The sequence below is a fragment of the Luteibacter sp. TLI7-4A genome (assembly GCF_056754745.1).
In genome coordinates this window covers 3,068,471-3,528,226 of sequence record NZ_JBPGWO010000001.1, presented here as the reverse complement: position 1 = coordinate 3,528,226, position 459,756 = coordinate 3,068,471, and the positions used below count along the sequence as shown (strand labels likewise).

The 459,756-nt window shown below is 65.2% G+C and carries 395 protein-coding genes, 2 tRNA genes and 5 pseudogenes (2 of these 402 only partly in view); 229 read left to right on the top strand and 173 right to left on the bottom strand.

Annotation, left to right across the window (positions count from 1 at the left end; all coding sequences use genetic code 11):
- A protein-coding gene (locus ACR9Y6_RS15530; RefSeq protein WP_481282098.1) for a S9 family peptidase crosses the window boundary here: on the bottom strand, positions 1 to 1,118 show its 5' end (the start). Its footprint begins 1,324 nt before the window's first position; only the first 1,118 of its 2,442 coding nucleotides appear in the window; its start codon is at positions 1,116 to 1,118; its stop codon lies off the left edge, out of view.
- A gap of 360 nt (positions 1,119 to 1,478) precedes the next feature.
- Between ACR9Y6_RS15530 and ACR9Y6_RS15525 the strand changes: the two genes are divergently transcribed.
- The 5 genes from ACR9Y6_RS15525 to hemC all read left to right on the top strand — a co-directional run bounded on the left by ACR9Y6_RS15525 (position 1,479) and on the right by hemC (position 7,061).
- A complete protein-coding gene (locus tag ACR9Y6_RS15525; RefSeq protein ID WP_481282097.1) occupies positions 1,479 to 3,581 on the top strand; it encodes a prolyl oligopeptidase family serine peptidase in 2,103 nt (700 codons plus the stop codon).
- A 4-nt stretch (positions 3,582 to 3,585) separates the two neighbouring features.
- The gene (locus ACR9Y6_RS15520; RefSeq protein WP_481282096.1) at positions 3,586 to 4,254 is read left to right on the top strand and encodes an alpha/beta hydrolase; all 669 of its coding nucleotides are present in this window, start codon (positions 3,586 to 3,588) and stop codon (positions 4,252 to 4,254) included.
- A 44-nt stretch (positions 4,255 to 4,298) separates the two neighbouring features.
- The gene (locus ACR9Y6_RS15515; protein ID WP_481282095.1) at positions 4,299 to 5,366 is read left to right on the top strand and encodes a sensor histidine kinase; all 1,068 of its coding nucleotides are present in this window, start codon (positions 4,299 to 4,301) and stop codon (positions 5,364 to 5,366) included.
- Positions 5,344 to 6,057: a LytR/AlgR family response regulator transcription factor gene (locus ACR9Y6_RS15510; protein ID WP_481282094.1), complete on the top strand. Its 714-nt coding sequence runs from the start codon at positions 5,344 to 5,346 to the stop codon at positions 6,055 to 6,057. The genes ACR9Y6_RS15515 and ACR9Y6_RS15510 overlap by 23 nt, the downstream gene beginning before the upstream one ends.
- A gap of 83 nt (positions 6,058 to 6,140) precedes the next feature.
- Positions 6,141 to 7,061 carry a hydroxymethylbilane synthase gene (gene hemC / locus ACR9Y6_RS15505; protein ID WP_481282093.1) on the top strand — a complete coding sequence of 307 codons (921 nt, stop codon included), beginning with the start codon at positions 6,141 to 6,143 and terminating at the stop codon, positions 7,059 to 7,061.
- A 59-nt stretch (positions 7,062 to 7,120) separates the two neighbouring features.
- Here hemC and ACR9Y6_RS15500 read toward each other — a convergent pair whose 3' ends face one another.
- The gene (locus ACR9Y6_RS15500; RefSeq protein WP_426286101.1) at positions 7,121 to 7,978 is read right to left on the bottom strand and encodes a DUF481 domain-containing protein; all 858 of its coding nucleotides are present in this window, start codon (positions 7,976 to 7,978) and stop codon (positions 7,121 to 7,123) included.
- 81 nt (positions 7,979 to 8,059) lie between these two features.
- On the bottom strand, positions 8,060 to 8,986 hold the full coding sequence (locus ACR9Y6_RS15495; RefSeq protein ID WP_481282092.1) for a hypothetical protein: 927 nt from the start codon (positions 8,984 to 8,986) through the stop codon (positions 8,060 to 8,062).
- Between the two features lie 219 nt (positions 8,987 to 9,205).
- On the opposite strand from ACR9Y6_RS15495, the gene ACR9Y6_RS15490 reads away from it, so the two are divergent.
- Both ACR9Y6_RS15490 and ACR9Y6_RS15485 read left to right on the top strand, forming a co-directional pair.
- Positions 9,206 to 10,195: a helix-turn-helix transcriptional regulator gene (locus tag ACR9Y6_RS15490; RefSeq protein ID WP_306848655.1), complete on the top strand. Its 990-nt coding sequence runs from the start codon at positions 9,206 to 9,208 to the stop codon at positions 10,193 to 10,195.
- Positions 10,196 to 10,204: 9 nt separating this feature from the next.
- Positions 10,205 to 11,146 (top strand): patatin-like phospholipase family protein, encoded by a 942-nt coding sequence (locus ACR9Y6_RS15485; RefSeq protein ID WP_481282091.1) that lies wholly within the window; start codon positions 10,205 to 10,207, stop codon positions 11,144 to 11,146.
- Positions 11,147 to 11,160: 14 nt separating this feature from the next.
- Here ACR9Y6_RS15485 and ACR9Y6_RS15480 read toward each other — a convergent pair whose 3' ends face one another.
- The 7 genes from ACR9Y6_RS15480 to ACR9Y6_RS15450 all read right to left on the bottom strand — a co-directional run bounded on the left by ACR9Y6_RS15480 (position 11,161) and on the right by ACR9Y6_RS15450 (position 16,192).
- Positions 11,161 to 11,877, bottom strand: a complete 717-nt coding sequence (locus ACR9Y6_RS15480; RefSeq protein ID WP_481282090.1) for a glycosyltransferase — start codon at positions 11,875 to 11,877, stop codon at positions 11,161 to 11,163.
- Positions 11,878 to 11,957: 80 nt separating this feature from the next.
- A complete protein-coding gene (locus tag ACR9Y6_RS15475) occupies positions 11,958 to 12,692 on the bottom strand; it encodes a DUF3379 family protein (RefSeq protein WP_481282089.1) in 735 nt (244 codons plus the stop codon).
- Positions 12,689 to 13,222: a sigma-70 family RNA polymerase sigma factor gene (locus ACR9Y6_RS15470; RefSeq protein WP_481282088.1), complete on the bottom strand. Its 534-nt coding sequence runs from the start codon at positions 13,220 to 13,222 to the stop codon at positions 12,689 to 12,691. The genes ACR9Y6_RS15475 and ACR9Y6_RS15470 overlap by 4 nt, the downstream gene beginning before the upstream one ends.
- Before the next feature lie 23 nt (positions 13,223 to 13,245).
- Positions 13,246 to 14,118 (bottom strand): ParB/RepB/Spo0J family partition protein, encoded by an 873-nt coding sequence (locus ACR9Y6_RS15465; protein WP_481282087.1) that lies wholly within the window; start codon positions 14,116 to 14,118, stop codon positions 13,246 to 13,248.
- 10 nt (positions 14,119 to 14,128) lie between these two features.
- Positions 14,129 to 14,977 (bottom strand): ParA family protein, encoded by an 849-nt coding sequence (locus ACR9Y6_RS15460; protein ID WP_481282086.1) that lies wholly within the window; start codon positions 14,975 to 14,977, stop codon positions 14,129 to 14,131.
- An 82-nt stretch (positions 14,978 to 15,059) separates the two neighbouring features.
- Complete coding sequence (gene rsmG / locus ACR9Y6_RS15455; protein ID WP_481282085.1) at positions 15,060 to 15,689, bottom strand: 16S rRNA (guanine(527)-N(7))-methyltransferase RsmG; 630 nt, start codon at positions 15,687 to 15,689, stop codon at positions 15,060 to 15,062.
- A 68-nt stretch (positions 15,690 to 15,757) separates the two neighbouring features.
- Positions 15,758 to 16,192: an SPFH domain-containing protein gene (locus tag ACR9Y6_RS15450; protein WP_481282084.1), complete on the bottom strand. Its 435-nt coding sequence runs from the start codon at positions 16,190 to 16,192 to the stop codon at positions 15,758 to 15,760.
- Between the two features lie 248 nt (positions 16,193 to 16,440).
- Between ACR9Y6_RS15450 and ACR9Y6_RS15445 the strand changes: the two genes are divergently transcribed.
- The 11 genes and pseudogenes from ACR9Y6_RS15445 to ACR9Y6_RS15395 all read left to right on the top strand — a co-directional run.
- Positions 16,441 to 16,710 carry a hypothetical protein gene (locus ACR9Y6_RS15445; RefSeq protein ID WP_481282083.1) on the top strand — a complete coding sequence of 90 codons (270 nt, stop codon included), beginning with the start codon at positions 16,441 to 16,443 and terminating at the stop codon, positions 16,708 to 16,710.
- The gene (locus ACR9Y6_RS15440; RefSeq protein ID WP_481282082.1) at positions 16,710 to 16,973 is read left to right on the top strand and encodes a hypothetical protein; all 264 of its coding nucleotides are present in this window, start codon (positions 16,710 to 16,712) and stop codon (positions 16,971 to 16,973) included. Before ACR9Y6_RS15445 ends, ACR9Y6_RS15440 begins: the two co-directional genes overlap by 1 nt.
- Before the next feature lie 3 nt (positions 16,974 to 16,976).
- Positions 16,977 to 18,578, top strand: a complete 1,602-nt coding sequence (locus ACR9Y6_RS15435) for a PepSY-associated TM helix domain-containing protein (RefSeq protein ID WP_481282081.1) — start codon at positions 16,977 to 16,979, stop codon at positions 18,576 to 18,578.
- A 326-nt stretch (positions 18,579 to 18,904) separates the two neighbouring features.
- Complete coding sequence (locus ACR9Y6_RS15430) at positions 18,905 to 19,897, top strand: LacI family DNA-binding transcriptional regulator (RefSeq protein WP_481282080.1); 993 nt, start codon at positions 18,905 to 18,907, stop codon at positions 19,895 to 19,897.
- A 187-nt stretch (positions 19,898 to 20,084) separates the two neighbouring features.
- Positions 20,085 to 23,123, top strand: a complete 3,039-nt coding sequence (locus tag ACR9Y6_RS15425; protein WP_481282079.1) for a TonB-dependent receptor — start codon at positions 20,085 to 20,087, stop codon at positions 23,121 to 23,123.
- A gap of 105 nt (positions 23,124 to 23,228) precedes the next feature.
- On the top strand, positions 23,229 to 24,749 hold the full coding sequence (locus tag ACR9Y6_RS15420; protein WP_481282078.1) for a tryptophan halogenase family protein: 1,521 nt from the start codon (positions 23,229 to 23,231) through the stop codon (positions 24,747 to 24,749).
- A 114-nt stretch (positions 24,750 to 24,863) separates the two neighbouring features.
- Positions 24,864 to 26,351 carry a glucoamylase family protein gene (locus ACR9Y6_RS15415; RefSeq protein WP_481282077.1) on the top strand — a complete coding sequence of 496 codons (1,488 nt, stop codon included), beginning with the start codon at positions 24,864 to 24,866 and terminating at the stop codon, positions 26,349 to 26,351.
- A complete protein-coding gene (locus ACR9Y6_RS15410) occupies positions 26,345 to 27,637 on the top strand; it encodes a sugar ABC transporter substrate-binding protein (RefSeq protein WP_481282076.1) in 1,293 nt (430 codons plus the stop codon). The genes ACR9Y6_RS15415 and ACR9Y6_RS15410 overlap by 7 nt, the downstream gene beginning before the upstream one ends.
- Entirely contained in the window at positions 27,634 to 28,512 is an 879-nt protein-coding gene (locus ACR9Y6_RS15405) for a carbohydrate ABC transporter permease (RefSeq protein ID WP_481282075.1), read from the top strand. Before ACR9Y6_RS15410 ends, ACR9Y6_RS15405 begins: the two co-directional genes overlap by 4 nt.
- Positions 28,509 to 29,330 (top strand): carbohydrate ABC transporter permease, encoded by an 822-nt coding sequence (locus ACR9Y6_RS15400; RefSeq protein WP_306848624.1) that lies wholly within the window; start codon positions 28,509 to 28,511, stop codon positions 29,328 to 29,330. The genes ACR9Y6_RS15405 and ACR9Y6_RS15400 overlap by 4 nt, the downstream gene beginning before the upstream one ends.
- Before the next feature lie 137 nt (positions 29,331 to 29,467).
- Positions 29,468 to 32,398: pseudogene (locus ACR9Y6_RS15395) on the top strand (discoidin domain-containing protein); the annotation flags it as partial.
- Positions 32,399 to 32,544: 146 nt separating this feature from the next.
- Here ACR9Y6_RS15395 and ACR9Y6_RS15390 read toward each other — a convergent pair.
- The 10 genes from ACR9Y6_RS15390 to ACR9Y6_RS15345 form a co-directional block, all read right to left on the bottom strand.
- Positions 32,545 to 32,901: a hypothetical protein gene (locus ACR9Y6_RS15390; protein ID WP_481282074.1), complete on the bottom strand. Its 357-nt coding sequence runs from the start codon at positions 32,899 to 32,901 to the stop codon at positions 32,545 to 32,547.
- Between the two features lie 93 nt (positions 32,902 to 32,994).
- Positions 32,995 to 33,678 (bottom strand): HAD family hydrolase, encoded by a 684-nt coding sequence (locus tag ACR9Y6_RS15385; RefSeq protein ID WP_481282073.1) that lies wholly within the window; start codon positions 33,676 to 33,678, stop codon positions 32,995 to 32,997.
- Between the two features lie 65 nt (positions 33,679 to 33,743).
- On the bottom strand, positions 33,744 to 34,574 hold the full coding sequence (locus ACR9Y6_RS15380) for a pirin family protein (RefSeq protein ID WP_481282072.1): 831 nt from the start codon (positions 34,572 to 34,574) through the stop codon (positions 33,744 to 33,746).
- A gap of 92 nt (positions 34,575 to 34,666) precedes the next feature.
- Positions 34,667 to 35,338, bottom strand: a complete 672-nt coding sequence (locus tag ACR9Y6_RS15375) for a YecA/YgfB family protein (protein WP_481282071.1) — start codon at positions 35,336 to 35,338, stop codon at positions 34,667 to 34,669.
- Positions 35,335 to 36,102: an exodeoxyribonuclease III gene (xth, locus tag ACR9Y6_RS15370; RefSeq protein ID WP_481282070.1), complete on the bottom strand. Its 768-nt coding sequence runs from the start codon at positions 36,100 to 36,102 to the stop codon at positions 35,335 to 35,337. Before xth ends, ACR9Y6_RS15375 begins: the two co-directional genes overlap by 4 nt.
- A 57-nt stretch (positions 36,103 to 36,159) precedes the next feature.
- Positions 36,160 to 38,205 carry a M3 family metallopeptidase gene (locus ACR9Y6_RS15365; RefSeq protein ID WP_481282069.1) on the bottom strand — a complete coding sequence of 682 codons (2,046 nt, stop codon included), beginning with the start codon at positions 38,203 to 38,205 and terminating at the stop codon, positions 36,160 to 36,162.
- A 92-nt stretch (positions 38,206 to 38,297) separates the two neighbouring features.
- A complete protein-coding gene (locus ACR9Y6_RS15360) occupies positions 38,298 to 38,831 on the bottom strand; it encodes a gamma carbonic anhydrase family protein (RefSeq protein WP_481282068.1) in 534 nt (177 codons plus the stop codon).
- A 13-nt stretch (positions 38,832 to 38,844) separates the two neighbouring features.
- Positions 38,845 to 39,141 (bottom strand): hypothetical protein, encoded by a 297-nt coding sequence (locus ACR9Y6_RS15355; protein WP_481282067.1) that lies wholly within the window; start codon positions 39,139 to 39,141, stop codon positions 38,845 to 38,847.
- A 108-nt stretch (positions 39,142 to 39,249) separates the two neighbouring features.
- Positions 39,250 to 39,540, bottom strand: coding sequence for a hypothetical protein (locus ACR9Y6_RS15350; protein WP_481282066.1), 291 nt, complete (start codon positions 39,538 to 39,540; stop codon positions 39,250 to 39,252).
- 90 nt (positions 39,541 to 39,630) lie between these two features.
- A complete protein-coding gene (locus tag ACR9Y6_RS15345; RefSeq protein WP_481282065.1) occupies positions 39,631 to 40,164 on the bottom strand; it encodes an energy transducer TonB in 534 nt (177 codons plus the stop codon).
- 207 nt (positions 40,165 to 40,371) lie between these two features.
- Between ACR9Y6_RS15345 and ACR9Y6_RS15340 the strand changes: the two genes are divergently transcribed.
- Positions 40,372 to 40,830: a DUF4126 family protein gene (locus ACR9Y6_RS15340; protein ID WP_481282064.1), complete on the top strand. Its 459-nt coding sequence runs from the start codon at positions 40,372 to 40,374 to the stop codon at positions 40,828 to 40,830.
- Positions 40,831 to 40,834: 4 nt separating this feature from the next.
- Here the strand turns inward: ACR9Y6_RS15340 and ACR9Y6_RS15335 are convergent, their stop codons facing one another.
- Complete coding sequence (locus tag ACR9Y6_RS15335; protein WP_481282063.1) at positions 40,835 to 43,144, bottom strand: TonB-dependent receptor; 2,310 nt, start codon at positions 43,142 to 43,144, stop codon at positions 40,835 to 40,837.
- Positions 43,145 to 43,460: 316 nt separating this feature from the next.
- Between ACR9Y6_RS15335 and ACR9Y6_RS15330 the strand changes: the two genes are divergently transcribed.
- A complete protein-coding gene (locus ACR9Y6_RS15330) occupies positions 43,461 to 43,769 on the top strand; it encodes a hypothetical protein (protein ID WP_481282062.1) in 309 nt (102 codons plus the stop codon).
- Here ACR9Y6_RS15330 and pdxR read toward each other — a convergent pair.
- Complete coding sequence (pdxR, locus tag ACR9Y6_RS15325; protein ID WP_481282061.1) at positions 43,741 to 45,174, bottom strand: MocR-like pyridoxine biosynthesis transcription factor PdxR; 1,434 nt, start codon at positions 45,172 to 45,174, stop codon at positions 43,741 to 43,743. The two genes, ACR9Y6_RS15330 and pdxR, sit on opposite strands and share 29 nt — an antisense overlap.
- 166 nt (positions 45,175 to 45,340) lie before the next feature.
- Between pdxR and ACR9Y6_RS15320 the strand changes: the two genes are divergently transcribed.
- Entirely contained in the window at positions 45,341 to 45,802 is a 462-nt protein-coding gene (locus ACR9Y6_RS15320; RefSeq protein ID WP_481282060.1) for a carboxymuconolactone decarboxylase family protein, read from the top strand.
- 42 nt (positions 45,803 to 45,844) lie between these two features.
- Here the strand turns inward: ACR9Y6_RS15320 and aroE are convergent, their stop codons facing one another.
- A complete protein-coding gene (gene aroE, locus ACR9Y6_RS15315) occupies positions 45,845 to 46,675 on the bottom strand; it encodes a shikimate dehydrogenase (protein WP_481282059.1) in 831 nt (276 codons plus the stop codon).
- A 135-nt stretch (positions 46,676 to 46,810) separates the two neighbouring features.
- Here aroE and ACR9Y6_RS15310 point away from each other — a divergent pair, with 135 nt between their 5' ends.
- Positions 46,811 to 47,029 carry a hypothetical protein gene (locus tag ACR9Y6_RS15310; RefSeq protein ID WP_481282058.1) on the top strand — a complete coding sequence of 73 codons (219 nt, stop codon included), beginning with the start codon at positions 46,811 to 46,813 and terminating at the stop codon, positions 47,027 to 47,029.
- A 9-nt stretch (positions 47,030 to 47,038) separates the two neighbouring features.
- Here the strand turns inward: ACR9Y6_RS15310 and ACR9Y6_RS15305 are convergent, their stop codons facing one another.
- Positions 47,039 to 48,523 (bottom strand): RimK family protein, encoded by a 1,485-nt coding sequence (locus ACR9Y6_RS15305; protein ID WP_481282057.1) that lies wholly within the window; start codon positions 48,521 to 48,523, stop codon positions 47,039 to 47,041.
- Positions 48,524 to 48,760: 237 nt separating this feature from the next.
- Here ACR9Y6_RS15305 and ACR9Y6_RS15300 point away from each other — a divergent pair, with 237 nt between their 5' ends.
- From ACR9Y6_RS15300 to rbsB, 14 genes are all read left to right on the top strand, one after another.
- Positions 48,761 to 49,231, top strand: a complete 471-nt coding sequence (locus ACR9Y6_RS15300) for a GNAT family N-acetyltransferase (RefSeq protein ID WP_481282056.1) — start codon at positions 48,761 to 48,763, stop codon at positions 49,229 to 49,231.
- A 44-nt stretch (positions 49,232 to 49,275) separates the two neighbouring features.
- A complete protein-coding gene (gene lptM / locus ACR9Y6_RS15295; RefSeq protein ID WP_481282055.1) occupies positions 49,276 to 49,491 on the top strand; it encodes an LPS translocon maturation chaperone LptM in 216 nt (71 codons plus the stop codon).
- 6 nt (positions 49,492 to 49,497) lie between these two features.
- Positions 49,498 to 50,325: a diaminopimelate epimerase gene (gene dapF, locus ACR9Y6_RS15290; protein WP_481282054.1), complete on the top strand. Its 828-nt coding sequence runs from the start codon at positions 49,498 to 49,500 to the stop codon at positions 50,323 to 50,325.
- A gap of 58 nt (positions 50,326 to 50,383) precedes the next feature.
- Positions 50,384 to 51,070, top strand: a complete 687-nt coding sequence (locus ACR9Y6_RS15285; RefSeq protein ID WP_481282053.1) for a DUF484 family protein — start codon at positions 50,384 to 50,386, stop codon at positions 51,068 to 51,070.
- On the top strand, positions 51,067 to 51,978 hold the full coding sequence (locus ACR9Y6_RS15280) for a tyrosine recombinase XerC (RefSeq protein ID WP_481282052.1): 912 nt from the start codon (positions 51,067 to 51,069) through the stop codon (positions 51,976 to 51,978). The genes ACR9Y6_RS15285 and ACR9Y6_RS15280 overlap by 4 nt, the downstream gene beginning before the upstream one ends.
- Before the next feature lie 90 nt (positions 51,979 to 52,068).
- On the top strand, positions 52,069 to 52,602 hold the full coding sequence (gene hslV, locus ACR9Y6_RS15275) for an ATP-dependent protease subunit HslV (protein WP_481282051.1): 534 nt from the start codon (positions 52,069 to 52,071) through the stop codon (positions 52,600 to 52,602).
- Positions 52,603 to 52,605: 3 nt separating this feature from the next.
- Positions 52,606 to 53,943, top strand: a complete 1,338-nt coding sequence (gene hslU / locus ACR9Y6_RS15270; protein WP_481282050.1) for an ATP-dependent protease ATPase subunit HslU — start codon at positions 52,606 to 52,608, stop codon at positions 53,941 to 53,943.
- A gap of 39 nt (positions 53,944 to 53,982) precedes the next feature.
- The gene (locus tag ACR9Y6_RS15265; protein ID WP_371024389.1) at positions 53,983 to 54,600 is read left to right on the top strand and encodes a hypothetical protein; all 618 of its coding nucleotides are present in this window, start codon (positions 53,983 to 53,985) and stop codon (positions 54,598 to 54,600) included.
- A gap of 182 nt (positions 54,601 to 54,782) precedes the next feature.
- Entirely contained in the window at positions 54,783 to 55,136 is a 354-nt protein-coding gene (locus tag ACR9Y6_RS15260) for a gamma-butyrobetaine hydroxylase family protein (RefSeq protein ID WP_481282049.1), read from the top strand.
- Positions 55,137 to 55,251: 115 nt separating this feature from the next.
- Positions 55,252 to 56,148: a ribokinase gene (rbsK, locus tag ACR9Y6_RS15255; protein WP_481282048.1), complete on the top strand. Its 897-nt coding sequence runs from the start codon at positions 55,252 to 55,254 to the stop codon at positions 56,146 to 56,148.
- Complete coding sequence (gene rbsD / locus ACR9Y6_RS15250; protein WP_481282047.1) at positions 56,145 to 56,543, top strand: D-ribose pyranase; 399 nt, start codon at positions 56,145 to 56,147, stop codon at positions 56,541 to 56,543. Before rbsK ends, rbsD begins: the two co-directional genes overlap by 4 nt.
- Positions 56,543 to 58,024: a sugar ABC transporter ATP-binding protein gene (locus ACR9Y6_RS15245; RefSeq protein ID WP_481282046.1), complete on the top strand. Its 1,482-nt coding sequence runs from the start codon at positions 56,543 to 56,545 to the stop codon at positions 58,022 to 58,024. The genes rbsD and ACR9Y6_RS15245 overlap by 1 nt, the downstream gene beginning before the upstream one ends.
- Before the next feature lies 1 nt (position 58,025).
- Positions 58,026 to 58,970, top strand: a complete 945-nt coding sequence (locus ACR9Y6_RS15240; RefSeq protein WP_481282045.1) for an ABC transporter permease subunit — start codon at positions 58,026 to 58,028, stop codon at positions 58,968 to 58,970.
- 20 nt (positions 58,971 to 58,990) lie between these two features.
- Positions 58,991 to 59,926 carry a ribose ABC transporter substrate-binding protein RbsB gene (gene rbsB / locus ACR9Y6_RS15235; protein ID WP_481282044.1) on the top strand — a complete coding sequence of 312 codons (936 nt, stop codon included), beginning with the start codon at positions 58,991 to 58,993 and terminating at the stop codon, positions 59,924 to 59,926.
- Positions 59,927 to 60,131: 205 nt separating this feature from the next.
- Here the strand turns inward: rbsB and ACR9Y6_RS15230 are convergent, their stop codons facing one another.
- The 4 genes from ACR9Y6_RS15230 to ACR9Y6_RS15215 form a co-directional block, all read right to left on the bottom strand.
- Positions 60,132 to 60,584, bottom strand: coding sequence for a DUF4279 domain-containing protein (locus ACR9Y6_RS15230; protein WP_481282043.1), 453 nt, complete (start codon positions 60,582 to 60,584; stop codon positions 60,132 to 60,134).
- On the bottom strand, positions 60,563 to 60,979 hold the full coding sequence (locus ACR9Y6_RS15225) for a DUF4279 domain-containing protein (protein ID WP_481282042.1): 417 nt from the start codon (positions 60,977 to 60,979) through the stop codon (positions 60,563 to 60,565). Before ACR9Y6_RS15225 ends, ACR9Y6_RS15230 begins: the two co-directional genes overlap by 22 nt.
- A 36-nt stretch (positions 60,980 to 61,015) precedes the next feature.
- Entirely contained in the window at positions 61,016 to 63,562 is a 2,547-nt protein-coding gene (locus tag ACR9Y6_RS15220; protein ID WP_481282041.1) for an FtsK/SpoIIIE family DNA translocase, read from the bottom strand.
- A 211-nt stretch (positions 63,563 to 63,773) separates the two neighbouring features.
- A complete protein-coding gene (locus ACR9Y6_RS15215; RefSeq protein ID WP_481282040.1) occupies positions 63,774 to 64,568 on the bottom strand; it encodes an SDR family NAD(P)-dependent oxidoreductase in 795 nt (264 codons plus the stop codon).
- A gap of 80 nt (positions 64,569 to 64,648) precedes the next feature.
- On the opposite strand from ACR9Y6_RS15215, the gene ACR9Y6_RS15210 reads away from it, so the two are divergent.
- Positions 64,649 to 65,101 (top strand): winged helix-turn-helix transcriptional regulator, encoded by a 453-nt coding sequence (locus ACR9Y6_RS15210; RefSeq protein WP_481282039.1) that lies wholly within the window; start codon positions 64,649 to 64,651, stop codon positions 65,099 to 65,101.
- A 48-nt stretch (positions 65,102 to 65,149) separates the two neighbouring features.
- On the opposite strand, the gene ACR9Y6_RS15205 is transcribed toward ACR9Y6_RS15210, so the two are convergent.
- Positions 65,150 to 66,340 (bottom strand): MBL fold metallo-hydrolase, encoded by a 1,191-nt coding sequence (locus ACR9Y6_RS15205; protein WP_481282038.1) that lies wholly within the window; start codon positions 66,338 to 66,340, stop codon positions 65,150 to 65,152.
- A gap of 121 nt (positions 66,341 to 66,461) precedes the next feature.
- The gene (locus ACR9Y6_RS15200) at positions 66,462 to 67,511 is read right to left on the bottom strand and encodes an NAD(P)-dependent alcohol dehydrogenase (RefSeq protein WP_481282037.1); all 1,050 of its coding nucleotides are present in this window, start codon (positions 67,509 to 67,511) and stop codon (positions 66,462 to 66,464) included.
- 110 nt (positions 67,512 to 67,621) lie between these two features.
- Here ACR9Y6_RS15200 and ACR9Y6_RS15195 point away from each other — a divergent pair, with 110 nt between their 5' ends.
- Positions 67,622 to 68,548 (top strand): LysR family transcriptional regulator, encoded by a 927-nt coding sequence (locus ACR9Y6_RS15195; RefSeq protein ID WP_481282036.1) that lies wholly within the window; start codon positions 67,622 to 67,624, stop codon positions 68,546 to 68,548.
- A gap of 52 nt (positions 68,549 to 68,600) precedes the next feature.
- Positions 68,601 to 69,824: an MFS transporter gene (locus ACR9Y6_RS15190; RefSeq protein ID WP_481282035.1), complete on the top strand. Its 1,224-nt coding sequence runs from the start codon at positions 68,601 to 68,603 to the stop codon at positions 69,822 to 69,824.
- Positions 69,825 to 69,881: 57 nt separating this feature from the next.
- Here the strand turns inward: ACR9Y6_RS15190 and mnmE are convergent, their stop codons facing one another.
- The 4 genes from mnmE to rpmH form a co-directional block, all read right to left on the bottom strand.
- Positions 69,882 to 71,225, bottom strand: a complete 1,344-nt coding sequence (mnmE, locus tag ACR9Y6_RS15185; RefSeq protein ID WP_481282034.1) for a tRNA uridine-5-carboxymethylaminomethyl(34) synthesis GTPase MnmE — start codon at positions 71,223 to 71,225, stop codon at positions 69,882 to 69,884.
- Positions 71,226 to 71,277: 52 nt separating this feature from the next.
- Positions 71,278 to 72,975, bottom strand: a complete 1,698-nt coding sequence (gene yidC / locus ACR9Y6_RS15180; RefSeq protein WP_481282033.1) for a membrane protein insertase YidC — start codon at positions 72,973 to 72,975, stop codon at positions 71,278 to 71,280.
- A gap of 64 nt (positions 72,976 to 73,039) precedes the next feature.
- The gene (rnpA, locus tag ACR9Y6_RS15175) at positions 73,040 to 73,420 is read right to left on the bottom strand and encodes a ribonuclease P protein component (protein WP_371024373.1); all 381 of its coding nucleotides are present in this window, start codon (positions 73,418 to 73,420) and stop codon (positions 73,040 to 73,042) included.
- A gap of 14 nt (positions 73,421 to 73,434) precedes the next feature.
- The gene (rpmH, locus tag ACR9Y6_RS15170) at positions 73,435 to 73,569 is read right to left on the bottom strand and encodes a 50S ribosomal protein L34 (protein ID WP_008211413.1); all 135 of its coding nucleotides are present in this window, start codon (positions 73,567 to 73,569) and stop codon (positions 73,435 to 73,437) included.
- 191 nt (positions 73,570 to 73,760) lie between these two features.
- Here rpmH and dnaA point away from each other — a divergent pair, with 191 nt between their 5' ends.
- The 9 genes from dnaA to ACR9Y6_RS15125 all read left to right on the top strand — a co-directional run bounded on the left by dnaA (position 73,761) and on the right by ACR9Y6_RS15125 (position 84,222).
- Complete coding sequence (gene dnaA / locus ACR9Y6_RS15165) at positions 73,761 to 75,113, top strand: chromosomal replication initiator protein DnaA (RefSeq protein WP_481282032.1); 1,353 nt, start codon at positions 73,761 to 73,763, stop codon at positions 75,111 to 75,113.
- Between the two features lie 213 nt (positions 75,114 to 75,326).
- The gene (gene dnaN / locus ACR9Y6_RS15160) at positions 75,327 to 76,427 is read left to right on the top strand and encodes a DNA polymerase III subunit beta (protein ID WP_481282031.1); all 1,101 of its coding nucleotides are present in this window, start codon (positions 75,327 to 75,329) and stop codon (positions 76,425 to 76,427) included.
- Between the two features lie 88 nt (positions 76,428 to 76,515).
- On the top strand, positions 76,516 to 77,598 hold the full coding sequence (gene recF / locus ACR9Y6_RS15155) for a DNA replication/repair protein RecF (RefSeq protein WP_481282030.1): 1,083 nt from the start codon (positions 76,516 to 76,518) through the stop codon (positions 77,596 to 77,598).
- A 70-nt stretch (positions 77,599 to 77,668) separates the two neighbouring features.
- The gene (gene gyrB / locus ACR9Y6_RS15150) at positions 77,669 to 80,113 is read left to right on the top strand and encodes a DNA topoisomerase (ATP-hydrolyzing) subunit B (RefSeq protein ID WP_481282029.1); all 2,445 of its coding nucleotides are present in this window, start codon (positions 77,669 to 77,671) and stop codon (positions 80,111 to 80,113) included.
- A gap of 285 nt (positions 80,114 to 80,398) precedes the next feature.
- On the top strand, positions 80,399 to 81,700 hold the full coding sequence (locus ACR9Y6_RS15145; RefSeq protein ID WP_306848558.1) for a tetratricopeptide repeat protein: 1,302 nt from the start codon (positions 80,399 to 80,401) through the stop codon (positions 81,698 to 81,700).
- A 259-nt stretch (positions 81,701 to 81,959) separates the two neighbouring features.
- The gene (locus ACR9Y6_RS15140; protein WP_429198602.1) at positions 81,960 to 82,562 is read left to right on the top strand and encodes an energy transducer TonB; all 603 of its coding nucleotides are present in this window, start codon (positions 81,960 to 81,962) and stop codon (positions 82,560 to 82,562) included.
- A gap of 53 nt (positions 82,563 to 82,615) precedes the next feature.
- Positions 82,616 to 83,386: a MotA/TolQ/ExbB proton channel family protein gene (locus tag ACR9Y6_RS15135; protein ID WP_306848554.1), complete on the top strand. Its 771-nt coding sequence runs from the start codon at positions 82,616 to 82,618 to the stop codon at positions 83,384 to 83,386.
- A gap of 11 nt (positions 83,387 to 83,397) precedes the next feature.
- Positions 83,398 to 83,811 carry an ExbD/TolR family protein gene (locus ACR9Y6_RS15130; protein WP_072323402.1) on the top strand — a complete coding sequence of 138 codons (414 nt, stop codon included), beginning with the start codon at positions 83,398 to 83,400 and terminating at the stop codon, positions 83,809 to 83,811.
- Between the two features lie 6 nt (positions 83,812 to 83,817).
- On the top strand, positions 83,818 to 84,222 hold the full coding sequence (locus ACR9Y6_RS15125) for an ExbD/TolR family protein (protein WP_306848550.1): 405 nt from the start codon (positions 83,818 to 83,820) through the stop codon (positions 84,220 to 84,222).
- Positions 84,223 to 84,519: 297 nt separating this feature from the next.
- Here ACR9Y6_RS15125 and ACR9Y6_RS15120 read toward each other — a convergent pair whose 3' ends face one another.
- Positions 84,520 to 85,263 (bottom strand): pyridoxine 5'-phosphate synthase, encoded by a 744-nt coding sequence (locus tag ACR9Y6_RS15120; RefSeq protein WP_481282028.1) that lies wholly within the window; start codon positions 85,261 to 85,263, stop codon positions 84,520 to 84,522.
- Between the two features lie 137 nt (positions 85,264 to 85,400).
- Positions 85,401 to 86,030: a 4'-phosphopantetheinyl transferase family protein gene (locus tag ACR9Y6_RS15115; RefSeq protein ID WP_481282027.1), complete on the bottom strand. Its 630-nt coding sequence runs from the start codon at positions 86,028 to 86,030 to the stop codon at positions 85,401 to 85,403.
- 266 nt (positions 86,031 to 86,296) lie between these two features.
- Between ACR9Y6_RS15115 and ACR9Y6_RS15110 the strand changes: the two genes are divergently transcribed.
- Positions 86,297 to 89,782, top strand: coding sequence for a hybrid sensor histidine kinase/response regulator (locus ACR9Y6_RS15110; protein WP_481282026.1), 3,486 nt, complete (start codon positions 86,297 to 86,299; stop codon positions 89,780 to 89,782).
- Between the two features lies 1 nt (position 89,783).
- Here ACR9Y6_RS15110 and ACR9Y6_RS15105 read toward each other — a convergent pair whose 3' ends face one another.
- Together ACR9Y6_RS15105 and acs are read right to left on the bottom strand one after the other, a co-directional pair.
- Positions 89,784 to 90,452, bottom strand: coding sequence for a response regulator transcription factor (locus ACR9Y6_RS15105; RefSeq protein ID WP_481282025.1), 669 nt, complete (start codon positions 90,450 to 90,452; stop codon positions 89,784 to 89,786).
- Positions 90,453 to 90,455: 3 nt separating this feature from the next.
- A complete protein-coding gene (gene acs / locus ACR9Y6_RS15100) occupies positions 90,456 to 92,396 on the bottom strand; it encodes an acetate--CoA ligase (protein ID WP_481282024.1) in 1,941 nt (646 codons plus the stop codon).
- 169 nt (positions 92,397 to 92,565) lie between these two features.
- Here acs and ACR9Y6_RS15095 point away from each other — a divergent pair, with 169 nt between their 5' ends.
- From ACR9Y6_RS15095 to ACR9Y6_RS15085, 3 genes are all read left to right on the top strand, one after another.
- Positions 92,566 to 94,038 carry a hypothetical protein gene (locus ACR9Y6_RS15095; protein ID WP_481282023.1) on the top strand — a complete coding sequence of 491 codons (1,473 nt, stop codon included), beginning with the start codon at positions 92,566 to 92,568 and terminating at the stop codon, positions 94,036 to 94,038.
- A 12-nt stretch (positions 94,039 to 94,050) separates the two neighbouring features.
- Positions 94,051 to 95,715, top strand: coding sequence for an MFS transporter (locus ACR9Y6_RS15090; protein ID WP_481282022.1), 1,665 nt, complete (start codon positions 94,051 to 94,053; stop codon positions 95,713 to 95,715).
- A 384-nt stretch (positions 95,716 to 96,099) separates the two neighbouring features.
- On the top strand, positions 96,100 to 96,801 hold the full coding sequence (locus ACR9Y6_RS15085; protein WP_481282021.1) for an MgtC/SapB family protein: 702 nt from the start codon (positions 96,100 to 96,102) through the stop codon (positions 96,799 to 96,801).
- Between the two features lie 10 nt (positions 96,802 to 96,811).
- On the opposite strand, the gene ACR9Y6_RS15080 is transcribed toward ACR9Y6_RS15085, so the two are convergent.
- Positions 96,812 to 97,588 (bottom strand): alpha/beta fold hydrolase, encoded by a 777-nt coding sequence (locus ACR9Y6_RS15080; RefSeq protein ID WP_481282020.1) that lies wholly within the window; start codon positions 97,586 to 97,588, stop codon positions 96,812 to 96,814.
- A gap of 181 nt (positions 97,589 to 97,769) precedes the next feature.
- Here ACR9Y6_RS15080 and ACR9Y6_RS15075 point away from each other — a divergent pair, with 181 nt between their 5' ends.
- The 3 genes from ACR9Y6_RS15075 to ACR9Y6_RS15065 all read left to right on the top strand — a co-directional run bounded on the left by ACR9Y6_RS15075 (position 97,770) and on the right by ACR9Y6_RS15065 (position 101,909).
- Positions 97,770 to 98,834, top strand: coding sequence for a PA0069 family radical SAM protein (locus tag ACR9Y6_RS15075; protein WP_481282019.1), 1,065 nt, complete (start codon positions 97,770 to 97,772; stop codon positions 98,832 to 98,834).
- Positions 98,835 to 99,121: 287 nt separating this feature from the next.
- Positions 99,122 to 99,607 (top strand): hypothetical protein, encoded by a 486-nt coding sequence (locus ACR9Y6_RS15070; RefSeq protein ID WP_481282018.1) that lies wholly within the window; start codon positions 99,122 to 99,124, stop codon positions 99,605 to 99,607.
- A gap of 418 nt (positions 99,608 to 100,025) precedes the next feature.
- The gene (locus tag ACR9Y6_RS15065; protein ID WP_481282017.1) at positions 100,026 to 101,909 is read left to right on the top strand and encodes a M61 family metallopeptidase; all 1,884 of its coding nucleotides are present in this window, start codon (positions 100,026 to 100,028) and stop codon (positions 101,907 to 101,909) included.
- Positions 101,910 to 101,972: 63 nt separating this feature from the next.
- Here the strand turns inward: ACR9Y6_RS15065 and ACR9Y6_RS15060 are convergent, their stop codons facing one another.
- The 4 genes from ACR9Y6_RS15060 to ACR9Y6_RS15045 all read right to left on the bottom strand — a co-directional run bounded on the left by ACR9Y6_RS15060 (position 101,973) and on the right by ACR9Y6_RS15045 (position 104,402).
- Entirely contained in the window at positions 101,973 to 102,557 is a 585-nt protein-coding gene (locus tag ACR9Y6_RS15060) for a methyltransferase family protein (RefSeq protein WP_481282016.1), read from the bottom strand.
- Positions 102,558 to 102,575: 18 nt separating this feature from the next.
- Entirely contained in the window at positions 102,576 to 102,956 is a 381-nt protein-coding gene (locus ACR9Y6_RS15055; protein ID WP_481282015.1) for a PA3715 family protein, read from the bottom strand.
- 270 nt (positions 102,957 to 103,226) lie between these two features.
- On the bottom strand, positions 103,227 to 103,652 hold the full coding sequence (locus tag ACR9Y6_RS15050; protein ID WP_481282014.1) for a GFA family protein: 426 nt from the start codon (positions 103,650 to 103,652) through the stop codon (positions 103,227 to 103,229).
- A gap of 108 nt (positions 103,653 to 103,760) precedes the next feature.
- Positions 103,761 to 104,402, bottom strand: a complete 642-nt coding sequence (locus ACR9Y6_RS15045; protein WP_481282013.1) for a response regulator — start codon at positions 104,400 to 104,402, stop codon at positions 103,761 to 103,763.
- Between the two features lie 178 nt (positions 104,403 to 104,580).
- Between ACR9Y6_RS15045 and ACR9Y6_RS15040 the strand changes: the two genes are divergently transcribed.
- Together ACR9Y6_RS15040 and ACR9Y6_RS15035 are read left to right on the top strand one after the other, a co-directional pair.
- On the top strand, positions 104,581 to 105,603 hold the full coding sequence (locus ACR9Y6_RS15040) for an aldo/keto reductase (RefSeq protein WP_481282012.1): 1,023 nt from the start codon (positions 104,581 to 104,583) through the stop codon (positions 105,601 to 105,603).
- Between the two features lie 42 nt (positions 105,604 to 105,645).
- Positions 105,646 to 105,981 (top strand): winged helix-turn-helix domain-containing protein, encoded by a 336-nt coding sequence (locus ACR9Y6_RS15035; protein ID WP_481282011.1) that lies wholly within the window; start codon positions 105,646 to 105,648, stop codon positions 105,979 to 105,981.
- Here ACR9Y6_RS15035 and ACR9Y6_RS15030 read toward each other — a convergent pair.
- From ACR9Y6_RS15030 to ACR9Y6_RS15020, 3 genes are all read right to left on the bottom strand, one after another.
- Positions 105,974 to 107,212, bottom strand: coding sequence for an MFS transporter (locus tag ACR9Y6_RS15030; RefSeq protein ID WP_481282010.1), 1,239 nt, complete (start codon positions 107,210 to 107,212; stop codon positions 105,974 to 105,976). The two genes, ACR9Y6_RS15035 and ACR9Y6_RS15030, sit on opposite strands and share 8 nt — an antisense overlap.
- 136 nt (positions 107,213 to 107,348) lie before the next feature.
- Complete coding sequence (locus ACR9Y6_RS15025) at positions 107,349 to 110,411, bottom strand: sensor histidine kinase (RefSeq protein WP_481282009.1); 3,063 nt, start codon at positions 110,409 to 110,411, stop codon at positions 107,349 to 107,351.
- A gap of 147 nt (positions 110,412 to 110,558) precedes the next feature.
- A complete protein-coding gene (locus ACR9Y6_RS15020; protein ID WP_481282008.1) occupies positions 110,559 to 111,146 on the bottom strand; it encodes a nucleotidyltransferase family protein in 588 nt (195 codons plus the stop codon).
- Positions 111,147 to 111,321: 175 nt separating this feature from the next.
- Here ACR9Y6_RS15020 and ACR9Y6_RS15015 point away from each other — a divergent pair, with 175 nt between their 5' ends.
- The 7 genes from ACR9Y6_RS15015 (at position 111,322) to paoC (ending at position 123,777) form a co-directional block, all read left to right on the top strand.
- Positions 111,322 to 112,200, top strand: a complete 879-nt coding sequence (locus tag ACR9Y6_RS15015; protein ID WP_481282007.1) for a VOC family protein — start codon at positions 111,322 to 111,324, stop codon at positions 112,198 to 112,200.
- Between the two features lie 670 nt (positions 112,201 to 112,870).
- Positions 112,871 to 118,024: an ESPR-type extended signal peptide-containing protein gene (locus ACR9Y6_RS15010; protein WP_481282006.1), complete on the top strand. Its 5,154-nt coding sequence runs from the start codon at positions 112,871 to 112,873 to the stop codon at positions 118,022 to 118,024.
- An 11-nt stretch (positions 118,025 to 118,035) separates the two neighbouring features.
- Positions 118,036 to 118,890 (top strand): outer membrane protein assembly factor BamE, encoded by an 855-nt coding sequence (locus tag ACR9Y6_RS15005; RefSeq protein WP_481282005.1) that lies wholly within the window; start codon positions 118,036 to 118,038, stop codon positions 118,888 to 118,890.
- A gap of 147 nt (positions 118,891 to 119,037) precedes the next feature.
- On the top strand, positions 119,038 to 119,802 hold the full coding sequence (locus ACR9Y6_RS15000) for a DUF4440 domain-containing protein (protein WP_481282004.1): 765 nt from the start codon (positions 119,038 to 119,040) through the stop codon (positions 119,800 to 119,802).
- A 182-nt stretch (positions 119,803 to 119,984) separates the two neighbouring features.
- Positions 119,985 to 120,626 (top strand): aldehyde dehydrogenase iron-sulfur subunit PaoA, encoded by a 642-nt coding sequence (gene paoA, locus ACR9Y6_RS14995; RefSeq protein ID WP_481282003.1) that lies wholly within the window; start codon positions 119,985 to 119,987, stop codon positions 120,624 to 120,626.
- Positions 120,623 to 121,582: an FAD binding domain-containing protein gene (locus ACR9Y6_RS14990; RefSeq protein WP_481282002.1), complete on the top strand. Its 960-nt coding sequence runs from the start codon at positions 120,623 to 120,625 to the stop codon at positions 121,580 to 121,582. Before paoA ends, ACR9Y6_RS14990 begins: the two co-directional genes overlap by 4 nt.
- Positions 121,579 to 123,777 (top strand): aldehyde oxidoreductase molybdenum-binding subunit PaoC, encoded by a 2,199-nt coding sequence (gene paoC / locus ACR9Y6_RS14985; protein WP_481282001.1) that lies wholly within the window; start codon positions 121,579 to 121,581, stop codon positions 123,775 to 123,777. The genes ACR9Y6_RS14990 and paoC overlap by 4 nt, the downstream gene beginning before the upstream one ends.
- Positions 123,778 to 123,789: 12 nt before the next feature.
- On the opposite strand, the gene ACR9Y6_RS14980 is transcribed toward paoC, so the two are convergent.
- On the bottom strand, positions 123,790 to 125,559 hold the full coding sequence (locus tag ACR9Y6_RS14980; protein ID WP_481282000.1) for an FAD-dependent oxidoreductase: 1,770 nt from the start codon (positions 125,557 to 125,559) through the stop codon (positions 123,790 to 123,792).
- 178 nt (positions 125,560 to 125,737) lie between these two features.
- Here ACR9Y6_RS14980 and ACR9Y6_RS14975 point away from each other — a divergent pair, with 178 nt between their 5' ends.
- Positions 125,738 to 126,811 (top strand): NAD(P)H-dependent flavin oxidoreductase, encoded by a 1,074-nt coding sequence (locus tag ACR9Y6_RS14975; protein WP_481281999.1) that lies wholly within the window; start codon positions 125,738 to 125,740, stop codon positions 126,809 to 126,811.
- A 5-nt stretch (positions 126,812 to 126,816) separates the two neighbouring features.
- On the opposite strand, the gene ACR9Y6_RS14970 is transcribed toward ACR9Y6_RS14975, so the two are convergent.
- On the bottom strand, positions 126,817 to 127,587 hold the full coding sequence (locus tag ACR9Y6_RS14970) for a glycosyltransferase family 2 protein (RefSeq protein ID WP_481281998.1): 771 nt from the start codon (positions 127,585 to 127,587) through the stop codon (positions 126,817 to 126,819).
- Positions 127,588 to 127,665: 78 nt separating this feature from the next.
- Here ACR9Y6_RS14970 and ACR9Y6_RS14965 point away from each other — a divergent pair, with 78 nt between their 5' ends.
- The 12 genes from ACR9Y6_RS14965 (at position 127,666) to ACR9Y6_RS14910 (ending at position 143,541) form a co-directional block, all read left to right on the top strand.
- Positions 127,666 to 128,697, top strand: a complete 1,032-nt coding sequence (locus tag ACR9Y6_RS14965; RefSeq protein WP_481282743.1) for a CDP-glycerol glycerophosphotransferase family protein — start codon at positions 127,666 to 127,668, stop codon at positions 128,695 to 128,697.
- A gap of 254 nt (positions 128,698 to 128,951) precedes the next feature.
- Positions 128,952 to 130,016, top strand: a complete 1,065-nt coding sequence (locus ACR9Y6_RS14960; RefSeq protein WP_481281997.1) for an HlyD family secretion protein — start codon at positions 128,952 to 128,954, stop codon at positions 130,014 to 130,016.
- Positions 130,013 to 131,551, top strand: coding sequence for a DHA2 family efflux MFS transporter permease subunit (locus tag ACR9Y6_RS14955; protein ID WP_481281996.1), 1,539 nt, complete (start codon positions 130,013 to 130,015; stop codon positions 131,549 to 131,551). Before ACR9Y6_RS14960 ends, ACR9Y6_RS14955 begins: the two co-directional genes overlap by 4 nt.
- Before the next feature lie 27 nt (positions 131,552 to 131,578).
- Positions 131,579 to 132,160 (top strand): TetR/AcrR family transcriptional regulator, encoded by a 582-nt coding sequence (locus tag ACR9Y6_RS14950; RefSeq protein WP_481281995.1) that lies wholly within the window; start codon positions 131,579 to 131,581, stop codon positions 132,158 to 132,160.
- 28 nt (positions 132,161 to 132,188) lie between these two features.
- A complete protein-coding gene (locus ACR9Y6_RS14945; RefSeq protein ID WP_481281994.1) occupies positions 132,189 to 132,848 on the top strand; it encodes a M24 family metallopeptidase in 660 nt (219 codons plus the stop codon).
- Positions 132,849 to 132,953: 105 nt separating this feature from the next.
- A complete protein-coding gene (locus tag ACR9Y6_RS14940) occupies positions 132,954 to 135,239 on the top strand; it encodes a CocE/NonD family hydrolase (protein WP_481281993.1) in 2,286 nt (761 codons plus the stop codon).
- 119 nt (positions 135,240 to 135,358) lie between these two features.
- The gene (locus tag ACR9Y6_RS14935) at positions 135,359 to 137,461 is read left to right on the top strand and encodes a TonB-dependent siderophore receptor (RefSeq protein WP_481281992.1); all 2,103 of its coding nucleotides are present in this window, start codon (positions 135,359 to 135,361) and stop codon (positions 137,459 to 137,461) included.
- 115 nt (positions 137,462 to 137,576) lie between these two features.
- The gene (locus ACR9Y6_RS14930) at positions 137,577 to 138,524 is read left to right on the top strand and encodes a glycoside hydrolase family 43 protein (RefSeq protein ID WP_481281991.1); all 948 of its coding nucleotides are present in this window, start codon (positions 137,577 to 137,579) and stop codon (positions 138,522 to 138,524) included.
- A gap of 275 nt (positions 138,525 to 138,799) precedes the next feature.
- A complete protein-coding gene (locus tag ACR9Y6_RS14925; RefSeq protein ID WP_481281990.1) occupies positions 138,800 to 139,294 on the top strand; it encodes a (2Fe-2S)-binding protein in 495 nt (164 codons plus the stop codon).
- Positions 139,291 to 141,561, top strand: coding sequence for a xanthine dehydrogenase family protein molybdopterin-binding subunit (locus ACR9Y6_RS14920; RefSeq protein ID WP_481281989.1), 2,271 nt, complete (start codon positions 139,291 to 139,293; stop codon positions 141,559 to 141,561). Before ACR9Y6_RS14925 ends, ACR9Y6_RS14920 begins: the two co-directional genes overlap by 4 nt.
- Positions 141,558 to 142,862 carry a c-type cytochrome gene (locus ACR9Y6_RS14915; protein ID WP_481281988.1) on the top strand — a complete coding sequence of 435 codons (1,305 nt, stop codon included), beginning with the start codon at positions 141,558 to 141,560 and terminating at the stop codon, positions 142,860 to 142,862. The genes ACR9Y6_RS14920 and ACR9Y6_RS14915 overlap by 4 nt, the downstream gene beginning before the upstream one ends.
- 94 nt (positions 142,863 to 142,956) lie before the next feature.
- The gene (locus ACR9Y6_RS14910; protein WP_481281987.1) at positions 142,957 to 143,541 is read left to right on the top strand and encodes a TetR/AcrR family transcriptional regulator; all 585 of its coding nucleotides are present in this window, start codon (positions 142,957 to 142,959) and stop codon (positions 143,539 to 143,541) included.
- Here ACR9Y6_RS14910 and ACR9Y6_RS14905 read toward each other — a convergent pair whose 3' ends face one another.
- The gene (locus ACR9Y6_RS14905; protein WP_481281986.1) at positions 143,542 to 144,471 is read right to left on the bottom strand and encodes a patatin-like phospholipase family protein; all 930 of its coding nucleotides are present in this window, start codon (positions 144,469 to 144,471) and stop codon (positions 143,542 to 143,544) included.
- A gap of 104 nt (positions 144,472 to 144,575) precedes the next feature.
- Entirely contained in the window at positions 144,576 to 145,601 is a 1,026-nt protein-coding gene (locus tag ACR9Y6_RS14900) for a class 1 fructose-bisphosphatase (RefSeq protein ID WP_481281985.1), read from the bottom strand.
- Positions 145,602 to 145,733: 132 nt separating this feature from the next.
- Here ACR9Y6_RS14900 and ACR9Y6_RS14895 point away from each other — a divergent pair, with 132 nt between their 5' ends.
- The 7 genes from ACR9Y6_RS14895 to ACR9Y6_RS14865 all read left to right on the top strand — a co-directional run bounded on the left by ACR9Y6_RS14895 (position 145,734) and on the right by ACR9Y6_RS14865 (position 151,987).
- Positions 145,734 to 145,973, top strand: a complete 240-nt coding sequence (locus ACR9Y6_RS14895; protein ID WP_481281984.1) for a hypothetical protein — start codon at positions 145,734 to 145,736, stop codon at positions 145,971 to 145,973.
- A gap of 19 nt (positions 145,974 to 145,992) precedes the next feature.
- Positions 145,993 to 146,631, top strand: a complete 639-nt coding sequence (locus ACR9Y6_RS14890) for a glutathione S-transferase family protein (protein ID WP_481281983.1) — start codon at positions 145,993 to 145,995, stop codon at positions 146,629 to 146,631.
- 69 nt (positions 146,632 to 146,700) lie between these two features.
- Positions 146,701 to 147,405: a helix-turn-helix transcriptional regulator gene (locus tag ACR9Y6_RS14885; protein WP_481281982.1), complete on the top strand. Its 705-nt coding sequence runs from the start codon at positions 146,701 to 146,703 to the stop codon at positions 147,403 to 147,405.
- Between the two features lie 961 nt (positions 147,406 to 148,366).
- The gene (locus ACR9Y6_RS14880; protein ID WP_481281981.1) at positions 148,367 to 150,097 is read left to right on the top strand and encodes a DUF885 domain-containing protein; all 1,731 of its coding nucleotides are present in this window, start codon (positions 148,367 to 148,369) and stop codon (positions 150,095 to 150,097) included.
- Between the two features lie 64 nt (positions 150,098 to 150,161).
- The gene (locus tag ACR9Y6_RS14875) at positions 150,162 to 150,563 is read left to right on the top strand and encodes an MbcA/ParS/Xre antitoxin family protein (RefSeq protein ID WP_371023509.1); all 402 of its coding nucleotides are present in this window, start codon (positions 150,162 to 150,164) and stop codon (positions 150,561 to 150,563) included.
- Positions 150,560 to 151,261 (top strand): RES family NAD+ phosphorylase, encoded by a 702-nt coding sequence (locus tag ACR9Y6_RS14870; RefSeq protein WP_481281980.1) that lies wholly within the window; start codon positions 150,560 to 150,562, stop codon positions 151,259 to 151,261. Before ACR9Y6_RS14875 ends, ACR9Y6_RS14870 begins: the two co-directional genes overlap by 4 nt.
- 18 nt (positions 151,262 to 151,279) lie before the next feature.
- Entirely contained in the window at positions 151,280 to 151,987 is a 708-nt protein-coding gene (locus ACR9Y6_RS14865; protein WP_481281979.1) for an SGNH/GDSL hydrolase family protein, read from the top strand.
- A 531-nt stretch (positions 151,988 to 152,518) separates the two neighbouring features.
- On the opposite strand, the gene ACR9Y6_RS14860 is transcribed toward ACR9Y6_RS14865, so the two are convergent.
- Positions 152,519 to 152,767 carry a hypothetical protein gene (locus tag ACR9Y6_RS14860; RefSeq protein ID WP_448095807.1) on the bottom strand — a complete coding sequence of 83 codons (249 nt, stop codon included), beginning with the start codon at positions 152,765 to 152,767 and terminating at the stop codon, positions 152,519 to 152,521.
- Between the two features lie 69 nt (positions 152,768 to 152,836).
- Positions 152,837 to 153,724, bottom strand: a complete 888-nt coding sequence (gene phhA, locus ACR9Y6_RS14855; RefSeq protein WP_481281978.1) for a phenylalanine 4-monooxygenase — start codon at positions 153,722 to 153,724, stop codon at positions 152,837 to 152,839.
- Between the two features lie 136 nt (positions 153,725 to 153,860).
- On the opposite strand from phhA, the gene ACR9Y6_RS14850 reads away from it, so the two are divergent.
- From ACR9Y6_RS14850 to ACR9Y6_RS14805, 10 genes are all read left to right on the top strand, one after another.
- Positions 153,861 to 154,340 carry an Lrp/AsnC family transcriptional regulator gene (locus ACR9Y6_RS14850; protein WP_481281977.1) on the top strand — a complete coding sequence of 160 codons (480 nt, stop codon included), beginning with the start codon at positions 153,861 to 153,863 and terminating at the stop codon, positions 154,338 to 154,340.
- Between the two features lie 83 nt (positions 154,341 to 154,423).
- Entirely contained in the window at positions 154,424 to 155,224 is an 801-nt protein-coding gene (locus ACR9Y6_RS14845; protein ID WP_481281976.1) for a lysophospholipid acyltransferase family protein, read from the top strand.
- Positions 155,221 to 156,222 (top strand): YheT family hydrolase, encoded by a 1,002-nt coding sequence (locus ACR9Y6_RS14840; protein ID WP_481281975.1) that lies wholly within the window; start codon positions 155,221 to 155,223, stop codon positions 156,220 to 156,222. The genes ACR9Y6_RS14845 and ACR9Y6_RS14840 overlap by 4 nt, the downstream gene beginning before the upstream one ends.
- 50 nt (positions 156,223 to 156,272) lie before the next feature.
- Entirely contained in the window at positions 156,273 to 157,367 is a 1,095-nt protein-coding gene (locus ACR9Y6_RS14835; protein WP_481281974.1) for a PQQ-dependent sugar dehydrogenase, read from the top strand.
- 9 nt (positions 157,368 to 157,376) lie between these two features.
- Complete coding sequence (locus tag ACR9Y6_RS14830; RefSeq protein ID WP_481281973.1) at positions 157,377 to 158,000, top strand: YbhB/YbcL family Raf kinase inhibitor-like protein; 624 nt, start codon at positions 157,377 to 157,379, stop codon at positions 157,998 to 158,000.
- Between the two features lie 113 nt (positions 158,001 to 158,113).
- Positions 158,114 to 158,272, top strand: coding sequence for a DUF1328 domain-containing protein (locus tag ACR9Y6_RS14825; RefSeq protein WP_306848471.1), 159 nt, complete (start codon positions 158,114 to 158,116; stop codon positions 158,270 to 158,272).
- 58 nt (positions 158,273 to 158,330) lie between these two features.
- Positions 158,331 to 158,720, top strand: a complete 390-nt coding sequence (locus ACR9Y6_RS14820) for an ElaB/YgaM/YqjD family protein (protein WP_481281972.1) — start codon at positions 158,331 to 158,333, stop codon at positions 158,718 to 158,720.
- Positions 158,721 to 158,745: 25 nt separating this feature from the next.
- Positions 158,746 to 159,228, top strand: coding sequence for an ABC transporter ATP-binding protein (locus ACR9Y6_RS14815; RefSeq protein WP_481281971.1), 483 nt, complete (start codon positions 158,746 to 158,748; stop codon positions 159,226 to 159,228).
- Complete coding sequence (locus ACR9Y6_RS14810; RefSeq protein ID WP_481281970.1) at positions 159,225 to 159,542, top strand: hypothetical protein; 318 nt, start codon at positions 159,225 to 159,227, stop codon at positions 159,540 to 159,542. Before ACR9Y6_RS14815 ends, ACR9Y6_RS14810 begins: the two co-directional genes overlap by 4 nt.
- Before the next feature lie 119 nt (positions 159,543 to 159,661).
- Positions 159,662 to 160,702, top strand: coding sequence for an AI-2E family transporter (locus ACR9Y6_RS14805; RefSeq protein WP_481281969.1), 1,041 nt, complete (start codon positions 159,662 to 159,664; stop codon positions 160,700 to 160,702).
- A 5-nt stretch (positions 160,703 to 160,707) separates the two neighbouring features.
- On the opposite strand, the gene ACR9Y6_RS14800 is transcribed toward ACR9Y6_RS14805, so the two are convergent.
- From ACR9Y6_RS14800 to ACR9Y6_RS14785, 4 genes are read right to left on the bottom strand one after another with little or no spacing between them, the layout of a single operon-like run.
- Complete coding sequence (locus ACR9Y6_RS14800) at positions 160,708 to 161,481, bottom strand: SDR family NAD(P)-dependent oxidoreductase (protein WP_481281968.1); 774 nt, start codon at positions 161,479 to 161,481, stop codon at positions 160,708 to 160,710.
- Positions 161,478 to 162,911 (bottom strand): efflux transporter outer membrane subunit, encoded by a 1,434-nt coding sequence (locus ACR9Y6_RS14795; protein WP_481281967.1) that lies wholly within the window; start codon positions 162,909 to 162,911, stop codon positions 161,478 to 161,480. The genes ACR9Y6_RS14800 and ACR9Y6_RS14795 overlap by 4 nt, the downstream gene beginning before the upstream one ends.
- Before the next feature lies 1 nt (position 162,912).
- Positions 162,913 to 166,104: an efflux RND transporter permease subunit gene (locus tag ACR9Y6_RS14790; RefSeq protein WP_481281966.1), complete on the bottom strand. Its 3,192-nt coding sequence runs from the start codon at positions 166,102 to 166,104 to the stop codon at positions 162,913 to 162,915.
- 7 nt (positions 166,105 to 166,111) lie between these two features.
- Positions 166,112 to 167,320, bottom strand: a complete 1,209-nt coding sequence (locus ACR9Y6_RS14785; protein ID WP_481281965.1) for an efflux RND transporter periplasmic adaptor subunit — start codon at positions 167,318 to 167,320, stop codon at positions 166,112 to 166,114.
- A 192-nt stretch (positions 167,321 to 167,512) separates the two neighbouring features.
- Between ACR9Y6_RS14785 and ACR9Y6_RS14780 the strand changes: the two genes are divergently transcribed.
- Positions 167,513 to 168,496 (top strand): LysR family transcriptional regulator, encoded by a 984-nt coding sequence (locus ACR9Y6_RS14780; protein WP_481281964.1) that lies wholly within the window; start codon positions 167,513 to 167,515, stop codon positions 168,494 to 168,496.
- A 95-nt stretch (positions 168,497 to 168,591) separates the two neighbouring features.
- Positions 168,592 to 169,734: a serine hydrolase domain-containing protein gene (locus tag ACR9Y6_RS14775; RefSeq protein ID WP_481281963.1), complete on the top strand. Its 1,143-nt coding sequence runs from the start codon at positions 168,592 to 168,594 to the stop codon at positions 169,732 to 169,734.
- Here the strand turns inward: ACR9Y6_RS14775 and ACR9Y6_RS14770 are convergent.
- The 3 genes from ACR9Y6_RS14770 to acpA all read right to left on the bottom strand — a co-directional run bounded on the left by ACR9Y6_RS14770 (position 169,731) and on the right by acpA (position 173,926).
- Positions 169,731 to 171,287, bottom strand: coding sequence for a winged helix-turn-helix domain-containing protein (locus ACR9Y6_RS14770; RefSeq protein ID WP_481281962.1), 1,557 nt, complete (start codon positions 171,285 to 171,287; stop codon positions 169,731 to 169,733). The genes ACR9Y6_RS14775 and ACR9Y6_RS14770 overlap by 4 nt on opposite strands.
- 20 nt (positions 171,288 to 171,307) lie before the next feature.
- Positions 171,308 to 172,102, bottom strand: a complete 795-nt coding sequence (locus ACR9Y6_RS14765; RefSeq protein ID WP_306848447.1) for an undecaprenyl-diphosphate phosphatase — start codon at positions 172,100 to 172,102, stop codon at positions 171,308 to 171,310.
- 144 nt (positions 172,103 to 172,246) lie between these two features.
- Complete coding sequence (gene acpA, locus ACR9Y6_RS14760) at positions 172,247 to 173,926, bottom strand: acid phosphatase (RefSeq protein WP_481281961.1); 1,680 nt, start codon at positions 173,924 to 173,926, stop codon at positions 172,247 to 172,249.
- Between the two features lie 293 nt (positions 173,927 to 174,219).
- Here acpA and glnA point away from each other — a divergent pair, with 293 nt between their 5' ends.
- Positions 174,220 to 175,632: a type I glutamate--ammonia ligase gene (gene glnA, locus ACR9Y6_RS14755; protein ID WP_481281960.1), complete on the top strand. Its 1,413-nt coding sequence runs from the start codon at positions 174,220 to 174,222 to the stop codon at positions 175,630 to 175,632.
- A 30-nt stretch (positions 175,633 to 175,662) separates the two neighbouring features.
- On the opposite strand, the gene ACR9Y6_RS14750 is transcribed toward glnA, so the two are convergent.
- Positions 175,663 to 176,682 (bottom strand): DMT family transporter, encoded by a 1,020-nt coding sequence (locus ACR9Y6_RS14750; protein ID WP_481281959.1) that lies wholly within the window; start codon positions 176,680 to 176,682, stop codon positions 175,663 to 175,665.
- A gap of 74 nt (positions 176,683 to 176,756) precedes the next feature.
- On the opposite strand from ACR9Y6_RS14750, the gene ACR9Y6_RS14745 reads away from it, so the two are divergent.
- A complete protein-coding gene (locus tag ACR9Y6_RS14745) occupies positions 176,757 to 177,527 on the top strand; it encodes a glutaminyl-peptide cyclotransferase (protein ID WP_481281958.1) in 771 nt (256 codons plus the stop codon).
- 175 nt (positions 177,528 to 177,702) lie between these two features.
- A complete protein-coding gene (locus ACR9Y6_RS14740; RefSeq protein ID WP_481281957.1) occupies positions 177,703 to 178,890 on the top strand; it encodes an OprO/OprP family phosphate-selective porin in 1,188 nt (395 codons plus the stop codon).
- A gap of 8 nt (positions 178,891 to 178,898) precedes the next feature.
- Here ACR9Y6_RS14740 and ACR9Y6_RS14735 read toward each other — a convergent pair whose 3' ends face one another.
- The 6 genes from ACR9Y6_RS14735 to ACR9Y6_RS14710 all read right to left on the bottom strand — a co-directional run bounded on the left by ACR9Y6_RS14735 (position 178,899) and on the right by ACR9Y6_RS14710 (position 187,373).
- Positions 178,899 to 180,479 (bottom strand): alpha/beta fold hydrolase, encoded by a 1,581-nt coding sequence (locus ACR9Y6_RS14735; RefSeq protein ID WP_481281956.1) that lies wholly within the window; start codon positions 180,477 to 180,479, stop codon positions 178,899 to 178,901.
- A gap of 199 nt (positions 180,480 to 180,678) precedes the next feature.
- Positions 180,679 to 182,331 carry an alpha/beta fold hydrolase gene (locus ACR9Y6_RS14730; protein WP_481281955.1) on the bottom strand — a complete coding sequence of 551 codons (1,653 nt, stop codon included), beginning with the start codon at positions 182,329 to 182,331 and terminating at the stop codon, positions 180,679 to 180,681.
- A 170-nt stretch (positions 182,332 to 182,501) separates the two neighbouring features.
- Positions 182,502 to 183,278 (bottom strand): 3-hydroxybutyrate dehydrogenase, encoded by a 777-nt coding sequence (locus ACR9Y6_RS14725; protein WP_481281954.1) that lies wholly within the window; start codon positions 183,276 to 183,278, stop codon positions 182,502 to 182,504.
- Positions 183,279 to 183,382: 104 nt separating this feature from the next.
- Positions 183,383 to 184,051, bottom strand: coding sequence for an alpha/beta hydrolase (locus ACR9Y6_RS14720; RefSeq protein ID WP_481281953.1), 669 nt, complete (start codon positions 184,049 to 184,051; stop codon positions 183,383 to 183,385).
- A 56-nt stretch (positions 184,052 to 184,107) separates the two neighbouring features.
- On the bottom strand, positions 184,108 to 185,079 hold the full coding sequence (locus ACR9Y6_RS14715; RefSeq protein WP_481281952.1) for a hypothetical protein: 972 nt from the start codon (positions 185,077 to 185,079) through the stop codon (positions 184,108 to 184,110).
- A 116-nt stretch (positions 185,080 to 185,195) separates the two neighbouring features.
- Positions 185,196 to 187,373: a glycoside hydrolase family 3 N-terminal domain-containing protein gene (locus ACR9Y6_RS14710; RefSeq protein ID WP_481281951.1), complete on the bottom strand. Its 2,178-nt coding sequence runs from the start codon at positions 187,371 to 187,373 to the stop codon at positions 185,196 to 185,198.
- A gap of 324 nt (positions 187,374 to 187,697) precedes the next feature.
- On the opposite strand from ACR9Y6_RS14710, the pseudogene ACR9Y6_RS14705 reads away from it, so the two are divergent.
- The 6 genes and pseudogenes from ACR9Y6_RS14705 (at position 187,698) to lanKC (ending at position 196,636) form a co-directional block, all read left to right on the top strand.
- A pseudogene (locus tag ACR9Y6_RS14705) lies at positions 187,698 to 188,465 on the top strand (ABC transporter ATP-binding protein).
- Positions 188,462 to 190,819, top strand: a complete 2,358-nt coding sequence (locus tag ACR9Y6_RS14700) for an ABC transporter permease (protein WP_481281950.1) — start codon at positions 188,462 to 188,464, stop codon at positions 190,817 to 190,819. The pseudogene ACR9Y6_RS14705 and the gene ACR9Y6_RS14700 overlap by 4 nt, the downstream one beginning before the upstream one ends.
- 12 nt (positions 190,820 to 190,831) lie before the next feature.
- Positions 190,832 to 192,205 carry a sigma-54-dependent transcriptional regulator gene (locus ACR9Y6_RS14695; RefSeq protein WP_481281949.1) on the top strand — a complete coding sequence of 458 codons (1,374 nt, stop codon included), beginning with the start codon at positions 190,832 to 190,834 and terminating at the stop codon, positions 192,203 to 192,205.
- A 37-nt stretch (positions 192,206 to 192,242) separates the two neighbouring features.
- Entirely contained in the window at positions 192,243 to 193,571 is a 1,329-nt protein-coding gene (locus tag ACR9Y6_RS14690; protein WP_481281948.1) for a sensor histidine kinase, read from the top strand.
- A gap of 211 nt (positions 193,572 to 193,782) precedes the next feature.
- Positions 193,783 to 193,911, top strand: a complete 129-nt coding sequence (locus tag ACR9Y6_RS14685; RefSeq protein WP_481281947.1) for a hypothetical protein — start codon at positions 193,783 to 193,785, stop codon at positions 193,909 to 193,911.
- Positions 193,912 to 193,951: 40 nt separating this feature from the next.
- A complete protein-coding gene (gene lanKC / locus ACR9Y6_RS14680; protein WP_481281946.1) occupies positions 193,952 to 196,636 on the top strand; it encodes a class III lanthionine synthetase LanKC in 2,685 nt (894 codons plus the stop codon).
- A 38-nt stretch (positions 196,637 to 196,674) separates the two neighbouring features.
- Here lanKC and ACR9Y6_RS14675 read toward each other — a convergent pair whose 3' ends face one another.
- The 5 genes from ACR9Y6_RS14675 to ACR9Y6_RS14655 all read right to left on the bottom strand — a co-directional run bounded on the left by ACR9Y6_RS14675 (position 196,675) and on the right by ACR9Y6_RS14655 (position 203,506).
- On the bottom strand, positions 196,675 to 198,969 hold the full coding sequence (locus tag ACR9Y6_RS14675) for a TonB-dependent receptor (RefSeq protein ID WP_481281945.1): 2,295 nt from the start codon (positions 198,967 to 198,969) through the stop codon (positions 196,675 to 196,677).
- 46 nt (positions 198,970 to 199,015) lie between these two features.
- A complete protein-coding gene (locus ACR9Y6_RS14670; protein WP_481281944.1) occupies positions 199,016 to 199,345 on the bottom strand; it encodes a DUF2946 family protein in 330 nt (109 codons plus the stop codon).
- A gap of 140 nt (positions 199,346 to 199,485) precedes the next feature.
- Complete coding sequence (locus tag ACR9Y6_RS14665; protein ID WP_481281943.1) at positions 199,486 to 201,084, bottom strand: MFS transporter; 1,599 nt, start codon at positions 201,082 to 201,084, stop codon at positions 199,486 to 199,488.
- Complete coding sequence (locus tag ACR9Y6_RS14660) at positions 201,081 to 202,517, bottom strand: efflux transporter outer membrane subunit (RefSeq protein ID WP_481281942.1); 1,437 nt, start codon at positions 202,515 to 202,517, stop codon at positions 201,081 to 201,083. The genes ACR9Y6_RS14665 and ACR9Y6_RS14660 overlap by 4 nt, the downstream gene beginning before the upstream one ends.
- Positions 202,514 to 203,506, bottom strand: a complete 993-nt coding sequence (locus ACR9Y6_RS14655) for an HlyD family secretion protein (protein ID WP_481281941.1) — start codon at positions 203,504 to 203,506, stop codon at positions 202,514 to 202,516. Before ACR9Y6_RS14655 ends, ACR9Y6_RS14660 begins: the two co-directional genes overlap by 4 nt.
- Before the next feature lie 153 nt (positions 203,507 to 203,659).
- Here ACR9Y6_RS14655 and modA point away from each other — a divergent pair, with 153 nt between their 5' ends.
- The 3 genes from modA to ACR9Y6_RS14640 are packed head-to-tail and all read left to right on the top strand — an operon-like array spanning position 203,660 to position 205,749.
- On the top strand, positions 203,660 to 204,409 hold the full coding sequence (gene modA / locus ACR9Y6_RS14650) for a molybdate ABC transporter substrate-binding protein (protein ID WP_481281940.1): 750 nt from the start codon (positions 203,660 to 203,662) through the stop codon (positions 204,407 to 204,409).
- A gap of 6 nt (positions 204,410 to 204,415) precedes the next feature.
- Positions 204,416 to 205,090 carry a molybdate ABC transporter permease subunit gene (gene modB, locus ACR9Y6_RS14645; protein ID WP_481281939.1) on the top strand — a complete coding sequence of 225 codons (675 nt, stop codon included), beginning with the start codon at positions 204,416 to 204,418 and terminating at the stop codon, positions 205,088 to 205,090.
- On the top strand, positions 205,087 to 205,749 hold the full coding sequence (locus tag ACR9Y6_RS14640) for an ATP-binding cassette domain-containing protein (RefSeq protein ID WP_481281938.1): 663 nt from the start codon (positions 205,087 to 205,089) through the stop codon (positions 205,747 to 205,749). Before modB ends, ACR9Y6_RS14640 begins: the two co-directional genes overlap by 4 nt.
- 8 nt (positions 205,750 to 205,757) lie before the next feature.
- Here the strand turns inward: ACR9Y6_RS14640 and ACR9Y6_RS14635 are convergent, their stop codons facing one another.
- On the bottom strand, positions 205,758 to 206,552 hold the full coding sequence (locus ACR9Y6_RS14635; protein WP_481281937.1) for a TOBE domain-containing protein: 795 nt from the start codon (positions 206,550 to 206,552) through the stop codon (positions 205,758 to 205,760).
- Between the two features lie 108 nt (positions 206,553 to 206,660).
- Between ACR9Y6_RS14635 and ACR9Y6_RS14630 the strand changes: the two genes are divergently transcribed.
- From ACR9Y6_RS14630 to ACR9Y6_RS14620, 3 genes are all read left to right on the top strand, one after another.
- On the top strand, positions 206,661 to 207,605 hold the full coding sequence (locus ACR9Y6_RS14630; RefSeq protein WP_481281936.1) for a lysylphosphatidylglycerol synthase transmembrane domain-containing protein: 945 nt from the start codon (positions 206,661 to 206,663) through the stop codon (positions 207,603 to 207,605).
- A gap of 125 nt (positions 207,606 to 207,730) precedes the next feature.
- Complete coding sequence (locus ACR9Y6_RS14625; protein ID WP_481281935.1) at positions 207,731 to 208,864, top strand: serine hydrolase domain-containing protein; 1,134 nt, start codon at positions 207,731 to 207,733, stop codon at positions 208,862 to 208,864.
- 74 nt (positions 208,865 to 208,938) lie between these two features.
- Positions 208,939 to 209,415: a T6SS immunity protein Tdi1 domain-containing protein gene (locus ACR9Y6_RS14620; protein ID WP_481281934.1), complete on the top strand. Its 477-nt coding sequence runs from the start codon at positions 208,939 to 208,941 to the stop codon at positions 209,413 to 209,415.
- Positions 209,416 to 209,422: 7 nt separating this feature from the next.
- Here ACR9Y6_RS14620 and ACR9Y6_RS14615 read toward each other — a convergent pair whose 3' ends face one another.
- The 7 genes from ACR9Y6_RS14615 to ACR9Y6_RS14585 form a co-directional block, all read right to left on the bottom strand.
- Complete coding sequence (locus ACR9Y6_RS14615) at positions 209,423 to 209,722, bottom strand: type II toxin-antitoxin system RelE/ParE family toxin (protein ID WP_481281933.1); 300 nt, start codon at positions 209,720 to 209,722, stop codon at positions 209,423 to 209,425.
- Positions 209,719 to 209,994 carry a YlcI/YnfO family protein gene (locus ACR9Y6_RS14610; RefSeq protein ID WP_481281932.1) on the bottom strand — a complete coding sequence of 92 codons (276 nt, stop codon included), beginning with the start codon at positions 209,992 to 209,994 and terminating at the stop codon, positions 209,719 to 209,721. The genes ACR9Y6_RS14615 and ACR9Y6_RS14610 overlap by 4 nt, the downstream gene beginning before the upstream one ends.
- Before the next feature lie 74 nt (positions 209,995 to 210,068).
- The gene (locus ACR9Y6_RS14605) at positions 210,069 to 211,343 is read right to left on the bottom strand and encodes an RNA polymerase sigma factor (protein WP_481281931.1); all 1,275 of its coding nucleotides are present in this window, start codon (positions 211,341 to 211,343) and stop codon (positions 210,069 to 210,071) included.
- A 52-nt stretch (positions 211,344 to 211,395) separates the two neighbouring features.
- Positions 211,396 to 212,166: a YciI family protein gene (locus ACR9Y6_RS14600; protein WP_481281930.1), complete on the bottom strand. Its 771-nt coding sequence runs from the start codon at positions 212,164 to 212,166 to the stop codon at positions 211,396 to 211,398.
- A gap of 10 nt (positions 212,167 to 212,176) precedes the next feature.
- Entirely contained in the window at positions 212,177 to 212,629 is a 453-nt protein-coding gene (locus tag ACR9Y6_RS14595) for a VOC family protein (protein WP_481281929.1), read from the bottom strand.
- Between the two features lie 22 nt (positions 212,630 to 212,651).
- Positions 212,652 to 213,077, bottom strand: coding sequence for a YciI family protein (locus tag ACR9Y6_RS14590; RefSeq protein ID WP_481281928.1), 426 nt, complete (start codon positions 213,075 to 213,077; stop codon positions 212,652 to 212,654).
- 97 nt (positions 213,078 to 213,174) lie between these two features.
- Entirely contained in the window at positions 213,175 to 214,206 is a 1,032-nt protein-coding gene (locus ACR9Y6_RS14585) for a sensor histidine kinase (protein WP_481281927.1), read from the bottom strand.
- 346 nt (positions 214,207 to 214,552) lie between these two features.
- On the opposite strand from ACR9Y6_RS14585, the gene ACR9Y6_RS14580 reads away from it, so the two are divergent.
- The 5 genes and pseudogenes from ACR9Y6_RS14580 to ACR9Y6_RS14560 all read left to right on the top strand — a co-directional run bounded on the left by ACR9Y6_RS14580 (position 214,553) and on the right by ACR9Y6_RS14560 (position 226,119).
- On the top strand, positions 214,553 to 220,552 hold the full coding sequence (locus ACR9Y6_RS14580) for an alpha-2-macroglobulin (protein WP_481281926.1): 6,000 nt from the start codon (positions 214,553 to 214,555) through the stop codon (positions 220,550 to 220,552).
- Between the two features lie 47 nt (positions 220,553 to 220,599).
- Positions 220,600 to 222,918 (top strand): penicillin-binding protein 1C, encoded by a 2,319-nt coding sequence (gene pbpC / locus ACR9Y6_RS14575; protein WP_481281925.1) that lies wholly within the window; start codon positions 220,600 to 220,602, stop codon positions 222,916 to 222,918.
- 81 nt (positions 222,919 to 222,999) lie between these two features.
- Positions 223,000 to 224,391 carry a sugar porter family MFS transporter gene (locus ACR9Y6_RS14570; RefSeq protein ID WP_481281924.1) on the top strand — a complete coding sequence of 464 codons (1,392 nt, stop codon included), beginning with the start codon at positions 223,000 to 223,002 and terminating at the stop codon, positions 224,389 to 224,391.
- 279 nt (positions 224,392 to 224,670) lie between these two features.
- Positions 224,671 to 225,096: pseudogene (locus tag ACR9Y6_RS14565) on the top strand (lysozyme family protein); the annotation flags it as partial.
- Between the two features lie 108 nt (positions 225,097 to 225,204).
- A complete protein-coding gene (locus ACR9Y6_RS14560) occupies positions 225,205 to 226,119 on the top strand; it encodes a fimbrial protein (RefSeq protein ID WP_481281923.1) in 915 nt (304 codons plus the stop codon).
- Positions 226,120 to 226,126: 7 nt separating this feature from the next.
- On the opposite strand, the gene ACR9Y6_RS14555 is transcribed toward ACR9Y6_RS14560, so the two are convergent.
- Positions 226,127 to 229,237: a discoidin domain-containing protein gene (locus ACR9Y6_RS14555; RefSeq protein WP_481281922.1), complete on the bottom strand. Its 3,111-nt coding sequence runs from the start codon at positions 229,235 to 229,237 to the stop codon at positions 226,127 to 226,129.
- A gap of 104 nt (positions 229,238 to 229,341) precedes the next feature.
- Here ACR9Y6_RS14555 and ACR9Y6_RS14550 point away from each other — a divergent pair, with 104 nt between their 5' ends.
- The gene (locus tag ACR9Y6_RS14550; protein ID WP_481281921.1) at positions 229,342 to 229,887 is read left to right on the top strand and encodes a DUF2058 domain-containing protein; all 546 of its coding nucleotides are present in this window, start codon (positions 229,342 to 229,344) and stop codon (positions 229,885 to 229,887) included.
- A gap of 7 nt (positions 229,888 to 229,894) precedes the next feature.
- Complete coding sequence (locus ACR9Y6_RS14545) at positions 229,895 to 230,881, top strand: NAD-dependent epimerase/dehydratase family protein (RefSeq protein ID WP_481281920.1); 987 nt, start codon at positions 229,895 to 229,897, stop codon at positions 230,879 to 230,881.
- 38 nt (positions 230,882 to 230,919) lie between these two features.
- Here the strand turns inward: ACR9Y6_RS14545 and ACR9Y6_RS14540 are convergent, their stop codons facing one another.
- Entirely contained in the window at positions 230,920 to 231,975 is a 1,056-nt protein-coding gene (locus ACR9Y6_RS14540) for a bifunctional transcriptional activator/DNA repair enzyme AdaA (protein WP_481281919.1), read from the bottom strand.
- 75 nt (positions 231,976 to 232,050) lie between these two features.
- Positions 232,051 to 233,397 (bottom strand): MFS transporter, encoded by a 1,347-nt coding sequence (locus ACR9Y6_RS14535; protein WP_306848406.1) that lies wholly within the window; start codon positions 233,395 to 233,397, stop codon positions 232,051 to 232,053.
- Positions 233,398 to 233,551: 154 nt separating this feature from the next.
- On the opposite strand from ACR9Y6_RS14535, the gene cyoA reads away from it, so the two are divergent.
- The 6 genes from cyoA (at position 233,552) to ACR9Y6_RS14505 (ending at position 239,876) form a co-directional block, all read left to right on the top strand.
- Positions 233,552 to 234,616 (top strand): ubiquinol oxidase subunit II, encoded by a 1,065-nt coding sequence (cyoA, locus tag ACR9Y6_RS14530; protein WP_481281918.1) that lies wholly within the window; start codon positions 233,552 to 233,554, stop codon positions 234,614 to 234,616.
- A 70-nt stretch (positions 234,617 to 234,686) separates the two neighbouring features.
- On the top strand, positions 234,687 to 236,660 hold the full coding sequence (gene cyoB / locus ACR9Y6_RS14525) for a cytochrome o ubiquinol oxidase subunit I (protein WP_481282742.1): 1,974 nt from the start codon (positions 234,687 to 234,689) through the stop codon (positions 236,658 to 236,660).
- A 52-nt stretch (positions 236,661 to 236,712) separates the two neighbouring features.
- Positions 236,713 to 237,288, top strand: a complete 576-nt coding sequence (gene cyoC, locus ACR9Y6_RS14520) for a cytochrome o ubiquinol oxidase subunit III (RefSeq protein WP_481282741.1) — start codon at positions 236,713 to 236,715, stop codon at positions 237,286 to 237,288.
- A complete protein-coding gene (gene cyoD, locus ACR9Y6_RS14515) occupies positions 237,285 to 237,695 on the top strand; it encodes a cytochrome o ubiquinol oxidase subunit IV (protein WP_371023575.1) in 411 nt (136 codons plus the stop codon). Before cyoC ends, cyoD begins: the two co-directional genes overlap by 4 nt.
- A 2-nt stretch (positions 237,696 to 237,697) precedes the next feature.
- Positions 237,698 to 238,492 carry an SURF1 family protein gene (locus ACR9Y6_RS14510; RefSeq protein WP_481282740.1) on the top strand — a complete coding sequence of 265 codons (795 nt, stop codon included), beginning with the start codon at positions 237,698 to 237,700 and terminating at the stop codon, positions 238,490 to 238,492.
- A gap of 592 nt (positions 238,493 to 239,084) precedes the next feature.
- On the top strand, positions 239,085 to 239,876 hold the full coding sequence (locus ACR9Y6_RS14505; protein WP_481281917.1) for a DUF535 family protein: 792 nt from the start codon (positions 239,085 to 239,087) through the stop codon (positions 239,874 to 239,876).
- A gap of 13 nt (positions 239,877 to 239,889) precedes the next feature.
- Here ACR9Y6_RS14505 and ACR9Y6_RS14500 read toward each other — a convergent pair whose 3' ends face one another.
- From ACR9Y6_RS14500 to ACR9Y6_RS14490, 3 genes are read right to left on the bottom strand one after another with little or no spacing between them, the layout of a single operon-like run.
- Positions 239,890 to 242,346 carry a TonB-dependent siderophore receptor gene (locus ACR9Y6_RS14500; RefSeq protein WP_481282739.1) on the bottom strand — a complete coding sequence of 819 codons (2,457 nt, stop codon included), beginning with the start codon at positions 242,344 to 242,346 and terminating at the stop codon, positions 239,890 to 239,892.
- Between the two features lie 31 nt (positions 242,347 to 242,377).
- The gene (locus ACR9Y6_RS14495; RefSeq protein WP_481281916.1) at positions 242,378 to 243,394 is read right to left on the bottom strand and encodes a FecR family protein; all 1,017 of its coding nucleotides are present in this window, start codon (positions 243,392 to 243,394) and stop codon (positions 242,378 to 242,380) included.
- Positions 243,391 to 243,933, bottom strand: coding sequence for an RNA polymerase sigma factor (locus tag ACR9Y6_RS14490; protein WP_481281915.1), 543 nt, complete (start codon positions 243,931 to 243,933; stop codon positions 243,391 to 243,393). The genes ACR9Y6_RS14495 and ACR9Y6_RS14490 overlap by 4 nt, the downstream gene beginning before the upstream one ends.
- A 221-nt stretch (positions 243,934 to 244,154) precedes the next feature.
- Between ACR9Y6_RS14490 and ACR9Y6_RS14485 the strand changes: the two genes are divergently transcribed.
- On the top strand, positions 244,155 to 245,849 hold the full coding sequence (locus tag ACR9Y6_RS14485) for an ArnT family glycosyltransferase (protein ID WP_481281914.1): 1,695 nt from the start codon (positions 244,155 to 244,157) through the stop codon (positions 245,847 to 245,849).
- Here the strand turns inward: ACR9Y6_RS14485 and ACR9Y6_RS14480 are convergent.
- A complete protein-coding gene (locus ACR9Y6_RS14480) occupies positions 245,839 to 246,462 on the bottom strand; it encodes a YrbL family protein (RefSeq protein WP_481281913.1) in 624 nt (207 codons plus the stop codon). The two genes, ACR9Y6_RS14485 and ACR9Y6_RS14480, sit on opposite strands and share 11 nt — an antisense overlap.
- Before the next feature lie 79 nt (positions 246,463 to 246,541).
- Here ACR9Y6_RS14480 and ACR9Y6_RS14475 point away from each other — a divergent pair, with 79 nt between their 5' ends.
- A complete protein-coding gene (locus ACR9Y6_RS14475) occupies positions 246,542 to 248,521 on the top strand; it encodes an LTA synthase family protein (protein WP_481281912.1) in 1,980 nt (659 codons plus the stop codon).
- Between the two features lie 16 nt (positions 248,522 to 248,537).
- On the opposite strand, the gene ACR9Y6_RS14470 is transcribed toward ACR9Y6_RS14475, so the two are convergent.
- The 6 genes from ACR9Y6_RS14470 to ACR9Y6_RS14445 all read right to left on the bottom strand — a co-directional run bounded on the left by ACR9Y6_RS14470 (position 248,538) and on the right by ACR9Y6_RS14445 (position 254,780).
- Complete coding sequence (locus ACR9Y6_RS14470; protein WP_481281911.1) at positions 248,538 to 250,151, bottom strand: ATP-binding cassette domain-containing protein; 1,614 nt, start codon at positions 250,149 to 250,151, stop codon at positions 248,538 to 248,540.
- A 164-nt stretch (positions 250,152 to 250,315) separates the two neighbouring features.
- On the bottom strand, positions 250,316 to 251,188 hold the full coding sequence (locus ACR9Y6_RS14465; RefSeq protein ID WP_481281910.1) for a cobalamin-binding protein: 873 nt from the start codon (positions 251,186 to 251,188) through the stop codon (positions 250,316 to 250,318).
- The gene (locus ACR9Y6_RS14460; RefSeq protein ID WP_481281909.1) at positions 251,185 to 251,973 is read right to left on the bottom strand and encodes an ABC transporter ATP-binding protein; all 789 of its coding nucleotides are present in this window, start codon (positions 251,971 to 251,973) and stop codon (positions 251,185 to 251,187) included. Before ACR9Y6_RS14460 ends, ACR9Y6_RS14465 begins: the two co-directional genes overlap by 4 nt.
- A complete protein-coding gene (locus tag ACR9Y6_RS14455; RefSeq protein ID WP_481281908.1) occupies positions 251,970 to 252,995 on the bottom strand; it encodes a FecCD family ABC transporter permease in 1,026 nt (341 codons plus the stop codon). The genes ACR9Y6_RS14460 and ACR9Y6_RS14455 overlap by 4 nt, the downstream gene beginning before the upstream one ends.
- Positions 252,988 to 254,154 carry a Fic family protein gene (locus tag ACR9Y6_RS14450; protein WP_481281907.1) on the bottom strand — a complete coding sequence of 389 codons (1,167 nt, stop codon included), beginning with the start codon at positions 254,152 to 254,154 and terminating at the stop codon, positions 252,988 to 252,990. Before ACR9Y6_RS14450 ends, ACR9Y6_RS14455 begins: the two co-directional genes overlap by 8 nt.
- An 83-nt stretch (positions 254,155 to 254,237) precedes the next feature.
- Entirely contained in the window at positions 254,238 to 254,780 is a 543-nt protein-coding gene (locus tag ACR9Y6_RS14445) for a cysteine hydrolase family protein (RefSeq protein WP_481281906.1), read from the bottom strand.
- Positions 254,781 to 254,886: 106 nt separating this feature from the next.
- On the opposite strand from ACR9Y6_RS14445, the gene mgrA reads away from it, so the two are divergent.
- Positions 254,887 to 255,918 (top strand): L-glyceraldehyde 3-phosphate reductase, encoded by a 1,032-nt coding sequence (gene mgrA / locus ACR9Y6_RS14440; protein ID WP_481281905.1) that lies wholly within the window; start codon positions 254,887 to 254,889, stop codon positions 255,916 to 255,918.
- A 281-nt stretch (positions 255,919 to 256,199) separates the two neighbouring features.
- Positions 256,200 to 257,447 (top strand): MgtC/SapB family protein, encoded by a 1,248-nt coding sequence (locus ACR9Y6_RS14435; RefSeq protein ID WP_481281904.1) that lies wholly within the window; start codon positions 256,200 to 256,202, stop codon positions 257,445 to 257,447.
- Here the strand turns inward: ACR9Y6_RS14435 and ACR9Y6_RS14430 are convergent.
- On the bottom strand, positions 257,437 to 258,081 hold the full coding sequence (locus ACR9Y6_RS14430; RefSeq protein WP_481281903.1) for a DUF2238 domain-containing protein: 645 nt from the start codon (positions 258,079 to 258,081) through the stop codon (positions 257,437 to 257,439). The genes ACR9Y6_RS14435 and ACR9Y6_RS14430 overlap by 11 nt on opposite strands.
- 104 nt (positions 258,082 to 258,185) lie before the next feature.
- On the opposite strand from ACR9Y6_RS14430, the gene ACR9Y6_RS14425 reads away from it, so the two are divergent.
- From ACR9Y6_RS14425 to ACR9Y6_RS14390, 8 genes are all read left to right on the top strand, one after another.
- A complete protein-coding gene (locus ACR9Y6_RS14425; protein ID WP_481281902.1) occupies positions 258,186 to 258,887 on the top strand; it encodes a DUF3348 domain-containing protein in 702 nt (233 codons plus the stop codon).
- 10 nt (positions 258,888 to 258,897) lie between these two features.
- Positions 258,898 to 260,820 carry a DUF802 domain-containing protein gene (locus ACR9Y6_RS14420; RefSeq protein ID WP_481281901.1) on the top strand — a complete coding sequence of 641 codons (1,923 nt, stop codon included), beginning with the start codon at positions 258,898 to 258,900 and terminating at the stop codon, positions 260,818 to 260,820.
- Positions 260,817 to 261,467 carry an OmpA family protein gene (locus ACR9Y6_RS14415; RefSeq protein WP_481281900.1) on the top strand — a complete coding sequence of 217 codons (651 nt, stop codon included), beginning with the start codon at positions 260,817 to 260,819 and terminating at the stop codon, positions 261,465 to 261,467. The genes ACR9Y6_RS14420 and ACR9Y6_RS14415 overlap by 4 nt, the downstream gene beginning before the upstream one ends.
- 34 nt (positions 261,468 to 261,501) lie before the next feature.
- A complete protein-coding gene (locus ACR9Y6_RS14410) occupies positions 261,502 to 261,846 on the top strand; it encodes a DUF2894 domain-containing protein (RefSeq protein WP_481281899.1) in 345 nt (114 codons plus the stop codon).
- A gap of 90 nt (positions 261,847 to 261,936) precedes the next feature.
- Positions 261,937 to 262,380: an SRPBCC family protein gene (locus ACR9Y6_RS14405; protein ID WP_481281898.1), complete on the top strand. Its 444-nt coding sequence runs from the start codon at positions 261,937 to 261,939 to the stop codon at positions 262,378 to 262,380.
- 18 nt (positions 262,381 to 262,398) lie between these two features.
- Positions 262,399 to 263,052, top strand: a complete 654-nt coding sequence (locus tag ACR9Y6_RS14400) for a glutathione S-transferase family protein (RefSeq protein ID WP_481281897.1) — start codon at positions 262,399 to 262,401, stop codon at positions 263,050 to 263,052.
- A 197-nt stretch (positions 263,053 to 263,249) separates the two neighbouring features.
- Positions 263,250 to 264,785, top strand: a complete 1,536-nt coding sequence (locus ACR9Y6_RS14395; RefSeq protein ID WP_481281896.1) for a glycoside hydrolase family 30 protein — start codon at positions 263,250 to 263,252, stop codon at positions 264,783 to 264,785.
- Between the two features lie 189 nt (positions 264,786 to 264,974).
- Positions 264,975 to 265,334 carry a hypothetical protein gene (locus ACR9Y6_RS14390; RefSeq protein WP_481281895.1) on the top strand — a complete coding sequence of 120 codons (360 nt, stop codon included), beginning with the start codon at positions 264,975 to 264,977 and terminating at the stop codon, positions 265,332 to 265,334.
- A 1-nt stretch (position 265,335) separates the two neighbouring features.
- On the opposite strand, the gene ACR9Y6_RS14385 is transcribed toward ACR9Y6_RS14390, so the two are convergent.
- Entirely contained in the window at positions 265,336 to 266,121 is a 786-nt protein-coding gene (locus ACR9Y6_RS14385; protein ID WP_481281894.1) for an SDR family NAD(P)-dependent oxidoreductase, read from the bottom strand.
- Between the two features lie 131 nt (positions 266,122 to 266,252).
- Between ACR9Y6_RS14385 and ACR9Y6_RS14380 the strand changes: the two genes are divergently transcribed.
- Positions 266,253 to 266,918 carry a TetR/AcrR family transcriptional regulator gene (locus ACR9Y6_RS14380; protein WP_481281893.1) on the top strand — a complete coding sequence of 222 codons (666 nt, stop codon included), beginning with the start codon at positions 266,253 to 266,255 and terminating at the stop codon, positions 266,916 to 266,918.
- Between the two features lie 9 nt (positions 266,919 to 266,927).
- Here the strand turns inward: ACR9Y6_RS14380 and ACR9Y6_RS14375 are convergent, their stop codons facing one another.
- Positions 266,928 to 268,025, bottom strand: a complete 1,098-nt coding sequence (locus tag ACR9Y6_RS14375; protein WP_481281892.1) for a PQQ-dependent sugar dehydrogenase — start codon at positions 268,023 to 268,025, stop codon at positions 266,928 to 266,930.
- 217 nt (positions 268,026 to 268,242) lie between these two features.
- Here ACR9Y6_RS14375 and ACR9Y6_RS14370 point away from each other — a divergent pair, with 217 nt between their 5' ends.
- The 3 genes from ACR9Y6_RS14370 (at position 268,243) to ACR9Y6_RS14360 (ending at position 270,803) form a co-directional block, all read left to right on the top strand.
- Positions 268,243 to 269,388 carry a sensor histidine kinase gene (locus tag ACR9Y6_RS14370; RefSeq protein WP_481281891.1) on the top strand — a complete coding sequence of 382 codons (1,146 nt, stop codon included), beginning with the start codon at positions 268,243 to 268,245 and terminating at the stop codon, positions 269,386 to 269,388.
- Positions 269,385 to 270,218, top strand: coding sequence for a LytR/AlgR family response regulator transcription factor (locus ACR9Y6_RS14365; protein WP_481281890.1), 834 nt, complete (start codon positions 269,385 to 269,387; stop codon positions 270,216 to 270,218). The genes ACR9Y6_RS14370 and ACR9Y6_RS14365 overlap by 4 nt, the downstream gene beginning before the upstream one ends.
- Before the next feature lie 105 nt (positions 270,219 to 270,323).
- Positions 270,324 to 270,803 (top strand): nuclear transport factor 2 family protein, encoded by a 480-nt coding sequence (locus ACR9Y6_RS14360; protein WP_481281889.1) that lies wholly within the window; start codon positions 270,324 to 270,326, stop codon positions 270,801 to 270,803.
- A 93-nt stretch (positions 270,804 to 270,896) separates the two neighbouring features.
- Here ACR9Y6_RS14360 and ACR9Y6_RS14355 read toward each other — a convergent pair whose 3' ends face one another.
- Together ACR9Y6_RS14355 and ACR9Y6_RS14350 are read right to left on the bottom strand one after the other, a co-directional pair.
- On the bottom strand, positions 270,897 to 271,622 hold the full coding sequence (locus tag ACR9Y6_RS14355; RefSeq protein ID WP_481281888.1) for a hypothetical protein: 726 nt from the start codon (positions 271,620 to 271,622) through the stop codon (positions 270,897 to 270,899).
- A gap of 183 nt (positions 271,623 to 271,805) precedes the next feature.
- Positions 271,806 to 272,555: an SDR family NAD(P)-dependent oxidoreductase gene (locus ACR9Y6_RS14350; protein ID WP_481281887.1), complete on the bottom strand. Its 750-nt coding sequence runs from the start codon at positions 272,553 to 272,555 to the stop codon at positions 271,806 to 271,808.
- Between the two features lie 75 nt (positions 272,556 to 272,630).
- Between ACR9Y6_RS14350 and ACR9Y6_RS14345 the strand changes: the two genes are divergently transcribed.
- The 8 genes from ACR9Y6_RS14345 to ACR9Y6_RS14310 all read left to right on the top strand — a co-directional run bounded on the left by ACR9Y6_RS14345 (position 272,631) and on the right by ACR9Y6_RS14310 (position 282,622).
- Positions 272,631 to 273,203, top strand: coding sequence for a TetR/AcrR family transcriptional regulator (locus tag ACR9Y6_RS14345; RefSeq protein ID WP_481281886.1), 573 nt, complete (start codon positions 272,631 to 272,633; stop codon positions 273,201 to 273,203).
- Positions 273,204 to 273,984: 781 nt separating this feature from the next.
- Positions 273,985 to 275,559 (top strand): DUF6531 domain-containing protein, encoded by a 1,575-nt coding sequence (locus ACR9Y6_RS14340; RefSeq protein ID WP_481281885.1) that lies wholly within the window; start codon positions 273,985 to 273,987, stop codon positions 275,557 to 275,559.
- A gap of 47 nt (positions 275,560 to 275,606) precedes the next feature.
- Positions 275,607 to 276,803, top strand: coding sequence for a DUF6531 domain-containing protein (locus tag ACR9Y6_RS14335; protein WP_481281884.1), 1,197 nt, complete (start codon positions 275,607 to 275,609; stop codon positions 276,801 to 276,803).
- Positions 276,804 to 276,826: 23 nt separating this feature from the next.
- Complete coding sequence (locus tag ACR9Y6_RS14330) at positions 276,827 to 277,174, top strand: RHS repeat domain-containing protein (RefSeq protein ID WP_481281883.1); 348 nt, start codon at positions 276,827 to 276,829, stop codon at positions 277,172 to 277,174.
- Positions 277,175 to 277,196: 22 nt separating this feature from the next.
- Entirely contained in the window at positions 277,197 to 278,777 is a 1,581-nt protein-coding gene (locus ACR9Y6_RS14325; protein ID WP_481281882.1) for a DUF6531 domain-containing protein, read from the top strand.
- A gap of 5 nt (positions 278,778 to 278,782) precedes the next feature.
- Positions 278,783 to 281,554 carry an RHS repeat-associated core domain-containing protein gene (locus ACR9Y6_RS14320; RefSeq protein ID WP_481281881.1) on the top strand — a complete coding sequence of 924 codons (2,772 nt, stop codon included), beginning with the start codon at positions 278,783 to 278,785 and terminating at the stop codon, positions 281,552 to 281,554.
- Positions 281,539 to 281,967 (top strand): hypothetical protein, encoded by a 429-nt coding sequence (locus ACR9Y6_RS14315; protein ID WP_481281880.1) that lies wholly within the window; start codon positions 281,539 to 281,541, stop codon positions 281,965 to 281,967. The genes ACR9Y6_RS14320 and ACR9Y6_RS14315 overlap by 16 nt, the downstream gene beginning before the upstream one ends.
- A 229-nt stretch (positions 281,968 to 282,196) precedes the next feature.
- Positions 282,197 to 282,622, top strand: coding sequence for a hypothetical protein (locus tag ACR9Y6_RS14310; RefSeq protein WP_481281879.1), 426 nt, complete (start codon positions 282,197 to 282,199; stop codon positions 282,620 to 282,622).
- A 967-nt stretch (positions 282,623 to 283,589) separates the two neighbouring features.
- On the opposite strand, the gene ACR9Y6_RS14305 is transcribed toward ACR9Y6_RS14310, so the two are convergent.
- The 4 genes from ACR9Y6_RS14305 to ACR9Y6_RS14290 all read right to left on the bottom strand — a co-directional run bounded on the left by ACR9Y6_RS14305 (position 283,590) and on the right by ACR9Y6_RS14290 (position 288,968).
- Positions 283,590 to 283,973, bottom strand: coding sequence for a DUF3617 domain-containing protein (locus ACR9Y6_RS14305; RefSeq protein ID WP_481281878.1), 384 nt, complete (start codon positions 283,971 to 283,973; stop codon positions 283,590 to 283,592).
- Between the two features lie 158 nt (positions 283,974 to 284,131).
- Entirely contained in the window at positions 284,132 to 286,168 is a 2,037-nt protein-coding gene (locus ACR9Y6_RS14300) for an alkaline phosphatase family protein (protein ID WP_481281877.1), read from the bottom strand.
- 202 nt (positions 286,169 to 286,370) lie between these two features.
- A complete protein-coding gene (locus ACR9Y6_RS14295) occupies positions 286,371 to 288,014 on the bottom strand; it encodes a multicopper oxidase family protein (RefSeq protein WP_481281876.1) in 1,644 nt (547 codons plus the stop codon).
- Between the two features lie 315 nt (positions 288,015 to 288,329).
- Positions 288,330 to 288,968, bottom strand: coding sequence for a TetR/AcrR family transcriptional regulator (locus tag ACR9Y6_RS14290; RefSeq protein ID WP_481281875.1), 639 nt, complete (start codon positions 288,966 to 288,968; stop codon positions 288,330 to 288,332).
- Here ACR9Y6_RS14290 and ACR9Y6_RS14285 point away from each other — a divergent pair.
- The 5 genes from ACR9Y6_RS14285 to ACR9Y6_RS14265 all read left to right on the top strand — a co-directional run bounded on the left by ACR9Y6_RS14285 (position 288,931) and on the right by ACR9Y6_RS14265 (position 295,372).
- Complete coding sequence (locus ACR9Y6_RS14285; RefSeq protein WP_481282738.1) at positions 288,931 to 290,898, top strand: bifunctional 3-(3-hydroxy-phenyl)propionate/3-hydroxycinnamic acid hydroxylase; 1,968 nt, start codon at positions 288,931 to 288,933, stop codon at positions 290,896 to 290,898. The genes ACR9Y6_RS14290 and ACR9Y6_RS14285 overlap by 38 nt on opposite strands.
- Positions 290,895 to 291,965: a VOC family protein gene (locus ACR9Y6_RS14280; protein ID WP_481281874.1), complete on the top strand. Its 1,071-nt coding sequence runs from the start codon at positions 290,895 to 290,897 to the stop codon at positions 291,963 to 291,965. Before ACR9Y6_RS14285 ends, ACR9Y6_RS14280 begins: the two co-directional genes overlap by 4 nt.
- 31 nt (positions 291,966 to 291,996) lie before the next feature.
- Positions 291,997 to 292,950, top strand: coding sequence for a fumarylacetoacetate hydrolase family protein (locus tag ACR9Y6_RS14275; RefSeq protein ID WP_481281873.1), 954 nt, complete (start codon positions 291,997 to 291,999; stop codon positions 292,948 to 292,950).
- A gap of 2 nt (positions 292,951 to 292,952) precedes the next feature.
- Entirely contained in the window at positions 292,953 to 294,938 is a 1,986-nt protein-coding gene (locus ACR9Y6_RS14270; protein WP_481281872.1) for an acyl-CoA synthetase, read from the top strand.
- 86 nt (positions 294,939 to 295,024) lie between these two features.
- Positions 295,025 to 295,372, top strand: coding sequence for an EF-hand domain-containing protein (locus ACR9Y6_RS14265; protein WP_481281871.1), 348 nt, complete (start codon positions 295,025 to 295,027; stop codon positions 295,370 to 295,372).
- Between the two features lie 662 nt (positions 295,373 to 296,034).
- Here ACR9Y6_RS14265 and ACR9Y6_RS14260 read toward each other — a convergent pair.
- The 7 genes from ACR9Y6_RS14260 to ACR9Y6_RS14230 all read right to left on the bottom strand — a co-directional run bounded on the left by ACR9Y6_RS14260 (position 296,035) and on the right by ACR9Y6_RS14230 (position 302,575).
- A complete protein-coding gene (locus ACR9Y6_RS14260) occupies positions 296,035 to 297,294 on the bottom strand; it encodes a hypothetical protein (RefSeq protein WP_481281870.1) in 1,260 nt (419 codons plus the stop codon).
- Positions 297,295 to 297,964: 670 nt separating this feature from the next.
- Entirely contained in the window at positions 297,965 to 298,597 is a 633-nt protein-coding gene (locus ACR9Y6_RS14255) for a hypothetical protein (protein WP_481281869.1), read from the bottom strand.
- A complete protein-coding gene (locus ACR9Y6_RS14250; protein WP_481281868.1) occupies positions 298,590 to 300,167 on the bottom strand; it encodes a ThiF family adenylyltransferase in 1,578 nt (525 codons plus the stop codon). The genes ACR9Y6_RS14255 and ACR9Y6_RS14250 overlap by 8 nt, the downstream gene beginning before the upstream one ends.
- Entirely contained in the window at positions 300,164 to 300,676 is a 513-nt protein-coding gene (locus tag ACR9Y6_RS14245) for a hypothetical protein (RefSeq protein WP_481281867.1), read from the bottom strand. Before ACR9Y6_RS14245 ends, ACR9Y6_RS14250 begins: the two co-directional genes overlap by 4 nt.
- 440 nt (positions 300,677 to 301,116) lie before the next feature.
- Positions 301,117 to 301,425, bottom strand: a complete 309-nt coding sequence (locus ACR9Y6_RS14240) for a hypothetical protein (RefSeq protein WP_481281866.1) — start codon at positions 301,423 to 301,425, stop codon at positions 301,117 to 301,119.
- 212 nt (positions 301,426 to 301,637) lie between these two features.
- Positions 301,638 to 302,186 (bottom strand): ImmA/IrrE family metallo-endopeptidase, encoded by a 549-nt coding sequence (locus ACR9Y6_RS14235; RefSeq protein WP_481281865.1) that lies wholly within the window; start codon positions 302,184 to 302,186, stop codon positions 301,638 to 301,640.
- 59 nt (positions 302,187 to 302,245) lie between these two features.
- Positions 302,246 to 302,575, bottom strand: coding sequence for a hypothetical protein (locus ACR9Y6_RS14230; RefSeq protein WP_481281864.1), 330 nt, complete (start codon positions 302,573 to 302,575; stop codon positions 302,246 to 302,248).
- Positions 302,576 to 302,802: 227 nt separating this feature from the next.
- On the opposite strand from ACR9Y6_RS14230, the gene ACR9Y6_RS14225 reads away from it, so the two are divergent.
- The 4 genes from ACR9Y6_RS14225 to ACR9Y6_RS14210 all read left to right on the top strand — a co-directional run bounded on the left by ACR9Y6_RS14225 (position 302,803) and on the right by ACR9Y6_RS14210 (position 305,698).
- Positions 302,803 to 303,369: a recombinase family protein gene (locus ACR9Y6_RS14225; RefSeq protein ID WP_481281863.1), complete on the top strand. Its 567-nt coding sequence runs from the start codon at positions 302,803 to 302,805 to the stop codon at positions 303,367 to 303,369.
- 132 nt (positions 303,370 to 303,501) lie between these two features.
- Entirely contained in the window at positions 303,502 to 304,545 is a 1,044-nt protein-coding gene (locus ACR9Y6_RS14220; protein ID WP_481281862.1) for an N-acetyltransferase, read from the top strand.
- Positions 304,523 to 304,897, top strand: a complete 375-nt coding sequence (locus ACR9Y6_RS14215) for an ASCH domain-containing protein (RefSeq protein ID WP_481281861.1) — start codon at positions 304,523 to 304,525, stop codon at positions 304,895 to 304,897. Before ACR9Y6_RS14220 ends, ACR9Y6_RS14215 begins: the two co-directional genes overlap by 23 nt.
- A gap of 135 nt (positions 304,898 to 305,032) precedes the next feature.
- On the top strand, positions 305,033 to 305,698 hold the full coding sequence (locus ACR9Y6_RS14210; protein WP_481281860.1) for an HNH endonuclease: 666 nt from the start codon (positions 305,033 to 305,035) through the stop codon (positions 305,696 to 305,698).
- 506 nt (positions 305,699 to 306,204) lie between these two features.
- Here ACR9Y6_RS14210 and ACR9Y6_RS14205 read toward each other — a convergent pair.
- From ACR9Y6_RS14205 to dtd, 5 genes are all read right to left on the bottom strand, one after another.
- Positions 306,205 to 306,280 (bottom strand) — tRNA-Ile (locus ACR9Y6_RS14205).
- Between the two features lie 68 nt (positions 306,281 to 306,348).
- Positions 306,349 to 307,191 (bottom strand): nucleotidyl transferase AbiEii/AbiGii toxin family protein, encoded by an 843-nt coding sequence (locus ACR9Y6_RS14200; protein ID WP_481281859.1) that lies wholly within the window; start codon positions 307,189 to 307,191, stop codon positions 306,349 to 306,351.
- The gene (locus ACR9Y6_RS14195; RefSeq protein ID WP_481281858.1) at positions 307,184 to 308,218 is read right to left on the bottom strand and encodes a type IV toxin-antitoxin system AbiEi family antitoxin; all 1,035 of its coding nucleotides are present in this window, start codon (positions 308,216 to 308,218) and stop codon (positions 307,184 to 307,186) included. The genes ACR9Y6_RS14200 and ACR9Y6_RS14195 overlap by 8 nt, the downstream gene beginning before the upstream one ends.
- 150 nt (positions 308,219 to 308,368) lie before the next feature.
- Positions 308,369 to 310,231, bottom strand: a complete 1,863-nt coding sequence (gene rpoD / locus ACR9Y6_RS14190) for an RNA polymerase sigma factor RpoD (RefSeq protein ID WP_306848285.1) — start codon at positions 310,229 to 310,231, stop codon at positions 308,369 to 308,371.
- A gap of 181 nt (positions 310,232 to 310,412) precedes the next feature.
- A complete protein-coding gene (gene dtd, locus ACR9Y6_RS14185) occupies positions 310,413 to 310,853 on the bottom strand; it encodes a D-aminoacyl-tRNA deacylase (RefSeq protein ID WP_481281857.1) in 441 nt (146 codons plus the stop codon).
- Between the two features lie 77 nt (positions 310,854 to 310,930).
- Between dtd and ACR9Y6_RS14180 the strand changes: the two genes are divergently transcribed.
- Complete coding sequence (locus ACR9Y6_RS14180) at positions 310,931 to 311,836, top strand: LpxL/LpxP family acyltransferase (RefSeq protein WP_481281856.1); 906 nt, start codon at positions 310,931 to 310,933, stop codon at positions 311,834 to 311,836.
- On the opposite strand, the gene ACR9Y6_RS14175 is transcribed toward ACR9Y6_RS14180, so the two are convergent.
- From ACR9Y6_RS14175 to ACR9Y6_RS14160, 4 genes are all read right to left on the bottom strand, one after another.
- Positions 311,811 to 312,134 carry a tetratricopeptide repeat protein gene (locus ACR9Y6_RS14175; RefSeq protein ID WP_481281855.1) on the bottom strand — a complete coding sequence of 108 codons (324 nt, stop codon included), beginning with the start codon at positions 312,132 to 312,134 and terminating at the stop codon, positions 311,811 to 311,813. The two genes, ACR9Y6_RS14180 and ACR9Y6_RS14175, sit on opposite strands and share 26 nt — an antisense overlap.
- Entirely contained in the window at positions 312,131 to 314,077 is a 1,947-nt protein-coding gene (locus ACR9Y6_RS14170) for an ArnT family glycosyltransferase (RefSeq protein ID WP_481282737.1), read from the bottom strand. Before ACR9Y6_RS14170 ends, ACR9Y6_RS14175 begins: the two co-directional genes overlap by 4 nt.
- A gap of 113 nt (positions 314,078 to 314,190) precedes the next feature.
- Positions 314,191 to 315,189, bottom strand: coding sequence for a glycosyltransferase family 4 protein (locus ACR9Y6_RS14165; protein WP_481281854.1), 999 nt, complete (start codon positions 315,187 to 315,189; stop codon positions 314,191 to 314,193).
- 3 nt (positions 315,190 to 315,192) lie between these two features.
- Entirely contained in the window at positions 315,193 to 316,449 is a 1,257-nt protein-coding gene (locus ACR9Y6_RS14160; protein ID WP_481281853.1) for an O-antigen ligase family protein, read from the bottom strand.
- A 144-nt stretch (positions 316,450 to 316,593) separates the two neighbouring features.
- On the opposite strand from ACR9Y6_RS14160, the gene ACR9Y6_RS14155 reads away from it, so the two are divergent.
- The gene (locus ACR9Y6_RS14155) at positions 316,594 to 317,730 is read left to right on the top strand and encodes a glycosyltransferase (protein ID WP_481281852.1); all 1,137 of its coding nucleotides are present in this window, start codon (positions 316,594 to 316,596) and stop codon (positions 317,728 to 317,730) included.
- On the opposite strand, the gene rsmB is transcribed toward ACR9Y6_RS14155, so the two are convergent.
- Genes rsmB through def form a run of 3 tightly spaced genes read right to left on the bottom strand, consistent with a single transcriptional unit; the run spans position 317,691 to position 320,457 of the window.
- Positions 317,691 to 319,010, bottom strand: a complete 1,320-nt coding sequence (gene rsmB / locus ACR9Y6_RS14150) for a 16S rRNA (cytosine(967)-C(5))-methyltransferase RsmB (RefSeq protein WP_481281851.1) — start codon at positions 319,008 to 319,010, stop codon at positions 317,691 to 317,693. The genes ACR9Y6_RS14155 and rsmB overlap by 40 nt on opposite strands.
- Positions 319,007 to 319,951, bottom strand: a complete 945-nt coding sequence (fmt, locus tag ACR9Y6_RS14145) for a methionyl-tRNA formyltransferase (RefSeq protein WP_481281850.1) — start codon at positions 319,949 to 319,951, stop codon at positions 319,007 to 319,009. The genes rsmB and fmt overlap by 4 nt, the downstream gene beginning before the upstream one ends.
- A gap of 2 nt (positions 319,952 to 319,953) precedes the next feature.
- Entirely contained in the window at positions 319,954 to 320,457 is a 504-nt protein-coding gene (def, locus tag ACR9Y6_RS14140) for a peptide deformylase (protein ID WP_481282736.1), read from the bottom strand.
- 203 nt (positions 320,458 to 320,660) lie between these two features.
- Here def and ACR9Y6_RS14135 point away from each other — a divergent pair, with 203 nt between their 5' ends.
- The 5 genes from ACR9Y6_RS14135 to ACR9Y6_RS14115 all read left to right on the top strand — a co-directional run bounded on the left by ACR9Y6_RS14135 (position 320,661) and on the right by ACR9Y6_RS14115 (position 327,639).
- Complete coding sequence (locus ACR9Y6_RS14135; protein WP_481281849.1) at positions 320,661 to 321,815, top strand: LysM peptidoglycan-binding domain-containing protein; 1,155 nt, start codon at positions 320,661 to 320,663, stop codon at positions 321,813 to 321,815.
- A 108-nt stretch (positions 321,816 to 321,923) separates the two neighbouring features.
- Complete coding sequence (gene dprA, locus ACR9Y6_RS14130; protein WP_481281848.1) at positions 321,924 to 323,063, top strand: DNA-processing protein DprA; 1,140 nt, start codon at positions 321,924 to 321,926, stop codon at positions 323,061 to 323,063.
- A 99-nt stretch (positions 323,064 to 323,162) separates the two neighbouring features.
- Positions 323,163 to 325,688 carry a DNA topoisomerase I gene (locus ACR9Y6_RS14125; RefSeq protein WP_481281847.1) on the top strand — a complete coding sequence of 842 codons (2,526 nt, stop codon included), beginning with the start codon at positions 323,163 to 323,165 and terminating at the stop codon, positions 325,686 to 325,688.
- A gap of 1 nt (position 325,689) precedes the next feature.
- Positions 325,690 to 326,259: an L-threonylcarbamoyladenylate synthase type 1 TsaC gene (tsaC, locus tag ACR9Y6_RS14120; RefSeq protein ID WP_481281846.1), complete on the top strand. Its 570-nt coding sequence runs from the start codon at positions 325,690 to 325,692 to the stop codon at positions 326,257 to 326,259.
- Between the two features lie 15 nt (positions 326,260 to 326,274).
- Positions 326,275 to 327,639, top strand: coding sequence for an AMP-binding protein (locus ACR9Y6_RS14115; protein WP_481281845.1), 1,365 nt, complete (start codon positions 326,275 to 326,277; stop codon positions 327,637 to 327,639).
- Positions 327,640 to 327,646: 7 nt separating this feature from the next.
- Here the strand turns inward: ACR9Y6_RS14115 and blaOXA are convergent, their stop codons facing one another.
- Positions 327,647 to 328,492: a class D beta-lactamase gene (gene blaOXA / locus ACR9Y6_RS14110; protein WP_481281844.1), complete on the bottom strand. Its 846-nt coding sequence runs from the start codon at positions 328,490 to 328,492 to the stop codon at positions 327,647 to 327,649.
- A 135-nt stretch (positions 328,493 to 328,627) separates the two neighbouring features.
- On the opposite strand from blaOXA, the gene purD reads away from it, so the two are divergent.
- Positions 328,628 to 329,911 (top strand): phosphoribosylamine--glycine ligase, encoded by a 1,284-nt coding sequence (gene purD / locus ACR9Y6_RS14105; RefSeq protein ID WP_481281843.1) that lies wholly within the window; start codon positions 328,628 to 328,630, stop codon positions 329,909 to 329,911.
- Positions 329,912 to 329,971: 60 nt separating this feature from the next.
- Positions 329,972 to 331,846 carry an MFS transporter gene (locus ACR9Y6_RS14100; RefSeq protein ID WP_481281842.1) on the top strand — a complete coding sequence of 625 codons (1,875 nt, stop codon included), beginning with the start codon at positions 329,972 to 329,974 and terminating at the stop codon, positions 331,844 to 331,846.
- Between the two features lie 13 nt (positions 331,847 to 331,859).
- Here ACR9Y6_RS14100 and ACR9Y6_RS14095 read toward each other — a convergent pair whose 3' ends face one another.
- The 8 genes from ACR9Y6_RS14095 to ACR9Y6_RS14060 all read right to left on the bottom strand — a co-directional run bounded on the left by ACR9Y6_RS14095 (position 331,860) and on the right by ACR9Y6_RS14060 (position 336,878).
- Entirely contained in the window at positions 331,860 to 332,726 is an 867-nt protein-coding gene (locus ACR9Y6_RS14095; protein ID WP_481281841.1) for a beta-lactamase induction protein, read from the bottom strand.
- Between the two features lie 52 nt (positions 332,727 to 332,778).
- Complete coding sequence (gene nudC / locus ACR9Y6_RS14090) at positions 332,779 to 333,765, bottom strand: NAD(+) diphosphatase (RefSeq protein WP_481281840.1); 987 nt, start codon at positions 333,763 to 333,765, stop codon at positions 332,779 to 332,781.
- Between the two features lie 13 nt (positions 333,766 to 333,778).
- The gene (gene erpA / locus ACR9Y6_RS14085) at positions 333,779 to 334,171 is read right to left on the bottom strand and encodes an iron-sulfur cluster insertion protein ErpA (protein WP_481281839.1); all 393 of its coding nucleotides are present in this window, start codon (positions 334,169 to 334,171) and stop codon (positions 333,779 to 333,781) included.
- A 22-nt stretch (positions 334,172 to 334,193) separates the two neighbouring features.
- Positions 334,194 to 334,628, bottom strand: a complete 435-nt coding sequence (locus tag ACR9Y6_RS14080; protein WP_481281838.1) for a bactofilin family protein — start codon at positions 334,626 to 334,628, stop codon at positions 334,194 to 334,196.
- Positions 334,615 to 335,358, bottom strand: coding sequence for a DUF6776 family protein (locus ACR9Y6_RS14075; protein ID WP_481281837.1), 744 nt, complete (start codon positions 335,356 to 335,358; stop codon positions 334,615 to 334,617). The genes ACR9Y6_RS14080 and ACR9Y6_RS14075 overlap by 14 nt, the downstream gene beginning before the upstream one ends.
- Positions 335,359 to 335,470: 112 nt before the next feature.
- Positions 335,471 to 335,950, bottom strand: a complete 480-nt coding sequence (bfr, locus tag ACR9Y6_RS14070) for a bacterioferritin (protein WP_072323582.1) — start codon at positions 335,948 to 335,950, stop codon at positions 335,471 to 335,473.
- Positions 335,951 to 336,055: 105 nt separating this feature from the next.
- The gene (locus tag ACR9Y6_RS14065; protein WP_481281836.1) at positions 336,056 to 336,259 is read right to left on the bottom strand and encodes a (2Fe-2S)-binding protein; all 204 of its coding nucleotides are present in this window, start codon (positions 336,257 to 336,259) and stop codon (positions 336,056 to 336,058) included.
- 76 nt (positions 336,260 to 336,335) lie between these two features.
- Positions 336,336 to 336,878, bottom strand: coding sequence for an RNA pyrophosphohydrolase (locus tag ACR9Y6_RS14060; RefSeq protein ID WP_429198413.1), 543 nt, complete (start codon positions 336,876 to 336,878; stop codon positions 336,336 to 336,338).
- Positions 336,879 to 337,039: 161 nt separating this feature from the next.
- Here ACR9Y6_RS14060 and ACR9Y6_RS14055 point away from each other — a divergent pair.
- Positions 337,040 to 337,116: transfer RNA gene (locus tag ACR9Y6_RS14055), tRNA-Met, on the top strand.
- A gap of 51 nt (positions 337,117 to 337,167) precedes the next feature.
- Here ACR9Y6_RS14055 and ACR9Y6_RS14050 read toward each other — a convergent pair.
- Complete coding sequence (locus tag ACR9Y6_RS14050) at positions 337,168 to 337,785, bottom strand: LuxR C-terminal-related transcriptional regulator (RefSeq protein ID WP_481281835.1); 618 nt, start codon at positions 337,783 to 337,785, stop codon at positions 337,168 to 337,170.
- Positions 337,786 to 337,996: 211 nt separating this feature from the next.
- Between ACR9Y6_RS14050 and queD the strand changes: the two genes are divergently transcribed.
- The 12 genes from queD to glmU all read left to right on the top strand — a co-directional run bounded on the left by queD (position 337,997) and on the right by glmU (position 348,808).
- The gene (gene queD / locus ACR9Y6_RS14045) at positions 337,997 to 338,350 is read left to right on the top strand and encodes a 6-carboxytetrahydropterin synthase QueD (protein ID WP_481282735.1); all 354 of its coding nucleotides are present in this window, start codon (positions 337,997 to 337,999) and stop codon (positions 338,348 to 338,350) included.
- Positions 338,351 to 338,738: 388 nt separating this feature from the next.
- Positions 338,739 to 339,104, top strand: coding sequence for an ATP synthase subunit I (locus ACR9Y6_RS14040; protein ID WP_306848233.1), 366 nt, complete (start codon positions 338,739 to 338,741; stop codon positions 339,102 to 339,104).
- A 3-nt stretch (positions 339,105 to 339,107) separates the two neighbouring features.
- A complete protein-coding gene (gene atpB / locus ACR9Y6_RS14035; RefSeq protein ID WP_481281834.1) occupies positions 339,108 to 339,947 on the top strand; it encodes a F0F1 ATP synthase subunit A in 840 nt (279 codons plus the stop codon).
- Between the two features lie 81 nt (positions 339,948 to 340,028).
- Complete coding sequence (atpE, locus tag ACR9Y6_RS14030) at positions 340,029 to 340,316, top strand: F0F1 ATP synthase subunit C (protein WP_089975626.1); 288 nt, start codon at positions 340,029 to 340,031, stop codon at positions 340,314 to 340,316.
- A gap of 82 nt (positions 340,317 to 340,398) precedes the next feature.
- Positions 340,399 to 340,869: a F0F1 ATP synthase subunit B gene (locus tag ACR9Y6_RS14025; protein WP_481281833.1), complete on the top strand. Its 471-nt coding sequence runs from the start codon at positions 340,399 to 340,401 to the stop codon at positions 340,867 to 340,869.
- A 2-nt stretch (positions 340,870 to 340,871) separates the two neighbouring features.
- Entirely contained in the window at positions 340,872 to 341,405 is a 534-nt protein-coding gene (locus tag ACR9Y6_RS14020) for a F0F1 ATP synthase subunit delta (RefSeq protein ID WP_481281832.1), read from the top strand.
- 57 nt (positions 341,406 to 341,462) lie between these two features.
- Positions 341,463 to 343,013 (top strand): F0F1 ATP synthase subunit alpha, encoded by a 1,551-nt coding sequence (gene atpA / locus ACR9Y6_RS14015; protein WP_481281831.1) that lies wholly within the window; start codon positions 341,463 to 341,465, stop codon positions 343,011 to 343,013.
- Between the two features lie 74 nt (positions 343,014 to 343,087).
- Positions 343,088 to 343,996 carry a F0F1 ATP synthase subunit gamma gene (atpG, locus tag ACR9Y6_RS14010; protein WP_481281830.1) on the top strand — a complete coding sequence of 303 codons (909 nt, stop codon included), beginning with the start codon at positions 343,088 to 343,090 and terminating at the stop codon, positions 343,994 to 343,996.
- 70 nt (positions 343,997 to 344,066) lie between these two features.
- Positions 344,067 to 345,479: a F0F1 ATP synthase subunit beta gene (atpD, locus tag ACR9Y6_RS14005; RefSeq protein ID WP_481281829.1), complete on the top strand. Its 1,413-nt coding sequence runs from the start codon at positions 344,067 to 344,069 to the stop codon at positions 345,477 to 345,479.
- Positions 345,480 to 345,518: 39 nt separating this feature from the next.
- Positions 345,519 to 345,944: a F0F1 ATP synthase subunit epsilon gene (locus tag ACR9Y6_RS14000; RefSeq protein WP_306848216.1), complete on the top strand. Its 426-nt coding sequence runs from the start codon at positions 345,519 to 345,521 to the stop codon at positions 345,942 to 345,944.
- 340 nt (positions 345,945 to 346,284) lie between these two features.
- Positions 346,285 to 347,361, top strand: coding sequence for an AsmA family protein (locus tag ACR9Y6_RS13995; protein WP_481281828.1), 1,077 nt, complete (start codon positions 346,285 to 346,287; stop codon positions 347,359 to 347,361).
- Positions 347,362 to 347,428: 67 nt separating this feature from the next.
- Complete coding sequence (gene glmU / locus ACR9Y6_RS13990; RefSeq protein WP_481281827.1) at positions 347,429 to 348,808, top strand: bifunctional UDP-N-acetylglucosamine diphosphorylase/glucosamine-1-phosphate N-acetyltransferase GlmU; 1,380 nt, start codon at positions 347,429 to 347,431, stop codon at positions 348,806 to 348,808.
- Positions 348,809 to 348,895: 87 nt separating this feature from the next.
- On the opposite strand, the gene ACR9Y6_RS13985 is transcribed toward glmU, so the two are convergent.
- Entirely contained in the window at positions 348,896 to 349,864 is a 969-nt protein-coding gene (locus ACR9Y6_RS13985; RefSeq protein ID WP_481281826.1) for a chorismate transformation FkbO/Hyg5 family protein, read from the bottom strand.
- Between the two features lie 199 nt (positions 349,865 to 350,063).
- Between ACR9Y6_RS13985 and ACR9Y6_RS13980 the strand changes: the two genes are divergently transcribed.
- The 6 genes from ACR9Y6_RS13980 (at position 350,064) to ACR9Y6_RS13955 (ending at position 354,999) form a co-directional block, all read left to right on the top strand.
- Entirely contained in the window at positions 350,064 to 350,336 is a 273-nt protein-coding gene (locus ACR9Y6_RS13980) for a phosphopantetheine-binding protein (protein WP_481281825.1), read from the top strand.
- Between the two features lie 106 nt (positions 350,337 to 350,442).
- Complete coding sequence (locus ACR9Y6_RS13975; protein WP_481281824.1) at positions 350,443 to 350,757, top strand: ApeI family dehydratase; 315 nt, start codon at positions 350,443 to 350,445, stop codon at positions 350,755 to 350,757.
- Complete coding sequence (locus ACR9Y6_RS13970; RefSeq protein ID WP_481281823.1) at positions 350,754 to 351,701, top strand: LpxL/LpxP family acyltransferase; 948 nt, start codon at positions 350,754 to 350,756, stop codon at positions 351,699 to 351,701. The genes ACR9Y6_RS13975 and ACR9Y6_RS13970 overlap by 4 nt, the downstream gene beginning before the upstream one ends.
- Positions 351,625 to 352,269: a LolA-related protein gene (locus ACR9Y6_RS13965; protein ID WP_481281822.1), complete on the top strand. Its 645-nt coding sequence runs from the start codon at positions 351,625 to 351,627 to the stop codon at positions 352,267 to 352,269. The genes ACR9Y6_RS13970 and ACR9Y6_RS13965 overlap by 77 nt, the downstream gene beginning before the upstream one ends.
- Positions 352,251 to 354,590 carry an MMPL family transporter gene (locus ACR9Y6_RS13960; protein WP_481281821.1) on the top strand — a complete coding sequence of 780 codons (2,340 nt, stop codon included), beginning with the start codon at positions 352,251 to 352,253 and terminating at the stop codon, positions 354,588 to 354,590. Before ACR9Y6_RS13965 ends, ACR9Y6_RS13960 begins: the two co-directional genes overlap by 19 nt.
- A complete protein-coding gene (locus tag ACR9Y6_RS13955; protein ID WP_481281820.1) occupies positions 354,565 to 354,999 on the top strand; it encodes a hotdog family protein in 435 nt (144 codons plus the stop codon). Before ACR9Y6_RS13960 ends, ACR9Y6_RS13955 begins: the two co-directional genes overlap by 26 nt.
- A gap of 115 nt (positions 355,000 to 355,114) precedes the next feature.
- Here the strand turns inward: ACR9Y6_RS13955 and ACR9Y6_RS13950 are convergent, their stop codons facing one another.
- Genes ACR9Y6_RS13950 through ACR9Y6_RS13935 form a run of 4 tightly spaced genes read right to left on the bottom strand, consistent with a single transcriptional unit; the run spans position 355,115 to position 359,506 of the window.
- Complete coding sequence (locus ACR9Y6_RS13950) at positions 355,115 to 356,710, bottom strand: NAD(P)/FAD-dependent oxidoreductase (protein ID WP_481281819.1); 1,596 nt, start codon at positions 356,708 to 356,710, stop codon at positions 355,115 to 355,117.
- A gap of 29 nt (positions 356,711 to 356,739) precedes the next feature.
- On the bottom strand, positions 356,740 to 357,510 hold the full coding sequence (locus ACR9Y6_RS13945) for a glycosyltransferase family 2 protein (RefSeq protein WP_481281818.1): 771 nt from the start codon (positions 357,508 to 357,510) through the stop codon (positions 356,740 to 356,742).
- Positions 357,507 to 358,307, bottom strand: coding sequence for a beta-ketoacyl synthase chain length factor (locus ACR9Y6_RS13940; protein WP_481281817.1), 801 nt, complete (start codon positions 358,305 to 358,307; stop codon positions 357,507 to 357,509). The genes ACR9Y6_RS13945 and ACR9Y6_RS13940 overlap by 4 nt, the downstream gene beginning before the upstream one ends.
- The gene (locus tag ACR9Y6_RS13935; protein ID WP_481281816.1) at positions 358,304 to 359,506 is read right to left on the bottom strand and encodes a beta-ketoacyl-[acyl-carrier-protein] synthase family protein; all 1,203 of its coding nucleotides are present in this window, start codon (positions 359,504 to 359,506) and stop codon (positions 358,304 to 358,306) included. Before ACR9Y6_RS13935 ends, ACR9Y6_RS13940 begins: the two co-directional genes overlap by 4 nt.
- Positions 359,507 to 359,620: 114 nt before the next feature.
- On the opposite strand from ACR9Y6_RS13935, the gene ACR9Y6_RS13930 reads away from it, so the two are divergent.
- Together ACR9Y6_RS13930 and hemF are read left to right on the top strand one after the other, a co-directional pair.
- Positions 359,621 to 360,331, top strand: coding sequence for an ElyC/SanA/YdcF family protein (locus ACR9Y6_RS13930; protein ID WP_481281815.1), 711 nt, complete (start codon positions 359,621 to 359,623; stop codon positions 360,329 to 360,331).
- A gap of 96 nt (positions 360,332 to 360,427) precedes the next feature.
- Positions 360,428 to 361,330 carry an oxygen-dependent coproporphyrinogen oxidase gene (gene hemF / locus ACR9Y6_RS13925; protein ID WP_481281814.1) on the top strand — a complete coding sequence of 301 codons (903 nt, stop codon included), beginning with the start codon at positions 360,428 to 360,430 and terminating at the stop codon, positions 361,328 to 361,330.
- A 7-nt stretch (positions 361,331 to 361,337) separates the two neighbouring features.
- On the opposite strand, the gene ACR9Y6_RS13920 is transcribed toward hemF, so the two are convergent.
- Positions 361,338 to 361,988, bottom strand: coding sequence for a DUF4097 family beta strand repeat-containing protein (locus tag ACR9Y6_RS13920; protein WP_481281813.1), 651 nt, complete (start codon positions 361,986 to 361,988; stop codon positions 361,338 to 361,340).
- A gap of 163 nt (positions 361,989 to 362,151) precedes the next feature.
- Between ACR9Y6_RS13920 and gpmA the strand changes: the two genes are divergently transcribed.
- Together gpmA and ACR9Y6_RS13910 are read left to right on the top strand one after the other, a co-directional pair.
- The gene (gene gpmA / locus ACR9Y6_RS13915) at positions 362,152 to 362,886 is read left to right on the top strand and encodes a 2,3-diphosphoglycerate-dependent phosphoglycerate mutase (RefSeq protein ID WP_306848183.1); all 735 of its coding nucleotides are present in this window, start codon (positions 362,152 to 362,154) and stop codon (positions 362,884 to 362,886) included.
- A 127-nt stretch (positions 362,887 to 363,013) separates the two neighbouring features.
- Positions 363,014 to 363,544: a CcdC protein domain-containing protein gene (locus tag ACR9Y6_RS13910; RefSeq protein WP_481281812.1), complete on the top strand. Its 531-nt coding sequence runs from the start codon at positions 363,014 to 363,016 to the stop codon at positions 363,542 to 363,544.
- A gap of 22 nt (positions 363,545 to 363,566) precedes the next feature.
- Here ACR9Y6_RS13910 and glnK read toward each other — a convergent pair whose 3' ends face one another.
- Positions 363,567 to 363,905: a P-II family nitrogen regulator gene (gene glnK, locus ACR9Y6_RS13905; protein ID WP_371023665.1), complete on the bottom strand. Its 339-nt coding sequence runs from the start codon at positions 363,903 to 363,905 to the stop codon at positions 363,567 to 363,569.
- Positions 363,906 to 364,084: 179 nt separating this feature from the next.
- On the opposite strand from glnK, the gene ubiK reads away from it, so the two are divergent.
- The 3 genes from ubiK (at position 364,085) to ACR9Y6_RS13890 (ending at position 367,756) form a co-directional block, all read left to right on the top strand.
- Positions 364,085 to 364,336 carry a ubiquinone biosynthesis accessory factor UbiK gene (gene ubiK, locus ACR9Y6_RS13900; protein ID WP_306849494.1) on the top strand — a complete coding sequence of 84 codons (252 nt, stop codon included), beginning with the start codon at positions 364,085 to 364,087 and terminating at the stop codon, positions 364,334 to 364,336.
- A 173-nt stretch (positions 364,337 to 364,509) separates the two neighbouring features.
- A complete protein-coding gene (locus ACR9Y6_RS13895) occupies positions 364,510 to 366,009 on the top strand; it encodes a YifB family Mg chelatase-like AAA ATPase (RefSeq protein WP_481281811.1) in 1,500 nt (499 codons plus the stop codon).
- Between the two features lie 181 nt (positions 366,010 to 366,190).
- Positions 366,191 to 367,756, top strand: a complete 1,566-nt coding sequence (locus tag ACR9Y6_RS13890) for an N-acetylmuramoyl-L-alanine amidase family protein (RefSeq protein WP_481281810.1) — start codon at positions 366,191 to 366,193, stop codon at positions 367,754 to 367,756.
- Positions 367,757 to 367,987: 231 nt separating this feature from the next.
- Here the strand turns inward: ACR9Y6_RS13890 and aceA are convergent, their stop codons facing one another.
- A complete protein-coding gene (gene aceA, locus ACR9Y6_RS13885; protein ID WP_481281809.1) occupies positions 367,988 to 369,277 on the bottom strand; it encodes an isocitrate lyase in 1,290 nt (429 codons plus the stop codon).
- Between the two features lie 25 nt (positions 369,278 to 369,302).
- Positions 369,303 to 370,901: a malate synthase A gene (gene aceB, locus ACR9Y6_RS13880; protein WP_481281808.1), complete on the bottom strand. Its 1,599-nt coding sequence runs from the start codon at positions 370,899 to 370,901 to the stop codon at positions 369,303 to 369,305.
- 253 nt (positions 370,902 to 371,154) lie between these two features.
- Here aceB and ACR9Y6_RS13875 point away from each other — a divergent pair, with 253 nt between their 5' ends.
- Positions 371,155 to 372,072, top strand: coding sequence for a LysR family transcriptional regulator (locus ACR9Y6_RS13875; protein ID WP_481282734.1), 918 nt, complete (start codon positions 371,155 to 371,157; stop codon positions 372,070 to 372,072).
- Between the two features lie 3 nt (positions 372,073 to 372,075).
- Here ACR9Y6_RS13875 and ACR9Y6_RS13870 read toward each other — a convergent pair whose 3' ends face one another.
- From ACR9Y6_RS13870 to ACR9Y6_RS13835, 8 genes are all read right to left on the bottom strand, one after another.
- Positions 372,076 to 372,534, bottom strand: a complete 459-nt coding sequence (locus ACR9Y6_RS13870) for a hypothetical protein (RefSeq protein WP_481281807.1) — start codon at positions 372,532 to 372,534, stop codon at positions 372,076 to 372,078.
- Between the two features lie 138 nt (positions 372,535 to 372,672).
- A complete protein-coding gene (locus tag ACR9Y6_RS13865; RefSeq protein ID WP_481282733.1) occupies positions 372,673 to 373,125 on the bottom strand; it encodes a 1-acyl-sn-glycerol-3-phosphate acyltransferase in 453 nt (150 codons plus the stop codon).
- Between the two features lie 131 nt (positions 373,126 to 373,256).
- Positions 373,257 to 373,679 carry an alternative ribosome rescue aminoacyl-tRNA hydrolase ArfB gene (arfB, locus tag ACR9Y6_RS13860; RefSeq protein ID WP_481281806.1) on the bottom strand — a complete coding sequence of 141 codons (423 nt, stop codon included), beginning with the start codon at positions 373,677 to 373,679 and terminating at the stop codon, positions 373,257 to 373,259.
- A gap of 53 nt (positions 373,680 to 373,732) precedes the next feature.
- Positions 373,733 to 374,452 carry a pseudouridine synthase gene (locus tag ACR9Y6_RS13855; RefSeq protein WP_481281805.1) on the bottom strand — a complete coding sequence of 240 codons (720 nt, stop codon included), beginning with the start codon at positions 374,450 to 374,452 and terminating at the stop codon, positions 373,733 to 373,735.
- A gap of 5 nt (positions 374,453 to 374,457) precedes the next feature.
- Positions 374,458 to 376,107, bottom strand: a complete 1,650-nt coding sequence (ubiB, locus tag ACR9Y6_RS13850) for a ubiquinone biosynthesis regulatory protein kinase UbiB (RefSeq protein ID WP_481281804.1) — start codon at positions 376,105 to 376,107, stop codon at positions 374,458 to 374,460.
- Complete coding sequence (locus tag ACR9Y6_RS13845) at positions 376,104 to 376,772, bottom strand: ubiquinone biosynthesis accessory factor UbiJ (protein ID WP_481281803.1); 669 nt, start codon at positions 376,770 to 376,772, stop codon at positions 376,104 to 376,106. Before ACR9Y6_RS13845 ends, ubiB begins: the two co-directional genes overlap by 4 nt.
- A 41-nt stretch (positions 376,773 to 376,813) precedes the next feature.
- Positions 376,814 to 377,281 (bottom strand): tRNA (cytidine(34)-2'-O)-methyltransferase, encoded by a 468-nt coding sequence (locus tag ACR9Y6_RS13840; protein ID WP_481281802.1) that lies wholly within the window; start codon positions 377,279 to 377,281, stop codon positions 376,814 to 376,816.
- A gap of 6 nt (positions 377,282 to 377,287) precedes the next feature.
- Positions 377,288 to 377,476, bottom strand: coding sequence for a hypothetical protein (locus ACR9Y6_RS13835; protein WP_481281801.1), 189 nt, complete (start codon positions 377,474 to 377,476; stop codon positions 377,288 to 377,290).
- 387 nt (positions 377,477 to 377,863) lie between these two features.
- Between ACR9Y6_RS13835 and ACR9Y6_RS13830 the strand changes: the two genes are divergently transcribed.
- From ACR9Y6_RS13830 to ACR9Y6_RS13805, 6 genes are all read left to right on the top strand, one after another.
- Positions 377,864 to 380,773, top strand: coding sequence for a M16 family metallopeptidase (locus ACR9Y6_RS13830; RefSeq protein WP_481281800.1), 2,910 nt, complete (start codon positions 377,864 to 377,866; stop codon positions 380,771 to 380,773).
- Positions 380,774 to 380,855: 82 nt separating this feature from the next.
- Positions 380,856 to 381,260, top strand: a complete 405-nt coding sequence (locus tag ACR9Y6_RS13825) for a DUF4156 domain-containing protein (protein WP_481281799.1) — start codon at positions 380,856 to 380,858, stop codon at positions 381,258 to 381,260.
- Positions 381,261 to 381,343: 83 nt separating this feature from the next.
- The gene (locus ACR9Y6_RS13820) at positions 381,344 to 381,835 is read left to right on the top strand and encodes a MarR family winged helix-turn-helix transcriptional regulator (protein WP_481281798.1); all 492 of its coding nucleotides are present in this window, start codon (positions 381,344 to 381,346) and stop codon (positions 381,833 to 381,835) included.
- 11 nt (positions 381,836 to 381,846) lie between these two features.
- Positions 381,847 to 383,973 carry an FUSC family protein gene (locus tag ACR9Y6_RS13815; RefSeq protein ID WP_481281797.1) on the top strand — a complete coding sequence of 709 codons (2,127 nt, stop codon included), beginning with the start codon at positions 381,847 to 381,849 and terminating at the stop codon, positions 383,971 to 383,973.
- A complete protein-coding gene (locus ACR9Y6_RS13810; protein WP_371023683.1) occupies positions 383,963 to 384,160 on the top strand; it encodes a DUF1656 domain-containing protein in 198 nt (65 codons plus the stop codon). The genes ACR9Y6_RS13815 and ACR9Y6_RS13810 overlap by 11 nt, the downstream gene beginning before the upstream one ends.
- Positions 384,161 to 384,171: 11 nt before the next feature.
- Complete coding sequence (locus ACR9Y6_RS13805; RefSeq protein WP_481281796.1) at positions 384,172 to 385,191, top strand: HlyD family secretion protein; 1,020 nt, start codon at positions 384,172 to 384,174, stop codon at positions 385,189 to 385,191.
- A gap of 15 nt (positions 385,192 to 385,206) precedes the next feature.
- Here ACR9Y6_RS13805 and ACR9Y6_RS13800 read toward each other — a convergent pair whose 3' ends face one another.
- Positions 385,207 to 385,803 (bottom strand): GNAT family N-acetyltransferase, encoded by a 597-nt coding sequence (locus tag ACR9Y6_RS13800; RefSeq protein ID WP_481281795.1) that lies wholly within the window; start codon positions 385,801 to 385,803, stop codon positions 385,207 to 385,209.
- 7 nt (positions 385,804 to 385,810) lie between these two features.
- Positions 385,811 to 386,017, bottom strand: coding sequence for a YdcH family protein (locus ACR9Y6_RS13795; RefSeq protein ID WP_481281794.1), 207 nt, complete (start codon positions 386,015 to 386,017; stop codon positions 385,811 to 385,813).
- A gap of 108 nt (positions 386,018 to 386,125) precedes the next feature.
- Between ACR9Y6_RS13795 and ttcA the strand changes: the two genes are divergently transcribed.
- The 4 genes from ttcA (at position 386,126) to ACR9Y6_RS13775 (ending at position 390,047) form a co-directional block, all read left to right on the top strand.
- Positions 386,126 to 386,998, top strand: a complete 873-nt coding sequence (gene ttcA, locus ACR9Y6_RS13790; RefSeq protein WP_481281793.1) for a tRNA 2-thiocytidine(32) synthetase TtcA — start codon at positions 386,126 to 386,128, stop codon at positions 386,996 to 386,998.
- Positions 386,999 to 387,033: 35 nt separating this feature from the next.
- A complete protein-coding gene (locus ACR9Y6_RS13785) occupies positions 387,034 to 388,221 on the top strand; it encodes an amino acid aminotransferase (RefSeq protein WP_481281792.1) in 1,188 nt (395 codons plus the stop codon).
- Between the two features lie 77 nt (positions 388,222 to 388,298).
- Positions 388,299 to 389,207 (top strand): recombination-associated protein RdgC, encoded by a 909-nt coding sequence (locus ACR9Y6_RS13780; protein WP_481281791.1) that lies wholly within the window; start codon positions 388,299 to 388,301, stop codon positions 389,205 to 389,207.
- Positions 389,208 to 389,279: 72 nt separating this feature from the next.
- Positions 389,280 to 390,047 carry a M48 family metallopeptidase gene (locus ACR9Y6_RS13775; RefSeq protein ID WP_481281790.1) on the top strand — a complete coding sequence of 256 codons (768 nt, stop codon included), beginning with the start codon at positions 389,280 to 389,282 and terminating at the stop codon, positions 390,045 to 390,047.
- Positions 390,048 to 390,113: 66 nt separating this feature from the next.
- Here ACR9Y6_RS13775 and ACR9Y6_RS13770 read toward each other — a convergent pair whose 3' ends face one another.
- The 9 genes from ACR9Y6_RS13770 to ACR9Y6_RS13730 all read right to left on the bottom strand — a co-directional run bounded on the left by ACR9Y6_RS13770 (position 390,114) and on the right by ACR9Y6_RS13730 (position 409,177).
- Entirely contained in the window at positions 390,114 to 391,112 is a 999-nt protein-coding gene (locus ACR9Y6_RS13770) for an alpha/beta fold hydrolase (RefSeq protein ID WP_481281789.1), read from the bottom strand.
- A 97-nt stretch (positions 391,113 to 391,209) separates the two neighbouring features.
- Positions 391,210 to 393,060, bottom strand: a complete 1,851-nt coding sequence (locus tag ACR9Y6_RS13765) for a M1 family metallopeptidase (RefSeq protein WP_481281788.1) — start codon at positions 393,058 to 393,060, stop codon at positions 391,210 to 391,212.
- Positions 393,061 to 393,130: 70 nt separating this feature from the next.
- Positions 393,131 to 393,880, bottom strand: coding sequence for a bifunctional demethylmenaquinone methyltransferase/2-methoxy-6-polyprenyl-1,4-benzoquinol methylase UbiE (gene ubiE, locus ACR9Y6_RS13760; RefSeq protein WP_426287970.1), 750 nt, complete (start codon positions 393,878 to 393,880; stop codon positions 393,131 to 393,133).
- 49 nt (positions 393,881 to 393,929) lie between these two features.
- A complete protein-coding gene (locus ACR9Y6_RS13755) occupies positions 393,930 to 397,196 on the bottom strand; it encodes a hypothetical protein (protein WP_481281787.1) in 3,267 nt (1,088 codons plus the stop codon).
- A gap of 23 nt (positions 397,197 to 397,219) precedes the next feature.
- Positions 397,220 to 400,864 (bottom strand): dermonecrotic toxin domain-containing protein, encoded by a 3,645-nt coding sequence (locus tag ACR9Y6_RS13750; protein ID WP_481281786.1) that lies wholly within the window; start codon positions 400,862 to 400,864, stop codon positions 397,220 to 397,222.
- A 56-nt stretch (positions 400,865 to 400,920) separates the two neighbouring features.
- On the bottom strand, positions 400,921 to 404,202 hold the full coding sequence (locus ACR9Y6_RS13745) for a dermonecrotic toxin domain-containing protein (RefSeq protein ID WP_481281785.1): 3,282 nt from the start codon (positions 404,200 to 404,202) through the stop codon (positions 400,921 to 400,923).
- Between the two features lie 152 nt (positions 404,203 to 404,354).
- The gene (plsB, locus tag ACR9Y6_RS13740) at positions 404,355 to 406,952 is read right to left on the bottom strand and encodes a glycerol-3-phosphate 1-O-acyltransferase PlsB (protein ID WP_481281784.1); all 2,598 of its coding nucleotides are present in this window, start codon (positions 406,950 to 406,952) and stop codon (positions 404,355 to 404,357) included.
- A gap of 32 nt (positions 406,953 to 406,984) precedes the next feature.
- Positions 406,985 to 407,947 carry a hypothetical protein gene (locus ACR9Y6_RS13735; RefSeq protein WP_481281783.1) on the bottom strand — a complete coding sequence of 321 codons (963 nt, stop codon included), beginning with the start codon at positions 407,945 to 407,947 and terminating at the stop codon, positions 406,985 to 406,987.
- 315 nt (positions 407,948 to 408,262) lie between these two features.
- On the bottom strand, positions 408,263 to 409,177 hold the full coding sequence (locus ACR9Y6_RS13730) for a 5'-nucleotidase, lipoprotein e(P4) family (RefSeq protein WP_481281782.1): 915 nt from the start codon (positions 409,175 to 409,177) through the stop codon (positions 408,263 to 408,265).
- Positions 409,178 to 409,319: 142 nt separating this feature from the next.
- Here ACR9Y6_RS13730 and ACR9Y6_RS13725 point away from each other — a divergent pair, with 142 nt between their 5' ends.
- Together ACR9Y6_RS13725 and ACR9Y6_RS13720 are read left to right on the top strand one after the other, a co-directional pair.
- Positions 409,320 to 410,339 (top strand): AI-2E family transporter, encoded by a 1,020-nt coding sequence (locus ACR9Y6_RS13725; RefSeq protein WP_481281781.1) that lies wholly within the window; start codon positions 409,320 to 409,322, stop codon positions 410,337 to 410,339.
- A gap of 50 nt (positions 410,340 to 410,389) precedes the next feature.
- Complete coding sequence (locus tag ACR9Y6_RS13720; protein WP_481281780.1) at positions 410,390 to 411,409, top strand: AI-2E family transporter; 1,020 nt, start codon at positions 410,390 to 410,392, stop codon at positions 411,407 to 411,409.
- A 19-nt stretch (positions 411,410 to 411,428) separates the two neighbouring features.
- On the opposite strand, the gene ACR9Y6_RS13715 is transcribed toward ACR9Y6_RS13720, so the two are convergent.
- A complete protein-coding gene (locus ACR9Y6_RS13715) occupies positions 411,429 to 413,423 on the bottom strand; it encodes a UvrD-helicase domain-containing protein (RefSeq protein ID WP_481281779.1) in 1,995 nt (664 codons plus the stop codon).
- A gap of 118 nt (positions 413,424 to 413,541) precedes the next feature.
- Here ACR9Y6_RS13715 and ACR9Y6_RS13710 point away from each other — a divergent pair, with 118 nt between their 5' ends.
- Entirely contained in the window at positions 413,542 to 414,195 is a 654-nt protein-coding gene (locus tag ACR9Y6_RS13710; protein ID WP_481281778.1) for a thymidine kinase, read from the top strand.
- Positions 414,192 to 414,965 (top strand): hypothetical protein, encoded by a 774-nt coding sequence (locus ACR9Y6_RS13705; RefSeq protein WP_481281777.1) that lies wholly within the window; start codon positions 414,192 to 414,194, stop codon positions 414,963 to 414,965. Before ACR9Y6_RS13710 ends, ACR9Y6_RS13705 begins: the two co-directional genes overlap by 4 nt.
- A 6-nt stretch (positions 414,966 to 414,971) precedes the next feature.
- On the opposite strand, the pseudogene ACR9Y6_RS13700 reads toward ACR9Y6_RS13705, so the two are convergent.
- The 6 genes and pseudogenes from ACR9Y6_RS13700 to ACR9Y6_RS13675 all read right to left on the bottom strand — a co-directional run bounded on the left by ACR9Y6_RS13700 (position 414,972) and on the right by ACR9Y6_RS13675 (position 420,184).
- Positions 414,972 to 415,901: pseudogene (locus ACR9Y6_RS13700) on the bottom strand (phosphoinositide-specific phospholipase C-related protein).
- A 94-nt stretch (positions 415,902 to 415,995) separates the two neighbouring features.
- Complete coding sequence (gene mutM / locus ACR9Y6_RS13695) at positions 415,996 to 416,808, bottom strand: bifunctional DNA-formamidopyrimidine glycosylase/DNA-(apurinic or apyrimidinic site) lyase (protein WP_481281776.1); 813 nt, start codon at positions 416,806 to 416,808, stop codon at positions 415,996 to 415,998.
- 71 nt (positions 416,809 to 416,879) lie between these two features.
- Positions 416,880 to 417,368, bottom strand: coding sequence for a hypothetical protein (locus ACR9Y6_RS13690; protein ID WP_481281775.1), 489 nt, complete (start codon positions 417,366 to 417,368; stop codon positions 416,880 to 416,882).
- A 1-nt stretch (position 417,369) separates the two neighbouring features.
- A complete protein-coding gene (locus ACR9Y6_RS13685; protein WP_481281774.1) occupies positions 417,370 to 418,716 on the bottom strand; it encodes a GldG family protein in 1,347 nt (448 codons plus the stop codon).
- A complete protein-coding gene (locus tag ACR9Y6_RS13680; RefSeq protein WP_481281773.1) occupies positions 418,716 to 419,471 on the bottom strand; it encodes an ABC transporter permease in 756 nt (251 codons plus the stop codon). Before ACR9Y6_RS13680 ends, ACR9Y6_RS13685 begins: the two co-directional genes overlap by 1 nt.
- Positions 419,468 to 420,184 (bottom strand): ABC transporter ATP-binding protein, encoded by a 717-nt coding sequence (locus tag ACR9Y6_RS13675; protein WP_481281772.1) that lies wholly within the window; start codon positions 420,182 to 420,184, stop codon positions 419,468 to 419,470. The genes ACR9Y6_RS13680 and ACR9Y6_RS13675 overlap by 4 nt, the downstream gene beginning before the upstream one ends.
- Before the next feature lie 249 nt (positions 420,185 to 420,433).
- Here ACR9Y6_RS13675 and ACR9Y6_RS13670 point away from each other — a divergent pair, with 249 nt between their 5' ends.
- The gene (locus ACR9Y6_RS13670) at positions 420,434 to 421,627 is read left to right on the top strand and encodes a DesA family fatty acid desaturase (RefSeq protein WP_481282732.1); all 1,194 of its coding nucleotides are present in this window, start codon (positions 420,434 to 420,436) and stop codon (positions 421,625 to 421,627) included.
- 642 nt (positions 421,628 to 422,269) lie between these two features.
- Here the strand turns inward: ACR9Y6_RS13670 and rpmG are convergent.
- A complete protein-coding gene (gene rpmG, locus ACR9Y6_RS13665; protein WP_036109728.1) occupies positions 422,270 to 422,434 on the bottom strand; it encodes a 50S ribosomal protein L33 in 165 nt (54 codons plus the stop codon).
- A gap of 12 nt (positions 422,435 to 422,446) precedes the next feature.
- The gene (gene rpmB, locus ACR9Y6_RS13660) at positions 422,447 to 422,683 is read right to left on the bottom strand and encodes a 50S ribosomal protein L28 (RefSeq protein WP_089981369.1); all 237 of its coding nucleotides are present in this window, start codon (positions 422,681 to 422,683) and stop codon (positions 422,447 to 422,449) included.
- A gap of 303 nt (positions 422,684 to 422,986) precedes the next feature.
- Here rpmB and secB point away from each other — a divergent pair, with 303 nt between their 5' ends.
- The 3 genes from secB to ACR9Y6_RS13645 all read left to right on the top strand — a co-directional run bounded on the left by secB (position 422,987) and on the right by ACR9Y6_RS13645 (position 427,649).
- Positions 422,987 to 423,478: a protein-export chaperone SecB gene (secB, locus tag ACR9Y6_RS13655; RefSeq protein WP_306848085.1), complete on the top strand. Its 492-nt coding sequence runs from the start codon at positions 422,987 to 422,989 to the stop codon at positions 423,476 to 423,478.
- A gap of 3 nt (positions 423,479 to 423,481) precedes the next feature.
- Positions 423,482 to 424,519, top strand: coding sequence for an NAD(P)H-dependent glycerol-3-phosphate dehydrogenase (locus ACR9Y6_RS13650; protein ID WP_481281771.1), 1,038 nt, complete (start codon positions 423,482 to 423,484; stop codon positions 424,517 to 424,519).
- Between the two features lie 121 nt (positions 424,520 to 424,640).
- Positions 424,641 to 427,649, top strand: coding sequence for a DEAD/DEAH box helicase (locus tag ACR9Y6_RS13645; protein ID WP_481281770.1), 3,009 nt, complete (start codon positions 424,641 to 424,643; stop codon positions 427,647 to 427,649).
- A gap of 217 nt (positions 427,650 to 427,866) precedes the next feature.
- Here the strand turns inward: ACR9Y6_RS13645 and glk are convergent, their stop codons facing one another.
- Positions 427,867 to 428,907, bottom strand: a complete 1,041-nt coding sequence (gene glk / locus ACR9Y6_RS13640; protein ID WP_306848078.1) for a glucokinase — start codon at positions 428,905 to 428,907, stop codon at positions 427,867 to 427,869.
- 224 nt (positions 428,908 to 429,131) lie between these two features.
- On the opposite strand from glk, the gene ACR9Y6_RS13635 reads away from it, so the two are divergent.
- The 8 genes from ACR9Y6_RS13635 (at position 429,132) to ACR9Y6_RS13600 (ending at position 439,375) form a co-directional block, all read left to right on the top strand.
- Positions 429,132 to 430,226 carry an ABC transporter ATP-binding protein gene (locus ACR9Y6_RS13635; RefSeq protein ID WP_481281769.1) on the top strand — a complete coding sequence of 365 codons (1,095 nt, stop codon included), beginning with the start codon at positions 429,132 to 429,134 and terminating at the stop codon, positions 430,224 to 430,226.
- A gap of 140 nt (positions 430,227 to 430,366) precedes the next feature.
- Complete coding sequence (locus tag ACR9Y6_RS13630) at positions 430,367 to 432,673, top strand: TonB-dependent hemoglobin/transferrin/lactoferrin family receptor (protein ID WP_481281768.1); 2,307 nt, start codon at positions 430,367 to 430,369, stop codon at positions 432,671 to 432,673.
- A gap of 10 nt (positions 432,674 to 432,683) precedes the next feature.
- On the top strand, positions 432,684 to 433,757 hold the full coding sequence (locus ACR9Y6_RS13625; protein WP_481281767.1) for a hemin-degrading factor: 1,074 nt from the start codon (positions 432,684 to 432,686) through the stop codon (positions 433,755 to 433,757).
- A complete protein-coding gene (locus ACR9Y6_RS13620; protein WP_481281766.1) occupies positions 433,754 to 434,614 on the top strand; it encodes a heme/hemin ABC transporter substrate-binding protein in 861 nt (286 codons plus the stop codon). The genes ACR9Y6_RS13625 and ACR9Y6_RS13620 overlap by 4 nt, the downstream gene beginning before the upstream one ends.
- Complete coding sequence (locus tag ACR9Y6_RS13615; RefSeq protein WP_481281765.1) at positions 434,611 to 435,648, top strand: FecCD family ABC transporter permease; 1,038 nt, start codon at positions 434,611 to 434,613, stop codon at positions 435,646 to 435,648. The genes ACR9Y6_RS13620 and ACR9Y6_RS13615 overlap by 4 nt, the downstream gene beginning before the upstream one ends.
- Positions 435,645 to 436,412, top strand: a complete 768-nt coding sequence (locus ACR9Y6_RS13610; RefSeq protein WP_481281764.1) for a heme ABC transporter ATP-binding protein — start codon at positions 435,645 to 435,647, stop codon at positions 436,410 to 436,412. Before ACR9Y6_RS13615 ends, ACR9Y6_RS13610 begins: the two co-directional genes overlap by 4 nt.
- A gap of 88 nt (positions 436,413 to 436,500) precedes the next feature.
- On the top strand, positions 436,501 to 437,490 hold the full coding sequence (gene hemB / locus ACR9Y6_RS13605) for a porphobilinogen synthase (protein WP_481281763.1): 990 nt from the start codon (positions 436,501 to 436,503) through the stop codon (positions 437,488 to 437,490).
- A gap of 76 nt (positions 437,491 to 437,566) precedes the next feature.
- Complete coding sequence (locus tag ACR9Y6_RS13600; RefSeq protein WP_481281762.1) at positions 437,567 to 439,375, top strand: monovalent cation:proton antiporter-2 (CPA2) family protein; 1,809 nt, start codon at positions 437,567 to 437,569, stop codon at positions 439,373 to 439,375.
- Here the strand turns inward: ACR9Y6_RS13600 and ACR9Y6_RS13595 are convergent, their stop codons facing one another.
- Both ACR9Y6_RS13595 and ACR9Y6_RS13590 read right to left on the bottom strand, forming a co-directional pair.
- The gene (locus tag ACR9Y6_RS13595; RefSeq protein WP_481281761.1) at positions 439,376 to 442,804 is read right to left on the bottom strand and encodes an ankyrin repeat domain-containing protein; all 3,429 of its coding nucleotides are present in this window, start codon (positions 442,802 to 442,804) and stop codon (positions 439,376 to 439,378) included.
- 90 nt (positions 442,805 to 442,894) lie between these two features.
- Positions 442,895 to 443,197 (bottom strand): YcgL domain-containing protein, encoded by a 303-nt coding sequence (locus ACR9Y6_RS13590; protein WP_481281760.1) that lies wholly within the window; start codon positions 443,195 to 443,197, stop codon positions 442,895 to 442,897.
- Positions 443,198 to 443,432: 235 nt separating this feature from the next.
- On the opposite strand from ACR9Y6_RS13590, the gene ACR9Y6_RS13585 reads away from it, so the two are divergent.
- Entirely contained in the window at positions 443,433 to 444,860 is a 1,428-nt protein-coding gene (locus ACR9Y6_RS13585; protein ID WP_481281759.1) for an OmpP1/FadL family transporter, read from the top strand.
- 178 nt (positions 444,861 to 445,038) lie between these two features.
- Here the strand turns inward: ACR9Y6_RS13585 and ACR9Y6_RS13580 are convergent, their stop codons facing one another.
- The 3 genes from ACR9Y6_RS13580 to trxA form a co-directional block, all read right to left on the bottom strand.
- A complete protein-coding gene (locus ACR9Y6_RS13580) occupies positions 445,039 to 446,409 on the bottom strand; it encodes a glutamate--cysteine ligase (RefSeq protein WP_481281758.1) in 1,371 nt (456 codons plus the stop codon).
- A gap of 169 nt (positions 446,410 to 446,578) precedes the next feature.
- On the bottom strand, positions 446,579 to 448,408 hold the full coding sequence (gene rho / locus ACR9Y6_RS13575) for a transcription termination factor Rho (protein ID WP_481281757.1): 1,830 nt from the start codon (positions 448,406 to 448,408) through the stop codon (positions 446,579 to 446,581).
- Between the two features lie 159 nt (positions 448,409 to 448,567).
- Positions 448,568 to 448,894, bottom strand: coding sequence for a thioredoxin TrxA (trxA, locus tag ACR9Y6_RS13570; RefSeq protein WP_429200203.1), 327 nt, complete (start codon positions 448,892 to 448,894; stop codon positions 448,568 to 448,570).
- A 435-nt stretch (positions 448,895 to 449,329) separates the two neighbouring features.
- Between trxA and ACR9Y6_RS13565 the strand changes: the two are divergent.
- The 9 genes and pseudogenes from ACR9Y6_RS13565 to ACR9Y6_RS13525 all read left to right on the top strand — a co-directional run.
- Positions 449,330 to 450,959, top strand: a pseudogene (locus tag ACR9Y6_RS13565) (DEAD/DEAH box helicase); the annotation flags it as partial.
- Positions 450,960 to 451,539: 580 nt separating this feature from the next.
- Positions 451,540 to 452,217, top strand: coding sequence for a cell division ATP-binding protein FtsE (ftsE, locus tag ACR9Y6_RS13560; RefSeq protein ID WP_306848048.1), 678 nt, complete (start codon positions 451,540 to 451,542; stop codon positions 452,215 to 452,217).
- Positions 452,214 to 453,194, top strand: coding sequence for a permease-like cell division protein FtsX (ftsX, locus tag ACR9Y6_RS13555; protein ID WP_481281756.1), 981 nt, complete (start codon positions 452,214 to 452,216; stop codon positions 453,192 to 453,194). The genes ftsE and ftsX overlap by 4 nt, the downstream gene beginning before the upstream one ends.
- Positions 453,195 to 453,254: 60 nt before the next feature.
- The gene (locus ACR9Y6_RS13550) at positions 453,255 to 454,049 is read left to right on the top strand and encodes a response regulator (RefSeq protein ID WP_481282731.1); all 795 of its coding nucleotides are present in this window, start codon (positions 453,255 to 453,257) and stop codon (positions 454,047 to 454,049) included.
- Complete coding sequence (ung, locus tag ACR9Y6_RS13545) at positions 454,046 to 454,747, top strand: uracil-DNA glycosylase (protein ID WP_481281755.1); 702 nt, start codon at positions 454,046 to 454,048, stop codon at positions 454,745 to 454,747. Before ACR9Y6_RS13550 ends, ung begins: the two co-directional genes overlap by 4 nt.
- A 347-nt stretch (positions 454,748 to 455,094) precedes the next feature.
- Positions 455,095 to 455,955 (top strand): RNA polymerase sigma factor RpoH, encoded by an 861-nt coding sequence (rpoH, locus tag ACR9Y6_RS13540; protein ID WP_371023837.1) that lies wholly within the window; start codon positions 455,095 to 455,097, stop codon positions 455,953 to 455,955.
- An 81-nt stretch (positions 455,956 to 456,036) separates the two neighbouring features.
- Positions 456,037 to 456,717 (top strand): response regulator transcription factor, encoded by a 681-nt coding sequence (locus ACR9Y6_RS13535; protein WP_481281754.1) that lies wholly within the window; start codon positions 456,037 to 456,039, stop codon positions 456,715 to 456,717.
- Positions 456,695 to 458,065, top strand: coding sequence for a sensor histidine kinase (locus ACR9Y6_RS13530; RefSeq protein ID WP_481281753.1), 1,371 nt, complete (start codon positions 456,695 to 456,697; stop codon positions 458,063 to 458,065). The genes ACR9Y6_RS13535 and ACR9Y6_RS13530 overlap by 23 nt, the downstream gene beginning before the upstream one ends.
- An 80-nt stretch (positions 458,066 to 458,145) precedes the next feature.
- Positions 458,146 to 459,756, top strand: partial view of an efflux RND transporter permease subunit gene (locus ACR9Y6_RS13525; RefSeq protein WP_481281752.1) — the 5' portion only. The gene runs 1,593 nt beyond the window's last position; the window shows 1,611 of its 3,204 coding nt (coding positions 1–1,611); it begins with the start codon at positions 458,146 to 458,148; its stop codon lies beyond the right edge, outside the window.

Genomic DNA, 459,756 nt, shown 5'->3' with positions numbered 1-459,756 from the left:
ACGGCCACTTCGCCGCCATCTTCGCTCCAGACCATGCCGGGACTGTATTCGCCGTTGACGATGACGGGCCGTTTCTTCGGTGCGGCGAGCGCATCGGCACGGTCGCCCTTGCCATCCTTGCGCAGCGCGGCGATGGTCCTTGCGCGGATGTCCGCCAGCGGATCGTCGCCGATCCCCGGCAGCGTGGCCGTGTCGAGCTCGAACGTGGCGTGCGTTTTCAGGTCGAGCAGTCGCAGGGTTTGTGGCGCGGGATCGTTGCGACCGACGTAGGCACGCGTCGCCTCGGTTTCCGCGTAGCCGGATTCGGTCACGTAATGGGTGAGGTCGGCGATCTTTCCCGCATCCGCGTCCTTGGCCTGGGTCACCACCAGCATCCAGCGGCCGTCCGGCGACAAGGAGGTGTCGGCGATGCTCACGTTCTTGCCGAGCCAGAAGGGCTTCGGCGCCCGGCCTGGATCGGCCGCGGCCAGCGCGTCGGCATCGGCCTTCATCGCCTCTTCGTCGGCACGCAGGCCACGTAGCGTCTTGAACAACGACTGTTGGTCGTCGGCGAGGTCGTCCGTTTTCTTCGCCTGCGGATCGTCTTTTTCTTCCAGGTCCGCGGCCTTCACCACCGGGCCGCCGGTCAGTGCATAGGCGAACCAGTCGTTGTCGGCGCGGAAGGTCAGCAGGCGGCCATCGATGGAAAAGCGCGGATCGCGCTCCTTGGCCGCCGTGCGGGTCACTTGCACGGTGGCGCCCGTGGCGAGATCGCGCAGGAAGATGTCGCCGTGACGGACGAACGCGGCGTGCCGGCGTCCGCGATCGAATACGGGGGCGCCACCATCGGCGCTCGCGGCGGCCGCCGGGTCCAACCGCTCCGGCTTGCCGCCGTTCGCCGGTACGCGCCATGGATCGCGCACCGGGCCGCCGTCGCGCTTGAGCGAGTAATAGACCTGGCTGCCGTCGACGCCCCAGTAAACATCTTCCACCGGCGGGCCGATCCAGTCCGGATCGGCCATGATCGTTTCCATGTCCAGCGGCATCGTAGCCGCAGGCGCGGCGGCGGGGCCTTGCGTAGCGGCGATGGCCGGTGCGGCGGCGAGGACGGTAATCAGGGCGGCGGCGAGTACACGCATCGTGCAGGTTCCGGGTCGGGCAAATCGTTCAAGCATAACGCGGCCCTCTTCCGCTGGGAGCCGCGCGCCGGGCCACTACGCTCTTGTGGGAGCCGCTTCAGCGGCGATGGGTGCTTGCCATATCCTGGCCCGCTGCCGCGGGATCGCCGACAAGGTCGGCTCCCACCAAGCCGCGCGCCGGACCACTATTGCTCTTGTGGGAGCCGCTTCAGCGGCGACGGGTGCTTGCCTCACCCTGGTCCGCTGCCGCGGGACCGCCGACAAGGTCGGCTCCCACCAGGATCGGCTCCCACGAGGGTCGGCTCTCACCCGGGGTGGCGCGCTTTGCTACGCTCGGCGTTCCTCCCCCGGAGTTCACCCATGCGCGCCATCGTTCCACGCCTGCTTGCCGCCAGCCTGTTCGTCGCCTTCGCCGCCCAGGCGGCCGCGCCCCAACCGCCGCCGACACCGAAGCGCGTGGTATCCGAAAGCCTCGCAGGGCAGCCGGTGAACGATCCCTACCGTTGGTTGGAAAATCCGGACGCAGCGGACGTGACGAAGTGGATCGAGGCGCAGAACGCCTATACCGAGGCCGCCATCGGCGCGATGCCATTGGGCAAGACGCTGAGCGCGCGCATCCGCGAACTATCCATCACCTCCACGACGCGATCGTCGCCGACGCTGGCGGGCGGCACCTTGTTCTACTTCGAAAACACGCCCCCGCAGCCCCAGCCGGTACTCGTGGCGAAGGCCTGGCCCGACGGCGAGACACGCACGCTGGTGGACCTCAACAAGGGTGACGGCAACACGGCCATCACCGCCTACTGGCCGTCGCCGAGCGGTCGCTACCTCGCCTATGGAACGGCCGAAGGCGGGAGCGAACTCACCACCATCCATATCCTCGATACGAAGACAGGCAAGCCGCTCGGCGACGAGCTGCCGTTCGCCGGTGGCGGCACCACGCCGCAGGCGCTGGCCTGGGATGCCGACGAAAAGGGCGTGATCTACGCGCGTTTCGACGCGCCGACCGCCGGCAAGCCCTTGCGCGAGTTCGACGCCTACCTCGCCCACCACGTCATCGGCGAGCCCGTGGCGAAGGACCGTGTCGTGTTCGGCAAGGGTTACTCGCACGTCGCCGAGTACATCCTCATGGAAGGTGAAGGCGGCACGTCCACCGCGCTGCTGGCCAACGAAGGCGACGGCGGTCCCGCCGAGGTCTACCTGCGCAGGGGCCATGGCGAATTCAAACGCGTGCTGGGCCACGAGGCCGACGTGCGTTCGGCCAGCTGGGTGGGCGAACACCTCTACGTGGTGACTTTCGCCGGCGCACCGCGCGGCAAGATCGTCACGATAGGAGCCGATGGCAAGGCCGTCGATGTTCTCGCCGAAGGCGAAGGCGCCATCCAGCATGTGACGCCGCTCGGCGATGGTTTCCTCGTCGTGCGCAGTGCCGGCCCCGACTGGTGGGCCGACCAGTACGACGCGAAAGCGGGCTTCGTGCGGCGCGTGCCGCTTCCGGCGACGGGCGTGGCCATCGGCGGCGTGGCGTCGGAAAAAGGCCAGGACAAGGCGTTGATCTCGTATGCCGGCTGGACCACGCCCACGCACTGGGCCGAGTATGACGGCGTCACCGGCTCGTTGAAGACCATCTTCGAAGTGAAGCCGGCCGCCGACTATTCGAAGGTTCGCGTCACCCGGGTGGAAGGCACCTCGAAGGATGGCAGCAAGATTCCGGTCACCGTGATCGCGATGGACGGCGTCACGCCCAACGGCAAGCGCCCCACCATCCTCTATAGCTATGGCGGCTTCGGGATTCCGGTCACCCCGGGTTTCGTCGGCCCGAACCTGGCGTGGCTGGAGCGTGGCGGCGTGCTGGCTTACGCCAACATCCGCGGCGGCAACGAGTTCGGCGAGGCCTGGCACGAGCAGGGCCAGAAGCAGCGCAAGCAGAACGTGTTCGACGACTTCTTCGCGGCTTCGCAGGCGCTGATCGACACGAAATGGACCGACACGGGCCACCTGGGCATCCTCGGCGGCAGCAACGGTGGGTTGTTGATGGGCGCGGCGCTCACCCAGCATCCGGAGCAATACCGCGCGGTGGTCGGTGCCGTGGGTATTTACGACGTGCCGCGCCACGAAACCGCTTTTGCGAACGGGCCGTACAATGTGAGCGAGTACGGCTCGGTCAAGGACCCCACGATCGCGAAGGCCATGCTGGCGTACTCTCCCCTGCACAACGTGAAGAAGGGAACGAAGTACCCGGCCGTGTTGTTGACCACGGGCGCGAACGATCCGCGCGTGGCGCCCTGGCAGTCGCGCAAGTTCGCCGCCGCACTGCAGGATGCCAGTACTTCGGGCCAGCCGGTGCTGCTGCTCACGCGCATGAACGCCGGCCATGGCATCGGCGCACCCTTCAGCCAGCGCGTGGGCAACCAGGCGCTGTCGATGACCTTCTTCGCGACCGAACTCGGATTGGGGGAATAAGCGCATGTCCTTGCCCACCGTCGAACGCGAAACCCGTCCTTCGCCCGTCTGGTCGGTGATCTGGCTGCATGGCCTGGGCGCGGACGGCGACGACTTCGCGCCGATCGTGCCCGAGCTGGTCGACCCGGCGTGGCCGGGAATACGCTTCGTATTCCCCCATGCGCCGATCCGGCCGGTGACGGTGAACAGCGGCATGCCCATGCGAGCCTGGTACGACATCAAGGGTCTCGCGATCGCCGACAAGCAGGATGTCGAAGGCATCCGCGCCTCGATCGCCGACGTGGAAGCCCTGATCGCGCGCGAGGTGGAACGTGGCGTGCCCGCGTCGCGCGTCGTGCTGGCCGGTTTCTCCCAGGGCGGCGCGATGGCGCTTTCGGCGGGCCTCCGTCATCGCGAGTCGCTGGCAGGCATCCTGGTGCTGTCGGCGTACCTGCCCCTGCACGATACGATCGAGGCGGAACGCAGCGGTGCGAACCATGCCACGCCGATCTTCTGGGGACATGGCAGTGCCGATCCGATCGTGCCCATAACCCTGGGCGAGCAATCGCGCCGGGCCCTGGAAACGCTCGGGCACCGCATCGACTGGCATAGCTATCCCATGGGCCACCAGGTCAGCCTGGCGGAGATCGCGGACATTCGCGCCTGGCTCGCGGAGCGTTTCGCCGACGCGTGACCGGCCGCGCGCTGGCGCCGGGGAGCATCCGGCATACTCGCCGCATGCCAGCCGCCCCGTCCGCCAGCCCCGCCCCTCCACGCCCACCATCGGCGCCGCTGCCCGATTTCTGTAGCCTGCCGGTGCTGTTCGCATTGCTGGTGGTCGGTGCGCTCACCGTCACCCTGATGTGGCTCGCGCCGGGTAACGACGGTGACTTGCGCGACTATTGCATCGCCGTGTTGTTCACCAGCTGGTTGTCGATGTTGCTGACGGTGGCGCTGTGCAAGCTGCGTCCCTGGATGCAGCGGCTGCCCTGGCTGTGGCCTTACGCCGCCGTATGGCTGCTGTTGGTGGTCACGGTGGGAGTCAGCGCCACCCTGCTCGGCTGGATCGACCACAACCTCGGTGCCGGCCTCAGCCCGGCTTCGCGATTCCGCTTCGTGCGCGATAGCGTGCTTGCCACCGGCCTCCTTGGCGCGGGGTTGCTGCGCTACTTCTATGTCGTGGCGCAATGGCAGGCACGCGTGGCGGCGGAGGCGCAGGCTCAGGTGGCCGCCTTGCAGGCGCGCATCCGGCCGCACTTCCTCTTCAACAGCATGAATGCCGTGGCCGCCCTGATCCGCGTGGACCCCGACGCCGCCGAGCGCACCGTCGAAAACCTCGCCGAGCTGTTTCGCGCCGCCCTGGGCAGCGACCCGTCGTCCGTGGGAACGTTGGGCGAGGAATGGGCGCTGGTGGATCGCTACCTGGAGATCGAGGCGTTGCGCCTGGGCGACCGGTTGCGTGTGGAACGCGCCATCGACGTGCCGGACGACCTCCCGCTGCCGCGCCTGCTATTGCAGCCGCTGGTGGAAAACGCGATCCGCCACGGGGTTCAGCCCAGCCGCGCGGGAGGCACGATCCGCCTCGGTGGCCGCCGCGTGCCGGGCGGCGTGGAGATCGTGATCGACAACCCGCTGTCCGACGCGCCCGCCACCCCGGGTAACGGGCACGGCTTGCGCAGCGTCCGTGAACGCGTGCGCTTCCACTTCGGCGAACGCGCCGCGGTGCGCGCCGAGACCGATGACAACCGTTTCGTCGTGACCTTGTTCCTGCCGGAGTCCGCGCATGCGCGTACTGATCGCCGATGACGAACCGCTGGCGCGGATGCGCCTGCGCACCTTGCTGGGCCGCCGCCAGGACATCACCGTGGTGGGCGAGGTCGCCGATGGCGATGCCGTGCTGGAGGCTTGCGCCCAGTGGAAACCCGACCTCGTCCTGCTCGACATCGAAATGCCCGGGCTGACGGGGACGCTCGCGGCGAAGCGGCTCGCCACCTTATCGGCGCCGCCCCAGGTGATCTTCTGTACCGCCTACGAACAACACGCGCTCAGCGCCTTCGACCTCGGTGCGACGGACTACCTGTTGAAGCCGGTCCGCGCCGAGCGGCTGGACGAGGCGATGGAGCGCGCCATGGCGAGACTCCGGCCTGCCCACGCCGAAAGGGGTGCCTGGTTGCGTGCCAGGCATGGCGCGGACGAGGTACGCGTGGCGCTCGATGAGGTGCTCTACCTTCTCGCGGACGAGAAGTACGTGGCCGTACACCACCGTGGCGGCATGTGGCTGATCGACGAATCGCTGCGCCAGCTGGAGGCCGCGCATGGCGAGCGCCTGGTGCGCCTGCATCGCAATTGCCTCGTTCCGCGCGAGCGGCTGCTGGGATTGAAGACCCTCGCCGACGGGCGCGTACTGGCCCGCCTGGCCGGCACCGAGGTCGCCCCCGAGGTGAGCCGGCGCAACCTGCCGGGGATCCGCCAGCTGCTCCGCACGCCCGGCGCCTGACACCGGGACGTCGCACCGCGCTGCGCTCGAGGGTGGTTTGCGGGACAATCGTCACCTTTCACGATAGCCCCGTACGGACCGCCATGACCGCACCGCTCCGCATCGCCACCCGCAAGAGTGCGCTGGCCCTCTGGCAAGCCGAACACGTGGCCAGCCTGCTGCGCCAGGCGCATCCCGGGCTGGCCGTCGAGCTGGTACCGCTCTCCACGCGCGGCGACGAGATCCTCGACCGCTCGCTTGCCACGATCGGCGGCAAGGGCCTGTTCCTGAAGGAACTGGAGGTGGCGATGCTGGAGGATCGCGCGGATATCGCCGTGCACTCCCTGAAAGACGTTCCCGCCGAGCTGGAGCCGGGTTTCGTCCTTTCCGCCGTCCTGCCACGCGCCGACGCCGCCGACGCCTTCATCGCCAACGATTACGCGAACCTCGCCGAACTGCCCAACGGCGCCCGCGTCGGCACGTCGTCGTTGCGCCGCCAGGCCCAGTTGCGCGCGTTGCGTCCCGACCTGCAGTTGCTCGACCTGCGCGGCAACGTGAACACGCGGCTGGCCAAGCTCGATGACGGTCATTACAACGCGATCATCCTCGCCTGCGCGGGCGTGGAGCGGCTTGGCCTCGGCCACCGCATCCGTACGCGACTGGCCAGCCCCGGCTGGCTGCCGGCTCCAGGCCAGGGTGCGATCGCCGTGGAATCCCGAGCGAACGACAGGCGAGTGAATGAATTGCTCGCAGCGCTGGAAGACGAGGAAACCCGCATCGCCGTGAACGCGGAGCGGGCGATGAACGAAAAGCTCAGCGGCAGTTGCGCGGTGGCCATCGGCGCGTGGTGCGTCGTCGCCGAACACGGGCTCACCTTGCACGGCATGGTCGGCAACGCCGCCACGGGCGAGCTGCTGCATGCGCAGGCGGACAGCAGGGGCGACACGCCGGTGGAGCTGGGGCAGGAAGTGGCTGCGATGCTCCTGGCATTGGGTGCCGAAGAGTTCTTGAAGCCGCAGCGGTGAGGGGTTCCGGGGTAAGAGCATCGCCGACAAGTCGGCGATGCTTTCCCGAAGCCGAACCGTCAGAAGTTGTAGACGAGGTTGGTCGTCATCAGCTTGTCCGTGCTGACCGTGCCCGGCTGCGTGTCGCTGTTGTAGCGGATCTGGTAGCCGACCTTGAGCGCCATCTTCTTCGTCATGCTGACCGAGACGCCGATGTCGTTCTGGTAGTACTGGTTCTTCGAGCCCGCTTCCACCAGCAGCGTGTCTTCCAGCGCCGTGTTGTCGGTGAGGCGGTACTTGCCGTTGATCAGGCCACGGCCGACGACTTCGCTCTCGGCGCTCGGCGTGTAGGTCTCGGAGAGGGCATTGCCCTCGGCGTCGACAGCCGGCGTGCCGTCGGCGTTCAACACCGCGCGGGTCGACTTCGCCGGCTGGTAGCGCTTGAAACCGGGACCGATTTCGAACGAGAGTTCGGCGCGTTCGTTCTTCAGCGCGATGTAACCGTAACCGACCGAGATGATGCCCTGCCACAGGTTGGCGCCGAAATCGTCGTGTTCGTAGCGGGCGGCGGTCACCACGTAGCTGCGCGGATCGAACTTGTAGCCGACCGAGGCGCCCGTGTCGTAACGGTTCGCGGTGGTGCTGAACTTGTCGACGGTGTTGCCGTCGCCGTCGGTGACCGACACCTCGCCCTTCGAGCGCAGGCCGTTGAGGAAGAAGTTGTTCTTCCAGACCTCGTTTTCCTGGCTGAGGCCGAGCTTCGCATTGGCGTTCTCGGAGCGCGAGTTGCCACGGGACGAGGCGAAACCGAATTCGCCCGAACCCGTCCAGCCGCCATTCTGGGACGGGTCCTGGTTCGGATTGGCGTTGGCGTCCTGTGCCGATGCCGTGAACGGCAGCGCGGCGAGGACGAGCGTGGCGATAAGCAGTTTTTTCATCGTCTACCCGGATGTGGATTGGAAAGGGAGTTCTTCGGCCGTCTGGACGGCCAGCGGCGCGCCCCCGCGCCATGATCTTGCCTAGCCTGTGACCAGCCGGGCGTATGCGCGGCCATAGAGCCGCTGTTCGAGACATTGACCGACAACGCAGCTTAACGCGGCCAGACCGGCGGCCCACGCCTGCATCGCACCCGTCGGATGGGCGATTAACAGCAAGCAAGGCAATCCGATCGCGAGTGCCGCGACGCCGAAGCGCCAGCCAAGCAGCGAAACCGCGCTACGACCGCCCGTGATGCTCGCGGTCTTGCCGCATTCCTCGGCCAGCTGGCGCAACGCGCGCCAGCGCATGCCCTCCACCAGGCCCAGGGCGAGCGCCACCCCGAGCAGGGCCAGTCGCCACGGATTGAGCGGATCGATCGGCGTCTCAACCTGCAATGCGACGCAGAGCCAGAACCACAAGCCTCCGGCGAAGAGGGCGGAGATCGTCCGGCCGAGCGGGAGGGTATTGGCCATCGAGGCCACCGGGCCGCGCAGGCCGCGCGAATCGCCGCGTGCCGTGTAGACCAGGGTGGCCAGGCTGCAGAGCATGAGCACCGCGCCGGCCAGTCGGGTGGCCCAGAAATCGTTGCCGCCGCGCGCGAGGCCGCCCAGGGCCAGCATCGGCAGGAAGGTCGCCATGGCGATCATGCCTTCCGGGGTCGGCATCATCCGTTTCACGGGATTCCAGCCGTGCCATTCCGGCGCGAAGGGCAAGCGCAGGCAGGTCGCCACGAGGCCAACGCCCACCAGCACCAGCCCGATCGACAACGGGGCGAGCACATCGCCGCGGCCGTCCGGATAGAGACCCAGGGCCAGGGCGGTGCCGAGCACCATCCACAGGCCATAGCCGGTGGCGCTGGCCGTCTGCACGACCACGATCGGTAGGGAGAACAAGCTGGTGAGCGCGCCATCGCCATCGGACAGCCCGTGGGCCAGCGCGATGGGGGGCGCCTCGTTCGGTTCCGCCATGGTCGGGGGAGGCCTTCGGCGAATCGCAAAGGCTGCATTTTTGCGCCTATCGGTGCCGGGCGCAAACCCGGGACTCCCACCGGTACGGAAATCCTACGGCGCGCACCGCAGTCATCCCTTGCGGAGCGCACCGCCCACCGCCATGCTTGGCCTGCGTAGATACGGGCATCACGCCCGCGCGGACACACTTCCCGAAAGCTCCATCTGCCGGCGACACCCATGGACCGCTACGAGCGCATTCTCACCCTGCACAGGCTGCTTAAGTCGGCCCATTACCCGGTACCCCTGTCGCGGCTGATGGACGAGCTGGAATGCTCGCGCGCCACGCTCTATCGCGACGTGGCCTTCCTGCGCGATGCGCTGGGCGCGCCCGTGCAGAGCGTAGCCGGCGAACAGGCCTCGTTCCGCTACGAAGCGGGCGAGGGCGACAGCTTCGAACTGCCCGGCCTGTGGCTGACCAGCGACGAACTCGCCGCCCTGATGGCCTTGAACGAACTGATCGGTCGTTCCGATCCGGGCGTGCTGGCCGGCGCGCTGGCGCCCTTCAAGGCTCGCATCGAGCGGCTCCTCTCCGACCATGGCAGCGGCAAGGCCCTGCCCGTGGACCGCATCCGGGTGATCTCCTGGGGCGCGCGCAAGATGGACCAGCAGGTATTCCGCATGGTCGCCGGCGCCGTGCTCGAACGCCGCCAACTGAGTTTCCGCTACCGCGCCCGCACGACGAACTCCGATACGAAGCGCACCGTATCGCCGCAGCGACTGACCCATTACCGCGACAACTGGTACCTCGATGTCTGGGACCACGATCGCGAGGCGCTGCGCAGCTTCGCGGTGGACCGCATCGCCGAGCCGCAGGCGCTGGACGCGAAGGCGAAAGACGTGGAAGAGGCGGAACTCAACGACCTGCTCGCCTCCAGCTACGGCATCTTCGCCGGCAAGCCGAAAGCCTGGGCCACCATTCGTTTCTCCTCGCACGCCGCGCGCTGGGTGGCCGACGAGCACTGGCATTCCCAACAGAAGGGCGAGTGGTTGCCCGACGGCCGCTACGAACTGAAGGTGCCGTACTCGAACTCGCGCGAACTGCTGATGGATGTACTCAAGTACGGTCCGGATGCCGAGATCGTCTCGCCGCTGCCCTTGCGCGAGGAAATGAAGATCCTGCTGCAACTGGCCCTTTCCGGGTACCAGGGCAACGGCAATCGTCATTAAGCAGGTTTCATGAGCGACCTCGACATCGCCGATCCCGGCGCACTGCCCGCCACCACCGGCGAGCCGCGCAAACCGCGCGTCGCGCTGGCATTGGGTGCGGGCGCGGCCAAAGGCCTCGCTCACATCGGCGCCATCGAGGAACTGGAGCAACGCGGCTTCGAGATCGTCGCCGTCGCCGGCACCTCGATGGGCGCCCTCATCGGCGGCATCTACGCCATGGGCAAGCTCGACATCTACCGCGACTGGGTCTCCACGCTGGCCCGCTTCGATGTCCTGCGCCTGGTGGACTGGAGCTTCTCCGGTGGTGGATTCATCAAGGGCGACCGGATCATGGCCGCCCTGCGCGAGTTGATCGGCGAGGTGAACATCGAGGAGTTGCCGATCACGTACACGGCCGTGGCCACCGACATCGACCGGGAACGCGAGGTATGGCTCACCCGTGGACCGCTGTTCGACGCTATCCGTGCCTCGATCGCGATTCCCACGCTGTTCCGCCCCTATACGCATGAAGGCCGTCGCCTGGTCGACGGCGCCTTGCTCAATCCCTTGCCCGTGTTGCCCCTGATGCGCGAGGACGCGGATTACGTGGTGGCGGTGAGCGTGGATGGCGCGGCCGAGATGCAGCAACCGCCCGAACGCGACGTGGCCGCCGTGGCCGACAAGGGCTATGCCGCACGCCTCGGCCGCCTGATCGGGCGCGTGCTGCCGCAAGGCGAAACCAAGGTCAGGGACCCGGGCGCGTTCGAACTGATGACGCAGTCCATGGATCTCATGCAGGCGAATCTTTCGCGCCTGCGCCTGGCCGCCTATCCGCCCGACCTGCTGATCGAGATTCCGCGCAACGTGTCCACCGTGTACGAGTTCTATCGCGCACGCGAGTTGATCGAACTGGGGCGCGAACGGACTGCTCGCGCGCTGGACCATTGGACACCGCGAACAACCTTCCGCTAGACGGGCCCGGTGGGTCAGACCTCTTCGGTGCGGGTGACCTTGGCGCGGCGCATCAGCCATGCCACGCCGCGCAGGTCGGCAAGGCCGACCCAGAGGCGGTCGAGCATGCCGTATTTCGAGGTGCCCGCCGTGCGCGGACGGTGGCCCACCGGCACGCTCTGGCTGGCGAAGCCGGCACGCTTGACCAGGGCCGGAAGGTAGCGGTGCATGTGGTCGAAGTAGGGCAGGCGCAGGAAGGTCTCGCGCTCGAACAGCTTCAGGCCGCAGCCGGTGTCGGGCGTGTCGTCCTGGAGCATGCGCGAACGCACCGCGTTGGCGACCTTCGATGAGATGCGCTTGTTGAAGCTGTCGCGACGCGTGACGCGCCAGCCGGCGAACAGTTTCAGTTCCGGCTTGGCGCCCTCGCGGGCGGCCAGCAACTTGGGGATATCGGCCGGATCGTTCTGGCCGTCGCCGTCGAGCGTGGCTATCCATGGCGCGCGGGCGGCGCGCACGCCATTCCACACGGCCGTGCTCTGCCCGCTGCGGGTGAGGTGGCGGATGATCCGCAGTTCCGGATACTGCGCGCGGGCGGCGGTGAGCACGGCCACGCTGTCGTCGGTGCTGTCGTCGTCGACGTAGATGATCTCGAAGTCGATCCGTCCGCGCAGGGCCGAAGCGATCTCGGCGAGAAGGGGCGGGATGTTGTCGCGCTCGTTGAAGACGGGCACGACCACGGCGAGGTCGGTCATCGCGGTTCCGGAGGCAGGAGGATTCGGGGCGGCATTATCGCCCAACCCGCGCCGGATGGGGCCGCCGCCGTGGCAATCGTTCAGATCCGGCCCACGGCCTGGCCGGCAGGACCCTCGATGGCGGCCCGCCAACCGCGCTCCACCGCATCCCGCGTGTTCCGGCTCGCGCCCTGTGCCATCACCACCAGGGTGCCGCCACTGAGCGCCACCTGACGCCCGTCCCAGCCGTCGCGGTGGAACTCGGTGGTCTTGTCGACCATCTTGCCGGGCATGTACAGGGCGACCACCGGCTCGTCGTTCATCCGGGTGACCACGTGCACCGCCGGGTACGGGCCGACCGTGCAGTCGTGCACGTAGGTGACGCCGGCCGGGGCGGGGCCCTTCAGCCGCGTGGCGCGGCCCACGAAACCTGCCTCGACCTGGGCGTCGGTCATCGGCTGGGTGAGGCTCAGCGCGTCCATTTCCTCCGGCATGTGCGCCACGGCGAGGGCAGGCAGGGAGTTGAGGTCGGCATGGCGCCAGAGCATCCCGACACCGGCGAAGGCGATCAGGACCGACGCGGCCATCGCCATCCAGGCGCGGCGCCGCCCCACCTGGCGACGCCGTTCACCGGTGGCCTGGGCCAGCAGGATGCGATCGGCGAGCCCTTCGGGCACCGGCACGGCAAGGGCGGCTTCGAGGTCGTCCTCGAAGCGCTGGGCACGCTGCCAGAACGCGGCGCATCCGTCCTTGCAGCTGTCGCGATGGGCGAGGATCTCCGGATCGCGCGAGCGAGGCTCGGCGCCGACGCGGCGGCGGAATTCGAGGCAATTCATTTCCGGCCCCCCTCGGCCACGGCACGTCCGCCAAGCAGATCCTTCAGGCGCTGGCGTGCCCGGAACAGCTGGGTCATCACCGCGCCCGGTTGTTGCCCCGTGCTTTCGGCGATTTCCTCGCACGTCATCCCACCGAGCACCTGCATGGCGAGCGGATCGCGGTATTTGTCCGGCAGTTTCAACATGGCCTCGCGCACCTGCGCGGCGTCGCCACTGCGTTCGGGGCTGGCGAAGGCGGCGTCTTCGGGCACGTTGTCGTCCAGTTCCACGGTATCCAGGCGCTTGCGTTCGTAGAGGCGCGCGTGCTCCCGGCGCAAGATGGTGATCAGCCAGGGCTTCGCCGATTCGGCGTCGCGGAGGCTGTCGAGGTTCTTCCACGCGCGCAGGAAGGTCTCCTGGACGAGGTCCTGGGCGACCGTCTCGGAGCGCGACAGCCAGAAGGCGTACCGGTAGAGGTCCGCCGACAGGGCGCGCACCATGGCTTCGTACTGGCGCTGCTTCGGATTCACACCCTCATGGACCGGCGCCATGCGCATTTCCTTACAGGCCGCGCTCAGCGGACCTTGGTGAGGATGCCATCCAGCTCGTCGAGGCTGTGGTAATGGATGACCAGCTTGCCCTTGCCGCCACGGCCATGGGCGAGTTCGACGCGGGTGGCGAAGCGTTCGGCCAGTTCACGTTCGAGATTGGCGATGTTCGGATCGACGGCCGCCGACCTGGCCTTGCCCTTCGGAGCCAGCTGGGCCTTGCGTGCGGCCTCTTCGAGTTCGCGCACCGTCCAGCCGTTGCGCGCCGCTTCCAGCGCCAACGGTTCGGCGATGGTGGCCGGCAAGGTGAGCAGGGCACGGGCATGGCCCATTTCCAGCTTGCTTTCGTCGAGCAGTTGCTTGATGGAGGCGGGCAGTTCGATCAGGCGGAGCAGGTTGGAGACCGCCGCGCGCGAGCGGCCGACCGCATCGGCGGCCTGCTGGTGGGTGAGGTCGAATTCGTCGATCAGGCGCTGCAAGGCCTGGGCCTCCTCAAGCGGAGTGAGCTCCTGGCGCTGGATGTTCTCGATCAGCGCCATGGCCAGCACGGACTGCTCGGGTACGTCCTTCACCAGGGCGGGAATCTCGCTCATCGAGGCACGCTGGGCCGCGCGCCAGCGGCGTTCGCCGGCGATCAGCTCGTAGCTGTTCTTGCCGATCGCGCGGACCACCACGGGCTGGATGAGGCCCTGGGCCTTGATCGAGGCGGCCAGTTCGTCGAGCGCCTCGTCGTTCCAGTGGCGTCGCGGCTGGTACTTGCCTGCCTGGATCTGGTGGATCGGCAACGAGCGCAGTTCGCCTTCCTGCTCGACGATCGAGGGGGCGGCGTCGGGACCCGCGCCGCCGCCGAGCAAGGCGTCGAGGCCACGGCCGAGTCCACGTTTCTTCGCTGCTGCCACTGGGTGCTCCTTAAGGGGTCGTCGGGGTCGCGCCGCTGGCATCGGGCGCGGCTTCGTCGAGATCGCTCGCCAGCTCGCCGGCATCATGCGCGTTCATCGCGCGCTCGCGACGGATGATCTCTCCAGCGAGGCCGATATAGGCGATGGCGCCACGCGAACCGCGATCGTACAGGTGGATCGGCTGGCCGTGGCTGGGTGCCTCGGCCAGGCGCACGTTGCGCGGGATGATCGAGCGAAGCACCTTCTCGCCGAAGTGCTGGGTGAGCTGTGCCGATACCTCGTTGCCGAGGTTGTTGCGCACGTCGTACATGGTGCGCAGGAGGCCTTCGACCTCCAGCTTCGGGTTCAAGCGCTGGCGCACGGCGGAGATCGTGTCGAGCAGGCTCGACAGCCCCTCCAGGGCGAAGTACTCGCACTGCACCGGAATCAGCACGCCATCGGCCGCGGTCAGCGCGTTCAGGGTGAGCAGGTGCAGCGAGGGCGGGCAGTCGATCAGGATCGTGTGGTACTTGTCCGATATCTTCGCCAGCTGTTCCTTCAGGCGATGCTCGCGCGCCATGCCATCCATCAGCTTGAGTTCGGCGGCGGTGAGATCGCCATTGCCCGGCAGCAGGTCGAAGCCCGCTTCGGTGCGTACCAGCACGTCGCCGATGGCGGCTTCGTCCAGCAGCACTTCGCAACCGTTCGGCTTGGCCTCGTGCTTGTCCACGCCCGAGGCCATCGTGGCGTTGCCCTGCGGATCGAGGTCGACAAGCAGCACCTTGCGCTTCGCGGCGGCCAGGGCCGCGGCGAGGTTGACGGAGGTGGTGGTCTTGCCGACACCGCCCTTCTGGTTGGCGACTGCGAGGATGCGGGCCATGGAGTACCGGTAGCTACCGTGCGCGGAAAGGGCGTTAGCGTAGCATCTTCGATGGGGCGGGCCTTGGGGTCGGGACGCGCTTCTACGCCCGGCGGATGACCACGAGGTGCCGCTCCCCATCGACGCCCGGCACATGCAGCGCATGGATCGCCTCCACCTGGAATCCCTCCGGCACCCCGTCCAGTTCTTCCGCCGGATGCTTGCCCTTCATCGCCAGCCAGACGCCATCCGGCGCCAACAGATGGCCGCCCCAGCCGAGCATGTCGGCCAGGGAGGCGAAGGCGCGGGCCGTGACGCATTCGAACGTGCCCTCGACGTCCTCGACGCGGCTCTGCAGGGCCCTTGCGTTGGTCAGCTTCAGCGAGCGGATCGCCTCGCGCAGGAAGCGGACCTTCTTTCCATTGGAGTCGACCATGAGCACGTCGCGCGCCGGTTCCGCGATGGCCAGCGGAATGCCGGGCAGACCCGGCCCGGTGCCGAGGTCGGCCAGGGTGCGCCCGTGGACGTAGGGAAGGATCGCCAGCGAATCGAGCAGGTGGCGGGCGATCATCTCGTCGGCGTTGCGCACAGCCGTCAGGTTATAGGCCGAGTTCCAGCGCTCCAGCAGCTCCCGGTAATCGAGCAGGCGATCGACGGCGCCATCGGGCAAGGTCAGGCCCAGGGCGGCGATGCCGCGTTCGAGTTGGGCTTGCAAGGCTTCGCGCGCGGTCATGCGGCACCTGGGTGAGGCGAGGGGCGCAAGAGTATGGAAGCGCCGGCGCGATGGCGCCAGCGCGGGGATCAGGCGGCGTCGAGTTCGACGCGGGTCACCAGCATGCCGCGAGCCCGGAGCGAACCGTTCACGGCGTGCTTGAGTTGCGTACCGACGGCGCGGCGGTCGGCCGCATGGCCCGTGGCGGTATCGCGCAGGGCGGCGACGACGTTGCTGCGGATCAGTTCGGGCGCCTCATCGATGACTTCGTCGGCGACTTCCGGTTCGAGCACCTGCCAATAGACCGTGCCGCCCTCGAAGCGAAGCACCTGGCCGCCGAGATCGATCTTGTGGAAGACGCGGTCGAACACGGGAAGCACGACGTGGGTACCGGCGGTGAGCAGCGCGGGCGAGCGACCGAAGCGGCGCACGCTGTAGACCTGGCCTTCCGGGATGCGACGGACCGATGCCGCCGCGAGAGCGAAGGCGACGAGGGTCGTGGCAATGAGGGCGGTGGTCAACATGGCTGCTATATCAATCGGTTATCGATCTTTCCTGTCGCATCGCACAGCGAGATGCCGCATCGCGATGATCGCTGGGGTGTTAATTCTAATTTAACGGAGGGGGTTAACGCTAGTTTTACCAATGCCCCTATTCAGTTAACGGACGGGTTGGTCAAAACTTAAGCAGCACAAGGCCACTGGCGCAGGTTTGACCGGCCAGTAGCAAATGATAATAATTATCAATCAGTCCTTGTCGCCGGTCTCCGTCCATGAATCTCCTCGGCTGCGTGGCAGCTTTCGTCGCCATGGCCCTCGCCTACCTGGCCTCGCGGAACCAGCGGTTGTTGTCGCGGCCGTTGGGACGCCCTGCCCGTCTCGGCGCCAGCGTGTTCGCCTTCGCGGCGCTGGTCGCGTGGATTGCCGGGGAGACCTCCCTGCCGGGCATTTTTTCGGCGCTGACGGCACTGATGCTGGGCGCCGTCGCCCTGCCCTACATCACATGGCTGTTCCGCCCGGCCACTGAACGGAAACCACGCTGATGCTCGCCAAGACCTTCGCCGGCATCCTGCTTGGCTTGCCGTTGTCCATGGCCCTGGTCGCGGTGGCGATCTGGATCTGGCCGCATTCGAGCGAGTCGGTGGTCATCCCGATGATGGTGATCTTCTTTCCGCTGTGGATCGGGATCATGGCCGCCACCTTCCTCTTCCGCAGCGGTGTCCGCGCCTGGGCGTGGCTGGCCATGGCCAACCTCGCCGCGTTCGCCGCGCTGTTCCTCGCCAAGCACACGATGCCGGGGCTGTAACCGATGAAAGCCTCCACGCTGCGTACCTTCACCACGGTCCATACCTGGACCGGCCTGCTTGCCGGCTTCGCCCTGTTCATCGCGTTCTATGCCGGCGCGCTGACCATGTTCCACGAAGAGATCGACGCATGGGCCGTGCCTCGGGCCGAGATGGCCCGTGCGGACACCATGGACCGCGCGCACGCCATGCTGGCGGATATCGTGGCGAAGCACCCCGCGGCGGCCGAACAGATCGGCGTGACGTATCCCGCCGATCATCCTTCGCACGAAGTGGCCGCGTACTGGATGGAGAAGAACGGCGAGTGGAAGACCCAGTCGCTGGGCGAGACCGCGCCACGCGATTCGGAAGACCACGAACACGGCCTCGCCGATTTCGTCTACGAACTGCATTACGACCTCGGCATTCCGGTCGTCGGCATCTATCTCATGGGCGTCGTCAGCGTGATCTATGGACTGGCGTTGCTGACGGGACTGCTCATCCACCTGCCGAACCTCGTGCGCGAACTGTTCGCGCTGCGTCCCGGGCACAACCTCAAGCGCCTGTGGCAGGACGCGCATAACGTCATCGGCATCCTCAGCCTTCCCTTCCACATCATCTTCGCGATCACGGGCGCCTTGCTCTGCCTCACCCTCGTGATGCTGGTCGCGTTCAACACGGCCATCTTCGACGGCAAGCTGATGCCCGCCTTCGAGCGCATGACGAGCGCCTTGCCGGCCACGCAGGACAAGGGCGGCACGGCGGTGATGCTGTCGCCCGCCGAACTCGGCGCGCGCGCGCGGCAGGCCGCGCTCGCCGCCGGCGCCGCGAACTTCGAACCGGATTACATGCGCTACGTGCACTACGGGCGGCAGGGCGCCGCGGCGGAAGTGCGCGGCACATCCAGGAAGACGCTCGGTGAATACGGGATGGTCTCGCTCGATGCCACGGACGGGCACGTGCTCGGCATGCAGCTGAGCGGCGCGCGCGATGCGAACCACGCCACGTACTCGGCGATCTTCGGCCTGCACTTCGGCAGCTTCGGCGGCCTCTCGCTGCGCTGGCTGTATTTCGTCCTCGGCCTCGCCGGTGCCTTCCTGTTCTATTCCGGCAATCTCCTGTACATCGAATCACGTCGCAAGCGGCGCCAGGCGAACCAGCCGTTGAAGGTACGCGCGATGGCCACGGCCACCGTCGGCGTCTGCATCGGTGCGTGCTTCGCGATCTCGACCACCTTCCTCGCGAACCTGTTGGGCCCGCTTTGGGGCGCCTCGCCTACGGCCATCGTCCAGCCCGTATGCTTCACGGCCTTCGCCGCGGCGATCCTCTGGACCTTCTGGCGCCTGCCCGCCAGGGCGGCGGTGGAGTTGCTCTGGGCCACCGCCTTCATCAGCGTGGCCGTTGGGGTGCTCGACGCGACGATCCATGGCGACCGCCTGCTCCGCACGCTCGGCGAAGGGCGCTTCGCGGTGCTCGGTGTCGACCTGGTCGCGATCGCGATGGGCGTGGGTTTCGCCTGGCTTGGCTTCGCCACGCGCCGTCGTGCCGTTGAAGGGGACCCATGCAGCGTGTGGTCGTCCCGGCGCGCAGGCAGCGAACGATCCGCCCGCGAACTGCAGGAAGCGTGAGCGAATTCGGCAATTCCATGTAACGCCCGTTACGTGGTTCCTGACGCGACAGCTATTTACTTCCGTGAACAGTTTGTCTGCGTTTGCTGCTGCGCCGCCACAATTTCTTGCGTACCACTCAAGCCGCTGACCTCGCACGTATTTTCAAAGTGCTTCGGCAAGTGGTATCTCGTCTTCGCGTAGATCCTACCGCGATGCAGCAAACGGTTGATTTCGCACGCTTTACAAGCCTGTGTGAAAACGTTTACGTTCCGCGCCGTCAGGCCCCGGGAGGGCTGGTCAAGGGCGATAACCACGTGAGTGTGACGATCAAAGACGTTGCGAGAATGGCCAACGTATCGGTGGCTTCCGTCTCGCGCGCCCTCAACGGCCACGGCGGTGTGACGGCGGAAACCCAGAAGCGCATCCGCGAGGTCGCGGCCCGCCTTCGCTATGTGCCGCATAACGCCGCGCGCAGCCTCATCACCCGCCGCACGCAGACCATCGGCGCCCTGCTGCCCGACCTGCATGGCGCCTTCTTCTCCGAACTGATCCGCGGCATCGACCTCGCCGCCCGCGCGCGTGGGTTGTACATGCTGGTTTCCAGCTCGCATGGCGATGCCACGGAAGCGGCGATCGCCCTGCGCGCGATGCAGGGCCGGGTCGACGGCCTTCTGGTGATGTCGCCCCATGCCGACGAGGCCTTCCTCGACGAGAACCTGCCGATCGTGCTGCCGACCGTGCTGATCAACAGCCACGTGCGCTCCGATCGCCATGCTTCGCTCGATGTCGACGATTTCGGCGGCGCCCGCGCGATGACCGAGCACCTGCTGAGCCTTGGCCGCAAGCGCATCGTCTTCATCGCGGGTCCGCAGGTGAACCACGATGTGCAGGAGCGTGCCCGTGGTTATCGCGAGGCATTGGCGAAGGCTGGCCTCGGCGACCGCGCCGTCATCCTGCCGGGCGACTTCACCGAGGAGTCCGGCTATCACGCGGGCAAACAGGCGCTGGCGATGGTGCCGCGCCCCGACGCGATCTTCGCCGCCAACGACATGATGGCGATCGGCTGCCTTTCAGCGCTTTCCGAAGCGAAGCTGCGCACGCCGGACGACATCGCCGTGGTCGGCTACGACGACATTCCCATGGCGCGCTACGTGACGCCACCGCTTACCACCGTCCGCATACGCATCGCCGAGCTGGGCGAGGCGGCGCTGGAACGCCTCGTCAAGATGATCGAGGCACCCGAGGACGCCGCGCCCGAACCGCGCGTCGTCGTCGGCACTGAACTGGTCGTGCGCGCCTCGTGTGGCGGCAGCGACACGGTACGACGACGGGCCTGACGCCCCGTCGGAACGCACGGCTTGCCGGGCCGTGGATGGGACTCCCCAGGACGGCGTCAATCTCAGGACTTCGCTCGACGCGATACACGGGGGCATAACGCTCCAAGAGTGGCTCGACCACCGCGACACGACAGCCATGTCGACCCCGTGGATCACACACATAGAAAACATTTGGGAGAGGGGAACAATGAAAGCCTCGATGCAGTTGAAGAAGAAGATTCTCGCCGGCGTCATCACTGCGACTGTCGCCGCCGCCGTGGTGGCGCCCCCGGCATTCGCGCAGTCGGCCAACGCGACCCTTCGCGGCAAGGCCTCGCCGGGCGCGAACGTCACCGCGTTCAATCCGCAGACGGGCCTGACCCGCCACGCCAAGGCCGGCGCGGATGGCATGTACATCATCAATGGCCTGCCGCCGGCGACATACAAGGTCGATGCGGGTCCGGGCACCGAACAGACGGTGACGGTGACCGTCGCGTCGACCGCGACGCTGAACCTCGCCGCCGCGGCTCCCGCCGCCGGCGACGTCACCGCCAATGCGGCGAACGCCGCGTCGCTGGAAGGCGTGACGGTGAGCGCGACGACGCTGACCGAGGTGAGGACACCCGAAGTCGCCAAGACGATCTCGTTGCGCCAGATCCAGACCATTCCGCAGGTATCGCGCAACTTCCTCGAGTTCGCCGACACGGTCCCCGGCATGGTGTTCAGCGTCGACGCGCAAGGCCATACCTCGTTGCGCGGCGGCGCGCAGAACAACAGTTCCGTCAACGTCTTCATCGACGGCGTGGGCCAGAAGAGCTACGTGAAGGAGGGCGGCGTCGCCGGCCAGGTCAACAGCCAGGGCAACCCGTTCCCGCAGCTGGCCATCGGTGAGTACAAGGTCATCACCAGCAACTACAAGGCCGAGTACGACCAGGTTTCGTCGGCGGCGATCACGGCGGAGACGAAGTCGGGCACGAACGAATTCCATGGCGAGGTGTTCGATACCTATACCTCGGACAAGTACCGCAGCCGCACCCCTGCCGAGGAAGACGGCGACAAGGCGCGCTCGTTCGAGAAGGAATACGGTTTCGCGCTCGGCGGTCCGATCATCAAGGACAAGATGCACTTCTTCGTGACCTTCGAGCAGAAGAAGTTCGATACGCCGATCACCGTCACACCGGGTTCCGATGTGCCCGCTTCCGCCGTCGGCCTGCTTCCGGCGGCCGCCCAGGCCGCGCTGGGTCCCGCCAACCTGCCGTTCGACGAAAAGCTGTATTTCGGCAAGATCGACTGGGAACTGACCGATCGCGACCGCATCGAGATCAGCACCCAGGTGCGCCGCGAGACCCAGGCCGACAACATCGGCGCGGGCCAGTCGCGCGAGCAGTCCATCACCACCGAGAACCACGACACCCGCGGCACCTTCCGCTGGCAGCACAGCGGCGACTGGTTCTTCAACGAGTTCAAGGCTTCGTACGAGAACTCGTCGAACGATCCCCTGCCGCTGAACTACGGCAACGGTTACAACTACACGTGGCGCCCGAACAACGACGCGGCCATCATCGGCATCGGCTCGGCATCGGCACTGGCCACCCAGATCAAGGGCCAGGAAGGTCCGATGATCTCGGACGACTTCACCTTCAACGACCTCACCTGGCATGGCGACCACGTCGTCAAGGTGGGATACAAGTACAAGGAGGTCACGCTGCACGCGCAGGATGCGCAGAACACCAATCCGCAGTTCTTCTACAACGTCGATGAAAACGGCACGAACGCACTGCCGTACCGGGCGCAGTTCTCCAACCCGGTGCCCGGCCTGAATTCGATCGCCGAGACCAACAGCAAGCAGTACGGCGCGTACATCCAGGACGACTGGTCGATCAACGACCACCTCATCCTGAACCTCGGCGTGCGCTGGGACAAGGAAAAGACCCCGTCCTACCTCGACTACGTCACGCCGCAGAACGTGATCGACGGCTTCAACTCGCTCGATCCGAACGCCCAGGACCAGTTCCCGGGCCAGACCTATGCGCAGACGCTGGCCAAGGGTGGCATCAACTACCAGGACTACATCGGCAACGGCCACAACCGCCACGCGCAGAACCAGTGGGCGCCGCGACTGGGCTTCTCCTACGACCTGTTCGCCGACGAAGAGCACGTGATCCACGGCGGCGCGGGCCGCTCGTACGACCGCAACCTCTACGACTACCTGCAGCTGGAACAGACCAAGTCGGCCCTGCCGTACCAGGAGATCTTCTTCAACATTCCCGGCCGCAGCTGCAACGTCGGTCCGAACACGAACTGCGTGAACTGGGATCCGTCCTACCTCAACGGCCTCGAGAACCTGCAGGCGCTGGTCGCCGGCTCGAACAAGGGCCAGGAGGTCGACATGATGAACAACGACCTGAAGGCTCCGTATTCGGATCAGTTCAGCATCGGCATGTCGAACAAGATCGGGGACTGGAACACGGATGCGACGATCACGCGCGTGCTCTCGTATGACGGCTTCGCCTTCACGCTGGGCAACCGCTATCCGGACGGCTCGTTCTTCCAGAACGGCACCCAGCCCTGGAACAACGGCGTGCCCGGCTTCGGTTCGATGATCATCGGTAACAACGGCATCCGCACGCGCACGACCCAGGTGCTGCTGTCGGCCGACAAGCCGTACACCCGCGAGTCGGGCTGGAGCGCGAACTTCGCATACACCTATACGCGCGCCAAGCAGAACCGCGACATCAAGGAACACTACTCGTTCGACGAGGCCACCATCCAGGATTATCCGTTCGTCACCTCGAACGCGGCGTCGAAGCATCGCTTCGTGGCGACCGGCTCGCTGGATGGTCCGTGGGGCTTCACTTTCTCGGCGAAGCTGACCCTTGCGACACCGCTGCCCTGGAACGGTACGTATGGCTACGGCGGGGGGTACCTTTTCCCGACTGGCGAGGCAAACCGTCCGGGCGCCTTTACTCCTCCGGGTTCGAAGTTCCTCGTCGGCGGAAAGATCTGGGGTTATCGCGACATCGACTTCCAGGCCACGAAGGACTTCGTGCTCAACGAAAACGACCAGACGAAGTTCTACATCCGTTTCGACATCCTGAACGTCTTCAACTGGAAGAACCTGGTCGACTACAACACGAACTTCGGGACTATCAACGCTCCGACGGGTACGCCGGTCGTGTTCAACAAGAATGGCAACATCCAGTTCGTGCCGCGTACCGCCCGCTTCACGGCTGGCTTCAAGTTCTAAGCGCTCCAGCGGCGCATCCGGCACGCATGGCCGGGTGCGCCGTATTTGGCGCCCGCGCGTCTCCCCGCGGGCGCATTTCTTAGCCCCTGCACCAGCGGTCCAGCGATGAACAACGGCATCACCCATATCGTCGTCGTCGGTGGAGGCACCGCCGGATGGATGGCGGCATCCGCACTGGCGCGCGTGCTCGGCCGGAAGGTGACCGTTCGGCTCGTCGAGTCCGACGAGATCGGAATCGTCGGTGTCGGTGAAGCCACCGTTCCGCACATCAAGCTCTTCAACAACCTGCTGGGACTGAACGAAGCCCATTTCGTCGCCCGCACGCAGGGTACGTTCAAGCTCGGCATCCAGTTCCGCGACTGGGGCAGGCTGGGCGACTCCTATATCCACGGTTTCGGCGTGATGGGCCACGACATCGGCCTGACGCCATTCCATCAGTTCTGGCTCAAGGGCCGGCAGGCAGGCTCCGCCGCCGACCTCGGCGACTACTCCGTCAACACCGTCGCCGCCGTCCGCGGCAAGTTCATGCCCGCGCCGGTCGACGTGCCCGCGAGCAATCCCCTCGGTGGCATCGCTTACGCGTATCACTTCGACGCGTCGCTCTATGCCCGTTACCTGCGCGAATACGCGGAAGCGCGTGGAGTCCGGCGCAGCGAAGGCAAGGTCCGGGACGTCGAGTTGCATCCGGAGTCGGGCCATGTCGCCGCGGTGCTGCTCGCCAGCGGCGAGCGTATCGAGGGCGACCTCTTCATCGACTGCTCGGGATTTCGTGGCCTGCTCATCGAAGGCGCCTTGGAATCCGGCTACGAGGACTGGAGCCACTGGCTTCCCTGCGACCGCGCACTGGCCGTACCGTGCGCGCGCGTGGAAGAACCGACGCCGTATACGCGCTCCACCGCGCGCGAAGCGGGTTGGCAATGGCGCATTCCGCTGCAACATCGCACCGGCAACGGCTACGTGTATTCGAGCCGCCACATCGGTGATGACGAGGCCGCCGCGAAGCTCCTGGCGAACCTCGATGGCGAAGCCCTGGCGGAACCTCGTCCGCTGCGCTTCGTCACCGGCATCCGGAAGAAAGCATGGAACCGGAATGTGGTTTCGCTCGGTCTCGCCAGCGGTTTCATGGAGCCGCTGGAATCGACCAGCATCCATATGATCCAGGCGGGAATTTCGAAGTTGCTTCAGCTGTTCCCATCCGATGGCGTGATGGACCCCGTGCTGGTCGACCGCTACAACGCGCAGACCCGCTTCGAGGCGGAGCGCATCCGCGACTTCCTGATCCTGCATTACAAGGCCACCGCCCGCGACGACTCACCTTTCTGGAACGATTGCAGGAACATGTCGATTCCTGCTTCGTTGCAGGAGAACATCGACCTGTTTCGCCACAGCGGCCGCTTCTTCCGTACCGCGGAGGAGATGTTCGCCGTGGTCAGCTGGATCCAGGTGATGATCGGCCAGGGCATCATGCCGAGGGGTTACGATCCGCTGGTCGACCAGATGCCCGATGAGGATATTCCGAGGTTTCTTGCCAGCATCCGCGACGTCGTTTCGAAGAACGTCGACCTGATGCCCACCCACCAGCAGTTCATCGACCGCGAATGCCGCGCGCCGCAGGTGGTGTCATGACATGCGCGATTGCCAGGGCACCAGCCGGTACGTATGGTTCCCGTTCGACCAAGGCCCTGCGGGGCCTTTCTCCGACCCTCTGGCGTAAACGTTTACACAGCTAGGACCCGCGTCATGCAAGCCAAAACGACAAAGCGTCTCTCGTTCTTCCTCGCCCTCGGTGTCCTCCTCGCCTTCGCCTCGCCGTTGGCCATGGCGGAAAAAGAGACACCCAGGCCGACACACGCCCAAGCGGTGGCGATCAAGGACATCCACCCCGTTCCACCGATGATCGTGGATCTGGAGAAGCGCACGTTCCAGTGGTTCTGGGACAGCGCCAACCCGTCCAACGGCCTCATTCCCGACCACTACCCGACCGACTCCTTCGCCTCGATCACTTCGGTGGGCTTCGGCCTTACCGCCTACGGCGTCGGCGTGGAGCGCGGCTATATCACGCGCGAGCAGGCGGTCGACCGCACGCTGGTCACATTGCGCTTCTTCCACGACGCGCCGCAGAACGATTCCGAAGACGATGCCACCGGCTACCACGGTTTCTTCTATCACTTCCTCGACATGGAAACCGGCAAGCGCCACGATCGCCGGGTGGAGGCGTCCACCGTCGACACGGCGCTGTTGCTTGGTGGCGTGCTGTTCGCGCAGAGCTACTACGACCGCGACGATGCGAAGGAAAAGGAAATCCGCAGCCTCGCCGACGACATCTATCGCCGCGTGGAATGGACCTGGGCGCAGAACCACAAACCGCTGATCAGCATGGGCTGGACGCCGGGCGGCAAGCACATCCCGCACGACTGGACCGGTTACAACGAAGGCATGCTCGTGTACATCCTGGCGCTCGGCTCACCCACCCATCCCGTGGGCGAGGATGCATGGGCCGCCTGGACGAAGACCTACGACAAGACCTGGGGCGAATTCCACGGCCAGACCTTCCTCAATTTCGCTCCGCTGTTCGGACACCAGTTCAGCCACACCTGGGTGGACTTCCGCGGCATCCGCGACGCCTGGAGCCGCGCACACAATATCGACTATTTCGAGAACAGCCGCCGAGCCACGTATTCGCAGCAGGCCTACGCCATAGCCAATCCCGGTGGCTGGACCGGCTACGGCAAGAACATATGGGGCCTCACCGCCAGCAACGGTCCGGGCGGCATGATCGTGAAGCAGGGTGACAAGGAGCGCACGTTCGCCGGCTATACCGCGCGCGGTGCCGGCCTCGACTACATCTCCGACGACGGCACCATCGTGCCGACGGCCGCGGGTGGTTCCATCGCCTTCGCGCCGGAGATCGTGATCCCCGCGCTGGAGGAAATGAAGAAGAAATATGGCCAGTACATCTATACGAAATACGGTTTCGTCGACGCCTTCAACCTCAGCTTCCATACGCAGACCGACTTGCGCACGGGCAGGCTGATACCGGGCTTCGGCTGGGCCGATACGGTGCATCTCGGGCTCGACCAGGGACCGATCGTGCTGATGATCGAGAACTACCGTAGCGAGTTCGTCTGGAACGTGATGAAGAAGAACCCGTACATCCGCAAGGGGCTCGAGCGCGCCGGCTTCACCGGTGGCTGGCTCGATGCCGATACGGAAGCCAACCTATGGTGAGGCGCGTGGCGCGCGTCCTGCGCGTTACCCTGGTATTGGCGCTCGCCGGTGCCGTTGTCGCCGGCTGCGCGAAACAGGAACAAGGCACGCGTACGTTGCAGTTCTGGACGATCGGCCGCGAAGGCGAGGCCGTGGCGAAGCTGCTGCCTGAGTTCGAGGCCGAACATCCGGGGTTGCATGTGGAAATACAGCAGCTCCCGCTCACGGCCGCGCATCAGAAGCTGCTTACCGCGTATGCGGGCGACTCGACGCCGGACATCACGCAGCTGGGTAACACGTGGATTCCCGAGATGGTGGCGCTCGGCGCGCTCGAGCCACTCGATGCGCGTGTCGCCGGTTCGAAGATCGTCGCCCGCGACGATTACTTTCCTGCGATCTGGTCCACCAATGTCATCGACGGCACGCTCTATGGCGTGCCCTGGTACGTGGATACCCGCCTGCTTTTCTACCGCAAGGACCTGCTCGCCAAGGTGGGTTACGACCACCCGCCGCGCGACTGGAACGAATGGCAGGCGATGATGGCCCGGCTGGCCCAGCCTCGTGGCAAGGCCTATGGCGTGCTGTTGCCCACCAACGAGTTCGAACAACTGCTGGCGCTGGCCTTGCAGCAGGACGATCCGCTGTTGCGCGACGACGGGCGCTACGGCAACTTCCGCAGCCCGGGGTTCAAGAAGGCGCTGGCCTTCTACGTCTCGATGTTCAAGGACCAGCAGGCGCCGATGATGACCAACGTCGGCATCGGCAACCCCTGGGCCGCGTTCGGCCAGGGCTTCTATGCGTTCTATCTTTCCGGCCCCTGGAACATCGGCGAGTTCCGCAAGCGCCTGCCGCCCGAGCAACAGGGCGACTGGGGCACCGTGGCGCTGCCTGGCCCGAACGGTCCGGGCGCATCGAACGCGGGCGGCTCCAGCCTTGTGATCTACCGTGCATCGAAGCACAAGGACGATGCCTGGGCACTCATCGAGTTCCTGTCGCGCCCGGCGATCCAGGCGCGGTTCTATGAAATCCTGGGCGACATGCCGCCACGCCGCTCGTCGTGGCAGGCGCCCGCCCTGAAGGACGACGACAAGGCCACGGCGTTCCGCGACCAACTGGAACGCGTGAAACCCACGCCGCCCGTCGCCGAATGGGAGCGTATCGTCACCGAGATGCAGCTGGTCGCGGCACAGGCCACGCATGGCGATCTCACGATCGACCAGGCCGCCGAGGAAATCGACCGGCGCGCCGACCGTCTCCTGGAAAAACGCCGCTGGATGCTGGACCACGGCCACAAGGCAACACCATGAATACCACCCGCGCCGCCTGGCTCTTCGTCACCCCAGCTCTGATCATCCTCGGGCTGTTCTTCCTGTTGCCGGTGGTCGCGGCATTGTTCCTGTCCGTCACCGATTACGATCTCTACGCGCTGGCGGATATCCGCAACCTGCGTTTCGTCGCCCTGCAGAACTACTGGTCGCTGCTGCAGCGTCCGCTGTTCTGGTCGGCGTTGGGCCATACCGTGTATTTCGTGGTGGTGGGCGTGCCGTTGTCGCTGATCGCCTCGCTGGGCGCGGCGATGCTCCTCAACTCACCCATGGCCCGCTTCAAGCCGTTCTTCCGCACCGCGTTGTTCGCACCCGTGGTCACGACGGTGGTGGCCGTCGCGGTGATCTGGCGCTACCTGTTCAACACCAAGTACGGCCTGATCAACTACGTGCTCGACTCCATCGGCATGCCCACCGTGGACTGGCTCGGCGACCCGCACTGGGCGATGCCCACGATCATCCTCTTCGCCGTGTGGAAGAACTTCGGCTACAACATGATCATCTTCATGGCTGGCTTGCAGGCGATTCCCGGCGACCTGTACGAAGCCGCACGCATCGACGGCGCCTCGGCCATCGCGCAGTTCCGCCATATCACGCTGCCGATGCTGAAGCCGACGATGGTGATGGTCGGCATCCTCACCGTCTCGGGTTACTTCCAGTTGTTCGCCGAACCCTACGTGATGACCGAAGGCGGACCGCTGCAAAGCACGACCTCGGTGCTGTACCTGATGTACGAGGAAGGCTTCAAGTGGTGGAACCTCGGCTCGGCCTCGGCAGTGGCCTTCATCCTGTTCGTGATCATGTTCGTGGTCACCGCCGCGATGCTTCGCCTGTCGAAGCAGGGAGAAGCGGCATGAGCCCCCGCATGGCGAAAGCCCTCATCAACGGCCTGCTGATCGGCGGCGCCGCGATCGCCATCGCGCCATTGCTGTACATGGTCTCGGTGTCGTTCATGCCCCAGGGACAGGCCAGCTCGCTGCCTCCACCCGTGCTGCCCACGCACGCCACGCTGGACAACTACCGGCAGCTCTTCCTCAACGCCGGCATGGGCCGTTACCTCTTCAACAGCCTGCTGATCTCGACGGCCATCACCGTCATCTCGCTGGCGTTCAACCTGATGGCCGGCTACGCCTTCGCCAAGCTGGAGTTCAAAGGGCGCCAACGCCTCTTCCAGGTGTTGCTTGGTGCGTTGGTGATTCCGGCGCAGGTGGCGATGCTGCCTCTGTTCCTGTTGCTGAAGTACATGGGCCTGGTGAATACCTATGGCGCGGTGATCGTCCCCGCGCTGGCGACGATCTTCGGCATCTTCCTCGTCCGCCAGTATGCCAGCGGCATTCCGGACGACCTGATGGAAGCCGCGCGCATCGATGGGGCGGGCGAGTTCCGCATCTTCGCCACGATCGTGATGCCGCTGCTCAAGCCGATCATGGTCACGCTCGCGATCTTCACCTTCCTCGCTGCATGGAACGACTTCATGTGGCCGTTGATCGCCCTGACCGGACAAGAGCACTACACGCTTCCCATCGCACTGGCGTCGCTGTCGCGCGAGCACGTGCAGGATAGCGAGTTGATGATGGCCGGTTCGGTCGTGACCATCCTGCCGGTGTTGGTACTGTTCCTCGCCTTGCAGCGCTACTACCTGGAAGGCCTGCTGCTGGGCAGCGTCAAGGGCTGAGCATGGCGCAGAACCATACCGAAGGAACCGCACTGGTGAAAGCCTCACCTGGAGGAACCCCGCGTGCAGGAGCCTCACTTATAGGAGCCTCACTTGTGGGAGCCGCTTCAGTGGCGATCCCGCGGCAGCGGGCCAGTATGAGACGAGCACCCATCGCCGCTGAAGCGGCTCCCACAAGAGCGGCGGGGGCTTCGAAGGGTTCCAAGGGACTGCGCAGGACATTGTTCGCGCTATTCATCGCGGGCGCCGTTGCCGCTTCCGCGACAGCGGCGACATCCTCGACAGCTCTGGCGGCTCCGGCATCGTCGGCCCCCACGGCGCTCGACAACTTCGATACGACCAGCGGCTGGACGGCGACACACACCGACGACGTCTCCGCCACGCTTCGTGCCATTCCCGGGAAGACCGGGCAGGCGATCTGCCTCGACTACGATTTCAACGGCGTATCCGGCGCGGCCTCCATCCGCAAGACGCTGCCGATCGATTTTCCCGACGGTTTCGCGCTGAGCTTCGATGTGCGCGGAAACATGCCGCCGAACACCTTGCAGTTCAAACTGATCGACGACAGCGGCGACAACGTGTGGTGGTTCCAGAAACCGTCCTTCGTTCCACGCGATGCATGGCAGACGATCGAAGCCACGAGCCGCCAGGTGGAGTTCGCCTGGGGTCCGCTGAAGGACCGCACGCTCCGACATACACGCGACGTGGAATTCGTGATCTACGCCGAGGCCCAACCCAACGCCAACGCCAACGCCAACGCCAACAAGTCTCCAGCCGGCAGCATCCCTGTGGGAGCCGCTTCAGCGGCAATCCCGTGGCAGCAGGCCAGTCTGGCGCAAGCACCCATCGCCGCTGAAGCGGCTCCCACAACGGGTCCCATGGCACCTGGCGCGAACAAGGGTGAGGTCTGCTTCGATAACCTTCGCCTCGTCGCACGCAAACCCGAAGCCGTACCCGCTCCACCACCCACGCCCAATGCCATCTTCGAATCGCGTGCGAAGCAGGTACGCCGCGGCCTCTACCCACGCGGGTTCTCCGGCGAGCAATCCTATTGGACGATCGTCGGCGTCGACGGTGGCAGCCGTGACTCGGCCCTGATCTCCGAAGACGGCGCCGTCGAAGTCGTGCGCGGCGGCTTCTCGATCGAGCCGTTCCTGATCGACGGGCGCAAGCTCATCACCTGGGCCGATGTGACGACGAGCCAGTCGCTGCGCGACGGCTATCTTCCCCTTCCTTCCGTTCGTTGGCAGGCGGGCGAGCTCGCGCTCACGACCACCGCCTTTGCGCAGGGCCCGGCGGGCGCGTCGCAGCTGGTGATGGGTTACCGGATGGAGAACAACGGCGACAAGGCCCGCGACGTGACGCTGGCACTGGCCGCGCGGCCTTTCCAGGTGAATCCCCCCACGCAGTTCCTCAACGCGCCCGGTGGCGTCAGCCGTATCGACGATCTCGCCTGGGATGGCAAGGCGCTTACCGTCAACGGCAGGCGCAAGGTGATCCCCTTGCAGACGACGACCGGTTTCGTCGCCAGCACGAATGAACCGGCGACCTTGAGCGAACGCCTGGATGCGGGCGAACGGCCCTCGACGAAGACGCTGCATGACAACGGCGGCTTCGCCCAGGGCGCATTGCTATATGACCTGCGCGTGCCCGCGCATGGCCACGTGGATCTCGGCGTCGTCGTTCCGGTGAAGCCAGGCGACGATGTCGCGATGCCGAACGACGCCGGGCGCTGGCTCGCCGATCATGCCGATGCGGTCGCGGCTTCGTGGCGCGACAAACTGGATCGTGTGACGGTGACCGTACCCGACGTGGCGCGGCCGGTCGTCGACACGATGAGGAGCGGTATCGCGCAAATCTTGATTTCCCGCGACGGTCCCGCCTTGCAGCCCGGCACCCGTTCGTATTCGCGAACATGGGTCCGCGATGGCGCGATGATGCTCGAAGGCCTGTTGCGTACGGGCCATGAAGACGTCGCCTCTGAATTCATCCGCTGGTACGCGCCACATCAGTTCTCCAACGGCAAGGTTCCGTGTTGCGTCGACGCGCGCGGTTCCGATCCCGTTCCCGAGAACGATAGCCACGGCGAACTGATCTTCAGCGTGGCGGAGCTCTGGCGTTATACGCACGATCGCGCGACGGTGGAGGCGCTGTATCCGCACGTACGCAAGGCCGTCGCCTATATGGACGGATTGCGCATGAGCGAACGCGTGCCGTCACGACGGGATGGACCGGATCGGGCTCTTTACGGACTGATGCCCGCATCGATCAGTCACGAGGGCTATTCGACCAAGCCGATGCATTCGTACTGGGACGATTTCTGGGCGTTGAAGGGTTACGACGATGCCGTTGAACTCGCACAGGCACTTCGCCAGCCGGATGACGCGAAGCGCTTCATCGCGTCGCGCGATCAGTTCCGCGATGACCTGCATGCTTCCATCGCCGCGGCGGTGAAAGCCAAGGGCATCGATTTCATCCCCGGTTCGGCCGAACTGGGCGATTTCGACGCGACCTCGACCACCATCGCGCTATCGCCGGGAGGCGAGCAGTCGCGACTGCCGAAGGCCTTGCTCGACAACACCTTCGAGACATACTGGCGTGGCTTCGTCGCCCGTCGCGATGGAAAAACCGCGTGGAAAGACTACACGCCGTACGAACTACGCACGATCGCCAGCTTCATCCGGCTCGGCTGGCGCGACCGGCTCGATGAGCTCGTAGCGTTCTTCTTCGCCGACCGTCGTCCCGCCGCGTGGAACCAATGGGCCGAAGTGGTGGGCCGCGATCCGCGTGAACCGCGTTTCGTGGGCGACATGCCGCATGCGTGGATCGCCTCGGACTACGTGCGCTCGGCACTGGACATGTTCGCCTACGACCGCGAGTCCGATGGTGCCCTGGTGATCGCCGCCGGCGTGCAGCCAGGATGGCTGGGAGGCGAGGGCATAGCGATCCGCGACCTGCGCACGCCTTACGGGCGGTTCGGTTACACGTTGAAGGCGAAGGGTGGGGAGGCGGTGCTGGAGATCACGCAGCCGGTGCACATGCCGGGCGGGATCGTTCTTTCGCTGCCATCGGGCGAGGTGAAGGTTCCGGCCGGGGCGAAGCGTTTGCGGGCCACGCTATAGGTTCCGGACCTTCGGTTCTGAGGCCTGGGTACTTTGCAGGTCAGCCGCTCGGTGGCAGACCACCTGGTGGGAGCCGACCTGTCGGCGATTCCCTAGTGCGTCGCCACCCGAGTGCGCAAAAGCGCATCCACCGCCTGCTGCCACTCGGCCGAACCCGGCGACGCCTGTGGGGCTTCCTGTCCAAGCTTCGTATTCACGGCCCGGTTCCACTCGTCGGAACCCGGCGTGGGCCCATGTCCGTCGTCACTGACCGCCAACGTCTTGTCGACCCAGGCCAGCCATTCAGGCGAGCCGAGCGCCGGGTTTGCCGGCGCCGTCTTGCCCGGAGCCGGTGACGCGGCCGTCGCGGCCGCCGTGGGCGACGCCTCGGGTGCGGCGGGTTCGGAATGGGAGCACGCCGCGATGATGAACGCGGCCGTGAGCGGTACGACGGTGAGCAAGAAGCGCATGTGCAGTGAAATCCTCGCGATGCGTATGGGTGCGATCCTACGAACCCTTTCCCTTCCGGCGCCTAAACGCCTCGGGGAACTTATTGAATCCGTTCAGCTTCGCGCTGCGACTTCATCGATGTGCCGGAGCAGGTCGGCCGGGTCCTCGAACACACGGTAGGCACCCGCCCGTTCGAGTTCGTTCTCGCCATAGCCTCCGGACAGCAGGCCGATTCCCAGAGCCCTGGCCCGCTGGGCGGCGAGCATATCCCAGATCGCATCGCCGATGACCATCGCATCGCGGATGTCGGTCCCCAGCCGCTGGGCAGCGGTGACGAAGAGATCCGGGTCGGGCTTCGCGTGGCGGACCTGGTCGCGGGTCACCACCGGCACCTTGTCCGGATCGACGCCGAGGGCCGCGATATTGTGCGCCGCCGTTTCCATGCGCCCGCTGGTGGCGATGGCCCAGGGAATTTTCGCGTCCGTGAGCCATTTCAGCAGTTCGACCGCGCCGGGCAGCGGTTTCACCGCGCCGGCCTCGGCCAACCTCCCATAGGCCGCGGCATGGTTGCGGCGCAGGCGGTCGATCCGGTCCGGCGTGATCTCGGTCTGCGTCTCGCGCAGCAGGATGTCGGTGAACAAGCCGCCGCTCATCCCGATCTTGCGGTGGATCCGCCACACGGAGAGGTCGATGCCCTCCATGTCGAGCGATTCCTTCCATGCGAGGACGTGCTGGTAGACGCTGTCGACGAGGGTCCCGTCGAGATCGAAGAGGAAGGCATGCTTTTGTCTGGACATGCCCGGCAGGGTACGGCGGCAAGGGCGAACCTGACAACCGCCGCCGTCCCGTGACAGGGTTCTCGTCAGAACTTTCCCGCGCGGAAGTCGGCGATCGCCTCATGGATCTGCGCCGGCGTGTTCATGACGAACGGGCCGTAACGCGCCACCGGCTCGGCGAGCGGACGGCCCGCGACGAACAGGATACGGGCGTGTCCTTCCGCGGCGAAGCTGACCTTGTCACCTTTCGATAGCACGGCCAACTCGCTGCGCGCCAATGTCTCACCGGCCACGGTCGTCGCCGTGCCGTCGAAGACGTAGGCGAACGCGCTATGGCCTTCCGGCAGGTCGAGTTCCAGGCGGGCACCCGCATCCAGTGCGATGTCGAGATAGATCGGATCGGTACTGATGCCGGAGACCGGCCCCTTCTCGCCAGCGATTTCGCCCGCGACGACACGTACGGTCACGCCTTCGGCGGGCCGTACGACAGGGATCTCGGTGGGGGCGATGTCCTGGTAACGCGGCGCCACCATCTTGTCGGCGGCGGGCAGGTTCACCCACAGCTGGAAGCCCCACATCAGGCCTTCTTCCTGTTGCGGCATTTCAGAATGCAGGATGCCGCGCCCGGCCGTCATCCACTGGACGCTGCCGGGACCGAGGTCGCCACGGTTGCCGTGGTTGTCGCCGTGCCGCATGCGGCCGGCGAGCATGTAGGTCACCGTTTCGAAGCCGCGATGGGGATGCTCGGGGAAACCTTCGATGTAGTCACCGGGCTGGTCCGAACGGAATTCGTCGAGCAGCAGGAACGGGTCCACCATGTCGAGGGCGGGCTGACCGATGATGCGCTTGAGCTTCACGCCCGCGCCGTCGGCGGTATCCATGCCGCTGACGCGGCGGGTGATGTGGCGATGGGTCATGGCTGGCTCCTTGGTTGCCGCCAAGATGCCGGTTGTGGCGCACGCCGCCAAGGCGCGTGGCGTGAACGATGCGTTTCGCGAAGCGGGGGGTGTCAGTGCACCCAGTGGCCCGATCGCTGCCGTGGCGGGCCGTCCTCGCCTTCCACGCGCGGGCGGGTGAGCGCCTGGAGCTCGGCCTCCGTCGGCGGACTTTCACGCCAGTAATCGCCCACGGCGTTGAGCACCTCCGGCAGCTGGCCCAGGCATTCGTCGTATTCGTCGTCGGTGAGCTTTTCGAATTCGGCGTCGGCCTGGAGCACGCCTTCGTCCACCGCCAGCGCCATGATGGGGCCGAGCAGTTGCATCAGCGTGGGGTCCTCCGCGAGCCGCGTTTCCCACAGCTGGGCGCGCATGTCGATGCCGCGGCTGAAACCTTCGCACCAGCCGGCCGCCGAAAGCAGCGGTCCTTCCTCGGTGTCGATCTCGCCGAGGATGGGCTCGTAGGCATCCACGTCGAGTTCCGCGCTGATCGAGTCGTTGAGCTTGGCGAGCAACTCCAGCACCCGGTTGCCTTCGCTTTCGTCCTCGAACGCGTCGTGCAGGACCTCGTGCAGCCACTCCTCGGGCTTCACTTCGAGGGGGCCGATCGCCACGGCCGAGAGCAGGCCATGCACGCCATCGAGCATGAGGTCGCCGTCGCTACCGTGCGCGCGCAGGTAGGTATCGAGTTCTTCGAGCTCCCGGTCGTCGAGAGAACTCGGCCATTCGGACTTCGGTGTATTCAAAGGTTCAACTCCAACGCGACGGGCGCGTGGTCGGACGGCTGCTCCCACTTACGCGGCGCCTTGTCGATGATCGACGAGGTCGCGACGGATTTGAGCGCATCGCTGATCAAGATGAGGTCGATCCGCAGTCCCATGTTGCGGCGGAACGCGGCCTGGCGGTAGTCCCACCAGCTGAAGATGCCGGCATCTTCGGTGAAAAGCCGGAAACTGTCATGAAGACCCACGTCGAGCAGGGCCTGCAAGGCCGCGCGCTCGGGCGGGGAACAGAAGATGTCCTCGCCCCAGGCGACCGGATCGTAGACATCGCGGTCGTCGCGGCAGATGTTGAAGTCGCCGAGCACCACGAGTTTCGGATGCCGGGCGATCTCGGTTTCGAGGAAATCGCGCACGCGCGCCAGCCAGTGCAGCTTGTAGGTGTACTTTTCGTCGCCGAGCGCCTTGCCGTTGACGACGTAGAGGTTCACCACGCGAACGTCGCCCACCGTCGCCGCGATGATGCGCCGCTGCGGGTCGTCGAGGCCGGCGATGTCGGTCACGACATCGCCGATGTCGTCCTTGGCGAGGATGGCGACGCCGTTATAGGTCTTCTGCCCGGAAAACACGGCGCGATAACCCATGGCCGCGACCTCGTCGACGGGAAACTTGTCGTCGGTGACCTTGGTTTCCTGCAACGCGACGATGTCGGGCTGCGCCTCGGCCAGCCATTGCTGGAGATGGGGCAGGCGGACCTTGAGTGAGTTGACGTTCCATGACGCGATCTTCATGGCGCCATTGTAAAGGAAAGCCGCGCGGCGCCTGGGCGCCGCGCGGGCAAGTACGGCTCAGGCCAGGCCGTAGCTTTTCAGCAACGCGTCCGGGCGGGGCTCGCGGCCGCGGAAGGCCTTGAAGGAATCCAGCGCCGGCCGCGTGGCGCCTACCGCCAGCACTTCCTTGCGGAAACGCTCACCCGTGGCGCGGTCGAGCACGCCGGCCTCCTCGAAGGCCTCGAAGGCGTCCGCGGAAAGTACCTCCGCCCAGAGGTAGCTGTAGTAACCGGCCGAATATCCGCCGGCGAAGATATGCGTGAAGGCATGCGGGAAACGCTGCCAGGCCGGTGGATGGAGCACGGCGACCTCGCGACGGACCTCTTCCAGCACGTCGAGCGGGCGGGCCCCTCGGGACGGGTCGTACTCGAGGTGCAGGCGGAAGTCGAACAGGGCGAACTCCAACTGGCGGACGAGGAACAGGCCCGCGTGGAAGTGCCGGGCATCGAGCATGCGCTGGTAGAGGTCGTCCGGGAGCGGCTCCCCCGTTTCATAGTGCCTGGCGAACGAACGCAAAGCTTCCCGGTCCCAGGCGAAGTTCTCCATGAACTGGCTGGGCAGTTCCACGGCATCCCACTCCACGCCATCGATGCCGCCAACGGACGGGATATCCACCTCGGTCAGCATGTGATGCAGGCCGTGGCCGAATTCGTGGAACAAGGTCAGCACGTCGTCGTGCGTGAGCAACGCCGGCGCGCCGTCGGTGGGCGGCGGGAAATTGCAGGTGAGGAAGGCGATGGGCAACTGGAGGTGCCCGCCGTCGCGGAAACGCGAGGCGCACACGTCCATCCACGCGCCACCGCGCTTGCCCGAGCGGGCGTACAGGTCGAGGTAGGCGCCAGCGAATACCGTGCCGTCGGCATTCTTCAGGTCGTAGTACTTCACGTCCTTGTGCCACGTGTCGATATCGTCACGGGCGGCGAAACGGATGCCGTAGAGCCGCTCGACCACCATGAAAAGGCCGTCGATGGCGGCCGAAGCGGGGAAGTACGGCTTGATCTGCTCCTCGTCGACGGCATAACGCTGCTGGCGCAGGCGTTCGGCGGCGAAGGCCACATCCCACGGTTCGAGGTTGTCGATCTTCAATTCCTCGGTGGCGAAACGGCGCAGTTCGTCCAGTTCCTTGCGCGCCACCGGCCTCGCGCGGGTCGCGAGGTCGCGCAGGAACGACAGCACGGCATCGGGCGAGGTGGCCATCTTGGTGGCCAGCGATTCCTCGGCCGCGTTGGCGAAACCCAGCAGCTGGGCGGCCTCGTGCCGCAACGCGACGATCTTCTCGATGCGCGCCGAATTGTCGAACTTGCCCTTGTCGGGGCCCTGGTCGGATGCGCGAGTCTGGTAGGCGTAGTAGACAGCCTCCCGCAAGTCGCGGTTTTCCGCGTAGGTGAGCACCGCCTGCACGCTCGGCTGCTTGAGCGTCACCAGGAAGCCGTCGAGTTTTTCCTCGCGCGCATATTCACGAAGAACGGCACGACCCGACGCGGGAATGCCGGCGAGGTCCCGCTCGTCGGTGATGTGCTTGTGCCAGGCCTCGGTGGCATCGAGCACGGCGTTGGAGAATTCCGTCGTGAGCTTCGACAACTCGACGCCGATTTCACGGAAGCGGCTGCGCGCAGGTTCTTCCAGCGCCACGCCGGACAGGCGGAAATCGCGCAACGCATGCTCGACCGCGGCGCGGCTGGCGACGGGAAGGGCGGCGAAGTCGGGGCGGTCGGCCACCGCTTGCACGGCGGCATAGAGATCGCGGTTCTGGCCCACCTCGATCCCGTGATCCGTGAGCTTCTCCTCGGCGGCCCCATGAACCTTGCGCAGCGCCTCGGAATCGGCCACCGAATGCAGGTGGCTCACCGGCGCCCAGGCCCGTGCCATCGTCTGGTCCAGGCGTTCCTGGGCGAGGATCACGTGCTCGAAATCACGGACGCCGCCGGGCGCCGCGATCCGCTCGATGGCGGCGCGCTGCTCGGCGATCAAGGTGTCGATGGCCGGTTCGACATGTTCCGGCCGGATCGCCGAGAAAGCCGGCAAGCCGTTCGGGTCGAGAAGAGGGTTGGTGCTGGTATCCATCGGGTCTCCTTTCAGGCACCCAGCGTGGTGCCGTGGCCGGCCCAAATCAAGCGGCAGCGCGGCGTGGCGGCCCTGGGCGGGCGCCAATGGGCTCAAGCGAGGTAATCGTCCTTGAGACGGACGTAGTTGGCCGCCGAGTAGTACAGCTGCTCGACCTGGGAGTCGCTGAGCACACGCACCATTCTTGCCGGATTTCCCAGCCACAGCTCGCGTTCGCCCACCACCTTGCCCGGGGAGATCAGCGCGCCGGCACCCACGAACGCATTCTTCTTCACCACCGCGCCATCCAGCACGGTGGCATGCATGCCGATCAGGCAGCCGTCCTCGATGGTGCAGGCGTGGATGACCGCGCCATGGCCGATGGTGACATCGGCGCCGATGATCGTCGGAAATCCCCCGGGGCTGTAGGGCCCGTCGTGGGTCACGTGGATGATGGCGCCATCCTGGAGGTTGCTGCGGGAGCCGATGCGAATGTGATGCACATCGCCACGTGCGACGGCGCCCGGCCAGATCGACACGTCGTCGGCCAGTTCGACATCGCCAATGACCGTGGCGGCGGCATCGACGTAGACGCGGGCGCCAAGGCGCGGAAGGATTCCCTTGAAGGGCCTGATGGGGTTGTGCATGAGGCCATTGTACTTACATGAACGACCCACCCACGATGCGCCCATCGGCGTCGAGTTTGGGGAAGTAGCGGCTGTTGTTCTGGCGCATTTCCCGGGTGGACATCATGTCGGGGGTAACCAGGAGGACGTCCGGATAGGTCGCGCGGAATTGCTCCGGCGTCGGTTTCGTCGCGATGAAGGCGTCGAAGGCCTTCATGTCGGTGACGAAGCCGGCGACGGGCCGGGGCTGGGCGGCCGGCGCGGTCTGGCACGCGCTGAGGGCGGCACCGCCGAGAACGAGCAGGAAAAAGAGGGGAACGAGGCGATTCATGCGGGGCTCCTTGCCAGGTGGAGTGGCGATTATCGCCGCACGACTCGCGACGAAACATGAACCGGGTCCTGAATGGACGCCCTGCCCGGCGTCCGTCGCTGCCAGGGCTTACCCGAAGCGGCCACCCACGATGCGGCCCTGCTCGTCGATTCGGGCGAAGTATCGGCTGTTGTCCACCCGCCGCTCGTGCGTGGAGTAGCTGTTGGGCAGCTGCAGCTGAATGCACCCATAGGCCGCGCGGAACTGCTCCGGCGTCGGCTTGGCCGCGATAAACGCTTCGAACGTGCCCGTCTGCGTGATGCTGCAGTGCAGCGGGATACCTTGGTGGCCCTGAGCGCTCACGGCGATGGGGGCGGTCGCCAACAGTGCGAGCGCGAGGGAACGGAGGGTCTTATTCATGATCAGGCTCCTTGCCTGTAAGAGGGGTTGCGCCAATGCCGGCGCGCCGACGACTATCGCCCGGCTTCCCCCTCCGCGGAATGAATTCGACTAGCCGTTACGCCGACGCATCGCGTCAGCCTTCGCCTCGTCTTCCGCGGTAACGACCTGCTGCTGCGCGTCGAGCTTCGCCCCGAGAATGATCAGGGTGTAGTTCGTCGGATCGAAGTCGCGCAGCAGGGCGATCTCGCGGCGCGCCTCCTCCAGCTGGCGGCGATTGATCTGCCGCTCGATTTCCTGCGAGGCGAACGGCAGGGTCTCGCGCAAGGCATCCAGCGCCGTCGCGTTCTGCGGATCCAGCTGGATGACACTGAGGTAATACTCGTAGGCATTATTGCCTTGTGGCGCCACCAGTCGGCCTTCACGCGTGGCCTGACGGGCGAGGCCGAGCAGGATATCGACGCCCGACGCATCGGCGTCGCCGGATTCGGTCTGCGCCGAGGAGGAGCCATCGGCCGCCATCCCCGCGTCGACACGGTGCATGCGCAGCGTCGCGAACGCCGCGGCCCCGGCGAGGGCCACGACAACGGCGCCGGTAAGGATGACCACGCGGCGGGGAAGCGCGGCCAGGTTGAACTTGGACATGGGGAAATCCGGGAGAACGACCCGCAACCAGGCCGACCCCCTGTGGCCGACCCCAACGGGCGTGACATCTTCCCGCCCGATTGTTGCAAATCGGTGGCGGTCGCCCCGCAGGAACTCCCGCGAAGCTCGCAGCCATGCGCTTGTCGCCATTGCATCGAGGATTCGCATCCCGCCTAATGCAGCCACCATCCGGGAAAGGAATGCGCCATGATCCTGTTTCTCGCCTTGCTCATCGGTACCGTCGCCGGCTATCGCGCCATGCTCGCCCCCGCGGCCGTCGCCTTCGCTGCCCGCTTCGGCGACCTGCATCTGGCCGGCACACCGCTCGCGTTCATGGGCTATGCCTGGACACCATGGATATTCGGCATCGCCGCCCTTGGCGAGCTGGTCGCCGACAAGCTGCCCACCACCCCCAGCCGCAAGATTCCCTTGCAATTCGGCACCCGGATCATCACGGGCGCGCTGAGCGGCGCCTGTGTCGGTGCCACCGACGAGAGCCTGGTCGGTGGCCTGGTCGCAGGCATCATCGGCGCGGTCCTCGGCACCTACGGTGGTTCGGCGGCCCGCGCGTGGATGGCCGCCAGATTCCACAGGGATATCCCCGGCGCGATCATCGAGGACATCGTGACGATCGTGCTGGCCCTCGTCGTGGTCTTCCTGGTCTGACCGGTCAGAACTGAGCGTTGAGGTTCACGAAGTACTGGCGTGGCGCCCCGGCCATCAGGGTCTGGTTGTAGCCCTGCGGGTCGGACGCGACGTAGCCGTTGGTACCGGTCGAGGCGAAGTAGTGCTTGTCGAACAGGTTGGTGACGTTCAAGCCGATGCTGAGGCCCTTGAACGCCGAGACCGCGCCGAAGTCGTACGCGATGCCCGCGTCCGCCACCCAATAGGAAGGCACCGACGAGTCGTTGGTATAGGTGATGTAGCGGCGGCCGGTGTACTTGCCTTCCAGATTGGCGCGCCAACCGCCCATCTCGTAGCTCAGCGAGGTGGAGAACATCGTCTTCGGCACGCCGACGACGTACTTGTCGGCGGTGGGCACCGTGCCGGCGTTCTGGTAGTCGTCCTGGTACTGCGATTTGTTGTACGACAGCGAGTTGAGCCAGGTGAATCCGCGAATCGGCTTCCAGATGAAGGCGAGGTCCGCGCCACGGCTCTTCACGTCGCCCACGTTGTTCAACGAGGACGCGCAGGTGACGACGGCCGGGCAGGGCGTGGTCACCAGCAGGCGGTTTTCGAAGCGCGTATAGAACAAGCCGAGGGAAGCCTCGAAGGTTTCGCCGTGCGCGCGGTAGCCGACCTGCCAGGTCTGCGATTCCTCGGGCTTCAAGCGGCTCTTCGCCGCGTCAAAAGCCGCCTGTGAGGTGCTGAACGGCGTGATGCCGAAGGCGGACAGGTTCTTCGCATAGGAACCGTAGATGTCCTGGTTCTCGTCCAGGCGGTAATCGACGCCCGCCTGTGGCAGGAAACCCTTGCTCGCCTTCATGTCACCCTGGGCGAACGACGTCGTCGGCACCAGGGACGTCGCGTCCGTGGTCACGCGCAGCGACTTCGCGCCGAAGTTCACGGTGAGCCGGTCGTCGAGCAAGTGGATGGTGTCTTCCGCGTAGGCCATGCGCGTCTTGGTTTCGTAGTGCTGCAGGAACGCGCGAAGGAACGGCTGCTGGTCGTTGTAGAACGTGTAAAGGGCGGTGTACTGGCCATCCAGCGTGAAGAAGTTGCGTTCCTGGTTCGTGTTGGCGTTCTCGCCCCATACGCCCAGTTCGATATCGTGGTTGTCCAGGCTGAACTTCAGCGCGGACGTGAGGCCATAGCGGTCCAGGCCGTAGTCGGTGGTGCGCATGGAAAGCGGCACGGTGGGCGACGAGGCCTGGTAGGGCGTGGCCCACTGACCTTCGCCGCGGTCGGCGTGGTAGTACCCCGTGGCGTCGAGGGTGGCACCACCGAGGTTGAACGAACCCGACAGGCCGGCCAGGCCATCGCGGCGGATGCCGCCACCGGCGTAATACGTCGCGTCGCCCTTGCCGTAGTCCGCCGGCAGCGCGTCGAGCAGCGCGGGATATTGGCCCTTGCCGTTGAGCGCGTTGGCGATGCCGACGGCGGTGTTCCAGTCCGGCTGCAGGTAATCCCAGTCCCAGCCCAGCGCGCGCTGGCTGGTCAGGGACAGGTCCATGTAGTCGTATTCCTTGCGCTTGCTACCGTCCGCGAACAGGCTGATACGGTTACCGTCGCCCCACTGGTACACCGCCTTGAGGTTGGCCTGGTTCGACTTCTGGTCACCGAAACCTTTCCATTTGTCCGTGTCGGCATGCGCGAACGACACGTACATGGAAAAGCCGCCATGGTCGCCGCTGTCGGCGCGCACATAGGTGCGGCTGGTCGAGTCGGAACCCATGACCTGGTTGAAGCGCACGCCCGGCTTGGCGTCCGGATCGGCGGAGAAGAACTGCACGGTGCCACCGAGATTGGTGTTGGAGGCGGTGCCCAGGGCGCCGACGCCCTGTGCCAGTTCCACCGTCGCGAGGTTTTCCGACGTGATGGCGCGGGTGACCTGGAGGCCATCGGTCACGCCGTAGCCCATCGTGCCGAGCGGGATACCGTCGAGCGTGAAACCCAGGCGGGATTGGTCGAAGCCATGCAGGGTGATCTGCGTGGACCACTCGTAGGCGCCCCACGGGTCGGCCGATTGGAATTGCACGCCCGGGAGCTTGTCCAATGCCTTCAGGGCGCTGCTGCCGGGGGTCTGCTGGCGCACGATCTCCTCGGCGCCGATGCTCTGGATCTGTCGCGTTTCACCCGGTGCGATCACCGAAATCGCGTCCAGTTGTTTCGGAGTGTCACGAGCGTCCGTCGCGTCGGACGGGGCCGGAGTGGCCTTGTCGTCGTCGCCCACGGCGGCGTGCGCGAACCCGGCGTGCAGCGACAGGACGAGCGCGGTGGCGAGGGCGGTACGACGAAAGGAAATACGAACACGCGTCATCGGGGACGATCCATCGAAGGCAAGAGCCCGCGAGCGTGTGGCCCGCGCATGTAACGCTGCTTACTCCGGGATGACGGATGTTTGACTGTCGCCCGAAGCGTGACCGGGTCGACAACCGTTACGACTGAAACATTTGGACGTCCATCCTTCCGGTGGGTACAGTCGGGTTTCTCGTGCCGGAGCCCGTTCGGGGCAAGGCATGGATCGATCGCGTCCGGGGTGCCGTGATCGTCTCGTTGGGAGCCCGCCAGTTGCTCGCACGCTGAAACGAGCCGGTCATCCGGCCGGCGCAGGCTCCACCTGCATGGAGGATCCGATGCGTTACCGAATCCGTTTCCTTGGGCCCGCGCTGGCGCTCCTCGCGGGCTGCGCTTCCACGACCGCTCCGGTCGCCGTCGCGCCGTCGATGGCACCCATCGCGGTGTCGTGCACGGAAGACGCGCTGAGCGAACAACCCTGTGTCGCGATGGCGCGGCAGAAGTGCAGCGCGCCGAGAGTCGACACCATCCAACTGGTCCTGGCGGCACCGGTGGCGTCGGCGGATGGAGCGGGAACGAAGCAGCGCTACGACTACCGCGCCACGTATAACTGCCCGGTCAACGTGACGAGCGCGGACGCGCCTTGAGCGCCGCGTTTTCGATGAGTCGATGTAACTGCCGGCACGCCGTCGGAAGCCGCGCTTCGTCCACGGTGGCAACCCCGAGCAAGAGGCCCGAGCGGCGGGGGCTGCCGGGACTGAACCACGGCGACAGCGGTACCGGCGCGAGCCCATGCACCCTTGCCTCCCGCGCCACATCGATATCCGGAACGAGGTCCGGCAGGTACATGACGGCGCCCAGGCCGCCGATATGCGCGCGATAGCCGTTCGCTTCCAATGCCACCTGTAGCGCGTGGCTCTTGGCGGAATAGATACGCTTCATGCGGCGCAGATGCCTCATGTAGTGCCCTTCCCGCATGAAGTCGGCGATCGCATGCTGGATCGCGGGACCCGGTGCCGATCCGAAGCACAGTGCCGCCTCGGTGAACGAACTCACCAGCCCCGCGGGGGCTACGATGAAGCCCAGCCTCAGCGTCGGGCTAATGGTCTTGCTGAACGAGCCCATGTGGATGACCCGGCCCTCGCGGTCCAGCGATGCCAGCGCCGGCGCGGCGCGGCGTTCGAGCTGAAGTTCGCCAAGGTAGTCGTCCTCGAGGATCCACGCGTCAGTGCGCGCCGCCCAGCCAAGCAACTCGATGCGCCTGGCCAGCGACAGCGTGCCTCCCAGGGGCGCCTGCTGACCGGGCGTGACCAGGGCCAACGCCGCTCCGGGAGCCCGCTCGATGCCTTGGGAGACGTCGATGCCTTCGTCGTCCACGGGCACCGGCACGGGAACCAGCCGGGCGAGTTCGAGCGCCTTGCGGCTCTGGAAGAAGCCGGGATTCTCCATCCACGCCTCACGTCCTTCGACACCGAGCACCCTCAGCGCCGTGCCGAGCGCGCCGGCGAAACCGGCGGTGATGAAGACCTGCGAAGGGTGGCATTCGATGCCGCGCGCCAGCGCCAGGTGGGCGGCGATCTCGCGCCTGAGTTCGATCTCGCCGCGAGGATCGGGGTAGAGCGCCTGTGCGGCCGTCTCGGTGCGCACGGCATGGGCACGCAAGCGGGCGAGCAGGCTGGTCGGGAAACCATCGGGTCCCGGCACGCCCATCTGGAACATGGCGGCGCCACCGAGTAGGTGCTGGTACAGCGCCGGCGGTGTCTCCGCCTCGCCTTGCGGAGCCGCTTCTCCCACGCTCACGGGGTGATCGGCGACGCGGGTACCGCCCGGTCGCGACGACACGATCACCTGTTCGTCGGCCAGGCGTTCATAGGCCGCCTTGACCGTACCCCGCGCCACGCCGAGTTGCGCCGCCAAGGCGAGCCATGACGGAAGCCGGGCGCCGGGCGCGAGCGCACCGCTGCCGATCGCCGCCAGGATGCCCGCGCGAATCTGTTCCGTCAGGGTAGCCGGGACGGAACGGTCGATCCGGATGCGCAGGGCCGATGCCATGCCTCATGGTACATCCAGATATGCGTTTTCTGGTTCTTTTCGATGACCTGAAGCAGGCGCACGATAGCGTTCTGATTCAGGAGTCGATCATGAGAACGAAGCGTCTTCTTGCAGCGCTACTGACCGGCGACACACCCCTCACCACCCCGCACGAATAGGTTCCGTCATGTCACAACGCATCGATTACACGAAGGTTTCGCCGAACGGCGTGAAAGCGCTCGGCGGTGTCTATGGTTATGTGGCGCAGTCAGGGCTGGATGCCCGGCTGGTCGACCTCGTCTACCTGCGGGTGAGCCAGATCAACGGCTGCGCCTACTGCCTCGACATGCATACCCGCGACCTGATCAAGAAGGGCGTTCCGATCGAGAAGCTGGCGCTTCTGCAAGCATGGCGCGAAGCGGGTGCGCTGTTCGACACCCGCGAACAGGCGGCCCTCGCCTGGGCCGAATCGGTGACCCAAGTCGCGCGAACAGGCGTACCCGACACGGATTTCCAGGCGGCGGCGCGCGTGTTCAGTGAGAAAGAGCTGGTCGACCTGACCTTGGCCATCGGCTTGATGAACACCTACAACCGTCTCGCGATCAGCTTTCGCAACACGCCGGAAGCGGTCCGCGCAGCCGAAGGCTGAGCGGACCGTCGAAGATCACGCGAGGAACGGTTCGCCCTGGACTCAGAAGCGCTGCCGCAACGCGTCGTAGACGGGATCGGTGTCGGGGCGCGTACCGTGCCAGCGCTCGAAAGCGTCGGCCGCCTGCTCCACCAGCATGCCCAAGCCGTCACGGAAGTAACGGGCGCCCGCGGCGGTCGCCCAACCCTTGAAGCTGGCCGCCGCGGCGCCGTAGCAAAGGTCGTAGCAGGTGGAATGATCCTGCAGGATCGACATCGGCAGGTCGAACGAGCCGCCGGTGACGCCGATCGAGGTGGCGTTGACGACGAGGTCGAAGCATTCGCCATCCAGGCCGTCCCAATAACGCGTGTGGCAGCGCGCGGGATCGCCGATCGCGTCGGCCAGCTGGTCGGCACGCTCCGGCGTGCGGTTGACGATGGTCAGCGTCTGCACGCCGGCGTCCAACAAGGCCCAGGCCACGGCCTTGGCCGCGCCACCGGCACCCAGCAGGAGGGCGTCGTGGCCACGCAGGTCGAGCGAGTGACGCTCGGTGATGTCACGGACGAAGCCGCTGCCGTCCGTGTTGTGGGCATGCAGCTTGCCGCCCACCAGGGGCGTGAGGGTGTTGGCGGCGCCGACGCGGGCGGCCGCCTCGCTGTGCTCGCTGGCCAGGATGAAGGCTGCTTCCTTGTGGGGAAGAGTCACGTTGGCGCCCAGGCCGCCGTCGGCGAAGAAACGGCGTACGGCGGCGGCGAAGTCGCCAGGGGTCGCGTCGACGGTCTCGTAGCTCAGGCGGATACCGAGTTGCGCGGCAAAGGCCTTGTGGATCTCCGGGGACAGCGAATGCGCGATCGGATGACCGAACACGGCGTAACGGTGCGCTTCAGCGCTCATGGATTCTCCTGGCACGGCGCCGGAACACCCTGTCCGGCGAAAGGATTCTAACAACGTGCCGCCCCCCGGTCGCGGTCCGTGAGACGGCGGCGGCCCAGGCTTCCTCCATCGCCATTCCCATGCCTGGAGTACGCCATGCACGACACGCTCTCGCCGCGCCGCCAGCGCGCCCTCATCGCCCTGGCCTGGCTGGCCGCGGGCGCCCTGCTGCTCCTGTTGACCCCACTGTCGGGGCATAGCGAGACGCTGGGCTGGACCCCTGCCTTCTGGTTGCTGTTGGCCCCGGCGAGCGTCCTGGTGGCGATGAAGCCAAGCCTGCCGATGACATTGCTGATGGCGCTGTTTCGCCGGTGAGGCCGCGGATCAGGCCTGGATGCCGAGCCGCTTGAGTTCGAGGCGGCGCAGGAACTCCTGCATGATCCGCAGGTAGAGGTCCTCGCCGAGGTACGCGTCCTCGACCCCCGCGTCGATCGACGGATTGTCGTTGACCTCGATCACCACCGGGCGCTCGCCGACCTGCTTGAGGTCCACCCCGTAGAGGCCATCGCCGATGGTCTGGGTGGCCTTGAGCGCCAGCTTCACGACCTCGGCGGGCGCGTCCCGCACGGGCACGGTGCGGAAGCCGCCGGATTTCGCGGTGCCCTTGGCGCCGTGGTTGTAGATCTGCCAGTGGCCGCGCGACATGAAGTACTGGCATGCGTACAGCGGCTCGTGGTTGAGCACGCCGATGCGCCAGTCGAACTCCGTATAGAGGTATTCCTGCGCGATCAGCAGCGCGCTGTGCGAGAACAGTTCGCTGGCCGCCTTCTCCAACGCCTCGCGGGTTTCCACCTTCACCACGCCACGCGAGAACGAGCCATCCGGGATCTTCAGCACGATGGGCAGGCCCAGACGCTCGTGCAGGTCGCGCAGGCGCTTGGGATCGTCGCGGTACAGGATTTCCGTGATCGGCGTGGCCAGCTTGCGCGAGACCATCATGTCGTTCAGGAAGATCTTGTTGGTGCAGCGGAGGATCGACGTGGGATCGTCCATCACCACCATGCCTTCCTTCTCCGCACGATGGGCGAAGCGGTAGGTATGGTTGTCGCTGGCGGTGGTTTCGCGGATGAAGAGGCCGTCGTATTCGGCGAGCCGCTGGTAGTCGTTCTTGCCGATCGGATCGACTTCCATGCCCAGGTGCTTGCCGGCCTCGATGAACTGCTTCAACGCCTTCTTGTTCGACGGCGGCATCTGTTCGTTCGGGTCGACCAGCATGGCGATGTCGTAACGGAAGCGGCGGCGCGCACGCGGCTTTCGCCAGAGCTTGCGCGAGAACTTCTCCAGCGCCAGGGCGAAAGAATCCTCCTGGGCGTCGTCCAGCGTGTGCAGGCCGACCGCCTTGATCGCGGAGACCTGCCAGACCCGGTCACGCTCGAACTCGATGCGCATCAGCGGGCAAGGGAACATGTCGAACACCTGCCTCGCAAGATCCTGCAGGTCGCCATAGGAGGTCTCGCCGAAGTAGACGAGCACGCCGAAGTCGGTGGTGTCGCGCCCACCGGCCGGCAGGAACTTGGCCAGCTTCTGGTTGAGGTCGTCGATGTCCAGGCCATAAAGCGAACGGCGGCGCAGGTCGTTCACGGTGCGCACGGACGGTATGACCTTGTGCCCGCGCGCCTCGGCCAGCAGCGACACGTAGTAGCCGGTACCCAGGTATTTGTAGTTGCGGCACAGGTTGATGACCTGGGTGCGCTCGTCGTCGCCACCCACCGGCTGACGGAGGTAATCCATGGCGGTGACCACATCGGCGGACGGGTAATACGAGCCCCAGTCCGAGGCTTTCTCCACGACGATGACGAGCCGGCTCATGAGACCTCGACAGACGGCAACTCCGTTCACTCGACCCCGCCCGGGGCCGATCGTTCGCCGGTGCCGCAGTGTGTGCCCGCGATGGTGCGACACACAAGCGGGACCGTCGACGCACGTCCGGAAGGATTCATGAAAAAGTCATTGATCCATGCCGACCCGAGGTCTACAGTGCCGCGCTTGCTTCGCCCCGCTCGGCCCGCGAGCCGTCCTCCACCCGCGCCGGAGTCCCCAAAGCGCATGCAGCCACCCCCGGTCACCGCCTCGGTACGTGTACGCCGCGCCGAAGTGAGCGATCTCGACGACCTGGTCGCGCTCGAGGAATCGAGCTTCGCGCAGGACCGCCTGAGTCGTGCCCAGTATCGCAAGCACCTCGACAGCGAAAGCGCGTTGGTGCTCGTCGCCAGTGCCAACCATCGCCGCTTCCTCGGCACGGCCGTGGTGTTCTTCCGCAGGGGCACGACCGTCGCACGGCTGTATTCCATCGCGACCACGCCACAGGCCCAGGGCAAGGGCGTGGGCTCCGCGTTGATCCATGCGTCGGAAAACGCCGCACGCGGACACGGTTGCCGGTCGCTTCGCCTGGAGGTGCGCAAGGACAACGCGGTGGCCATCCGTCTTTACGAACGGCTGGGCTACGCGCGGATCGGCGAATACGCGAACTACTACGCCGACGGCGCGGACGCCTTCCGTTTCGAAAAGCTGCTTTGAGCGGACCCGAGGCTATACTGGCCTCCGTTTCCGGGGAATCGCCCATGCGCCGACTCATCTTGCCGCTTGCCCTCGCCTCCATCGTCACCGCACTGTCCGGTTGCGGCCAGAAGGGGCCGTTGTTCATGCCCCCGCCGCCCGCCGCTTCGGCCACCGCCAAGCCGCAGACGGGCGCGCACCCGGCCGCCAGCTCGACGTCGCTCGCCCCGCCGCCGGCCAGCAGCACGCGCACGCCGTTCAATTCGGTCATCCACCAGTAGTCCGCGATGCCTTCCCGTTTCACCAAGATGCATGGGATCGGCAACGACTTCGCGATCGTCGACTGGCGCGAGGATGCGCCACGCACCCCCAACGCGGCACGCGTGGCCGCGTTGGCCGACCGGCATACGGGCATCGGCTTCGACCAGCTGATCAGCATCGAGCCCGCACGCGATCCCTCCTGCGCCTATTACTACGGGATCTGGAACGCCGACGGTTCGCCTTCCGGGCAATGCGGCAACGGCGTCCGCTGCGTGGCCGCGTGGCTGTACCGCGACGGCGCCATCGAGCGCGACACCGACGTTCGCCTGGAGAGTCCTTCCGGCCCGGTCACCGTACGCGTGATCGACGAGGGCAGGGTGGTGGTCGACATGGGTGAGCCGGACTTCAACCCCTCCGCCATTCCGCTCGACCGGCCCGCGCATGCCGTCTACACGCTCGCGATCGATGGCGAAGACGTGAGCTTCGGCGCGGTCTCCATGGGCAACCCACACGCGGTGGTGTTCGTGGACGATGTGAACGACCCGCGCGTGGACACGCTCGGGCCGTTGCTCACGAACCACCCGGCCTTCCCGCACGGTGCGAACGTGGGTTTCGCCGAGCGCCTGGGCCCGGACCGCATCCGCCTGCGCGTGCACGAACGGGGCAGCGGCTGGACCCGCGCCTGCGGCACGGGTGCCTGCGCCGCCGCCGCCGTGGCGCAATCCCTGGGCCTTGCCGCGCCCACCGTCGATGTGGAACTGCCCGGCGGCACGCTGACCATCGAGTGGCACGGTCCTGGCCATACCTTGTGGATGACCGGCCCCGCCGCCTTCGTCTTCGAAGGCGAGGTGTGACGTTCGCGCGCGAACGGGGCACACTGCGACACATGCAGCACTTCGAGGAAGAAACGACATGACCGACTCCGCGATCGACGGCGATATCAAGCCAGCCACCGTGGCGTCCTACCTGCGACGGCATCCGGACTTCCTCGTCGGCTATCCCGAACTCGCCAACGAACTGGTGCTGCCCAGCGCGAACGGTCCCGCCGCTTCGCTCGCCGTGCACCAGCTGCGCGGCTTGCGCGAGAAGAACGCCGAACTGGAAACACGGCTCAAGGAATTGACGGCGGTCGCCGCCGACAACGAGAAGCTGATGCGCCGCGTGCACGGCCTGATGCTCGCGCTGCTGGGCGCCAGCGACGTCGAGGACACCGTGAGGCACGTGGTGCGCCGCCTGACCGAGGATTTCCAGTCCGAGCGGGTGCGCCTGGTCTTCTTCGGCGACCTCGCCGGGCTGCCCGACGAGCCCTGGCTGCTGCGCGAGCCGCACGGTGCCTCGGGCCTGCCCGAGTTCGCCTCGTTCCTGGAACACGGCGATCCCGTCGCGGGCCGCCTGGCGCCCGACAAGCTGCACCGCCTGTTCGGCGATACCGCGCCGGAGGTTCGTTCCGCCGCGCTGATGCGGATCGGCAAGGATGGGCTGCTCGCCATCGGAAGCGCCGATCCCGACCGGTTCCACCCCGGCATGGGCACGCTGTTCCTCGACATGATCTCGACCACCGTCGGCTCGGCCATCGAACGGGCCCGGAAGGCGGCGTGAACCCGCGCGAGGCCATCGAGGCCTTCCTGCGCCACTTCGCCGCCGAGCGCGCACCCTCGGCGCATACCCTGGCGGCGTACCGGCGCGACCTGGGTAAATTGCTGGAATTCATGGAAGCCGAAGGCCTGGACAGCTTCGACCGCCTGGGTCCGGACCGCATGCGCTCGATGATCGCGCGCCTGCATCGACCCCTGCGCGGCAAGGACGGGCGCGAGACGAAAGGCCTGGAGCCGAACAGCATCCAGCGACTGCTCTCCGCCTGCCGCAGTCTGTTCCGCTACCTCAGCCGGGAAGGCAAGCTCGACCACGATCCCGCCGCTGGCGTGCGCGGGCCGAAGGTGCGCCGCAAGCTGCCCCAGGTGCTCGATGCGGACGAGGCGAAGGAACTGGTCGAAACCAACCTCGGCGGAACACTGGCGCCACGCGACACGGCGATGATGGAGCTGTTCTATTCCAGCGGCCTGCGCCTGTCGGAGCTTTGCGGCCTGCACTGGGGCGACCTCGACCTCGACGATGGCCAGGTGCGCGTGCTCGGCAAGGGCAACAAGACACGCATCCTTCCGGTGGGGCGGTATGCGGTGGCCGCGCTCAGGGCCCTGGCCGCCCTCGGCGGAGCCGGTCCGGAGCTGCCGGTGTTCAAGGGCCGCGGCGGGGCGCCCATCGGCGCCCGCGCCATTCAACTTCGCCTGGCCAAGCTGTCCAGCGGCCAAGCCAAGCGCGTGCACCCCCACATGCTGCGGCACACCTTCGCCAGCCACATGCTGGAATCCTCGGGCGATCTTCGTTCGGTCCAGGAACTGCTCGGCCACGCCGACATCGCCACCACCCAGATCTACACCCACCTGGATTTCCAGCATCTGGCGAAGGTGTACGACGCTGCCCATCCACGGGCGAAGCGGAAGGGCTGAAGGCCCCGGTGTCCGGCGACGCCAGCCGGCCCGTACTTGCGACACCCCCGGCCGGCCCCCACCTCAGGCGTCTCCCCCAAGGAACGCACTATGGAACCGATGCATGCCACGACCATCGTCTGCGTCCGCCGCGACGGCAAGGTCGTCATCGGCAGTGACGGACAGGTCACCCTCGGCAATACCGTCATGAAAGCCAACGCGCGCAAGGTGCGCCGCCTCGGCAAGGGCGACGTCCTGGCCGGGTTCGCCGGCGCCACGGCCGACGCCTTCACCCTGTTCGAATTGTTCGAGGAAAAGCTGGTCAAGCACGGCGGCAACCTCACCCGTTCCGCGGTGGAGATGGCCAAGGAGTGGCGCACCGACCGTCGCCTGGGCCGCCTCGAGGCCATGCTGGCTGTCGCCGACAAGGAATCCTCGCTGCTGATCTCCGGCAACGGCGACGTGCTCGAACCGGAGCACGGCCTCATCGCCATCGGCTCCGGCGGCCCCTACGCCCAGTCCGCCGCCCTGGCCCTGATGGAGAATACCGGGCTGGATGCGCGCACGATCGTGGAAAAAGCGCTCAAGATCGCCGGTGATATCTGCATCTACACCAACCACAATTATTCGATCGAAGAGCTCTGACCGATGTCCGAACTGACTCCCCGCGAGATCGTCAACGAACTGGACCGCTATATCGTCGGCCAGCACGACGCCAAGCGCGCCGTGGCCATCGCGCTGCGTAACCGCTGGCGCCGCATGCAGCTCGAACCGGGCATGCGCGACGAGGTCACGCCGAAGAACATCCTCATGATCGGCCCGACCGGCGTCGGCAAGACCGAGATCGCCCGTCGCCTCGCCACGCTCGCCAACGCGCCCTTCGTGAAGGTCGAAGCGACGAAGTTCACCGAAGTGGGCTATGTCGGCAAGGACGTGGAATCGATCATCCGCGATCTGGCGGACGTCTCGTACAAGCTGGTGCGCGACCATGCCAAGGGCCGGGTGCGTAGCCAGGCCGAGGACGCCGCCGAGGACCGCTTGCTCGATGCCCTGCTGCCGCGACGCCAGTCCAGCGGGTGGGACGACACGGGCAGCAATGTCACCGCGATCGACAGCGACACCCGGCAGAAGCTGCGCAAACAGCTGCGCGAAGGCGCCCTCGACGACCGCGAGATCGAACTGGATTTCGCCATGAACGTCGGCGTGGAAATCATGACGCCCCCGGGCATGGAGGAAATGAGCCAGCAGCTGGGCAAGATGTTCCAGAACCTCGGCGGACAGAAGTCGCAGAAGCGCAAGATGAGCATCCGCCAGGCGCGTCCGATCCTGGTCGAGGAAGAGGCCGGCAAGCTGCTCAACGACGACGAACTGCGCAGCCACGCGGTGGACAGTGCCGAGCAGAACGGCATCGTCTTCATCGACGAGATCGACAAGGTCGCCCAGCGCTCGGAGTGGGGTGGTGCCGGCGTGAGCCGCGAAGGCGTGCAGCGCGACCTGCTGCCGCTGGTCGAGGGCTCCACCGTCTCGACCAAGTACGGCTCGATCAAGACCGACCACATCCTGTTCATCGCCTCCGGTGCGTTCTCGCTGGCCAAGCCGTCGGACCTGATTCCTGAATTGCAGGGCCGCCTGCCGATCCGGGTGGAATTGAACGCGCTCTCGGTCGACGACTTCAAGCGCATCCTGCGCGAGCCGAACAACGCCCTGACCAAGCAATATGTTGCACTGCTCAATACCGAGGGCGTGATCCTCGACTTCACCGAGACGGGCATCGATCGCCTGGCCGACGTGGCCTTCCAGGTCAACGAACGGACCGAAAACATCGGTGCCCGCCGCCTGCACACGGTGATGGAACGCCTCCTGGAGAAGATCTCCTTCGAAGCGGCGGACAAATCCGGCGAAAAATACGTGATCGACGCCGATTATGTCGATAAAACCCTGGCCTCGCTGGTCCAGGACGAGGATTTGAGCCGTTACATCCTCTGAACATCGGGGGCCTCCCCCTCTGCTAAACTATTGACGTATATGGGCAAGGTTATTCATCTCAAAACCAACGGCCAGCGAGCGAACCTGCGCGAAGCGCAGGACAACCAGCAGCTGGTACGTCTATGGCGCGACGAACTCGAACACGGCAGCTTCTGCGGCTACGTGGGCGGTGTCGGCCGCGAGTTCTTCCTGCTCTGGGTCGTCGGCGATGGCGTCAGCTATGACGGCATGTACATCATGCGGCACCGCGACATCTCCGAATTCGAGGCGCCGGACAAGCACGCCGGCTTCCTGGAGAAGGCGCTCGCGATGAAGGGCATCCGCCCGACGCCGCCAGCGGACTTCCCCCTCGACGACATCGCCCAGGTCGTACAGGCCGCGGCGGCGCACGCGCCGGTCATCGGCGTGCACGTCGACAGCGAGGACGAGTCCGAGGTCTGCTACATCGGCCGCGTGGTCAGCGTGGAAGACGAAGGCTTCAACATGCAGGAGATCACTCCCGACGCGGAGTGGCTGCGCGAGCCCTCGTTCTTCTCCTGGGACGAAGTCTCCACGGTGAGCATGGAAGACGCCTACGCGACCGCGCTCCTGGCTGTCGCCGGCGATCCGCCGCCGCTGGAACAGGGCACGGGCGACGGCTTCGGCCGCGCGCCCTGATCCTATGCAGCCACCGCTCGCATAAGTGTGGGAGCCGCTTCGGCGGCGAAAGGGTGCTCGCGACCACGCAGGGTGCCCTTCGTTCCAGGCAGGCATCGCCGACAAGTCGGCTCTCACACCATGTCGGCTCCCACAAGAAGCTTTAAGCTCGGCTCCCCGCTCCATTCCAAGGCCATCGGCCCATGTCCCGCCCGCGTCCCCTCGACATCGTCCTGCACTCGGCCTCGCGCATCCTCGAGGTGGCTTTCGACAACGGCGAGCGCTTCCGTCTTCCCTGTGAATACCTGCGGGTGAACTCGCCCAGCGCCGAGGTGCAAGGCCACGGGCCGGGCCAGAAGATCCTGGTCTCCGGCAAGCGCGACGTCGGCATCACCGCGCTCGAACCCACAGGCCACTACGGCGTGTTGATCCGCTTCGACGACGGCCACGCCAGCGGCATCTTCGGCTGGGACACGCTCTACGACCTCGGCCGGGCCTACGACACGGCATGGCCCGCTTATCTCGCCGAACTCGACGCCAAGGGCCTGTCCCGGTAAGGGAAAGCATGCGCATGAAAGCAACATGCGCGTGCAAGGCGTATATTTGCGCGCCATCCCGCATCCACCAGCGAACACCGGACGTTCCGCGATTCCTACTCCGGAGCAAACCAGCATGACGCGAATCGTCGTCGTCGGCAGCATCAACATGGACCTGGTCACCCTCGCGCCGCGCTTTCCCGGCCCGGGCGAGACGCTCACCGGCGACCGGTTCCTCACGATCCCCGGAGGCAAGGGCGCGAACCAGGCGGTAGCCGCAGCGCGGCTCGGTGCCTCGGTATCGATGGTCGGCTGCGTTGGCGACGATGCCTTCGGCAAGCAGCTCCATGACGGACTCGCCGCCGAGGGCATCGATGTCCGCCACGTCGCCCGCATCGATGGCATCGGCAGCGGCACGGCGTCGATCACCGTCGCCGGCGGCGAGAACAACATCGTCGTGGTACCCGCCGCCAACGGGCGCGTCACCCCCACCCAGGTCGAGGCGGCGCGCGAACTCATTCGCGGTGCCGACGCGGTACTGGTCCAACTCGAAATTCCGCTGGACGCCGTCGAGGCCACCTTGCGCATCGCGCGGGAAGAAGGCGCTCCGGTCATTCTCAATCCCGCTCCCGCCCAGCGTCTGCCGGTCGAATGGTTGTCGCATGTGCGCTTCCTCACGCCGAACCAGCACGAGCTCGCCACGGTGCTCGGCGCGGAAGGCGAATCCGATTTCCGCGATCTCATGCGTCGCGCACCCTGCCCGGTCGTGTTGACCCGCGGCGAGGACGGCGCGTGGTTCCGCGACAAGGACGACGAGCCCCGGCACCAGCCGGGCTTCAAGGTCGACGCCGTGGATAGCACGGGCGCCGGTGACACCTTCAACGCCGCATTGGCGGTGCACCTGGCCGAAGGCCTCGACATGGCGGTGCGCAAGGCATGCGCCGCCGCGGCGATCGCCGTTTCCCGCCTGGGCGCGCAGGACGGCATGCCACGCGCCGATGAACTCGCGGCATTCCTGGAGACACATCGATGAGACGTAGCGGCCTGCTGCACGCCGAGCTCAACCGCATCATCGCCGCGATGGGGCATACCGACACACTGGTGATCGCCGACGTGGGACTGCCGGTGCCTCACGGCGTGCCCTGTATCGACCTCGCGGTACTGCCGGGCACGCCCTCCTTCGCGACGGTATTCGACGCGGTATACGCGGAACTCGCCGTCGAACGCGTCACCGTGGCGCGCGAGATCCATGAAAGGAATCCCGCGCTCGTCGCGCTGTCGCGCCGCCTCGCCGGCGACGGCCTCGCGGTCGACGAGCTGTCGCACGACGACCTCAAGCAGGCGACCGCGCGTGCGGTGGCCGTGGTTCGTACCGGCGAGACCTCGCCCTATGCGAACGTGATCCTGCACGCCGGCGTCACGTTCTGATGAGCGCGCCCCTGATCAGGATGCAAGACATCCACAAGGCCTTCGGCCCGGTGAAGGTGCTCGAAGGCGTGGCCTTCGAACTGCTGCCGGGCGAAGTGCATGCGCTGATGGGCGAGAACGGCGCGGGCAAGTCGACCTTGATGAAGATCCTCACCGGGATCTACGCGCCGGACTCCGGCAGCATCGAGGTGGACGGCAAGCCGGCGTCGATCACCACGCCCGCGGATGCCGAGAAATACGGCATCGCCATCATCCACCAGGAACTCAACCTGATTCCCGCGCTCAGCATCGCGGACAACCTCTTCCTCGGCCGCGAGATCCAGCGCTTCGGCCTGCTCGACCACCGCGCGATGACCAAGCGCGCGATGGAATGGCTGGCCCGCGTCGGCATGGAACGTCTCGACCCGGGCACCTTGATCGAACGCTTGTCCGTCGGCCAGCAGCAGATGGTCGAGATCGCCCGCGCCCTCGGCCAGAACGCGCGCGTGCTGATCATGGACGAGCCGACCGCGGCGCTTACGGAGCACGAGACCAACACGCTGTTCAAGCTCATCCGCGACCTGCGCGCGCAGGGCACGGGCATCGTCTACGTGTCGCACCGCATGGAAGAGATCTTCGCCTTGTGCGATCGCATCTCGGTGCTGCGCGACGGCCATTTCGTCGGCACGCGCCCGGTCCCCGGCCTGGCTTTCGACGAGGTGGTGAAGATGATGGTCGGGCGCACGCTCGACGCGCGCTTCCCGTCGCGCGCACCGAACATCCGCGAGGTGCGCCTGAAGGTCGAACACGTGACCGGTGGCATGGTGAAGGACGTGAGCTTCGACCTGCATTCGGGCGAAGTGCTCGGCGTGGCCGGCCTGCTCGGCGCCGGCCGCACCGAACTGGCGCGCCTGCTGTTCGGCCTCGACAAGCTCAGCGAAGGCACGGTCACGCTCGACGGCAAGGTGGTGACGCCGAAGTCACCGAACGAGGCGATCCACTCCGGCTTCGGTTTCGTCACCGAGGATCGCAAGGCCCAGGGACTGGTGCTCGGCATGAGCCTGCGCGAGAACGTCAGCCTTCCGCGCGTACCGGCGCATGCGGGCCTCGTCGATCGTCCGGGCGAGAAGAAACAGACGCGCGGCCTGATCGACGCATTGAAGATCCGCACGCGCGACATGGAACTCGACGTGCGCGCCCTTTCCGGCGGCAACCAACAGAAGGTCGTCCTGGCCAAGTGGCTGGCGTTGAAGCCACGCGTGCTGATCCTCGACGAGCCCACCCGCGGCGTCGACGTCGGCGGCAAGGCCGAGATCTATCACATCATCAATCAACTCGCGGAGCAGGGCGTGGCCATCCTCATGATTTCCTCGGAACTGCCGGAGGTGCTCGCGATGAGCGACCGCATCCTGGTCATGCACGAGGGCCGCGCGACGGCCCTGCTCGACGCCCACGGTGCCACCCAGGAATCCGTGATGACCGCCGCGACCGGAGGCAAGTGACATGACTCTCCAACTCGACTGGAGCCGCGCCACGACGCTCCTGCAACGCCTCGGTTCCGTGATCGGACTGATCCTGCTCTTCATTGCGCTGTCGATCATGAGCCCGGACTTCCTCACCACGGGCAACCTGCTCACGGTGTTGCGCCAGGTGTCGATCAACGCGCTGATCGCCTTCGGCATGACCTTCGTGATCCTCGCCGGCGGCATCGACCTGTCGGTCGGCGCCATCCTCGCCCTCACGGGCGCGGTCACGGCCGGCCTCATGGCCGCGGGCCACGCCATGGTGCTGTCGGCCGGTGCGGGCTTGCTGCTCGGCCTCGTGCTCGGCATGGTCAACGGCGCCCTGGTGTCGTGGGGCAGGGTCGCTCCGTTCATCGCGACGTTGGGCACGATGACCCTCCTGCGCGGTGTCACCCTTTCGTATACGCAAGGCAGCCCGATTCCCGTCACCAATCCCGGTTTCGCGCTGCTCGGCGGAGGCTACGTGGCGAACCTGATCCCGTTGCCGGTGATCTGGATGTTCGTCGCGTTCGTGCTTTGCGGCTTCCTGCTGCGTGGCACGGTGTTCGGTCGCCATGTGATCGCGATCGGCGGCAACGAGGAGGCGGCGCGGTTGTCGGGCGTGCGCCTGTCGCCGATGAAGCTGGCCATCTACGGTCTCTCGGGCCTGCTATCCGCCTTCGCTGGCATCGTGCTCACCTCGCGCCTGTATTCCGCGCAAGCCACCGCGGGTGCCGGCTACGAGCTGGACGCCATCGCCGCGGTCGTACTCGGCGGCACCAGCCTCTCCGGTGGCCGGGGCTGGCTCTTCGGCACCCTGGTCGGCGCGCTGCTGATCGGCTTCCTGAACAACGGTCTCAACCTGCTCGGCGTAAGCTCCTTCTACCAGCAGGTGGTGAAGGGCATCGTCATCCTGATCGCCGTCCTGCTCGACAGGCGGCAGTAATAACAACGAGGGAACACACCATGCGCAAACTGACATTCCTCGCCGCGGCCGCGGCAACGCTTCTCGCGGCCTGCTCGCAACAAGGTCCGGGCGAATCCGCTCCGGCCGCCGGTGCGACCGCCGGTGGCGCCGCGCCCTCGGGCACTCCGGTGGTCGGCCTCGCGCTGTCCACGCAGAACAACCCGTTCTTCGTCGAACTCAAGGACGGCGCCCAGAAGGCCGCCAAGGACGCCGGCGTGCAACTCGTCGTGGTCGACGCGCAAGACGATCCGGCGCGCCAGATCTCCAGCGTGGAAGACCTGATCCAGAAGCGCGTCTCGGTGATCCTGCTCAATCCCACCGATTCGTCGGCCCTGGCCGGTGCGGTGCAGTCCGCACAGCGTGCGAACATCCCGGTGGTCACGCTCGACCGCGGCGTCGATGGCGCCGAAGTCGCTTCGCATATCGCTTCGGACAACGTCGCCGGCGGCAAGATGGCCGCCGATTACCTGGCCAAGGCGCTGGGTGGCAAGGGCAACATCATCGAGTTGCAGGGCGTGGCCGGTACTTCGGCGGCACGCGAGCGCGGCAAGGGCTTCGACGACGCGATCGCCACCACTGGCATGAAGATCGTCGCACAGCAGCCGGCCAACTTCGATCGCGCGCAAGGCCTTTCGGTGAGCGAGAACCTGCTCCAGGGAAACAGCGACGTGCAGGCGATCTTCGCCCAGAACGACGAAATGGCCCTGGGCGCGGTGCAGGCCCTGGCCGGCAAGAACAAGAAGGTGCTGGTCGTCGGCTTCGACGGCACGCCGGACGGCAAGGCCGCCGTGCAGAGCGGCGCGATGGCCGCCACCGTCGCCCAGCAGCCGGAAGAGATCGGCAAGCTCGGCGTCGAAACGGCGAAGAAGCTCATCGACAAGCAACCGGTCGAGAAGTCGATCGCCGTGCCGCTGAAGCTCCTCACCAAGGAATAAGCGCGTTGACTGAAAGGCCGGGCCACTGCGAGGTGGCCCGGCCTTTTTTCATGCGTCCGCTTCGCGGGAATCGCCGCTGAAGCGGCTCCCACAACAGCGCCGTGTCCGTGCTGGTGGGAGCCGACTCTGTCGGCGATCCCGCGGCAGCGGGCCAGGGTGAGGCAAGCACCCATCGCCGACAGGGTCGGCTCCCACCAAGGAAGGCTCAAGGTTCCACGTTGCATACCGAGAAGCGCACGGGCAGTCCGAAACGATTCAGCGCGTGCAGAGCATCCGTCGTCAACTGCCACTCTATCGATGCGCCAAGGTTGCCGGCTTCGACTGTGCTGGCCATGAAGACGTCGATGAACACGTTATCGGCGCCTTGAATTTGTGCTGGACGGGCTGAAGGGTGAAGCATCGCGAGCAATTGGATGATGGTACCGCTCACATCAGCCGACTGGGTTCTGCGGGAAAGCTTCCATGTCGTCGTTGCATAAACGGGCCATTCGCGTCCCCGGATTTTTGGTTCGCCCCTTCGGCTCATCTTGCTTGGACCGACTCCTAAGACCCGAGAAACATCGTCAGCGTTGAGATCCCGTCCTTTCACGTACAGGGAAACTTGCAGCAAGGAATTTACTCCGCCACCTACCGCGTTCAATCGGGTGTCGAATTGCATACCGATATTCGCAATGACAGCCCGATTCGGGCCAATGTCGCGATACTCTCCGCACTCAACGAAAGGTCAACGGGCACTTCCAGGTCGTCGTGGGTCACGGTGTTCACGAGAAGAATGTCCAGATAGGCATCTTCGATCCCACTCACCTTATTTAGTGTGGCGTCCGCAGCCAGTCTTTCAATCAAGCTTCCGATTGCGCCTTCGACATTCGCAGATGATGACGAAACCGATATTGTCCATATGTTCGTAAGGAAAAGGGCCGAGCGTTCGTTGTGCGGTACTTTCTTGTCACCCTTTCGGCGAACGTGATCAGGTGATGTGCCAAGGGATCGCGTCACCTCTTCGAGATCCAGTGACGGCCCTTTTACATATATTGATACATCCACGGTCGTCATTACTTCACATCCCTATCGATGGATGGGTAATTGCAACTAGTCCTGCGGCCCCGGCGCGATGACCTCGCGCTGGCCGTTGATGCCCATCGACGAAACGAGACCTGCCGCTTCCATGGCCTCGACAAGTCGTGCCGCGCGGTTGTAGCCGATGCGGAACTGGCGTTGCACGAACGAGATGGAAGCGCGACGCGAGCGGAGCACGAAAGCCGCCGCTTCGTCGTAGAGGGGGTCCAGCTCGGCGTCGATCCCGTCTTCGCCCGGTTCGCCGTCGATGGCTTCGCTGGCGGGACCGGCGAGGATTTCATCCTTGTAGTCGGGCTCGCCGAACTGCTTCAGCCACGCCACGATGCGATGCACTTCCTCGTCGGCGACGAAGGCGCCGTGGATGCGTTGCGGGTAGCCCGTGCCAGGCGGCAGGAACAGCATGTCGCCCTGGCCGAGCAGGCTTTCCGCGCCCATCTGATCGAGGATGGTGCGCGAATCGATCTTCGACGACACCTGGAAGGCGACGCGCGTGGGGATGTTGGCCTTGATCAAGCCGGTGATGACATCGACGGACGGCCGTTGCGTGGCGAGGATGAGGTGGATGCCCGCGGCGCGTGCCTTCTGCGCCAGCCGCGCGATCAGTTCCTCGATCTTCTTTCCGGCGACCATCATCAGGTCGGCCAGTTCGTCGATCACCACCACGATCATCGGCAACGTGTCGAGATGCTCGGGCACCTCCGGATGCGCGGGGAAGGGATTGAACAACGGTCTGCCAGCGGCCCGCGCCTCGCGGACCTTCTGGTTGTAACCGGCGAGGTTGCGCACGCGCAGGTCCGACATCACCTTGTAGCGGTTTTCCATTTCCGCCACGCACCAGTTCAACGCGTTGGCGGCGAGCTTCATGTCGGTCACGACCGGGGCGAGCAGGTGCGGGATGCCTTCGTAGACCGAAAGCTCCAGCATCTTCGGATCGATCATGATCATGCGCACGTCGTCGGGCGTGGCCTTGTAGAGCATCGACAGGATCATCGCGTTCACCGCGACCGACTTGCCCGAGCCCGTCGTTCCCGCCACCAGCATGTGTGGCGCCTTGGCCAGGTCGGCCACCACGGGCTCGCCGGTGATGCCCTTACCCATGGCCAGCGTCAGCAACGAATCGGAATCGCGGTATTCCGCCGAGTCGAGGATTTCCGACAAGGCGATCATCTGCCGCTGCTCGTTCGGCAATTCCAGACCCATGCACGTCTTGCCGGGGATGGTCTCCACCACGCGGATCGACGTGCGTCCGAGACCGCGGGCAAGATCCTTCATCAAGGCGACGATCTGGTTGCCGCGCACGCCAACGGCAGGCTCGACTTCGTAGCGCGTGATCACCGGGCCGGCGGAAGCACCGACCACCTGCACCGGCACCTTGAATTCGCGCAGGCGCTGCTCGATCAATTCGCCGGTATCGATCAGTTCCTGTTCGGAGATCGCGGTAGTGGCGTTGGCCGGCGCGGCGGCAAGCAGGGAAAGCGGTGGCACCGTGACGCCGCTCGTTTCCATCGCTCGCAAGGGACGAACCGGCGCAAGCGCTACGATAGGCGTCGACTCCACGGGCATTTCGTCGTTAGCCGCGATCGCGAATCGCGACACGGGGGCGACCGGAACAGGCGCAACAGACGGCACGACGGCCGGAGTTACGGCAGGGGTGACCGATGGTGCGACTACTGGAGACACTGCCGGGGTAACCGATGGCGCGATGGCTGGAGTCACTGCTGCGCTGACTGACGGCGCGCTATGGGAAACATCGTCGGAATGCTTCTGCGAAACCACCTCGGCGACATGCTCGACCGGCATCGCGATGTCCCGACCCGTGGGGGCCGACCCTGTCGGCGATTCAAGCCTCGCCTCACGCTCCATGACATGGACAGCCACCTCGGAACCCGCCGCAGCCATCGTCTTCGGCGCCAGCCAAGGCTCCCGAATCACCGTGTCCGGCCGCGCCCGATGTCGCGGCGGCACCGGCGTGGCCACGGAAGGTCGCACGGATGGAGCAGGTTCGCGACGCGACGTTTCAACGCGAGGCGCATGCGCCGCCGGAGCCGGACGTGAAGCGGCAGCCGTCGTTTTCCGCCGAACCGATGCGCGGTCCGGCCGGCGTACTGCGGGAACGGAACGTCTGCCGGTCGCGCGCGGCGCGGCGCGGTTGAACAGACGACGTATTCCGCCAACGGCGAGGATGCCCAGCGGTTCGACCAGCGCGTTGCCGCGCACGAGGAAAGCGGACCAGGGAACGCCCAGATACCACGGCAAGGCGACCACGGCGGCGACGACGCAGAGCAACGCCGCAAAGCCCGGGAAGCCCGAGACGGCTCCTGCCAGCCAATGGCACAGCGCGCCTCCCACGGAGGGATCGTCCGTGTAGTGCGACAGGACGAGTCCTTCGAGCGTGGCGCTCGAAAGCAACACGATCAGGAAGCCCGCCCAGAAACGAATCGCGCCGGGGCCGACGGTCGGCGGACGCCGCCGCCGGACCATCGCGACGCCGAGACGCCAGAGCAGGGGAAGCAGCCAGAGGGTGGACAGCCCGAAGGCACCGAACACGAAGGAGAGCATGCCTAACCGCGAGAACCTAGCGAGTTCTACAGTTTAGCGCGCATTCGTGCGCTGCCCAAACGGAAGTGGTGGTAAGCCACTGTTCGTGTTGGAGAGCATCGCCGACAAGGTCGGCTCCCACCAGGTTGCTCCGGATCGCCGATGAATCGGCTCCCACAAGATTGCGGTTGCCTGCTCGGTGGGAGCCGACCCTGTCGGCGATTTCGCTACATCACGCGCGATAGCGCGGTGCCACTTCCTTGCGCGAGAGGTTCGGCCCCATCGCCAGCCGCGCCGCCTCGAACGCCTTGTACTGCGCTTCATCCTGCAGCGGCGGAATCGTCACCACCTCGCCGCGGTCGTACCCGACCAGCGCCGCATCGACGAGGTCCGCCGTCTCCATCACCATGCCCGGAAGGAGCGCATCCACGTCCTTGCCCGACTTTTCCCAGATCTCCGAGCGCGTGGCGCCCGGCAACACGGCCTGTGCGCGCACGTTCGTGCCTTGCACCTTCGCCGCCAGGCTCTGGGTGATGTTGACCAGATGGGCCTTCGAACCGCTGTAGATGCCGTCGAACATTTCGGGGACGAAGGCCAGGACGGAGGCGATATTGATGATGCCGCCCTTATCGCGTGCCACGAAGGCCTTCGCGGCCGCCGCGGTCAACAAGGTGGGGGCGAGGATGTTCACGGTGATCAGCTTCTCGATGGGTTCGCTGCCGTTCTCGAGCAGGCTGCCGTCGAGCGACACGCCCGCGTTGTTGACCAGCAGGGTGATCGACGCGTCCTCGGCGAGACGACGTTCCACGGCCGAGATGTCCTTGCGGTCGGTCAGGTCGGCGCGCAACACCTCGACCTTGCGGCCGGTGCGGGCGGTGATCTTCTGCGCCACCGCCTCCAGTCGATCCACGCGGCGGGCGGCCAGGATCAGGTCGTAACCGCGATCGGCCAAGCGCTCGGCATAGACCTCGCCGATACCCGAAGAAGCGCCTGTGACCAGGGCCGTACCTTTGTTCTCAGTGCTCATGACGATGACTCCGTAGGGGTTACTTGCAAAGTGATAGTAACTAGGTTGCCCTACGATAGTGACTTCACTATCATAATGCAATGGACATCGACAAACTTTCTTCAGGCACCTGCGCGATCTCCCGGAGCCTCGCCCTGGTGGGCGATGCCTGGAGCGCGCTGATCCTTCGCGACGCCAGCCGCGGCATGACCCAGTTCGACCAGTTCCGGACCAGCCTGGGCATCGCGCCGAACATCCTGTCCCGTCGATTGAAGTCCCTGACCGAGGCGGGCGTATTGGAAAAGCGCCGCTACAGCGAACGCCCGCCGCGCGACGAATACGTGCTGACCCAGGCGGGCCGGGATTTCATTCCGATCCTCGCGGCCATGGGCGAATGGGGTCGCCGGTATAACGGCAAAGGCAAGCTCAGCCACCTCGTCAACGAGGAGACCGGCTGCCCGGTACGGGCCGTGGTGGTGGACGAAACGACGGGCAAGCCGCTCGGCGGGATAGCGATGCACCTGGAAATGCCTGACGGATCGCTGCTGGCATAGCGCAGGCGCCCGTAAGGATTTCTCGCTATCCCCGGACGGCCCGCGCGTTCAGGCGTCGCTTCGACACACGGGCACGTCGAATTTTTCGCCCGGATCGCCGTGGCGTGACGCGACGATCGGGTGTTGCGCTCCCGTGAACCAGCGCTGCGCCGGCCACCAGCGTGGGATCACGGGATGCGTCGCCGGTTCCACCGCCTGTCCCGGCTCCGGAACCAGCACGTCGGCGTGGCTGCATCGAGCCGCCGCGAGAATGCGTTCCGGCGGTTCGGTCCACGCGTGATGAGCGAGCTTGATCAGCCCCCAGTGCACCGGGATCAATACGCGGCCACGAACCTCTTCGTGCACCAGCATCGCCTGCTCCGGTCCGAGGTGCCAGTCAGGCCACTGGGGGTCATACTGGCCGGCCTCGATCATCGTCACATCGAACGGGCCGAGCCTCGTGCCCACGTCGACGAAGGTGTCATTGAGACCGGTGTCCCCGGAATAGAAGGCGCGATGAGCAGGACCGACGAGCGCGAAGCCCGTCCATAGCGTCTGGTCGCTCTGCGGCGAAAGGCGGCCCGATGCATGCCGTGAAGGTGTCGACACGATGCGCACATCGCCCACCTTCGCTTCCTGCCACCAGTCCAACTCCGTGATCCGGCCCTGCGGCACGCCCCAACCGATGAGATGCGCACCGACGCCGAGGGGCACGATGAAGCGCGCGCCACGAGCGTTCAGCGCCTGCACGGACGCGCGGTCCAGATGGTCGTAATGGTCGTGCGAGATCACGACCGCGTCGACGCGCGGCAGGCGATCGATCGGCACGGGAGGCGCGTACCAGCGCTTCGGGCCAAGCCAGGGGAAAGGCGACGGACGTTCGCTCCAGAACGGGTCCACGACGATGTTCACGCCATCGATTTCGACGAGCATCGACGAGTGGCCGAACCAGGTGACGCGCAGTCCACTCGCGGGCGGTTGCGTATAGACGGCTGAAGAATCGACCGTGGGTACCGGGGCATCGGGTTCTTCGCCCGGTTGCGATTCGAGCATCTGCAGGATGCCGCCCTTGAGGTTGCTGTACATCGGCAAGGGATTGGCGAAACGATCGCCGTGCCATTGCGGCGAACGGACGACATCCGCGGCATGCGGATCGTTTGCTCCCGAACCGATGTTGGGCCACGCGGAGACCGCGGCGAAGACGAGAAAGGCGGTGAGCAGGCCGACGACGACGGCCAGATAACGGAGGAATCGTTTCAAGCCCGGAGTCCTTTGGGATTCGCCTGGACGATAGCGGGTGGGCCCGGGTTAGTCACCGCCAGGCGGTGCTCGCGACCGGGGCTATCCGTAGGAGCGGCCCCGGTCGCGAACGTCAGTCGCCTCAGGCCGGCATGGTCGCCATGTCGATCACGAAGCGGTAGCGCACATCGTTCTTCGCCAGGCGTACGAAGGTCTCGTTGATCGACGCCATGTCGACCAGCTCGATATCCGACACGATGCCGTGCTCGGCGCAGAAATCCATCATTTCCTGGGTCTCGGCCATGCCGCCGATGGCGGAACCGGCGATCGTGCGACGTGGGAGCATCAAGGCGCCACCGATCATGCCGTCGATGGGCGTGAGCACGCCGACCAGCACCATCGTGCCGTCGAGCTTGAGCAGGTTGATGTACGGGTTCAGGTCATGCGACACCGGCACCGTGTTGAGCAGGAAATCGAAGCTGGCGGCTGCCGCCTTCATCGCTTCCGCGTCCGTCGACAGCAGCACGGCATCGGCGCCGAGGCGCTTCGCGTCCGCGCCCTTGGACGCCGAGGTGGTGATCATGGTGACGTGCGCGCCCATCGCCTTGGCGAACTTCACGCCCATGTGGCCGAGGCCACCGAGGCCGACGACGCCCACCTTCTGGCCCGGGCCGACGTTCCAGTGGCGCAGCGGCGAATACGTGGTGATGCCGGCGCAAAGGAGCGGGGCGACGGCCTTCAGGTCGAGCTTCTCGGACACCTTCACCACGAAGCGCTCTTCGACCACGACATCGGTGGAGTAGCCACCATAGGTCGGCGTGCTGCGATCCTGCTCCGTGCCGTTGTAGGTGAAGCTCGTGTGGTTCAGGCAGTACTGCTCGAGGTCGCGCTTGCACGACTCGCATTCACGGCAGGAGTCGACCATGCAACCGACGCCGGCGTAGTCGCCGACCTTGAACTTCTTCACCGCCGAACCGACGGCCTTCACCCGCCCGACGATCTCGTGGCCAGGGACCATGGGGTAGATGGAGTTGCCCCAGTCATTGTGGGCCTGGTGCAGGTCGGAGTGGCAAATGCCGCTGTACAGGATCTCGATGTGGACGTCGTGGGCACCGACGTCGCGACGCGGAACCTTGAAGGGAACGAGGGGCGCCTTGGCCTGGGGGGCGGCGAATCCGCGGACTTCGAACATGGGAGTCATCCTCTTCTGGGGTGGTTCGGTAGCCGGTAACGATAAGGGTTCAACAATCGTTCCCGCCAACGGGGATTACGGGACGAATCGTTGAGTTATCCTTCACAATCATGCGACCCGATAACCTTTCCCATCTCGCGGCCTTCGCCGCGGTCGCCCGCCACGCCAGCTTCCGCAAGGCGGGGGCGGAACTCACCTTGTCCACGTCGGCGATCAGTTACGCGATCCGCGGGCTGGAAGAACGGTTGGGCGTCACCTTGTTCCATCGGACCACGCGCAGCGTCTCGCTGACCGAGGCGGGGCAGCGGCTGCTCGAACGGTTGCAGCCCGCGCTCACCGACGTGAACGAGGCGCTGGAGGAAATGAACAACTTCCGTGCGACGCCCGCCGGCACCTTGCGCATCAACATGCCCCGGGTCACGGCCCAGTTGCTGCTACCCGACCTCCTGCCCCGATTCCTCGCGACCTACCCGGATATCCACTTCGAAGCGGTGGATAACGACAGCCTGGTCGATATCGTCGCGCTCGGATTCGATGCGGGCATCCGCTTCCTCGAAGCGGTGCCCGAAGACATGATCGCGGTGCCGATCGGAGGCGAACAGCGCGGCGCGTGCGTGGCCTCGCCGGAATACTTCGCCACGCACGGCATTCCGAAACATCCCAACGACCTCTTCCAGCACGACTGCATCCGCTTTCGCTTTCCCAGCGGGCGTCTCTACAAGTGGGAATTCGAACAGGGCGCCACCAAGCTCGACCTGGACGTGCGCGGCCGGGTCACCTTCGGCGACTTCCGCCTGTCCGTCGAGGCCGCCCTTACCGGCATCGGCGTGACCCTGGTGCTGGAAGACCAGGTGGCGGACCTCGTCCGCGAGGGGAAGCTGGTCCGCGTGCTGGAGGATTGGTGCCCTCCGTACCCGGGCTTCATGCTGTATTACCCGCGCCAGCGGCGGGTGACCTCGGCCCTGCGCGCGTTCGTGGAATTCGTCCGCGATGCCCGCTGGACGGTGGCGACCGACCGGGCAGCGGGCGTATCCTAGTCGGCATGCTGCGTCGCACCACGGCGATGCGCCCCTCGTCCCCGAGCCATCCATGACCTCTACCGCTCCCGTGATCGCCCCGGGCACGCCGCCCGTTCGCGCCCCCCACGTCGGCCTGGTGATCCTCGCCCTGGCCGTGGGCGGCTTCGCCATCGGCACCACCGAGTTCGCCTCGATGAGCATGCTGCCGTTGTTCGCGCAGGGGCTCGGCATCGACGCGCCCACGGCCGGCCACGTCATCAGTGCCTACGCGCTGGGCGTGGTGGTCGGCGCACCGATCATGACGGTGCTGGGCGCGCGCGTGCCGCGGCGCAAGCTGTTGCTCATCCTCATGGCCATGTTCACGGTGTTCAATGGCCTCACCGGGCTGTCGCCGAACTATCACTGGATGCTGGTGTTCCGTTTCCTCGCTGGACTGCCGCACGGCGCTTACTTCGGCGTCGCGGCCCTGGTCGCCTCGTCGCTGGTACCGGCGAACCGCCGCACCCGGGCCGTCGGCCAGATGTTCCTCGGCCTGACCTTCGCCACGGTGGTGGGCGTGCCGCTGGCGAGCTGGCTCGGACAGGCGGTGGGTTGGCGATGGGCGTTCGCCTTGGTGGCCATACTCGGCATCGCGACGATGTCCGCCGTGGCGGTATTCGCACCCGAAGTCGCGGCGGATAAGGACGCCAGTCCACTACGGGAACTCGGTGCGCTGAAACGTCCGCAGGTGTGGCTCACCCTCGCCATCGGCGCCATCGGCTTCGGCGGCATGTTCGCCGTCTACACGTATCTGGCCGACACCCTCATTTCCGTCACGCACATGCCGTTGCACACCGTTCCCTGGGTCATCGGCATCTTCGGTGTCGGTCTGACCGTCGGCAACATGGTGGTGCCCGTCTTCGCCGACCGCGCGCTGATGCGCACCGCGGGCGGCTTGCTCGTGTGGAGCATGGTGATGCTGGCGCTGTTTCCGCTGGCTGCCGGCAATGTCTGGACACTCGGGCTCGACGTCTTCCTCATCGGTATCGGCGGTGCGCTGGGTACCGTGTTGCAGACGAGACTGATGGATGTCGCAGGCGATGCGCAGGGCCTGGCGGCGTCGCTGAATCACTCGGCGTTCAATACGGCGAATGCGCTGGGACCCTTCCTCGGTGGGCTTGCGATCGCGCACGGGTACGGTTGGACGTCGCCGGGGTGGGTCGGCAGTTTGCTGGCTATCGCCGGCCTGGCGATCTGGGCGGCGTCCGTCGCCAGCGAGCGCCGCGCTATCACCACCGCGCCAGAGCCCTGCTGACGCCCGACCGGGCGGCACGCTCGGTGGGAGCGGACCCTGTCCGCGATTCATCCCACCTCATTTCCCGATACAAAACGAACTGAAGATCGCCCCGAGCAAATCGTCGGAAGAATACGTGCCGGTAATCTCGCCCAGCGCCCGCTGCGCATGGTGCAGTTCTTCAGCGGCTAGCTCGCCCGCGTGGCTGTCGTGCAAGGCGACAGCCGCACGATCCAGATAGTCACGTACCGACTCGAGCGCCACGACGTGACGGCGACGCGCGCTGAAAGCGCCTTCGCCCGCTCCAGCTGTCGCCAGGTCGCGCAACATCGCGCGCAATCGATCCAGGCCTTCGCCCGTGCGTGCGGACAACCAGAGGGTCTCGTACCCGTCACGGCGTTCGCGATGGGCCACCGAGTCCGACAGATCGATCTTGTTGACGACGACGACGCGCGTCGCCTGACTTGGCGTGCCGTCGAAGAAGGCGAGGTCGTCATTCGCATGCGCATCGTCCGTGACGAGAAGCGCGACGTCGCAGCGTTCGAGTTGTGCGCGAGCACGACGGATGCCTTCGCGTTCGACGACATCGTCGGACTCACGAAGACCCGCTGTATCCGCCAGCTCGAAAGTGGCGCCGTCGATGCTCACCGACTCGCGCAACACGTCGCGGGTGGTACCGGGTATATCGGTGACGATGGCGCGCTCCTGTCCTGCGAGCGCGTTCAATAAACTCGATTTACCCGCGTTCGGGCGTCCCACGATGGCCACCACGATACCGTCGTTGAGCCGCACACCGCGGCGGGTTTCGACCAACAAGGCGTCGAGATTCGCACGCAGGCTCGCTAGGTTTCGACCGATCGCCGGGTCGGCGAGGAAATCGATTTCCTCCTCGGGAAAATCGATGGCCGCCTCGATATGCACGCGCAGCGCGATCAGTTCGCCGAGCAATGCATCCACGCGCGCGGAGAACACGCCTTCCATGGAGCGCAACGCGGCGCGTGCGCCCGCTTCGGACGTGGCGGCGACGACATCGGCCACCGCTTCCGCCTGGACGAGGTCGAGCTTGCCGTTGAGGAAGGCGCGCTCCGTGAATTCACCGGGCCGCGCAAGCCGCGCGCCTAGGGCTATCGTCCGGCGAAGCAGGGCGTCAAGCAGCACGGCGCTGCCGTGCCCTTGCAACTCGAGCACGTGTTCGCCGGTGTACGAAGCCGGGCCAGGAAAATAAAGCAGGATGCCGCGGTCGATCAGCTCACCGTCGCCATCGCGAAACGCGGCGAAATGCGCATGACGCGGTATCGGTTCGCGTCCGAGCATGGCGCGGGCGATCGCCGGCGCTTGGGGGCCCGAAACACGGACGGCGCCGACACCGGCCGCGCCGGCACCCGTGGCGATGGCTGCGATGGTGTCTTCACCGTGGTTCATGGCTTACCTGTCGATAGCGAAGCGGCGCGTCTTTCGACGCGCCGCCCGGTGATCACGCCGTCTTGGCCTTGATGTCGGCCCTGTCGACGCTACGGTTGATCCACCACTGCTGGAGCAGGCTGGTGGCGCCGTTCACGGTCCAGTAAAGCACCAGGCCCGACGGGAAGAAGGCGAAGAAGACACCGAAGATCAACGGCATCACCTTCATCATCTTGGCCTGGGTCGGGTCCATGCCTGCCGTCGGCATCATGCGCTGGGTGAGCAGCGTGACCAGGAAGTAGAGCACCGGCAGCACGTAGAACGGATCGGGCGCCGAGAGATCATGGATCCAGCCGAAGAACGGCGCATGACGCAGTTCGATGGATTCGGACAGCACGCGGAGCAGGCCGATGAAGATCGGGAAGGTGATCAGGATGGGCAGGCAGCCCGCCATCGGATTGACCTTCTCCTTCTTGTACAGCTCCATCATGGCCTGCTGCATCTTCATGCGATCGTCGCCGTAACGCTCCTTGAGCGCGGCGACGCGCGGCTGCAGCTTGCGCATGCGCGCACCGGAGCGGAACTGCGCATCGGTGAGCTTGTAGAGCGCGGCCTTGATCAGCAACACGAGCAGGATGATCGCCACGCCCCAGTTACCGCTGATCGCATGCAACTGCGACAGCAACCAGTGCAGCGGCTGGGCGATGATCGTCAGCCAGCCGTAGTTGCTGGTCAGTTCCAGGCCCGGGGCGATCACATCGAGCGTGCCTTGCAGCTTCGGACCGATGTACAGGCGCGCCACGCTGTCCACGGCCTGGCCCGGCGCCACCTGGATGGTGGGGCCGAACGCACGCACGAGATAGCGCGGGGTGGCCGAGTTGGGATCGACGATGGTGCTGCTGTAGTTGACCGACTGGTCGGCCGGCGGGATCCAGGCGACGAAGAAGTAATGTTGCAGCATGCTGATCCAACCGCCGGTGATCTGGCGGTTGAGCGGCTTCTTGGCGAAATCGAGGAAGGGCAGCGATTCGAACTTGCTTTCGGGGCTGTACCACGCGGCGCCGAAGAAGCTGTGCTGGGCCGGATCGGTATAGGCCTTGAACCAGTTCACCTTCTCCGCGGGAACGCGCTGCAGCTGGTGATAGGCATTGCCCGTCCATGCCGCGCTCGTTCCGTTCTCCACGCGCTGGTCGAGATCGACTACGTAATCGGTACGTTTCAGGCTATAGCGCTTGATCACCTTGAGGCCCGACGGATCGGTCCAGGTGAGGTCGACGCTCACCGACTTCTCGCCGTCGGCCAGTGCGGCCTGGGTCTTCTCCGCATGGAACAACGCGCGGTGATCGGGCGCGGGGCCCGTATTGCTGACCAGGCCATCCTGGGCGGCGAAGAAATGCGCGGCCTCGTCGTCGAGCAGGCGTGCCGGCGGCGGGTTGGGATTCTTCTTGGTGACCGGCTCGTTCGGATAGGCCAGCAGTTCCGAACGGACGATGCTGCCGCCACGGGTGTCGATGGTCAGGCGGAGCACGTCGTTCGACAACGTGACCAGTTCTGCCTTGCCTTCCTCGGCGGGCGCGGCGGCGTCGCCCGGCACCTTGGCCGGCGCGGCGGCGCCGGGAATGCTGCTGTCCGTGTTCGGCTTGCCGGCGTCGGTCTGGGCCGCCGGCGTCGGAGCGGCCGGTTGGGGACCGTAGTCCTTTTCCCATTCCGTCCACAGCAGGTACGCCACGAACATGAGCGCGAAGAAGAGGAGCGTGCGCGTTTGATTCATTGCAGGGCCAGATCCGAATGGCGCCACGGCCGGATGGCCGGGAAAGGCGGGGAGGACGGGAAGGTCAACGCGCGATTGTGCCGTCGGCACCCTCGCGCTTCAACGGCCGGATACGGCGGAACAGCGCATCGAGCTCGGCCAGGAGCACCGCACCGGTCTCGTTGACCGCGCTGTCGCGGGCCATGACCAGGATATCGACGGGTGGCAGGGCGGGGCGTGCGTGGCGAAATGCCTCACGCGCCAGGCGCTTGATCCGGTTGCGGTCGACGGCGCGCTTGGAACAGCGCTTGGAGATCGCCAGGCCGAGCCGGGCGGTGTCGAGCTCGTTGTTTCCGAAGCGCAAAAGAAAACAGCGGCCGCCGAGGCGACCGCTGACTGTTCGCAACGCTGCGAAGTCGGCGGCGCGGCGAAGCCGCGCATCGCGCGGCAAGGCTGCGGCACGCACGACAGGCGAGCCGCTTACGGGATCAGGCGCTTGCGACCCTTCGCGCGGCGCGCGTTGAGGATCTTGCGGCCGTCGGCCGTGGCCATACGAGCGCGGAAGCCGTGGGTGCGGGCGCGCTTGAGCTTGCTGGGCTGGAAAGTACGCTTCATGGCGCTTACATCCGGGTGAAGATTGAATATGGCCGGAAAGTATGGCCGAGATTCGCGAGGACTGTCAACCGTTTGGGCACGGCGGCAAGCGAAAGGCCGCGGCTCGGCGGACCCGGGCGAGGGGGCGGAACGCTGGTAGACTTCGTCGTCCACCCCGCGCGCATGCGCCCTTTCTGTGGCAAGAATACCTGATGAGTGATCTCTGGAGACGCTGTCTCGAGCGTCTTGAAGGCGAATTGAGCGCCGAGGATGTCCATACCTGGCTGATGCCCCTGCAGCCCCGGGAGGATCCGACCGGCCTGTTCCTGTACGCGCCCAATCCCTATTCGTTGGATACGGTGCGCGAGCAATACCTGGTGAAAATCCAGTCGATCGTGGAACACCTGACAGGCCGCGCCCTGCCCGTGCGCCTGGAAGTCGGTTCGTCCGGCGGCCGCCCCGCGCCCATGCGCCCGGCGTCGGCCACGCACGTTTCCATGCCGGCATCGCCACGCGCGCCGGAAGCGGCGCCGGAACCGCCGCACGTACACAACCTCGATCCGCACTACACGTTCGAAACCTTCGTGGAGGGCAAGTCGAACCAGCTGGGCAAGGCCGCGGCGATGCAGGTGGCGATGAACCCCGGCCGCGCCTACAACCCGTTGCTGCTGTACGGCGGCACGGGCCTGGGCAAGACGCACCTGATGCACGCCGCCGGCAACCTGCTGATGCAGAACAACCCGGGAGCCAAGGTGCTGTACCTGCGCTCGGAGCAGTTCGTCAGCGGCATGGTGAAGGCGCTGCAGCAAAAGAACATGGACGACTTCAAGCGCCGCTTCCGCTCGGTGGATGCGCTGCTGATCGACGACATCCAGTTCTTCGCCGGCAAGGACACCACGCAGGAAGAGTTCTTCCATACCTTCAATGCCTTGTTCGAGGCGAAGCAGCAGATCATCCTCACCTGCGACCGCTATCCGAAGGAACTCGACAAGCTGGAACCGCGCTTGAAGTCGCGCCTGGGCTGGGGCCTGTCGGTGGCGATCGAGCCGCCGGATTTCGAGACGCGCGCGGCCATCCTGCTCTCCAAGGCGTCGGACAAGGGCATGGAAGTGTCCGAGGACGTGGCGATGCTGCTTGCCCGGCGCATCCGTTCGAACGTGCGCGACCTCGAGGGCGCGCTCAATACGCTCGCCGCCCGTGCCAACTTCTACCGCAAGCCGATCACCACCGACTTCGCCGAGGAAACCCTGCGCGACCTGCTGAACACGCATGCGCAAGCGGTCACCGTGCCGAACATCCAGAAGACGGTGGCGGACTACTACCAGGTGCGCCTCTCCGACCTGCTCTCCAAACGGCGTGTGCGCTCCCTGGCGCGTCCGCGGCAGGTGGCCATGGCGCTGTCCAAGGAATTGACCGAGCACAGCCTGCCGGAGATCGGGGAAGCCTTTGGCGGCCGCGACCACACGACGGTGCTGCACGCCTGCCGCACGATCCGTGGTTTCTGCGAGAAGGACGTGCGCATGCGCCAGGATTGGGAGCAGCTCATCCGTATATTGACGGGCTGAGAACCTGTGGATAATAGGTGGATGGATGGAGGACGGTTTTAAGGCCTGAAGTTATCCACAAGGCACCCACATGAAACCGCGTGTTCGGGCCAGTCGATATCTTTGATCAAGTCTTTGAAGAATAGATGCTTTTCGGACTTTTCAAGATATCCACCGGCCCTACAACTACCACTAATAAAATCTTAAAAACTTAAAAGCAGGAGTAGGGGACGCATGCAATTCAGCATCCAGAGGGAAGTACTGCTCAAACCCCTGCAGCAGGTGGTCGGCGTGGTGGAACGCCGCCAGACGCTGCCCGTGCTGGCCAACCTTCTGGTGCGCGCCTCCGGTAGCGAGGTGTCCTTCACGGGCACCGACCTCGAAGTGGAGATGATCGCCACCACCGCCGCCGACGGCGTGCAGGAAGGCGAGATCACGATCCCAGCGCGAAAGCTGTTCGACATCGTTCGCGCGTTGCCTGATGGCGCGAAGATCGACATCAAGTTGAACGGCGAACGCATCGCGCTCAACGCCGGCCGAAGCCGTTTCACGCTGGCGACGTTGCCGTCGAGCGAATTTCCGACCATCGATGAAATCGAGCTGGTCGAACGGGTCACGCTGCCGGAAGAAGTCCTGCGCGACCTGATGGATCGCACCGCCTTCGCCATGGCGAACCAGGACGTGCGCTATTACCTCAACGGCATGTTGCTGGATCTGCAGGAACACACGCTGCGCTGCGTCGCCACCGATGGCCACCGCCTGGCGTTGAAGGAAACCAAGCTTGAAAGCTCGGTGTCCGCCCGCCGTCAGATCATCATTCCGCGCAAGGGCGTGAACGAACTCATCGGCCTTTTCGAGGCCGGCGAGGGTTCGGTCGAACTCGAGTTCGGTCGCAACCACCTGCGTGTACGCCGCGGCGGAGTCGTTTTCACCTCGAAGCTGATCGACGGCCGCTTCCCGGATTACGAGGCGGTGATCCCGCTCGGTGCCGACAAGACGGCGACGATCGAGCGTGACGTGCTGCGCAGTGCGTTGCAGCGTGCGGCGATTCTCTCCAACGAGAAGTACCGTGGCGTGAAGCTCGAACTGAGCCCCGGTCGTATCAAGATTGTCGCGCACAACCCCGAGCAGGAAGAGGCCCAGGAAGAAGTCGAGGCCGAAACCGTGGTCGACGATCTCGCCGTGGGCTTCAACGTGGGTTACCTGCTCGACGCGCTTGGCGCGCTGCGCGGCGACAAGGTCCGGATCAACCTGCGCGACGCCCAGTCGAGCTGCCTCCTGCAGGAAGAGGGCAACGAAGAAGCTCGCCATGTGGTGATGCCGCTTCGCCTCTGACCGGCAGGCACGTTAAAGTTCGGCCCACGACGCCGGGGATGTCTTCGACACCCCGGCGTCGTTCGTTTGGGATGGGAAAAGGCTGGGAATGAAGTTCGAGTCGTTGCGGATAGCCGGATTGCGTTGCCTGGAATCGGTGTCGTTGACCCCGGCAACAGGGATCAACGTGTTCGTGGGCCCGAACGGCGCCGGTAAAACCAGCGTGCTGGAGGCGGCCTATCTGCTGTCGCATGGCCGTTCGTTTCGAGCCGGCTCCCGCGATGTCCTGTTGAAGCGAGGATCTAACGCTCTTTCGGTCTTTGCCGAGGTGCGTTCCGAAGACGGCCGGACGCGCCGGCTCGGCCTGGGTCGTGAAGGAGGGCGTTGGCAGGCTCGTGTCGACGGTGATTCCGCCGCATCGCTTGGCGCGCTGGTTCAGGAATGCGCCGTCGTGTGCTTCGAGCCGGGGTCGCACGACCTGATCGCGGGAGCCTCGGACGAACGCCGCCGGTTCCTCGACTGGGGCATGTTCCACGTGGAACATGCTTTCGTGAACCAGTGGCGCCGGTACCAGCGGGCACTGAGACAAAGGAATGCGCTGCTTCGGGCCGGTGGGCCGCTGGACGGGGGACTCCTGGAACCGTGGGAAGCGGAGTTGGCCGCTGCGGGAGAGGGCATAACGGCTTTCCGGCGAGGGTACCTGGATCGGTTGATCCCTCACGTCCGTGAATTCACGACGAATGTTCTCCCGGAACTCGGCGACTTCTCCGTCCGCTATCGGCCTGGCTGGGACGAAGCGGCTGATCTGGCCACGACATTGGCCGAACGACGGCTGCGCGACTTGGGGAGGGGCCACACCACGGTCGGGCCGCATCGTGCGGACTTCTCCATCGCGTTCGAACAGGCGCCATTGCGCGAACACCTTTCCCGTGGGCAGGAAAAACTGTGTGCCCTGGCTTGCTTGCTAGGGCAGGCCTCCCTCCATGCCGAAATCCGCGGAGAATGGCCTGTCGTCTGCCTCGACGACCTTGCATCCGAGCTCGATCGTACCCATCAAGAGTGGGTTGTCGCGCAGCTTCTGGGCCGCGACGCTCAGGTCTTTATCACGGGTACCGAGATCCCGTCCGCCCTTGCCGACCAGTCCGTCACGATGTTCCACGTGGAACAGGGTGTGGTCACGGCTTTGCTATAATCGACCGACTGTCCCGAAGCTTTTCCGCGCCGCATCGGGACCGCTCTCTGGCGCCATCACCAGGCATCGCATGAACGAACCTCTCGATCCGACGAATTCGAACGCCTATGACTCCGGCAGCATCAAGGTCCTGAAGGGCCTGGACGCGGTCCGCAAGCGTCCAGGCATGTACATCGGCGACACCGACGACGGTACGGGTCTGCACCACATGGTGTTCGAAGTCGTCGATAACGCCATCGATGAAGCCCTTGCCGGCTACTGTGACTACGTCACCGTCACCATCCACCAGGATGGCTCGGTCAGCGTGGCCGATAACGGCCGCGGCATTCCGGTCGATACCCATCCGGAAGAGGGCAGGTCCACGGCCGAAGTGGTCATGACCGTGCTTCACGCGGGCGGTAAGTTCGACGCGAACTCCTACAAGGTCTCCGGCGGCCTCCATGGCGTCGGCGTCTCGGTGGTCAATGCGCTCAGTTCCCGGCTCTGGCTCACCATCTGGCGCGAAGGCAAGGAACATCGCCAGGAGTACGCCCACGGTGAACCGGTCGCCCCGATCGCCGTCTTCGGCGACACGAGCCGTCGCGGCACCATGGTGCGCTTCCTGCCCAGCCCGGCCACGTTCACCAACAACATCGAATTCCATTACGACATCCTGGCGAAGCGCCTGCGTGAGCTGGCCTTCCTCAACTCGGGCGTCACGATCGAGCTGGTCGACGAGCGCAACGAGCGAAAGGACATCTTCGCGTACGAAGGCGGCATCAAGTCCTTCGTGCAGCACCTGGCGCAGCTGAAGACCGCGCTGCACCCGACCGTCATCAGCTTCAGCTCGCAAACCGACGGCATTACCGTCGAACTGGCGATGCAATGGACGGACGCGTACCAGGAAACGATGTTCTGCTTCACCAACAACATCCCGCAGCGTGACGGTGGTACCCATCTCACGGGTTTCCGCGCCGCGCTGACGCGAACCCTGCAGAACTACATCGAGAAGGAAGGCCTGGCGAAGAACGCCAAGGTCGGCCTGTCTGGCGACGACATGCGAGAAGGCATGATCGCCGTCCTCTCGGTGAAGGTGCCGGATCCGAAGTTCTCGTCGCAGACCAAGGACAAGCTGGTCTCCAGCGAGGTGAAGACGGCGGTAGAGCAGGTCATCAACGAGAAACTCGCCGAGTTCCTCCTCGAACACCCGGCCGAGAGCCGCAACATCGCCTCCAAGGCGGTCGACGCCGCGCGTGCGCGCGAAGCGGCCCGCAAAGCCCGCGAGATGACCCGCCGCAAGGGCGCGCTCGACATCGCGGGCCTGCCGGGCAAGCTCGCGGATTGCCAGGAGAAGGATCCGGCACTGTCCGAACTGTTCCTGGTCGAGGGTGATTCCGCAGGTGGCTCCGCCAAGCAGGGTCGCAATCGTCGTACGCAAGCCGTGCTGCCGTTGAAGGGCAAGATCCTCAACGTGGAAAAAGCCCGCTTCGACAAGATGATCTCGTCCGCCGAAGTCGGCACCTTGATCACCGCGCTGGGCACGGGCATCGGCAAGGACGAATACAACCCGGACAAGCTGCGTTACCACCGCATCATCATCATGACCGACGCGGACGTGGACGGTTCGCACATCCGCACGCTCCTGCTCACCTTCTTCTACCGCCAGATGCCCGAGTTGATCGAGCGTGGCCACGTCTACATCGGCCTGCCGCCGCTGTACAAAGTGAAGCAGGGCAAGCAGGAGATGTACATCAAGGACGACACTGTCCTCAATGAGTACCTGATCGCCAGCGCCGTGGACAACGCGTCGCTGACGCCGGAAGAGGGCGCTCCCGGCATCGATGGCGTGACCCTCGAGAAACTGTTGCGCGACTATCAGGTTTCGCTCGACCAGATCGCACGCCTCAGCCACCGCTTCGACACCGTAACCCTCACGGCGATGATCGAGCATGTGCCCATGGACGACGGGCTGTGGTCCGACCCGGCGCGCATGCAGGCATGGCTCGACGGTATCGCCCAGCGACTCAGTGCCAGTGGCCTGGGCAAGCCGACCTATGCCTTGCGTTTCCGTCCGGCCCTGAACGAGCAGCAAGGCGCGGCCATCGAGGTCGAGCGCATGCAGCATGGCCTCAGCCACACGTGGATCATGCCGCAGAGCTTCTTCGGCGGTACCGAGTTCCGCGCGATCCAGTCCATCTCGCAGCAGCTGGCCGAACTGGGCCTGCAGCCCGGCGCCGTGGTGCGCCGTGGCAATGCCTCGCGTGGCGTGCTCAGCTTCGCCGAGGTGCGCAACTGGCTGCTCGACGAAGCCAAGAAGGGCCGCACCATCCAGCGCTTCAAGGGCCTGGGTGAAATGAATCCGGAGCAGCTATGGGAAACCACGGTGAATCCGGAGACGCGCCGCATGCTCCAGGTGGGCATCGAAGATGCCGTCGCGGCCGACCAGATGTTCTCGATGCTGATGGGCGAGGCAGTGGAACCCCGCCGTGATTTCATCGAGGCGAATGCGCTCAAGGTCGCCAACCTGGACATCTGAGGACGCTCTACCACGCCAGTGGAAGGGACAGGAACGCCCGGTCGGCAGCGACCGGGCGTTTTTTTGTGTTCCGTCACATTTCCGCGTAACGGGGATGAAAATGCCGTTTTCAAGGCAACCTTTTACCTAGAAATCTGTAAGTCCCAACATTCTCCTAACAAGTGATTGTTTTATTTGAAATTTTTTCTTGCACTGCGACTTGTTCTTAGGAATCGAATCGGGTTAACCTCTGTAGTCCCCCGGAGCACGTCACTGTGCGACGACTCCTTCAACAGAGGTCAGTCAATGAAACAGGGTTCCTTCATCAAGATGGCGCTCGCTACCGCGATCGCACTTTCCCTTGTCAGTGGCGCCGCGGTTGCCCGCGATACCGCTTCCAAGGAAAAGAAAGAAGCGCTGTATCCGAATGCCACCCGCACGGAGCCCAAGCTCGACCTCAAGAGCGAGAAAGACCAGAAGGCCATCAACGAAGGCCTGGACGCCGCCAACAATGGCGAGAAGGACAAGGCGCTGCAGATCCTGCAGCCGCTGGCCGACGGTTCGGGCACGAGCAGCAAGTACGCACAGGCGCTCGCGCTGCAGGGCATCGCCAACCTCAAGTACAACGACGGTGACGTGAAGGGCGCGATCACCACGCTGAAGCAGGCACTCGATATCGGCGTCATGCCGAACGACACCTACTTCCAGCTCAAGTACATGTACGTGCAGTTCCTCGTCGCCGACGAGCAGTACGCCCCCGCACTGCAGGCACTGCAGGAATGGCGCACCGAAGGCAAGAAGGAAACCGCCGACTCGTACGGCCTCGAGGGCAACATCGACTACCGACTCGAGAAGTACCCGGAAGCGATCGCCGCGATCACCAAGGCGAAGTCCATGCCGGACGCCAAGCCGCAGGGTTCGTGGGACCAGATCCTCGCCGCCAGCTATGCGGAGACCGGCCAGGGCGACAAGGCCGCCGATCTCGCCGCCGCCGAACTGGCGAAGAACCCGAACGATCCCACCGCGCTGAACAACGCCGCCTCGGCCTTGATCCAGGCGCAGAAGTATCCGGAAGCGATCTCGCTGATGGAGAAGGGTCGTGCCGCCGGTGCGTTCAAGGACGAGAAGCAGTACGTGAACCTCGCCAAGGTCTACCTGATCGACGGCCAGGACCACACCGACCGCCAGGAAGCCAACGCCGCGAAGGCTGGCCAGGTGCTCGAGGACGGTCTCGCCAAGGGCGTCGTGAAGCCTAGCGCCGAGGTCTACAAGCTCCAGGGCGACGCCGCGATCACCGGTGGCAACATGAAGGCCGCGTTGGCCGCGTACCAGAAGGCCGCGCCGCTCGCAAAGGATGGCGAGGTGACGCTCAGCGTCGCGCGCCTCCAGCTACAGGAAAACAAGTACGGCGAGGCCAAGAAGGCCGCGACGGACGCCATCAGCAAGGGTGTGCAACATAAGGGTCAAGCCTACATGGTGCTCGCGGAAGCCGAGCGTGGTCTGAAGAACAAGCCGGGTGCCATCGCCGCCATGAAACAGGCAGCGCAGGATCCGGAAACGTCTGCCAAGGCCAACGCCTGGTTGAAAACCGCAGGTACCGGCAAGTAAGTGCTTGTAAAGTCCCAGAAGGGGGGCTTGTGAACAGCCGTAAATCCTCCCTTCAGGTGTCTATACAAACACCAAATGCTGGTGTAACTTGCATATCTTTCCGCTTGCAGAAACCTGCGTTTTCGGCAATGTCAACACGCCGAGCGCCGGAAGAGCAGTGCGGGCTCACTTCCGCTTGATTAGCTCTTGATAGTGACTGATGGCCTCAAGTAACGAATCAACCGGCCAAGCGCCGTTCAGTTGGGGGCGCACAAGTGCGTTGGCAGTAGCCATTGCACTGCACTCGTTTGCCTTCCTGCTGCTGGTCGCGCCCATGGCGCCGCCGAAGTCGCAGGAAAAGCAGAAAGAGAAGGTGGTACAGGTCGATTTCATCGAACCGCCGCCGCCGCCCCCGCCTCCTCCGCCGCCGCCGCCGGAACCTCCCAAGCAGCCGCCCCCGAAAATCATCCAGCAGGTGAAGCCGCCGCCGACACCTCCGCCGCCGGCCCCACCGCCGCCGGCTGTCGAAGAGGCGAGCACGAATGCTGTTCCGGCACCGCCGCCGGCGCCTCCCGCGCCGCCAGCACCGCCGGCCGACATCGCACCTAGCGAGAATCTGTCGTACCGTCAGCGTAATCCGCCAAAGTATCCGCCGCAGGCGGTTCGTCAGCGGCATGAAGGTACGGTGGTACTACTGGTCCTCGTGGGTGTCGACGGTGCGCCGAAAGACATCCAGATCGATCAGTCCAGCGGTTTCCGCGAACTGGACAAGGCAGCGCAGGATGCGGCAAGGAACTGGCGATTCAACCCGGGCAAGCGAGGCGGTCAGGCCGTCGAAGGCTATGCACGTGTCCCCGTTACGTTCAACCTAAACCAGCTGTAAGTTCTCCTTCACTTACTGCTCCGTTAATGTTTGATTTCCCCAAGGGTAGCGTTATGTTGCAAGACACCTCCGCTCAGCCTGCTAATCCAGGTCAAAACTCCAACGCCGACGCCCTCAAGCAGATGGGCTTCGACCACCTGATCCACAACTTCGACTTCCTCGGTTGGATCGTGTTCGTGGTGCTGGTCGCGATGTCCGTGCTCTCGTGGTACTTCATCGTCGCCAACTTCATCCGTAACAGCATGGTGCGTGCGCGCGCCGACAAGGTCATCCAGGGTTTCTGGAACACCCCGTCGACGCAGGAAGCCATTCGCATGCTCGAAGAGCAGCCGAAGGGCGAACCGTTCTCGAAGATCGCTCTCGACGCCGCTTCGGCCGTCGCTCACCACCAGGCCGCTGCCGGTGGTCGCCTCGCCGAGACGCTGTCGCGTTCGGAATTCATCGACCGCGCCCTGCGCCAGGCCGTGGCTCGCGAGAGCCTGCGTCTGGAAGGCGGCCTGACCCTGCTCGCCACGGTCGGTTCGTCGGCTCCGTTCATCGGTCTTCTCGGTACGGTGTGGGGTATCTACCACGCGCTGATCGGTATCGCCGCGTCGGGCTCCGCTTCGATGGACAAGGTCGCCGGCCCCGTCGGTGAGGCGCTGATCATGACCGCGTTCGGTCTGTTCACCGCTATCCCGGCCGTGCTCGCGTACAACTTCTTCATGCGTTCGAACCGCCTGACGTACGCCCAGTTCGACGAATTCGCGCACGACCTGCACGACTTCTTCGCCACCGGCGCCCGCGTCGAAGGCAACGCGCCGGTCGCACCTGCCAAGAAGTGAGGAACTGACCCATGGCTATGAGCAGCGGGGGCAACAGTGGCGGTCCGATGTCGGAAATCAACGTCACGCCGCTCGTCGACGTGATGCTGGTTCTGCTGATCATCTTCATGATCACGGCACCTCTGATGTCCCATAAGGTCCAGATCGATCTGCCGAAGGCTAATCCGAACGTTAAGGATGACACCCCGGTCGAACCGATGGATCTCGCGGTCAAGCCGGACGGTACGTACTTCCTCAATGACGGTGAAGTCAGCGAGGCTGAACTGAAGGCCCAGTTCGCGGTTGCGGCGGCGAAGTCGCCGCAGCCGGAACTCCAGATCCGTGCGGACCGCACCACCGAGTACAAGGTGGTAAAGAAGATCCTTGGCGACGCCAAGGATGCCGGCATGGTCCACGTCGGCTTCATGTCGACTGGCAAGGAGTAACGAACCATGGCATTCAGCTCAGGCAACTCCGGTGGCCCGATGTCGGACATCAACGTCACGCCGCTCGTCGACGTGATGCTGGTGCTCCTGATCATCTTCATGATCACGGCTCCGATGCTGTCGCATAAGATCAAGATCGATCTGCCGCAGCCGAACCCGAACATCGTCAACCCAGAGAATCCGCCGGATCCCGTCCGGCTGCAGATTCGCCAGGATGGCTCGCTGTACTGGAACGACACACCGGTCGACGAACTGGGCCTCAAGGCTCAGATCGCGGTGATCGCCCAACAGTCGAACCAGCCGGAACTGCAGATCGACGCGGATGACGCGGTCCAGTACGAGGTCGTGGCACGCGTGCTTTCCGACGCGAAGGGCCAGGGCCTGACCAAGATCGGTTTCGTCAACAACTGATCGCAACGGTCGTCCGGTAACACCGAAAACCCCGCCTCCCGGCGGGGTTTTTTTGGCAGGCCACGCCTGCCGGGATGCTTTGGTGAGAGCCGCCCCTTCCGGCAATCGGTGCCTAGTGGGAAGCCGCCCCTTCCGGCAATCGAAGCCTGGTGGGAGCCGACCTTGTCGGCGATCCCGCGGCAGCGGGCCGGATTGCGGCAAGCACCCATCGCCGACAAGGTCGGCTCCCACCAGGGCTACAGGCTCTCACCAGGGCGGTCGGTTATCCACCTGACTTGTCAGCGCCTGTCGTTGCGCTCAGGAAAGGATGTCGAGGTACGCGCGGACGGTGTTTGCCAGGCCTTGGTACAAGGCTTCGCCGATCAACGCGTGGCCGATCGACACTTCCGCCAGGCCAGGAATGGCCGACTTGAACGTTCCGAGATTCGCCTGGTTGAGATCGTGCCCCGCGTTCACCGCCAGTCCGGCCTGTTGCGCACGCGTGGCGGTATCCGCGAATGAGGCGAGTTCCGCGCGTGCATCGCCTTTCGCGAAAGCGGCCGCGTAAGGACCTGTGTAGAGCTCGATGCGCTGGATGCCGATGGCCTTCGCCTCCGCGAAGCCTTCCCCACCCGCGTCGACGAATACGCTGACCCGGCAACCGAGTTCACGGAACGCCGCGACGACTGGCTTGAGCAGCTCGATGTCCTGGGTGAGATCGAAACCGTGATCGGAGGTGATCTGACCGTCACCATCGGGCACCAGGGTGACCTGGGTCGGCCGCACTTCACGGGCGAGTTCGATCAGGCCGGGATACGCACCACGTGGCCCGGCGAAGGGATTGCCCTCGATGTTGTACTCGACGCGACCGCGGAGCAGTCCGGCCAGTGTGCGCACATCGTCGGGCGTGACGTGGCGCATGTCGGGCCGCGGGTGGACGGTGAGACCGCCGCAACCCGCGTCGATGCCGGTGTTGGCCGCGGTGGCGATATCGGGTTCATCGCCACCGCGCGAGTTGCGCAGCATGGCGATCTTGTTGAGGTTGACGCTGAGTAGGGTCATCGACGGTCCATAAAAAAACGCACGCCGCCATTGCAACGTGCGTAATGACTGTCATCCCAGCATAACTCGCCACGTCCCTGTGGCGCACTCCACGGTCACACACACGTAGGATCAGACACGGCCCGCGAGGAAAAGGTTCAAAGCGGAAATGTGAAGACGCGGACATTCCGTTCATGACCGCGCCAGGCCACGGCGGATACCAGGCCATCGCCCAGGGGGAGCGGCTGAACACGCCATCCTGGCGCTGGCCCCACGTCGCCTTCGAAGTGACCGGGCGTGGCGACACCGCCGGGCAGGCTGAACGACACACGGTGCAGGCCGTAGGACAACCCACCCCCATGCGCTTTCAGTACGGCTTCCTTGGCCGTCCATAAGGTGAGGAAGCCACCCAGCTGTTCCGCTTCCGGCAAGGCCACGAGCGCGGCCGTCTCATCCGGCGCAAAGAATCGCTTCGAAAGTTCGAGGGCGCGGGCTCTCGGACGCACCGTTTCCACGTCGACGCCGACTTCGAATCCCGCCTGCCCGCGTCCTACCGCGAGCACGGCGACGTCACCACTGTGCGACCAGTTGAAGCCCAGCGTGTCGAAGGGTGGCGGGAAGCAGGGCTTTCCGCGTTCGCCGCGCTCGATGGGTGGCGCACCGGGGCCCGCATAGGCGGCAAGCAGGCTGGCGAACACCACTTCACCGGCGCCACCGGACCAGCGGGTGCGCCAGATGTGGATTTCGTCGTGATCCAGGACAGGTACGGTGGGCGGGACTTCGCTCATTCGGTGGATCGTGCTTTGAATGAGGGGCTTGGGGCAAGCGGGTTCGTGATTGGATGGTCTGGGGGGCCGTTCAGGAGCATCGCCGACAAGTCGGATCCCACAGGAAGCAGGAGCATCGCCGACAGGGTCGGCTCCCGCCCGGTTACCGCCACCTGGTGGGAGCCGACCCTGTCGGCGATGCTCTGCCGGCAACACAACGAACGGATCTGCAACACGCAGCCATCAGCCCCTAGAATGACCCCCGTGCCATACGGGGAGCGCCATTCGTGATCGCAGGCTGGCTGTTGCTGCTGGTGTCGCTGCTCTATGTGGGCCTTCTCTTCGCGATCGCCTATGTGGGAGATCGCCGCCCGCTATATCCACGACAGCCCAAGTTGCGTCCCGTCGTCTACAGTTTGGCGTTGGCGGTGTACTGCTCCTCGTGGACGTTCTATGGCGCGGTCGGTACCGCCGCACGCTCCGGCTTGTCCTACCTTCCGATCTACCTCGGGCCCCTGCTCCTCTTCGTCCTGGGCTTCGGCCTGCTCGAACGGCTGGTGCTCGTGGCCCGCGAGCGAAACATCACCTCGATCGCCGACTTCATCGCCGCGCGATTCGGCAAGTCGCACGGTCTCGCCGCGCTTGTCGCGATCATCGCCGTGGTCGCGATCATTCCGTACATCGCGTTGCAGTTCAAAGCCGTTGCGATGTCGTTCTCCGTGCTGGGCTCGGGCAGTACCGCCTGGTGGTTCGGAGATACCGCGCTGTGGTGTGCCGCCCTGCTCGCCGTGTTCGCCATCCTGTTCGGCACCCGCAACATCGACGCCACGGAACATCACCACGGCATGATGCTGGCCGTGGCGGTGGAATCGCTGGTGAAGCTGCTGGCTTTCGTCGCCATCGGCGTCTATGCCTACCTGCATGGACCAGGCCTCGTCGAGACCATGCGCGCGCCCATGCTCCAGGTGGAGAAAGGCAGCATGCCACCCGGCTTCGTCGCGCAGACCCTGCTCGCCTTCTGCGCGATGTTCTGCCTGCCTAGGCAATTCCAGATCGGCGTCGTCGAGTGCGAAGACCCGCGCGACCTGCGTCGTGCGCGCTGGTTCTTCCCGCTCTACATGATCCTGATCTCGGTAGCCGTGCTGCCGATCGTCAGCGCCGGTCTCCACCTGCCGCAGGTGACGCAGGGCCATGTGGACGCATGGGTGCTGAATCTGCCGATCGCACTCGGCGACAACGGCATGGCCCTGCTCGCCTTCGTCGGAGGGTTCTCCGCCGCCACCGGCATGGTCATCGTGGCCGCCGTCGCGCTGGCGACCATGATCAGCAACGACCTGGTGATGCCTGCCTTGCTGCGCGTGAAGCGCCTCGACCTCGAGCGGCGCGGCGACTTGTCGAACATCGTATTGCTTGTGCGCCGTATCGCCATCGTGGCGCTCGCCGGCCTCGCCTACATGTACTACCGCGTGATCGCGGATGCCGAGAACCTCGCCGCGACGGGCCTGCTGTCGTTTGCGGCGGTGGCGCAGTTCGCACCGGCCATCGTATCGGCGCTGTACTGGCGTGGCGCGAGCCGTGTCGGCGTTTACATCGGCTTGTTGGCGGGTTTCATCGTCTGGGCGTATACCTTGCTGCTTCCCGCGATGACGCGTGCGGGGTGGTTGCACCCCGCATGGATGGACGACGGCCCCTTCGGCATCGGCTGGCTGAAACCGACCGAGCTGTTCCACCTGTCGGGATGGGAGTCCGTCACGCACGGCACGTTCTGGTCGCTGCTGTTCAATGTCGGCTGCCTCATCTTCATCTCGCTGCGTTTCCGCCCGAGCGTGGCCGAGCGCCTGCACGCGGCGCTCTTCGTCGACCCGTTCGTGCGCAGCGCGACCGGCGCCGGCGATTGGCGCGGTCGCGTGACCGTACGCGACCTTGGCACGATCGCTGGCCGCATCGTCGGCGATCGGGTGACCGTGCGCGCATTCAACGAATATGGACAACGTCACGGCGTGACGCTCTCCCCCACCGACTCCGCCGACCGTCCGCTCATCCAGTTCACCGAACGCCTCCTCGCCAGTGCCGTCGGCGCGGCCAGTGCGCGGCGTATCCTCATGGGTGCGCTATCCGGCACGGGCCTGGATATCGCGGAAGCCATGGCTCTCATGGACGAGGCGTCACAGGAACTGCGCTTCAACCGCGAGTTGTTGTCGACGACGCTGGAGAATGTCTCTCAAGGCATCAGCGTGGTCGACGGCGAGATGCGATTGGTTGCGTGGAACCGTCGCTACCTGGAACTGTTCGATTACCCGGAAGGCATGGTCTACGTCGGCCTGCCCGTCGCCGACCTGATCCGCTGGAACGCCGAACATGGCGAGTGCGGTCCCGGTGAGGTGGACGAACACGTGGCCAAGCGTATCCGCTACATGCGCGCCGGCTCGCCACATGTTTTCCAGCGCGTACGGCCGGACGGTACCGTGATCGAAATGCGCGGACGTGCCTTGCCCGGTGGCGGCTTCGTGACGACCTTCACCGATGTCACGGCATACAAATCGGTCGAGCAGGCTTTGATCGATGCGAACGAAACGCTTGAGCAGCGCGTGGATGTGCGTACGGCGGAATTGTCCGAGGCCTTGACCGCGACGGCGATCGCGCGCCGCGAGGCGGAAGCGGCCAATGCGTCGAAAACGCGCTTCCTCGCCGCAGCCAGCCACGACCTTCTCCAACCCCTGAATGCCGCGCGTCTCTTTACTTCCGCGCTTCGGCAACACCCGGGCCTCGACAGCGAAGCGGCCCAACTCGCGGAACGTATCGATGCCTCGTTCCGCGCCGCGGAAGACTTGCTCGATGCCTTGCTCGATGTATCGCGACTCGATGCCGGCAGCTACCGTCCCGAAATCGCGCCCTTCGCGCTAGCCGATCTGTTCGACTCGTTGCGGCAACAGTTCGCCGTGGTCGCCGAGCAGCGTGGGCTGACCTTGCACGTCGTGCCGACGTCGTTGTCGGTACGTAGCGATGCGCAGTTACTGCGACGTATCGTGGCGAACTTCCTTTCCAACGCGTTGCGATACACGCGTGCAGGCGGTGTCGTATTGGGCGTTCGCCGTAACGGCGAGCAGGCACGCATCGAAGTCTGGGACAGCGGCCCCGGCATCGCCGACGAACAGCAAGCGCGGATCTTCGGTGAATTCCAGCGGTTGGAACGCCCTTCGCCCTGGGGCGAAAAAGGTCTCGGCCTGGGACTTTCCATCTGCGATCGTCTCGCCGGCATTCTCGGCCATGCGCTCGGCCTGCGTTCGCGCGTGGGGCATGGCAGTTGCTTCAGTATCTCCGTGCCGCGTACCGAAGCGGTGTTGCGTAAGCGTGCTCCCGCCGTCGTGCGTCCGGGTGGCGGCGAACAGTTGCCACTCACCGTGCTCTGCCTGGACAACGACGAGACCATCCTCGAAGGGATGCGTGCGCTGCTCGGGCGTTGGGGTGTCGATTGTCGCCTCGCCGTCGATGTCGATACGGCGATGGACATTCTTTCCACGACGCATGTCGACCTCATCCTTGCCGACTATCATCTCGGCGATGAGATGGATGGGCTGGAGGCATTGCACCTGCTCGGCACGAAGATCGTGCCGATGCCACCGGCGGCGATGGTCACGGCGGATGGCAGCACGGAACTGAAGCAACGCGCACGCACGCTGGGCTATCCCCTGCTGCATAAACCGGTGCGCCCCGCGGCGCTTCGTGCCTTGCTGGTCGCGCTGGCAAAACGAACCGGCACGCACGCGGCGTGAATCAACCTTCCTGGGAAATGCCCGGGAAGGTTTCCTTCTCCACATCCAGGTGGCTTGCCGCCAGCGCGACCTGGGTACGATTCGAGACGCCCAATTTGCGCATGATCGCCGTCATGTGCGCCTTCACCGTCGCCTCGGACACGCCCAGGTCGTAGGCGATCTGCTTGTTGAGCAAACCTTCCGCGATCATCGTGAGCACGCGGAACTGCTGTGGCGTGAGCGAGGCCACGCGGGCGGCCACGTCGGCTTCATCCGCCTTCAGTTCCACGCTGCCACCGACCAACTGGTGCGGCAACCACACGTCGCCATCGAGGACGGCGCGCACCGCCTCGACGATCTGTTCCACCGCCGCCGATTTCGGGATGTACGCGGATGCGCCGTGCGCAAGCGCGCGCCGGGCGATCTGCCCTTCCTCGTGGCCGGACACGACGATCGTCGGCAAGCCCGGATACTGCCCGCGAATATGCGCGAGCGCCGAGTAACCCCGGGCTCCCGGCATGTGCAGATCCATCAACAGCAGGTCCGCATCGGGCAGGGATTCGATCAGGGCGAACAGCGCGGGCACACTGTCGGCGGTGTGCACGGTGGCGTCCGGCAGCGCCGCCAGCACCGCACGCTGCAAGGCGTCGCGAAACAGCGGATGGTCGTCTGCGATCAGGACATCGGACATGGGCTATTTGATCAACCGTTCTTCCACGAGGTTCTTCACCACGCCCGGATCCGCCAGCGTGGACACATCGCCCAGTTGATCGGGCTGGTTTTCCGCGATCTTGCGCAGGATGCGGCGCATGATCTTGCCCGATCGCGTCTTCGGCAGGCCCGGTGCCCATTGCAGGTGATCGGGCGCCGCGATGGGACCGATCTCCTTGCGCACGCCGGCGATCAATTCCTTGACCAGCTCGTCGCTGCCCGTTTCACCCGCATTGAGGGTGACGAAGGCATAGATGCCCTGGCCCTTGATGTCGTGCGGGCAACCGACCACCGCCGCCTCCGCCACTTTCGGATGCGCCACGAGCGCGCTCTCCACCTCGGCGGTACCGATGCGATGGCCGGACACATTGATCACGTCGTCCACACGGCCGGTGATCCAGTAGTAGCCATCCTCGTCGCGGCGTGCGCCGTCGCCGGTGAAGTAATTGCCCGGATAGGTCTTGAAGTAGGTGTCGATGAAGCGCTGGTGATCGCCGTAGACGGTGCGCATCTGTCCCGGCCACGAATCCGTGATCACCAGGTTGCCGCTGCACGCGCCTTCCTGCTGCCGGCCCTCGGCATCGACGATGGCCGGCACGATGCCGAAGAACGGCAGCGTCGCCGAACCCGGTTTCAGGTCGGTCGCGCCGGGGAACGGCGTGATGAGGAAGCCGCCGGTTTCCGTCTGCCACCACGTGTCCACGATCGGGCAGCGCTCTTCACCCACTACTCTGTAATACCAGTTCCACGCCTCGGGGTTGATCGGCTCGCCCACCGTGCCGAGCAGGCGCAGGCTCTTGCGCGAGGTTTTCTTCACGGGTCCGTCGCCCTCGCGCATCAACGCGCGGATGGCGGTGGGCGCGGTGTAGAAGAGCGTGACCTTGTGCTTGTCGACCACCTGCCAGAAGCGGCTGAAGTCCGGATAGTTCGGCACGCCGTCGAACATCACCACGGTGGCGCCATTGGCAAGCGGGCCGTAGACGACGTAACTGTGACCGGTGATCCAGCCCACGTCGGCCGTGCACCAGTAGATGTCGTCCTCACGCAGGTCGAAGGTCAACTCGTGCGTAAGGCTGGTATAGACGAGGTAACCGCCGCTGGTGTGCAGCACGCCCTTGGGCTGGCCAGTGGAACCGGAGGTATAAAGGGTGAAGAGTGGGTCTTCCGCGTTCATTGGCTCATAGGCGCAATCGGCGGACTGCCCTTCCATCAGCGTGTGGTACCAGCGGTCGCGCGGCGATTGCAGGTTGATGGCCCCGCCGGTGCGGCGCACCACGATCACGGTTTCCACGCTGTTGGTGCGCGGCCGGGTCAGCGATTCGTCCACGTTGGCCTTGAGCGGGATCTTCTTGCCGCCGCGGCAGCCCTCGTCGGCCGTGACGATCAGCTTGGCGCCGGAATCGGCGATGCGGCTGGCCAGGGAATCGGGCGAGAAGCCGCCGAACACCACCGAATGCACCGCGCCGATGCGCGCGCAAGCGAGCATCGCCACGGCCGCCTCGGGGATCATCGGAAGGTAGATCACCACGCGGTCGCCCTTGGTCACGCCCAGGTTCTTCAGCGTGTTGGCGAACTTGCATACCTCGGCGTGCAACTCCCGATAGGTGATGCTGCGCGATTCGCCCGGATCGTCGCCTTCGAAAATGATGGCCGTCTTGTCGCCGCGCCGGTCGAGGTGGCGGTCGAGGCAGTTGGCTGAGACGTTGAGCTGGCCGTCCTCGTACCAGCGGATATGCAGGTCGGCCGGGTCGAACGACACGTCCTTGATCTTCGTCGGCGGCACGATCCAGTCCAGCCGTTCGCTCATCTCCTTCCAGAAGCCTTCGGGGTCCTGGATGGAACGCGCGTACATGCGCTCATAGTCGCCCTTGCGGACGCGCGCCTGGGCGGCGAAGGCGGGATCGACCGGATGGATGTCGGACATGCTTGCTCCTGGAGACGAGGGTACGTGGGGCTATGCCCGAAGTTTAGCCTCGCGGCGCAACATAAAGCTGCGACACCGCTACGACTTTGGTCGAGGTTCGACCTTTGGCGAATGGCACCCCACCCGGGTGTGTCACATGCTCGGCTCGCCAATGGTTGGGGAGACCATGATGAAGACGATCCGTTCCGGTGGCCGCAAGGCCATCGCCCTGAGTGTGGCCTGTGCCCTCATGCTGCCCATGGCGGCGGTACCGGACACGGCCCATGCCCAGTCCAAATCGAAGAAGACGTCGAGCCGCGAAGCGGAACTCGAGTCCAGGGTGAACCAGCTCGAGCAACAGCTCGCCGAGCTGAAGGCCATGATCCAGGAACAAAAGGCAGCCACCACGCAGGCCACGGCCACGGCGCAAGCCGCGCAGACGCAGGCCCAGCAGACCGACGACAAGGTCGCCAAGGTCGAGAAGACCGTGGCCGCGGTACCGGCCAAGCCCACGTTCACCTCGGCACCCGGCGTATCCGTGGCGCTGCATGGCTTCATCAACGCCAACGCGTTCACCCAGAGCAAGGGATACACCTTCGGCAACGGTGCCAACGCCGAATACCCGATTCCCGGCCAGGGTGGCCGCGTGAACGATTCGCTCAGCGGCGTTGACATCCGCAATACGCGCTTCTGGCTCGATTTCACCGGCGCCAAGTTCACCGAGAACTGGGGCGGCGGCGGCCGCATCGAAATGGACTTCTTCGGTGGCTTCAACGGCACCGGTCCCTACAGCCAACAGCAGCCGACGCCACGCCTGCGCCAGGCATACATGGACATCACCAACGCGGACACGGGCACCACGTTCCGCGTGGGCCAGATGTGGGACCTCATGTTCCCTCTCGACTATATCCCGCAGTCGCTCTCGCATATCGCCTTCCCGCTGGGCTACGGCACCGGCGTCATCGGTTGGCGCTACCCGGGCGTGATCTGGATGCAGGATCTCAACCATGGCTCGACGGGCACCAAGTGGCGCTTCGATCTCGCCGTGCTCGAAGGCAGCTGGAACGGCCCCGGCCTGACCACGAACTACCTCACGGCGGGCAATGCCGGCTTCAAGCCGCAGGTCGAGGCGCGGATCACGGCGAAGGGCGGCAACTGGCAGGCCTTCGCCGCCGGTCACTACAGCAAGATGGACCTGCACGGCGTGGACGGCACGGTGGTCACGCCGATCAAGAGCAACATCAAGAGCACGGCGTTCGAAGTGGGCGGCATGTGGATGCCGGGCAATTTCATCGTGAAGAGCGCTCTCTACACGGGTAACGCCATCGGCCAGATCTTCGGCGACCTGTCGCAGTTCGGCGACATCAAGGACAAGGGCGGCTATCTCCAGGTGGGCTACAAGTTCACCCCGAACTGGAGCGTCTACGGCTTCGCCTCGGCCAGCAAGCCCGACGAGGGCGACGTGCTGCGCTGGCGCGCGCCGAACACGGCCGGTTTGCTGAAGAACCGCCAGCAAGCGCTCAGCCTGCAATACACCGCCGGTTCGTACGACCTCAGCGTGGAATGGATCCATTCCAATCTCGATTCGACCACGACCAATGGCCTCGGCCGGCAAAAGACGTCGGCGAACGAGTTCACCCTCAACGGCAACTACCGGTTCTGATTGGAGACCGATATGGCGACTACCGCAGGCGGCCTTCGAGCCGACGGCACGATTGGAACCAGCCACAAGCGCGTGATCTTCGCGTCCAGCCTCGGCACGGTCTTCGAGTGGTATGACTTCTACCTCTATGGATCGCTCGCCGCGATCATCGGCAAGCAGTTCTTCACCGGCCTGAACGAGACCAGCCAGTTCATCTTCGCGCTGCTCGCCTTCGCCGCCGGTTTCGCGGTGCGCCCGTTCGGCGCGATCGTGTTCGGTCGCGTGGGCGACCTGATCGGACGCAAGTACACGTTCCTCATCACCATCGTCATCATGGGTACCTCGACCTTCCTGGTCGGCGTGCTACCCGGGTATTCGACGATGGGTGTCCTCGCGCCCGTCCTGCTCATCCTGCTGCGATTGCTGCAAGGCCTGGCGCTCGGCGGCGAATACGGTGGCGCGGCGACCTATGTCGCGGAGCATGCGCCACAGGGCAAGCGTGGCCTGTACACCAGCTTCATCCAGATCACCGCGACCTTCGGCTTGTTCCTGTCGCTGCTGGTGATCCTCGGTACGCGTCTCGGCCTGGGTACCGAGCAGTTCGAAGCCTGGGGCTGGCGCATCCCGTTCCTGATCTCGGCGGTGCTGGTCGGCGTGTCGGTGTACATCCGGTTGCAGTTGCAAGAGTCGCCGGTGTTCAAGCAGATGAAGGCGGAGGGCAAGCAGTCGAAGGCACCGCTCACGGAAGCCTTCGGCCAATGGAAGAACCTGAAGCTGGTGATCTTCGCCCTGCTCGGTGCCACGGCCGGCCAGGCGGTGGTCTGGTACACGGGCCAGTTCTATTCGCTGTACTTCCTGACCCAGAGCCTGAAGATCGACGGCACCACGGCGAACCTGTTGATCGCCGCCGCGCTACTCATCGGTACGCCATTCTTCGTGTTCTTTGGCTGGCTGTCCGACAAGATCGGCCGCAAGACCATCGTGCTGGCCGGTTGCCTCATCGCCGCGCTGACGATGTTCCCGATCTTCAAGGGCCTTACCCACTTCGGCAATCCCGCCGTGGAAGCCGCGGCCGCCTCGGCGCCGGTGGTGGTCACCGCCGATCCGAACGCATGCACGTTCCAGTTCGATCCCGTCGGCAAGAAGACCTTCACCAGCTCGTGCGACGTCGCCAAGAGCGTGCTGGCCAAGAAGGGTATTCCGTATACAAACGCCGAGGCGCCGGCAGGCACGCTGGCCACGGTGAAGATCGGCGACGACGTGATCGAGTCGTTCGAAGGCACGGGCCTCGACAAGGCGGCGTTCATCGCGCAGAGCAAGGAATTCACCGCGAAGGTGGCGGCGCAGGTCAAGGCCGCCGGCTATCCGGAAAAGGCCGACCCGGCGCAATCCAACTACCCGATGCTGGTGTTGCTGCTGGCGATCCTTGTGCTCTACGTGACGATGGTCTACGGCCCGATCGCCGCGTGGCTGGTGGAGATGTTCCCGACGCGCATCCGCTACACCTCGATGAGTCTGCCGTACCACATCGGCAATGGCTGGTTCGGCGGCTTCGTACCGACCATCGGCTTCATGCTGGTGGCCTGGAAGGGCGACATCTACTACGGGCTCTGGTACCCGGTGGCCGTGGCGTTGATGACCTTCATCGTCGGGTTGTTCTTCGTCCGCGAAACGAAGGATATCCCGCTGGAGCATTGAGCCACGCGATATCGCGGGTGATGCAAGCCGGCGGCCGCGAGGCCGCCGGCTTTGATCCCACAACAGCATCGAGTAGACAGGGCTGGAATAGACCTTGTGGGAGCCGACCTTGTCGGCGATCCCGCGGCAGCGGGCGAGGTTACGGCGAGCACCCATCGCCGCTGAAGCGGCTCCCACAACAGCATCGAGTAGACAGGGCTGGAATGGACCTTGTGGGAGCCGACCTTGTCGGCGATCCCGCGGCAGCGGGCCAGGGTGAGGCAAGCGCCCGCAGCGGGCCAGATCGAGGCAAGCACCCATCGCCGACAGGGTCGGCTCCCACCATGGCATGTGAAGCTGCCGCAGGTCACGGCGTCTTTATCGGCCACGTCGTACGTTGACGTCATGAGCCTCGATCCCTTCGACATCTTCTTTCGCCTGGCCACCGCCGCCGTCCTGAGCGGCATCATCGGCCTCAACCGCGGAAGGCTGGAATGGACGGCCGGGCTGCGCACGCACATGCTCGTCGGCGTGGGCGCCGCGCTGGCGATCGTGGTGTCCGCCTTCGGTTTCGCGGACGTCATCAACGCGCCGCACGTGGTGCTGGACCCTTCGCGTATCGCCGCCCAGGTCATCAGTGGCGTCGGATTCCTCGGCGCCGGCACGATCCTGTTCGTGGAACGCGACCAGATCGTGCGCGGCCTCACGACGGCCGCGAGCTTGTGGGCCGTGGCATCGGTGGGGCTCGCCGCCGGTAGCGGCCTCTATGCGGCAGCCGTCATGGCCACCGCGATCATCTGGGTGATCCTCGCCTTGCTGAAACCGGTGGAGCGTCGCTTCACGGGGAGGAAGGGTCGAAGGCCGCGCCTCGTTGCGAGGCTGACCGGCACGAACGCATTGGCCGCGTGTGAAACGGCGCTCGCCGAACAGCACCTGCCGTTTACCAAGACCGTGCTGCGTCGCGAAGAAGATGGCGACGACGTTGTCACCATCTTCTTCGCCAAACCCGTCCGCCATGACCAGCTTGCGGCGCTGGCCGATGCGTTGCGCCAGGTGGACGGGCTCAAGTCGGTGAGTTACGACTCACCGGATCTCGCGAAGCGCTAGCGTGCCTGGCTCAGTCGCCCTTCGCAGCCTTCTCGATCAGGCTGGCCACGTCCTTCGGGTGCGAGATCATCACGACGTGTGAAGCGCCCTTCACCACCACGGTCTTCTTCGACTTCGCACGCTCGGCCATGAAGGCCATCGACGCAGGCGGAATGTTCTTGTCGGCGTCGCCGTAGATGTGCCACGACGGGATGTGCTTCCACGCTGCCGCGGTCTCGGCTTCGTTCAATGCCGAGGCGGTGATCGGGCGCTGCTCGGCGGCCATCACGGTGGCCTGCTTGACCGGGACGTCGCCGGCGAACTGCGCCGGGAACTTGTCCTGCTGCACGTAGAGATCCTTGTCTCCATTGGATAGGTCGACCGGCGGCGCCAGGGCGGGGCCGAGCGTGCTGCCGGGGAACTTGCCCGAGAGGCCAGCGGCGGTTTCACCCACTTCCGGCGAGAACGCGGAAACGTAGACCAGGGCCTTCACGTTGTCCTGCCCCTCGGCTGCCTCGGTGATCACCGAGCCACCGTAGGAATGGCCGACCAGCACGACCGGTGTCTTGATGCCCTTCACGACATCGGCGATATACGCGGCGTCGGACTTCACGCTACGCAGCGGATTCGCCGCGGCGACCACGGTGTAGCCATCCTTGTGCAGCTGTTCGACGACGCCGTTCCAGCTGGAGGCATCGGCGAAGGCGCCATGCACGAGGACGACGGTGGGCTTGTCGGCGGCGAAGGCCGCCGGGCTGGCGGCCAGGGTAGCCAGCATGGCGATACGGAGGAGCGAGCGATGCAACATGGGTGGATCTCCTTTGGGGACGGACATCGCGGCACGTCGGCCGGCGATGGGCGTCGATTGGAGCACCCGCCCACGACGGTTTTCTTGTCGCATTCACGCTCGCCCTTGGCCCTGTCGTCGCCGTATCGCGTTATTTGAGACGGAGAGGTCGTACATTTGTACGATGTCAGACCCGATCCCCATGATTCGCCAGCACAAGGGCCGCGGCGCCGCCTCGAATCCGGAAGGCCGCTTCGAATCCACGCGCTTCCAGGCCGAGGACGACGGCTGGCACCGCGAAGACGACGAAAGCCGCCCCGCCACCGAAGTGCGCGAGGAACTGGCGCGCAGCGTCATCACGCGGAACGACTCCCCGGACGTCGGTTTCGACCAGGCGACCAATCCTTACCGTGGCTGTGAGCATGGCTGCATCTATTGCTATGCGCGCCCCTCGCACGCCTACCTCAACCTTTCGCCCGGTCTCGACTTCGAGACCAAGCTGTTCGCCAAGACCAATCTGGAGGAGATCCTCCGCGCGGAACTGTCCAAGCGGAGTTACGTATGCAAGCCGATCAACATCGGTAGCAACACCGATCCCTACCAGCCGATCGAGAAGAAATGGCGCCTCACGCGCGCCGCGCTGGCGTTGCTCAACGAGTGCAATCACCCCTGCACCATCGTCACGAAGAACGCGCTGATCGAGCGCGACCTCGACCTCCTCGTGCCGATGGCGGAGCGCAAGCTGGTGCAGGTGTTCCTCTCGATCAATTCGCTGGACAACAAGCTGGCGTCGAAGCTGGAGCCGCGTGCGAGTGCGCCGCATCGGCGGATGAAGGCGGTGGAGACGTTGGCGAACGCGGGTGTTCCCGTGGGGGTGCTTGTTGCGCCGATCATCCCGGCGCTCAACGAGCGCGACCTGGAGGCGATCATCGAACAGGCGGGCGCGGCCGGGGCGAATTCGATCGGGTATACGTGCGTGCGCTTGCCGCATGAGCTCAAGCAGCTGTTCCGGGAGTGGTTGGAGTTGCATTACCCGGATCGCGCGGCGCACATCATCAGCCTGATCCAGCAGATGAATGGCGGGAAGGATTACGACTCGAACTTCGCGACGCGTATGCGTGGGCAGGGGGTGTTCGCGGACATTATTCGCAAGCGGGTGCAGGTGGCGATGCGGAAGGCTGGGTTGGATCGGGCTTGGGATACGGTGTTGGATACGTCAGGGTTCGTGCCTCCGCGGATTGTGTCGCCACAGGGTGAGCTCTTCTGAAATTGTCCTAATCGTGACGTGCAAAGCCAGCAGCCGTTTGAGTTACCCCCTTTTGTACCGTAGTCCATTAATTGAAACCCGCGCTGGTTTGTCAGTTGTGATACCGTCCGTCCACGCTGGCAGGGGACCGGCATATAAAAATGGGCAGTTATGGACCGACGAGCTTACGGCATTTGCTTGGCAGCGAAATGCCTTGCATTGGTGACAATCTTCCTTACTGGTCAAGTCACCGCGCAATCAAGAACGGTCACCTACTATTACAGTGACCAGCTAGGATCTCGCCTCCTATGAAAATTGATGCTGCCCGGCGCAGCTTTTTCGTTGAAGACGAGGGTGCGCTCGACGGTTTCGCCCGACCAAACTGGCGCGGTGCAGTGCTGTATAGAGATAAATACGACTGGCACGCGATGCCAAGATCCCTTTGGAATGCCTTGCGAGAAGCGAATGGAGATTCGGCGTGGTTTATAAGTGGATACGGCTTGGTCGGTGAATCGCTACCAGAACCGATATGCTTTCCATTCGACTGGGACTCATTCCTCACTCTCCCCAACAATCCCGGCCTCGAACCTGCCGAGTGGGTTGCATATAACGCCTCGCAAACTATCGCGATACTCGCAGAGTATGATGTGACCGTCGTCGGTGCTGCACAACAGGTTGCTGACGATATCGATAGAGCGCTCAAGGCCTACGGAACTAGCCTGCGACAGCTCACGAGGGACGATTTCTCGATATCCGACCGACTAGAAAGCTTTATTAAATCCGTTGTGAAATAACCTCTAGTCTCGACCATCCTCCATATCCAGCGTGGGTTGCTCTGCAGCTGTCCCCGGATGGCACGCTCTACCGCAGGGGCCGTTGGTCTCATGAGGGGGTAACTAAGCCCCGGGACAACCATACGGGCTCTGAAGGCCAGAATGCGTCAACTGAGGGATGATTTCCGATATCCGACCGAGTGGAAGGCTTTATCAATTCCGTTATGAGATAGCCCGCCGCGAGGTAGCAAGCAGCATCTGCCCAAGAATGATTTCATGGTCATGAAAAAGTACTCAGCCGGTTTATGATGAGTAGCTGACGCAACGTTCGTATGCGTCTCTCACCACTCACCGCGAGTCCTTCATGCACCCAATCATTCCTGCTGGTTCGCCGGCTACCACTACCCGCAAGTTCTTTCGCCCTGTCGTAGCCCTGACGATGGCGCTCGCAGCAGGCACAGCTGGTGCACAACAGACGGTTTCCGATCAAGTTCCACCACCGCAGGACTCGCCCTATGTCGGAACGGTAGCGATCCACGTCGACGCCAACGACACCATGCAGGGCATCTTCCGCGTCCATGAAACCATTCCGGTGAAAGCAGGCGCGTTGACCCTGCTATACCCGCAGTGGATTCCCGGCGATCACTCGCCGACCGGCCCGATCGCGATGCTCGCCGGCCTCAAGCTCAGCGCCAATGGCAAGCCACTCGCGTGGAAGCGCGACGAGTACAACGTCTACGCGTTCCACGTGGATGTGCCCGCGGGTGTCTCTACCGTCGAAGCGGAATTCCAGTATCTGTCGGAGCGCGAGGATAGCGCGGACTTCGAGATCACCGACCGCATGATGGCCATGGAATGGAGCAAGGTGGCGCTATACCCTGCAGGCTACTATTCGCGTGGCATCACCTTCGCGCCCAGCCTGACGTTGCCGCACGGCTGGCAGCTCGGTACCGCACTGGAAACGGCTTCGAAGTCGGGTGACACCACGACCTTCAAACCGGTGACATTGGAGAACCTGATCGACTCGCCAGTCTATGCGGGCCAGTACTTCAAGCGTGTCGCGCTCAACCCGGGCGACAAGGCTCCAGTGTACCTGGACGTCGTCGCCGACGAGCCGAAATACCTCGAGATGACGCCTGAGCAGGTCGCGGTGCATCGCGCGCTGGTAACACAGGCGGTGAAGCTATTCGGATCGCATCATTACGATCACTACGATTTCCTGTTCTCGCTATCGGATCAATTGGCTGGCAACGGTACGGAACACCACCAGTCCAGCGAAGACGGCCTGGGTGCCGACTACTTCACCGCCTGGAAGGAGGCAGCGTCAGAACGCGACCTGTTGGCTCATGAATACACGCATTCGTGGAACGGCAAGTTCCGTCGCCCAGCTGACTTGTGGACACCCAACTTCAACGTACCGATGGGCGATTCGCTCCTGTGGGTCTACGAAGGGCAGACGCAGTATTGGGGCTTCGTACTGACCGCGCGCGCCGGCATGTGGACACCACAACAGTTTCGCGACGGGTTGGCCATGGTAGCGGCCAACTACGAGCGCAACCGCGAAGGTTTCCAGTGGCGAACCCTCGAAGACACCACGAACGATCCGACTGTCGCCAGGCGCTCGGCCCTGCCATACCGAAGCTGGCAGATGAGTGAGGATTACTACAGCGGGGGCCAGCTGATGTGGCTGGCCGTCGATGCCAAGCTGCGCAACCTGACGCACGACAAACAGTCGCTCGACGATTTCGCGCGCGCGTTCTTCGGCGTCGACAACGGTAGCTATGTGCCCAGGACCTACACGTTCGACGACGTGGTGGCAGCCTTGAACGGTGTCGCCAAGTACGATTGGGCAAGCTTCCTGAACGCGCACGTCAATACGCTGAATCCGCCACTTCAGGACGGCCTCGCGGCCACGGGCTGGAAGCTGGTCTACGACGAGAAAGAAAGCGAGTACGAGAAGCAGGCGGACGGGCGGCCCGAATCCTCTCGCCACCTACTCAACTTCACGTGGTCGATCGGCCTGACGATGACCGACAGCGGCAAGGTCAACGACGTGCGCTGGGACGGTCCTGCGTTCAAGGCTGGCGTCAGCACCGGCGCCACCGTGGTCGCCGTCGACGGCAACACCTATTCCAAGGACGCCCTGGCCAGCGCGATTACCGCCGCCAAGGACAGCAAGACACCCATCGCGCTGACGGTGAAGTATCAGGGCCGCTACCGTACGATCCCGGTGGACTATCACGGCGGTCTGCAATACCCGCATCTGGTGCGTATCGAGGGTACTCCCGATTACCTGAGCGAGATCATCGCCGCGCGCAAGTAATATTGAGTGATGCCTTCAAGACGAATTTTGCGTGCCATCAAACGGAGTGCGAACGGATGGGCTTCAGAGAATCCCGGGAATCAACGCCTTCGTACGTCTCTTGTATGCGGCGTACGTCTCACCGAATGTTTCCCCAAGCATCCGCTCCTCCATCCGTAGCTTCCGCCAGAACGACGCGAAAAGTATCAAGATGGCGACTATCCCACGGATGTCGCCCTCCTTCGCCGCGGTTCCGATGAACGCGATCAGGATACCGGTGTAGATGGGATGGCGAATGTATCGATACGGACCAGCCTCCACAAGTTCGTGGTCGTGCTTTATCTGGACGACGCTGCTCCAGTTGCGCCCCAAGAGTACGCGCGACCAAATGGCCAGGCCCACCCCCACGACAACGATGACCAGCGAAACAGCGAACACGGGCACCGTATGCGGCACGATGCCCTCGCGCAACCAGGTGTGACCGAACCAGTCGCCCGGCCCGAGTAAGCCGAACGCCACCACCAGCGGTATCCAATAGAGCAGCATTCGGGTATGCCACGGCTCGCCCCGCGTGGCACTCTTGTTACCCCTCGAACTCCATATCCACCAGGCCAACAAGACCCACCAAGCGGCGCTGATACCTTGTTTCAGCCAATCTTCCGTCGACACGGTTCGTTCTCCTTGTTCTCAGGTCATCCTAGGGGTAGACGGGCGACGCCCGCCCCTGCCGAAAGGCCTCGTCATGATTGGCGCGACTGGGGTTTCCGCACGCATCTCATAGCCTGCCTGTCTGGAACGGATTTCGATGGTGGCGACGTTGTCGAGCCGATGACCGTGTTGCACGTATAGCTTGAGATTCGTGGAACTGTTATTCGCACAAGTGCAGTGAGTTTCATTATTTACACTCACTCCAAAAGCACGCAGACCGGGAGCCAGTATGTATCGTGCCGTATCGATGCCGATGCTTTCGAGGCGAGCGCCGCCGTCTTCGACAGCCGCGTCTTCGTGCGCATGTGCCACGACCGTGTGTTGGTCCGGGTCAAGGACGATGACATCGAGATCGCGCATGAATTTGGAGTCGTCGTTGGATTTCTGGCCGCTCTTCTCCTCTCCCGCGGTCCGTATGTTCAAAGCAAATTCCCCTGTACTACCACCTGGAAGCCAGACGCGGACTCAGTTCTGCGCGCGAGCGGCGCCCTCCGTGAAGCCGGTCAACGCTCGTTCGACGGCGTTATTAGACCGCACCAGAGCGGGCGCGGACAGGCCCGGGGGATGGCGAACTTCTGACAAACGGACCATGCACTCACTGGTGGCCGGGCGTGGCAGGTGTCTCCTGCATCAATGCGGCATGTCGGTGAACTGTGGCAGGTTCTTCTCCTTGGCCTGCTCGTGTTGCCATGGTTGCCGTCGCTTGGTGAACATCTCGAGCATCGGCTTGACACGATCCGGATTGTCGAGACTACCCAGCATGACGAATACCGTTCCCGGGAACGCGCCGAGATTGCTGGTGAAAACGCGCGAACCACAATTCGGGCAGAAGTTTCGCTCCAATGGCAGGCCGGAGTTGGCGATGTAGTGGTAAGCCTTTGGCGCGCCGCTGAGCAAGACGAAGTCGTCGGCAGGGACGCCCATGAACGTTGCCATGGTGCCACCCGAGGCTCGCTGGCAATCCAGGCAATAGCAATCTGCGACAAAGGTCGGATCGGTGTCGAATTCGAAAGTGATGGCGCCGCATGCACAGCGCCCCGAATGTTTCTTCGCCATGACCGGTGCTCCCGATGTGTCCATGGACATGCTGCGCCATGGAAGAGTAAATCGGTGCAATGAATTGTGAAGCGACAAGCCGCTGTCCACCGCCAGGTTCGCGACTGCTCACGGGTCGAGGAAGCCGCGCTGCAGCGCTATCATCACGGCATTCGTGCGATCCCGTGCATCCAGCTTGCCGAGGATGCTGCGCATTCTCGATTTCACCGTCTCCTCCGAGATGGATAGGGCACGGCCGATTGCCTTGTTGCCGTGACCTTTGGCCACGAGGCGGAGCACGCTGATCTCACGAGGGGTGAGCGCTTCAGCGCCGGCGTACGCGGCCAGCTGATGAGCTGCTTCAGGGTCCATGACGTGTCGACCCACTACGGATGCCCGGATGGCTTGTACTATTTCGTCTAGGCTGGAGGTCTTCAACAGGTACGAAGTCGCGCCGAGCAGGAGGGCGCGCATGATGCGAGCATCGCCCGGATAACTGGTCAACACGATGATGTTGGCTTGGGGGAATTCGGTTCGGATGTCGCGAATGGCGTCCAGTCCATCCATGCTCGGCATCTGCAGGTCCATCAGGACCACGCTGGGTTGCAGTTGACGGAATTTCTCCACGGCCTCCCAGCCGTTCGTCGCCTCACCCACCATCTCCATGTCCGGTTCGACGGAGACCGCCGCGCGTAATCCGTGGCGCATGACGGGATGGTCATCCGTGATCAGCACGCGGATCATGCCTGCCTGCCCTGGAGGGATGTTCATGGCTCGTTTCCAACGTGGTCCACAACGATCTATCCACCGATTCATCCGCCAGATCAAGCCCCGATCGGGTGAAAACGCCGGCCGCGAACAGGGCATCCTCATCTAGACCGCGGGGTGTGTCGCGCCATGTATGCGCCAGCTAGGTTGTTTCCTCGAATCGCCCGTATGGTGCATGGCAATGAGCCTCAAAGATATCTTTCCTTCCCGCCACGTCCTGGGCTTCGGGACGGCCCCTTTGGGAAACATGTTTCGCGACATCCCTGAAGCCGAGGCGATAGGTACGGTGGAAGCGGCCTGGGAGCAGGGTATCCGCTACTTCGATGCGGCCCCTTTCTATGGAGCAGGCCTCGCCGAGATCCGCCTGGGTAAGGTATTGTCCCGTCACGACCGCGGTGACTACGTTCTGAGCACCAAGGTGGGTCGCATCATCCTCGACGAAGTGGAAGACACCGGCACGCGAGACCTGGGCGAGAAGAGCGGCCTGTTCGCGGCGGGTCGGCCCAACAAGGTGATCAACGACTACTCGGCGGATGCCACGTTACGGTCCATTGACGATAGCCTGCAGCGGATGGGTGTCGACCGGATCGACATCGTTTGGGTCCACGACGTGGCTCAGGACTTCTACGGTGACGAATGGCTTGCGCGCTATGAGGATGCCAGGCGTGGAGCGTTCCGTGCTCTCACCCGGCTACGAGACGAGGGCGTCATCAAGGCTTGGGGCCTCGGCGTCAACCGGGTCGAGCCACTGGAGATTACGTTGGATCTCGAAGAGGCCCGGCCTGACGGCTTTCTGCTGGCGGGCCGATACACGTTGCTTGACCACGCGCGCGCTCTGCAACGACTGATGCCGGCCGCCGTAGCGCAAAACGTCGACATCGTGGTGGGTGGTCCGTACAGCTCCGGCATCCTCGCCGGCGGTACGCATTTCGAATACCAGAACGCGCCAGAGGCCATCGTCGGGAAGGTGAACGCGATCCGCACCCTGGCGTCGCACCACGGCATCAGCGTGAAAGCCGCGGCGCTGCAGTTCGTATTCGCGAACCCGGCAGTGGCGGCGGTGATCCCCGGCGCAAGCCGTCCTGGACGGCTCGTAGAGGATCGCGCCGCGCTGGCGGAAGCCATACCGGACGGTTTCTGGAAGGACATGCGAGAGCAGAGGCTCGTATCACCTGATGCACCACTTCCCATCGACCGCGAGTGACTGGCGCACGTCGCGGGTCATGCGTGGCGCAGGAGGCTCGCCATGAACGAATCGTATTCTTTCGGGCCGTTCCAGTTGATTCCAAGGGCGCGAGCCCTCTACCGCGACGGTAACGAGGTGCATCTGGGCAGCCGGGCATTCGATGTCCTCGTTGGCCTGGTCGAACGTGATGGAGGCGTACTGACTCCCCGCGAGATGATGGCCATCGCATGGTCCGGTCTGTGCGTGAGCGAGGCCAATGTCCGCGTGCAGATCGCCAACCTGCGCAAGGCGCTAGGGTGTGGACGCGACGGACAGCGCTATATCGCCAGTGTCACCGGACGCGGTTACTGCTTCGTGGGAAGCATCGAACAGGTTGTCGCCCGTCGGGTCACGTGACCGCGGCAGTTGCGAATCGTGGTGCCCGGGGTAACGTCAGACCGAACACCACGAGCCCGAGCAGGGTGAGGCCGAAACCGGCCCATACCGCGGACAGGAACCCGAAGCCCGAGGCGACGGTCAGTCCACCGGCCCATGCTCCTATCGCGTTGGAGGTGTTCAACGAGGCCAGGTTCATGGCACCCATGAGGGTCGGCGCCTCGGGAGCAAAGTGGTTGAGGCGCACCTGGAGCGTGGGGATGGCACACATCATCGCTGCGCCGACCCCGAACATGGCCGGCATCTGTACCCATGGATTCGCGCCGAACATGGCCAGCATAGCCATGACGACCAAGGCACAGGCAAAACCGATCACCAGCCCCCTGGCGGGGAAGCGATCGGCCAGGCGGCCCCCGAACAGGTTGCCGGCGGTCATGCCGAAGCCGAACATCGCCAGGGCGAACGGTATCCAGTCCTGGCTCAGCCGCGCCGTTTCGGTGACCAGCGGCCCAATGAACGTGTAGACGGCGAAGATGCTCGAGACACCGAGGGCGGCAACGACCATCGTGATCCAGACCTGCGGTTTGCGCAGCGCCGTGAGCTGCTGCATTACCGGGCCACCGTCCAGCGCGACGGTACGGGGAACCCAGCCTAGCAAGCACAGGAGAGCCAGCGTGGCGATCGCCGCCACGGCAAGATAAGTATCGCGCCAACCAAGGTGTTGCCCGAGAAACGTCGCCAGGGGAGAGCCGACGATGGTGGCGATCGTCAGCCCCATCATCACCAGAGCGAACGCCCTGCCACCCTTGCCGGGGCCGACCACGTAGGACGCGACTACCGCACCCGCGCCGAAATATGCTCCCTGCGGCAGGCCGCTGATGAAACGCGCGACGGCGAACATGACCAGGTTCGTGGACATCGCGGAGAGGACGTTGCCGGCGACGAAGATGACCATCAGCCACAGCAGAAGCGGTTTGCGGTTCATCCGCGCCGCGGCGATCGTCACCGCGGGCGCTCCGATGACGACACCGAACGCATACGCGGTGATGGCATTGGTCGCGGCGGGAAGGCTGATTTCGAGGCTTGCCGCGAACAGCTGAAGAATGCCCATGCTCGCGAACTCCGACGTCCCGATGCAGAAACTGCCAAAGGCGAGGGAAAACAGGATGAGGCCACAGCGTCGGGCCACGCGCGGTTCGGCGTTGTGGACATCGACGGCGGCGCACTGCGCTTCGAAAGCCTTGTTGTGCATGGTCATTCTCCTCGTGCCGAGGCTGATGGAGTTCTTCCCCGCGAGGAAACAACTATCACGGCGCTCGGATGGGAGCACGTTAAATGACGCAAAGAGTGGCAAGCGCCGTGGGCTGTCGTGCCCGATAGGCCGGGTGTCAGCTTGTCGGGTTACCGTCGTTGCGAAGGCGAGCCCGTTTGAGCGGTAGTCGCAATGGTGCGGTGAGTTCGATCGTCGTTCCGCCCGGCATAGAACGAATCGACAGGTGGGCGCCTATTCGCTCCGCACGCTCGCGCATGCCGGCGATGCCCCAATGACCCGTGGTTTGTGTGTTCTCGAGGATGCCGGGGGAAATACCCACGCCGTCATCGGTCACGCGCATGAGGATGTCGCGTCCCCTCATTGAGAGCTCGAGGAAGATCCGGGTTGCTTCGGCGTGGCGCAAGGCGTTGATGAGACTCTCGCGGCAGATGGCCAGGATTTCATCGCCCAAAGCCGGATCTATAGGGTGGTCCGGCACGTGTGCAACCGTCTCCACGGACACATCGGACGCATCCTGCAGGACACGTGCGAGATCGAGGATGGCGGTTACCAAGTCGTGGGTCGAATCGAGACGGGAACGTAATTCCTTGACTCGATCACGTCCTTCGATGATGAAGTCGCCGGCGATCTGTAACGTCCCTTGGATATCTTTCTTCAGGACATCGTCGTCCTTCATCGCGGCAGCGATGGCCTGGAATTTCAGGACGATGCCGTAGATCGCCTGCAGCAGCGTATCGTGCAACTCACGAGCTATGCGTTCGCGTTCCTCGTGTCGCGCGCTCGTCTGCAGCCGTATCGTACGTGCGACATAGCGCACGCGCAGTACGTAAGCGGTACCTACGATGGCCGCCACGAGCAAGGCCTCGAAGAGGTGGAACCACCATGTCTGGTAGTAGCGGGGACGGATGGTGATGGAGAGGCTCGCGCCATGTTCATTCCATATCCCCTGATCGTTGGACGCGATGACATCGAAGCGGTACGTGCCCGGGGCAAGATTGGTGTAATACGCTTGGCGGCGTGTGCCGGGATCGGCCCAGTCAGCGTCTTCGCCGACCAGGCGGTAGCGAAACCGTACACGGGTCGGTGAGGTGAGGCTTAGCGCCGTGTATCCGAACTGTAGGGCGCTCGTGCCGGCGGGAAGAACCATGCCATCGCGAGGTTCCAGGCGCCGGTCGTTGGCCAGGACCGACTTGATGTAGACGGGTGGTGGAATGAGGTTGCGTCGTCCATGGGACGGATCGATCCAGTACGCGTTCTCGTTCGTCAGGAACCAGATGCGCCCCGTGGCACTGCGCTGGATGGTGGTTACGGGCTGACCTTGCCGTGCACTCCCCTGGATGCCATCGCGGAAATCGAAGCTGCCCATCGCCGGCCGGTACGCTGGGTCGGCAAAGGCACGCTCCAGTTCGGCCGCCGTGAAATGCAGCAAGCCGCGCCCCGCGTTGATCCATACGTCGCCGTTCGGCTCTTCCACCATACCGGTGATGCCGGTCAGGGCAGGGAAATCCCGGTTGGTCAGTGATACGAGGCGGCCGTTGCGCAACGTCGCCAGTCCCGCGCTTCCGCCAAACAGCACACCGAAGCGACCGGTAGCCATGGCCGACACGGTGCCGATCTCTTCGCCGGGGCGGAACCTGAAGACCTGCTCCGCGCCCCGGTCGTCGAGGTACAGCAGCGTACTGTCGGCATATCCGAACCATGTCGCACCGGCCGCGTCGACAGCGATGCTCGTTGGGCTGACCTCAAGTCCCTTTGTCCTCAAGGCCTGTGCATGCCAGGTCCCAGCCTTGAGCTGGTAGATGCCCAATCCCTCGATTGACGCCCAGATAACACCATGCGGCGCGGGCGCGACAAACTTGAGACGTGAAGCATCGAGCCCGTTTGGAAGCGGCAGTTTTTCCAGATGCCCCTCGAGCGAGTGAAAGAGGTCGTGGAAGCCGATCACCCATAGCGAATCATCGCTATCCCTGAACGTGCTGAGGATGGCATCGGATAGGCCCGTGATTTCGGGCTTTACCGTATCTTCCTCGAGTTTGTAGATGGTATCGAAACTTGACAGCCACAGCTGTCCCACGCGGTCGCTGGAAATGCCGAGGTGAGCCTTCGGCTCGACGTTGAAGTCATGCAAGGTTCCCACCTGGCTCAGGTGGTAGCTGTCGATGCCGATGCCCGTTCCCACCCAAATGGTGCCTTCTGCATCGACCGTGACCGCAATGGCATGGTTCGACGTGAGTTCCAAAGGAGCCTTGAACGTGTCCGCTACGGCTGAAGCGGGGATGCTTGCGCCAGCCGCCGGCCACGCCTTGCGCGGTACGTGGAAGACGGATGCGTTGTCACGCGACGTCGCCCATAAACCGCCGCCACGGTCAAATGCCATGCGCGCCGCCGCGTACTCGCCGGCGGCGGGAAGGGGCGTCGAATCGGGGAGGTTCGGGTGAGCCGCCGAAAGTCCATCAAGACGCCGTGTGCCGTAGAGATGATCGCTCGCCCATAACCGGCCTCCACCATCGACTCCCAGGACGGCTCCCGGTGCCAACGGAAAGTTGGTTGACGCGAACTGCCGTGCGCCCCTAGGCAGGTAAACCAGGCGGTCAACCGCGGCGACCCACAACGTCCCATCATGATCGACGACAACCCAGTCGGCCCGATCGGCGGGATAGTTCCAGTTCGCGCCGACGGCTTGCCAGCGACCTTTCGAGAAACGTCCCAGCCCCTGTCCCGTGGCGACCCAGACCTCTCCATCCAGCCCTGACGAAAAATTATTCACCCATCCGGCCGGAAAGCCGTCCCGGGTACTCCACGAACGGACATTTCCGTCCTTGAGGAGAGTGGCTCCTCCATCATAGGAGCCGATCCACAAACCGCCATCACGGGTGAAATGGAGAGCCGTCAGGTTGGTGGACACGAGGTGTTGTCCCGACGGTGGCTGATAGCGACTGAACTCGACGCCGTCGAAACGGTAGAGCCCGGCTCCCGTGCCCAACCAAAGGTAACCGTCCGGACCTTGTGTCATCGCGCAGATGGCAGGTGGTGCGCCATCTTTGATCGTCCACGACTGATGCACGTACTGGGACGGCTGTACCCCTTCCGACGACTGTGGTTCTGCCTGGGCAGCCAGCAAACGGCCCGCCGATCCCAGCGACAGCGCAAGCATGATGAGGGCGGTCTTGAGGGGCACGTGGCCTCGCTCTTCAAGGGACCTGTCGCGGTTTATATAGGAACGGTGCGACCGTAGGATTGCCCGAAACCTCCTTCGACGGCCAGTTCGCCCCCCAAGATCCGAGTGAGCACAAGCCGCCGTCATCTGCGCGAGTGTGACGTCCCGCTAGCCGTCGATAAGCCCCGCACGAACCGCATCGGCCACGTCTTCAGGAGTGTCCAGGCCGCGAGCCAAGGCGTCGCGACGAATGGCCGCCGGATGCCCGCCAGCCCATAGGCGGCGGAAGGCGGCATCGCCACGGAGCGCACCTGCCTGGGCCAGCGTCTGTGGACGAAGCAACGCCGGTGGACCCAGGGCATCTCCATAAGCCGATACCACGTCACAGCTGCCGTCATAGGCGACCAGCAATTTGTCGAGGTGCTCCTGGGTGAGGCAAGGCTGGTCAGCCACGGCGACCAGCAAGGGGTATGACCGGCCGGCCAGTGCCGCCGCCGCGCGACGCAGGGACGAGGCCACGCCTTCTTCCCATGTAGGGTCGAACAGGATGGCGGTACCGGTCACCAAGGGAGCCAGCCGTTCGGCATGCGCGCCCAACACCACCATCAGATGGGTCGGGCCGGTGGCCTTGACCATTCGGACGGTACGCTGGAGCAAGGTTTCACCGGCGACCGTCAGCAGTTGCTTCGGCGTGTCCAGCCGATGATTGCCCTCGGCAGCCATGATGACCGCGTCGTGTGCTTCGCATCCACGCATGTGTATTCCGAAAAAGGCGATGAGCCAGGCTCTAACGTACATGCCCGCTCTCTTCGAGAACAAGCTTGCACAAAACCACCCGGCGACATTCCAAACGTTCTATCTTCCCATGCGGCCGCCACATACCCTCCGCCTTCCCACGGCGAAACGTCCATCGGAGGCGCGGTAATACATCATGACTCGAACGCAAATTCTCCTTGCCACCCTGTCGCTGGCGATCGTGCCGGCCGCCTTCGCTTCGACGCGGGACTTCTCGGTCGGTCCCCAATACGACACGACCCATGTGTACGTCGCCGCCGCGGATCTGGACGCCTTCGTCCGTAGCTTCGCCGCCACATTCGCCGGCCAGTCGACGACCCCGGTGGTCGTCACGGTGACCCCGACTCCATCGAAGACGACCTCGCAGGTGGTTCGTACGCCCTCCGGCGCGATCTCCGTATTCGGTTTCCAGACGCCGGTACCGTATCCCTTCGGGCAGGAGCGCACGGGCTATCTCGTCACCGACGTGGACGAAGCGGTCAAGGCTGCCAACGCCGCTGGCGCCGCGACCCTGGTGGCGCCTTTCGACGATCCCATCGGCCGCGATGCGGTGGTCACCTTTCCCGGTGGCGTGAACATGCAGTTCTACTGGCACACGAAGAAAGCGGAGTCCGCGCCGCTGGACCATGTGCCGGAGAATCGCATCTATCTCCCGGTCCAGTCGGCGGACGCATTCGTGAAGGCATTCGTGGCGTTCGCGCATGGCAGGGTGCTCTCGGACGAGCGCCACGCATCCGCGGTGGAAATCGGTCGCGGCGCTGGCACGTACCGGCGTATCCGTCTCGTCTCGGGTTTCGGCAGGGCGACGGTGCTGGTGACCGACGGCCACCTCGACTGGCCTTATGGCACCGAACTTGCCGGTTATGAAGTCGGCGACCTCGATGCCACGCTTCGCCGCGCACGTGACAGCGGAGCGACGGTAGTCGTGGAAGCGCACCCCGAAGGCGACCGCCGCGCGGCCATGGTCAGGTTTCCCGGCGGTTATGTCGCGGAGGTCCATGGCGTGGTGAACTGAAAGGGTTGGTGATATCTACCGGCTCGCGCGTGCGAATGCCTGTCGATACTTCAATCGCAGCCAAGAAGCTCATCTTCTTGCCCCACTACCGCTTTTGCCGGAACAGTGCATCCTTGCGCGTCGAAGCAACCGACGTGCCATCTTTGTCCTGAAAATCGACATCAAAAAAACGTGATGATTTTGTGAGATAGACGTCACGATTTAGATCGTGCATATCTTTCCTGTAGGAGTAATTGCGCTATAAAAAAACCACGGGTCATGTCCCGGCTTCGATGCCGGCTGAACCATGGAAGAAAGCTGCAGGGGGAGTAGCTCACGCGATGGATAATTCGTACCCATCCAGGTGGATTAGCGAGCGGAATTTCCGGACAGGCCATTGCCTGGGCCGAAACCATTCCAGCGTTCCCCGACCCGGAAGCTCCCGGTTTCCCCTAATGGCGGCCCAGCACCCCCCGCCCACTGCACGCTCGCGATTACGACCAAGCTCGATCTGAGCCTTCTCGTCGCCCGACGGGACGCATGACGTCCGTGCGCGTTCGCGCGCGGCCGTAAATAAAAACCTCCAACCCTCCACCCGGACGCGTTCCTGCGTTCGCGGCCCTTTGCGCGCCTGCGTTTCAGTTCCCAACCACGTTCCCCCGGTGCATCAGCCCCTGCAGAAGGAAATCGTATGAACAAGATACATAGCAAAGTCTGGAACCGCGCGCTGAACCAGCTCGTGGTCGCTTCGGAGATAGCGACGTGCCACCGCGGTGGCAGCTCGGGACAAGGCCGGCACCGATCCCCATCACGCGGCCTCGCCCCCATGGCCTTGACCCTGTTGCTGGCGACAGGGTGGATCGGATGGAGCGGATCGGCGGCGGCACAGGCGGTCGACTGCACGGCGGCGCCTTACAACGCCTATAACAGCACCGCATCGTGCATGGGCTATGGGGCTGCGAGCAGCGGCATCGGGGCAACGGCTATCGGGTCGCTGGCAAGAGCCAACGTATTGGGCGCCCTGGCGCTCGGCTATAGCTCGACTGTCAATGCCCAGAACGGAATAGCCGTTGGCTTCGGCGCCTATTCCAATGCCATCAATTCCGTTTACATCGGCGCACGTACCGCTAACGGCACGGGTGCGCTCGCTGGTGGCGCCATCGGCGTAGGCACCGACGTTACCGCTTCGGGCGCCAATTCGATCGCTATCGGCACCCAGTCTGCGTCGACCGCCGGCCAAGGTGTCGCCATGGGCATCAACTCGCGCGCCACGGGAACGGCCGCGACCGCGATAGGTCCGGCCGTCACCGTCGCCGGCGTGGGCGCGGTAGGCATGGGGAACAGCGCGTCGGTTGATGCGAACTCCGCCAACAGCGTCGTCATCGGCAGCGTGGCGAAGGCGGTCGGCGCCCAGAACGCGGTCGCCCTCGGTACGTCCGCCGCGGCCAACAATGGACAGGCAACGGCGGTCGGCGGTTTCACGGTAGCGACGGGGGAAGGAGCGACAGCCCTCGGCCTTTCGTCGCAAAGCGTATTCGCCCACGCGACCGCCATCGGTTGGCAGGCCTACTCGACCGCCCTCAATGCGGTCTACCTCGGATCTCGCACCGTCGGGACGGGCGCATCGGCCGAATCGGCCATCGCCATCGGCACGGACGTGAGCTCGTCGGGCCTCTACTCGATCGGCATGGGCTTGCAGGCGAACGCGAGCCAGGCCGACGCCATCGCCATCGGCAGGCAGGCGAAGGCGACGGGAATCAATTCCATCTACGTAGGTGCACTTCAAAGTGGCGTGGCGGGCGGCGGTGCCACGGCGAACAACGCCATCGCGCTGGGTATCGATATCGTCGCCAGTGGTGTGGGTGCGGTCGGCATAGGAAACTTCACGCTGGCGTCGGGCACGAACAGCACCGCCGTGGGCGGCAGTTCCGCGACGGCGACGAATGCGCTGGCGCTGGGCCGCGCGAACACCGCATCGGGGATCAACAGCGTGGCGGCCGGTACGTCGTCACAGGCGCAGGCGGCCTCCACGGTCGCGATCGGCGATACGAATACGGTTGCCGCCGGTGCCGGTGCGGGTTCGTTCGCCGCGGGTCACAACTCGCAGGTGCTCGGTGGCCTGGGTGCGGTCGCGCTGGGCGAAGCGCAGACCGCCAACGGCAACGGCGCGGTCGCCATCGGCGATCCGAACTCCGCCATCGGCAACGGCGCCGTGACCGTTGGCTCGAACAACACGGCGAATGGCGATGGCGCGGTGGCGGCCGGTAACGGCAATAACGCCCAGGGTGTCGGCTCCGTCGCCCTGGGCAACGCCAGCAGCGCACTCGGCGCCGGCTCGGTAGCCTTCGGCAACGCGGCCACGGCGAACAACGCGAACGATGTCGCGCTGGGCTCCGGTTCGACCACCACCGCGGCGGTCGGCACGACGAGTGCCTCCATCAACGGTACGACCTATGCCTTCGCGGGTACGAACCCCGGAAGCACGGTGAGCGTCGGTGCCGGGGGTGCGGAACGCACCATCACCAACCTGGCGGCGGGGCGCATCGATGGCGGCAGCACCGATGCCATCAATGGCTCGCAGTTGTTCGCGACCAATCAGGCCGTCGGAACGTTGGGCACGAGTGTCACCAACCTCGGCAATACGGTGACCAACCTGGGCAACACCATCGCCACCACGATCGGTGGCGGCACCACCTACGATCCCAGCACAGGCAACATCACCACCAGCGTCACCTATGGCGGCAACACCTATAGCTCGCTGCAGCAGATCTTCAACCAGATCGGTGGCGACGTGACCGCGGGTGCCGTGCATTACTACAGCGTCAACGATAACGGCACTCCTGGCGGGAACTACGCCAACGACGGCGCCAGCGGCCTCAACGCGCTGGCGGCGGGTGTCGGCGCCACGGCCACCGCCGACAACGGCACCGCGCTCGGTCAGGGCACCGGTGTGTCGGTACTCGGTGGCGTGGCGCTGGGTTCCGGCGCGGTATCCGATCGCGCGATCGCTCCCACCTCCGGCTCGATCCTCGTCGGCACCAACGTCATTCCGTACAACACCACCGACCGCAATCTGCTCGGCTCGGTATCCGTGGGCAATGCCACCGACTTCCGCCAGATCACCAACGTGGCGGATGGTACGGAGGACCAGGATGCCGTGACGCTGCGCCAGTTGAAGGGCGCGATGAGCTCGTTCTCGGTCACGCCGATCAAGTACTTCCATGCCAATTCCACGGCCGCCGACTCGTTGGCGGCAGGTGCCGAGTCGGTGGCGATCGGTCCGCAGACCACGGTGAACGGCGACAACGGCATCGGCATGGGCAACGGCGCCATCGTGCAGCAGACGGCGCCGGGTGGCACGGCGATCGGCCAGAACGCCACGGTGAACCTCGCCGATGGCGTGGCGCTGGGTACCAACGCGGTGTCCAACGGCATCCAGGCGTTGGCACTCGGCCCGGGTTCGCAGGCGGCGTTCGCCGGCAGCGTGGCACTGGGTGCGGGTTCGTCGACGGACGCGGCGGTGGGTACGGCCAGCACGGTGATCAACGGCACCACCTATGCCTTCGCGGGCACGACGCCGGGTTCGACGGTCAGCGTGGGCGCGGTCGGCGCGGAGAGGACCATCACCAACGTGGCGGCCGGCCGTGTCGACGGTGGCAGCACCGACGCCATCAATGGCTCGCAGCTGTTCGCGGCCAACCAGGCGATCGGCACGGTGGGTACCAGCGTCACCAATCTCGGCAACACGGTAACGAACCTGGGCGACACCATCGCCACGACGATCGGCGGTGGCACCACCTACGATCCGGCCACCGGCACGATCAACACCAGCATCACCTACGGTGGCAACACGTACAGCTCGTTGCAGCAGATCTTCAACCAGATCGATACCGGTGGCATCAAGTATTTCCACGCCAACTCCAACCTGGCCGATTCCCTGCCGAACGGATTGAACAGCGTGGCGATCGGTCCGGTATCGACGGCCAACACGGAAAACGCCGTGTCGATCGGTAACGGCGCCACTGCCGGTGCCAACGTGGGCGATGTGGCTTTGGGTGCGGGAAGCACCACGGGCACGGTGGTGCAAACCGCCAGCGGAACCATCGCCGGCAACACCTATGCCTACGCGGGGACCACGCCTGGCAGCACCGTGAGTGTCGGTGCGGTGGGTGCCGAGCGCACCATCACGAACGTCGCGGCGGGACAGGTGAACGGCAACAGCACGGATGCGATCAACGGCTCGCAGCTGTTCGCCACCAACCAGGCACTGGAAACCTTGAACGACACGGTGGCCGCCAACGCCATCCACTACTACAGCGTCAATGACAACGGAACGCAGGGCGGTAACTACGCCAACGACGGTGCGACCGGCATCAATGCACTGGCGGCGGGCGTCGGTGCGACGGCCACCGCGGATAACGCGACAGCCCTGGGCCAGGGCACCGGCGTATCCGTCTTGGGCGGCGTGGCCTTGGGTTCGGGTGCCGTGTCCGATCGCGCGATCGCTCCTGCCTCCGGCTCGATCCTCGTCGGCACCAACGTGGTTCCGTACAACACCACCGACCGCACCCTGCTCGGTGCGGTATCCGTGGGCAACGCTACGGATTTCCGTCAGATCACCAATCTGGCGGACGGCACGGAGGACCAGGACGCGGTGTCGTTGCGTCAGCTGAAGGGCGCGATGAGTTCCTTCTCGGTCACGCCGATCAAGTACTTCCACGCCAACTCCACCGCTTCCGATTCGTTGGCGGCGGGTGCCGAGTCGGTGGCGATCGGTCCACAGACCACGGTGAACGGCGACAACGGCATCGGCATGGGCAACGGCGCCATCGTGCAGCAGACGGCGCCGGGTGGCACGGCGATCGGCCAGAACGCCACGGTGAACCTCGCCGATGGCGTGGCGCTGGGTACCAACGCGGTGTCGAACGGTATCCAGGCACTGGCCCTGGGCGCGGGTTCGCAGGCGGCGTTCGCCGGCAGCGTGGCACTGGGTGCGGGTTCCTCAACGGATGCGGCGGTGGGTACGGCGAGCACCACGCTCAATGGCACCACCTATGCTTTCGCGGGCACGACACCGGGTTCGACGGTGAGCGTGGGCGCGTTGGGCGCCGAGCGCACGATCACCAACCTGGCGGCCGGCCGGATCAGTGGCAGCAGCACCGACGCGATCAATGGATCGCAGTTGTACGCCACCAACCAGACGCTGGAGTTGCTCGGCTCGCAGATCATCAACCTGTCCAATGTCGTCAACAACTTCCCGACCGGAGGTGGCGGCAGCACGACCAACAATACCTACCAGAACAGCGGGGACAACAACACGCCCTCGACCGCCACGGGCGACAACAGCACGGCGATCGGTGCGGGTTCGTCGGCCACGGGTGACAACAGTGTCGCGATCGGCGCGGGCTCGGTGGCCAACCAGTCCAACACCGTCTCCGTCGGTTCGGTGGGCAACGAACGCACCATCACCAACGTGGCGGCGGGGGTGAACCGCACCGACGCGGTAAACGTGGGCCAGCTGGATCAGGCCATCGAGAGCGCGAAGAACTGGACCAAGGACTATGTCGACCAGCGCTTCCAGAGCGTCGACCGTGACCTCAATCGCATCGGCAACCGCGCCAACGCGGGCATCGCCTCGGCGATGGCCATGTCGAGCCTGCCGCAGGCCTACCAGCCGAACCAGAACGCGGCGGCGGTGGCGGTGGGCAGCTTCCATGGCGAGACCGGCATCGCCGTCGGCATGTCGACCATTACCGAGAGCGGACGCTACGTGCTGAAGCTCAACGCCACGACCAACTCGCGCGGCGATGCGGGCGCGGGCGTCGGCGCGGCCGTGGTGTGGTGAGGAGCGAACCCATGAATGCTATCCAAGGAATCAAGAACATGCGCGCATCGTTGAAAGGCATCCCCGTGGTCTCGCTCGCACTGGCACTGGCGGCCTGTGGAAACATCAGTCACGACGTGGCGAAGGACGGCCGCTCGGCAGGCGAAGTGGTGTGGCCGGCGGTAGGCGAGGTCACGCCCATGCACAAGGACGGCACGTTTCCCAACCTGTCGAACTTGCGACAGATGAGGTCCGGGCTCAATAAGCAGCAGGTCTCCGACTTGATCGGGTACCCCCACTTCAGCGAAGGCATCTGGGGGGTGAGGGAGTGGAACTACGTGTTCAACTTCCGCAAACCCGGCAGCGACGAAGTGACCGTGTGCCAGTACAAGGTGTTGTTCGACGACGACAAGCTGGCTCGCAGCTTCTACTGGAAACCCGAGGCGTGTGCCGACTTCCTCAAGGAAGCGGCGCCGGCTCCCGCCCCGGTAGCCCCCGCGCCGGTCGCGGCGCGCAAGCCGCGCGTGCTGTCCGCCGATGCACTCTTCGCGTTCGACAGCGCCGAGTTGTCGCCAGCCGGCAAGGGCAGCCTGGACGAGATGGCCACGACGCTGCGCGATCAGGGAGACAAGCTGCGATCCGTACGCATCGTCGGCTATACCGATCGTCTCGGTAGCGACGCCTACAACCGGGCCTTGTCCCAGCGCCGCGCCGAGGCGGTGAAGGGCTATCTCGTGGCGCAAGGCATCCCCGCCGATCGTGTGACCGCGGAGGGCCTGGGCGAAGCCGATCCGGTGAAGGGTTGCGAGGACGCGCCGCGTGGACAGTTGATCGGATGCCTGGCGCCCAATCGCCGCGTGGAGGTGTGGGTGACCGGGGTCGAATAAGCGTAGATGGCCTGTCGACCGGGCCCCGTTGCCGGAACACCGGCAACGGGGCCACGGGATTTACCGTACCTGTGACTTTCGATACGTTCTTCGTGTGACCCGTCGTGGGAGGATTCGGGGTGAATCCGCAGGGCGCGCGACGAAGCCATGACCAGGGCCACGTTCACCATCCTCTCGTTCGTCGTCATGTCCCTCATGACATCGGCCGTCCATGCGGCTGACGACGAAAGCCAGGTACGCGCCGCGGACAGCCGGTTCTGGCAGGCGTACAACGCCTGCGACATGAATGCGATGGGCGACCTGATCACCACCGACGTCGAGTTCTACCACGACAAGTCGGGACTCACGACCACTCGCCAGGGCTTGCTGGATTCCTTGCAGAAGGGTCCCTGCGCGGACCCGAAGATGCGCCTGCGCCGTGAGGCGGTGGATGAAACCATCACCTTTCATCCGCTCAAGGGCGGATTCGCCATCCTCTCTGGCCGTCACCGCTTCTATGTGGACGAAACCGGAAAGCCCGAACGTCTGGACGGCCAGGCGGATTTCACCACGCTCTGGAAACAAACCGGCGGCACGTGGCGTATGCACCGCGTGCTCAGTTACGACCACGGTCCCGTGGCGTATGTCCCGCCTGCGCGAACCCTGACACTGCCGGCCACGGCGCTCGCCGCCTATGCGGGACGTTATCGTTCCGCTCGTATCGGCGACATCGTGGTCGCTGTCGATGGCGATCACCTGAAGCTCACGGCCGGTGCTTTCGTCGCCACGCTCTACCCGGAGTCGACCACGCGTTTCTTCGCTATGGAGAAGGACCTTCGCTTCGACTTCGAGAAAGGAGAGGGCGGCAAGCCGGGAACCCTGGCGGTCTACGAGAACGGTGCCCTCGGCGAGCGGGCGCAACGTATCGATTAGTGGCACGGGCATGCCGTTGCCCGCCGACGCCGGAACGCGCGTCCAGCGCGCTCATTCATGAATTATCGATATGAGATCTTGCGGATTCGAGATCTACAAACCCGGCCCTGAATGACCTACGCTCGGCGAGCTAGCCCCGGCCGCCTGTCCAGGCAAACCCCAACAGCGCTGAGGACCGACCCATGGATCCGTCGAACGACTGGAAATTCACGCGCCGCGAAGTCCTGAAAATGGGAGCGGTCTCGGCAACGGCGCTCGCCGTTCCCGGACTCGTCGCCGCCCCTGCCGCCAAGGACGGCACGCGACCGCCCGTCACCGCCAAGGTCGCCATGGAGGTCAACGGCAAGGCGCAGGAGCTCGACCTGGATACACGGACGACCCTGCTCGACGCCTTGCGCGAGCACATGCATCTCACCGGTACGAAGAAGGGTTGCGACCACGGTCAGTGCGGCGCCTGCACCGTCATCGTCGATGGCCGCCGCATCAACAGTTGCCTCACCCTGGCGGTGATGCACCAGGGAGCGAAGGTCACCACGATCGAAGGCCTCGGCACGCCCGCGCGCCTTCATCCGATGCAGGCCGCCTTCATCAAGCACGACGGTTACCAGTGCGGCTACTGCACGCCGGGACAGATCTGTTCGGCCGTGGCGGTCCTCGACGAGATACGCGACGACATTCCCAGCCATGCCACGACCGACCTGACCGCCAGGGCCCGGATAAGTCCCTTGGAGTTGCGCGAACGGATGAGCGGCAACATCTGCCGCTGCGGCGCGTACTCCAATATCCAGGAAGCGATCGCCGAAGTGGCGGGGGTGAAGGCATGAAGTCGTTTACCTACGAACGCGCCGAATCCCCGGCCGCCGCCGCGTCCGCGGCAGCCCGTGTTCCCGGAGCGAAGTTCATCGCGGGCGGAACGAACCTCCTCGACCTGATGAAGATCGGCATCGAGGAACCGGCGCACCTGGTCGACGTCAACGGGCTGGACCTCGATAAAATCGAGCCCACCAATGAAGGTGGGCTTCGGCTCGGCGCCATGGTCCGCAATACCGACCTCGCCGCCGACGCGAGGATCAGGCGGGACTATCCCTTGCTCTCGCGAGCCTTGCTCGCCGGTGCCTCCGGCCAGTTGCGCAACAAGGCCACCACGGGTGGCAACCTGCTCCAACGCACGCGTTGCCCGTACTTCTACGACACCAACCAGGCCTGCAACAAGCGCTTGCCAGGCAGCGGCTGCGCGGCGATCGGCGGCTTCAGCCGGCAGCACGCGATCGTGGGGGCGAGCAAGTCGTGCATCGCCGTGCACCCGAGCGACATGGCCGTGGCCATGCGTGCGCTCGATGCCACGGTGGAAACCGTGCGTCCGGATGGCAGCACGCGCCGCATCCCCATCGCGGACTTCCATACCTTGCCTGGAAACACGCCGCACATCGAAAACGTGCTGGTGCCGGGCGAGCTGATCACCGCCGTCACCTTGCCCAAGCCCGTCGGCGGCACGCAGCTCTATCACAAGGTGCGCGACCGCGCGTCCTATGCGTTCGCCCTGGTGTCGGTAGCCATGATCGTGCAGTCCGATGGCAGTGGCCGCGTGGCGCTCGGTGGCGTGGCGCACAAACCATGGCGGGTGGAGGCGGCGGAAGCCGAACTCCCGAAGGGAGCCAAGGCCGTTGCGACCCGGTTGCTCGCCGGCGCGCAGCCGACCGAAGGCAATGCCTTCAAGGTCACCTTGGTCGAACGGACCATCGCGGCGGGCCTCGCCGAAGCGAAGGAGACGAAGGCATGAAATTCGACACTCCCGCCACCACCAATCCGATCGATCGCCTGAAGGTCGTCGGCCAGCCCGTGGACCGCATCGACGGGCCGTTCAAGACCACGGGCACCGCGCATTACGCGTACGAACAGCACGAAGCCGTTCCCCATCACGCCTATGGCTATGTAGTCGGCTCGTCCATCGCCAAGGGCCGCATCGCCTCGATCGACCTCACCCGTGCGCAGCGCGCACCCGGCGTGCTGGCGATCGTCACCGCGAAGACGGCGGGCAAACTGGGCAAGGGCAAGTTCAATACGGCGAACTTGCTCGGCGGCCCGGAAATCGAACACTACCACCAGGCCGTCGCGGTGGTGGTCGCGGAAACCTTCGAGCAGGCACGCGCCGCGGCACAGCTCGTGCGCGTGGATTACGCCCGCACTCCCGGCAAATTCGACCTCGCCGCGGCGAAGGACACCGCTACGAAACCGGAACGAGGAAAATCGGATACGGCGGTGGGCGACTTCGCCGCGGGCTACGCGGCCTCGGCGGTGAAGCTCGATGCCATGTACACCACGCCGGACCACTCGCACGCGATGATGGAACCGCATGCCACCATCGCGGCATGGGAAGGCGACAAGCTCACCTTGTGGACGTCGAACCAGATGATCGACTGGGGGCGGGGCGATGTCGCGCTCACACTGGGCATTCCGAAGGAGAACGTACGGCTCGTTTCGCCGTACATCGGCGGCGGCTTCGGCGGCAAGCTCTTCGTCCGCTCCGACGCATTGCTTGCCGCACTCGGCGCACGGGCAGCCAGACGTCCCGTGGCGGTGGCCTTGCCGCGTCCCTTCATGATCAACAATACGACGCACCGCCCCGCGACGATCCAGCGAATCCGTATCGGTGCCTCGAAAGACGGGAAGATCCAGGCCATCGGCCACGAGAGCTGGTCGGGCGACCTTCCGGGCGGCGATCCGGAAACGGCGGTGCAACAGACGCGCCTGCTCTATGCCGGCGCCGACCGCATGACGGCCACCCGCCTTGCCGTGCTCGATCTTCCCGAAGGCAACGCCATGCGTGCGCCAGGCGAAGCATCGGGATTGATGGCGCTCGAGATCGCGATCGACGAGATGGCCGAGAAGCTCGGCATGGATCCGATCGAGTTCCGCGTCCTCAACGACACCCAGGTCGATCCGGAAAAGCCCGACCGTCCGTTCTCGCAACGCCGGCTGGTCGAATGCCTGCGCACGGGGGCGAAACGCTTCGGCTGGGAACGCCGCGCGCCGCGTCCCGCGACGACACGTGACGGGCGCTGGCTCGTGGGCATGGGCGTGGCGGCCGCGTTTCGTAACAACCTCGTGATGAAGTCCGGTGCCCGCGTGCGCCTGGATCGCAACGGACGCGTCACGGTGGAAACCGACATGACCGACATCGGCACGGGCAGCTACACGATCATCGCGCAGACCGCCGCCGAGATGATGGGCCTGCCGCTGGATCGCATCGACGTACGCCTTGGCGATTCGACGTTTCCCGTCTCGTCCGGTTCGGGCGGGCAGTGGGGTGGCAACAGCTCGACGGCGGGTGTCTACGCCGCATGCGTGAAATTGCGCCAGGCCATCGCCCGGAAATTGGGACTGGACCCTGAAGCGGCCAATTTCGAGGACGGCAAGGTGGGCGCGGGCGGGCGCAGCGTGCCGATCGCGCAGGCCGCGGCGGACGGCGAGGTGGTCGCCGAGGACAGCATGGAATACGGCGACCTGAGCAAGCGCTACCAGCAATCGACCTTCGGCGCGCACTTCGTCGAAGCGCGCGTCGACGCGGCCACGGGAGAGATCCGCATCGACCGCATGCTGGCGGTCTGCGCCGCCGGGCGCATCCTCAATCCGAAGTCGGCACGCAGCCAGGTGATCGGGGCGATGACGATGGGCGTCGGCGCGGCACTGATGGAAGAACTCGTGGTGGACCGGCGCCTGGGCTTCTTCGTCAACCACGACCTCGCCGGATACGAAGTGCCCGTGCATGCCGACATCCCGCACCAGGACGTGATCTTCCTCGACGAGACCGATCCCATGTCTTCGCCGATGAAGGCCAAGGGCGTGGGTGAATTGGGCATATGTGGGGTCGCCGCCGCCGTCGCCAACGCGGTGTACAACGCCACCGGCGTGCGCGTGCGCGACTATCCGGTGACCCTGGACAAGTTCCTCGACACGTTGCCGCCCGTGGCCTGACCCGGGCGGCGATCAGGCATCGGTGCCCTCGCTGCCCACGCCGTGGTGCACGAGGAACAGGCGGTCGGGATCGTAACGACGCTTCGCCGTGGCGAGGCGCGTGTAGTTGCCGCCCCAGAAGGCACGTTGCCAGTCCTGCTGGAAATAGTCGCTTTCCGAAACATACGAGCCGGCGCCGGGAACCGTCTTCAAGAGACGCGCGTATGCCGCCTTGACCCTGGCCGCGCCGTCTTTCGCCCGTGCTTCATCCACGTGCGCGCCCGGCAGTCCTTCATAAGCGGGATCGCCGCTGTTGCCGATGATCGCGAGGGCGAAGGCGTCGAGCATGGCGGGATTCGTCGCCGTGTCACGGCTCGCGGCGATGGCTTCCGGCGGAGCGCCGAAAAGACCTTTATTGAAGTGCAGGCCCACGTCCATCCGGCTCGCGGCATCGCATATCGCCGCCGCCAACGCCTCGCGTTCGCCATCGCCAAGGAAACGCGAGGGCATCCACGCCGACGCATAGCCATGGATGTACCAACCCACCTGCCCCTGATCGCCTTTCCAGAGGATGTGGTCGCGCGGCGCGCCCTCGCGCGCGTCGGCGACGACCACGTCAGGTGCATGCTCGCGGAAGAAGTCCGCGTCCCAGTAGTGGCGCGCCGGCATGGCGAGCACCTGGAGCGGTTTGCGGAACGAGTACGCCGGGCGTTGCTTCACCCAGTCGATGAAGGGTGCCCAGGTGGCCTCGGCGGCCGCGCGGTCCAGGCCCTGGAACACCATCGCCACGGACATCCTGCGTTGGTCCCGGAAACCGATCTGCTCGCCCCAGTGCGGGTTGCACAAGGCATCGCGATAGAAGCGCAAGGCTTCCGACGCCAGCGCACGATAGGCTTCCTCGGAATCGGCCTGGATCTCGCCGAACACCGCGCCGACGGTGTCCGGCAAGTCGTGGGTGCGCAAGGTCAGGCGCGTGACGATACCGACGCAACCACCGCCGCCACCCTTGAGGGCCCAGAAGAGTTCCGGTTCGCGGTGAGCGTTCACGACGCGTATCTCGCCGTCGGCGGTGACCACCTCGGCTTCCAGCAGGTTCGACGCGGCGGTGCCGAAACGCTTGGAGAAGCTGCCGAATCCTCCGCCGGTCACGAGTCCCGCGACGCCGACGGTAGTGCAGCCGCCACCCTGGACATAGCGGCCACCCCGGGTGGTCACCTCGCCATAGGCGTCGATCCACATGGCCCCGGCGCCCACGTCGACCGCAGGCACGGGGCGTGTACCCGGCGCCGCGCCGCTGGGGATGAAGGCATCGTGCATCTCCACGCGGTTCATCCTTCGTGTCCAGACCAGCAGTGAGTCGGCGGCGCAGGAGGTGCCCTGGTAGCTGTGGCCACCGCCTTTCACGACCAGGCGGACGCCGTACTTGCGGGCGAATTTCACGGCGGCGGCGATGTCCTCCGCACTCTCGGCAGTCAGGGCATAAGCGCTCGGCCGGGACATCCAGGCCCCGAAGTAGCCGCTGGTCTGGGTCAATGCCACCTGGTCGCCGATGTAGAAGGGGTTCGTCAGCTGGGCGAGCGCTTCGGCGCGGGTGGCCGCATCGTCGAGGAAAGGAGAGCGGGGCACCGACAAGCGACCGCCCACCTCTCGGTTCAACGCCTGCCATTGCGCCGGGGTGGGCCAGCCCGCCGAACCCGGGCGCACGCGCGTGGCCGCGCGCGTCGCGGTGAAGGCGTCCAGCTTCAGGGCATAGGGAAGCAGCGGCAGGACCAAGGCGGTCTTGAGCAGGGTGCGTCGATCCATGGAAGAAGCCTCGTGGAGGACGCGCTGGCGTCCGTTGGGGTGGACGGAGCTTTGCACCGTGCTGAGCGCGTGTCGCCCGCGAAGTGAGGAAAACAGCGGGTCAAGGGACGAAAGGCGGGCCTGCGGTGATGAACGGCGAGCTATAATCACGCGGCACCTGTCGCCCGCGAGCTTCCCCGTGCCTGCCTGGACCGACCGCCGTATCCTCGACCTCCTGTCGATCGACCAGCCCCTGCTGCTGGCGCCGATGGCGGGGTCGGGCCTGTCCGCGCTGGCTATCGCCGTGGCGCGGGCCGGTGGGCTCGGCGCCATCCCGTGTTCCTCGATCAGCGTGGAGAAGGCGACCGCCGAGGTCGAGGCGTACCGTGCCGCGGTACGCGCGCCGATCAATCTCAACTTTTTCGCGCACCGGTCCGTCACGCCGGATGCCGATGCCATGGCGCGCTGGCTGGCGCGGCTCGCTCCCTACTACGACGAGTTCGGGGTCGATGCGAGCGACCTGCCCGCCGCCGGTGGCCGCGCGCCGTTCGACGATGCCATGTGCGCCATGGTCGAGGCGTTGCGCCCGGAAGTGGTGAGCTTCCACTTCGGCCTGCCGGAGGAACCCCTGTTAGCGCGAGTGAAGGCCATCGGTTCGGTGGTGTTTTCCTCGGCGACCACGGTGGCCGAGGGTCGCTGGCTGGAACAGCGCGGTTGCGACGCGGTCATCGCGCAGGGCTACGAGGCCGGCGGCCATCGCGGCAACTTCCTCACCGATGACATGTCGGCCCAGCCGGGCACCATGGCCCTCGTACCGCAACTGGTCGACGCCTTGACCATTCCCGTGATCGCGGCCGGTGGCATCGCCGACGGGCGTGGCATGGCGGCGGCGCTGTGCCTGGGTGCCTCGGCCGTGCAGGTAGGCAGCGCCTTCCTGCTTTCGGACGAGTCGACCAGCGTGGATGTGCATCGCCAGGCGCTCCGTTCGGCACGCGACGACAACACGGCGATCACCAATGTGCTCACCGGACGGCCCGCGCGCGGCGTGATCAACCGGATCATGCGGGAAGTGGGTCCCTTGTCCGACGATGCCTTGCCGTTCCCGCTGGCGGGTGGACCGCTGACGTCGTTACGCAAGATCGCCGAAGCACGCGGCAACGGCGATTTCCAGCCCCTATGGGCGGGGCAATCCGCAGCCATGGCCCGAGAGGTCTCGGCGACCGCGATCGCGGCGGACATGGTCGAAAGCGCGGCGCAGCTGCTCCGTCTCTGAGCGGCTCAGGCCTTCTGGCCGTGCTGCAGCAACCACAGCTTCACGTACTTGCGCCGCACGTATTCCACGCGGAGCAGGGCATAGACGATGCCGCGCCAACCGTCGAGGAAACCCGCGCGCAACACGTAGCCACGAAAGAATCGCCACATCGGGCTCACTACGATCTGGGCGAGCGTGGCGCGCTTGCCCGCGGCGAATTCCTCGATGGCCATCATGTGCGCGTAGCGCTCCTGCTTGGCCATCAGCTCCGAAAGCGAGCGATACGGGTAATGATCGAGGAAGCCGGGCAACATCCGTACCTCGCCGTCGACGCTCACCGACTCGTGGATCTCTCGCGGGCCACGCCAGCCGCCCTGGCGGCGATCGAACAGGCGCAAGACCTTGTCCGCGCCCGCATTGCCGTGGCGCATGAAGCGGCCGAAGAAATCGTTGCGGCGATAGAAGCGAAATCCCGCCGCGCCGCGAAATCCCTCGTCACACGCTTGCTCGATCGCGGCCCTCAGTTCGGGCCCGACGCGTTCGTCCGCATCGAGGCAGAGCACCCAGTCGTTCGTGGCCTGGGCCACCGCGAACGCCTTCTGGCTGCGGAAACCGTCGAATGGCCGTGAGATCACCCGTGCCCCGGCATTTCGCGCGATGGCGACGGTGTCGTCGGTGGAGCCGCCATCGACCACGACCAGGTCGTCGCAGAACGGCGCAGCCGACGCCAGGCAGTCCCCGATGCGATCGGCCTCGTTCTGGGTGATCACGCAAAGGGAAATGGGGCGTCGGGTCATCGGGGTGCGGTGTCGGGTATCGAGCCGTCATAATGCCACGTCGTCCAGCGTGGAGTGCCGCCCTTGAGCGCGTGCCTGATGTTCGCCACCGAAACCTACGCGTTGCCGATCCTGCGTCCGCTGGCCGCGGCGGCGCAGGCTCGCGGCCAGGAAGTGGGTTGGGTGGTGCCGGCGGCGGTGGCGACGGAACTCGCGGCGGACGAACGCCGCGTGCGCAGCCTGCGTGAGGCGAGGGCGCTGCATCCGGAAGCCGTGTATTGCGCGGCCAACTGGGTTTCGCCCGCCTTGCCCGGGATCAAGGTGCAGGTGTTCCATGGCTTCAATGCGCAGAAGCGCGAGCCGGATCGGGGTCACTTCGCGATTCGCGGTTTCTTCGATCTCTATGTCACGCAGGGTCCGTCCACCACGCTGCCTTTCGAGGCGCTCGCGCGGGAACACGGCTACTTCGCGGTACGCGAAACGGGTTGGCCGAAGCTGGACCCGCTGTTCGGGCCCGCATCGGCAACGACGCTCGATATGCCCGCGGACGGTCGCCCCGTCGTCATGTATGCATCCACCTTCAGTCACCGCCTGAGTAGTGCACCCGCGATGGTCGAACCGCTGCGTGCCATGATCGCGCGTGGCGACCGGCAGTGGTTGCTCACCTTGCACCCGAAGTGCCCGGAGGAATTGTTCGCAGCCTATCGCGGCCTGGAAGCACCCAACGCGCGCTTCTTCACCTCGGAACGGCTCGTCGACATGGAGCGGGCGGCCGATGTGCTCGTTTGCGATACGTCGTCGGTGGTGCATGAGTTCGCGGTCATGGGCAAGCCGGTGGTCACCATCGCCAACCGCGTGCCGCAGCCGTTCATGCTCGACGTGCCAACGCCGTCCGACGTCGATGCCGCGATCGATCGCGCGCTATCGCATCCGCCCGAACTGATGGCCGCCCTGCGTGCGCACGGCGACGACATCCACCCGTATCGCGACGGTCATTCCAGCGAACGCGTGCTCGACGCCACCGATGCGTTCCTGCGCGGCGACTTCGGCCCGTTGCGGCGGAAGCCTCTCAACCTGATCCGGCGCTTCAAGGCGCTACGCGACATCGGCCACCTGCTCGACCTGCGCTGACCCACGAGCCAACCACCAGCCAGGCCGCCAACCAATCCACAGGCAAGTCCCAACCAGCTCAACCAGCTCAACCAGCTCAACCAGCCCGAACAGCCCGAACAGCCCGAACGGCCCGAACGGCCCACCGGCCCTTGTGGGAGCCGACCTTGTCAGCGATCCCGCGGCAGCGGGCACCCCGCAGTAACTCCTCCCCTTGAAATTATCCCCATCATCCATAGAATTACAGCTGTAATTCAACTTCCTCCTGGTGCCCCGTGGCCGCCGTCGCCGACTCCGCCGTTCCCGTCAGGGCACGCAAGAACTCCCTGAAATTCATCGCCATGGGCGCAGCCGCGCTAGGCATCGCCCTCTACGGCGCGCACTGGTGGACCAGCGGGCGCTTCATCGAAACCACCGACGACGCCTACGTCGGCGGAGACATCACGGTGATAGGACCGAAGGTAGCGGGCTATATCCAGACCATCGCCGTCGCGGACAACCAGGTCGTGCACAAGGGTGACCTGCTGGTGAAGATCGACGACCGTGACTACCGCGCCGCCCTGGAGAAAGCCGAGGCGGCGGTGGTCGCGCAGGAGGCCGCGTTGCGCAACCTCGATGCCGTGTTCGAGTTGCAGCACAGCCATATCGCCGAAGCGCACGCGGGGCTCGCCGCCGCGCAGGCGGAGGCCACGCGATCGAAGCTGGACGATGAGCGCTATCGCCTTCTGGTCGGGCGTTCGGCCGTGTCGGTGGAAAGCGCGCAACGCGCGACGGCGACCTTCCAGACCGCCCATGCGGCAACCGCGAGTGCGTCGGCGGCGGTGCAGGCCGCGCAGCGGCAACTCGACGTGATCGACACGCAGAAGCGGCAGGTGGAAGCGGCACTGGCGCAGGCGCGCGCCGAAGCCGATATCGCACGGCTCAACCTGTCGTACACCGAACTGCGCGCGCCGGTGGACGGTGTGATCGGCAATCGTCGCGCCCGCGTCGGCGGCTATGCGGCCACGGGCAGCCAGATGCTGGTGGTGGTGCCTTCGCATGGCCTGTGGGTAGACGCCAACTTCAAGGAAGACCAGCTGGCCCGGATGCACGTGGGCCAGGAAGTCGAGGTGCGCGCGGACGTGCTGCCGGACAAGGGTTTCAAGGGCCATGTCACCAGCCTCGCTCCGGCCACGGGCGCCCAGTTCAGCGTGCTGCCGCCGGAAAACGCCACGGGAAACTTCACCAAGATCGTGCAGCGCGTGCCGGTGCGGGTGACCCTCGACGGCAGCGATGGCGACCTCGGCGTGCTGCGTCCCGGTTTATCCGTCACCGCGCGCATCGACACGAAGGCGCCATGAGCCCGGTCGCACACCTCACGCCGGGGCAGAAGATCTTCGCTTTCGCCTCGATGTGCCTGGGCATGTTCATCGCGCTGCTGGATATTCAGATCGTCTCGGCGTCGTTGCGCGACATCGGCGGTGGCCTGTCCGCCGGAGCGGACGATACGGCCTGGGTACAGACCAGCTACCTGATCGCGGAAATCGTGGTGATTCCCTTGTCGGGATGGTTGAGCCGCGTGTTCTCCACGCGCTGGCTGTTCGCCGCGTCGGCCGCCGGTTTTACGCTGACCAGCCTGCTTTGCGGCATGGCCTGGGATATCCAGAGCATGATCTGGTTCCGCGCCGCGCAAGGCTTCCTTGGCGGTTCGATGATCCCCTTGGTGTTCACGACCGCGTTCGTGTTCTTCCAGGGCAAGCAACGCGTCATCGCCGCGGCCACCATCGGCGCGATCGCTTCCCTGGCGCCCACGCTCGGGCCCACGTTGGGTGGTTGGATCACGGACAACTATTCCTGGCACTGGCTGTTCTTCATCAACCTGCTGCCCGGCGCCTTCGTCACCATCGCCGTTCCCCTCCTGGTGAAGATCGACGACGCCGACCTCTCCCTTTTGAAGGCCGGCGACTGGATCGGCATCGCGCTGATCGCCATCTTCCTCGGTTGCCTCGAGTACACGCTGGAAGAAGGGCCTCGCTGGAACTGGCTGGAAGACGACACGATCCGTGCCACGGCATGGGTCAGCCTCGCCGCGGGCGTGCTATTCGTCTGGCGTGGACTGACGGCGACACATCCCATCGTGGACCTGCGCGCGTTGCGCGAACGCAACTTCGCCCTTGGTTGTTTCTTTTCCTTCGTCACGGGCATCGGCCTGTTCGGCACGATCTACCTCACGCCGCTGTTCCTGGGACGCGTCGAGGGATACAGCGCCCTGCAGATAGGCAAGGCGGTGCTTTCGACCGGCGTCTTCCAGATCATGGCGATCCCCGTGTACGCGATGATGGCCAACCGCGTGGACCTGCGCTGGTTGCTGATGCTGGGGCTGGCGTTGTTCACGTTGTCGATGTTCGAGTTCACGCCGATCACGCACGACTGGAGCGCCACGGAACTGATGCTGCCGCAGGCCTTTCGCGGCCTCGGCCAGCAGTTCGCCGTGGCCCCCACCGTGACGCTCACGCTGGGCAGCCTTCCACCCGCGCGACTGAAACAGGCCTCCGGGCTCTTCAACCTCATGCGGAACCTGGGTGGAGCGATGGGCATCGCCGCCTGCGCGACCATCCTCAACGACCGAACCAACCTGCATTTCTATCGGCTCGCAGAGCACCTTACGCCGGCGAACGAGCCGATGAACCGTCTGTTCGACGGCGTGCAGCCCGACACCGAGGCGTACACCGTCGCGTTACGTTCGCTATGGCAGCTGACGTTCCGCGAAGCGCAGACGCTGACCTATAGCGACGCCTTTTTTTCCATCATGGTGTGCTTCGCGATCGCCACCGTGATGGTTCCCCTGATGCGCAAGGTGCAGGCGCCCCAGGCGCCTTCCGCCGACGCGCACTGATCCTTTCTTCGCAGAGGGACACGACCCATGCGTTATGAAATAGACCACAAGGAGCGGACGCGCCAACGCATCGTCGACACCGCGTCGCGGCGATTCCGCGAACACGGCATCGAGGCCGAAGGCATGAAATCCCTGATGTCCGCAGCCGGCATCACCAATGGCGCGTTCTACAACCATTTCGATTCGAAGGAAGACCTGACACGCGAGGCCGTGACCGCCGCGATGAACGAGCGCCTCGGTAGGCTGCGCCACTGGATCGATTCCGGAGAAGGCCTGGCGGGCATGATCCGCAGCTATTTCTCGGTACGCCACCGTGACCATCCCGGCACGGGCTGCCCCGTCGCCATCCTCTCCGCCGAAGTGGCCAGGCATTCCGACGTCGTGCGCAGCGCCTATACGGACGGTGTCACCGAATTCATCGAACTGATGGCTGCGCAGTGGCCTTCCCTCCCACGCGACGATGCGCTTTCGCGTGCCACCGTTCTCTATGGCCTCATGGCAGGCACCATGCAGGTCGCCCGCGCCACCAACGACGATGCCCTCTCCGCGCGTGTCCTCGAGGGCGGCATGCACGCGGCCCTGGCCTTGGCGGACGCAAAGCACCGATAATGACGGCCAGCCCAATCTGGCCGCGATCATGCCGACTTCCACCGCCGAAAACGTCGGAGCCGCTTTCTCGCGTGAGAGCATGCTCGCCGCCCGCGAGCGTTCCTGGGTGGCTTTACGGGACATCGCCGTGCGCATCGTTCCCGGCATGAATGAAGCCGATGCCGCTGCGTTGGCGAAGGAACGCCTCGACGCCGCCGGCATGCAACGCATCTGGCATCCGAGCATCATTCGCTTCGGCGCGAACACGTTGAAGACCTTCCGGCAGCCTTCCGCGCCGGGCACGGTGCTCCAGGACAACGACATCTTCTTCATCGACCTCGGCCCTGTCTTCGATGGCCACGAAGGCGATGTGGGCGACACCTTCGTCGTCGGTGACGATGCCGATAGGCGCGCCTGCGCGGAGGCGGCCCGCGAACTCTTCGCTCGGACGGCGGCAAGGTGGCGCGAAGGCGTCACCGGCACGGCGTTGTATGCCCATGCGGAAGACGAGGCCGCGGCCATGGGCTGGCGCCTCAATCACGAGACCAAGGGGCACCGCGTCGGCGACTATCCGCACGCGGTGCACAAGGCGGGCCCGTTGGGCCAGTTCGATGCCGCGCCTGCGCCGGGTCTCTGGATCCTCGAGGTACAGATCGCCCATCCCTCCTTGCCCTTCGGCGCCTTCTTCGAAGACCTGCTGATCGCCTGACTGTCGCCGTGTGCTACCCAAGCGCACCGGCAAGACATGCCCGACGGCACTGTCCGGGGCGGGCGGGCATGGGCAACCTCACGGCAACCTCATGGATACCCGATCATGCCGAAGCACACCGTACGCCGCTGGATCATGGCTCTTGCCCTTGTGTTCGCCGTGGCCTCGGCGATGGCTGGGACGGCGAGGTTGCCATGGAAAGGCGGCTCGAATGGCGACGCCGGGATACGTGAGCTGGCGGCCGAGGCGATCGTCGCCTACACGGAGCCGGACCGCGCGGCGTATCTCGACAACCTGGCGGCCTTGCAACTGGTCGCGCACCGCTACGACGATGCCGCGCGAAGCCTCGGTGAACTCGTTGTCCTGCGCAAGGCGAGCGCCCAGCCACTCGATGCGGCAGGTGTCATCTGCTGGCTGGTCTATGCGCGTGCGCGCCAGGCCGAGGCCACCATGCACCTGCCGTTCGGCGAGGCATATGCGCGTGCGTTCCGGGAAGTGTTCGCCACGCTCGACGACGTGATGGCTTCGCAGGTCATCTCCAGCTTGGGTTCGGACATGGAGCCGTACGGCCCACAACCTGCTCGGTTGCGCGCGGATTACCTGGACCTGCTCGCGCAGCGCAAGGGGAGTGACGTCGCGGTGGCTGACGCGGTCGCCCTGGTCAAGGCGTACCAGACCGCCGAAGCCTATGCGGCATTCCGCCCCTTTACCGAGAAGCTGATCGACGAAGACGATCGCCGCCGCTACGACGTACGGGAACCGATGCTCGTGCCGACTCCCGATGGCGCATCGGTCACCGTGCTGGTCATGCTGCCCAGGCATCGCACCGTGCCGCTGCCCACCTTGCTCGGTTTCACCATCTACGCCAATCCGTGGTGGTCCTCGACCGAGCTGCGCCTCACCGCCGCGCACGGCTACGCCGCCGTGGTCGGCTATTCGCGTGGCAAGGGACTGTCGACCGGACAGACCGTGCCCTACGAACACGATGGCGTGGACGCGGACGCCGCGATCGAATGGATCGCGAAACAGCCATGGAGCGATGGCCGTGTCGGCATGTATGGAGGAAGCTACAACGGTTTCACCCAATGGGCCGCCGCGAAACACCGGCCGAAGGCGCTACGCGCGCTGATGCCCTCGGTCACGGTGGCGCCGGGTATCGATGTGCCGATGGAAGGTAACGTGTCGTTGTCCTTCGTCTACCCATGGGCGCCGTACGTGGCCGAAGGCAAAGGCCTGGACGAAAAACGCTACGGCGACAAAGCGCACTGGAACGACCTCTATCGGCGGTGGTACGAAAGCGGCAAGAACTACCGGGCGCTCGACGAACTGGAAGGCAAGCCGAATCCGGTCTTCCAGCGCTGGCTGGACCACCCCTCGTACGACGACTACTGGCGGGACATGATCCCGCAGGGCCGCGAGTTCGCCGCCATCGACATTCCCGTGCTCACGACGACCGGTTACTTCGACGGTGGACAGATCGGCGCGCTGCATTACGTGCGCGAACATCGGCGCTACAACCCGCATGCGGAACATTACCTGCTGATCGGCCCGTGGGACCACGTGGGCGCGCAACGCAAGGCACGGCCGGTGGTCTACGGTTATGCCATCGACCCGGTGGCGAAGATCGACATCAGTCGCGTGCTTCGCTACCAGTGGTTCGACTATGTCTTCCGTGGCGGAGCGAAGCCGGCCTTGCTGGAAGACCGGATCAATTACGAGGTGATGGGTGCGAACGTGTGGAAGCACGCGCCCAGCATCGAGAGGATGGCGCCGGGAAGTCGGCGGCTCTTTCTCGTGACGGAGGATGGCGAGGCCAGGCTGCGGGATCGTCCTTCCACGAGCACTTCGGTTCTTAGCGTGAACCTTGGCGAGCGGGACGACCTTCCCGCGGAGGATGCGTCGCCGGCCGTGCTGGACGATCGCCATGCCCTCGTCTTCACCAGCGAACCGTTGCCCGCCGGTACCGAGTTAAGCGGCTTGTTTTCGGGCAAGCTCGACGTGGTGACGAACAAGCGAGACTTCGACCTGCGCATCACGCTGTACGAGAAGAAGGCCAGCGGCGAATACTTCCAGCTGTCCTGGTACCTGGCACGCGCCAGTTACATGGAGGATCGCGCGCGGCGGCACCTCCTGGTGCCGGGCAAACGCACGACGCTCGCGTTCACCAATGGGCGTACCACCAGCCGGTTGTTCGAGCCTGGCAGCCGGCTCGTCGCGGTGGTGTCCGTGGTCAAGGAACCGGGCTCGTCGATCAACATGGGGAGCGGCAAGGATGTCGGCATGGAAAGCCGCGCCGATGCGGGTGAGCCGCTGCGGATCGAGTGGCTGGGCGGCAGTTATCTCGACCTTCCCATGGGCGGGACAGCGCTCCCGGCCCACCCTGGTAAATAACATTCATTCGCATTATTGCGCGGGAAGGGGCTTTTAAGTCATCATTGTAATGAGATTCATTCGCAATAATGACCGGGTGCGGCAGCCGATGCCGCCATGCGCCCGAACAGGGAAAGTCCATGATCCTACGCAAGAAAACCTTGCCCGCGCTGCTCGCCGGGTTGCTGATGTCGTTCACCGCGCCTGCCCAGGAGGCGGAACCGCCCACGTCCGGGGACAAAGCCGTGCAACTGGCCCCCGTCGCCGTTCATGGGCAGAGACTGGACGAGGGTTACGCCCGCACCGAGGCCTCCGCCGCGACCAAGACCGATACACCACTCATCGAGACGCCCCAGGCGATTTCGGTGATCTCGAACACGCAGATGATCGACCAGGGCGTGCTCACGGTGCAGGATGCCTTGCGCTATTCCGCCGGCGTCCGTGCGGATGCCTATGGCGTGGACAGCCGGGGTGACGACGCGTTCCTGCGCGGCACCTCGTTCACTCAATACCTGGATGGTCTGAAGCAGAATTTCGGCGGTGCCTATGCCCGCACGGAACCCTATTTCCTGGACCACCTCGAGATCGTCCGTGGCCCGTCGTCGGTGTTGTACGGGCAAGGAACCACGGGTGGCCTGATCGCGCTTTCGTCCAAACTGCCGCAATTCACCGCTTCCCACGAGGTGGAAGCGCAGCTGGGCAACAACGCGCGCAAGCAGGTGGCATTCGATTTCACCGGCCCCCTCGACGCCGCGGGCCATTGGGCCTATCGCCTGATCGGCGTCTATCGCGACGCGGATTCACAGATCGACCATGTGCCGGACGACCGCAAGGCGATCGCGCCCTCGGTCACCTGGATGCCCGATGCCGATACCCGCTGGACGCTGCTGGCCAACCTCCAGTTCGATCACAACGGCACGTCGCTGAACTTCCTGCCGCACTCGGGCACCTTGCTGCCCAATCCCAATGGCCGGATCGATACGCGGCGCTTCGTCAGCGAGCCCGGGTTCGATCGCTATGACACCCAACAGCGATCGTTCACCTCCTTGTTCGAGCACCGTTTCAACGACACCTGGAAGTTCGTGCAGAACATGCGCTACTCGCACGATAACGTCGATTACCGAAGCCTCTACCCGGACGTCTATTCGAATCCGTCGTATCCCTTCCTCGACGATACACAGCGCACCGTCGCGCGTTACAGCTACATCAGCATCGACCGGCACAAACGCTTCGTCACGGACACGCATGCCGAAGCGGACTTCGACCTCGCCTCGATGCACCACCGTGTCCTCATCGGACTGGACGTCGGCTATTCGCATACCGACAGGCGGCAGGGCAACGGCTTCGACGGCGTCCCCTTCGATCTCTACGCGCCCGTCTACGGCAACGGATTCGTCGCTCCGGATATCTTCCCCGTGGCGTCGAGCCACACGCGCCAGACAGGCGTATACGTGCAGGACCAGATCAACTGGGGCGAACACTGGATCGCCACGGTCGGCCTGCGCCACGACCGCGCGACCCTGACCACCGGTGACAGCCGCTCGGTCGACAATGCCACGACATCGCGCTTCGGCGTCATGTACCGCTTCGATAACGGACTGGTGCCATACGTCAGCTATACCGAGTCGTTCCAACCCCTGGATAGCCTCGACTTCTACAACCGCCCCTACGAGCCCCTGCGCGGCAAGCAATACGAGGCTGGCGTGAAGTACCAGCCGGTCGGTTCGCCCACCCTGATCACGGCGACGTACTACGACCTGCGCGAGGAAAATCGTCTCGCACCGGACCCGGCCAATCCGCTCAACCAGGTCCAGGCCGGCAAGGCGAAGACTCGCGGCGTGGAACTGGAGGCCTCCACGCGCATCGGTCGTCATGTCGACCTGATCGGCACATACACGTGGACCAAGGCGCGTCCCGACGACGGCACGATCGTCGCCGGCCTGCCGAAGAACCAGGGCTCGGTGTGGGGCGTGTACCACGTGAACGACGCCGACAGCGATGGCGTCAGTTTCGGTGTCGGTGCACGCTACATCGGAACGAACTACGACGAGACGGGAACGCTGAAGGTCCCGGAAGAAACGCTGTTCGATGCCATGGTGGCCTACACGCAGGGGCCGTGGCGCTTCTCGGTCAACGCCGCCAACCTCACCGACCAGGCCTACAACGCCACATGCCTGGCCCGCGGCGATTGCTTCTATGGCCCACGCCGGAGCATCGTCGGCACCGCACGCTACAAATTCTGACCGCCATTCGCATTCGGCCGTCCGAACCCGTTACGATCGGAGATTCCACACGAACGACGGGATGATCGGGATGGAAGTCCGGAAGGTTTGGCAGGTTGTGCTGCTGGCTGTATCGATGTCGACCGCCGCGGTCGCCGCACCACCGCCGGGGCATGCGGGCAATCCCGTTTTCCCCGGTTGGTATGCCGATCCCGAGGCCGCCATCTTCGACGACACCTACTGGATCTACCCGACCACATCGAAGGAATACGCTGCCCAGACGGGGTTCGATGCGTTTTCCTCGCCCGATCTCGTGCACTGGACCAAGCATGCCGATGTGCTCGACATCAAGGACATTCCTTGGGCGAAGAAGGCGCTGTGGGCACCGTCGGTGATCGAGAAGGATGGCAAGTACTACTTCTTCTTTGCCGCCAACGATATCCAGAACGACCACGAACTCGGCGGCATCGGTGTCGCGGTGGCGGACAAGCCCGACGGCCCGTACCGCGATTTGCTCGGCAAGCCGCTCATCGGTGCGTTCCACAACGGCGCTCAGCCCATCGACCAGTTCGTGTTCCGCGATGACGACGGCACCTGGTACATGATCTACGGCGGCTGGAAGCACGCCAACATCGTGAAGCTGAAAGCCGACTTCACCACCGTGGAACCGCTGGCCGATGGCACCTTGTTCAAGGAGATCACGCCCGGGCCGGAGTATGTGGAAGGGCCGATGATGTTCAAGCGTGGCGGCAAGTATTACTTCATGTGGTCGGAAGGTGGTTGGGGCGGCCCGGATTATTCCGTCGCCTATGCCATCGGTGACTCGCCGATGGGGCCGTTCAAGCGGCTCGGCAAGATCCTCCAGCAAGACCCGAAGATCGCCACCGGCGCCGGCCACCATTCGGTGTTCCATGTGCCCAGGGACGACAGCTGGTACATCGTCTACCACCGGCGGCCGCTGGGGCACACGAAGGCCAACGATCGCGAGACGGCGATCGATCGCATGTACTTCGACAAGGACGGCCACATCCTCCCGGTGAAGATCACCAACGAGGGCGTGGAGGCGAATCCCCTGCGCCGTTGATGGTGGGTTTCACCCCGGGCTGAGACGACCTGGTGGGAGCCGACTTGTCGGCGATCCCGCGGCAGCGGGCAAGGTTTCAGCAAGCACCCATCGCCGACAAGGTCGGCTCCCACCAGAGCATCGGCTCCCGCCGAGGCACTGCAGCCACGCACGGCCATTTTCTTCAAATGCGCCGATTCCAGCAAAACGCCCGGATGGGTTTTCGTCGTAAGCTGCGTGTTGTCATGCATCCCGCCAGCGGAGCCGTCCGCTCCGCCCAGCCCCAAGGAGCCGTCATGGTCACGTTGCGCGTCAATGGTGAGGATCGTCAGGCGGACGTGCCGCCGGACATGCCCCTGTTATGGGTCCTGCGCGACGTGGTCGGGCTGACCGGCACGAAATTCGGTTGCGGCATCGCGCAGTGCGGCGCCTGCACGGTGCACCTGGACGGCCAGCCCGTGCGTTCGTGCCAGCTACCGGTATCGGCCGTGGGCGGCCGGGCGATCACGACCATCGAAGGCATCGGCGCCACGCCCGAAGGCGCCAAGGTGCAACAGGCATGGCTGGCCGTCGATGTCGTCCAGTGCGGTTACTGCCAGTCCGGCCAGATCATGGCGGCGGCGGCCTTGCTGGCGCGCACGCCCAACCCGACCGATCGCGATATCGATGCTGCCATGTCCGGCAACATCTGCCGGTGTGCTACCTATGTGCGCATCCGCGAGGCGATCAAGCAGGCCGCGACGGGCCAGCCCAATGGCTTGCAGGTGATCGTCGATGGAGGTGCCGCATGAGCGCGCACGATCACACCGGCACGATCGACGAGGGGCGCCGACAGGCGCTCCGCCTCGCTGGCGGCGGTCTCGCCGTCGCCTTCCTGTGGAGCGCGGGCATGGGCCCCGCCGTGGCGCAGATGAATCCGCGCCGGCAGCCTGGCGACGAAGCCGCGGCGGCGGCCGATGGCAATCCGCCATTCGCTCCCAACGCCTTCATACGTATCGATGCCGACGGCAGCGTGCGCCTGGTCATGCCTTCGGCGGAGATGGGCCAGTCGATCTATACCGGTATCGCGATGATGCTGGCAGAGGAACTCGGCGTAGGCTTCGACCAGATCAAGGTGGAGCACTCGCCACCGAGCGATGCGCTCTATGGCCAGGCGTTGCTCGGCGGCGGACAGATCACCGGCGGCTCCACCAGTACGCGTGGCCAGTGGCAGGCCCTGCGCGAAGCTGGCGCGGTGGCACGCGAGATGCTCGTCGCCGCCGCCGCCGCACAGTGGCATGTCGATCCGGAGGGTTGTTCGGTGGCCCGCGGTGTCATCACCCACGTGCCTTCCGGACGCACGCTGGGTTTCGGCGCCGTGGCCGAAGCGGCGGGGCGCTTGCCCCAGCCGGCCAGCGTCAAGCTGAAGGAACGTAAGGATTTCACGCTGATCGGCAAGCCCTTGCGCCGTATCGACTCGCCGGACAAGGTCAACGGTGGCACGCAGTTCGGCATCGACGTGAAGGTGCCGGGCATGAAGTTCGCGGCGGTGAAGACCAGCCCCGAACTCGCCGGCACGCTGGGCGCCGTGGACGACAGCAAGGCCCACGCCATCCCCGGCGTGATCGAGGTCATCAAGCTCGACGATGCGGTGGCGGTGGTCGGCGAGCACTATTGGGCCGCCCAGCAGGGCTTGCAGGCCCTGGACATCGAGTGGAAGCCCGGCGTCAACGCGAAGCTGGACACCCAGACCCTCATCGCCGCGCTGCAGGAGACCTCGCGCAACGGCAAGGCCCTGGTCGGTCGCAAGCCGAAAGGCGAAGCGCCCGCGGGCGGCAAGCGCGTGGAGGCGGCCTTCGTGTCGCCCATGCTCGCCCATGCGACGATGGAGCCGTTGAACGCCACCGTGCATGTCACTCCCGGCCACTGCGAAGTGTGGACCGGCACCCAGGTGCCCACACGCGTGGTGAAGGAAGCGGCACGCATCTGCGGTATTCCCGAGCAGGCCGTGGTGCTGCATAACCAGTACCTCGGCGGCGGCTTCGGTCGCCGCCTGGAAACGGACCAGGTCGAGCAGGCGGTCGCCTTCGCGAAGCAGGTGTCCTACCCGCTGAAGGTGATCTGGAGCCGCGAGGAAGATATTCGCCACGATCGCGTGCGTCCGCTGTACTACGACCGCATTTCCGCCACGCTCGGCGACGATGGCAAGCCCACGTCGTGGCAACACCGCATCACCAGCGGCACGGTGCTGGGCCGCTGGTTGCCTGCGGCGATGGGCAAGGACGGCATGGACAGCGACGCGATCGAATCCGCCGCCGATCTTCCCTACGAGATGGACAACGCACTGGTCGAGTGGGCTTATCACGTGATGCCTCCCGGCCTGGTCGTGGGCTGGTGGCGCGGTGTCGGCCCCACGCACAACCTGTTCATCGTCGAGAGCTTCATCGACGAGCTGGCGCACACGGCGGGAAAGGACCCGCTCGAATACCGCCGGTCGCTGATGAAACCCGGTTCGCGTGCCCTGGGCGTCCTGAACCTCGCCGCCGAGAAGATCGGCTGGGGTGGCCAGCCCCTGCCCGCGCGTGTCGGGCGCGGGATCGCGGTGGGCTCGCCCTTCGGCAGCCATGTCTGCGCGATCGTGGAGGCCGAAGTGACCGCGCAAGGCCAGGTGCGCTTGCGCCGCGCGGTGGTGGCGGTGGACAACGGCATCACCATCAACCCGAGTTCGGTGCAGGCACAGATGCAGGGCGGCCTGCTGTTCGGGTTGAGCGCGGCTCTCTACAACGGCATCACCCTGAAGAACGGCGCCATCGAGCAGAGCAACTTCCACGATTACCGTAGCCTCCGTATCAACGAGGTGCCGCAGATCGACGTGTACTCGGTGGAAAACGACGAAGCGCCGGGCGGTATCGGTGAAGTGGGTACGGCGATCGCCGCGCCAGCCCTGGCCAATGCGATCTTCGCGGCCACCGGCATCCGCCTGCGCGAGCTGCCCGTGTCGCGTACCCAGTTGGCCGAGTCGCCGGACGCGTTGAAGAAAATAGCTGGCGTCCTCAATGGCAAGGAGGACGTGGCATGAAACGTTTCCTCATCATCGTCCTGCTGCTGATCGTGATCGGCGTCGGTGCCTACTTCGTGCTCAACCGCACGGATAAATCCGATGGCACGGCACCGGCGATCGCCGGTGCGCCGGCCAACGCCGATCCCGTGGCGCGTGGCGAATACCTCGCCCGCGCGGCCGACTGCATCGCATGCCATACCGTGCCCGAGACCGGAAAGCCCTTTGCCGGTGGCGTCGCCTTCAAGTTGCCGTTCGGTACGATCTACTCGTCCAACATCACCGCCGACGAGGAAACCGGCATCGGCCGGTGGAGCGACGACGAATTCGTACGCGCGGTGCGCGAAGGCGTGCGCAAGGATGGCAAGCACCTCTATCCAGCTTTCCCGTACACCTCGTATACCCAGTTGAGTCGGGCCGATGTGCTGGCGATCAAGGCCTACCTCTTCACCTTGCCCAAGGTGCGCCAGCCGGAGACGCCGAACGATCTCGGCTTCCCGTTCAACCAGCGCTGGGCGATGGGTTTCTGGAACGCGGCTTTCTTCCGCAGCCAGCGCTTCGAGCCAGATGCCTCTCGTTCCCCGGAATGGAATGCCGGCGCCTATCTGGCCGGTGCGCTGGGCCATTGCGCCGAATGCCATACGCCACGCAACCTCGGCTATGGGCTGAACCATCGCGACGAACTGGCGGGCCAGGAGTTGCAGGGCTGGCGCGCATACAACATCACCTCGGACCCGGAGCACGGCGTCGGCAAGTGGAGCGACGAAGCCCTGGTCCAGTACCTGAGCACGGGCTACGCCGCCGGCCATGCCTCGGCGAACGGCCCGATGGGCGAGGCCGTGGCGCACAGCCTTCAATTCCTGAAACCGGAAGACACCGCGGCCCTCGTCGCATGGCTGCGCACCGTGCCGCCACGCGAAGGCAAGGACCCCATCGTGGTCGATCCGGCGCCCAAGGCCATGGTCGCTTCCAGCGCCGTGGCACCGGGTGGCGACGATCCGACCGCCAACGTGGACGGACAGCGCTTGTTCGAAGGCGCTTGCGCGAGCTGTCACCAGTGGAACGGCGCGGGACAGCAGACACCGAACGCCGGCCTTGCCGGTACGCGCGGCGTCAACGATCCGCGCGGCGCGAATGTCACCCAGGCGATCCTGCATGGGGTGAAGATGCGCGTCGGCCAGACCGACATCTACATGCCCGCCTTCGGCCAAGCCTATAGCGATCCCGAGGTGGCGGCCCTGGCCAACTACGTGATCCGCCACTTCGGCGGCAAGGAAGGCACGGTGACGGCGAAGGACGTGGCGGATCGCAGGCAACTGTGATCCGCCGGGAAGTCCCCATGACGCTCGACATTTCAACGCGCAAGGATTGGCTACAATAGCTCCGGGCAGGGAGAATCCCTGGGGAGCGAGCAGCATGCGTTACGAGAAAGGCCATAAGGAACAGACCCGCCAGAAGATCGTCGAGGCGGCGTCGCAGCGTTTTCGCGCCGACGGCATCGACGCCGTCGGCGTGGTCAGCCTGATGGGCGAGGTCGGCCTGACCCAGGGCGGCTTCTACAACCATTTCGGCTCGAAGGAAGACCTCGTCCGTGAAAGCGTGGCGATGGCGGCGGCCAGTGCCGTCGAACGCTTGGGCGCCCGCGTGGCGGCCTCGCGAGGCGAAAGCTACCGCGCGCTGGTCAACAGCTATTTGTCGGCGGAACACCGTGACGCGCCCGAGGCCGGTTGCGTCGCCGCCGCCTTGTCGGCGGAGATGGCACGGCGTCCCGTCGAAACACGCGCGGCTTTCACCCGTGGCTATACCGAGATGGTCGAACTCATCGTCTCGACGCTGCCGGACGGCATCCGTGGCAAGCGTCGCCGCACCCTGGCCATGGCGGTGTTCGCCTCCCTGGTCGGCTCGCTGTCGCTGTCGCGCGCGGTGGCCGATCCGGCCCTCTCCGACGAGATCCTCTCGCTGGGCCGTCAGTCCGCCCTGGCCCTGGTGGACGCCGGCTGATCAGTGCGTCGCCACCGCGACGGGTGGCTTGCCCATGGCGGCCGTCTTCTCGGCGATCTTCGCCCTGATCGCCGGGATGGCCGCCAGCGCGGCACGTTCGCCTTCGAGGATCGCGACGTTCTTCTGGTCGAAATCGGTCGGGCCGATCTGGCCCACCTTCGGCCGGATCACGATGTCGGCCCGGGCCAGTTCCTGCTCGGCCAGCTTGCGCCCCATGATCGTGATCGACTGGCCGACGATGCCGACCATGCTGTCGGGATTGCTGCCATCGGGCCGCGCCGAGATGTCCACGGCGATGACGATGTCGGCGCCGAGCTGGCGTGCCGCGTCCACGGGCACCGGGCTGACCACGCCACCGTCGACGAAGTGCTTGCCGTTGATATCCACCGGCTCGAACACGCCGGGGATGCTGCTGGACGCGCGCACGGCCTGGCCGGCGTTGCCACGGATGAAAACGGCGCGCGAACCGTTCTCCAGTTCCGTGGCCACGGCGGCGAACGGTATGCGCAGCTTCTCGATCGGCGTCTGCTTGAGCAGTGCGTTCACGTAGTCCTGCAGTTTCTGGCCCTGGACGAGGCCGCCCGAGAAGAAGCGCACGTCGCGGATCTTGCCCTCGTCGAGTGCGAAAGCCTGCTCCTGTAGCTGGAAACCGTCCATGCCGCTCGCGTAGAGCACGCCGACCACGCTGCCGGCGCTGGTGCCGGAGACGGCGTCGGGATGGATGCCGCTGGCTTCCAGTATCTTGATGACGCCGATGTGCGCAAAGCCCTTCGCCGCCCCGCCGCCGAGGGCCAGCCCGATGCGCGGCTTCGCCGCCAGCACGGGCAGGGCGGTGTCGGGGCGGGTGTCCGGCTTGCCGCCGCCGAAACAACCGGCGAGCAGGGCGGCGAAAACCAGCGGGAGCCAATGGCGGGCGTGGCGGAAGGACATGGAAGGGACCGGGAGGATGGCTGGCGGATCATCGGGCATGCGCGCGGCGACGGCATGACCGGTTCATGGCGGAAGCCGGGCGGCATGGCCGCCCGGCGGGAACGTCAACCGCGGGTCTGGTCGGCCTCGAGGTGGTAGCGGGTCGCCACCTCGATCTCGTTACGCGAACCGAGGAAAACCGGAACGCGCTGGTGCAGTGCGCCGGGCTGGATATCCATGATGCGTTCGCGGCCGGTGGTGGCGGCACCGCCGGCCTGCTCGACGATGAAGGCCATCGGGTTGGCCTCGTACATCAGGCGCAGCTTGCCGGTGCCGCCCTTGGCCGTGATCTTGGCATCGAGCGGATAGATGAAGACGCCACCACGGGTGATGATGCGGTGCACGTCGGCCACCATCGAGGCGACCCAGCGCATGTTGAAGTCGCGTCCGCGCGGACCGTTGGCGCCGGCCAGCAACTCGCCGATGTAGCGCTGCATCGGGGCTTCCCAATGGCGCTGGTTCGACATGTTCACGGCGAACTCGCCCGTCTCCGCGGGAATGGTGATGCCGCGGCGGGTGAGCACGAAGCTGCCGTGCTCGCGGTCGAGGGTGAACTCGTGCACCCCGTGGCCGAAGGTCAGCACCAGCAGGGTGCTCGGGCCGTAGACGACATAGCCCGCCGCCACCTGCTCGGTGCCGGGCTGGAGGAAATCCTCCACCTTCGGCTCGGTGACGCCGTCGGGGCAGCGCAGGACGGAGAAGATGGTGCCCACCGAGACGTTGACGTCGATATTGGACGAGCCGTCGAGCGGATCGAACAGAAGCAGGTGATTGCCCTTGGGGTAGGCATCGGGGATGGGCTGCGGGTCTTCCATTTCCTCCGAGGCGCAAGCGGCCAGGTGGCCGCCCCAGGCGTTGGCTTCGAGCAGGATCTCGTTGGAGATCACGTCGAGCTTCTTCTGCGCCTCGCCCTGTACGTTGTCCGATCCGGCGTTGCCCAGCACGCCGCCCAGCGCACCCTTGCCGGTGGCGACGGAGATGCGCTTGCAGGCGCGGGCCACCACCTCGATGAGCAGGCTGAGCTGGGCGTTGATGTGCCCCGCGCGCTTCTCTTCGATCAGGAACTGGATCAGGGAAATGGGTTTCGTCATCGGAAGGAGACCTGGCGCGAAAACCCGCATTGTCCGGGTGGCGGGTGAATGGCGCCAGAGGGACTGCTGACAGTACGTTGTCAGCAGCCCCCGCGCAGACTCTCCTTCACACCAACGGGAAGGGGTAGTCGCATGAATCGGTTCCTCGAACGGCTTGCCGACCTTTACGCGCCACTGGGGCGCCGCGGCATGCTGATGGATGGCCAGTACCGCTTCGCTCCCGATGACGACACCGGCGCCGCCAGCGGGAGCCGTCTCCGCGGCCGTTCCGCGACAGTGGCCCCGGTCCGGCCGAAGCAGCCAGCCGCCGGCGCCGCGACGGCGCCCACCCGCTCGCTCGCCCTCCGCATCGTCCACTCATTTCATCGCTGACAGACAAGGGAATCACCGCATGAACGCCAACAGGATCAAGTTTCACCACGCACCGAACAGTCGCTCGGGTAGCACGCTGATGTTGCTGGAGGAATTGGGTGCGCAGTACGACATGCACGTGATGGACCTCACCCAGGGCGAGCAGCGCCGCCCGGAGTACCTGAAGGTCAATCCCATGGGCAAGGTTCCGGCCATCGAGCACCTGGACGGCCTGGTCACCGAGCGGCCGGCTATCTTCACCTACCTCGCCGACCTCTACCCGGAAGCGGACCTGGCGCCGGGGCTGCGCGATCCGCTTCGCGGGCCGTACCTCCGCTGGCTCGCGTTCTACGGTTCGTGTTTCGAGCCGGCGGTGATGGATCGCTTCATGAAGCACGAGCCCGCGCCTGTCTCGACCTGTCCCTATGGCGACTTCGACACGGTGATGGACGTCATCGAGGCGCAACTCACGCCGGGCCCCTGGTTGTTCGGCGAGCGCTTCACCGCGGCGGACATCCTCTGGGCCAATGCGCTGGACTGGACGATGAAGTTCGGCATCGTGCCGCGCCGCGATGTCTTCGAGCAGTACGTGGCGAGGCTGATGGTGCGCCCGGCCATCGTCCGCGCCGCGGTGCAGGACGCGGCGCTGGCTCGCGCCCAGACCCTGGCCGCCGCCTGAGCCGGCGGATATGCGCGGCCGTGACCATCGCCGCTTCCCGCGCCGCGCGCGGGAGGCGATGATTCGGGCATGCGCCGCGCCGATCGCCTGTTCCTCATCATCAACGCCCTGCGCGGGCGGCGCACCGCGCTGCCCGCGCGGCAGCTGGCCAGCACCCTCGAAGTCTCGCTGCGTACCGTCTACCGCGACGTCGCCGACCTCCAGCTCTCCGGCGTACCCATCGAAGGCGAGGCCGGCGTGGGCTACATCCTGCGCAAGGGCTCGGACATCCCGCCACTGATGTTCTCCGCCGACGAACTGGAGGCGCTGGTCGCCGGAACCCGCTTCGTCCGCGCGTTCGCCGGCGAGCGCTTGGCGCGGGAAGCGCAGGCCGCCCTGATCAAGATCGAGGCCGTGCTGCCGCCCGACCTGCGCGAGAAATCCGCGCAGTCGAAGATCTTCGCACCTATCTGGCGCGACCCTTTCCAGAACCAGGTCGCGGTGATGCTCGACCGCCTGCACGCGGCCGTGCTGGCGCGCCGGGTGCTCTGCCTCGACTACCGCGATGCCGAAGGGCGTGGCACCACGCGCGAAGTGGAGCCGTTGTGCCTGTCCTTCTGGGGCGGCGCGTGGACCCTCGGTACCTGGTGCCGCCATCGCCAGGCGTTCCGCAACTTTCGTCCCGACCGCATCGCCGACTGCCGCGACGCAGGCGAGACCTTCGCGGATCTTCCCGGCCGTAACCTCGAAGCCTACCTCGACACCATGCGCGGGCATTACGCGGGACTCGAGTAAAGGTTCTTCGCGGATGTTCTGAATGGCGTTTCGGCTCGGCTTCGCGTTGGGGTGGTGGGGCAGAGCCGTCGGCCGCCACCCTCGTCGCTCCGGTTGCACCGTCGCTCGGGAAGGGAAGCCGCTGCGCGGCCATGTCTTATGGCTGACGCCCCGTCGCGCCCGTCGCGCCGGGCGGGGTTTCCGACTCGCCTTCCATGGCTCGGCGGAAACGGCCGGCCATCCCTGGCCGGCCCCCTGACGGGCCTTCTCGCCCGGCGCTCCTCGGTTCCACAAGTCGCGACGAGGGTGGCGGCCGACGGCTCTTCCGGGCACTGAGGGGTCGTGTGGCACAAGCAACGCCCGCGACCGGGGGATGCCCTCTCCGTGTGACCCCCCACGCGGGTGGGAAGCGGGCTGGCCCGCGATTCGCCACCCTGTTTCGAGCGAATGAGGCCGTGCATCGCCACCGAGCCAGCGGTGACAAGCCTCGCTCGATCATCGCAAGGCCTCCTTCGCCACCGGAGGGATTGAGGAATCGCGGGTCAGCCCGCTTCCCACCCGGGTGCGGCGAGTGGCAAGCGCCACGACGAGCGGCACGCGACACGTGGCTGGCATCGCTCTTTCCCACCAGTCCACCCCAGGGTCGAGAGAGCTGCCGGGCGCCACCCTCGGCGCGACATTAGGAGCCGAGGACGGGCGGGCGGAGAAGGCCAGCAGGGGGCCGGCCAGGGATGGCCGGCCGTTTCCGCTGAGCCAGGAAGGCGAATCGGAAACCCCCGCCCGCCCGTCCGAGCCCGAAGGGGCGCAGCCATCAAACACGGCCGCGCCAGCGGCATCCCTTCCCAAGGGACGGCGACTACCGTCGCGCCGAGGGTGGCGCCCGGCAGCTCCCCCGCCACGCACACGACGAGCGCGATGGCGAAGCCGAGCATGAATAAAGCCGTGCGATGATCGGGGTTTTCCCCGCACCTACGGAGCCCGCATGTCCCCCTGGATCCGAGCCATCGCCTTCGCCGGACTGTTCGCCGGTACCGCCCATGCCGCTCCGCCGGCCGACGACGCGTTCAAGGCCATCTACACCAGGGAATGGACATGGCGTAACGGCCAAGCCGGCATCCTCACCTCGGGCGAGGCGCAGCCGGGTGACGGACGGCTCGACACGGTGGATGCCGCGAGCCAGGCCAAGCGGCTCGCCTACTGGAACGACGTGCTGGCGCAACTCGACCGCATCGACCCCAAGTCGCTGAGCGGGACCGTCCGCGTCGACTACGCCGTCTACCGCGAACAGATCGGCAACCTCGCCGCCGCGCAGCGTTTCGCGCAGTGGCAGATGCCGTTCAACAGCGACTCCGCCTTCTGGTCCGATATCTCCTATGTGCTGCATGGCGACGACCTGCGCACGCGCGACGACTACCGCCACTACGTCGAGCGCCTGCGCCAGATTCCCGCGTACATGGACCAGGAAATCGCGAACATGCGCCTGGGCCTGGCGCGGGGCTTCACCGTGCCGCGCGAGGTGCTCGGTGGCCGCGATGTCTCGATCGCGGCGGTGGCGGAGCTGAAGAATCCCGAAGACAGCGCGCTGTACAAGCCTTTCAAGGCGATGCCGAAGAACCTCCCGGCGGCCGATGCCGAGGCCTTGCGCAAGGACGCGCGCAAGGCCATCGCCGAGGGCGTGATCCCGGCCTACGGACGCTTGCTGACCTTCTTCCGCAACGAGTACGTGCCCAGGGCACGGCCAACGCTGGCCGCCGAGTCGTTGCCCGATGGCAAGGCCTACTACCGCCAGCAGATCCACGAGTACACCACGCTCGACCTGTCGCCCGACGAGATCCACGCGATCGGCCTGCGCGAAGTCGCCCGTATCCATGCGGACATGCTGGAGACGATGAAGGAGACCGGTTTCAAGGGTGATTTCCCGGCGTTCCTCGCCTTCCTGCGCACCGACCCGCGCTTCTATGCGAAGACCCCGGACGAACTGCTGATGCGTACGGCGTGGGTCGCCAAGCAGGTCGATGCGAAGCTGGGCAAGTACTTCGGCTTGCTCCCGCGACAGCGCTTCGCCATCGAACCGGTGCCCGCCGACATCGCGCCTTACTACACCTCCGGCCGCGGCGGAGCGGACGTCTATCTGGTGAACACCTACGACCTGCCATCGCGGCCGCTGTTCAACATGCCCGCGCTGACGCTGCACGAATCGATGCCCGGACATGCCCTGCAGCTGGCGCTTTCGGCGGAGCAGCAGGGCCTGCCGCCGTTTCGCCGCGATGGTTACATCTCCGCCTATGGCGAAGGCTGGGCGCTGTATTCGGAGTACCTGGGCGAGGAGATGGGCATCTACCACACGCCCTATGAGCACTTCGGCTATCTCACCTACCAGATGTGGCGTGCCTGCCGCCTGGTCGTGGACACAGGTATCCACCACCTGGGCTGGACGCGCCAGCAAGCGATCGACTACCTCACGCAGAACACGGCGCTGAGCGATCGCGAGATAGCCAACGAGGTGGACCGGTACATCAGCTGGCCGGGGCAGGCCCTGTCGTACGAACTGGGCTACCTGAAGATTCGCGAATTGCGCGAGCGCGCCGAGAAGCAGCTGGGGGAGAAATTCGACCTGCGCGCCTTCCATGACACCGTGCTGGCGCTGGGCTCCGTGCCGTTGCCGGTGCTCGAACAGCATGTGGACGCCTGGATTGCCTCGAAGAAATCGTAGGTTGCTACTCCAATTTCTCCATAAGTGGAGTACACTGCATCACAACTCCACAGGTAAAGCCACGATGCAACCAGCCATCCACGCCGAACCGATCCACGCCGGAGACCTTGGCGGTCCCGCCCTCCGCGCCTTCTTCGCCCTCGCGGAGCGTTGGAAACTGCGCGCCGCCGAGCAGAGAACCCTGCTCGGCGAGCCGCCTGAATCCACCTATTTCAAATGGAAGAAGCAGCAGGACGGCGCGCTCTCCCGCGACGTGATCGAGCGGATCAGCTACCTGCTCGGCATCTGGAAAGACCTGCAGATCCTCTTCCCCGATCCGGCCCAGGCCGATGCCTGGGTACGCAAGCCGAACGACGCGCCGCTCTTCGGTGGCCATTCGGCCCTGGAGCGGATGCTCTCCGGCAATGTCGCCGACCTCTACGTCGTCCGCCAATACCTGGACGCCCAACGCGGCTGGAACGGATGAGCCCCGCGCCACCGCTGCGCCGGATCCGCTGGAGCCAGGCCTACCGGATCGTGCCCAGCCGGTTCCCGCCCGTGGGTCTGTTCGATCGCATCGCCGAGCCGAAGGACATCGACGCGGTCATGGCCATCGAATCGCTGACCAATCCACGCCTGCGCGAGGAGATGGGCGCACTCCGGCTCACCCCGCCGGAGCGCCGCGTCTCCGGCCCCGGCACCTCGCCGATCATGGCCGCTTTCACCCATATCCCGCCCGAAGGCAGCCGTTTCAGCGACGGCCACTGGGGCGTGTTCTACGCCGCGCACAGCGTGCCGACGGCGATCGAGGAAACCGTCTTCCATCGCGAAGCCTTCCTCGCCGCCACGCACGAGCCACCCACCGACGTGCAGGTACGCTGCTACAAGACCTCCATCTCCGGGCGCTTCCATGACATCCGCGGTGGCTGGCCCGCCGAGCACGATCCCGATTCCTACGCGGCCAGCGTGAAGCTGGCGCGGACGCTGCGCGAGCAGGGCTCCAATGGCATCGTCTACGACAGCGCGCGCCATGCCGGTGGCGAATGCGTCGCGGTGTTCTATCCCGACCTCGTCGCTCCCTGCGTGCAGGCCGAACATTTCATCTACCGCTGGAATGGCAGCCGGATCGAAGCGGTGCTCAAGGTGACGCCCGTCGAGCGGCAGGGTTTACCCCGGCGTCCGTAAGGGGTTACGGTGCGCGGAATGAAACGCCTGACGCTCCTCTTCACCCTGCTTGCCCTTTCCTTCGCCGCCCACGCCAAGGGCCCGGACCACAGCCAGTGGGAACACGACATCCAGGCTTTCGAGGCCTCGGACCGGAGCAACCCGCCACCGGCCCATGCGGTGTTGTTCGTCGGTAGTTCCTCGATCCGCTTGTGGGCGAGCCTTTCGGCCGATTTTCCGGAGTACCGCGTCATCAACCGCGGCTTCGGAGGGTCCGATCTCGACGATGCCACCGCCTTCGCCGACCGCATCGTCAAGCCGTACCACCCGGTGGCCATCGTGATCTATGCGGGGGACAACGACTTGCAGAACGGCGACACGCCGGAACAGGTCCGCGATGACTTCGCCGCCTTCGTGACGAAGGTACGCCAGGACCAGCCGGAGGTACCGATCGCTTTCATCTCGATCAAGCCCAGCGTGGCCCGCATGAACCTGCTGTCGAATATCGAAAGGGCCAACGCGCTGATCAGGGACTGGTCGATGGCGCAGAAGGGCGTCGCCTTCCTCGACGTGGCGCCGGCGATGCTGGATGCGAACGGACAGCCGAAGCAGGAACTCTTCGTTGGCGATGGCCTGCACATGAATCCGAAAGGTTATGCGCTGTGGGTCGCGCAGGTACGCCCATGGTTGGCGGAGCACGCCGCGGCGGCCGAAGTTAAACGGGACCCAAACGCAGCCACGAAGTGATACGGGAACTTCACGGCTCCGCCCCTATCTAAGTATTCGATCGCCGAGAGGCGACCTGTTGGCAACAGGCGCGATTGATTCGCCAGTTGTCCCGGGTCCCGCTATTTCCCCTGATAGCCTGGACCCGACGCGACCCCGGCAGCTCCTCCCCTGGCTGCCGGGGTTTTATTTTGTCTGATTTTTGACTTTTCCCCGATAGAAGCCGCGCTGTGCGGCCGCTCTTGTGGGAGCAGCTCGTGTGGAAGCCGACCTTGTGGCAGCCCTTGTGGGAGCCGACCTTGTCGGCGATGGGTGCTTGCCTCGACATGGCCCGCTGCCGCGGGATCGCCGACAAGGTCGGCTCCCACCAAGCAAAGGTTCCTGGAGAAAGGCTGCCACCAGCGAAAAAGATTCCACCAAAGACGAAGGCTGCCACCAAAGCATGGCCCCACCAAAGAAAAAGGGCGGGCCAGCCTTTCGGCCAACCCGCCCTCATCGCACCTGTCGGAGCCGACTTCGTCGGCGATCCCCAGGCGACCTCATGAGTTGTCGTCAGACGTGATGCACCCGCGTCGCATAGGGTCGAATCGACGTGTCGAACGCCCGCCACACGCCGTCGTTGCCTTCGATGTTCAGCACGATGTCCGACGCCGCGTTGGCCGCCTCGATGCGGCGGGCCTCCTGCAAGGCGCATTCGAGCGCGTCGTCGCGGGAGCAGAATTCCCCGTACTCGAACTCGTTTTTCTGCAACAACCAAAGACCGGGACCGACGGACTCGAACGGAATGTCGAAGACGACCACGATGGACCCACCCTGTTCATTGGAGTTGGGGCCATGGTAGAGGCCCGCTCGTTAGGCCGTCGTTGAGTTTCAGTTGTCTGCGCCGGAAACGAAGCCTTCGCGCGTACCGCGCCGATACACCTTGTCCGTCGCCAGCACGTCCTCCGCCGCCACGGGCGTCCCGCCCGCGAGCCTGGCGTAGATCGGGGTGAAATCCGGCCGGGTCGCGTCGAACAGTTGCTCGAAGTCGTCGATCACGAAGTAGGTCTGCTGGTAGGTATCGATCTTGTACCGGGTATTCATGACCCGCTCCAGGTCGAACCCGATCCGGTTCGGCGCCGGCGAATCGATCGAATAGATGGATTCGCCCTTCGAGCTGACGATGCCCGCGCCGTAGATGCGCAGGCCCGCGTCGGTCCGGATCAGGCCGAACTCCACCGTGTACCAGTAGAGGCGCGTGAGGTTCATCAGCGCGTCCGGGCCGATCGCATGGGCCTTCATGCCACCCTTTCCGTAGGCCTGCATGTAATCGGCGAACACCGGATTGAGCAGGAGCGGCACGTGGCCGAACAGGTCGTGGAAAAGGTCCGGCTCCGCGAGGTAATCCAGCTGGTCGGGCTTGCGGATCCACCAGCTCACCGGGAAACGGCGGTTGGCGAGATGATCGAAGAAGACCTCGTCCGGCAACAATCCTTCCACCCCGACCACTTCCCACCCGGTGGCCTTGCCGAGCACCTTGTTCAGCTCGTCGAAGCGGGGAATGCCGCCATCGCCCAGGCCGAAGCGGTCGACGCCGTCGAGGAACTCCTGGCAGGCGTAAGCCGGCAGCAGCTGGCGCTGGCGGCGGTACAGGGTGTCCCAAACCTCGTGATCGACCTTGGAGTAGCTCGCCCACGGCTGCTCCACGGTGCCGGTCGCATAGACGGGCACGTATCCGCGGTCGGTCTGCTGGTGTTCGACGCGACGGGGGGTGTCCATGACGGGCTCCTTGGGCTGTGGTTGATCGCTGAGCAACAGCATAGCGAGGAAGGCGCGCAATAAGCTTGCCTTGTTGCGTCAAAGACGGTCATATGTGCAATGATTGATTGAAAGTCAGCCAGTGGACAGAAGAATCGTGCAAGCCAACCTCGACCGTACCGACCTGCGGATCCTCGCCGCGCTGCAAGCGAACGGCAGGATCAGCAACGCCGAACTCGCCACGGAGGTGAATCTGTCCCCCTCGGCCTGCCTGCGTCGCGTACAGAAGCTCGAGGCCGATGGCGTCATTGCCGGCTATGGCGCCCGGCTGGAACCACGCTCCCTGGGCCTGGGCCTGCAGGCCTTCGTCCGCGTACAGCTGAGCCGGCACGAATCCGAGGCCATCGACTCCTTCACCGAGCGGGTGGCCGAATGGGAGGAGGTGGTGTCCTGCTACGCGTTGACCGGCGACATGGATTACCTGCTCCAGGTATACGTGGCCGACCTGGACGGATTTTCCCGGTTCCTGCTCGATCGCCTGTTGAACGCGGCGGGCGTGGCGGACGTCAACACCAGCTTCGTCCTGCGCACCGTGAAGGCTTCCACGGCCCTTCCCCTCGGGAATATCCGTAGCTAGCGCGGTGCAAGCCCACGTGTCTTAAGAATAAAGACAACTTCCCCTAGCGGCAGCGACCGCCCATCGTTAATCTTGTGCGCTCGATGGAAGCCGCCTCCGCCAACCCGACCCCACGCGACCGACTGCGTCCGCTGCGCTATGTGTGGCGAGTGCCGTTGCTGGTGCTCCATGTCCTGTTCGGCATCGTCATCTGCACGCTGATCCTCAGCTGGGCAGGCGGGGTGATGAAGAACGGGCGCGAGCCACTGGCCCACCGAACCATCCGCATGTGGTCGACCATGCTGTTGCGCGTGTTCGGGTTCCGCAGCCGCCGCTTCGGCCAGCCTTTGCCCGACCCGGTGCTGTTCGTGGCCAACCATACGTCGTGGCTGGACATCGAGCTGCTTCATTCGCAGCGTGCCGCCTGTTTCGTCGCCAAGGCCGAGATCGCCAGCTGGCCCCTGGTCGGCTGGATGGCCGCGCGCGGCGGCACCATCTTCCACCGCCGCGGCAACAACCACTCGCTGGCCTCGGTCATGGCCTCGATGGTGGAGCGCTTGCGCGAAGGGCGCTCCGTGGCGGTGTTCCCCGAGGGTGGCACGGGCCACAACGGCGTGCTGCGCGTGTTCCATGCGCGCATCTTCCAGGCCGCCCTCGATGCCGGGGTGCCGGTGCAGCCGGTGGCCCTGCGTTTCGCCCGTCACGGCAAGCGGCTGATCGATGCCGGGTTCCGCGAAGGCGAAAGCTTCATGGGCAATTTCCTGCGCTTGCTGGGCGAGCCGCCGCTCGACGTGGAAGTGCATTTCCTCGAGCCGGTTCCGGTCTCGGCCGACGGACGCCGCCGCATGGCGGAGGCCTCGCGCGAACGCATCGCGCAGGCCCTGGATACCGACACCCCGGCATGAGCCTGCCGCGGGGTTCCGACTTCCTGCCGCCGTTCCCGCTGCGCAGCGGGCACATCCAGACCATGCTTTCCTCCAGCGGCATTCGCCGCCGCCTGCTGCCGAAACGGGCGCACCAGGTGCAGGTGAACGCGCAAGAGGTGCTGATCGATGTCGGCCGTGGCGACCGGTTGAGCGGCCGTTTCACCGCCCAGCGAACGGGGCGTGAGTCGCGTGGCCTGGCCATCCTGTTCCATGGCTGGGAGGGCAGCGTCGATTCCACGTATGTGTTGCAGACGGGCAGCCGCTTGCTCGAGGAAGGTTGGGATGTCTTCCGCCTGAATTTCCGCGACCACGGCGACAGCCACGGTCTCAATGAAGCCCTCTTCCACTCCTGCCGCATCGACGAGGTGGTGACCGCCCTCGGTGAGATCGTCAGGATGTTCCCGGCGAAGGCCGTGGGCGTGGCGGGGTTTTCCCTGGGCGGCAACTTCGCGCTGCGCGCCGGCATGCTGGCGCCCAGGCAGGGCGTCTCGCTGGACTACGTGCTGGCCGTCTGCCCGATCATCGACCCCAGCGAAGGCCTGTTCTCCCTGGAGAGCGAGGCGCCCTGGTTCTACCAGGCCTATTTCATGCGCAAGTGGCGCCGCTCGTTGCAACTCAAGCAGCAGGCGTTTCCGCATGCGACGTACTTCGAACTCGAGGAACTGCGCCAGAACATGCGCGACCTCACCCGCTCGCTGGTGTTGCGGCATACCGACTTCGGTTCGCTCGAAGCCTACCTCGACGGTTACTCCGTGGCCGGCGACCGGCTGATGGACCTGCACCTTCCGGCAACCATCCTCACCTCCCGCGACGATCCCGTGATCCCGGTCGGCGCGTTCGACCAGTTGCGCGTGCCGCCGAACATCGAGCTGGATATCGCGACCTATGGCGGCCATTGCGGCTTCATCCGCGATTTCAGCATGACCAGCTTCACCGACGACTACATCGCAGCCCGTTTCGACGCCATCACCCGTTGAACCTTCCACACCCGGACAGGAACAGACGGGCCTCAACTGGGAGTCCGTTCATGCGTAGCGCCTTCGTCCTCGGCCTGGCCCTCCTCGCCGCCCCGGCCTTTGCCGCCACTCCTCCCCTGGAGTCGTTGAAGTTACCTCCCGGTTTCCAGATCGCGGTCTGGACCGACCAGGTGCCGGACGCCCGCGAGATGGCCCTCGGGGCGAAGAACACGGTGTTCGTGGGATCGCGCGACGCGGGCAAGGTATTCGCCGTGACCTACGCCGCCGACGGCAAGGTGGACAAGGTACGCACCATCGCCAGCGGCCTGCAGCTTCCGGTGGGCGTGGCCTTCCACGGCGGCGATCTCTACGTGTCCGCGATCAGCCGGATCTACGTGATCCGCGACATCGAGAATCACCTCGATGCGCCGCCGAAGCCTGAACTGATCACCGACAAGCTGCATACCGAGACGGCCCACGGCTGGAAGTTCATCGCCTTCGGTCCGGACAACAAGCTGTACGTGCCGGTCGGCGCACCGTGCAACATCTGCGATCGCGGTGACGAAGGCTTCGCCCAGCTGTTGCGCATGAATCCCGACGGCAGCGGTGTCGAGACCGTGGCGCGTGGCATCCGCAACACGGTGGGCTTCGACTGGCGCCCCACGGACAAGTCATTGTGGTTCACCGACAACGGCCGCGACATGCTCGGCGACGACATGCCCAGCGACGAACTCAACCATGTGACCAAGCCCGGCGAGCACTTCGGTTATCCCTACTGCCACCAGGGCGACACGCTCGATCCGGAATTCGGCAAGGGCAGGAACTGCAAGGACTTCACGCCGCCCGTGCTTAAACTGGGTGCCCACGTGGCGGCACTCGGCATGCGCTTCTACGACGGAAAACAATTTCCCGCCGCCTACCATGGCGCCCTCATCGTCGCCGAGCACGGCTCGTGGAACCGCACCGCCAAATCCGGTTACCGGGTCATGAGCGTGCGCCTCAACGGCAACAAGGTGGCCAGCTACGAGCCGCTCGTCGAAGGATTCCTCGTCGATGAAAAGGTGTCCGGCCGCCCAGCCGACGTACAACCGCTCCCCGATGGCAGCCTGCTGATCAGCGACGACGACAACGGTGCCATCTATCGCGTGACCTATAAGAAGCCATAAGGAGTCCCCATGCGCCTCAACAGCGACAGCATCCAGAATGGCAAGCCCATTCCCCCGAACTTCGCCTTCATGGAGGTCGGCGACCCGATCAAGCCTGCCGGCAACGTGACGCCCCACCTGGCCTGGACCGAGGTTCCCGCCGGCGCGCGATCCTTCGCCATCGCCGTCATCGACACCGATGTGCCTTCCAAGCCGGACGACGTGAACGTCGTGGGCCGTGAAGTACGCCGTGACCTGCCACGCGTGGAATTCGTGCACTGGCTGATGGCCAACATTCCCCTGGAATGCCGCGAGCTGGGCGAAGGTGCCTGCGGCGAAGGTATCGTGCCCCGTGGAAAGAAGGACCCGGTGGGCCCGCCCGGCTCGGTGCAGGGCCTCAACGACTACACGGGCTGGTTCAAGGGCGACCGCGACATGGAGGGCCACTACCATGGCTACGATGGCCCCTGCCCGCCGTGGAACGACACCATCCCCCATCATTACCACTTTCACGTCTATGCCCTGGACGTCGAGAGCGTGCCGCTGGAAACCGGCTTTTCACTGGCCGAGTTTCGCGACGTGATCGAAGGGCACGTCGTGGACCAGGCGACGATCACCGGAACCTATTCGCTGAACCCGAAGGTCAAGGCGTGAGGGCGAGGTGAAGGGTACTGGCTGAATGCGTATTGAGCGAAGCCAGCGGGCTTCACGCGGCATGCGCGGTGCGCGGGACTAAATGGTCTCGCGCTACCCACGGAGAAACCACCATGTTGCACTACGCCCTCGTCTTCCTCGTCATCGCGATCATCGCGGCCGTATTCGGCTTCGGCGGCATCGCGGGTACGGCGGCCGGCATCGCGAAGATCCTCTTCGTGATCTTCCTGATCCTGGCGATCATCTCCTTCTTCCGCGGCCGTAACGTATAGACCACGGCGTCACCCTTTTTGCCGTACCTTGTTCAATCCCAGCCCCGGAGACCCTCAAATGAACAATCCCGCCGACCCCGTCGCCAACGCCGCGACCGCCGCCGCGAACACCGTTTCGGCCGCCGAGCGCATCGATGCACGTGCCGAGCGAGTGAAGCAGGCCACCTCCGAGGTCGTGGACCGGACCAAGGAAGTGGTCGACCGCGCCGCCGACAAGGTGGAGCACACGCTGCACAACGCCACCGACAAGGCCGCCCATGGCGCCACGCGCGCGGCCGAAAAGGCCGAGGAAGCCAAGCTGCGCGGCAAGGAAGCCTATGGCGAGGCCGTGGAGACCGCGAACGACTGGCTGGACACGGCCCGCGACTACGTCCGCGAGAAACCCGTGCAGTCCATCGCGCTGGCCCTGGCCGCGGGTTGGCTGGCCGGCCGTATCCTGCGCAACTGATCCTTATCTTCCAGGGGCGCGACACATGCTGGAAGACGGCCCTTCGGGGCAAGACGACGCGGACGGAACGGCGCCGGCGGACGCGACGGCCGATCCCAGGCTGGCCATGCCCGCCTGGGTCGGGGATGTCCGCCGCCTGGGTGCCGGGCTGAAGAAACTCTTCGCTGCGCAGTTGAAGCTGATCGGCGCGGAGATCGGCCTGGCCCGGAGCGGCATCGTCATGATGCTCTTCATGGGGCTGGCCGCCATTGTCTTCGCGGTGGCGCTGGGATTCACCCTGCTGGCATTGGCCGGGTGGGGCCTGGCCCAGTGGTTCGGCTCCTGGGCGTGGGCATTGACCGTGCTGGCGGCGCTGCAACTCGTGCTGCTGGTCGGCGCGATCCTCGTCTTCCGCCGCGGCATGCACTGGCTTACGCTCCCCGCCACGCGCGCCGAACTCTCCACGTTGGCAAGGGAAGCCGCGAAACGAGGCAAGGCGGAAAGCGAGCAGGCGGAAGAGCAGGCATGAGCATTTTCAGCAGCATGGCGAAAGTCACCGCCGCCCGGGCCCGGGTCGCGGCGGCACGGCGGGAAACCGTGGAACCGGCCGCCGCCTTGATAGCGCGTGGTTACGAACACCCCCTCACGGTGCTTGGCGTGGCCGCCGGCTCCGGTTTCCTGCTCAGCAAGGTCAAGTTCAATCCGCTCGCCGTGCCCGGGGTCACAGGCCTCGTGGCGGCGGGTAGCGCCGACCTCGTCGGCAAAATCGTTTCCATCGCCGCCGGAAGTTTCCTCGGCAAGATGGCCGGCGATGTCGCGGACACGGCCGAAGAGGCACCGTGAGCGACTTTCCCAGTCCACTGCCCACGCCGGTCCCTTCGACGGCGGCACCCGGCGCCGCCGTTTCCACGATCGCCGTGCCCTCTCGCCGGAAGCCCGGCAGCGGCCGAAGCAGCCGGCGGATGTCGCGCAACCTTCGCGCGATCCGTATTTCGCTGACTTGCCTCGTCCTGCTGGCAGCGATCTACACGGTGGCCATCGGCAAGTCGCTGCTGGTACCGCTCGTGCTCGCGGGATTCATCGGCCTTGCGCTCAATCCCATCGTCGCCGCCGCCGCGCACTTGCGCATACCGCGCTGGTTGTCGGCGGTGACGGTGATGGTGCTGCTCGGCTTCGGTCTCGTATCGGCCGTGACGACGCTTTCGGGGCCCGCGCTCAACTGGTTCCACGAGGCACCGACGGCGATGCGCGCCTTCGCGCCGAAGATCAAGCCGCTGACCCAGCAGATCGAGGCCGCCAGCCGGGCGACGCAGAACCTGGTGGGCGGCACGGTGGTACGCAACGCGCCGCAGAGCCCCAACAGTTTCGCCTTCACGGCATGGGACATCCTCGCGGGCGCGCCGAAGGTACTCGCGAGCGTGTTGACGGTCGCCTTGCTGGTGTTCTTCTTCCTCGTCTATGGCGACGAGATCCTTCGGCGCGCCGTCGAGATATCGCCCACCTTCGCCTATAAGCGACACACCGTAAGCATCGTGCGCAGCATCCAGGTGGAGGTGTCGAGTTACCTCCTGCTCACGGCGGCGATCAATGTCACGCTCGGCCTGGTCACCGCAGGCATGCTCTATCTGTATGGCGTGCCCGATCCGCTGTTATGGGGCACCGTGGCGACGATCGCCAATTTCATTCCGTACGTCGGCGCCATCACCACCACGACCGTGCTCGCCATCGTCGGCGCGTTGCACTTCCAGGAGCTTGGCCCCGCCTTGCTCCCAGCCGCCACGTTCGCGGGCATCACGGCGGTCGAAGGCAACATGATCACGCCCATGTTGCAGGGGCGCCGCTCACGACTGAGTCCGGTGGCGATCCTGCTCTGGCTGCTGGTATGGGGCTGGCTCTGGGGCGTGCCCGGCGCACTGCTGGCCGTGCCGATGCTCACCTGCGTGAAGCTGATCACCGCGAAGCTGCGTGGCTGGCAGTGGTTCGCGCATATCATTTCGCGCTGACTCACCTACCAGCCGATCTTCACCCGGTCGCGAAAAAACTCGCCGGTGGCGGCTTCCCGTTCCGGCAACAAGGCCGCCCATACGATGCCTTCGGCACTCTCCGCTGCCGGCCGGCCGCCGCTGCCGCCCAGCGCGGTGGCGGTCCAACCCGGGCAAACGGCATTGACGAGGATGCCGCTGCCGGCGAGTTCACGCGCCGTGACCTGCGTATACGCATTGAGTGCCGCCTTCGAGATGCGGTACGCCGGCGCCTTGTCGCTGCACATGTTGTGCACGGCGCACTCGCTCGATACGTTGACGATCCGGCCATAGCCGTGTCGGTGCATCAACGGCAGCGCGGCCGCGGTGAGGCACCACGCGCCGAGCAGGTTCACTTCGAGCGCGCCCCGGATGACGTCCAGCTCCGGTACCGAAATACGCGCATCGTGATCGAAATAGCCACCCGCGTTGTTGACCAGGATATCGAGCCGGCCGAAGCGGCCGTCGATGTGGGCGATGGCGTGCTCGATGTCGCCCTGGCGGGTGACATCGAGCTTGATCGCGTAAGCGTCGCCGCCGAGTTCACGGATGGCCCGGGAGGTTTTCTCGCCCTTGCCGGGTTCTCGCATACCCATGAAGACCGTGACGCCGAGCGAGGCGAGCTGGCGCGACACCTCCAGCCCGATGCCGCGATTGGCGCCACTCACCAGGGCGACGCGCTGGGTGAGTGGCGGCTCGACGGCCATCGCGCTGCTGCGCTTCGCCTGTACGGGCAGGCGATGAACCTTGGCGGCACTCATGGCACCTTCGCAACCTCGCTGCACGCGTTGTCGCCACATGCCTGCCAACCGCCACCGAGCGCCTTGTACAACTGCACCGCGCGGGTATTGATGGCGGCCTCGGCCTCGGCCAGCTGGTCTTCCGCCGACAGCTGGGTGCGTTCGGCGTCGAGCAGTTCGAGGTAATCGGTGCGGCCGGCGTCGTAACGGATCTTCGCGAGGTCGGCCGCGCGGCGGCTTTCCGTCGCCTGCACCACCAGCTTCTCGACACGCTCACGCTGCTGGTTGAAGCCGACCAGCGAATTATCGACATCCTCCAGCGCCGCCAGGACGGTGCGCTCGTAGTTGGCGCGGGCCTCGTCGGCACGAGCCTCCGCACCCTTCACGCCCGATCGCACGCGCTGCACGTTCAGACCCGACCACGAAATGCTCGGGGCGAGTGACCACGCACGCGAATCCGCGCCACCGAAATCGTTGCTGCGGCCGGCGAGGAAGCCGATGAATCCGCCCAGCGTGATGTGCGGGAAGTAGTCGGCCTTGGCCACGCCGATGCGGGCGTTCGCCGCGGCGAGCTCGCGCTCGGCGATGCGGATGTCCGGACGCCGTTGCAACACCTCGTCGGCACCGCCGATGGCGAGGCTGACGTCGATGGGCTTGAAGGTCGCCGGCGAGAGGTCGATGTCGAGTTCGCCGGGGCGCACACCGAGCAGTACCGCGATGCGGAACTGGTCGGCGCTGGCCTGGGTCTGCAGCACGGGCAACTGCGCTTCCACGGAGGCGAGCCGCGCCTTCGCGCTGGCAAGGTCCTGCTCGGCCCCCGTGCCAAGCTCCACGCGCGCGGCGATCACCTTCAGCGAATCCTGCTGGTTGGCGATGTCCCGCTTCGCCACGTCGATGCGCAGCTGCGTGCCGCGCAAGTCGAAATAGTTGCGCGCCACTTCGGCGAACAACGTGACCTGCGCATCCTGCAGCGACGCCTCGCCAGCGGCGGCGTCGGCGCGTGCGGCCTCGACCGAGCGGCGGATACCGCCGAACAGGTCGAGCTCCCACGAGGCGTCGAATCCGGCCTGGTAGGCCGTGATGGTCTGGCGCTGGTCGCTGAAGCCCGGCTGCTGCTCGCGGCTACGCTGATAGGACACACCGGTTTCGATGTCGGGGATCTGCTGTGACTTCGCCGTGCCGAGCGCGGCACGCGCCTGGTTGAGGCGCGCCACCGCGATCTTGAGGTCCGGCGAGCCCTGCGCCGCGCGGACGATCAGCGCGTCGAGGGTCGGGTCGCCGAACTGCTTCCACCAGCGTGCCTGGACGTCGCCGTTGTTCTGGTGCGTCGCATCGACGCCCTGCAACGTCACCGGGGCTTCCTTGGGTGCGTGGTAGTCGGGGCCCACGCTCGCGCAACCGGCGAGGACGAGGGCCGCGAACAACGCGGTACTGCGAAGAACGATTTTCATATCAGGACTCCCGGGCCGCATGGGCGAGGAGACGACGCTCGCGGCGCGCCTGGCGGCGGGCCTCCGAACGCTCGTTCCATGCGCGGATCAGCACGTAGAAGAGCGGGGTGAAGATCAGCCCGAAGAAGGTCACGCCGAGCATGCCGGAGAACACCGCCACGCCCATCGCGTGGCGCATCTCCGCACCCGCGCCGTGCGAGGTCACCAGCGGCACCACGCCCATGATGAAGGCGAACGAGGTCATCAGGATCGGGCGAAGTCGCAGGCGGGCGGCCTCCAGCACCGCGTCGATGCGGTTCATGCCACCGATCTCCGCTTCGCGGGCGAACTCGACGATCAGGATGGCGTTCTTGCAGGCGAGGCCCACGAGGACGATCAGGCCGATCTGGGTGAAGATGTTGTTGTCGCCACCGGTGGCGATGACGCCGGTAATGGCGGACAGCAGCACCATCGGCACGATCAGGATCACGGCCAGCGGCAGGCTCAGGCTTTCATACAGCGAGGCCAGCACCAGGAACACCAGCAGCACCGAGAGCGGGAACACCAGCACCGCGGTATTGCCGGCGAGGATCTGCTGGTAGGTCAGTTCGGTCCACTCGTAGCTCATGCCGTTGGGCAGGCTCGAGGTGACCAGCTTCTCCATGGCTTCCTGTGCCTGGCCCGTGCTGTACCCCGGCGCCGCGCCGCCGTTGATCTCGGCCGTGGGATAACCGTTGTAGTGCTGCACGCGGTCGGGGCCGTTGGTCTGGCGCATGGTGAGGAAGGAACCGAGGGGCACGAGGTCGCCGGCGGCGTTGCGGGTCTTGAGGCCGACCACATCGGACGGCTCGTGACGGAAGGACGGTTCCGCCGACACGTTCACCTGGTAGGTGCGGCCGAAGCGGTTGAAGTCGTTCACGTAGAGCGAGCCGAGATACGCCTGCAGCGTCTGGAACACGTCGCCCAGGTCGATGCCTTCCGACTTGGCCTTCTCGCGATCCACGTCGGCGTCGAACTGCGGCACGCTCACCTGGAAGCTGGTGAACAGGTGCGCGAGTTCCGGCGTCTTCTGGCTGGCCGCGATGATGCCCTGGGTCTGCTTGTAGAGTTCCTCGAAGCCCATGTCGCCACGGTCCTCGATCTGCATGCGGAAACCGCCGATCGTGCCAAGGCCGTTAACCGGCGGTGGCGGGAAGATCGCCATGTACGCACCCTGGATCGACGCGAACTGGGCGTTGAGGCGAGCAGCGATCGCATCCGCCGAGAGGTCGGCCGAACGGCGTTCCTCGAATGGCTTCAGCGCGACGAAGACGATGCCCGAGTTGGTGCTGTTGGTGAACCCGTTGATCGACAGCCCGGGGAACTGGATGGCGTTGGCGGTACCCGGGTCCTTCAGGGCGATATCGCCCATCTGGCGGATCACCGCTTCGGTGCGGTCGAGCGACGCGGCATCGGGCAGCTGCGCGAAGGCGACGAGATACTGCTTGTCCTGCGGCGGCACGAAACCTGTCGGCGTCCTCATGAAACCGAAGACACCCAGGGCGACGAGGCCGGCGTAGATGAACAGCACCACGGCGGAGAAGCGCAGGATCTTCTGCACGCCACCGACATAGCCATGCGAAGCGCGTTCGAACGTGCGGTTGAACGGGCGGAACAGCCAGCCGAGGCTGCGATCCATCCAGACGGTGAGCTTGTCCTTCGGCTCATCGCGGCCCTTGAGCAACAGCGCGGCGAGCGCGGGGCTGAGGGTGAGCGAATTGAAGGCGGAGATCACCGTCGAAATGGCGATGGTCAGGGCGAACTGACGATAGAACTGGCCGGTAAGACCGCTGATGAAGGCGGCCGGGACGAACACCGCGCACAGCACGAGTGCCGTCGCGACGATCGGGCCGGTCACTTCGGTCATGGCCTGGCGCGTGGCCATCTTCGGATCGAGCCCATGCTCGATATGGCGTTCCACGTTCTCCACGACCACGATCGCATCGTCGACGACGATACCGATGGCGAGCACCAGTCCGAACAAGGACAGCGCGTTGAGCGAGAACCCGACCAGGTACATCACCGCGAATGTACCGATGAGTGACACCGGCACGGCCACGAGCGGGATGATGGACGCACGCCACGTCTGCAGGAACAGGATCACCACGAGCACGACGAGGACGATCGCCTCGAACAGCGTGTGCACGACGGCTTCGATGGAGCCGCGCACGAACACCGTGGGATCGTAGACGATGGTGTAGTCGACGCCTTGCGGGAAGTCCTTTTTCAGCAAGGCCATCTCCGCCCTGACCTCGTCCGAAATGGCGATGGCGTTCGAGCCTGGACGCTGGAAGATCGGGATGGCCACCGCTTCGCGGTTGTTCAGAAGGCTGCGCAGGGCATAGTTGTTCGAGCCCAGCTCGACGCGGGCGACGTCGCGCAGGTGCGTGACGGAGCCGGTCGGGTCGCTGCGCACGATGATATTGAGGAAGTCATCCTCGGTGACGAGGCGGCCACGCGTATTGATGTTGACCTGGAAAGCATTCGTATTCGGACCGGGCGGCGCGTTCAGCGCACCGGCGGCGACTTCGATGTTCTGCTCACGCACCGCCTTGATCACGTCACCCGTGGTGAGGTTGCGGATGGCCAGCTTCTCCGGGTTCATCCAGATGCGCATGCTGTATTCGCCCGCGCCGAACAGCTGGACGTCGCCCACGCCGTCGAGACGGGCGAGCTGGTCCTTGATGCGCGTGCGGGCGTAGTTCGACAGGTACAGCATGTCGTACCGGTTATCCGGCGAGGTGAGATGCACGACCATGGTCAGGTCGGGCGAACTCTTGGTCGTCGTCACGCCAAGGCGTTGCACTTCTTCCGGCAGCCGCGGCAGGGCCTGGGCGACGCGGTTCTGCGTCTGCACCTGCGCGTTGTCGAGGTCGGTGCCCAGGGCGAACGTGACCGTGAGGGTCATCGAGCCGTCACTGGTCGCCTGCGAGGACGTGTAGAGCATGCCTTCCACGCCGTTGATCTGCTCTTCGAGCGGCGTGGCGACGGTTTCGGCGATGACCTTCGGGTTCGCACCCGGATAGGTCGCCTTCACCACGACGGTCGGCGGGACGACCTCCGGGTATTCGCTGATCGGCAGCTTGAACACGGCGATACCGCCCGCGATCAGGAACAGCACCGATAGCACGCCCGCGAGGATCGGGCGTTCTACGAAGTATTGAGCGATTTTCATGGTGGAATCAGTCCTGGTTCTGCGCCACGCTGTCGATGCCGGCCGGGCGCGCCGCCGCGACGCCGCGCGCGGTGTCCGGTACGAGCGAGGCCATCGTCACGCGCTTGGCATTCACTTCCACGCCCGGGCGCACGCGCTGCAGGCCGTTCACCACGACCACGTCGTCCGCGTTGAGGCCCGAATCGACCACGCGCAGGCCATCCACCAGCGCACCGGTGGCGACGCGGCGGTACTCGACCTTCTTGTCCTTGCCCACGACATAGACGAACTTGTTGCCGAGGTCGGTGCCCACGGCCTTGTCGTCGATCAGCGCGCGCGGCTGCATGTTGCCGCTACGCAGCTGCACGCGTGCGAAGAGGCCCGCGGTGTAGGCGCCGTCGGCGTTCGGGAACACGGCGCGCAAGCGGATCGTGCCGGCCCCGGCACGCACCTGGTTGTCGACGAAGTCGATCTTGCCGACGTGCGGGTAGCCCTGCTCGTCGGCGAGGCCCATTTCCACTTCCGGGGCACGGCCGTTCTGTCGGCGCAGGCGGTCCAGCTTCAGGAAGGTTTGTTCGTCGACATCGAAGTAGACGTACATCGGGTCGACCGTAACCACGCTGGTCAGCGTGTCGCTAGGGGTCACCAGGTTGCCCGGGGTGATCTGGGCATTGCTTACCTTGCCGTCGACAGGGGCGCGCACCTCGGTGAACGACAGGTTGAGGCGGGCGTTATCGAGCGCGGCCTGCACCGAGGCCACCTGCGCCTTGGCGCTGGCGGCGGCGGTATCGAGGCGGTCGGCTTCTTCGCGCGACACCGCATGCTGTTCCACCAGCTTGGCGCCGCGGGCGGCGTTGGCGTCGGCGTTCCTGCTTTCGGCCCTGGCCTGGGCGAGATTGGCGGCGAGGCGGTCCGCTTCGGCGCGATACGGGCGCGGGTCGATGGTGAAGAGCAGGTCGCCCTTCTTCACCGTCGCGCCTTCGCGGAAGTGGATCGAATCGACGTAGCCGCTGACGCGCGGCTTGATCTGGATCGTGTCCACCGCCTGGATCCGGCCGGTGAAGGCGTTGGTGTCCGACACCGGGCGCAGCAACACCTGGGCGACGGTCACTTCGGGAGCCGGCGGCGCGGCGGCGGGTTCGGCGGCATGGCTTGGCGTGCCACCGGAGCTCAGCCAGATCGCCGAGGCGACGGCGACCGCCAGGGCGGTCGAACCGAACAGGATTTTCTTCTTCATGACGGGTCCTGGAGTGTCGAGGGGGATGCAAGATCTTTCGGCGGCCGCGCAGCGTGCGGCCTCAACGTTGGTTGAGGTCAAGTCGGTCCGTCGCAGGTGGCGAAATCTAGGTCTTGCTCGTCAAGCGAAAAATGGGTCTACAATCATTCCGCCTGTGACGCTCAGTCATGAATGCAATCCCCGGAGTCGACGATGGAAGACTTTTCCGCGATCAGCGTTTTCGTCCGCGTGGTGGAAGCCAAGAGCTTTTCCGCCGCCGCGCAACACCTGCAGATGACCCCGTCGGGGGTCAGCCGGGCCATCTCGCGGCTTGAGGAAAGCCTGGGTGCGCGGCTGTTTTTCCGATCGACACGTTCGCTGAGGTTGAGCGACGATGGCGCCGCGTTCTATACGCGTTGCAAGGAGATCCTGGCCGACCTGACCGAGGCCACGGAGGCTCTTGGGTACGCCAAGACCAAGCCGGCGGGCAAGTTGCGCGTGGCGGCTTCGTCGGCGGTCGGCCGCGCGGCGTTGATCCCCAACCTCGCCGAGTTCGAGCACAAATTCCCCGATATCCGCCTCGAACTGACGATGTGCGACTTCCCGTTCGACCTGAACGAGGAAGGCTTCGATTGCGCCATCCGGATGGGCGAACTGGCCGATTCGAGCCTGATCGCGCGCAAGATCGGCCATTTCAGCAATGTCCTGTGCGCGGCGCCGTCCTATCTGGCGCGGCACGGCATGCCGACCTCGATCGAGGACCTGAAGAACCACCGCTCGGTGAATTTCGTCCATCCGAGCACGGGCAAGCCTTACCAGTGGCAGTTCGATTCGCCGAGCGGCCGCGTGTCGGTGGACGTCGACGCGCACATGCTGATCAACGACGGGGAGTCGGTGATCCAGGCGGCGATCGCCGGCCTGGGCATCATCCAGGCGCCGCATTGCCTGGCGGCGAGCGCCCTGGAGAAGGGCCTGCTCGAAATCATCATGACCGACACGATCTCCACGGGATCGAACCTGTGGATCGTCTACCCGCAGAAGCGTCATCTCTCGGCGAGGGTGCAAGCCTTCATCGAGTGGACCAGCGAGTTGTTCCAGCGCACCAGCGAGCCGAAGTGCAAGCTCGTGCAACAGCAACAGGCGGAACTCGCCCGCATGCGCAAGGCCCAGCCACTGGAGATCGCGGAGGTGGCGTAGGCGCCGCCTCCCTTACTTCACAAATCTTCATACGCACTTCAGGCGCTTCACGGTGCCTGGCGCTTCACTCGGGGCTCCACCACGGGAGCCCGACCATGCGCCGCACCACCACTCGTCCGTCCTTCCCCGGCATGCGCCGCGCCGTTGCGGCGCTGGCGTTCGCCATCGCCTTTCCCACCAGCGCGGCTCAATACCAGCCACCGAAGCAGGTGGAGGATGGCTGGCCCACGGCCGACGCCGGCGCGCTCGGCTGGAAGACCGCCACCCTCGCCACCGTCGAGGACAAGATCGCCGACGGGACGTACAAGAAGATCACCAGCGTGGTCGTCGCCGACCACGGCCGCCTGGTCTACGAGCGTTACTTCAACGGCGGTGCCGCCGACCTGCTCAACGATGTCCGTTCGGCGACCAAGAGCCTGACCGCCATGCTGGTGGGAGCGGCCATCCAGCGCGGCGCGATCCGCGATGTGACGGCACCGGTGTACGCGTTCTTTCCCGATATCCACCTGGACCGTCCGGACCCCCGCCGCGAGGCGATCACACTCGAAGACCTGCTGACGATGAGTTCGGTCTGGGAGTGCGACGACGACAATTCGTTCTCCACGGGCAACGAAGAGCGCATGTACGTGTCCGAGCGCTGGCTGGATTTCGCGCTCAACCTGCCGGTACGCGGGTATGCGCCGTGGGTGAGCCGGCCCAAGGATTCGCCTTACGGCCGTACGTTCTCCTATTGCACGGCGGGGGCGTTCGTCGCGGGGGCCGTGGTCGAGCGGGCAACGAAGCAGCCGTTGGCGTCGTTCGCGCATGAGGCGCTGGAGGCGCCGCTGGGCATCTCCCAGGTGAAGTGGAACGTGTCGAGCGAGGGCATCGGCATGGGCGGTGGCGGAACGCGCTACCGTTCGCGCGACCTGGCAAAGCTCGGCCAGCTCGCCGCGGACGGGGGCCGCTGGCAGGGGAAAGCGGTGCTGCCAGCCGCGTGGGTGGCCAAAATGCTGACGCCGCACGTACAGGCGCGGGACGACGCCGATTACGGTTACCTCTGGTGGCAATTCCGCTTCCCCGTCACCGGCGTGGAGACGAAGGTGTGGGCGATGGGGGGCAATGGCGGCAACTATGTCTTCGTGCTGCCCGAGCGTGGCCTGGTCGCGGTGATCACCAGCCAGGCCTATAACCAGGGCTACGCACATGCCCAGTCGCAGGCGATCTTCCGCGACATCGTGCTGAAGTCGTTGCCTTAACGCGCGGGAGCGCCGAGGTCGGGCGGCCGCCAGGGCGCCTGAAGGACACGGTTCCGTTCGGCCTCGACACGGCGGGCAATGGTGTCGAGCACCGCGTCGAAGCCGGGGTCGCCAGCCAGCGGCGAGAACAGCGGCGACGCGCGCAGGTAACCGGCGTCGCGCCAGCCCTTGTCCACGGCATCGGAGAGGGCCTCGACCGCGCCTCTCCGATCGCCCGCCGCTTGCAGCAGCAGGGCGAGTTCGAGCCGGGTCGCCGGCCAGGGGTCATCCGCCAGCGCCGAGCGGGTGGCCGCGATGCGTCGCGTCAGCCACGCCGGATCGACCGGCGCCACGCCATGCAGCACCGCCAGCGTGGTGGGCAAGGAGGCGTCGGGCCGCAGTGCCCGGGCTTCGGCGAACGCGTTGACGGCGGCCGCGTGATCGCCACGGCGCAAGGCCAGTTCGCCGTCCAGCTGGGCCAGCTCGGCGCGCGAGGTGCCACGCGCGCGCGCCTGTGCCAGCGCGCCACGCGCTTCCTCGAAACGCCCATGGGCGAAAAGGAAGGTGGGCCAGCCGATGTTGCCGAAGACGTTGTCCGGCGCGAGGTCGAAGAGACGCTTGTAACGGGTCTCCGCGACGGCGTCGAAACCCAGCAGCTCGTATTCGCGGGCGAGTTGCACGTCACGGAATCGCACGCGGGAAGGGTCCCCGCGCATGTCGAGGTTCGCATGCAGGGCGTCGGCCAGGCGGCCCTGCTCCTGGTAGAGGTAGGCGGCGGAGGCGCGGCTCGGGTCGTCGGTGGGGTCGAGGCGCACCGCACGCTCGTAACCGGCGATGGCGCCGGGAATGTCGCCGAGGCAGTCGCGCGCATAGCCGAGCGCGGACCACGCCGTGGCGCTGTCGGGCCTCACGGCGACGGCGCGCGTGGCGAGCCGCAGCGCATCGCGCGCTTCCGCCGGGCCCGCGTTGTACAGGCAGCTGCGCGCCGAGCGCGCACGGCTGGCGCCCGACAGTGCTTCCACGTCGTCCGGCGCTTCGCGCAGGGCGCGGTCGTACAGGTCGAGGGCGCGTTCGTTGTTGTCGCGCTGGCCCATGGCGGCATACCAGCGCGCGCGGTCCAGCACGTCGCGTTGCGCTCCGGCCACGGGCTTCTGTTCGCGGGCGAGGAAGCCGACGCCGACCGATGTCGCGGCGAGGATGCCGACCGCGGCGACCGCCGGCCACAGCGTGCGCCGGCGTCGCGCGGTCCCCGTGAGCGGTTCCGGCGGCGCACCCAGTTGATAACCACGGCTGCGCACGGTGCGGATGTAGCGGGGCTGGCGAGCATCGTCGCCCAGGGCCTGGCGAAGCAGGCGCACGCGCTGGGTCACGGTTTCCTCGTTCACCACGGCGGGTGCCCACACCTCCGACATCAGCTCGTCGAAGCCCACCACGCGGTCGCCGCGCTCGACAAGGCAAGCGAACAGCTGGAAGCTCAGCCCCGCCACGTCCAGCGGCGTGCCGTCGCGTTCGACCCGCTGTCGCGCGAGGTCGATCGTGAGGTCGAGCAAGCGGTAGCGGGTCACCTTGTCCATGTGGGCGGCTGTCGCGGGTCTCAGCCGCCGGCTGGCAGGAGCAGCAACAGCGCGATGCCCAGCGCGATGCGATAAATCGCGAACGCCGTGAATCGATGCGAGCGGATGTAGCCGAGCAGCCACTTCACGGCCACGAAGGCGACGATGGTGGATACCACGAACGCGACGCCCAGGCCGGTCCAGTCCTCTCCGGCGGCGCCGCCGTGCTGGAAGGTCTTCAGCAATTCATAGCCGGTCGCCGCGTACATCGTGGGGATGCCGACGAGGAACGCGAACTCGGTCGCCGCGGCGCGGTTGTTCGTACCGGCGAGCATGGCGATGAAGATCGTCGCGGCCGAGCGGGACGTTCCGGGGAAGATCCCGGCGACAATCTGCGCCAGGCCGACGAGGATCGCCACCTTCCAGGTGATGAAGGCGCGCTCGGGCCGCTGCGCGGCAAGCTTTTCGGCGGCCATCATCCAGATGCCGCCGATGATGAGCGCCCAGGCGATGGGCGTCACGGTTTCCGGCAGCTTGAAGCCGAGCTTGGCCACGACCAGGCCGAGTGCCGCGGTGATCAGGAAGGCGACCAGCAGTTTCAGCACGTAGTCGCGCGTCTCCGGCCTGCGCCAGTTCATGGCGAGGCTCCACAACGTGCGCCAGTAGATGAAGGTGACCGCGAGGATCGCGCCGGCCTGGATCGCCACGTTGAACAGGTCCGAACGGGCACCGAGCCAACGTTCGGCGATAAGCAGGTGACCGGTGCTGGAGATGGGCAGGAATTCGGTGATCCCCTCGACGATGCCGAGGAGGATGGCGCTGATCAGGTCGTTCACGTCGGGGACTTTCCGATGGGGGACGGCCCCATAGCTTAGCCGCAGGTCACCCCGCCCCGTCACGCGATGCCATGCGACCGCCTGATCGCAGGAACTTCCGATGCGTGCCCCTCTGGCGCGAACCCGCGCCGACGAAGCGGGTGGCTATGCTTTCAGGCTGAAGTCCAGCGTCTCGGTCAGGTCACCAGGTGCCGGCCCACCGGCGGCGACCATCGCGTCGTCACGCATCTTCAGGCCGGGCAGGGTGTCCAGCTTGAACCGTCGCGTGATGAAGCGGGCGATGGAACCGGTGTCGTAGACCGTGTGTTCCACGTGTCCGCGCTTCGCATAGGGCGATATCACCAGCGCGGGAATGCGCGTGCCCGGGCCCCAGCGATCTCCCTTGGGTGGCGCGACGTGGTCCCACCAGCCGCCGTTCTCGTCGAAGGTGACGATGACCAGCATGTTCTTCCATTGCGCGCTCTTGCGCAGGTGGTGGACCACGTTGGCGATGTGACGGTCGCCCGCTTCCACGTCGGAGTAACCCGCGTGCATGTTGAGGTTGCCTTGCGGCTTGTAGAACGTCACCGCCGGTAGCTTGCCCGCGTCCACGTCGGCAAGGAAGCGGTTGGTCGCGGATGTCTCGCCCAAGCCGCCGTCACGCAGGTGCCGCTTGCGCGCCTCGCTGCCAGGAGCGAGGGAAACGAAGTAATTCAACGGCTGGTGATGGGCCTGGAAGTTCGGCGTCTGCGGAAAGGCGCCATCCGTTCCATCGCCCTTGCCATCGAGCGCGGCCTGGAAGCCACCCGCGTACCACGCCCAGTCGACACCCTTGTCCGACAGCAGGTCGCCGATGTGCCTGTGCGTTTGCGGCGGCAGCGTATTCGCACTGGTCGCATCGGTCAGCAGGGGATTCTTGCGGTCCACGTTGAAGCCGGGCGAGTAGGGCGGACCCATGGTGTTCACGGCCCAGAAATCCGGCGTCAGCGAATTGTGGTGTGCGAACTTCGGTTTGCCCTGCATGGCGCTGGCCGGCGAATCCTCGGCCATCTTCAGGCGGTGATCCTTGGGGTCGCCGCTTTCGGTCACCGCGATGTTGAACTGTGCGGGACTCTTGTCGGCATCGGGATAGAAAGGCGGCTGCGCGGCCACGAGGTACTGGTGGTTGAGGAAGGAGCCGCCGAACGCGCCCATGAAGAAGTTGTCGCAGAGGGTGAACTGCTCGGCGAGGCGCCAGAGGCGCAGGTGCACCGGCGTGCTGGCGTAGTAGCCCATGGTGAGCGCGCCGTTGTCGCCCCAGGCCACGAAGCCGTCGTTCTTGCCGCCGTTGATCTGCAGCTGGTTGTTGTAGAAGGCATGCACGAGGTCGCGCGTGACCAGGCCATGCGGCAGCGGCGTGCCGTCGCCCGTATGCAAGGCCCAGGGTGCATTGGGCAAGCCGGCGATATCTTTCTCGACGATCTTGTAGCTCTTGTGATCGACGACCTGTTCATGGGGCACCATGCCACCCCAGATCGGCGGAAGCGTCTTGAAGACGGTTCCGTCGCGATCGCGTTGGATGTACCGCTCCTGGGGCACCGCGCTCAGTGGTTGCTGCAAGCCCGGGAAGTCGCCGAACAGGTTGTTGAAACTGCGGTTCTCCGCATAGATCACCACGACGGTCTGGATGTGCTTGTCGAGGAGGGCATCCAGGTCCTTTCCACCGGGCCGTGCCGTGGGAGTCCTGCCGTCGGCGACGGCCTCCTGCAGCCCACCCAGCGCAAGCAACGCGCCCGTGGTGGCCATGCCCCCGAGCAGGCGGCGTCGCCCGGTGTCGAGGGTGTCGTCATCGTGTTCGTTCGTCATGCCATTACCCGAAATGAAGATGCGCCGCCGCCTGGGGATGGGAAGCAGCGTGATGGGAAGCGGCCCAAGCCGCGACGCAGGGTAAACGATGAGGGCCGGTCGTCGCGAAAAACGCTGAAAGGCGGCCAGAACGGTGCATTGGGACAGTAGACGCACCAATCTGGTGCATTTGCACACGGGGCCCGCGCCCGTTCTATGATGCCGGGGCTTGTCCCAGGCCGGTCCGTCGATGGCGGAAACGCTGGCATAGCGATTGCTAAACGCACTCCGCCCCATACCCATTCGAGGTTTGTATGTCCGCCGCTTCCAAAGTGCTGAACCTGATCCAGGACGAGGAAATCGAGTTCGTCGACCTGCGCTTCGCCGACATCCTCGGCAAGCACCACCATGTCACGTTCCCTGCCCATGCCATCGACGAGGGCACCTTCGAAGACGGCAAGATGTTCGACGGTTCGTCGATCGCCGGCTGGAAGGGCATCAACGAGTCGGACATGGTCCTCATGCCGGACCCGGAAACGGCGCACCTCGACCCGTTCAGCGCCCACAAGCAGCTGATCATGCATTGCGATGTGCTCGAACCGAGCACCATGCAGGCCTACGGCCGCGATCCGCGTTCCATCGCCAAGCGCGCCGAAGCCTTCCTTAAGTCCACCGGCATCGCCGACACGGCGTTCTTCGGCCCGGAGCCCGAGTTCTTCATCTTCGACTCGGTGCGCTGGCAGAACGACATGGGCCGCGTGTTCTACGAGATCGGCTCGGAAGAAGCCGCCTGGTCCTCGCGCTACAAGTACGACGGTACCAATACCGGCCATCGCCCGGGCGTGAAGGGCGGCTATTTCCCGGTCAGCCCCGTGGACAGCCTGGGTGACCTGCGCGCCGACATGTGCAAGGTGCTGGAGTCGCTGGGCCAGGTGGTCGAAGTGCACCACCACGAAGTGGCCAACGCCGGCCAGTGCGAGATCGGCACCCGCTTCAACACCCTGGTGAAGAAGGCCGACGAACTGATGACGATGAAGTACGTCATCAAGAACGTCGCCCACCAGGCCGGCAAGACCGTCACCTTCATGCCGAAGCCGATCGTCGGCGACAACGGCTCGGGCATGCACGTGCACCAGTCGCTGTCGAAGAACGGCGAGAACCTGTTCGCGGGCGACCTCTACGGTGGCCTCTCGCAGACGGCGCTGTGGTATATCGGCGGCATCTTCAAGCATGCCAAGGCGATCAATGCCTTCGCCAACTCCACCACGAACAGTTACAAGCGCCTGGTCCCGGGCTTCGAGGCTCCGGTGATGCTGGCCTACTCGGCACGCAACCGCTCGGCTTCCTGCCGTATTCCGTACGTGTCGAGCCCGAAGGGGCGTCGTATCGAGATCCGTTTCCCGGATCCGATGCAGTCGGGCTACCTGACCTTCACCGTGCTGATGATGGCTGGCCTCGACGGCATCCTGAACAAGATCGACCCGGGCGCGCCGGCCGACAAGGATCTCTACGACCTGCCGCCGGAAGAAGAGAAGAAGATCCCGCAGGTCTGCGCCAGCCTCGACGAGGCGCTCGTCGCCCTCGACAAGGATCGCGACTTCCTGAAGGCCGGTGGCGTGTTCACCGACGACTTCATCGATGGCTACATCGCGCTGAAGATGCAGGAAGTGACGCGTTATCGCGCGAGCACGCACCCGCTCGAGTTCCAGATGTACTACGCGATCTGATCCTGCGATCGATATCGCGTTGATCGATCGTCAAGCGCTCCCGTCTCGCGGGAGCGCTTGAATCGATCGATTCGGATACCGTCGAACGTCCGCGGGCCTGTGATGGGCCGCGAGGCACGAGACGACGCTCATGACCACCAGGACCAGCGCCGCCAGTTCCAACGCCGTGGGCAAGCGCCACTCCCAGAGAAAGCCGTAGATCAAGGCGAAGATGGTCTCGAAGAGGATCATCTGGCCGACGAGTGTCAGCGGCAGCAGGCGGCTCATCCGGTTCCACAACGCATTGCCCGTCATGGAGGCGAGGACGGCGACGCCGACCGAGACCATGCCGAAGCGCATCCAGTCGCCATGGCTGTGATCTGTCGTTTCAAGGACGAGCGCGAGCGGAACCAGGACGATGCTTTGTGCGCCGGTGACGATCCCGGTGAGCAGGTTCCAATCGTGCGCCGAAACATGTTCGAGGCGAACCAGGCGGCGCGCATTGCCTATCGCATACGCGGTCCATGACGCCAACGCGCCGATGGCACAAGCCAGTCCGATCATTTGTCGGCCGGTCGAGCCGGCAGATGGCCCGGCCAGTGCCTGCCAACCGATGCAGACGGCCCCCATCGCGCATAGCAGCAGGGATGGCAGGAGCTTCGTGAGGGGCACGGCACCCTCGTCGCGGCTGCCTATGACCGTGACCGCCACCGGCAGGAAACCGATCACGAGCGACGTCATGGCGATGCCGCCGACCTGCACGGCGGCCGATAGCAGGATGTAGTAGAGCGTGTTGCCCGCGAAGGCGAGCCATATGAGGCTCAGCCATTGGCGCCGGCCGATCAAGGCGGTCAGCGAGCGCCATCGCGGTGCGATGAGTGTCGCCGCGATCAGTCCGTAGCAGAGGTATCGGCCGATGCTCAGTTGCAGCGGCCCGAACTCGCGCACCAGTTCGGGAGCGAGGAACACCAGTCCCCACAACGCGCCCGCTCCCATGCCGCAAGCGATGCCGGTCAACGTGTCCCCCCGGCTTGCGGGCATGCGGGCAGGCGAAATCGGCATCGTCGTCATGCGAGAATCATACCCTCGCCTGTCGATCCTGATGTGGTGTCGACGATGATCACCGCATCGTGGAAGTCCTTCCCTTGAACAAGATCGCCGCATTCGCATTCTTCGCGCTGGTCGCGGGTTCCTTCGCCGCGCACGTCTCGGCCGGAACCATCCCCGTGTATGGCTATAAGGTGGTGCATACCTATCCGCACGACCCGCAAGCCTTCACCGAAGGGCTGTTCTATGAAGACGGCTATCTTTACGAAAGCACCGGCGAGCGTGGCATGTCCACCGTCCGCAAGGTGAAGCCGGCCACGGGCGAGGTGGTGCAGCGGCTGGACACGCCGCCGGGCTATTTCGGCGAAGGCATCGTCTCCACGGGCACGAAGCTGGTACAGCTGACCTGGCAGGAGGGTGTCGCCTTCGTCTACGACAAGGCCAGCTTCCGACGGGTGGGTGGCTTCCGCTATCCCGGCGAAGGCTGGGCGTTCACCCGCGACGCGACGCACATCTACATGAGCGACGGCACGCCCACCATTCGTGTCCTCGACCCGGCCAACTTCGATCGCACCGGGTCCATCGATGTGACCGCGGACGGCGTTCCGGTGCGGAACATCAACGAGCTGGAATGGGTGAAGGGCGAGATCTACGCCAATATCTGGCAAACCGACCGCATCGCCCGCATCGACCCCGCCACGGGTCACGTCGTCGGTTGGATCGACCTGAAGGGCTTGATGGATACGACCCGACTCGACGATCCCGGCGATGACGTGCTCAATGGCATCGCCTACGACGCCGTGCACGACCGTCTGTTCGTGACCGGCAAGCGCTGGCCCTCCTTGTTCGAGATCCGGCTTATCCGCTAGTCCCCTCCGCCCTGGGCGCGCCTCCTATCGGGAAGGGCAAAGTTCCGGTGGCTTTCAAGCCCTTGCGTGTCCTGCCGATGATGTATCAGGGCGTTGAGTCGTTTCTCATGCCCGCTGTATAGTCAGGTTCATATCGCAGCCGGCGCCGCCGCCTGCCTTTGGAAGGGGTACCCGCTTGAAGAAGTTCATCCTCGGCGCCGTGGCGCTGATCGCCCCCGTGCTCGCGGAAGCGGCCGATGCCGCCCGCAACGTTTACGACTGGCGCACCAACTGGCCGACCCATTACGTGTTCGCCGATGGCACCGACGTGGGCCTGTCGGTGAAGTACCAGTACGACCTGGACCGCTTCTCGCACGACCAGGGCATCTACGAGGACGCGCAGACCAACCGCCGCAAGGAATTCGGTTTCTTCGTCCGCAAGAAGGGCGTGTACGACGCCACGGCGGTATTCGATTTCCAGGCGAGGACCTGGTTGGACGTGTTCTTCCGCTTGCAGAGCAAGGCCGTGCTGGGTAGCGACGCCGGTGCGGTGCGCATCGGTTTCATGAAGACCCCTGTCGGTTTCGAGGGCAATACCAGCACGGGCAGCACGTCCTTCCTGGAAACGTCGCTTCCCATGCAGGCCATCTATGCGAACCGCCGCCTGGGTATCGACTGGGCGCTTACGCGCAAGGCCTATCTCGTGCAACTGGGCTACTACAACGGCGGCAACCTCCAGGGTGACCTGGACGGCCACATGGTGGCCGGCCGCGCGGCGTGGACACCGCTGAACACGCCGGGCGACGTCCTGCATATCGGCGGATCGTTGTCGCGAGAAACGCCCTATGGAACGAGCGACGGCCGTGGCCGCTATACGCCACCGAGCGTCCGCTTGCGAGCGTTGCCGGAAGCAGGGCTTGTCACCCGGCGCCTGATCGACTCAGGTGCGCTGAGCGTGGCCGAGCACGTGGACCGCCGCGGACTCGAGGCGTTGTGGATCGGTGGACCATGGTCGGTGCAGGGCGAATACCTGGATGCCAGGGTAAAGCTGGAGAACAAGCCTGCCTATAAGGCGCACGGCTGGTACGCTTTCGGCAGTTGGGTGGCTACGGGCGAGTCGCGCTCGTACAGCGCGGGCAATGTTTCCGACGTGGTGCCGAAGGGTCGTTGGGGCGCGCTGGAATTCGTGCTCCGTTACAGCACGCTCGACCTGGACGATGGTCCCACGCTGGGCGGCACCGAACACGACTGGACCTTCGGTGCGAACTGGTACCTCACGAAGTACCTCAAGTTCCAGGGTAACTATGTCCGGGCCATCAGCGATCGACGCGATGTACGCGTCGATCCCCGGATAGTCGAGTTGCGCGCACAGGTGATGTTCTGACCCATGCGTCAGGGGGCGGGCGAAGCGTCGGGTAGCCTGCAATTGGTCAGCTTGTTGGCGGGGAGCAGGCCGTCCGCGAGGAACCGGCCGGCCACGGCCGACACGCAGGGACGGTCCGTGCGTGTGACCACGCCATGCGCACGCAGGCCACGTGCCACGACCATGGTGGCGTTCGGATGCGCGTTGAGCATCATCGCCGCGTTGCGCAACGGTGCTTCTTCGTCGAATTCAGCATGCAGCATGAGGAACCGTGGCACGTCGCGGAGCATGGGCGCCGAGATGATCTTTTCGAAGGCGCCCGGCCATTCGCTGCAGACCATGCCCTGGAAGGTCTCGTTGCCGGCGCCGGCTGGCCATGTATCTCTCAGTTCAAGCGTGCGGTCGCGCCAGTATCGGCGACGCGTGCCCCACGAACCGTCGTTGCAGCGTGCCGCGAAGGCACTGGCCACGACCGAGGGTGGGATGCCGTCGGCCCGGGGCCCGAAACCGTAAGGATCGCCATTCCCTTCGGCATCGAGCCGATCGAGCAGGCGTTCCGCCGCGGCACGGATGGAGCCATCGTCCTTGGCCTCGACCGCGAATCGCGTCGTTGCGAGGGAGCCGCGAAGCGCGTCGGTTGAAAGCGTGGGATCACGCTCCCACAGGCGTCCCATCGCGAGCACGGCCGACAGTTCGTGGGCGCCATCCACGTTGCGCATCCAAACGGCATGTGCCGAAGCCGGAAGCATGCCGAGGCGTCGATGGATGTCGCTGGCATCGGTACCCCAGCCATGACGACCGGGGGTGCCGACCAGGGTCGAGATCGCCCGGCGGATCGTCCGCCCGCGTTCGGCGATGCGTGCTTCCATCGCTTCGGAGATGGAGCCGTCCGCATCCCATGTGCTATCGAGCAACAGGCGGCCGACGTTCCGCGGGTAACGTTCGGCGTAGTACGTCGCCACCCAGCCGCCGTAGCCGGTACCGAGGATGTGCAGCGTGGACTGGCCGAGGGCGTTGCGCAGCATGTCGATGTCCTCCACGCGCGGCCGCATGCCGATATGCGAATGCATCGGGTCGTTCTGGCATGCCGTGCCTACGGCCCGGGCGAGATTTTCTGCGACAGCGAAGTTGGCCTTGGTCGTGTCGGCACCCAATGAAGCATGGTGGGGCAGCCGTGAGGTCGCCGACAGGCAGTCGTTCCCGCTTGCGTCGTCCATGAGGCGTGGCGCAAGGCCAACCAGGTCGAGGCGACGCGCTACGTCGCGCCAGTTCTCATCACCGTCGAGCCATCTCGAGGCCATCGCCGCTACGGACTGGTCCAAGGGACCCGCGAATTCATCCTGCTCCAGGAGCAAGGTGCCGTCATGGCGCGCGCCCCGTTCAGCAGTGGCTCTCACTCGCACCACATCCAGGTCCAGCGTGCCGGCCGCGGGGTTGGCATGGTCACGCGGCACGGCCAGGCGTGCGCATTCCATGCGGGCCGCGACGTTGGCGGCCGCCGCGGGCACGCTGTCGCAGGGTGTCCAGGTGAGCGGAACAACGGATTTCGCCGGGGCAGGGACGGAGGTGGCGAGGGCCATGGCGAGCAGGCCAAGAGAGGCAGGTTTCATCGATGTCCTATAGGGCGGGGCAGCCGACCAAGTTATTGGTTGGTGCCGAGGATCGGTAGCGGACTACCTCCGTTATCGGATCGGTGAATGACGAGGAATCGAACCAGTGTCATGCCCTCGTCACCGTCAGTGGAAACCCTCTTGCCGACGGATCTTTCCTGTTGCGCGCGGACAGGAACGTGATCCGCGCGCAGCCCTATCAGATGAACTTGCTCAGGCGTTCGAGATGCTTCCCGATGGCACGCGACCGGTCGTCGACCGGTCGTGGGACTCGCGCAGCCCCTGCCTCGCATGACACGCGTTTCGTATCCGGTACCCGTCCTGTCAGAAGATAGGTGCCGGCCGCGGCCACGACGCACCGCGGCGCCGCGAGGCTCATCAACACGCCGTGACCATGCAGTCCTTTCGCCAGCACCATGCGTGCGTTGTCGTAGCTTTCCAATACATGGTCTGCATCGGCAAGGGAGGTCGCAGGATCGAATTCGGCCTGGATCATCAGGAAGGCCGGGATGGTACCCAGCACGGCCATGTCGGGACGCATGTTGCCGCGAGCGAGCCAGCTGGCGCAGGTGAGCCCGCCATGTGCCTCGCTGGAACTGCCGCCGGGAAAGCGGGACGCCGTATGTAGCGACAGGGCACGCCAGAACGACGAGCCGGAGGTCCATGGGGTGTCGTTACACGTGACGGCACGGTAGACGGAGAGCCCATCGGTGCCCAGGAAGGCTTCGGCGGGGTTCGGACCATCGTAGAAGTAAGACGCCAGAAGTTCGTTCGCCGCGTCTCGGATCTCGGCGTTCGTATCGTCATCGGCATGAAAGCGGTACGCGGCGACGCGCGCAGTCAACGTGGGTTCGTCCAGTGCCTGGTCATCGCGGAGCCAATCGGCCATGGTCAGCGCCGCGGCGAGTTGGGCGGGACTGCCGATCGAAGTCGCCCACTTGGCATGTGCACGCATCGGCATGGTGCGAACACGGTCGAGCAGCGCATCTTCATCGGTCCCTAGCCCGTACCGTTCCGGCGCGGCGAGCGCAGGGCGTGCCGCGTCGACGAGAAACAGATTGTGCAAACCCACGACTTGCGTGTACACCGCGTCCTGGAAATCCCGCGTGACATCCATGCTGGAGTCGAAGAGCATGCGTCCCACGTGTTCGGGATACATCGCGCCATACCATGCGCCGGCCCACGTGCCGTAGGACGTGCCGTAGAAGTTGAGTGGAGCGTCACCGAACAGCCGGCGCGCATATTCCATGTCATGGACATGCTGTTCCGTATCCACCACCCGGAAGAACGGGTCCTTAGTGCAATCGGCCGCGAACGACAGGGCGTCCCGCTCCGCCGAACGCCAGTTGTCCTCGCCCTGATCCGCCGCGAGGTCGTTGAACGGAATGCCCTCGCGGCCGGCAAGACAATCGTAGATACGGCCGCCGGCGAGGCCCCGGGGCACGACGGCGACGAGGTCGTAACGATCCGCCACCGCGCGCAGGAGGCCGAAGACGGCATCGCTCGCATCGAGCGCGTTCCACCCGTCCGCCAGGGAAGGAAGGAACTTGCGAGGGTTGCCACCGGGGCCGCCGAAGTTGAAGAAGATCGTACCCTCGCGTCGCGCGGGATCTCCGGCGAGGACGCGGATCAGCCCTACCTCGACCTCGCCGGCGTCGGGATGGCGGTGGTTGAACGGCACCTGCATGGTGCCGCACTGCAGGCGATCGACGAGGGCTGGAGCGTTCCAGCCGGTTTCATCGAACGTGCAGGGCCGCCACGGAATGGCATCGGCATCGATCGTCGTGGCGAACGTGGAGGCCGGATACGCGAACAGACAGAGGAGGGCACAGAGAAGGCGGCGTCGGTACATGATGAAGCTCCTTTCAGGGAATGTCCTTTCACCTTAGGAGCAGCATCGCGCGCTATCTGTCGGATCATGCCGGATGCGACCCCGGCTCTCTACCTGCACTTCTTCAGTGCAAAGGATGGACAACGCCGAAAGCGCCTACCACCTGGACAGGGCCGCCCGCGGTTGTTCCATCATTGCATGTGCCAGCCATGCGTCACGACCAGCGACTGTCCGGTCAAGGCCTTCGACCCGAAACCCGCGAGGAAAAGCGCGGCTTCGGCGATATCCTCAAGCGTGGTGAATTCACCGTCGACGGTGTCGCGCAGCATCACGTCGCGGATGACCTCCTCCTCGGAGATGCCCAGTTCGCGCGCCTGCTCAGGAATCTGCTTTTCGACCAGCGGCGTGCGCACGAACCCCGGGCAGAGCACGTTGGATCGTATGCCATCGGCGGCGCCCTCCTTGGCGATCACGCGGGCAAGGCCGAGCAAGCCGTGTTTTGCCGCGACGTACGGTGCCTTGAATTTCGACGCGACGTGCGAATGCGCCGATCCCATCAGGATCACCGATCCGCCCCGGCCGGAGGCCACCATCTGGCGCATGGCGGCACGGCTGGTGAGGAACGCACCGTCCATGTGGATGGCCAGCATGCGCTTCCAGTCGGCGAGAGTAAGGTCGACCAGTGGCGAGATGATCTGCACGCCAGCGTTGCTAACCAGGATATCGATCGGCCCGAGCTCATGTTCCACACGGGCGAAGCCGTCGTCGACCTGTGCTTCGTCGGTTACGTCCATGGCGATACCGATGGCGCGTCCCTCCATATCGGCGGCCACCTGCTTCGCCTTGTCGTGAGCGATGTCGGCAACGGCGACCGATGCCCCAGCCGATGCGTAGGCCGCGGCGATCGCACGGCCTATGCCGCTGGCTGCGCCCGTGACGAGGGCGACCTTGCCGGTCAGGTCGTTCATGTGTGCATTCCCGTGACTGAGATTGCCCGGATTATGCGCGTCGCCGATAGGCGGGCGCATCGTACCAAGGTACGTGGTGGCCCGATGACATTGCGCCGTCCCTGTCAGATGTGCCGATAGAGACGCCGCAGTTCGTCGCGGGTATCGCTTTCCGTGGGTGCGTCGCTCACCTCGCGGATGTCTCGCCGCACGGGCGGTGCGACGAAATCGCAGCTCGACAGTTGCGAGGCCGGCCGTTCGCCGGTGAGGAGGAAACGACCGATGGCACGTTCGACGCATGGTGTCGCCGATTGGCCGAACAGCCCATGCATTTCCGAGCCACGCGCCAGGACGATGTACGCATCGGGGGATGCGTCGAATGCCTTCATGGCGCCCGTGAGCGGCGTCACCGGATCGAACTCGGATTGAACCATCAGCAACGGCGGTGCCTTCGCCAGTTCCGTCAGCGTGGGGCTCCATCGGGGCGCCGAGGGCCAGTGAGCGCAGATCAGGCCCATGGTGACCGATCCGCCCCCTGCGGCCGGGTAGTTCGCTCCTATCCGGTTGGCCAGCGCGCGCCACGCCTTGAGATCGCTCCGCCATGGCGTGTCGCCGCAAACGACGGCGACGTATACGGAATGGTCGACCACGTCGTCCAGCGTCGGATCGTTCACCTGGTCCAGCCGGGAGGCCAGTTCCGCCGCCGCCTCCTTGATCGCGTCGTTCGCGCCGGTATCCGGACTGAAGAGGTGATTCCGCAAGCGCGCCATAAGACGATCGCTGGATATCTGCATATCGGCCCTGATCCAATCCGCGAGGGTCAGCGCCGCAGCCAGTTGGTGGGGCGTGTTTATCGCCAGGGGCCACGCCCGGAGCGCCCGATATGGCATGTCGCGAAAGCGGGACATCGCCACCCGTGGATCGCTGCCGATGCCATACACATCGGGCCGGGCAAGGGCCGGCCGCAAGGCGTTTCGCGCGAACAGCGCCTGGCGTTCGGGGGGAAATCAGTGACCTGCTGCTCGAACGTCCCGGCGTAGTTCATGACGGAATCCAGCACGATGCGTCCGCTGTGCCGCGGGTACATCGACGCGTAGAAGGCGCCGACCCAGGAGCCATAAGAAGTACCGACGAAGTGCATCACGGGCTCGTTCAGGGCGCGCCTGGCATGTTCCATGTCGACGACATGTTGCAGCGTGCCCACGTATGGATGCAGGGAATGCTCGCCACAAGTACCCGCAAACGCCCTGGCGGTTCGTACGAAACCGACCCAGTTCCAGTCAGCCAGGGAGACCGCCGGGTCATTCCCCGAGAGGAATTCCGGGTAAGGTCCACACGCAAAGCGGGTTCCACCACGCAATCCTCGTGGAATCACCGCGACGAGATCGAAGCGGTCGGCCAGGCGCCGCTTGTCGCCATCCAATGGATGGTCGATGGAGCGTGAGGCCCAGAGGTAGGCGGTGGGTGGAAGGAAATCCAGCGGGTTGGCACCAGGGCCGCCAAAATTGAAGAAAATGGCGGCTTCTCGTTGCTCGGGTCGTCCTGCCTTGAGCCGTACGAGACCGACGTTGAACCGGCCACTTCCGGTGGCATCCTCGTCGGGTGTAGCCAGCATGCTGCCGCATTCAAGCCGTTCGCCCAGGACGGTGATCCATTGCTCACTTACCAGGTCCGGTGTGCAGGCCCGCCAGTCGATCGGGGCGACGCCGGGTTGCGGGGGTGCGGCCTCGGCAATGCAGGGCAGGGGCGCGAGCGCCGCGCACAGGATTGCGCACACGCGGCATATGGCCGCTCGGCGCGAGATCCGATGTCGTTCCTTCATCGTACGCTCCTTCATGGGAAGCGTACGCTATGACAAGGCAGGTGGCCCCGGTACCGGGTGACGAGGACAGCTATGTAGTCTTCCTGCCTGCTTGGCGCGGGATTATGCCTATGTCGTCAGCTGTCCCGTAGTACGAACGTCGCAGGTATGCCCGCCGCCGACGAACCCGCGACCCATACCTGGAAGTCGCCCGGCTCCGCTTCGAACGTGGTGCCGTCGCGATGGGTAAACGCAAGATCCTTGCGAGTCAATTCGAAAGACACTTCCTCCGATGCGCCGGGGACGAGCGCGATCTTGCGGAAGGCTTTCAACTCGCGCACAGGGCGGACACGGCTGGCCACGCGATCGTGGATATACAGCTGCACCACCTCTTCACCGGCGACCTTTCCCGTGTTGGTCACGGTGGCCGATACGACGATGGTTTCATCCCAACCCACCGTGGACTTCACCTGGGGAACGCCGTACTCGAAGCTCGTGTAGCTGAGCCCATGGCCGAAGGGGTACAACGCGTCGAACGTGACTTCGCGATAGCGCGACTTGAAGGCCGGTGGCTGGTCGTTCAACTCCGGGCGCCCGGTGCGAAGGTGGTTATAGAAATAGGGCTGCTGCCCGGCATCCTGAGGGAAGCTCACGGGCAGGCGCCCCGAGGGGTTGTAATCGCCGAAGACCACATCGGCGATCGCGGGGCCGGTCTGGCTGCCGAGGAACCAGGTGACGAGGATCGCGTTGGCCTCGCGCACGGCACCGGTGAGTGCCAGCGCCCGGCCATTCTTCAGGAGAACCACGACCGGTGTGCCCGTCGCCGCCACGGCTTCGGCCAGCGCCTGTTGTGCCGGAGGGACCACGATCTGCGTGCGCGACTGCGCTTCGCCGGAATAATTCTGCGGTTCACCAATGGCAAGCAGCACCACGTCCGCCTGTTTCGCGGCGGCCACGGCGGCCTCGATGCCACCCTCGATGGGGTCTTCGATGCCGCAGCCGACGACGACGTCGAGCAGGCTCTCGTCCTCCAGGGCGGCGCGCAGTCCGGTCTCGATGTTGACGTGGCGCCGCTTGTCGCCGAACAACGTCCAGCACCCTTCGAGGTTGTCGACGTCGGTCGCGAACGGGCCGATCAGCGCGATTTTCTGTCCGGTCTTGCGCAGTGGCAGCACGCCGTCGTTCTTGAGCAACACGATGGAACGACGCGATGCATCGCGCGCGAGCGCCGCATGAGCGGCATTGCGTGAGGTATCCGCCTCGACGGCGGGATCGAGCGAACGGTACGGGTTGTCGAGCAGGCCGATGGCATGCTTCACCGAGAGCACACGGCGCACGCCTTCGTCGAGCACTTCCATCGGCACGTCGCCCTTCTCGACGAGATCGGCCAGGTGCGCCGCATAGAAGCCGCTCTGCATGCTCATGTCCACGCCGGCAAGGAACGCCAGGCGCGCCGCATCGCGTTCGTCGTCGGCGAAGCCGTGGGCGATCAATTCCATATCGGCGGTGTAGTCGGAGACGACGAGGCCTTCAAAGCCCCATTCGCCACGCAGGATATCCGTCATCAGTTCGCGGTTGGCCGATGCCGGCACGCCGTTGATGTCGTTGAACGCGCTCATGAAGGTGAGCGCACCTGCGTCCATGGCCGCCTTGAAGGGCGGCAGGTGCACATCGCGGAGCGTCTGTGGCGCGATGTCGACGGCGTTGTATTCCATGCCGCCGGCGACGGCGCCATAGGCGGCGAAATGCTTCGGCGTGGCAAGGAGGGCATCGTCGGCCGTCAGGTCCGGGCCCTGGAAGCCACGTACACGCGCCACGGCGAACGCGGCGCCCAGCACCACGTCTTCACCGGCACCTTCGGCCACGCGGCCCCATCGCTGGTCGCGCGCGATGTCCACCGCCGGTGCGAACGTCCAGTGGACGCCCGCCGCGGTGGCTTCCACGGCGGTGGCACGCGCCGTGCGCTCGGCGAGGCCCGGTTCGAAACTGGCCGCCTCACTGAGTGGAATCGGGAAGACGGTGCGCATGCCGTGGATCACATCCGCTCCGAACAGCAGCGGAATCCCGAGGCGGCTCTCCTCCACGGCGACACGTTGCGCCTCGCGGCCTTCCGTGGCGCCCACCCCGTTGAACAACGCGCCGACCCTTCCGGCACGGACCTGCTCAAGCACCTCCGCGGCGCCACGGGCATTGGTCTCCGGGTTGATATCGGGTGCGAAGGGGCGCACGGCATCGGCGAACACGCCCAGCTGGCCGACCTTCTCTTCCAGGGTCATGCGGGCGATCAGGTCTTCGATGCGGGGGTTACGGTTCATGGGCAAGGCCTTGGGGACGGAGCGACGGCGAACGGAGGCACGGCAGGCGGGCAAGGATACTGGCATCGGGCGACGAAGTGGGCACGTAAATGATGTTACATGTAAACGATTACGCCGTTGGGGCACAAAGCCTTTACATATGTGAAAGCTGTCGTCGGGCCGATCGTGGAGGCAACGTGCCCGCTCCGTCCATGACGTGGGCGAGCGTTATCGCTACGTCTTTCCGGCAGCGTTGGCGTTCTCTTGACACAGGAAGGTCTAGCGCCCGGGACAACGCCATGGAGTGCAGTTAGGCTGGGTGAACCGCCGCACCGGAGTTCCGCGATGCAAGCGCCCAAGCGGCCAGCGATCATCGAGATGCATGGCATCGGCAAGGTATTCCAGGCTGGATCGGTGGAATGCCAGGTGCTGACCGACATCCACCTGACGGTACGACAGGGGGAATTCGTCTCGATCGCCGGGCCGTCGGGATGTGGAAAGACAACCCTGCTGTCGCTGATGGGCCTCCTTGACGTACCCAGTCATGGCGAGCTGCGTTTCCGCGGTGAATCGGTCCACGCCATGGGGCGTGCAGAGAGGGCACGCCTGCGCAACCTGCATATCGGTTTCGTCTTCCAGGCGTTCAACCTGATCGACGACCTGAACGTGGCGGACAACGTCGCGCTGCCCCTGAGCTTCCGGAAGGACATGCTGGCACGCGATCGTGCGCGGCGGGTCGTCGACGCATTGGGCAGCGTAGGCATGGCGCATCGCATGCGTCACTAACCGGCCCAGCTATCGGGAGGTCAGCAGCAACGGGTGGCGGTGGCACGGGCGTTGGCGGGCGACCCTTCGATCCTGCTCGCGGACGAACCGACCGGCAACCTCGACCTGCACAACGGCGAAATCGTGATGGGCTTGTTGAACAGCCTGCATATGGACGGCCGGACCATATGCATGGTCACGCATGACGACCGTTTCAACGCGATGGCCGATCGCACCGTTCGCCTCCTCGATGGCAGGGTCGTCGACGAGAGCACGTTCCGGCAGTTGCAGAGCGAGGCGGATTCGGGTCTCGGGGAACGACGGCAGCACAGTGCATCGTTCCCATGAACCGGATCGCGGACATCGTGCGTTTCTGGCGGGCGTCGCCGCGCCAGCCGGGTTCCCTTTTGCTGGCGTCGATGACGCTCGCCATCGGGGCGGCCGCCCTGGCTGGCGCGTTTACGTTGATGGAAGCCGTATTGCTCCGTCCGCCACCCTGGCCCAATCATGCCCGTGTCGCCGTCTACGGCGGACGGACGGCCGACGATCCCATGCGCGCGGCCTCACCGAGTCTCTACGGCATGGTGGGAAGCCCGGCGCCCGTGCTTTCACGGGGCGCCGCCCGCATGCCCGAGGCGATGAACGTCGTTTATGGACGTCATCGAGGCCTGCTTCGGACGCAACGCGTCGATGCGGGGTTCCTGCCGACGCTCGGTGTCGTCCCCGCATTCGGCGAACGCGTGCCGTCCCGCTCGGGAGGCGCGGAGGTGATGGTGTCGAATTCCCTGTGGCGCCGTTGGTTCGGGGCCGACCCGGCGGCGGTCGGGCGGGTACTGCTGGTCGATGGCCAACCGATGCGCATAAGCGGTGTCCTGCCGGCGGACTATCGGTTCTTCACCGACGTCGACCTGATCCTGCCCCTGGTCATGCCCGTGGACGCCGATCGCACGGAGAACATGACGGCGGTGGCCCTCCTCGCGCCTGGAAGCATCGCGGCGTTTTCCGACAGCGTCACGGACACGGTCGGACGTAACGCCGCCAGGTTGCACCTGGAGCCGGCGGACAGCCAATGGTATGGCGCGACATCCCTGGATGCACTGACGGCTCCGGGAGCCAGGACGACCGTCTGGCTATGCGTGGGAAGCGCACTGCTCGTGCTCATCGTGGCCGCCATGAATGTTTCCAACCTCATGCTGTCCCGCGCACTGGACCGCAGGCAGGAAACCTCCTTGCTGTTCGCACTGGGAGCCACGGGATGGCGCCCCTGGATTCCGGCACTGTCGGCGGCGGTGATCACCGCCTTGCTCGCGGTGGCGATAGGCATGCCTGTGGGGGCACTCCTGGTGATGTCGGTGCGTCCTCTCGTGCCGGATAGCTGGCTGGCCTCGGCCGGACCGTTGACACCCGGAAGCGACGTGCTGGTGGCGGTACTTGTCAGCGTCCTGCTCGCCGCCCTGTTGGCTACATGCGGTGCGGTGGCCCACCAGCATCTTGCCGCGCCCGGTTATCCGGCGCCTGCTTTCGCGCCGCGCCGGCTGTATTCGGCGATGGCCCTGGCGCAGACCGCGCTGGCGACCGTGCTGCTGTGCGCCTCGACCGCGGCGGCATTGCGCTGGTGGCGCCTCGACCAGCTTCCACTGGGTTTCGACCACGCAAACGCCCTGGTGATGGAAGTCCGCGTGCCGCCGGCATGGTATCCGGGGCGGGACGCCACCGAACGGCTCGCCGAAGGCTTGCGTACCAGGGCCTTGCGATTGCCTGGCGTCGAAACCATGGGATGGTCCACCCAGCTTCCCGTCGGCGACGGCTTCGTGATGCCCTTCCTTCGTCCTGGAGGGGCCGTGGTGCGGCTGCAGTACGTGGTGGTGACACCGGGTGCGCTTGAGGCGCTCGGCCTGGAAAAGACCCGTGGACGATGGCTGGAGGACGGCGACCGGGACGATTCGGAGCGCGTCGTGGTGGTGAACCAGGCCTACCTCGAGCAGGTCGATGGAAGGGGCGTGGACGGGACGGTTCGCCCGGCGTTTGGTCGGCCTGCCGCGCGTATCGTCGGCGTCGTCGCCGATACGCCACTCGCGGGCGTTTCGGCATTGGTCGAACCGGCCGTATTCGTTCCGCTCGCGCAAATCGATGCCGTGTCGTTCGCCATCGTTCGCCAGTGGACATCGATGCATGCCGTGCTGCGAGGCCCTGGCGTGGGCCCCGCGACCGCGGAAGCCTTCGCACGCATCGTCGAGGACATGGCGCCGTCCCTCGCACCCGACAATGCGCGAGCGCTCGACCAGGTGGCGCAGGCGGCATACGCGGAACCGCGCCGCGATGCCGTGCTTCTCTCCAGCTTCGCCGGGTTCGCCCTGGCGCTCGCCTGCATAGGCCACTACTCGGTGCAGGCTGTCGAGGTGATATCGCGCCGCCGCATGTTCGCCTTGCGCGGCGCCTTGGGTGCCACACCCGCGAAGCTCATGGCGCACGTGTTGCGGCGGGCCTTGGCATGGGCGCTACCCGGCATCGCCGCGGGATTGCTCGCCGCGCTCGCCGCCTATCGATGGTTGTTCACGACCGACTCCGCCCTGCGCATGAGCGACCCATGGGTATTCGCCACCGTGGTGCCAATGATGACCATGGCCACGATCTTCGCCGTGCTGTTGCCCGCATGGCGGGCGGCCGCGGTGGAACCCTGGCGTGTCCTGCGCAGCGACTGAAAGGGACAAATAATGTACCTAGATCAAACAGTCCAGGTGCCGGTGCTCGTCGTCGACGACCATCCAGACATTCGCCTGGCGATACGTGTGCTCCTGCGTTCCGAGGGCATTCCGTCCGTAGAGGTCGATTCCCCGGCCGCGGCGCTGGATGCCGTGTCGCGACGCGAATTCGCTTGTGCGATCGTCGACCTCAACTATTCGGCCGATACCACGTCCGGACGCGAGGGCATCGAACTCGTGGTGCGTATCCGGGAGGAAGTACCGGAACTGCCGTTGGTGGTCATGACGGCCTGGGGAAGCATCGACGTGGCGGTACAGGCCATGCGCCTAGGTGCCGCGGACTTCATCGAAAAACCATGGAACAACGCGAGGTTGATCCACGCCTTGCGCGGCCAGATCGCCTTGCGCGAGATCCGCGAAGAGAACCGGCGGCTGCGCACGGAAACCGCCCTCGCCCGCCAATCCCGGGACATGCTGCGTGTCTGTGAATCGTCCGCCATGCGGCGCGTGGTCGACCTGATCGAGCGGATCGCCGTCGGCGACGCCAACGTGCTCATCCTGGGGGAAAACGGCACGGGGAAATCGTTGTTTGCCCGGGAAATCCATGCGCTGTCGAAGCGAGCGGAACAACCGGCGATCCGCGTCGACATGGGCAGCCTTCCCGATGCGCGCTTCGCCGACGAGATGTTCGGCGAGGACAAGCCGGTGCCACGGTCCGGCCGCTTCGAGCTGGCCCACGGCGGAAGCCTGATCATGGAGGAAATCACCAACATCCATCCCCTGCAACAGGCGAAGCTGCTGCGCGTGCTCGAGGAGGGCGAACTGGAGCGCGGCGGTACCATGCGTACGCGGCGCGTCGATGTGCGCATCATATCCACGACCAACGCCGATCTCGAAGCCGCCATCCGCAACGATCGCTTCCGCCGGGACCTGCTCTATCGGCTCAACGCCATGCAGGTGCGTCTGCCCGCCTTGCGCGAACGCCATGAAGATATCGTGCCGCTCGCGCGTCACTTCATGTTGCGCGACTGCCAGCGCCGCGGGCGCGGCGCCATGACATTTTCACCTTCCGCCGAACGCGTATTGCGGAGCTACGACTGGCCAGGCAACGTGCGTGAACTCGAGCACGCGGTCGAGCGCGCCGCCCTTCTCGCCAATCACGACACCATCGATGCGGAAGGGCTCGCGCTCCGCCGTCCGAGCGACACGCCGCTGGCGCTCGACGGCCTCACCTTGCCCGAGGCCGAGGAGCTCATGGTCCGCAACGCGCTCGAGCGCAACGAGCATAACCTGCAACGCGCGGCCGACGCGCTTGGCATCTCGCGTCAGGCACTCTATCGCCGACTCGGCAAGCAGCGGACGAAAGGTGCGGAGTTGGCCGGATGAACCGCACCCACCGTCGTGTCCTCCGGTACTAGCGAGGATGGCCTACACCCGGCATCCCGACAAGATGCGTCTCGGGGTCATGACGTGGGCGTGCGTCGTACTTCTGCCGGTGGCGGCGTCGGGTGGCGTCCTTGCGGTTTGCGATGGGTGGCCGCTGGCCGCCCGCGTGTGTACGTTCTTCGCCGGACTGGCGACCACGCTCGTCCTGGGCTGGCTTGCCGGGCATCGTGCGTTGGGGACGTTGGCTGCGATATCCGATCTCCTCGGCGCGCTGCGCGAGGGCGATTTCGGCATGCGTGGACGGATACGTCCAGGATACGATCCCCTGCAAGACCTGGTCGCCGATGTGAACCTCCTCTCCGACGAGCTACGCGAAGGCCGGCGGAAACGAACCGAGACCTCGCGCTTCCTCGGCAAGACGCTCGTCGCATTGGGAGACCCGGTCTTCGTCGTCGACGACGAAGACACTTTGCGGCTCATCAATCCTTCCGGCCGCAAGCTGATCGGCGCCGAGAGAAGTGCGGTCATAGGCCAGGACCTGAAGTCGCTCGGGCTCGCCGAAGCCCTGGCCGCGCCCGACAACGCCGTTTTCAACTGGCACTTTCCCGGAGGGCGTGGCCGTTGGTCGATACGACGCGCCGCGTGGCACAGCGACGGACGGGAGCACAGGCTGTTCATGCTGCGCGATCTCAGTGTCGCACTGGGAGAAGAGGAAAGGCGGGCGTGGCAGCGCCTGATCCGTGTGCTGAGCCACGAGTTGAACAACTCGCTCACGCCGATCGGTTCGCTCGCGGGCAGTCTCTCGACCCTGCTCGCGGCACGCGGTGTCGACGAGACGCGCGAGGAGTTGCAAATCGGGCTGGAAGTCATCGAACGGCGTGCCGTCTCGCTGGCACGGTTCCTTTCCGGATACGGCAAGCTGGCGCGACTGCCACCGCTGCAACTCCGCGCGTTCCGTCTCGACCGTGTGCTTGCCAGGCTGGCCATGCTCGATCGGCGCTTGCCCGTCGCCATCGATGGCACGGAGGCATTGAACCTGTACGGGGACGAAGACCAGTTGACGCAGGCGTTCATCAACCTGCTGCGCAATGCCGTCGAGGCGGCACTTCCCGTGTCCGGCGCCGTACGGGTGGACTGGCGCGTGGAGGGCCGGTACGTCCGGGTCGTCGTAGAGGACGGAGGTATCGGGCTACCTTCCAGCGACGCGCTGTTCGTCCCCTACTTCACCACCAAGCCCGAGGGATCCGGCATCGGGCTCAGCCTCACCCGGATGATCGTCGAAGCGCATGGCGGCACGGTGGAACTTTCACCCAGGGTCGATGCACCGGGGGCCGTCGCCACGGTTCGCCTTCCCCTTGGGGGCTGAGGATCGCCATGTCCGTAAACGGACAGCGTCGTCCATTTCCGGACATGGTGGCGCCCGCTTTCGATAGGCGGCCCGAGAAACATGCGCCGCACGGATCGAAACCACCGCGCGAAGGTGTTTCCACTGTTGCCAGGCCTTGGCTGCGATATCTAGATTCGCCCTGCCTCCGCGCATCGCGGGAGGCGAACGGATCATCCACGGGAGGGAAGGCATGGATCGGATACTGGATCTTCAGCGATTGATGGTGGAGACGGACTCGGCGGACGTGACGAATACCAACTACAGCAGTTGCAGTCATCGGGCCTGCTTGATCGCCAATTCGGACGGATTCGAGGACTGACCGGTCCACGACGGCAACCCTTCACAGGAAGCACCGAGGCATGGAGCGACGGACGGAACTGCTGCACTACACGGCGATCGACCGTGAGTTCTTCGAGCCCTATGGACGGCATATCATCGATCCGGCCGACTTCGTCGAGCCGGTTCGCAAGGTCGTTCCCGAACAATGGCGGATGTCGCGCGCCGGCATCTGGATGCATTGCGCACCGCCGGGTCTCGTGTTGCCGGCACAAGGCTGGAAGATCCACGTCTCGTCCGTTGCCTCGACGGCTCGCATCGTCCTTTCGATCGCGGCGGCGATGCTGGCCGCCGCCGGTATCGCGTTCAAGTTCGCCGCCGATGCCCGGATACTATCCGCGGTGAACGGGAAACGCTGGCCGCGCGGTGGATCGGGCAAGTTCATCACCGTCTATCCGCGTGATGTCGCCGACTTTCGCGGCATCATCGACGATCTCCATGCCGCGCTTTCGGGATACGCCGGGCCCTATGTCCTGAGTGACCGGCGGTATCGCGATTCGCGTGTCCTTTACTACCGCTTTGGCGGAATCGCCGGCGAGCATCGCCTCGCGGCGGACAGCCGCCCTGAGTGGTTGCTGCGCCGGCCGGACGGCCGGATGGAACCGGATGAGCGCAAGCCGCACTTCCACCTTCCGGACTGGTTGCGCGATCCGTTCCCGCGCGAGGAGGCGGGCGGGTCGACGGGCGCGCCGCTCCTGGGTGCAGGCCGTTACCGTATCAAGCGCTCGTTGTCGTTCTCCGCCGCCGGTGGCATCTACCTGGCCGACGACCTCGACGAAGGCCGTGCCGTGATCGTGAAGGAAGCGCGTCCCTTCATCGGGGGTGGCGATGCCGCGACGTCGATGTTGCGGAAGGAGTACCGGCTGTTGCGTCGGCTCGCATCCCTGCGCATCGCACCGGCACCCGTCGCCTACTTCCAGGATTGGGAGCACAGCTACCTGGTCGAAGAATACGTCGAGGGCGACACGTTGCGCAGCTGGCTGGCGCGCCGGTATCCCTGGCTGAAGACGCGAGCGACCCGCGCCGACGTCGCCGGATTTCTCGACGAGGTGGTGGAGGTATTCACCAGCATCGCCCGCAACCTCGAACGCCTGCACGCGGCTGGCATTTCGATGGGCGACCTGTCGTTCCACAACTGCATCGTCACCGCCGATGGAGGCACCCGCCTGATCGACCTGGAATCGGCGGTCGAGGAAGGCCTCGATCATCCGGTGGACGTACGTACGCCAGGATTCGCGTCGCCGCTGTCCCGGCGCGAGGCGCCCGTCGACGCCCGCGCGGAGGATGTCTATGCCTTCGGTGCGAACCTCGCCGCGGCGATCATGCCCATGAATGCCATGCTGCCGCTCGACCGGGGCGCCGCGCTACGCTTCGCGCGGCTCATGTCGACGGACATGGGTTATCCGGAGGCTTTCGTCCAGATTCTGGAGCGGTTGCTTGCCGCCGACACCAGCCGGAGGCCTCCACCGGTCGCGGCCATGGCATCCCTGCGCGCATCGCTCGCCGACCTGCCGCGGGACACCGCGCCCGTGCCGTACCTCGCAGCCCCCACGGAAGCGGTCACGGATTCCGCCGATGCGCTGTTCGACTATGTCGATGAGCGAGCTCGTGGCGCGCGCGCCGATCGCTACGTGCCCGCCGGCCCCGAGGTATTCGAGACGCATCCCTGGGGCGTGGCCCATGGCGCCGCGGGCGTGCTTCACGCCTATCTGCGCGGCGGCAGGACGCCACCTCCGGGACTTCTCGCCTATGTGCTGGAGGGCTGCCAACGACCGGATCACCGGGGTGACAGCCTCATGTACGGTGATGCCGGCATCGCCTGGGTATTGTTCGATGCGGGTGCGAATGCGGCGGCGGCGTCGTTGCTGCGAGGGCGGCCGGCGGGCGAAGGCATCCGCGAGCGCCACGGCCTGTACGATGGAATGGCGGGATGGGGCCTTGCACGTATCAAGGCATGGCACGAGACGGCCGAGGCCGGCTTTCTCGCCGATGCGTGTGTCGCTGGCGACATGCTCTTGCGCGACTCGCGCATCGACAATGGCATGCTGCACTGGCCACGCGGGGCCGTACAACCCGTGGGCCTTGCGCATGGTGCCTCCGGCATCGCGCTGTTCCTGCTCCACCTGCACGTGGCCACCGGTGACGAACGCTTTCTTCGCGGTGCGCGCGACGGACTCGCCTTCGACCTCGCCCAACGTGGCATCAATCCCGATGGTGCCGCGAGCTGGCCGAAGGACGTGGGCGGGGCGACACTGTTTCCCTATCTGCGTAACGGCACGGCCGGCATTCTCGCCGTCGTCGCACGCTTTTTCGCGTATACGGGCGACATCCGCTACCGGGATATCGTGCTCGATGCGGAAGGCGACCTGTTGCGCAGGTACGCCGTATCGCCGGGTGCCTATGACGGCCTGGCCGGCATAGGCGAAACGCTGCTGGACCTCGCGGTCCTGCTACCCGAGCGCGCGTCGATCTACAAGGAGGCGGCGCATGGCGTCGCGCGAGGCATCGAGCCGTTCCTGGTGCGCCGTCCCTGTGGCCTCGCCGTACCCGGCGTGGAACTGCTACGCCTCAGTTGCGACCTGGCGACGGGGAACGCCGGCGTGGGAGCGTTCTTCGACCGTCTCTGGCGTGGCGGCCCAGCGTCCTTCATGCTCGACGAGCACATGCCTGCGGCCGCGTGGGAGCGCGCTGTGCAGGTGGCGGCCTGACCGATGCGCGGCGGCGCCCTAACGCCGCCGCGCATCGGTCAGAGGTGGAAGGTCGCTTCCATCAGCCAGGTTCGTGACGGGTAGGGGTAGTACACGTAGTAACGCCGATCGGCGAGATTGTCGACACCGATGCCGAGCGAGACATGGGAGCTTACCTTCCAGTCCACCTTCGCATCGAAGACGAGGAAGTCGCTGGCCCCGCCGAACGTGTCCGGGTTCACGTCGCTATGGTCGAGCGTGTTGTACTGGCGTCCCGAATAACGCCCGGCCAGGACCAGCGATAGCCGCTCCGTGGCGCGCCACGTGGCGACCACGTTCGCCCGCCAGCGCGGTATGCGGTAGAACTGCTTTCCTTCCGAGGCGGGATTGCGCGTGTTCCGCACGGTGGTCGCCTGCGTATACGCCGCATTGGCGAGCAGGTCGAATCCCTGCCAGAAGACATCGCGGCCGTCGTAGCTGACTTCGGCACCGCGCGTGCGCACCCGATCCACGTTCTGCACGCTGGTGACGTTGGGAAACACGGTGGTATCGGTCTGGCTGAACAGGGTGTCCCGGGTGTCGCTGCGGTAGAGGGTGAAACGGGTGAGGCTGTTCGCCCGGTACCATTCGACCGACAGCTCGCGCGAGAAGTCGTTTTCAGGCTTCAGGTTCGGATCGTTGTTGACCAGCGAAATGCCGTTGAAGCTGCCCTGGAACAATTCGTTGACCGTGGGAAAGCGGTAGGCGCGTGCGCCGGAGAGCCGCACCACCATCGAGTCGGTCGCGCTCCAGGCCAGCGATGCCTTCGGTGAGGTATGCGATTCATCGCGCGCCGGATAGCCGATCGATGCGGTGCCTGTCGCGCGTGAACCGCCGAAGGCCCGCCATTGCTCGTATCGTGCGCCGACCGTCAGGCGCCAGCGCTCATCGAGCTGCCATGCATCCTGCAGGTATACCGCCTGTGTCTGCGTGCTGCCGCCGTTGGCGGCGGTAAGCGCGCCCGCGCCACCCGTGCGCCATCGGGCGAGCGCGTAGCTGGCGTTGTCGAGCCGGTAGCCGTCGAAGTGGTAGCCGAAGCTCACGGTATGCGTGTTCGGCGAAAGGGCATCGGGCGTATGGCTTGCACGCAGGTCGAACGTGCGCCAGCGGCTGCCGTCACCCGCGGTCAGCAGGCCCGCGCCATCGTCGGTCACGCCGGAAGCCACGCGGTCGCGGTTGCGGCCCATGTCGAACAGCGAGGCATCGGCCTCGATGTTCCATCCGCTTCTCCGGTGGGTTCCCAGCGAAATGCCGTAGAGCGTGTTTCGGCTTTGCCGCGTGCTGGGCGCGAAGAAATTTCCGGGGAGCGTGTATTGGCGGCCGTCGATCGTGACCGGGCCCGACCAGAGGGGACGGCCGTTGCCGTCGCGCAGGAACGTTTCCGTGCGATGTGACAGGTCCTGCTTCCAGTAGCCGGCGGTGAACGCGCCGGTAAGCTCGGGCGTGAAATCGTAGGTCAGGCGGATGTGCGCTTCGTCCTGGCGGGTGGCTTCCTGTCCTTCGCTGTTGATGCCCAGCACTTCGCGCGGCAAGCCATTGGCGCCGGTGTCGGCGACGGCACCCGTGACGGGGTTCGCCGTGCCACGCCGGGTGGATCGATTCTGCGTCGCATAGACCAGTGGCTGTCCATTCGATTGCAGGTGCGCCACGCCGATCAGGAAGGCGAAGCGTCCGGAGCGGTCGCCGATCGTGGCGCTCTGCCGGCTGCCGCCGTAATCGCGGTCCACGCCATAGCTGTCGACATGCTGGGTGAACGCCTGCACATGGCCGGTGACCTCCAGTTTTTCGGGCATGCGCGTGGTCATGAGCACGGTCGCGCCGATGGCGTTCCCCGGATACAACGCCGAATACGCGCCGTAGATCACCTCGACGCGCGCGAGGTTTTCCGGGAACGCCATGGACCAGCGGGGTGGGTTCGCCCAGTTGTTGCCCAGCAGGTTGGAAAGCAGCAGGCCGTCCAGGTAGACCAGGCCGCGCGCGCTCTGCTGGTTGCTGGTGCCGCGTACCGAAAAGGTGGCGTTCTCGTCGCCGATGAAACGTTTGCGGATGCCGAAGGAAGGCAGGTACTTCAAGGCGTCTTCGGTATTGACGATGTTGAGCCGGTCGAGCTGCGCGGCGCTGACGGTCTCCACGGCCGAGGGCATGTCGGGATCGATGGCGCTGGCATGGCTCGCGGCGGAGACACGTACTTCGCGTAGCGTCGTGGCGCGTTGCGGATCGTCGTCGCCGGTGGCGTGGGCGGCAAGGGAGGAAGCGCCAATGGCGCAGGCGATGGCACGCGCGAGCGCGCGTCCATGGTTGTGGGGCAGGGGCATGGGAGCAGGGTCCGTGGTCGTTGGCGTACGTCGGGATCGGGAGCGATCAGGCGTGCGCGGCGGACGGCGGACCTCGAGGTGACGCATGGATGGTGAGCGGTGCCGGACCGTGGCGAACCGCCGGTGGCATGGCCTGGGCGGGAGCGGACGATGCGTGCACATGGCCGATGAAGAACGATCCGGCGAGCGCGGGTTGCTGGGCGAACAGGGTGCAGTAGCCGCAAGCCGCGCCGGCATCGCGTGTTTCGTGCCCGTTGCCGTGGTGCTCGCCGGGGGCGCTTTCGCACCACGCGCCCAGGTCGGGAAAGACGAAGACTTCCGCCGTCCGCGATGCCGTCGGCGCAAGCACGGTGAGCCAGACGGCGACGAGCGCCATCCATGCCAACCAACCGCTTCTTGTCCGAGCTCGACGCACCGGAGCGCCCCTGTATTGCAACCCTGGACATGGGTCCAGGGATCTTCTCACGAGATCGCGTGAAGGCGATGCGACACGGTGTCGCTGGCCCTCGTGTCGGCTCAGGGCGGCGGCAGGGGCGGTACCGCGGCTGGCGTGGCGAGTACCGGCGGTTCGCGCAGGAGCAATACCAGCGCCACCCCGAGCACGCCCACGCAGGAGGCGAGGAGGAAGCCGTCGAGGATGGATAGCGTATAGGCCTGGGCACGCACCGCGGTGGCGAGCAGGCCGGCGCCCCGCGCCTCCGCCTCGCCCGCGCCCTGGCTCGCCGCGCCCACCACGCGCGCGTACGCCGCGATGCGCTCGGTGGTGACCGGGTCGCCGGCGATGACGTGCTGGCCGATGAGGTTCGAGTGCCATTGTTCGGCCTTGCGGGTGAACATGATCAGCACGGAGGTGCCGAGTTCGCCGCCGAACAACCGGGCCGTCTGGATGATCGCGCCGAAGGTGATGCCATCGGCCGGCCCGACATGGTGGCCGAAGAAATAGATCACCGCGGTGAGTTCCAGTGTTTCGCCCACCGCCTGCAAGAGCAACGCCACGCTGAAGTTTCCCTCCGCCCATTGCGACGTGATGCCGGTGGCGAGCAGGAATCCGGCGGTGGCGATGGCGAAGCCGGTGCCGATGGCGAAGCGTGCATCGATGCGATTGAGCAGCCAGGCCACCGTGGGCGCGATGATCAGCTGCGGCAAGGCGACCCAGAGCAGCGCGTTGCCCACCTCCAGGGGGCGCAGGCCACGTACCTGGATAAGATAGTTGGCTACCAGCGTGTTGCTCGAGGTCACCAGGAAACGGGTGGCGAGTACCAGCACGATAAGGATGAACACGTTGCGGCGGACCAGGAGGCCGAAGTCCACGCTCGGCGTGTCCAGCGTCGATTCGTGGAGCAGGAACAAGCCCAGCATGACGACGCCGAGGGCGAGCAGCGTGACCACCAGCGGAGACGAGAACCAGTCCAGGCGGTCGCCCTGGTCGAGTCCGATGAAGATGAGGGTAAAGCCGGAAGCGCCGATGAGCATGCCGCGGAAATCACCGCCGCGCAGGTACTCGCGATCGATCGGAAGGCGGCGCAGGCCGAACCAGTACAGCACGAACAAGGGAAAGGCCACCACGGTGTTCTGCCAGAAGATCCAGTCCCAGGTCACGTGCTCGACGTACCAGCCTTCCAGCGACGAGGCGACGTTGAGGCCCAGGATGATGTTCATCGCATAGGCAGCCAGGCCCCAGGGCCAGAGGTTGCGTGGCAGGCTGAGCAGGATGAACGACGCCGTCAGCGGGATGAAGGTGCCCGAGCCGAGGCCGGCGAAGATCTGCAGCACGATGAGGGTACGCAGGTCGGGCGAATACGGAATCAGGAATTCGGCCACGCCATAGACGACGCAACCCGCCAGCAGCACGCGCCGCGGCGTGAACGCGCGGCCGAGGAAGATCGCCAGCGGACCGATCATCATCTGCGACGCCGAGAACGCCGTGGGAATCCAGGCGCCCTCGTCGAATCCCGCACCGATCGCACCGCGAAGATCGGCCAGGCCGATGGACGTGAGGCGCGAGGTGAGCGTCGTCGCCACCGCGCCGACGAGCACGGCCACGATACCCAGCCAGGGCAGGTTCGCGGGAGGTGCGGGAGCCGCGGTCGCGGTGGTACCGGCGACCGTGTTCACGGCGAGCCCGCCGCGCTCGCCACGGGCTGCCTCGGCACGCCGTCGCCTTCCTGCCAGCCACCGCCCAATGCCTTGATAAGCGATACGGCGGCGAGCAGGCGCTGCTGGTCGTTCTGGATAGCGGCGCGCTGGCTGGCCAGCGCCTGGCGCTCGGAATCCACCACCTCGAAGTAGCCGGCAAGGCCGCGGTCGTAGCGGGAACGGGACACCTTCGCCGTGGCGGTGGCGGCCTCCACCGTGGCATCGAGCGCGGCGCCGCGTTCGCGCAACCAACGCGTATCGCCGAGCGCATCCTGCACTTCCCGGAAGGCCACGATGCCGCTTTGCCGCCAGTTCGCGAGCGCGCCGCGATAGGCCGCTTCCGCGGCTTGCAGGCGAGAACGGTTGCGGCCACCTTCGAAGATCGGCAGGTGCACGGATGGGCCGATGGACCATGCGCGGCTGTCGGCGGCGGTGAGGTCGCCCAGGCCATTGCTGGCGACGCCGCCCGAGGCGGTGAGTTTCACCTGCGGGAAAAAGGCGGCTCGCGCCACGCCGATCCGCGCGCTCGCGGCCGCCAGAGATCGTTCGTTGCCGGCAACGTCAGGCCGCCGTTCGAGCAACGAGGAAGGCAAGCCGGAGGGCACCTCGGGAACGTTCGGCGTCCACGACCGATGGTCGACCGAGAAGTCCGGTGCGTTGCGTGCTTCGAGCACCGCCAGCGCGTGTTCCAGGTTGTCCCGCCTGCGGTGCGCATCGGCGAGATCCGCGCGGGTCTGGGTCAGGTCGGCGCGCGCGCGGAGCACGTCGAGGTCGCCGACGACACCGGCGTGCGCACGGCGTTCCGCCAGACGCAGGGCGTCTTCGCGCAGGCTCACGGTGCGCGCGAGCACGTCGGTATCGCGATCGGTGCTGCGCAGGGACAGGTAGGTCGACGCCGTGGTGGCCGCGAGGCTCAGGCGCAGCGCCGCCACCGCATCGGCATTGCTTTCCACGTCCGCGCCGGCGGCCTCCACGCTGCGCCGCACGCGGCCCCAGAGGTCCACTTCATAGGCGACGTCGACCGGCACGCGCCAGAGCGTGGTTTCCAGTTCGGGCAACCGGTTGGACACATTCGCCGAGGTGCGCCCGCGTGCGAAGGCGGGATCGAGGGCGACATCGGGAAATTCGTCGGCGCGCGCGACGCCGAGCAGGGCGCGGCTCTGGTCGTAGCGGGCCAGGGCCACGGCCAGGTCCTGGTTCGCGGCGAGGGCCGCTTCGACATGTCGGCCGAGTTCCTCGTCACCGAAGAGGTTCCACCACGCGTCCGGCAATACGGCGACTTGCGCGGAGGGCGCGGGCGCATCGCGCCAGCCCGCGGGTGTGGAGACGTCCGGGCGCCGGTAGTCAGGGCCGACCACGCAGCCGGCCAGGCCGAGGGCGAGGACGGCCAGCACGAGCGGCCGCGCCGTCATGGCGCCTTTTCTCCTTCGGCGCGGATCTTCACGATGGTCGACAGTCCGGGTGCCAGCCGCTCGCGGTAGCGGCCGAGGTCTTCGGCGGAGAAGAGGATCTTCACCGGCACGCGCTGGACCACCTTGGTGAAGTTGCCGGTGGCGTTGTCGGGTGGGAGCAGGGCGAACTGCGATCCGGAGGCCGGCGAGAGGCTGTCCAGGTGGCCGACGAAGGTCACGCCGGGAATCGCGTCGACCGTCATGCGCGCCTCGGTACCGCGGCGCATCCCGTGCAGCTGGGTCTCCTTGTAGTTGGCAACGACCCACACCTCGTCGGAGACGATGGAAAGCAGGGTCTGTCCCGCGTTGACCCGGGCACCGACCTCGACGGTGCGGCGTCCCACGTAGCCACTCACCGGGGCGATCACCCGGGTGTAGCCGTAGGCCAGCAAGGCGTCGTGCAGCGAGGCTTCACCGGTGGCGACCTGCGCCCTGGCCGATTCCCGGGCGGCGAGCGCGGCCACCTTGCGCGCGCCGGCGCTGGCACGGTTGGCCACGGCCGAGTCGGCGGCGGCCTTCGCCGCGTCGTATTCCTGTTGCGACACGCCACGCGGCGTCTCGTTCACCAGCTCGCCCGTGCGCCGGAGATCCAGGGCGGTCTTCCGTGCGCTCGCCTCGGCGGCGACGATGGCCGCGTCGGCCTCGGCGATCTGCGCCTCCGCGCTGGCCAGCTGGCCCTTCGCCCGGTCGATCTCCGCCCGCGCCTGTTCCACGCGCACGTCGAAATCGCGCGTGTCCAGCTCCAGCAATACGTCCCCGGCCTTCACGTGCTGGTTGTCGTTCACCCGCAGCACCTGCACGGTGCCGGTGACGCGCGGCGCCACGGGATGGATACGTCCCGTCACGTAGGCGTCCGTGGTCGTTTCAGTGCGGTCCAGCCAGAAGAACAGGAGCACAGCCAGCGTGCCGAGCACCAGCAGTCCCCCGATGATGCGCAGCGCGTGTTTCATGCGGCCCCTTCCACCCTCGATACGGCGCCCAAGCTGCCATCGATCGCCACCGGTTTGCTTGGCGATTCCTGCGCGGGCGCGGCGCGTGGAATGTCATTGACCAACCGCTATGTAGGTTTCTATATTGCGGTGATCCACCCCCCGGAATCCGCCATGCGCCTTCGGCCGTTCGTCGCCGCGCTGTTCTTCCTTGCCGGTCCGGCCGGAGCGGCCGCGGCCGATCTCGTGGTTTCGGCGGCTTCCAGCCTGACCGATGCTTTCCAGGCGGTCGGCAAGGCCTATGAGGCGGCGCATCCGGAAACCCACGTGGTCCTCAATTTCGCCGCGTCGGATGTGCTGTTGCGCCAGATTTCCAGCGGCGCCCCGGCCGACGTGTTCGCCTCGGCCGACCAGGCCGCCATGGACAAGGCCGTGGCGGCGGGCGCCATCGAGTCCGCCACGCGGCGGGACTTCGCCAGCAACCGGCTCGTCCTGGTCGTGCCGAAGGATGGCCGCGTCCGCGTGACGCGGACGGTCGACCTCAAGGACCCGAAGGTGACGCGCGTCGCCTTCGGCGATCCGGCGTCCGTGCCCGTGGGCCGGTATACGAAGGCGGCGTTGGAGCGGCAGGGGCTCTGGGACGTGGTATCGGCGAAAGGCGTGCTGGCGCAGAACGTGCGGCAAGGCCTGGACTACGTCGCTCGCGGGGAGGTGGACGCCGGCTTCGTGTTCGCCACCGACGCAGCGCTCGTGAGGGATAAGGTGGCGGTGGCCGCCGTCGTGCCCACGCCCCTGCCGATCACCTATCCGATCGCCGTCGTCGCCGGTTCGAAGCAGGCTCGTGAGGCGGGCCGGTTCGAGGCCTTCGTACAGTCGGCCGACGGACGGGCGATCCTCGCCCGTTTCGGTTTCCTGGCGCCCTGAGTTCCCGTGGGCGCTATCTGGATTCCGCTCGCGCTCTCGCTCAAGGTCGCGCTGTGGGCGACGGCGATCAACCTCGTGCTGGGCGTGGCCGTCGCCTTCGGCCTGTCGCGCTGGCGCTCGCATGCGCGCGAACTGGTCGATTCGATCCTGACCTTGCCATTGGTGCTGCCTCCGACGGTGTTGGGCTACTACCTTCTCGTGCTGCTGGGCCGCCGCGGCGTGTTCGGCGAGTGGCTCGATCGCCTGGGTATCCAACTGGTCTTCACCTGGCAGGGCGCGGTGATCGCCTCGACCCTGGTCGCCTTTCCGCTCGTGCAGAAAGCGGCCCGCGCCGCTTTCGAGGCAGTCGATCCGCAGCTCGAGGACGCGGCGCGGGTGCTGGGGCTGCGCGAGGCCGCCGTGTTCTTTCGCGTCTCGCTGCCGCTCGCCGCGCGCGGCATCATCGCGGGCGCCTTGCTCGCCTTCGCCCGGGCGCTGGGCGAGTTCGGCGCGACGCTGATGATCGCGGGCAACCTTCCCGGCCGGACACAGACCTTGTCGGTGGCGATCTACGCCGCCGTGCAGGCAGGCGACGATCGTTCCGCGGGGATCATGGTGGCGGTCACTTCGGTGACCTGTGTCGTCGCCTTGTTGCTGGCGGGTTGGCTGGCGCCCCCCCATCTGCGGCGGATGCGTCCATGACGGTCGACATCGCCATCCGCAAGACGCTGCGTGCCGACGACCGGCGCTTCGAGCTGGACGTGGCCTTCACATCGGCGCATCGGCGCATCGTCATCTTCGGTCCCTCGGGTGCGGGCAAGAGCCTGACGCTGCGCGCGATGGCCGGCTTGCTCACGCCGGACGCGGGACACGTCCGCGTCGACGGCCGCACGCTGCTGGATACCGCGGCCGGCGTGGACCTGCCGCCGCGCGATCGCGGGGTGGCGTATGTGTTCCAGGACTACGCGCTGTTTCCCCACCTCACGGTGGCGCAGAACATCGGCTTCGGGCTCGCGCGTCGCTGGCTCAATCCCCGCCGCCGCGTGCATGACGACCGTGTACGCCACTGGCTCGACATCTTCGAACTGGCCGCCGTCGCCGACAGCTACCCGGTGCGGATCTCCGGCGGCCAGCGCCAGCGGGTGGCGTTGGCGCGTGCGCTGGCGGTGGAGCCGCGCCTCGTCTTGCTCGACGAGCCTTTCGCCGCGCTCGACCCCGCCCTGCGCGGACGCATGCGTGGTGAACTGATGGCATTGCAGGCGCGCCTCGACCTGCCGTTGCTGGTGATCACCCATGACCCGGCGGATGTCGAGGCGCTGGACGGGCATACGATCGAGGTACGCGACGGCCGGATCGTGTAGCCGTTCCTTCAGTCGGTCACGCCGACGATCACCGATGAGGCATCGAAGATGGCGAGGACGGCCGAGCCCTCGGCCAGCCCCAGCGCGTTCGCGCTTTCCATGGTGACGATGGCCGTGACGGTGCCCCCACCATCGAGTTCGAGGGATACCTCGGCGTTCACCGCGCCCGGCGTCGTCCGCAGCACCGTGCCCGGCAACTGGTTCGACGCCGATAGGCGCAGGCGTTCGTCCGGCAAGCCGAGCATGACCCAACTGGCCTTGACCAAGGCGATCACCGCGCGCCCTGGCGCCAGCGCCAGGGTGGCCGTGCTCTCCTTCGTCACCGTGGCCGCGAGCGGCGTGCCACCCGGCAAGGCGATATGCACCGTGTCGTTGACCGCGCCCGCGGTGATGGCGCGAACGACGCCGGCCAGTTGGTTGCGCGCGCTGGTCCGCATGGTGAATCGCCTCAGCAGGTGGATGTCGTCGATGGCTTCGTCGCCGAGCGCCGCGAGACGCTCAACGAAACGCCGGTGCTCCGCATCGATGCCGCGGAACGCGGCGATCAGGCGTTCGGCGCGCGGCGTGAGGCGGGCGCCACCACCGCCACGGCCTCCGGTGGCGCGCAGGACAAGGGTTTCGCCAGCCAGGTTGTTCATGGCTTCCACGGCATCCCATGCGCCCTTGTAGCTCATCCCCACCGCCTTGGCGGCGGCGGTGATGGAACCGGTGGCGCCGATCTGCGCGAGCAGTTCGACACGATCGGCGCCGCCCCAGCGGCGGGCACCGTCGGACAGCCAGAGCGAACCTTCGTAGCGAAGCATGATGTCTCCGGAAAAACCGCTGGGCGCAAGTCTAGCCCCGCCGGAGCCTCGTCGTGGGATGATGCCCGCCGTTCGTGGGCGAACGCCCGATGGGATAAGAGTGGAGCGGTGGCGCATAACGACAAGAAATGGTCCCTGAGGACGATCGCCATATGGCTGGCGAAGCACGTGCTGATGGTGGCGATCCTCGGTGTCGCCGCTTTCCTGCTGCATCGGTATATCGCGCGCATGGCCTGGCACGACGTACGCGATGCCGTCGACCGGATTCCCCGCTGGCATGTCGCCGGCTCCATCGCCGCGGCCCTGCTCAGCTGGGCCTGCCTCACCGCCTACGACGTCTTCGCCGTGGAAACCGTGGTGCCGGGCAAGGTGTCGATGCGCATGAAGATCTTCGCCGGCGCCACCACGCATGCGATCTGCAACGCGCTCGGTTTCCACGCCATCACCGGTACCGCGCTGCGCTATCGCATCCTGTCGACACGCGGAGTGAGTGCGGCCGACGTGGCACGGGTGGTCGGCCTGGTCGGTTTCGCCGTGGCCATGGGCTTCGCCGCCGTGACGGCCATCGCCCTGATGCTGGAACCGTCGATAGCGCACGGCTGGGGCCGGTGGCTGGGCGCGGCGCTCGTGAGCCTCTTCGTCCTGTTGCTACGCTGGCTGGCGGGCAAGCACGACGAACTGCGGGTCTGGAAATTCAGCACGCCCGTGCCGTCGGCCCGGTCGGCCGGGGCGCAGATCGTCATCGGCGTGCTCGAGATGATCGGCGCCATCGCCGCCATGTACTTGCTGCTTCCCGCCGAGATCGCGGGCAGCTTCCTCGATTTCGCACCGATCTATGTCGGCGCGATCATCGCCGGCATCATCAGCAATACGCCGGGTGGGATCGGGGCATTCGAAGCGTTGACGCTGGCGGCCTTTCCACAGGAACAGCGTGCCCAGGTCCTGGCGGCCTTGCTTGCCTATCGCGTGATCTACGGGCTGGGGCCACTGGCGATCGCGTCGCTCGCGCTAGGAGCCTTCGAATTCCACAACCGCACGAGGAAAGCCTCGTGAGCCACCGTTCCCGCAACCGGTGGGAGCCGACCTTGTCGGCGATGGGACTTGCCGTAACCCCCAATCGCCGACAAGGTCGGCTCCCACCAGGCCTTGGGTTTCGGCTCCCACCGGGCCTGGGGTTGTTGCTTGCGCTGTTGTTCCTCGCGGGATGCGCGGCGCCACATGCGCGCCGTACCGACGTGCTGTTCTGGGACCAGCCGCAGCGCGAAGCGGCGTTCCGTGCCATGGAAACGCACTACGCGAACAACGTGGTGCGGCACGGCAAGGCGCATCCGTTACCCGCGGGCGCGCCGCTGTCGCCGCGCTTCGAAGATGGTTCGACACTCGAAAGTTACATGGCCGCCCACCATCTGGCGGGTGTCATGGTCGTCGAGGATGGACGGGTACGCCTTGAACGCTACGGCCTCGGCGCCGGTCCCGCCACTCGCTGGACATCGTTCTCCGTGGCCAAGTCGTTCACCTCCACCCTGGTTGGCGCCGCCTTGCGCGACGGTGCGATACACAGCCTCGACGACAAGGTGACACGGTACATCCCCGAACTGGCCACGGGCGCGTATCGCGACGTGACGATCCGGCAGCTGCTTTCCATGACCTCGGGCGTGCGCTGGAACGAGGATTACAGCGATCCGCATTCGGATGTGGCGATGATGTACGAAGGCGCTCGCCAGTCGGGTGTCCCCTTGCTGGTCTCGTACATGTCACGGTTGCCGAGGGAGTTCGCGCCCGGCGAACGCTGGGCTTACAAGACAGGGGAGACCGATCTGATCGGCATCCTCGTCACACGGGCGACCGGCAAGACGTTGGCGGCGTACCTCTCCGAGAAAATCTGGAAGCCCTATGGCATGGCCGCCGATGCGCTCTGGCTGAAGGACGATGTGGACGGTACGGAGGCCGGCGGTTCCGGTGTGTCCGCCACCCTGGGCGATTACGCCCGGCTGGGCCAATTCCTGCTCGACGGAGGCATGGCCGACGGCAGGGCGGTGCTCGCGGATGGCTGGCTCGACGACGCGACACGCTCGCACGCCGACATCGGCGTGAAGGGTCGTGGCTACGGCTATCAGTGGTGGACGTACGACGACGGCACCTTCGAAGGCATCGGTATCTTCGGCCAGTTGCTGCACGTGGACCCGAAGCGGCACCTCGTCATCGTGCAGTTGGCCGCGTGGCCCGTGGCGACGGACGAGGCACAGGCCAAGGCGCGAGCCGCCTTCGTGCGCGCGGTGAACCGGGCCGTGGACGACGCGCCGGACGCGTAGCGCTATCGGCTGGCCTGACGCATCGCGTGCGGAGAAGGCCTAAAATGGGTTCCCCGATCGAAAAAGGCGCCCCCATGGCCCTCTCCTGGAACGACCTCATCTGCACGCCGGACAAGGAGGCCATCGACGCGCTCGCCGAATCCTGGCGCTGGCGCATCGGCGACGCCTTCACGCCATTGCTGTTCACGGCGCTGGGCGACATGTTCTACGAAGCGGACGAAGGCGGCATCTTCTGGCTCAACACAGGTACCGCGGAAATCGAGCGCGTCGCCGAGAGCGTGCCGGGATTCAACAACCTGCTTCGCGAGGAAATCGCCGAGGACTGGCTGCTGCCGTCGTTGGTCGAAGCGCTGATCGAAGCGGGAAAAATCCGCGCGGATGGCGAGTGCTACACCTATATCACCTTGCCGGTCTTCGCCGAGGGCGAGTACACGGTCGAGAACCTGAATCCCGTGCCGGCCAAGGAGCACTTCGAACTGACGGGTTCGGTACTGCAACAGTTGCAGGACGTGCCCGACGGCACCAACGTCAAGATCGACATCACGCACTGAGCGCGGATCAGGCGAAGTAGTCGTCCTCGCGCTGGTGGCGGATGGCGACGATCGCGACGTGTTCCTTGCCGATATGGAAGAGCGCCACGTAGCCGTGCGTTCCAAAGGGAATCACGAGTTCGCGGAGGAAGGGATTGTTCGCCTCTGCCTTGCGGCAGGTGTAGGGAAATTCCTCGAGGATCCGCACGGCGCGCACGAGCGTCGCGAGCGCCCGTTCGGCCAGGTCCGGATCATGGCCGGCGAGGAAGTCGGTGAAGCGGAGGAGGTCGGATCGCGCGCCATCCGTGTAGTGAACCTCGTAAGTCATTCCTTTCCTTTCTTTCGTCGCGCGGCGGCAATTCGCTCGGCGGCCTCCTTATGTACGCTCTGCGCGGTGTGGTAGATGCCGGTCCGTTCCGCCTGCGCCAGTGAGGCAAGGCCGCGGGCGACGAATTCACGCTGCATGGTTCGCCGTTCGATGGCTTCCGCCATGGCGGTCTCGACGAAGGCGGACAAGGTTTCCTCCTTGCCGAGGACATCTTCGGCTTTCTCCCGGAAAGCCGGTTCCACGCGGATCGAAGGGATGGTGGCGGTCTTCATGGCGCGCTCCTGCATTGCATTTGCGATGCAGGCTAGCACGGTTCGGGAATCCGTGCGCACCGTTGTCGGCAGGCTCAACCGGGCGTCGCGGACGTGCAGGCCCGGGCCCGCGATTCGAGCAAGGCGCGTTCGCGTTCGTTCCGCGTCATGCGTGCCGCGCGGAGGAACGCTTCGCGGGCGTCGTCCATGCGGCCGAGGCGGAACAGGAGGTCGCCATGCACGCTGGGCAGCAGGTGATAGTCGCGTAGCGCGGGTTCCCCGATGAGCGCCTCGACGATGGGCAAGGCCGCGTCCGGTCCTTCGGACATCGACACGGCCACCGCGCGGTTGAGTTCAACGACAGGCGAAGGCACCACCTCGACGAGCTCGGCGTACAACGCCGCGATGCGCGGCCAATCGGTATCGCCGGCACGCGTGGCGCGTGCATGGCAGGCCGCGATAGCGGCTTGCAGTGCGTAGGCCCCGTGCGCGCCACCCAGGCGTTCGGCGCGTTCCAGTGCGGCGAGGCCGCGGCCGATCAACAGGCGGTCCCAGCGACGGCGGTCCTGGTCGAGCAAGAGGATGGGTTGTCCATCGGGCGCGGTGCGTGCGCCGGCGCGGGATGCCTGGATTTCCATGAGCGCGACCAGTCCATGGACTTCCGCTTCCCCGGGCATCAGTTCGGCGAGGATGCGGCCCAGCCGCTGCGCTTCATCGCAGAGCGCGGGACGCATCCAGTCGCCGCCGGTAGTGGCGGCGTATCCCTCGTTGAAGATCAGGTAGATAACGCGCAGCACCGAAGCGAGCCGTTCCTTCAGGGCATCGCCGCGAGGCACCTCGTAGGCCACCGCTTCATCCGCCAGGCTGCGCTTGGCCCGCACGATGCGCTGGGCGACCGTGGCCTCGGGGACGAGGAAGGCGCGTGCGATCTCGTCGGTGGTCAGGCCGCCAAGCAAGCGAAGCGTCAACGCCACGCGCGCCTCGATCGACAACGCCGGGTGGCAGGCCGTGAAGATCAAGCGCAGCATGTCGTCGCCGATGTCGTCGTCGAGTGCGTCGATCAGGCGGTCGTCGTCCGACTCGAGCAGGCCTTCCATGTCCTTGCCGAGGGCTTCGAGCTTGCGGCCGGCCATGCGCTCGCGCCGGATGCGATCCACGGCACGGTGCTTCGCCGCCTGGGTCAGCCATGCACCGGGATTTCGCGGCACGCCGTCGCGCGGCCACTGCTCCAGGGCGGAAACCAGCGCGTCCTGGGCCAGTTCCTCGGCAAGGTCGAGGTCGCGCACCATGCGCGCGACCGTGGCGATCAGGCGAGGCGACTCGATCTTCCAGATCGCATCGATGGCGCGATGGGTATCGTGTTTCGTCATGGCCACGCATGACAGCATCCGCCGTCATGCGTGGCAAGCCGCGTTGCGGCAATCAGGACGCCACGGGCATCAGTTCTTCCATGCGGTAGAGCTCGCGGATTTCCAGCCGGGCATCGTCGCCGTCGGGGAACGGGTAGGTTTCCGTCCAGGCGATGACTTCATCGAGGCTGTCGACACGGAGCACCCAGAAGCCGGCGACCATCTCCTTGATCTCCGCGAAGGGACCGTCGAACACCGTCGGCTTGCCCTTGCTGAAGCCGACCCGCTTGGCGTGACGGCTGGACGACAGTCCATGTCCCGCGATGAGGAATCCGGCCTCGTGCCCTGCGCGGTTGGCCTCCACCATGCGGCCCAGGATCTCGGGGCCGGGGTTCCAGTCGGTTTCGCTGCGCTCGTTCGCCTTCAACATCACGACGTAACGGGATTTGGGGGAATCGGCTTCGCTGGGATCGCCAAAGCCGCCCAGGCCCCCGGGGCAACCGATCGGCCGGATATCCACCACGGCATCGCCGTGCGCATCTTCCACAGGCCAGCCTTTCACCCAGTCGACGGCTTCGTCCATCGACCCGGCCTCGATGATGCTGATGCCGGCGACCAGTTCCTTCGTTTCGGTGAAGGGGCCATCCTGTATCACGGCCTTCCTGTCCGGCCCGAAGGTGACCCGCACCCCTTCGCGGCTGGGTTTCAAGCCTTCGCCGGCGAGAAAACGGCCTTCGGCCGCGAGCGTGTCCACATAGTCGCCCATCGCCTCGATGAGTTCGCGCGTGGGACGCGCGCCGGCTTCACTATCGCTGTCCGCCTTGCGGATTATCAGGAATTGCATGGTTGGTTCCTCACGGGCTGGGCTTGTCGCCGGCGTTGATCATCCAGGGCACTCCGAACTGATCCTTGAACATGGCGAAACCGTTGGCCCAGAAGGTCTCGCCATACGGCATCTGCACGTCGCCCTTCTCCGAGAGTGCTTCGAATACCTTGCGGCCTTGTTCCACATCGGTGAAGCCCAGCGTGATGGCGACGCCCTGGATGCCGTTCCCGGAATCGTCGGGGTTGTCCGATCCCATGATCGTCTGGTCGCCGACGGTAAGGTTCACGTGCATGACCTTCTCGCCCATGGCCGCGAGCGCCTCCGGCGACTTGCCGCCGCAGCCGTCGTCGCCGGATCCTTCCTGTGGCGGCATGTCCTTGAAGCGATGCAATTCGCCGATCTTGCCGCCAAGCGCCTTCTCGTAGAATCGGAAAGCCGCTTCGCAGGTGCCGTTGAAAAAGAGGTAAGGCTGGATCTTCATGACGAACTCCGTCTGTCGTGGGTCAATGATGCGAGGCGAGTTCGGCGCGCAGGCGTTCTTCCTGCGCGCGCGCTTCCGGCGTGAACTCGGCGCCGAAATCCTCCGCCTCGAAGATGCGGCGGATCTCGATCTCGGATTCGCCTTCGAATGGGTTGGGCGCGCGCTTCACCCACTCGATGGCCTCGTCGAGCGACCGCACCTGGATAAGCCAGAAGCCGGCGATGAGTTCGCGGGTTTCCGCGAAGGGACCGTCGACGACCTCGCGGCGATCGCCGGAAAAACGCACACGGGCGCCCTTGCTGCTGGGGTGGAGGCCCTCCCCGGCGAGCATGACGCCCGCCCGGACCAGTTCCTCGTTGTAGTTGCCCATGGCCGTGAGTATTTCCTCGCTCGGCATCTGGCCGGCTTCGGAAGCCTCGGTCGCCCTTACGATCACCATGAAACGCATCGCCGTTCTCCTTGCTTGGTCACCGGGAAGGACTCCCGGTGTTCATGGAGACGTCGATTGTCACCCGGCCTTATCGACAAGGGCGACCGACATTTATTCAACCCGGGGCATTCTTCCTGGGCTGAGGGGACCAGGGCGGTCCCGCGGCGGCTTCGAAGATGGCGCGAACACCGTCCTGCTCGAAGCGGATGGCGGCCTGGCCGCGCGACTGGCCGGACAGCACCCGTTCGATGAAGCGCGTGCCGAATCCGCGTCTCATGGGGGCGGCGACGGCCGGACCGCCGCGCTCCTTCCATTCCAGGCGAGCCTTGCCCGGTTCCGGCGTCTCCACGTACGTCCAGGCGATCGACACCGTGCCCGACGGCGTGGACAGCGCGCCGTACTTGGTGGCGTTGGTCAGCAGTTCGTGGATAGCCATGGCCATCGCCACGGCGGCTTCCGGGTCGAGCACGAGGGGCGGACCCTCGAACGTGATCCGGGCCTTTCCCGGGTCGTGCGGGGCGACGGCGGATTGGATCACCCCGTGCAGGGTAAGGTCGTTGCGCGAGGGGTCCAGGAGCAGGTCGTGCGCGCGTGCCAGCGCGCGCAGGCGGCTGCCAAAGGCGCTCATCGAGATGTCCAGCGGACGGTCGTCGGTGAAACTCTGCATCGCCATGGCCTGGACCACCGCGAGGACGTTCTTCATGCGATGGTTCAGGTCGTTGATCACGATGCGCTGGGCGCGTTCAGCGTCGCGATGGTTGGACACGTCCACGCAGCTGCCCCAATAGCCCGCGAACGCCCCACCGCGATGGAAAGGCGCGCCATTGTCGAGCAGCCAGCGGTATTGGCCGTCGTGCCGGCGCAGGCGATATTCCATGGAAAATGGCTTGCGCGCGTCGAACGCGTCCACATAGGTTTCGAGACAACGTTCCAGATCGTCCGGATGCACGCCCGTGGCCCAGCCGTTGCCCAGTTCCGCGGCCATGTCGCGGCCGGTGTATTCGAGCCAGGGCTTGTTGAACCAGTCACAGAGCTTGTCCGGCCCCGATCGCCAGATCATCACGGGTGCGAAGTCGGCCAACTCACGAAATTCGTGGTCGCCCGTGGCGATCGCCCCCTCGATCAGACCCGTCGCGTCGTCGTTCATAGGTTCACGTTGTCGGCGAATGTAGCGACCATAGCGCAATGTCCTTGCCCGTTACATGCCGTTACGCGGCATGCGTGAGGCGGATCACGTCATATCGAATCGGTAAGCATTTTCAGAATCGTTCCATTGCAAAACGGTCGCATCGTTGCAAAGCGCCCGCAAAAAGCCCCGATCGTGTCCCGCGCTGTGCCAGAATTCCGTCGCAGCCGCGACACGGTTCGCGCGCAGCATTGTCATTGGGGATACGAAGCGAAGGCCGGTTCACCGTGGATGCGGGGGACGGGCCTTGCCGTATCCGCGGCACGGCGGCGACTGCGCCATCATCTTATGGGATCGGAAGGGACACATGGATCTGCTTCGTTTCATCGCCCTGTTGCCCGCGCGCCTCGTGCGTGGCCTGTTCTGGTTGCTGGGCCGGTTGTTCAGGCCCATTTTCGGCAACATGGCCTGGTCCGCACCCGGCTGGATGCCGGCGACCGCCCGGGTCGCCCGCAGCCATCCGCTGAAGTTCACCGGCAGTGTCGCCGGAACCCTGCTGCTGGTCGCCGGCGGATGGTTCGGCTGGCAGTGGTGGCAGAACAGGCCCAGGCCCGCGGAACCGGACCGGGTGAGCTTCGAGGCGCCAGCGCCGGCGATCAGCGATTACGAACATGTCCCCGTGACGATCCATCCCCTTACCGTGACCTTCTCTGGGTCGGCGGCCCGGCTGGAATCGCTGGGCAAGCCGGTGACCGATGGCATCGCCATGGATCCGAAACTGCCCGGCCAGTGGGCGTGGGAAAACGACCGTGTACTGCGTTTCGTGCCGGCCGGCGACTGGCCGGTGGGCCGCAGGATCGATGTGAGCTTCGACAAGGCGAAAGTGTTCGCGCCGCAGGTCTTGCTGGCCGACGACCATTTCAGCTTCAGCACCGCGCCCTTCACCGCGAAGGTCGTCAACGGCGAGTTCTATCAGGATCCGCAGGACCCGACGAAGAAAAAGACGATCGTCCAGTTCGGCTTCAATTATCCCGTGGATGCGGCGCAGTTCGAGAAGCGCCTGTCGCTGGACCTGCGCAATGGCGAGGAGAAGCGCGGGACCGCCTTGAAGTTCAGTGTCACCTACGACGAGCGCCGTCTTAACGCCTTCGTGCATTCGCAGCCGCTGCAGCTGCCCCGGGACGATGGTGCCGTGGGCGTCAAGCTGGACGATGGCGTGCGCAGCAGCCGTGGTGGGGACGGAACGCAGGAGGAACTGGCGACGTCGGTGCGCGTGCCCGGCCAGTACAGCCTGAAACTGGACGAGGTCTCGGCCACGCTGGTGGATAACGAGCGGTTCGAGCCGGAACAAGTGGTGGTGATGCGTTTCGGCGGCCCCGTGAGCGATAACGAGCTGGCCAAGCGCTTGCACGTATGGGCCGTGCCGGAAGGGGACGACAAGCACTATTCGGTCTCGCAAGTGGGCGATGCCGACCTGCGATCCTTCACTCAACTCAAGCCCGAGGTGGTGCCCACCGAGAACGACTGGTCGGAAACCCAGAGCTTCCGCTACCACGCCCAGCCAGGCCAGCGTATCTACGTGCGCGTGGACAAGGGCATGACCTCGTTCGGTGGCTACGTGATGCCCAAGGCGCGGGCCGACATGCTCACCGTTCCGGACTATCCACGCCTGCTTCGTTTCATGGCGGATGGTTCCCTGCTTTCGCTCAGCGGCGATCGCCGTGTCTCGGTGGTATCGCGCAACATCCCGGGCATGCGCGTGGAGGTCGGTCGCGTGCTGCCTGACCAGCTGCAGCACCTGGTGTCGCTCAATTCGGGCAGCTATGCGAAACCGGAGATGTACGGCTTCACTCCGGATCACATCGTGGATCGCTTCGTGAAGAAGGTTTCCTTCCCGGACGAAGGACCCGGCAAGGCGCACTACGAAGGTTTCGACCTGGGCCAGTACCTGGCCGCCGGCAAACGCGGCATTTTCCTGCTCAAGCTATCCGGCTACGACGCCAAGGCGGAGCAGGAAGCACGCGAACGTCGTGAAAAGGCCGCACGAGAGGCGGCGGCCCGCGAGGCGGGAGGGGATGCGGATAGCGCGGTGGCCGATGCCGCTGGCGAAGACGACAGCGACACCGCTCCCTATGATTGGCCGAAGGACGAGCGTCTCGTCGTCATCACCGATCTCGGCGTCATCGCCAAGAAGTCGCTCGACGGTAGCCAGGATATCTTCGTGCAATCCATCCGCAGCGGATCGCCGGTGAGCGGCGCCTCCGTGGCGGTCATCGCGAAGAACGGCAGCACGCTGTTCACCCAGAACACCGGGGCGGATGGCCGCGCGCACTTCGCCAATCTCAAGGGCTTCACTCAAGAGAAGGCACCGGCCATGTACGTGGTGCGCCAGGGGGACGACCTGTCGTTCCTGCCGGTGACCTCGTATGACCGCACCCTGGACTTCTCCCGCTTCGACATCGGCGGTGAGCCGAACGCACACAGCCAGGGCCAGCTGTCGGGATACCTGTTCTCCGATCGCGGCATCTACCGGCCGGGCGACCTCTTCCATGTGGGAATGATCGTGCGTGCCAACAGCTGGACGCGAAGCGTCGCGGGCATGCCGTTGATCGCCGAGGTGGTGGACCCGCGCGGGACCACGGTGCGCCAGCAAACGGTCGCCATGGATGCCGCGGGGTTCGCCGAGCTCGATCACACCACGGCCGAAACCTCGCCGACGGGCAACTGGACGGTGAACCTGTATATCGCCAAGGACGGCAAGCCGTACTCGCAGATCGGCAGCACCACCGTACAGGTGAAGGAATTCCAGCCGGACCGGATGAAGGTCTCGGCGGCACTTTCCACGGCGGTGGCCGAGGGCTGGGTCAAACCCGCGCAGCTGAAGGCGCTGGTCGACGTGCGGAACCTGTTCGGCACACCCGCCGCGGATCGCCGCGTCGAGGGCTCGCTTACCCTGCGCCCGGCGTTTCCCTCGTTCCCGAGCTACAAGGACTACCACTTCTACGACGTGCGCCGGGCGAAGGAAGGTTTCGAGGAGAAGCTGGCCGACGTGAAGACCGACGACAAGGGCCACGCCGAATTCGCGCTGGACCTGTCCAAGTACGCCGACGCCACCTATCAACTGTACTTCCTCGCCAAGGCCCATGAAGCGGAAGGCGGGCGCAGTGTCGCCGCGGCCACGCAGGGCATGGTGTCCTCGAACGACTGGCTCGTCGGGTATAAATCCGTCGACAACCTCGACTACGTGAGCCGCGATGCGAAGCGAAGCGTCAACCTCGTGGCGATCGACCCGACTGCGAAGCGCATGGACCTGCCGGGGCTGAAGCAGGCGATCGTGGAGACGCGTTACGTCTCCGTGCTCACGAAGCAGGATTCGGGCGTTTTCAAGTATGAATCGAAGGCGCGCGAATCGACGTTGTCGGAAACCCCCCTGGTCATCCCCGCGGCCGGGATCGACGTGGCACTGCCGACGAACAAGCCGGGCAATTTCGCCCTGGTGGTGAAGGATGCCAACGGCAAGGAAGTCAATCGCGTGGCGTGGTCGGTCGCCGGCGAGGGCAATGTCTCCCGGTCGTTGGAACGCAACGCCGAACTGCAGCTCACGTTGTCCAAGACCGACTACGCGCAGGGCGAGGCGGTGGACATCGCCATTCGCGCTCCCTATGCCGGTAGCGGCCTCATCACCATCGAGCGCGACAAGGTCTACGCACACACCTGGTTCCACGCCGACACCACGAGCACGGTGCAGCACATCACCGTGCCCGCGGACTTCGAAGGCAACGGCTACATCAACGTGCAATACGTCCGTGATCCTTCGTCGGACGAGATATTCATGAGTCCGCTGTCGTTCGGCGTGGTGCCGTTCTCGGTGAACATGGACGCGCGCCGCAATGGCATCGCCGTGGAGGCCCCGGCCCTGGTGAAGCCAGGCGATACCGTGACCTTCCACGTCACCTCGCCCCATCCGACACGCGCCGTGGTCTTCGCGGTGGACGAAGGCATCCTGCAAGTGGCTCGTTACAAGCTTGGTGACCCGCTGCAGTACTTCTTCCGCAAGCGCATGCTCGAAGTGTCCACCTCGCAGATCCTCGATCTCATCATTCCCGACTTCCAGAAACTGATGGCGATGGCCGCGCCGGGTGGCGATGCCGATGGCGCGATCGGCCGCCAATTGAACCCGTTCCGGCGCAAGCGGGACAAGCCGGTGGCGTACTGGTCGGGCATCGTCGACATCGACGGCTCGCGCGACCTGGCCTACAAGGTGCCCGACTACTTCAACGGCAAGCTGCGAGTCATGGCGATCAGCGTGTCGCCGGACCGCATCGGCACGTTCGAAGGTGCCACCACGGTCCGCGGCGACTTCGTCCTGTCACCGAACGTGCCCACCACGCTCGCCCCGGGCGACGAGGCGGAAATCAGCGTTGGCGTGGCGAACAACCTGACCGGCCTGGGCGGGAAGGAAGTGCCTGTCGCGGTCGGCCTCAAGCTGGGCCCGCAGTTGCAGATCGTGGGTGACGCGACCAGGACGTTGAACCTTGGCGAGATGCGCGAGGGCGTGGCGATTTTCCGCGTGCGCGCGACGGACAAGCTGGGCTCGGGCAACCTGGGCTTCACGGCATCCTATAACGGCAAGTCCGCGAAGCAGGGCGTCGACCTGTCGGTGCGTCCCGCATCGCCCATGCGCACGGATCTCGCCTTCGGCCATGTCGATGCGCACTCGCGTGGCGATGTGACCGGCTTGCGCGACATGCACGATGAGTACGCCAAGCGCGACGTGGCCTTCTCCACCGTGCCGGTCGTGCTGGCGCGCGGACTTGCCGCGTATCTCGTGGACTTCCCGCACTACTGCACCGAACAGGTGATCAGCGCGGCGATGCCCGCCCTGATCCTCGGGCAGCACCCCGAGTTCGGCGACGTGAAGCCCGCCCGGATGTCCGGTGATGCGCCGCCCCCGTCCGACCCGGTCGCCGCCTTGTTCGATACCTTGCGCGCGAGGCAAAACGGCCAAGGCGGATTCGGCCTGTGGACGGCGACGCCGGATATGCACACCTTCGCCACCGACTACGCCGTGCATTACCTCGTCGAGGCGAGCGATCGTGGCGTGACCGTGCCGCGCGACATGCTGGCCTCGGCCGACGAGGCTCTCCGCCAGATCGCGGCCAACGACAGCGGCGATTCGCTGGTGGAGATGCGCCAGCGGGCATACGCCATCTACCTGCTGACACGGCAGGGCAATGTCACCACGAACGACCTCGCTTCCCTGCAGCGCCGCCTGCAGGAAGTGCATGCGAACGAGTGGAAGAACGACCTCGCCGCCGCGTGGCTGGCGGCTTCGTACAAGCTGCTCCACCAGGATCGCCTGGCCAGCGACCTGATCGCCGGGCCGCGCAAGATCCTGGTGCGCAAGCCCACGGACGAGCCGTACATCTACGGCGACTATTACGATGCGCCCATTCGCGACGCCACGGTGCTCTACCTGCTGTCGAAGCACTTTCCCGATCTGGCGAAAGCCCTGCCCCCGGAGACGGTCGAGAACCTGGTCCGTCCTTTGGGCAGCGGGCACTACAACACCCTCTCCTCGGCGATGATCATCCTCGCGTTGGACGCGTGGGCGAAGGATGCGGGCGATCTTGCCGGGCTTTCGATCGGTGCGGTGGCGGCGAACGGTACGGTCACGTCGATCGGCGCGCCCAAGGGGTCGATCCTCGATGGGCATTGGCCCGCCAGCACGCAACGTCTCCGGCTGGTCAACGACGCGGACTCCACCGGTTGGTACGGCGTGGCGCAGACCGGCTTCGACCGCAAGCCGGCCAGCGATACGCGCAAGGATGGCCTGGAGATCACCCGCGGTTATACGGACACCAAGGGCAAGCCGGTGGACAGCGTGAGTACCGGCGACGAGATCGACGTGCACTTGCGCATCCGCGCGACGAAGGACGAAGGCGTCGACAACGTCGCGATCGTCGACCTGCTGCCCGGCGGATTCGAGCCCGTGCTCGACACGGCGGCACCGTCGGAGGCGGCAACGGCTTCTTCCGACGAGACGGCGCCGGCGGAGGAGGGGACCGAAGGGGATGAACCCGTCCAGGGCGAGGGTGTTGGCGAGGGCGACGAGGCGCCGGCATGGCGCTCGCCGATCGGCAACCCGGAATCCACCTGGAAACCCGAGTACGCCGATGTCCGCGAAGATCGCGTGGTCGTCTACGGTTACGCCAGCCGTGACGTGCAGGAGTTCGTCTACCGGATCAAGGCGACCAACGCAGGCAAGTTCGTCATACCCCCGGCCCTGGTCGAATCGCTCTATGACCGCGGCGTGCAGGCACGCGCTCCCGGTGGCGGCGCGATGACGGTGGAGCGGAAGCCATAAAGGTTGGGGCTTTCCGCTTCCATCGCGTCAAGTGGCACAACGCCCTCGTGGCGTTGCTGCTGCTCCTGGTCGTGCCGGTCGGGCTGCGCCTGTGGCCGCACGAGGATCTACGCGCGTGGTTTCCCTCGTCCACGGCCGTGTACGACACCGGCGGCCGGCTGCTGCGGCTGACATTGGCGAGCGACCAGCGGTACCGGTTGTGGGTGCCGCTGGAGGATGTTTCGCCGGCGCTCGTCGACGCCGTCCTCCTGCACGAGGACCGCTGGTTCCGCTGGCATCCCGGGGTCAGTGCCTGGGGCCTCATGCGCGGCGCGTGGATGACCTACGTGCGGCGTGGAAATGCACAGGGCGGGTCGACGATCACGATGCAGCTCGCCAGGCTGATGTGGCGCCTGGACACGCGCACCCCGGGCGGAAAACTGGTGCAGGTGGTCCGTGCGGTACAACTGGAGTTGCTGTATTCCAAGCACGATATCCTCGAGGCATACCTCAACGCCGCGCCATACGGCCGCAACGTCGAAGGCGTCGGCGCGGCCAGCCTCGCCTACTTCGGCAAGGCGCCCGCGCGGCTGAGCCTGCCCGAGGCACTCACCCTGGCCGTCATTCCGCAGGAGCCGTCGCGGGGGCTTCCGGGCCATGTCGATGGCGGCGCCGTGATCGGCAAGGGCCTCAAGCTATCGCGCGACCGTCTGTTCTCGCGTTGGGTCGCGAAGCACCCCGACGACGCTAGCGTGCGGCCATTGTTCGATCTTCCCCTCCGCCTGCGTCCGCTGTCGCAGCTGCCGTTCGAAGCGCCGCACTTCGTGGAGCAGGTGCTTGCCGAACGCCGGCTGGACGGCGGCAGCGACATGCGCGTCGCGACGACGCTCGACCTCGGCCTTCAGCACAGCCTGGAGCGCCAGGTGCGCCAATACGTCGAGCGCAGCGGCGATCGCGGTATCCGGAACGCGGCCGCGATCCTGGTAGACACGCGCGACATGGGCGTCAAGGCCATGGTCGGGTCCGCCGACTATTTCGATGCGTCGATCCAGGGCCAGGTCAACGGCACGTTGGCGAAACGCTCCCCCGGTTCCACGCTGAAACCCTTCATCTATGCACTGGGTTTCGACCAGGGCGTGCTCCATCCGGAGACCGTGCTGCGCGATGTGCCTTCCGCCTTCGGTCCGTATACGCCGGAGAACTTCGACGGCCATTTCCTGGGTCCGGTGACGGCGACCCAGGCGCTGGTCAGGAGTCGCAACATCCCGGCGGTGCAGGTGGCGGCCAAACTCGCCAATCCCAATCTCTACCAGTTCCTTCGGGACGCCGGTGTCTCGCGCATGGCCACCGAACAGCACTACGGGCTGGCCCTCGTGCTGGGTGGCGGTGAAGTGACGATGCAGGAGCTTTCCGGCCTCTACGCGATGCTGGCCAACCGGGGTGAACTGCGGCCGCTGCGCCTGCTCGCCGCGCAACCGAAGAGCGGCGGTACGCGCCTCCTCAGCGAGGAGGCGAGCTTCATGGTCATGGACATGCTCAGGCAGAATCCGCGTCCCGACGACGCGGTGGCCGCGCAACCCTCGCGTCTTCCGATTTACTGGAAAACCGGCACCTCGTGGAGTTTTCGCGACGCGTGGACCGCCGGGAGCTTCGGTCCCTACGTGCTTGTCGTGTGGATCGGCAACTTCGATGGGGCGGGAAACCCGGCCTTCGTCGGCGTGGACGCCGCGGCACCGTTGTTCTTCCGCATCGCCGACGCGCTGCGTGCCGAACGCCCGGGACTGGCCGAGCCGATCCGGCGCAATCCGCCGAACCTCCGCCGTGTACCCGTTTGCCTTGCGAGCGGTGACCTGCCGAACGCGTGGTGCCCGCAGGTTGGCAGCACCTGGTTCATTCCCGGCAAGTCACCGATCAAGGTGAGCAACGTGCATCGCCCCGTGGTGATCGATACGGCGACGGGCAAGCCGGCATGTCCTCCCTACGATCCCGGCACGACGCGCACGGAGGTCTACGAGTACTGGCCATCCGACCTTGCTCGCGTCTTCGCCCAGGCTGGCATGCCGCGAAGGACGCCGCCGGCCTTGCCGGATTGTCAGGGCGGCGGCCAGCCGGCGGGCGATCCACCGAAGATCACATCGCCCCTGAAAGGCAGCACGTACCAGATTCGCGTGTCCCGGCTAGGCAGCGAGCGCGTCGCCTTCTCCGCCACGACCGACGCCGGTACGCGCATGCTCTACTGGTTCGTCGACGACGCCTATCTCGGCAGCGTGCCCAGTGGCCAGGTTCTGATGTGGGCACCGGAACGCACGGGCCGCTTCCTCGTTCGCGTGGTGGACGACCAGGGCCGCACGGATTCACGCGGTTTGGACGTGGGCGCGCTCGAATAGCCGTAGACGCGCCGCACACGGGACAGATACATGCCTAGGCCTTAAATGCCGGGCATGTCATCCATAGAAGGAACGGTTCCCATGGACGTCGCAGCCCATCGGACACAGGCCACCCATCCCAAGGCGGCCATCGTCACGACATGCGTACTTGCCGCGTTGGCGGGCCTGATGTTCGGCCTCGATATCGGCGTGATCTCCGGTGCCACCCAGTTCATCCAGTCCGACTTCAAGGTGTCCGACCGGACCATCGAATGGATCGTCAGCGCCATGATGGCAGGTGCGGCCGTCGGTGCGCTTGGCGCCGGATGGATGTCCGCCGTACTGGGGCGGAAGCGATCCCTGATCCTCGCCGGCGTGCTGTTCATCGCCGGGTCCTTGTTCTGTGCGGTGGCGGGATCGGCAACGATCCTCATCGTGGCACGCTTCGTCCTTGGCCTGGCGATCGGCGTGGCGACGTTCACCGCGCCGCTCTACCTGGCCGAGGTCGCGCCGGAAAAGATCCGTGGCGCGATGATCTCCACCTACCAGTTGATGATCACCACGGGCATCCTGCTGGCCTTCCTCTCCGATACCGCCTTCAGTTCGACCGGCAACTGGCGCTGGATGCTCGGCATCATCGCCGCGCCGGGCGTGCTCTTCCTGCTCGGCCTGTTCTATCTGCCCGACAGTCCCCGCTGGCTGTTGATGCGTGGCCGGCGCGAGGACGCGGAAACCGTTCTCGTGAAGCTGCGCGGCGACGAGGCCGTCGTCAGGAAAGAGATGGAAGACATCGACGAGCAGTTGAAGACGCGGCAGCATGGCTTCAGCATGTTCAAGGAGAACCCGAACTTCCGCCGCTCCGTCGGACTTGGCGTGTTGTTGCAGGCGATGCAGCAATTCACGGGCATGAACGTGGTGATGTACTACGCGCCGCGCATATTCAAGGACATGGGTTACGACACGCATGCCCAGATGTGGTTCACCGCCGCGGTGGGCCTCACGAACGTGCTCGCCACCCTGATCGCATTCGCCTTCGTCGACCGCCTCGGCCGGAAGCCTATCCTATACGCGGGTTTCACGATCATGGCCGTCGGACTGGACATCGTCGGCACGATGCTCGGCCTCGGCGTGGACTCGCGCGGCGAGCAGTACTTCACCGTGGCGATGCTGCTTCTTTTCATCGTGGGCTTTGCGATGTCGGCGGGTCCGCTCATCTGGACGCTGTGCTCCGAGGTACAACCGCTGAAAGGCCGCGACTTCGGCATCGCCTGCTCTACCTTCACCAACTGGGTGACCAACATGATCGTGGGGGCGACGTTCCTAACCCTCCTGAGTGGCATCGGCAACGCGCAGACCTTCTGGCTTTATGCGGCGCTCAACGCGTTGTTCATCGGCATCACGTTCTGGCTGGTGCCTGAAACGAAGAACGTGACGCTCGAGCAGATCGAGAGGAACCTGATGAGCGGGAAGCCACTGCGCAAGATCGGTCAATAGCTCGCGAGGCCCCCGGTCTGTCACTGCCATAGCATGAGCCGGGGGCCTTCGTCATGAGAACTGAGCCCGTCTCGCCAAGGCGTGAGCCTCGTCGAAGTTCGGAAACAAACACGAATTTTTGAGGATTTTTCCATATGGATCCTCAGCGCGTTCCTACACACTTTCCTTAGCGCTCGCGTTTGTCGAGCTCGGCTGCGTGATGCGCGGGGATGACCCCGTGTCTCCCCAGGCCGACGGCTCCGAGGGAGTCGTTGCTCAGAACTCAAGAAAAGAAAGGTTATCCCAGTCGAACGCCAGGAAATGGTCGCCTGCTCCCTCGGGGCTGCGCTCGCCTACGACGTTCCCGCCAACGTGCTGCTCGCGGTGGCGGAGAAGGAGGCCGGCAAGCCCGGCCAGTGGGTGCGTAACGAGAATGGAACGTTCGACGTAGGAGCGCTGCAATTCAATACGGCCTACCTTCGCGACCTCGACCGCTATGGCATCACCGCGGCGGACGTCGCCGCACCCGGCTGCTACCCATTCATGCTTGCCGCGTGGCGCATACGCGGACACTTGCGTAACGACGGCGGCGATGTGTGGACGCGCGCGTCGAACTACCACTCGCGTACTCCCCGCTTCAATGCACGTTACCGCGCGGACCTGATCCGTCGTGCCGTGCGCTGGACCACGTGGCTGGACAGTCACTTCCCCACCCACGACGCCGTCGTGGATGTCACTCCTTACGGAACGAGGTAAGCAATGAAAAATACAGGCAGGCGGCTACGTCGAAATCTTTTGCTTGCGGGGGTTATCGTCGCGTCCTGGCAGTCCGGCATGGCACGGGCCAAGGGAGGTTGCTACCACTCCGCCGACGGCTACTACCAGATCGGGCAGACCGCGCAGATAACCGTCACCAACGACATGGTTCCCGGAACGGTCGTTCGTGACGAGAAAGCACGCGGCGATGGCAACGTGCTGGCGACGTGCACGGAAGGCGAGGCGACTTTCGAAGGGTCCTACAGCATGGTCACGATCAATGGCCTCGTGCCATTGACGGTCGGTGGAAAGGATTCCGGATTCGGCGTCGAGCTCTACATCGACGAACTTCAGGAGGGCACCAGCTTTTCATTCCCGCACAAGTATCAACGCACGTTCAAGCTGGGCGATACCGTGCGTAGCAACCATGCTGACATCGGGTACCGCATCGTCCGCATGACGGGTCCGGTGGAATTCGGCGCCTTCGACAAGCTGACCATCGGCCAGCAATGGACGTATCAGCCCAACGGCGCCGCGACGAAACCGTTTCGTCACATGAAGATCTACGACCTGACGCTCATCCGTCCTGCATGTAGCATCGTCGCGGAGGATCTCAACCAGACGGTGGAACTGGGCCCCTTCAATACGAGTAACTTCGCGACGCCCGATCGGGCGACGCGATGGGAGGCCTTCCATCTCAGGGTGGACCAGTGCCAGGAGCCGGTGGGCCTCGTCGCGAAATTCACCTTCGGCGACGCCAGCGATGCGGTCGTCGGCCAGCCGGACCTGTTCACGCTCGATGGGCCCGAGAATGTCGGGCTGGAACTCGGCGACGAGAATGAAAAGAATATCGCTCCCGGAGCGGGGGCCCGGTTCAACGCGTTAGGCACCGGCGATGTATATACCTTCAACGCGCGCTTGCGGGAGATCCGCCCGACCGTGCGGGGTGGCCGTTTCAGCCGCAGGGTCAGGGTTCTCGTCGAATTCATGTAATGGCGCGTCAGTACTCCGCCGTGAGGGTGTGGAAGGGCCTGGCGAGTTTCACGCCATCGGCATCCCATTCCTTCACCGCCTTGCCATCGGCGGTCACCCTCACGGGCTTCGCTCGCCCGGGCCAGAACACTCGCACCGGCGTGTCGGCGCGGATGCCTTGGTCGAGTGTCACCGTGAAGGTCTTGCCGTCCCGGCGGGCGGTCATGCTCAACGATCCGTAGGCGACGGGTAGCCGCGTTACCGAGAGGCCGCTTCCCGTCACCCACGATGCCGGAGCCCCTGGCAGGAGGTACAAACCGTCGTCGGCTTCGCGCATCAGCATGCCGAAGAGGGTGCGCGCGTACTCCGAGCCGATCCAGGTATGCGGCATGTCGCCAAGATAGCCCGGATGACGAAGCCGCGAATGCACCACCTCGGCCCACATGTTCCATTCGGGTGGCCGGCGATCGCGAACGACGTCGGCGAGTAGTTCGGCGGCGTCGTCCGGCCGGTCGAGATACACGTAGGTCAGCACGTTGCGCAGTTCGTACGGCGTGTATGCGAACAACTCGCCCGGTGCTTCGCGCTTGCGTACGTCAGCGAGGTAACGGTCGAAGGTCTTCACCAGCGCATCGTGCGGCAGGACGTCCATCTGTCCCGTCGGGTCGAGTGCGATCGATACGCTGGTGGGATCGCCATCACCGAGATCGGCGGCGGCGGGAATGGTGTCGGAACCCTTCCAGGCCATCGTCGTTTCGATCGACTTGCGCAGCGATTCGCGCAGGGCCGCGTACTGCCCACGCGCGTAGGCGGTCAGGTCCTTGTCGCCCCATTGCTCGGCCAGCCATGCGCCGTCGTGCCAGCCTTTCAATGCCCAGTAGTCGTCCCAGTAGCTGTGCGTAGGGCTGGAGTAGCCTTCGTGGCTGATCGACGGGGCGATGATCCCGTGGAAGCGTTCGGGCGCGGGCAGGTTCGACAGGTATCCCGGCACCATCGTGCGTTCACGCAGTTCCTGCATGAAATGCATCGCGGCACGGACCTTGGGCAGATAGTCCTTCACGCTGGCGGGACCCCCACCGAAGCGGGCCACGTCGGCGACGAGGTTGATGAATTCCCCTTGGCTGTCGTATTCGATGTCCGAACCGAAACCGCGGTTCACGCTGCCGTCGGCGTTGAGGATCGGCGAGACCAGGCCGTTCTCGTGCACCGCATGTGCCGCGTACCAGTCGAGGTAGTCGCGTGCGGTCTTGACCTCGCCCATGTGCAACAGGATCGACGCGGTCGCAGCACCGTCGCGGATGAACGAGCGGTTGTAGTTGCGCGGTCCCGCCTGCATGGCGTGGCCGGTCTGGTTCACCAGCATGTATGCCGCCTGCGAACGCAGGATATCCACCAGCGATTCGTCCGGTAGCGAAATGCCCACGCTGCCGAGGCGCTTCTGCCATTCATCGGACACCTCGGCCGCCAACGCGTCGTATCCGGCGGCGGTGAAAACGGAACGATCGATCGGTGGCGGTTCGGGCAGGTGGCCGTTCGCATCGGCCGGTGCGTTGCCGAGTGGGAACGCGAGGACGACGTCGCGCGTCTGCCCGGGGCCCAGGTGTACGCGGTAGCCGAGCAGTCCGGCGGCGAGGCCGTCCGGATCATGGGCTTCCCTTGCGGCGGGCGAGGAACCCGCCGCCGCGTTCGTCGTGATTTCCGTTTCGCCATGCGCACCGAAGGGAGCGGCCCCGGCCTGGTCCACTGGCGTGAGCGAGGTCAGTAGCGTCCTTCCTTCCACGCGCACGTTCGTGCTCGCGCCGGTGCCGGTGATCGCGATGTCGTGGATCGGCGATGCGCCACCATTTTGCCAGGGCGGATTGACCTGGATCGGACGTACGACCAGGGACAGCGTGCCGTCGACGACGGTGGCGCCATCGTTGTGCAGGCGATGGCGCAGGAGGACGACGGGCTGCCCGTCGCCTTGTACCGCTATGGCTTCGCTGATGATGGAGAGCCCCGGTTGCGCGGTCCAGCTCACCGATGGCATGGGCTTCCAGCCGTCGCGCAGCGCGTGTTTCCGCTCGGCGCCGTCGGAGACGGCGGTGCGGCCCGACGCATCGCGCCAGATGGCCTGGACCTGTGGGCCGCCCTTGAACGGTTCGATATTGCCGTACTCATCGAAGATCGACTTCTGCAGTCCCGCCGGCACGCCGACGGCCGTCCAGTACACCTGCTGCATGTGCAGCGAGGAAGGGAATAGCGCGGCGTTGTCGCGTGAAGCGGCTACCTGGTAACGCTTCATCGGCGTCATGGCGCGGAGGGGGCCGAGGAAACGCAGGCGTTTGATCCGGGGCGTGGCGCCGTCCTTCGCGCCGACGACGAGACGCAACGCGCCGACGTCCCTAGCCTCGCGCGCCGCAAGATAGGAACTGTCGCCGAGGCTTCCGGGATCGTTGTCGAGGGTGGACCAGGCGCCCTTGGCATCGCGTGCCTGGAGCGTGGCTCCATCACGCGGCCCGTCCCAGAGGACCTCGACGCCCGCGATGTCCAACGGACGGGGCAGGGCGATGTCGAGTTGCCGTGTGCCACGAGGGCCCTTGCCGACGATCCCCCTGGCGTGGCCATCGGACCAGAGCGAAGCGCCATCGTCCTTGCCATCGAGCCCGGCGATGCGGGCCGCATCGGCTGCCGCGAACGGCTCGAACTCGAACACGGACACGCCCCAGTCCGCCGTGCGCGCCGGCGCGGCGAGGCGCACGAAACGCGCCTCGGTGGCGGGAAACACGAGGTACTCCGTCCCACCGGGCGAGTCGGTCACGGTGTAGACGGGATGGAAATCCTTGCCATCCACGGAGGTCTGGATCGAGTACGCGGCGGCGAAACCGCTGTCCCAATGGATCCGTACGCCGCCGACCTTCGCCACCTTGCCCAGGTCCACCTGGAACCACTGGCCCGGGCTGAAGGCGCCACCCCAGCGGGTGGTCTCATCGGTGTCGATCGCGTGTTCGGGTGCCAGCGCGGGCACCTGCTGGGAGGAGCTGCTCGCCTTCCATTCCGCGCGTGGCGGCAACCGGTCGGCCGCGAACGCAGGGGTGGCAAGGAGGGTGGCCAGGGCCAGGCTCAGGCGCAGGGAGCGCGGGGAAATGAGGACGTGCATTCGTTCTACCTCCGGGGAGGCCACCAAGCCTAGGCACGTAACGCGATGTAACCAACCCTTCGGCGCTAGAATCGATGTCCCAGCGGGATAAAGAAACGTTCGCCATGCGCAATCCGTTACAGGAACAACTTCTCAAGGCTGGCCTGGTCAAGAAAGACAAGGCCGCCAAGATCGTGCGCGACCAGGCCAAGCAGCGGCAGGGCAAGGCGCCGCCGCCTCCGGCCGATGACTCCATCGACGCACGCAAATTGCAGGCGGAGCGTGCCGAACGGGACCGGGCCCTGGCCGCCGAGCGCAACGCCGAGGCCCGCGCGAAGGAAATCCGCGCCCAGGTGCGCCAGATCATCGAGACGACCAAGGTGAAGCGCGAAGGTGACAGCGCCTATCGCTTCCCGGATGGCGAGAAGATCGCCAGCATCTTCGTCAACGACGCGCTCCGCGCGCAACTGGCATCCGGCGCGCTTGCCATCGCGCGTGCCGGTGAGGGCTACGAGTTGATTCCCCGCTTGCCCGCCGACAAGATCCACGCCCGCGCACCGGACATGATCGTGCTCGACCACGGTCGCAAGGAAGGCGCGGCGGCACCGTCGGAAGAAGATGTCGACGACTACTACAAGCAGTTCGTCGTGCCCGACGACCTCATCTGGTGAGGATGCGATGACCGTTCTCGTCACAGGCAGCGCGGGCCATCTCGGCGAGGCGCTCGTCCGCCGCTTGCGAGCGGATGGCCGTGCGGTGAAGGGCCTCGACATCAAGTCCTCCTCGCACACGGATATCGTCGGTTCCATCGCCGACGAAGCCTTCGTGCGTGATGCCATGTCCGGCGTCACGCGCGTGATCCACGCCGCCACGTTGCACAAACCGCACGTCGCGACGCATTCCAAACGGCAGTTCGTCGACACCAATGTGACTGGCACGGTGGCGCTGTTGGAGGCCGCGGTCGCGCATGGCGTGCGCTCGTTCGTTTTCACCAGCACGACGAGCACGTTTGGCACTGCATTGTCGCCCGCGCCGGGGGAACCGGCGGCCTGGATCGACGAAGACGTCGTGCCCGTGCCGAAGAACATCTACGGCGCGACGAAGATCGCGGCCGAAGGCATGTGCGAACTGGTGGCGCGCAAGGAACGCCTGCCGGTACTCGTCCTGCGCACCTCGCGCTTCTTTCCCGAGGACGACGACAACGCGAGCGTTCGCTCCGAATACGCCACGTTGAACATGCAGGCCAACGAGCTGTTGTACCGGCGAGCCGATATCGAGGACATCGTCGAGGCCCATCTGTGCGCACTCGACAAGTCGCCCGCACTGGGGTTCGGCCGTTACATCGTCTCCGCGGCGACACCTTTTGCGCGGAACGATGTCACCGCGCTGCGTCGTGATGCGGCTGCCGTGGTGCGAGGACTGTTCCCGGAAGTCGACGCGCTCTATGCGACGCAGGGGTGGAAATTGCTGCCCTCGCTCGACCGTGTGTACGACAGTGCGCGGGCCCGTCGCGACCTGGGCTGGTCGCCGAAGCGCGACTTCTCCTTCGTGCTGGCATGCCTGCGGCGCGGTGAGGATTTTCGTAGCGAACTCGCGCGAGCCATCGGCGTGAAGGGTTATCACGACGAGGTGTTCGCGGAAGGGCCGTATCCGGTGCTGGGCTGAGGCAAGCTCCCATCGCGGACCAGTCCGCGACTCCGCGATCAACGTGCCGCGGCCTTCCTCTCGTGCCGCAACAGCCAGTCTTTCCGCCACAATCCTCCGCCATACCCGGTGAGCGACCCATCCGCCCCGATCACCCGGTGGCAGGGGATGACGATGGCGATCTGGTTGGCCCCGTTGGCCCGGGCGACGGCCCGAACCGCCGTGTGCCGTCCCGCGGCTGCCGCGACGTCCGAATAGCTGCGCGTCGTCCCCGGCGGAATGGCGATCAACTCGTCCCACACCGCCTTGGTGAACACCGAACCGTGCAGGGCGAGCGGCGTCTCGAAGGCCAGCCGGGTTCCGGCGAAATAATCGCGCAGCTCGGCCTCGATACGGTCGATGACCGGCGTGCGACCGAACGTGATCGTGGAGCGGCTCGACTCGCGCAGCCGTTTCAGTTCCGTGGGCAAGGCGGTCCGGTCGAAGAACTCGAGCAGGTGCAAGGCATGTGTATCGGCCACCGCCAGCATGCTGCCGATAGGGGTTTCGATCCAGTCGGCCTTGAGCAGTTCGCGCCCGCGCAGCCCGGCCGGGCTGTCGCCGATCAGCTTGACGATGGCTTCGCGAAAGCCGCTCCCGGAGTCGTAACCGGCCGACTGCTGGGCATCGATCACGCTGGCGCCAGCCGCGAGGCGGTCCATGCCGCGCCCTGCCCGGCGCAGGCGGGCCATGTCGAGGAAGGTGAGGCCGAGATGACGCTTGAAGGCCCGGCGTACGGTGGAAGGATCGTAGCCGAGACGGACGAGGTCGTCCTCGGACCAGACCCGCTCCGGCTCGTCTTCCAGATGTCGGAGCAGGGCCGACACCACGGGTTCGCGCTGGCCGACCGGATCGAGGGGACGGCAGCGAAGGCAGGGCCGGAAGCCGGCTTCGAAGCAGCCGGCGACGGAGTCGAAGAAGCGGGTGTTCTCGACGTTCGGCTTCCGCGCCGGGCAGGTGAGCCGGCAAAAAACGCCCGTGCTGGTCACGCCGACGAAGACGTGGCCGTCATAGGCGGGATCACGCTCAAGCAGGGCCCGGTAGAGGGTGTCGTGGTCGGGGAGGTCGAAGAGCATGAGGCATAGGGTACGCCGTGCCGGGCGGGCACGGCGCCGGAGATCGGGCGGCTATTCCGGGGAGGACCCGCCCCCTTAAGCCTTGTTCCGGTCCGTCTCGAACGCCTTGTTGATGCGCAGCGCCAGCAGCGTGCAGGCCACGCCCGATAGCAGGTAGGCGCTTACCGCGACCAGTCCGAAACGGGCGGACAGGCCCAGCGCCACCAGTGGGGCGAAGGCCGCGCCGATCAGCCAGGCGAAGTCGGAGGTCAGGGCCGCGCCCGTGTAACGGAACCGCTTGGCGAAGTTGGCGGTGACGGTACCGGCCGCCTGGCCATAGGAAAGGCCGAGCAGGGCGAAGCCGATGATCAGGAAGGCATCCTGGGCGATCTTGCCGCCGCCGAGCAGCCAGGGCGAGGCGATGGCGAACAAGCCGATCAGCACGGCCATCGTGCCCAGCGTATTGCGGCGGCCGACCTTGTCGGCGATGACGCCCGAGGCCACGGTGGCCAGGATCGCCACGAAGGCACCGACGATCTGCACGACCAGGACGTCGTTGATGTCCTGCGAGCGGCTGAGGGAAATCCACGACAGCGGGAAGATCGTCACGATATGGAACAGGGCGTAGCTGGCCAGCGCCGCGAAGGCGCCGATGAACAGGTTGTAGCCCTGTGCCTGGATCATCTCGATGATGCCGATCGGCTCCAGCTCGCGCTCTTCCAGAAGCTGGGTGTATTCCTCGGTGACGACCAGGCGGAGGCGGGCGAACAGGGCCACGACATTGATCGCGAAGGCCACGAAGAAGGGATAGCGCCAGCCCCAGCCGAGGAAGTCTTCACGGGACAACTGGGTGTTGAGGAAGAGGAACAGCGAGGCGGCGATCAGGAAGCCGGTCGGGGCTCCCAGCTGGCCGAGCATGGCGTACCAGCCGCGGCGGTTCTTCGGCGAATTCAGCGAAAGCAGGGAGGGCAGGCCGTCCCAGGAGCCGCCCAGCGCAATGCCCTGCAAGAAGCGCAGCACCGACAGAATCACAATGACCGTGTAGCCATTGGACGTGTTCGCCGGCAGGAAGGCGATGCAAACCGTGGAGGTGCCCAGCAGGAACAGGGCGGCGGTAAGCTTGGTTCCCCGGCTCCAGTTGCGCTGGATCGCCATGAACAGCGTGGTGCCGATGGGGCGCGCGATGAAGGCGAACGAGAAGATCGTGAAGGCCAGCAGGATCCCGTCCAGCTGGCTCAGGAACGGAAAGAACACCGACGGGAACACGAGGACGGACGCGATGCCGTACGTGAAGAAGTCGAAGTATTCCGAAGCCCGGCCGATGACCACGCCCACGGCGATCTCGCCGGGGGCCACGGCGGCGTGGCTGGTCTGGTGCTGGCGGCGGACGTCGTTCTCGGCGCCTTCCGCGGCATTGTGATGGGCGTGTGAAATGCTCGACATCGTATTCGGCCCGCTCGGGGAGGTGGATGGCAGGATAGCCAAGGATCGCACTACTCGGCTTGCAGGGCCATGGGACAAAGTGTCCTATGGCCTGCGCAGGCGTATCGGCGTATTTTTTCGTGTCCCCACGGTTGCCTCCATCATGCGAATGTCCATGAAGATGTTGCGCGGATTGCTGATCCCCGCCCTGGCCCTGCTCTTGTCGGGCTGCGATGCCGTGCTGCTATCCCCCTCGGGCGACATCGCCCGGCAGCAGCGCGACCTGATCATCATTTCCGTGGTGCTGATGCTGATCATCATCGTCCCGGTGATCGCGATGACCTTGATCTTCGCCTGGAAGTACCGGGCGTCGAACGAGGCGGCCCGTGCCGAATACGCCCCGGACTGGAACCACTCCACGGTGCTGGAACTGCTGATCTGGTCGGCACCCCTGTTGATCATCATCGCCCTGGGCGCCGTGACCTGGACCAGCACCCATAAGCTGGACCCGTACCGCCCCCTGGAACAGGTCTCCCAGGGCCGCGCCCTGGCCCCCGGCACGAAGCCCCTGGTGGTCGAGGTCGTGGCGCTGGACTGGAAGTGGCTCTTCCTCTATCCGGAACAGGGCATCGCCACGGTGAACGAGATGGCCGCCCCGGTGGATCGCCCCATCGAGTTCCACATCACCGCCTCCACCGTCATGAACGCGTTCTTCGTGCCCTCGCTGGCCGGCATGATCTACGCCATGCCGGGCATGGAGACCAAGCTCCATGCGGTCATGAACAAAACCGGCGATTTCGAAGGCATTTCAGCCAATTACAGCGGCGCCGGCTTCTCCGACATGCGCTTCCGCTTCCATAGCCTGTCCGACGCCGATTTCGACGCCTGGGTGGCGAAGGCCAAGGCGAGCGCGGACCAGCTCGGCCGCGAGGACTACCTCAAGCTCGAACAGCCGAGCGAGAAGGAACCGGTCCACTACTACGGGACGGTCACCCCCGGCCTCTACAGCGCCATCCTCAACCGCTGCGTCGAATCCAACCGCATGTGCATGAACGACATGGCGGCACTCGATGCGCGCGGCGGCCAGGGCGTGGTGGGTGCGTACAACGTGACCTCGCTCGACGCCGCGACCCGCGCGCGAGTGGGCCTGGCCGACGCCCGCCAGCGCTATGTCGGCGCCCTGTGCGTCGGCAACGGCACCGCCGGCCAGCCGATGACACCTGCCGGACGTCCGCTCTAAGAGCGGCGGCCTCCTCAGAATTCAAGCCTTGCCGAGTCCGGTAATGAACATGCCCGATCTAGCCAAACTGATCTTCGGACGCCTCACCCTCGAGGCGATCCCATACCACGAGCCGATCCTCATCGGCACCTTCATCATGGTCGCCATCGGTGGCATCGCGCTGCTTGCCCTGATCACCCGGGCGAAGCTGTGGGGCTACCTGTGGAGCGAATGGTTCACCAGCATCGATCACAAGAAGATCGGCATCATGTACATGGTGTTCGGCATCGTGATGCTGCTGCGTGGCTTCGCCGACGCATTGATGATGCGCGCCCAGCAAGCCATCGCCTTCAACGGCAATCCCGGCTTCCTGCCCCCGCACCACTACGACCAGATCTTCACCGCCCACGGCGTGATCATGATCTTCTTCGTGGCGATGCCGCTGGTCACCGGCCTGATGAACTACGTCGTGCCGCTGCAGATCGGCGCGCGCGACGTGGCCTTCCCGTTCCTCAACAACTTCAGCTTCTGGATGACGGTCGCCGGCGGCTTGCTGGTGATGGCCTCGCTGTTCGTGGGCGAGTTCGCCCGCACCGGCTGGCTCGCCTATCCGCCCTTGTCGGGGCTGGCGCAGAGTCCGGATGTCGGGGTGGACTATTACATATGGTCGCTACAGGTGGCCGGCGTGGGAACGACCCTCTCCGGCATCAACCTGATCGCCACCATCGTGAAGATGCGTGCCCCGGGCATGTCCATGATGAAGATGCCGATCTTCACCTGGACCTCGCTGTGCACCAACGTGCTGATCGTGGCGGCCTTCCCCGTGCTCACGGCGGTGCTGGTGCTGCTCTCGCTCGACCGCTATGCGGGCACCAACTTCTTCACGAACGACTTCGGCGGCAACGCCATGATGTACGTGAACCTGATCTGGATCTGGGGCCACCCGGAGGTCTACATCCTGGTGCTGCCGGTCTTCGGCGTGTTCTCCGAGGTCGTCTCCACGTTCAGCCGCAAGCGCCTCTTCGGTTATGCGTCGATGGTGTACGCCACGGTGGTCATCACCGTGCTGTCCTACCTGGTGTGGCTGCACCACTTCTTCACCATGGGCTCGGGCGCGAGCGTCAACTCGTTCTTCGGCATCACCACGATGATCATCTCGATCCCCACGGGGGCGAAGATCTTCAACTGGCTGTTCACCATGTACCGCGGCCGCATCCACTTCGAGGTGCCGATGCTGTGGACGGTGGGCTTCATGATCACCTTCGTGATCGGTGGCATGACCGGCGTGATGCTGGCGGTGCCGCCGGCCGACTTCCTGCTGCACAACAGCCTGTTCCTGATCGCGCACTTCCATAACGTGATCATCGGTGGCGTGATCTTCGGCCTGTTCGCCGGCATCAACTACTGGTTCCCGAAGGCCTTCGGTTACAAGCTGGACCCGTTCTGGGGCAAGTGCTCGTTCTGGTTCTGGCTGGTGGGTTTCTACCTGGCCTTCATGCCGCTCTACGTGCTCGGCTTCATGGGCGTCACGCGCCGCATGAACCATTTCGAGGATCCGTCGCTCGCCATCTGGTTCCGCATCGCCGCCTTCGGCGCGGTGCTGATCGCGCTCGGCATCGGCTCGTTCCTGGTCCAGCTGTGGGTCAGCTACAAGCGCCGCGACGAGTTGCGCGACGTCACCGGCGATCCGTGGCACGGCCGTACCCTGGAATGGTCGACGTCCTCGCCGCCGCCGGAATACAACTTCGCGTTCACCCCCATCATTCACGAATCGGATGCGTGGTGGGACATGAAGGAGCGTAACGCCGGTCGCCGCACCGAAGGCTACCTGCCGATCCACATGCCGAAGAACACCAGCGCCGGCATCATCATCGCGGGCTTCGCCTTCGTGCTCGGCTTCGCCATGATCTGGCACATGTTCCTGATCGCCGGCATCGCCTTCGTGGCCCTGCTGGTGACCGCGATCGGCCACACCTTCAATTACAAGCGCGACTACCACATCCCCGCCGATGTCGTGGCCCGGACCGAGGCCGCCCGCACGGAAGAGCTTGCCGCCCATGTCTGATATGAACGCCACGCCCTCCGCCGCCGTCGCGGACCAGGACATCCAGTTCTGGATGAAGGAAGACCACCACCCGGCCAACGGCACGTTGCTCGGGTTCTGGATCTACCTGATGAGCGACTGCCTCATCTTCGCCTGCCTGTTCGCCACCTATGGCGTGCTCGGCCGCAGCTACGCGGGTGGCCCTTCCGGCGCCGATCTGTTCGAATTGCCGCTGGTCGCGATCAACACGACGATGCTGCTGCTGTCTTCGATCACCTACGGCTTCGCCGTGCTGGAGATGCAGAAGAACCGCAAGGGCACGATGATGGCCTGGCTGGTCGTCACCGGCCTGTTCGGCGCCACCTTCCTCGGCATCGAACTGTACGAGTTCGCGAACCTGATCCACGAAGGCGCGGGTCCGCAGCGCAGTGCGTTCCTGTCGTCGTTCTTCACCCTGGTCGGTACCCACGGCCTGCACGTGACGTTCGGCATCGTCTGGCTGATCACCCTGCTGTTCCAGGTGGGCCGCTTCGGGCTCACGCCGGCCAACAAGCGCCGCATCATGTGCCTGTCGATGTTCTGGCATTTCCTCGACGTGGTCTGGATCGGCGTCTTCACCTTCGTTTACCTGATGGGAGTGCTGCCGTGAGCGCGCACATCGAATCGCACGATCACCCACAACACGATCACCACGATCACGACGACGGCCACAGCCACAGCACGCTGAAGGGCTATATGACGGGGTTCTTCCTCGCCGTGGTGCTCACCGCCATCCCGTTCTGGCTGGTGATGGGCAAGGTCATCCCGAACTCGCAGACGCTGGCGGTGGTGATCCTCACCTTCGCCGCGATCCAGATCGTGGTGCACATGATCTACTTCCTGCACATGAACACGAAGTCGGAAGGCGGCTGGAACATGCTGGCGCTGATCTTCACGCTGGTGCTGGTCGTGATCACGCTTTCCGGTTCGATCTGGGTCATGTTCCACCTCAACTCGAACATGATGCCGGGCATGTCCCATGACATGACCGAGCAGCAGGTGAAGAACCTGCCTTGAGCGTGGAAGGCGCCAACGACACCACGACGCCGCGCCGACCGCGCGGCGTCTTCGTTCTGGGCCTGCTGGCCCTGCTTGGGGTCGTGTTGTTCGCGGGGTTCGTCGCGCTGGGCGTCTGGCAGGTACAGCGCCGGGCGTGGAAACACGACCTGGTCGCTCGCGTCGATGCGCGGGTGCACGCCGAACCGGTGGATGCGCCCGGCCGCGGCCAGTGGCCGGTGGTAAGCGCTTCCAACGACGAATACCGTCGGGTGAAGCTCGTCGGCCGCTTCCTGCAGGACAAGAGCGTGCGTGTCCGGGCGAGCACCGAACTCGGCATGGGCTCGTGGCTGCTGACGCCACTGCGCTTGCGCAGCGGCGACGTGGTGGTCGTGAATCGTGGCTTCGTTTCGCCCGCCTGGTGCGGAGGCAAGGCCACCTGCACTCCGGGGCCGTCGGCGGAAACCTCGGTGACCGGGCTGCTTCGCATCAGCGAACCGAAGGGCGCGTTCCTGCAGCCGAACCGGCCCGCGGAGGATCGCTGGTTCTCGCGTGACGTGGCCGCCATCGCCGCGGCGAAAGGTCTCGACGACGTGGCGCCCTATTTCGTCGATGCCGATGCGGCATCCTCGCCGGGGCGCGGCGAGGGCAACGACGGCCCGGTCGGGGGGCTCACGGTCATCGCCTTCCCCGACAACCACCTGATGTACGCGATCACCTGGTTCGCCATGGCACTGCTGACCCTGCTGGCGGCGTGGATCGTCTGGAAAGACGAACGGCGCAAGCGGAACGGCGAACGGCGCAAGCCCCGCGCCTGATCCCGCGGTGGGACCACCCAAACCCCGGTGGGAGCCGACCTTGTCGGCGATCCCGCGGCAGCGGGCCAGGTTACGGCAAGCACCCATCGCCGCTGAAGCGGCTCCCACAACCGCTATCGAGTAGACCGGTCAGGAACAGACCTGGTGGGAGCCGACCTTGTCGGCGATCCCGCGGCAGCGGGGCCAAGTTACGGCAAGCACCCATCGCCGCTGAAGCGGCTCCCACGAGAGCAGGGGTTTCCGCCATGGAAGAGTCAGCTGCCATGAACCTGTGGGAGCCGACCTTGTCGGCGATCCCGCGGCAGCGGGCCAAGTTACGGCAAGCACCCATCGCCGCTGAAGCGGCTCCCACAAGAGCAGCGGTTCCCACCAGGGCAGGAATGGGTTTTCACCAAGGAAGTGAGCTCCTACCCACTGGCATTTCAATTTCCCGGTCGCCGTACGTCTTGGAGGTATGCAGCCCCGCTACCCCCACAGCGCGCCCTTCGACGACCTGCCGTTAAGCTGGACGTCGCCCCGCCAGGATCGTGGCCCCCTGGGCCTGGTGTTCGACCATGCACGGCGGCGTGCGATCTTGCGACGGTCCCGCCCCATGCCGGAACGACGGCTCGCTTACCTCTTGCGCACGCTCACGGCGTTTCGCCGCCAGGCCCAATGGCTCCGGCTGGTGAGCGCATCGCGTGCGATGCGGGTCGCCGCCGAGTTCAACCCGCGAGTGTACGAGCGCTGGCAGTCGCACTACATCTCGCGGTCTTTCGATCTCGACGCCCGCGCGCGGCTCATCGAAGCCCACTATCGCTTCATGGCGCGCGAATTCCCCGAGCGCTTGAGCAATCGCCTGCTCAAGGGCCATGACGTGCGCCTCGCCACGCTGCCGCTCGGCGATGGCGAAATGGCCTATCTGCATGCGCGCGCCCCGGAAAGCGAGTGCACCGGGGAACTCGGCTTGTACCTGTTGAATGGCGACAAGGAAGTGGTCTCGTCCTGCGCGATCACCTTCGGTGGTACGGAGGGGCTGCTCGTCGGCGCCATGCGTGGCTCGTGGGCCTATCTTGGCCGTGGTGCGATCGCCCGTTTCAGCCGGGCCAGCGGCGGACTGCGTCCTCGTGACCTGCTGTTGGCGGTGGTGCGTGCACTGGCCACGTATTACGGGGTGGAGCGCGTACGCGGCGTATCCTGTGCGGCGCATCCACTGGACCGCCGTGCCGGCGTGACGGTCGCCTCGTACGACAGGTTCTGGCGTCGTCACGGTGGCGTGCCGGGCGCCGACGGCTGCTACGACATCCCTCGTCTCGGCGGGCCGAGCGGACGTGCCGAGCGTGACGCCTTCCGACGCGAGGCCTGCGAGGTCGCGCTGAAGGCGTTCGCGAAATCGGTTGGCTGACGAATCCGGGCGGTCAGAAGTCGTAGGTGCCGGTGAGCAAGACCACGCGCCCCTGTCGTATCGGTACGAAGGTCTCGTCGAAGTTCACGGCGTACAGCGTGCGCGCGAAGAGGTTCTTCACGCCGAGCGTCAGCCGCCAGTGCTCGCCGTAGCGCGACACGTTGGTTTCCACGCTGGCTTGCCCGGGGATGCCGAAATATCGCCCGTCCGAACTCGTGCGGCCGATGCTGCGGCTACGGGCGAGAACGCCGGCCGCCACGCCCCACGGCTTCACCGTGCCCTGGCCGAAGCGGTAGCTCGCCCATACCGCCGCCTGGTGTTTCGGCGCACCGGTCGGACGGGTGTCGTCGTGGTTGCTGATATGCGCTTCAGTGAGGCTGGCGAGCACGTCGAGCCCGGGTGCGACCTGTCCCGCGAATTCCACTTCCAGCCCGCGATTGGTCTGGCCCGGCCCCGGCGTCGCGAAGAAAGGCGGTTCGGGCGAGACGAGGTCGATGCTGTGGTCGACGTGGATGCGGTAGAGCGCCGCCGTCAGGCGCGCGCGCTGGTCGAACAGGTCGAACTTCGCACCGAGTTCAACCTGGCGCGAGGTGGCCACCGGTAGCGGCTGGCCGTCCTTGCCAAGCAGGGGATCGGGCTGGAAGCCGGTGGAGGAGTCGGCATAGATGGCGATGGTGGGCGAAAGCTTGTAGACCACGCCCACTTTCGGAATCCAGCGCGACTTGCGCACCCGGCGGGGTGAACCGTCCTGCCAGCGGGTCTCCAGTTCGTACTGGGTACGGCGCAGCGCCACCAGCACGTTCCATTGCTCGCCGATCGCCATCTGGTCCTGCAGGTACAGGCCGGCGTTGGTCTGCCACGAGCCACCCAGCGCTTGCACCGTGGTGCTGACCGGCGTCACCAGCGTGTTGAACTTCGCGGAAAAATCGCTGCTGCTGCGCAGATTGTAGGCAAGCGGCCTGGTGACGATCACGGCGTCGATGTTCGAGGTGTCCGCCGTGACGCCTTCCTCGGTACTGCCGCTGCCGTTGTCGCCGGCATGCGTCCGCGCCAGGTCCAGCCCCATCAGCAAGCTATGCGTGACGTCGCCATGGCGGAACGTGGCGCTCAGGTCGTTCTGCCAGGTCCAGTAGGTTCCCGAATAGCGGAAGCTGCGATCCACGGCGTCCAGTGCCCCGGCGAATCCGCTGGCGAGATAGGACTGGCTGCGGCCATCGCTGCGCTGGCGCACGTACTGCCCCTGGCTGTGAAAGGTCCAGTCGTCGCCGAACTCATGGTCCAGTTCGAATACGGCCCGGCTCGTACGATAGGTCGATTCGTCGGTGGGATCGGCGGACAGGGAACGGTAAGGCTTGGCGGTGGACAGGCCAGGACCCAGCAGCACGGTGTGGTCGGGACCGGGCACGCGGTTGTCCACGAACTCCAGTCCGCCCATCACCCGCGTCTGCTCCCCTTGCCACGCCAGCGACGGGGCGAGATAGGCACCCCTGCCGCCGCCAAAGCCCTGCGGCGTCTTCTCGCCGCGCTGGCCCGCCGCCACCAGGCGGTAGGTCACGCTGCCGTCTTTCGAAGCGGGGCCCGCCAGGTCGAGGCCGAGCCGCGCGCCGTCGTACTCGCCCAGCGAATAGGTCAGCGTGCGCACGGGCTGGGCCTGCGGCCGCTTCATCACGACGTTGATCGAGCCACCGAAATTGTTGTTCTGCGAGGCATCGCCAAGGATGGCCTCGGGGCCACGCAGCACTTCCACGCGCTCGATGCCGATCAGTGGGGGAAGATCCTCGGTACGGGCGATGCCGTTGGGCATGCCGTCGGTCATGCCGTGGCCCGCATCGAAGCCGCGGATCAGGAAGAGCGGCGAGCCGCCATAACCGTCCACGTATTGCACCCCCGCCACGTAGCGGGCGACATCGCCGATATCCACGGCCTGCTGCGATTCGATCACGTCCCGGGTCACCACGGTGACCGACTGGGGTACATCGGTCAGTCGCGCTTCGTTGCGCGTGACGGTGCGCGTGGTGTCGGCCTTGAAGCCCGTGTCGGAAACCAGCCCTTGCACGTCCACGGTGGCCAGCGGCACGACGGTACCGGGATCGAACGCGACGTCGGGGTCCACCGGGGCGGGTGTCGCGTTGTCGGGTTTCTGCCGCTGGCGGACCACGACGGTGCGCGTGTCGTACGACTCGCGTTGCAGGTCGGTGCCCTCCAGCAACTCGTCGAGCGCGGCGTTCGGAGTCAGTACGCCCCGGGCGCCGCCCGAGCGCCAGTTGGCGATCGAGCCGGAAGCGGTGAGGACCTGCACGTTCGCTTGTTTGCCCCAGGCCAGCAACGCCGTGGCCAGCGGTTGCGGCGCGATGGCGAATGGCATGGGGGCGGAAGGGCCGTCGGCAGGTGCTTCGGCCGCCCCGGCGGCATGCGCCGCGAGAGCCAGCGCGAGCGCGCCGGTGAGTGCGCGCCGGCGCCCGCGAAGCATGTACTGCAAGACTTTGCGGCCCTTGTGGTCTTCAGCGCGGCTGGATGCTCCGCGCCATCGTGGTCTGGCGAGCGAGTTCCAGCCGGTCGGGATAGGTGTCGACACGTACCGGGAAGACGCGCGGCAAGGCGGATACCCAGCTGTCGATGGTATCCACCTCGACCGTACCGGTAAACGTCAGTTTGCCGAGGGCAGGATCGGCGAGCCGGATCGGCCGCGCACTGTAACGGTTCACGTTTTCGATCACCGAGGACAAGGGCTCGTTGACGAACTCCAGGCGATGCCCACGCCAGGCGGTGGCGCTCGCGGGATCGATGTCGAGGATCCGCATCGCTTGCGTCTCAGGGTCGAAGGAGACCTCGCGTCCCGCTCCCAGTTCGATGGTGCCGGCGTCACCCTGGGTGGCCAGGGGCGAGACCCGCACGCGGCCCTCGGTGACGGCGACAGTCACCCGGTCGCCGGTGCGGCGCACGTTGAAGGCGGTACCCAGGTCGAGAATCTGCAAGGGCCCCGCATGGACGACGAATGGCCGTTCGGCGTGCGCGACACGGAAGAAAGCCTCGCCGGCTTCGAGGTCGACGGCGCGCTCGTCGCGTCCATAGCGCGCGGTGATCGAGCTGGCTCCGCCGAGTTCGATGCTGGAGCCGTCGGGAAGGTCGATGTCGCGGTGGCCCGCCCGTTCGCTGACGTATTGCCTTGGCGCTTCACCCTGCCCATGGCGGAATCCCAGGAACGCACCCGCTCCGGCGACGGCGAGCAACACGCTGGCCGCCAGGGCGAGAGCGAAGCGCGGAACCGTGCGGCGAGCCGGCCGGCGTGGGGCGAACCGGTGGGCGAATGCCTTGCGGCTCTCCGCGTCCATGGCTCCGGCCGCCTCGGCGAGGGCGGATGCGCGGTCGAAAGCCTCCGCGTGCCGCGGGTCGGCTTCGAGCCACTCGCTCCATTGGAGCAAGGCGGGATCGGGCAGGCCGGGGTCGCGCAGGCGGACCCACCAGTCGGCGGCGGTGTACTCGATCTGCCGATCGGGAGCGAGGGTGGTCGTGGTCATCGGAGGTTCTCCGCGCGGTCGCGGCGTTCACGGCAATGCGCCAGGGCATTGCCGACGTGGTAGCGCACCATGCGCTCACTGAGATTCATCTCACGCGCGATCGTGGCGAAATCCCGCCCCTCCATCACGTGCATGACGAAGGCGCGGCTGGTCTTGGGGGGCAGTTCGTCGAGTGCCTGGCGCAGGTCGCGCCATTGCTCGTGGGCCGAGGCGTGTTGCTCGGGAATCGGCGTGGCGTGCCAGTTGTCGCCGTCGGGGTCGGCGGGCGCCGAGGCCCGCACGTTGCGCATGCGCAGGCGGTCCACGGCAAGGTTGGAGGCGGCCCGGAACAGGAAGGCGCGCGGTGAGTCGATCACGGTCGCGTCGTCCAGCGAGAGCAGCTTGAGGTAGACCTCCTGGGCCACTTCCTGGGCATCCGCGAGCGAGTTCAGCCGGGCCCGCAGGAAGCCCACGAGTGCCGCGTTGTGTTCGCGGAACAGGGCCACCACCTGGGTGGCGCGCGTGCCGCCGGGCGGCTTGCCCGCCTCGGATGGATCCATGGTTTGCCTGACCGCGTTCATGGGCTGGGGATAAGCGCTATATGGTCGCACGGTGGGAAATCGACGCCCGTACGGGCAGGGACGAACGCCGATTTCCGCACCGGCGAACCCTTTAGACGTGCCAGCCCCGGAAAATTGAAATGGATCCCCTAAGCGAACGGTAAGGGTGGCGGGGGGCCCCTTCGGCTACGATGCGCGGGACCGCCTTGCCAGACGTATCCATGCTATCCACCGACGAACGATCCCTTCGCCGCGAGTTCGGCTGGTTCATGCTGATCGCCCTGGCCGTGCTGGCGGCAGGCATCGGCTTGCGCGACCCGTGGCCGCCTGACGAGCCGCGCTTCGCCCTCGTCGCCCGGCAGATGCTCGAATCCGGCCAGTGGCTGTTCCCTCACCGGGGCATGGAGCTGTATTCCGACAAGCCGCCCATGCTGATGTGGACGGAGGCGTTCTGGATGTGGCTCACCGGCGGCTGGCGCGGCGCCTTCCTGTTGACCTCGCTTTTCTCCGGTCTCGGCACGCTCGCCCTGGTCTGGCACCTCGGCCGGCGCCTGTGGAACGCGCGCGTGGGCCTGGTGGCGGCCACGCTCGTGTTGGCGACGATGCAGTTCGTCGATGTCGTCAAGCACGCGCAGATCGACCCGCTCAACCTGTTCTGGATCACCCTGGGCAATACCGGCATCCTGCTGCACTGCCTGCGTGGCCCGAACTGGCGCATGTACTGGCTGGGCTGTTTCGCCGCCGGGCTGGGCGTGATCACGAAGGGCGTGGGCGTCATCACCTTGCTGATGCTGGTTCCTTACGCCGTGATGCGCGCGCGGCAATGGCCGGGGGTGATCGTGACCCGCGGCGACGGCTGGCGCTGGGCGGGTGGCGCGCTGGCTTTCCTGCTCGCCATCGCGCTGTGGCTGGCACCGATGCTCGCGACGGCCTACGGGCTGCGCACGCCCGAGTACCTGGCCTATGTGCACGACATCCTGTTCCGGCAGACCGCCGAGCGCTACGCCAATTCCTGGCAACACGAGGAAAAGCCCTGGTTCTTCCTGCTGGTGATCCTGCGCCAGTGGATTCCCACCTGGCTGCTGGTGCCCTTCCTCGTGCCGCGCTGGCGCGAAGCGTTGCGCTTGCGCGAACCCCGGGTGTGGATGCCGCTGCTGTGGTTCGTGCTGGTGCTGGTGTTCTTCTCGATCCCGCGCGGCAAGCGCGAGATCTACATCCTGCCCGCCCTGCCGATGCTGGCGCTGGCGATGGCGCCTTATGTGGTGGACCTGCTGAAGACGCGCTGGCTGCCCAGGGCCGCCTTCTGGACGACGGTCGCTTGCGCCGCGGTGTTCGGCGGCGCCGGCCTGTGGGCGTTGACGAAGGCGCCGAAGGCGGCGCAACGCATCGCCGAAGGCTACGAGCTGCCGGGCCACGGTCACGACCTCTGGGTCTGCGTGATCGCGGTGGGCGTGGGCTTCCTGGTATCGGCGCTGATTTTCAGGCCTCGGCGCGGCGTCGCCGCCCTGCTCGGCGGCATGGCGCTGGCGTGGATCATCTGGCCGTTGGGCACCTATCCGCTGCTCGATGCCAACCAGTCCACGCGCCAGCTGATGGAAGAGGCGGACGCCGCGATCGGCACCGACGGCCAGCTCGGCCTCGTGGTGTGGCGCGAGGAACTTCTCTACCAGGCCCGGCGACCCGTGGCGGAGTTCGGCTTCGCGCGCGACTCGGCGGCACAGCTGCGCGACGCGCGCGCCTGGCAGGCGGCCGACCCGGCGCATCGCTGGCTGCTCATCAACGAGGAAGCGTTCGACGACTGCATCGTCGCCGACAAGGTCGTGCCGCTGGGCGTGGCGAACCGCTCGCGCTTCGCGCTGCTGCCCGCCGCGGCGTCGAAGCCCGGCTGTGTGCCGTCGCCAGCGATTACGGAGTAAGCGGCGCCTCGGCCTTCGTCCGCCGCAGCATGCGCTCGTACTTCTTCTTCGTTCGCGAGGCGTTGTGCGCGCGGTTCATCGAGCAGTGCGGGATGATGTTCTTCTCGCCGAAGCCGTCGATCATGACCAGGCGCGGGCCGCCACGGGAATCCTCGCCGTAGACCACGTTCCATGCGTGCAGGTCGGCGGCGATGGTGTTGTGCGAGAGCAGGCGCGCGTAGAACTCGTCCAGTTCCGCCTGGGTTTTCGCCGTGAAGCCTTCCGCCTTTACCCAGTCGTGCAGGGTCGGCGCCAACCGGCCATCGGGCGCGCGCACCTTCTCCACGATCTGGCCGAGCCCGATATCGGTCATCTCCAGGCCGACCACGCGGGCGATGGGCGAGGTGGCGTAGCCGCCGACGTAGATCCCCGTGACGTACTCGCGAAACTCGCGGACGAAATCCTTGTAGGGCCCGCTGCGCGCCATGCGGCGATACCACGGCGCCTTGTTCCAGCGTTCCTCGATGGAGCCGCTGGCGATCACCTTGATCAGCAGGTCCGCCTCGCCGGGGTGCTGGTACACCTCGCGGACATGCCCGGTGGCGATCGGCTGGGCCTCGGCCAGTCTGAACATCGTCGATCCTCGTGCGGTGGCCGAAAGGCCGCCGTAAGTTGCTGATGGGACGCACAGTGTAAAGTCTTGGCGCTGTAACATGCGTCCTTCCACGCGTGGCCGCCCGCCGCGCCCCACCCGGATATCCAACGTGCGCAAGCTCACCTGGCGTTTCATCGTTGCCGCCCTCGTCTTCCTGACGCTCTCGCGCGTGGGGCTGTCGTTGTGGCAGTGGACCCGCGTCCACGATGCCGGCGGCCTCTGGCCGGTGCTGTTCGGCGGCTGGCGCATCGACCTTTCGCTGGTCGCCATGATCGTGGCGTGGCCGGCGCTGCTCTCGCCCTGGCTCGGCCATCGCGCATGGCCCACGCGCATCGCCGCATGGTGGTTGCGCTTCTGGTGGCTGGCCTTCGTGCTGCTGGAAGTATCCACGCCTCAATTCATCGTCGAGTACGACACGCGCCCGAACCGTCTCTACTTCGAGTACCTGACCAGCCCCCACGAAGTGGCGGCCATGCTCTGGCATGGCTACAAGCTATCGGTGGCCGCCGGCCTCGTGGTCTTCGCGCTGATCGGCTGGCTGGGCTTCCGCCTGCTGCCCACGCGCCGGCCGGACCGCGTGCCGATGCGCGGATGGCTGCGTCCCGTGGCAACGGTACTCGCCTTCGCGGTGCTCTTCCTCGCCGGCCGCGGCACGTTGCAGCATCGTCCGCTGAATGCCTCGCAAGTGGCTTTCACCAACGACGCCATGGTCAACACCTTGCCGTTGAACTCGCTCTACAACGTGCTGAACGCGGCCATCGCACTGGGTAATGAACGCTCGGCATCGGCGGTGTACGGCAAGATGCCCGAAGACGAGATGCAATCGATCGTGCGCAGGGACGCCGGACTCGAAGGCGCACCGCTCGATCCGCAATACCCGAGCCTGCATCGTCAGCAAGCGACACGCCAGGGCGAGAAGCCGCTCAACCTCGTCATCATCCTCGAGGAGAGCCTCGGCGCGCAGTTCGTCGGCAGCCTCGGTGGCGCGGGATACACGCCGGAACTCGACAAGCTGGCGAACGACGGTTGGTGGCTCACCCGCACCTACGCCACCGGTACGCGCAGCGCCCGCGGCCTCGAAGCCGTGACCACCGGCTTCCTGCCCACGCCCGCCGAAGCCGTGTTGAAACTGCCGCGTAGCCAGCGCGATTTCTTCACCCTCGGCGCACTGCTGGATACCTTCGGTTACCACACGCGCTTCCTGTACGGCGGTGAGGCGCACTTCGACAACATGCGCTCGTTCTTCTTCGGCAACGGCTTCAATGAAGTCGTTGACCGCGCCACCTTCGAGACCAAGCCGGCCTTCGTCGGTTCGTGGGGCGCGTCCGACGAAGACATGTTCAACGAGTTGCACCACCGGCTCCTCGACGATGGCGACAAGCCCACCCTCACGGTGGCTTTCTCGGTGTCCAACCATACGCCCTGGGAATATCCCGCCGGCCGTATCCAGCCCGACGGCGATCCGGCAAGCAACGCGAACGCGGTGCGTTACGCCGACTGGTCCATCGGCCGCTTCTTCGAGCGAGCCAAGCAGTCGCCGTACTGGAACCACACGGTGTTCCTGATCGTGGCCGACCACGACGCGCGCGTGTTCGGTGCGAGCCTCGTGCCCGTGCGCCATTTCCACATTCCCGCGTTGATCCTAGGCGCAGGCGTGCCGGTGAAGAAGGACGACCACATCGTCAGCCAGGTGGACCTGGCGCCCACCCTTCTTTCGCTCATCGGCATCAGCAGCGAACACCCGATGCTCGGCGCCGATCTCACCCAGCGTTATCCGGATCGCGCCATCATGCAGTACGGCGACAACTACGGTTACCTGAAGAACGACCGCCTGATCGTGCTGCGCCCCAACCAGCCGCCGACGCAGTACCGCTATACCTTGAACGGCGAGTACCGTCCCGACGGCGAGAAGCTGGAGCCACAGCCGGTCGATCCGCAGCTCGAGAAGACCGCGCTGGCGCATGCCTTGTGGCCAAGCTGGGCCTACGGCAAGCAACGCTACCGTTTGCCTGAGAAGGCCGGCGCGGCGAAACCATAGTCCGTTGCGCATGGCATCACCACGGCGTTATCCGCCAACCCGCCGACGTCGGTGAAAGACGGTCGGTGAGCCGGAGGCGATCGAGGAAGACGTCATCATGCGATACCACCACGAGCGCGCCTTCGTATTGCTGGAGCATCGTCTCCAACGCTTCGAGCGAGGCGAGATCGAGGTGGTTGCCGGGTTCGTCGAGAAGCAGCAGTCGCGGTGGCGGATCGGCGACGAGCGCCAGCGCGAGGGCGGCCTTGAGGCGCTCACCGCCGCTCAGTCGTGCGGCAGGCACCGCTATCTTGTCCGCATCGAGCCCGAGCAGGGCGAGCCGCAGGTGTAGCGCATCCTCGGTCGCCGCGGGATTCGCTTCCCGCATGTGGTCGATCACGGGGCGGCCCGGGTCCAGCGTCGAAAGCCGCTGGTCCAGCCAGGCCACGGGCACGGGTACGTCGACATGCCCGGCCCGTGGCGCGGTTCGTCCGGCGAGTACCTGCAGCAGGGTGGACTTGCCACTGCCATTGGCACCGACGACACCGACACGCTGCCCACCCATGAGGACGAGATCGACGATGCCTGCCGCACCACGCACGAAAGGCAGTTCCACGCGCTCCAGCACGACCACCCTGCGTCGTGCCACGCGCGTCGCGCTCGGGGCGAGCACGGCGAGCGACACCTCGCTTTCCACGTGCCGCGCCGCTTCGGCGACCCTTTGGGAAAGCGCGTCGCGCGTGGTTTCCTGTTGCCGTTTCAGCTTTCCGGCCGAGCCTTCGCTCCGGCTCTTCTGTCCACCGAGCAAGATGGGCGCCTGATTGGCCCGGCTGGCGTCACGTTGCCCGCGGGCCTGTCGCTGCGCCTGCCTTTCCTGCTGCTCGCGCAGCGCCTGCTCGCCGCGCTTGCGTTCGATCTTGCGTGCATCGAGCATGCGTTCGGCGGCGTGCCGTTCCTCGCGACGTATCTGTTCGTAGAAGGCGTAGTCGCCTCCATAGCTACGCAGGCCTCGCGGCGAGAGCTCGACGATGCGTTCCATCTGGCCGAGAAGCCGCCGGTCGTGGCTGACGACCAGGAGGCCACCGGTCCATCCTCGCAACCACTGCATCAGGGCCGCGCGACCGGCGCTGTCCAGATGATTGCTCGGCTCGTCGAGGACCAGGTAGTCGGTGGCCTGCAAGCGTGCCCCGAGCAATGCCACCCTCATGGCTTCGCCTCCGCTCAGCTCACTGGCGAGGCCCAGCGCATCCACGTGGGAGAGACCTTCCGCATCGAGCGCATCACGAAGCTGTTCGCGCACGTTCCATCGATCGCCCACCGCGTCGAAGTCGCGCTGGGCGGTGCTTCCCGCCTCGATCCGTTCCAGCGCGGCGATCGTGTCGCCGACACCGGCAAGCATGGCGACCGATTCGTCGGGATCGTCGGCGATGCGTTGCGCCAGGTAATGGACGGAGCCGACGCGGTTGCAACGTCCTCGTGTCGGTTCCTGACGTCCGGCGAGGATGCGCGCAAGCACGCTCTTGCCCACGCCGTTACCGCCGACGAGACCGGTACGGCGGTCGTCGAACGATTCATGGAGGTCGGAGAAAAGCGTCCTTCCGTCAGGAAGGACATAAGTGACGCCATCGAGCGTCAGGAAGGTCGTCGTCATGCGCCATCTCGTTCATGCCATCGGCTTCCCACGGTGGGGAAGATCGAAACTCCCCCTTGGGGGCAACGGCATTACTTGCGCATTGGACTGACGCCTGGATGGAAAGGAAATGGAATCTTACCGGTCGACCCAGGGCGAGGACCAGTCGCCGCGAATGGACAGGATCAGCGCGCCGCCCTCGTACGAGCCTCGTCCAGGGCACGACAGAGGGTGGCCACCCCGGACAGGATCGAGGGAGAGGGCAGGGCCAGGGTCGGCGCGTCGATCACGAAGACATTGTCGTGCTTCACCGCGGCGAGGAAGGCCGACGTCTTCCAGCCGTTCAACGATTCTCCTTCACCGCCGCCGCTGATGATCACATCGGGGTTGCGCGCCAGGACCGCCTCGCGACCGACCGTCGGCGCGGGCTGGTCGAGGTCGGCGAAGATATTGTCGCCACCACAAAGGACGAGGGCATCGTCGATGATCTGTGCGCGACCGATCGTCATCAGCGGCCGGTTCCAGACCTGGAAGAACACCTTCAGGCGCTTCTTGCCGGCATAGGCGGTTCGTAGCCGGTCGAGTTCGGCTTCGAAGGCGTCGGCGTCGCGGTCGGCGGCGGCCTCCGTGCCGGCGAGCTTGCCAAGCCGGCGCGTGGTGGATGCCACCTCGGCGAGCCGTGTCGTTTCCGAGTAGAACACCGGTATCCCCAGGCGCGTGAGTTTCTCCACCTGCGCCACCGAGTTACCGCTTTTCCACACCACGACGACATCGGGCTTCAGGCCCACGATGCGCTCCAGGTCGATCATGGTCGCGTCGCCGACCACCGGAACCTTCTTCGCCGCCGCGGGATAGTCGCTGAATCGCGACGTGCCGACGACATAGGCACCCGCGCCGGCTGCGAACAGGGCGTCGGTGATGTTGGGCGCCAGGCTGACGATGCGATGGGCCGGAGCGGGTAGCGTCACGCTGCGGCCGGCATCATCGATGACGGTGACCGACGCCGTGGCGGTGGCGGTGCCCAAGAGCAGCCCGACGAAGGTGATGAGTCGCATCATCGGGACGGTCCGTTGAGGCGTCCGGCGCGGAAGAACAGTTCATCGCCGAGCGTGACGCCATGGATGGGATGGTGGAAGGCGGCGCTGAGGTGCTCGCTGGTGACGACATCGTCCTTGAGGCCGGCCAGGGCGGCGCCCCGGCCATCCAACAGCACGGCGTGCGTCGCATGCTGGAAGGCGAGATTGATGTCGTGGACCGTATAGATCACGGACTTGTCCTGTTCGGAGGCGGCACGCATCAGTTCGTGCAAGGTCTTCATCTGGTGGTGCAGGTCGAGTGAGGACAGTGGCTCGTCGAGCAGCATGATATCCACGTCCTGGGTGAACAACGTGGCGATGTTCACCCGCTGGCGCTCGCCGCCGGACAGCGTGGTGATGTCGCGCTCCGCCAACGCATCCAGTTCGAAGGTGCGCAATGCGTTCTCCGCGTGTCCGGTGTCTTCGTCGCCCCAGGCCCAGAACGGCAGGCGGGGGTGGCGGGCCGACATCACGGCTTCCATGACCGTGAGGCTGAAGGCGTCCACGATCGTTTGCGGGAGGAAACCGCGCCGGCGTGCGATCTCGATCGGGCGATACGAGGCGACATCACGGCCTCCGAGCACCACCCGGCCACCATCGGGCGCACGCAGGCCCGCCAGCGTGCGCAGCAGGGTGGACTTGCCCGCGCCGTTCGGGCCGAGCACGCACCAGACCTGGCCCGGCGCGATACGCATGTCCAGCTTGCCGACGAGCGAGCGTCCACGCATCGATACGGCCAGCGATTCGGCGACCAGTTCGATGCTCATCGCCGCCGCACCAGCAGGAACATGAAGGTAGGCACGCCGATGATCGCCATCACCGCGCCGACGGGTAGCTGGATGGGATCGGCGACGATGCGCGAGATCGTATCGGCCACGACCACCACCATGCCGCCACAGATCGCGCAGGCCGGCAGCAGCACGCGCTGGTCGTTACCGACGATCCGACGCAGCGCATGCGGTACCACCAGCCCGACGAAACCGACGGTACCCGCCGTGGTCACGGCCACGGCCGTGGCCAGCGACGCGATGGCGAAGATCGCCGACTTCACGGCGTTCGGCCGAACGCCCAGGGCGCTGGCCGATTCCTCGCCACGCATCAGCAGGTTGAGTTGGCGTCCCAGGGGAGCGACCAGGAGCACGCAAGCGAGCAGCGTCACGGCCGGCAGCGACGCGTTGGCCACGCCACTGAGGTCGCCCATCATCCAGAACAGCATGCCGCGCAGGTTCTTGTCCGGTGCCAACACCAGCATCATGCTGACGATGGCGCCCAGGCCGGAGGCCAGCATCACGCCGATCAGGATCAGGTCGGTGGAGTCTTCGCGCTGCGCGGCACGAGCGCGGGAAAGCAGGTCGCGATGGGCGAGCACGAACACGGCGACGCACGCCAGGAGGGCTCCCGACGCCGCGCCGAGGGTGGTCGCCAGCGCGCCGGCCCCGGCCAGCATGGCGCCGAGCGCACCCACGGCGGCGCCACCGGAAAGGCCGAGCGTATAGGGATCGGCCAAGGGATTGCGCACGAGGATCTGCATGAGGCAGCCGGAGACGGCCAGCAGTCCACCCACCCCATAGGCGGCCACCGCGCGCGGAATACGAAGCTCCCAGACGATGGCATGCATCGGTGTCTCCGCGGGCGACACCAGCGCCTGCCATGACGCGGCGATGGTGGAATCGCCGCCGCCGATGAGCACCGATCCGAACAGCACCGCCAGTCCGCAGGCGAGCAATGCCAACCAGAGCCGGAGAGCGGAGAGGAAGGTCGTCATGCGGGGTGCGGTGGACTCACGCATCGGACCGCCCCGTGTCCGCGGCGCCCGTGCCAGGCCATGCGATGCGGTAACGCGTGCTGCGGCCTCCGCCGGGCAGGCGCACGATCATTCCCTTGTCGAGCAGGTCGCCCAGGTGACGCGTCGCGGTGGCCTTGGAGACTTTCGCGACGGCCTGGTACTGCGAGGCGCTGATGCCTTGCGGGAATCCTCGGTCCCCTCCGTCGAGCAGGCGATCGAGCACTTTCATCTGTTCCGCCGAAAGCTCGTGTGTACGGTGCTCACGCCAGAAGCGGGTCTTGTCCATCACGCGGTCGATATGGGCCAGTGCCTGTTCGAGGCTTCGCAGCAACGTTCGCAGGAACCATTCGAGCCACGACGTGATGTCCAGGCCGGCGCGCTGGCTTGCTTCCAGCACGTCGTAGTAGCCCCCGCGATCGTCGAGGATGCTGGTGGCCATCGTGTAGAAGCGGATGGCCTGGTGTTCCGCTTGCGCAAGCGCCAGGTCCGTGAGCGCCCGGGTCATCCGCCCGTTGCCGTCGTCGAAGGGGTGCAGCGTCACGAACCAGAGGTGGGCGATGCCGGCGCGAAGCAGGGGATCGAGCGTGGCGTTTTCGCGACTGGCCGAAAACCAGTCAAGGAAGGCATCGACCTGATTTTCCAGCCCGGATCGGGGCGGCGCCTGGAAATGGACACGAGGCTTGTCCATCCGGCCGGAAACCACTTGCATCGGTTCGTCGCCACGCAACTCCCCGATGCGAATGCGCAGGGGCAGGACGTTTTCATCTGTGGGAAAGAGAAAAGTGTGCCAGTGCAGCAGGCGAGGGAGATCGAGGGGCGCGCGGTAGTTCCTCGTGGCGTCCAGCATGAGTTCGGCCAAGCCCTCGCTGCGCGCACCCCGCCGGCCGGAAACCTCATCATCGAGGCCGAGGCGGCGCGCAAGCGACGAACGCACCGATCCGACGTCGAGATCCTCCCCCTCGATGGCGGATGAGGCCACGATGTTCTGTAGCAAGGCATCGAGTTCGGTGCCCGCTTCCCGATCCGCTTCCATTGCGCCGGCGGCACCCAGCAAGCGCCCCTGGGCGAGTTGGCAGGCGCGCAGGAGAGGGGCGACAGCCTCTTCTTGCCAGTGGAAAGCCGGCCAGTCCGAGCGCTGCCAAATCCAGGTTGGGTCGTTCATACCGCTGTCGTGAGCCGATAAACCGAGCCATTCGGCTCATTTCGTGAGCCGAATATACGCCCTATTCGGCTCACGACCAAGGCTCACTCGACAGGGAAGCGTATCTCCGCCGCCGCTTTCACTCTCGCGCGGGGGCCGAAGCTGCTGATATTGCTGAGTGTACGGTTGTGATGGGCAATGATCTGGGCGGCGGTGAGCACCCCGTTGTCGAGGGTCGAGTGCGCGTCCCCGGCGAGCGTGACGGGAAAGCCCAGGGCCAAGGCGCGCCGCACCGTCGTGTCGACGCAGAAATCCGTCTGTAGCCCGCAGACGACGAGGTCGGTGACTTCCAGCCGTTCCAGTACCTCGCTCAATTCCGTCCGATGGAAGGCGTCCGGCGTGGCCTTGCGCACGCGGATATCGCCATCGGCCGCCGCGAGCCCCTGGGCCAGTTGCCAACCGTCGCCGCCGAACACCAGCGAGCCTTCGTCTTCTTCGTGCTGGACGAAGATCACGCTGGCGCCGCCGATCTTCGCGTTGGCGATCAGCACGTTGATGCGTTTGAGCACGTCCTTGATGTCGAACGCTTCTTCCTCGCCGGAACAGAGCGCTTGCTGCATGTCGATGACGAGCAGGGCCGTGGTCATGTGTGCGCTTCACCCGTCTTTCGAAGATGCCGCACAGTCTGCACCTATATCCGCTTCAACGGAACGACGCGTAACATTCGGGTCTTCATTTGATGGAGCCTCGTCCGTGCCCTACCAAGCCGCATCGAATCGTTACGACAACCTCATGCCTTATCGCCGTTGCGGTCGGAGTGGCATCGACCTGCCCGCCATCTCGCTGGGCCTTTGGCAGAACTTCGGTGGCGCCGACGTCTTCGAGACCGGTCGAGCCATCCTGCGCCGCGCGTTCGATCGAGGCGTGACCCATTTCGACCTCGCGAACAATTACGGCCCGCCGTACGGGTCGGCGGAAGAGAATTTCGGCCGGGTGATGGCGAGCGACTTCGCGCCCCACCGCGACGAAATGATCATCTCCACCAAGGCCGGCTGGGACATGTGGCCGGGCCCCTACGGCGGCATCGGCGGCAGTCGGAAGTACCTCGTCGCCAGTCTCGACCAGTCGCTCAAGCGCATGGGCCTGGACTATGTCGATATCTTCTATTCGCATCGCGTCGATCCCACCACGCCCCTGGAAGAGACGATGGGGACGCTGGCGCACCTGCACCGCCAGGGCAAGGCGCTGTATGTGGGCATTTCCAGTTACTCGCCGGAACTCACGCGCAAGGCGGCCGCCATCCTGGCCGAGGAGCGCGTGCCCTTGTTCATCCACCAGCCCAACTACTCGATGTTCAACCGCTGGATCGAAGGTGGCCTGCTCGACACGCTGGAAGCATTGGGCACCGGTTGCATCGCCTTTTCGCCCTTGGCCCAGGGCTTGCTGACGTCGAAATACCTGAAGGGCATTCCCGCCGATGCGCGCGCCACCCGCGAGGGCTCGCTCGGCAAGGACCAGCTCAGCGAGGCGAACCTCGGGCGCATCCGTGCGCTCAACGCCATCGCCGAACGCCGTGGACAGACGCTGGCCCAGATGGCGATCGCCTGGTCGTTGCGCGACCCGCGCGTGACGTCCTCGCTGATCGGTGCTCGTACGGTCGAGCAACTCGACAACTCGCTCGACGCCGTGAAGGGCCTCGATTTCACGGCCGCGGAGCTGGCCGAGATCGACGTATACGCGACCGACGGCGGCACGGACCTCTGGCGCGAGTCGGCGAAACTCTAGCGCAGTCCGGGGAATCGCTTTCCCGGCATTCCATGGCGCGCGGATTGGCGTAGTCTTCCATCCACCGCACGCCGTGCGACCGCGATCCCAACGAAGGAGGCGATATGAGCAAGGGTATGGATTCGAAGAAGAGCGACAAGAAAAAGCCGGCCAAGACGATGAAGGAAAAGAAAGCCGCCAAGGACGAGAAGAAGAAGAGCCTCAAGTAGCGGCCTGACACCGGGTCGCCGCGTCCCGTTGGGGGGAGGAACGATGAGCCCTGTCGCAAAGGAACCGGCCGCATGATGTCCATGGATATCGGTGCGGCCATTTACGGCATGGGTGCCGCGTTGATCGTCGGCTTGCTGGTCGGCCTGGAGCGCGAGCGCGCCAAGGGTGAGGGGCCGGAGCGCGAGCCCGCGGGTATCCGTACGTTCGCGTTGCTCGGCATTTGCGGAGCTGTCGCCACCCTTCTCGGCGCGGTGGCCACCGCCGTTGCCGGACTCGCGATCGGCACGATGATGTTCGCCTCCTATCGCCGTACCCGCGACCGCGACCCGGGCCTGACCACCGAGATCGCCATGCTGGCGACCTTCCTGCTCGGTGCCCTCGCGATGTCGTCGCCGCCGATGGCGTGCGGCGTGGGTGCCGCCGTGGCCATCGTTCTCGCCAGCAAGCGCCGTCTCCACCACATCAGCAGGCACCTGATCAGCGCGCAGGATCTGCACGACCTCCTGCTGCTGGCGGGAGCGACTTTCATCGTGCTTCCCCTGTTGCCGGACCGTACGCTCGACCCCTGGCATGCGCTCAACCCATATCGCCTGTGGCTCCTGGTGGTCGCGGTGATGGCGGTTTCGGCCGTCGGCTACGTCATGTTGCGGGCGCTCGGCTCACGCTCGGCGGTCGCGTTTGCCGGGCTGGCGGGCGGTTTCGTGTCGAGCACGGCCACGATCGTGGCCATGGGCGATCGGGCACGCGCCACCCCGGAGGTGGTCGCGGCGGCAGCCAGCGGAGGAGTGGCGTCGAACGTCGCCACGTTCGCGCAGTTGGCGGTGGTCGTCGGCATGCTCTCTCCGCCTCTGCTTGCCCATCTGGCCCTGCCGCTGGCGGTGGCGGGAGGCGTTGCCATCGGCATGGCCCTCCTGCTCGGCTTTCGCTCCAGTGCATCGCCTTCCGACACCGCGGCCTTCGCCGGCAAGCGTCCGTTCGAGCCGCTGTCCGCCATTCGTTTCATGCTCATGTTCGCCGGCATCATCTTGTTGGCGGCCATCGTTCGGGATCATCTGGGAAGTACCTCGATACCCTGGGTGCTGGCGATGTCGGGTATCGCGGATGTCCATGCGGCCGCGGCGTCGGCCGCGCAAATGGTTTCGTCCGGTGAAGCCGCGATCGAGATGGGCGAGCAGGGCGTATTGGCGGCGCTGGTGGCGAATACCCTGCTCAAATGCGCGCTCGCGGTGCTCCGTGGAGGTCGTGGGTATGCGCTGCGCCTGGTGCCGTGCGTGCTCGCCGCCACGGCGGCCTTCACGATCGTGCTCGCTATCGATTGACCGACGGCCCGGCTTCGAAGGGGAGCCGTCGTGTCACGCCGAGGAACACCATGGTCACGATGCTGCCCAGCGACGCCAGCAGCATGTCCTGCTGCGCGTCCCACACATCGCCTTGCGTACCCAGGTATTCCTGGCCCAGGCCATCGCCGAACGCGGTGGCCGCGGCCCATTCGATCAGTTCATAGATCAAGGCGTGGGACATGATGAAGGTGACCGGCAGGATCCAGCGCCATATGCCCTGCGGCGGTGCCCGCCGCGCGAAGAGTTCGACGGCCGCGGGAGTGACCAGCAATCCATAGGAGAAATGGACGAGGCGGTCGAAGTGATTGCGCGTCAGGCCGAGGAGCCCGTTCAGGGTCACGCCGAAGACCCCGGCGAACCACTCGTCGTAGGGAACGTTCGAATACGTGTAGTGCGCCCCGATCTCGTGCAGGGCCAGGAACACGAAGAGCGACACACAGGTGGCGTTGGAGAAATGCAGCCGGCGGTAGCCCACGACCAGCAGCGGCAGGGCTATCGCGACGACGGCGTTCTCGAGGAGCCAGTTCGCCCAGAGGGCCGGCCTGATGGCCGAAATCGCGATAACGAGGATCGAGCCCGCCAGCAGGGCGGATGGGACGCGGCCGCGGTTCATGGCGTGCAAATCAGCTTCCCCATCCGAGGTATCCATGACGTCGTCGCGTGGGATCTACGATATCCGAGGCAAGAGGTGAAATAAAAGAGTAAAATCAGCCTCTTTTGACCAGCAGAACCGTGCAATCTTCCCAACGGACGATGGTCCGGGGACCGACGTTCATCCGCCTGCTCGCCCGGCTCACGGACGTCGAGACCCCTCCATCCAGCCAATCGCTGTCGGACCGGTTGAGCCAATGGCTCGAGTGGACCCACGCCATCGCCCTCTCCACGGCTCTCGATGGCACGCCATCGGCACCGGCCGAGGACGTGCCGGCTTTTGGCGGCGCGCAGGAGGATGAGTGCGCGCGCGCCAGGGCATCCCTGGTAAACGCCATCATGGGGGCGCGCGAACTGGCTCTTTCCGGCGATCGCGAAACCGGGCGGGGCGTCGGCGTGGACGAGACAGCCGACTACACGCTGTTCCGTCAACGCTACCTGGCCCTGCAAAGGTCGATGCAGGCCACCACGGGCCAGTTGCGGGGCCGCCTGCGGGACATGCTCGTGGCGACATCGCCCGCGCTGGCCCGGTTGGCGGAGGTCGACGCGGTGATGGAACTCGCACTCAGCCCGCGCGAGCAAAAATTGCTGGGTGCCGTGCCCGCCGTGCTCGGGAGGCACTTCGATCGTCTCCGCCAGCGGGAACAGGCGGGGGCGGGCGCATGGATGGACGTATTCCGAAAGGATATGCGGAGCGTCTTGCTCGCCGAACTGGATGTTCGTTTTCAACCGGTCGACGGCCTGCTTGCAGCGCTGCGCGCCAGCTAATTGGGTAGTCATGTTCAGAAATCTTCTTTACTTCGCCGTGTTCCTCATCGGTCTCGCGGCCATCGGCTGGATCGGCATCGGCTATGTCGGTTCGAACCCGCTGGGTGCCGCGGTCGCGGGGCTGATCGGTGCCTGTTACCTCGTCGGCGCCGTCGAATTGCACCGTTATCGCCAGGCCACGCGGTCGCTGCGGCTGGCGGTGGCCGATCTGTCCGCGCCGCCGCCGAGCCTGGCGGCCTGGCTCGAACCCTTGCACACGAGCCTGCGGAACGCGGTGCGCCTGCGCATCGAAGGCGCGCGCGCGGCCATGCCCGCGCCGGCATTGACGCCTTACCTGGTCGGGTTGCTGGTCTTGCTGGGCATGCTGGGCACGCTGCTGGGCATGATGGCGACGCTGAGGGGAACCGGCATCGCGCTGGAAAGCGCGACGGACTTGCAGGCGATCCGTGGCTCGCTCGCGGCGCCGGTGAAGGGTCTTGGCTTCGCCTTCGGCACGTCGATCGCGGGCGTGGCCAGTTCCGCGATGCTCGGGCTGCTCTCGGCCTTATGCAGGCGCGAACGGCTCGAGGCGGTACAGCTGCTCGACATGAAGATCGCCACGACCCTGCGCATCCACTCCCAGGCGCACCAGCGTGAGGAAGCCTTCAGGCTTCTGCAACAGCAGGCCGAGTCGATGCCCGTCCTGGTCGACCGCCTGCAAGCGATGATGGCGGCTATCGAAAAGAACAGTCTCGCCGCCAGCGATCGCCAGCTCGCGAACCAGGAAGCATTCCACGCCTCGACCGATGCGATGTACGCGCGCCTCGCGTCATCGGTCGAGGCATCGTTGAAGGACAGTGTCTCCGAAAGCGCGCGCGCGGCGAGCGCGACGCTCCAGCCGGTCATCGACGCCACCATGGCCGGGCTCGCGCGTGAAGCGGCATCGTTGCACGACACCGTGACGAAGGCCGTGCAGCGGCACCTCGACGGCCTTACAGCGGGCTTCCAGGCATCCACGGCGACCGTCGCCAGCCTCTGGAACGATGCCCTGGCGGAGCAACGTCGTACGAACGAGACCGTGGCGAACGATCTGCGCGGCTCGCTGGAAGCGTTCACCCAGACTTTCGAAGAGCGTTCGACGAACCTCGTGGAAACGCTCTCGACGCGTTTCGAGGCCGCTTCGCATGGGGCGGCCGCGGTGTTCGAGCGGCATGCCACGTCCCTCGTCGAAACCGTTCGCCAATCCCATGCGGGCCTGCAGGACGTCCTGGCATCGCGCGACGAAGAACGGCTCGCGTTGTGGACCGATACGCTCGCCCGCGCCGCCGGCGACATCACGGCACAGACCAAGGCGGATGCCAGCGCCACCATCGCCGAGATTTCACGCCTCGTGGAAACCGCTTCCGAGGCACCCAGGGTTGCCGCTGAAGTCGTCGCCGAACTGCGACAGAAACTCTCCGACAGCATGGTGCGCGATACGGCGATGCTCGACGAGCGCAGCCGTTTGCTGGCGACGCTGGAAACCCTGCTCGATGCCGTGAACCACGCGTCGACCGAGCAACGTGCCGCCGTGGATGCGCTGGTGGCGACGTCGGCCGACCTGCTGGAGCGTGTAGGTACGCGATTCACCGACCAGATCGAAGCCGAGACCGGCAAGCTGGCTTCGGTCGCCGCACAGGTCACCGGCGGCGCCGTCGAGGTGGCCGGCCTGGCCGAAGCATTCGGCGCGGGTGTCGAGTCGTTCGGCAAGTCCAACGAGGCCTTGATGGAACGCCTCGAACAGATCGCCATCGCATTGGACAATTCGCTCGTGCGCAGCGACGAACAACTCGCGTACTACGTGGCGCAGGCAAGGGAAGTCGTCGATCTCAGCGTGCTCTCGCAAAAGCAGATCCTGGACGACATGCAGCGGCTCGCCGCGCAGCGCATGCCGGCCATGGACGAAACGGCATGAGTGACGACATCGAATTCGAATCGGAATCGGCCGCACCGATCTGGGCCGCGTTCGGCGACCTGATGTCGGTGCTGCTGGGCGCCTTCGTGTTGATCCTCGTGGGCGTGATCGGCATGCAGCTGCAACTCTCGATCCGCCTGGATGAAGAGGTCAAGCAGCGACAGGCCGAAGCGCAGCGCCGCATGACGCTCGAACAGGCCTTGGCGGTGCCGCTCGCGGCGGGCCGCGTGACGCTCGTCGACGGGCGCATCGGCATTCGCGGCAGCGTGTTGTTCGCGCTGAACTCCGACCAGCTCCAGCCCGAAGGGCGCGAGCTCCTGAAGAGCCTTGCGGCGCCGCTCACCCAATACCTCGCCTCGCGAAACGAGGTGCTCATGGTCAGTGGCTTCACCGATGACCAGCCGGTGCGCGACAGCAACCGGCACTTCGCCGATAACTGGGAGTTGTCCGCGCAACGTGCCCTTACGGTAACGCGTGCGCTGATCGCCGAGGGGGTTCCCGCGCCGTCCGTGTTCGCCGCCGCGTTCGGTTCCGAACAGCCTGTGAGCACGAACGCCAGCGAGGACGGCCGTGCGAAAAACCGGCGCGTGGAGATAGCACCGATTCCGAAACCGTCGACGGCCAGCGTGGCGTCCCATGGACCGTAGTGCGTCGCGCGCTCGCGGTCCGCTGGGGCGGTTGGTGGACGAGTTCGCCGGCGACCCGGCGTCCAGCGCCTATCCCGAGCTGCCCGCGCTCGAGGATTTCCGGAAAATATGGTCGGGCCTGCGCGCCGAAAGCCAGCTGCGGCAGACGCTGGACTACGTTCCCCGGAACGCGGGTCCGCTCAACTCGAACGCCCTGGTGCACCGGTCGATCGAGCTCATGCGCGAGTTGTCGCCGGGATACCTGAGGCAGTTCCTTTCCTACGTCGATGACCTGGCGTGGATCGAGCGGGTGGCGGCCGGTGGTCCCTCGGGGGAAAAGGACGCCCCTCAGGCGGCGAGCATAGGGAAGCGGGCCAAGGGCAAGCGCGTTCGTCGGTAGCCCCGATGACTCTTTGAGAACGGATGTCGATTTGGGATATCCCCGTTCGTCGTAGGCAATGAGGACTCCACCTCGCCACGAGAATTTCCCATGACCGGCACTGTTCGCTTGCACCGTGTATTCACCGCCCCGCCCGAGCGCATCTACCGCGCCTTCCTCGATGCCGCCGCCACGTCCAAGTGGCTGCCGCCCGATGGCTTCACCTGCACCGTGCACGAACTGGATGCGCGGGTCGGAGGTAAGTATCGGATGACGTTCACGAATTTCTCCACCGGCAACGGCCACAGCTTCGGCGGCACCTACCTGGAACTGGTGCCGAACGAGCGTATCGTCCACGACGACCGTTTCGACGACCCCAACCTGCCCGGTAGCATGGTCACGACGATCAGCCTGCGCGCCGTGTCCTGTGGGACCGACGTGCAGATCGTCCAGGAGGGGATTCCCGACATGATCCCGGTCGAGCAGTGCTATCTCGGCTGGCAGGAGTCGCTGACCTTGCTCGAGCGACTGGTCGAAGTGGCGATACCGGACTGACCCAAAGGACATTCACGCATGAGCATTGTCATCACCGCGTTCGAGCGCTCCCCCGACGGCGGCATGGGCCTGGCGCGCGATACGCGCGTGCGCTGGGCGCTTGAGGAAGTCGGCCAGCCCTACGAGGTCCGCCTCGTGTCCTTCGGCGCCATGAAGGAGCCCGCGCATCTGGGCCTCCATCCATTCGGCCAGATTCCCACCTATGAGGAAGGCGAGCTCGTGCTGTTCGAGAGCGGCGCGATCATCTTCCATCTCGCCGACCGCTACATGGGTTTGTTGCCGGAGGATGCCAATGCCCGCGCGCGCGCGATCACCTGGATGTTCGCCGCGCTCAACACCGTGGAGCCGCCGATCCTGGAACTGGTGACGGCCAGGTTCATCGAGGGCGACAAGCCCTGGACCCAGGAGCGCCTCCCCCTGATCGCGGATCGCATCCGTGGGCGGCTGGATCGGCTTGCTGCCCGCCTGGGCGGTGCCGATTGGCTGGATGGCGCGTTCAGCGCTGGCGACCTGACGATGGTATCGGTGCTGCTCAGGTTGAGGCCATCGGGAATCCTGGCGGAATTCCCGAGCCTTGCCGCCTATGTCGCCCGCGGCGAAGCGCGTCCGGCATACCAGCGGGCGTTCGCTGCCCAGTTGGCGATCAACGCCGCTCCAGCCAATGCACCCTGAGCCAGGGGCTCGTGTCCTCGCTGCCCAGCCGTTGCATGATCCGAACGGATTCGCCATATATCGAGGCTCGGGGCTAGTAATATGGCTCCATGTTTCGACGTGAAAGCCGGGAAGCTTCGTGGTCCTAGTGAAAGGCAAGGCGAGCATCGGGATCCGCGGGCATCATGGCTGAGCGGCGGCCGGATTCCCACCGGACGGTGGCCATCTTCATCGCCTTGATCTCGCTGCTCAGCGTGGCAGCCCTGTATGCACCGCGCTTCGTGCAGCCGACATTGGGGGCACAAGCCGCTTCGCCGGTGCGGCCGATCATGCCGGCGGTCGAAGTCTGGCTGAGTACCGCCGATCACCGCCTGAAGCTGGCGCCACAGCCCGATATCGACACGAGGCCTCACGACGCCACGCCAGCCGACATCGTTGTCGACGTCGGCACCAGGTACCAGACCATGACGGGGTTTGGCGCGGCCATGACCGACTCCTCGGCATGGCTTCTCCAGAACACGTTGAACGCACTGCAACGCCGCGCGCTGTTGCGCGAGTTGTACGGTCCACCGCCGAACCTCAACCTGAACATGATGCGCCTGATCGTCGGTGCCTCGGACTTCTCGTTGAGGCTGTATACGCTGGACGATATTCCCTTCGGCCAGACCGATCCGCAGTTGGAGCACTTCAACGTCGCGCCAAACCTCCAGGACGTGATACCGGTGGTGCGCGAAGTCCTCTCCATCCATCCGGACATGCTGATCGTCGCCTCGCCATGGAGTGCGCCGGCGTGGATGAAGACCAACGAAAACCTGATTGGCGGGGAGTTGCTGGAGCAGTACGAGAGCACGTACGCGGATTACCTCGTCAAGTATCTCGATGCCTATCGCAGCCATGGCATTCCCATATTCGCCCTGACCTTGCAGAACGAGCCCGCTTATTCACCCATCAGCTACCCCGGCATGGTGATGGGTGCGGAGACGCGTGCGCGGATCGTCGCCAGGTACCTCGGGCCGAAGCTTGCCGGGCGGAAGCCGAAGACGGCCATCCTGGACTGGGACCACAACTGGAGCCACCCGGAGCAGCCGTTGAGTGTCCTGGCCAACGCCGATGCCGCGCGCTACATCGATGGCGTGGCCTGGCATTGCTACGAGGGCAGCCAGCATGAGCAGGGCCGCGTGCACCGCCAGTATCCCGACAAGGGTGCGTATATCACCGAGTGTTCGGGCGGCGACTGGCCGCTGAACATGAATGGCGAACTGCTTTGGTTCACCCGAAACCTGCTGGTCACGGGAACCCGCCAATGGGCCCGTGGCGTCATCTACTGGAACCTGGCGCTGGACGAGAACCACGGTCCGCACTTCGGCGGATGCCTGGCTTGCAAGGGCGTGATCACGATCGACTCGCAGACCGGCGCGGTGACTCGCAACGACGAGTACTACGCGCTGGCACACTTCAGCACGTTCGTCCTGCCGGGTGCCACGCGAGTGAAATCCAACGACACGGATGCCGACAAGGGGATCGCCAACGTGGCCTTCCAGAACGAATTCGACGGGTCGATCGTCCTGGTGATGGTGAACATCAATACGGCGGCGCGTCCTGTTTCGGTGACGGATGGGCGGTTCCGGTTCGAGTACACGATGCCGGCGGAGAGCGTGGTCACCTTCGTGTGGAATCCGGACCTGCCGGGCGCGTTGGTGCGACGGGCCCTGCGATGGCTGGGTGGGGCTGGTGTTCCAGCACGGGTGGAGTGAGTATGAAGAACCCGCCTGGAAAGGAGTGGAGATGAGATTCCTGCCGAGAGTCCATGTACTAGCGTTCGCTATCATGGCGTTCGCGATCACCTTGTCCGCCGCAGCCCGGACGTCGGAAGCTGCGCTTCCGACGCATTCAGCAGCCTCCCCCTGTTCGGAAGCTGGTCGCTCGATACATCACGTCTACCGATGCCGCCCGACCAGCGCCCGAAGAGCGTCACGTTTACGTTCGCCGATGCAGGCGGCGGAAAGTGGCTCACGCACGTCGACATCATCTATGCGTCGGGCGAGAAAGTCAGCGCGGTTTCCACGGCTGCGCTGGATGGAACGTACGCGATCATCGAGAACAGTCCGGAAGCCGACCATGTCGCACTGGAACGGCCGGCGCCCAACGTCCTGGTCATGGCGTTGCAGAAGGACGGCGTTCTTGTGTCGACGCGAATCTATTCCGTATGGCCAGACGGACGTGACCTCGTCGAGACCGTGGTTTATCCAGGAACCAACCGTACGCCCGTCATGCGTGCCAACTACTTCACGCGCGTTCGCTAATTCAGCCGTTCATGATGCGGGCAAAGAGCGCCTGGTGCAGCCATCGTGGCGTCGCCCACACCATCGCCACGGCCGCCTTGTTGTTGAAGCCCGGGACGACACTGATGCGGCCTGTATCGAGCGCACGGATGCCAACTCGTACCACCGGTTCGGGCTTCATCATCAGCAGCTTGAGCCCCAGCGTGATCTTTTGCTTCGCGGCCTGGGCAAAGCCGGTGTCGGAAATGCCGGGGCATAGCGTCGTAACCATCACGCCGTCACGTTTGAATTCGCGGTGCAGCGCCTCGCCCAGACGAAGCACATAGGCCTTGGAAGCACCGTAGACGGCCATGTCTTTCACGCCGAAGTAAGACAACAAACTGGCGACGAGCAGGATCTTTCCATGGCCTCGCTGGCGCATGTCTTCACCGAAGAGCCGTGTCATGAGTGTCAGGCTCGCGATGTCCAACTGCACCATGTCCAGGATGCTTTGCCGCGGCGAGTCGAGGAAGGCGCCTTGCAAGCCATGCCCCGCGTTGTTGATCAGGATCTCGATCGCGATTCCGCGCTCGCGAAGGTTCGTGTGCAGCCCCTCGACGGCGGCCAGGTCCGACAGATCGACCTGCTCCGTGATGACCTCCACGCCGTAGGTCTGGCGAAGCGTCGCGGCCAGGGCTTCCAGCCGATCGAGCCGGCGTGCGGCCAGAACCAGCGAATGGCCCTTGGCGGCGTACTGCTTGGCGAATTCTTCGCCAAATCCGCTGGATGCGCCTGTTACGAGGACCCACGTACCGACGTTGGTAGCCATGATGCTTACTCTTGTTGAGGTCACGGTGAACTAGAGGGTGGCCTCCATCCCGCGTTTCGGGCAGAATTGAAGACCGTCAGTCTCTAATATAGCAGACCATCGGTCTTTTGCAACTGCAAGGTGATTCCCGCATGACCTCGTCCCCTTCCTACGTACGCGCCCGCTCCCCCGAGCAGAAGGAAGAGCGCCGCCGGCACCTGCTGGCTACCGCACGGGCCATGCTGTTGCAGGACCCTGATGTCCTCGATCTCGGAATCAACGAGCTCGCCCGCCAGGCGGAGATGACGAAGTCGAACGTCTACCGGTATTTCGAAAGTAGCGAAGCCGTGCTGATGGATCTGCTTGTCGAGGAATTCGCGGGGTGGCACGCGGACTTGGGCGCGGCACTGGATCGTGGCGGCAAGAACGAGGGAAGTGTCGAACACATCGCCCGCGTCTTCGCCTCGACGATCGTCGTCCGTCCGTTGCTTTGCCGCCTGATCAGCATCTTGCCGTCCATTCTCGAGCGCAAGGTGTCATTCGAACGCATGGTCGAGATCAAAGGCAATCTGCTGGCGATTCGTCAACGAACGGCGCAGGACTTCCATGCCCGGGTGCCTGACATATCGACGCAGGCGTTCGATCAGGTGGTGAAGCATGCGCTGCCACTCATCATCGGCTTGTGGCCGCTGAGCAACCCGACAGGAATCGCCGCGCAAGTGATCGAGCAACCGGGCTTGCGAAGCCTGCGTTACGACTTCGAACACGATCTCGAACACGCCATGCTGGCCTTGATGCGGGGAGTGACGCAGGCATGAGGCCTTGAATCACGATCGTCGCTCCAGCCGTAGCAATCGTCCGTCGGATTCGTCGGTGAGCAGGTAGACGGTACCGTCCGGTGCCTGCTTCACGTTGCGCAGGCGCACACCGGTGAGCAGCACCTCCTCGCCGACCACGCGATCGCCCTGCAGGTCCAGCCGGAGCAAGCTACCTGTACTCAGGCCCGCCAGGAGCAGGTCATCGCGCCATTCCGGAAACTGCTTCCCACTGTAAACGGCCAGTCCGGCGGGTGCGATGGTGCGATCCGTCCAGGTCCATGCCGGCGCGGTGTAGGTCGCGCCCGGTAGCGTCTGCGGCACATATCCAGCATCGCGGTGGCGGCCCGCCGTATGCACGGGCCATCCATAGTTCGCATGGGGCCGCAGCAGGTTGATCTCGTCGCCCCGCGTGGCCCCGTGCTCGGACATCCAGATGCGTCCGTCACCCGCCTGCGCCAATCCCTGCGCGGAGCGGATGCCCAGCGCATAAATCCCCGGCACCGCGCCCTTGCCGAAATCGGGATTGCCGCGCGCCGGCTTGCCATCCAGGTTGAAGCGGTAGATCTTGCCGCGTCGATCCGTGGGGTCCTGCGACACGGGTAGCGGAGGGTTGCTGCTTTCGCGGAAATGGCGCTCGCCGATGGTCATGTAAAGGTGACGCTGGCGATCGATCAGCAGTCCACCGCCGTAATGGAAGCGTTCTGACGAGCGCGGCGTGGCGTCGAAGAGCGGTCGCACGTCGACAAGGCGATCGTCGAGCAGGCGGGCCGTGGACAGGCGGGTCGTCGTGCCATCCGCGCCACGCGATGTATACGTGAAATAGATGCGATGGTTGCGGGCGAAGTCCGGGTGCAACACCACGTCGAACAGGCCGACATTGTCACCGCGTCCCTGCGCGGCGTTTTCCAGGTCGTCGGGCATGCCCGCGATCGGATGTTTCCCGCCCTCGGGAGTCACCCGGACCAGTCCGCCTTCTTTCTCGCTGACCAGGAAGTCGCCTTGGGGAAGGAAGGCCATCGACCAGGGACGCCGGAGGCCGGTCGCAACCGGAACCGTTTCCACCTGGGCGGTCGCCATGTTCGCGGCCAGGATCAGTTCGAGCAGCATCGACGACTCCTTTGGTATGGTGCCTCGCGGCCCGTGTCGGGCACGCATCGGGTGGAAGGAGGGGACAGGCACATGTCGTCCACGAGGCTAGCGGTTGCGGAGGCACCCGGTAGGGCGTTTGCGCCGAAGCGTTGTGCGCGCGCGCCGAACCGAATCGCCGTGGCCACCCGGCGAAGGTGTCCCGTCTATGCTGCCGATAGGTCCACCATCTACCGCCATGACTCCTGATTCCGTCGCGCCGAACGATCCCACGTCGCCCCAGCCCGCTACCGGGTTGCCGCCGGTAAGGTCGGCGGGTGCGTTGTTCTGGTGGCTACACACGGGCGGCTGGGGCGGCGTGTTCCTGGTCAACTATTTTTCCGCACTCGCCAACGGGAAGCCGGCCGAGTACTGGACGGTGTTGCTCGCCGTGGCCGTTACCGGCTTCCTCGGCACGCTTGGACTGCGTTACCTGTTGCGCGCCTGCGGTGATCGGCCACCGGCGCGAGTGGCATTGCTGATGATCGTACCGGCGGTGCTGACCGCCGCGGCGATGGGGCTCACCTACAAGATGGTGACCGACCTGGAATGGTGCCGCCGATGCCTGCCCTTCACCGGTTTCGGCTATTTCACCTACGTGATCAGCCAGCTCTACGTGGTGGTGGGGTGGGCCAGCCTTTACCTGGTCATGACCACCTGGCGCAAACTTCGCATGCAGACCGAAGCGGCCTTGGCCGCGACCGCGATGGCCCACCAGGCGCAGCTGAAAATGCTGCGCTACCAGTTGAACCCGCACTTCCTGTTCAACACCCTCAATGCGATCTCGACGTTGGTGCTCGATCGCGACAACGCCACCGCCAATCGGATGGTGCAGGGCTTGAGCGCCTTCCTTCGACATTCGCTCGATGCCGATCCGATGCAGCGGGTGACGCTGAAGCAGGAACTGGATGCGATCGGGCTGTACCTGGATATCGAAAAGACCCGTTTCGCCGAGCGTCTTCGCGTGGATGTCCGGATCGATCCTTCGTGCTGGTCGGCGCTGCTGCCGAGCCTGCTGTTGCAGCCATTGGTGGAGAACGCCATCAAGTATTCGGTGATCAAGCGAGTGGAGGGCGGCACGATCGGACTGTATGCGGTCCGCGAAGGCGATCACCTGAAACTGTCCGTCATCGACGATGGCCCCGGGTGGCCGGAGCTGGACCACGATGGTGGATGGGAAGGCAGCGCGGTACATGGCAACCGCGTCGGCCTGGCCAATACGCGTGGCCGCCTGCGTGTGCTGTATGGGGAGCAGCAGAGTTTCCGGTTGCGTAATCGGGATGAGGGCGGCTTCGAGGTGATCATGAGGCTACCGTTCGAGAGTTCGGGAGCGCCACGGCAATGACCATGTCCAAAGACACGCGCGAAAGGACGATACGGACATTGCTCGTCGATGACGAGCCCTTGGCCCGTCGCGGCCTGGAACTGCGACTGGCCGGGGAGAGTGACATCCTTATCGTTGGCGAGGCCGGTGACGGCGCGGCGGCGATACGTGCGGTGTCCGAGCACGCGCCGGACCTGCTGTTTCTCGACGTACAGATGCCCGGACTCGATGGCTTCGCGACCCTGCGTGCCATCCCTGCGCAGCAGATGCCGCTGGTGGTGTTCGTTACCGCGTATGACCACTACGCACTCGACGCATTCGAAGCGAGCGCGGTGGATTACCTGCTGAAGCCGGTGGACGACAGCCGTTTGCATCAGGCCTTGTTCCGGGTGCGCGAAGCACTGGACCGGCGTGAGGCAAGCGATCATCGCGCCCGATTGCTTGGCCTGATCGGTGTACTCAGTGGCCGCCCGGCGTTGACCCTGGATGAGGCGCTTGAAGCCAGCGATGCGCAGGGATGGAGTGATCCGGATGCGCCCCTGGCTATTCGCGATGGTGCGACCACGTTGCGCTTGCCGCGTGCAAGCATCCGTTGGGTCGATGCGGCGGGCGACTACCTCTGCATCCACACCGATCGAGACACGCATGTGTTGCGTGCGACCTTGAGCCACTTGGAGAAGCGCCTGCACCCCGCTCGCTTTCCACGAATCCACCGTTCTACACTGGTCAATGCGGCGCGTGTCGTCGCCCTTCGACCGCACCTCAACGGAGAGTATTTCCTGACCCTGGACTGTGGACAGGAACTCAAGTTGTCACGCAGCTATCGCGATAGGCTCGCGTTGTTCAAATGAGGTAGCGAAAGGTATTGCGCCGAAGCGTGCGAAATCCGCGGTGAAAGCGATTGTCCGAAGGGCCATCGCCAGACATCCTGCGTCGACTTCCCACGGAGACGCGCCATGAATCAGCAACGGATTCGCAGCCTGCTCGCAGGCGCCCTCATCATCCTCACCGCGGGCGCGCATGCCGCACCCGTCGACCCACCGGCGATGCGCCAAACGACGCAGCAGGACCCCGCAGCGCAGGAAGGCATGAGGCAGGCCATCCAGCACTACTTCAGCGGGCAGGCCACCGGCGAGGCATCGCACATGCGCCTGGCCTTCCTGCCGAGTGCGCGGATCGAGAGCGTGCGCGATGGCAAGTTCACGTCGCTGTCCCTGGACGAGTTCTGTGCGTTCTTCAAGGGCAAGGTGGCGGAGAATGAAGCCTCGCGCGTGCGGACCATCGATTTCATGGATGCTTCGGGTAACGCGGGAACCGCGCGGATCACCCTGGACTATGGCGCCGTCGTGATTACCGACTATTTCTTGCTGCTGAAGGTCGGCGACGAGTGGAAGATCGCGAACAAGGTTTCGTATTTTGGCCGGCGGTCCGCATAGCTTCCCTCCTTCAATGCTGGGCGAATGAGATCTCGCGGGGCCGGTGAGGTTATAACGACAGGTATTCGGCCACGGGATAACAACGGCTAGCAGTCACTGCGTCGGTACCATCCGCCCGACGACCTTGCCCTTTTGATCGAGCATTTCGAGCGACGGTGATCCGTCCGCGGCGACTTTCATGATAATGCGCGGGTGCCCGTCCTTATCCGCCATGGAGAGCATGACCCCGTCGTCCTTGATGCCACGCCCGAGGATCATCCGCTGGGTCGGTCCACCATGTTCGGCGAAGAACGCCTTGATCTTCGCTTCCTGTTGATCGCTCGGCAGCGCCTTGATCGAATCGAAGAGCGTTATCTCTTCCATGATCGAGTAGTCTGGGTAGTCGACGAACTCCAGCTTCGTCGCGCGCTGGCGACCCTCCTGGATCGACTGGAGCACCATGGTCTGGTCCTGTTCGTAGGCATCGAAGGAGAGATGCCCGCCCGAGCGTTCGACGCCGTCCTTGCCTTTCTCGCCGCCGAAGCTGAGGCCGCCATTCTCCGTGCCTTCGGCATTGAGGAAGATCAGGCCTGCATCTTTGCGTCCAGCGGGATGGGGGTGCTCCTTGCCCTTGATATACACGCCGGGGGCCCTGCCCGAACTGCTCATGATCATCCGCAAGGTGCCGTCCGGTTCGCGAAGATTGATGCGGTGCACATCCAGTTCGTCCAGCGCCATGGATGTGGGCGTTCGCGCGAATCCGCTTGCCACGGTGATCACGAACACCGCCGTCAATACGCCCGAATAGATCATCAGAAAACGCTGCCCCGGTGCTTTCATCGCTCACTCCTCCGTTATGAGGGAATCTGGATAAGGGTCAACGAGGCCAAGGCTCCATCTTCGCGCATTGGCGTGCAAGTGTGTAATGACCCACTGAAATCCTGCTGAGGTGTTACTTCTCAAGGGAACACCCTCATAGCATCGTGATGGAAGTAGGGATCGAACGCTGGACGGACCGCGGGATCAGACAGCCATGAACCCACCGTCGACAAACAGTTCCGCACCTGCGATATAGCGGCTCTCGGCCGACGCAAGGAACAGCACGGCGCTTGCCACCTCATCCGGTTCGCCCAGCCGTGCGAGTGGCACCATCTGCTGAAGGAGGGGTTCCATCGTGGGGCGCTCATCGAGGAAGGCGCGCATCATCTTCGTCTCCGTGCCGCCGGGCGCGACCACGTTGACCCTGATTCCCCGCGGTGCAAGCTCTGCCGTCCAGCTGCGCGCGAAGGAGCGCACGGCCGCCTTCGTCGCGTTGTACAGCGATTGGCTGGCAAACCCCCTGCTGCCGGCGACCGAGCCATTGAGGACGATCGCACCCCCGGGGCCAATAAGGGGTAACGCCATCTGCACCGAAAAGAGCAGGCCACGCACATTGAGTCCGAAGAGCCGATCGAACGCCTCCTCGTCGATCTCGCCGAGCGGGCGGGGATTAACCTCGGCCATACCGGCGTTGGCGAAAAGGACATCGATTTTGCCGTGATCGCGGCGGATTCGGCTGTAGAGGGTGTCAAGGTCGCCGAGTTGGGAGGCGTCGCCCTGAACGGCGACGGTCCCGGGGCCGATCGCTTCCACAGCCGCATCGAGAGCCTCTTGCCTGCGACCCGTGATGTAGACGTGGGCTCCCTCCGCCGCAAACCGCTTCGCCGTGGCCAAACCGATGCCTTCGCTGCCGCCGGTGACGACGACGATCTTGTTCTTGAACCGCATTTCCATACGTGCCTCTAATAAGTGGAGGATTGCTCCGTTTATCTTATGGAGGCATCATCCGCTTTGCAACAGAGAGCTTCCTTGACGAGTCAGCCGCCCACCCCAAGCCAGCCATCCCTTCGGGCCGATGCCGCGCGCAATCGCGAGCGCATCCTGGCGGCGGCCGAGGACGTGTTCGTCGAACGCGGGGCAGATACCTCACTCGATGATGTCGCCAAGCGTGCAGGGGTCGGGATCGGCACGCTGTACCGGCGCTTCCCGACACGGGAAGCTTTACTGGCAGGGTTGAGCGACGAGCGCCTTCTCGCCTTGGCCGAGGCCAGCCGAAGGCGCGACGAAACCCATGATCCGCTGCAGGCTATTCGCACCTTCGTCCTCGAGCTTGTTCGTCACGCCAGCCACTATCGCGGTCTCGCGGCCTCGCTCGGCGCGGTCCTCCACAGCGGCACCCCGGGCTGCCAAGCCAGCAGCGCCGAAGGGCAACGCCTTCTCCAACGTGCGCAAGAACTAGGCATGGTCCGGAGTGACATTACGTTCGATGATGTCGTATGCGTCGTCACCGCTGTGGCTCTGGTTGCCGAGCAGGGCGCTTCATCGGCGGCGAGGGTGACTCACCTGGTCGATATCTTCACGAGTGGTATCACCAAGCGTTGAGCTTTCATCAGTTGGCCGTCTGATCCCGCCAACATGGTATTCATCAGATCAATAACGTCCGCTTCTGTCGTCATGTCGACCATGGCGATCTCGTAGAAGCGCTTCTCGCTGATCGAATCAGGTATCGCCAGCAAGCCGGGATGCCGTTGTAAACGCCAGACATAACAAGGAAGAATCCGCCCCTGCTTTCAGCCATTCTGACGGCTGCCCTCGCGGCATCTTTGAACCTGGCGGCGTCGAGTAAGAGAAGCTGTAGGGGAACCCCTACAGAAATTGGAGTGTGAGACCTACAGGACATGCGTGTGACTTAATTTACGATCGTGCGAAGTGGAGGGTCCCACGTACAGTACTGATGCTGCTTCGTTACGCACATGTGATGTTATGCATATGTGCCGGTTATCGAAGTCGCTGGCTTACTGCTTGGATGAATGAGTCGATTCGTGATTCTTGTCACGGTTTACCAAGGTCTCGTTAGGCAATGTTCGCCGCGACAACTCGACGCCAGGGAAGGTATGGATTATCCGCTACGGACAAATGGCACTGTCTGCTCGACGCTCCCGCCATGCCATCGTGCGAGCGATCTCAACGGTTCCGACGCCGGTCTTTCCGGAGACGGCAGTCCAGCACCGCCACGCACTTTTTGGGATGCACTCTGTTGTGCCCCTTTGGCCTGCTGTGGACGCCCGGTACAGGCGACATGCCTTCCCCACCATCCTTTTGAAACGCGCCTGTCAGGCGTGAAACAGCTCGGACGTATCTATACGCCGCTTCAGGGAATGATATGAAGACTTTGTTCGGAATGATGGGACTGGCTCTTTTGGCCGGTACGGCTTCGGCGGAGGATTACTGGTTCGCCCTCGACCCGCGGACGCTTCCACCACCGAACGACTCCGTCCATTATGGAACTGCCGATGCGGCATGCCGTGCAGGCTACGAGAAGGACAAGGAACAATTCGTGGGTAATCCGAGCCGAATTCTTCTCGCCTATACGCCTCCGAAGGTGGAGCCCCAGTCGGGACCGCAGTTTTTCTACGATTGCTATCAGAACTTCACGTACACCATCGATGGGAGCTCCTGGTCGTTCGACCATATCCCTCACTTTATCCAGCTACAGGGCGACTCCTGCCCGAACCTTGAAGTGTTCGATCCGCAAGCGGGGCAGTGCGAATCACTGGACGAGTTCAACCGGCGCCGCCAGTTGGGAGATCCCAATAACAATCCGAACAACGACCCGAATGATTGCCAGGGCAACCCTATCAATGCGGCCATTGGCAACAAGTTCGAGCGTGAAACAGACTTCACGGACGAGGGCGGCGAGCTGGTATTCGCGCGCTTCTACAACGGCTTGCTTGGCACATGGCGACACACCTACAGCGATACCCTAACGGTGGGTGATTCGTCGGCGACTCTGACATTCGACGACGGTCGCTCTTCGCTCTTTGCCATCAATGGTTCGGCGATCACGAGTGAGCCGAGTGAGCGAGGTACCCTATCGCGCGCGGGCTCCAGCTGGACCTACACCGGTCCCGACAATCGTGTGCTGACATTTGATGGCACGGGTCAGCTTGTCGCGGTGAAGTTGGCTGATGGACGAACGACCAGGCTTACGCACGGTTACGATGCCAATTTCAATCCGCAGGTCACGGTCAAGGATTCCCAGGGTCACGTATTGACCTGGGCCGAGGACATGTCGGGCTCCCTGGCTAGCCTCAAGGCCGCCGGGCTCAGTGTTGCGTACACCTATGGTCCTTTGGGGCAGCTCGTCTCCGTGGCTCGGACCTTTGCCAGCAAAACCGCCACCCGAACCTACCTCTACGAGGTCCCTGGCAACCCTGCCCTGTTGACCGGACTCATCGACGAGCGCGGCGTGCGTTTTGCCTCGTGGTCTTATGACGACCAGGGAAGAGCCATCTCTAGCGAGCATGCAGGTGGAGCGGACAAGGTCGCCATCACCTATGTGGACGATACAACGACCAAAGTGACCAATGCCCTCGGGCATGTCGTGACTTATACCTATACGGTGACCGCCGGCACCCGGCGCATGAGCCACGTTCAGGGTGAACCGGTTCCTGGATGTCCCATCAGCAATTCCTCGTTCACATACGATGCGCGGGGCCAGATTGCCACGAAGACGGATGCGTTGGGGCATGTGACGGCGTTTGCCTATGACATGCAGGGGCGAATCACGGCGAAAACCGAAGCCAAGGGTTCCGCCCAAGAGCGCGTGACCACCACCACGTGGGATGGGGCAAGCTTCAGACCCAAGACGGTCACGACCCCCGACCGCGTAACGACCTACACCTACGACACGCAGGGCCGGCTCACTTCGACAAGCGTGGCCGCGAGGGCGCAGTAACACGGCGCCGTAATGGAACTTAGAAGTGCAAGACGATGGAGTGGCGCATGAGAATTCTCTTTTCCCTGGCTAGCTTGATTTTCAGCACAGGCGCAATAGCGGGTGAGTATTACTACACCCTCGATAAGGACGGGTCAGATCCTGCGGCGGTCCATTACGCCACACCAGACGAAGCATGTCATGTTGCATACGCGAATGATATGGCGGGTCCACCGCCAGGTGAGGACGCAGATACGCCCCTTCCTTATAAGGACGCTTACGTTTCCTATGCGTATCCGCCAAAAGTGGAAATCTGGAGATGTGACGTCCTTTGGACCAACTCGAAATCGGGTGGAACGTACGAATATGGCCACGTCATTTACAGGAACGGTGACGATTGCACAGCCGACCAGGTTTACAATCCGATGTCTGGCTATTGCGAGTCTCCGGACAAAGAGCAAGACCGCAAGGAGCTCGGCGATCCAGCCAGTCCGGCCAATGTCGGGTTCGTTTCCTGCGGTGATCCGGTCAATCCAGCAAACGGAAATGTCTTCGAAACTGAAACAGACTACGAAGATCGCGACGGAGAGCTTCGTTTCTCTCGAAGCTATAACAGTGGTAGTGGTGCCGGGTGGTCCACCACCCTCAATACACGCATATATGCCGATACGGACGCCGATTTCCGCGGCGCTGTAGTTTCATTCGAAGATGGTCGCACAGCTCTCTTCATTGCGAAGAACGGGTCGCTTGTACCGGAAGGTGGTGAGCTTGGCACGCTGGTAAAAAATGTTAGTGAATGGGTCTACACGTCCCGGTTCAACGATCAGATGAGATTCGATCTGCAAGGGCGGCTCATTCGCTGGCGGAGGCCAGACGGCCGCGCCATCACTATCGCTTACAGCACAACGCCGACTTATGACACTGTCATGACGGTAACGGACTCGCTCGGGCACCAAATGGTCTACACCACACATTATGGATGGCCGTCTTCGCTTGTCGTAGGAAACCTGACGATCACCTACACCGTCGATGCGTCCTTCAGGTTGACGGGTATCAAGAAGACTTGGCCGGGGCACGCGACGAACCGCAGCTACCTTTACGAGGACTCGAACCACCCGAAGTTGCTGACCGGCATCGTTGACGAGCGAGGCATACGGGCGAGTACCTGGGCGTATGACTCCAGCGGGCGGGCAGTGTCTGCAGCGATGGCGGGGGGAAGGGCGCTTTTGCATTCGCCTACAACACCGATGGCTCGACGACTGTAACCAATCCGCTTGGACATCCAGTGGTGTACCGCTTCGACATTGTCCAGGGCGCCAAGCGCATCACTGCCATCGAAGGTGAGCCAGTGGCCGGGTGCCCCGCATCGAACTCGACGTTCACCTACACGGCGAACGGCCAACTCGATAGCCGCACCGACGCCGTGGGCAGCAAAACGGCGTTCGTCTATGACGCCATGGGGCGGGAGACCTCGCGCACTGAGGGGAAGGGGACCAATGCCGAACGGACGGTCGCCACGACGTGGGATGGCACCAGCTTCCGGCCGAAGACGGTGACCACCCCCGACCGTGTGAAGACCTACAGCTACGACGCGGAAGGGCGGACGATTTCGGTCGTGACGTCCGCTAGCCACTAACAATCTATCGGATGCCAAATTCATGAAACAGAAGAATGATGGGTTTTTGGCAAGGGCGTCACTGGCGATCGCCTTGATAGCGGCTGTACAGCCGGCATTTGCGAGCTATTACTACGTCATCGATGGCGGCACGAACGACCCCGATGCAGTGCAGTACCCTTCGGCTGATGCGGCATGCCAAACGGCATACGCCAATGACGTTCAACAGGGGAGTCCCTTTCCAGGTTACCCATTTCCGCCGCCATATACGGCGCCCGTCTTGGTCTACGAGTCGCCCAGGGCTGCTGGGTATAATTGTTACATCGCATGGCAGCAGACTCCTGGCGATACCGTCAACGTCTCGCTTTTCGCACATGGCGTAACGCGCTTGGGAAATAACTGTGGCGATGGAACGTCTTATAACCAGGCGACGGGAGCATGCGAGAAGAAGAACGATGAACTCGACCGCATGGAAATTGGCGACGTTTCGGCGACCGTAGCCGGCATGTGCTTTGTTGGTGATCCCATCAATCCGGCCGGAGGTAATGTCTACGAGCGCGAGGTTGACTACACCGATCGAGATGGGGTGCTGGTCCTTGCACGCGTCTACAACAGCCGCGTCGGCGGCTGGACGATGGAGACCGACAGCCAAATTTGGTTTGACAGGGATGGTGCTGCGGTTGTTTTTCCGGATGGCCATATCTCGCTCTTCAAACGCTCGGGTGACCTGTATGCAGGGGAGCCTGGCGAGCGCGGGACACTGACCTACACCGCGGGCGTGTGGTCGTATACGTCTCCTGATACAACTGTCTATAGCTACGCGATGGCCGGCACGTTGTCCGGCATCAGGTATCCCTCCGGACGCTTCGTCACCTTCGTGCGCAATGCCAGCAATCCCTTGGCCTCTGCGACGACGATGACGGACGACCTCGGGCATAGTCTGGTGGTCAACTACTCGTTCAACCGCCTCGTCTCGGCGACGGTTGGTGGATTGACCGTTTCCTACACGTTCGACAGCTCAAACCGCCTGTCGAAGGTGAGCCGGACAAAGAACGGGCACACGACAACCCGCCAATACCTCTACGAGGACACCGTCAACACGAAATCCATGACCGGGCTCATCGACGAGCGCGGTGTGCGCATTGCCACATGGACCTATGACGCACAGAACCGGGCGGTGTCGAGCTCGATGCCGCTGGCTGCCGGCAAGGTGACGGTGGTCTACGGGGCGGACGGCACGACCACCGTCAGCAACGCGCTGGGTCACCCGGTGACCTACGAATACCAATTGATCAATGGCGGTAAGCGCATCAGTGCCATCCATGGCGAGGCCGTCGCAGGCTGTCCGGCGGCCAATTCCACCTTTACTTACACCGATGCCGGCCAGATGGCGACCCGGACCAATGCGCTCGGTCAGGTGACGGCTTTTGTCTATGACGACGAAGGGCGGGAGACGTCCCGGACAGAAGCGAGGGGCACCACGGACGAGCGCCAGACCACCACGACCTGGGATGGCACCAGTTTTCGCCCGAAAACGGTAACCACGTCGGACCGCCAGACCACCTACAGCTATGACGTGCAGGGCCACCTGCTGTCGACCACCATTCATCCGGTCAAGGAATGAGCATCATGAAGACCAAGCTTCGCTGGACCCCGCTGGCCCTGGCCCTTGTTGCGGCCATGAGCCACGCGGCGATCGCTGATCGCGCGTCGACCGTGACCTATAACGCCAAGGGGCTGGTTGAGACTGTCGACGGTCCGCGTACGGACGTCACTGACGTGACCCACTATGCCTATGACGACCAGGGGCGCTTGTTCACGGTCACGAACGCCCTTGGGCAAGTGACGAAGTACGAGAACTACGATCTCTACGGCAACCCCGGCAAGGTGACCGACGCCAACGGCATCGTGACGCTTCTCACGTACACGCCGGAAGGCTGGTTGCAGACGACGACCGTCGACGCGAACGGGGCGGCGGCGGTGACGACCTTGACCTACGACGCCGTGGGCAATGTCGTCCAGACCAAGGACGCCGACGGGGTCGTACTCAACTACACCTTTGATGATGCCAGTCGCCTGACCGACATCACGGACGGGGTCGGGAACCGCATCCACTACACCCTGGACGCAGCAGGCAACCGGACCAAGGAAGAGACCTTCGATGCATCCGGAGCGGTCCGCCGGACGGTCTCCCGGTCGTTCAACAGCCTGAGCCAGTTGTTGGCCGTCACGGATGCCTTGAACCGCACCATCCTGTCTTTTGACACTACCGATGGCTATGACGCGGAGGGCAAGCCGGTCCATGCCCGGGACGCCAAGGGTGTCCAGCAAAAGCAGGGTTACGACGCCCTCGGCAGGCTGGTCAGCACCATCAACGACTACAACGGAACGAACACAGCAACCGCCAACACCCAGACGGTTGTCCAGTACGACACCAGCGACAACGTGGCTGGCATCAGCGACCCGTCGGGTCTCAATACGGTCTATGATCACAACGGACTGGGAGATCTGACCGGCATTCACAGTCCGGATACGGGAACGACCCTGTTTACGGTCGATGCGGCAGGTAACCGCATCACGAAGACCGACGCGAAGGGCATCGTTACGACCTATGGGTACGATGCCCTGAACCGAGTGACCTCGGCGACCTATGCCGATGCCAGCCTCAACGTGGCCTATTTCTACGACGAGGCCAACACGGTGACCGGATGCACTGTCTCGTCGCCCGTAAGCCATCTGACCCGGGTCGTCGAGAACGGGGTGACCACGAGCTACTGCTACGACGCCCGTGGCAACGTGACCGATAAGCGCCAGACTCAAGGCACGGTGACCGACGCCATGCACTACGTCTACACCCCTGCAGATCGTGTCCAGAGCGAGACCCGGCCTGGCGGTGCCGTGGTGGCTTACACCCGAAACAGCCTAGGGCAGGTCATCGGTGTGACCGTGACGCCGGCGACAGGCGCGGCGCAAACAGTGGCCTCGAACATCACCTGGTTGCCGTTTGGTCCCATGCAGGCCTATACCCTCGGCAACGGTCAGACCGTCACCCGCACCTACGACAGCAACTACCGGGTCACCGACATCGTCTCCCCGGTCCTCGAGCTTCACTTCTCGCTAGACGAGACGGGCAACATCACCGGCGTGAGCGAATCGGGTGGTGGCACGGCGAACTACCTCTACGACCCCCTATACCGCCTGACCTCGGTCAAGGATGCAGCCGGCTCGGCCGTGGAGACCTACACGTACAACGCCACCGGAGATCGTCTGAGCAAGACCGCGCCGGGTTCCTACACAGGGACGTACAAGTACAAGGCTGGCACGCACTGGTTGACCAATATGGGCACGGCCAGCCGCACGTATGACGCCGACGGCAACACCACGGGCAACTCGGCGGCGGGCACGGTGTGGGGCTACGGGTACAACGGCCGGAACCGGATGACTGCGGTCACGCAAAACGGCGCGACCGTGGGCACCTACGTGTACAACGCCATGAATGAGAGGGTGTCCAAGAGCCATGGCTCGACGACTACGCGTTTTGTCTACGACGAGGCAAGCCAACTGGTCTCCGAAGCATCGGGCTCGACGCGGCGCGACTACATTGCCGTTGCCGGTATCCCGCTGGCCGTGGCCGATGGTGGGTCGCTCGGCTTCATCACGGCGGATGGCCTTGGCTCGCCCCGCGCGGTCACGTCGTCGGCCGGTGCTGTCGTCTGGAACTGGCCGTACGCAACCAACCCGTTTGGCGAGAACCGGCCTGTCTCGAGCACGGGCTATGTACTGAACCTCCGGCTGCCAGGCCAGTACGCGGACGGGGAAGCCGGACTCAAATACAACCTCAATCGCAGCTTTGATGCGGCAACGGGGCGGTATCTTGAGAGCGATCCGGTCGGTCTAGCTGCCGGTCCAAGCACCTACTCATACGTGAGTGCCAATCCACTTGGATCTGCGGATCCATTGGGCTTGTGCCCAGGCGAGACCTGCGACTACTCTGGCTCCGCACCCTCACCTCAGGATTATGAGCGGCGTGGCCAGGCGGTTGGCAACGTCACCTATGCCCCCAATCCCTATGGGCCGGGTTCGCTCGGCAATGCTGGGGGCACCTTGTACAATTTGGCGACGCTATACCAGTTCAAGCGTGGCGGACCTCTGGACGCGCAGGTGCAGTATGGCGGGAGTCCTGAATATGCGAACTATGTGTACGGCGTCTATCTGGGCGCGGCAGGATGGGATCTTCCCGAAATCCTCAGTTCTGCGGACGCATACGGAAAAGCCCGCTCGGTGTATCCGTCGAATAAACAAATGGGCAAGAACTATCCCCACATTCCCCAATCGAATGTAGACAACATTACTCGCGGCTACAACGACCAGAAAATGGGAAACCTATGCACCGTCCGCTGACAGTTCCGAAAATTGACGCCCTCCTCTCCAGTTTTCTGAAGCTCTCCTTTCTTTCCCTGACACTGGGTGTCTCACTCGCAGGTTGCAGTGACGACTCCGCCGTGGTTTGGCGAAAAGATCTCCGTTCCCTCGATGGAAGCAGTATCGTGGTGGCAAAGACAACCCAGTACAGCGGACCGGGAACGGCTGCCGTCTTCACGACGGTGGATGTTGCACGCGCGGACGGAGAGGGTAAGCCGGTTCAGATACTGGTCTTTGAAGTCCCCTCCGAACACAATTCCTCGGCAATTACGGTGGATATGTCGTGGGTTGACGCAACGCATCTTGATGTTGCATATCCGAAGGACGCGAAGATCAGCTTCCGGGCTGACCTCTATGGGAGCATCAATATAAGCTCTCATCCCCGCCAGTAAATCGCGATGATCGGTATGTCGGGTGTTCCCGGTTGCCTTGCCTTCGGACTCTGTTCGGCATGGGCTGCGCACCGATTCACCTGACGGGTGTTCCCGGATGCAATCTGGACAACTCGGGTAAGGGGTACGAGGAAGATGGCCCGGCCGACTCGCTAACCCTCAATCGGACCTCGGGGAAAGCTTTTGGGATTGGATGGTCGACGGGCATTGAGGTTGTAGGCCACTAGATATGAATGACCTTGTCGCTAACTTTCGAAAAATGCCAGGGCCTCTCAGGGTCTTAACACTGTTCTCGTTGATGTCAGTATTGCTTATAGCTGCGACAGTCGTTCCAGGCGGTGCCGTTGTCGGTCAGAGGAGGGTGGGATTAGAGGACTGGTGGACCAACGGCAGCGGGTTAGTATTCGCTGCAGCTGTTTGCCTTTTCTTCAGCGCGGGAATCTTGCTACTTAAAGCTCGACGGCTTGGTCGACTGGCTTACATATCAGGCGTCGCAGGGTTCTACATTGCAGGCTATTTTATCGAGCTGATCAACGGCGTGAGTTACTCGCGTGACGACTATTTCTATGACCTTCTCTTTGTGGCTTTGCAAGTTACAGCTTTGAGCGCTTATTTTTTCCTGAACCAACGGGTGAAGAACTTCTTGGTTACCTAGCAAGGCTGCGTAAGCTGATCGAGGCTACCGATGTCATGTGCCAGGAAAGAAGCTGATGAGCTATGCCATCAGCGATGCCGATGTCTTCACTGAAAACGGAAGCTGCACTTGAGGTCTCGGTGATCGAATTGGGCGGCTCGTTTCGCCCGAGGGTTCTGTAGCGGTGGCGATTCGCCGAGGTCAAGCAATAAGAGTAATGAGCCTTCATCTCACAAGGGAATGAAATGAAGTGTCGATGCACAATTTTCTGGCATTGAGACAACGGAGGAGAGCAATGATCTGGACGGGGAAGCTGTTTTGGGGTGCGGTGGCTGCTTCGGAGCGATGGCGGCAGGATGCGTTGCCGTTTTTGTCTGTTCGCAGTCGGTCGGCAACGTTCCTGTTCTTGATCCAGAGGGCACGGCCTTCAAGATCATGCCATTTCTCGAATCGTTCGTTTTCGTCGAGAGCGTTGCCGCGCTGTCGTTGCTGGTTCGGAGGAAATCGTATGCATCAACAGCGGGGTGGGTACTCGCCTTCGCCGCCGTTGCCACTGGCGGTGGCTTTGTTGTGGCTTCGACCGCCTCGCCCCGTGGCAATCGTAGTGGGAGGGGCCAAACGCGGAATGCCGCCTAGTTCCAGGTGCAGACGAAGCATCGGTTAACCGGTTGATTTCGCCGGGAAGGCCTCTGGACTGGTTCGTATCGCCAGTCAACTACTGTCAAGGAGGGAAGGGTGGAAAAACGCGTAGAGAAGGATTCGCCCGGTAATCTCTAGTCATCGAAGACACAGCGCCATTATTCAAACAGCCATGCTCGCCTCAGCCAGCCATGCCTGCAGACACCATACGCGTTGCGCTTGATCGGATTGGCGCGGAACCGGTCAACATACCCTGCACGGATCCGTTCGGTTCCCCGTAAGGCGCTGTCGAACGCTTCTACTTCGTTCGGCTGCGCGTGACGTCTGGGGAGTCGTGGCCGCCGCCGCGTCAATCTTGCGGACTGGTGCAGGCGGCGTAACGGTCGCCCTCCACCCGCGTAACCTCGCCGCGGCCTTCTACCGTGACGCTGCCTGTGTAGTGCTTGGCGCTGTCGAAATCCACATGCGCCGAAGCCGGCGGCGCCGCCGTGCAGGTGAGCTTCCATGCCAGCGAGGTACTGCGGCGTTGCTGGTCCGTGGCGGTGCACTCGCCCTCCGCCGGCGTCCACGCGGCGAACGTGGTCCAGGGATCGGCACCTTCATCCACGCAATGCCAATGCACTTCCGGTGCACCTGCCTTGCCGTTGGCCACGTGCCGCACCAGGATCTTCCACAGTCCGGGCATGGCGCCGAAGTCACCGGGATCGGCGTGGACAGGTGTGGCCGCAGTCATGGCAAGCGCACACGCGGCGGCAGCGGCCAACGGAGCCAGACTCATTAATCGGACCCCCAACCCGGGCAGGGAAAGCTTCATCATCATCTGGCTCCTTGCAGCACGAAAACCCTGCCCGCTTTCGCCGGCAGGGTCGGTATCGAGCGAACCGTGAGCGATCAGTCAACGATCGCGGTGGCGTCGCTGACATCCTTCTTGGTGAAGTTGAACATGTCCATGAGGTTGCCGATGGCCGGCGCGTTCACCGGAACATACGGGTTCTCCTTGAACGACACCGGGTTAGGCAGGTTGTCGCGGCTGCGGGCAGATATCTGGTCTTTCAGGTTCCAGTTGGCCTCGACGAATTTGTCGAACGAGACATGGTCGTAGTACGTGTGCACGACCTTGCCGCCGAGGGAGTACTTCGACACCACCAGCAGCGGGATGCGCGTGCCGTCGCCGAAGAAGTCGATCGGCTGGATGTAGCCGGAATCATAGTAGCCACCACCTTCATCGAAGGTCACCATGATCACGGTGTCGTCCCACACCTTCGGGTTGGCTTCGGCCATTTCGACGATCTTGCGTACGTAGCCTTCGAACAGGTCCAGCTTCGACGAAGCCGGATGGCCATCGAGGATGCCGTCGGGCTTGGCGATGGAAACGGCCGGCAGCGTGTTGTTCTGGATGTCGTTGTACAGGTCGTTGATGTCCTGGTTCTTGGCGCGCAGTTCCGGGTTGGTCATGACCTGGGTGGAGTACAGGAACGGATCGCAGATGTTGCAGAAGGTGCCGCCCTCGCCGTCTTCCTTGCCGCCACCGAAGCCTTCACCGTAGTACTTCCAGGAAACCTTGTGCTTCTCCAGCAGTAGCGCCAGGTTTTCCTGTGTGGTCGGCGGGATGGTGAACTGGTCGGCGCCCAGCGGAGCCGGCGTACCGTCACCCATGTAGCCTGGGTTGTAGTTGTTCACCAGGTAGTAGGCCTTGGCCTTGCAGTCCGTGCCCTTGAACGTCAGGTACGGCAGCGAGCGCAGGTAGTTCTTGATCTGCTTCACGCCCGGCTGGCTTTCGTCGGCGCAATTGACGTACGAACCGCCACCATAGCCGTCCTGCACCCACCAGTTGTTGGTACCGAACTGCGCGTCCGGGTTCTCGATCTGGTTTTCCGGCGGGGTGGCCGGGTTACCGTTGGCGTCTGCGTAGTAGATCAAGGTACCGAAGCCAAGCATGATGTGGTTGGCACCCGTGCCGCCCATCACCGACTGGTGGAAGTTGTCGCTCAGCGCATACTTCTGGGCCAGCTTCTTGAAGTAAGGCGCATCGCCCTGGGCCATGTTCAGGAACTGCATGGCGGTGGAGCCTTCACCGGTGGTCTGGTCGGTGAAGTTCGCCGGCTGCGGAGCGCCGTTGTTGCCCGCGCCTATGGTGGTTTCGACCCAGGGAAACAGATCGTTGAGACAACCGCTGGGGTTGGCGGCGGTGGCGGCCTTGGTGTCGCAATCGAGCTGCTGCCACATCTGGAAGAAGCGGTGCACGGGGCTGTTGGCGTAAGCGTCGTAGCTGATCGACGCATGCATGTCCACCGGCGCGTTGACGAGCTTGGCCGGGAAACGGGTATCGACCACGCGGTTGGGCAGGCCCGTGCCACCGGCAGCGAGCATGTCGTAGGTGCCATCGGGCAGGGCCGGCTCAATGGCCTGCGCCTGCGCCGCGGAAGCGAAGGGTGCCGCGGTGGGTGCGCCACCGGTGTTCATCTGCGGAAGCGTCTTGTACTTGCCGGTCTTCTTCGGCGACATGTCGAACTTGCCGGTGCTCGAGGCCATGAACTGCGCGGCAAGGTCCACGTTCGGACCCGGCGTGCCGTCGGCATTGACGATGCCCTTGGACAGCAGGTTGTCCACCGACTGCCCCTTCGGCGCGGTGTAGGTGCCATAAACGTGGTCGAACGTACGGTTTTCGCCGATCAGCAGGATCACGTGCTTGATCGGGGTGGCGGTATTGTTGCTGTTGTCCTGGCCTTGGATCGGCTTGTGCAGTACGACGACGCCGCCGGGAAGGCCAACCTGGTTCTTGAAGGGAGCCACGGGCACATTCTGGCGGAACTGTGCATCGTGGTCGGGTGGAGTGGTGTCCTGGGCGCTGACGACGCCGGCGAGGCCGACGGAAAGCGCAGCAATCAACAGCGGCGAAAGCCGCGTGCGGCGCAACCATGTAACCATTGTGAATCTCTCCCTGCTGGAAGTCTTCCCCCTGATGCTTGTCGACTGAGGTTGTGGATGACCTGTCGACCGCGGTGAGCATCTACCTCGCATGTGACGGATCGTTGGCACGCGAGCGACAATGCGCGAGGGTGTGATGACGCTCACGTGTCAACGCAAGATATCGCGAACAATCGTTACCACCGCAAAAAACCAACGGGGTTCAGACCAGTTCGTAGGGGCGCATCATTTCGTTGTCTTCGTGCTCGAGGTAATGGCAGTGCCAGACGTATTTGCCTGGCTCGCCATCGAAGCGCGTGATGATGCGTGTGACCATGCCGGGGTCGCAGCGCACGGTGTCTTTCCAGCCGGCCTCGTGCGCGGCCGGTGGTATCGATGGCCCGGTGAACTTGAGTTCCTTGCGGGCGTTCCACGCGAAGAGGTCGAACGGACGGCGCTCCAGTACCTGGAAGCGCACAAGGTGCAGGTGGATGGGATGCGCGTCGCCCGTCACATTGACGAACGTCCAGGTTTCAACCGTGCCCTTCTTCGGTTTTTCGCTGATGGGATCGCTCCACATCTTTCCATCGAGAAGCATCGTCATCGGATTGCCGCCCGAATCGTCCTGCTCGCCCAGTGCAAGCACGCGGTCCTGCACCGCCGTGGATGGATCGATGCGCTGGACCTGCCGCAACGCGGCCGGCACCACCGAGGTATCGCGGCGACCCTTGGCGCGAACGCGGAACTCGACGATGCCGTCGGCCTGGTGGCGTAGCTGCACCGACTGGCCTGCATAAGCACTGAAGTCGACGATCACCTCGGCACGTTCGGCCGGGTAGAGTTCGATGCCCAGGCGATCGGTGGGCGCTTCCAGCAGCCCCTGGTCGCTGCCAATCTGCTGGAACGGCTTTCCATGTGACAGCGACAGGTTGAAGAAGCTGGTATTGGCCGCATTGATCAGCCGCAAGCGGTAGCGGCGCGGCTCCACTTCAAGATACGGATACAGCTTGCCGTTGCACAGCACCGCATCGCCGCGGCATTCGGACACCCAGGGTGCGTCGGGATCTTCCGAAACCGGGTAGTAAAGCTTGCCGCTCTTGGCGAGCAGGCGGTCGTAGAGCATCAACGGAATGTCGAATTCGCCCGAGGGCAGCCCCAGGGCTTCTTCTTCGTCGTCGTGCACATGGAAGCTGCCGAACAGGCCCGCGTAGATGTTCAGCCGCGTGATGCCCATGGCGTGATCGTGGTACCACAAGGTGGCGGCGTCCTGGTCACCCGGGTAAAGGGCGGTCAACGATTTACCCGGCACGTACCAGTCTTCAGGCCAACCGTCGTTCGGCGCGGAAACGCGCGCACCGTGCACATGGGTGATGGTGCGAACGTCGGGTCTAGATTTCTCCGCGCCATGGATGCCGTGATCGATAGGCAGGAAATGCCGGGTGGGAAGCTCGTTGGCCCATTCCACCAGTACCGGCTCGCCACGCCGCGTCACGATCGTGGGGCCCGGCGTGGACCCTGCGTAACCCCATTGCGGGGTCGGCGGCAGATCCCGGTGCACCCTGGCACTGAATGCCCGCATCGGCATGCGGTAGAGCGGCAGTTGCCTGCCTCCGAAAGCGGTATGGGTGCGCTTGCCCGTGGGCACGGCGATCGGTGGCACCGGCAGCGCATCGACGAACTTTGCCATGGTCACCGGGTTCACCAGCGGCACGTTCGGCGCGGCCAGGGCCGGCATGGCCATCCGTTGCTTCATCGGCATGGCCATCGGCGTATCCATCGCCTGGGTCACGCGCAATGTATCGACGAAGACGCATGCACCGGCGAATCCGCTGGCGACGCCAAGGAAACGGCGTCGGGAATTATCCATGGGAAATTACCGCTGATTGCCTGTCGAGCAGCCAACCGTAGGTCGCCCGAATGACAAGGACATTTCAATCCAGGTCATCGGTCACGCGTAAAATTTTACGGGCGGCGTTCATTCCACTGCATGAGTTTTCCCCATGGACGCCACATTCTGGTTATGGGTTAGCCGCGCGGCCAAGTCATGTGTTGTTGGTCACTTCGGCAAAAAGACGGCCGGCCAGATTAAGCATAGCTTGGCCGCCTTCTATGAGAACGAGGAACGATGGCTGACGGATTCGTGAGCGAACTACGCGGACGTCTTTGCCTAGCCACGAATGGCTTATGGCTGCATACGCGCCATCAAAGAGGCGTCATCCAGGGGAGGGAGCGGGCGGTGCGCGATCTCCTCTGCCTCCGACCTCGAAAGCCCGAGTGCGAGCAGCAGCTCGGTCGCCGCTCTCTCCGGCAAATGATCCGTATTGAGGGAAGGGAGTGGGAGTGGCGTGGCGGGTAATTCGTTCAATGGCGCCAGGTGCAACCAGACCGATATGGACGCAAGCACGATGCCGCCCGCGACCACCAGGCTCATGAGTGGATCGTCGCCGCGAAATCGCTTCGCCTCGATGCCTTTCTGGATATCGCGCAACAGCCGCTGACCCAGTCCGCGGGTAAGGACGCGGGTCGAGAGCCCCTCCTTGATGAGGAATTGCCCCCATCGGGGCTCTTTTTGCGCCCGGAGCATGGCGTATCGCATCGATACGGACAGCACTTCGGCTGGATCGGAGATGTTCCGACCCAGCTGATCGAGGGCGTCGGCAAAGCTCTCGAAGGCCCAATCGGTCAGGGCGGCATGAATCGCTTCCTTCGATTCGAAGTGGTTATAGAACGATCCGAAGCCCACGTCGGCGGCTTCGGTGATTTCGTTGATCGCCACGCCCTCCATGCCCTTGTGGGCCATCAGAGCCAGGGCCGCCTCCATCAAGCGCTGCCGCGTTTCCCTCTTGCGGCGTGCCCCACGCGGCTCTCGCTCCGTTGCGGCGGAACTTGCAGGGGCGGCGGTCGGGGTTTTCGGGTGTCTCGGGGCAGCGGCCATGGCGGCTCAAGTTTCTGAATACAAGCGCATCTTACTGCCAGATGTCATAATTGACAAAACTATCAGTTATGATGGATATTCCCATCATCGATCCGGAATGGCCCGGCGAAGGGTGTGTGCGATGACGCTTTGCAATAACCAGCTTGGGCCCTCCATGAGCGAGGCGCCCCCTTCCGCAGACAGGGCGTGTCGCGAGACGGATGTGTTGATCGTGGGCCTGGGGCCCGTGGGCGCCGCGTTGGCCAACCTGCTGGGACGGCTGGGTGTACGCGTGGTCGTGGTCGAGCGGAATGCCCAGATCCTGACGGCGCCGCGGGCGATCGCCCTGGACAACGAGGCGTTGCGCATCCTCCAGTGGGTGGGCCTGGAGGAGGACGATTTCGAAAAGGTCGGTATTCCGCATGTCCGCATGCGTTCGCCTTGGTTGGGCGAATTCGCGCGCATCAATACGCTCGGCGGCCTGGATGGCCATCCCAAGCTGGTGACCTTTTATCAACCGGATCTTGAGCGTGCCTTGCGCGACAAACTAAAGGCGCACGAGAGCGTGCAGCTGAGCCTGGGCGCGACGCTGACCGGTTTTGCCGAGCACGCGGATGGCGTGGTGGTCCAGATATCGGAAGGGTCGGGACGCAGCACGGAATGTCACGCGCGTTACCTGATCGGTGCCGACGGCGCCTCGTCGCTCGTCCGCGAGCTTATCGGCCAGCACTTCGACGGCCAGACGTATGCGGAAGACTGGTTGGTCGTGGATGCCCGCCGGGTTCCCCAACCCATCGACCACGTGGAGTTCCTCTGCGATCACCGCCGGCCGACGCCGCACATGATTGCGCCTGGTGGGCGTGAGCGCTGGGAGTTCATGCTGCGCCCCGGCGAGACCCGTGAGCACATGGAATCCGATGCCCGTATCCGCGATCTGCTGGCACCCTGGGGCATCGCTGATGACATGGACATCGAGCGAAGAGCGGTCTACCGGTTCCATGCCCGGGCGGCCGACGCTTTCAGCAGGGGCCGGGTTTTTCTGGCGGGCGATGCCGCGCACATCACGCCGCCGTTCGTCGGCCAGGGGCTGGTCTCGGGCTTGCGTGACGCCGCCAATCTCGGCTGGAAGCTCGCGTGGGTGGTGCACGGCCGGGCCGGCGCTTCGATCCTGAAAAGTTACGATCGGGAGCGACGCCCGCACGCGCGCGCCATGATCGACATGGCCAAATTCGCGGGGCGGCTGGTGATGCCGCGCAACGCCGCGCTCGCGCTGCTGACTCACGCGATCATGCGCGCGATAAGGTTCATTCCGCCGCTGCGCAGGCATTTCGAAGAGCTCGGCATCAAGCCGAAGAATCTATTCGCCGAGGGCCTCTTCGTCAGGGGGCGCTCCAGCGCGCGGCTGATTCGCGGAAGCTTGCTGCGACAGGGATATGTCCGCAATGCCAAGGGCGAAATAACGCTCAGCGACAACGCCTTCGGTGATTCGCTCGCACTGATCGGCTTTGGCTGCGACCCCCATCCTTCACTCGACACCGGCCTGCGGGATCAATTCCTGGCGGCAGGCGGAAAGATCGTGCAGGTGGCGCACCGCGGGCAGCAGGTCAAGGCTCCTTTCGATCGGGTCTGGGAAGACCTGGAGGGCGCGTTCCTGCCGGGCACGGCGCCGATCGGGTGGGTCGTCATGGTTCGACCGGATCGAACCATTCTTCACGACGGCCCCATCGCCGCAGTGAATCAACTGGTCCGCGAAAGCCTCGCCTTGCTGGAGACGATAACTCGCGAATCCGAAGCCGCCATCACCGAATGTCATCCAAGCGAGGTGCCCACGCCATGAAGCTGACCACCGCCCAGCCCGCCAGGCATCCCAATCCGACCACCAAGGCGGTTGCGCTTGCCTATGTCATGTTCGACCGCCCCGATCTGGAAGAGGCGGAACGGTTTCTGCTCGATTTCGGCCTGCATACGGCTGGGCGCGATAACGACCTGCTTTTTCTTCGCGCTGCCGATATCTCTCCCTTCTGCTATGTGGTCCGAAAAGCGCCAAAGGCGAAGTTCGTCGGCTTCGGCCTGCGAGTGAAGCAGCGAGAGGAGCTGGAAGCGTTATCACGCTTGCCTGAGGCCTCGGCCATCGAGTCACTGGATTGGCCGGGTGGCGGAAAACGAGTTCGACTGCGCGATCCGTCTGGTTTCCAGGTAGACGTCATACAAGGACAGCAGTCTGCGGAGACGCTGCCGCATCGCGCCGCCTTGCCGATCAATTCCGCGCACGCGACGCCCCGCGTCGATCGAACCCAGCGGCCCGCAGCCAAAGCTCCCGAAGTGCTTCGACTGGGACACCTGGTACTCGAACTGGCCGACTTTCAGGCCACCTGTGCGTGGTACACGCAACATTTCGGCTTCATTCCCAGCGACGTCCAGGTGCTGCCGGATGGCTCTCCCGCCGTCACCTTCATGCGGCTCGATCTGGGCGACCGGCCGGCGGATCACCACACCCTGGCCTTGGCCCAGGGCTTCGCCCCGATGTACAGCCACAGCGCCTACGAAGTCATCGATACCGACGCGGTAGGCATGGGGCAGCGCGCGCTCAGGGAGCGTGGCTGGAGGCATGCCTGGGGTATCGGGCGACACATCCTCGGCAGTCAGATCTTCGATTACTGGCAGGACCCTTGGGGCGACAAGCACGAGCACTACTGCGACGGCGATCTGTTCACCGATGCCGTGCCCATGGGCGTGCACGCCGTAAGCCGGGAAGCGATGTCGCAATGGGGGCAAGCCATGCCAGCGAGCTTCACCCGGCCCAAGTTGAAGTTATCGACCCTGGTACAGGCCGTCCGTCACCTGCGTCGAAGTCCGGATCTGAGCATCGCGAAGCTACGCATGCTCGCGAAGATCTTCGGCTAGCTCTGTTTATCTCCGCTCTGGATAACTCCCCATGCCTTTGAACGTCATCCATTTCAAATACGACGGCCGCCCCCAATGGGGTGTCTTGCGTAACGGCCGCGTCGTCCCTGTGCCAGGCGAGTTCGCCACCACTGCGGATTTTCTCTGCATGAATCCGCTGGAGGACCTGGCGGAGCTTCGCGGTCCGCGGCTTCTGGAATCCGATTTGGAGCTCTTGTCGCCCATCACCAGCAACCAGCAATTCATCTGCCAGGGGGCCAACTATCGGCAGCACATGATCGAGTCGGGCATGGATCCCGACGCAAAGAACTTCAACATGATCTTTACCAAGGCTTCGAACTGCATCGCATCCGCCGATGCGGACGTGGTTCGGCCGAACCAGGTGCGCTTTCTCGATTACGAGATCGAGCTCGGCCTGGTGCTGAAACGCGACATCACCGCGCCGGTGACGATCTCCCAGCATAACTTGCATGAATACGTGGCTGGCCTGGTGATCGTCAACGATTACTCGGCACGAGACATCCAGATTCCCCAGATGCAGTTCTACAAGGGCAAGAGCTATCGCGGATTTGGGCCCGTCGGACCTTATCTGTGCCTGCTCGCCGAGAGCGATATGGCCGTTCTCGACGCATTGCAGCTCACGCTATCGGTGAACGGCGAAGTTCGCCAGGCGGACTGCACCAGCAATCTGGTGTACGGCCCCGCGGAGACACTGACTGAGCTTTCCCAGGTACACGACCTGTACGCAGGCGACTTGCTGTCAACCGGCACACCATCGGGTTGTGCGCTGTGGGTGCCTTCTCCGGCGAAACAACGGCTGGCCGGACTGCTGCCCGAGCAAAAGAAATGGGCCATGTTCATGAAGATCCAGGCGCAGCGGACGGAGTACTTGCAGCCAGGAGACATCGTGGAATCGCGCATCCGGAGCACGGACGGACGCATCGATCTCGGCGTGCAGCGTAACCGCGTAGTTCAGGAGAACTAGACATGCACGGCATTGCCAATCAGGCCGATGTCGAGGCCATCGAGACGCAAGGTGAGGTGGCGAACCTTCCGGCCAGCACGTACGACATGCTGCACGAAGCGGCGGTGCGCTATCCGATGGCGCCGGCACTGTCGTTCTTCCTGCGCGTGGAAGATCACGCCCTGCCCGAGAGGTGGAGCTATCGGGAATTCTTCGCCCAGATCAATCGTACTGCCAATTTTTTCCATGGCCTGGGTGCGAACAAGGACAGCGTGATCGCCTTTGTCCTGCCCAACCTGCCGGAAACGCATTTCGTGATCTGGGGTGGGCAGGCGGCGGGCATTACCTTGGCCATCAATCCGCTGTTGAAACCGGAAGCGATCGCCAAGCTGCTCGATGCCGCCAAAGCCAGCATCCTGGTCAGCCTGGCCCCGTTTCCAGGTACCGATATCTGGCAAAAGCTTCAGCCCGTGCTGCACACGGTAACCAGCTTGCGTCACGTGGTGCTGGTGGATCTCGCCGACCGGGTCCGCGGCATCGAGGGCGTGGCTGTCCGGTTGATGCGCCTGCGCGAAAGGTGGCGCAGGCGCGATTCGCGCGCCACGGCGCCCGATAGAAATTATCTGGTCCACGATTTCGGAAAAGGTGTGCGAGGACAGCCGGCCGACCGTTTGCTCAGTGGCCGACGCTTCGATCCGGAGGATTATTCATCCTTCTTTTGCACCGGAGGTACCACCGGTACGCCAAAGATCGCCATGCGGCGCCATCGCAACGAAGTCGCCAATGCATGGAGCGTTGCGCAATTCCTCGGCCATGGCATGGGGCCGGGAAAGAACGTCTTTTGCGGCTTGCCGCTGTTTCACGTCAATGGCGTACTGGTAACTGGCCTGCTTCCTTTCTCCAAGGGGGCGCACGTGCTGCTCGGCACGCCGCAGGGCTACCGGGGCAAGGGCGTCATCGAGAACTTCTGGGCCATGGTGGAACGCCACCGCATCCATTTCTTCAGCGCGGTGCCGACGCTTTACAGCGCGCTGCTGGAGGTGCCGCGCAAAAACCATCGTCTCGACTCGCTGGAATATGGCCTGTGCGGAGCAGCTCCGCTGCCGCGCGAGCTCCTTAAGCGCTTTCAACACCAGACCGGCATCAAGATCCTCGAGGGCTATGGGCTGACCGAAGGCACCTGCGTCAGCAGTGTCAATCCGCCGCTGGGAGAGCGCAGGGCGGGTTCGATCGGCTTGAGGGTGCCCGGTCAGGACATGCGTATCGTGCAGCTCGACAGGGACGACACCTACTTGCGGGACGCTCCCATGGGCGAGCCTGGCGTTCTTGTCATCAGCGGCCCGAATGTCTTTGCCGGCTATATGGGCAGCCAGCAGAGCGAGGGTCTGTGGCTGGACCTGGGCGACGGGAAGCGCTGGCTGCATACGGGCGACCTTGCCTACCGTGATGCTCAAGGCTATTTCTGGCTGACCGGCCGCACCAAGGAACTGATCATCCGCGGCGGGCACAATATCGATCCATCAAGTATCGAACAGCCGCTGTATGCCCATCCCGCCGTGCAACTGGCAGCTGCCGTCGGGCGACCTGACGCCTATGCAGGCGAGGTGCCGGTGGCCTATGTCCAACTCAAGCAGGGGCATCAGGCCACGACGGAGGAGCTGCTCGCTCATGTGAGCAAGCACATCGGCGAGCGCGCTGCCATGCCAAAAGCGATCTTCTTCACCGACGACATGCCGCTGACGGCAGTGGGCAAGATCTACAAACCCGCTTTGAAGCGGATGCAGATCGAGAGCGTACTCAGCGAGGCCCTCGCCGACGCGCACATCGCTATCGAATTTCTTCAGCTGCGCGAGGACGAGGGTAGTCAGAGCCTGTCAGTGGACGTGGGATTGGTGCGTTCGCACCAGGCCATCTCGGCCAAGGAAGTACTGGGGCGGTATCCGTTTCCCTTTCGCTTCTATCCGTTCACGTTTGCTCGTGAGATCGACGCGGCAAAGAGCGTCATATGAACGAGAGCATCACCAGCCTCGTAACGTCGCCATCGCTGAGCTTTTTCCGGTTACCCGAAGCACTCGACTCAACAAAGGAATAATTCGTGCGCCGTTCTTCCATTTTCGCAATTCTGGCCGTTCCCGCGGTAACGCTTGCCTCACCTCAGGAGCTACCTGTCTTACCGCCACCGCCGCGCCTGCTCGCACCTCAGGAGATGGTGTCCAAGATGATCGAGCAACGTTTTGCGCAGGCAGATACCAATCACGATGGGAAATTGACTTTGGAAGAGGCGAAGTCCGGCATAGCACTTATCGCTCCGGTTTTCGAGGAAATTGATGCCTCTCATAAAGGCTACGTGACGCTTGATCAAATCAAGGGCTTTGCAAAAAAACAGGCATTAGTGCTTCCCGTCCCCGGGGGTGAAGAAGCCGGCCCAATCCCATCGCGGTGAATCGGGGCCAGCGGCTACCTGATCGCCGATCGTCGAGGCTACTCTTGGCCAGAGGGCAAGCCTTGCTGATTATTTGGCGGGCGGTGATAACACAAGTGCCGGAGAGTCCATGAACCTGGCCGGCCCGGTATTACAGTACCCCTCGCCAGAGTTCTCAAGCCACGCTCGCTAAGCGATGTGATTAACATGATGCCCCTTGCCACATGTCGAGGGTATGTGGTTATGCGCATCTTGGACAATTTGGCGGATATCCATCGAAGATTGGCCAAAGCGGACAAACTTTGGTGGATCGCGCAACTCACCAGGGACATCGCATTCGTTGGTGGGCCCACCAACCCCCATAGCTGTCCGTTAACCAACTGATCTGCATTTATTATTTCGAGTATCAAGTAATTCCGTATCCCACTTCGTATCCCCACATGAAGAGGTTAGGGCCTAAATCCGCACTCAACGCTCGCGACGAGCCAATCAGGCGAGCGCATCCGTCGCCTGAAATCTCGGCTCGATCGGAAGTACGGATATTTTTATCCTTGTCGGTGCAGATCTCGCTTGACCTGCAGCTAAAACTGGCCCACTTCTGCAACGCCGATCCAACGCCATGGTAGATGGACTGAGCTGAGGCGCTCGCCCCCTTTCTGTCCAACTACAATGGACGACTCGGATCAAGCTCTCCTAAGTTCGGGCGATCTAGCCGCATACCAACGTACACATTGTTCGGCGGCGAACTTCGCGCAAATCACGAGCCCACCCATTTGCTCCGGCGGACACTCTTTGCCTGTTGGTCTGTAGTTCGCCTTCGCGTGAGCAAGCTGATTTCTCGATGTCGTCAGTGCTGTAGCTAGCTCGGAAAGAGCGGCCTTTCGCTCCTCGGTACTGCTCTTAGGTGAAATTTTCGCAAGAAGCTTTAGGTACTTGGGTGCGTGCGATGCCATCGGAACGGGATCACAACATCGCTCGACAGACAACTTAAGAGCTTCTGCATCACGCGTTAGCACGCGATTCTCTTCAAAGAGATTGAGGAGACCATCCATGTAATCTGCGTTTGGATTGAGGACATCACGAGATAGTAATCGCTTGCGCAGATCCTCATACTGTCGCTCGCGAACGACCGTCGCAGAAACATACTCGATGCACTTCACATAACTGAGAAGCGACGCTTCAGAATTGTTCGTACCGTACCCGCGATTGAACTCCTGGAGCACAGAAGGAAGGCCTTGCCCTAGGAGCAAAGGACGGAGATTTTTAGCCCGCAGAACCAGATCACTGATTTCATCCGCCTCAGGATCTTCCATATCTCCCGTGAACCTAGGCGCTTCAAGATACTCGACGCCAAGCGTCGAATGCAGCTCAAATAAGTAGGCTTGAATTACTTCGACTGCTGCTTCCTTTTCCGCCCCTTTCGGATGTCTGACTTCGATGAAGATATCCTCAGGCAACAATGGTGGATACCACTTGTCGTAGTAGTGCCCGCGAAGGATGATGATTGCGGCATAGTGTGCCGAGATACCTCGCAAACCAACCGATGCCGAAGCCCCTTGTATCTCGGTCGCGACATCGGCTCCGAAATCCTCGTCTTCGGTGAGCTTCTCCGCGAACGACATTGATCGCATGTCCGATGAGGTGACCCTAAGTACGGTACGGATGTCAGAGTGATAAATAAGCCCATCGAATGAAGTCTTTGGATCGGCGACTTCGTCACTCAGCTCGATCAGGTCTCCAATCGAGAGGGCTGCATCCGTATCCGTACGCGGGAAGGAAAGAGTCAACTTAACAGATTGCGTCCATTCCTCGCCTTCAAAGTCGTCCAGCTGGAAGTCGGGTTCGAGCTCTGAATCCTCGAAACGCACTGTCAGTTCACCGGTGAGCTGAGCCAGAGTCTTCCGAAGATCGGATTCCAGTTGTGGCGGATCAAACTTCAACATAATTATTTGGTTCACTCTAGTTTTGCTTTGACGTTAAAATGTCTTAGCTCGACGCCCTAGGGCGATTTTGCTTCGACAGCCTCAACATAGGGACTCGCCTTAAAGAGGTCGCTCGTCTTAGGGAATATGCCTAAAGGGTCTGTCGTAACCCTAACTGCTCGCCGATCGCCCGCTGTGGACATTGTGAATTCCGCAAACCTAGTTTTGCGTCCGCCAACATAGTCGTAGAACACCCCTGAAACTTCATTGCCGACCCGCTTCCCATCGATCATAAGGTGCGGATAAGGGAGCAATCCGATCATGGGTGGCGTTCGAACCTCACCACTCACGATCCCGTTCCGCACTATCATATCAATGGTGATGAACACATCTGGCATAGGGCAGTCGACGCATCCTTCGTTTGTCCATCGTCCGCTCCAATCGTGATCAACGGCCCACCATTCGTAGGCGCGAGGCGTGGTTTGGCTCAGCGCGCTTGGTAGCTTGTTTAGGTTATCTAACACGTCGGGCCCTTCACGAGCACTCCTCTAAGAATGGTGAACAGCACGTTTGTCACCACTCCAGGCTTCGCACGCCCCTCGACCTTCGGTTGATCCAGAGGTAGGTTCCTAGCCTTACGTTTCGCCACGTCTGGTCCTTAATAGATTTGTGTGTCAGGAAAGCATGTGATTCAGCCTACCTGTTTCAACTTTGGCTTCCCCTCAGCGACAAGTATCTTCTTCGTATATCTACGCTGGCTCTTCACCAACTCACCTGCCCGATAGATGCGCATCGAGCTATCAAGCGCGCTCCATGCGTTGGGTACAAACGCTATAAAAGACACGGTGAGGGCCGTAAGAAGCTGACCCGGTTCTTTGAACATGGTCTTGGAAAAGAACAGTGGAGAGAAGGCAAGAAACGCCAGGGCAAAGTACAGAGCTCCGTAGGAGTACATGCGGAACATTCGGTACAACTTGCCCTGATAGTTTCCCTTGAGCCGAATTTGAACCATCTCGCTACCGACGTGCTCCAAATAGGGCCGACCAGTAACGTAGTCTTTCAGTGCGCGCGCGGGCTCCTCTAGTGAAAGAATGTACTCAACTTCCTCAGACCTAAGCCGAGCGTCACCGGCGATAGCTTGGAAGCCCTTCTCACGCACAAAAGGATGCATCTCCCCCTCTTTGACTTGATCCAAGAACTCCTGCGCAAATTTGTACTCCTCCCGCATGCGACCCCGACTTCCGATGGAGAGCTCGTAGATGACCTTCCACGCGCCGATGGAGCCGATGATTACTGTTGCAGCTTTGAAGATCAGGTCATACATCTCGCGCTACCTCTTCACCAGCATCACCACCACCTGTAACGCCTTCCGCGACCTGTCGGCGCCTAGCCGCGAGCCCCATCACAACGTCGCGATGCATTACACATTCACATGCTGGATCGGGCTTCCGCAGCGATGCGACTGAGGAAGAAGGACCAAGGAAAAGGTTGGCCAGCTGAAAGGACTGGGTGAACTTAGCATCGGGATAGACCAGCGCCTTCAGCATCTCGCCAATCATCATTGCTGCAGAAGCAGTAGCGACGAATGGGGCAGATGGACGAAATCCATCCTCGATTTCGATACCAAGTTGTAGTTCACTTTGCGCTTCAGTAATGGTTGCGCAGAGTGTTTTTCCTTCGGCTAGCTTTGCCCTCAACCAAGGACGCTTTCCCTCTTCAGCACCCTCGATATCAGTCTCCGTAAGCGGCCTCCCTAGATCTGACTCCAGAGACGCCCTGCTCAGCCCGGTCATAATGGATTGGCTGATCTTTTCATCTTTGAAAGGAACCCTGAATGTGCATCGAAGACACGATCCTTCAGGATGGTCAAGCCGGTGCGTTACAACTCCTGCTCCAATCGCATTGATGCCGCCATCGATCATGACGCTTGGCCAAAGAAGTTGCGCATCGTGCCTAGCCGGAACTTCATCTAGTCCATTGAGGACAAGATCCACATTCATTGACTTAACTGAAAGGCCTGAGCGAACGGACCCTATTAGTCCCTGCTCACCAGACACGTGAAGAGCGCTCCGCTCTTTCAGCCAGTCGGCTAAACATTCTGCTTTCGATGAGCCGATCCAATCGTCACGATCGAGAAGCACGCAAGTTCCAAAGTTTTCGGTGCCGTAACCTTGTTTATCAATGACATGCAACCGTCCCGAAAGATTGAACTGGGACAGCAGCAATGCAACACCATTTCCGATCGCGCCTGCACCTATAAGCAGGGTGTCAGCAAGGGAAACGTGCTGAGGGAGGCTCGGTCCCGGATTGCTAGGTGAGGTCGAATAGTCGTATAGCGAAAATTCGCTCTTTGTAACGGGCGGCACCACATCAGCTGGGACCTCATAAATGAGCTTAAACACTTCAGCCACGCCTAGCGAGGCTGCCATCAGTGCACCGACCGGATTAGTCTGCGTCGTATCCCTTGAGAGCTCCTCACCGCGAGCCGCCACTCGCGCGATCCATCCATTCGAATTTACTGTCACCCAAGGAAGATCCTGCCTTGACCAAAAGCCGACTGACAGGATCGCCTGGACATCCTCTTCGATACCCTCCTGATAGGGGCCCACTTCGAGCGCATCGATCCTCCATACGGTTGCTACCAACGCCCGAATCTCTTCCTCGAGGCTACCTAAGCCGTCCGGAATTTTGACCTCAACCTGTCCAGCCACCCGCGGTAGCAACCGCAGGCAGTCCAGAAAACACGTCCTGCCATTCTCAGTGGCGAGAGTCTCCCTATCGCCCGTAAGCACGACCTTTCTGGACATAACTTCGGTCTTGTTAACGGGGTGGCCAGTCAGTGCCTCGGCCACGCCACTCGGTCGACTTGTCGCCTTGCTATCAATGCGGCTCATGCATCCACCTCTAACGTCACTAGACCAACGTGGTCTTGGGTCAGGTGAATTCGACGCATCATCTCTTCGCTATGAAAGCGCCGATAGTTTCCTTGATCGAATAGATGAACTCCGCACTCCTCTATGGAGAGAGTCGGGAATTGGGCGTAGTAGGGACAAACCAAAGAGAGATAGTTCTGAATTCGAATGCCATAGGTCTTGTCCACCTCAGACAAATCGAGCATCCGAGCTGGATGGGAATGAATCTGACCAGCAAGATAGCTTTCTACCTTGTCTGCCAAATTGGTGATTGCTTCCATGCAGGCCAATGAAAGTCGGAGCTGCAGAGCGGAATTCCGAACTCCCCGGCCGGAGATCGAGATGACATGCGTGATCGCCACAGCGCCCTCTGCCTCGCGTCCAAGCCAAAGGGCAAGCCCCTCGTTTCCATGCGCACCATGCGGCTTCATAACTGCCAGAGACCTTGCAAGAAGGTCTTTTGGAAAACGCCACGTAATATCAGCCGTCATGGACCTCGTCCTTGGTAAGTTTGATCGAGCGAAGATTGCACATTGATCAGCGCCAGTTGGATGGGGGCATCCGTCTTGGGGAAGGCATTCGCCGAAGAGCTTTGCCATTCCGGATGTAGTCGCTGGCCCTCTTCCGTCCACGGCAAGCAGGCATCAAGCGAACTCGGACGAAAGCCATAACAGCGAGGCCACGCGTTCGGGTCTGACTCGCTTCCCGTGGACATGTGGATGAACTTGAGTGAAGGAGGCTTATAGAGATCCGACCATCGAAGGCGGGCCTTATAGGGCTCATTGGGATTGCTTCGAGGATGCATGGTCGCGAGTACCCCGAGCGGGACGGTAGCGTCCCGCTCGAGGATCCAACGCTTCGCTTCTGGCAACTCGAGAGCTTCTTGCAACTGCCGTTCAAATACGGCTAGCTCGAAGTCTGTTGCCATATGTCACCCCTGAATGAACTGCTCGATGAGGTTCATCTCAAGGTGGTGCTCGCCATTCGCGAGCTGCCCCAACTTCACAGAAAGGTCGGTCTGCTGAACACCCTGATAGGTCAGGATGTATTCCTTGCGTCCGCCATCAACCTCCCCCTCGACCAACCCAAAGAAATGAAGCACCTGCTGCTTCAGGGTGGCGAGCGTTTCATTGGGGTTTGCTTTAGGGTCCACGTATGGCTTTCCAGAAGCGGCGTAGCGGACTTTGACGTTCAGAGTTTCGTGGTGAGCGTTCTGTTCGCTCGTAGTTGCGTTTGTCATAGGGGTTTCCTAAGTGTGCAGGGAGCTATACCGGCGTAATGCCAGCATTGATGACCCTTGACAGAGGAGATCCTGCAGAAGACAATCGCGGGCGCTAACCGAGGCGAACTGTCTTTAATAGCAGCGAGTCTCTGCGGTCGGGTACTTCGGTACTCGGCCGCTTTTATTTGTGCGTCATATGGCTCTCCTCCACTGTTGTTATGGCTCCGAGTTCATCCGAAGAGCGTTCCTTTGTAACGATCCGGATCAATGATCTTCCGCTCGGCTAGCTTGTTCAGTCGATATCCCGCCGCCTGTGTGCTGGTCCCGCAGATCCTTGCCAGCTCCGCCGCAGAATGCGCCGCCTGACATGCCTCGATCGGCATCATGATTGCTGCAGTCAGTGCTTTCGCTTGCCACTCGGAATCCTCAAAGAATTTATGCTTTCCCACGGGCGAGCTACGATTCAAAGTGACCGCGTGATTAAGCACAATGTGAGCTAGCTCGTGCACTACGGTGCTCCGTGAAAAAACATCGTCCGTGAAAAGCCCGTCGTAGACGTCCTGCCGCAGAACCACCAGCTTTTCTTCCGGAATCGTGAAAGCTGCGCATTCGCGGAGGTGCTCGACTTCGGCGACGTGATAATCAAACTTCGCACTGGGCAATGTTTTTTCTAGCACGCGCCATGCGTCGATTGTCCAAGGGCTGCGGCCATGACCCTTAATACTGGGAAGCAGGCTGCGAACACCCTCCGCTACTTCCTCGAGCTTGATGTAACTCATGGGGGCAACCTTCAAGCCTGAAGGTGTGCGCATCGATTGAGAATTTCCGAGCGTGGTCATCAGTTCTCTTCCTCTCCACGTCCTTCAAGCCAACTCATGATTTCTGGGGTGGGTGCTACACCATCTTGAAGTCTGCGCGCGAATGCTGCGACTAGACCACGTGCGTCTGGAGCTAGATGTGTTGTGTGGACGACGTCTTTCGATTGTTCAGCGGCTCGCCTAACTGCCTCGATTTCTTCGGCACTCGCCCCCTTTAGAGCGAAATACTTGATGGCAGTGTCTATGTGTTTTTGGGCCAAACGCTTCTCACCGTATTCGATACCACTTAGATGAGACGCACTAATCCCCATGTTCTCCGCAGTAGATTTCAACGATAGATCGAGGCGCATGCGGAGGGTCCTTACCACTTCTCCGAACGGCGTTAGTTTCATGACAAAAATTGTCCTGCTGGGCAGAGGGACGATCCTCCAGTGACACTCTACCACAAGTCTCTAAAAAGAGAAGATCTTCTCAGAGTGGAGATGCCATCAAAAGGTATACCTTCCGGTAGCCGCTCAAACCCCTATCAAATTTCCTGTCAAAACGTTATTATCATAACATCTAAGAGGATTTGATAATGAGTGAGATCGTCGGATACGCACGAGTGAGCAGTGCTGGCCAGTCGCTGGATATCCAGCACGACAAGCTCGATGCCTTCGGCTGTACACGTATCTTCTCCGAGAAGCGGTCCGCTAGGCAGACCGACAGTCGCCCTGAGCTACAGGCTTGCCTACAGTTTCTTCGGGAAGGAGACACATTGGTGATCTCGCGTCTGGACCGCATGGCCCGGTCGATCTTGGATCTGGCTAAGATCTCGGATCTCCTCAAGAAAAAGGGTGTGGTACTGAAGGTTCTTGATCAGGCGATCGACACCGCCACGCCAGAAGGGATGCTGATGTTCAGTCTGCTTGGTGCCTTTGCGCAATTCGAGAACGATATTCGCGCCGAGCGCCAAATTGACGGTATCGCGAAAGCGAAAGAGAAAGGAGTTTCCTTTGGTCGCAAGAGAGCGCTGACCTCCGAGCAGTGCGAGCGAATCAGAACGCTGCGCGAAGAGGAAAAGTTTTCCATCTCTCAGTTGGCCGAACGCTTTTGCGTAGGCTCTGCGACAATTTACAGAGCACTTCAAGGAACTGTTCGATAACTTGGATTCTTGGTAATGTCGATCGTGGGGAGCTGGGGAGTCACCTTCCCCATATGAAGTGAAAGCGATGGCTTAGGGTGCACAGCCGATCAGGACAACACTACAGGGGCGAGGGAATCTATGGGCTTGGAAATGAGAGCGTTTAAGGATATCGATCTCAATGATTCATTCTTCGATTCGCTTAAAGCTGACTACAAGGAGTTCCCCGATTGGTTCGCCAAGAAAGTAGCCGGGGGCGACGATGCGTACATTTTCTTGAGTGATACGGGAGGCCTCGATGGCTTCTTGTACCTAAAGGTTGAGGATGGCGCGCTCAATGACGTAGTTCCCGCGTTGCCACCTCGGCCTCGTTTGAAGGTGGGAACGATGAAAATCAATCCCCATGGCACGCGATTGGGCGAGCGATTCATCAAGAAGATATTCGATCATGCTCTAGCAAAAAAAGTTGAAGAAATTTACGTGACGGTGTTCGACCACCATTCCAAGTTGATCAACATGTTTGCTGAGTATGGTTTCCACGCCTTAGCGTCGAAGACTACAGCGAATGGAACTGAGCAAGTACTGGTGCGGAACATTCATGCACCTTTCAAAGACGTTACCACCAGCTACCCGTTGGTGAAGACCGGAAACCGCACAATTTTTCAGGTGGCCATTGAGCCAAAGTGGCACACTAAACTGTTCCCCGACTCGATTCTGAGGAACGAGAGCGCGTCCATCGTCGAAGACGTGTCTCATACAAATAGCATCCATAAGGTCTACCTCGCTGGAATGCATGGCATGGAGAGGTTGCGGCGCGGTGACGTCATTCTTATCTACAGGAAGAGCGACGGCGCAGCGCCTGCTCGCTATCGCTCTGTCGCGACGTCCGTTTGCGTCATGGAAGAATACCGTAGCCTTGGTAGCTTCGCGGACAAAGCCAGCTTCCTAGCCTATTGTAGGCCGTATAGCGTGTTTACCGATGCGGAGTTGGATTACCTCTGGCAAGTCAAGAAGTATCACCACGTTATTCGCTTCACGTACAATTTTGCGCTGAAAAAAAGAGTTACACGTGGCGACATGATCGATCTGGCTGGTGTGAGCGAATCCGCCTATGCAGGGTTCCTTGAGCTTACACATGATCAATTTAAGAAGATCTTGCAGCTAGGAGAAGCGGATGAAAGTCTTGTTGTCAATTAAGCCGGAGTATGCGGAAAAGATACTCCTTGGCGAAAAGCGGTTTGAGTTCCGTAAGGCGATACCAAAGAATGCAGCGGTAAGGACTATCGTGATTTACGCCACGATGCCGGTAGGGAAGGTTGTGGGGGAGTTCGAAGTCGGCGGAATCCTCGCCGAGCGTCCTAGGAATATATGGTCGATGACCTCGGCGTTCGCGGGAATAACTAGGCGTTTTTTCAACGAATACTTCGAAGGTCGGACGACTGCCTATGCGATCAAGGTCAAGAGCCCTAAACGATACGACCAGCCCCTCGACCTGTCGTCGGTGTTAACGAGCGGAATTCCGCCCCAGTCCTTTTGTTACCTTCACTGATCGGCTGGTATCACGCGAGACGGCCGGCACGGATTGATCGTATACAAGGCTAGGCTAAATTCGTACGCGTACGATCTCGACCCAGGGTGCAAGCATATTCTTCGCTGTCTTTCTGGTTGCTCTCCTGAGGTACGGATGCGCTGCATCTTCTGCAAAAACTTCTGCTCGAAAGACAAATCGGTCGAGCACATCGTTCCGGAGTCGCTAGGGAACGTGAGTCATATCCTGCCTGCCGGCGCTGTTTGCGACAGATGCAATAACTACTTCTCAAGAAAAGTCGAGCAGCCACTGCTGGCGTCACCCATGTTTCGATTGCTTAGGGCGGCCGTTGGCGTTCCAAACAAGCGCGGGATTATTCCATCGTGGCAACCCGGAGACGGAATGTCTCTGCCCGACTATAGGTTGATGGGAAGATTCCTAGCCAAAGTTGGTCTTGAGGTGCTCGCACTGAGAACACTTTCCGTACCTAACTGGAATGAGCATCTAGTCGCTCAGGCTGAGCTAGATGAGTTGCGTCGCTTTGCCCGATACAATGAGGGACCTGACTGGCCTTTTTCGGTTCGCGCCATTCACCCCGTGAACGGAGTTTTTGAAGGCGACGACGGTTTTTTTGAGGTGCTTCACGAATTTGACCTCTTGGTGACCGAGTCTTCGGAGATCTACCTTGTGATTTCGCTGTTTGGCACGGAGATGGTGATCAACCTCGGCGGACGAGAGATGGAAGGGTACGGTTGTTGGCTTGTTACGAACCATGGGGTGTCACCCCTCTACTCGGGGAAAAATGCGGAGCAGATCGCCTGATTCCGAAAGGATCGACACATGCGAAGCAGTATTTTGTCCGTTCTCGTGCGAAAGCGGACTTGGCAATGTCTACGCAGCCCGTCGAGCAACGGCTGGATGGGCCTCCGCCTTCGGTACAAAGTTCTGCTAGGCAGCGGTTTAATGTTGCTTGATCTGACTCGTCGGTAATCGTATGAACGAATCCGTGACCGCGCAGGAAGCCCTCTACGCCCTCGCGGTCATGTCAGGCATCTTTGGATGCCACGGTAGGCGCGAAGCGTACTACAGGGCTTCGCGCGGCCCGGAATACGACATCCCGTACTACGATCGCCACGTCGAAGAGGTTCAGAAGCTCGTCGCTATTTTCCGCAGTGTAAGATGCGATCGGCTTTAACTGATCGAGGCGTTTACCTGCGGGTAGGCGGTATTACCTATTTCCGATCCTCCACTTGCACGAACGCGCTTGGCTCATCGCCTGTCCCCGGAGCCCAAGATTGTTCCGGCGGCCGCAATTTGCGCAGATGAATTGGTGGGCCCACCAGGACTCGAACCTGGAACCAAAGGATTATGAGTCCTCTGCTCTAACCATTGAGCTATAGGCCCTTGCAGCGCAAGGAGTGTAGCGGATGGCGCCCGGCAGGTGGAGAGGTTGTCATCCCAGCCACTTCGACTCACCCGCGCAACTCACCCGCGAGATCATCAAACAACTCGCGAAACAGATCCAGCGGGCTATCCAGATCCGGGCGTTCGGCGTAGGCATCGAGCGCGAGCTGTCCGACGTTCGCGGGTGTTAGTACGTTTTGTACGGCGAGCAGCGTTCCGGCGCTGCAAAGCTGCTTCACATCGCGCCCGAGCAACTTGGCTGAACCTCGAAGGTAATCGTGTCCCACGTCGTCCAGCAGTGCTGGGTCGTCATACATTCGGTCGATATTGCCTAGTTCTGCGTAATGGCTCAATAAGGCGTGGAGGTCGCTCGCGTCCTTGCGCGTCGCGGCATGGCGGTCATTCCAGGCGAACAGTTTGAGCAACGCCAGCCCAGGTGCATTCAGCACATCGATAACGGTACCGCCCACGTCGACTTGCGCCGCCGTCCTGGCGGCATCCGGATATCCCTCGACGTTCATCTCGATATCCGGATCGTTCGGCCACCTGAACTTCGGTCCGCCCACGCCTGGGCCGAATGGCACGATATCCACAGGAATGGCATGGCTGATCGTGTCGGCATGGAAATAGAGGCGATGAGCGACATCATTCCGTGTGGTAAATCGTGTGTCGTCGCGCAACCGATGGACCATCGATTCAAATGCATTCCATCCTTGGATGGCCACCGCGAAGTCGACGTCCGCCGTGGCGCGTCGTAGCGGAATGTCGTGCACATGACTGAGTACGATATCCCTCGCGCTGGCGCCGACCACCATCACCCTCACGCCGATGTCGGCGGCGGCCAGGGTCACCGCACGGATGATCGCTCGGCTGGTGGGATCCAGCGGCGCGTTGGTCCTCAGTTTAAGCACCGACGTACTCTTTCCGTATCAACGCCGCCGCCTCTGCGGCACGTGAGTCCTTCATGGTGAGGAGGTCTGCGTAGATGAGCAGCGGATTCACGATGCCTTGTGTATGCGCGTATGTATCGTCGAAGTGCCAGAAACGCTCGACGACCTCTATGGCGCCTGCAGGATCTGCCCGCAACCGGTATTTTCTCAGGAGTGGGTTGATTGCATCGCCAGTGACACCTTCCGATAGGTAGATCGTCTGTGTCGCGGGCCGTAAAAAGCCGTTCAACCTATGGGCGGCGACTTCGCCGCCCCAAAGCGCGCCGGACCCGAGATCCGCATCCTTCCACCAGTCCGGCGCCGGCGCGCTGAAGCGACGTTGGCTCAATCGTGGGCGGAGTTTGTGGGGGTAATTGTTTACCCATTCGCCCTGGAGGCGGTCGATTGCCAGGAAGTGCCTGCGTCTATCGCTGTCTCGCGCCGACACAAGGCCGCGTTGCTCGAGGTCGGCGAATATCGGCGGTATGGCTCCCAGCGATACTCCCGCCGCCATGGCCAGTTCGCGGTAAGGCGCAGCGAGCAAGGGACGATGACAGAGCAACGCGTAGACCACGCGTAGGGATGCGTAACTGGTGCCGCCCCTGTAAGGGGAGGGGGCGGTGGTCCGGGAAGGACGGTTCCCCCGCACGAGCACCCACCGCGGACCTGACCTGAGCAGGCAGTTGCCGGCGGTGTCCATGAAGTCCAGGTCGATTTCCAGGCAGTGGTCGATCTGCCCGCTTGTAAGATGGTGGGTCACGATAAGCGGCCGGGGTCGATCGTGGTGCGTCGTAATCTGTTGTCTTATAAATGTTAATTGAGCATCGCCAATGATGCGGGGCTTGCATTCGGCAACGAATGAAAGAGTGCCGTCGGGAAATTCGACGGTTACAAGCCCATCTGGCCGATAGTCGCCCGGCCCTTCTGGCGCGGGAAGAACGCGGATATGCAGGCCCGTGGTCGCCTGGACCGCCTGGGCGGCATCCTGAAGCAGCGTAAGCTCGCCCATGCCGGATCCTTGTTCAGTAATTCTATATGTTCATTTTTATAAAACATATAAAACAATTGAACAAGGGTCCTGGGCCTCCCGTTGGCGCCGCCCAAAAGAAAATGCCCGCTTGCGCGGGCATTTTTCTTCTTACCTTGTGACGTCGCCCGATCAGTCGATATCGAGGAACGAGCGCAGCGTTTCCGAGCGGCTCGGGTGGCGCAGCTTACGCAGGGCCTTGGCTTCGATCTGGCGGATGCGTTCGCGGGTGACGTCGAACTGCTTGCCGACTTCTTCCAGCGTGTGATCCGTGTTCATGTCGATGCCGAAGCGCATGCGCAGCACCTTCGCTTCCCGCGGGGTGAGGCCGGCGAGCACGTCGCGCACGGTTTCCATGAGACCCGTCTCGGTCGCCGACTCGACGGGCGAGCTGGCGTTGGTGTCTTCGATGAAGTCGCCAAGGTGCGAATCTTCGTCGTCGCCGATCGGGGTTTCCATGGAGATCGGCTCCTTCGCGATCTTCAGGACCTTGCGGATCTTGTCTTCCGGCATCTCCATTTCCTTCGCCAGCTCTTCCGGCGTCGGCTCGCGGCCGAACTGCTGGAGCATCTGGCGGGAAATGCGGTTCAACTTGTTGATCGTTTCGATCATGTGCACCGGGATACGGATGGTGCGGGCCTGATCGGCGATCGAGCGGGTGATGGCCTGACGGATCCACCACGTCGCATAGGTCGAGAACTTGTAGCCGCGACGGTATTCGAACTTGTCCACCGCCTTCATCAGGCCGATGTTGCCTTCCTGAATGAGGTCGAGGAACTGCAGGCCGCGATTGGTGTACTTCTTGGCGATCGAGATCACCAGGCGCAGGTTCGCCTCGACCATTTCCTTCTTGGCGCGGCGGGCCTTGGCCTCGCCGACGGACATCGCGCGGTTGATTTCCTTGATGTCGGTCAGCGGCAGGTACAGGGTGCGCTCGATCTGGGCGAGCTTCTCCTGCTCCGCGTCGATGGCCTCGCGGTAGTTCTTGATGTTCGGCGACCACTTCTGGCGCTTGCGCGACAGTTCGGCGGCCCATTCGAGATTGCCTTCGTTCGACGGGAAGCTCTTCAGGAACTCGGCACGCGGCATCTTCACCTGCTTGACGAAGATGTCCATGAGCACGCGCTCGTGGTGACGGATGTCGTTCACCACTTCGCGCAGCTTGCGCACGAAGCTGTCGATCAGCGCCGACGGGAGCTTCAGGTTGAGGAAGGCCTCCGACATCTGCTCGCGGATCTTCGCGACCTTCTTGTCGTTGATCTCAGCCTTCGGCGCGGCCTTCTGGAACTTGGCGTGCAGCGAACGCAGTTCTTCCATGCGGCGCTTGACCTCTTCCGGGTCGGGACCGGTCGGGCCGGCCTCCTCTTCCTCGGCGGGGGCGCCCTCGACTTCCTCGTCGTCGGTCTCGGCATCGGCGTCGACCACCACGGCGGCGTCGGCTTCGGCCTGGGCGGCGTCGGCGGCTTCTTCCAGGTCGGCGAAACCGGCGAGGATCTCGCTCAGGCGGCGCTTGCCTTCCACGTGCTGGTCGTATTCCTCGAGCAGCAGCTGGATGGTGAGCGGGAAGCTGGCCAGCGCGGTCTGGACCTGGCTGAGGCCTTCCTCGATACGCTTGGCGATGGCGATCTCGCCTTCGCGGGTCAGCAGCTCGACCGTGCCCATTTCGCGCATGTACATGCGGACGGGGTCGGTGGTGCGGCCCACCTCGGCGTCCACGGCGGACAGCAGCGCCACGGCTTCTTCGGCCGCGGACTCGTCGTCGGTACTGGCACCGGGGGCGGCGCCATCGGAAATCGTGTCGGTGTCCGGCGCGGAATCGTGGACTTCGATGCCGACGCCCTTGAGCACCGCCATGATGTCTTCGATCTGCTCCGGATCGACGATGTCGTCGGGCAGGTGGTCGTTGATTTCCGCGTAGGTCAGGTAGCCCTGCTCCAATCCCTTGGAGATGAGCTGTTTGATTTCAGACTGTTGCTCGTGAGCTTTATTAGTCATGCCGACCGCCGCGGGTTACAGGAACCGATCAGTATAGTCATCTGATGATTTTTTGACCAGTTTTCAAGTGGATCGGCCTCACCGGCACCACGCAAAAATCGCGCCAGAAGCCCTGTTCGGGCCGGGGCGTTCACGTGGCGGTGAGGAAGGATGGGGGGCTCGGCCCCTCGGACAGGACACCTCAGCGCACCTCCAGACGGAAGGTGACCGGGCCATCGTTGATCAGGTGAACCTTCATATGGGCACCGAAGCGGCCGGTTTCCACCCCCGGGTGGGCGATGCGTGCCAGGGCGACCAGGCGGTCGAACCAGCGCCGGCCCTCTTCGGGGGGCGCCGCCGTGGTGAAGCTGGGGCGCATGCCCTTGCGGGTGTCGGCGGCGAGGGTGAACTGGCTGACCAGGAGCAGGCCGCCGCCCGTCTCGGCGAGGCACAGGTTCATCTTGCCCTGCGCGTCGGAGAACACCCGGTAGCCGCGCAGGCGCTCCAGCATCCTCGCGCACTGGGCCTCGCCGTCGCCCGGTTCCACGGCCACGAGCGCGAGCAGGCCGGCACCGATGGCGCCCACCGTTTCCCCGTCGACCTCGACGCTTGCGGACTCGACCCGCTGGATCACTGCAATCATGGACAAGCTTAGCGGCGGACTGGCGCCAAGCTTAATGGCGAACGAGGCCTATTGGCAGGCGGGTTACACTTCGCGGAATGCGCCCGGACATCTATCTCCTTTATCTCCTGCTCAGGCTGGTGAGCCTGTTCCCGCTGCGTACGGTCCATGCCATGGGTGCCTGGATCGGCCGGCGCTCGTTGCGCTCCCATTCGCGCAGCGCCCGCTACAGCGCGGTAAACCTTCGCCTGACCCGTCCGGAGTTGTCCGAGGCCGATCGCGCCGACCTGCTGCGCCGGACCATGGAGGAATCGGGCAAGTCGGTGACCGAGGTGGCGGCGATCTGGGGTGGTGGCGCCGAGAAATCGCTGGGCATGGTCCGCGAAGTGGTCGGTGGCGAGTTGTTCGCCGAGGCGCTCGCCTCCGGCAAGGGCGTCATCGTGGCCGCTCCCCACCTCGGGTGCTGGGAGCTGCTGAACTACTGGCTATGCAGCAAGACGCCGATGGCCATCCTATACCGCCCGCCACGCATCAAGGCGATCGAGGCGTTGCTGCGCAAGGTGCGCGGCAAGCTCGCGCCCGAGCAGGTGAGGGCGGAAGGCGCCGGCGTGCGTACCTTGTTCAAGCGCCTGGGCGCCGGTGGCACCGTCGGCATCCTGCCGGACCAGAAGCCACGCGAAGGAGAAGGCGAGTTCGCGCCGTTCTTCGGCGTCGACGCGCTCACCATGGTGTTGCTGCCGCGGCTCGCGGCACGCACGGGGGCGACGGTGCTATTCAGCTTCGCCGAGCGCCTGCCCGATGGCGAGGGCTTTCGCATCCACGTGCTGCCGGCGCCGGAAGGCATCGACAGCACGGACCTGAAGATCGCCTGCACGGCGCTGAACCGGGGCGTGGAGCGTTGCGTGGAGCGCGCCTTCCCGCAGTACCAGTGGCACTACAAGCGCTATACCGCGCACGACCGCCCCGATCCCTACAAGCTCAACGCGGCCGCGAAAGCCGGTTGAGGAAGACGGTCATTTCCTTCGCCGCCTGGATGTCGCCGCGCCGGGTGGCGGTGTCGATACCGGAACGCCACGCGGTCGCGGCACCTTCCTCGTCGTCTACCGCCAGCAGGGCCTTGCCCAGCAGTTTCCACGCCGCGGAATAGTCCGGGTCGAAGGCCAGCGCCTCGCGGAACGACTGCGCGGCCTCCATGTACTGCCCTTCGCCGAGCAACGCGTTGCCGATCGAAAAGCGCAACAAGGCCCCGTCGCGGACGCCGCCGATTTGCGCGCGCAGCCGTTCGACGAGGGGATCGGTCACCGGAGTGCCGTCCGCGTACGCCAGTAATCCTGCGGATAGAGCAGGGTCGGTTGCCGCGGCTCGGCCGGAAGCCGGCCGTTCTGCAAGGCGTTGAGCGTCGGCGCGTCCCAGATCATGAGCCATCCCGTGCGCGAAGGCTGGATCAGGCGCGCGTAGCGGAAGGCGTTCGCAGGCGGATGCTTGGCGTAGGAGACCACCACGCCATCGGGATGGTGGCGGGCGAAGTCATCCAGTGTGTCCCCGTCGTGCACCACGTCGTCGTCCTCGTCCTCGTCCACCTGCGTCGGCATACCGGGCGCGACCTTCAACCGCGCGATCGGGTGCATCAGCCGGCCGGCGAAGTGGTACTGGCCGTTGTACGAGACACCGAGGTTGCCGATGGGCCGCCCGGCGGCATCCGCCTGGCCAAGGAACAGCGAGGCGGGAGTGAGGTCGTAGCGGTACCACAGGCCCAAGGTGAAGAGCGCGTTGAGCGCCACCGTGCCGATGAGGCCGGCGAAGGCCAGCCGGCGCATTTCGCCGCGGCCGCGAAGCAGCAGCAGTGCGCCCAGCACGATGAAGATCACGCCGAAGAAGCGCGCATACGGCGCCATGCCCACCAGCCAGATGTTGTCCGGGAAGCGCGACGGCACCACCGACGGCATGGCGAACAACGCGATGGCCAGCAGGAAGGCGCCCAGCGAAAGCGGCCATGTGCCCAAGGCGTAATGCGAAGCCAGCCCCTTGTGCCGTTCGCGCAGGTCGGCGACCGATGCGGCGACCAGCATGGTGGCGCCGGCCAGTTCGGGCAGCACGTAATAGAGCTGCTTGCCGGTGATCAGCGAGAAGGTGAGCAGGGTGGGCAGCAACCAGGCCACCAGGAAGCGCAACCCCGGTTCGAGCGGCTGCCGCGCAAGCGCCAGGAACAGCGGCAGCAACACCAGCACCACGAGGATCTTTTCTGCCCAGCCGGGGAAGTGGCCGCCCGCGGCGGACACGAGCAGGAGCAACAGCGATACGCCTGCGCAGGCCAGGGCGGCGGCGGTGCCCGCACGCCAGGGCCGGCGAAACAACGTGGTGGGCACGGCGACGAGGCCGCGCAACCAGCCACTGAGCGGGAACAGGAGCACCGGCAGGAAAAGGAAGTAGTACCAGGCCGGTCGCGCATGGTTCTGCAGGTCCTGGACCTTGGCGTCGACGACGCGCCCCGCGGTCTGGGTGAAGAACAGGCGCTGGCGATAGGCCTCGCCTCCTGACTCGCCGGCGGGAATCGCCCATGCCAGCAGGATCGCGAAGCCGAGCAGGAGGCCGAGGACGCCGAAGCCGTACCAGCGGGCCTTGTTCTGTCGGGCCCACTCGTTCCATAGCGGCCCGAGCAGGAACGGGAACAGCACATGCACCACCATCACCGGTCCCTTGGTGAGGAGACCGGCGCCGATCATCAGCCCGAACAACCACCATCGCGGTTGCGCCCGCGTGGCGGTAGGCGTGAGACAGAGCAGCGCGGCCAGCACCCAGACCACGAGGAGCACCTCGTACATGATCTGCAGGCCGAACAGGAACGCGTACGCCAGCGCCATCAACAACCACGGCGTGGCCTTGGCCACCCATGGCCGGGTGGGGAACAGGCGCGCCGCCAGCACCGAGGCGAGCACCAGCTGCACGCCACCGAAGATCACCTCGAGGATGCGCGGCCACACGTCGGTGACGCCGAACACGGCCCAACCGGCGTGGATCATCCAGAACAGCAGGGGCGCCTTTTCACTGTACGGGTCGCCGTTGATGTGTGGCACCAGCCAATGGCCGTGCGCCCACATCTCCCAGGCGACGGCGAGCGTGCGCGTGGAGAACATCGGCATCGGGCCGTGCGCGAAGATGGCGAGCAAGGCCATCGCGGCCCATAGCGGTAGCCATGGCCAGAGGGCACGGAGATGTTCCGATCGGGTATAGGCGCTGTTGGACAAGGGCGTCGTCACCGTTAAAGGATCATGAATTCTAAACGCACCATGGCGGGAATGGCTGACTTTAGTCCTACCGCTCCCCCCGTCTGTGCGGCGTGGACACCGCCGGGCACCGGCTACCCGAGCAGGTGGTCGAGCGCGCCGCGCAACCTGCCGGCGAACCCTGCCTGGTTGTTTTCGTACCAGCGCCGCGCGTTTTCCCCCAGGCGGCGCAGCTCCTGGTCGGGCATGCCGGCGGCACGCTCGACGCATGCCGCCAGGGCGGTCTCGTCGAATTGCCACAGCGCGGATGCGTTGAGCGTGCCGTTTTCGTGTGCCGCGACGAGCACGCCCCGGTCTTCGCCCACGAGCTCGTTCATCGGCGGCGCGTCCGTGGCGAGGACGACGGCGCCACAACTCATCGCTTCGACGATGTAGTGGCCCCAGCCTTCCGCTTCCGACAGGCACAGGTGGAAGGCATGCGCATTCTGCAGTCGCCGGATGTCCTCGATGTCATCGACATAGGTGACGCGGTGATCCAGGTTCGCGGCCGTGCCAGCTTGTTCGGCGCGCGCGGTGGAGGGCGATTGGAGCACGTGCAACGTGGGCCACTCAGGGTGGCGGCGCCAGACCTCAAGCAACCGTTCCGTTCCCTTCATCCGGCTGGCGCCGGCGAGGTGGAGGAAGTCGCGGTTTCGTTCGATGCCTTCGCGACGGCAATCGATGCTCTGGAACCCGATGACGTGCACCGGCAAGCCCTGTGCGGCGAAGGTGTCGCGGGCGATGGCGGTCTTGCACAGGATCGCGTCGAAGCGATGCAGCTGGCGCCGGTCGCGGCGCGAAAGCCATTCCGGGTTCGGCACGAGTGCGTTGCGTCGCGCGAGCGGCAGGTACGCCGCATGCACGTGTTCGAGCGTGATCCCCAGATCGTAACGGCGCGGTCCCCGCCGGGCCAGCCAGCGCGCGTGCATGCGCAGCCGTTGCCACCAGGCACGCCAGGGCAGGCCCCGGCTACGGCGCGGCACCGAGGTGATCGACACCTCGTGCCCCAGCGCGAGCAGCGCATCCTCCAGCAGGCGGATGTCGTGGCTGAGGCCTCGGCCGTTGTTCCAGGCGATCAGGTGGATGGAAGCCACGTTTCAGCGCACCGTGGCCGGTCGTTCGGCGGCATTCAGCAGGCGGCCGATGTAGACGGCGAGGCCCAGCGTGAGGAAGAAATAGAGCGAGTGCGGCATCGGGCGGTAGAACACGTTGTCCGTCAGCGCGCAGAGGGTGTACATGCACACGGTGCTGAGGCCCGCGCTGGCCGGCATGGCGATGGCGTTGTCCGGATGCAGCGCATATCGCAGGAAGAACACGAGGGCGGCGCCGAACAGCAGGACGAGCACGGCCAGCCCCGGCAGGCCGCCGGTCACCGCCCATTCGAGATATTCACTGTGCGGGTGGTCGTAACGTTCCACCGTGGCGTTGACCTTGCCCTCGGCGATGCGCGCCCGCGCATAGTCGCCGAACTGGTTCAGGCCCACGCCGGCCAGCGGGTGGTCGTCCAGCGCCATGGTCGCGGTGCGCCACATCTCCAGGCGTTCGCGAACGGCGCCGCTGGCGTCCTGCTCGCTGTACGTGGACATTTCCTCCGTCACCGCGGCGAAGCGGGTCAGCACCTCGCCATGCATGGTCGTCGCCGCGCCCGCGGCGGCGGCGATGCCGACCACGAGGAACAGAAGGCCTTCACGCCAGCGGCCGGTCCGGCGCGACTGGATCAGCACCACGACGACGAACACCGGCAGGAAGGCGAGGATCGGTCCGCGGCTCTGCGTCAGCAGGGCGCCGTAGATGCCCAGTGCGGCGCAAACGACGTGCAGTACGCGCTCGCCACGGCCGAGTTCGCTGCGCAGGGCCTGCACCACGGCGATCAGCGCCAGCACGAGCATGAACATGCCGAATTCGATGGCGCCCCACAGCCCGTTGTTGATCCCGTAGACGCGGTCGATGCCTTCGATGTAGTGCTGCTCCAGGCAGACGATCCCGAGTACGCCGGCGGAAGCGGCGAAGCCGATGCGCAGCACGATTGGCCGCAGCGGACTGGCGAAGCCGACGGCGATGACCAGGAAGGCGAGGATGTGCGAGGTGACGTCGAACTCACGCCAGTCGATGCCGTGGATGGCGACGTTCACCAGCCAGAACGCGAAGGCCAGCGCCGCCGTGCCCAGCACCCAGCGCGCACGACGGACGGCTGCGCGTGCCTCGGGATCGCGGATGAGCATCCAGGCGCCGAAAAGGAACAGGATGGCGGCGGGAATGGCCTTCGCCTTGATCGGGAGCGCGAACGACAGCGGCATCATCGCGATCAGCAGCGAGACGATCCATACGCGCCACGGGTTGGTTTTTTCGAGCACTCGGCACCTGGCTTGGATCGGGACGGCATGGCGGCTACGCCGCATGGCGGCCCAGATGGTACTTTACCGGACGGCCGATGCCGCTCAGAGGCGATCCTCGCGGGCCGGCCAGAATTCAGCTTCGGCAAGGACCGACCCAGGGCGATGAAGCTCCTTTTCACGAACTTCCACGACGGCGACGGCGGCGGTCACACCACTTACATCATCGGCCTGGCGCAAGGGCTTGCGGGGCGCCACGAGGTGCATGTCGCCGCACCGCCGGGCAGCCGCCTCAACCGCGAAGCGCGCACGATCGCTGGCGTGCGCGTGCTCGACCAGCCATTCCCGAACGGGCTTGGCCGTCTTCCGGCACGTCTTCGTGCGCGGCGACAGCTCGCCGACTACCTCCGGCGCGAGCGGTTCGACCTCGTCCACGTGAATGGCTCGGCGGACCATCGGCTGGTCATGTCGGCCGTGCGTGGCATGCGGCCTCGTCCCCCCATCGTCCTGACCAAGCACAACTCGAAACCCATGACAGGTCCCGGACATGCCTGGCGCTCGCGCTTCGGCACCGACCAGGTCATCGCCGTGTGCGACTTCGTGCGGCGCCAGTTGCTGGCCTCTCCTTACAGGCGTTGCCGCGTGGCCACGGTCTTCAATGGCGTGGACATCGACCGGTTCGCGCCGCGCGAGCCGGAGCCGGAGCAGCGCGTGGCGTGGCTGGCGCCGGACGCCGGGACCGATCCCCTGCTGATCGGCAGCAATGCCGGTACCGCGCGCTACAAGGGCTGGATGGATCTGGTCGAAGCGATGGCCTCGCTGGCGCCGGACGAGCGCTCGCGCCTGCGGGTGGTTCTCGCCGGTGGGATGCCCGGCGGCGAGGATCTCGCCCGGATCGAGGCGCTGGGTGTCGCGCCGCAGGTCCATTTCACGGGCCGGCTGGCGGACGTGCGCCCGATGGTGGCCGCGCTGGATGTGGGTTTCGTCTTGTCCTGGGACGTCGAGACGATCTCGTTCGCCTGCCGCGAAATGATGGCGATGGGCAAGCCGGTACTGGTCAGCGATTACGCGGGTCTTCCCGAGAACATCCGCCAGGGCGAAGACGGCTGGGTCGTCCCGGCACGCGACCGGATGGCCATCGCCGACGCCTTGCGTGCCTTGCTGGCCGCGCGCGCGTCGCTTCCCGCGATGGGGGCCGCCGCGCGCGCGCATGCGCAAGCCGAGTTCGGGATGGATCGCTTCGTCGATGCCACGGAAGCCGTCTATGCGGCGCTGGTGGCGGACTTTTCCAACAGGGCGTAGTACATGCCGTCGAGGTCACCGTCGCCCGGCAGGATCTGCCAGCCCACGGTGGCGGGCTGCCCCACGGGCAAGGTGAACGGCACAGCGATGGCATCGTCGCGGCCGGCGAGGAAGGCCGCGACCACGCCCTCGTTCTCCCGCCGCAAGAGCGAGCACGTGACGTAGAGCAGGCGCCCGCCGGGAGCCAGGACGTTCCAGCAAGCAGCGAGGATGCGTTCCTGCTGCGGGATCAATGCGTCTATGTCGCCCGCCCGCCGATGCAGGCGTACGTCGGGCCGGCGGCGGATCACGCCCGTGGCCGAGCACGGTGCATCGATCATCACGCGGTCGAAGAGGCGTCCGTCCCACCAGGCCTTGGTGTCGCCCGCGTCGCCGACGATGACCTCGGCTTCGAGCCCCAGCCGCTCCAGGTTCTGCCGGATACGAGGCACGCGGTGCGCCTCGGATTCCACCGCGACCAGCGACACCGCCGCCCGCTCCAGGACATGACAGGCCTTGCCGCCCGGCGCCGCACAGGCGTCGAGCACGTGCTGGCCATCGGCGAGGCCGAGCAGGTCGGCGGGAACCTGCGCGGCGCCGTCCTGCACGGCGAAATGGCCTTGGGCGAAACCGGGCAGGCGGGTGACGTCGGTGCTGTGCGGCAGGACCAGTCCGTCCTCCAGCCAGGGATGGAGATCGACCTCCTGGCCGGCGGCGCGCAAGGCTTCCGCCGCCTCGGCACGTGCCACGCGGCGACGGTTCGCGCACAACATCAACGGCGGTTCCGTGTTCGCGGCGGCGAGGACGTCGTCGACCTGCTCCGGCCAGTCGTTCGCGATCGCCTGTACCAGCCACGCGGGATGCGCATGGCGAGTGGCCGGCACCGCGTCGAGTTCGGCCAGCAAGGTTTCGCGTTCACGCTGCCACCGGCGCAGCACCGCGTTGACCAGCCCGGCAAGTCGTGGCCGGCGCAATTCGCGCACCGCTTCGACCGTGGCGGCCACGGCGGCGTAGCCGGGCAACTCCAGTATCTCCAGTTGCACCAGCCCGGCGACCAGCAGTGCATGCACGACGGGTTCGTTGCGCCGGATCGGCTTGTCGAGCAGGCGATCGAGCGCCGCGTCGAAGCGCGGCCACCAGCGAGCTCCCTCGTTGAGCAGCGCGGTGAGCAGGGCGCGGTCGCGTGAATCCGGCAGTCGGGGCAGGGCGCGGTCGGCGACCTCGCGCAGGGAGTGCCCGGAAAGGGCGACATCGGCCAGGGCTTCGGCCGCAAGGGCGCGTACCGAGATGGCGCGGCTCACGAGGCGGCCCGCTTCAGCTCCGGACGGGCGTTGAGGTAATCCGCCGCGCCGATCCGGCGCCCGCCGGCCCGTTGCACGGCGGTGAGTCGCAGGGCGCCTTCCGCGCAAGCCACGTCGATGCCTGCCCGGGAAGCCGCGATGACCTCTCCGGCGGGCACGCCGGGGACGCCGTCGATGGCGCGTGCGGACCAGATGCGCAGCCGCTCGCCCGCGACATCCGCTTCGGCAACCGGCCAGGGGTCGAAGGCACGAACCTTTCGCTCCAGTTCGGCGGCCGACAGCGCGAAGTCGAGGCGGGCTTCCGCCTTGTCGAGCTTGTGCGCGTACATCACGCCGTCCTCGGGCTGGGCCCGAGCGGCCAGGGTTTCACCGGCGAGCGTCCTGCGCAGGCCTTCGGAGAGTGCTTCCGCGCCCAGGACGGAGAGCCGGTCGTGCAGGCTGCCGCCGGTGTCGTCCGCGGCGATCGGCGTGCGCCGCTCGACCAGTACGGGACCGGTATCGAGGCCTGCCTCCATCTGCATGAGGTCGACCCCCGACTCGCTGTCGCCGGCGAGGATGGCGCGCTGGATCGGCGCGGCGCCACGCCAGCGCGGCAGCAGCGAAGCGTGGACGTTCCAGCAACCCAGCCGCGGAATGGCCAGTACCTTGCGCGGCAGGATCAGGCCGTACGCGACGACGACCATGAGGTCGGGCGCATAGGCCGCGAGTCGCTCGCGGTCGGCTTCGGCCTTGAAGGACTCGGGTTGCTCGACCGGGATGCCGGCGGCGAGCGCGGCTTCCTTCACCGGACTGGCGGCCAATTTGCGACCGCGGCCGGCGGGCCGGTCGGGCTGGGTGTAGACGGCGACGACGTCCGCGCCCGAGGCGCGGCAGGCCTCCAGGCAGGGCACGGCGAACTCGGGCGTTCCAGCGAACACCACCCGCAGGGAACGGCCGGCCACGATCAGGCGCTTGCCTTGCGCTGTTTTTCCATCCGCTTGAGCAGCATTCCGCGTTTCAGCGGCGATAGGTAGTCGACGAAGACCTTGCCGGCGAGGTGGTCCATCTCGTGCTGGATGCACACGGCCAGGGGGCCTTCCGCCTCGATCAGGATCTCCTTGCCCTCGACATCCCGGGCACGCACCTTCACGTGCAGGGCCCGGGTCACGTCCGCATAGATGCCGGGGAACGACAGGCAGCCCTCCTGGTAGACCTGCTGGCCGTCCTTTTCCAGGATCTCGGGGTTGATCAGCGCGAGGGGCTCGTTGCGGTCGTCGCTCATGTCGGCGACGAGCACGCGCTTGTGCACGTTGACCTGGGTGGCCGCGAGGCCGACGCCATTGGCGGCATACATGGTTTCGTACATGTCGGCGACGAACTGCTTGAGTTCGGCATCGAAGACGGTGACCGGGTCGGCGACGGTGCGCAGGCGCGGGTCGGGGAATTCCAGGATGGCGAGGGTGGACACGGTGTCACCTTGAACGTTCACGGGCCGCTGCGGCATCTGTGCCCGGATTTGCGGGCAAATCGGCGAAATCCAAGCAACGGCGTCTGTAGGATGGCCCCGTATTCTACGCCCGCGCCGGGGACCGGGCGAGCAGGCTTACGTATTGTGCCCGTTAACGATTCAGTTACACTCGCGACAGCACCGGGGAAGGGGGAAAACCCGCCATGATCAAGAAGTTCGCCATGCTGCTTGGCGGCATGTTTTTTACTGTGGCCGTCTATGCGGCGGCGGCCCAGATTCGTCCCGATCACCCCGACACCTACACGGTGCGCAGGGGCGACACCCTTTGGGACATTTCCGCCCGCTTCCTCAGCAAGCCCTGGCTCTGGCCGGAGATCTGGCAGGCGAACCCGCAGGTGCGCAATCCGCACCTCATCTATCCGGGCGACGTGCTCAACCTGTCGATGACCGGAGGCGGCCCGCGCATCGGCCTGCAGCCGCGCGTGCGCACCGATGGCGACGCCGTCCCGGCGATTCCGCTCAGCGAGTTGCGCATGTTCCTGAAGGAACTGCGGGTGATGGACGCCGACGAGGTCGAGCGCTCGCCGTACCTGGTCGGTTTCGAGGAGAACCACCTGCGCGCGACGCCGGGCAACAAGATCTACGCCCGCGACCTCGATTCCGCCCAGCCCGGCCAGCGCTGGGCCATCGTCCGTCCGACCAACCGTTTCCGCGACCATGGCGGTTCGGACGGTAACGTCGACATGATCGGCAACCCCTCGCACGGCTCGTTCGTGGCCGACGAACTCGACAGCGACGTCTCCATGGCGCCGAGCCCGTGGCGTGAGGATTCGCGCCACGACACGCATACGGGCAAGGGCGACGATCGCGGGGTCGAGGTATCGGTGATCGGCACGGCCGAGGTCATCGCGACCAATGGCGATGTCTCCAGCCTGGTCCTGGTCGACTCCACCCTCGAGGTGCGCAAGGGCGACCGCCTGATGCCGGTCGACGACAAGCCATACGACCCGTATTTCTATCCTCACGCGCCGAAGTCGATGCCGACGGATCCTCGCGTGATCGGTTTCACCGACGCCCTGAGCGGCGTGGGCAGCCGGCAGGTCATCTCCATCTCGGCGGGATCCGCCGATGGCGTCGACAACGGCACGACCTTCACCGTGATGAGCCAGGGCGAGAAGATCCCCGACGAGGTCAGCGGCAACTACAACCGCCGCGATACCTCGCGCAAGGTGCAGTTGCCCGACGAATTCGGTGGTCACGTCATGGTGTTCCGCACCTTCGACCATGTCAGCTATGCGCTGGTGATGGACGCGCTGCGTCCGTTGCGCAAGGGCGACCGCCTCGTCCTGCCGGAATGACGCAGGACGGTGGGGGCCATGAACCGCCTCCACCGCTGCGCGCACGCCCCACCTGAATTGGTGGCCTGTTCCGACAGGCAGCCCATGCGCGCCCTCTAAACTGCGCGGATGACCGACTCCGACGACCTCCGCGACTGGTTGATCCTGCTGCGCACCCCCGGCCTCGGGGCCCGGCGCATTCGTGAGGGTCTCGTCGCCCGCGGCGACGCGGCTTCCCTGCTCCGTTGGCTGGCGCGCCACCCGGATACCCTCGATGGCGAAGGCCGGGAGTGGATCGAGCGGCCGGACGAAGCCACGCTCGCCCATGACCTCGCCTGGCTCGCGGGCGACGGCCAGCGCCTGCTTCGGTGTACGGAAGAGGATTTCCCGCCACAGTTGGAGGCCATTCCCGATCCGCCGGCGGCCCTCTTCGTCAAGGGCGACGCATCGTTGCTCCTCCGCCCGCAGGTCGCGATCGTCGGTGCCCGGCGCGCCCAGGCGCCCGGCCTGGCCAATGCGCGGCGCTTCGCCGCGGAGCTCTCGGCGGGCGGGCTGCTGGTCACCAGCGGCATGGCCGACGGGGTCGACGGCGCGGCGCATGAGGCCGCGTTGGACGCGGGCCAGCCCACCGTGGCCGTGATCGGCACCGGGCCGGACAGGGTCTATCCCCGGAAACACCATGCCTTGGCCCGGCGCATCGCCGCCCAGGGCGCCATCGTCAGCGAATACCCGCCGGGCACGCCCGCGTTGGTCCACCATTTCCCCCAGCGCAACCGCATCATCGCCGGCTTGAGCCTGGGCGTGGTGGTGATCGAAGCGGGGCGCCGCTCGGGCTCGCTCATCACCGCCCGGCAGGCCGGCGAGCAGGGGCGGGAAGTGTTCGCGCTGCCCGGATCGATCCACAACCCCCTGGCCGAGGGCTGCCATGCCCTCATCGGGGAGGGCGCCCGCCTGGTCCAGAAGCCCGATGAAGTCCTCGCCACGCTGGCACCCGCGGCCTTGGAACTGGGCGCGGAACTGCGCGCCCGGCTGGAGCGCGGCGAGGGACCGGCCGGGGTCGGCCGGCGCAAGACCGGCCCGTTCGATTGGCGCCAGGATGAGGAATATCGCCGCCTGCTCGACGTCATGGGGTACGATCCCGCCTCCCTCGACGCCTTGGTGGACGCGACGGGCATCGCTCCCGGAGCGCTGTCGTCGATGCTGCTGATACTGGAACTCGAAGGCGAAATCGCGACGCTGTCGGGCAACCGCTACCAGCGCATGGTCTGATCGCCGACGCTTGACAGCCGTCACGGCGATATGTTTCCAACTAAATATATACATACGCTGGGGTCAACTCGCCCCCGCGATCCTCGGAATCGGTAACGCATGGCAAAGAACCTTCTCATCGTCGAATCGCCGGCCAAGGCCAAGACGATCAACAAGTACCTGGGAGCCGACTTCCAGGTGCTGGCGTCGTATGGCCACGTCCGCGACCTTCGGCCGAAGGAGGGCGCCGTCGACCCCGAGCACGGCTTCGCCATGGCCTACGAGGTGATCGACCGCAACGAGAAGCATGTCGACGCCATCGCCAAGGCGGCACGGGCGGCCACCAGCATCTATCTCGCGACCGACTTGGATCGCGAAGGCGAGGCCATCTCCTGGCATATCAGCGAGATCCTCCGCGAACGCGGCCTGCTGGAGGGCAAGGACGTCCAGCGCGTGGTGTTCAGCGAGATCACGCCGAAGGCCATCAAGGAGGCCGTGGCGAATCCGCGCAAGCTTTCGCACGATCTGGTCGATGCCCAGCAGGCCCGCCGGGCGCTGGATTACCTGGTCGGTTTCAACCTCTCGCCGGTGCTCTGGCGCAAGGTGCAGCGCGGCCTGTCCGCCGGTCGCGTGCAGTCGCCGGCGCTGCGCATGATCGTCGAGCGCGAGCTCGAGATCGAAGCCTTCAAGGCGCGCGAGTACTGGACCATCCAGGCCAACCTGACCCATCCGGAAGGCGCGTTCGACGCCCGCCTGGTCCGCCTGGACGGGAAGAAGTTCGAGCAGTTCGACCTCACCAACGAGGCCGATGCCCTGGCGGCGCGCGCCGCGCTGGAGAAGGCCGCCGCCGGCCGCTTCACCGTCGGCGAGGTCACCAGCAAGGAGCGCAAGCGCCGCCCGGCGCCGCCCTTCACCACCTCCACCTTGCAACAGGAGGCCGCGCGCAAGCTCGGCTTCTCCACCAGCCGCACCATGCGCATCGCCCAGGGCCTCTACGAGGGCGTGGGCTTGGGTAGCGAGGGCAATGTCGGCCTCATCACCTACATGCGTACCGACTCGGTGGCGCTCTCGGAAGACGCCGTGGCCGAATTGCGCGACCTGATTGGGCGCGAATACGGCAAGGGAGCGTTGCCAGGCGCCGTCCAGGTCTACAAGTCCAAGTCGAAGAACGCCCAGGAAGCGCATGAAGCCGTGCGCCCGACCTCGGCCATGCGCACGCCGCGCAGCGTCGCCTCCTTCCTCAACGACGACCAGCGCAAGCTCTACGAACTGATCTGGAAGCGCACGGTCGCCTGCCAGATGGTCCATGCCACGCTGAACACGGTTTCCGTGGAATTCCCCGTCGGCGAATCGGCGTTCCGCGCCACGGGCACCACGGTGATCGATCCCGGCTTCCTCGCCGTGTACGAGGAGGGTCGCGACCAGAAGGGCGAGGACGAGGACGAGCAGCGCCGCCTGCCCCGGCTCAAGCAGGGCGACGTGGTGCCGGTCTCGCAGATCGTGGCCGACCAGCATTTCACCGAGCCGCCGCCGCGCTTCTCCGAGGCGAGCCTGGTCAAGGCACTGGAGGAATACGGCATCGGCCGCCCCTCGACCTACGCCAGCATCATCCAGGTGCTACTCAGCCGCGAGTACGTACTGCTCGAAAGCCGCCGCTTCAAGCCCACCGACGTGGGCCGCGCGGTCAGCCAGTTCCTTTCGGGGCACTTCGCCCGATACGTCGACTACGACTTCACCGCCCGCCTCGAAGACGAACTGGATGCCGTCAGCCGCGGCGAGGAAGCCTGGGTGCCCTTGCTCGAACGCTTCTGGCTGCCGTTCAAGACCCTGGTGGACGACAAGACCGAGTCGGTCGACCGTAACGAGGCCACCGGCGCGCGCGAACTGGGCAACGACCCGAAAACGGGCAAGCCGGTGTCGGTGCGCCTGGGGCGCTATGGCGCCTACGCCCAGATCGGCAGCAAGGACGATGAAGCCAAGCCCACTTACGCGAGCCTGCGTCCCGGGCAGAGCATGCACACCATCACCCTCGAAGAGGCGATGGAGCTGTTCAAGCTGCCGCGAACCCTGGGCAAGTCCGACGCCGGCGAGGACGTCACCGTCGGCATCGGCCGCTTCGGGCCTTTCGTGAAGCAGGGCGACACGTATGCCTCGCTCAAGCCCGAGGACGACCCGTACGTCATCGAATTGCCGCGCGCGCTGCAGCTGGTGCAGGAGAAGCTGGAGGCCATCGCCAACCGGACGATCCTCGACTTCGGCAACGGCGTGCAGGTGCTCAATGGTCGCTACGGTCCGTACATCACCGACGGCGAGAAAAACGCGCGCATTCCCAAGGATCGCGATCCGAAAACGCTCACCGAGGCGGAATGCGCGGAACTGCTGGCCGCTGCCCCGGTGAAGAAGCCCCGTGGCGGTCGCGCGGCCAAGAAGACCGCGGCGAAGAAGACCGCCACGAAGAAAGCGGCCACCAAGGACGCGTCGGCCGTGAAAAAGACGGCGACGAAAAAGACGGCCACGAAGAAGGCCGCGAGCAAGAAGACAGCGGCGAAGAAGGCAGCCACAAAGAAGACGGCAACCAAGACCGCCGCGAAGAAAGCCGTCGTGAAAAAGACAACGAGCAAGGCGACCGCGCCCATCACCGACTGACATGCGCCGTTTCTCGCTGGCCGACATCGAACAGGCCGCCTCGCTCCTGCGCGATGGCGGCGTGCTCGCTTATCCCACCGAGGCCGTTTTCGGCCTCGGATGCGACCCGCATGACCGCACCGCCTTCGAACGCCTCTTCGCGCTGAAAGGCAGGCCTTACTCGCAAGGCGTCCTGCTCATCGCCGCCGATTTCCTGCAGGTGGCGCCGTATATCGACCTGACGAAGGTTTCCGCGAAGGCCCTGGAGCAGGTGCTCGCCTCCTGGCCCGGCCCGAACACGTGGATATTCCCCCGCAGTGCCCACGTGCCCGAATGGGTCGCCGGCATCCATGCCGGCATCGCACTGCGGATCACGGCCCATGCCCCCGCCGCCGCGCTATGCAAGGCGTTCGGTGGGGCCGTGGTGTCGACCAGCGCGAATCCCCATGGCGAGCCGCCGGCACGGGACCTGCCGACATTGGAGCGTTACTTCGGCGCCCGGCTCGACGGCGTACTGGACGCCGAACTCGGTGGCCTCGACCGTCCGACGGTCATCCGTGACGCCCTGAGCGGCGCTATCATCCGCGCCTGATAGGGGGAGAAGCCGTTGTCGTCGAACGTATTTGAGATTGCCGGACGGGCTCCCGGCCCGCGGCTGCCCTTGCTGGTGGGCTCGTTGTCACGGCCGGTCGCATGGCGCGCGGGACAACCCGTCAGCGCCGCGATGTTCCTCGGCCACGTGCGCCAGGTGGCCTCGCTCCTGCCGGACGCCGGCAGCGCGGTGAACCTGTGTGAAGACCGCTATGCCTTCCTGGTCGCCTTCGCGGCACTGGTCGTGCGCGGCCAGACCAATCTTCTTCCGCCGTCGCGCGCGCCGCACGCGGTCGACGAAGTGATGGCGGGACACCCCGGCTCGTATGCGATCGGCGAACTCGACCTGTCGCCCGCCCCGGCTGGCTACGTGCGAATGCCGGCGTTCGATGACGGCATGCCCGTGGAACCCGAGGTCCCGATGATCGCCGCCGACGCGGTGGTCGCCATCGGCTACACCTCCGGTTCCACCGGCAAGCCCAAGCCCAACGTGAAGACGTGGGGCAGCTTCGTGGCCAGCAATGCCGGGAACGCGAGCATGCTCGCGAAGAGCATCGGCAAGGCGTTCGATCTCGTCGCGACCGTGCCGCCGCAGCACATGTACGGCATGGAGATGTCGGTGCTGATGCCCCTGCTTTCCGAGGTGAGCGTGCACGCCGGGCGGCCCTTCTTCCCGGCCGACGTGGCGGCGGCGCTGGCGACGATGCCGGAGCCGCGCGTTCTCGTGACCACGCCCGTGCACCTGCGCGCCGTGGTGGAATCGGGCGTGGACCTGCCGCCGCTGGCGGCGTTCGTCTCGGCGACGGCACCCATGCCGGTCGAGCTGGCGACAATCGCCGAGGAACGCTTCGGTGCGCCGCTATACGAGGTATTCGGTTCGACGGAAACCTGTGTCTTCGCCAGCCGCCGTACGTCGACGGATGAGGACTGGACACTCTATCCGGGTGTCACGCTGCACCCGCAGCCCGACGGCACGCTGGTCGATGCCCCGCAACTGGGGGAAGCGATCACGCTGGCGGACATCGTTACCTTGCACGGCGAGGGCCGCCTTTTCCGCTTGCGCGGCCGCAACAGCGACCTGCTGGAGATCGCCGGCAAGCGCGCCTCGCTGGGCGACTTGAACCGGCGCCTCCTCGCCATCGACGGCGTGCGCGATGGCGTGCTCTTCCAGCTCGACGAAGCCGACTCGTCGGGCGTGCGTCGCATCGCCGGTCTCGTCGTCGCACCGGCAATGACCGAGCAGGCGGTGATGACGGCCTTGCGCGACGCCATGGATCCGGTCTTCCTGCCGCGTCCGTTGCGCCTGGTCGACGCGCTGCCGCGCAACGAAACCGGAAAGCTGCCGCGCGACCGGTTGCTGGCGATCCTGTTCGCGCGCTGACGCGCGGTCAGCGGGAGCCGAACGCGCCCATCGTCCCTAGTATCTCGCGCGCGATCGCCACCCGGTTGCCACCGTCCTCGGGTTTGGCGATGTCGATGTTCAGCGCGAAGAACCAGCGCTTGCCGCCGTGTTCGACCCAGCCGACATACCAGCCGATGTCGTCCGCCTTGGCCGGATCGGCATTGTTCTGCGCACCGTGCGTCGCCCAACCCGTCTTGGCGTGCAGCACATAATCCGTGCCGGCTTCGTAGATCGTGATGCGCCGCGCGATCTCTTGCGCACGTGCCGAGAAGGGCAGCGTGCCATCGGCCAGCCGCCGCAGGAAAGCGACCTGTTGCTCGGCGGAGATGCGCAATGCGCCGTCCAGCCAGAACCTGTCGATGCCGCCGCCGATATCCCGGTTGCCGTATCCCGCCTTGTCGACCCACGACTGCATCCTTTGCTGTCCGGCCCGGCGTGCCACTTCCTGGTACAGCCATACCGTGGAGTAGCGCATGCCACTGGCGAGGCTGTTGGCGCGATTCCATTCGGTCATCGGCTTGCCGCCCATGTCGCGGACCTTGCCGTCCCAGGCGATCGGATCGAACTCATCGGCGACCGCGCCGGTGTCGATGGCCACCATCGCGTTGAAGATCTTGAACGTGGAGGCGGGGATGTAGGCCTTGCGGGCGCGTGTCGCGTCGAAAACGTGTGTCGTTCCCGAGCCCTCCTCGTACACCATGAGGGTTCCGTGCACATGGGCGTCGGCAAAGACCTTGCCCCACTCCGGATGCTCCTGCCATCCGGCGGCGTGGGACGAGGTGGCTAGCACGAGGGCGAACAGTGCGGCGAGCAGATGGGGCAGGCGTACCATGCGGGCGATCTCCTTGGTCTGGGTGGGCCAGCTTCCTTCCGCCACGGGCAAGGCACGGGGCTCCGAAGTGGCGTTTCGCGGGCAGCGCCCGAAGACGCCGGGTAGAATAGGCGGTTCAATGTCTGGAGATACCCCATGAAAGTCCTCGTCATCGGCGGCGGCGGGCGCGAGCACGCGCTGGCCTGGAAGCTCGGCCAATCCGCGCGCGTGGACGAAGTGATCGTGGCTCCCGGTAACGCCGGCACGGCGCACGAACCGGGCATGCGCAACGAAGCCGTGGCGGTGACCGATATCGATGGACTGGTGGCGCTGGCGAAGCGCGAAGCCGTGGGCCTGACCGTCGTGGGCCCGGAAGTGCCGCTGGTCGCGGGTGTGGTCGACCGCTTCACGCGCGAAGGCTTGCGTTGCTTCGGTCCGGGCGCCGCGGCGGCACAGCTCGAAGGTAGCAAGGCGTTCGCGAAGGACTTCCTGGCTCGACATCGCATTCCCACCGCGCACTACGCCGTGTTCACCGAACTGGCGCCCGCGTTGGCGCACGTTCGCGAGCAGGGCGCGCCCATCGTCATCAAGGCCGATGGCCTGGCCGCGGGCAAGGGCGTGGTGGTGGCGATGACCCTCGACGAGGCCGAGGCGGCGCTGCACGACATGCTTGGCCAGCAAGCCTTCGGCGATGCCTCGTCACGCGTGGTGATCGAGGAATTCCTCGACGGGGAAGAAGCCAGCTTCATCGTGATCGCCGATGGCAAGAACGCCTTGCCGATGGCCACCAGCCAGGACCACAAGCGCCGCGACGACGGCGACAAAGGCCCGAACACGGGCGGCATGGGCGCCTATTCGCCCGCGCCCGTGGTCACCGACGAGGTGTCCGCCCGCGTGATGCGCGACATCATCGAGCCGACGCTCGCCGGCATGGCCGCGGACGGTGCTCCCTTCATCGGCTTCCTGTACGCGGGGCTGATGATCGACAAGGCGGGCGCACCGAAGGTCATCGAGTTCAATGTCCGTTTCGGCGACCCGGAAACCCAGCCGATCATGTTGCGGCTCACCTCGGACCTGGTCGACCTGGTCGAGGCGGCGCTCGATGGCCGGATCGCCCAGGCCACGGCCTCGTGGGACCGCCGTCCTTCGCTCGGCGTGGTGCTGGCCGCGGAAGGCTATCCGGGCAAGGTCCGTTCCGGCGACGCCATCGAAGGCGCCGACACCGATTTCGGTGCGGACGTGAAGGTATTCCACGCGGGGACATCGGAAGGAACGGACGGCAGGCCGGTCACGGCGGGTGGCCGCGTGTTGACGGTATGCGCGCTTGGCGACGACTTGGTCCAGGCACGCGAGAAAGCTTACGCCGCGTTGGGTGCCGTCCGTTTCCGCGGCGGCTTCTATCGCCACGATATCGCCCATCGGGCGCTGGCACGCGGTTGATCCAAGGGGCGCCGGTGTGCTCGGCTACACTGGCGTCCATCTTTTCGCAGGGACCACGGCATGTCGCAGTTCTCCCTACTCGCCAAGCGCCGCTTCGCGCCGTTCTTCTGGACCCAGGCGCTCGGCGCCTTCAACGACAACGCGTTCCGCAACGCGATGGTCATGCTGGTGGCGTTCCAGATGGCCTTGCCGGATGCGCAGGTATCGCTCTACACGAACCTCGCGCCGGCGTTGTTCATCCTGCCGTACTTCCTGTTCTCCGCGACGGCGGGGCAGCTTGCCGAGAAGTTCGAGAAGACCCGAATCATCCGCTTCGTGAAGCTGTTCGAGGTCGCCGCCATGGCGATCGCGGCGATCGGGTTCTTCACCCACCACGTGTCCTTGTTGCTCGTCGTCCTGTTCCTGATGGGCGTGCATTCCACCGTGTTCGGGCCGATCAAGTACTCGATCCTGCCGCAGGCGCTGGAGCGTAGCGAACTCGTCGGCGGCAACGCCCTGGTGGAGACGGGCACCCAGCTCGCGATGCTGACGGGCATGATCCTCGGCAACTCGCTGATGCTGATCGCCGGCTACGGCACGCTCGCCGCGTCGCTCACCACGATAGCCATCGCATGCACGGGTTATGTCGTGAGCCGCTCCATCCCGACCGCGCCGGCGACGGCCCCCGACCTGCGTTTCAACTGGAATCCGTTCAGCGAAACCTGGCGTGTGCTGAAGATCACCCATGAAGACCGCGCGGTGTTCAACGCCGTGCTGGGCATCTCGTGGTTCTGGTTCTTCGGTACCGTGATGATCGCGCAGTTGCCGAACTACACGCGGCACACGCTCGGCGGTGATGGCTCGGTGAATACGCTGGTGCTGACCCTGTTTTCACTGGGCACGGGTATCGGTTCGCTGCTGTGCGAGAAGCTTTCGGCCAGGCGTGTGGAAATCGGCCTCGTACCTATGGGCGCGTTCGGCCTCACCGTGTTCGCCGTGGACCTGTTCTTCGCGCGCCCGATGGTCACGCCGGGTGCGGGCCTGGGTTGGCTCGCCTTCGCCGGTACGCCGGGCGCATGGCGGGTGATGCTCGACCTGACGATGATCGGCGCTTTCGCCGGATTCTACGTGGTGCCGCTGTTCGCCTTCGTGCAGAGCCGCGCGCCGCGCGAGCGCCTGTCGCGCATCATCGCGGGCAACAACATCGTCAATGCCTTGCTGATCTGCGTCGCGTCCGGTTTCGGCATCGGCTTGACCGCCCTGGGGTTGGACGTTCCCACCATTTTCCTGATCACGGGCATCGTGAACGTCGCGGTGGCGGTGTACATCTTCACCCTCGTGCCCGAATTCATGATGCGCTTCATCACCTGGGTGCTGGTGCGCACGCTCTATCGGGTTCGCGTGGACGGCCTGAAGAACGTGCCCGACGAAGGCGCGGCGCTGGTTGTCTGCAACCACGTGAGCTTCATGGACCCGTTGATCCTCATGGCGAACGTGCGCCGGCCGATGCGATTCGTCATGTATTACAAGATATACGACCTGCCCATCCTCCGTTTCGTCTTCCGCACGGCAAGGGCGATTCCCATCGCCGGGCGCAATGAAGATCCCGCCTTGATGGAACGCGCGTTCGAACAGGTGGACGAGGCACTGGCGAACGGCGAAGTGGTCTGCATTTTCCCCGAAGGCGGCATCACCCGCGACGGCACGATCCAGAACTTCCGCCCGGGTGTCGATCGCATCCTCGCGCGCCGGCCGGTGCCGGTGGTGCCGCTGGCCTTGCGTGGCATGTGGGGTAGCATCTTCAGTCGCCGCGACAGCGCGTTGCGCCGGGCACGCCTTCCTCGCCGCTTCTGGTCGAGGATCGAACTGGTGGGCGGTACGCCGCTCCCCGCGGCCGATGCCAACGCGGCCGTGCTGGAGGCGCGCGTCATCGAACTCCGCGGCGACAAGCCCTGACGAATCGCCGGCTTCAGGCGAACCAGGCGGCCAGGACGATCACCGCGACCACGGCCAGCCACACGATCAATACACGACGGATGACGCGCCGGGCGTCCTCCAGTTCCGCGATCGGATCGCTCACGTCCTGCACGTAGCCGTCGCCAGCCTCCACGTCCGCATCGACGCCGGCGCGAGCGACAGCGCCGAGGAAGTCGGGTTCGAGACGGGAGCGCGGGCTGCCCGAGGTGTGATGCCACTGCCTCCAGGCGCCCATCACGGCGTCGAAATCCGACACCAGCGCCATGGCGAAGACCATCAGGTGGGCCGGCATCCAATCGAGCGCGTCGGCGACACGACGCGCGGCGTTGCGCGTGGCGGCGTCGAGTGCGAGGGCGGCCTCGCGGCCGAGGATTTGCGCGAGGCGATAGCCGAGCGCGCCGCAGGGACCGAGCAGGAAGAACCAGAACAACACGCCGAAACGCCGGCGCAGGGCGCCGTAGAACGCGGCTTCGACCATGACGGGGGCGAACCATGTCAGCGGCGCGTCGTCGTGGCGCAGGGCGGCGATGGCTTCGTCGCGGCGCACGGCGTCCGGCGCGCGCAGGATCGCATCGATGTCGGCCTCGATCTCGCGGGGGCCGAGGGCATAGACGAGCACGATCACCGCGAAGGCGAGCCAGCCCAGGTCGAAGAAGGGGAGCGAGCGCAGGATGCCCGCGAGGATGGCGCATGCGACGACAGGCACCAGCAGCACCACGGCGACGCGTCCCGGACCTGACGTATCGCCCAGCCGGTTCACCCAATGGCGGAACCAGCGGTCGTCGCGCCAGCGAGCCAGCTGCGGGACGCTCCAGGCGACGACGAGGGCGATGAGGACGGCGAGGAGACGTAGAGCCATGGTGTCGGGGAATCCGCGAGTCGTTGCCCCGATTGTAGGCGAAGCGTCGCCGTCAGCGACGAGACGCGTTGGCGACCAGTTCATCCAGGTGCACGCCGCGCAGGCCCAGCCAGTGTTCGATCAGCCGGTACGACACCGAGAGCGGCGGCGGCACGCCGAGCGAGCCCGAGGTCATGCCCTGGACGATATCGTCGACGGTGAACCAGCGGGCATCCTCGAGTTCGTCATCGCGCAGGCGGATCTCGCGTGTTCTGGCGGTCGCGGTGAAACCCACCATCAGCGAGGCGGGCAGCGGCCACGGTTGCGACGAGTGATAGGTGGCGTGCAGCACTTCCACCCCGGATTCCTCGCGCACCTCCCGCTTGACCGCGTCTTCCAGCGATTCGCCGGGTTCGATAAAGCCGGCCAGCGTGGAATAACGGCCGGGCGGCCAGCCGCGCTGGCGGCCGAGCAGGCAGGCGTCGCCGTCTTCCACGATCACGATGATCGCGGCGTCGGTACGCGGGAAATGCATGTGCGGGCCGTCTGGGTTCGTGCACTGCACGCGGTGGCCCGAGGCCACGACCAGGGTGGGCGACCCGCATTGGCTGCAGAACCGGGTCTGCCGCTGCCAATGGGTGATGCCCTTCGCATAGGCGAACAGGCCGGCTTCGAAGGCGGGAAGAATCAGTCCGGCCTCACGTAGCGACATGCGCCGCGCCCCGGTCAGGGCAATGAAGAGTTCGGCATGCGCTTCGTCGACCACGAGCGTGAACCAGGCGCTGTCGTTCGCCAGGCCGAGCAGGGTGGAGGGAAGGTCGCCGAAGCGCTCGGAACGCATCGCCGGCGTCATCCAGTGCGGCATATCCGCCTCGGCCTGGACGAAGGCCTGGCCTTCGCTGTCGAGCACGAGGAAACGCGTGCCTGGCGAGCGTTCCGTTTCCTCGACCCAGAGGCGGTCGTCACGTCGCTCGGCCATGCGGTCGATGTCGATGCCGGCGAAGACGTTCTCGCGGGCGCGGCTGGCGACCGCCTTGTCCCGCTCCTGCTCGACGCTCACGCCCACCGACCGGTCATGCGCTGAACGAGGAGCCGCAGCCGCAGGTGGTCTTCGCGTTGGGATTGCGAATGACGAATTGCGATCCGCTGAACGATTCGGCGTAGTCGATTTCCGCGCCGGTGAGGTATTGCAGCGAAAGCGGATCGACCACCAGCGTCACGCCTTCGCGGGACACGGCCAGGTCGTCCTCGGCCTGTTCCTCGTCGAACGTGAAACCGTACTGGAAGCCCGAACAGCCACCGCCGCTGATGTACACGCGGAGCTTGAGGCCCGGATTGCCTTCCTCTTCGATCAGCTCGTGCACCTTGCGGGCGGCGGCTTCGGTGAAGACGAGCGGCGCGCCCGCGGACCGATAGTCCGGTGCCGAACTCGGGGCCATGGGAAATGGGTTATTCATGCTGCTCATAATGGCGCCGTTCCGTGTCAGGTCAAGCCTCGCTGAGGACCGGGGCGGCCTCGATCGCCGCCTGGGCCAGCTGGCGAACCGTCTGCGGGGCCCGGTGCACCATCTTGCCGTTGACCTGCGCACCGGCCGCCATCTCCAGGACCTGGTAGCGCACGTCGCCCTCCACCCGGGCCAGGGGAGCCAGCTCCAGGCGCTCCGTGACGTCGATGTCGCCGGTGACGCCACCGTTTATCACGGCCTGGGGCACCTCGATATGGCCGATGACACGACCCGTCTCACTGATCGTGAGCACGCCGTCCCCGGAAGGATCGGCATGGATCGATCCCTCCACCGTTCCGTCCAGGTGCAACGCACCACTGAACAGGACGTCGCCGCGGAGGGTGACGCCACGGGCGATAAGGCTTGTGGCGGTCGTGCCCACGGCGGGAGCCTGGTTCTTCCGGTTATTGCTGAACATCGTTGGCCTCGTCGTTGCGCAGGGCATCGGTCCACGCCACCGTGCCGGTGACGGACTGGTCGCCGGTGATGTCGGCGACCAGCCGCAGGCGGGTGGGTTTAAAGCCCGCCGGCAAGGTGAAGCTGCCCTGGATCTGCTGGAAATACTTGAAGGAGAAGGGGAGTCCCGTCGTCTGCGCACCCTGGCCGAGCGCCGCGCCCTCGAGCGTCGCGACCTTGTCGTCCTGGATGCCCTCGACCGCCAGTTTCAGTGAGCCTTTCACCAATTCCCCCCGGCGTGCATTCTGGGTGAGTGTGATCATCAGGTTCCAGGCGTTCGCCGTGCCCTTTACCGGCGCGATGCGGGCACCCTGGATCTTCAGCCCGTCGCGCTGGCCACCGCCGCCGACCAGGCGCGAGTAAAAGGCGAGGTCGGTGCGCAGGCCACTGATCTCTTCGTCGCGCTCGGCCATGTTGCGCTTGAGTTCTTTCGCCGCGATGTCCGCCACCTGCGCGGAGCGCTGCAGGTTGGCCACTTGCTGGCGAAGGTCTTCGTTGTCGGCGGCGAGTTGGCGAACGCCGCCGCGGTCGGAGACCGCAGCAGGCCCACGGGCCGCCAGAACCCAGGTACCCACGGCCACCAGGACCAGGCTGAGCGCCCAGGTACCGGTCAGGACGAGGCGCTTGCGGCGCTCGCTGGCCGCGTCGTCGAGCGAGCGCACGACGAAACGCGGCGGTGGGCGTGAAGCCATGGACGATACCGTGGAGAAGACGTGAAGACGCCGATGGTATATCCCCCGTCTTCCCCCACGGTCAAGGAACCGCTCCCCATAACGGAGAAGGCCGCCTCGGGGCGGCCTTCGATCAGTCGTGGAGCGATCCGACCTTGCTGAGCATGTACCGCTCGGGGCCGATGTCGGAGATCAGGCTGAACTGGGTTTCCAGCCAGTCGATGTGCTCCTCTTCCTGGCCCAGGATGAACTTGAAGAGGTCGCGGCTGACGAAATCGTGGATGCCTTCGCTGTAGGCGATCGCTTCGCGAAGGTCCTTGGTGGCCAGCATTTCGAGGTCGAGGTCGCCCTGGAGGGCTTCGACCACGTTCTCGCCGATGCGCAGCTTGCCCAGGTGCTGGAGGTTCGGCAGGCCGTCGAGGAAGAGGATCCGCTCGATGAGCTTGTCCGCGTGCTTCATCTCCTCGATCGACTCCTCGTACTCGTGCTTGGCGAGTTCGTTGTAGCCCCAGTCCTTGAACATCCTGTAATGCAGGAAGTACTGGTTGATCGCGGCCAGCTCGTTGTAGAGGACCTTGTTGAGGTATTCGATGACCTTCGCGTCGCCCTTCATGAGGGGTCTCCCTGAGTGTGCAGGGCACGACTATACGTGGCCCGGCATGGGCATGACGTAACGAGAATGAAGGTGGTTTGCGTCCGCGAATGGATGCGGCGCGCGTCAGGCCGGCGAGGGCAGGAAGGTGAACACGGAGCGCGTTTCCGCCACGGCTTCGCGCAGGCACTGGCGGGCTTCGGACTCACAGGCCCCGCAGCAGTCCGAGCAGCCCGTGCGGGCCTGGAGCTCGGCAAAGGATTCGACGCCCTCGGCCGCGGCGCGGCGGATGGCGTGGTCGGTGACGGCGTTGCACATGCAGATGTACATGGCGCGTATTCGAACGCGAATGCGAACGATTGTCAACTACACGAATGTGAGGGGGCTGCCAGCCGGCTGGCGGCCGTCATTCCCCGCCGCGGGCCAACCGCTCCGCCTCGGCCTGCTGCGGGCAGGTTCCGATCGTCACCGAGCACACCGTCTCGACCGTGGGGGCGAACTGGCGCAACGCCCGCTCGTAGACCTGGCGCTTGAAGTTCACCACGTGATTGGCCGGGTACCAGAAGTCGACCCAGCGCCACAGGTCGAACTCGGGTTTCTCGCAGGCATCCAGGCGGAACGCGTCTTCGCCGCACTTCAGGCGGAGCAGGAACCACACCTGCTTCTGGCCGATGCAGGTGGGGCGCTGGTGATGGCGCACGAAGCGGCTCGGCAGCCGGTAGCGCAGCCAGCCACGGGTTTCCGCCAGCACTTCCACATGCTGGGCGAGCAGGCCGGTTTCCTCTTCCAGTTCGCGGTACATGGCCTCCAGCGGCGTTTCGTCGCTGCGCATGCCGCCCTGGGGGAACTGCCAGCCGTCGCGATTGACGCGGCGCGCCCAGAACAGGCGGCCGTCTCCGTTCAGGAGCACGATCCCCACGTTCGGTCGATAGCCATCAGCGTCGATCATCCGCCCTCCACGAACCAGTTCGGCGCGTCCGCAGATGCGCTCGATGCGCCCGATTCAACCACAGCGTGAGAAGCGCGGGCAAGGCGCTACTTGAACGGGAAGCCTGCGCCGATTAAACTGCCCGGCCTTCGCGGGTCCGCCCGTGAACGACCAGGTTCCATGGCTAGGTAGCTCAGCTGGTCAGAGCGCGGCACTCATAATGCTGAGGTCGGCGGTTCGAGCCCGCCTCTAGCCACCAATGCAAAAGGCCGCGCCCATGGGCGCGGCCTTTTCTTTTCCAGCGATCGGATCAGGACGCCTCGCGTTCCACCAGCGGAAGGTCCTCGCCGCGCGGTGGCGTGTCCAGGACCGCCCGCGCCAGCTCCACCACGTTGTGGACGCGCAGCTTGGCCATCAGGTTCGCCCGGTGCAGTTCGACGGTCTTCGGGCTGATGTTCAACTCGCTGGCGATGACCTTGTTGAGCTTGCCGCCCATGATCCCGTCGAGGACCTGGGATTCGCGGCGGGTCAGCGAGACATCGGGGCGGAGGCTGGCGAAGACGTTCGCCGCCGGCTCCTCGCTGCCGGGTTCGTCGTCCGGAAGGGGCATCAGGAAGACCGCATGGAAGGCCGCGGGCGGCACGTCGAGCAGTTGCCGGGTGAGTCGATAGCGGCGGGGAGGCGCATGCCGGTCGCGAAAGATGAATTCGTCCGCGTGGTCGGTGCGATGAAGGTGCTCCTCCAACCATGCCGGTCCGGCCCGTCCCCTCTCGGTCATGCCGAATTCGCGCTGGAAGGCCGCATTGACCATCACGGCGCGGCCGCCTTCGCGGCGCCAGACGACGCAGGGCCAGGGCAAGGCGGCGAATACTTCCTCGGCCAGCCCGCAGGTGTGCGAGCCGTCGAGCGAATCACTAGCAAGGCACATCGATGCCTCCTGAATGTACGCGTGGGAAGCCGGTGAAGCCCCTTCGCTTCACCCGTTGTAGTTACCACTGCAACCGTTTCCCGATGAAAAGTCCATGAATCGCGGCCGCGGATATGCCGAACTGCGACCTCCGTCGTGAATACCACTTCCGGAGGGTCGCCGGCACGCCCTCCGCTACAATGTGGAGTCATCCGTGAAAGACGCCGTCCCCATGCGCATATTCAAGACGTTCAACATCGAAGCGGCCCACCGCTTGCCGAATGTGCCCGAAGGGCACAAATGTTCGCGCCTGCACGGCCATTCATTCCGTATAGAACTGCACGTCGAAGGCCCGACGGACCCGGTGCTGGGATGGGTGATGGATTTCGGCGACCTCAAGGCGCGCTTCCAGCCGCTCTACGATCGCCTCGACCATCACTACCTCAATGACATCGAAGGCCTGGAGAACCCGACCAGCGAGAACCTCGCACGCTGGATCTTCGAACGCCTGCGGGCGGAGGTGCCCGGCCTGGCGAAGGTCGTGGTGCACGAGACCTGTACCTCCGGTGCCGAATACTCCGCCTGAGCCACCGCTCCAGGCGGAAACCTGCCTGCGCAACAATTCGCGGTTGCCGCGTTGTCGGAGGCGGGTCTACACTCCGGCACTCCCCGTTCCCCGACGGTTGCCGCGATGTCCCATGTAAACGCTTACGCCGAATTTGCCCGATGCCTCGGGCGGATCGCGTCGACTGCGTGGACGATCACGTCGCCCGGCGCATCGGCAGGCCGCCCCGCCCGGGCCTGACCGACCGCGTCTCCTCGCCAACGACGCGACGGATGGTCGCGCCGGCGGGTGGTTATGGCCTTTCGTCGCTTGTCCCGTCGTTTACGGCACTGGTATACTTTTCCAGATTAAACCGTGGCCCGTTGAACCATCTGGTGCCGCCTTCGAGCGAAACCACGGGAGCCTCGCGTTGCTCAACAGTCTTGCAGCCGGTCGTCACCTCGCCATGCGCATCGTCATCGCGCAGCTGGTGGTGGCCGTCATAGCGGGACTCGCTTTTTCCCTGCAAGGTCGTCCAGCCGCGCTGGCCGCCTTCGGGGGTGCCCTGGTCGTCGCCATCGCTACCGCGCTGCTTGCCGCGCGAGCGTTCAGCGCGCTGGGTGGAGCGGGAGCGACGTTCATGAGGTTCCTCGTGGGAATGATCCTTCGCTGGATCGTCCTCATAGGTGGACTGGCGCTCATCCTGGTTCAGTGGAAGCTGCCACCCTTGCCCGCCTTGGTGGGACTGGTGGCCGGCTACGCGGTCAACGTATTTGCATTCAGATTCAAGGGTTGAGGCATGGCGAGCGAACCGCAAGGCGGTCTGACCGAATACATCCAGCACCACCTGAACCACATGACGGTGAATTTCAGCGCCGATCATTTCTGGTTCTGGAACCTCCGTGCGGACTCGATCATCATTTCGTTCGTCCTCGGCGCCGCGTTCTGCCTGTGGTTCTGGCTGTTCGCGCGCAAGGCCACGTCCGGCGTGCCGTCGAAGGGCCAGGCCCTCGTCGAGCTGGCGATCGAGTTCGTCGACACGCAGGTGAAGGACACCTTCCATGGCGACCGCCGCACGGTGACGCCGCTGGCGCTGTCGATCTTCATGTGGGTGTTCCTCATGAACGCGATGGACCTGCTGCCGGTCGACCTCGCCGGCTGGCTGGTGCATACCTTCGCCGGTGACGAAGCCGCCCACCACACCTATTTCCGCATGGTGCCCACCGCCGACATCAACACCACCGTGGGTCTCTCGGTCGCGGTGCTGTTCATCGTCATCGGCCACGGCATCAAGGCGAAGGGTGGCTTCGGCTTCGGCAAGGAACTGCTCACGGCCCCGTTCCATGCGAACAACCCGATCGCCAAGCTCGTGCTGGTGATCCCGAACTTCCTTCTCAACGTCGTCGAAACCCTGTCCAAGCCGGTGTCGCTCGCCATGCGACTGTTCGGCAACATGTACGGCGGCGAATTGGTGTTCATGCTGATTGCCGGTCTGATGGTGAGCTGGATCAGCTTCGTGCCTGGCGTCGTGTTCAACACGGCGTGGGCGATCTTCCACATCCTGATCATCGCCCTGCAGGCGTTCATCTTCATGATGCTCACGATCGTCTACATCGCCACCGCGCGGGAACACCACTAACTCACCGCACCGACGTTAGAACTTCGATTCCAAGCCCTTTCGTTTCCACCTTTCGTTATTCGTATATCCCAGGAGAACACCATGGAACTCGCCTCGCTTCTCGCCCACGTCCAGGGCATGACCGCCATCGCCATCGGCGTGATCATCGGCCTCGGCGCGCTCGGCGCCTGCCTCGGTATCGCCGTCATGGGCTCGAAGTTCCTCGAGTCGGCCGCTCGCCAGCCGGAACTGGTTCCGCTGCTGCAGGGCCGTATGTTCCTGCTCGCCGGCCTGATCGACGCGGCGTTCATCATCGGCCTGGCCGTGGCGCTGCTCTTCGCGTTCTCGAACCCGCTGGTCGGTGTCGTGCGCGCCGCCGTCGGCGGCTAAGCAGCCGTTCGTCTTGTCGCCGTGACCCACGCGGTCACGGCGATCGTCAGTACCCAAGCGTTCGGAGTCTTTCGGAGAGATCATGGAAATCAACATGACCTTCCTGGGCCAGATGATCTCTTTTGCGATCCTGGTCTGGTTCACCACCAAGTTCATCTGGCCCCAGCTCAACGGTGCCATCGAAGAGCGCCAGAAAAAGGTGGCCGAGGGTCTGGCCGCCGCCGAGCGCGCGCGCGCCGAGCTCAAGGACGCCGACGCCAAGGTCGCCGTCGAGATCAAGCAAGCCCGCCTGCAAGCCACCGAGATCATCGACAAGGCCCAGCAGCAGGGCAACCAGATTCTCGAGAAGGCCCGCGCCGAAGCCACCGAAGAGATCAACCGTCTGAAGGCGCAGGCCCAGGACGAGATCGCGACGATGGCCCAGCGTGCACGTGAGCAGCTGCGCGAGCAGGTTGGCGCGCTCGCCGTCCGTGGCGCCGAGAAGATCGTCCAGCGCGAGATCGATCCGGCGGCCCACAAGGCCCTGCTCGACCAGCTCGCTGCCGAGATCTGATCATGGCCCAGGCGCTCACCCTCGCTCGTCCCTACGCACGCGCCGCTTTCGAAGTGGCGCATGCGTCGGGTTCGCTTGCCGAATGGCTGGCGGCGCTGAATTTCGCGGCCGCCGTCGCGGTGGATCCGCGTGTCGCCGGCCTCGGTAACGATCCGCGCGTGCTGCCGACCCAGCTGGTCGCGCTGCACCTGCCCCCCGGCGTGGCGGCCGATGCGCCGTTCGGCCAGTTCCTCGCGGAACTGGCGGAGAACGGCCGCATGGTGCTGTTGCCGGAAATCGCCGCGCTCTACGACGACTACAAGCGTGAGTCGGAGTCGACCCTGAAGGTCAAGGTCACGAGCGCACTGGATCTCGACACGGCGCAGGCCGAACAGCTGCGCGCCTCGTTGAAGCGTCGCTTCAAGCGCGAGATCGAACTGGATACGCACGTCGATCCGGCGTTGCTCGGCGGTGTCGTCATCGACACGGGCGAGCAGGTCATCGACGGTTCGGCGCGAGGCCGCCTGCAACGGCTGGCCAGCGCGCTGACGCACTGATACGAGCTTCTCATACCACCGGGTGCCGTGAGAGCGGCGCGACCCAAGGAACCGACCATGTCCAGCACCACTCTGAATCCGTCCGAGATCAGCGAGCTGATCAAGACCCGCATCGAGCAGTTCAAGCTCGGCGCCGAGGCACGCAACGAAGGCACGATCATCAGCGTGTCCGACGGCATCGTGCGCATCCACGGCCTGGCCGACGTGATGCAGGGCGAAATGATCGAACTGCCGAACAACACGTTCGCCCTGGCGCTGAACCTCGAGCGCGACTCGGTCGGCGCCGTGGTGCTCGGTGAATACCAGCACCTGCGCGAAGGCGACGCCGCCAAGACCACCGGCCGCATCCTCGAAGTGCCGGTCGGCCCGGGCCTGCTCGGCCGCGTCGTCGACGCGCTGGGCAACCCGATCGACGGCAAGGGCCCGATCGACGCCGTGGGCACCAGCCCCGTCGAGAAGGTCGCCCCGGGCGTCATCTGGCGCCAGTCGGTCGACCAGCCGATGCAGACCGGCTACAAGTCCATCGACTCGATGATCCCGATCGGCCGCGGCCAGCGCGAGCTGATCATCGGCGACCGCCAGACGGGCAAGACCGCCGTCGCGATCGACGCGATCATCAACCAGAAGCACTCCGGCATTAAGTGCATCTACGTCGCCATCGGCCAGAAGCGCAGCTCGATCGCCAACGTCGTGCGCAAGCTGGAAGAGAACGGCGCGCTCGCCAACACGATCGTCGTCGTCGCCTCGGCCTCCGAAGCGGCGGCGCTGCAGTACGTCGCACCGTATTCCGGTTGCGCCATGGGCGAGTACTTCCGTGACCGCGGCGAAGACGCGCTCATCGTGTACGACGACCTGTCCAAGCAGGCCGTGGCCTACCGCCAGATCTCGCTGCTGCTGAAGCGTCCGCCGGGCCGTGAAGCCTATCCGGGCGACGTCTTCTATCTCCACTCGCGCCTGCTCGAGCGCGCCTCGCGCGTCAGCGCCGAGTACGTCGAGAAGATGACCAACGGCGAAGTGAAGGGCAAGACGGGCTCGCTCACCGCGCTGCCGATCATCGAGACCCAGGCGGGCGACGTCTCGGCGTTCGTTCCGACCAACGTGATCTCGATCACCGACGGCCAGATCTTCCTCGAGACCGACCTGTTCAACGCCGGTATCCGTCCGCCCGTGAACGCCGGTATCTCGGTGTCGCGCGTCGGTGGCGCGGCGCAGACCAAGATCATCAAGAAGCTGTCCGGTGGCGTGAAGCTCGCCCTCGCGCAGTACCGTGAGCTGGCCGCGTTCGCGCAGTTCGCCTCGGACCTCGATGCCGCAACGCGCGCGCAGCTGGACCGTGGCCAGCGCGTCACCGAGCTGATGAAGCAGCCACAGTACTCGCCGCTCTCGATCGCCGAACTCGGCGTGTCGGTCTACGCGGCCGAGAAGGGCTACCTCGACGACCTGCCGGTCAACAAGGTGCTGGCGTTCGAGAAGGGCCTGCACGCCTTCATGCGCCAGAACCATGGCGACCTGATGAAGAAGATCGACCAGACCGGCGACTGGGACAAGGACATCGAGGCGACCTTCAAGGCCGCCGCCGACGAGTTCAAGAAGACCGGTAGCTGGTAATAGCGAAACGCGCGGGACGCCGGCGATCACGCCCGTCCCGCGAGCTGGCGACACCTTTCAAAGACGAGTAAGCCATGGCTAGCGGCCGCGAAATCAAAACCAAGATCAAAAGCACGCAGAACATGCGCAAGGTGACCGGCGCGCTGCAGATGGTCTCGGCGTCGAAGATCCGCAAGGCGCAGGACCTGATGAAGGCCTCGCGCCCGTATGCGCGTCTGATGCGCAAGGTCATCGCGCACGTCGCGCAGGCCAGCACCGATTTCACCCATCCGTTCCTCACCGAACGCGAGAACGTCGCGCGGGTGGGCTTCATCGTGGTGTCGACCGATCGCGGCCTCGCCGGCGGCCTTAACTCCAACCTGTTCCGTCGTACGCTGACCTCGATCCGCGAGTGGCAGGGCAAGGGCGCCGAGGTCGATGTCGTCGCCATCGGCCAGAAGGCCGTGCAGTTCTTCCGTCGCATCAAGGGCGTGAACCTGATCGGCTCGGCCACGCATCTTGGTGAAAAGCCCAAGCTCGAGGACCTGATCGGCGTGATCAAGGTCGTCCTCGATGCGTATTCGGATAACAAGCTCGACCGCGTTTTCCTCGTCTACAACGACTTCGTCAACACCATCGTGCAGAAGCCGAGCATCGACGCCCTGCTGCCGCTGTCGCTGGTGGCCACGGAACTCGAGAACACGGAAGGAAAGAAGTCCGAGGGCGTGAAGGTCGAGCAGACGCACGACTGGGACTACATCTACGAACCCGATGCGCGCACGGTGCTCGAACACCTGATGACGCGCTACATCGAGTCCGTGGTGTACCAGGCGGCGCTGGAGAACCTCGCCAGCGAGCACGCCGCGCGCATGGTCGCCATGAAGGCCGCGTCGGACAACGCAAGCAAGGTCATCGGCGAACTGACGCTCGTCTACAACAAGGCGCGGCAGGCGGCGATCACCCAGGAAATCTCGGAAATCGTCGGCGGCGCCGCCGCCGTCTGACCGAACAAGCCATGGCGACGCGAAAGCGGCGCCGCTACAGAACCTAAAGAAGATTCATCCGGAGCATTCCATGAGCCAGGGTAAAGTTGTTCAGATCATCGGCGCGGTCGTCGACGTCGAATTCCCGCGCGACCAGGTACCGCAGATCTACGACGCACTGAAGATCGACGGCACCGAGATCACCCTCGAAGTGCAGCAGCAGCTCGGTGACGGCATCGTGCGCACCATCGCGCTCGGTTCCACCGATGGCCTGCGCCGTAACCTCGTCGCCCGCAACACCGGCGAAGGCATCAAGGTGCCGGTCGGCAAGGCCACGCTCGGCCGCATCATGGACGTCCTGGGCAACCCGATCGACGAAGCCGGCCCGATCGGCGAGCAGGAAAAGTGGGTCATCCACCGCGAAGCCCCGTCGTACGACGAGCAGGCCGCCGCCAGCGAGCTGCTGGAAACCGGTATCAAGGTCATCGACCTGATGTGCCCGTTCGCCAAGGGCGGCAAGGTCGGCCTGTTCGGCGGCGCCGGCGTGGGCAAGACCGTCAACATGATGGAGCTCATCAACAACATCGCGAAGGCGCACTCGGGCCTGTCCGTGTTCGCCGGCGTGGGTGAGCGTACTCGTGAAGGTAACGACTTCTATCACGAGATGAAGGACTCCAACGTTCTCGACAAGGTCGCGATGGTGTACGGCCAGATGAACGAGCCGCCGGGCAACCGCCTGCGCGTCGCGCTCACCGGCCTGACCATGGCCGAGTTCTTCCGTGACGAGAAGGACGAGACCGGCAAGGGCAAGGACGTCCTGCTCTTCGTCGACAACATCTACCGTTACACGCTGGCCGGTACCGAAGTGTCCGCACTGCTCGGCCGTATGCCGTCGGCCGTGGGTTACCAGCCGACGCTGGCCGAGGAAATGGGCGTCCTCCAGGAGCGCATCACCTCGACCAAGACCGGTTCGATCACGTCGATCCAGGCCGTCTACGTTCCCGCGGACGATCTGACCGATCCGTCGCCGGCGACCACCTTCGCGCATCTGGACGCGACCGTGACGCTGAGCCGTAACATCGCTTCGCTGGGCATCTACCCGGCGGTGGATCCGCTCGATTCCTCCAGCCGCCAGCTGGACCCGACCGTCATCGGGCAGGAGCACTACGACACCGCGCGCCGCGTGCAGATGACGCTGCAGCGCTACAAGGAGCTGAAGGACATCATCGCGATCCTCGGCATGGACGAGCTGTCGCAGGAAGACAAGGAAGCCGTGTCGCGCGCCCGCAAGATCGAGCGCTTCTTCTCGCAGCCGTTCCACGTGGCCGAAGTGTTCACCGGCTCGCCGGGCAAGTATGTGGCGCTGAAGGAAACCATCCGCGGCTTCAAGATGATCCTCGACGGCGAGTTGGACTACCTGCCGGAACAGGCGTTCTACATGGTCGGCGGCATCGACGAAGCCATCAAGAAGGGCGAGGAGATGGGTGCGAAGAAGGCGGCGTAAGCCCTCTTTCCCCATCCCCGACCAACGGAAGACCAGCCCATGACCCATACCATCCGCGTCGACATCGTCAGCGCCGAAGCCGAGATCTACTCCGGCGAAGCCACGCTCGTGGTCGCCACCGGTGAGCTTGGCGAGCTGGGCATCGCGCCGCGTCACGCCCCGCTGATCACCCGCCTGAAGCCCGGTCACGTGGACGTGGTGGCCGCCAACGGCGAACGCCAGCAGTTCTACGTCTCCGGTGGCATCCTCGAGGTGCAACCGCAGGTCGTGACCATCCTCGCCGATACGGCGGCCCGCGCCGCCGACCTCGACGAGGCGGCCGCCCTGAAGGCAAAGGAAGAAGCGGAGGCCGCGCTGGCCAACCGTGGCCCGCAAATGGACGTCGCCGAAGCCCAGGCCAAGCTTGCGGAGGCACTGGCCCAGCTCCAGGCTCTCGAACGCATGCGCAAGACGCTCAAGCACTGACCGGCAAACACCGATCGAAAAGAAGCCCTTCCGTTGAGGGGCTTTTTTTTGGGGGAAGCCGATTTGGTACGAGTCGATTTGGCACGAGCCGATTTTGTGGGAGCCGATTTGTGGGAGCCGACCTTGTCGGCGATCCCGCGGCAGCGGGCCAGGTCACGGCAAGCACCCATCGCCGACAGGGTCGGCTCCCACCAGAACTCGCGAGCTCCCACCAGAGCTTGCGGCTCCACCGGAGCTTGCGGCCCACCAGAGCCCGCGACCCCCACCAGGCCCGGCGGTCTTCATCCGAAAATGACTACGGCGGCGCAAGACTCGGTGGTCACGTCACCCTGGTCGCACCATGCGCATCCACTACCGTCGCAGCCTCTGGATCATCGGCATAGCCGCCGTCGTGCTCATCGCGGCGCGGCTCGCCTTGCCGTACGCGGTACTCGACTATCTCAACGGCCGCCTGTCCCGCATGGGCGCGTACTCGGGGCACATATCCGACATCGATATCCATCTCTGGCGTGGTGCCTACTCCATCGACAGGCTGACCGTCACCAAGGTGGATGGGAAGGTGCCGGTGCCCCTGTTCGATACGGCGCGTGCGGACATCTCGCTCAGTTGGCGGGCGATCGCCAAAGGCCGTATCCGCGGAAAGATCGATTTCCACGAGCCCGTCGTGAACTTCGTCGACGGTCGTGGCGAGGGCGATACCCAGACGGGCAAGGGCGTGGACTGGAGGGCGCAGCTGCGTGCCCTGGTGCCGACGCAACTCGATGAGGTGAACGTGTTCGACGGCACGATCACCTTCCGCAACTTCGTCTCGAGTCCGAAGGTGGACCTGAAGATGACCGACGTCAACGGGACGGCGACGAACCTGACGAACGTGGAGCGCGAAGGAGGATCGCGCGTGGCGCACCTGCACGCCACGGCGAAGGTGCTCGGAGACGCGCCCCTGGAAACACGGGCGGAGTTCGACCCGCTGGAGCGGCTAGGCGATTTCCGCTACGAGTTGAGCATCCGCGACATCAAGCTGGTGAAAGCGAACGATCTCGCCCGCGCCTACACCGGGCTCGATTTCGCGGGAGGCGAGGGTGATTTCTTCATGGAGTTGCAGGCCAGGGGCCGCCAGCTGAGCGGATACGCCAAGCCCTTGTTCCACGGCTTGCAGATATTCAGCTGGAAGCAGGACGTCGAACAGGACAAGAAGAACCCGCTCAAGCTCGCTTACGAAGCAGTCGCCGAAGGCGTCACCAAGATCTTCAAGAACCAGTCCAGGGACCAGTTCGCCACCCGTGTTCCCATCTCCGGAACCATCGACGACAAGGACGTTTCCGCCATCGAGGCGATCCTCGGCATCCTGCGGAATGCCTTCGTCGAGGCGTACAAGCCGAACCTCGAGCACCTGACCGAGCGGCCGAAAGACGACTAGCCGACTTGGCACGGCGGCGTAAACGCGCGAAAGTGCGGCCCTCCCTTACCGGCAGGCAAGCGTGCCCATGACCGTCAAGCCACTCCATGTCCTGATCCTCGCCGCAGGCGAGGGCAAGCGGATGAAGTCCGCGACCGCCAAGGTGCTCATGCCGCTCGCCGGGCGGCCCTTGCTGGCCCACGTGCTCGATGCCGCCCGTGCGTTGGACCCCGCGGGGATACATGTGGTGTACGGCCATCACGGGCAGCAGGTGCGCGATGCCTTCGCCAGCGACACGTCGCTGGCGTGGATCGAACAGCGCGAACGCCTGGGAACGGGCCACGCCGTGCGCACCGCGCTGGAAGCCATGCAGGTGGCAGGCAAGCTCGAAGGCCGCGTACTCGTCCTTTACGGCGACGTGCCGCTCATTCGCACCGAAACGCTGGCAGCGCTCGTGGCCGCCGATGACGGCCTGGCCATGCTGGCGACCCGTCTGGCCGATCCACGGGGCTATGGGCGCGTGGTGCTCGATGCCACGGGCAAGGTCCGTCACATCGTCGAGGAAAAGGATGCGAGCGCGGCGCAGCGCGCCATCGACCTGGTGAACACGGGTATCGTCGCCGCCGATGCCGCGCGCCTGCTCGCGTGGACGCGGCGGCTTGGCAACGGCAATGCGCAGGGCGAGTACTACCTCACCGATATCTTCGAAATGGCCGCCGCTGAAAACACGCCGGCGGCCTGCGTGGATTGCGACGCGGTCGAGGCCTCCGGCGCCAACGATCCCTGGCAGTTGGCCGGCCTGGAGGCCCTTTATCGCGAGCGGAGCGCACGCGCGCTGGCGCTGGCGGGCGCCAGGCTCGCCGATCCTTCGCGACTGGATGTGCGCGGCAAGGTCAGCGTCGGCCGGGATGTCGAAGTGGACGTCAACGTCATCTTCGAGGGAGACGTGGAACTGGGCGACGACGTGCGCATCGGTCCCTTCACCCGCGTGCGCAACGCGAAGCTCGCCGCCGGTACCGTCGTCCTCGCCCACTGCGACCTCGATGGCGTGGTGACGCACGGGCCATGCACGATCGGCCCCTTCGCGCGCCTGCGCCCGGGGACGGATCTCGCCGCCGGCGTGCACATCGGCAATTTCGTCGAGACGAAGAACGCGCGGATCGCCGAGGGTTCCAAGGCGAACCACCTGAGTTACCTCGGCGATACCGTGATAGGCAGCAAGGTGAACATCGGCGCCGGCACCATCACCTGCAACTACGATGGCGTGAACAAGAGCCGCACCACGATCGAGGACAATGTCTTCGTCGGCTCGAACAGCGCCCTGGTGGCGCCCGTGACGTTGCACGCGGGGGCGACCATCGGCGCGGGGTCGGTCATTACCAAGGACGCCCCGCCGGACGCGCTGACCCTGTCACGTGCACGCCAGAGCACGATCGAGGGCTGGCACCGGCCGACGAAGAAGGGCTAGGGCGTCGCCGACAGGGTCGGCTCCCACCAGGGCATTCCGGACCTTCCGAGAAGCCGGGCTTGGTGGGAGCCGACCCTGTCGGCGATATCAGCCGCGATAGCGCCAGCCGTCGATTTCCACCAGCAACTCCGCACGGCAGACATCGCCGTGCACGAGTAACAGCGGAGCGCCCGGCAGGTGTTTCGCCGCGAAGCCGCGCACGGTCTCCTCGTCCTCGGGGCGTCGCACATATATCTTCAGTGGCGCCGACGGCCCGAATCCATGCGGCATGCCACTGGTGTCCAGCAGCGTTTCCAGGTTGCGCAGCGTCTCGGCCAGTTGCGCATCGATGTCGCCGGCATGCGCCGAGGCATGGCCGACGACCGCCGCCGTACCCGAGATGGCGAGCACGTCGTTCGCCGGCAGTAGCGTGGCCCGCGCGAAGCTCGGCGGAGTACGGCCGTACTGGCGCGGGTAACGCCATGCGCTCACCTGGCGGGGATTTTCCACACGGGTGCCGGGCCGGTCCGTCGCCAGGAGATAGACCTGCAACAACGCCGTGTCGGCGTGGTGCCCGATCGCCGTGGCGGCAGGGTAGCCCTGGGCGAAGATGTCGCCCATGCCGCCGATCCTTCCGGTGCAAAAGTGCTTGTAGCGTTCGTCGTCGCCGCTGCCCGCGTTGATCGCCCCGAGGTAATTCCATATCCGCTGGACATGCCGTTCGTCGGCCGTGGCCACGAAATGCGACAGCAAGCCATAGGCATAGCGTGCAGCGCCCTCGGGACCGCCGTGCTCGTCTTCGCGGCACTCCACCGCGGCGAACAGCCAACCACCTCCACGCGACCAGCGCAGGTCGCCCTGGCGGCCGCAATCGACGTCGCCGTCCACCTCCCACACCTCGGCCGGCGCATCGCCCAGGGGCTCCAGTGCCACGCGCAGCCAACGCGGGTCGTCGTGAACCGGGGCCGCGGCGCCGAAGCCGAAAGCGGCCAACGTGGAGGGCGAGAGGGCACCCGCCGGGGGCCGGTAGCCCACCCGTGGGGAGGGCGGGGCCGAGAGCGGATTCCGCTCTCGCATTTCACTTCCTGGGAGCATCGGGTCTTCCGTCCTGCGCGTTCGGAGCATGATATCGCCCCCGCGTCGGCGGGAAACGTGAACGCGGGTTGGATTCATCAGCCTGAACGCCGTTCTAAGCGTCGCCAAAGACCCCTGTGTTAAACTTCGCGGCCGCTGCCATCCGGGGGGAGGCAGGAACATCCAGGACCTGGAAACACCAATGGCAACGCAGACCGCAGCACAGCACGAACTCGCCGAACTCATCGTCACCAGCCTCAATCTCGAATCGGTGCGACCCGCCGACATCGATCCCGAGGCGCCCTTGTTCGGCGGCGAGCTGGGCCTGGATTCCATCGACGCGCTCGAAATCGCCCTGGCAGTCTCCAAGCGCTACGGGTTCCAGCTGAAATCCGACAATCCGGACAACCGGACGATCTTCACGAGCCTTCGCACGCTGTCCGAGCATATCGAGCAGCATCGCGCCGCGGCCTGACCGTCGTTCAGGTCGCACTTGCCCAGGGCATGCTTTGCTTCGCCCTGGACGGCCGGGCGAGAACCGCTATCGCCGGCATGGCCCCGATCGTGCTCCGGAGATACCGATGACCGATCCGACCGATATCGCACCCCGCGTGCGCCCGCTGCGTTTCGATGCGGCACACCCCAGCTTCGCCGGTCATTTCCCGGGCCGGCCGATCGTCGCCGGCGTGCTGCTGCTCGAGGCCGTGGCGATGTCGTTGCGTGAATGGCGCGGGCTCGTCGTGCGCCAGGTGATCGATGCCAAGTTCCTCGCGCCGCTCCTGCCCGGCGAGGATGCCGAGATCGAACTCGTCGCGCTGGACGCCGCCCGTTTCCGCTTCACGATCCGCCGGGCGACGGAGACCCTGGCGCGAGGCACGGTCGAGGGCATGGCATGAGCCACTGGAAGCAACGCGAAGGCGGCGGCCTGTTCGCCATCTGGCTTATCCGCACGATTGCGTTGAAGCTCGGTCGGGGCGTGGCCCGCATGCTGCTCTACCCGATCGCCCTGTACTTCTTCCTGCGCCGTGCCGACGAGCGCGCCGCGTCGCGCGCCTACCTGTCGCGCGTGCTGGAACGTCCCATCACCGGCTACGACGTCTTCCGCCATATCCACATGTTCGCCGCGACCCTGCTGGACCGCATGTTCTTCCTCGCCCGTGGCGAACGCGATTTCGTCGTCGACGTGGAAGGCCTGGCCGAACTCGACCGTTGCATCGACGGGGGCCGCGGCGTGCTGTTGATCGGCTCGCACCAGGGCAGCTTCGAAGCCCTGCGCGCGCTCGGCGCACGCCGGCCGGACGTGCCGCTGCGCGTCGTGCTCGACAAGCAGAAGACCCCGGCGCTAACCACCATGCTCGAGGCGCTGGCGCCGGATGTCGGCGCGGCCGTGATCGACGCTTCCCGCGGCGGTGCTTCCGTCGCGCTGGCGATGGCCGAAGGGGCCGCCCAGGGTGGCATGGTCGCGCTGCTCGCCGATCGCGGACACCAGGGCGAGTCGAGTTGCCGCGTGCCCTTCCTCGGCACGCCCGCGCCGTTCCCCGTGGGGCCGTGGCTGCTCGCGTCCGCGCTGAAGGTTCCCGTGGTGCTGTGCATGGGCATCTATCTGGGCGGCAACCATTATCGACTGATCTTCGAGTCGTTCTCGGACGGCATCGACATTCCCCGCGCGCAACGCGCGGTCGCCCTCGAAGCCGTCGTGGCCCGCTATGCGGCGCGCGTAGAGCACTATGCTCGCCTGTATCCCTTCAACTGGTTCAATTTCTATGACTTCTGGCAAGAAACTGGCCCTGCTGACGAGCCTGCTGCTGCCGCTCACCTGCCTCGCCACTCCGACGCCTGACACGGACGCCGCGAAGGCGCTGGTCGCGAGCCTCAACCGGCCCGCACCCGCACGCACCTCGTTCGCCGAGGCGCGCTTCATGCGTGTGCTCGACAAGCCCCTGGTGGTATCGGGCGAACTGGCCTGGCTCGGCGGCGATCGCCTGGAGCGCCGCGTCGACACGCCGATGAAGGAAACCTCGACGATCGCCGACGGTGAGGTCACCCAGGAACGCGAAGGCAAGAAGCCGCGCAGCTTCTCGCTGAAGCGCGCGCCGCAGCTCAAGGTATTGCTCGACAGCTTCGTGGCGTTGCTCGCCGGCGATCCCTCGCGGTTGGGCGAGTCCTTCGAAATCGCGCTGGGCCGCGATGCCGACCGCTGGCAACTGACGCTCACGCCACGCGATCCGCGGATCGCGAAGCAGATCGCCGCCATCCATGTGTACGGCAGCGGCAACGTGCCGCGTTGCATGCGCATGGACGAGAGCGACGGCGATACCTCGATCGACCTGCTCGGCGAACTCGCCGCGAAGATGCCTGCCGAACCGACCCGCGAAGGACTCATCGCGCAGTGCGGCGGCGCGATGTGAAGGGCGCGCGCCTCGGCATCCTCGTCGCCTGGCTCGCCGCGCTCGCCGCCCTGGGCGCGGTCGTCGCCACGCAACTGAAGGTGGGCACGGACCTGCGCAGCTTCATGCCCGCACCGACGACGCCGGACCAGAAGCTGCTCATGGACCAGGTGGGCGAAGGCCCCGGTTCGCGCCTGCTTCTCGTCGCGATCGACGGCGGCGACGATGTCACCAAGGCCACGTTGAGCCGGGGCCTGGCCGCCGCCCTGCGCAAGGATCCCGCCTTCACCCAGGTGGTCAACGGCGACTTCGATCTCGGCATGCTCGACACCCGCTTGATGCCTTACCGGTTCCTGCTGTCGCCGACACTCGACACGCAGGCGCTGGACGAGGACTATCTCGCCGACCAGCTGCAACAGCGCCTGGAGGACCTGGGCTCGCCCGCGGCCACGCTGCTCAAGGGTTTGTTGCCGCGCGATCCCACCCTGGAAACCCTCAAGCTCGCCGAGCGCTGGACCCCGGCACGCTCGCCCGAGGTGCGCGAAGGCGTCTGGTTCTCTTCCCGCGACGAGGCGCTGCTGCTGGCGCAGACGCGTGGCGCGGGCTTCGATCCCGGCGCCCAGGACGACGCGATCGGACGTCTTCGCGCCGCCTTCGCGGCATTGCCGGACAACGCCGGCTCGCATCTGACGATCAGTGGGCCGGGGTACTTCACGGTGGTGGTCAATGCGCAGACGCGCGACCAGGCCGACTGGATCGGCCGCATTTCCACCATCGGCTTCATCGTCTTGATGCTCGCCGCCTACCGCAGCGTGAGCAGCCTTCTTTTCGGCGCGTTGCCCGTGGCGACGGGCGCGCTCGCCGGCATCGCCGTGATGACCTTGTGCTTCGCCGAAGTGCACGGGATCACGCTGGCGTTCGGTTTCACCTTGCTCGGCGTCGCGCAGGAATACCCCATCCGCCTGCTCAGCCACCGTCGCGCGGGCGAGTCGGCCGTGGCGAGCGTGCGGGGCCTGTGGCCGCTCCTGCTGACCGCCATCGCCTCGGCGTGCATCGCCTATCTCGCGTTCTACGCTTCCGGCGTGGGCGGCCTGAAACAACTCGCCGTGTTCACCATCACGGGCCTGTTGGCCGCGGGATTCACCACCCGTTATGCGCTGCCCTACCTCTTGCCCGAGCGCGCACGCGACGTGGCCGATACGCCGGGGCTGGCCCGCTTCCGTGGCTGGCTCGATGGCTTGCCACGCCCGCGGTGGCTGCCGATTCCCGTGGCGGCGGCCGCGGTGGCGATGCTCGCGCTCGCCCCCGGCCCGTTCTGGCAGAACGACCTCTCGGCACTGACGCCCCTGCCGCGCGACCTGCTGATGACCGACGCGCGCCTGCGCGGCGAACTGGGCGCGCCGGACGTGCGTTACCTGCTGGTCGTGCAGGCCCCCACGGCCGATGGCGTGCTCGCGGCGTCGGCGAAGCTCGAGCCGCGCCTGCGCGAACAGGTGGCGGCGAAGACGCTCGATGGCTTCGAGTTGCCTTCGATCTACCTGCCCGACCTGGCGACGCAGCGTGCGCGCCAGGCGAAGTTGCCGGACCGGGCAACGCTGGACGCGGCGCTGGATGGCGCGCTCGACGGCATGCCGTTCCGCAAGGACCTCTTCGCACCCTTCGTGGACGACGTGGAAACGGCGCGTGGCGCGCCCTTGCTCACGCCGGACGTGTTCGCCCGCTCGCCCCTCGGACAGCGGCTCGCGGCGATGCTGGTGCCGCGCGGCGACCATTGGGTGGGTCTGTCCGCGTTGAGCGGCGTGCACGACGCGTCGGCCATCGCCGCGGCCGTGGCATCGGCTGGCGCGAACGCGCGCCTGCTCGATCTCAAGCACGCATCCGAATCGCTGGTGGCGGAATACCGCACGCGGATCCTGCACGCGCTGCTCGCGGCGACGCTGCTGCTGCTCGTCACGATAACCCTCGCACTGCGCAGCGTACGGCGCGCATGGCACGTGCTGGCGCCCATGACGCTGGCCACCTTCCTCGTGCTGGCCGTGGAACGCATGGTGGGCATCCCGATATCGCTGTTCCACCTCGTGGCCCTGATCCTCGCCGCCGGCCTTGGCCTGCACTATGCGTTGTTCTTCGAACGCGACACGGGCGATCCCGCCGAGCAACGGCGTACCCTGCACGCGACCGTGGTGTGCGTGATCTCCGCCTTGCTCGTGTTCGGCATGCTCGCGTGGTCGTCGATCCCCGTGTTGCGCGCCATCGGCCTCACGGTATCGCTTGGCGTCGCCTTCCATTTCTGTCTCTCCATCCTGATGGCACCGCATGCTCGCCAAGACCGACTTCATTGACCTGGTGCCCCATGCGGGCGACATGTGCCTGCTCGACGGCGTGCTGGCGTGGGATGCCTCGTCGATCCACGCGATCAGCACGAATCATGTCTCGGTGTCGCATCCGTTGCGGGGCGAGGAGGGGCTGCACGCCGTCCACCTGGCCGAATACGGTGCGCAGGCGATGGCCGTCCACGGCGCGCTGCTGGCGCGCGAACGGGGCGCGACGGAACCCAGGCCGGGCATGCTGGTGAGTCTGCGTGGAGTGAAACTGGCCGTGCGGCGCGTCGACTTGCTGGCGGGCGTGATCGATGTGCACGCCCAGTGCCTGATGGCCGACGAGGGCGGTGCGCAGTACACCTTCCGCATCGAGCACGAGGGGCACGAGATCGCCTCTGGCCGCGCCGCGGTCATTCATCCGGCGGGATGACGGTCGGCCCGGAGGGGCTGCTTGAAAGGGGACTGATGAGGAGCCTGACCGCTACCCTCCGGGCCGACCAGGAGAGTCTGCGCGGCATCCGTCTCACGGATCGCGACAGGGTACCTCAGGCGACGCGGGCGAACAGTTCCATGGGCGCATCTCGCGCAGCGAGCAGGTGCTCGTTGCCCTCCCTGAGCGAGGGATGATCCGCCGCGGCCCGTTCGACGATGCTCGCCGCCAGCGAACGCATCATGCGAACGTTCTCGCGCAACCGGTAGGCGAGGGTTTCGTCGTCGAGGGTGTCGTGCAACGTCGCGTTCATCGTGGCGAACCAGGTCAGGTCGCGCTGGTCCATCATGACCTTTCGGTTGCGACCTTCCGACATGGCGTGCCAGCGCTGGAAGAACGCCTGCATCTCGGTGTTGAGATCCGCCGATGCCATCAGCTCGGGCCCCATGCGAGTGATGAACGCCGCGTCGCCCAGGCGTTCCTGGAAGACGATCTGGCAAAGCACGCCCCAGTAATAGGCGTAGTCCCAGATGACCTTGATCGGCAGTACTTCCGGGTCGCCGAACAGGTTGTACTGCCCCCGATACATCCGCAACGTGCCTTCGTAGAACGAGAAGAACAGCCGCTCGTAGTGACGCGCATGCGCGTTCAGCGTCTCACCTTCGCGGTCCAGGCCGACCAGCAGCGTGATGTACGTATTGGCGATCGCGATGAAGTCGCTACCGGGCGAGTAGAACGGATCGAGGAACGCACCGGCCTCGCCCGTGAGGCCCCAACGATCCGGCGAGAACATCCTCGCGCACCCGTACGAAAAATGCCGGAAGAAGGCGAAGTCGAGCAGCTTGTCGCGCCGGTTGGCCACGTGCCGGGCGACGACGGGCTGGTGCTCCTGGAGCCACGCCAGGGCAAGGTCGAAGGTCTTCATCGTTTCCAGCGGATGCATCGACGCGTCCGCCACGATACCCACCGAATGGGCGCCTGACGACAAGGGAATCAGCCACACCCAATAGCCGGGTCCGCACAGGTGGTTCGTCGAGCGCCAGCGCTCGGGCGGCTCGCAGCGGCCCCTCCACGCAGCGTCGTCGCACCAGCCGTCGATCTCGAGCCTGTCGTCGATGCGGAACCACACGGCGTTGGCGTGATGGCCGTTATCGCGGGTGAGGTCCAGCTTGCGACGCATCAGCCCGGCACGGCCCGAGGCATCGAGCAGCCAGCGCGCCTGCAAGTCGCCGGTGCCGGTGGCCGTCTCGAAACGAATGGCATGCGGCCGGGTGCCGGCACCGATATCGAAGCCTCTGACCGTGACGCCCTCGCGGAAGTCGATGCCGCGGCGGCAAGCCTCTTCGCCGAGGAAGTTCTCCAGTATGCCGCGGTCGATCTGGTAACTCGGCGTCGGCAGGACGGCACTCACGCCCAGTTCGGTCACGTCGGCGAGATCGTCCCGCCCTTCGGAAAAGAAGAAGCGGAAGCCGAACTTGCGGATATGCGCATCCTCGAGATGCGCGCGCAGCCCCAGCGTATCCGCGAAGTAGTGCGCGGCGATCTCGACGGTGGACTCGCCCACCTTGTGGGCCGCCACGGGCAGCGGACGAGCCTGCCGCTCAAGCACGACGATATCCATGTCGGGATAGGCGCCCTTCAATTGCAGGGCCAGGGTGAGCCCGGCAAGGCCCCCTCCAAGGATGACGGCGTCGTGTGGCTTGCGATCCATCGTTTCGACCTCGTGCGTGGCTGCCCGAATCAATATGCCGTGTGCCCTGCTTCCCGGTCCTGGATGATCGTCGGCTTCGCGCGTGAGCGGCGATAGCTGGCGACGGCGTTTCCGTAGTGGATGATCCGGCCGACCGTATAGAACGTGATCCGGCTCACGTCGCGTACCGGGCTGAAGTGGCTCAGCCGGAATTCCCCCTGGTAACGCGAAGCGATAGGCACCGAGACCACGCCTATGCCGCGTTCACGGCAGGCGGTGATGAGGACGGCGGCCTCGAAGACGAAGTGTTCCGCGGGCAGGTCGACGAGGTCCAGCGTCTCTCTTGGATACAGCCGCTGTCCACTCTGCGTATCCGCGATCGCCCGTCCGCAGGCCCAGGAAATGCCCCAGTCCGCCACGGCGTTGGCGCGGCGCCGCCCCGGCGGTTGTTGTTCGCGTTGCAGCAGGCGTGCACCGATGACGATGCTTCCGGGGTAGCGGCGGCTCGCGGCGAGCATGGCGGGAATGTCGGAGGCGAGATGCTGGCCGTCGCCGTCCATGGTGACCACGGCGTCGTAGCCGTGGCGAAGGGCTTCGCGAAAGCCGGTGCGCAAGGCTTCGCCCTTGCCACGGCGTGTCTCGTGACGGAGCAGGGTCACTGGCATCGCACCGACGATGTCGGGCGTGCGGTCGTCGGAGCCGTCGTCGACGACGATCACGGGGAGCCCCAGTTCGAGCGCCTCGCCGACGACCCTGCCGATGGCGCGCTCTTCGTTGAGACACGGAATCAGGATGCAGCAGCGAGGTTCGGTGGAGTTCACGCGGCAACCTCCACGTCGATATGGAGATCGAGTCCGTTCGCGGCCGGTAAGCGCAAGGCGGTGGATCGGGTCAGCGCGAGGGCGCGCATGAGAGGGATGGCGCGCGCCGACGGGTTGCTCGCCGCGATGCCATCCAGCCATGGGTCGCCCATGGCCTCGCTACCGCTGTTGCCGGGCTCGGGCGTGATGTCGAGCCGTACCGCGGCACCGTCCGCCCGTGGCGACAGTACGAGTGCCGCCGCGAACGGACCCGTGGTGCTGGTCATGCCGCCGAGGGGACCGGTGCCTGCGATGTCGTAGCTGGCCAGCAACACGTCCCGGCCATCGGCCACGGCCAGCGTGGCTGCTTCGAGCAGGCCGGCACCGAAGACGTCTTCGCCACCCGATATCGCGCTGGAACTGGCGTGGCAGTGCGTGGCGATGGTCCAGTAACCGGCGGGTGCGTTGTGCACGGAATTATGGAAGCGTGTGGGTGAAAGTTCCGCGGGCGCACGGGCCAGCGTCTCGCACATATAGTCGGTGATGACCTGGTCGCCGTGGGCGGAAGCGAATACGCAGGGCAGGGTGGCCGCGTCGAGGCCACTCATGCGTACCGCCTGTCCGGCCACGGCCACGGCCAGCAACACGCTTTCCGGTGCACGGCGACGCTCGTTCGGTGGAAGGGTGTCGGCCATCGGCCGGTCGGTGGCACCGGGGGTTGCGCCGCCGGTGACGATTTCGCGGAACGCGTGCCAGTCCGCCGCGCCCGGCGCCCACAGGCCGATGCCCTTCACCCAGACCGATAGCGCGGCGCTCATGCGGCGTGTCCTGCGCGGGCGAAGGCGAGGCAGGCGTTGTTGCCGCCGAACCCGAAGGAATTGCTCAGTGCGATGCGGATGTCCCTCGCCTCGGGCCGCCATGCCATCTGCGGTCCGCATAGCGGGTCCGGCTCGTTCGCGCCGAGGTTGCCCGGGACACGTCCGTCGCGCATCGCGAGCAAGGTAAGCACCGTCTCGAGGATGCCGGCGGCGCCCAGCGTGTGGCCGGTGAAGCCCTTGGTGGAACTGGCCCGCGTCCGGGTGGGGAAGGTACGCGCGATGAGCGCGGCCTCGACTTCGTCGTTCTTCTGGCTCGCGGTGCCGTGCAGGTTGATGTAGTCCACATCGCCCGGCGCGATGCCTGCGCGGGCCAGCGCATCGCGCAGCGCCAGTTCGGCGCCGAGACCTTCCGGATGCGGCGTGGACATGTGGTGTGCGTCGCTGGCTTCGCCATAACCGATCAGGAGCGGTGCATCGTTCGGTTCGGTCACCCGTTCCAGGATGGCGAAACCGGCGGCTTCGCCGATCGAGATGCCGTCGCGCCGCGCATCGAACGGCCGGCAGGGATCGGGCGATACCAGCTCCAGCGAGTTGAAGCCGAACAGCACGCTATCGCACAGGCTGTCGGTACCGCCGACGATGGCGGCGTCGACGAGGCCCAGCCGGATCATCCGTTCCGCGTTGGCGAACACTTTCGCGCTCGACGAACAGGCGGTGGCGACGGTGAGGCATGGCCCCTCCAGCTCGAACGCGGCGGCGACGAAACCAGCGAGCGAATGGGGTGTATGCAACACCGGGCGATGCAGGTCGGCAGGCATGCGTCCATGGTCCAGGCGCCGGTAACCTTCCTCCGTGGCGCCGATGCTCGCGGTGGACGTGCCCAGCAAGACGGCGACCCGGCCACTGCCGTAGCGCTCGCGCGTGGCGCGCACGGCGTCGGCGAAACCGTCCTGGCGGAGAGCCAGCCAGGCCAGCCGGTTGTTGCGGCAATCCCAGTCGGACAATCCGGCGGGAAGCGGCTCTTCCTCCACGCCGGCAACGCGGCCTATCCAGCAGTCGAGCGGGGCGACACTGAAGTTGTTGGGCGACAGGCCGCCGCGTGAGGCGGCGAGGGCATCGGCGTGGGCCCGGAGGCCGCGGCCGAGGGCGGAGGTGGCGGTGTACGCGCGGATGGCGAGAGGAGGCATGGGATGGGGCATGCGGCGAGCCTATCCTTTTTGATCGACAGCGTCGCGTGAACGTGGACGGGCGTTCAGCCGATTGCACGGCGCGCCTGGAATACGCAGACTGCGCGTCTCCCCGGGATCGTCCCCATGTCCGGTATCCAAGCACCCAAAATCCTGCGCCGCGGTGTCTGGCGGTACCTGAGCGATCGCGACATCCTCATCGCGGCGCTGGTGACCGCGGTCGTTTTCGTCGGCAGCCTCGGCCTGCTGTACGCCGCGCACCTGGCGCGTGTCTGCTGGCTGGCCGGCCGCAGCCCGGCACGGGTGGCGGAGCGCAGGACCATGCTCGTTTTCGGCCGCCGCCTCGTCGACGACCGGCTGGAAACCGATTTCATCCAACGCCTCGCACGGGTGCGGGAACATGCGCTGGACGGGAAGGCCGAACGCGTGCTCCTGCTCGGCGGTTTCAGCGGTGGAACGATGAGCGAGGCGGACGCCGGTGAACGCTGGTTGTTGGCCGAAGGATGGCCGTCGACCGTGCCGATGCTGCTGGAACAGGTCTCCATCGATTCCCTGGAGAACCTGCGCCACGCACGGGTGTTGTTGCGCGAGCGCGACGATGTTCCCCTGCCTCGGGTCTGGTTGGTCACGAGCCGTTATCACCTCGCCCGTTGCCTCTATCTCGCCCGTCGCCTGGGCTTCGACGCCGGGCCTCTCGCGGCGGAAGAACGCTTGCCGCTGAGCCGGCGTTATGTCGCGAGGATCCTGATGGAGGCGGGCTACCTCATGTGGATCGATACGGGCATGCGCTGGGCCGCCTTGACCGGCAACCGGCGGATGGCCGGACGCATCTCCTGATGCGTCGGTTCCACGCGGCGGCGTGCCGCAGCGGGCTCGCCGTCGCGTCTTGCTAAGCTCCGCTACATTCCCCACTCGTAAGAGGCCACGCCTTCCATGTCCGGACAAGCCGACCTTGCCGAATCGTTCCTGCGCGGCCTGCAGGACCGCATCTGTGCCGCCATCGAAGCGGTCGACGGGACGGCTCGCTTCGAGGAAGACGCGTGGACGCGTCCCGCCGGCGGCGGTGGGCGCACGCGCGTGCTGCGCGATGGTGGCGTCTTCGAGCAAGCGGGCGTCAATTTCTCACGGGTATCCGGATCGCCCCTGCCTCCCAGCGCCACGGCGCACCGGCCGGACCTCGTCGGCGGCAGTTTCATCGCCACCGGCGTGTCGCTGGTCCTGCATCCGCGCAACCCGTATGTCCCCACCACCCACGCGAACGTGCGCTATTTCGAAGCCTCCAAGGAAGGCGCCGAGCCCGTCTGGTGGTTCGGCGGCGGATTCGACCTCACGCCGTTCTATCCGTTCGACGAGGACGTGCGCCATTGGCATGGCGTGGCGAAAAGCCTCTGTGAGCCGTATGGCGACGACGTGTACGCGCGCTACAAGCGCTGGTGCGACGAGTATTTCTACCTGAAGCACCGGGGCGAGACGCGCGGCGTCGGCGGGCTGTTCTACGACGACCTCAACGAGGGTGGTTTCGAACGCTGCATGGACTTCACCCGCGACGTCGGCGACGGTTTCCTCGATGCCTACCTGCCCATCGTGGAGCGCCGCCGCGGCATGCCCTGGGGCGAACGCGAACGCGAGTTCCAGCTGTATCGACGCGGCCGCTATGTGGAATTCAATCTCGTCTACGACCGCGGCACGCTGTTCGGCCTCCAATCCGGCGGACGCACCGAATCGATCCTGATGAGCCTGCCGCCTCGCGTGCGCTTCGAGTACGCCTACACGCCGGAAGCGGATACCCCTGAAGCGCGGCTGCAGGAATACCTGAAACCGCGCGACTGGGTCTGAGGGACGATTACGGCGCGCTGCCCGAGAACTTCTTCGCCGTGGCGCCTTCGATCTTGCCGACCGTCGCGGAATCGCTGACGTAGAGGTCGACGTCGCGTTCGAAGGTGAGCGAGCCCTGCACGACGGCACGCGGGCCGATCACGATCTTCGGCTTGCGGTCGTTGTTGTTGAACCAGCTCATCGAAGGCTTCTTCACGAGCAGGCCGCCCTCGACCCTGGAGCCTTCGCCGATGGTGACATCGGCGTTGACGGTCTCGATGCCGCCACCCACGTGCGCCTGGTCCAGCGAGATCTCGCCATTGACGTTCGACAGGCGGCCCTTGATGTCGGCGCCGCGATCGAGCCGCACCCGGCCGTTCACGGTCTCCACTTCGTCGCTGACCTTCGCCTGCTCGTGCAGCGTGACGGCGCCGTTGACCGTCTTCAGGACGGTGGCCGTGGCGGACTCGCCCAGTTCGACCGCGCCATTGACGGTGCTGGCCTTTTGTACGACCGCGCGGTCGCCGATGCGGACCGAGCCGTTGACCGAATGGACGTCCCCGGCGTGCTGGCCCGCCTCGACCGTGGCGCTGCCATTGACCTTGCTGATGTCGTCGTCGGCCAGGGCCGCGCCGGAAACGGAAAGTGCGATGAGCAGGGAAAGCAGGGTGCGGCGCATGTGTGTGGTACTCCACGGGTGGACTGGACCCCTAGGATGCACCTGAACCGGGGAAGGTTTAGCGTGACTGACGGCACGGGGGGCGTGGCGGGCACCCTGTGAAGTTGACGGGTCCCGGTGCAGGTTCCACCATCGGATTTTTCCTCTCCCTACGTTGGATGCCATGTACAAGCTCGTCATGATCCGCCACGGCCAGTCGGCCTGGAACCTCGAGAACCGCTTCAGCGGCTGGGCCGATGTCGACCTCAGCGAACAGGGCGTCGCCGAGGCTCGCGAAGCCGGGCGCCTGCTCAAGGAAGCCGGCTTCACCTTCGACCTGGCCCACACCTCCTACCTCAAGCGCGCGGTGCGTACGCTCTGGCACGTGCAGGACGAGATGGACCTGATGTGGATCCCGGTGGTCACCGACTGGCGGCTCAACGAACGCCACTACGGTGCACTGACCGGCCTCAACAAGGCCGAGACCGCCGCCAAGTACGGCAACGAGCAAGTGCATATCTGGCGCCGCAGCTACGACACCCCGCCGCCGCCGCTGGAACCGGGCGCGAAGTCCTTCGCCGACGATGGCCGTTACGAGGGCATCGATGTGCCGTTGACGGAATGCCTGAAGGACACGGTGGCCCGCGTGCTGCCTTATTGGGACGAGGTGCTGGCGCCAGCCATCCGCGCGGGCAACAACGTGTTGATGGCTGCGCACGGCAATTCCATGCGCGCATTGGTGAAGTATTTCGACGGGATATCCGACGACGATATCGCCGAACTGAACATCCCCAACGGCATCCCCCTGGTCTACGAATTCGACGCCGACCTCAAGCCCGTGAATCACTACTACCTGGGCGACCAGGCGGAGATCGAGGCCAAGATGGCCGCCGTGGCGAACCAGGGCAAGGCCAGGTAAGACGTCGGCCGGGCCCCAGAGGAAATAGAGGGTGACATCCGTCACCCTCGATGGGTCACAACCGCCCCTCGAACCAAAACGGCGGCTCGCTAACCTAGCCTCACACCGACCAACCGAGGCCCACGCCATGCTGGCTCCATCCGCCATTCCCTTGATCGTCGCCCCGCTGATGGCCTTCGCCGTCTACCGCCGTGTCCGTGGCAGCTTCGGCAGGCAGCCGATCCGCACGAAGCGGATGACCGTCCGGGTCGTGATGTTCGCCGTCATCGTGGGCCTGATGATGCTCTCCGGCCTGCAGGATATCCGCCTCGCCGAGGGCGCATTGGGTGGGGCGGCGATCGGGGCCTGCCTGGCTCTCCTGGTGGGCCTGCGCCTGACCCGGTTCGAGCAAGGCACCGACGGTACCGACTTCTACATACCCAACCCCTGGGTTGGCGGCGCGTTGTCGGCCCTGCTGCTCGGGCGGCTGGCCTGGCGTTTCCTGGTCCTCGCCCCCGCGTTCGCCAGCGGCAGCACCGCCGCCGTGCAGGGTCCGGCCCCTGGAAACAGCCCGCTGACGATGCTGGTGGTGGGCCTGACCGTGGGCTATTACCTCGCCTACTACACTGGCGTGCTGATCCATCACCGTCGCTACAAGCGGCAGTGGCAGGCGGCCTGACGCCGCCTGCGGGCGCCCTCGGTCAGAGGGCGTCGTTGTCCAGTTCGCCGGTGCGGATCCGTACCACCTGGTCTAGCGGGCTGACGAAGATCTTGCCGTCGCCGATCTTGCCCGTCCGCGCCGCCTGCTGGATCGCTTCGACCACCCGCTCGATCTGCTCGTCGGCCACGGCGACCTCCAGTTTGATCTTGGGCAGGAAGTCCACCACGTACTCAGCGCCTCGGTAGAGTTCGGTATGGCCTTTCTGTCGGCCGAAACCCTTCACTTCCGTCACCGTCACGCCCTGGACGCCCACATCGGCGAGGGCCTCGCGGACGTCGTCCAGCTTGAACGGCTTGATGATGGCGACCACCAGCTTCATGTATCACTCCTCGGGGCGCGGCCGGCCGCCGGCGCGCGAAAGGCCATTGTGCCATCCGGGTCCCGGATCGTCTCCATACGGTGGCTTGTAGGAAAAACCCTACACGACGTGTAGGCGTACGCCTATAGCGCCTACAATTCCATCACTTAGAATTCATCCACGACATCGAGGTGCGCAAGATGGATGTGCAGGGTATCGATCAACTCGCACAGCGGTTGGCATCGTTGGTTCCGCCAGGGTTGGCGCAAGCGCGTGAGGACATGCAGGCCAACTTCAAAGACATTCTGGCGCAGGGACTTCGCCGCCTCGATCTCGTAACCCGCGAAGAATTCGATGTTCAGAGCCAGGTACTGGCTCGTACGCGCGAAAGGCTGGAAGCCTTGGAACAACGGCTTGCCGAGCTCGAGGCAAGCACGCAGCACGGCCAATAGGACGGCCACAGGTCCCGGGACCGCCCCCGATCCGTCACCCTCACCCCGAGAGCGGTCGGGGGCGGTTATTTTCCCAGCGAACGCAAGGGAGTGCGTATGCGAACCGGATCCCCTCAGGATCATGAGCGGTCGCGCTCCCACGCGATTCGTTACCGGTTACGATATCCGTCGTCATGAGCCTCGCCGTCACCCTCTCGCGCGCGCAGGAAGGTGTCGCGGCGCCGCAGGTGGTCGTCGAAGTCCACCTCTCCGGCGGTTTGCCATCCACCTCGATCGTCGGCCTGCCCGAAGCGGCGGTCCGTGAGGCGCGTGACCGCGTGCGCGTGGCGATTCAGAACACCGCCTTCGAGTACCCCAACCGCCGTATCACGGTGAATCTCGCTCCCGCGGAACTGCCGAAGGACGGCGGCCGCTTCGATCTCGCCATCGCCCTCGGCATCCTTGCCGCCGGGTCCCAGGTGCCGCGCGAGCGTCTCGACGATTGTGAATTCCTGGGCGAGCTTGCCCTTTCCGGCGAACTTCGTGCCGTCCCGGGCATCCTCCCGGCCCTGATCCGCGCCCGCCGCTGCGGCCGCCGCATCGTCGTGCCGCGTGCGAACGCGGCCGAGGCCGCGCTCATCGGGGAGGGAGACGTCCTCCTCGCCGACAGCCTCGCCGAGGTCTGCGCCTGGCTGAGCGGCCGCGCGGACCTCACCGCACCCGCGGCCGCCGATTTCTACGACATGCCGACCTGCGGTCCGGACATGCGCGATGTGCGTGGCCAGTACCAGGCGCGACGCGCCCTGGAGATCGCCGCCGCCGGCTGTCATCACCTGTTGCTGATCGGCCCACCGGGTACGGGCAAGACCATGCTCGCGGAACGCCTGCCCGGCATCCTCCCTCCGATGACGGAATCCGAAGCGCTGGAAAGCTGCGCCGTCCGGTCGCTGTCCGGTGAGGAGATCGATCCCGGCTGCTGGCGCCGACGCCCGTTCCGTTCGCCGCACCACACCGCATCGGGCGTGGCACTCGTGGGAGGAGGTTCGTCGCCGCGCCCTGGCGAGATATCCCTCGCGCACAATGGAGTGCTGTTTCTCGACGAGCTTCCCGAATTCAGCCGGCACGTCCTGGAGGTCCTGCGGGAGCCGTTGGAATCGGGCCAGATCGTCATTTCACGCGCGGCGCGTCAATCGACTTTCCCCGCGGAGTTCCAACTCGTCGCCGCGATGAATCCCTGTCCCTGCGGCTATGCGGGCGACCCCCTGCACGAATGCCGTTGCACGCCGGACCAGGTGCAGCGTTACCGCGGCCGCATCTCCGGTCCGCTGCTCGATCGCATCGATCTTTGCGTGGAAGTTCCGCGCGTCGCCATCGCCGAACTCTCCTCCGCCCCTGGTCCCCATGATGACGACAGCGCAACGGTGAGACAGCGTGTGATCAAGGCGCGCGAGAAAGCGCTGATGCGTGCCGGCCAACCCAATTCCGAATTGAGCGTGGTCAACCTCGAACGCGACTGCGCACTGCCTTCGGCGGAGCGCGAATGGCTGGAAAGTGCGCTGGATAAACTCGGCGCGTCGGCGCGGGCGTATCACCGCATCTTGCGAGTGGCGCGGACGATCGCGGATATCGAGGGTGGCAGTGGGTGCGTGGAGCAGGCGCATCTGGCGGAAGCGTTGCATTACCGACGTTTCTGATGCGTTCGTCAGCCGGTGACGCGTGTGCATGCGTCGCCGGGACGGCTTACGTTTGAATGCCCGATCCTTACCGGGCATCGCGGGCGAGATCCGCTATGGGACCTTCATCGAAGAGACGAGAGTGATCGGGCAGTGAATGCCGGTGTACGGCGTTCTGCGTCTCGTCCCGAGGAGGACTTCGATGGATATGTCGTCGCGATGGACTGTAGGCCGAATCGCATGGGCAATGACTATTGCTCTTACGATGGGGTCAATGGCCGCTCATGCAAAAGGCGCACTGGAACATGCTCCAGTGGCTACAAACGCCTCCGCTCCTCCCGCTGCACCACCGGAGGAACGCTTCGAACTGGAGCCGATCCTCACCGCTATCGTGCAAAGTCACGTTGCCGCAGAGGAGCGGTTACCAGGACAACAACCGATCGTCGTACCGCATGTCTGGTACAGCGATACGGGTGATGTGCTGAATGTCGAACTAGGAAAGGCCTATCTGCCTACCGATTACACGATAACGTTCGAAGAACGGGTGAGTGCCATCACTAGCTTATTGATCACGTATACGCAGCAGCGCACGCCAATCTACAACGTGGATGTATGGTTCGAAGGGAAGGATATATTTTTCTACTTTCCAGAAGAGCGAGGTCCGGAGGATCGAATCGTGCCGAGATCAGTACAAGGAGCGAAACATCGGCCTAGACGAGATCTTGGGAAAGGGCGAGTGTTGGTTTCGGCGGGGCACGGGATCTACTACAACTCACGTTACAAAGATTGGAGGGCACAGCGAGATCCCGTAAACCATATGGTGGAGGATTTTTCGACACCCGCCTTTGCGCGGCGTCTGGAGAAATTTCTTCAAGAACGGGGCGGAGCCGAAGTCATTCAGGCAAGGTCGGCAGAGGGGGCCCGACATTCAGATAGCGGCATGCCGTGGCACTACATGGCTGCCCGCTACCATATACAGGCGATGCTTCCGGAGCTTCCTTCTATATGGGGCAGTCCAGGTAAAAGTGCACTTGGTATGGAAGAGCGAGACCAAGATATTAGAAGCAGGCCGCTCTTTGCCAATCATCTGGGCGTTGATGCGGCGATACATTTGCATACAAATGCCGACGCAAGCCCGGAGACTCGTGGCATCAGGGTTTTTCACCACGTCAAGAGTCCTGAGAGCGAACACTTCGCGGACCTTGCCTTGTGCTATATGAAAGAAAGTCTGAGCTCCAATGCTTTCTACGCAAATTTTCCGATCTTGTCGCATGCAAGTCGAGAGAATCATGCAGAGAACAGATTGGCAGATATGCCTAGCATTATCGCCGAGTTGGGCTTTCACACGAACAAGGACGATGCGAATGCTATCCAGAGTGATAGCTTTCAAGTACTCACGATGCGAGGACTTGAGAAGGCTTACCGGCTGTTTAGACAAGGCAACGGGTGCGTCCCCTTCGACGCAACTTACTCGGATGTGACGGTGATGTCCGACTCGACCGCCGCGGCATCAATCACGTTCGCTGGGTTCCCCCGTTTCCCGGTGAGGTTGGAATCCGTTGTTGCGGAATGTCCTTCCGGGGTCATGTGCTGGCCCATTGCTGGTTATTTCAAAGACCCGACCGCACCTCTGACGATGTCGCACAGCTGCCTGGCGAAAGAGCCCTTCACCATGAAATGGAATGTGCGTTTCATCGACGCGGATGGCATTTCTGCCCGAACTACCGCCGTCATGCACTGCAAACCGAAGGCCAAGACTCCCTCGTAGGAGTTAATACTTATTTCATGTACTGGCGGGTTGACAAATAGTGGGGTCGGGCGGAGAATTCTGTACCAGGCGGTTCTCTTAATGGGCTGCCCGCCCCGTCCCGGTGTTGGATACCCCTCCCTCCCCCCGCTCCAACACCGGGACCCGGCCTTTCTTCTCGCGGCATTCCCCTCGTTGCCCGGATCGGCCCGCCTCCTTGGCGCTGGCCGATTTTTACTTTCTGGCCCGCTCTCAGGCCGCCGAAGCCGGGTGGAACTGCTCTTCCTCGGTGGAGCCGCTGAGTGCCGAGAGCGAACTCAGGGAGCCCGAGATCACCTGGTTCACCGTGTCGAAGTAGCCCGTGCCGACCTCGCGCTGGTGCTTGGCGGCCGTGTAGCCGTCCTTCTCCGCCGCGAACTCCGCTTCCTGCAATTCGACGTAGGCGGCCATCTGACGATCGCGGTAGCCGCGTGCCAGCTGGAACATCGAGTAGTTGAGCGCATGGAAGCCGGCAAGGGTGATGAACTGGAAGGCGTAGCCCATCTCTCCCAACTGCTTCTGAAAGGTGGCGATGGTCTTTTCGTCCAGGTTCTTCTTCCAGTTGAAGCTCGGCGAACAGTTGTAGGCGAGCTTCTTGCCAGGGAACTTCGCATGGATGGCATCGGCGAAGCGGCGCGCCTGTTCCATGTCCGGCGTCGCCGTCTCGCACCAGATCAGGTCCGCATACGGTGCGTAGGCAAGCCCACGGCTGATCGCCTGCTCGATACCCTGCTTGGCCTCATAAAAGCCCTCGACCGTGCGCTTGCCGGTGAGGAAGGGCTTGTCGTAATCGTCGACGTCCGACGTGACCAGGCCTGCGCCCATTGCATCGGTGCGCGCGACGATCAGCGTGGGCACGCCCGCCACGTCCGCGGCGAGGCGGGCGGCGACCAGTTTCTGCACCGCTTCCTGCGTCGGCACCAGCACCTTGCCACCCATGTGGCCGCACTTCTTCGCGCTGGCGAGCTGGTCCTCGAAATGCACGCCGGCGGCGCCGGCCTCGATCATGTGGGTCATCAATTCGTACGCGTTCAATACACCGCCGAAGCCGGCTTCCGCATCCGCGACGATCGGCACGAGCCAATCGATGTTGTCCTTGCCTTCGGCATGGTGGATCTGATCGGCGCGCAGCAGGGTCTTGTTGATCTTGCGGACGACGTTCGGCACCGAGTCGACCGGATACAGCGATTGATCGGGATACATCGTGCCCGCCGTGTTCGCGTCGGCGGCCACCTGCCAGCCGGACAGGTAGATGGCCTGCAACCCCGCCTTCACCTGCTGCATCGCCTGATTGCCCGTCAGCGCACCGAGTGCGTTGACGTAGGGCTTGTCGTGGATGGAGCGCCACAGGCGCTCCGCGCCGCGCCGGGCAAGCGTGTACTCGACCTGGACCGTGCCGCGCAGGCGGATCACGTCCTCGGCCGTGTAGGGGCGCTCGACGTTGCTCCAGCGTTCGTTGTTCTTCCAGTCGAGCGTGATCTGTTCGGCGGTATGCGTCTTCATCGTGGGGCTCCGTGGAAAGAAGATTTCAGGCCAGGTGTTCGTAGGCGGGCAGGGTGAGGAAATCGCGTAGCTCGTCGGCATGGGTGAGCGCGGAGATCAGCGCGGCGGCTTCCTCGGCACGACTGGCTCCGGGCTGGGTGCTTTCGCGCAGGCGGTGGCAATGCGTTGCCAGGGCGTGATCGAACAAGGCCATGTCGATGTGCGCGTGGTCGCTGAATTCCAGCGGGCCGTGATGCAGCCATTGCCACAGTTGGGCGCGGGCTATCTCGGCGGTGGCCGCGTCTTCCATCAGGTTATGGATCGGCACGCAGCCAAGACCCTCCAGCCAGGCGGCGGTGTAGCGCAGGCAGACCTCGACGTTGTTGTCGAAACCTTGCCGCGTGATCGTGCCGATGGCGGGTGCGATCAACGCGTCGCGGGTCACCTGGACATCCTCGCGCAGCACATGCAACTGGTTCGGCGTCGGCATGTGTTCGTCGAAGATCGATCGTGCGATGGGAACCAGGGCGGGATGCGCGACCCATGTGCCGTCGTGGCCGGCGGTGACCTCACGCAGTTTGTCCGCGCGCACCTTGGCCATCGCCGCCTCGTTCGCGGTGTCATCGCCGCGGATCGGAATCTGTGCGGCCATGCCGCCCATCGCGAAGGCGCCACGGCGGTGACAGGTGTGGATCAGCAACTCCGAATACGCCTTGAGGAAGGGCACGGTCATCACGACCTGTCCACGCTCGGGGAGCAGGCGATCGGCATGGTTACGGAACGTCTTGAGGTAGGAAAAGATGTAGTCCCACCGACCGCAGTTGAGGCCGACGACGCGATCGCGCAATGCATGCAGGATCTCGTCCATCTGGAACACGGCAGGCAACGTCTCGATGAGCACCGTGGCCTTCATCGTTCCATACGGAAGGCCAAGCTCGCTTTCGGCGTGTGTCATCACGTCATTCCATAACGCGGCTTCTTCCATGCTCTGCAGCTTCGGCAGATAGAAGTAGGGGCCGCGGTCCCGCTCGTGCAGCGTATTCGCGTTATGGAATGCGAACAGGCCGAAATCCACCAGGGCGCCGGCGACCACATCGCCGTCGACTTCCGCGTGACGCTCCGGCAGGTGCCAGCCGCGCGGACGCACCACCAGCACGGCGGGATCCTTGCCCACGCGGTACACCTTGCCTTCGGCGTTGGTGAACTCGATGCTCCCGTCCACCGCATCGCGAAGGTTGCGCTGACCGTCCATCTGGTTGGCCCAGGTCGGGGCGCTCGAGTCCTCGAAGTCGGCCATGAACACCCTGGCGCCGGAGTTCAGCGCGTTGATGATCATCTTGCGTTCCACCGGGCCCGTGATTTCCACGCGGCGATCACGGAGTGCAAGGGGGATGGGGGCGACCGACCAGTCATCTTTCCGAATGGAAGCGGTATCCGCGCGGAAGTCGGGCAGTTCGCCTGCGTCATATCGCTGTTGCCGGGCCACGCGTTCCGCCAGCAGGGCAAGGCGGCGGCCGTCGAAGCGGCGGTGGAGTCCGGCCACGAAGGCGACGGCGGCGGGCGTCAGGATGTCGCTGTAGGCGCCTCTATCGTCGCCGAAGCGGATGCCGGCCTGCGGGTCGATCGCGATCTTGGGAACTGCCATGGGACTGAGCCTCCGGACGTAGGTCTGGTATCCACGCTAGGCCCGGGGCTATGCTTTTGACAAAGCATATGTTTCAAAGACAAGCATTAACAATGTTAATGAATATGGTAAATGATTGACTTAAATGGAGTTGCCGGTGACAAAGAAGCTGAATCCCGTCGGTGAAAAGGCCACGAAGGCTTCGCGCGGCAAGACGCGGGCCGCCGATTCGGGAAGCGATGCCGCCGCCCGCTTCTACTACAAGGGCAACCGCCTGAAGCAGTTGAGAGCCTTCGTCTACATCACGCGCCTGGGCACTCTCAGTCGTGCCGCGGAGGCACTGTTCCTGTCTCAGCCCTCCGTGAGCTTGCAGCTGAAGGCGCTGGAGCGGGAATTGGGAGCTCCGCTCCTGGAACGGACCCGCCGTCGCGTCACTCTTACCGATGCCGGAGAGGCGCTCTACGAGATGGCCCGTCCGCTCGTGGAAGGGCTCGAGAACCTGGATCGCGAGTTCCACACGAAGACTCGTGGCTCCCAGGGAGGGAAGCTCACGGTGGCGGCGGGCTCGTCCACCATCCAATACCTGCTGCCCGAGCTGGTGAAGGCCTACCGCGAGCGCTACCCGTCGGTGCACCTGCAACTGGCCAACGTCACGGGCAAGGATGGCCTTGCCTTGTTGCGCGCCGACGAAGCGGACATCGCCATCGGCTCGATGCTCGATGTGCCGAACGACATCGCATGGGCACCGGTCTATCACTACGATCCGATGCTGATCATGCCGCCGGATCATCCGCTCGCCTCGCTCGACGACATCCGCCTGGAGGACTTGTCGCCGTACGGGCTGATCCTTCCCCCTCAGCGGCTGACCACGTTTCGCCTGGTCGACATGGTGTTCCAGCAACGGCACGTGCCGTATACCGTCGCAATCGAAGTGGGTGGCTGGGACGTGATCAAGCAGTACGTGGCGATGGGGCTGGGCATTTCCATCGTCACCGGCATCTGCATCACGGAAGCCGACCGTGAGCGGCTCGCCGTGCGCAACCTGCGCCAGTTCTTTCCCCAGCGAAGCTACGGCGTCGTCATGCGCAAGGGCAAGTTCCTCAGCCCGGAGGCACGCGCGTTCATCGACCTGATCCGCCCCGGCTTGCTGACGCATCGCGATTACGACGAGTCGGGGCATTCAGAACGCTGACTTTTACCCGTAGATATCAACCGGGCGTATCCCCTTGATGGCTGCCGCCAAATAATTCAAGCCACGGGCACTCATGGCGAACTCTGCGTACAGCCGTTCCGGAGCGAAGTTCCCTTGCTTGCGCGACACGGCTTTCGCAACGGCAAGACCTTGGCGTACGTCGCGCAGAAAGTCGAACGGAATATCTGGACCGGGCTTGCCATGGGCATCGAGTGTGAAATCCTTGATCTTGTCTAACGCAGACCCGGACATCAGGCCCTCTTTACGCAGTGCCGAAGCGATTACAAGCAATTCCGAAGGACGCACGCGCGTCAGGTCCATTTGCTTGAGCGACTGCTTCACAGGGCCAGGAAGGCGCCACGAAAGCCGTACCGGGTCACAGCGATGCTGACCGACCTTGCCCAGTACATCGACTTTCGCAGGCGGAGTATCAAATCGCCTGAGCCATGATGGAATGATCATGAAGCGCACTCGCTAAAAGTAGATAGCGAGCGTCGCGCATAAAACAGTCAGGTGTTGTCAGGAATGTGCAGCGTGCCGAGTAGCTGAAGTACTCAAAGCTATCTCGCTCCTTCCCTGTGGGATTGGCGCGTCAGAACATCAAACGCCGCGGTGCTTGCCGCGGTACCCGGCGAACATGGCGCGAATGGAGGCGAGATCGCCCTCGATGTCCGCACTGGCATTCACCAGCGGGCCCACCGTGAACGTCTTCGTCGGGTAATCGATGAAGACGGTCTGGATGGGAACGCCAGCGGCACGGGCGATGCGCAGGAAGCCGGACTTCCACTGCTTCACCGCCTTGCGCGTGCCTTCCGGCGCAATGCCAAGCCACATCTTGTCGTGCGTGGCGAATCGCTCGACCATCTGGTCCACGACGTTCGTCGCCGCGGAACGGTCGATGGGGATCATGCCGAGGCGGCGCACGATGGGACCGAAGGGGCCATTGAGCACTTCGCGCTTGATCATCACGCCCAGGTCGAGGCCGAGCGCCGACTTCATCAGCAAACCCCACACGCCGTCCCAATAAGACGAATGTGGCGCACCTATGAGCACGACCTTGGGCAAGTCGGGCAGTTCGCCTACAAGCCGCCATCCACTCAAGCCGATCGCCCGGCGGCAGAAGCGCTTCCACCATGAGTCGGGCAACGATGGCACCTGGGGCGGTAGTCGCTCGGGAACCCCGATCACTCGTGGCTCCAGTCGCGCGACCGCGTGCGCTTCACCTGGCCGCGCTGGGTCTTGCCGGTGAGCCGCCGTTCCTTGGAGGCGCGCGTCGGTTTCGTCGCCACGCGCTTCTTCGCCACGACCGTGGCTTCCCGCACGATGTCGGCGAGGCGGTCGCGGGCATCGTCGCGGTTACGTGCCTGGTCGCGGAAGCGCCGTGCCTGGATGACGAGGACGCCGGCATCCGTCATGCGGCGGTCGCGGCGCGCCAGCAAGCGGGCGCGCACCTCTTCGGGGAGCGAGGGCGAGCCAGCCACGTCGAAGCGCAGTTCCACCGCGCTTTCGGTGCGGTTGACATGCTGCCCGCCGGGGCCGTCGGCACGCGTGAAGCGCTCGATCAACTCGGCGTCGGGAATGGCGATGGCGGGAGTCACGATGAGCATGGCGGGACGAAGTCTAGCAGTGGTACGACGCTTGGCATGCTGCGGCGCGATTCTTACGGGGCGTCGCGCCAGTTCCTGAAGGCTTCGGTCCATGCGAAGCGTTCGAGCAACTTGAGCCAGGTATCGTCCAGGCCGGCTTGCAGCGTCAACGGTCTGCCGTCCACCGGATGCGCGAACGACAAGGCGGCGGCATGCAGGAGCAACCGGTGCGAGGCGAAGTGTTGCTTGAAAAGGCGGTTGTGATCGCCGCGTCCGTGCTGGCTGTCGCCGACGATCGGATGATGGATGTGGGCGAAATGCTTGCGGATCTGGCGGAACCGGCCCGTACGCGGCTCCGCCGCCACGAGGGCATAGCGTTGCTTTTCGTAGCGCCCCAGCGGGATGTCGACCTCGACCGTGGCAAGACGGCGATAGTCGGTGCTGGCCTCGCGCCGCGGTCCTGTGTCGCGCGAACCGGGCAGGGGGTAATCCACCGTCCCTTCCTCCGGCTCCGGCCAGCCGCGCACCACGGCGAGGTAGCGCTTGCGCACGCTGCGGCCCATGAACTGTTCGCCGAGCCGGCCCGCTACCTCGGGAGAGCGGGCGACCAGGAGCACGCCGGAGGTGGCGCGGTCGAGGCGATGCGCCAGGTGAAGGCGTCCCTCCACCTGCTCGCGCAGAAGATCGATCAGGAAGGCGTCATCCGGACCCACGAACTTCGAGCGGTGCACGGCCAGGTTCGCGGGTTTGTTGACGGCGACGATGTCGTCGTCCTGGTAGAGGATCTCGAGCACGGCGGTCAGGGGGTGCGACGCGGCCAGCCGGCAGCGAAAGAGACAATCCCCGCCACTCCGGCGACCACGGCCGGCCACATGCCGCGTGGTGCGAGCGTCCCGACCAGGGCCGCGAAAACCAGGAGCGTGGAGCCGAGCAGGCTACAGGCCACGAGCCGGCGCATCCGTCGCGCATCGTCGCGAACCAGGGCCAGGGCCAGGGGATCGGCCACCTGCTGGCGCTGGCCGCTGGCCACCTGGCGCAAGGCATCCCGCACCAGCTCCGGCATGCGAGGCGCGCTGTGGATCCATTCCGGCAGGCGCCGCCGCACGTCACGCAGCGTGGCGCGCATGCTGTAACGCTCGCGCAGGATGCGCCGCAAGACCGGATGGGCCACGGCCCAGATGTCGATTTCCGGATCGAGCATGCGTCCCACGCCCTCGATGTTGAGCAGGGTCTTCTGCAACAGGATCAGCTGCGGCTGCAGCGTGAGCTCGAAACGTCGCGCGGTCTGGAACAGCTTCACGACCAGTTCCGCGATGGAAATCTGCGCGAGCGGGCGGGTGAAGTACGGCTCGCACACCGTGCGCACGGCCGCTTCGAGTTCATCGATGCGGACGGTGGCGGGCATCCATCCCGCCGCCACGTGCAACTGTGCGATGCGCGCGTAATCCCGTTCGAACAGCGCGATGAAGTTTTCCGCGAGCCAATACTGGTCCGCTTCCGGCAAGGAGCCCATGATGCCGAAGTCGAGCGCGATGAAACGTGGCTCGTCCACGCGCGAGGTATCGACCCAGATGTTGCCGGGGTGCGCGTCGGCGTGGAAGAAGTTGTCGCGGAAGACCTGTTCGTAGAACAGGCGGACGCCCTTGGCGGCGAGGCGCTTGCGATCGAGGCCGGCCTTGTCGATCGCGACGACATCGTCCGCGCTCACGCCGCGCACGCGCTCCAGGGTGAGCACGCGTTCCGTGCTGAAGTCCCAATGCACTTCCGGCACGTAGAGGTCGACACCACTGGCGAAGTTGCGTCGCAGCAGGCTGGCACTCGCGCCTTCACGCTGGAGGTCGAGCTCGTTCGAGAGCATCTTCTCCACTTCGGCGACGACTTCGAGTGGGCGGATCTTGTCCGCGTTCGGATGCCAGCGCTGGGCCAGCTCGCCGAGTGCGTGCAGGAGGTCGACATCGCGCGCGATGCGCTTGTCGATACCGGGACGCAACACCTTCACCACGACCTCGCGACCGTCGTGCAAGGTGGCGGCGTGCACCTGGGCGATCGAGGCGGAAGCCAGCGCGATCTCGTCGAAGGCGGCATACAGCGTGGTGACAGGCGCCTTGAGTTCGCGCTCCACGATGGCGCGCGCTTCGGCGCCGGGGAAGGGCGGTACCTGGTCCTGCAACAGCGCGAGTTCGTCGGCGACGTCGGCTGGCACGAGATCGCGGCGCGTCGACAGTACCTGGCCGGCCTTTACGAAAATAGGGCCGAGCTCGGTGAGCGCGAGTCGCAGGCGCGCGCCACGGGGCAGGCTGCGCACGTCGGCGGACGGTTTCGGGAAAAGCGGACGGACGAGCTTCAGGGGGCGGAAGAGATGGGCTCCGTCGACGAGTTCGTCGAGCTGGTACTTCAACAGGACCGCGGCGACGCGCAGCAGGCGGGGAACGAGCCGCAGCGATGTCATGCGCCGCGTCCCTTCGACGCGCGCTCCAGGCGCGCAAGGCGTGCTTCCGCGCGCTCGGCACGCTCGCGTATGGCATCCACGCCATCGAGGAAGACATCCATCTCGGCGGGCGCCACCGCCACGCGGCCTTCGTCGCGCAACCAGTCCGCGGCGTCCTCCGTGAGATGGGCGGCCGACTCGCGGGCATGGCCGAGCGCCTCGCGCATGGCCTTCGCCAACGGCACGCCGATCACGTCGCCGAAGGTTTTCGCGAATGCCTCCTCGACGTCGGGTGCGTACTGCCGCGCCAGGCGTTCGAGCCGACGGGCCAGCTCGGCGTCACCCGCGATGTCCACCTTGCCGGGTGCCACGCTGTCGTCGTCGCGGCGCAAAGCCATGGCCAGCAAGCTGCCGGGCGATGCCGTGACGCGGAGACTGCCGCCGTCCTCCGGCGGGCCAACCCGGAGGCCGCCCTTCTCGACGGAGATGCGCAAGGCCAGCCCCGGTCCCGTGAGGTACACCTGGACGCTGCGGCCATCGAGAACGTCGAGGCGTGCCCGGGTGTCCGGGTCGAGGTCCACGGCGCGGTTGAGCGCGGACTCCATGGCCCGTCCGGCGAGGACGCGCAGCGGGCGAGGCAGGAAGCGGTTGGGGCCGGCGTCGGCCGCGGGGCGATCGGAGGTCATGCGCCGGATTGTAGCTTGCCCGTACCCGCCGTTCGTCAGGCCTACGGTGTCGCGCCTTCGAAACCGGCCTGGCGCCAGGCTTCGAATACCGCCACGGCGACCGCGTTGGAAAGGTTGAGGCTGCGGTTCCCCGGGCGCATCGGCAGGCGTATGCGCTGGGCTTCCGGGATGCCATCGATCACTTCGTCGGGCAGGCCCGCCGTCTCGCAGCCGAAAAGGAAGGCATCGTCCTGGGCGAAGGCCACGTCGGTATGCAGGCGGCGGCCGCGTGTCGAGAAGGCGAAGACACGGGGATGGCCGATGGCGGCGAGACAGGCGTCGAGGTCGTCGTGCACGGCCACTCGGGCGAACTCATGGTAATCCAGCCCGGCGCGGCGCAATCGGGTGTCGTCCAGCTCGAAGCCAAGCGGTCGCACCAGGTGCAAAGCCGCGCCGGTATTGGCGCACAGGCGAATCACGTTGCCCGTATTGGGCGGTATCTCGGGTCGGAACAGGATGACATGGGGCATGCCCCATTATGAGGCCGCGCGTGGGCAGACGATGCCATCGGGCGGCAGCGCGCAAGCGGTCGCGCTGACGGTCGTGCCGACGCTGGCGAGCTGGATGGGGTTGCCGGTATAGGTCAGCATGTTGCCGAGGATCAGGCCGCAGACGACCAGGGAGGCGACCAGCAGGCTGCGCAGCATCAGGAGTTCGTGTTTCATGGTGTATATGCCTTGATTCATGGTTATTCGAAAGGGTCAGAACATCTGTGCGAGGGTGAGGCCGCAGATCAGCATCGAGGTGACGAGCAGGCTGCGGAGCATCAGCATTTCGTACTTCATGGCGTTCTCCTCATCTGGCGTCGGGTCGAAAGCCACCCGGCTTGGCAGGACTAGTAACGCAAACGTCGTGCCAGCCTTTAAGAGCGTGCAATCAGCTGATTCGCATGAGGTTTGTCAGGTGGACCTCTGGTCCTTTCCTGTCCGCGGACACTGACCACCCGTAAGCGGACACCGTCCGCGCCCTGTCCGAGCACCGATTGCGCCGGGAGGACGGCGCGGGCTAGCCTCACCGGGATCGAGGCCACGAAGGCCCCTGAGGAGCCGTACATGAAGCGTCCCTTCGCCCTGCTTGCCGCAGGGCTGATTTCCCTGGTCGGTGCCGCCACTGCGGCTCCCGCGTCGTCCGACGCGATTCCCGACATCCCCTACACGCGTTTCCAGCTGCCCAATGGCCTCACCGTGGTCGTCCACGAGGACCACAAGGCCCCAGTCGTCGCGGTCAGCATCTGGTACCACGTGGGCTCCGCGGACGAGCCCGCGGGCAAGACCGGCTTCGCCCACCTGTTCGAGCACCTGATGTTCTCCGGGTCGGAAAACCGCAAGGGCACCTATTTCCAGCCGTTCGAACTCGCCGGTGCCACCGACATGAATGGCACCACCTGGTTCGATCGCACGAACTACTTCGAGACCGTGCCCACCACGGCGCTCGACATGGCGCTGTGGATGGAATCGGACCGCATGGGCCACCTGCTCGGCGCGATCGGGCAGAAGGAACTGGATACCCAGCGTGGCGTCGTGCAGAACGAGAAGCGGCAGGATGAAAACCGTCCGTATGGCCGCGTGGACGAGAACGTCCTGCTCAACACCTACCCGGCGAACCACCCCTATCATCACGACACGATCGGCTCGATGGCGGATCTCGACGCCGCCTCGCTGGCCGATGTGAAGAAGTGGTTCCACGATTACTACGGCGCGGCGAACACCACGCTCGTGCTCGCCGGCGATATCACCGTCGCCCAGGCGAAGGCGAAAGCCGAGGAATACTTCGGGGATATCCCGGCGGGGCCGCCGGTGCCGCGCCAGCAGCCGTGGATCACTCCGCTGACGACGTCCACGCGCGGCGTCCAGCATGACCAGGTCGCGCAGACGCGCATCGTGCGTACGTGGATCGTGCCGCAGCTGGGCAGCGACGACGCCATCCAGCTCGACCTCGCAACGACCGTGCTCGGCGGCGGCAAGACCTCCCGTCTCTACCAGCGCCTCGTCTACCAGGACAAGCTCGCCGACGACGTCAGCCTGGGCATCGCGCCGTTCGCGCTCGCCAGCCAGGTGCAGCTCACGGTCGACGTGAAGAACGGCGTCGATCCGGCGAAGGTCGAGGCGGCGGTGGCCGACGTGTGGAAGGAATTCCTCGCGCATGGCCCCACCGACGACGAACTCGTCCGCGCCAAGGTCGCCAACCGAGCCAGCTTCGTCCGCGGCCTGGAAAAGGTCGGCGGCTCGAGCGGCAAGGCGGTGATCCTGGCCGAGGGCCAGGTGTACCGTGACGATCCGGAAGCCTACAAAAAGGACCTCGCCAGGGCGCAGGCGGCCACCGTGGCCTCCGTGCTTTCCGCCACGAAGACATGGCTGACCAAGGGCGACTACACGCTCACTGTCCTCCCCGCCGCGCCGGGTTTCGATCCTGCCGCGGAAGACAAGGCGGTCACGGCGCTCGGTCCCGCACAGGGGCGCCCGGCCGCGGTCACGCCGCCCGCCAAATCGTATGCCGTGGCGAAATCCGCGGTGGACCGCTCCAAGGGCGTGCCGCCGGTCACGAGCTTCCCCGACCTGGTCTTCCCGCAGCTGCAGCGCGGCAAACTCAAGAACGGCATCGAAGTGGTGCTGGCCGAGCGCCACACGGTGCCGGTCACGCAGGTGCAGTTGCTGTTCGATGCCGGCTACGCGGCTGACCAGGGCCGCAAGCTCGGCACGGCCAGCTTCACCTCCTCGCTGATCGAGGAAAGCACCAAGACGCTGGACTCGGTCGAGGTCGCCCGTCGAAAGGAACGCCTCGGTGCCTTCGTCAATTCCAGCTGCTCGCTGGATACCTGCGGGGTGGGCCTCAATGCCCTCAACTCCGAGTTGAAGCCGTCGCTCGACCTGTTCGCCGACATCGTCCGCCACCCGGCATTCAAGTCGGACGATATCGAGCGCGTCCGTGGTCAGTGGTTGGCCGGCATCGCCCAGGAAAAGACCGAACCGACCGGACTGGCGCTGCGCACGCTTCCGCCGCTGCTCTACGGCAAGGGCCATGCCTATGGCATTCCCTTCACCGGCAGCGGTACCGAGAAGGCCATCGCTTCGTTGACGGCGGGCGACCTCGCCGCCTTCCAGCGCGACTACGTGCGTCCGGATAACGTCCGCATCCTGGTCGCGGGCGACACGACGCTGGCGCAGATCCTGCCCCAGCTCGATGCCGTCTTCGGTGACTGGACACCGCCCGCGTCCGCGGTGCCGAAGAAAAACATCGGCCAGGTCGCGGCGCAGGCGAAGCCACGCGTGTTCCTGATCAACCGCACCGATGCGCCGCAGTCGCTCATCCTCGCCGGCTTGCTCGCACCCTCCACGAAGGCGAAGAACGCCATCGATCTCGGCATCGCCAACGGCGCGTTCGGCGGCACCTTCACCTCGCGGCTCAACATGAACCTGCGCGAGGAGAAGCGTTGGGCCTATGGCGCCGGCAGCATGCTTTCCGACGCGCAGGGCCAGCGCCCGATGCTGTTCTACGCACCGGTCCAGACCGACAAGACCGCGGAATCGGCTGCGGAAATCCTCAAGGAAGCGAAGGCGGTGATCGGGCCGAAGCCGTTGACCGACGACGAAATCGCGAAGATCCGCGCCCAGCGTATCCGCGCCCTCCCGGGTAGCTTCGAGACCACCGGCGCGGTGCTCGGCGCCATGACCGGCATCGTCGTCTACGACCGGCCCGACGACTACGTGCAGACGTTGAAATCGCGTATCGAAGGCGTCGACCGCAAAGCCGCGGAGGACGCGCTCGCGGCCGTCATACGGCCCGATGCGCTGACTTGGGTCATCGTCGGCGACCTGCGCAAGATCGAGGCACCCGTGCGTGCGTTGAACCTTGGCGAGGTGCACGTGGTCGATGCCGATGGCAATCCGGTCAAGGCCAGCCACGCCGGCGCTTCGACGGGCAAGGCCCACGGTACCCCGGCCGCATCGCCGGAAAGTAAGTAAAGCGCGGGCGAGGGCGTGAACGAATCGCGCCCTCGCCGGCATCCGTTTAGCATATGCCTCGTCGTTTCCCCGGAGTTCCCCCATGCGCAAAGCCTTCGTCCTTCTCGTTCCGCTCGCCCTCTCGGCCTGTACCTGGGGCATCAAGCTCGACGACGGCGCGCGTAACGTGCGCACCGCCTGGAACGGCGATGTCGGCAGCTGCAAGGAGCAGGGCAAGGTCACGGTGTCGGTCATGAACCGGGTCGGCCCGGTCGACCGTAGCGATCTCAAGGTCCGCGACGAACTCGAGGTGCTGGCCCGTAACGAGGCGGCGAAGATGGGTGCCGACACGATCAAGCCGCTCGCCGAACCCAGCGAAGGGTCCCAGCCGTGGGGCGCCTATAGCTGCGGCAGCCGCGCCGTGGAGCCGGTGCGTGGCAATACGCCCACGCCGCCGCAGAACACGGCCCCGCAGGGCGGTTTCGAAACCGTTCCGCTGAAGAACTGATCCGGCGGTCGGCGATAACTACCGCTATTGAATATACACAACTGAACTATATACTTGTGAGGTAACCATCGCGGGTACCTCCCATGAATCGTTTCGCCCCCACCGAAGCTCGTCTTGATATCACCCGGGCAAAATACCCGGAGTTTCCGCGTGGACCGGCCGCGCTCATGCGCCTGGTCAAGCATCTCTTCAAGGACATCACGGACGAGGCGAACGCGGTGATGCGTCCCTACGGGCTCAACCACCCCGAATACAACATCCTGATGATGTTGTACGGCTCGCCGGGGAACAGCCTGCATCCGTCGCAGCTGGCGGACGCGGCCGGCGAGAAATCCGCGAACGTCACGCGGCTCACCACCCAGCTTTGTGAAAAGGGATACATCGCCCGCTCGGGAAGCGACGAGGACCGCCGCAAGGTGACGTTGACGCTCACCCCGCGGGGCCTCGCCCTCATCGAAAGCTTCCTTCCCGATATCGTCACGCTGCTTCACCGGCAGACGCGTAATCTCACCGCGGGCGAACAGGGGCAGCTCGAAGACCTGCTCAAGAAGATGCTGGCCGGCTTCGGGGAATAGACGAGCGCGTCATGTCCGCTGCCAATCTTTCAACCCGCGTGCCCCTGACGCGACAGGTCGTCGTCGAGACGCTTCGCGAGGAAGCGTCGGTATGGCTGTTCGTGGCCAAGACCCTGATCGCGTTCTTTCTCACCGGCTGGATCGCGATGCGCCTGGATCTGCCTGCGCCATCCACGGCGATGTTGACGACGATCATCGTCGCCAACCGGCAAGCCGGCATGGTGCTGGCGAAAAGTTTCTATCGCGCGCTGGGTACGTTGGCCGGCGCCACGGCGGCGGTCGGTATCGTGGCCGCCTTTCCACAGCAGCGCGACCTCTTCCTCCTGGCCCTTTCGCTGTGGATCGGCATCTGTGCCGGTGGCGCCACGTTGTACCGCAACTTCAAGTCATACGCTTTCGTCCTCGGGGGGTATACCGCCGCCATCGTCGCCATTCCGGTCATCGAGAACCCGCCGGGTGTGTTCGATTCGGCCACGGCACGCATCAGCGAGGTGTTGCTCGGCCTGCTGGTCAGCGGCGTCGTCAGCGATGTCGTCTTCCCGAGCCGCATGCGCGACGTGCTACGTCGCACGGCACGCGAACAGTTCGCTAACTTCGTCGCCTTCGTCCGCGACAGCACGGGTGGCGCCATCCCTCGCGAGTCCATGGAGAAAGCGCACCTGCGCTTCGTGCGCACGGCCGTCTCGTTGGAGGACTTGCGTAGCTCCGTCATCTTCGAGGATGCCGAAGCACGTGCACGCAGCAACCACCTGCGCCTCTTCAACCAGCGTTTCATGGCCGCGTCGACCAGCTTCCAGTCGTTGCATCACCTCATTAACCGGCTGAAGCGGGCACGCCGCGATACGGCGGCGAACCTGCTGATCCGTCTCTACGCCCCCCTGGGCGAAGGGTTGGACGTGCCCATCGAGGCGGGTGCGGCAGCGCGCGTGCTGCTGCCGAGGCTGGCAGCCGCGCGCGACACGATGCGAGGCAACACCGGTGCATTGCGCGCCACCCTCGACGACACACAGGATCTGCGTGACTTCGATACCGGTGCCGCATTGCTACTTCGCTTCGTCGATGAGCTGCACGACTATGTGGACGCGGCAGCGACCTTGCAAACGCCGCGCGTCATCGCCGGTTCTGCCGAGCGCGTCCGTTTCGACCGTGGCAACGACTTCCTCGGTGCCGGCGTCGCCACCGTTCGCACGACGCTGACCATGTTGGTGCTAGGCGCGTTCTGGATCGCCAGTGCATGGCCCATGGGTTCCAGCGCGATGCTGCTCGCGACCATCTTCGCCGGACTCTTCGCCACGACGCCGAACCCCACCCGGGTCACCTGGCTGGTGATGCTTGGTTATCTCTCCGGCATGGTCGCGGGTTTCGTCTGTGAGTTCTTCGTGCTGACGCAGCTGGATGGATACGGTTTGCTCGTGGTCGGCGTCGCGCCCTTCCTCGCCGTGGGCCTGGTCATGATGATGACCCAGCGGTTCGCATCGTATGGACTTGGCTGGGCCATGGGCTTCGCTTACATCCTCGCCCTGAAGAACGTGCAGACCTACGATCCTGCGCATTTCATCAACGATGCGATCGCCCAGGTCATCGGGCTTGGCGCGGCGGCCGTCTCGTTCGTGGTGATTCCCCCGGCGATCGGCAGCGCGTGGTTGCGACGTCGCCAGCTGGCGCGGTTGCGCGGGCAGGTGGCGCTCGCCGCGGAAGCGCCGCTGCCGGGCCTTCGCCACCGTTTCGAGAGCGTCAACCACGATCTCGTGAGCCAGGTGGTCGCGCAGACCGAGCCGGGCAGCGCCGATTCGCGCGCGCTGATTGCCTGGGCCCTGGCGGTACATGAAACCGGTCGCGCACTGATCGAACTGCGCCATGACATGGCCCGTCGTGAACTGCCGGCGACGTTGCGGCCCTACCTCGAAGAAGCACTGGGCACGTTGTCGCGCTTCTACGAGAAGCCCGATGCGCGGGGTTACCTGCTGGCGCGCGACGCCGTCGCCACGGCGATCGCCAGCGTCGGGGAGCATGACGGCGTCGCACACCTGCTCGAACACCTTCATCTCGTGCGCATGGCATTGCTCGACGGCGAGTCCGTGCTCGCCGCGTACATGCCCGACGCGCCTCTCGGCAAGGAAATCCCCCATGCCTCGTGAGATCGCACTCGGCGACGCCCTCGTGCCGGGGTTGCTCGTCTTCTTCGTCCTGGCCTTGCTTCTTCTGTGGCTGCTCGACGGGCTGGCCGGCCGTTTCGGCCTGTACCGCCTGGTCTGGCATCCGCCGTTGTTCCGCCTTGCCGTCTTCGTCTGTGTCTTCGGCGCCCTGGCGCTGTTCCTGTACTGAGTGATCCCGCCATGAAATTCGCCAGTCTCATCCGTTTCGCCGTGACCGCCGTGGTCGTCGTCTTCGCGGCCTTCGTCGGTCATGCGCTGTGGAAGCACTACATGTATTCCCCGTGGACGCGCGATGGCCGCGTGCGTGCGGAGATCGTACGGATCGCGCCCGACGTCGCGGGTCTCGTCACCGACGTGCGTGTCATCGACAATCAGACGGTGAAGAAGGGCGACCTGCTCTTCGTGGTCGACAAGGCGCGGTACCAGAACGCGGTCGCGCAGGCGCAGGCCAATCTCGCCGCCGCCGAGGCCGCCGCGCGCGCCGCGGGCGCGAACATCAACGCGGCCACGGCCGGTGCCCAGCAGAGCCGGTCGAATTACGAGATGTACGAAGCGCAGTCGGAGCGCCGGCAAAAGCTGATCAACAACGTCATCTCCGCGGAGGACAAGGCCAATGCCATGGCCGCCGCGAATGCCGCGCGCGCCGGTTGGCAGCAGGCGCAGGCGAGCACGAAGCAGGCAAGCGCCGCACAACAGCAGGCGCTGGCCGCCGTGGCCCAGGCCCGGGTGGAACTCGCTTCCGCGCAACTCAACCTCGACCGGACCGAGGTGCGCGCGCCGGTGGATGGCTATGTCACCAATCTCGATGTTCGCATCGGCGACTACGCCAGCGCTGGTGCGGCACGGCTCGCCCTGATCGATAGCGATTCGTACTGGATCTACGGGTACTTCGAGGAAACCAAGCTGCCCGGCTTGCGTGTCGGCGACCCGGTCGACATCCGCCTCATGAGCGGCGGAGTCGACCTGAAGGGCACGGTGGAGAGTGTCGCGCGGGGCATCACCGATGCCGACAATCCGACCGGCAGCGATCTGCTTGCGGATGTGAACCCCACCTTCAACTGGGTTCGCCTGGCCCAGCGCGTGCCGGTGCGCGTGAAGATCGATACCGCACACCTGCCGCCCGGCACGGTGCTGGCGGCCGGCATGACGGCCACGCTCGTGGTGCGGCCGTCCGGTGGCGAGGCGGTGGCGTCCCGCTGAGGTGCGCCGCTGGTCTCAGGAATCGGCTGGAGCGAGACGCTTCAGCCGCAGCTCCAGCCACTTGTCCACGTCGGGCCACTCGGTGGCGAGGATGCTGTAGCAGACCGTGTCACGCAGGGAGCCATCCGGGCGTCGCTTGTGGGCGCGCAGGATTCCTTCGCGCTTCGCACCCAGCTTCTCGATCGCCCGCTGGGAATCCTGGTTGTAGGCGTCGGTATGGAATTCCACCGCGACCACACCCTCGTTCTGGAAGGCGTTCGCCAGCAGCAGGTGCTTGCACGCGGTGTTGACATGGCTGCGCTGCCAGCGCCGCGCATACCAGGTGTAGCCGATGGCCACGCGGAAAGGATCGGGCACGATGTCGTAATACCGCGTGGAACCGACGATCTCCCCGCTGCCGTTCTCCCGAACCACCCATGGCGCCATCCGCCCCTCGTCCTGGCCGCGCAGTGCCGACTCCACGTAGTCGGTCATGCGGCCCGGGGCGGGTACGGAGGTGAACCAGAGATTCCAGAGGTTGCCGTCGGCGGCGGCGCGCTCGAGCGGGCCGATGTGGGCGAGGGCCAGCGGTTCCAGGGTGACGTAGGCGTTTTCCAGGCGTACGGGGATCATGGATGGCTCAGGCGTCGAGGTCGGGAATCAGCCGGCTTTCGATCCGGGCGATGGTGTCTTTCAGCAGCAACTTGCGCTTTTTCAGGCGGGTGAGCTGAAGCTCGTCGCGGGTGATCGCCGCCGCCAGGTGCTCGATGGCGGCGTCGAGGTCGCGGTGCTCCACCTTGAGCTCGGCGAGGCGCTGGTTGAGTTCTGCTGGGTCCTGAACCTGCATGGCATTGGGCCGGACGGCGAGGGAAGCGCCGATTGTAACCCCGGGCGGGCGGGCCCGCAGCGGCTACAATAGGGGGACCAGCCCCCCGCATGAAGTCATCGCCGCACCATGTCCGCCTCCCCTGAAGCCACGCGCAAGCAGACCTACGAGACAGGCAAGCTGGCCAAGCGCCTGCGTCGCCAGGTCGGCCAGGCGATCGCCGATTACGGCATGATCGAGGACGGGGACAAGGTGATGGTGTGCCTTTCCGGCGGCAAGGATTCCTACACCTTGTTGGACATGCTGTTGTCCTTGCAGGCGAAGGCCCCGGTCCGTTTCGAGTTGATCGCGGTCAACCTCGACCAGAAGCAGCCGGACTTCCCCGAGCACGTGCTGCCGGAGTACCTCAAGGCGCGGGGTGTTTCCTTCCACATCATCGAACAAGACACCTACAGCGTCGTGACCCGGGTCATCCCCCAGGGCAAGACGATGTGCAGCCTCTGCTCGCGCATGCGCCGCGGCGCGCTTTACCAGTGGGCGGCCGACAACGGCATCACGCGGATCGCGCTCGGCCACCACCGTGACGACATCCTCGGCACATTCTTCCTGAACATGTTCTATCAGGGCAGCCTGAAGGCGATGCCGCCGAAGCTGCTATCGGACGATGGGCGTCACGTGGTGATCCGTCCGCTCGCGTATTGCCGCGAGGACGACATCGCGGCCTATGCCGAGGCGCGGGCCTTCCCGATCATTCCCTGCAACCTGTGTGGTTCGCAGGAAAACATGCAGCGCAAGGTGGTCAAGCGCATGCTGGCCGATTGGGAGAAAGCCCATCCCGGCCGGAGCGAAACCATCTTTCGCGCGATGGGCAACATCGCCCCGTCGCAGTTGACCGACCGAAACCTGTTCGACTTCGCCGCCCTCGGCTCACGTGCCGACGCTCCACGCGCCGACACGCGCGCCTGGCTCGCGGGTGGCGACGCCGCCGACGACAACGACTGATCATCTCCCTTCACACGCTTCAAGGCCTGCCGATCATGACCCTGTTCTCTTCCGTCGAACTCGCGCCGCGCGATCCGATCCTCGGCCTCAACGAGGCCTTCGGTGCCGATACCCGTACCGACAAGGTCAATCTCGGCGTGGGCGTGTACTACGACGAACACGGCCACGTGCCGCTGCTGCGCGCCGTGCGCGAGGCCGAGAGGGCACGGCTGGAAGCCCAGCTGCCGCGTGGCTACCTGCCGATCGACGGCATCGCGTTGTACGACAGCGCCGTGCAGAAACTGCTCTTCGGCGAGACCTCGCCCTTGCTGGCCGACCGGCGCGTGGTCACCGCACAGGCGCTCGGAGGTACGGGCGCATTGAAGGTCGGCGCCGACTTCCTGAAGCGGCTGAACCCGTCCGTCCCGGTGGCGATCAGCAATCCGAGCTGGGAAAACCACCGTGCCTTGTTCGAAGGCGCGGGCTTCCAGGTCGTGGAGTATCCCTATTACGACGCCGCGACGCATGGCGTGGACGTCGAAGCCATGCTCGGCGGGCTGGCGACGCTGCCCACCGGCGCCATCGTCGTGCTGCACGCCTGTTGCCACAATCCCACGGGTGTCGACCTCGGCTCCGACGACTGGAAGCGCGTGATCGCGACGGTGAAGGAACGAGGCCTCGTGCCCTTCCTCGACATCGCCTACCAGGGTTTCGGTGACGGCATCGCGGCGGATGCCGAGGCGGTGCGCCTGTTCGCCGAGACGGATATCGCATTCTTTGTCGCCAGTTCGTTCTCCAAGTCGTTCTCCCTGTACGGCGAACGTGTCGGCGCGCTGTCGATCGTCACCGCTTCGCATGACGAGGCGGTGCGTGTGCAGTCGCAGTTGAAGCGGGTGATCCGCACCAACTATTCCAATCCGCCGACGCACGGTGCCGCGGTGGTGTCCGCCGTGCTCAATCACGACGATCTCCGCGCGACGTGGGAAGCGGAACTTGGCCACATGCGTGAGCGCATCCGCGCCATGCGCAGCGGCCTGACCGAGCGCCTGGCCAAGGTCGGCGACTTCGGGTTCATCGAGCGCCAGCGTGGCATGTTCTCGTATTCCGGGCTGTCGGCGGCGCAGGTGGAGCGCCTGCGCGTGGAGTTCGGCATCTACGCCGTGAGCACGGGCCGCATCTGTGTCGCCGCGCTCAACCAGGGCAATATCGACCGCGTGGCCGAAGCCATCGCCCGCGTCGTCTGACCCCCTGACAAAGCCTTTTCGCCGGTGGGCGCACAGCGCCCGCCGTGGCCATCCCTTCGCATGAGATTCATCGATACATGTTTTTCCGCAACCTGACCTTGTTCCGCTTTTCCGAATCCGTCGCGGCCGACCTGGAGCGCCTCGACGAGGTGCTTCCCGAACATCGGCTGCGTCCGGTCGGCCCCTTGGAAATGGCCACCCGCGGTTTCGTCTCCCCCTTGGGCCGTCACGAAGAGGGCCTGACCCATAGCGTCGGACGCAACACGATGGTCACGGTCGGCAGCGAAGATAAGCTCCTGCCGTCCTCGGTCGTAAACGACGAGCTGGCCAACCGCGTGCAGAAGATCGCCGAGGAGGAAGGGCGCAAGGTCGGCGGCCGCGAGCGCAAGAAGATCAAGGATGACGTCATGAACGAACTGCTTCCGCGTGCGTTCGTGCGCAGTTCGCGCATGAAGGCCTATGCGGACAAGAAGAACGGGTGGCTGGTCCTGGACACGTCCAGCCGGAAGTCGGCTGAAAACACGCTCAGCCAGGTCCGTGAGGCGCTGGGCAGCTTCCCGGCCGTGCCGCTGGCGCCCGAGGAGTCGCCCCGGATCCTCATGACCCATTGGGTCGCCTCGGGGGAGCTGCCGGCCGGGCTGGCCCTGGGCGACGAGTGCGAGCTGCGTGACCCCGCCACGGCGGCGGGCGCCATCGCCCGGTGCCGCCGCCAGGATCTCGATACGGATGAGATTCGCGAACACCTGCGGACCGGAAAACAGGTCTTCCAGTTGGGACTGGTGTTCGACGACCGCATCTCCTTTGTACTTGGCGAGGACCTGATCCTGCGTAAAATCAAGTTCACCGACGTCGTCCTGGACGAGCAGGCGGACAGCCCTGAATCGGCCGCGGCGGAGATGGACGCGAATTTCTCCCTCATGGCGCTCGAATACGAGCGCCTGCTGGGCAAGCTGGAAGAATGGTTCAAGTTGCCGCGTCCGGATTGATCGGGCGTCGGCGTCGCAGGTAATGATATGGCTTGGTGGGATGTTCGTCGGGATCGACACGAGACTCGCGACATGGCATCGAACGAAGGCGACTGGCTGGAACTGGCAACCCCCACGGGTGGCACCATCCGTGTGCTCAAGGCGGCGCATCCGCGTGCCCGCCGCTTGCGCCTGACGGTCACGCCCAAAGGCGCGCGTCTCACCTATCCCAACGGCACGCATACGGCGCAGATGACGGCCTTCCTCCGCCATCACGCCGATTGGCTGGAGCAGAAGCTCGGCGAATTCAACCTCGATGCCCAGCCCTTGCCGCCACTGCGCGTAGGCGTACCCACGACGTTTCCCTTCCGTGGCGAGGAGATCACCCTCGACTGGTCGGAAGGTTCCTACCCTCGGGTGGAGCACGAGCCTGGCCTGTTGACCCTGGCCCTTCCCCGGCCGCACACGCGGGCGTTGCTCGTCGCCCGCGGCCTGCTGGCTACCTACTTCGAAGCTCAGATCCGCCGCGACGTCTCGCGCTGGCTGCCTGCCTACATTCCGCAGATCAACGCGGCCCCCACGGCCTTGCGTATCCGTCCGCTGAAGAGCCTGTGGGGCAGCCTGGACACGCGGGACAGGATCAACCTGGACCTCGCCCTGGCGCTGGCGCCGCCCGCCGCGTTGCGCTACGTGCTCGTGCATGAGCTTTGCCACCTCAAGGTGCGCAATCACTCACCGAAGTTCTGGCATTGGGTGGAGAGCGTGTTCCCCGACCACGGGGAACAGCGTGCCTGGCTGCGCGCGAACGGCAGCGGACTGAAGATGCAGTTGGACAGGCTTATCGCGGACGTGGCCGATTAGGCTCTCGAGTCTGTATCGCCGACAGGGTCGGCTCCCACCATGAGGGCGGCTCCCGGCCAAGCCAGGTCAGTGCGCGAGCGCGAATCCCGTGATGATGCGCGCGGTTTCTTCCGGCTTCTCGAGCATCGGCATGTGGTTGCAGCCGTTCAGTATGGTGGCGCCGATGGACGGCGAACTCTTGAGCCCTCCGCGCAGCGTATCCAGCGCCGACACGTCGATGAGCTTGTCCTCGCGGCACCAGAGGCCCAGGACGGGCATGGGCAGCTTGCCGATGACGGGATCGAGCGCGAACGCCTGTGCCGGTTGCTTCAGCTGGTTGAAGGTGCGCTCGATGAACGCGTGGTCCTTCTGGTTGCGTGCGACCAAGGCATCTTCCAGGCGGCCCGGGATATGCGGCGGCGTGAGGAAGATTCGCGCCAGCAGCGCTTCCAGTCCGGCGCGGTCGCTGTAGAGGAACGGATTCACTCCCGCCTTCACCTCGCGGGTGAAATCGTTGTCCTTGAAGGTCAATCCCAGCGAACTCATCAGGACGAGGCTGGCGACACGCTCAGGGTGCTGTTCCGCATAGACCCCGGCAATCGCGCCGCCCATCGACTGTCCGACCAGGAGGAAGCGTTGGGCGCCGACGGCCGCCGCGAAAGCCTCCAGGCGTGCCGCCTGCGCCGGAATGCCGTAGTCGCCGCCGTCGTTGCGCGACGATTCGCCCCAGCCGGGCAGGTCGGGGATGACGACGTGGAAATGGTCGGTCAGGCCCTTGGCCATTTCCAGCCAGGTCTCCTTGTTCGCGGCGAAACCGTGCAGGAGGACGATCGTGGGGCCGTCGCCTCCTTCGTAGTACGACCAGGTGGTATCGCCAGCGACGATGGTTTTCTTCTCGACGTGCGATGCCATCGCCAGGCGTGCCGCATCGGCCTTGAGCAGCAGCGAAGGGGCGAACAGGTAGACGAGCCCCGCGCCGATGCCGAGTACCAGCGCCACCACGACGAGGAACTTGAGCCGGCGCAGCAGCAGGCGCTGCCAGAGGGGGCGGCTATCGGGGGATGCGGAGATCGGGGTCTTGGCCATGGAATGGGGAGCCTGGAACGGAGGACGCCCCGCAAGATGCGGGGCGTCGCGGAAGGATGCAAGGCTTGTGGCCGAAGGGAGGCCGCAAGTTCGTGCGTTATTTCTTCTTCGACGTGCCGGCGAGGATGCGCTCCACGGCCTGCTGGGTCATCGGATGGTAGCCGTCCTTCGCCTCGGCGTAGGTCTGCCGGGCGAAGGCGAGGCCTTCCGGTGTACGGGCGAAGGCGCGATAGACCGGCGTGGTGAGGTACAGGCGGCCGATCCGGGCCATGTGTTCACCGGCGGCGGTCCACACGTCCTTGTCGCCGGCGGCGATGGCATGCACGTACCAGCGCATGCCGATCTCGGCGTTCGGCGTGCCCGTGAGGTGCCACGCGGCGTCGATTTCCTTGATCCGGGCAAGCGGCGTGACGTCCGGCAAGCGATCGAGGAAGTACATCCATTCCTGGGTGTTCCAGCTTTTCGCATCGAGCCTGGCGGCGTCGAGCGTGCCCGCGAGGAAGGCTTCACGCTGTTTGTCGATGCTGTCGAAGCGGGGCGATGACGGCAGCGGCGCGTCCTTCGGAATGCCCGGTTGCCAGATCCAGGCGCGGGCCTCGGCTTCGCTCATCTTGCCCGGATATTTGTCCAGCAGGTTGGTCTTGAGATAGGCGAACATCGTATCCGTGTCGATGCTCTGGAAGGCGAAGTGGGCGAAGTAGCCCTTCAGGTAGGCGTCGAAGACGTCGCGGCCGAAACGCTGTTCCAGGGTGCGCAGAAACCAGGAGCCCTTGTCATACGCAACCGAGGACAAGGCATCGTCCGCGTCCGTGCCGCGCGGGTCGGGCGTGAGCTTCTGCGCGTTCGGGGGCATGTGGCCGATGGTCTTCTGCAGCTCGCGTGCGGACAGCAGTGCTTCCTCGTCGGCAAGGGCCTTGCCGTAGACGGCTTCGGTGATTCGTCCTTGCACGTAGGTGGTGAACCCTTCGTTCAACCAGCCGTCGCGCCAGGCGGCATTGGTGACGAGGTTGCCCGACCAGGAATGCGCCAGTTCGTGCGACACCAGCGAGACGAGGCTCTTGTCGCCGACCAGCACGGTCGGCGTGGCAAAGGTCATGTTCGGGTTTTCCATGCCGCCGAACGGGAACGACGGCGGCAGCACGAGGATGTCGTAGCGGCCCCAGGCATACGGACCGTACAGCTTTTCCGTGGTTTCGATCAGCTTCTCGGTGTCCTCGAACTCATGAGCCGCCTTGCCGACGATGCTGGGTTCGGCGTAAACCGCACTGCGTGGACCGGTTTCCTTCACCGCGATATCGCCGGCGGCGATGGCCAGCAGGTACGAGGGAATCGGGTGCGGTTGGTCGAAGGAGAAGTCGCCGTTCAACGGATGCTTCGCATCGTTGATCGCGCTCATCACGACGCGGACGTCCTTCGGCGCGCTGATGTGCGCATCGTAGGTGATGCGGATGGCGGGCGAATCCTGCAGTGGCACCCACGAACGTGCGTGGATGGATTCCGATTGCGAGAACATGAAGGGTTGCTTCTTGCTGGCCGTCTGTTCGAGCGTCAGCCATTGCAGGCCCGATGCTTCGGGAACCGTCGCATAGGCGATGCGCACGTTTGCCGGGTGCGCGGGTGCCTCGATGGTAAGCTTGGATCCGAGTTCCTTGTCGCGCGGTGCCAGTGCGAACTTCAGCGGGGAGGCCTTGCCGGACGCATCCACGGCCTCCACGCTGGCGATCTTCAGGTCGCGCGTGTCCAGGACCAGGTCCTTCGCCTTGGCATCCTTCCAATCGAGCTTCAGCGTCGCATGGCCGGCGAGTTCGCGCTTGTCGAAGTCCAGCTTGAGGTCCAGGTCGAGATGGGTGACACGGACCGCGTCTGGCTGCGCGTAGGAATGCGGATCGGAGGCGAAGGCCACGGCGGGAAACGCCATGACCAGGGCAAGGACGGGAAGCAGGCGCATGCTGGGTTCCGGTGGAGTCGAGCGGCCAGTATATGCCACCCCCGGCCAAGCCCCGTCCCTTGCGTCGCGCCTACAGTTTGTAGGCGCGGTGGATGGCAACGATCCCGTTGCTGAGATTGCGCACTTCGACATGCCCGAAGCCGGCGTTGAGCATCATCCCCTTCAGGGTTTCCTGGTCGGGATGCTTGCGGATCGATTCGGCCAGATACTGGTAGCTGTCGGCGTCCTTGGCGAACAACTGGCCGAGCCGCGGCAGTATCTTGAACGAGTGCACATCGTAGAGCTTGGATAGCACCGGGCTCTGCACCTTCGAGAACTCCAGCACCAGCGCACGGCCGCCGGGCTTGAGGATGCGGTGCATGTCCGCGAGGGCCTTGTCCTTGTCGGTGACGTTGCGCAGGCCGAAGGCGATCGTGACGGCGTCGAAGCTGTTGTCCGGGAACGGCAGCATCTCGGCATTCATCTGCGCCCAACGCAGACCCGCCACGAGGCCGCGATCGGTCAGGCGGTCGCGACCCACGCCCAGCATGGCGGCGTTGATATCGCCGACCACCACCTCGCCTTCGTCGCCGACGACGGGCTTGAGCAAAGCGGCGATGTCGCCCGTGCCGCCAGCGAGATCGAGCACGCGGTCACCACGGCGTACGCCGCTCACCGCCACGAAATGGCGCTTCCACAAGCGGTGGATGCCGAACGACATGAGGTCGTTCATCAGGTCGTAGTTGCGCGCCACCGACGTGAAGACCTGGCCGACAAGCTTTTGCTTGTCGGCCAGGGGGACGTCGCGGAAGCCGAAGTGGGTGGTTTTCTCGTTTTCCATGCCGCGCATGGTACTCCCGTTCGCCCCGCTCCTGCAGGCGGCGGCGTGCTCAGGGCATCGTCGGGATCACCTCGTGCTGGCCTTGATGGAACTGGATACGGTCGGTGCCGGGTGGGCGCATGACGTAATTTCCCGGCGGCACTCCCTCCCGCACGACCAGGCCAGCCTGCGGCATGGCGTTGTTGTTCCTTACCGTGAGCATGCTTCGTGGGTAGATACGCACGGCAAACGTATCGCGGCGCGCCGCTAGAAGGCCCGTAGCCGCGCGGATTTCCTCGAACGGTGCCGTGGGCGGCAGCGTAGTGAGACGAATGCCGTTCACTTCCCCGTGGACGAGTTCGGTACGGATGCTTGCCCAGTTCGGGCTGAATCCGCGATTCCCCCGCCCCGGTGCGAGCATGCGTTCGAGGGTGCTGGTCTTGAAGGGCTTGCTGCCGTAGTACCAAAGCACCTCGGGAACCTCGGCCAACGGGACGACGGCATAACCCGCGTCACGCCAAAGGTCCGTGGGTATCCGCGGGACAACCATGTCGTGCGGGACGTTGTTCCAGGGATAGGCGCCTCGCGCTTCGTTCGCCAGGCTGCGCGCTTGCGCGCGGGTGACGGCGTCGTTCCAGCGCAGGCGCTGCGCGGCAGTGACGTTGGCAGCCGTCACGTTCTCGGTGAGCTCGCGTCGCAATTGCGTACGGACCAGATCGCGTTCGAAGGGATCGGGGAAGGCGGTTTCGAATTCTTCCACGTAGTGATTATAGAGTTCGGGCTCCAGCGCTCGCCCGGCGGCGGCGGGAACCATGCCGCCACGCGGGCCGAGTTCGTGATACGCCCATTGGCCGTCGCCGACGCGGCGGATGGCCGGTCCGCGGAAGGCGGCATTGCCGTTGGGACGGCTCAGGCGCCAGGTGCCGATGTCGCTGTCGAAGCGGGCGCCGTAAAGCTTGCTCCGGTGTTCGATATAGGTGCCCCCTTGAATGGAGAAGATGCCCTCGCGATTGGGCGCGCCGGTCTTGCGCACGCCCCTGGCGAGGTAGCCCGACTCGAAGACGACGGCCGGCTGGACGGCCGGCCGGGCCTGGACGAGACCGCCGGCGAGGCGGAAGCGCGCGCCGAGGATGGAGCGGGCCAGGGGGGCGGAGCCGAGGGCCTGCACCGGCGCGGCGGCCATGAGCGAAGCGTTGTAGAACTCGGCGAAATCGACCACGGCCTGGGCGTTGTCGCCGGCCTTCAGGGTATCGTACAGGCGCCAGGCAGCTTGGGCGGCGTGGGCCGGCGCGCTGACGACGCCCTGGATGGCATCCTGGAGCAGGCGGTCCGCCAGGCTCGAACGGGCGCGGTCCAGCAGCCAGGTCCAGTTGGCCTGCTCGGCGCTGCGGGTGAGGGTCTGCACGTTGCGCAGGCCCAATTGCACGTCGACCTCGTAGGCGGCATCGAGGAAATCGCCCTCGATGTCGCGCTCCTCGAAGCGCGCGGCGGTGCGCGTGTAGGCATCTGCGTCGCTACCCCCCAGGACCCAGTGAGCGAGGTGATCGCCGGCGAACGCGCGGGCGCTGCCGTTGGGCAGGACCCGGGCGTACTCGAGGGGCAGTCGGTCGAGCAGGTATTCGCGGAAGGCCGGATGGTAGAGGAAACGGCGGCTCGCCTGGGCGCGGTCGTCGAACTCGCGGAAGCTGATGCCGTCGGGGGCGTCGGGGGTGTACATCACGATGGTCGGGACGCTGGCGGGGTTGCGCACACCGAAGACGAGGACATCGCGCAACGGGGTGCCCTGGTAGGTCACCTGGCGGACGACGATCTCGTGGCCTTCGACACGGGCGCGGTCGGCGGCGTTGGGCGCTTCGAGCGCGGCCCGCACCCACTGGTAGCCGCGCTCGGCATGATCGTCGCGGAACGAGCGGGGGGCCTCAGGAAGGTAATAGGAAAGGCGTGCCTCGGCGGCGAGCATCCCCATGTGGGCGCGTTGCACGCTGGCAGCGTTTTCGCGGCGAAGCGCGGCGTCGGGTCCGGAGCGGAAGGTGGTCTGGATCAGCGCGGGATAGCGGGAGGCGACATCGAGGCCGCGTACGAGCTGGCGGATGGCGGCATCGTCAAGCGTGGGTAGGGCCGCGCCCTCACCCGTGTGGGCGCTCAGGCGTACCGGGTCCAAGGCCGCGATGTTCTGATACGCGAGATCGATGAGGCGGATGTCGGCCGGCACCGGTCCTTCGAAGAGGGCCTGCAGCGATTCCAGGTAGGCGGCGGGGTCGGAGCCGCGGTCGACCCGGACCAGGATATCGGCCGGATTGTGAGTAACCCCGAGGGCACGCAGTCTTTCTCCGAGGGCCGTCGTGGTGTAGTCGGTCAGCGAAGGCGGAGCGACCCATCCGGCGCTGGCCTCGCGGGCGAGGACCGCTGGCAGGGTGGCGCGATGGATGGCCTCGGCATCCAGCCAGTCCTTTGCGACGTTGGCGGGAACACGGGTCAGCCGCTGGTCGTTGAAGGCCTCCATCATGGCGGCATGGCGCACGGAGAGGAGGTGGGCCACGTCGACGGCGCTATCCAGACGCACGGCGGCGAAGGCGGTATCGGTAAAGGTCGTCTGCCGCGTGGGCGAGTCGTGGGGGGCGAGGGCGAACTCGAATGCTGCTTGTTCGAGCTTGTCGCGCTGGGTCTGGATGAGCCCGTCGACAAGGGTGTCGAAGGGTTGGCCGGCGATCGGCCGGGAGGTGACGAAGGAGTCCGACCCGAGGGAGGTCAGGTGCTGGCGGGCGATGCCGGGCAGGTCGCGGGTCATGACCAGGGCGCGGCGGGCGTGCTGCTCGATCCGGGCCAGGGCGTCGGCCAGGCTGGAAAAGGCCGTCCAACCGTCCTGGGCGGAAAACAGCAGAATGCGGCCGCTCGTGCGCTGATCCTGGACGAGCAGGACGCCCGAGTACACGGTGGAACCGAACATCGGTTCGTGGACGCTGAGGTGGGCGGGCAGGTTGCCCGCGCCGGTCGCCACCAGGTCGCGGACCAGGGCGAGGGCGTCGTCGTCGAGTGCGCCGTCATGCTGCCCGATGACGGCCAGGTCGCGTGCGGCGGTGGCCAGGTGCGCGGCTAGCATCGCCCGTCGCGAGGTGCCTTCGGCCGCGTGGCCCGGCGGTGCGTTCCAGTAAGCCGACAGGGCGTCGAGGTACGCCGGCAGAGCGCCGGCCGCAAGCGTGTCGGGAAGGGCGGGAATGCGCGCGTCTTCCGTGGCGAGCCAGGCCTGCAGGGCGACGAGGCGATCGAAGGCGTCGCTCGCTTCCTGGTAGGCACTCTGGGTAAGGGCAGGCGGGGCCTGCGGCGGCATCGTATCCATGATGATTTCCTTGTTTGTATCTGTCAGTGACGGACTGGGGGGAGAAGACGCGCATCACCACGACGCCCGACGTTGATGACGTGCGTCGACGGGACGGTGATGGGCGCGTTGCTATGTAACGTGTACTGATATTCCCCATTGGGAAGGAGGCGCCGACGCATCTCGAGTCCAGGACCCGTCCACGGTCTCTGGATGTGGTGGGCTCCTACGAGCCGATCGCGAAGACCCGCCGTGTCGATCTGAACCCAATAGCCAAGCGGGTCGCGTTGCGTGGATTCATGGACCGGCGATGTGCCGAGCACCTCGGACAGCCGGCTGGCCGGCGTTTCCGGGGGAAGCACCGAGACGGGATAGGTGCGTGGTCCGCTGCTCGTGCCTGGCCATGCCGAGCCCGGCGACAGCGTGACGCCATCGCCGCTCGGCGCTAGCTGGAAGTTGCGTTCGCCGAAATACCAGATGCGCTCGGGCCAGTCGTAAAAAGGCACGACTTCGGTGTTCGGGAGGGCTTCGGTCACGATCCCGCTGGTGGAAGCGATCGGCGCACGCTCGGGTGAGCGAGGCGCATTCCTCGCGGTGCCGAGCGCGTTGTCCCATCGCGTCTGCTGGCTCGGTGTGAGACTTGCGGTTGCAGGTGCCGCATCGCCCGTCGACGACGAAATGGACGGCGACTGGACATCCGTGTGCTCGGCCAGGTTCCATGACGACGGGACGCGACGACCATCGTCGCGTGCCCACCCACTGATATTCAGCACCTCGGCGCGTTCGCCTGCATGCGGGAACTGGACGTCCAGCTCGTGCAGGAACACACGTCGTTGATGGGCGCTGAGCGCCGTTATGTCCGGATGGAGTTGCGGCGAGACGATCACGGCGCTACGTGGGCGGACGATGAACTTGAGATGGGTTCCGTCTGGCCTGACAAATGGAGACGCACTCGGGTTGTCCGCCAACACAGCGGAGATCTCGGCACGCAACGGCTCCATCGAGGGAGGTAGGGGCAGGGCCGGACGCGGAAACGGGACGTTGGGTGCCGGGGCGGCGGCTGGAGCGGGTGGGGCAGCGGCGGGCGGAACGACCTCGACGGCGGGGGCCACGGGTGGATGCGTATTGTCGGCCACGGAGACGCGGGCAAATCGCTCGCGGAATCGGCGCATGCCGCCGCGCAACCCCACACCATGGGCGTAGCCCCATTGTTGATCGATTCGCTCTATCAGTGGGCCGGTGAAGTGGGCATCCATGGCTCCCTTCGGGGGCGCGAGGCGCCAGTGGCCGTAGTTCGTGTCGTAGCGCACCAGGAAAAAGGTGGCGTCCTGCTCGATGTACGCATGGCCGCCCACGTGAAAGATCCCTTCGGCGTCGGGGTTGCCAGGCTTGCGCAAGCCATGAGCGGCGTACCGATCGTCGAAGCGGACGCGTGGCGGCGTCAGTCGCACGCTCGTGCTTGTCACGCCGCGTGTCGAGGCACGGGAGCGCACGATCGCCCCGGCGACGTGGCGGCCGCCGACAAAGGGCGGAACGATGAGGTTGAGCGCGTTGACGTAACCCTCGGTGAAGGCGACGACGGCCTGTCCCGTGTCGCCCGCCTTTACGTGATCGTAAAAGCGCCAGGATGCCTGCGTCAGGCGAGCGAGGCTGGCGGGTACCTCGGCAAGCGCGGCCGCCACGAGCCTGGAGGCGGGATCGACGTTGAAGCGACCCTGCGCGTAGTCGAACCATGCATCGCTATCGGCGTCGGCCGTGGAGCGGGCAAGGAACCGCGTATCGCGACGATACTTCTCGACGGTGGCGTCATAGGCCGCCGCGAAAAAATCGCCTCGCACCTCGCGTTCTTCGAATGGCTCGGTAGTACGCGTGTACGAGGCATCGCCACTGGCGCCAAGGACCCAGTGGGCGAGCCGGTCACCGGCGAACTCGCGCATGGCGCCATTGGGTGAGACGGTGGCGAACTCGGCGGGCAGGCGATCGAGCAAGTACTCCCGGAAGGCGGGGTGGTAGAGAAAACGCTTCGCGGCATCCTGCCGGCTGTCGAACTCGCGAAACCTGAGATCATCCGGTGCGCCGGGTGTGTACATGACGATACGCGGCGCACTGTTCGGCGCGCGCGACGCGAAGATCAGGATGCCATCCAGCGGCACCTGCCGGTAGGTGAGCTGCGAGACCGCGATCTCGTGCTTGTTCACGCGACGCTGGCCGGCCGGCGCGTCGAGCGCGGCCTCGACCCAGCGAAATCCCCGCTCTTCCCGGTCGTCGATGAACGAGCGTGGCTCCTTGGGCAGGTAGTACGAGAGACGTGCTTCCTCAGCCTCCAGGCGCATTTGCGCCGCCTGCACCGTGATGGCCAGTTTTCTTGCCAGGGCGCCTCCCGATCCCGCGCGGAGATGCTTTTCGATATGAAGCTGGTAGCGGTTCGCGATATCCAGGTCGCGCACCATGTCGCGGATCGCCGCATGACCGAGACGGTTGCGCAGCGAGGTCCCTTGCGCGTCGAACGCATGCAGGGTTTCGAAGGAAAATCGGCCGATGTTCTGGCAGGCGAGGTCGATGAGCGAAACGTGCCGCGCTGTCGTCGATCCGGGCAGGGGATCGAGTGCCGAGAGTGGATCCGGCAGGAGCTTCTTCCGGACGATTTCAACGGAGATCGACTCTGGCGAGATGTCGATGTCCAGGGACGCGAGCCTCGCGGCGAGTTCGCGCGAGGCGAACGCCTGCAAGGTCAACGGTTGTTGCGCCCCCGTCATCCAGCGAGCGGCCGATGCCGCGGCCAGGACGTCATTGTATGCGTCAAGCGCCTCGTACCACGCTGCGGCGACGCCTGCCGGCACGTCAGCCAGGCGTGTGGCCGCGACGGCTTCGAGTAGCCGGGCTTCGCGCAGGCGTTCAATGGCGTCGATGTCCAGCATCGCCGCCGGAGAGAGCTCGTAGCGAACGCGGTCGCCCAGGTCGGTTGCCGCATCGGGTTCGTCGATGTCGAGGCCGAAGTCGTCCGCCGCCAGTGCGATGCGGCCGCGCTGCACCTCGATCATGCGCCTCGCCAGTGTGGCGAAGACCGCATCGCCGATGTCTCGTGAACCGACCGCCCCCCGCGCCTTGGCTTCTGCAAACGTGTCGTTTTCAAGACCGGTGCCGTCGGCGGCATCGACCGACTCGAGCAACCTGCGACGCGTGGACGCCAGGAGGCGCTCCAGGGAGTCGAAGGCCTCCCATCCGCCGTGAGCGGTGAACAGAAGAGCGAGGTTGGGCGTACCGTCGTCGACGAGGATCAGCGACCCCGCATGGGGAGCGTCACCCAGGATCAGTTCGCGCGCGTGTATGCCGGCGGGTAGGGTGGCACCGCTTGCCGTGGCAACGCGTGTGGCGAGCGAGACCGCGTCGTCGCCGAGCGTGCCATCGAGACCCCGGAGCGAGGCCTGCTCTTTCATTACGCTGGCGAGATGGCGGGCGAGGATGGCAGTGCGCGTTTCGCCGCCGGCCGTTTCCGGAGACGCCCAGAAGGCAGGCAACGCGTCGAGCAGTCGCTGCGCTCCCGTGGCGTCGGGTTCGCTCAATGATGGTTGCGCCCCGTACATGCGCATGAAGGCGTCACGTGTGCCGGCGAGGCGTCGCAATGCATCGATGGCGGGCTGGTTCTCGGCTTGCACGGCATCGTGGGCTGCTGCCGGTGGGATATCCATATCGCTTTCCTTGCGGTGGGGATGAGATTGGGCTCTGTATCAGTGCGACCAAAGGGCTAACGCGTACGTAGCCCCGTGCGGAACTCCCCGTGCCTCAGGGCGACGCCGGCGAGATCCCTCTGCCTCGTGGGTGAAATCGGGGCGATGCCCTGCTCAGGGGCCGGCAAGGTCGGCTTGATCACGAATTCCAGACCGGAGCGATTGGTGACCGTGTAGACGTTGAACTCGTACGTTCCGTCCGACCGTTGCCGGTTGCGCAACGTGTCCAGGTCGATTTCCACGTAGGCGCCGGCAATGCGCCGCACCTGCTCGTCGGTGAAGGTGTTCGTGCGGCGTTTACCGCGCATGATCTCCACGATTCGACGTGACGAGCGGCTCGGGTCGAGTGTCATGACGTGCAGGCCGGAGGGGCCGGTGGCCGCCGGCAAAGACTGATTGAGCGTGAGCGTGGTTCCCTTGAACATCGCGTGCCGGTGCGGCGTGGTGTAGTGCCATACCGTGGAAGGCCATTGGCTGCGTTCGAGTTTCACGAGCTCGAACCCGTCAATGGGTGGCGGCGACGGAGCGCGGATGCGGGGCGGTGGGCGGCGGGCTTCCTCCAGGGCCGTCTCCCAGCGGCGCGCGAGGGTGGCACTCGTGGGGTGGCCATGCGTGCGATCGTAGATCAGGCGTTTTACGACAGCGGAACGAAGGCCTTGTCGCGTCAAGGCCTGGACCATGATCTCGATATCGTTGTTCGTCAGCGCCGTGATCTCGGGAACCAGACCGCGGTATTCCATCAACAGATCCACGGGATCCCGATCGTACAAGTCGGGGCGGTCGGGCGTACCACCGCGGAGCCCGACATCCTTGTTGTAGCGCCATTCGCCGGTGTCGTCACGGATCACCGGTGGGGCGTAGTCGGCAGACGTGTGCTGTGGCTTCCGCAAGCGCCAGGTATCGTTGTCGCTATCGAAGTGCACGCCGTAGAGCTGGCCGCGATGCTCGATGAATCGACCGTCGCCGATCTCGTAGATGCCGTCCTTGGCGGGGCGCGCGCCCTTCAGGGTCACGCCACGCGCGATGTAGCGCACATCGAAGGTCGACTCGAACTCGGGCAGTCTGACGGGCCCGATGACCAGTTGGTTAGGTCGAGTGGGTTGGCGTAGCAGCATCGCCCTGCCGAGCGAACGCGTGAACAGGTGGCTTCCCGTCACGTCGCCGATCGAGCCGAAAGCGTCGACGAAATCCTCGAAGGCGCGTGTCGGCTCGTCGCGACGCACGTTCTCGACACTACGCCATGCCGCGTGTAGCGCTCTGAGGGTGCCCACGGCAACGCTCAGTCGCACGGGCAGGAAACCTTCCGCGAAGCGGGCGGACAACATGCCGATCGATCTGGCATGGTCGTAATCCGCCTCGCCCGTCGAACGAGCGAGGTCCGCTGAATCGCGGCCGAGTTGGCCCAGCGCCACGTCATACGATGCGTCGTAAATGTTGCCGGCGATCTCTTCCTCGGTGAATCGGCCTTGTGTCAGTGTATGAGGTCGTTCGCCGCTCTGTCCCGAAAGAGCCCACACGGCACGTCGCGTGCCCTCCGAAACGCGAAAGCGACGAGTGATCCCATCGCGACCCATCGTCGACCAGGCCGAAGGCAGCCGGTCGACAACGTATTGCTCGAATGCCGGATCGTGCAGGAAGCCGGCAGCTGCCGATTGACGATCGTCGAACTCCCGGAAGCTTCGGCCGTCGGGGGCGTCCGGAGTGTAGAAAACGGTCCGATAGACGCTTCCCTGCCCTCGAACGCCTATGACAAGCATATCCTTGACCCTGGCGCCTTCGTAGACGACATGGCTCACGACGATCTCATGGTTTTCGACGCGACGGTGCCTCGCGGAATCCGGCGCGTCAAGGACCGCCTCCACCCATCGATAGCCTCGTTCGGCATGGTCGTCGATGAAGTCCTTCGTATCGCCTTCGATGAAGGTGGTCGAGCGCGCATCCATCAGCTCGAAGCGCATCCTCGCTTCCTGCAGACGCGCCGACGCGGCCCGCAGACGCGCGCCCCGCGCCGATGTCTTCAACTCGCGCGCGAGATAATCCTGGTAGCTGTTCCTGAGATCGAGTGCGCGAACCAGGTCGACGATCTCGTCGCGACCTAGTGCCAGCAGGAGGCCGCCATTCGCCGTTCTCGCCTGCATGCCACGGAGTTCGAGAAAACCGAGGTTTTCGCTGGCCAGATCGACCAGCGAGCGTTGTTCGACATCGCTACCGATATATCCGTGCGTGGCACTGGCCGTGGTCGCGAAGAGCTCGATCGTGATGTCCGCGGGGTCGTCGTCGATACCGCGAGCGCGCAGGCGGAGGGCCAGTTCGTCACGCGCGAACCGCCGGATCGATGCGATCGTGTCGAATCCGTCCCGGGCGAGGATGGTCGCGGTGTCCGCGCGTTGCTTTCGGTAGTCAGCGAGCGCCTGCTCCCATGCCAGGCGAACCTGGGCGGGAAGTTGTGCCAGTCGCAGCTCCTGCACGCTCGACAGCAATCGGGCTTGCCGATGCCGAAGCATGGCGTTGACATCCAGGTGCGGCCCGGTCATCAGGGCGTCGTGGAGGCGATCCGCCAGACGCAGCGGGCCGCCTTCGCGATCGTCGTGCCTTGTCCACGCGTCGATCACCTTGCGGCGCTGCACGTCGATGACATTGCGCACGAGCACGTCGAATACATTGCCTGTGATGTCGCGGGAGGTCACGGAGAGTTCGCCCGTCAGCACGGATGTATCGTCTTCAGCCAATCCGGGGAGAGGCACGCTGGCAGCCAGGGACTCGCGGAGGCGCTCTTCGACCTCCGCATGAAGTGCCTCCAGGTCGCCAAAACTTTCCCAGCCCCGATCAGCCGAGAAGAGCAGCGCGGAGGCATGGGCCCCGCTATCCACGACGACGAGACTGCCCGCATAGGGAAGCGCGTTCACCATCAACTCGCACACGCGAACCTGGGGCGGCACGAGATCGCCGCGTGCGCGGGTAAGCGCGAGGATCGTCTCCTTGGCTTGTTCGCTCAGGCTGTCGTCAGCGACGCTGAGCGCGGCCTGATCCCCCATGACCGTCGCCCAGCGGAGGGCGAAGGCCTGGGCGCGCGTGACCGCGACATGACCAGGGTGGGGCGGGATGGGTGCTCGCCAGTATGCGGCGAGTTGTTCCATGAACGGTGTCTTCGCCGATGCGTTTCCATGCGTTGGAATCGGCGGCAAGGACTCTTGTTGATCGATCAGCCAGCGCTGCGTGTCACCCATACGCTGGATGAGCGCGGCGGCGTCTTCACCGGCGGTACGCGTGATCGCCGGGGGCGCTTGTGCAGGAGCCATATCCATTGGCATGCTTCGAGGTCGTGTGGCGCGCAGTGTAAGTGGGCGCGCACACGCCTGGATGCCGGTATTGCCTCGTACATGCGACGGCGGTGATCTCGACGTCGCGGCTTCGACGCTGACATCTCACCGCTGCCACGCCTACAAGGAGATCAGTGGTGCGTGTCGTGCCGGGTGTGCTCATTGGCGACATGGCGATCGTGCAGCGACTCGCCAGCCGATCCGTCATCCGGATCGATCGGAGGGCGTGCGTCGGTGTCGCGGTCGCCATCGCCACCTGGCGTGATCTTCAGGATCGAGTGACGCACCTCGCGGGCGAGGATCACGCGCGCGTCGCGCACCATGTCTTCCAGGGCGTCGCTGAAATCGAGCTTGCCGGCATCGTCGGTCCAGACGATCTTCGCTTCGCGAAGTTTCTGGATGAATCCGCGGAACAACGCCTTGTCGAAGAACTCCGGCGCCGACAGCTCGTTGAGCATGCCCAGGCGTTGCGCGGTAAGGGTGCAGGCGGTCTCCAGCTCGCCCGCGCTCATCGTATGCGGGCCGTTCTTCACCAGCGCCGCGATGGCGATGTAGTAACGCTCGAAGGCCTGCAACATGCTGCGTGCGATCACGCGTAGCTGGTAGGCCCCATCGTCCTGGCCGGGGCCGCGCTCGAGCACCCGTCCCTCCGCGCTCGTTTCGAGGATGCCGCGACCGACGAAGAATTCGATCGTGTCGTGCACCTGCGTCGCGAAGCCTTCCTTGTCCCACGGCAGGAACAGTTCGCCCTGGATAAACGGGTAGATGAGCTGGCCCAGCCGCAGTACCGAGGAACGCGACATCCGTCGGTTGTTGAGAAAGCATGCCGCCACCCATGCGGCTGCCGCGTTCAGGTGCAGCACGTTGTTGCGGAAGTAGGACAGCAGGACCGCCTGTTCACCCTCGGTGACCAGCACGTCCCCGAGCGGGTGGCGTACACGGCGGATCCAGCCCATCTGCTCCCCGTAAGCGACGACGCCCTGCGGATTCATCGGCGTGATGGTCACGCGGTCGGAGTAGGGGAGCTCCTGGAACAGCGCCTTGGTGAGTTCGATCTGGGCAAGCAGGTCGTTCTCCGCCATGGCGTGCTTCGGGGTCGCCAGCAGGGCGAGTGCGAGCAGGTTGATGGGGTTCACGTCGGCGGCGCGATTGATGTTTATCTGGATGCGTTCGGCGAGGCGGTCGACGACGCCGCTCATCCATTCGGGTTTCGCATCGGGATCGGCCGTGGCCTCGCGCCAGTTGGCCGCGGTGGCGTCGAGCATCGGGGTGAGCAGGATGGGCTCACCGAAATTCAGCGTGACATGACCATAGCGCTGGCGCAGCACTTTCAGGCCGCGTATGAGTCCGATCAGCGATTCCTTTTCCTTGGGTTTGCCCGACAACTCGCCGATGTACGACGTGCCTTCCATCAGCTTCTCGTAGCCGATGTACACCGGCTGGAACATGACCGGGCGACGCGGTGCGCGCAGGAAGGCGCGCAAGGTCATCGCCAGCATGCCCGCGCGTGGCGCGAGCAGGCGGCCGGTACGTGAACGGCCGCCTTCGATGAAGTACTCGAGCGGCACCCCGCGATCGACGAGTTGGGCCAGGTATTCATTGAACACCACGGAATACAGCGCGTTGCCCTTGAAGCTGCGACGCAGGAAGAACGCGCCGCCCCGGCGAAGGATCGGTCCCACCACCGGGAGGTTGAGGTTCACGCCCGCGGCGATGTGCGGCGGTACCACGCCGGAATGGTGCAGCTGATAGGACAGCAACAGGTAATCGGTATGGCTGCGGTGGCAAGGTACGTAGACCACCTCGTGCCCGGGCGCGGCGGCGCGGGCCTTGTCGAAGTGGTGCATCGCGATGCCGTCGTAAAGCTTGTTCCAGAAGTTCGACAGCAAGAACGAGGTCGAGCGCACCACGGGGTGGGAGTAATCGGCGGCGATCTCCAGGGCGAAATCGCGCGCGCGTCGCTGCGCTTTCGCCAGTGAGATGTTTTCCTTGCTCGCGGTGGCGGCAATGGCATCGCGCACGGGCTCGGTATTGAGCACGGCGTCGACCACGGTTCGGCGGTGCGAGAGATCGGGGCCGATCACCGCGGCGCGGATGCGCCGGAAGTGCGTGCGCAGCACGCGTGCGATCTTGCGCGTGAGGCGCTCGGGCGTGAGCTCGCCGGACTCCGCGAGCACGCTGCGCAGGGACACCGGCGCGGAAAAATGCACGACGGTGTCGCGACCGTTGAGCAGCAAGGCGAGGATGCGGCGGAAACGACCGACGACGAGCCAATTCTCGGCGAACAGCACGCTGAACCAGCCGGATTCGCGATTCGGCGCACGGCCGACGTATATCGATACCGGAACCACCTGGATATCGCGCGTCGGGTCTTCCTCGATCGCGCGGATAAGCTGGCCGATCGGTTCCTTCGGGCCGCGTGAGTCGGTGCGACCGAAAAGCCAACCCTGACGACGGCTGAGGGAAAACACGGAGCGGCGCCGGCGACCGGGGAGGTCGAGCAGTTGCATCGGGCTCGGCAAGCCGGCCTCGCGGCAGGCCCGTTCCAGGATCAGCGCATCGGACGTTCCGTCGCGCTCGATGGCGTAGCAGACCGCGGCCCCGCTGTTAAGCAGGCTCGCGGGCTCGGCGGGCTCACGTTTTATCCGCACCCACGGCTCGAGGAGGCGACCCAGCAGTTTGAACCACCAGGGTGAACGGGCGACATGGACGTGCGGATCCGCACTCATCGGAATTTCGGACATCGTGGGATTGTACGACCTCAGCGGGCCTTGGCGTCTGCCGCGGGTGCTCCAGGGACCCGCGACGCGGGCGCGGTGGAGGAGGAGGGGGCGGGTGCGCTGGCGGCGGGAATGGGCGAATCCAGACGTGCATGTTCGTCGCGGACGCGCTGGAGCAGGTCGCTGTCGTACCAGCGACCGTCAAGCAGCACGAGCGTGGCGTCGGTCTGGATCGGTTTGTCGAGTAGCGTGTAGGTGATCTTGATGTGGGCCGACCCGCCGTTGTTCTCCAGCGTGTCGATGCTCACCGAATCGAAGCTCTTGTCGACCGACAGGCCGTAGACGTTCAGCAAGCGCTTGAAACCAAGCCACGCCGTGGACCAGGTCGCCATCGACTGCTCGAAGCTCATCGAATGCAGCGCGTCGGACGTGGACAGGTGGGCCTTGCGAGCGGTGTCGACGAGGATGCCGATGGCTTCCTTCGCCTTTTCCTGGTCGCTCCAGGCGACAGTCTGCGTCCAGGGTGCGACCACGTTCACGATCTCTCGTAGCTGTCGCTTCTGCGAAAGCGTGAGATCTTTGGCCTCATCGATGGCTGTCAGCGCCATGGATTGGCCCACGCCGGCGATCAAGGGCATCTGGTCCTTGTAATCGCGATCGAAACGCACGAGGGTGGGGCGCAGCTCGGCGAAGAGCTTTCTTTCCGCATCGGGTTCCGTCAGGCGCGTGATGCCCGCCGCGAACTTGGCCTGGTCCTCGGGTGCGATTGCCTCCTGTGCCGCGCTGCGCCGCGACCAATCGGCACGAAACATCGCAAAATCGGCCGGTGGCAGCGTATGCCTCCAGAACAGTTCGAACTTGCCATCGCGCAGCAGGGCCAGCGACTCACGGGTGGCGTCTTCCGGCGAGCCGCCTCCCGGTGTGCCCGGTGCTTCCTTCTGTTTGCCGCAGGCAGCAAGCAGGGCGAGAGCTAGCAGGAGAATCCAGGCAGTCGAGCGGCGCATGGTGGGCAATCGGCGGCACTATCGGCGGGATGGGGAGGATACATGGCGACGAGTTGTCGCGTTATCGGCTGGCGGCGCAGGCAAAAGAGTCCCGAAGGCGCCGTGGCGAGCCAGGCCTGCCTGTCAGGCCGCACCGTTCGCACATAAGAAAAAACCCCGGAGACGCGACGTCTCACGGGGTTATCCAGCCCGAAGCCGGAAAGGGAAATGGCCTTGCCTGCTTTGCTTTGGGCACCGCAGGTTTTGGCGAGAGAGATGATAGTTGGCCGACATTGCTAAAGCAATACGTCAGGTCAAGGCATCTAACTCATTGATTTACTTAATGCGAAGCGAATCCATCTTTTTCTGGCGTCGTTCGTTGCGGGGCAGGCTGTAGTCGTTGTCGAAGAGGGCCGATTCCCAGGCGCCGTAGGTGGGGTTCGGCAGCACGAACCAGCGCTCGCCGATCCAGGCGGTATAGGGAGCCATGGCTTTCGCGCGGCCATCGGCGGTGTTGCCCGGGACGTTCGCGAAATCTCCTATCTGGTCGCCGAACTGCATCAGCACCCGGTAGTCCCGGGCCACGAGTTGGCGCCTGCAACCCTTTTCGCTGCCGACCTGTTCGCAGCCCTCGACGAAGGTGCCCAGGCCGAGGAAGGACTGTTTGCCAGCCACGGGGAAGCCCGCGGATCGAAGGTTCGAGAGCGTGGCGTCGTCGAGGTCCTTCGCCCGGTTGGAGATGTAGATCACGGCGATGCCATGGTCCGCCGCGAACTTCGTGAATTCGAGGGCCCCCGGCAGCGGCCGGGCGATGGCCTCGTTGCACCAGGCGGCCCACTCGGCCTCGTTGAACTCGCCGCCCGAACGGATCAGGCGTGCCTGGTAAGGCGAGTTGTCGAGCACGGTTTCGTCGATGTCCAGCACCACGGCCGGTTTCCGCCCCTTCAGCGAAGGGTGGGCTGCACGATCGTCCTTCGGCAGGGCATCCCAGTCAGGGTCGTTCTTCGCCTTGAGAAGTTTCTCCCGCGCGTCGCGGAAGGTTTGCAGGTAGATGAAATCGTGCTCGCTTGCGTTCTGCGACCAGGCCACCGCGTTGAGGTTGTCGTCGGGGGAAGGTCCGGGGGCGGGAGCGTCGGCGGGCGCCACGGCGGCGGGGGTGGGAACCGGTGCCGTGGCCTGCGGCGCATGGGCGCAGCCGGCGAGGGCGAGGGCGAGGGCAGCCGCGAGCGCGGCCGGGACGAACTTCATCATGGAAACCCCTGGCAAACAGGCATCGCGCCCGTGGGCGGCGATTGTCAGGACAGTTTACGACAGCATGACGACGGCGGCACGCCTCTGGCGCGACCACCCCACGTCCTGACAGACTGCGCCCTCATCCACGACGAGACCGCTCATGGAAGCCGCCCCTTCGCGGACGCACGCCGTGCGCATCGCCAGCTACATTGCCGCCGGACTCGGTCTTTTCCTCGTCCTCTACCTGCGCCTGCTGCCTGCCTTGCTCGCGGGCCTGCTGGTTTACGAGGTCGTGGTCTCCACGGCTCCCCTGATGGGGCGGAAGCTTTCGGGCGACCGTGCGCGCGTGCTCGCCGTCGCCCTCGTCGGCGTGATCGTGGTCGGTTTGCTCACCCTGCTCATCCTCGGCGGCATCAGTTTCTTCCGCAACGAGATCGGCAATCCGGAAGACCTCTGGCAGAACAAGCTCATGCCCGTGGTGGAGCGGGCTCGCCAGCAATTGCCGCAGGCCGTGGTGGAACGCCTGCCGGACAGCGTGGACGCCCTGCGCATCACCGCGATGGACTGGATGCGCTCGCATGCCGTGACCTTGCAACTGGCCGGCAAGGAGGCCGCGCGTGTCCTGGTGCATATCATCATCGGGCTGGTGCTGGGCGCGATCATCGCATTGAGCCGCGCCCGGCCCACCCACCAGATAGGCCCCTTCGCGGCGGAACTGAGCCTGCGCAGCGCGCGGCTCGCCGACGCCTTCCACAACATCGTCTTCGCCCAGATCAAGATCTCGCTGTTCAACACGCTGTTCACGGCGATCTACCTGCTTTGCGTACTGCCGCTCTTCGGCGTGCACCTGCCGTTGACGAAGACGCTGATCGTGATCACCTTCGTGGTCGGATTGTTACCGGTCATCGGCAACCTGTTGTCGAACACGGCGATCACCATCGTCGGCCTGTCGGTGTCGTTGTACGTGGGATTGGGGGCACTGGCATTCCTCATCGTCATCCACAAGTTCGAATATTTCCTCAACGCGCGCATCGTCGGCGGCCAGATCCGTGCGCGGGCGTGGGAGTTGCTGGTGGCCATGTTGCTGTTCGAAGCCGCCTTCGGGCTCCCCGGCGTGGTGGCCGCGCCGATCTTCTACGCGTACCTGAAGGCTGAACTGGAAGCGGAGCGCTTGATCTAGCGTTCATCGCCCGGCTGCTGGAATCGCGCCACCTTCGAGGAGTTGAACATATGGCGGGTATCCCGCACGACCCGCGCGGCATCCGGATCGCCACCTACGTGCTCGCGGCGCTGGCACTGTGGGGCATCCTGATGCTCCACCTCGTCTCGGCACTGCTCGCCGGCTTGCTGGTGTACGAGGTCGTGGAAGCGCTCACGCCACTTATCCGGCGGGTCATTCCCGGCGAACGCGCGCGATTGATCGCGGTCGGCGTGGTCACCGTGGTCGTGGTGGGCGCGATCATCCTCATCGTCGTGGCCGCGTTGTCGTTCTACCGGCGCGACATCGGTGATCCCCAGGAATTATGGGACAGCAAACTGCTGCCCTTGCTAAGCAAGGCCCACGAGCAATTGCCGCCCTGGTTGACCTCGCGCCTTCCCGACAGCTTCGTCGACTTCCGCGAACAGGGCATGGCCTGGATGCACGAGCATTCCGGCGACCTTCGCCTGGCTGGCACCACGACCGCGCGCGTGTTCGCGCATATCCTCATTGGCCTCGTCCTGGGAGCGATCGTCGCGGTGACCCATGGCGCGGGCGGCCGTCCGGCGCGGCCGCTGTCGTTCGAGTTGTCGACCCGTGCGATGCGACTGGCCCATGCGTTCCACAACATCATCTTCGCCCAGTTGAAGATCTCCGCGATCAACACCGCGCTGGCGGCGATCTTCCTTCTCGTCGCGCTGCCATTGTTCGGCGTGCACGTGCCGTTGGCGAAGACGATGGTGCTGGTGACCTTCGTGACGGGCCTGCTGCCCGTGGTGGGTAACCTCATATCGAACACGCTCGTGACCATCGCGGCGTTGTCCGTCTCGCTATGGGTGGGCGTGGCCGCGCTAGGCTTCCTGATCGTGGTGCACAAGCTGGAGTATTTCCTCAACGCGCGCATCGTCGGCGGCCAGATCCGCGCACGGACATGGGAATTGCTCGTGGCGATGCTGGTGTTCGAGGCGGCATTCGGCCTGGCGGGGCTCGTGGCCGCGCCGATCTACTACGCCTACCTCAAGAGCGAACTCGAAGCCGAAAAACTCATCTGAGCCAGCGCCGGCTCGGCCATCAGGCGCCGCCGGCCAGCATCGCCCTGATCCTCGCCATGTGCGTCTCGGCGGTCTCCTTCTTCACCTCGGCGTCGGCGTCGGGATCCTTGCCGTCCCAGTGCAGGTCGTCCTGCGGGAGTTCCCCGAGGAAGCGACTGGGATCGTTGTTGAGGATCTCGCCGTACTTGCGCGACCGCGCCGCGAACGACAAGGTCAACATCTCCTTGGCCCGCGTGATGCCCACGTACATCAGGCGTCGTTCCTCATCGAGGCGACCCTCGTCGATCGCGCCTTCATGCGGCAGCGTGCCGTCTTCGCATCCGACGATGAAGACGAAGCGGAATTCCAGCCCCTTGGCCGAATGCAGGGTCATCATGCGTAGCGCATTGCCCGGGTCGTCACGGTCGGCGTGGCTGAGCAGCGCCAGTTGGGCGGCGATATCGCCGGTGCGGCCGCCGTCCCTGCCCATCGCGCGGAACCAGTCCACCAGCTCGCGCAGGTTGCCGAGACGGCGTTCGCGGAGCGCTTCGTCGGGCGTGGACGCGGCGATCTGCGCGCCGTAGCCGGTTTTCTCGATGACGGTGTTGACGAGTTCGGCGGCACTCTCGTGGACGGCGTGACTGCGCAGTTCGTCCATCAGTCGCGCGAAACCGGCCAGCGCCGATGCGGGGCGTGGCGAGATATTCTTCAGCGCGGCGTCGCTGCGCGCGGCGTCGAGCAACGACGCATTGCGCGCTTGCGCCATCTGGCCGAGCTTCTCCAGCGACGTCGCCCCGATCTCGCGCTTGGGTACGTTCACCACGCGCAGGAAGGCCGCGTCGTCGGTGGGGTTGGTGAGCAGGCGAAGGTAACAAAGGATGTCCTTCACCTCCGCGCGGTCGAGGAACGAGAGCGCGCCGCTGAGGTGGTACGGCACGCTTGCCAGGCGCAAGGCCTTCTCGATGGCGCGGGCCTGGAAATTGCCGCGGTACAGGATGCAGAAATCATCCCAGCGGATGCCCTTGTCCTTGTACTTGGCGTGCAGGTTCGCCGCGATGGCGGCGACGCGCTCGGCTTCGTGCTCGCTGTCCTTGCACTCGATGACGCGGATGGGTGGACCTTCGACGTGGTCGCTCCACAGCTTCTTCTCGTGCACGTGCGGATTGTTCGCGATCAACTGGTTCGCCGCGCGCAGGATGCGCTTCGCGCAGCGATAGTTCTGTTCCAGCTTGATGACGCGAAGCTGCGGGAAGTCGCGGCCGAGTTGATCGATGTTTTCCGGATTGGCGCCGCGCCATGCGTAGATGCTCTGGTCGTCGTCGCCGACGCAGGTGAATCGCGCTTTCGGGCCGGAGAGTGCCTTGAGCAGGCGGTATTGGGCGTCGTTGGTATCCTGGTATTCGTCCACCAGCAGGTAACGCAACCGTTCCTGCCAGATGGCGCGTGCGTCGGCATCGCTTTCGAGGATGCGCAGGGGCAGGCGGATCAGGTCGTCGAAGTCCACCGCGTTGAAGGCGGCCAGGCGCTGCTGGTAGAGGTCGTAGATCGTCGCGGCTTCGATCTCGCGTGGGCTGCGCGCCGAAGCCATGGCTTCCTCGGGCGTGAGCCCGGCATTCTTCGCGCGGCCGACGAGGTTGCGGATGCCCTGGATGACCTCCGGCTTCACTCCCTTGGGTGACAGTTCCTTGATCATGTTGGAACTGTCGTCGGCATCGAGCACGGAGAAGCCTCGCCGCAACCGCGCGCGCTCATGCTCGATCTGCAGGAACTTCAGGCCCAGCGCGTGGAAGGTGCAGACGGTAAGGGCTTTCGCCGCGTCATCGGAGATGAGCCGGCCGACGCGCTCGCGCATCTCCTTCGCCGCCTTGTTGGTGAAGGTGATGGCGGCGATCTTTTCCGCGGCCAGGTGCCGGCGCGAGATGAGATGGGAGATTTTTTCCGTGATGACACGGGTCTTGCCGGAGCCGGCGCCGGCCAGCACGAGGAGGGGGCCGTCGCAGTATTCGACGGCCGCGTGTTGTTGCGGGTTGAGCATCGGGATCGGCCGTAGGACAGGCGGACGAGGCCACGGATGTTAGCAGGTGGGGAGGCGGGCCGTATGCCGGCCGGCGGGCTTGGCGGTACCATGCCTGGTCACGCACCGGACCGACCGCATGGCCAAGCTCTACTTCTATTACTCGGCGATGAACGCCGGCAAGACCACGACCCTGCTGCAAAGCGCGCACAACTACCACGAGCGCGGCATGCGCACGCTCATTCTCACGCCGGCGCTGGACCATCGCTATGGCGAGGGCATCGTGGCCTCGCGTATCGGCCTGCAGGCCCGGGCGATGCGTTTCGGCGGCGAGGACGACATCTTCGGTCTCGTGGAGCGGGATATCGAGCGCCGCGGTCCCCTGCATTGCGTGCTGGTGGACGAAGCCCAGTTCATGAGCAAGGCCCAGGTCTGGCAGCTTTCCGACGTGGTCGACCGCCTTGGCATTCCGGTGCTCGCCTATGGGTTGCGCACGGATTTCCGTGGCGAGCTCTTCGAAGGCAGCAAGTACCTCCTGGCCTGGGCCGACAACCTGGAGGAGATCAAGACGATCTGCCATTCGGGCAAGAAAGCCACCATGGTGGTGCGGGTCGACGAGCACGGCCGTGCGGTGACCCAGGGGCCGCAGGTTGAGATCGGTGGCAACGACCGCTATGTCTCCGTGAGCCGCGCCGAATTCAAGAGCATTACCGGCGGTGACGGCCGTATCGAGTTGCAGCAATCGGTGCTGCCGCTCGGAGAAAACGATCCCGACGAAGGAAGCCACGCGTGACCGAGACGACGCCACACGCCGCCGAATGGCCGCGCCCCTACTGGAAACCGAGTGACGAGCAGGCGGTCTTGCTGTTCTTCGTGTTCGGCGCCTTCGCCGAGGACCTGGCCATTCCCGCCGCCCGTTACGGTAGCCCGGGGCTGCCGGAGGGCGTGGAGTTGCAGCGCTTCCAGAACGCGGTGCTCGCGCGCTGGGAAGGCTATCCCCTGTCCGGCGCGCTTGGCGAACTCTTGCGCGAAGACAATCCGGAAGCCTTCCAGGCGGCCAAGGCCGCTCCGCATGTCGTGGCCATTCGTGGCCGCTTCGCCGATCGCGACCGCCTGGACTACCTGCGCGACACGCTCGGCGTGGTGGCCGCGCTGACCGACATCGGTGGCAAGGCGGTCGTCGACCCGCAGATACTCACGTTGTTCGACGCCGCAGGCTGGCGCGAGCATTACCTGGTGCAGGGCGGCGCGCCCCCTCGCCACCACGTGTTGATCCTCTGCAGCCCCGAAGAAGCCAAGGGGCGTTCCTGGATTCGCACACGCGGCATGCGCAAGTTCGGTCGTCCGGACATCAGCCTCGCCAACGTGCCCGATCGCGAGATCGATCGCGCCGGCGCGTTGGCCGAGCGTTTCGTGGAACTGGGGGCGTTGGGTGCGCATTTCGATCCCGCGCAGACGATCGATGTCGACGGCGTGCCGGGTGGATTGGCGGTGACCTTGTCCGGCAACGAAGAAGACCCCGCCTTCAACAACTCCCATGCGGACATGCGCTGGCCGGACTGATCCGGTTCACGGCAGTTCGTCCGGCGCCGACCGCGTGAGCCAGTTCGCGAAGCGCGCGGTATCGCCGTGCTGGTGGAAATCCACGGCGACGAAGTTCGGTTTGCGTCGTGCGGAAGGGCGGCAATGATCGAGGTACCGGCTCTGGAGCCGGTCGAAATCGTTGTCGCTGCGGGCATGGCTTTCGAACGGTGCTCCGTGGAACTGGTTCATCGTGAACAATGGCCGCCAGCCGGGCTTGCCCGGGATCTCCCGGCGCGATAACGGGGTGTCCCAGCGGCTGTGGCAGCTGTTGTCGTGGGTCAGGGGTGTCGCGCCGAGGCTCCAGTAGTTTTCCACGGTGAAATCCTCGCTTGGCATGATGTGGATCGCACCCGCGCGGGTCATCAATGCCCCACTGTTGTCGCGCTTGAGACTGAAGATGAGCACGCGCTGCCCGCTCTTGACGATGTCCTCGGGCGTGGGTCATTCCGGTGTCGGCCATGCATGGGGATCGAAGGTCTTTCCTACCAGGCCCGGCGACTTTCCGAGTTCGGCGACCAGGTCGTTCGCATCGGTGAAATCGTCCAGGTGAAGGCTGACGATCGCGTCGGGGTCGCTTTCCAGGAACGGCAAGAGCACCTCGTTGACGAGGTCGGCGAGGGGCTGCGCCTGGCCTGTGCATACGTTGTGACAGAGCAGCACGCGCCCCTGGCCGGAGTGCAGGTCGAGCATCAGTCCGCGCACGCCTCCGGCAAGCTGCTCGCTCACTGTCTGGGTCTGGTTGGGGAACAGGCCGTTGCTGGTGAAGGCGTTGTGGCTGGTCACCCAGCTGTAGCGGTCGAATGGCCGGCTCGTGTCCGCGGGAGCGTCGGCAAGGGCCGTGCCGGCCAGTAGGCCGATGCCGAGGGCGAGGAACGCACCGCGTCGGATGATCGGCTTCGGGCGTGGGCTGTTCATGCGGAGCTTCCGTGGCAGGGATGTGGCACGGAAGTCTAGGAAGTCACACCCTTGCGGCGCCGTAGGGCCAGGCCGTCATTTCACGTCGTCCCTGCTACTTCTGGCAGCCCGGGCAATAGAAGGAAGCGCGTTGGCCGAGCGTCACGACGCGGATGGCCTTTCCACATACCTTGCAGGGTTCATCCGCACGCCCGTACGCGAAGAGTTCCTGGAAGAAATAACCGGGCGCTCCATCCGGTGCGAGGAAATCGCGCAGTGTCGTACCGCCCCGGTCGATGGCATGGGCGAGGATGCGCTTCACCTCCATCGCCAGCTTTCGATAGCGTTCGAGCGATATCTTCCCGGCCGCGCGACGCGGGTCGATGCCGGCGGCGAACAAGGCTTCGCTCGCATAGATGTTGCCGACGCCGACGACGACGGCATTGTCCATCAGGAACGTCTTCACCGCGGCGGAGCGGCCTCGCGACACCCGCCACAGCAGGTCGCCATCGAACGCCTCGGTGAGCGGTTCGGGCCCGATACCTTCGAGCAATTCGTGCGTTTCGCCCGGCATCTGCCAAAGCAACGCGCCGAAGCGGCGGGGATCGGTAAAGCGCAGCACCTGCCCGGAGTCGAACGCGATGTCGACGTGGTCATGCTTGCCGATCGGCGTATCCGCGGGGAGCACGCGCAGCATGCCCGACATGCCCAGGTGCAACAGCGCGGTGCCTGCTTCGGTCCGCAAGAGCAGGTATTTCGCCCTCCGCTCCACGCTGTCGATCACCTGTCCCGGCAGCAACGTCGAAACCTCCGCGGGGATGGGCCAGCGCAGGTCCGGACGGCGAAGTACCACGCCCGTGACACGGCGGCCCTCGATGTGGGGAGCGATACCGCGACGCGTGGTTTCTACTTCGGGCAGTTCTGGCATGCGTGAAAGATGGGGTGTGCCGTCGCGCCTGGCAAGCGCCGTCGGCAGAGGGGAGCGCGCCGTCCGCGTACCTACCGGGCGGTCGACGTGGTCGTCGGTAGCGAAGCCGTCCGCGGCGCACGCGGCAACGCCTGGGCAGGCACGAACGCGACCCGTCCCGCCACGCGCGCATAGCGCTGCTTGCCCAATGCCGTCATCTCCCCGAATTCGATGCGCGTACCGTCCAGGATCAGGATGGCCAGGGGCGGCGCCAGGCCGATCTTCGCCGCTTCGAAGCCACTGGCCGGCGTCCACGCCGACACCGGCGTCGCCGCCAGCGCGGCTAGTTCCTGTGCCCGTCCTTCGTCGACCGGACCCGCCGGGCTGGTCCAGTGTCCGTCGCGCCGGTCGAACCGTTGCGCCGGCAGTCCCTTCAGCTCGACTTCGATGCTTTGCACGGCATCCGGATCGAGCGGGGTGAGCGTGAACGCGCGCGCCTGGGCGTCATCGGCGTGCCACTGCCATGCCACGGCAGCGACGAGGAATACGAGCAGGGCGAGGCCCGCCAGCCTGGCTTTCACCTCATCGCCTCCGTCGTCGCCATGCGATGCCCGCGCCCAAGCCCAGGAGCACGAGTGGCAGCGCGACCAGGAAACCCAGCGTGACCGCATTGAGGCCCTCCTGGGAGAGCGAGATCACGCGATCCGGCGCCCCGCGGGCGGGCAAGTCCACGAGCACGTCGTCGCCCAGCAGCCAATCGATAATGCGCTCGCCCAGGGCGCGGTTGCCGCCATTGCCGACGTAGGTATTGGAGAGGAAGTCGCCATCGCCCACGATCACGGCGCGTTGTTCGCTCTTGGCCGGGCTGGGCGAGAGGCGGTTCAGGGCGAAGCCGAAGTCGAGGGGTCCCTTCAGTTCGCCCGCCTCGGGATGGAAGGCGACGGTGGAAGGCTTGTCGTTGTCGATGCCACCGAATGCCGTCCAGCTGCGCTCGCCCGAACGCAGGAAGGGCACGACCGCCCAATCGTGATCGGATACCTGCGCGAGCGCGGATACCTGGGGGAACAGTGTGGTGTCGCGAAACGCCCGGGTGATCGCATGGAAGGGGTAATCGCCGACCACGACGATGCGGGGGTCGTCGACGTTGAGTGTGCTTCCCTGGCCATCGACCAGCACGCCGGGCAGTACGCGAACGCCCAGCACGTCGGCGATGGCGCCGGTGCCGAGGTCGCCATTGCCGGGCTCGGCCATCCACAACAGGTTGCCGCCACCGCGGACATAGTCGACGAGCGCGCCGACGGTGGCCGCCGGAAGAGGAGCGCTGGGGCTGGCAAGCACCACCAGGTCGGTATGCTCGGGCACGCCCCGGGTCTGGCTGAAATTGAGCGGCACGGCGCGGATGCCGCGCCGCTCGACCTGGCTCATGAAGACACCGAGGTCGGCGTTGGCGTGTCCGTCGGCCTGGCGTTCGCCGTCACCCGTCACGAAGGCGACGATCCGCTGGCCACCGCGGGCGAGGCGCTCCAGGGCGTTCGACAAATTGCGTTCGTTGATCGGGCTTTCGACGCGTTCCTCGCGACCCTGGTAGCGAACCAGCAGCGCGCCGTCGCCGGCGATGCCCAGCTGGCGTGAGGCGGCGGGATCGACGTCGGGGTCGACGAAGGACAGCGCGAGGTCCTTCTTTTCGCGGATGTAGCGTTCGAGCACGGCGGCGATCTGTTCGCGCAACGGCCCGGTGGGTGAGATGTAGCCCACGACGTCGACCGGGCCGCGCAGCTTGTCCAGCACCGCGATGCTCTCGGGTGCGAGGCTGGCGCGCGCGCCCCGCGTCCAGTCGAAGGTCCATACGTGGCGCGAGCTGAGGAAGCCGATGCAACCGGCGGCCACGAAGAGGCCGAGCAGCACGAGCCAACGATCGAGGCGGCGCATCACTGACGCTCCCTGTCGGAAGCCAGGCGACGGATGGCGAGACTCAACGACAAGGCGATCGCCAGCGCGAACCAGGCCAGGTCGCTGGATGCAACGAGACCGCGCAGGAGGTTTTGCAGATGCGTCGCCATGGTGAGCCATTCGAGGAAGCCACCGCTGACGCCGGCCGCCTGCGCGCCGCGGTCGATCGTCCAGAGGGCCAGCGTCACGATGAGGGTCATCGCCGCGGCGATGGCGGGGAAGGCGGTCGCCGCGGAGCAGGCGATGCCGATCGCGGCCAGCGTGGCCAGCAAAAGCGCGGTGCCGAGGGTGGCCGAGGCGAGCTTGCCCCAGTCCGCCGTGGAGCCGAAGCCGACGACCAGGGGCATCGCCAGGGTGGCCAGCAGCCACAAGGCCAGCCACGCGAGCACGGCCAGGTACTTGCCGAGCACGATGCGCCATGGCGGCAAGCCCGTGGAGGCGAGGAGGGCCAGCGTGCCGGCACGGCGTTCGCCGGCAATCAGGGTCATGGTCATCAACGGAACGACGAGGAAGGCGAGCTTGGCCAGTTCGGCGAGCAGGGGGATCGCCACGAGATCGGTGAAGCCCGGGGCGTCGGCGACGGCGGCGAGCTTCACCTGGGCGCCGAGGAACTGGCCCAGCCCGAGCACGAAGGTCCAGGCCAGCCAGGCGATGGTCAGCGCGGCCAGCGCCCAGGCCAGCGGGCGGACGGCGAGACGCTTCAGTTCGAGACCGGCGACGGCGGAGACGCTCATGCCGCGGCCCCCGTGGCGATGCCGAAAAAGACCCTCTCCAGCGAGGCGCCACCGTCTTCTCCGCCCAGCGGCGCGTCGTGGCGCAGACGTCCTTCATGAAGGATGGCCACGCGATCGCAGACGGCGACGACCTCGGCGAGGACGTGCGTCGAAAGAATGACGGCCGAACCGGCCATGGCGCGCTCGCGGATCAGCTTGCGCAGTTCCCCCACCTGGATCGGGTCCAGGGCGTTGGCCGGTTCGTCGAGGATGATGAGGGCGGGGTCGTGCACCAGGGCGCACGCCAGGCCGAGGCGTTGGCGCTGGCCCTGGGACAGGACGCCGGCGAGGCGCCGGCGCAGGTCGCCCAGTTGCAGCCGCGCGATGATCGATTGCGCGGCCCGCCGCGCCGCCTGCCGGGTGGCCCCGCGCAGCCGGGCGAACGCGATGAGGTGCTCTTCCACGGAGAGTTCGGGCCATGACGGCGCGCTCTCGGGAAGCCAGCCGACGAGCTGGCGGGCAAGGGCGGGATGGGCGACGAAATCCCGGCCGTCGAGTTCGATCCGCCCACGGTCGGGCCGGAGCACGCCGGAAAGCATCGAAAGCGTCGTGGATTTTCCCGCGCCATTCACACCGAGCAGGCCCAGTACTTCACCGCGGTTCAGGGAAAAGGACACGTCCGTCACCGCTTCCCGGCCGGAACGACGTCGCGAAATGCCTTCGATATTCAGCATTGACTCGTGCTCATGCGACTACGTCGGCGATCGTCGCGCTATGCGTAGCATCTTGCGCCCAACGTGCGAGGCGGTCGTGATCAGTCTGAACGGGTGGACGGGAAGTCATCCGGCGATTGTGCGGAATGGGCTCGCGATCCCACAACAACTCCTTTCACAATTTGCCGCTTTCCGTGCTGGTGGGTATGGATGTTGCTGGTTAGACTGGACTTGTACGTCTCCTTTCACTTCCCGCGCGGTACCGACTCGATGCTCGACACCCTGCTCGATTTCCTGGCCAACGGACTCACCCGCGCAAGCTGGGGCGAGATGCTGGTCTATCTGCTCGTGGTCACCCAGCTCACCATCTTCACGGTGACGCTGTACTACCACCGCAGCGCGACCCACCGTGGCGTGGATTTCCATTGGACCCTCAACGGCTTCTTCCGTTTCTGGGGTTGGCTGACCACCGGCATGGTGGTGAAGGAATGGGTGGCCATCCACCGCAAGCACCACGCCAAGGTGGAAACCGAGGAAGACCCGCATAGCCCGCAGATCGCGGGCATCAAGAAGGTCTTCCTGGACGGCGTGGCGCTCTACCGCGAGGCCAGCTACAACAAGGCCGACATGGAGAAGTACGGCCGCGGCACGCCGGACGACTGGTTCGAGCGCAAGCTGTTCGGCCGTCACCCCTACTGGGGCCCGACGCTCATGGCCATCATCGATATTTCGCTGTTCGGTGTGATCGGTCTCGCGATCTGGGCGGTGCAGATGATCTGGATCCCCTTCTGGGCGGCCGGTTTCGTCAACGGCATCGGTCACTGGTGGGGCTATCGCAACTTCGAGAGCTCTGACAAGGCGACGAACATCTCGCCCTGGGGTTTCTGGATCGGTGGCGAAGAACTGCACAACAATCACCACGCCTTCCCCAGTTCGGCGAAGTTCGCCCTGCGCAAGTGGGAGTTCGACATCGGCTGGGCGGCGATCTGCAGCCTGCGCTTCCTGGGCCTGGCCAAGGTGCTGCGCGTCGCGCCCACCCTGAACATCCGTCCGAACGTGCACCTGCCTGACGCAGAGACGCTGAAGGGTGTGTTGACCCTGCGCTTCCAGGCCACCACCGACTATTACCGGAACGTGATCCTGCCCACGATGCGCGAAGAAATGGGTCAGGCCGGGGACAGCATCAAGTCCGTGCCGCGTCGCCTGCGCCGTGCGCTGGCCGATGGTGGCCGCTGGCTCGACAACGACGCCCGCGAGCGCCTGCAAGCCGCCCTGGCCAACCGCCCGGCGCTGCGTACCGTGTGCGAGTTCCGCGCCCGGCTCGTGGCCCTGATGGAAGAACGCGGTGCCGACAAGTCGCTCAAGGCCTTGCAGCAGTGGATCGTGGAAGCCGAGCAGAGCGGCATCCGCTCGCTGCAACAGTTCGCGCAACGGCTCAAGGGCTATTCGGCGGTGGGCGCGTAACCCTCCCGCATGGACTCGGTCACTGAAAACCCCGCCTCATGGCGGGGTTTTTTTTGCTTTGTGTCGTGGGGTGGGTGGGGCTTCCGGCTCGGCTTCGCCCTCGCGTTCGTTGCGTGGCGTGGCGGGGGAGCTGCCGGGCGCCACCCTCGGCGCGACGGTAGTCGCCGTCCCTTGGGAAGGGATGCCGCTGCGCGGCCGTGTTTGATGGCTGCGCCCCGGCGGGCTCGGACGGTCGGGCGGGGGTTTCCGATTCGCCTTCCTGGCTCAGCGGAAACGGCCGGCCGTCCAGGCCGGCCCCCTGCGGGCCTTCTCCGCCCGCCCGTCCTCGGCTCCTAATGTCGCGCCGAGGGTGGCGCCCGGCAGCTCTCTCGACCCTGGGGTGGGCTGGTGGGAAAGAGCACCGCTCGCCACGTATCGCGTGCCGCTCTCCGTGCTGCCTACCGCTTCCCGCCCGCGTGAGGGTGTTTCACACGGAGACGGCATCCGCCCGGGTCGCGGGCGTTGCTTGGGCCACGCGACCCCTCCGTGTTTGGGAGAGCCGTCGGCCGCCACCCCAACCACGGGCGAAGCCGGGCCACAAAAAAACCCGCCGTGAGGCGGGTTCTTCGAAGTCAGGAAACGCTGCGCGTTGAACGCGGTGCGTTACTTGATCTTGCCTTCCTTGTATTCCACGTGCTTCCGGACGACGGGGTCGTACTTCATGAAGACCATCTTTTCCGGCGTGTTCTTCTTGTTCTTGGTGGTCGTGTAGAAATGACCGGTGCCCGCGGTGGAAATCAGGCGGTGCTTATCGCGCTTGCTTGCCATGGTTCGATCTCCTTAGATCTTTTCGCCGCGGGAACGGAGGTCGGCCAGCACGGCTTCGATGCCGTTCTTGTCGATGGTGCGCAGCGCGTGGTTGGAAACGCGGAGCTTCACCCAGCGGTTCTCGCTGGCGACCCAGAAGCGGCGCTCGTGCAGGTTCGGCAACCAGCGGCGACGGGTCTTGTTGTTCGCGTGCGAGACGTTGTTACCGGTCTGCACACCCTTATTGGTGACTTGGCATCTACGGGCCATGGTGGCCTCCTCTAGATTCGTTGGACCATCCTTTGGCCAGGACGGCGACGGCCCAGCCGCGACCCGGGAAACGGGTCGCCACGCGATGGCTGGCGGGTGGAGCGCTTCCGCCGATGGGGCCCGCATCGCATGACGGGCCTGCCCGACGTGTCGGGTCGGCATAGGGAAGCCGGGCATTCTCTCAGAATCCCACACGCTGGCGCAAGCCGGACTGTGCGGCGCGGCGGGTTGTGTGAAACAATCCCCGCTTTCGTGCCACTGGCACGCAATCAGACCACACGACGCCTTTTCGAGGACCACGCAATGGCAGAAATCACCGCCAACGGCCAGGCCGGCCAGCCGCAGCTCGTGCTGCAGAAGATCTATGTGAAGGACGCCTCCTTCGAAGCCCCGAACGCCCCCCAGGTGTTCCAGGAAATGGGCGAGACCGAGGCCCAGCCCCAGGTCCAGCTCAACCTCGGCCACAAGGCCGTCGACCTCGGCAACGATCTCTTCGAAGTCGTGCTCAGCCTCACGCTCACCTGCAACCTGGGCGAGCGCACGGCTTACCTGGCAGAAGTGCACCAGGCCGGCATCTTCGGTATCGGCGGCTTCACCAATGACGACCGCGACGGCATCCTGGGCTCGTACTGCCCGAACCTGCTGTTCCCGTATGCGCGCCAGATGGTGTCGTCCATGATCCAGGAGGGTGGCTTCCCGCCGTTCCTGCTCCAGCCGATCAATTTCGATGCCCTCTACGCCGAACAGCAGCGCCAGCAGCTCGAAGGCGCCGGGGCCCATCCGCTCAACAGCTGAGCGATGAGTCCCACTTCCCGACCCACCGTCGCCGTTCTCGGCGCCGGGTCATGGGGGACCGCACTGGCCGCGCTCCTGGCCCGTAACGACGTCCCCACGCGATTGTGGGGACGCGACGCGGAAGCCTTGGCGGCCATGGCGTCGGCAAGGCGCAACCTGCGTTACCTGCCCGATCTCGACCTGCCGCCGGAGCTCGTATACGAGGCCGATCTCGCCACCGTGCTGCGCGGTGCCGACATCGTCCTGCTGGTCGTGCCCAGCCATGCGTTTGCCGCGTTGCTCGACCAGATCGTGCCCCTGCTCGATCCTGGCGCGAAGGTTTCGTGGGCCACCAAGGGGTTCGAAACCGGCACGGGTCGTTTCCTGCACGAACTGGTCGACGAGAAACTGCCGGGGCGGCCCGCGGCCGTGGTCACCGGTCCGTCGTTCGCCCGCGAGGTGACCGCCGGCCTGCCCAGCGCCGTGACGGTGCATGCCACGGACGAAGCCTTCGGCAAGGAACTGGCTGTGCTCCTGCACGCACCCAACTTCCGGGCCTATACGGGTAACGACATCCTCGGTGCCGAACTCGGCGGCGCGATGAAGAACGTCCTCGCCGTCGCCACGGGGGTCGCCGACGGCATGGAACTCGGGCTCAACGCGCGGGCTGGCCTCATCACCCGTGGCATGAACGAGATGCTGCGCCTCGGCGTGGCGCTCGGCGCGCGCGCGGAAACCCTGATGGGCCTCGCCGGCCTGGGCGACCTGGTGCTTACCTGCACCGGCGACCTGTCACGCAACCGGCGCCTGGGTCTCGCCCTGGGCAAGGGCATCCCGCTCGACGAGGCCGTGCGCCAGATCGGGCAGGTGGTCGAAAGTGTCGTCACCGCCGACGAAGTGGCAAGGCTGGCAGGGTTCCACGGGCTTGATTTGCCGATTTCGGCCGCCGTGCGCGCCGTGCTGCATGGCGAGGTCACGCCGGCCGAAGGTCTGCGCGCGCTCATGGGGCGCGAGCAGAAGGCCGAGTATCCGGTCGACCTGTTTCCGCACCGCCGCGGCTGACGGCCACGGCATCTCCCCGCTCGCTGAACCGGGGCGGTCCGTCGGGTAAAAAATCCTACGGGTTCCTTCTCCCGCCTTTGCTAAGCTTCCTGTTTTGGTCGCGCGGGCGGGAACGCTACGGATGCATCAGCCGGACGACAAGCGCAGGCGGGACGACACGGCGGGATCGCTCCCGCAGGCATGGCGGCGCGCACTCGACGAACCGGTCATCGCGGTGCCCGCCGATAGCATGGTGCTTGGCTTCTTCCTCGAAGGCGTCAACGACGACCACGAGCCGGCGGCCCACCTGGATGTCGCGCCCGTCCTTCTCACGGTAGGTGCGGACGGCCGTTATTCGCGGCCCTTACCGCTGGACAGCCGCCATCTGTCCGACACCTCGTTGACCGTGAACGAGAAGCGCCTCGCCGCCACGCTGCTGGGCTTGCCGCAAACCCTGCGCAAGAGCCGCAGCTACGCCCGGTTCACCGGCGCGCTGGGCGACCAGCTGTTGGCCGAGGTGCTCGACTCCGCGCCTTGCTTCTTCGGTGGCGTGGCCGGATTGCAGCTGTCACGGGGCAAGCCCCAGGCACTGCGCTGGCGCTGGCACCTGGAAAAGGACGGTAGCCAGAAGTTGCTTCCCGATGTTCCGGCCAGCCAGCGCCTGTTCCGCGTCGGCTCGCTCTGGTTCCTCGACGCCGAACATGCCGAGGTGGGGCTGCTGGAGAGCGCACCCGCTGAAACCACGTGGCTCGACCTGCCGCCCTTGCCGCCGGAACACACCGCGGCGTTTCGTGCGGAGATGGAGTCGACGCGCATGGGTCCGCGCGTGCCCGAGCCGCAGGTCTTCGGCGAGATGCGCCGTGCGGAGGTCTCGCCGCGTCCCGTGCTGGTCCTGCACGCCTTGACGCGCCACGCGCGACTGGCTGCCGGTACGCCGCCGCTGGCCTACGGACGGCTCGCCTTCGACTATGCGGGCGAGCGTCTGCCGGGGCGGGGCGGCGAGCCGCTGGTCCGGCGCGTGCGCAACGGCACCCTGCTGGAAATCAGCCGCCGTCGCGCGGAAGAGCTGGCCTCCATGGAAAACCTCGAGAACGCCGGCCTCAATCCGGCGGTGGATACCGAGGGATTGCCCTGGGACATGGCCGATACCTTGCCGGAAGACGCCTGGCTCTTCCCGGGCAAGGGATACGCCGGTGCGCTGGAAGTGAACACGCCCGCTCGCTGGCTGGCGTTGCGGCCCAAGCTCGAAGCCGATGGTTTTGTCCTCGAGTACGCCCCGAGCTTCCCGTTCGAAGTGCTCGAAGGCCCCGTGCGCTGGTATGGCCAGGCGCACGAGGACGACGCCGACCGGGCCTTCGACCTCGAGATCGGCATCGAGATCGAAGGGAAGCGGGTGAACCTGTTGCCCGCCGTGGCGCAAGCCCTGGCCGAGCATCAGCTCAGTCTGAGTCCATCGCCGGGCGAAGCCGAGGATTCGGTCTGGTACGCGCCGGTGGACGAGCGCCGCCGCGTGCCGGTTCGCCTGAAGGAATTGCGCGGCTTGCTCGCCCCGCTTGCCGAATATCTCGAGAAGCCGCGCCAGCAACTGCATTTGCCGCGCGTGCAGGCGGGCCGCCTCGAGGAACTCGCGCAAGCACTGCCCAGCGGAGGCTCGTTCGAGGCACCCGAACGCCTGCGTGGCTTCACCAAGCGCCTGCGCGAGGCGGCCGAACGCGCCAGCGACATCGTGCCGGCCAGCCTGCGCGCCGAGCTTCGTCCTTATCAACGCGACGGCCTGCGCTGGATGAACGCGCTCGCCGAAGCCGGTACGGGTGGCGTGCTCGCCGACGACATGGGCCTGGGCAAGACCTTGCAGTTGATCACCCACCTGCTGGCGCTCAAGGAAAGCGGAGGGCTCGCCTCGCCCGCCCTGGTGGTCGTGCCGACCAGCCTCGTTCCCAACTGGATATCCGAGGTCGCGCGTTTCGCGCCGGAACTCACGCTCCTGGCCTTGCATGGTCCTCAACGCGCCGAGACCTTCACGCGCATCGCCGAGCATGACGTGATCCTCACCACGTATGCGCTGCTGCCGCGCGACGTCGAGACGCTGAAGAAGCAGGCGTTCTCGCTCGTCGTGCTCGACGAGGCCCAGCAGGTGAAGAATCCACGCACGCAGGCGCGACGCGCGTTGCTGACACTCAAGGTGCCCCGTTGCCTGTGCCTCACGGGCACGCCGCTGGAAAACCACCTGGGTGAATTGTGGTCGCAGGTGGATCTCGCCGTGCCGGGGCTACTGGGCGACGAAGGCGCCTTCCGCCGGCACTATCGCCTGCCGATCGAGAAGCACCAGGACATCGAATGCCAGGAGCGGCTCAATCGCCGCATCGCACCGTTCATCCTGCGCCGCACGAAGGCGCAGGTCGCATCCGAATTGCCGGCCAAGACCGAGATCACTCGCCGCGTGGTGATGGAACCGAAACAGCGCGATCTCTACGAAAGCCTGCGCCTCTCCCTCGCGGAAGAACTGCGCGAGGTGATAGCGCAACGTGGCATCGCGCACAGCGGCATCGTCGTGCTCGATGCCCTGCTCAAGTTGCGCCAGGTATGTTGCGATCCGCGATTGGTGAAACTGGAAGCCGCGCGCGGCGTGCGCGACTCGGCGAAGTTCGAACTCCTGATGGACATGCTTCCGGCGCTGCTCGCGGAAGGCCGCCGCGTGCTGCTATTCAGTCAGTTCACCGAGATGCTCAAGTTGATCGCCGGCGAACTCGATCGCCGCCGGATCAGCTACGTCACGCTCACCGGCGAAACGCGTGACCGCGCCGAACCCGTGCAGCGTTTCCAGAACGGTGAAGTGCCCCTGTTCCTGCTTTCGTTGAAGGCGGGCGGTGTCGGCCTCAACCTGACCAGCGCTGACACGGTCATCCACTACGATCCCTGGTGGAATCCCGCGGCCGAGGCGCAGGCGAGCGACCGCGCGCACCGCATCGGCCAGGACAAGCCCGTCTTCGTGTACCGGTTGATCACGGCCGGCACGGTGGAAGAGCGCATCGAAGAGTTGAAGGCGCGCAAGGCCGAACTGGCCGATGCCGTGCTTGAGGGCGGCGGCAGTCGCGAACGCCTCAGCTTCGACGAAAGCGACCTGGACGCGCTGCTGGCGCCGTCCGCCTGATTCATTCGTGAGAGCCGACCATGGTGGGAGCCGACCTTGTCGGCGATCCCGCGGTAGCGGGCCAGGTCGAGGCAAGCACCCATCGCCGACAAGGTCGGCTCCCACAAGAGCCTCCCACAAGAGCCTCCCCCAAGAGCCTCCCACAAGAGCCTCCCACAAGAGGCTCCCACAAGAGGCTCCCACACAGCTTTCTTTCCCCGAGGGGAAGGCGACTAGCTCAACGACGCAGCGGCGTGCCGCCAGCCTCGACGATAGCCAGTGCGGTGCCGCCGATCAGGCCCGGCTCCGGATTCATGATCGCCTGGGTCGGTACGGTTTCCATGGTGTCGCGGAAACGGCCCTTGGCCTCGAAGCGCTCGCGGAAATTGCCCTTCTGGATCCACGGCAGGAGGATCGGGGTCATGCCGCCGGTGAGGTACACGCCGTCCCATGCGCCCAGCGTGAGCACGAGGTCGCCGGCGACGCTGCCGAAGATGCCCGCGAAGGTCTCCACGGCACGTCCGCACATCACGCAGCTTTCGTCCGTGGCGCGACGGGTGATTTCTTCCGGCGTGATGGTTTCATCCGGCTTCTGGCCGGAGATCTCGCAGATGGCGGTGTAGAGGTTCACGAGGCCGGCGCCGCTGATCAGGCGCTCGTTGGAGACGCGGCCATAGCGGAGGTTGAGCACCTTCAGGATCTCGATGTCTTCCGCGCTGTGCGCGGCGAAGCCGGCGTGGCCGCCTTCGGTCTGCAGCACGCTCACCTTGTCGCCACGGATCAGCAGGCCACCGACGCCCAGGCCGGTACCGGGGCCGACGACGACGAAGGTCTGCTCTTCCTTGCTGCCGATCTTCGGAATGGCCGACTTGCCTACCTGGACCAGGTCGCGGTGGCCGCTGGCGTCTTCCTTGTCGGTCATCAACATCACCGCCATCGACTGGGCGGCGAAGTCGTTCACCAGGTGGACCCATTCCAGGTCCAGCTCCTTGGTGAGGTTCTTCGCTGAAATGGCCCAGGGATTGTTGGTGACCTTCACCGTCTCGCCGTTATCGATACGGCCGGCGGCGGCGATGATGGCGCGTTGCGCCTCGTGGCCGGTTTCCTTGAAGTACTGCTTGGCCGCGTCGCCCAGGGAGGCGTAGTCCTTCACGTGGTAACGCCGGATGCTTTCCTGGATAAGTGGTTGATCTTCATCCGGATGCGCGATACCGAAGCGCACGTTGGTGCCGCCGAGGTCGGCGAGCAGGGTCGGCGCCGGGGCGCTAACGTTGGCCATGTTGTAAAACCTGTCGTGTCACGGAAGCACGCAAGGGTGCCTCGCGCGGGGGCTGGCGTCTAGTGAGGGCTTGTCCTGCGGCTCTTCACGAGGCCCGGGAATTCCGACACGCGACGGTGGAAACCGACACTTTGATGTAAACGATTACGTCGGCAGAATACCGCATTGTCCGGATCAATGTCAGGCATCGCCTGACAGACCGGAACCCAACGGGAGAGTAAGTGATGGCAGCGGTTCGCCTCGACAAGGTGCGCAAGGTATATCCGAACGGGCACGTGGCGCTGAAGGAGGCGAGCTTCGACATCGCCGATGGCGAATTGCTGGTACTCGTCGGGCCGTCCGGTTGCGGCAAGACGACCCTGCTGCGAATGATCGCCGGCCTGGAATCGATCTCCGGGGGAACCATGACGATCGGCGACCGCGTGGTGAACGACGTCCCGCCGAAGGATCGCGACATCGCGATGGTCTTCCAGAACTATGCGCTGTATCCGCACATGACGGTGCGCGAGAACCTCGGCTTTGGCTTGCGCCTGCGGGGTGCGCCGAAGGAGGAGATCGACCGTCGCGTGACCGACGCATCCGCCATGCTCGGGCTCGACGAACGCCTGGAGCATCGTCCCGCGGCCCTCTCGGGAGGCCAGCGGCAGCGGGTGGCGCTGGGTCGCGCGCTGGTTCGCGATCCCGCGGTATTCCTGCTCGACGAGCCGCTGTCGAACCTCGACGCCAAGCTGCGCCTGTCCACCCGCGTGGAGATCGCGCGTATCCACCGGCGCCTTGGCGCGACGATGGTCTACGTCACCCATGACCAGATCGAGGCGATGACGCTCGGCCAGCGTATCGTGGTGCTGAACGGGGGCGTCATCCAGCAACTCGACACGCCGATGAACCTCTACAACAAGCCGGCGAACCTGTTCGTCGCCGGTTTCCTCGGCAGTCCCGCCATGAATCTTTTCCACGGCACGCTGCGCCGCGCCGATGGCCTGCGCCTGGAAATGAAGGGCGGCTCGTTCGAGCTGGGCACCGATTCGCCGCTGCTGGCAACGCATCTCGACAAACCGGTGATCGTGGGCGTACGGCCCGAAGACCTGTTGACGGTGGCGGACCACCCGGGAATCGCGGAACGCTTGCATGCGCACGTGGATGTCGTCGAGCCGGTCGGCAACGAGGTGTTCCTCAACATGCGCCACGGCGATGACGAACTCGTCGCGCGCGTGCCGCCTCACACGACGATCCAGCCGGGCAACGACGTGGCCCTGGGATTCCAGGCCGAGCGGCTGCACTTCTTCGACCCGGAGAGCACCGCGCGTATCGACGTGTGAGTGCCGTCGCACGGGCTATTGTGAATAAGAACCATTCTTATTAAGATGCGCTGACCCGGCCGCCAGCCGGAGGCACACGACCTCCTTCGCAAGCTCCCGATTTGTGCCGCCAGGCACGACATCTGCGAAGGAAGCATCACGTGCTGCGAAAGAATGCCCTCGCCGCGCCGATTGGCGCGGTATTCCTTTGCGTCGCCGGCGTTCACGCCGCGGACGCTCCCGTGCGCGACGGCGCCGACGACCTGCCACGCATCACCGTCACGGCGATCGGCTCGGCGTTTCGTTTCGACGTGCCGGCGACAGTGTCGGTGATCGACCGTCAGAAGATGGACAGGCACCTCGTCGTCGACATACGCGACCTGGTGAAGTACGAGCCGGGCGTATCGGCCGTGGGTACCGCGGGACGCTGGGGGCTGGACAGCTTCAACATCCGTGGCCTCGACGGAAATCGCGTCGCCATCCTCACCGACGGCGTGGCCGCTTCGAGTTCATTCGGTTTCTCCACGACGGGCATGCGCGCCGGCCGCAGCTTCGTGGACCCGGACACGTTGAAAAGCGTGGAGATCGTCAGGGGACCCGCCTCGGCGCTCGACCCTTCCGATGCCCTGGGTGGCACGGTGCGCTACGTTACGAAGGATCCCGCCGATTACCTGCGCGACGGCAGGGATGTCTACGTGTCCGTGAAGGAACGCTATGGAAGCGCCGATCGTTCATTCGGTACCTCCTTGACCCTCGCGGGCGGCACGCCCACGAACGGCATCGTGTTCGTGGCCGATCACCGTGAAGCCCACGCACCGGACAACAAGGGCGGCATCGACAGTGCCGATTACCTGCGCACACGGCCCGATCCGCTTACCCAGGATACGACCAGCGTATTGGCGAAGTACGTTCATGTCGCGCCATCGGGGCGGGAAGATCGCGTGACCGCCGACCTGTATCGCAACGACGTGAACACCAACGTCCTGAGTGCTCTCGGCCAGGCCGGCACCACGCGGCTGTCGAGCGATACCGCGCAAGACCGCGCCACGCGGGCGCGCCTCTCGGTCGGACAGCGCTATGCGAACATCGACCTGGGAATCGCCGATCGCCTGGAATGGGATGCCTGGTGGCAGAAGTCCGAGACCGAATCGACCACGCGCACGCGGGCCAATGTGCCGTCGCGGGGTGCGACCTATGATCGTCTCTACCTGAGTGACCTGGACGAACGCCTCTTCGGCGGCAAGCTGACCCTGTACAAGACGGTGGACGGTGACGTCCAGCAGCGTATCGCCTACGGCGTCGAAGCGACGCGTACCACGCCGACAGGCCAGCTTGGTGGTGAAGGCCGGGACGTGCGCACGGGCATCGTCTCCAGCAGCGCACCGTACATGCCCGAGAGCTATCCGCTGCGTCTCTTCCCGCGCAACGACACCGACCGCTACGCCGTCTTCGCACAGGACGAGATCGCCTTCCTCGATGGCCGCTTGCGCATCGTTCCCGGCGTGCGTTGGGATCGCTATACGTTCAAGCCGGATCGCGACGACCCGTATTTCGACGGCTCGTTCGTGCAGGGTGGCCTGGGCGAGGTGCGCAGCAACCGGTTTTCGCCGAAGCTCGGCGTGACCTATGCGATGAATGACGCCATCGAGGTCTACGCGCAATACGCGCAGGGCTTTCGCCCGCCGTTGTACAACGAACTGGCGGTGGCGTGGGGGACGCCGCGGCTGTACGGCATCGTGCCCAATCCTTCGCTCAAGCCGGAAACGAGCAAGGGCGTCGAGATCGGCGTGCGTGGCAACGGGGAACTCGGATACTTCAGCGCCAGCGCCTATTACAACCGGTACCGCGATTTCATCTTCGGTGGTTACACCCTCGATCGTGGCCAGTGGCCGCAATGGGCACTCGACCAGAACCTGCTCATCGTGATGCAGGCGGTGAACTTTCCCAAGGCGACGATCAAGGGCGTCGAGGCCTCCGCCGGGCTGACCCTGGGTGCCTTGAGCGATGCGCTGCAAGGCTGGCGCATCGAAGGCAACCTGGCCGCGGCCAAGGGCGACAAGCAAGTCTACGGTGCCTCCGGTTGGTCGCCGCTCAACAGCGTGGACCCGCTCACCGCCGTGCTCGGCGTTTCGTACGACGCCAGGAGCTGGGGCGTCGAACTGATCGGCAAGGGCGTGCGGCGCAAGTCGCGCCTCGACAGCTCCACCGCTTTCCAGGCACCGGGCTACGCCACGCTGGACCTGTATGCGCACTGGAAGCCGACCAAGGCCCTGGAATTCAGCGCCGGATTCACCAACCTCACCGACCGCAAGTACTGGGACTGGGGATCGCTGCATGGAGGGGTGCTGGCCAACGTGGGCAGTACCGATGGCGGCGGCGTCGACGATGCGCAGGTGCGCAACGCGCAGATCGATCGATTGACCATGCCCGGCCGCGCCGTCGCGGTGTCCGCCCGCTACACCTTCTGAGGAAACGTCCATGCGAGATATCGAGACCTCCGTGTCCCCCCATCCGGACATCCCCGCGATGATCGGCGATTGGCACCGCCTGCGCCAAGCCGAGCCGGGGCTACGCGCCCGCGATGCCGCGCGCCGGCTCGGCGTGAGCGAAGGCGAACTCATCGCCGGCCGGGTCGGCGAAGGCGTCACGCGCCTGGAGGGCGACTGGCCACGACTGATCCGTGAATTACCCACACTCGGCCGGGTCATGGCATTGACCCGCAACGAGTACTGCGTGCACGAGAAAAAAGGCCGCTACGACCATGTCGACATCGGCGGCACGATGGGCATCGTGCTCGATGAAGACATCGATCTCCGGCTGTTCCTCCGTCATTGGCGCTATGGATTCGCCGTCCGCGATTCGTCGCATGGGCGCGAACTGGAAAGCTTGCAGTTCTTCGACGGTGATGGGCAGGCGGTGCACAAGGTATACCTGACGGAGCAGAGCGACCGACCTGCGTGGCGCTCGCTCGTGCATCGCCATACCGCCGCCGTGCAGTCGCCGTTGATCGATTGCGTGGCGGTGGACGATCCCTTGCCCGTCATGCAGCCGGATCACGCGGTGGACGTGGATTCGCTACGCGATCACTGGCGCGCGCTGCGCGATCCGCACGATTTCTTCGCCATGTTGAAGAAGCATGAGGTCACGCGGACCCAGGCCTTGCGCCTGGTCGGCGATGCATTCGCCACCCGGACCGACGAGGCGGCGGTACGCCGTCTACTGGAAGCCGCGGCCATCGGAGGAGAACCGCTGATGATCTTCGTCGGTTCCCCCGGCGTGGTCCAGATCCACACCGGGCCGGTGCACGACGTGAAGATGGCGGGGCCCTGGCTCAACGTGCTGGACGATGGTTTCAACCTGCATCTTCGCAGCGATGCGATCGCGGAAACCTGGATCGTGCGCAAGCCGGTACCCGAGGGCTTCGTCACGTCCTTGGAAGTGTACGCGGCCGATGGGACGCAGATCGTGCAGGTGTTCGGCAAGCGCAAGCCGGGCCTGCCCGAGCGCGATGACTGGCGGGCGTTGCTGGCGAAGGCTGGAGCGGACGCATGAACGCGCGCAACGTATGGCGCCTGGGGCATGTGCTCGCGTTGGTCTGGGCGTTGCTGGTGTCGTCAGGCGTCATGGCCGCATCGCGCATCGTTTCGCTCGGTGGCGACGTCACCGAGACGATCTACGCGATCCACGCGCAGGACCAGCTGGCCGGGGTGGACACGACGAGCACATGGCCCGCAGAGGCGACCAGGCTGCCCAACGTAGGCTACGTTCGCCAATTGAGCGCGGAAGGCGTACTGGCGTTGCGACCTGGCCTCGTGCTGGCGACCCACGACGCGGGGCCGGCATCGGCGATGTCACAGCTGCGCGACGCCGGCGTGCGCATCGAGGTCTTGCCCGTCGCCATGACGGCACGCGACATCGGCGAAAAGATCCGCCGCATAGGACAGCTCACGGCGCACGAAAAGGAGGCATCCGCGCTCGCCGCCCGGGTGGACGCGGGCTTCGCCACGCTCGCTCGCGCGGTGGCGGCGATGCCGGCGCATCCGCGCGCGGTCTTCCTGATGTCGACGGGGCAGGGCAGCCCGATGGCGGCGGGACGAGGGACCGCGGCGGATCGCGCGATCGCGCTGGCGGGCGGCACGAACGTGGCGGACGGTATCGAGGGTTACAAGGCGGTTTCGCCGGAAGCGCTGGTCGCGATGAAGCCCGACGCCATCGTCCTGATGAGGGAGCGAGAGGATGCGGTGGGTGGCATCGCCGGGGTGCTTGCATTACCCGGTGTGGCGGACACTCCCGCAGGACGGGCCAGGCGCATCTATTTCGTCGAAGGACAGGCCCTGCTCGGCTTCGGGCCCCGTACGCCGGACGCCGCGCTGGACTTGCAGGCGCGCTGGGCCGTGCCGGCGCCATGAACGCGGTGAGCCTCGTGTTGCCGCGTGTCCGCACGCGCCGTGGTGTCGCGATGGCGGCGCTGTGTTGCCTGCTTTTCGCCGCGGCGACATGGAGCCTCACTCGCGGCGCCATCGCGATTCCAACGGGCGACGTCGGCGGGGCGTTGGCGCGATGGATGGTTGGCGCCACGGCGGAGGGGGACGACAACGTCGTGCTCATGTTGCGCTTGCCGCGCGTGTTGCTCGGCGTGCTGGTCGGCGCGGCGCTGTCCAGCGGCGGAGCGACGATGCAGGGCCTGTTCCGCAATCCATTGGCCGATCCAGGCCTGATCGGTGTCTCCGCGGGCGCCGCGCTGGGTGCGGTCGGGGCGATCGTCCTGGGCGGCCAGTCGGGTTCGCCGCTGGTCGCGGGATGCGCCTTTACCGGCGGCCTGGCGGCGACATCGCTGGTGTACCTGCTCGGTCGCCGTCGGCCGGGGACCGCGAACCTGCTCCTGGCCGGCGTCGCCATCAATGCGATCGCGATGGCCGGCGTGGGCTTGCTGACCTACCTGGCCAACGAGAACCAATTGCGCGACCTGACGTTCTGGTCGCTGGGCAGCCTCGGCGGCGCCACCTGGACGAGGCTTGCCACGGTGGCGCCGTGGATCGTGTTGCCCATGCTGTGCCTTCCACGGGCCGCGTCCGCGCTCAATGCGCTCCTGCTGGGTGAGAGTGAAGCCGCCCTGCTGGGTTTCCGCCCCGAACGCCTGCAACTGTCGCTGGTGGGACTGGTCGCCTTGGGCGTGGGGGCCGCGGTCGCGTTCACCGGCGTGATCGGCTTCGTCGGCCTGCTGGTGCCGCACCTCCTGCGCATGGGCTTCGGTCCGGATCATCGTTTCCTCTTGCCGGCTTCCGCGTTGGGCGGCGCGATACTGCTGGTGGCGGCGGATGCGCTGGCACGCACGGTCGTGGCACCAGGCGAGCTTCCCATCGGCGTACTCACGGCCCTGATGGGCGGGCCGTTCTTCCTGTGGTTACTGCTGAGCCACCGGGTCGGCGAGGGCATCCAATGAGCGGCGGTCGTCTCGTCGCCTGCGCCATCGGTGTCGCACGCGGCGGCAAACCGGTTCTTCGCGATGTGTCGCTGACCGCCCGTCCCGGCCGCCTGCTCGTGCTGGTCGGCCCCAATGGCGCCGGCAAGAGCACCCTGCTCGCCGCGTTGTCGGGCCGGATCGTTCCCGATACCGGCCGGGTGACGCTCGACGGGCGCCCTGTGTCCACCTTGCCGCCACGCGAGCTCGCGCGTCGCCGCGCCATGCTCTCCCAGCGGGTCGTCCTGGAGTTCGGCTTTACGGTGGAAGAGGTCGTGGCGCTCGGACGAAGTCCGCATTCGCCCGATGCCGCGCGCGACGCACGCATCGTCGACGCCGCCTTGCGCGCGGCGCATGTGGGGAACCTCCGTGGCCGGCGCTATACCGATCTCTCGGGTGGGGAGCAGCAGCGCGTGCAACTGGCACGGGTGCTCGCCCAGGTATGGGGCGCCACGGACGAGGGCGCGTGGCTGCTGCTCGATGAGCCGGAGGCCGGCCTGGACATGGCCCATCAGCATTTCATCCTGCGTCGCGCGCGGGATCTCGCCGCGGAAGGCTTTGGCGTGGTCGCCGTATTGCACGACCTGAACCTCGCGGCGCGCTATGCGGACGAGGTGGCCGTGCTGGCGGACGGGAGGGTGCTGCGGCAAGGGACGCCGGAGAACGCGCTCGATGTCGACCTGCTTTCCGATGTCTACGGCATCCCTCTGCGGCGCCATGGCGGCCTGCGGATCGACGCCGCATAAGCTGTCCCCGCCCCTGCGACGCTTTGCCCGCCGGCGGCGGGGCGCCAGGGAGTAAAATGGGCGGATCGTCAACGTATGGGCACCTCCCATGACCTTCCCCGCTGTCCGCATGCGCCGCATGCGCCGCGACGCTTTCTCCCGCGCCCTGATGCGCGAGAACGTGCTCACCGTGTCCGACCTGATCATGGTCGCCTTCGTCGTGGACGGCGAAGGCATCCGCCAGCCGGTGCCTTCGATGCCGGGCGTGGACCGCCTTTCGATCGACGAACTGGTGAAGCTCGCCGCGGAATGCGTCGCCCTCGGCATCCCCGCACTGGCCCTGTTTCCCTCCGTGGACGGATCGGTGAAGACGGAAGATGCGCGCGAGGCATGGAATCCGGAGGGGCTGTTCCAGCGAGCGACGCGTGAGTTGAAGCGGCGCTTCCCCGAGCTGGGCCTGATCGGCGACGTCGCGCTCGATCCCTACACCACGCACGGCCAGGATGGCCTGATCGACGCAAACGGCTATGTGATGAACGAGCCGACCGTCGAGGCACTCATCAAGATGTCGCTGGCCCAGGCCGAGGCAGGCATGGATTTCGTCGCACCTTCCGACATGATGGACGGCCGTATCGGCGCCATCCGCGAGGCGCTGGAAGACGCCGGGTACATCCATACGCGCATCCTCGCCTATTCGGCGAAGTACGCGTCCAGCTTCTATGGCCCGTTCCGCGATGCCGTGGGTTCCGCGGCCAACCTCGGCAAGGGCGACAAGCACACCTACCAGATGGACGTCGGCAACAGCGACGAGGCCCTGCGTGAAGTGGAGCTCGACCTCGCCGAAGGCGCCGACGCCGTCATGGTGAAGCCGGGCCTGCCTTACCTGGACATCGTTCGCCGGGTGAAGGACACCTTCGGCGCGCCGACCTTCGTCTATCAGGTCAGTGGGGAGTACGCGATGATCAAGGCGGCCGCGCAGAACGGCTGGCTGGACGAGAAAGCCGTGGTCATGGAATCGCTGCTGGCGATGAAGCGCGCCGGAGCGGATGCCATCCTCACTTACTTCGCGATCGATGTCGCGCGCTGGCTGAAGGCCTGAGCAAGAAAAGGATTTCATGCAAAACCCACCCATGTCCCCGTGACATAATCCAACGCGATACTCCGGGAGTCGCAGGATGGATGGGCATCACTTTCTCGAGACGGCGGTCGTCTTCCTGCTGGCGACGGTGATCGCCGTCCCGTTGACCAAGCGCTTCCGCCTCGGCGCGGTACTGGGCTACCTGCTCGCCGGCGTGGTCATCGGCCCGTCGGTGCTGGGCCTGGTCAGCGATACCGAAGGCGTCTCCACGATTTCCGACTTCGGCGTCGTGCTGATGCTGTTCGTCATCGGCCTGGAACTCTCGCCGTCGCGCCTGTGGGTGATGCGGCGGGCCGTGTTCGGCAGCGGCAGCCTGCAAGTGCTTACCTGCGCCCTCGCGATCGGCGCCATCGGCTATTTCCTGTTCGGCCTGACGTGGAAGGCCTCCGTGATCGTCGGCGGCAGCCTCGCCTTGTCCTCCACGGCGTTCGGTCTGCAGATCCTGGCCGAGCGCAAGGAAGCCGGCACGGTCTATGGCCGGCAGGCCTTCGCCATCCTCCTGTTCCAGGACCTCGCCGCCATTCCGCTGATCGCCGCCGTGCCCCTGCTCGGAGGCACGATCGCCCACGACGCCCATGCGCCGGACATCATGAGTGTCATCCGCGTCGTCGGAACGATCGTCGCCGTGATCATCGGCGGCCGCCTGCTGTTGCGTCACGTGTTCCGCTTCGTCGCCAGGGCGAAGAGCACCGAGGTGTTCACGGCCACGGCCCTGCTCGTGGTGATGGGCACGGCGTGGCTGATGGAACTGGCCGGCATATCGACCACGCTGGGTGCCTTCCTCGCCGGCTTGCTGCTGGCCGACTCGGAGTACCGGCACGAACTCGAATCGAACATCGAGCCGTTCAAGGGGCTGCTGCTGGGCCTCTTCTTCGTCAGCGTGGGTATGTCGGTCGATCTCGGCATGCTGGTGGCGAAGCCGTTGCTGGTGCTCGGCATGGTGGCCTTGCTACTGGCCGTGAAGGCCATCCTGATCATGCCGCTGGGAAAGCTCGTGGGCGCCCTGACCACGGCGGATTCGGTCCGCCTGGCGGCGGTGCTCGCCTGTGGCGGTGAATTCGCGTTCGTCATCCTCAATCTCGCCCAGCAGAACCGCCTCATCGATGGCAACCAGCGCGGCCTGATGGTGATGGCCATCTCGCTGTCGATGGCCCTGACCCCGCTGCTCGTGCTCGCCGCGTCGCGCCTGGTGCACGACCGGGTACGCAAGCCGGACCGCGAGTTCGACGCCATCGAAGCGGACACGCCCCGCGTGATCATCGCCGGCTTCGGCCGCATGGGCCAGATCGTCGCCCGTGTCCTGCGCGCGCAGGGCATCCAGTTCGTCGCGCTGGAAAGCTCGGTGGAACAGGTGGAAACCTCGCGCCGCTTCGGCGGCACCTCGCTGTTCTTCGGCGATCCCGGCCGCCCGGAAATGCTGCGCGCGGCCCAGGCCGACAAGGCCGAGGTCTTCGTCATAGCCACCGACGACCCCGAGGCCAACCTGCGCACGGCGCGCCTCGTGCGCCGGCAGTATCCCCACCTGAAGATCGTGGCGCGCGCGCGCAACCGCCAGCATGCGTTCCGGCTGATGGACATCGGTGTCGAGGACCCCGTGCGCGAGACGTTCTATTCGAGCCTGGAAATGACGCGTCACGTGCTCGAGTCGCTGGATATGGCTCCGGATGTCGTCGAAAGCCGGATCGCCCGGTTCCGCAAGCACGACGACCAGGTATTGCGCGCGCAGTATCTCGTGTACGACGACGAGACCGCGCTGGTGCAGACCACGAAGGAAGCGCTGCACGATCTGCAGCAGCTGTTCGAGGCGGACGCCGTGGAAGAGCGGGTCCGCGAAGAAGAAAAGTAGTCAGTCCGGCTGCGCGGGCTGCCGCAGCGTCTGCCGTACGCTCGGAATGGCTCCCGTGCGCCCGCCGAGTTCGTGCGCGATATCGACGTAGCCAAGGTGCCGTGCGACGTCGGCCGCGGTGCGGCCGAAGGCGTCCGCGGCGTTACGGCTGGCACCACGGTGCAGCAGCAAGCGTGCGGGTGGGAGCAGGGCATGCATGGCGCAGGCATGGAGCGCACTGACGCCCCGGTGATCGGCATGCTCGATCCGGGCGCCGGCATCGAGCAGGACAGGCACGAGCGCGCCCAGGTGCGTCGCGTCGGTAGCGACGCCGGGACGCATATGTGCGCCGAGCAGCATGAGCAACGGCGTCACGCCATCCTTGTCGGCTTTGTTCACGTCGGCACCCTTGCCGATCACCGTGTCCAGCAAGCGGCGTGCGCGCAGGCTGTCGCTGCCGCCGAAGCAGTACTGGGCGGCGGCATGCAGGGCCGTATGGCCATGGGCGTCCTCGGCGGTGGCGTCGGCGCCGGCGGCGAGGAGCATGTCCGCGATCTCCGGATAACCGAGCGTGGCCGCGATCATCAGCACCGTGGCGTTGCCTGGCAGGCGCTGGTCGACCGCCACGCCACGCGCGAGCAACAACTCCACCACCGCCTCGCGCCGGGCATTCACCGCGGCGGCAAGCGGTGTCACGCCGGATGCCGCGGCCGCCGTGGGATCGGCACCGGCGGCGAGCAGGTGCTCGACGACCTCGCGCTGGCCGGCACCGGCGGCGCGTAGCAGGGCGCTCGCGCCATGGCTGTCGCGCGTGTCCACGGGGAATCCCAGTTCGAGCAGGCGATCGACCGCCTGCGTATCGCCGGCAGCCGCGGCAGCCGGCAAATCGTCCGCACGCAACGCCCGGCGCGGCAGCTGCCAGGCCGGCCAGTTCAACCAGCGTTCGACGTCGCCGTGGCCGATGCCCAGGCCATAGGGCGTTTCGCCGTTGACGTCGGCGGCTTCGGGATCGGCACCGTGGGCGACCAGGAGGCGAACCAGCGGCAAGCTGTCACCGCCCTGTTCGAGCGCGGCGTGCAGTGGCGTGCGGCCGCCGGCGTCGCGCACATTGGGATCCATCCCACGTGCCAGCAAGGCGCGGAGGAGGGCGACGCGGCCCGTGGCGGCGGCCATATGCACGGGCGTGCGACCGCGCGCATCGGCGCCGAACGGATCCGCGCCGGCATCGAGCATGGCCAGGGTCAGCCGCTCGTCGGCGCCTTCCAGCCGGCATACGGCCTGGCCGAGCAATCCCGCGCCGGCGGGCGATGCGCCCGCGCGCATGAGCTGGAGCAGCGCATCGGCTGAATGAGGTAGCTGCGGCAGCAAGGCGTCGAACAACCGGCGGCCCAAGGTGCCTTCCTCGTCGGTGGCCGTGGCGAGCCGTGCCTCGGCGGCAAGGCCGTGGTCGAGCAGCCAGGCGCGCGCGGCGTCGAAACCGGCGCCGGCCAGGTCGACGTACAGCGTGGCAAGTTCATGCATGGGCCATTCGCGCACTTTCGTCGCGAAGGTGGAGGCCACCGCCCAGTGACCGAAACGTAGCGCATCGTACAGATGCATCGGCGAGTCCGCGCCGGCTTCCGGTACCACCGATTCGCTGAGCGATGTCGGCAACGGGGTCTCGGGATCGAGCAGGGCGACGAAGTCCCAGCGGCCGGTGGCGGCGGCGTGGTCCAGCGCGCTGCGGCCGTCGGCCCCGGCTTCCTTCGGTTGCGCACCGAGCGCGAGCAGGGCGCGCACGGTGGCGGCCTGGGCTCGCGGCGACTGGCAGGCGAGGGTCAGCGCGTCGCGCCCGTGGCCATCGCGTGGCGCGGCATCGGCATGGGCTTCAGCGAGCAGTTGCACGATGCCATGCGCGCCCGCGCGGGCGGCTTCCATCAATGCCGTCGTGCCGTGCCGATCGGCGAGGTTCGGATTGGCGTTGGCTTGCAGCAGCGCGCGGGCGATCTGCTCGTGGCCCTCCGCGGCGGCGGCGATCAACGCGGTGCGTCCGTGCGCGTTCGCCGCGTTCACCGGTGCCTTGTGCCGGAGCAGGACGCGGACGCCTTCGCTGTCGTCGTCGGCGATTCCCGCGGCCGCCACGAGGGCCGGCTCGCCGCCCACGGGTGCCGGTTTGGCGCCATGCTCCAGCAGGAAGCGGACGAGTGCCCAGTTCGCGGCACGGCAGGCCAGGGCCAGCGGCGTGTCGCCGGCGGCGTTCACGGCATCGACCGGAGCACCGGCGTCGAGCAGCATGGCGGCGACCGTCGGCTCGGCGCTGAGCACGGCGCCATGCAGCGGCGTGTTGCCTTCCGCGTCCGTGCCCGCCGCGTTGGCGCCGTTCGTCAGTAGCGTGAGTACCGCTTCCGGCCGGCCGTGCCAGCTGTCACGGCTGGCGGCGAGCAACGCGGTCATGCCGTTGCGGACGCGATCGACCTGGGCGCCCTTCGCGATCAGGGCGCGAAGCAGGCGGATGTCCGGCGATAGAGCGGCCAGGGTCAGCACGGGCCGCTGGTCGCGGTCGCCGGGTTCCGCGGCGGTATCGGGATCGGCACCGGCTTCCACCAGAGCCACCGCACGGGCGATGTCCCCTTCGCGCGTCGCTACCAAGAGGGCGCGGTCGCGCACGCCGGGCTGGTTTTCTTCATCGCTGAGCACGGGAATGGGAGCCGGCGCGACGGCCGCGACGGGTGCTTCCGCGCCGCGTCGTGGCTCGGCGCGCACCGTGCGGATATGGCCACGGCGATCGCATAGCAGGGCGCGCAGCGTTCGGTTGGCGATGACCATGCAGCCCAGCGGCAAGAGCACGACGGCATAGATGCCGAGCGCGGCGAGGCGCATCTCCGCCGGCAGCACCCCGTAAAGCCCCGACAACGCCACGGCGCTGAAGGCGAGCACCAGCAGGCCCAGGGCGGCTGGAAGGAAGTGCGAGAAGAAGCGGTCTTCCGCCGAGAGGTGGCGGCCGAAGCTGACCGAGCGGGCCATGGCGGTGAAGATCCACGAGCCGTCGCCACCCTGCGCGGGATAGGCGTCGTCCCACAGGAACACCAGTCCGAACGCGGGCCAGACCCGCCAGAGCACCGTCAAGGCGACCACCAGCGTGCCGGCGAGAAGCAGGGCCGCACCCAGGCTCGGTGCCTGGGTCAGCTTGAGCAGTGGCCAGGCGACGAGCACGAACACGACGAAGGTGTAGGCGGTGAACATGACCACGTAGGCCGAGCCGCGTCGCAAGACCGTGCGCAGGTAGCTCGGCTCGGGATCGAAGCCGATGGCATGGCAGACCGCGCTCATCGCCAGTGCGTTCGCCAGCAGCAAGGGGATCAGTGCGAGCGGGGACGCGGTGAGCCCCGCGCAAGCGACGGCGGCGAGGGCGGGAAGGAACCAGGGCAGCGCCTTGATCAGCGGCGGGCGACGACGTTTGGGATTGGCCATGCGCAGGAGTATACGGAGCGGAAACCGCCCACGCGGTAACGTCGCGTTAACCCGGGCTGCACGTCTTACCCATGCACGGCGGGTGCCTTGTCAGGCTCGGACGACGACCTGGTCCGGGTCGATCTCGCGATTGTGGTTCGGCTGGTTGCAGACGCTGAGTGTTTCGTTGGGCGGCGTCTGCATGTGCCAGCCCTGCGCGGCGAGGTTCGCCAGCACGCGCTCAGAATCTTCGTGTGGCAAACGGCGCTCCGGAGTGAGTTCCACCTCGAGCACGAGGCGAAGTTCACCCAGCAGGAGGACGAGCGGCTCGGGGAGGACATCGAAGCCCTCGCGGCGGGTGAGCCAGACATAGGTGTCGGGTTTGCGCTGACTGGCGTAGACGAAGCAGTGCATGACGGCAGGTCTCGCGTGGCGGCTCGTCCGCTTACCCTACCAAAAGCCGGTGCCGGTGGGAGGCCTGTAAGTGGTAACCGTTTCATCTTTGTTGCATTCGCACTTGCAAACAGGGCGTCAAGTCGTCCAGAGTTCGCAGCCAGAATGTTAAACGCGCGTATGAAAAGGGGAAAGTTTTACGCTTTCTGCGCGCGTCATATCGCCCCCGAACAGAACAAAAGCAGGAGCACTCCGCATGCAGAAGCTGAACCTTTCGACCCGTCCGCTGGCCGTCGCCGCCCTTTCGCTGGCCATCGCCGGTGCGTTGGTGGCTCCGCAGGCCGCCCACGCCAGCGCCTTCCAGCTCAAGGAAAACAGCGCCAAGGCGCTGGGCCGCGCATTCGCCGGCTCCACCGCCGCGGGTGATGACGCCTCCGTCATCGTCAACAACCCGGCTGCGATGTCCATGCTCAAGGGCAACGTATTCCAGGCCGATGTCACCGGCATCAATTTCAGCACCAAGTTCCATGGCACGGCCACCGATGCGCAAGGCCGTCCGATCAGCGGCGGCAACGGCGGCGAAGCCGGCACCACGATTCCCGTCCCGGCGATGTACTTCGCCACCCAGGTCAGCGACCGCGTCCACCTCGGCCTCGGCCTGACCGCGCCGTTCGGCTTCAAGACCGAGTACGACTCCGACTGGAAGGGCCGCTACAACGGCATCAAGTCCGACTTCAAGTCGTTCGACGTGACCTTGTCGGCTTCGTTCGACGTGACCGACGACTTCGCCGTCGGCGTCAGCGCCATCGCGCAGAAGACGAGCGCGGAACTGACCAGCGCGATCAATTACAACACCGTCGGTCTGGGGCTGATCCAGCGCGCCGCGGCAGCGGGCCAGCTTTCCCCGGCCGTGGCCCGTGCGCTCGCCGCGCAGTACGCGGCCGTCGTGCCTCCGGGCAGCGATGGATACGCGAAGATCAAGGGTGACGACTGGGCCTACGGCTGGCAGGTCGGCGGCCTGTGGAAGCTCACGCCGAACGATCGCATCGCGCTGAACTACCGCAGCAAGATCAAGCACACCCTGGAAGGCACCGGCAATTTCACCATGCCGACCAATGTCACCGCCGTGCTGTCGAATCCGACCGTCGGCGCCCTGCTGGGTAGCGGGCAGCCGCCGTTCACCCATACCGATGGCCGCGCGGGCTTCACCACCCCCGCCATCGCGACCGCCAGCTTCTGGCACCAGGACGAGAAGTTCGGCCTCGGCTTCGACCTGTCGTGGACCAAGTGGGATTCGTTCAAGGATCTCACGGTCAACTACTCGAACCCGAACCAGCCGTCCACGAGCGAGAACTACAGCTGGCGCAACAGCTGGTTCGCATCGGTTGGCGGCGAGTATTACCTCGACGACAAGTTCACCCTGCGTGCCGGTGTGGCCGTGGACAGCACCCCGACCTACGACGACACCCGCTCGCCGCGCGTGCCGGATTCGACCCGCAAGTGGGTGGCCTTCGGTCTTGGCTACAAGGCCACCGAGCGCTTCGAGATCAACGCCGGTTATGCGCACATCTTCGTGAACAACGCGCACATCGCCGGTGTGTCGAGCGCGACGGGCGATCGTCTCGTCGGCCAGAACGACGACAAGGGCAACCTGCTCAGCGTGTCGGCCAAGTACCAGTTCTGATCGCTCGCGCGATCGGCTGATGCAAAGAAAAAACCTCCCTGGTGACGGGGAGGTTTTTTTTATTGGTTCTTCCTGTATTTGCGGGGTTCGCCTGGTGTGGGCTCGGCTTCCGTGCACCCCGGACTTCCGTGAAGAATCTTTTTATTGCCTCGAATCGCCGATAGGGTTGGCGATGCTTTTAGTAGGCGTATTCGCGGAAGATCGGATCGACGCTCTCGTTCCATTCCTTATGGAACCGTTCGAGCTTCACGTCGGCCTGCGTCTTGCCCGAGATGGCGATCTCCATCAGGGGTTCGAGGTAGATCGATTCGTCCGCGCCGCGGTTTCCGAGCTGGTTGCGGCGTTTCAGGCCCGCTTCGGAAATCTTCAAGGCTTCCAGTGAAAGATCGCGTACGGTGTGACCGCGAAAGCGAAGGGCCAGCGCTTCCTTCGGCACGCCGTCGCGCAATGCATGGCGCTCGGCCTTGCTGAAGTCCTTCACCAGATCCCAGGCCGCGTCCAGGGCGACGTCGTCGTACAGCAAGCCCACCCAGAATGCCGGCAGCGCGCAGAGCGAATTCCACGTGCTCGTGTCGGCGCCGCGCATTTCCAGGTATTGCTTCAGGCGCACTTCGGGGAATGCGGTCGTCAGATGATCGGCCCAGTCCTTCATCGTCGCCCGCGCGCCCGGCAAGGCCGGCAGTTCGCCACGCATGAACTTCTTGAAGTCCTGCCCGGACAGATCGACGTACTGGCCGTCGCGATAGCTGAAATACATGGGCACGTCGAGGATGTAGTCGACGTAGCGTTCATAACCGAAGCCGTCCTCGAAGACGAAATCGAGCATCCCGGTGCGGTCGCCGTCGGTATCGGTCCAGACGTGCGAGCGGTACGACCTGTAGCCGTTCGGCTTGCCTTCGGTGAAGGGTGAATTGGCGAACAGCGCCGTGGCGATGGGCTGCAAGGCGAGCGCGACGCGGAATTTCTTCACCATGTCGGCCTCGCTCGCGTAGTCGAGGTTGACCTGGACGGTGCAGGTGCGGGTCATCATGTCCAGGCCGAGCGAGCCGACCTTGGGCATGTACTCACGCATGATCTTGTAGCGGCCCTTCGGCATCCATGGCATCTGGTCGCGGCGCCACTTCGGCTGAAAGCCCATCCCGAGAAAGCCGATGCCCATGTCCTCGGCGACGGCACGGACTTCTTTCAGGTGGTCGGTGACTTCATCGCAGGTCTGGTGGATCGTCTCCAGCGGCGCGCCGGAGAGTTCCAGCTGCCCGGCGGGTTCCAGGGTGATATTGGCCTTGCCCTTGGTCAGTGCCACCGGTGTTTCGCCTTCGCGGGCGATGTCCCAGCCGAAGCGCGAGGCCAGTCCCTCGAGGACGTCGCGGATGCCCGGGCGCTCGCCGGTGAAAGGCGGCGGGGTGAGATCGTCGGTATAGAAACCGAACTTCTCATGCTCCGTGCCGATGCGCCAGGCCTCGCGCGGCTTCTCGCCTTCGGCGAGGTAGGCGACCAGGTCGTGACGGTCGCCGATCGGCGTACTTTTGGCGGCGCTGGGGATGGACACGGACTTTCCTTGGCGTTGGGCTTTAGGCCGGTAGCCGCTCCACATGGGGGCACGTCTTCGTGCCCAAAAGGGATGGCCGGCGGCGCAGCGTAGCAAAAGCTGGTGGACGGGGCCCGGATACGAAGAGGCCGCCCCTTGGGCGGCCTCTTCGCAAGTTCCCGTGGAGCGCTCAGCGCTTCATGGAATTGAAGAACTCGTCGTTGGACTTCGTGTTCTTCATCTTGTCGAGCATGAACTCCATGGCGGCGAGTTCGTCCATCGGATGGAGGAGCTTGCGCAGGATCCAGATCTTCGCGAGCAGGTCCGGATCGATGAGCAGGTCCTCACGGCGGGTGCCCGAGCGGTTGATGTCGATCGCCGGGTAGACGCGCTTCTCGGAGATACGGCGGGACAGGTGCACTTCCATGTTGCCGGTGCCCTTGAACTCCTCGTAGATCACCTCGTCCATCTTCGAACCGGTATCGGTCAGGGCGGTGGCGATGATGGTGAGGCTGCCGCCTTCCTCGACGTTGCGCGCCGCGCCGAAGAAGCGCTTCGGGCGCTGCAGGGCGTTGGCGTCGACGCCGCCGGTGAGCACCTTGCCGGAGCTGGGCACCACGGTGTTGTAGGCGCGGGCCAGGCGGGTGATCGAGTCGAGCAGGATCACCACGTCCTTCTTGTGCTCGACCAGGCGCTTGGCACGCTCGATCACCATCTCGGCGACCTGCACGTGACGGACGGCCGGCTCGTCGAAGGTGGAACTGATGACTTCGGCTCGAACGGTGCGGGCGATTTCCGTGACTTCCTCGGGACGCTCATCGATCAACAGCATGATCAGATGGACGTCCGGGTGGTTGTACTGGATGGCCTGGGCGATGTTCTGCAGCATCATCGTCTTACCGGATTTCGGCTGGGAGACGATGAGGCCGCGCTGGCCGCGGCCGATCGGGGCGACGAGGTCGAGGATGCGGCCGGTGATGTCCTCGGTGGACCCGTTGCCGCGTTCGAGCTTGAACGACTTGCGCGGGAACAGCGGGGTGAGGTTCTCGAACAGCAGCTTGTTCTTCGACGCCTCCGGCGGATCGCCGTTGATGTCGTCGACCTTGAGCATCGCGAAGTAGCGCTCGCCTTCCTTCGGATGGCGGACGCGGCCGGTGATGTAGTCGCCGGTGCGCAGGTTGAAGCGGCGGATCTGGCTGGGCGAGACGTAGATGTCGTCCGGACCGGCCAGGTAGGATTCGTCGGCCGAGCGCAGGAAGCCGAAGCCGTCCTGCAGGATCTCGAGCACGCCCTCGGCCCAGATGCCACCGCCGGAGCGGGCGTGGGCCTTGAGGATGTTGAAGACGACGTCCTGCTTGCGCTGGCGAGCCACGCCTTCGCGGACGCCGAGGGATTCGGCGAACTCGAGCAGCTGGATGGCGTTCTTGCGCTTGAGCTCGGTCAGGTTGATCAGGCGATCGTTGCTGCCGGCGTCGGCGTTCTCGTCGTCGTCGACGGGATAGCCGTTGTTGTTGCGCGGATGCTGGTAGTTACCGCCACCGCCGCCACTGCTGTTGCCCGGGCTGCCACCACCGCCGCCGCCCTGGCGCTGCTGGTTGCGCTCGTTGCGCCGGCGGCGGCCGCGGCCGTCACGCTCGTTGCGGTCGTTGGCGCGATTGGGGTTCTGCTGCTGGTTGGGATTGTCGCCCCGTGCCTGCTGCGGGTTGTTCGGCTGGCCGCCTCCCTGACCCTGGGACTGCCCCTGGTTGCCTTCGCGCACGTCGTTTTGCGGCGTGGGCTGCCGGTTTTCCGGCTGCTGCGTGTTACCCAGCTGGAGTTCGGCCTGCGGAGCCGGCGGAAGTGGCGGTGGCGAGGGTGGGGGCACCGCCGCCCTGGCGGGAGCCGGCGACGGGGCGCTCGTCTCTACCGGAGCCTCGGCCGAAGCCGGGGCCTTGCGGCGGGTGCGCGGACGCGGTTCGGTCGCAGGCTGGTCGCCGGCGCCCTTGGCGTCGATGGAATCTTTGGTTTCGATATCGGACACGGGCAAACCTCACGGGGCGCCGTTGAAAGAAGAATGGGAGAGGGTTCGCGACGTGGGGGACAAGCGGTGTCCCGGCGAACTCCTGAAGCCTAGCATCGCGTGAGGCGCGGCGTAAAGCGCCTCACGCGGCGGCGGAAGTGAAACGTACAGCTAAGGCGATCAGATCGCCTTCTGGATCATCTGGTCGAGTTGGCTCTTGCCGACGGCGCCAATCTGGGTCGCCTCGACCTTGCCGCCCTTGAAGACCATCAGGGTCGGGATGCCACGGACACCGAACTGGCGCGGGGTGTTCTGGTTCTCGTCGATGTTGATCTTCACGATCTTCAGCTTGCCGTCGTACTGGTCGGCGAGCTGGTCCAGGACCGGGGCGATCGACTTGCAGGGACCGCACCACTCCGCCCAGAAGTCGAGCAGGACGGGGGTATCGGAATCGAGGACGTCCTTCTGGAAGGCAGCGTCGCTCGTGTGGGTGATCTTTTCGCTCACCGGGGTCTCCAAGGAAGGGTGAAAGGGGGTTGACGACCGTGACGCTCGCATCGGCTACACTAAGGAGCCCCATGTCGCGGGTCCAACCGGAACCGAAGGTCTTTGGCCATTGCAGCCGGCGGCCCTCATTCCAACCCAACTAGGGGCGCGATTCAAGCGATTCAAGGGCGCCGACGGGATGGTTCTCGTTGACATAGGTGAACACGCTCTCGCGGTTAACAGCCTTTTCACCTATGCCAGCGGGAACCGTCGGGTCGCGCGCCGCCGCCTCCGGCCATCGTGCGCCGGGCGCGTCGTACGGCCGCCGGTCGCAACCGGCGCCTGCCGACTCTCCCGTGGCGCCGCCGACCGGATCACCCACCGCCCCGCGGCCCATTCCTGCCGCCGGGGCGACGCCGCGTATCCGTGGCGCGAGACTCCAGGTCACTCATCCACATGTCCCAAACCGTTCTCACCGACGTCTTCTACGAAAACCTCGACCTCCATCCGCTGCTCCACCAGGGCCTCGCCACCGCCGGCATCACCCGTTGCACGCCGATCCAGGCGCTGACCCTGCCGATCGCCCTGACCGGCCGCGACGTCGCCGGACAGGCGCAGACGGGCACCGGCAAGACCTTCGCCTTCCTGGTCGCCCTGATGGACCGCCTGCTGAAGAACCCGGCGCATCCGGACCGCAAGGATTCCGATCCCCGCGCCCTGATCATCGCACCCACCCGTGAACTGGCGATCCAGATCGAGAAGGACTTCCAGACCATCGGCAAGGCCACCGGCCTGCGCAGCGCCCTCATCTACGGCGGTGTCGACTACGACAAGCAGCGCCAGCAACTGCGCGACGGCTGCGACATCATCATCGCCACGCCGGGCCGCCTGCTCGATTACTACAAGCAGGACGTCTTCGGCTTCGGCAGCGTCGAGGTCATGGTCATCGACGAAGCCGACCGCATGTTCGACCTCGGCTTCATCAAGGACGTGCGCTTCATCTTCCGCCGCCTGCCGTCGCGCGAAGCCCGCCAGGTGCTGCTGTTCTCCGCCACCTTGAGCCACCGCGTGCTGGAGCTCGCGTACGAGCACATGCACGAAGCCGAAAAGCTCGTGGTGGAGACCGAGAACGTCACCGCCGACCGCGTTCGCCAGGTGGTCTACTTCCCCTCGAAGGAAGAAAAGATGCCCTTGCTGCTCAACCTGCTCGAAGAGAGCAAGACCGAGCGCAGCATCATCTTCGTCAACACCAAGGCCGCCGCCGAGCGCATCACCGACCGGCTGAAGCGGCACAACTTCCGCGTCGGCGCCATCTCCGGCGACGTGCCGCAGGTGAAGCGGCAGAAGCTGCTGCAGCGATTCCAGGATGGCCAGATCGACCTGCTCGTGGCCACCGACGTGGCCGCCCGCGGCCTGCACATTCCCGCGGTCAGCCACGTCTTCAACTACGACCTGCCTCAGGACGCCGAGGACTACGTCCATCGCATCGGCCGCACCGCCCGGCTTGGCGCCGAGGGCGACGCCATCAGCTTCGCCTGCGACCTCTACGCCATGGGCCTGCCCGACATCGAGGCCTACATCAACCAGAAGATCCCGACCGCGTCCATCGACGCGAAGATGCTGGTGATGCCGCCGCCGCGTCCGCGCGCGGATGGCGTGCAGGATGAGATCGACGATCCGAACGACAACGACGGCCACATCCCGACCCGCGGCGCGCCGCCGGAGAAGGGCGGCCGTGGCGGTCGCGACGGTCGTGGCGGTCCGCGTTCCGGGGAGCGTTCGGGTAGCCGCGAGCGCCGCCCGCGTCCGCCGCGCGAAGACCGGCCGGCCGCCGCCGCGGACAGCGTGTCGACCGAAGTGCCGATGAAGACCGTGGTCGTCGCCGAAACGGTCGCCGAACTCCCGGCGGCCGCCGAAGCGATGGCCGATGCCTCCGCGCCGAAGAAGCGCCGCCGTCGCGGCGGCCGTGGCCGCGGGGCCCGCGAGGGCGCCGAGGGCGCTAACGCCGGCGGCGCGGGCAATGCCGGTAACAGTGCGAACAGGCGCAACGGTGGCCGCGAAGGTTCGAGCGGCGGCCGCGAGGCCTCGTCGGCTGGCAACGGCGCCTCGATGCGCGACTCCGCCAGGGCGCAGCAACCGGGTGCTTCGCGGCATGCCGAAGGCCAGCCGAACCCGAACCGCCGTCCTTCGCGCCAGGTGACGGCCAGCCGGCCGGCGTCCGCGCCTGCTCCGGCGGCGTCGCCCGCCAAGGAAAAGGTCGGTCTCCTGCGCCGCATCGGCCGGTTGTTCGGCGGGCGCTGAGGCAAGCACCCCATCGCCGACAGGGTCGGCTCCCACCAGGCCGAGTTCCGCCGGGCCGCCCCGCCGGGCCGGCCCGGCCGGCCGACGTGGTGGGAAGCCCGCTCTGGTGGGAGCCGACCTTGTCGGCGATCCCGCGGCAGCGGGCCAGGTTGAGGCAAGTCCCCTGTCGCCGCTGAAGCGGCTCCCACAGCTGGGCGGCTCCACGGCAATCCGCTTCCACGGCAGTCGGCTCCCACGGCAGTCGGCTCCCACGGCAGGCAGCTCCGATCCGGTGTGCGATTGGCTGAACCCCATCGGGCGCCGCGCCGCAAAAGCAACACCACATCCCTTATCCTCTGGGGCTTCACGGGCCAACGGGTGACGCGGTGATCGGTTTCGATCTGGTGAGCAAACGGTACGAGGGCGATCACCAGGCCCTTACCGATGTGTCCTTTAGCGTCGAGGCAGGCGAAATGGCCTTCGTCACCGGTCACTCCGGGGCGGGGAAAAGCACGCTGCTCAAACTGCTGGCGATGATCGAGCGCCCGACCAACGGCGTGGTGACCCTCGACGGCCGCAAGCTCAACACCGTGCGCCCCGCCGAGATCCCGAAGATCCGGCGCAAGCTCGGCATGGTCTTCCAGGACCACCGCCTGCTGCTGGACCGCAGCGTCTTCGCCAACGTCGAATTGCCCTTGATCATCGCGGGCGTCTCGCCAGCCGATCGTGGCCGGCGCGTGCGCGCGGCGCTGGAAAAGGTCGGCCTGCTCAGCTACGAGAAGCAATTGCCCGAGGCGCTTTCCACGGGTGAACAGCAGCGCGTGGGCATCGCGCGTGCCATCGTCGCCAAACCCGCCGTGCTCATCGCCGACGAGCCCACGGGTAACCTCGACCCGCAACTGGCGATGGAGATCATGGGCCTGTTCGCGGAGTTCCAGGCGGTCGGTACCGCCGTCCTCGTCGCCAGCCACGACCTCATGCTGATCAAGCGAATGAAGAAACGCGTCGTCGTGCTCGATCACGGCAAGCTGGTCGCCGACGTCCCCGCGATGGAGGTGGTATGAACGCCGTCCGCGAGCCGCGTCGCGCGCCCGAGCCGGAAAAGACCCGTCGCAGCGAACCGCGCAAGGTGGGGGCATGGCGTGAACACCATGCCTGGAGCATGTCTATCAGCCTGCGCCGTCTCGGCGCCCGCCCGCTCGGCACCTTGCTCACCGTGGCCGTGATGGGCGTGGCGCTGGCCCTGCCGCTGACCTTCTACCTCCTGCTCGGCAACGTGCAGCGGATGGGCGAAGCGCTCGGTCGCAACCAGTCCATCAGCGCCTTCATGAAGCCCGGCCAGAACGCCGGCATGGCCGAGACCGCCGCTTCCGCCCTGCGCGGTCGTCCGGAAGTCGCCGACATCGTCGTGCGCACGCCGAAGGATGGCCTCGACGAACTGGCGGAGGTACAGGGTTTCTCGGGCGCGCTGCAATCGCTCGATGCCAACCCGCTGCCTTACGTGCTTTCCGTGCAGCCCAAGCCAGGCTTGTCGGCCGAGGACATCGGCCGCCTCGTCGATTCGATGAAGGCCACGCCCGGCGTCGACATGGTCCAGGACACCGGTGCATGGCGGCAGCGTCTCGATGCCCTGCTCGGTGTGGGTACCCGTGCGGTCAGCCTGCTGGCCCTGTTGCTCGGCGTCGCCGCCCTGCTGGTGGTCGGTAATACGATCCGTGTCGATATCCAGAGCCGTAGCGCCGAGATCGGCGTGCTCCTGCTCATCGGCGCGAGTCGTCCGTTCGTTCGCCGTCCGTACCTGTATGCCGGTATCTGGCTTGGCTTCCTGGCAGGTGTCCTCGCCGTGGCGCTGGCCGTGGTCCTCGAGTTGGCCCTCGCCGGGCCCGTCGGCCGCCTGGCCGCGGCGTACGACGGCAGCGTGAGCTTCGGCGGACTCCCCGCCTGGCTCCTGCTTTCGGTACCCTTCGCCTCGGCCGTGCTGGGGTGGCTCGGTGCGCGGCTCGTCAGCGCGCGGCAGATTCGCCGCGCCGCGACGGCCTGACAGGGGGAGGGCGGGGTGGGATCTCACATCGGTTCGGGTGTCGCGGGCGCGACGCCTCGCATGCTCGTGGTGGACGGCTCGAAAGTCGTCCGCCAGTTGATCGCGCGCGTGGTCAACGCGGAAGTACCGGGCGTGGAGATCGTCGGTGTGTCCACCGGCGCCGAGGCGCAAGCCGAGTTGCAGCGTGGCGTCTTCGACTTCGTCACCGTGGCACTGCGCCTGCCCGACATGGACGGGCTGGACGTGGCGCGTTTCGTGCGCGAGTCCGCGCCGCAGATCTACATGCCGATCGTCGTGGTCTCCGGCGACGTCGAAGCGCGCCTGCACCGGCGCGAGCTGGGCGAGTTCGTCACCGACTACTTCGACAAGTCCCTGGGTTTCGGCGCCCTGGCCGAGTTCATCCGCGGCTACGTGCGTCCCGAGGGCGGCGCGGAAGGCGAAGTGCTCTATGTCGAGGACAGTCGCGTGGTGGCGCTCGCCACGCGACGCATGATGGAGAAGTACGGCCTTACCGTACGCCATGTCATCAGCGCGGAGGACGCGCTCACACACCTGCGCGAAGCCAGGGCGCGTGGCGAGATGGGCGCCGACGTGGTCCTTACCGATGTCAGCCTCAAGGGAGAACTCACCGGCGGCGACCTCGTCGAGCGCATCCGCAACGAGTTCGGCTACGGCAAGGGGCGGCTTCCCACGCTGGTCATGACCGGCGACGAGAATCCCGCGAACCAGGCGGCGCTCCTGCGCGCCGGCGCCAACGACCTCGTCGAGAAACCCGTCGAGGAGAAGCTGCTCATCACCAAGCTGCTGTTCCAGCTCCGGGTGGCCTTGCACCTTCGAGACAGGGCGGAAAGTTGAACGATCGCGTGAAGCTCGAGCCGTCCTGGAAGGAAAGGATCGGCGACTACCTCGATCGCCCGGAGATGCGGGCGCTCTCGGCCTTTCTTCGCGAGGAGAAGGCGCGGGGCAAGACGATCTACCCGCCCGGCCCGGAGATCTTCAACGCGTTCGCGCACACGCCGTTCGACAAGGTGCGCGTCGTCATCCTCGGCCAGGACCCCTACCATGGCCCCGGCCAGGCGCACGGCCTCAGTTTTTCCGTGCGGCCCGGCGTGCGCGTGCCCCCGTCGTTGCAGAACATGTTCAAGGAAATCGAGGATTGCCTCGGCGTCCCACGCCCCGACCACGGTTGCCTCACGCCGTGGGCCGATCGTGGCGTGCTGTTGCTCAACGCCGTGCTCACGGTGGAGGCCGGGCAGGCGGGTTCGCACCAGGGCAAGGGCTGGGAGGGCTTCACCGACGCGGCCATCGATGCCTTGAACCGCGAACGCGACGGCCTCGTCTTCATGCTCTGGGGCAGCCACGCGCAGAAGAAGGGCCAGCTGATCGATGGCCGGCGCCACAAGATCCTGCGCAGCGTGCACCCCTCGCCCCTGTCCGCGCACCGTGGTTTCATGGGCTGTGGCCATTTCGCCCTGGCGAACGCTTACCTGGAATCGCGGGGCGAGCCGCCGATCGACTGGTCGTTGCCGCCGAGGGCGGAACTCGTCGCCTGACCCGAGGGGCGATGGGCGCTCGCCAGAGACCTTGGTGGGGGCTTGCCTCGGGTCCTGGTGGGAGCTTGCCTCGGGCCTCGGTGGGAGCTTGCCCCGGGTCTTGGTGGGAGCCGACCTTGTCGGCGATCCCGCGGCAGCGGGCCAGGTCACGGCAAGCACCCATCGCCGACGGGGTCGGCTCCACGGCCGGCCGTCTGCCTCCTGAATACCTCCCTCTGAGTCCTCTGGACAGCCGGAGGGTATTTCTGTACCATTGCGTACAGTTAACCGATATGAACTTCGGGCTGACTTAGCACTCTCACTTCGGGACTGCTAATCTGCATACAGACTTTCAGGAGGTTCCACACATGTCCCAAGCCCTCGCCACCCGTAACTACGGGCTACCGAGCGTCGTTGGCAGTCTGGATTCCTATATCTCGGCGGTCCATCGCATCCCGGTGCTCAGCCTTGACGAGGAGCAGTCGCTGGCGCGCCGCTTCCACGACGACGCCGACCTCGACGCCGCCAAGCAGCTCGTGATGTCCCACCTGCGTTTCGTGGTCCATGTGGCTCGCGGCTACAACGGTTACGGCTTGCAGCTGTCCGATCTCATCCAGGAAGGCAACATCGGCCTGATGAAGGCGGTGAAGCGCTTCGACCCGGACCAGGGCGTTCGCCTGGTCAGTTTCGCGGTGCACTGGATCCGCGCGGAGATGCACGAATTCATCCTGCGCAACTGGCGCATCGTGAAGGTCGCGACCACCAAGGCGCAGCGCAAGCTGTTCTTCAACCTGCGCAAGAGCAAGAAGCGCCTGGGTTGGATGAACGCCGAGGAAGTGCGCGTCGTCGCGCAGGACCTTGGCGTGCCGGAAGCCACCGTCCGCGAGATGGAATCGCGGCTATCGGGTCGTGACGTGGGCTTCGAGGCCCCGGCCGACGCGGATGACGACGACAAGCCGGCACCCGCGGCGTTCCTCGTCGACGAAGGCGCCGATCCGTACGACAACCTCGCCGAGGAAGATGCCAGCAACAACCAGATGGGCGCGCTGTCCTCCGCCCTGGGCAACCTGGATGACCGCTCGCGCGACATCATCCAACGCCGCTGGTTGGCCGAGGACAACAAGGCCACGTTGCAGGACCTGGCCGATGAGTACGGCGTTTCCGCCGAACGCATCCGCCAGATCGAGGCGAATGCCATGAAGAAGATGCGCGTCGCCATCGCGGCCTGATCCTCTGAACTGGCGTAAGATCCGGAACGGCTCCGCGAGGGGCCGTTTTCCGTTGCCTCAGTCCATGCGGAGTGAATCCTGATGCCCAGGGCCCTGGTCATCGAAGACGACGAAGTGACCGCCCGCGACATCGTCGCGGAGCTGGGTGCGCACGGTCTTGCCGCCGATTGGGTGGCCAACGGCCGTGACGGGCTCGCGCGCGCGCTAGAGGACGGCTACGACATCATCACCCTCGATCGCATGCTGCCGGGCATGGACGGCATCGATGTGGTCTCGGCCTTGCGCAAGCGCAACGTCGATACGCCGGTCCTGATGATCAGCGCCCTGTCCGATGTGGACGATCGCGTACGTGGCCTGCGTGCGGGCGGCGATGACTACCTCACCAAGCCGTTCGCTCCCGATGAGCTGGCCGCGCGTGCGGAGGTCTTGCTGCGCCGGCGCCGGCCGAGCGCGAACGATACGCGGCTGCGCGTCGCGGACCTCGAACTGGACCTGGTCCGCCATAACGCCGAGCGCAATGGCGAAGCGCTCACCTTGCTGCCCACCGAGTTCCGCCTGCTCGAATTCCTGATGCGCAACGCGGGCCAGGTGGTGACGCGGCAGATGATCTTCGAGCATGTGTGGGGTTTCCACTTCGATCCCGGCACCAACGTGATCGACGTCCATATCGGCCGCCTGCGGCGCAAGATCGACGGCGCCGGCCAGGCGCCACTCATCCGCACCGTGCGCGGCTCGGGGTATGTCCTTGCGCCCGCTGACTGACGCCTGGCGTTCCGCCACCTCGCGCCTGATCCTCATCTATGGCGCCCTGTTCGCGATCTGGTCCGTCGTGCTGCTGGGTGTCGTGCAATGGGAGGCCTCGCGCTACCTGTCGGGCGTGGTCGACCAGATGCTCGCCGCGCGCATCCATTACCTCGAGAACACGGACCAGCGGCGCCTGCCGGCGACCGTCGAGGCGGCAAGCGCCATCGACGTCCAGGGCTTCATGTGGATCGGCTTGTTCGACGCGAAGGGCGCGCGCATCGCCGGCAATATCAGCAAGGTGCCCGAGGAACTGACCGACGAGGGCGTCGTGCGTTCGGTCAATGCCAGCCTCGCCGGCCCCACCCGCAACGCCACCATGCGCGCGCGCGGCATCACCCGCGTGCTGCCCAATGGCGACCGCCTGGTCGTCGCGAAGGAAAGCACGACCATCGACGGCATCGGGGCGATCATTCGCCGCGGCTTGCTGTGGGGCCTGTCACTGACACTCATTCCCGGCCTGCTCGGCGGCGTCCTGATCGCCCGTGGTCCCGCACGGCGGATACGGGCGATCCAGCGGGCGATGGAGCCAATCCGCGAAGGCGACCTCAGCGTGCGCCTGCCCGTCACGCGCGGCGGCGACGAGGTGGACCTGCTGGCCGCGACGGTAAATACCACGCTGACCGAGATCGAGCGCCTGCTCGGCGAGGTGAAGGGCGTCACCGACAACATCGCCCACGACTTGCGCACGCCGCTCACGCGGATGCGCACGCGCCTGTATCGCCTGCAGCAGCAGTTCGAGGGAAAGCCCGAAGCGGAGCAGCTCGACGCCTGCGTGGCCGAGATCGACACCGTCCTCAGCCGGTTCCGTGCCCTCTTGCGGGTATCCGAACTGGAGGACCGCCAGCGCAGCGCATGCTTCGAAAACATGGACCTGGGTATCGTGCTGCGCAACGTGCACGAGTTCTACGCACCGCTGGCCGAGGATCGCGGGCAACTGTTCGAGATCGAGGTGGGCCGCTTGCCACCGCTTCGCGGCGACCCCCAGCTCATGTTCGAGGCATTCGCCAACCTCGTCGGTAACGCGATCAAGTTCACCCCGGATGGGGGCGCGGTACGCCTGGTGGCGCTCACCGATCCCACGGGCGACGCGCGGGTGGATATCGCGGACACCGGTCCCGGCATCCCGCCGAACGAGCGCGAGGCGGTGTTCCGCCGGTTCTACCGGGGCGACGAGACCCGCACCAAGCCGGGCTGCGGGCTGGGTCTCGCGATCGTGAGCGCTATCGTCCGCCTGCACGGGTTCTCGTTGTCGGTGGGTGGAAACGAGAAGGGTGCGGTGTTTTCCGTGACGTGTCCGGCCGCCTAAATAAATCTTAACTACGCGGCGGATTCCGCCGGGCGCAAAATCCGCCGCGACGCAACATCGCGCTCGGAATCCGTCTTCCCATGATTGGCATCGTCCGGATCGCACTCACGCGGCCGTATACCTTCGTCGTCCTCGCCCTGCTGATCCTCATCATCGGTCCGCTTGCCGCGCTGCGCACGCCGACGGACATCTTTCCCGACATCAAGATTCCGGTGATCGCGGTGGTGTGGCAGTACAACGGCCTGCCGCCGGACCAGATGGTCGGACGCGTCTCGTCGCCGTTCGAGCGCGTGCTGACCACGACGGTGAACGACGTGGAGCACATCGAGGCCAGCTCGATCCAGGGCTTCGGCATCATCAAGATCTTCTTCCAGCCGACCGTCGACATCCGCACCGCCAACGCCCAGGTCACGGCCGTCGCGCAGACCCTCTTGCGCCAGCTGCCGCAGGGCACCACGCCACCGCTGATCCTGAACTACAACGCGTCGACGGTGCCGATCATCCAGCTGGCGCTGTCCGGCGAGGGTCTCACCGAGCAGAACCTGGGCGACCTCGGCCTCAATATCATCCGTCCGCAACTGACCTCCGTGGCCGGCGCGGCCATTCCGTTCCCGTTCGGCGGCAAGACGCGCCAGGTGCAGATCGATATCGATCCGCCGGCGTTGCAGGCCCGCGGACTGTCCGCGCAGGACGTCGCCAACGCGCTGGCCGCGCAGAACCTGATCACGCCGGTGGGCACGCAGAAGATCGGCGAGTACGAATACACGGTGCAGCTCAACAATTCGCCGTCGGACGTGGACGAGCTCGGCAACCTGCCGGTGAAGACGGTCAACGGTGCCACCGTCTTCATTCGCGACATCGCCCACGTGCGCGACGGCTCGCCGCCGCAGACCAATATCGTGCACGTCAACGGTGACCGCTCGGTGCTGATGACCGTGCTGAAGAACGGCTCGGCGTCCACGCTGGCGATCATCGCCGGGATCAAGGAGCGCGTCGCCGCGATGAAGGAGGCACTCCCGTCCAACCTCAAGATCGCGCCCATCGGTGACCAGTCCCTCTTCGTGAGCGCCGCGATCGAAGGCGTGGCCCGCGAAGGCATCATCGCCGCGGCGCTCACCAGCCTGATGATCCTCCTGTTCCTCGGCAGCTGGCGTTCGACGGTGATCATCGCCACGTCCATCCCGCTGGCCATCCTCGGTTCCATCGCGGCCTTGTCGGCGATGGGCGAGACCATGAACATCATGACGCTGGGTGGCCTCGCGCTGGCCGTGGGCATCCTCGTGGACGATGCCACGGTGACCATCGAGAACATCAACTGGCACCTGGAGCACGGCAAGGACGTCGAGACGGCGATCCTCGATGGCGCCGCGCAGATCGTGACGCCGGCCTTCGTCTCGTTGTTGTGCATCTGCATCGTGTTCGTGCCGATGTTCTTCCTCCAGGGCGTGGCGCGCTTCCTCTTCGTGCCCATGGCCGAGGCGGTCATGTTCGCGATGATCGCGTCCTTCATCCTCTCGCGCACGCTCGTGCCGACGATGGCCAAGTACCTGCTGCACCCACACTCGCACGACGACCCGCATGGCGAGGGCAAGAAGCCGTCGCGCAATCCGTTGGTCCGGTTCCAGCGCCGTTTCGAGGCCCGCTTCGAAAAGATACGCGAGAGCTACCACGGATTGCTCGCCCTCGCCCTG

Bases quoted from the DNA above. Each gene is read 5' to 3' on its own strand.
- ACR9Y6_RS15525 (WP_481282097.1), top strand. From the start codon at position 1,479: ATGCGCGCCATCGTTCCACGCCTGCTTGCCGCCAGCCTGTTCGTCGCC.
- ACR9Y6_RS15520 (WP_481282096.1), top strand. From the start codon at position 3,586: ATGTCCTTGCCCACCGTCGAACGCGAAACCCGTCCTTCGCCCGTCTGG.
- ACR9Y6_RS15515 (WP_481282095.1), top strand. From the start codon at position 4,299: ATGCCAGCCGCCCCGTCCGCCAGCCCCGCCCCTCCACGCCCACCATCG.
- ACR9Y6_RS15510 (WP_481282094.1), top strand. From the start codon at position 5,344: ATGCGCGTACTGATCGCCGATGACGAACCGCTGGCGCGGATGCGCCTG.
- hemC (WP_481282093.1), top strand. From the start codon at position 6,141: ATGACCGCACCGCTCCGCATCGCCACCCGCAAGAGTGCGCTGGCCCTC.
- ACR9Y6_RS15500 (WP_426286101.1), bottom strand. From the start codon at position 7,978: ATGAAAAAACTGCTTATCGCCACGCTCGTCCTCGCCGCGCTGCCGTTC.
- ACR9Y6_RS15495 (WP_481282092.1), bottom strand. From the start codon at position 8,986: ATGGCGGAACCGAACGAGGCGCCCCCCATCGCGCTGGCCCACGGGCTG.
- ACR9Y6_RS15490 (WP_306848655.1), top strand. From the start codon at position 9,206: ATGGACCGCTACGAGCGCATTCTCACCCTGCACAGGCTGCTTAAGTCG.
- ACR9Y6_RS15485 (WP_481282091.1), top strand. From the start codon at position 10,205: ATGAGCGACCTCGACATCGCCGATCCCGGCGCACTGCCCGCCACCACC.
- ACR9Y6_RS15480 (WP_481282090.1), bottom strand. From the start codon at position 11,877: ATGACCGACCTCGCCGTGGTCGTGCCCGTCTTCAACGAGCGCGACAAC.
- ACR9Y6_RS15475 (WP_481282089.1), bottom strand. From the start codon at position 12,692: ATGAATTGCCTCGAATTCCGCCGCCGCGTCGGCGCCGAGCCTCGCTCG.
- ACR9Y6_RS15470 (WP_481282088.1), bottom strand. From the start codon at position 13,222: ATGGCGCCGGTCCATGAGGGTGTGAATCCGAAGCAGCGCCAGTACGAA.
- ACR9Y6_RS15460 (WP_481282086.1), bottom strand. From the start codon at position 14,977: ATGGCCCGCATCCTCGCAGTCGCCAACCAGAAGGGCGGTGTCGGCAAG.
- rsmG (WP_481282085.1), bottom strand. From the start codon at position 15,689: ATGACCGCGCGCGAAGCCTTGCAAGCCCAACTCGAACGCGGCATCGCC.
- ACR9Y6_RS15450 (WP_481282084.1), bottom strand. From the start codon at position 16,192: ATGTTGACCACCGCCCTCATTGCCACGACCCTCGTCGCCTTCGCTCTC.
- ACR9Y6_RS15445 (WP_481282083.1), top strand. From the start codon at position 16,441: ATGAATCTCCTCGGCTGCGTGGCAGCTTTCGTCGCCATGGCCCTCGCC.
- ACR9Y6_RS15440 (WP_481282082.1), top strand. From the start codon at position 16,710: ATGCTCGCCAAGACCTTCGCCGGCATCCTGCTTGGCTTGCCGTTGTCC.
- ACR9Y6_RS15435 (WP_481282081.1), top strand. From the start codon at position 16,977: ATGAAAGCCTCCACGCTGCGTACCTTCACCACGGTCCATACCTGGACC.
- ACR9Y6_RS15430 (WP_481282080.1), top strand. From the start codon at position 18,905: ATGGCCAACGTATCGGTGGCTTCCGTCTCGCGCGCCCTCAACGGCCAC.
- ACR9Y6_RS15425 (WP_481282079.1), top strand. From the start codon at position 20,085: ATGAAAGCCTCGATGCAGTTGAAGAAGAAGATTCTCGCCGGCGTCATC.
- ACR9Y6_RS15420 (WP_481282078.1), top strand. From the start codon at position 23,229: ATGAACAACGGCATCACCCATATCGTCGTCGTCGGTGGAGGCACCGCC.
- ACR9Y6_RS15415 (WP_481282077.1), top strand. From the start codon at position 24,864: ATGCAAGCCAAAACGACAAAGCGTCTCTCGTTCTTCCTCGCCCTCGGT.
- ACR9Y6_RS15410 (WP_481282076.1), top strand. From the start codon at position 26,345: ATGGTGAGGCGCGTGGCGCGCGTCCTGCGCGTTACCCTGGTATTGGCG.
- ACR9Y6_RS15405 (WP_481282075.1), top strand. From the start codon at position 27,634: ATGAATACCACCCGCGCCGCCTGGCTCTTCGTCACCCCAGCTCTGATC.
- ACR9Y6_RS15400 (WP_306848624.1), top strand. From the start codon at position 28,509: ATGAGCCCCCGCATGGCGAAAGCCCTCATCAACGGCCTGCTGATCGGC.
- ACR9Y6_RS15390 (WP_481282074.1), bottom strand. From the start codon at position 32,901: ATGCGCTTCTTGCTCACCGTCGTACCGCTCACGGCCGCGTTCATCATC.
- ACR9Y6_RS15385 (WP_481282073.1), bottom strand. From the start codon at position 33,678: ATGTCCAGACAAAAGCATGCCTTCCTCTTCGATCTCGACGGGACCCTC.
- ACR9Y6_RS15380 (WP_481282072.1), bottom strand. From the start codon at position 34,574: ATGACCCATCGCCACATCACCCGCCGCGTCAGCGGCATGGATACCGCC.
- xth (WP_481282070.1), bottom strand. From the start codon at position 36,102: ATGAAGATCGCGTCATGGAACGTCAACTCACTCAAGGTCCGCCTGCCC.
- ACR9Y6_RS15365 (WP_481282069.1), bottom strand. From the start codon at position 38,205: ATGGATACCAGCACCAACCCTCTTCTCGACCCGAACGGCTTGCCGGCT.
- ACR9Y6_RS15360 (WP_481282068.1), bottom strand. From the start codon at position 38,831: ATGCACAACCCCATCAGGCCCTTCAAGGGAATCCTTCCGCGCCTTGGC.
- ACR9Y6_RS15355 (WP_481282067.1), bottom strand. From the start codon at position 39,141: ATGAATCGCCTCGTTCCCCTCTTTTTCCTGCTCGTTCTCGGCGGTGCC.
- ACR9Y6_RS15350 (WP_481282066.1), bottom strand. From the start codon at position 39,540: ATGAATAAGACCCTCCGTTCCCTCGCGCTCGCACTGTTGGCGACCGCC.
- ACR9Y6_RS15345 (WP_481282065.1), bottom strand. From the start codon at position 40,164: ATGTCCAAGTTCAACCTGGCCGCGCTTCCCCGCCGCGTGGTCATCCTT.
- ACR9Y6_RS15340 (WP_481282064.1), top strand. From the start codon at position 40,372: ATGATCCTGTTTCTCGCCTTGCTCATCGGTACCGTCGCCGGCTATCGC.
- ACR9Y6_RS15335 (WP_481282063.1), bottom strand. From the start codon at position 43,144: ATGACGCGTGTTCGTATTTCCTTTCGTCGTACCGCCCTCGCCACCGCG.
- ACR9Y6_RS15330 (WP_481282062.1), top strand. From the start codon at position 43,461: ATGCGTTACCGAATCCGTTTCCTTGGGCCCGCGCTGGCGCTCCTCGCG.
- pdxR (WP_481282061.1), bottom strand. From the start codon at position 45,174: ATGGCATCGGCCCTGCGCATCCGGATCGACCGTTCCGTCCCGGCTACC.
- ACR9Y6_RS15320 (WP_481282060.1), top strand. From the start codon at position 45,341: ATGTCACAACGCATCGATTACACGAAGGTTTCGCCGAACGGCGTGAAA.
- aroE (WP_481282059.1), bottom strand. From the start codon at position 46,675: ATGAGCGCTGAAGCGCACCGTTACGCCGTGTTCGGTCATCCGATCGCG.
- ACR9Y6_RS15310 (WP_481282058.1), top strand. From the start codon at position 46,811: ATGCACGACACGCTCTCGCCGCGCCGCCAGCGCGCCCTCATCGCCCTG.
- ACR9Y6_RS15305 (WP_481282057.1), bottom strand. From the start codon at position 48,523: ATGAGCCGGCTCGTCATCGTCGTGGAGAAAGCCTCGGACTGGGGCTCG.
- ACR9Y6_RS15300 (WP_481282056.1), top strand. From the start codon at position 48,761: ATGCAGCCACCCCCGGTCACCGCCTCGGTACGTGTACGCCGCGCCGAA.
- lptM (WP_481282055.1), top strand. From the start codon at position 49,276: ATGCGCCGACTCATCTTGCCGCTTGCCCTCGCCTCCATCGTCACCGCA.
- dapF (WP_481282054.1), top strand. From the start codon at position 49,498: ATGCCTTCCCGTTTCACCAAGATGCATGGGATCGGCAACGACTTCGCG.
- ACR9Y6_RS15285 (WP_481282053.1), top strand. From the start codon at position 50,384: ATGACCGACTCCGCGATCGACGGCGATATCAAGCCAGCCACCGTGGCG.
- hslV (WP_481282051.1), top strand. From the start codon at position 52,069: ATGGAACCGATGCATGCCACGACCATCGTCTGCGTCCGCCGCGACGGC.
- hslU (WP_481282050.1), top strand. From the start codon at position 52,606: ATGTCCGAACTGACTCCCCGCGAGATCGTCAACGAACTGGACCGCTAT.
- ACR9Y6_RS15265 (WP_371024389.1), top strand. From the start codon at position 53,983: ATGGGCAAGGTTATTCATCTCAAAACCAACGGCCAGCGAGCGAACCTG.
- ACR9Y6_RS15260 (WP_481282049.1), top strand. From the start codon at position 54,783: ATGTCCCGCCCGCGTCCCCTCGACATCGTCCTGCACTCGGCCTCGCGC.
- rbsK (WP_481282048.1), top strand. From the start codon at position 55,252: ATGACGCGAATCGTCGTCGTCGGCAGCATCAACATGGACCTGGTCACC.
- rbsD (WP_481282047.1), top strand. From the start codon at position 56,145: ATGAGACGTAGCGGCCTGCTGCACGCCGAGCTCAACCGCATCATCGCC.
- ACR9Y6_RS15245 (WP_481282046.1), top strand. From the start codon at position 56,543: ATGAGCGCGCCCCTGATCAGGATGCAAGACATCCACAAGGCCTTCGGC.
- ACR9Y6_RS15240 (WP_481282045.1), top strand. From the start codon at position 58,026: ATGACTCTCCAACTCGACTGGAGCCGCGCCACGACGCTCCTGCAACGC.
- rbsB (WP_481282044.1), top strand. From the start codon at position 58,991: ATGCGCAAACTGACATTCCTCGCCGCGGCCGCGGCAACGCTTCTCGCG.
- ACR9Y6_RS15230 (WP_481282043.1), bottom strand. From the start codon at position 60,584: ATGCAATTCGACACCCGATTGAACGCGGTAGGTGGCGGAGTAAATTCC.
- ACR9Y6_RS15225 (WP_481282042.1), bottom strand. From the start codon at position 60,979: ATGACGACCGTGGATGTATCAATATATGTAAAAGGGCCGTCACTGGAT.
- ACR9Y6_RS15220 (WP_481282041.1), bottom strand. From the start codon at position 63,562: ATGCTCTCCTTCGTGTTCGGTGCCTTCGGGCTGTCCACCCTCTGGCTG.
- ACR9Y6_RS15215 (WP_481282040.1), bottom strand. From the start codon at position 64,568: ATGAGCACTGAGAACAAAGGTACGGCCCTGGTCACAGGCGCTTCTTCG.
- ACR9Y6_RS15210 (WP_481282039.1), top strand. From the start codon at position 64,649: ATGGACATCGACAAACTTTCTTCAGGCACCTGCGCGATCTCCCGGAGC.
- ACR9Y6_RS15200 (WP_481282037.1), bottom strand. From the start codon at position 67,511: ATGTTCGAAGTCCGCGGATTCGCCGCCCCCCAGGCCAAGGCGCCCCTC.
- ACR9Y6_RS15195 (WP_481282036.1), top strand. From the start codon at position 67,622: ATGCGACCCGATAACCTTTCCCATCTCGCGGCCTTCGCCGCGGTCGCC.
- ACR9Y6_RS15190 (WP_481282035.1), top strand. From the start codon at position 68,601: ATGACCTCTACCGCTCCCGTGATCGCCCCGGGCACGCCGCCCGTTCGC.
- mnmE (WP_481282034.1), bottom strand. From the start codon at position 71,225: ATGAACCACGGTGAAGACACCATCGCAGCCATCGCCACGGGTGCCGGC.
- yidC (WP_481282033.1), bottom strand. From the start codon at position 72,975: ATGAATCAAACGCGCACGCTCCTCTTCTTCGCGCTCATGTTCGTGGCG.
- rpmH (WP_008211413.1), bottom strand. From the start codon at position 73,569: ATGAAGCGTACTTTCCAGCCCAGCAAGCTCAAGCGCGCCCGCACCCAC.
- dnaA (WP_481282032.1), top strand. From the start codon at position 73,761: ATGAGTGATCTCTGGAGACGCTGTCTCGAGCGTCTTGAAGGCGAATTG.
- dnaN (WP_481282031.1), top strand. From the start codon at position 75,327: ATGCAATTCAGCATCCAGAGGGAAGTACTGCTCAAACCCCTGCAGCAG.
- recF (WP_481282030.1), top strand. From the start codon at position 76,516: ATGAAGTTCGAGTCGTTGCGGATAGCCGGATTGCGTTGCCTGGAATCG.
- gyrB (WP_481282029.1), top strand. From the start codon at position 77,669: ATGAACGAACCTCTCGATCCGACGAATTCGAACGCCTATGACTCCGGC.
- ACR9Y6_RS15145 (WP_306848558.1), top strand. From the start codon at position 80,399: ATGAAACAGGGTTCCTTCATCAAGATGGCGCTCGCTACCGCGATCGCA.
- ACR9Y6_RS15135 (WP_306848554.1), top strand. From the start codon at position 82,616: ATGTTGCAAGACACCTCCGCTCAGCCTGCTAATCCAGGTCAAAACTCC.
- ACR9Y6_RS15130 (WP_072323402.1), top strand. From the start codon at position 83,398: ATGGCTATGAGCAGCGGGGGCAACAGTGGCGGTCCGATGTCGGAAATC.
- ACR9Y6_RS15125 (WP_306848550.1), top strand. From the start codon at position 83,818: ATGGCATTCAGCTCAGGCAACTCCGGTGGCCCGATGTCGGACATCAAC.
- ACR9Y6_RS15120 (WP_481282028.1), bottom strand. From the start codon at position 85,263: ATGACCCTACTCAGCGTCAACCTCAACAAGATCGCCATGCTGCGCAAC.
- ACR9Y6_RS15115 (WP_481282027.1), bottom strand. From the start codon at position 86,030: ATGAGCGAAGTCCCGCCCACCGTACCTGTCCTGGATCACGACGAAATC.
- ACR9Y6_RS15105 (WP_481282025.1), bottom strand. From the start codon at position 90,452: ATGTCCGATGTCCTGATCGCAGACGACCATCCGCTGTTTCGCGACGCC.
- acs (WP_481282024.1), bottom strand. From the start codon at position 92,396: ATGTCCGACATCCATCCGGTCGATCCCGCCTTCGCCGCCCAGGCGCGC.
- ACR9Y6_RS15095 (WP_481282023.1), top strand. From the start codon at position 92,566: ATGAAGACGATCCGTTCCGGTGGCCGCAAGGCCATCGCCCTGAGTGTG.
- ACR9Y6_RS15090 (WP_481282022.1), top strand. From the start codon at position 94,051: ATGGCGACTACCGCAGGCGGCCTTCGAGCCGACGGCACGATTGGAACC.
- ACR9Y6_RS15085 (WP_481282021.1), top strand. From the start codon at position 96,100: ATGAGCCTCGATCCCTTCGACATCTTCTTTCGCCTGGCCACCGCCGCC.
- ACR9Y6_RS15080 (WP_481282020.1), bottom strand. From the start codon at position 97,588: ATGTTGCATCGCTCGCTCCTCCGTATCGCCATGCTGGCTACCCTGGCC.
- ACR9Y6_RS15075 (WP_481282019.1), top strand. From the start codon at position 97,770: ATGATTCGCCAGCACAAGGGCCGCGGCGCCGCCTCGAATCCGGAAGGC.
- ACR9Y6_RS15070 (WP_481282018.1), top strand. From the start codon at position 99,122: ATGAAAATTGATGCTGCCCGGCGCAGCTTTTTCGTTGAAGACGAGGGT.
- ACR9Y6_RS15065 (WP_481282017.1), top strand. From the start codon at position 100,026: ATGGCGCTCGCAGCAGGCACAGCTGGTGCACAACAGACGGTTTCCGAT.
- ACR9Y6_RS15055 (WP_481282015.1), bottom strand. From the start codon at position 102,956: ATGCGCGATCTCGATGTCATCGTCCTTGACCCGGACCAACACACGGTC.
- ACR9Y6_RS15050 (WP_481282014.1), bottom strand. From the start codon at position 103,652: ATGGCGAAGAAACATTCGGGGCGCTGTGCATGCGGCGCCATCACTTTC.
- ACR9Y6_RS15045 (WP_481282013.1), bottom strand. From the start codon at position 104,402: ATGAACATCCCTCCAGGGCAGGCAGGCATGATCCGCGTGCTGATCACG.
- ACR9Y6_RS15040 (WP_481282012.1), top strand. From the start codon at position 104,581: ATGAGCCTCAAAGATATCTTTCCTTCCCGCCACGTCCTGGGCTTCGGG.
- ACR9Y6_RS15035 (WP_481282011.1), top strand. From the start codon at position 105,646: ATGAACGAATCGTATTCTTTCGGGCCGTTCCAGTTGATTCCAAGGGCG.
- ACR9Y6_RS15030 (WP_481282010.1), bottom strand. From the start codon at position 107,212: ATGCACAACAAGGCTTTCGAAGCGCAGTGCGCCGCCGTCGATGTCCAC.
- ACR9Y6_RS15020 (WP_481282008.1), bottom strand. From the start codon at position 111,146: ATGCGTGGATGCGAAGCACACGACGCGGTCATCATGGCTGCCGAGGGC.
- ACR9Y6_RS15015 (WP_481282007.1), top strand. From the start codon at position 111,322: ATGACTCGAACGCAAATTCTCCTTGCCACCCTGTCGCTGGCGATCGTG.
- ACR9Y6_RS15010 (WP_481282006.1), top strand. From the start codon at position 112,871: ATGAACAAGATACATAGCAAAGTCTGGAACCGCGCGCTGAACCAGCTC.
- ACR9Y6_RS15005 (WP_481282005.1), top strand. From the start codon at position 118,036: ATGAATGCTATCCAAGGAATCAAGAACATGCGCGCATCGTTGAAAGGC.
- ACR9Y6_RS15000 (WP_481282004.1), top strand. From the start codon at position 119,038: ATGACCAGGGCCACGTTCACCATCCTCTCGTTCGTCGTCATGTCCCTC.
- paoA (WP_481282003.1), top strand. From the start codon at position 119,985: ATGGATCCGTCGAACGACTGGAAATTCACGCGCCGCGAAGTCCTGAAA.
- ACR9Y6_RS14990 (WP_481282002.1), top strand. From the start codon at position 120,623: ATGAAGTCGTTTACCTACGAACGCGCCGAATCCCCGGCCGCCGCCGCG.
- paoC (WP_481282001.1), top strand. From the start codon at position 121,579: ATGAAATTCGACACTCCCGCCACCACCAATCCGATCGATCGCCTGAAG.
- ACR9Y6_RS14980 (WP_481282000.1), bottom strand. From the start codon at position 125,559: ATGGATCGACGCACCCTGCTCAAGACCGCCTTGGTCCTGCCGCTGCTT.
- ACR9Y6_RS14970 (WP_481281998.1), bottom strand. From the start codon at position 127,587: ATGACCCGACGCCCCATTTCCCTTTGCGTGATCACCCAGAACGAGGCC.
- ACR9Y6_RS14965 (WP_481282743.1), top strand. From the start codon at position 127,666: ATGTTCGCCACCGAAACCTACGCGTTGCCGATCCTGCGTCCGCTGGCC.
- ACR9Y6_RS14955 (WP_481281996.1), top strand. From the start codon at position 130,013: ATGAGCCCGGTCGCACACCTCACGCCGGGGCAGAAGATCTTCGCTTTC.
- ACR9Y6_RS14950 (WP_481281995.1), top strand. From the start codon at position 131,579: ATGCGTTATGAAATAGACCACAAGGAGCGGACGCGCCAACGCATCGTC.
- ACR9Y6_RS14945 (WP_481281994.1), top strand. From the start codon at position 132,189: ATGCCGACTTCCACCGCCGAAAACGTCGGAGCCGCTTTCTCGCGTGAG.
- ACR9Y6_RS14940 (WP_481281993.1), top strand. From the start codon at position 132,954: ATGCCGAAGCACACCGTACGCCGCTGGATCATGGCTCTTGCCCTTGTG.
- ACR9Y6_RS14935 (WP_481281992.1), top strand. From the start codon at position 135,359: ATGATCCTACGCAAGAAAACCTTGCCCGCGCTGCTCGCCGGGTTGCTG.
- ACR9Y6_RS14930 (WP_481281991.1), top strand. From the start codon at position 137,577: ATGTCGACCGCCGCGGTCGCCGCACCACCGCCGGGGCATGCGGGCAAT.
- ACR9Y6_RS14925 (WP_481281990.1), top strand. From the start codon at position 138,800: ATGGTCACGTTGCGCGTCAATGGTGAGGATCGTCAGGCGGACGTGCCG.
- ACR9Y6_RS14920 (WP_481281989.1), top strand. From the start codon at position 139,291: ATGAGCGCGCACGATCACACCGGCACGATCGACGAGGGGCGCCGACAG.
- ACR9Y6_RS14915 (WP_481281988.1), top strand. From the start codon at position 141,558: ATGAAACGTTTCCTCATCATCGTCCTGCTGCTGATCGTGATCGGCGTC.
- ACR9Y6_RS14910 (WP_481281987.1), top strand. From the start codon at position 142,957: ATGCGTTACGAGAAAGGCCATAAGGAACAGACCCGCCAGAAGATCGTC.
- ACR9Y6_RS14905 (WP_481281986.1), bottom strand. From the start codon at position 144,471: ATGTCCTTCCGCCACGCCCGCCATTGGCTCCCGCTGGTTTTCGCCGCC.
- ACR9Y6_RS14900 (WP_481281985.1), bottom strand. From the start codon at position 145,601: ATGACGAAACCCATTTCCCTGATCCAGTTCCTGATCGAAGAGAAGCGC.
- ACR9Y6_RS14895 (WP_481281984.1), top strand. From the start codon at position 145,734: ATGAATCGGTTCCTCGAACGGCTTGCCGACCTTTACGCGCCACTGGGG.
- ACR9Y6_RS14890 (WP_481281983.1), top strand. From the start codon at position 145,993: ATGAACGCCAACAGGATCAAGTTTCACCACGCACCGAACAGTCGCTCG.
- ACR9Y6_RS14885 (WP_481281982.1), top strand. From the start codon at position 146,701: ATGCGCCGCGCCGATCGCCTGTTCCTCATCATCAACGCCCTGCGCGGG.
- ACR9Y6_RS14880 (WP_481281981.1), top strand. From the start codon at position 148,367: ATGTCCCCCTGGATCCGAGCCATCGCCTTCGCCGGACTGTTCGCCGGT.
- ACR9Y6_RS14875 (WP_371023509.1), top strand. From the start codon at position 150,162: ATGCAACCAGCCATCCACGCCGAACCGATCCACGCCGGAGACCTTGGC.
- ACR9Y6_RS14870 (WP_481281980.1), top strand. From the start codon at position 150,560: ATGAGCCCCGCGCCACCGCTGCGCCGGATCCGCTGGAGCCAGGCCTAC.
- ACR9Y6_RS14865 (WP_481281979.1), top strand. From the start codon at position 151,280: ATGAAACGCCTGACGCTCCTCTTCACCCTGCTTGCCCTTTCCTTCGCC.
- phhA (WP_481281978.1), bottom strand. From the start codon at position 153,724: ATGGACACCCCCCGTCGCGTCGAACACCAGCAGACCGACCGCGGATAC.
- ACR9Y6_RS14845 (WP_481281976.1), top strand. From the start codon at position 154,424: ATGGAAGCCGCCTCCGCCAACCCGACCCCACGCGACCGACTGCGTCCG.
- ACR9Y6_RS14840 (WP_481281975.1), top strand. From the start codon at position 155,221: ATGAGCCTGCCGCGGGGTTCCGACTTCCTGCCGCCGTTCCCGCTGCGC.
- ACR9Y6_RS14835 (WP_481281974.1), top strand. From the start codon at position 156,273: ATGCGTAGCGCCTTCGTCCTCGGCCTGGCCCTCCTCGCCGCCCCGGCC.
- ACR9Y6_RS14830 (WP_481281973.1), top strand. From the start codon at position 157,377: ATGCGCCTCAACAGCGACAGCATCCAGAATGGCAAGCCCATTCCCCCG.
- ACR9Y6_RS14825 (WP_306848471.1), top strand. From the start codon at position 158,114: ATGTTGCACTACGCCCTCGTCTTCCTCGTCATCGCGATCATCGCGGCC.
- ACR9Y6_RS14820 (WP_481281972.1), top strand. From the start codon at position 158,331: ATGAACAATCCCGCCGACCCCGTCGCCAACGCCGCGACCGCCGCCGCG.
- ACR9Y6_RS14815 (WP_481281971.1), top strand. From the start codon at position 158,746: ATGCTGGAAGACGGCCCTTCGGGGCAAGACGACGCGGACGGAACGGCG.
- ACR9Y6_RS14810 (WP_481281970.1), top strand. From the start codon at position 159,225: ATGAGCATTTTCAGCAGCATGGCGAAAGTCACCGCCGCCCGGGCCCGG.
- ACR9Y6_RS14805 (WP_481281969.1), top strand. From the start codon at position 159,662: ATGTCGCGCAACCTTCGCGCGATCCGTATTTCGCTGACTTGCCTCGTC.
- ACR9Y6_RS14800 (WP_481281968.1), bottom strand. From the start codon at position 161,481: ATGAGTGCCGCCAAGGTTCATCGCCTGCCCGTACAGGCGAAGCGCAGC.
- ACR9Y6_RS14795 (WP_481281967.1), bottom strand. From the start codon at position 162,911: ATGAAAATCGTTCTTCGCAGTACCGCGTTGTTCGCGGCCCTCGTCCTC.
- ACR9Y6_RS14790 (WP_481281966.1), bottom strand. From the start codon at position 166,104: ATGAAAATCGCTCAATACTTCGTAGAACGCCCGATCCTCGCGGGCGTG.
- ACR9Y6_RS14785 (WP_481281965.1), bottom strand. From the start codon at position 167,320: ATGAAGAAGAAAATCCTGTTCGGTTCGACCGCCCTGGCGGTCGCCGTC.
- ACR9Y6_RS14780 (WP_481281964.1), top strand. From the start codon at position 167,513: ATGGAAGACTTTTCCGCGATCAGCGTTTTCGTCCGCGTGGTGGAAGCC.
- ACR9Y6_RS14775 (WP_481281963.1), top strand. From the start codon at position 168,592: ATGCGCCGCACCACCACTCGTCCGTCCTTCCCCGGCATGCGCCGCGCC.
- ACR9Y6_RS14770 (WP_481281962.1), bottom strand. From the start codon at position 171,287: ATGGACAAGGTGACCCGCTACCGCTTGCTCGACCTCACGATCGACCTC.
- acpA (WP_481281961.1), bottom strand. From the start codon at position 173,926: ATGACGAACGAACACGATGACGACACCCTCGACACCGGGCGACGCCGC.
- glnA (WP_481281960.1), top strand. From the start codon at position 174,220: ATGTCCGCCGCTTCCAAAGTGCTGAACCTGATCCAGGACGAGGAAATC.
- ACR9Y6_RS14750 (WP_481281959.1), bottom strand. From the start codon at position 176,682: ATGACGACGATGCCGATTTCGCCTGCCCGCATGCCCGCAAGCCGGGGG.
- ACR9Y6_RS14735 (WP_481281956.1), bottom strand. From the start codon at position 180,479: ATGAAACCTGCCTCTCTTGGCCTGCTCGCCATGGCCCTCGCCACCTCC.
- ACR9Y6_RS14730 (WP_481281955.1), bottom strand. From the start codon at position 182,331: ATGTACCGACGCCGCCTTCTCTGTGCCCTCCTCTGTCTGTTCGCGTAT.
- ACR9Y6_RS14725 (WP_481281954.1), bottom strand. From the start codon at position 183,278: ATGAACGACCTGACCGGCAAGGTCGCCCTCGTCACGGGCGCAGCCAGC.
- ACR9Y6_RS14720 (WP_481281953.1), bottom strand. From the start codon at position 184,051: ATGCAGATATCCAGCGATCGTCTTATGGCGCGCTTGCGGAATCACCTC.
- ACR9Y6_RS14715 (WP_481281952.1), bottom strand. From the start codon at position 185,079: ATGAAGGAACGACATCGGATCTCGCGCCGAGCGGCCATATGCCGCGTG.
- ACR9Y6_RS14710 (WP_481281951.1), bottom strand. From the start codon at position 187,373: ATGAACCGTAACCCCCGCATCGAAGACCTGATCGCCCGCATGACCCTG.
- ACR9Y6_RS14700 (WP_481281950.1), top strand. From the start codon at position 188,462: ATGAACCGGATCGCGGACATCGTGCGTTTCTGGCGGGCGTCGCCGCGC.
- ACR9Y6_RS14695 (WP_481281949.1), top strand. From the start codon at position 190,832: ATGTACCTAGATCAAACAGTCCAGGTGCCGGTGCTCGTCGTCGACGAC.
- ACR9Y6_RS14690 (WP_481281948.1), top strand. From the start codon at position 192,243: ATGGCCTACACCCGGCATCCCGACAAGATGCGTCTCGGGGTCATGACG.
- ACR9Y6_RS14685 (WP_481281947.1), top strand. From the start codon at position 193,783: ATGGATCGGATACTGGATCTTCAGCGATTGATGGTGGAGACGGACTCG.
- lanKC (WP_481281946.1), top strand. From the start codon at position 193,952: ATGGAGCGACGGACGGAACTGCTGCACTACACGGCGATCGACCGTGAG.
- ACR9Y6_RS14675 (WP_481281945.1), bottom strand. From the start codon at position 198,969: ATGCCCCTGCCCCACAACCATGGACGCGCGCTCGCGCGTGCCATCGCC.
- ACR9Y6_RS14670 (WP_481281944.1), bottom strand. From the start codon at position 199,345: ATGGCGCTCGTCGCCGTCTGGCTCACCGTGCTTGCGCCGACGGCATCG.
- ACR9Y6_RS14660 (WP_481281942.1), bottom strand. From the start codon at position 202,517: ATGACGGCGCGGCCGCTCGTGCTGGCCGTCCTCGCCCTCGGCCTGGCC.
- ACR9Y6_RS14655 (WP_481281941.1), bottom strand. From the start codon at position 203,506: ATGAAACACGCGCTGCGCATCATCGGGGGACTGCTGGTGCTCGGCACG.
- modA (WP_481281940.1), top strand. From the start codon at position 203,660: ATGCGCCTTCGGCCGTTCGTCGCCGCGCTGTTCTTCCTTGCCGGTCCG.
- ACR9Y6_RS14640 (WP_481281938.1), top strand. From the start codon at position 205,087: ATGACGGTCGACATCGCCATCCGCAAGACGCTGCGTGCCGACGACCGG.
- ACR9Y6_RS14635 (WP_481281937.1), bottom strand. From the start codon at position 206,552: ATGCTTCGCTACGAAGGTTCGCTCTGGCTGTCCGACGGTGCCCGCCGC.
- ACR9Y6_RS14620 (WP_481281934.1), top strand. From the start codon at position 208,939: ATGGCCCTCTCCTGGAACGACCTCATCTGCACGCCGGACAAGGAGGCC.
- ACR9Y6_RS14615 (WP_481281933.1), bottom strand. From the start codon at position 209,722: ATGACTTACGAGGTTCACTACACGGATGGCGCGCGATCCGACCTCCTC.
- ACR9Y6_RS14610 (WP_481281932.1), bottom strand. From the start codon at position 209,994: ATGAAGACCGCCACCATCCCTTCGATCCGCGTGGAACCGGCTTTCCGG.
- ACR9Y6_RS14605 (WP_481281931.1), bottom strand. From the start codon at position 211,343: ATGACGAAACACGATACCCATCGCGCCATCGATGCGATCTGGAAGATC.
- ACR9Y6_RS14600 (WP_481281930.1), bottom strand. From the start codon at position 212,166: ATGCAATTCCTGATAATCCGCAAGGCGGACAGCGATAGTGAAGCCGGC.
- ACR9Y6_RS14595 (WP_481281929.1), bottom strand. From the start codon at position 212,629: ATGAAGATCCAGCCTTACCTCTTTTTCAACGGCACCTGCGAAGCGGCT.
- ACR9Y6_RS14590 (WP_481281928.1), bottom strand. From the start codon at position 213,077: ATGCGTTTCATGGTGATCGTAAGGGCGACCGAGGCTTCCGAAGCCGGC.
- ACR9Y6_RS14585 (WP_481281927.1), bottom strand. From the start codon at position 214,206: ATGAACGACGACGCGACGGGTCTGATCGAGGGGGCGATCGCCACGGGC.
- ACR9Y6_RS14580 (WP_481281926.1), top strand. From the start codon at position 214,553: ATGGATCTGCTTCGTTTCATCGCCCTGTTGCCCGCGCGCCTCGTGCGT.
- ACR9Y6_RS14570 (WP_481281924.1), top strand. From the start codon at position 223,000: ATGGACGTCGCAGCCCATCGGACACAGGCCACCCATCCCAAGGCGGCC.
- ACR9Y6_RS14560 (WP_481281923.1), top strand. From the start codon at position 225,205: ATGGCACGGGCCAAGGGAGGTTGCTACCACTCCGCCGACGGCTACTAC.
- ACR9Y6_RS14555 (WP_481281922.1), bottom strand. From the start codon at position 229,237: ATGCACGTCCTCATTTCCCCGCGCTCCCTGCGCCTGAGCCTGGCCCTG.
- ACR9Y6_RS14550 (WP_481281921.1), top strand. From the start codon at position 229,342: ATGCGCAATCCGTTACAGGAACAACTTCTCAAGGCTGGCCTGGTCAAG.
- ACR9Y6_RS14545 (WP_481281920.1), top strand. From the start codon at position 229,895: ATGACCGTTCTCGTCACAGGCAGCGCGGGCCATCTCGGCGAGGCGCTC.
- ACR9Y6_RS14540 (WP_481281919.1), bottom strand. From the start codon at position 231,975: ATGCTCTTCGACCTCCCCGACCACGACACCCTCTACCGGGCCCTGCTT.
- ACR9Y6_RS14535 (WP_306848406.1), bottom strand. From the start codon at position 233,397: ATGTCGAGCATTTCACACGCCCATCACAATGCCGCGGAAGGCGCCGAG.
- cyoA (WP_481281918.1), top strand. From the start codon at position 233,552: ATGAAGATGTTGCGCGGATTGCTGATCCCCGCCCTGGCCCTGCTCTTG.
- cyoC (WP_481282741.1), top strand. From the start codon at position 236,713: ATGAAGGAAGACCACCACCCGGCCAACGGCACGTTGCTCGGGTTCTGG.
- ACR9Y6_RS14505 (WP_481281917.1), top strand. From the start codon at position 239,085: ATGCCGGAACGACGGCTCGCTTACCTCTTGCGCACGCTCACGGCGTTT.
- ACR9Y6_RS14500 (WP_481282739.1), bottom strand. From the start codon at position 242,346: ATGCTTCGCGGGCGCCGGCGCGCACTCACCGGCGCGCTCGCGCTGGCT.
- ACR9Y6_RS14495 (WP_481281916.1), bottom strand. From the start codon at position 243,394: ATGACCACGACCACCCTCGCTCCCGATCGGCAGATCGAGTACACCGCC.
- ACR9Y6_RS14490 (WP_481281915.1), bottom strand. From the start codon at position 243,933: ATGGATCCATCCGAGGCGGGCAAGCCGCCCGGCGGCACGCGCGCCACC.
- ACR9Y6_RS14485 (WP_481281914.1), top strand. From the start codon at position 244,155: ATGCTATCCACCGACGAACGATCCCTTCGCCGCGAGTTCGGCTGGTTC.
- ACR9Y6_RS14480 (WP_481281913.1), bottom strand. From the start codon at position 246,462: ATGTTCAGACTGGCCGAGGCCCAGCCGATCGCCACCGGGCATGTCCGC.
- ACR9Y6_RS14475 (WP_481281912.1), top strand. From the start codon at position 246,542: ATGCGTCCTTCCACGCGTGGCCGCCCGCCGCGCCCCACCCGGATATCC.
- ACR9Y6_RS14470 (WP_481281911.1), bottom strand. From the start codon at position 250,151: ATGACGACGACCTTCCTGACGCTCGATGGCGTCACTTATGTCCTTCCT.
- ACR9Y6_RS14465 (WP_481281910.1), bottom strand. From the start codon at position 251,188: ATGATGCGACTCATCACCTTCGTCGGGCTGCTCTTGGGCACCGCCACC.
- ACR9Y6_RS14460 (WP_481281909.1), bottom strand. From the start codon at position 251,973: ATGAGCATCGAACTGGTCGCCGAATCGCTGGCCGTATCGATGCGTGGA.
- ACR9Y6_RS14455 (WP_481281908.1), bottom strand. From the start codon at position 252,995: ATGCGTGAGTCCACCGCACCCCGCATGACGACCTTCCTCTCCGCTCTC.
- ACR9Y6_RS14450 (WP_481281907.1), bottom strand. From the start codon at position 254,154: ATGAACGACCCAACCTGGATTTGGCAGCGCTCGGACTGGCCGGCTTTC.
- ACR9Y6_RS14445 (WP_481281906.1), bottom strand. From the start codon at position 254,780: ATGACCACGGCCCTGCTCGTCATCGACATGCAGCAAGCGCTCTGTTCC.
- ACR9Y6_RS14435 (WP_481281904.1), top strand. From the start codon at position 256,200: ATGATGTCCATGGATATCGGTGCGGCCATTTACGGCATGGGTGCCGCG.
- ACR9Y6_RS14430 (WP_481281903.1), bottom strand. From the start codon at position 258,081: ATGAACCGCGGCCGCGTCCCATCCGCCCTGCTGGCGGGCTCGATCCTC.
- ACR9Y6_RS14420 (WP_481281901.1), top strand. From the start codon at position 258,898: ATGTTCAGAAATCTTCTTTACTTCGCCGTGTTCCTCATCGGTCTCGCG.
- ACR9Y6_RS14415 (WP_481281900.1), top strand. From the start codon at position 260,817: ATGAGTGACGACATCGAATTCGAATCGGAATCGGCCGCACCGATCTGG.
- ACR9Y6_RS14405 (WP_481281898.1), top strand. From the start codon at position 261,937: ATGACCGGCACTGTTCGCTTGCACCGTGTATTCACCGCCCCGCCCGAG.
- ACR9Y6_RS14400 (WP_481281897.1), top strand. From the start codon at position 262,399: ATGAGCATTGTCATCACCGCGTTCGAGCGCTCCCCCGACGGCGGCATG.
- ACR9Y6_RS14390 (WP_481281895.1), top strand. From the start codon at position 264,975: ATGCCGCCCGACCAGCGCCCGAAGAGCGTCACGTTTACGTTCGCCGAT.
- ACR9Y6_RS14385 (WP_481281894.1), bottom strand. From the start codon at position 266,121: ATGGCTACCAACGTCGGTACGTGGGTCCTCGTAACAGGCGCATCCAGC.
- ACR9Y6_RS14380 (WP_481281893.1), top strand. From the start codon at position 266,253: ATGACCTCGTCCCCTTCCTACGTACGCGCCCGCTCCCCCGAGCAGAAG.
- ACR9Y6_RS14375 (WP_481281892.1), bottom strand. From the start codon at position 268,025: ATGCTGCTCGAACTGATCCTGGCCGCGAACATGGCGACCGCCCAGGTG.
- ACR9Y6_RS14370 (WP_481281891.1), top strand. From the start codon at position 268,243: ATGACTCCTGATTCCGTCGCGCCGAACGATCCCACGTCGCCCCAGCCC.
- ACR9Y6_RS14365 (WP_481281890.1), top strand. From the start codon at position 269,385: ATGACCATGTCCAAAGACACGCGCGAAAGGACGATACGGACATTGCTC.
- ACR9Y6_RS14360 (WP_481281889.1), top strand. From the start codon at position 270,324: ATGAATCAGCAACGGATTCGCAGCCTGCTCGCAGGCGCCCTCATCATC.
- ACR9Y6_RS14355 (WP_481281888.1), bottom strand. From the start codon at position 271,622: ATGAAAGCACCGGGGCAGCGTTTTCTGATGATCTATTCGGGCGTATTG.
- ACR9Y6_RS14350 (WP_481281887.1), bottom strand. From the start codon at position 272,555: ATGGAAATGCGGTTCAAGAACAAGATCGTCGTCGTCACCGGCGGCAGC.
- ACR9Y6_RS14340 (WP_481281885.1), top strand. From the start codon at position 273,985: ATGAAGACTTTGTTCGGAATGATGGGACTGGCTCTTTTGGCCGGTACG.
- ACR9Y6_RS14335 (WP_481281884.1), top strand. From the start codon at position 275,607: ATGAGAATTCTCTTTTCCCTGGCTAGCTTGATTTTCAGCACAGGCGCA.
- ACR9Y6_RS14325 (WP_481281882.1), top strand. From the start codon at position 277,197: ATGAAACAGAAGAATGATGGGTTTTTGGCAAGGGCGTCACTGGCGATC.
- ACR9Y6_RS14320 (WP_481281881.1), top strand. From the start codon at position 278,783: ATGAAGACCAAGCTTCGCTGGACCCCGCTGGCCCTGGCCCTTGTTGCG.
- ACR9Y6_RS14315 (WP_481281880.1), top strand. From the start codon at position 281,539: ATGCACCGTCCGCTGACAGTTCCGAAAATTGACGCCCTCCTCTCCAGT.
- ACR9Y6_RS14310 (WP_481281879.1), top strand. From the start codon at position 282,197: ATGAATGACCTTGTCGCTAACTTTCGAAAAATGCCAGGGCCTCTCAGG.
- ACR9Y6_RS14305 (WP_481281878.1), bottom strand. From the start codon at position 283,973: ATGACTGCGGCCACACCTGTCCACGCCGATCCCGGTGACTTCGGCGCC.
- ACR9Y6_RS14300 (WP_481281877.1), bottom strand. From the start codon at position 286,168: ATGGTTACATGGTTGCGCCGCACGCGGCTTTCGCCGCTGTTGATTGCT.
- ACR9Y6_RS14295 (WP_481281876.1), bottom strand. From the start codon at position 288,014: ATGGATAATTCCCGACGCCGTTTCCTTGGCGTCGCCAGCGGATTCGCC.
- ACR9Y6_RS14285 (WP_481282738.1), top strand. From the start codon at position 288,931: ATGCCCTTGTGGGCCATCAGAGCCAGGGCCGCCTCCATCAAGCGCTGC.
- ACR9Y6_RS14290 (WP_481281875.1), bottom strand. From the start codon at position 288,968: ATGGAGGCGGCCCTGGCTCTGATGGCCCACAAGGGCATGGAGGGCGTG.
- ACR9Y6_RS14280 (WP_481281874.1), top strand. From the start codon at position 290,895: ATGAAGCTGACCACCGCCCAGCCCGCCAGGCATCCCAATCCGACCACC.
- ACR9Y6_RS14275 (WP_481281873.1), top strand. From the start codon at position 291,997: ATGCCTTTGAACGTCATCCATTTCAAATACGACGGCCGCCCCCAATGG.
- ACR9Y6_RS14270 (WP_481281872.1), top strand. From the start codon at position 292,953: ATGCACGGCATTGCCAATCAGGCCGATGTCGAGGCCATCGAGACGCAA.
- ACR9Y6_RS14260 (WP_481281870.1), bottom strand. From the start codon at position 297,294: ATGTTGAAGTTTGATCCGCCACAACTGGAATCCGATCTTCGGAAGACT.
- ACR9Y6_RS14255 (WP_481281869.1), bottom strand. From the start codon at position 298,597: ATGTATGACCTGATCTTCAAAGCTGCAACAGTAATCATCGGCTCCATC.
- ACR9Y6_RS14250 (WP_481281868.1), bottom strand. From the start codon at position 300,167: ATGAGCCGCATTGATAGCAAGGCGACAAGTCGACCGAGTGGCGTGGCC.
- ACR9Y6_RS14245 (WP_481281867.1), bottom strand. From the start codon at position 300,676: ATGACGGCTGATATTACGTGGCGTTTTCCAAAAGACCTTCTTGCAAGG.
- ACR9Y6_RS14240 (WP_481281866.1), bottom strand. From the start codon at position 301,425: ATGACAAACGCAACTACGAGCGAACAGAACGCTCACCACGAAACTCTG.
- ACR9Y6_RS14235 (WP_481281865.1), bottom strand. From the start codon at position 302,186: ATGAGTTACATCAAGCTCGAGGAAGTAGCGGAGGGTGTTCGCAGCCTG.
- ACR9Y6_RS14230 (WP_481281864.1), bottom strand. From the start codon at position 302,575: ATGCGCCTCGATCTATCGTTGAAATCTACTGCGGAGAACATGGGGATT.
- ACR9Y6_RS14225 (WP_481281863.1), top strand. From the start codon at position 302,803: ATGAGTGAGATCGTCGGATACGCACGAGTGAGCAGTGCTGGCCAGTCG.
- ACR9Y6_RS14220 (WP_481281862.1), top strand. From the start codon at position 303,502: ATGAGAGCGTTTAAGGATATCGATCTCAATGATTCATTCTTCGATTCG.
- ACR9Y6_RS14215 (WP_481281861.1), top strand. From the start codon at position 304,523: ATGAAAGTCTTGTTGTCAATTAAGCCGGAGTATGCGGAAAAGATACTC.
- ACR9Y6_RS14210 (WP_481281860.1), top strand. From the start codon at position 305,033: ATGCGCTGCATCTTCTGCAAAAACTTCTGCTCGAAAGACAAATCGGTC.
- ACR9Y6_RS14195 (WP_481281858.1), bottom strand. From the start codon at position 308,218: ATGGGCGAGCTTACGCTGCTTCAGGATGCCGCCCAGGCGGTCCAGGCG.
- rpoD (WP_306848285.1), bottom strand. From the start codon at position 310,231: ATGACTAATAAAGCTCACGAGCAACAGTCTGAAATCAAACAGCTCATC.
- dtd (WP_481281857.1), bottom strand. From the start codon at position 310,853: ATGATTGCAGTGATCCAGCGGGTCGAGTCCGCAAGCGTCGAGGTCGAC.
- ACR9Y6_RS14180 (WP_481281856.1), top strand. From the start codon at position 310,931: ATGCGCCCGGACATCTATCTCCTTTATCTCCTGCTCAGGCTGGTGAGC.
- ACR9Y6_RS14155 (WP_481281852.1), top strand. From the start codon at position 316,594: ATGAAGCTCCTTTTCACGAACTTCCACGACGGCGACGGCGGCGGTCAC.
- ACR9Y6_RS14135 (WP_481281849.1), top strand. From the start codon at position 320,661: ATGATCAAGAAGTTCGCCATGCTGCTTGGCGGCATGTTTTTTACTGTG.
- dprA (WP_481281848.1), top strand. From the start codon at position 321,924: ATGACCGACTCCGACGACCTCCGCGACTGGTTGATCCTGCTGCGCACC.
- ACR9Y6_RS14125 (WP_481281847.1), top strand. From the start codon at position 323,163: ATGGCAAAGAACCTTCTCATCGTCGAATCGCCGGCCAAGGCCAAGACG.
- tsaC (WP_481281846.1), top strand. From the start codon at position 325,690: ATGCGCCGTTTCTCGCTGGCCGACATCGAACAGGCCGCCTCGCTCCTG.
- blaOXA (WP_481281844.1), bottom strand. From the start codon at position 328,492: ATGGTACGCCTGCCCCATCTGCTCGCCGCACTGTTCGCCCTCGTGCTA.
- purD (WP_481281843.1), top strand. From the start codon at position 328,628: ATGAAAGTCCTCGTCATCGGCGGCGGCGGGCGCGAGCACGCGCTGGCC.
- ACR9Y6_RS14100 (WP_481281842.1), top strand. From the start codon at position 329,972: ATGTCGCAGTTCTCCCTACTCGCCAAGCGCCGCTTCGCGCCGTTCTTC.
- ACR9Y6_RS14095 (WP_481281841.1), bottom strand. From the start codon at position 332,726: ATGGCTCTACGTCTCCTCGCCGTCCTCATCGCCCTCGTCGTCGCCTGG.
- erpA (WP_481281839.1), bottom strand. From the start codon at position 334,171: ATGAGCAGCATGAATAACCCATTTCCCATGGCCCCGAGTTCGGCACCG.
- ACR9Y6_RS14080 (WP_481281838.1), bottom strand. From the start codon at position 334,628: ATGTTCAGCAATAACCGGAAGAACCAGGCTCCCGCCGTGGGCACGACC.
- ACR9Y6_RS14075 (WP_481281837.1), bottom strand. From the start codon at position 335,358: ATGGCTTCACGCCCACCGCCGCGTTTCGTCGTGCGCTCGCTCGACGAC.
- bfr (WP_072323582.1), bottom strand. From the start codon at position 335,950: ATGAAGGGCGACGCGAAGGTCATCGAATACCTCAACAAGGTCCTCTAC.
- ACR9Y6_RS14065 (WP_481281836.1), bottom strand. From the start codon at position 336,259: ATGTACATCTGCATGTGCAACGCCGTCACCGACCACGCCATCCGCCGC.
- ACR9Y6_RS14060 (WP_429198413.1), bottom strand. From the start codon at position 336,878: ATGATCGACGCTGATGGCTATCGACCGAACGTGGGGATCGTGCTCCTG.
- ACR9Y6_RS14050 (WP_481281835.1), bottom strand. From the start codon at position 337,785: ATGTGCCTTGCTAGTGATTCGCTCGACGGCTCGCACACCTGCGGGCTG.
- queD (WP_481282735.1), top strand. From the start codon at position 337,997: ATGCGCATATTCAAGACGTTCAACATCGAAGCGGCCCACCGCTTGCCG.
- atpB (WP_481281834.1), top strand. From the start codon at position 339,108: ATGGCGAGCGAACCGCAAGGCGGTCTGACCGAATACATCCAGCACCAC.
- atpE (WP_089975626.1), top strand. From the start codon at position 340,029: ATGGAACTCGCCTCGCTTCTCGCCCACGTCCAGGGCATGACCGCCATC.
- ACR9Y6_RS14025 (WP_481281833.1), top strand. From the start codon at position 340,399: ATGGAAATCAACATGACCTTCCTGGGCCAGATGATCTCTTTTGCGATC.
- ACR9Y6_RS14020 (WP_481281832.1), top strand. From the start codon at position 340,872: ATGGCCCAGGCGCTCACCCTCGCTCGTCCCTACGCACGCGCCGCTTTC.
- atpA (WP_481281831.1), top strand. From the start codon at position 341,463: ATGTCCAGCACCACTCTGAATCCGTCCGAGATCAGCGAGCTGATCAAG.
- atpG (WP_481281830.1), top strand. From the start codon at position 343,088: ATGGCTAGCGGCCGCGAAATCAAAACCAAGATCAAAAGCACGCAGAAC.
- atpD (WP_481281829.1), top strand. From the start codon at position 344,067: ATGAGCCAGGGTAAAGTTGTTCAGATCATCGGCGCGGTCGTCGACGTC.
- ACR9Y6_RS14000 (WP_306848216.1), top strand. From the start codon at position 345,519: ATGACCCATACCATCCGCGTCGACATCGTCAGCGCCGAAGCCGAGATC.
- ACR9Y6_RS13995 (WP_481281828.1), top strand. From the start codon at position 346,285: ATGCGCATCCACTACCGTCGCAGCCTCTGGATCATCGGCATAGCCGCC.
- glmU (WP_481281827.1), top strand. From the start codon at position 347,429: ATGACCGTCAAGCCACTCCATGTCCTGATCCTCGCCGCAGGCGAGGGC.
- ACR9Y6_RS13985 (WP_481281826.1), bottom strand. From the start codon at position 349,864: ATGCGAGAGCGGAATCCGCTCTCGGCCCCGCCCTCCCCACGGGTGGGC.
- ACR9Y6_RS13980 (WP_481281825.1), top strand. From the start codon at position 350,064: ATGGCAACGCAGACCGCAGCACAGCACGAACTCGCCGAACTCATCGTC.
- ACR9Y6_RS13975 (WP_481281824.1), top strand. From the start codon at position 350,443: ATGACCGATCCGACCGATATCGCACCCCGCGTGCGCCCGCTGCGTTTC.
- ACR9Y6_RS13970 (WP_481281823.1), top strand. From the start codon at position 350,754: ATGAGCCACTGGAAGCAACGCGAAGGCGGCGGCCTGTTCGCCATCTGG.
- ACR9Y6_RS13965 (WP_481281822.1), top strand. From the start codon at position 351,625: ATGACTTCTGGCAAGAAACTGGCCCTGCTGACGAGCCTGCTGCTGCCG.
- ACR9Y6_RS13955 (WP_481281820.1), top strand. From the start codon at position 354,565: ATGCTCGCCAAGACCGACTTCATTGACCTGGTGCCCCATGCGGGCGAC.
- ACR9Y6_RS13950 (WP_481281819.1), bottom strand. From the start codon at position 356,710: ATGGATCGCAAGCCACACGACGCCGTCATCCTTGGAGGGGGCCTTGCC.
- ACR9Y6_RS13940 (WP_481281817.1), bottom strand. From the start codon at position 358,307: ATGAGCGCCGCGCTATCGGTCTGGGTGAAGGGCATCGGCCTGTGGGCG.
- ACR9Y6_RS13935 (WP_481281816.1), bottom strand. From the start codon at position 359,506: ATGCCCCATCCCATGCCTCCTCTCGCCATCCGCGCGTACACCGCCACC.
- ACR9Y6_RS13930 (WP_481281815.1), top strand. From the start codon at position 359,621: ATGTCCGGTATCCAAGCACCCAAAATCCTGCGCCGCGGTGTCTGGCGG.
- hemF (WP_481281814.1), top strand. From the start codon at position 360,428: ATGTCCGGACAAGCCGACCTTGCCGAATCGTTCCTGCGCGGCCTGCAG.
- ACR9Y6_RS13920 (WP_481281813.1), bottom strand. From the start codon at position 361,988: ATGCGCCGCACCCTGCTTTCCCTGCTCATCGCACTTTCCGTTTCCGGC.
- gpmA (WP_306848183.1), top strand. From the start codon at position 362,152: ATGTACAAGCTCGTCATGATCCGCCACGGCCAGTCGGCCTGGAACCTC.
- ACR9Y6_RS13910 (WP_481281812.1), top strand. From the start codon at position 363,014: ATGCTGGCTCCATCCGCCATTCCCTTGATCGTCGCCCCGCTGATGGCC.
- glnK (WP_371023665.1), bottom strand. From the start codon at position 363,905: ATGAAGCTGGTGGTCGCCATCATCAAGCCGTTCAAGCTGGACGACGTC.
- ubiK (WP_306849494.1), top strand. From the start codon at position 364,085: ATGGATGTGCAGGGTATCGATCAACTCGCACAGCGGTTGGCATCGTTG.
- ACR9Y6_RS13895 (WP_481281811.1), top strand. From the start codon at position 364,510: ATGAGCCTCGCCGTCACCCTCTCGCGCGCGCAGGAAGGTGTCGCGGCG.
- ACR9Y6_RS13890 (WP_481281810.1), top strand. From the start codon at position 366,191: ATGGATATGTCGTCGCGATGGACTGTAGGCCGAATCGCATGGGCAATG.
- aceA (WP_481281809.1), bottom strand. From the start codon at position 369,277: ATGAAGACGCATACCGCCGAACAGATCACGCTCGACTGGAAGAACAAC.
- aceB (WP_481281808.1), bottom strand. From the start codon at position 370,901: ATGGCAGTTCCCAAGATCGCGATCGACCCGCAGGCCGGCATCCGCTTC.
- ACR9Y6_RS13870 (WP_481281807.1), bottom strand. From the start codon at position 372,534: ATGATCATTCCATCATGGCTCAGGCGATTTGATACTCCGCCTGCGAAA.
- arfB (WP_481281806.1), bottom strand. From the start codon at position 373,679: ATGCTCATCGTGACTCCCGCCATCGCCATTCCCGACGCCGAGTTGATC.
- ubiB (WP_481281804.1), bottom strand. From the start codon at position 376,107: ATGACATCGCTGCGGCTCGTTCCCCGCCTGCTGCGCGTCGCCGCGGTC.
- ACR9Y6_RS13845 (WP_481281803.1), bottom strand. From the start codon at position 376,772: ATGACCTCCGATCGCCCCGCGGCCGACGCCGGCCCCAACCGCTTCCTG.
- ACR9Y6_RS13840 (WP_481281802.1), bottom strand. From the start codon at position 377,281: ATGCCCCATGTCATCCTGTTCCGACCCGAGATACCGCCCAATACGGGC.
- ACR9Y6_RS13835 (WP_481281801.1), bottom strand. From the start codon at position 377,476: ATGAAACACGAACTCCTGATGCTGCGCAGCCTGCTGGTCGCCTCCCTG.
- ACR9Y6_RS13830 (WP_481281800.1), top strand. From the start codon at position 377,864: ATGAAGCGTCCCTTCGCCCTGCTTGCCGCAGGGCTGATTTCCCTGGTC.
- ACR9Y6_RS13825 (WP_481281799.1), top strand. From the start codon at position 380,856: ATGCGCAAAGCCTTCGTCCTTCTCGTTCCGCTCGCCCTCTCGGCCTGT.
- ACR9Y6_RS13820 (WP_481281798.1), top strand. From the start codon at position 381,344: ATGAATCGTTTCGCCCCCACCGAAGCTCGTCTTGATATCACCCGGGCA.
- ACR9Y6_RS13815 (WP_481281797.1), top strand. From the start codon at position 381,847: ATGTCCGCTGCCAATCTTTCAACCCGCGTGCCCCTGACGCGACAGGTC.
- ACR9Y6_RS13810 (WP_371023683.1), top strand. From the start codon at position 383,963: ATGCCTCGTGAGATCGCACTCGGCGACGCCCTCGTGCCGGGGTTGCTC.
- ACR9Y6_RS13805 (WP_481281796.1), top strand. From the start codon at position 384,172: ATGAAATTCGCCAGTCTCATCCGTTTCGCCGTGACCGCCGTGGTCGTC.
- ACR9Y6_RS13800 (WP_481281795.1), bottom strand. From the start codon at position 385,803: ATGATCCCCGTACGCCTGGAAAACGCCTACGTCACCCTGGAACCGCTG.
- ACR9Y6_RS13795 (WP_481281794.1), bottom strand. From the start codon at position 386,017: ATGCAGGTTCAGGACCCAGCAGAACTCAACCAGCGCCTCGCCGAGCTC.
- ttcA (WP_481281793.1), top strand. From the start codon at position 386,126: ATGTCCGCCTCCCCTGAAGCCACGCGCAAGCAGACCTACGAGACAGGC.
- ACR9Y6_RS13785 (WP_481281792.1), top strand. From the start codon at position 387,034: ATGACCCTGTTCTCTTCCGTCGAACTCGCGCCGCGCGATCCGATCCTC.
- ACR9Y6_RS13780 (WP_481281791.1), top strand. From the start codon at position 388,299: ATGTTTTTCCGCAACCTGACCTTGTTCCGCTTTTCCGAATCCGTCGCG.
- ACR9Y6_RS13775 (WP_481281790.1), top strand. From the start codon at position 389,280: ATGGCATCGAACGAAGGCGACTGGCTGGAACTGGCAACCCCCACGGGT.
- ACR9Y6_RS13770 (WP_481281789.1), bottom strand. From the start codon at position 391,112: ATGGCCAAGACCCCGATCTCCGCATCCCCCGATAGCCGCCCCCTCTGG.
- ACR9Y6_RS13765 (WP_481281788.1), bottom strand. From the start codon at position 393,060: ATGCGCCTGCTTCCCGTCCTTGCCCTGGTCATGGCGTTTCCCGCCGTG.
- ubiE (WP_426287970.1), bottom strand. From the start codon at position 393,880: ATGGAAAACGAGAAAACCACCCACTTCGGCTTCCGCGACGTCCCCCTG.
- ACR9Y6_RS13755 (WP_481281787.1), bottom strand. From the start codon at position 397,196: ATGGATACGATGCCGCCGCAGGCCCCGCCTGCCCTTACCCAGAGTGCC.
- ACR9Y6_RS13750 (WP_481281786.1), bottom strand. From the start codon at position 400,864: ATGGATATCCCACCGGCAGCAGCCCACGATGCCGTGCAAGCCGAGAAC.
- ACR9Y6_RS13745 (WP_481281785.1), bottom strand. From the start codon at position 404,202: ATGGCTCCTGCACAAGCGCCCCCGGCGATCACGCGTACCGCCGGTGAA.
- plsB (WP_481281784.1), bottom strand. From the start codon at position 406,952: ATGAGTGCGGATCCGCACGTCCATGTCGCCCGTTCACCCTGGTGGTTC.
- ACR9Y6_RS13735 (WP_481281783.1), bottom strand. From the start codon at position 407,947: ATGCGCCGCTCGACTGCCTGGATTCTCCTGCTAGCTCTCGCCCTGCTT.
- ACR9Y6_RS13730 (WP_481281782.1), bottom strand. From the start codon at position 409,177: ATGATGAAGTTCGTCCCGGCCGCGCTCGCGGCTGCCCTCGCCCTCGCC.
- ACR9Y6_RS13725 (WP_481281781.1), top strand. From the start codon at position 409,320: ATGGAAGCCGCCCCTTCGCGGACGCACGCCGTGCGCATCGCCAGCTAC.
- ACR9Y6_RS13720 (WP_481281780.1), top strand. From the start codon at position 410,390: ATGGCGGGTATCCCGCACGACCCGCGCGGCATCCGGATCGCCACCTAC.
- ACR9Y6_RS13715 (WP_481281779.1), bottom strand. From the start codon at position 413,423: ATGCTCAACCCGCAACAACACGCGGCCGTCGAATACTGCGACGGCCCC.
- ACR9Y6_RS13710 (WP_481281778.1), top strand. From the start codon at position 413,542: ATGGCCAAGCTCTACTTCTATTACTCGGCGATGAACGCCGGCAAGACC.
- mutM (WP_481281776.1), bottom strand. From the start codon at position 416,808: ATGCCAGAACTGCCCGAAGTAGAAACCACGCGTCGCGGTATCGCTCCC.
- ACR9Y6_RS13685 (WP_481281774.1), bottom strand. From the start codon at position 418,716: ATGCGCCGCCTCGATCGTTGGCTCGTGCTGCTCGGCCTCTTCGTGGCC.
- ACR9Y6_RS13680 (WP_481281773.1), bottom strand. From the start codon at position 419,471: ATGAGCGTCTCCGCCGTCGCCGGTCTCGAACTGAAGCGTCTCGCCGTC.
- ACR9Y6_RS13675 (WP_481281772.1), bottom strand. From the start codon at position 420,184: ATGCTGAATATCGAAGGCATTTCGCGACGTCGTTCCGGCCGGGAAGCG.
- ACR9Y6_RS13670 (WP_481282732.1), top strand. From the start codon at position 420,434: ATGCTCGACACCCTGCTCGATTTCCTGGCCAACGGACTCACCCGCGCA.
- rpmG (WP_036109728.1), bottom strand. From the start codon at position 422,434: ATGGCAAGCAAGCGCGATAAGCACCGCCTGATTTCCACCGCGGGCACC.
- rpmB (WP_089981369.1), bottom strand. From the start codon at position 422,683: ATGGCCCGTAGATGCCAAGTCACCAATAAGGGTGTGCAGACCGGTAAC.
- secB (WP_306848085.1), top strand. From the start codon at position 422,987: ATGGCAGAAATCACCGCCAACGGCCAGGCCGGCCAGCCGCAGCTCGTG.
- ACR9Y6_RS13650 (WP_481281771.1), top strand. From the start codon at position 423,482: ATGAGTCCCACTTCCCGACCCACCGTCGCCGTTCTCGGCGCCGGGTCA.
- ACR9Y6_RS13645 (WP_481281770.1), top strand. From the start codon at position 424,641: ATGCATCAGCCGGACGACAAGCGCAGGCGGGACGACACGGCGGGATCG.
- glk (WP_306848078.1), bottom strand. From the start codon at position 428,907: ATGGCCAACGTTAGCGCCCCGGCGCCGACCCTGCTCGCCGACCTCGGC.
- ACR9Y6_RS13635 (WP_481281769.1), top strand. From the start codon at position 429,132: ATGGCAGCGGTTCGCCTCGACAAGGTGCGCAAGGTATATCCGAACGGG.
- ACR9Y6_RS13625 (WP_481281767.1), top strand. From the start codon at position 432,684: ATGCGAGATATCGAGACCTCCGTGTCCCCCCATCCGGACATCCCCGCG.
- ACR9Y6_RS13620 (WP_481281766.1), top strand. From the start codon at position 433,754: ATGAACGCGCGCAACGTATGGCGCCTGGGGCATGTGCTCGCGTTGGTC.
- ACR9Y6_RS13615 (WP_481281765.1), top strand. From the start codon at position 434,611: ATGAACGCGGTGAGCCTCGTGTTGCCGCGTGTCCGCACGCGCCGTGGT.
- ACR9Y6_RS13610 (WP_481281764.1), top strand. From the start codon at position 435,645: ATGAGCGGCGGTCGTCTCGTCGCCTGCGCCATCGGTGTCGCACGCGGC.
- hemB (WP_481281763.1), top strand. From the start codon at position 436,501: ATGACCTTCCCCGCTGTCCGCATGCGCCGCATGCGCCGCGACGCTTTC.
- ACR9Y6_RS13600 (WP_481281762.1), top strand. From the start codon at position 437,567: ATGGATGGGCATCACTTTCTCGAGACGGCGGTCGTCTTCCTGCTGGCG.
- ACR9Y6_RS13595 (WP_481281761.1), bottom strand. From the start codon at position 442,804: ATGGCCAATCCCAAACGTCGTCGCCCGCCGCTGATCAAGGCGCTGCCC.
- ACR9Y6_RS13590 (WP_481281760.1), bottom strand. From the start codon at position 443,197: ATGCACTGCTTCGTCTACGCCAGTCAGCGCAAACCCGACACCTATGTC.
- ACR9Y6_RS13585 (WP_481281759.1), top strand. From the start codon at position 443,433: ATGCAGAAGCTGAACCTTTCGACCCGTCCGCTGGCCGTCGCCGCCCTT.
- ftsX (WP_481281756.1), top strand. From the start codon at position 452,214: ATGAACGCCGTCCGCGAGCCGCGTCGCGCGCCCGAGCCGGAAAAGACC.
- ACR9Y6_RS13550 (WP_481282731.1), top strand. From the start codon at position 453,255: ATGCTCGTGGTGGACGGCTCGAAAGTCGTCCGCCAGTTGATCGCGCGC.
- rpoH (WP_371023837.1), top strand. From the start codon at position 455,095: ATGTCCCAAGCCCTCGCCACCCGTAACTACGGGCTACCGAGCGTCGTT.
- ACR9Y6_RS13535 (WP_481281754.1), top strand. From the start codon at position 456,037: ATGCCCAGGGCCCTGGTCATCGAAGACGACGAAGTGACCGCCCGCGAC.
- ACR9Y6_RS13530 (WP_481281753.1), top strand. From the start codon at position 456,695: ATGTCCTTGCGCCCGCTGACTGACGCCTGGCGTTCCGCCACCTCGCGC.